This is a genomic window from Enterocloster lavalensis, from assembly GCF_046603895.1.
In the GTDB taxonomy this organism is placed as follows: domain Bacteria; phylum Bacillota; class Clostridia; order Lachnospirales; family Lachnospiraceae; genus Enterocloster; species Enterocloster lavalensis.
In genome coordinates, this window is sequence record NZ_CP176637.1 from 3,106,578 (window position 1) to 3,567,950 (window position 461,373).

The window sequence follows — 461,373 nt, forward strand, 5'->3', positions numbered from 1 at the left end:
TAGACCTCTCCGGCGTTGGCTTTCATGGCGCCACGCTCCTCTCATCCGTTCTTTTCCAGATAGAATCCCCATACGCAGTTGGAGAACTCCCCGGCGGCAAAGCGGTGGATATGCCCGTCAATCTCCACCTGCCAGACCTCGAAGGTATGGTCTTGGTGATAGATCGGGTCTTGGACTTTTACTCGCTTGCCGGTGGTTTGCCAGTCGTAGTCAAAGATGTTCACACCAAACAATTTGCATTGACCGTCTGGGCCAAAAGTTTCATATTCCCAAGCCATGTGATGCCTCACAATCCCGTGCGCTGCCAGCCGTCCAGCCGCTCCTGAACCCCGTCGATCATCCAGCCCTCGCCCACACGCTTCATGAGGAAACGGCGGTCAAAGCCGGTGTTTTTCTCCCTGGTGTAGATGTAGAGCTTGTTCTTGGTGATCTGCTCCGCGTCAAGGAATTCTTCCCCGTTGTAGGTGCCCTGGGCACTGTATGAGAGGCCCAGAGGCCGATAGCCCAGACGGGGCTTTTCGCTCACATACTTCTCCCAGATCGCCAGCAGGCGGGGCACAGCCTCGGCATCTTCAAACCCGGCCTGCTCCATGTGCTGCTCCCATTCTGTCATCTCAGCAAAGAAAGCGGACAACACCCCGCGGCATTCCGCCGCCGCTTGTTCGTCCAGCGGGACGGGCTTTTTGGCCTTTTCCCGCTGGAGCTGGGAGAAGTGTTCCATCTGCTCCTTGGTGAATTGCACATGGGCCACCGGCTCGATGCGGTTGTTGCCAGCGATGGCCAGCAGGCCCTCATAGGTAACGGCGGTATGGTCGATCTGGATGTGGGAGAGCTTGGAGATGGAGGCCGCCTGGAGCAGACCGGCATCGTCCAGCCCGGTGCGGTTGAGCGTCAGAAGGTCCAGCTTGCAGCCTTGCAAGGCGGACAGGCCGCTGCCGTGGATGGCGGCGTTGCCGTCCAGCATCAGATAGCGTAGCTTGGGCATAGCGGAAAAAACGGGGAAACAGGCATCAGTGAGCGCGCCGTCCTCCACGCCGAAGTTGACCATGCTTTTATGTCCGGCAAAGGTGGCAAGCAGTTCATCCGTCACCGGATAGCCTTTCACATGAAAGCCCACCAGGGTGTAACCGGCCAGCTGCTCCATGATTTCTGGGGTCAGCTCCGGGACTTCAAATCGCTTTTCTCCGTCTAAGATCAGGACACCGCTCTCCCAGTTCACTGTCCGCGCCCGTTTTGGCCATGCCATCGCTGTTTCCCTCCTTACGCCTGCTCCTTATAGCTGGCTTCAATGTCGATGAAGCGCACATACACGGCGCAGATTTCACCTTTCGCGTCATAGCCGAAGTAGACCGGATAGTAGCCGTCCCCCCAGCCAGAGGCAAAGATGGGCAGATTACAGTCCGTGTCAGGCACCGTCCAGTTGAGCCAGTCGCCGTAGTCCCCCTGATATTTTGGGTGGGCTTTGGCGTTTTCCTCCAGGAGATCGCAGAACAGGTCGTTGTAGGGGTCGATGTCCGGGTCTTCTTCCAAACGCTTGGCCCAGTAGGTCTTGAAGGCCGCCTGGGTCTGGATGTCCGCAACACAGCCCATTCCAGCGTCTACGCCAAAGCCAAAATACTCGTCCTCGCCCAATTCCTCGTCCAGATCCTCTTAGCCGGTCATGCCCAGCTCATAGCGGACAGGCTTTTCCCGGCTAACTTCCACCTTGACACAGGCATAGCGATCACCATATTTCTCACTGGGCACCACACAGATCTTTACGGGATAAGTCCCGGCGGGGATTGTCTGTATAAAGGGCGGTGTGTCCTCCAGCTCCACCAGCGGATCGCAGGCGAAAATTGTTCCGGTAGGAAAGAGGACGGCCCCGATGTCCAGCACATCCACGCCCATATTCCCAATCACTTTCTCAGTGAAATGAGCGTCCAGGTCCGTTTTGCAGGCCAGTTTGTCCTTAACGGATTCATATTTGTTCAGCCATTCTGTTGTCGGCATACTCGTTTCCTCCTGTTGATTTGGTTTGAGCATAGGTCAGCTCTCTACAATGCGAACCTGTTTTCCTCCAATTTCAAATTCGAGCTTTACGCCGTAGTCCTCCGCCCACGCAGGGCACTTGCTGAGCAGGGCCAGGATGCGCTCATCCGGCTTCCGGCCAAGGGTCACACGCAAAATCACAGACCAGTCCCCATATTCCTTTTGAAACTCCTCACTCTGGGTGTGGTTCAGATAGCCCTCCATCTTGTCGAGCAGGGCCTTCTGCGTTTCCGGGGAGCCGTCAATGAAACCGTTGCAGACGAGGACCATCAAAACTTCCTTTGTTTCAGGTTTTTCCGCCAGAATGTCGATCTTATCCAGGTCGCCAAACATATTTTCAATGGACATTGTTTTCACCAGTCCCTTTCTCGGATGGCCTCCTCAATATCAATCGGAATGCCGAACCACTCCAGAATGTAGGCCACAGTGACTCCAATACAATCCCGGGCCACCGTTTCGATCTCGCTGTCGTTCTCGTAAAATTCGTCCTGGAGGTCATTGATGCCGCAGACAGCCTCATCCAGTTTTTCCTGCACCACTTCGGTGTCGGTTTCGCCGCTCTCCAGCAGGTCGATGACCTTCTGTAGTTCGTCCTTTACCTTGTCTACCAGAAAAGTAGGATAGTAATTGTCCTGATACATCTCGTCCAGCAGCTTGTAATTGGGGTCAAATGCTTTCATAGGGATTGCTCCTTTCTTAACCACATCAAAGTTCACTTGGATACCCGATTTTGTCCAGACCCGCCTTTATTTCTTCCCATTCATTGCGCTTAGGGTTCAACACAGCGACCAGTTCTTTTGTTACCGGAACCCCATCAGCAAGCTGGCGCACAGCCTCCAAAGGCAGGTCTGCTGGGTAAAACCACTTCCCGTAATCCACATAGCTCTGTGGATTACCATCAATCGTGGAGAGCAGATCTTTGGATGCGTCCTCGCCGTCCATGGGATTGCAGTGCCAGGTGGTGCCATCTTCCGTCCAGACGCAGAAGGTACTTTTCATCTTTTTGACTTCACGGCTGCCCATGAGCTTTTGCAAAGCAGAGGGCATTCCATCCGTCAGGTCTTCGATACGGGGAAATTTTTCCTCCCAGTCGTAGAGTTCGGAATCCACACCGTTGATTACACAGCCTTCCGGCGCAAACATGACGATCATGCTCTGGTCACTGCCATCAGTGGCAAAGAATGCCTCTTTGCCTTTTCGCCATGCGGGGTTGTATGTATAGTGGCGGATGAAGCTCCATTCTTCCTCCACCATGATTATGTCCAGAGCAGCCAGCCCTTTGCAGAAGTTTTTCAGGCGCTCCGCATTGGGAAGGCCAGATAAATCTTTTGTGGAAATCATTATGCTATCCTCCTTACCCCTCAATATTGGCAGTTTTGAGGCCCTTTTTCAAGGAGCCGTAGACCGTCACAGCATGGTCGGTGAACATCTCATCGCAGTCAAACCAGGCGGTGAAGCTGCCGCCAGAGGTGACGGACAGGCTCGTCAGGCTGATTCGCCGGGCAAGTTCGTCCTCTGTGATGGGGTCGGTTTCCGGATTGCGAGGGTTTTCCTCATCTTGGGAGAGCCAGTTGTTGGCCAGCTCGGTCAGGTTCTTGGCTGCAAGCTCCCGCATGGCCTTATCCCAGGTGTCACAGTCGGCCAGCAGCTTTTTGGCGGCGCTGCGGGCGCGGGTCCAGGAGGGCTTGCTTTCGGCATTGACCTCCAGAGAAAGGCTCACATCCTTTCCGCACCACTGGATTTCGCCCTCGAAGGTATCATAGTCCTTGTCCAGTGTCAGTTCTCCCAGCACCTGGTCCTGGATCACCACCGGCTTGTGGTACTCGTCCAGAACGGCCTGGAGTTCCGGGCAGTCCTCGTGGGCCTTGACCACCTGGGAGATACACCAGGGCTGCACCACCAGATCCTTTGCCCATTCTTCCTTCATCCGGCGGATCTTCAGGCGGCAGATATGCTCGCTTTGAAAGCGTCCCCAGCCCTTGTCGCTGTTACGCTCCTCGTCGGTGACCGGCCATTCCAGATGCTCCTCTTTGGTGCTAACCTTGCCGGTGTCACAGAACACCATACCCAGTGTCACAACGGTCATTTCCCAAAACTTGCCTTTCCAGTTATATCCGCCCCCAATGCAGCGATTGATCAGAGCGACCACTTCCTGCTCCTCGGGCTCGTACATCTCATAGAATTCTTCAAACATTGGTGCAGTCCTCCTTATCCCGCCGTCTGGCTGCGGTACTTCTTCTCCAGCGCGGTGTACCACCGATTCAGCATGGTTTCCAGACTGGTTTTTCCTTTCCGATCATAAAAAGCAAGGAACTTGTCCAGCAACTCAGGAAACAAATTCTTACCGATATTTGTCAGATCCTGATTGAGGTAGACCATCCGCAGGATACGGCCCTGCCGGTCCAGAGGATTCTTTTTCAGCAGCTCCTTTTCAAAGCAGAAGCGCAGAAACTCCACATTCTCATCGTAAAAGTCCTCCACCACAGCCGCGCCAATGCTGGTGTAGGTGATGTCGTACACCAAACGGCTCCAGTCAAATTTCTCAGCATAGAGCAGTTTCAGCGCCTTCGCCCAGTGTTCCTCCGGGATCACCAGCATCCTGTGCTGGGCAGTGCTGGAGTAGCCGCGGTAGACGGGTTCCGGCTGCCCCAGCAGTTCACTCACACTGTCGGCGTAGACGAAGCACAGCTCCTCATCGAACAGGCCGCCGATAAAGTTGCCGTTGCAGTACAACATATAATTCTTGGACTTGGCCGGAGAATAAGAGAGGTTATATTCCTGCGAGTCCAGGATTTTATGTACTTTATTCAAAAAATCTATGGATGTCATCGGTTTGCTCCTTATTCCTCAAACTCGCCCTCGATCATCCCGTTCAGATACCGGCCGGGATCAGCGATAAATTCCTCCCATTTGGCCAGGGGGTGGAACTCCTCATGCTCGATGTCCAGATACCACAGCTTTTTGTCCCTGGGGCTCCACAGCAGCAGGTAGTCGCTGTAATTGTCCATGGCCGCCATGAGGGAGAGCAGCTTCTTCCGCTTCCAGGTCATCTCCTGCACATCCATGTAGGAATACAACTCCACCCACTTAACCCACTCCTGCTCCGGAAACTCCAGCCGCAGGGGGCCGGTTTTCAGATATTCCACCAGCTTGGCGGGCAGTTTATAGGGCATGAGCTGCCGAATCTTTTCCTGTTCGTTGTGCCATTCCTCCGGTTCCAGGGCTTTTAAGTAGTCGGCCAGCTCCCGATTTTTGTTCTGCACTGCCACGGTGTAAGGCCGGTCGCCGTATTTGTCAGCAATGGTGATGTCGGCTCCTTGCTCAATGAGCCAGCGCACCATGGGGAGATTTTTGTGTCGGACAGCTTCAGTGACAGCGGTAGAGGCGTTCGGAAACACCATGTCCGGCTTGTGGTAATTGATGTCTGCCCCTTTTTCCAGAAGCAGCTGGGCAAGTTTGGTATTGCCCTCGGACACAGCGGCCCGGAATGCCTCGCCGCCAAACTTGTCCACCGCGATCCCGGCTTGCTCCAACACCGGGATATTCTCCGCTCGCTGTCCCCAGCGCACTTCCTGAAAAGCACGCTCTTTCTGCTTTGGGCTGAGTTTTGCGGCCTGTCCAGCAAAGAGGGCCACCACCTCCGGCCCACAACAGCGGGCGGCGGTGAGTAGCAGGGGCTGTTCCTCTGCCAGAGCGGGATCAGCTCCATGCTCCAGCAGGAAGTGGATCATGGGCACATCATTCCGAAAAACCGCGATCTCCAATGGCATCAGCTTGATGTATTCGCTGAGCTGGATGGGAACATCTAAATCCAGACCGCCTTGGAGCAGCGCCTCCAGCTTGGGAGCGTCATGGTCACAGATGGCGGCAGCTGTTTCCGGGAGGGTCTCCCAGCGGCCAATATATGCAATTTGGTACATAAGGCACCTGCTTTCTCGACTTGTACTCATTCATCCCCGAACCGCTCAGCAGCATCTTTGTAAACCGTAATACTTTCTTCCACTTTCACTTTTTCACTGCGAATACGGAAGTAGTCCCGCAGAATGTGCTTCAGTTCCGGGTTTTCCACCTTGCGGGGCAGCAGGCTGATGAGCATTTCGTCATAGCTTCCATACAGCACACCGCCCCGGTTGTAGGTCTGCCATGTCACCGTAGGTTTGCGGCCCTCCGGGTTCTTGGCCAGATCAAAGAGCCACCGCTCATCCAGCTCCACATACCGTTCAAACATGAACCTTGTGTCATAGGTTCCATAGCTATAATCGCCCCAGAAAATCAGAGCGATCATTCCATCCGGGCCCAAGCGTTCATAGGTCCAGCCTTCCGGATAACAGCGGTAATGGAGCATTCCCAGCGCATGGAACAAATAGCCTTTTTGTGGCGTATCCAGAAGGGGCGAATAGGTCTCATACACCTGCTCCTTGGGCTGGGTAATGATCGCCTTCATAAAGACCGGCATCAGCCAGCTGCCGCCATAGCGTTCATTCAGTTCATCAGCCAATGCTTGCAGCCGCTCATCCGGGTTGCGGATCAGGGAGGCGGTCAGCACTACAGCGGGAATTTTCTCTTTTTCCTTGGGTGTGGCATCCCAAATGCGAAGCCCGTCCGTGATCCACCAGGAGGTACAATCATCATCAGAATAAACAGGCGTGCGTTTCAGCTGGCCGATCCGCCGGGTATTTTCCGCCAGGAAGCGGTAGACCTCCAGCATTTTTGGCGAGGCTTTCCCCAACGTCAAATGGAAACAGAAGTTTAGTTGTTCGATATCCAGTGGCTTTGTGTCCCCCTCGTCCAGCAGCTGGGAGAGAGTCTTCAGAATAACCGGGGCGATCTGCTCCGATACACAGTCGGAACAGGCATCCGACATGATATTGCTGCCCATCCATTTGCCCTTGACCAGCTTGGCCCACAGTGGGGCAGCAGGGGCATACTCCAGCTGCGCCAAAGCCTTTTGAGCAGCCGTTTTGCACTTGCCCTTTTCTGTATTCACAAGCTGGAGAAGCAGTTCGCCGTTTGCTTCCTCTTTACCCAGCGCCAAAATGGCCTGTTCTCGCTTTACACCCTTGGGAGGCAGTTGTTCTAAAGTCATCGTAGTATTCATAGCGTCTCATCCTCGTTCATAAGTTGTCCCTGCACCTCTCTGGGCAGGTCGTTCCACAAAATATCGTATGTAAAATCCCGAATCTCCGGGTAACACTCCCGTGCGGTCTTTTCCGCAATATCTCTATTCAGGTAGTGCATCTCTTGGTGGAAAAACCAGTTGAGTTTTTCCATCAGCCGATAGAGTCGGATCTGTTCTTCTTGGGTCATGGGATTGCTCCTCCTATTTCAATTTCAGCACAAATTCCCAGATACTCACCACAATCAGGAGGCCACCCAACAGGAAGAAAACCACACGCCGGTATCCTTTGCTGTGGCGGTGGGCATCCCGCGTACCAGTGGGGTCGCAGAGCCAGTTCCAGTTGCGGATCGCTCCAATCAAAATCACGGCCCCGATGAGCACCGAGGCAATGTACCAATGCTCTTGCAAAAATGCTGTGATCTGTTCGCTGTTCATTCTACTTCCTCCTCACGCAAATACCTGCTGATATTTCTCTTTTCATACTGTGCGACTTTTTTAGGTCTGCTGGTGCTGCATGGACACGATATGACAGTCCGGGCAGAATTCCACATAGAGCGTGCCCTCCGCACAGTCAAACACCATATCCCACTGGATTTGGGCCAGATACTTCATGGGCTTGCCGCAGTGAAGACAGGTAGTATATTCCGCGTCCTGCACCCAATTGGCAAAGCCGCCGATGGTATTCACATCCTGGCAGGCCGCACCGTAAAACAGGGGCACAGGCGCTTCGCCCAGCACAAAGGGATTTTCCGTGAGGGCCTTGTACTCCTCGGGACTGACATAGCAATCCGTCTTCTCCGCGCCGTCAAATAGCTCATCGGGAAAGACCTCCACGCCGCCATCCAGGGTAAACCGGTTGAAGGCGGGGCCTTTGAGGAATCCCACGCAGCTGGGGCAGCAGGTGGCAGTCAGGATACCATCCAACCCCAGAAATTTCAGGCGCTCATCCCGGCCGTCCAGCACCAATATATCCACCATGCGTCCGCCGCAGTGGGGACAGGTATCTTCCCGTTCTCGGCCAATGCGGACGGGAGATTTCTCGCCAGTGGTTCCCTTGACCATAGGATAGCAGGTGTCGAAGTTGAGTTGGATTTTCTGGCCCTCCTTGTCGAAGGTCCAGCCTCCGATCTGCGCATAGCTGGATGGGTCTACATAGAGGCCCTTGCGCCAGGGCCGGGGATTTCGCTCCAGCTCCAGCAGAGTCTCCATTGCCTTGTCATCTCCTTGCATAGCAAGGCAACTCATCAGGTTGGAGGCCGCGCTGGAATATTCCGCGGACAACAGCGCATGAATCAGACCATCTCGCACATCGGCGGGAGCGTGATAATAGATTTCACAGGGCCAAAACACCTCTGCGGCCAGTGCCATCCGCTGAATCTCTGGGGTGATGACATCATGGTAGCCAAGCAGCTGCCAAAAGTCGGCGAACTCTGGGTCCTCCATATCAGCCAGCCTCTGGATGTTCTGTATCAAGTTTCTTTGTTTTTCGACAATTTGTTCCGGCGTCCAGGCCAGAGCAGCTTGCCGTTCTTGCTCGCACTTACATTTCCAACACAATCCCTCATAACCCAATGGGGTTCCACAGCTGGGGCAGGTATATTTCAGACTCATGTTCTCATACTCCTTTCAGGCAATAAAAAAGCCCCACGCCGCACTGTCATAAAGACAGGCTGACGCAGGACATGAAGAAGCCGCGTTGAAGGAGCCGCATCCACCAGCAGATGTAGTTTCTTCAACAACCAAAATATTTTTTTCGTATCTTAAAGCAGCAAATTGCTGTTCAATATATTTGTTCATAGCGGCACCATTTGTTCTGAGCATAGTTTTATATTTTATTATATCACAGCACTCCTTCAATGAAAATATTTTGTTGGAAATGCCAATGAAAAATTTTTGTGAATTTGTTAAGGCGTAGGGGTTGTTATTTCCATAGTATCTGGATGGATCAGAGTGATTGCTTTTCCATTCCGTAAGGCATAATTGACTGTCTGTGCTGTGCCTGAGCGCAGCTTTTTCTGATTATCAAACACACTGATGATGTACTCTGCATGATCGACCATATAATAATTTCTTTTTTTATAACTGGAAACATCCGCAGAATGTGAAATAACAATAGAATCGTTTGCGTTTTGGATCAGCTTTTTCAATCTATGTCTACTCTGATCCGGCCATTTAGAGTCATAGCCGATGAAGGGAATTACAACGATAATTTTAATATCCTCGTATCCTGTTTGTGCTCTCAATGTTAGCAGTTGTTCTCCACCCCACATATCCACATCAAGAGCACCGCCGACAAAAAAAGTACGGACAAATTTCTCGTCATGGAGTATGCGAAACTGCTCCAGGAGACATTCTTTTAGCTTTTGGCATAGAGGATCTTCCTCGTTATATCCAAAGCAAAATCTTGTTGGTCTGTGGCCGGTAATGGCACAGGCATACTGATTCATACAAATCACCCTTGATAACTGCCTTGATTACGCATATAAAGCAAAAATAACGCAAATAATAATGCGTATAAAGGTTATATTACAAAATTATAACACAACACATACGAAGTATCAAGAATTGCTTTCTGCTATGCTAAAAGAGCAGAGAGGTGAGCGTATGGACGAAGAATTTATCCGCAATCGAATCACAGAATTACGATTGAAAAAAGGCGTTTCAGAATATCAGATGAGCATGGAGTTAGGGCAGAACAGAAGCTATATTCAGGCAATTTCTTCCGGGCGTTCTATGCCGTCTATGAAGCAGTTTCTCAACATCTGTGAGTATTTTGAAATCACGCCGCTTCAATTTTTTGATGCACAGGAGAATAACCCTCAGCTTATCAAGAAGGCTTTGGACGGAATGAGAAAGATGTCAGATGACGATCTGATTATGCTGATTGGTTTTATAAGTCGCTTAAACACAGAAAACTAACGATAGGAGGCAGTAAGCGTCCCGTCGTTAGTTTTTTCATTTTATACGCAGCATATTGTGGCAAGCAATGCTTGTGGCTATCCATTTCGCCACAAACTGCTTGTTGAGGGCAGTGCCCCCAAGCCCCTTTGAACACAGAATTTCATTCTGTGGCTGCGCGTTCTGCGAACGCTTTTGACCAGGACCAGCTTATCGCTGGCCGTGGTCTTTTTCTTTTTCAACATCCTGTTCTACCTCCATTTTCAGCACCCGATCCACATTGGCCTTTGCCGTTAAAAGCTCCCGCATTTCCTCACGGGAACGCCGGTACTCGGCATAGGTCTTTTTCTTTTCTTCCAGCAATTTCGCATACTCCGTCTGCAACTCTTTGACCTTAGGCAGCTTCTTGACTCCCATTTCATCAAAGGCATTCTTAGCAGCCTGGTGGAGCAGAATTTCTTCCTCATGTTCTTCCCGGAATTTCTTAGAGTAGCCGGCCTTGCGGTATGCCACATAGACCTCACGGGTCTTGGCATAATTTACGATGTGAGTACGCAGAACAGCAATCTCTGCCATGCGCTTTTCAGCCGCTTTGATCTGCGCCGAAAGCTCATTGTGATGTGCTGTGGCATCCGCAGTCTTTTCTTCTAAAATCGCATACTCCAACAGGTTATTCTCTGACAGGTAATTCATGGTCTGCGCCATTTGCTTCAGATTGAAAACCTTAGCCCATCGAGCATAGCCAGCCCCTTTTCCTGCCTGCAATTTTGCCTGAATGTCCACCAGCAGATTGACCTTCGGCGGCTCTGCCTGTGCGACCACTTTCTTTCGTGGGGTATGTGCTTTCTTCCCGGAGAGAACCGCCTGCAAATCATCTAATCCATATCCTTCGCCCAGGCTGTCCATACGGGCGGCTTTTTCCCAACCGGGGAGCTTCAGACGATACGATTTTCCGCGCTTTGATACCTCACAGCCGGACTCTTGCAGCAGCTTCAGCAACGCCTCAAAGTCAGTAGGACTTTGTGATAATGCGTTGTCAATCGTCACACGAAGCAGCTCTCGGTGAGAGGGCTTTGCCTGATCGCCCAGCCATTTGTTATAGCTCTTTCCGTGAGGGTTCGGATTCTCCACAATGGACAGTCCGTTTTCAACGCAGATGGTGTCACTTAACTGTCGGACTGCCTTGGTGCTGCCCCAAAAGTTTCGGAATTTCCGGTCATATTCTAAGCTGACCGATGACCAGATAATGTGATTATGAATGTGCGACTTGTCTATGTGAGTGCAGACCACAAAGGCATGATTGCCTTTGGTAAAACGCTTGGCAAATTCTACGCCCAGCCGATTGGCTTCCTCCGGTGTGATCTCACCGGGGCGGAACGACTGGCGCACATGATAGGCAATCACATCATCCGCACCTCGCACTCGTCCGGTCGCGGCAATGTACTGCCGCTTTGCCAGAAGGAACTCCGCATCCGCAGTCCGACTGTCACACGCATAGCCGGTAATGAGCCTGCCGTTATCTGTTTTCTTTGGGTTGGCCACATAGTCGATGATGTCACTGATCGCCCGACTTTCTGTGCGGCCCTTGCCGACATGAAGCGGCATGATTCTTGTGGTTGCCATAGGTCAGACCTCCTTTCCGAAAAGAAAACGGCCTGCCGTAGCAGACCGCGTTCTTTTAACCTTTTTGACTTCCGATAATATTGCCGTTTGACTTCCGAAAATATTAAAGTTTTACTTCCGACTTTATTTTCGTTTTACTTCCGAAAATATTGTAGTTTCACTTCCGATTTTACAGAAACAAGATGTCAAACATCCCGTTTCTTTATCCATACACCCGATCCTGAATGGCAAATTTCAAACTCTGCACCTTGCCCAGCAGCCCGATTGCAGCCAGCGGCAATCCCATAGGGCTAATCAAAAATGCCATAACCAGCAAAATGAATGTGCGACTTGTCTATGTGAGTACAGACCACAAAGGCATGATTTCCCTTGGTAAAACGCTTGGCAAATTCTACGCCCAGCCTGTTTGCTTCTTCCGGGGTGATTTTGCCGGGGCGGAAAGACTGGCACGCATGATAGGCAATCACATCATCCGCACCTCCTACTCGCCCGGTAGCGGCAATATACTGCCTCTTTGCCAGAAGAAACACTGCATCCGCAGTCCTGCTATCACAAGCATAGCCGGTAATGAGTCTGCCATTATCTGTTTTCTTTGAATTGGCCACATAGTCGATGATGTCACTGATCGCCCGACTTTCTGTGCGGCCCTTGCCGACATGAAGCGGCATGATTTTTGTGGTTGCCATAGGTCAGACCTCCTTTCCGAAAAGAAAGCGGCCTGCCGTAGCAGACCGCTTTCGCTATTCTATAAAACTTTCTTCATCGAAAAATTGAACTCATCATCTTCTAAGTGCCTTGGTGGAAATCTCATTTCATATTGCTCTTGCGCCAATGCACGGACATTAGGCCGCCTATCTTTTAGTCGATTTTTCAGCCAGGACAATTGCTCTTTCGATAGCCCCCATGGAAGATTCAAAAGACGATTCAGTGTCATCAGTTCAGCCTGCTTTTCTGATGGTAGCGAAGCACAGGATTTACAAATGTGGGCTGCATGACCTTTGCCTGAAAATTTTTCGTTGGCTTTGTATTCGCCACAAATTTTACAATAGTGTCCATGCTTTTTCATAAGCTGATGCCCTTCTCGCAAAGAACATATAACCTGCGAATTGCTTTCATAATCACATCCCATTCCAAATCAGAAGCATAAGAAAACTTTTTGCGGTATGCCTCCCAAAGTTTTTGCATAACTGAATCATTTTCCACTTCGTCAAAAACTTCTTCAGCCTGGTTAAGATACTTCTCCGATCCCCGTTTATGAGCAGTTGCCAGAAGCGCATCATGTAAAATTTTCGGGTTCAGCGTAGTTCCATGCAGCTGTTCTAAAATGTAAATATCGTAGAAATCTCTCATGCGGGTATTGGTTGTGGCTCTGGTAATAATGGTTTCCAGTTTTTCTGCCAGCACAGTTTCTAAATTATAAGCCCAAATATCAATGGAGCGATCTTCCAACATAAGTTTGAATGAATACCGGACCTCTCTTGGAGTAATTGCATCTCCCGTAGAAATATCAATTTTCAAAGGGGTCACTACACCATCGAATGTTGTACTCATGCTGACACGAATACCTGGATACTCTGCTTCATCCATAATCTCCGAAATACTTTTTAGCTGAAATTTAACACCATCATCAATCGGAACAGTTACGATTGATGAAATTAGATTCTCAATATCCTCCACATTGACATTGGCTCCTTTTATGGTTGCATCCAAATCCATCGTAGAACGAGCATCCAATCCAACCATAGCTGCTACCAACATACCACCCTTCAAGATAAACTTATCACGATATTCAGAAAGAGAAATACGCTCCAAAAAACGCTCCATCATGTAGTTCCTCATTAAAATCTGAGCATCTGCGGATTTTTCTCTGGAAAGGTTTCGTATTAAATCTTTAAGCTGCCTTGCTGTTTTTATCATAAAAGTACCTCCAAATACTGTCGTAAAATTTTTTCCACCTTGAACATCCCAGCATATTGCATTAAAGCACGCAGGTTCTTATCTTTTCTACGGGCATAAGATTTTAGCGCTCCCTGAAAGGTCTGAATTTCAATTCTGCTGCGGCTTCTGAGCAAATCACAGATCGTTCGCTCCATATCATAAACCGGCACAGTATGCCCGAACGGAGTTTTCGCTGTTGTAAGTCCTACATCATGTAAGTCTGCTTTAATCGTAAAAACTTGAATGCCTTCTGCTTTCATTTTGCTTGGATTGCATCCAGTTTTGACCGTAACTGTATATTCTATTGGCTCACGGTCTGTCAGATCGTGAAAAAATAAAGCTGTTTCATGTGAAAATACTGCTTGTTCAAATCGCAAATGAAGCAGATACATGGCATCCACCCAGGAATCTTTGGACAGATAAATCCCATGTGCGACTCTATCCAAATCTCGTGAACGCACATAATCATAAAATACCGGCTTTGAAATTCCAGAAGATACGACCTGTGATGTTCGTAGCATTCCTTCTTGTGCTGTTAGCATCTGATCCAGCTGTTCAAATTGTCCCATCATATCACTTCCTTTCGCACTAATATTATACGCGATATTAGTTTAAAAGTAAAGTCGTGGATATATAGTTCCTCTTCCCAAATTTAACAGACGGTGTTTGGCATTTTGTGGCTTTGCGTATTTTTTATCCATAAACCCAATCCTGAATGGCAAATTTCAAACTCTGCACCTTGCCCAGCAGCCAGATCGCAGCCAGCGGCACCCCCATCGGGCTAATCAAAAATGCCATAACCAGCAAAATTACACCATTCTGCGGGGAATAGGTAATAAGCACAGCCACGCCAAGCAGAGCAATCACCATGCTGAACAACCCAAGCACCAGACCGGATATGTAGATCAGCCCCGTGCAGAGCCAGACAAAAAGTGTCAGCACCAAAATGACCGGTGCAGTTACGATCATCAGCAGGCATTTCAAAATCTTCATTCCAGTTCCTCCTTCCAACCCTCCAGATGCCGTTTGCACAGGGCATCCGCTTCTCTCTCATCATCTTCCGTCACTTCCCGTTTGCCTTTGGTCAGTTCAATCTCCAGATAAGTCCGGTAATCATCGGCTAAGAGGTCGAACAGCTCCTTGGGAGTATGGCACACCTCGCCGGTGCAATAGTGAAAGTCTTGGTCAAATTCAACCCTTACACATCCATGATGGCTGATATAAACTTCGATGGTCTCGTCTGCGGTTAGGTAGTCCGCAAAAATCTCCAGCACTTTTTCAAAGGTCAGCATCTGTTTTCACTCCTTTGCTACACTTCTATTCTACTCTTATTATCCAGTACGGACAGGCAAAAGACAAGGATACCGGCAAAAAGAAAAAGCGGAGGGAGGTGCGGCGAAGAAACGCCGTTCCTCCCTCCGCAAATGGAGTATCTATCCCTATTATGAAAGTTTAGAAAGCTGGGTAAGGATTTCCTTCACACCCTCCCACAGTTGTTCCTGCCGCTGGGATATATCCTCCAAGTCAGCATCATAAACCCGCCCTGTCTCATGCACTTTACGGGTCAGCTGATTCAAATTGTTGCTGCTTCGGCGCATCAGAGAGACCAGCTCTTTTAATTCCGGCAGTTCCAGCTTGACCACATACCCATCCAGTGCCATTTTTCTTAGATAGGCTTCACGGTTTGAGGTTCCAAGCTGAGACATTTTTTGCTCAATCACAGCAAGCTCCTCCGATGAAACTCTAAAGTTTAATTGCATATCCCTCTTACGCTTTGCCATAGTTATCTCTCCGGTCCCTGTTTCTTCGGGGCGGCAGGCTTATGGGCAGGCAGTTCCTGCTTAAGCTTTTGCAGGACAGAGCCTTTTTCTTTCTCCTGGACGGTCTTTCGAGCCTGTCTTGCAAACAGGTCTACAAGTCCCGGATTGACCTGGTCCACTACCAGATAAGCATTGCGGCGAAACGATTCTTTGTCCTCCGGCATAGGAATGGTCTTTGCCCATGCTTTGTTGTCACGGGAGATCCGCCCATCTGCATCCTTATGCTGAATGGTATTGGCGAGAATAAAGTTCATTCGCTCCGGTCCGAATTTCTCCATGACCTCCTGCACCGCAGAAGCGGTATCCAGTCGGTTGTCTCCGTAGTGGGCGCTGATCGCCTGCTCAATGGCAACTTTACAGGAAAAATTCGCCTGATCAGACAGCCAATATGCGTCTGTTTCTCCATGCTTAGTCGCGTATGAAGCAGAATGAAGATAAACTACCATAGGATTAAGTTCTTCTGGTTCTCTGCATACCTCATTGGCTCGGCTTTCAATGCTGTCCCGGATCACATCCATATAGCCGGTCTCCAGCTTTTCAAAATAGCGGTACACATCCGCCAGCGGCGAGGGAGATTCCAAAAGCGCCTTGGCCTGGGCGTCGGTCAGCTCCAGTTCCTCCATCGCCATCACGATGTCCTCACGGATGGTGTACTCATAGGTGTGGTGCAGGATTTCTTCCGGGGGCTGGCTTTTCAGCCAGTCCCTGTATTTATCCTGCTCAGCAGCCATCTTTTCATAAAGAGCTGTATTCAGATCGTTGGTATTCATGTTATCGCACCTCCTCATGCTGTTTTGGTTTCTTGTCGGTACTGCGGGGCGGCACCGGGCGTTTCAGATGATCCAGCACCGAAGGCCGTGCGCTTTTGGCAACAACAGCCTCAGCGTGTGCCTGTCCCTTTCCGTCTATGTTGAGCAGGGTATCCAGCTCCACCAGACGGGCGTTTTTGCTTCTCAGTTCTTCTTCATAAAGGAATGGCTTTCCAACTTCCTCCTTTGCGGCAGCCTGCTGCTGATAGAGGTTATCCAGCTGGGCCTTTGCCGCCTCCAGACGCTGCGGCATCTGGGCGAGGGCATTGTCGATACGGGTAAGATTTCCGCGAGGGTCTGTACCAAGGGTTGCCCTGTGGGTCATCTGTCCTTTCAGCAGGAGCGTATATTCCTGTTTCCAAGCGGAAAATTCCACGGACATGGCATAGCCCCGGTAGTTGCCGATCTGCACCGGATCGGAGGTTTTGACCTCCTTGCAGGCATCCAAAAGGGCAGCACCGGCGTTCTCCTTATCGGTCAGCAGGTCTCCACGAATCTCCATACCGGCAAAGCCGTCCTCCGGGTGTGGGTGAGTTGCCAAAACCTCCAGGTCAGATTCAAAGCCCTTGATAAATCCCTTGTGCTTTTCAATCTCCTCCGGGAAATATTTGAGCAGCTGGTCCTCCAGACGATATTGTTTGCTCTGGTGGTCGGCTTTCATCAGCTTCAGGCGGGATACCTCCACATCCAAATCCATACGCTCTTTGATACGGGGGTCTCCGGCACACAGAGCCTTGATCTCGGCAAAACTGAGGGCTGTTTCATCCACATCATCGCAGGAGCGCACCGGCGATTTAGAAGTCATGATCTGGCTGATGAATTTCTGCTTATTCTCCACCGTCTGCCAGAGGTATGCGTCAAAGGTTCCTTCGGTAACATAGCGGTACACATGGACAAGAGGATTCTGGTTGCCCTGTCGCTCGATACGGCCCTTTCTCTGGGCAAGGTCTCCCGGTCTCCACGGACAGTCCAGGTCATGAAGTGCCACCAGACGATCCTGCACATTGGTGCCTGCGCCCATCTTGGCGGTGCTGCCCATAAGCACACGCACCTGACCGGTACGGACTTTAGAGAACAGCTCCTTTTTCCGCACTTCGGTGTTAGCTTCATGGATAAAAGCGATCTGGTCGGCAGGCATCCCCTGGGCAATGAGTTTCTGACGAATATCGTCATATACCGTAAAGGCCGGTTCCTGCTCCGGCAGAGGCACAGCGCCTTCCAGTGCGTGAAGCAGTGGATTATCCAGCGTTTTCGCCGCCTTGCTTGCAGGAGCTTTTGCCTGCGGTGTAGAAATGTCGCAGAACACCAGCTGGGTCAGCTTGTCAGCTTCGCCATCCCGCCAGATCTGCATGATGTTCTCTACGCACTGATTGACCTTTGTTCCGGGTTCGTCCGGCAGCATCTGGTTGACGATCCTCTGGTCCAGCCCCAGCTTGCGGCCATCCGAGGTAATCTTGAGCATATTGTCCTGAGACGGGTCAACGGTTCCGCTGTGTACCAGCGATGCGCGCTCCGAAAGAGCCTTGACCATTTCCTGCTGATGTTCGGTAGGCTGCGCCACGATGTTGTGGTATTCCACTTCCGGGGTAGGCAGATTCAGCTGGTCGGCAGTCTTAATGTCGGCTACTTCTTTGAACAGGTTCATCAGCTCCGGCAGATTAAAGAACTTGCTGAATCTCGTTCTTGCCCGGTAGCCAGTGCCTTCCGGTGCCAGCTCCAATGCTGTGACGGTCTCCCCAAATCGGGAAGCCCAGCAGTCGAAGTGGGTCATGTTCAGCTCTTGCAGGCGTTCATACTGAAGGTAACGCTGCATGGTGTAAAGCTCAGTCATGGAGTTGCTAACCGGGGTGCCGGTGGCAAAAATCACGCCACGGTTTCCGGTGATCTCATCCATATAGCGGCACTTGGCAAACATATCGGAAGATTTCTGCGCATCCGATGTGGATAACCCTGCCACATTCCTCATTTTTGTGTATAGAAACAGGTTTTTATAGTTGTGGGCCTCGTCCACAAACAAACGGTCCACACCCAGCTGCTCGAAGGTTACCACATCGTCTTTTCGCCCCTCAGCTTGCAGCTTTTCCAGTCTGGCTTCCAGAGACTTTCTGGTACGCTCCAGCTGCTTGACGGTAAAACGCTCGCCGCCGCTGGCCTGCACCTCTGCGATGCCCTCGGTGATCTCGTCGATCTGTTCATAGAGAAGCCGTTCCTGACGCTCCCGGCTGATGGGGATACGCTCAAACTGGCTGTGTCCCATGATGATGGCGTCGTAGTCACCGGTCGCAATACGGGCGCAGAACTTCTTTCGGTTATGGGTCTCAAAGTCCTTTTTGGTTGTGACTAAGATGTTGGCGGAAGGATAGAGGCGCAGAAACTCCGACGCCCACTGCTCGGTCAGGTGGTTTGGAACCACAAAGAGAGATTTCTGGCACAAGCCCAGGCGTTTGGCTTCCATAGCAGCGGCCACCATCTCAAAAGTTTTGCCTGCACCCACTTCATGTGCCAGCAGAGTGTTCCCGCCATACAGCACATGGGCAATGGCGCTTTTCTGGTGTTCCCGCAGGGTAATGGCTGGGTTCATGCCGCCAAAAGTGATATGGCTGCCATCATACTCACGGGGACGGGTAGAGTTCATTTCTTCGTTGTACTGGCGCACCAAAGTCTGGCGGCGCTCCGGGTCTCTCCAGATCCAGTCCCTAAAGGCTTCCCGGATCGCCTGCTGTTTTTGGGCAGCCAGGGTGGTCTCCTTGGCGTTCAGCACGCGGCGCTCTTTTCCGTCTGCGTCCTCTATGGTGTCATAGATACGGACATCTCGCAGGTTCAGGCTGTCCTCCAAAATCTTGTAGGCATTGGCACGGCTGGTTCCGTAGGTGGTGTAGGCTGCCACATCGTTGTAGGATACGGAAGATTTCCCCTTGATCTGCCATTCAGCGGTAAAGGACGAATAGTTGACCTCGATACTGCGCTGGAGATAAAACGGGGTGTTGAAGGTCTCGTACATAAACTGCTGGATGTACTCTTTGTCGATCCAGGTAGCGCCCAGACGCACCTCGATCTCCGACGCATCCAGGTCTTTGGGCTGGGCGGCGGTAAGAGCTTCCACATTGACTGCATAAACCGGGTCCTGCTGTGCCGCCCGTTGCGCCTGACGCAGTTTGCGGCGTACATTGCCGGAAAGGTATTCATCAGCAGTCACATAATGGGGTGTGCCGTCTTTCTCCAACTGTCCCGGTACACGGAAGATCACGCCTTGCAGTTCTCCGGCCAGTTCTTCTTTTGTTTTTCCGGTAAGCTGGCTCATATAGCTCATATCCACGCAGGCTTTTTCCGAGATAGACACCGCCAGTGCTTCACTTGCCGTATCCACCACAGCCACCGCCTGATGGGGCTTGATGGTCCGTTTGGTGAACATATCCGCCTTGCGCTCCAGCTTTCCGTCCTCGTCGATGACTTCCAGCGCACATAGCAGGTAATAGGAAGAATCATCTGCATAGGCCAGACGGTTTGCACGGTCATTGATGAGACCGTATTTGGCAGAAAAGCTGTCATAGAGGCTGTTCAGTTCCGCCTGCTTCTCCCGAATGGTGCTGTCCGGAACCGCTGCATCCATCTGAAGGTCGATCAGTTCCTGCACACAATCACGCAGTCCCACAAGACCTTTCACGCGGGCTTCTGCGGTGGCGTTGAGGTCAGGGCGCACCATACGGCTGTTTTCCCGGTAGTACACCTGCCCGTCTACAATGGCATAGGAATAGTTCTTCACATTGGGGTCAGCAGGAATGGAGGTGTCAATGGCTTCGCCTTCGCCCAGCTCTGGCAGCTCTGCCTCCTGATAAGTGCCATGAATATACTTCACCGCATCATGCAGCTGGTCGGAAAGCTCCAGTCCCTCGATAGGGTTCACGGTGTAGTCCATACCATGAGCGGTGCTTACTGGTTCCTGTCTGCCCAGTACCATTTCCGGGTGGTCGATAAAATACCGGTTGATGGCAAACCCGTCCTCCATCTGTCCGGTCTGAGTCCATTCCGGCACGATGTCCAGCGGGCGGTCCCGCTTTTGGAGGAAGATGATGTCCGATACCACCTCGGCACCGGCATTCTTTTTGAACGCGTCATTAGGCAGACGGATAGCTCCCAGCAGCTCGGCACGCTGGGCAAGATAGCGGCGCACGGTGGAATCCTTGGCGTCCATGGTATAGCGGGAGGTTACAAAAGCTACCACGCCGCCGGGACGCACCTGGTCGAGTGCTTTGGCGAAAAAGTAGTTATGAATACTGAAATTCAGCTTGTTGTAGGCTTTGTCATTGACCTGATACTGACCGAAAGGTACATTGCCGATGGCAAGGTCAAAGAAGTCACGCCTGTCGGTGGTCTCAAAGCCGCCTACTGTGATGTCCGCCTTGGGATAGAGCTGCTTTGCGATGCGCCCGGAAACAGGGTCCAGCTCCACGCCGTACAGACGGCTGTTTCGCATTTCCTCCGGCAGCATACCGAAGAAATTGCCCACACCCATAGACGGCTCCAGAATATTTCCGGTCTCAAACCCCATACGGCCCACCGCTTCATAGATGGCCTGAATGACCGTAGGGCTGGTGTAGTGGGCGTTGAGGGTGGAGCTTCTGGCGGCGGCATATTCCTCCGGAGTCAGCAGCTCTTTCAGCTGGGCATACTCGGAAGCCCATGCCGGTTTTTCCGGGTCAAAGGCGTCGGCAAGACCGCCCCAGCCCACATAGCGGGATAGGACTTCCTGCTGTTCCGGCGTTGCCTGCTGTCCGGTAGCTTCCAGCTCTTTCAGCAAACGAATGGCATTGATATTTGCCTGGAACTTGGCTTTCGGACCGCCTTCACCCAAATGCTCATCGGTAATACGGAAGTTCTGTGCATTACGACGCAGGTTAGCCTTGTATTCCTCATAGGAGGCTTCTTCGGCAGCTTTGGCATTGGGGAAGGTCTGCCACTGGCCGTTGACCTGAATGGAAACCGGGTGTTCGTCCAGCACTTCCTCAAAGGTTTTCTCCGGCTCTGTCACAGGGGCTGGTGGCTCCGGCTCCTCTATCTCTTGAACTGTACCCAAAAGTTCCTGTTGGAACATAGCTCGAAGAACGGAGGCAACTTCTTCCCATACGAAATATATGGCGGCCTTTCCGTTCATATTATCATCAAGAACATTGATCTCCAGTCCATAATCTGACGAGTAGTAATCTGTCATTTCACCTGTCTCAAGCTCCATTGTCTCTGCACGGTCAGACGCTATTTCTGATAACAGCTCGGCAATTTGGGTATTGCTCTCACCAGCGTTAAACCGTGAAACAAGGATCTGTTTGTCCTCCTGTGAAAGCAGACCACCCTCTGCAATCAGCACTTCTTTCAGGTCAGCATCTGCTTTTTCCAAATCAGCAGACAAAAAATCAGTGAATGCGCGATTACGGGAATCTCGATTCAGAAACCGCTCGAAATACTCTCGGCTCTCAACACGATAAATGGGATAGCTTAGCGCAGGATCAAGAAGTTGTACCTGCCGATCTGATATTCCAGTAATGTGAAACGCCGTATCATCCAAATAGACCGTATCGCCTACATGATAGGTAGGCTCAGATGGGTTATAGACGACAGTTTCTTCTGTGATCGGTTGGTGGGATTCTCCCATCCTTTTCTGCTCCATAATGCCATGTTCAATCAACAATCCATAGAGAAATTCTTCCGCAGCGGCTTCATCGGGGAATGTTCGTACAGTTCCATTTTCATCGGCGTAATAGTTGTCCTTGGTCTTATCCCAAATCGCATACGCATCTTGGGAATCGGGAAACGCATCGCTGGTCATGGCAACATAGAAGCGGGGTTCTTCTTTGTCTATACTAGACTGTTCCGCTCTCCCAGCCGGAATTTGCTCTACATCCGACATCACCCGCTGGATAAACGGGTCATTGTCCAGTTTTTCCGGGTCTGCCACCTGTCCGTTGACGATTCCTCTTTCCTCCAGGGCTTCCCGAATGGCGATGGGGTCGATGTTGTCAAAACGGTCCTGTTCTTCTTCGGTATAGAATCGGTCCTCCTGAATGAGCTGGGCAATCCGGCGCTGTACCTTCGGCCAGGGCAGCTGCGTTTCTTCCGGGCTGCCGGCACGAGTAATGAACAGGCTGTTGCTGTTACTGCCGCCGTATTCCTGAGCCAGCCATGCAGCGGTATCTTTCTCTCTTGCATGGTCTTTCATATAGCGGACAACAGCGTGTTTACTCTCAATATTGCCGTTCCATGCACAAAGGGCAGTATCAATATCTTCCTGAGAAAGAGGGCGCAGAAGTTCATGGAGCTTTGGATAGGTTTCGTCGATCACTTCCCGGTGCAGACGCTGGCGGAACTCCGGTATATCAGAATAAAGGCGGATCAGCTCCATATCCTTAGAACCAAGGATCGCACGGCGCACAGCGGCATTGCCCTCGATGACAGCATTTTCACGGTCAGAATGACCGCAGGCATTACGGTATGCGGCATCCTCGGAAATGGCGGCAGATACCACAGGCTTATATTGCTCGTACAGTTCCCGAATCGTAGGGGCTGCGGTTGCTTCTGTATCCCGGAATACTCTGTTCCCGTCTGCACCAAACTCCGCTTCCTGAGCATTGATGTGCTGTTCCGCTTCATGGTTGATAGAGGGCATGGAATATTCCTGACGCTCCTTGCTGCCCTCCGGTACAGCAGAAATGGTCACATCATGTTTATCACGCAGCTGTTCCACTATCTGCTCCAACTGATTTGCCGGAAATCCACACATTTCCACACGGCCACCGCTCGGAATTGCACGGGTAGTGAGATTTATGTTCAGTTCCGCAGCAGCTTCTTTGGCATCCTCACCGTACAGCTCAAAGAAATCGCCCATCTGATACAGAACCATATCATCCGGGTGGCGCTCCTTGACACCGTTATATTCCCACACGGCAGAATCCGGCTGCTGGGCTTGGATAGCATCTTCTTCTGCCAGTTCCTTTTCAGCCTGGATTTTGTCATACTGCGCCTGTTCCTGTTCGGTAAGATAGCGGCCTTTCTGAACAAGAGAGGTAATACGCTTGGCAACATTTTCCCAGTTCAAGTGAACATCTGGGCAGTCCTGCTTTTTATAGTGCAGTCCTTTTCCGTCGTGATCTTCGCCGCTGTGTGTTGCGCCAGGCAGGGCATGAGAGCGTCCGCCAATGCCATACTCGTCTTTGAGGAATCTCACTTTTTCCTTATCCGTATGGTTTTCCATGAAGAACGCATAGATACGGCCTTTTCCTCCGGCAAAACTACTGCCGCCGGTCATGGCGGCGTCGATCTCATCCTCGGTAATGAAGTGCTGGACAGTTGGCACTTGGGAAAGGTCAGAAGTAAAAGTCCTGCGTGGCAGGTCAAGGTCTTTCAGGTTCTCCCAGATCTCCCTTGGCCTATGATAGTGAAAACGCAACAGGTCACGGTCCTGCTGATAGGCGGTCCAGAAAGCAGCGTATTCTTCCTTGAGAGTCTGGCGGAAAGCCGGGTCACTCAGCTGCTCCGTCAGGCGGTGGGTCTCCTCCGGGAACCCATTGCCTTTGATCTCTGACAGGCAGGACAAATATCCGGCTTCTCTGGCGTCCTCACTGAGATCGTGATATAGGTTCCAGAACTTTGTGGCAAGGAGGGAGCGTTCATAGCCTGCCGCTTCTGCAAGCTCCACATTGGAGGCAAACTGGCCGCTCTCCAAAAGCTCCCCGATACGCTCTGCGGCGCTCTCCCAGGAAATGACCTGGGCAGACCTGTCATAACGGACAGACTTCCCGTGGGAAAGATGGATACCATCCTCGGCATACCATGCGCTCACGCTGCCAAGGCCGTTGCCGCCGTGGTACAGCGTTTTCAGTATCTCGGCAATCTCAGCGGTGGTTTTCTGCTTTTCAAAGGCTGCAACCACACGCTCCCTCTGGCGGTCTGTATTGCCGCCCAAACGCAGCACATGGTCAATATCATTTTGGGCAAAAGAAAAAGCAGAGGATGTATGCGCTACATTCTCTGCTTCATCTATGGATTGGATCTGTTCCGCTTCGGAGAGGAACAGGTTTAGGGTCAGCTGTTGATAAGCTCCGCCATCAGGATCTCCTCTGCCTGTGCTTTGCAGGTGTTCATCAGCCCCACCCACTTCATGGGATCGCTGGCTTTCAGTTCCTCGGTGGCTCCCGCTTCCTTCGCCAGATGGGGCATCATCTGCTCCAGTCTGTTCTGGGCGGTCTCGTCGATCTCCAGAAGGTGCGGGTACAGCTTCTCGCTCAGCAACATCTGGTTGTAGAGGATGGGACGGTGTTCCTTCAGGTAGGTTTTCCTCATCCTTCCGTACTTGCCCAGGGGTTTCTCCGGCTGCTGGCTCAGCTTCAGGTCGGGAATCAGATAGTCTCCGTTCTGGATGTAGGTCATGGGATTGTTCATCTTGCTTGCTCCTTTCTTCTTGGGTGGCTTCGCGCTCTGCATTTCGGACGGTGACGCCGATCTGCCGCAGCACCTGCTGGTTGATCTGGCTGACCGCTGTTCCCAGCGCCCCGATGGTGGACGGGGTGTTGAAATCAAAGATCGCCATGAAATCTTCGTGGTCAAAGTAGCGTTCCGGCTCCAGTCCGCAGCGGGACATCAATGCGTAAGTGATGCTGACGGTGGCGGCTGCCTTAAACTGCACTCCGATGTTATACTCATCATATTCCTCCAAAAAGGAACCGTCAACGATATAGAAGAAGTCCTGCTGATGCTCCGTCCAGTATTCCTCAGCCAGTTTTCCGGCTACCTCAGTGAGCTGTCCGGCAAGGTCATCACCGGAAACATCGTAGGTGCGCTCCAGCATGGCCTGCACGGAATCCAGATGGCGCTCCTCCAGCTGCCACAGCCAGGGTGTGCGGGAATGTTCACGGGTTCCGGTGTCGGAAATATCAAAGACATAGCGCAGGCGGGGCCTGTCCCCGGAATCGTCCACCAGAGCGATTCCCTTGGAACCGCGCCTTACATATCGGCCCATCTTTTCATTCCACAAATCGTACTCTGCACAGGCGGTGGCGTCCGGTCGCTGGGCGTAGATCATCAGCTGTTCATGGAACGGGTACTTGTAAAGGCGGGAAGCAGTGGTGAGAAACCCCGCCCATTCCTGCCAGCTCCCCGTGAGCTGTGTTGCCACCTTGTCCGCCATCTGTGCATATAGTTCAGCTTTGGTTGGCATGGTGTTCTGTCCTCCTTTCGGTTTTGGGGTAAAGAGGTGGGGTGGCAAATTGCCACCCCATCCCTGCGGTTATGGTGTTTACTGGTCAAAATCCGGGTACAGCTCCAGCTGGGCAAAGTCCTCATCGGTCATCGCACAGAGCTTCGTAAGGGCGCTGTCGGTCAGCTCCCTCAGTTCCGTTTCCTCCGGCGAAAGCTCGCCGCGCATCTCACGCAGGCTGTCAATCAATCCGGTGCGGCTGCCGGTATTGTAAATGCACATCAGGTTCATTTCCTCAAAAGTAAAGTTTCCCATAATCAAATCTCCCTTTCTGCGCTCTTTTTTTGCGCTGTCTTTTTGTGTTCTGCTTTGGGCTGGCTTTTCAGCTGATCCACAACGGATTTCTTCTTTTCCCGTTCCTCCCGATGAACGGCGACTGCCAGATCCATCAGGAAAATGGGCTGACCGCTTCGGGCCTGCTGTTCCAGCTCTGCTACCGTAGGCTCTTTTGTGCCATTGTTGATGATGCCGTCGATCATGCTGTAATCGTCCTCCGCGGCCATCTCCGCATTTTTCAGCGGATTTTGCGGCAAGAATCCAGGGATCTGGGTAAAACCAACGCTGTCACAGTAATGACAGGATACCTTACCCTCCTGCTTGATCGCAACGATGTCGCTGACGCTCATGGAGGGACTGTGAAAGTCCACGGGTTTTTCCAGATTGAATTGCTGATAGAGTTTTTCCAGCTGCTCCGGTACAGTGCCAGACTCACTCAGCGGAGCGGTGTAGATTAGGTCATAATTGCTGCGGTCTATGGAAATGCCATGGGACTTTAACCAGTCCAGATTCATAAAGCGCACATTCTGCGGATCGTCACGGCTTACCTGATAGATGGCAAAGCAATCTCTGTTCTGGGAGAGAAATGCCTGTTCGCGTTCCTGCTGATGTTCCTGACGCTCCATGACCTTTTCGTGGAACTGAGGGCTTTTCTCCCATTCCTCACGATCCACACCGAAAAGACCGCCATGATCCACGATCTCCTGTGGGTCAAACACCATGCTCTCCGTATTGTCCTCATGCAGCACATAGACAGTCAAACCGGCGGCATCCAGTTCCAGCGCCCGTTCTCTGGTAACAGGGAGCATCCCATCATAGGAGTATCCGTATTCCTGCATATCCGGTGTGGAGACCTGCTCATCGGGTATGGGGTATTCATCCAGTGCCTGCTCCTGTGCTTCCGGCATCTGGGAAGAAGCAGTCATCTGACTGGCCTCTGCCTGCATCTGCTGATAGGCAGCTTCCTGCAAGGTCTCGATCATGGACAACGGTGCGTATTTTACCGAGTCTTTGCCCAAATCGTTGTCATCACAAATCTGGAGAACTGCCTTCATGCGGGAAAGCTCCGGCATATCCAGCTGACCGCCATCCAGCTCTTTCATGGACGCAACATCGTAAAGGGTATAGTCCCATCCGCTGTCACAGGGCTGGATATGAAGATAGGTGGCATCGTCGATCAGAAACAAAGCCTCCTGCTGGTTGGCGTCTGCCCCCAGCGCCTCCATTTCCGGCATGGCCGCAGCCAGTTCCTTTACTGCTTTCTGTACCAGCGGATTGTCACGGTAATAGTCGATTGCCTGAATAGTGTCCAGGTCAATGATCTGCCCGGTCAAAATCGGAAAAGGTCCTTCATAGTCGCTTCCGTCTTTCAGCTCAAAACCAATTCCTTTGATCCCGTTCATTCGCTCTGCCGGAATCTCCTGATAAATGCGGACAGCTTCCTCCAAAGACAGGTTATCGTGGTATTCTCCGAGGTTTGGAAACTCCATGCACTCTGCTACATAGTAGGTTAGATTGCCAGTCGGCTGCTCTATCGGGGCGGTTTCCGGCTCTGCCTTTGCATGGGGATCGATCCCACGCTCTTTGCAGATTTCCTTATAGTGGCGCTCAATGTCAGAGATCAAAGTGCCGGAGGTCTTATTGATGGTCTCCAAACTGGCTCTCAGCTCTTTCAGTTCCTTGCCCTGACTCCAGCTTGCAATATAGCCGAAGCTGTTTTCCCCGGTCTCAATGCCAAAATACTTGCAGACCGCATAGGAGATGCTTTCAGCCTCCACTTCCTCCGTGTGGCGGTCTTTCCTCTGTTCTTGCAAAAACTGGGCGAGGGTAGAAAAGCCGCCAACAAAATTCAGCCCTTCTTCCTCGGTCAGCATCAGGCGTCCATCTTCCGCCAGCTCCAGCGGCTCTGTCAGCAGAACGGAACCTGCATGGTTTACAACCACTCGTTCTTCTACACAGACCGGCTCTCCGGGGTCGTAGTCAGAACCGCGCAGGTCATAGCAATAAACGCCCTCCGGCAAATCATCACGGGCAATCCGCCCGTTGGAGAACAGACCGGGTTTATCAAACATCTCGATCTCCTGATATTGCTCGTCATTGGCAATCTGAATCTTTTTCTGATTGTGGAGCTTGCTGTGGGCAATCTCGTGGACCGTGGCCGAAACCGTCTGCACCTCGCTCATGCCCTGACGAATGGCGATTTTCTGATGATCGGCAGAAAAATAGCCGTCCGTATCGGCGGCCATTGCTTCAAAAGTGATCGGCACCGGCGCACTGCGGCGCAGGGCCTCCATGAATGCCTCATAATTGGGCACATTTCCGGAAAGAGAGGAAGCAAGCTCCGGCAAAGGTTTCCCATCGGTCTGGCTCACATCAAATACCTTGACCGGACGAAACAAGGGGATCTCGATTTCTTTTTCCTCTGTAACGATCTTTCCGTCTTTATCCAGAATCGGAGCCTTGGTATCCGGGTCCAGTTTCTGCTCCTCGATTTTCTTCTTATACGGTGTAGGGGCGATGATGGTAATACCATGCTCGCCCTTTTTTACATGACGCTCAAACTGGTCTTTCCACTTATTGTATCCGGCTACCAAAGTGGCGTCCGGCTTCTGCATATAGATGAGCATGGTGTTGTTTACCGAATAGCGGTGGAAGCGGGACATAACGGACAGATAACGCATATACTTTTCACTCTCAAACAGTTCTTTGATGCCCTGCTCGATGCCATCTGTGATTTCCCTTAGCCGCTCTCGGTTGGTGGGTTTGTTCTCAGCCATGATTTTCAATCTCCTTTCCAAGTGTGTGATTTCTGCTGTGTGGTCTGCAATCCATGCCTTTTGTTCTTCTTCGCTTTCATAAAGAAAAAGGTCCAGCAGGTACTCTACATAGGTTTTCTTCTGGATTGCTTCCACAAAACGGGGGTGCGGTTCTTCCTCCGGTGTCCGGGGAGAATTGTCGGACTCCCATTTTTTCAGCAGATAGTAGTAATCGGACAGTACGCGATAACACCGCTGCCGGTCCTCCCGAAACTTTTGTGCCTCGGTTTTCTGCCGGACATACCTCCTGCGGGGAAGGGCCTGACTGTCATAGATCAGGCCAAAGTCCTGTGCCAGTTTCTCCGCCGCTTCTTTTGGAGAGAGGTCAAAGAGCTTTGCAGTAAAGTCGATCACATCCCCATCTGCACCGCAGCCAAAGCAGTGGAACCGCTGGTCTACCTTCATGCTGGGGTTCTTATCATCATGAAAGGGACAGCAGGCCATGCCAGTTCGACTGACTTTTATCCCGTAAAACTCTGCCGCTTCTCTGGTGCTGACCGACTGCTTGACCGCTTCAAATACATTCTCTGCCATGTGCCTTTAACTGCCGGACTTTCTCACAGGGGGCTGGTATCCGGCAGCTTTGGCCCGTTCACTGGCAGCTTTGCGGCGCTCGGCGCTGTATGGCTCCCGGACGGATACACACCGCTTGGGAACGATAAAGTTATGGGCGTCCTTTCGGGTGATCTGGTCGGGGTGCTTTTTTGCCAGCAGTTCCAGCTTCTCCATCAGACGGGGATCGTGGGTATATACCTCGGCCATTGGCTCCGCCTGGTTATAGAGGAGAATGGTTTCCCGTTCCACTAAAGAGAGCTTCATCGGCTGCCTCCTTTCCGCTGGTCAAATTCCAGCTTGAAGTTGGCGTACTGTCCATCGTCCTCCAAAACCACAGTGGCATCGTAGGTCTTGCCGGTTTTCTCCGAATATAGGCCCGCCACACGGACACGGCCATCTTTCAGCAGCGCAGACACCACAGCCTTGGTCGGCTGTTTTTTCTTGGCAGCCCACCATTTGTTGTTTTTCCAGATTGCAAATTTGCAAGAATCATTCTGACAGAAGAAGCCTTTTTGCAGTTCTGCAACTTCACCGCCGCAGCGAGGGCATTTGCCTACCACCTCACGGGGCGGAGTGAACAGGTACTCGGTTCCCTTGATGACCTGATAAGTTCCCACCAGGTCTCCCAGCATGGTGCTGATCCCGTCCAAAAACTCCTCCGGGGCAAGCTGCCCGCGCTCGATCTCTCCCAGTCGGTACTCCCACTCGGCAGTCAAAAGCGGCGATTGCAGCTGTTCCGGCAGAACGGTGATAAGGGAAACTGCATCGTGGGAAGGGAGAAGCTGCACCGTTTTCCTGCTCTTTTTTCGTTCCAGAAAACCGGCAGATACCAGCTTTTCCAAAATACCGGCACGGGTGGCCGGTGTCCCCAGACCTTTTCGTTCGGCATCCTCCGGCATATCCTCTTTTCCGGCAGTCTCCATTGCGGACAATAGGGTGTCCTCTGTAAAGTGCTGGGGCGGACTGCTTTTGCCTTCTTTGACGATTGCAACAGCAACCGAAAGGGTCTGTCCTTCGGTCAGCTCCGGCAGGGCTTTCTCTGCGCCCTCTTTTTTCGGCTCTGCATCCTTCGTTTTGGCACGGTAAGCGTCCTCCAGTGCTTTCCATCCGGGGTGCTTCATCGTTTTTCCTTTGGCAGTAAACTCCCCACCGGCACACGCTGCAATCACAACGGTTTCCGAATAGATATGGGGCTGGGCTACGGCACACAGCAGACGCAGGGCCACCAGCTCCAGCACCGCTTTTTCTCCCGCAGGAAGGGCAGAAAGGTCTGCATCCTTGAGATTTCTGGTAGGGATTACTGCGTGGTGGTCGGTTACTTTCTTATCGTTGATGACCGTCTGCGGATCACAGGTAATGGCGATCCCTTTGCAAAACGGCATAGCATTGGCAACCAGATTGACCAGCACCGGCAGGCTGTCTGCCATATCACCGGTCAGATAGCGGCTGTCAGTACGGGGATAGGTGCAGAGCTTCTTTTCATACAGGCTTTGCAGATAGTCCAGGGTCTGCTGGGCTGTAAATCCAAGCAGGCGGTTGGCATCTCTTTGCAGAGTAGTCAGGTCATAGAGGGCAGGCGGCTTTTCGGACTTTTCCTTGCGCTCCGCCTTTTTGATCGTGACAGCTGCACCCTGACAGGCTTCTTTCAGCTGCTCGGCAGCAGCCTTATCCGCCATGCGCTCCCCGGATACGGTAAGATCGGGCAGCTCCAGCGCCACGGTATAAAAGGGAACCGGCTTAAAGGTGTCGATCTCAGCTTCTCGCTGGACAATGAGCGCCAGCGTTGGGGACATAACACGCCCGATGTTGAGTGTGCGGTGATACAGCACGGAAAAAAGCCTTGTGGCATTGATCCCCACCAGCCAGTCGGCCTTGGCACGGCAGAGGGCAGCATCCCGAAGTCCGTCATAGTCCGCACCGGGGCGCAGGTTTGCAAAGCCCTCCCTTATGGCGGAGTCCTCCATCGAAGAAATCCAGAGCCTTTTCATCGGCTTTTGGCAGCCTGCCAGCTCATAGACGCTGCGGAAGATCAGCTCGCCCTCGCGTCCGGCATCACAGGCATTTACCACCTCCGTCACATCCGGGGCGTTCATCAGCTTTTTGAGAATATCAAACTGCTTTTTCTTATCCTTTCCCACTACCATCTGCCAATGTTTCGGCAGGATAGGCAGGTCATCATATCGCCACTTGGCGTACTTGGGGTCATAGCTGTCTGCATCCGCAAGACCGGCCAGATGGCCCACGCACCAACTAACACGCCAGCCGTTGCCCTCCAGATACCCGTCCTTACGGGCAGTTGCGCCGATCACCGCAGCCAAACTCTGGGCAACCGACGGTTTTTCGGCAATTACCAATTTATACTGAGCCATGATGGTTCCTCCTCTCATTAAATCATTGGGGTGTTTTACGGCAAAATATATCTATAATGAAGTTCTTTAACTCTGATACCAGTGGTGAGAGAGTAGTAGAAGTACATCAAACAGAGAAGAAGGACGGAAACTTTTTCCGTCCTTCTGTCTGCACATGATTGTTACTTTTCAGTTTCCTCAGTTTCGTCAGCCTCAATATCTTCAACATCAGTATCAAGGACTTCTTCATCCTCGGTTTCCCATTCCTCGGAATCTTCCTCGCCATAATCATAATCGTCCAGACTGTCATTGCCCTTGGTCTTAGGCTTATTCTTAACGAGCTTCAAGTAGGCAAATACGCCACCGCCGCCCAGCAGAGCCAGCAGAAGGATCAGGGCAGCCGGGTTCAGTCCGGCAGGCTTTTCTTTTTCCGGCTCCGGTGTTTCTGCCGGAGGTTCCGGTGCTTTTCCCGTACATTTACTCTTATCAGTTACACAGACCGGGCAGGCCGTATTGACTGCCCCTGCTTCACATTTCTTCGTGCAGCTGCACACAGCTGGCGGCTCCTCTTTGGCATTTCCATCTTCCATCAGCGCCATCAGGTCCGCTTCATCCACCTGGTTCAGAAAGTGAACAGCAGTCTTTTTATCCTCATTGGCCCTGTCGATCAGGATATAAAAATAGTTGCCTGCCTTGGTGGTAACGGTAATGAGCTGCTTGTTGCCACCAAAATCATCCACCAGAGCGGCGTTACCATCCGGGGTCAGCGGAGGCGCTTTTTCGGGTTCTTCCACCACCACATTACTGTCATTGGTGGTATCCTCTGCCGGGGGCGGCGCTGCGCCCTGGGCAAAAGCGGGAATAGTAAAGCCCGATGCCAGAACCAGCGTCAGGCAAAGGGCAGAAAGTGTTCGGAGCAATCCTTTATTCCTCATAGCTGTTTTCCTCCTGTTCGTTGTTGTCATCAGCCAAACTGCCGGGAACTGTGCCTCCGGACAGCATGGCGCTCAGCTGAGCCGGGGTCATACGCAGTGCGCGCACCATCTGGACGATCTCCAGATTTTCAGCCTCGGTTTTCTGTGCCTCCAGCGCCTTGAGCTTTTCCTGATACTCTGCGATCTTCTCGCGGACCTTTGTAATCTCCTGGTCAATGCGTTCAATTTTGTTCTTTGCCATCGTCTATCACTCCTTCTAAAAAATCTCTGTTACCAGTTCATCAGGCCGTAGCCCTTGATACTCTGATAATTCAGGTCATAACTTTTGATCTTGCAGGCATCGCCGGAATTTCCCTCCACGGTATAAACACGGCTGCCATCGGTGCCGACAACAATTCCCACATGGTCTGCGGAACCATCCAGATCCCAATCGAAGAAAATGGCATCACCGGGGGCGATGTTTTCATATCCTCGTGCGCCCCACTGTCCATGAGACTGGAACCACGGAACACCCTGAGACTGGCAACCAGCAAAGCGTGGTTCCGTTCGACCGGATTGACCATAGCACCATGATACAAAGCAGGCACACCATTCCACGCGGGAGTTGAAGCCGTACCAGCTCCAATAAGGTTGTCCTCCCACATTGCCCACCTGACTTTTCGCCAGTTCCACCAGCTGCGGATTGCCGGGGCGGGTACCGTTGATAAATTCAACACCAGTCAAATCTTCAGAAACACCTGTATCGGGAGAACCGCCACCAAACAACAGCGGCTTATTGCCCATAGTCTGTCGGTAGACCTGGTACATCTCCATCTGCTCCGGAGTCAGTAGTTCTGGCGCAAGAGAGGCAATGGAACGGCTTGTTAAAGTTACATGGAGAATACGATATTCATATTCATGCTCATCCCCATCTTCGTCAGTGTAAGTGCGAATCTGAATTTCTTCTCTCAGCGTAAGCTGATACTGTGCATCAAACACACGATCCAGCTCTGCCTGTGCGCTGTGGCGTGTATAGCCCTGCAAGACAGCAGAGAGAAACGCCGCAAGCTCATGGGGGTCATGACCAATCATATCCAGGTTATACCGATACTCGTCATATCCTGAGTGGCTGCTTTCGATGTTGTCGATTTTCTCCTGCAACTGGGCTTCTCTGGCTGCATAATCTGCCTCCACCGCCAGCATTTCCGGGTCATCCGATGGATAGGTGGTGCCGGAAATTACAGAACCAATACTCTGTGCCATCATAGAGCAGGAGGACATGGTATTCATCAGCATACAGGCGATGAGGAACAAAACCCCTGCAATCAGGAAGCCCTTCTTGTGGCGCATGACGAATGCCCCTGCCTGATGTGCCTTTTCTTTTACCGTCCTTGCGGCTTTTCCGGTTTTGGACGCAGCCTGGGCGGTATTCCCGGCAGTCTGACCGGTACGCTTGGCGGCAGCATACTGCTTTTTGATACTCTGTTTTTGCTGCCAGCGGGAGAGAGGGTTGCTGGTAAATTGAGGATTTTCCCGTAGGGACTTCTGATACAGGGCATTCACATTGGCCTTCTCCAGCTTCTGCTCGGCCTGGGCTGCTTTGCGGTACGGCTTCAGCTTGTGACTGCGATAGCCCTCCCGCACCAGATAAGCGCCGGTCTCCACCGCCTCCTCGGACTTGTGGGCGCTTTCCACGCCCACATTGTCCTGCTCATTTTCACGGATCTCTTTATGGAGCTTGCCCGCGACCAGATGGACGGGAGCTTCTTTAACCCCTTGAGAAAGTTTGGAGGGTGGTTTTTTCTTGTCCTCGAAGGTCAACTTCGAGGTCTTTTTTCCGGTATCCGGGTCAATGACCATCTGCCGGACCTTTTTCTTCGGGATATTCTCCTGCGCCTTATCTGCTCTGGCCGCAGCTTTCTCCGCCTTGCGGATCGGCTTTTCCAGCACTGGGTCAGACCGTTCCTCATCGGTAAAGCGCAGGCGCGGCTCTTTATTCAAACCAATCACCCATTAGGATAGCATCCATCATGTGGTGCAGCTCCACATAGAGGGCCAAACCTTCCGGATCATATAGCGGATGCACGGTGAGATACGCATGGACTTGCGCCAGAATCCCAGAGAGCATTGTGATAGGTCTGCACCCTACAATGGTTGCTGCACCAGGGGCACACATCATATTTGCCCAAATCGAAAAAAGACGGGCAAGACCAATTTCGCCATCCTCATTCAAGGTTTTGAGTTCTTTGTCAGCGGTACGACACTCAACAACAGCGGAGGCCATTACCGGAAGCAACATGAATTCGTGAGCCTCCAATGCCTCGCGGAAAAAAATCATGGTATCAAGTTCGCAAATATTCTGTTTCATAGTTATTCATCCTCCTTTTTCAGTTCCTGGGGTTTGGTGGTCATAATGCGGTAAAGCTCAGTATTCTTCGGGAAATGGTCAACGAAGGGCAGGATGGTGGAGCCATAGAACAGCAGGCCCTCGCCCTCACCGGAGTGGGTCACATAGCTAAGCTGGTGCGTGGAAATGCCCAACTGCTTGGCGAGAATCTGACGGTCATCGCCTGCCTGGTTGAGCATATATACGAAGTCCGAGTTTTCAAAGATGTTCTCTACCTCACGACTGGAAAGCAGGTCTTTGACATTCTGCGTGATACCGGTGGGGATGCCGCCCCATTTTCTGAATCGCTTCCAGATTTCCACCGTATAGGCAGCGGTTTGCTCCTCCTTCAAAAGCAGGTGCATCTCGTCGATGTAGTAGCGGGTGGACTTGTGAGCGGCACGGTTGATGGTAACGCGGTTCCACACCTGATCCTGGACCACCAGCATACCGATTTTCTTGAGCTGCTTGCCCAGCTCCTTGATGTCATAGCAGACAATGCGGTTATTGATGTCCACATTGCTCTGGTGGTTGAGCACATTGAGGGAGCCGGTTACATAGATTTCAAGGGCCGTGGCGATATACTGGGCTTCCTTTTCCTCCTGTGAACGGAGCAGGTTATATAGGTCCTCCAGTATGGGCATATTCTCCGGGCGCGGGTCATTGAGATAGGTCTGATAGACCAGACGCACACAACGGTCGATGATGGTTTTCTGCACCGGCTGCAATCCGTCCTTACCGCCCACGATCAGCTCACACAAGCTGAGGATAAAGTCGGACTTGAGGGACAGCGGGCTTTCATCATCCGAGTAGTCCAGGTTCAGATCCATCGGATTGATGTAATTGCTGCTGGTGGGCGAAATCTTGATAACCTGTCCATGCAGGCGTTCCACCAAAGGTGCGTACTCTGCCTCCGGGTCACAGATGATGACATCATCATTGGTAAGCAAAAAGCAGTTGGCAATTTCTCGTTTTGCGCTAAAGGACTTGCCACTTCCAGGTGTCCCAAGTATCAGGCCGTTGGGGTTTTTCAGCAGCTTTCGGTCCACCATGATGAGGTTGTTGGACAGAGCATTGATGCCGTAGTACAGGGCTTCTTTGCCGTTCTGAAACAGTTCCTGTGTGGTGAACGGTACAAAGATAGCCGTAGAACTGGTGGTCAGCCCTCGCTGGATCTCAATCTGATTGAGTCCCAGAGGCAGACAGCTCATCAGCCCTTCTTCCTGCTGGAAGTCCAGTCTGGTCAGCTGGCAGTTATACTTCTGGGCAATAGAGCCTGCTTGAAAGATGTTGTTGCCAAGCTGACGGGGATTGTCCGCTGTGTTCAGCACCAAAAAGGAGACCAGGAACATTCTCTCGTTTCGGCTCTGCAAATCCTGCAACAGCTTTTTCGCTTCACTGCCGTAGGTGGCAAGGTCAGAGGGAATGATGTCCATGTCGTATCCGGCGCGGACTGCTTTTTTCTGTTCCTCGATCTTACTGCGGTCCAGGTCGGTAATCTTGCGCTTTACCGTCTTAATGGCTTTCACCTGATCCACCGACTGAATGTGCATACTCACAATGAGCGAGCTTTCCATATCCAGAAAATCAGCCAGCAGACGGTCATTCAGCTCCGGTGCAAGGATCTGCAAAAAAGAAACAGCCCCGTATTTCTTGCCCATACGGAACTGCTTACCGGTGCGGAACTCAAAGGAGCTTGGTGCGATGAAGTCCTTGGTAGATAGGCCGGAAGGAGCCAGCCAGTCCCATTCAAACTGAAACGGGAGCTGTTCATCCATGTGGAATACCGCATGAAGCTGGGAAAGCCTTTCCTTACCGTCCAGTGTTCTGGCGGCTACGCCAAGACGCTTGAAGTTATTGAGTATATCAGTCTCAATACGCTCCAGACGGGGCTTGGCGGCTTTGATGCTGTCAGCGTCGATACCAAAGGTCAGGTATTTGGTCTTGATGAGACCGTTGTTCCCTCTGGCCAGCTGATTTTGCAGCATCGTGGTGTATTCCTCACGGATACTGTCAAAGGCATCCCCCTGGGGAGGGATGGAAATGGAGTTGGCAAAGGTCTCCTCCGATGCCGCAAGGTTCAAAAAAGACAGCTGGAAGTGAATCGAGCTGTCGAAATAATTGAGGAAATCACACCAGCCCTCAAAGATCGCGGTCTTATCTTCATTTTGGGAGAGCTGATAGTTGATGTCCTGAAACTGAATGGTCTTTGTGTAGTGGCTGTCCGATACGCGGCAGATCCCGTCCGGCCACATCCGTTCATAGGGGATACTGTCCTGTGCCGATTTTCCTTTTTTGTCCGTGCGGTTGGCGCGGGCAATGGCCGCTTCGATCTGCTTCTTATCGGCGCGGGACAGCTTTTTCTTTGTCTTTACCAGCTGCACGGTCTTTTTTTCCGGTTTTCCCAGCAGACGGCGCAACCAGCTTTTCATTGCGGTGAACAATGTCATACACCTCCTTATCGAGCATTTCCTGCCGCTTTAATACGGCATAAAAGTTATTGGTCTGGTAGGGACGCTGCTTGGGACGGATCACAGCCACTTTTAGGATGTTGCCGACGATCTTTTCCAGGCCCTGTCCATGCTTTTCATACATTGCCAGCAGGAAGAAGGGCATCATGACCAGCATCATACACATGGCGGCCATGCTGTTTCCCGCAGGCTCACGGAGCAAAAAGAACAGCGGTACGCCTACAAGCGCCCCGGCGGTAAAGCAGACCAGCTGCCTTCGGGTCAAATTGAACATGACCTTGGTTTTGACTTTGGTTAAATCTTTGGGTACGGGTACATAAGCCAATGTGGAAACCTCCTTCCGTTTTAATGCGCCTGAAAGACTGATTTTGCGAGACTGCCGGTTTTGAACAGCGTAAAGCACAGCAGTACGGTGTAGCCCACGCAGCTCCAGATCGCCATGATGATGTCATCTTCCAAAGCGATGTTCTGCACCAGCACAGCATAAATTGCCACGCAGACGATGATGAGAAACGCCTGAAAGCCCAGCGCCAGCAGGGAGCGGAGGTAGTTCTGTCCCATACCGCCCCATTCCTTGCCCATCATGGCAGCCATTGGAACGGGAGCCACCGAAGTCACAAGGTAAATCTCGATCATACGGCCATAAATGACGATAAAGATACAGATATACAGCGCCCACATGGTAATGCCGATAAAGAGGGATTGGAACCACAGCCCGAACAGCGGCCCCAGATCCATTTCCATCAGCCTCGGTTCCAAATCGGTCATAACTGAGGAAATGTCAATGGACGCATCCGAACCGATGATCCCTGCCGCCTGTGCCACCACGCTTTGCGCCATATCAAAGACGCCCATCACGATATTCCATGTGTTTGTGACAATGAGGATGGCGGCGGCTGATTTGAACACCCACTTGAAAATCATCCAGGTATCCACATCATGCAGGTTGTTCTTGTCTGCGATCATCTGGATCAGGTCTACGGTCATCACGATAGCCAGGATCACGCCTGCAATCGGCACCATGATGGAGTTGGACAGGTTTTCGATCATACTGAAAATACTGCCATTCCATCCCTGTGGGGTCTGGCCGACCTGTACGGATATATCCGCGACCTGTTGGTTTACGCTGTCAAACATCCCCGAAAGGTTGCTCATAATACCGCCCACCAGCATTTCTTTCAGCCAATTTGTCAGGGCTTCAAGTAAGAAATCCATACGGTGTCAACCTCCTTTCCGCCGCCCCCGCAAAGCTGCGGGAGCGGCAAGGATTTCATGCAGAGACGCTTAGACAGAGAAAAGCCCGGAGAGCAGAGGTACAAGGACCATGCCGACTACGGCTACACCCTTGTACCTCTGCTCTCCGGACTGTTCGGTTAATCACAAACAAGGAGGTAATCGCCTTTGGACAGCATACTCCAACAGATCACAGACTGGCTGAAAGAAATGCTCGTTTCAGCCATTATGGGAAATCTGTCGGGGATGTTTGAGTCCGTCAACAACCAGGTTGGCGAGATAGCAACCTCCGTTGGCATGACCCCGGCGAATTTTTCGCCGGGTGTCTTTGCCATGGTACGAAACATCTCCGAGTCAGTGATTATCCCAATAGCAGGCTTGATTCTGACCTTCATTGCCTGTTATGAGTTAATTCAGATGATTATTGACCACAACAATCTGGCGAATTTTGAAACCTGGATCTTCTTCAAATGGGTGTTCAAGACTTTTGTTGCGGTCATGTTAATCACAAACACATTCAATATCACGATGGCTGTGTTCGATGTGGCACAGCACTTTATAAACGCAAGCGCCGGTATCATATCCGGAAATACTGCCATAGATGCTTCGGCATTGGAAACACTGGAAGAAACGCTGATGGCAATGGATTTGGGGCCTTTGCTTGGCTTGTTCCTACAATCCTTTATCGTACAGGTCACGATGTCCGCTTTGGCAATCATCATCTTTGTGATCGTCTACGGTCGAATGATTGAAATTTATCTGATGGTCAGCCTTGCCCCGATTCCGCTTTCCACCTTTGGAAACAGAGAGCAAAGCAATATCGGACAGAATTATCTGCGTTCGCTGTTTGCAATCGGATTTCAGGGATTCCTGATTATGATCTGCGTAGGCATTTATGCGGTGCTGATTCAGTCTATCGCATTCAGTGATGACATCATCGGCTCTATCTGGGGTGTTATGGGCTACACCGTCCTTTTGTGCTTCACCCTGTTTAAGACCGGTTCGCTTGCGAAGGGTGTATTCAGCGCTCACTAAGGGAAGGAGGAAATTGTTTGGCAGCGTATATTCCCGTACCTCGTGACCTGACGAGGGTAAAAACAAAAGTGTTCTTCAATCTGACGAAACGGCAGTTACTTTGCTTTGGTGCGGCGGCACTCATCGGAGTGCCGATTTTCTTTCTGGTGAAAGCAACCGGAAATGTGAGCCTTGCAGCACTGTCCATGATGATCGTCATGTTGCCGTTGTTCTTTCTGGCAATGTATGAAAAGGATGGTCAGCCGTTGGAGGTGGTTGTAGAACACTTCATTCAGACTAAATTCGTTCGTCCCAAGGTTCGCCCTTATCAAACGGACAACTATTATGACGCCTTGATGCGTCAGTACAAACTGGAAAAGGAGGTTGAACGAATTGTTTTTCAAAAAGAAGCCGCAGGCAAGAAACATCAAAATGCCTGCAAATCTGAATCGGAAGCAGCAACGAGAAATTAAAGCTGTTGTGGAACGGGCAAAGAAGGACAACGGTATTCCGCAGACTGCACAGCAGTCCATTCCCTTTCAGAGAATGTTCCCGGATGGCATCTGCCGTGTCACTGACAGCTATTACACCAAGACGATTCAGTTTCAGGACATCAACTATCAGCTGGCACAGCAGGAAGATAAGACTGCCATCTTCGATGAGTGGTGCAGTTTCCTGAATTTCTTTGACAGCTCCATTCACTTCGAGCTTTCCTTTATGAACCTGAGTACCGATGCTGAGAGCTTTGAAAAGAGTATCCGTATCCCGTTCAAGAAGGACAGCTTCAATCCTGTCCGTGCCGAGTATAGCCAGATGCTGAAAAAGCAGTTGGCGCAGGGCAACAACGGCTTGACCAAAACCAAGTACCTGACATTCGGCATTGAAGCCGAATCCATGCGGCAGGCAAAGCCGAGACTCAACCATATCGAAAACGATCTGCTCAATAACTTTCGGCGTTTGGGTGTCATTGCCACTACCATGAACGGCAAAGAGCGGCTGCATCTGATGCACTCCATGTTCCACATGGGCGATAACGATAAGTTCTTCTTCGATTGGAAGTATCTTGTGGAATCCGGGCTGTCTGTAAAGGACTTCATTGCTCCGACGGCATTTGCCTTTAAGACCAACCGCACCTTCCAGATGGGCAGCATCTTCGGGTCGATGTCCTATCTGGCAATTACGGCATCAGACCTGTCTGACCGTATGCTGGCGGATTTTCTGGATATGGAATCCACGCAGATCGTGACCATGCACATCCAGTCGGTTGACCAGACTGCGGCGATTAAGACCATCAAGAGAACCATCACCGAGCTTGACCGTTCCAAAATCGAGGAACAGAAAAAGGCGGTGCGTTCCGGCTATGACATGGACATTATCCCGTCTGACCTTGCTACCTATGGCAAAGATGCGAAGTCGCTTCTGAAAGAATTGCAGAGCCAGAACGAGCGAATGTTCATGGTGACATTTCTGGTGCTGAACACCGGGCGCACCGAGCAGGAACTGGAGAACAATGTGTTTCAGGCACAGAGCATCGCCCAGAAGCATAACTGCAATCTGCGTCGTTTGGATTTTCAGCAGGAATCCGGGCTGATGAGCAGCCTGCCATTGGCACAAAACCTGATCGAGATTCGTCGTGGCCTGACTACCAGTTCCACGGCTATTTTTGTGCCTTTCACCACACAGGAGCTGTTCCAGAATGGTGGAGAAACGCTCTATTACGGGCTGAATGCTCTGTCGAACAACCTTATCATGGTGGACAGAAAGAAGCTCAAGAACCCCAACGGACTGATTCTGGGTACGCCCGGTTCCGGTAAATCCTTTTCCGCAAAGCGTGAAATCACCAATGCGTTCCTGGTTACGGATGACGATATTATCATCTGCGACCCCGAAGCGGAATATGCGGCTCTGGTTCACAAGTTCAATGGTCAGGTGGTAAAAATCAGCTCCTCCAGTACCAACTATATCAACCCCATGGACATCAACCTGAACTACTCTGAGGATGACAACCCCGTAGCACTGAAAGCCGATTTTATCCTGTCCCTCTGTGAGTTGATTATGGGCAGTAAGGATGGCTTGCAGCCTATCGAAAAGACGGTTATCGACCGTTGTGTGCATCAGATCTATCAGAGATATTTCGACAATCCTGCTCCTGAGAATATGCCGATCCTTGAGGATTTGTATGATGCCCTTCTGAAGCAGGACGAAAAGGAAGCCCACCATGTAGCGACCGCCTTGGAAATCTATGTTAAGGGTTCTCTGAAACTGTTTAACAACAGAACCAATGTGGATATTCAGAATCGTCTGGTGTGCTTCGATATTAAGGAGCTGGGCAATCAGCTGAAGAAAATCGGTATGCTGATCGTTCAAGATCAGGTCTGGGGGCGTGTAACTGCCAACCGTTCTGCCGGTAAATCGACCAGATATTATATTGACGAGTTCCATCTGCTTCTGAAGGAAGAACAGACGGCAACCTATTCCGTAGAAATCTGGAAGCGATTCCGTAAATGGGGCGGATTGCCGACCGGTATTACTCAGAATGTCAAAGACCTGCTTCGTTCCCCGGAGATTGCCAACATCCTCGAAAACTCTGATTTCATCTATATGCTGAATCAGGCAAGTGATGACCGAAGTATTCTGGCGCAGCGGCTGAACATTTCGCCGCATCAGCTGTCCTATGTAACCAACTCCGGTGAGGGCGAAGGACTTCTGTTCTATGGCAATGTGATTCTGCCGTTCATTGACCGATTCCCGACCGATCTGGAACTGTATCGCATTATGACCACGAAGTTAAACGAGGTGGCACAGGAAAAGGAGGCGTAATGTATGGCGAAAAGACCTACACGACTCCGGTTTACCGAAGATGACCTTGCAGATTCTCATGTGAAGAAAGCTGCCGACCGTGCAGGTAAGGCGGTTGATAGGGCTGAAAAAGCGGCAGACAAATTGGCTTCCAAAAAGGCAAAGCCAAAACTAAAACTGGAAACAGATGCAGCCGGTTCCCGTAAAGCAAAGCTCCGTTTTGAAAAAGCGGAGTTTACGGAAATCGAGCGCCCATCTGTGGTAAAGCACATGGCAAGCCGTGGTGCCGCAGTCACGCTCACATCCAAAGCACATCAGGCGGTGTCAGAATATGAGGATGATAATATCGGCGTTCAGGCTGTGCAGGAAACGACCAAGGCTGTTGAATCCACTGCTTATACCGTCGATCATGCCGTTTACAGCCACAAGCTGAAAGCCTACGACAAGGCAGAAAAGCTGGTAGAAAAATCAGATAAGGCAAATGTAAATGCCCTGTATGAGAAGTTCAAAAAGGACAACCCCGATGCCGCTTCTAATCCCATTTCCCGATGGAAACAAAAACAGGCAATCAAAAAGGAGTATGCAGCGGCGAAGGCAAGCAAAGGGACAGCGAAAGAAACTGCCGCTAAAGCAACAAAGAAAGCAGCCCAAAGCACCAAAACGATTACAGAGAAAGCGATGGAGTTTTGCACCACACACTCTAAAACGATCCTGTTTGTTTTGATTGCTGGACTGCTTTTTATGATCCTCTCAGGGATGTTCTCGTCTTGTTCGGCTATGTTCCAAGGCGGCACACAGATCGTTCTGGGAACTTCTTTTACCGCAAAAGAGGAAGATATTATCGGTGCGGACAATGATTACAAGGCTTTGGAAGCTGCGCTCCGCAATGAAATCAATAATATCGAGCGTACTCATAGCGGATATGACGAGTACCGGTATGACCTTGATGAAATCAACCACAATCCTTATGAGCTTGCGGCATATCTGACGGTAAAATTCGAGGACTACACCAGAGATGAGGTGCAGGCTACCCTGCAATGGCTGTTTGAGCAACAATATGAGCTGACCCTCACAGAAGTAGTAGAGATTCGTACACGAACAACATCTTCTACTGATCCTGAAACGGGAGAGACAACAACAGAGGAAGAAGATTACGAATATTATATTCTGAAAGTGAAGCTCAGAAATAAGGGCTTGAACAGTGTGATTTCAAATTCCGGATTGTCGGAAGATGATATGGAGCGATATAGAATTTTGCTTCAGACAAGGGGCAACAGACCGGATATTTTCGGAAATGACATTTACGCCACCCCTGGCGGCGAGTACACCGATTATGATATTCCGGGTGAAGCGCTGACAGACACAAGATTTGCCAATATGATTCGGGAAGCTGAAAAATATCTGGGATATCCGTATGTGTGGGGCGGCAGCAGTCCTTCGTCCTCTTTCGACTGCTCCGGCTTTGTTTCCTGGGTTATCAACAACTGCGGCAACGGTTGGAGTGTTGGTCGTTTGACCGCAAACGGTTTGATGGGCGTATGCGACATTATCCCGAAAAGCTCTGCCAAGCCGGGAGATTTGATTTTCTTCCAAGGCACTTATGATACCTCCGGTGCATCACACGTTGGTATTTATGTCGGCAATGGTATGATGATCCACTGCGGAAACCCGATTTCTTACGCTTCTATCGAATCGAATTACTGGCAACAACATTTTTACTGCTTCGGCAGAATCAGAAACTAAAGGAGGGATGGCGATTGAGTGCCAAGTTAGACAGAATAGGTGCAGACCTTGAAAAAGCCCGTAAGAAACGGGCAGAATGGGATGCTAAGGTGAAAGACCTGGAACGCAGATACCGTGAGGAGGAAAATTCCGAAATTCACGAGATGGTTCATGCTGCGAATCTGAATCCCGAACAGCTTTCCGAGCTGCTCCGTATGTTTGCTGCGGATATGGCTCCGAAGCCTGATACGATCAATACTATGAATGAGGAGGAAACGCAGAATGAGATTTAAGAAAATTGGAGCCGCATTGCTGGCGTGTGCAATGTGTTTTGGCGTGTTTTCTACAACGGCATTTGCCTATGTAGATGAAAGCGTAGCGACTGAAGAACCTGCGGTCGAAGAAAAAGTTCCCGAAACAGAGCCGGAGGAGCCGATGCTACCGCTTACTCCCGACGGCAATCTGACTTTGGTTGATGACGCTGGCTCGCCTACGAAAAGCGGAAAGCAGTTCATTACCGCTGTAACCAAAAACGGAAACTACTTCTATATCATCATTGACCGTGATGATAAGGGCGAGGAAACCGTGCATTTTCTGAATCAGGTGGATGAAGCCGACCTGCTCAAGCTGATGGACGAGGAAGAAGTTGCAGAGTTCACCAAGCCGGTTGAGGAAACAAAGCCGGAAGTAGTTGAAACAGTTCCTGAAATTACAGAACCGACACCGGAGGAAAAGCCGAAATCCACAAATATGCTCCCGGCGATTCTTACTCTGATTGTGCTTGCCTGTGGTGGTGGATTCTTCGTATTTAAGAAAGTTCAGGAAAAGAAGAAAGAACAGGAAGCGGCAAAGCCTGACCCGGATGCTGATTATGTGGACGATGACGATGACTATGGGTACGATCCGGAGTTTGAGGACGATGATGCAGATAGCTCCGTCGATGTAGATGATAATGAACCTGTGTAAACAGGATAGGCTTGATGCCTGGGGCAGCCTTCGGGTTGCCTTTACATAGTCTCCACTTTCAAAAAATAAAATATTTTGTGTTTTTGAAAGCGGCCTCTTGCATATACTATTAGCAGACAGTATAATAAGTACATCGAAGCAGTTTCAAGAAATGAAAAATCTTCGACTTTTGAAAGCGGGTGACGATATGAAAACAATTACAAGAGCAAAGTATCTCGACAGAATCATTGAACTGAATGGTACTCCTGACATCAAGATCATCACGGGCATTCGTCGATCCGGTAAGTCCAAGTTGATGCAGGCGTATATTGAGTATCTGAAAAGCCATTTTGAAAACATCAATATTATCTTCATTGACTTCATGGATTTGGCGTATGAGGAAATCAAGGAATACCATGCCTTACACGCCTATGTGGAAGAACATTATCAGGAAAGTAAAACGAACTACCTGTTTGTAGACGAGGTGCAGATGTGCCCCAAGTTTGAGTTGGCAATCAATAGCCTGTACTCTAAGGGAAAATACGACATTTATGTAACCGGCTCCAATGCTTTCCTGTTGAGTGCGGATCTGGCAACTCTGTTTACCGGACGCTATATTGAAATTCATGTGTTCCCTTTCAGCTTCCAGGAATATTGCCAATATTATGATGATGTTAGTGATAAAGATAACCTCTTTGATGATTACGCTATCAAGGGCGGTTTAGCAGGTTCTTACGCTTACAGAACCGAAAAAGACAGAACCAACTATATCAAAGAGGTCTACGAAACGATTGTTACAAGGGATTTGGTGCAGAAATATGCGCTCCCGGACACTTTGGTTTTACAGCGTTTGAGCGAGTTCCTTATGGATAACATCAGCAACCTGACTTCTCCTAATAAGGTCAGTCAGCTGCTGACAGCAAATGAGACTCCGACCAATCATGTAACCGTCGGCAAGTACATTAAGTATTTGTGCAATGCTTTTGTATTCTATGATATTAAGAGATACGACATCCGAGGCAAGAAATACCTTGAAAGCTCTGAAAAGTTCTATTTGTGTGACAGTGGTATTCGATATGCAATACTGGGAAGCAGAAATATGGATTACGGCAGAGTATATGAAAACATCGTTTGCATCGAACTTCTTCGCCGTGGATACGATGTCTATGTCGGCAAGCTCTATCAAAAGGAGATCGACTTTGTTGCTCAGAGAGGCAGCGAGAAGATTTATATTCAGGTCAGCGACAACATTTCCGGGCAGGAAACATTTGAGAGAGAATGCTCTCCTCTGCTTCAGATCCGAGATGCTTATCCGAAAATGATTATTGCCAGAACCAAACATCCAAAATATAGTTATGAAGGAATCGAAATCCATGATATAGCCGATTGGTTGCTACAAGAATAAACAAGGCGAAATATCTCCGTCATTCTCTTTTGAAATGATGGAGATATTTTTATGTTGATGGAGATTCAGGGACAGAAAACAGTGTCAGGTTGCAAAAATTCTTTCCGAACTTTTTACATAGCAGTCATGCACTACGGTGTGTGGCTGCTTATTTTTTGTGAAAGGAGCAGATGCAAATGAAATTAGTTTTGGCTGAAAAGCCTTCGGTTGCACAGAGCATTGCCAAAGTGTTAGGTGCTGCCAAGCGTGAGGATGGCTACTTAGAGGGAAACGGATATGTGGTCAGCTGGTGTGTGGGGCATTTGGTGGAGCTGGCACAGCCGGAAGCCTATGATGCGAAGTACAGCAAATGGGCTTATGCAGACCTTCCTATCTTCCCGATGGACTGGCAGTATGAGGTTTCTGCCGGTACGAAAAAACAGTTTGGGGTTCTGAAAAAGCTCATGGCCAGAGAAGATGTTGCGAGTATTGTGTGTGCAACAGATGCCGGTCGTGAGGGCGAGCTGATCTTTCGATTGGTGTACCATAAAGCCGGGTGCAAAAAGCCGTTTGAGCGGCTTTGGATTTCCTCTATGGAAGATGCAGCAATCAAGGAGGGCTTTGAAAATCTCAGGTCTGGAACGGAATATGATGCTTTGTATGAAGCAGCACTGTGTCGAGAGCGGGCTGACTGGATTGTTGGCATTAACGCTACTCGACTTTTTTCGACCCTTTACGGGCAGACCCTGAATGTTGGTCGTGTTATGACCCCTACCCTTGCTGTGGCTGTTATGCGGGAAGCTGCCATTTCCGCATTCAAGCCCGAACCGTTCTACACAGTTCAGATTGGATTGGATGGTTTTACGGCTGCAAGCGAACGCTTCAAAACTAAGGCAGCAGCCGAAGCTGCCAAACGAGGCTGTTCGGTGGCAATCGTTCAGAAAGCTGAATGTAAGGAGAAGACAGAAAAGCCGCCTGCACTCTATGATCTGACCAGTTTACAGAGAGAAGCCAACCGTGTGCTTGGCTACACGGCACAGCAGACCTTGGACTACACGCAGAATCTCTATGAAAAGAAACTGGTCACTTATCCCCGTACTGACAGCAGATTCCTGACGGAAGATATGGTACACAGCCTGCCCGACCTCGTAAAGCTGGCTTTCCATACATTCCCCGTGGAGGATGTGGATAACATACCAGTTCATGCAGAGCAGGTTGTGAATAACAAAAAGGTCACAGATCACCATGCCATCATTCCGACCAAAGAATTGCAGAAATGCAATCTGAGCGAACTTCCCAAGGGTGAATTTGCAATTTTGCAACTGATTTCCAATCGGCTGTGTGTTGCAGTGGGAGATCCACACCGATACGCAGAGACAGTCATTGAACTGGACTGCGGCGGCACAGCGTTCTCCGCAAAGGGAAAAACCATCGTGCAGAACGGATGGAAGGCTCTGATTCAGAAGGGTTCTTCGACAAAAAACGACGAAAACGAACAGGCACTTCCTGCGGTATCTGTTGGGGACGAGCGGAAGGTGCTTGGTTCTGAAATCAAGGAAGGAAAAACTTCTCCCCCTAAACACTTTACCGAGGATACGCTGCTTTCTGCTATGGAAACAGCCGGTGCAGATGAAATGCCGGAGGATGTCGAGCGAAAAGGTCTGGGAACTCCTGCGACCCGTGCCGGTATCATTGAGAAGCTGGTTCGCATCGGTTTTCTGGAGCGTAAGGGCGATAAGAAAACCAAACACCTGATTCCGACTCACAAGGGTACGGCTCTGGTAACAGTCATGCCAGAACAGATTCAGTCCCCCTCCATGACGGCGGATTGGGAAGAAAAATTGTTGCTCATTGAAAAAGGCGAATATGCCAGCGAGGATTTTATGGACGAGATCAAAGATGTGATTGCCGGTCTGATTCAGAACTATGAAGCGATCCGTGATTCCGAGGTACTGATGTCGAAAGAAGCCAATTCTATCGGTAAATGCCCTCTCTGCGGCAGTGCAGTAGAGGACAAGTCCAAGGGATACTTCTGTTCTAACAGAAGCTGCAAGTTTGCCCTTTGGAAAAACAATCGCTACTTTGCGAGTATCGGCAAGAGCATGACTTCTGCCACGGCGCAGAAATTGCTCGGTTCCGGCAAGGTAAAGCTTAAGAATTGTAAGTCCGAAAGGACGGGCAACACCTTTGATGCCACCGTTTTTATGGAGGTATCGGAAGATGGCAAAACGAAGTTCAGCATGGAATTTGAAAATGGAGGAAAGCGCAAATGACAAATGAGTACAACCCGGATGGTAAGGAAATCCGATTTATCGACAGCCACTATAAGGATTTGTTCCGTATTCCTGACGGTGGCTGCATCCAGATTCACTATCCCGATGAGACCGTCGTAAAGCCTTGTACATTCATCGACGAGTACCACACACAGATTGGATACAATGTGTTTCATATCTGCCAGTTTGCAGAGATTATGGAGCGCAACGGCGCAAGCTATATGCCGGAGCCTGAGATTATGGGCGATGAAGCCGCATGGAAAGTTGGAAGAGACAGAATCCTTGCGGTACAGACCTGCGAAGATGGTTACGACTACACCCTGTTAGATGAAAACTACAACGAGATTGATGGCGGTCAGGTCGATAACCCTGAACTGTCCATGATCGAAGTCCGCCAGGATATTCTGGAATCCTTTGGACTGGAGCGCCGGGAGCTGCGGGCGATGTTTTATGAGGATGTCATGGAGCAGGCTTTTGAAGTCGGCAGACAAGCGGTGGTGGTCAATGACCCTATCGCAGAGCTTGCTTTTAAGCTCGACCGTTTTGCAGAGAACTTCGACCCCTATGAATATATGGATCAGGTCGATGATGTGCAGACGCATATCCAAAAAATCAAGGCGGATCTTACCGCTGGTAATACGGCTCCGTATCGTGAGTTCCTGAATACAGCCATTGCAGAATCCCGTGAGGAAACTGCGGTTGAGATTGCCAAAGTGCTGAAAAGTCAGCTGGATAAGATCGACTCTCCGAAGCGTGAGTCGGTCATGGAAAAACTGGCACAGGCCGCAGAAAAAGCTGCGCCTGCCAGTCCCTCTCCCAAACGCAAAGACCCTGAACGATAAGGAGGACACTGATATGAAAAACGAAAAATGGGATGATGTTCATGGAAATACCACCCCGGATGACAGAATGGTTGCTTTTCTGGAAAGCCCCACGGATTCCTATGCGATTCTTCAGCTGCGGGAAGATGTAGACGATAATATCCCGCTCATGTTTGCAAATTACAGCTACCTTCAAAAGAAAGAAATGGAGCCTGAGATTGACCGTTACGAGGTGGTCTATCATGGCTCCATTTCTATGTCCGAGGATGTGAATCGGCAGCTGGAAGATTTGTATGTGAAGTTCAATATTGACCACCCGGATGATTTCCGTGGTCACAGTATGTCGGTCAGCGACATCGTAGCCTTAAAGGTAGCCGGTGAGGTATCCTTTCACTATGTAGATTCTGTCGGGTTTCAGAAGCTGGAAAACTTTATGAAGTCCGAAAACTACCTGAAAAACGCAGAGATGGCAATGGAAGATGATTATGGGATGATTGACGGCATCATCAACAACGGAAAAGCCCCTGGATTAGAGGAACGTCCTTCGGTGTTGGAGCAGTTAAAGGAAAAGTCCGTGCCGGATGTTTCCCATAAACCTCCCAAGAGCCACCCGGAAAGGGAGATTGAATGATGGATTTCACACAAGATGAGCGGAACATGATGATGCTTTACAGCCCTGGCACAAGGTCAGGGCTGCGTGAAGCACTGACACTGATGAAGGAACAGCTTTCGGAGGACGAGTCAGAGCTTTTTGCTTTGGCAGACTCGGTTCTCCGTAAAGTTTCAGCCATGGACGATGCCGCCTTTGAGAAGCTGAACCTTTATCCGGATTGATAGGATTGGAGGGATACAATGAACGCAAAAGAGCGATTTTATTCCGGGTTAGCAAAAGAAACGATTGGGAAAATCACCTCGAACACAGATAACTGGACTTCGTTTTTGAGAACGATGTCCCGCAACTATGAGTTCACCTATCCGGAACAGGTGATGATTTATGCTCAGCGCCCCAATGCGACCTTTTGCAAGCCCTATGAAGACTGGAACGCTGAAAATTACCGCAGATATGTAAAGCGTGGCTCTACCGGCATTGCCCTGTTTGTGATGAACAGGGATAAACCGTATCTGCGCTATGTGTTTGATGTGGCGGATACCGGCGTTCGTCGTTCTTCCCCGGAACTGAAACCGTGGGAGGTGACGCCTGAAAACCGCTCCTATGTCATGGAAGCGATGGAGCGTACCTTCGGTGTTGCCGCTGACGGGGTGCTGGAAGCACAGCTTGAAGATATTGCATCTGCACTGGCGGCTGAGTATTGGGACGATTACAAAAAGCAGTTCCTCGACATCGTTGCCAACAGCTTCCTTGAGGAGTATGATGAACTCAACATCGAAGTAGCTTTCAAAAATGCGGTGGCAAACAGCGTATCCTATACGATGTATTGCCGGTTCGTGGAAAGTCCCGATAACTACTTCGAGCATGAGGATTTCCAGAAGGTGTTTGATTTTAACACCAGACAAACGGTAAATGCCCTTGGTACTGCGGTGAATGCCATCAGCACAAGGATGTTTCAGGAAATCGAAAAAGCGATTGAAGAACACGAGCAGATTAAAGCTACCGAAAGGAGTGCAGATTATGAGCGAGATGACTTACAGACAGGTCGGAGATTATCAGATTCCGAACCTTCAGTTGGAGAACGAGGGAGAGAAACCTCTGGGCAAGTACGGCAGGATGCGTCGAGCATTTTTGGAGCAGAACAATCCGATGCTCCTGAACGACATGATTCTGACGGAGAGCCTGTTCCCGCACCTGTGGGAGATCGAGGAAACGGCGAAAGCCAGAGTGGAATTTCTGATGGAGCAGTACCTGAAGGACAGCCCCGCACCGGACAAAGAAACGCAGCAGATGGCGTGGGTGCAGCACATGAACAGCCTGAAAGCACAGGCGGAGGAAGTCGTGATGACGGAGCTTATCAACAGCTGAGTCTGAACCTTTTCCTCTCCGAAAATGAACAAATCAGTTTTATCGACCGAGCAGAGAGCTTTACGCCCTCTGCTTTTTCTTTTGTCCAGGAAGAAATCGACCACTTCCTTCTGCTTGGCAGCAATACCGATGAAGCCCGAAAAGTCGTAGCGCTGGAATATATGAAGCAGAAGCCGCTGGAAGAAATCGTTCAGACCTTAAAACAGGTCTATCATGGCGGTTATGGTTTGAAAGAAGATAGTGGGAATATCTGTGCGTGGTATGCCGAGGACGGTATCCACCTTGCCAAGGGTTCCTCTGCCATTGACAGCCCCAGAGCGCAGACCGTTTCTTGGGAAACGGTTGCCGAGCGTATTGGAGAACTGCTTGAAAATGGTCAGTTCGCAACCAATGTGGAACTGGTAGAAGCACCCGGATATGATCGTCAGAAGCTGGCTGAATCCCTGTGGCATCTTTATCACGATTTGAGTGAAGAAGCCCGTGCCGGCAGCTATCTGGCAATTCTTCATCAGGAACAGTTTCATGGGTTCCCTGATGAAACCGCAGACTTGGCTGAAAAGTTGGATGACCCTCGTTTCCACGCAACCTTGGTGCAACAGTATTCGGAATTTAGAAAAGCCCTTGCGGAAAATCCCGATCTGCTTCGTTTTCACTATCACAAGCTGAATCTCATCCAGAAACAGCTGTATGAGCTGAATCTGCCTTTGCGTGAGTATCAGACTGATATGATGCAGATGCCCCTTGTCCGCCAGTTCATTACGGATGATGAAGTCAACGCAGACTTGACCCGTGGAAGTGGCTTTTCCGGTGGCAAAGCCCGCATTTATAACTACTGGCAGGAGAATCATTCTGCCAAGGAAAAGATAGACTTCCTGAAGCATGAATACGGAACCGGTGGTCATTCCCATGCCTGCTCCGGCGCAACGCACAGCGGACAGGATCACGATGCGAAGGGTGTTTCCTACACAAAGAGCGGCTGCGACAAATTGCAGATGTCCTGGGCGCAGGTGGTGCAGAGAATCGACGGTCTGATGCGAAAGGGACGCTACCTCAGCCCGGAGGAAGAAGCGGAACGACAGGCTATCGAAGAAGCCAAGGTTGATCCTTTGGAAGATGTTTATGACCGTTTCGCAGTAATTGATACCGAGGATGGCGAGTATGCAATCTGGGATAATCAGACCGATGACTACTATGTAGACCCGGAAGGCGTTACGGAATACTTCACGGACGAATGGCTTGCCAACGACTATCTGGAAGAAGTTCGGCAGTCCGTAGCAGCGATGGATTCGGTTCAGCCTGAAACACCTGCAACCGAGCCTGACGAAGTTGTGGAAGCCCCTGCTTCCGAAGAATCGGAATGGAACTATCAGGTCGGTGACACGGTATATCTGGACGATACTGCTTTCCGTGTAGAGCAGATCACGGACAGAGAGGTTCAGCTGCGTGACCCTTCCCTTGCCTATCCGATCTTCCGTGCCGAGAATCGTGAAAACTTCGAGCGTATGCTCTCTCAGGACGAAAGAAACCATGCGGTAAGGGTTGATGCCCAAACCGAAGAAAAGCCCGTTACAGAGGATTTTCTGGGCGAAACCGAACCGAGGGACTACACCCCTGAGTATCAGCTGTTAGACCGTCTGCGTATGGACTGCGAATACTTCCTTGGTGCAGGACAGCACAGCGAAAAGCATCTGTGGGCAGGCAACCGCCATGCACAGATTGCCAAGATGCGTGAGCTGTATGAAATGATTCCTGACAAACCAGAATGGCTGACACCTGAGATGATTAACAGCTACGAGGAGCGCATGGCTCCCCGCTATCTGGTTGCCGCCTACCATCACTTTGAAAACGGCTTCGATGATAAACTGGACTACTACACTCTGGAAGAAGCGGAAAAAGCTGCCCAGGGCTATGTGGACGGAACCATGGAGGATGACGGATTCAAGTACGATGGTGCTGCCGTTTACGATCAGCAGGAGCATGAGTGCATCCGTATCTATGGGGACTACCCTGACGAAAAGGCACACGCACAGGTCAGAGCCAATGCGGAACCCGAACAGCAGGAACCGGAACACTTCATCGACCATTTTTATGTTGCCGAGGACATTCAGAAGCGGGGTGCGCTGGACATCAAGGAATACAGTTCCTTTGATGATGCCCTGCGAGCCTACTATGTACTTCCTGACACGCAGAGAAAAGCCCTGGGTGCAATGAATACCAGAGATCTGCCGGGTAGTCTGGACTTCGTACAGTGCGTAGATGGAAAGGACACCATCATTCAGGATTATGCCCAGGTGGACGGATGGCAGAATGCCGAAGTCATGGACATTATCGCTCAGCTTGAGCAGTCCATCACCACCAGAGAAATTCCTCCCGTTCCTGCGGTGAACTTCCACATCACAGATGACAACATCGGTGAAGGTGGACCGAAGCAGAAATTCGCAAGAAACATCGCAGCCATTGAAACCCTGTTCAAACTGGAAAGCGAGAACAGGAACGCCACTACCGAAGAACAGGAGATTTTGTCGAATTATGTCGGTTGGGGCGGTCTGGCAGATGCCTTTGACCCGGACAAGGGAAATTGGGCGCAGGAGTATCAGACACTGAAAAACCTGCTTTCCGAGGATGAATATGCTGCGGCAAGAGCTTCCACCCTGAACGCACATTACACCAGTCCTACGGTCATTCGCTCCATCTACGATGCAGTCGGACAGATGGGCTTTGAAACGGGAAATATTCTGGAGCCTGCCATGGGTATCGGCAACTTCTTTGGTATGCTGCCCCCTGAGATGCAGAGCAGTCGCTTGTATGGTGTGGAACTGGATTCCATCACCGGCAGAATTGCTCAGAAGCTCTATCCCAATGCAGAAATCAAAGTGGCTGGCTTTGAAACGACAGACCGCAGAGACTTCTACGATCTGGCTGTGGGCAATGTCCCTTTCGGCAACTACAAGGTATCCGATAAGCCGTATGACAAGCTGGGATTTTCCATCCACAACTATTTCTTTGCCAAGGCTCTGGATCAGGTTCGTCCCGGAGGTGTGGTCGCTTTTGTGACAAGCCGTTACACCATGGATTCCAAGAACTCTGACGCAAGGCGATATATGGCGCAGAGGGCGGAACTGCTTGGTGCAATCCGTCTGCCAAACGATGCCTTTAAGAAAAACGCAGGTACGGAAGTCGTGTCCGACATCCTGTTCCTGCAAAAGCGTGACCATCCGATTGACATCGTTCCGGAATGGGTAAATCTTGACCGCACCGAAGAAGGACACACCATGAACAGCTACTTTGTCGCTCATCCTGAAATGGTTCTGGGCGATACGGTGGAAGAAAGTACCGCCTACGGTATGGATATTACGGTGCGTCCGATTGAGGGCATGGAACTGTCCGAACTTCTGAAAGAAGCAGTTTCCCACATCCAAGGAACCTATCAGGCGATGGAGCTTCCCGAAGCTGACAAGGGTAAGAAAATTGAAACCATTCCTGCAACCCCGGATGTAAAGAATTTCTCTTATACTGTGGTGGATGGTGATGTGTACTTCCGTGAAAACTCCTTGATGCGCCGTGTAGACCTGAACGAGAAAGCAAAAGACCGTGTGATGGGCATGGTGGAACTCCGTGGTATCGTCAATCAGCTGATTGAATATCAGCTTGAGGATTACCCGGATGAAATGATTACGCAGAAGCAGGCAGAACTGAATGATGCCTACGATGCGTTTGCCGCAAAGAACGGGCTTATCAATAATCGAGCCAACGGTCAAGCGTTTGCTGACGATTCCTCCTACTATCTCCTGTGTTCTTTGGAAAATGTGGATGAGGACGGCAATCTGAAAAGCAAGGCGGATATGTTCACTAAGCGAACCATCAAGCCGGAACGCAGAGTGACGAGCGTGGATACGCCGTCCGAAGCTCTGGCAATCTCCATCGGTGAGCGTGGCAAGGTGGATTTGCCGTTTATGGCACAGCTGCTTGGAACACCCGGAGAATACGATGCGATTCAGGCAGAGCTTCGAGGGGTGATCTTCAAAGACCCGATGGCTCCCGATGCTGTGGAAGTTGGATGGCAGACTGCCGATGATTACCTTTCCGGTGATGTAAGAAGCAAGCTGCGTGTCGCACAGATGGCGGCAGACAGGGATTCTTCCTTCCGCATCAATGTGGAAGCCTTGCAGAAAGCACAGCCGAAGGACTTGGATGCGTCCGAGATTGACGTGCGTTTGGGTGCAACATGGATTGATGCCGATTATATTCAGCAGTTCATGGAGGAAACCTTTGAAACGCCGTATTACCTGCGCCGTTCCATTGAGGTCAAGTTCTCCGAGCTGACCGCAGAGTGGCGCATCAACGGTAAGAGTTCTCCCAACTACAACGATGTGGCGGCGTATGTCACCTACGGTACAGAGCGAGCCAACGCATATCGGATTTTGGAGGAAACACTGAATCTGAAAGATATTCGTATCTATGATACGATTGAAGATGCGGATGGTAAGCAGAAGCGTGTTCTCAACAAAAAAGAAACTACCTTGGCACAGCAGAAACAGCAGGCAATCAAGGATGCATTCCGAGATTGGGTATGGAGAGATCCCCACAGACGAGAAACCCTTTCCACCAAGTACAACGAACTTTTTAACTCCACCAGACCTCGTGAGTATGATGGCTCTCATATCCGCTTCGGCGGTATGAACCCGGATATTACCCTACGTGAACACCAGAGAAATGCTATCGCTCATGTGCTGTACGGTGGAAATACGCTGCTTGCACACGAAGTTGGTGCAGGCAAGACCTTCGAGATGGCTGCATCGGCTATGGAGAGTAAACGGCTTGGATTGAGCCAGAAATCTCTGTTCGTTGTGCCGAATCATCTGACCTTACAGTGGGCAAATGAGTTCCTGCACCTCTATCCGAGCGCCAAGCTCCTTGTTGCCACCAAGAAGGATTTTGAAACAGCAAACCGCAAGAAGTTTTGTGCGAGAATCGCCACCGGTGACTATGATGCGGTTATCATCGGTCACAGCCAGTTTGAAAAAATCCCGCTTTCTGCCGAACGACAGGAACGGCAGCTGCGGGAGCAGATTGATGAGATCGAGGGTGCGATTGCGGAGCTGAAATGGCAGCGTGGCGAAAACTTCACGATCAAGCAGATGGAGAAAACAAGAAAATCACTGGAAGCCAGACTGGATAAGCTCCTTGCCGCCGACAAGAAGGATGATGTTATTACCTTTGAGCAGTTGGGTGTAGACCGGCTGTTTGTGGACGAAAGCCATGCGTTCAAGAATTTGTTCCTCTACACAAAAATGCGAAATGTGGCAGGTCTGTCCACCTCTGAAGCTCAGAAATCTTCGGATATGTTTATGAAGTGCCGCTATATGGATGAGCTGACCGGCGGGCGTGGCGTGATCTTTGCAACCGGCACTCCCGTAAGTAACTCGATGACCGAGCTTTATACGGTCATGCGCTATCTCCAGTACAGTACGCTCCAGCAAAAGAACCTGACCCATTTTGATTCCTGGGCATCGACCTTCGGAGAAACAACAACTGCGATTGAGCTTGCACCGGAAGGAACCGGCTATCGTGCCAGAACCCGATTTGCAAAGTTCTTCAACCTGCCTGAACTGATGAATATGTTCAAGGAAGTTGCCGACATCAAGACCTCTGACCAGTTGCATCTCCCTGTTCCCGAAGCAAAGTTTGAAACGGTTGTGGTTCAGCCCTCTGAGTATCAGAAGGATATGGTTGCTTCCCTTTCAGAAAGAGCTGCGGATGTTCATGCCGGTATCGTTGACCCGTCCGTAGATAATATGCTCAAGATTACCAGCGATGGGCGAAAATTGGGGCTGGATCAGCGGCTGATGAACCCTCTGTTACCCGATGACCCTGACAGCAAGCTCAATGCCTGCGTGGGAAATATCCTGCGTATCTGGCAGGACGGTCAGGCTGACAAATTGACCCAGTTGGTGTTCTGCGACCTCAGCACACCAAAAAATGATGGAACCTTCAATGTCTATGATGATGTCAAAACTAAGCTGATTGCAAACGGTGTGCCTGCGGAAGAAGTTGCCTTTATCCATGATGCGGACACCGAGGCAAAGAAAAAAGACCTCTTTGCCAAGGTTCGTACCGGACAGGTACGAGTGCTGCTTGGAAGTACGCAAAAGATGGGCGCAGGAACCAACGTCCAGGACAAACTGGTGGCAGTTCACCATCTGGATGTGGGCTGGCGTCCGTCTGATATGACCCAGAGAAATGGTCGTATCATCCGTCAGGGCAACCGGAACAAAGAGGTTCAGGTGTACCAGTATGTGACCGAGGGAACCTTCGATGCCTACCTGTATCAGACCTTGGAAAACAAGCAGAAGTTTATTTCTCAGATTATGACCTCCAAATCGCCGGTTCGCTCCTGTGACGATGTGGACGAGCAGGCGCTGTCCTATGCGGAGATCAAGGCGCTGTGTGCCGGCAATCCGCTTATCAAGGAAAAGATGGACTTAGACATTGATGTGGCAAGGCTGAAGGTGCTGAAAGCTGACCACCAGAGCCAGCAGTACCGCATGGAAGATAAGCTCCTGAAATACTTCCCGGCTGAGATTGAAAAGCAGACAGGCTATATTCATGGCTTTGAAGCTGATATGAAAACCGTGGAAGCACACCCGCAGATTGCTGAGGGCTTTTGCGGCATGGAAATCATGGGCAAATCCTACACCGAAAAGGCAGATGCCGGTGAAATCCTCCTTGCGGCTTGTAAGGACACGAAAAGCGCCGATCCGGTTCCGCTTGGCAATTACCGTGGTTTTCAGATGGAACTTTCTTTTGACAGCTTCCGGAACGAGTTTGATGTGACCCTGAAGGGCGCTGTGAGCCACAGAGTAGCTCTTGGCACGGATGCACGAGGAAATATTACCCGACTGGACAATGCTCTTGCAGGCATTCCTGAGCGCTTAGAACGAGCCAATGAGCAGCTGAATAACCTCTACAATCAGCAGGAAGCAGCCAAGGCGGAGGTTGGAAAACCGTTTCCGCAGGAAGCAGAGCTGGCAGCAAAAAGTCAGCGGCTGGCAGAACTGGATGCAGCTCTGAATATGGAGGACTCTGCGGAAAATCGTGACGAAAGAAGCGAGTCAGAGCGCCCTTCTGTGTTAGCTGATCTGAAATCCAAGGCGGAGCATATCCCGCCTGCAAAATACTCTGAAACCCGTGAGGAGGTGTTGTAATGGCAAAGCGAGACCAGGATGTTCATTTCCTTGCATCCAAAGAGGAGGTCGAGCGAATCCATGAGAAGATGGATGAGCTTGGCATCCGCAGCATGGGAGCCTATCTGCGGAAAATGGCTCTGGATGGTTACTGCATCAGACTGGATTTGCAGGATGTGAAAGCCCTGGTTTCGCTCCTGCGAATCTGCTCCAACAACCTGAATCAGTACGCAAAACGAGCGAACGAAACGGGCAGCATCTACCATGCCGACATTGAGGATTTGCAAAAACGACTGGAGGAGATCTGGACGGATATGAAAGAAGTCCTTGTTCGCCTGTCCTCAATCCAGTAATCCGACAACTTGTCGGGAAGTCGCAGCTGCGGTTGCGGCTTTTACATAAGGGAATGTTCTTTCATTGGTTGAATTATTCATATTGATACACTACAATATTGTTAAAGAAATTCGCCAGGAAACAGATTGATAAATCGTAACTTACACAATTCTTGAACTCAACACAAACTGCCATCAGTGTTGTTCCGTTGCTCATTCTTTGCTGGTATCATAGAACCATCAAATAAAGGAGGCAACAAGCCATGAACACAGATAAAATCTATGCAGAACAACTCGCAAACGAATATGCACCCAAGGACACCTCTAAGGTGGTCGCTCTTCGCAAGCTGGACACAAAAGCCAAGCTCCCCGCAACCGTCTTTGCCTACACCTTCGGCATTATCACTTCGCTGGTAGCCGGTGTTGGGATGTGCCTTTCCATGAAGGTTATCGGCAACGGTAGTACTGCTATGTTTGTTCTCGGCGTGATTGTCGGCATGATCGGGCTGCTGGGTATGGGCGTTAATTACCCCGTCTACAAAAAAATGCTGGCTCAGGGCAAGCAGAAATACGCTTTTGAAATCATGGAACTGGCAAAAGAAATCAGCGAGAAGTAAACAAAAACACGAAAGAAGGTGGGAACGATTGAATAGATCAGAAAGCAGATATTTTGCTACTGCAACCAGAATGGACGAAGCCTTTCTGACACTTCTTGCAAAAAAGAATTTTGCGTATATCACAGTCAAAGAAATCTGTGAAGCAGCAGGGGTCAATCGTTCCACCTTCTATCTGCATTATGAAACGATGGCAGACCTGCTCTCGGAGAGCGTCAGTCGTATGAACGAGCAATTTCTTGCTTGCATGGAGAAAGATTCCGATGCCTTTTCTGCAAAGCTGCGGAATTGCCCGAGGGATGAATTATATCTCATTACGCCGGATTATTTAACACCTTACCTCAGCTACATTAAGAACAACAAGCGGCTGTTCCGCACGGCAATAGAAAATGCGGCGGTGTTGGGGATGGATAAAAGCTATGATAGGATGTTCCGTCATGTGTTTACGCCGATTCTCGACCGCTACGGTGTACTACCGCAGGATCGACCTTATATCATGGCCTTTTATATTCGGGGATTGATGGCAATTATCTCAGAATGGCTCAAGAACGATTGCGCCGATTCCATTACGTATGTTACAGGCGTGATTCAGCAGTGTGTGAAAATACCACAAAGCGAAACAATGAACGCTGTTTGACAGCTTCCGATTTGTCGAACAAAATCTGAAAACATTAGAGCGCAGAGGAGATAGAATCCTTTGCGCTCTTTCTTTTTACACAAGGGTTGACATCATTGTGTTATTGCAGATACCCTTGTACAATGTAGTTAGAAGAAAGGGGTTGAGCCTATGAAGCTGGTATTGAAGATATTGGCACTGCCAGTGCTGTTTGTTGTAAAGGTGATTTGCGTTCTTGGAAATCTGCTTACAAATGTTGTGTCCTATGTGATTGGTTTATTGCTTTTGGTTATTGGCGGCTCTGCGATTTATTGCGCTGTAAAGGCTTTGTGGCAGTCCTTGCTTATCCTTGTGGTTCTTGGAATTGCGACAATAGCAGCGGTGTTCCTGCTCGTCTGGGCTGTTATGAAAGTCGAGAATATTGGAGAAAGTCTGGGAGCATTTATCAGGTCATAAGATAATATCAGAGAAAAGTCACCGACCGGTGGCTTTTTCTTTTTGGGAAGGAAGTGATGGGAATGGCAGCGACAAGATTGATTGCGCTCCATGTGAATAAGGGAAAGACGGTCGCTCAATGTTTGGCAGACAGAACCGACTACTCACAAAATGCCGCAAAAACCAATGATGGCGAATTTATCAGCTCCTATGAGTGTGATCCAAAGACAGCAGACGAAGAATTTCTGCTGTCCAAACGGCAGTACCAACACATTACCGGCAGGCAGCAGAAGAACAATATCATCGCATACCAGATACGCCAGTCCTTTAAGCCGGGAGAAATCACTCCGGAAGAAGCGAACCAGGTCGGCTATGAAACAGCGATGCGATGGACAAAGGGAAAACACGCTTTCATTGTTGCGACCCACATCGACAAATCTCACATTCATAACCATATCATTTATAATTCGACCTCGCTGGATGCTACACGGAAATTCAAAAACTTCTTTCTTTCCGGTCTGGCGGTGCAAAGACTCAGTGATATGGTTTGCCTGGAACACGGGCTGTCCATTATTACACCGAAGCCATATCGGGAGCGCCAGAAAAGAACCATTTATCCCAAGAAGCGTACCCAGCGTGACGAATTATGTGATGCGATTGATGCGGTGCTGAAGCAGAAGCCAAAGAGCTTTGATGGCTTTGTTCAGGCTTTGGCTGACATGGGATTTGAGTTCAAGGATGGAAAGCAGCCTGCGTTCAAGGGCAAGAATCAGAAGCGTTTCATTCGGCTGCGTTCCCTGGGCGAAGGATATAGCAAAGAGGAAATTCAAGCTGTTATCTCCGGCAAGAACCTGCACAAATCAAAAGGCAACTCTGCCAAGACTCCTGCTCCGAAGCAGTTCCAGATGCTGATTGATATTCAGGCAAAGATGGCCGAGGGCAAGACGGTCGGTTATGAAAAGTGGGCGAAGAAGTTCAACCGAAAAGAAGCTGCCCGAACTGTGATTTTGCTGAAGGAAAAAGGCTTGGGAAACTACGACGATCTGACCGCTCATATTGAAAATCTGTCTGCCCGGTTCGATGTGCTTTCTGATTCTATCAAGGCCGCAGAGAAAAGGATGGTTGAGGTTCAAGCGTTGCAGCAGCACATCAAAAATTATCGCAACACACGGCAAATCTATATCGAGTACCGCAAGTCTGGATATAGCAAAAAGTTCTTTGAGGAACACCGTCAGGAAATCACAATTCATAAAGCGGCGAAGCAAGCCTTTGACGAATTGCAGATTACAAAGCTCCCATCCATGCAATCGTTGTATGAGGAATTTCATCAGCTGGCAGTTCAGAAAAAGCTGGACTACGCTGAGTACCGTCAGATCAGAAAAGAGAAAGAAGAACTGCTGATTGCCAAGCAGACGGTTGAAACGATTTTGAATATCGACAGACAGAAAGAGCAGGAAAAAGAACAGGAGAAAGAGGAAAAGAAGAACTTCCGTTAAAGCAAAAAGCCACGGTCTGCACTCCCCCAAAGGGTGCGGATCGTGGCTACTTTTTTATTTTTTGATCTCAGCGCTTTCAGCCATTTTAATAATTTCAGAGTCGTCAATTTTGCTTGGCTCATATTCCAGAACATAGGTGATTTCGGGAGAATATGTCCAGCAGAGGAACGCCTTGTCATCTTTTTTGTAGAGGGCGCCATACCAATCCTTAATCATCATTTCTTCGCAGCTGTCCATGCTATCGACCGGGAAAAGCACCCCAAGAGCTTCTGTGTGCAAGCCGGTGATCTCAGCCGGATCGCCATCATAAAATGTCGTTTTCAAAATGCGGTAGTAGATGGTTCGGTCTTTATCGGTCTGATCTCCGTAAGTAAGCGTTGCAGCAACTTCTGTTTTGGAGACTTTCTTTAGATCTTCCCCAAGAACTTCGTTTGCGCTTTTTTCAAAACGGTCAGCAAATTCATCGAAGTCCATTTCCTTTTTCTGATGTGAAGTCACCGCAATTATGATTCCAACCGCCACAACAAGAATGACGGCAAAAAGAATAGCTATTCGTTTCTTTTTATTCATGTTCTTCCTTTCCGAGAAAAATAAAGCGAAGTCAACGAGGTACATCTGTCAGATTCATGATCTTTGCATCTGCCTTTTTTGCATATTGCATGGTCTGATAAGCTCCGCCAGAATTGTGTTCTACGCAGAAAATAACTAAATCCGACCGGTCAACCATGGATCGATTTCTGACTTGATGGGCGGACTTGAAGTGCTTTTCTGCGGATTCGAGACAGATTTCAATTTCATCATAATACTCATGAAAAGACTCCTCGTTGTTCCGGTATTCCGCCGTCATATATGGCAGTACAAGAACGAGAGAACTGTTGTCATCACGGATGATTCGCTTGCATCTGCGAACCGTTGATGAAACAAGCTGATCAAATTCTCCGTCTCGCCCAACAAGGAATTCGATATATTCTTTGGTAAGAAGCAGCTCACGGATGATTGATTCCAACTGTCGCTCAATCAAAAACGGGTCATCAACTTGTCTGTGTCCAAAGAAACTGACAGCGAATAAATTCATAGAAATCTCTCCTTTGGAGATGCTTAGTACTGGTATCACCAATCAAGCCAAGATATTGGTAATTATATCACCGATACAAGAAAGGATAAAGAGAAAATTCATTTTCCCGCTACCAACGCCGCCTTCCGATTCATACTACAATAGTTGAGGAAGGAGGGACAGGAATGGCCAACACGCAGTATGATGAATTTATTCGTATCAGGATTACAGAATTAAGAATAGCAAAGAATATTTCCGAACACAAAATGAGCTTGGATTTGGATAAGAGTGGCTCATACATTCGTGGAATAACCAGCGGAGCAGCCTTGCCGTCTCTCAGGGAACTGTTCAATATCATCTCGTATTTTGATATGACACCGGCAGAATTTTTCGCCCCGCTGGACGATGCGAATACCCCGTATCGTGAATTGTGCGAGAAGCTGAGAACCATGAATGAGGAAGAACTCGAAAAGGTCAGCACCTTTATTGGCTGGATTGAGAAGAAAGAATAATCAAATGGAATTAAGATTTTAACCTGGATGCCAAATGGCAGTCCAGGTTTTTTCTTTCTCAGGAAAGCGTTCAGAATGAACGAGCAGCCGGTATCGTAGATACCGATCAAAGGGGATTGGGGATGCTTCCCCAACAAGCAAATTTGCGAAGATTGCACCGAAGGGAAAATCGAGAAAATGAGTGAACCTGTACAGGTTTACACTGCTTGCCAATTTGTAAAACCCCAAAATTCCGCTTCTCTAAGCTCTAAAAGTCCTTCCGCTTCAAAAAATCGGATAATTCTTTGAAATAAGAAAATAAAATGTAGTGATAGCTCACTTTCTTGTTGAGTTTACCTATTTGCGTGCTATAATTATAAGTACAGGTACTTTTTGAACGAAATATCTGGAAGAAAGGAATGGTGAAATGATGGCTGTCAGCTATAAGAGACTATGGAAGCTATTGATTGACCGAGATATGAAGAAAAAAGATTTGGCTGAACAGGCAAATCTGAGTAACTATACCATCAACAAAATGCATCGAGGTGAGAATGTAACTACGGATACGCTCGTAAAAATCTGTTCTGTCCTGGGATGCACCTTTGACGATATTATGGAAATAGTTCCGGACGAGAAGTAATATATCCGTTTTATGGGATAGCCTCTTTGGTAGAATATAAGCTGAAGAAGCATAACTACAATAAACTGTTAGAGTGGAGGAATCGGCAATGGCTGAAAAGAACAATGCCAATATTGGCTTTGAAAAACAAATTTGGGATGCTGCCTGTGTGTTATGGGGACATATCCCTGCCGCTGAATATAGAAAGGTAATCATTGGACTGATTTTCCTTCGCTATATTTCCAGTGCATTTGAAAGAAAATATAACGAGCTTGTTGCAGAGGGCGAAGGTTTTGAAGAAGATCGTGACGAGTATTTGGGCGAGAATATTTTCTTCGTTCCGGAAAAAGCAAGATGGTCTACCGTTGCAGCTGCGGCTCATACCCCGGAAATCGGCACCGTTCTCGATGAAGCAATGCGAGAGATTGAAGCAGAGAACAAATCTCTGAAAAATGTGCTTCCGAAGAATTACGCAAGCCCGGATTTGGACAAGCGAGTTCTGGGTGATGTCGTCGATCTGTTCACCAATATGGATATGTCTGATACAGAGGAAGGCAAAGATCTTCTGGGCAGAACCTACGAGTATTGCATCGCTCAGTTTGCTGCCTACGAAGGTGTGAAGGGCGGCGAGTTCTATACACCGTCCAGCATCGTTAAGACAATCGTTGCAATTTTGAAACCGTTCAATAACTGCCGTGTGTATGACCCTTGCTGCGGCTCCGGTGGTATGTTTGTTCAGAGCGTGAAGTTCATCCAGGCACACAGCGGCAATCGTCAGAGTATTTCCGTTTATGGTCAGGAATCCAATGCGGATACCTGGAAGATGGCAAAGATGAATATGGCGATTCGTGGCATTGATGCGGACTTCGGCCCGTATCAGGCTGACACGTTCTTTAATGACCTCCATGCCAACCTTCGTGCAGATTTCATTATGGCAAACCCGCCTTTCAATCTGTCCAACTGGGGACAGGATAAACTGCTGGACGATGTTCGCTGGAAGTACGGAACGCCGCCTGCCGGTAATGCCAACTACGCATGGATTCAGCACATGATCCACCACCTTGCACCGAACGGCAAGATTGGTCTGGTTCTTGCAAATGGCGCACTGTCTACACAGTCCTCCGGCGAAGGTGAGATCAGGAAGAATATTATCAATGCTGATCTGGTGGAAGGTATCGTTGCCCTGCCTACGCAGCTGTTTTATAGCGTGACGATTCCGGTTACGCTCTGGTTCATTAGCAAAAACAAAAAGCAGAAAGGCAAAACGCTGTTTATTGATGCCCGAAAGATGGGCTACATGGTTGACCGCAAACATAGAGACTTCACGGATGAAGATATTCAGAAACTGGCGGACACCTTTGAAACATTCCAGAATGGAACCCTGGAAGATGTGAAGGGATTCTGTGCGGTAGCCGATTTGCAGACTATCGAAAAGCAGGACTACATTCTGACTCCTGGGCGCTATGTTGGCATTGAGGAACAGGAAGAAGATAGCGAACCGTTTGATGAAAAAATGACTCGCCTGACTTCGGAACTTTCTGATATGTTCGCTAAGTCCCATGAACTTGAAGCAGAAATCCGTAAGAAGCTGGGGGCGATTGGATATGAAGTGTAATCTTTCGGATATTTGCGTTTTTCGCAAAGGAAAAGTTGAAGTAGCAAACTTAAATACAAAAAACTATATATCAACCGAGAATATGCTGTCAAACAAAAGTGGGATAACAGATGCAAGCTCTTTACCGACTGTTTCTTTAACACAGGAATATAAAAATGGTGATGTCCTCGTTTCTAATATTCGTCCGTATTTCAAGAAAATATGGCATGCCCAATATGATGGTGGTTGTTCCAACGATGTATTAGTCTTTGTTCCAAAGTCTAATACGGATAGTGATTTCTTATATTATGTACTTGCAGATGATGATTTTTTCACATATTCAATGGCGACATCCAAAGGAACAAAAATGCCACGAGGTGATAAAACCTCAATAATGCAGTATGCAGTTCCTATGGTTGATTTTTACACACAAAAGAAAATTGCAAGCGTTTTGAAGTCATTAGACGAAAAGATTGAGTTGAATAATGCGATAAACGAAAATTTAGAGCAGCAAGCTGTTGGGTTATTTCGCTCTTGGTTTTCTACATTTTCCTTATCTCCTAACAGCCCTCGTGTAAACTCTGAGTTTGGAGAAATACCAGAGGACTTCGCAGTTGTTAAGGTCGGCAGTTTGCCTATGCTTGTAACCGACTATGTGGCCAATGGCAGCTTTGCGTCTTTAAAAGCTAATGTCAGCTTATATCAAGAGCCAAACTATGCTTACTTCATCAGAAACACCGATTTGAAGTCGGGTTCCTTTGGTGTCTTTGTTGACCAGCATTCCTATGAGTTCTTATCCAAATCCACCCTATATGGCGGGGAGATTATCATTTCCAATGTTGGTGATGTGGGAAGTGTATTCCTCTGCCCGAAGCTGGATGGTCGCATGACCCTCGGAAATAACATTATTATGCTTAGACCAGAAGATGCCCATTTACGCTACTATCTTTATATTTGGTTTAAGTATCACCAAGGGCAAGCACTCATACAGGGAATAAAAGGAGGATCTGCTCAGCCCAAATTTAATAAGACAGATTTCAAGAATACCTCTGTTTTGATTCCTCCAAAGGATATACTCACTCGTTTCCATGAGATTGTGACTCCAATGTTTGAAATGATCTCTCAGAAACAAACTGAGACTGCCCATCTTGCAGATTTACGAGATACATTATTGCCGCAGCTGATGTCTGGTGAGATAGACATTTCCAACCTTGACATTTAAGCCGCTAAATTTTCGTTTACGACCTAACCCATAACTTCTGCGAGTGGCAGGAGTTTATACTGAGGATTGCCACTCCGTAGTCATTCCCTAATCATAAAAGGAGAATAGACTATGAATGATGAATTTGTAAATGATGTGCTAAGAGATATGCTGGCATATCTCGATAATGGACAGGCAGAGCAGCTGCGGCGAGTGCTGAGGCATAATCTTTCCCGATATGAGATTCAGCGAAGAACCGATAGTACAGCTGAGGATGCAAGTGCAGAAAATGCACGGTTGACCGGTGCGTTTCTTTCGGCAAAGCGAATTGAAGGATGTTCCGAAAAGTCGCTTTCCTATTACCGAAAGACAATCGAAACCATGTCTGAGAAAATTGGAAAAGGGATCACGCATATTACGACCAATGATCTGCGTTCCTATTTGACCGGCTATCAGACAGAGCGAAAATCCAGTAAGGTGACGATTGACAACATCCGCAGAATCTTATCCAGTTTCTTTTCCTGGCTTGAAGATGAAGATTACATCCTGAAAAGCCCAGTACGCAGGATTCACAAGGTGAAAACGGCTGTGACTATCAAAGAAACCTACACGGATGAAGCGCTGGAAACCATGCGTGACCATTGCGATTCTCTGCGTGATCTGGCTTTGATTGATATGCTGGCATCAACCGGAATGCGTGTAGGCGAATTGGTGCTTCTCAATCGAGATGACATCAACTTTGAGGAGCGAGAGTGTGTGGTGTTTGGTAAAGGCAGCAAGGAGAGAATGGTCTACTTTGATGCCAGAACCAAAATCCACCTTCAGAACTACCTTGCACAGAGAACGGATAGCAACAACGCCCTGTTTGTATCGCTGAAAGCGCCATACGAAAGATTGCAGATTGGCGGTGTGGAATCAAGGCTGCGTGAACTTGGCAAGCGGCTTTCGCTTCCGAGAGTGCACCCGCACAAATTCAGACGAACCCTCGCTACAATGGCGATTGACAAAGGAATGCCCGTGGAGCAGCTGCAACGGCTCTTGGGGCATCAACGAATAGACACGACCTTGCAGTATGCAATGGTCAAACAGAGCAATGTAAAGATTGCTCACCGCAAATACATAGGTTAGGAGAACGAAAATATGAAAACAATTACGCTTTCAGATGTTTCAGTTAATGGTAGGGGTTATTATGGCATAGGTGCTTCTGCGGTGCCGTTTTCTGATGACCTCTACACTTACTTGCGAATAACGGATATAAATGATGATGGCACTTTGAATATGGCCGATTTGAAATCTGTTGATGACGAAAAAGCCTGCGAGTACCTATTGCAACCCAATGATATAGTCTTTGCTCGAACTGGAGCAAGTACGGGAAGAAACTACTTTTATGATGGTTCTGATGGGAAGTTTGTGTATGCGGGCTTCTTGATTAAGTTCAGCATTGACCCGTCGAAAATAAATCCAAAGTATGTAAAATACTTCTGCTTGTCACAACAGTACAAAGACTGGATTCACTCTTTCAATACCGGTAGCACAAGAGGAAACATAAATGCACAAACTCTTGGTAAAATGCCTATTCCCGAATTAGAGCGAGAAAAACAGAATGCGTTGGTGGAAATTCTGTCCTCCATTGATGCCAAGATCAAACAGAATAATGCGATAAACGAAAATTTAGTGGCTTAAAGGTCGATGTCAGAGACATCGATCTCACCGGACATCAGCTTGGGCAACAAATTATCTCTCAATATCGCAAGCGAATGATTCTGACCTTCCAAAATACGTTGCTGTGCAAAGATGGGAGCGCAAAAGTCGCTGAATTTCGCAAGAGTTTCGGCATCAGGAATAATCGCAGGGACATTTTTCATGGTGCTGCCAGATACTTCTTTGAAAGTTGATCCGGATGCCATGCCCTCAATAACCGGAAGAGTGTTTTTCAAAAAGAAGTAAACAAATGGTGTTCCTACTTCCGATTTTGGCACAACTGATTTGAAGCCTTGATTTGTCGTTACTTCTCCGGCAGCGATAGCAATATAACCTATTGGCGCACGAGATGAGAACAATACTGTTCCTTCGGGCATAATTGTTGCACTGCTATTCTTCAAACCGAGTTCGGTTATGTCATTCTCGCCATGAAAAACGAACTTCGACTTGTTGATGGATAAATCTTTCGGTGTTATCCACGCTATACCGGTCTCAGTGTAATACTCAGGCTTAGCCTTTGAGGGTGTACTGCCTCCAACAACGGTACCGAGATCACTAATTGTTCCGGTAGTCCATTCTGGATCAGCATTATCAACGAATAATTCTTGAAAATATGCCTGAGCTTGCTGCTCTAAATTTTCGTTTGAAATTTGTAGAAGGGAGGAACCTCTATGCTTAGAGATTGGAATTTTTGGTGTACCGTGATGACATCCGTTGCAGCTGTCGTTGCGATAGGTGTATCAGTCCACCAAATACGACTAAGTAATAAACAGCAACTGTTTGAACGCCGATTGAAAGCATATATGATGGCAAATAGCATTATTTCCCTTTGCAAAGAAAACTATGTTTTCCTTTCAGAGAAAAGAAAAGCAGAACCTCAGTTTGCTAATGACCTTGTTTTTGTATGGCTTACAAACAATACATATATGGAGGGGCAAGCAGAAGCCATCGAGCATCCCTTAGAACAGCCATTTCACAAGGAGCTTTTGAAAAAACGAGAAGAACTTAGAAATATGGCAATGGAATTTGAATTTATTTTCAAAGGCAATGTTGCGTCGCTTTATGGCAATTTCCTGAGAGATTACGAAAATGCATTGGCTGTAATGTATCAGTATGAGATTATTATTAGAAAAATGAAGGAAGAAAATGAAAAATATCCTCATACTTCAGAAGTGTTATCGAAAATGTTTTCAGAAGAAGAATATCGGGATAGACTGTATGATGCATTAGGTAAGCTCAAGGCATCGTATGATGCAGTGTCACAAGAAAAGAATGATAAGCAACTGAGAAAACAGCTTACATTGATATAGGGGGGCGAAAGCATATGTCAGAATTTTATACCGAAGCGGACTATGAAAACTCCGTAATCGAATTATTCCGGAACATGGGGTACAGTTACCTGTATGGCCCCGACATAGAGAGGGATTTTCGTGATCCTCTGTATGAGGAAGAACTTATTGCTTCCCTCTATCGTCTGAACCGTTCTCTGCCGGAGGACGCTATTAGTGATGCACTTTTTAAGCTAAAGAACTTTGAAAACGGCGAGTTGGTGCAGAAAAACGCTATTTTTATGGACTACCTGCAAAATGGTATTCCTGTGCGTTATTTTGAGAAAGGCGAGGAACGCTCCTCCATCGTCTATCTTGTTGATTACAAGAATCCTGACAACAACTCCTTTATTGTAGCAAATCAATGGACTTTCATCGAAAACAGCAACAAACGCCCGGATATTCTGCTTTTCCTGAATGGTATTCCGGTTGTTATTGTTGAACTGAAATCTCCGTCCAGAGAAGAAACTGACGCTTCTGCTGCATACCGGCAGCTTCGCAACTACATGAAGGAAATCCCTTCCATGTTTATCTATAACGCCATCTGCGTTATGAGCGACCAGATGACCTCCAAAGCCGGTACAATTACTTCCGGCGAAGATCGTTTCATGGAATGGAAAACGGTGGACGGAAGCTACGAGAACACGCAGTACGCACAGTTTGATACCTTCTTTGAGGGAATGTTCCAAAAGGAACGCCTGCTTGACCTGATAAAGAACTTCATCTGTTTTTCCAACGAAGGTGTGAACTCCTTCAAAATACTGGCGGGTTATCATCAGTATTTCGCCGTAAGAAAAGCAATCGAATCAACCAAACGAGCTACCGTTACCGATGGTAAGGGTGGTGTGTTCTGGCATACACAAGGCAGCGGCAAATCACTGTCGATGGTATTCTATGCCCATCTGCTTCAGGAAGCCTTGGATAGCCCGACGATTGTTGTGCTGACCGACAGAAACGATCTGGACGATCAGCTTTTCGGACAGTTTGCAAAGTGCAAGGATTTCTTGCGCCAAGACCCGATGCACGCTCAGAGCCGTGAAAATCTGCGTGATCTCCTTGCCGGTCGTCAGGCAAACGGCATTATCTTTACGACCATGCAGAAGTTTGAGGAATCTCACGAAGCCCTTTCTGAACGCAGAAATATCATCGTTATGGCAGACGAAGCCCACCGTGGACAGTATGGCTTAACCGAAAAGATTAAGATGACCAAGAATGAGGACGGCGAAGAAATCGCCAAGCGTGTTGTTGGTACTGCCCGCATTATCCGAAACAGCTTGCCAAACGCTACATACATTGGCTTTACCGGAACTCCGATTTCCTCGAAAGACCGCAGCACCCGTGAAGTGTTCGGTGATTACATCGACATTTATGATATGACGCAGGCTGTCGAAGATGGCGCAACCCGCCCGGTCTATTACGAAAGCCGTGTCATTAAGCTCAACCTGGATGAAGCTACGCTGCACATGATTGATACAGAGTATGAAATCATGGCACATAATGCTGATCCGGAAGTTATTGAAAAGAGCAAGAAAACTCTCGGACAGATGGAAGCCGTATTGGGCAACGATAATACTATCAATTCTCTGGTCTGTGATATTCTTGACCATTACGAGAATTACCGGGAAGGTCTGCTTACAGGCAAAGCGATGATCGTGGCATATTCCCGCCCGATTGCAATGAAGATCTATAAGCGGATTCTGGAGCTGCGCCCTGACTGGACGGAGAAAGTCGGTATTGTTATGACCGGCGGAAATAACGCCCCTGAAGAATGGCATGATATTATCGGCAATAAGCGACACAAGGACGAGCTGGCGAAAAAATTCAAGGACAACAACAGTCCGATGAAGATTGCCATTGTCGTTGATATGTGGTTGACCGGATTTGATGTTCCGTCCCTGGCTACTATGTATGTGTATAAGCCGATGAGCGGATATAATCTAATGCAGGCAATCGCCCGTGTCAATCGTGTGTTCCGTGACAAGGAAGGCGGTCTGGTCGTTGACTATGTAGGCATTGCTACCGCATTAAAACAGGCAATGAATGACTACACCACCCGTGATAAGAAAAACTATGGTGATACGGATGTTGCCAAAGTCGCTTATCCGAAGTTTATCGAAAAGCTCGGTGTCTGCCGTGATATATTCCATGGATTTGATTACACCAAGTTCACTACCGGAACCGATCTGGAAAGAGCAAAGACCATCAGCGGTGCGGTAAACTATATCATCGCCCGTGAAAAGGAAGAAGAAAAAGACGCCTTTATCAAGGAAGCCCTCATGCTTCATCAGGCTCTTTCTCTTTGTTCCTCTCTGGTATGTGAAGCTGATCGCTTTGAAGCGGCGTTCTTTGAATCGGTGCGTGTCCTGGTGCTGCGGCTGACAAATGCGGGAACCGGCAAGAAGATCTCTCTGCCTGAAATGAACGCTCGTATCAATGAACTTTTGAAGCAGAGCATCAAGAGCGAGGGCGTTATTAACCTGTTCTCTGATATGCAAGAGGAATTCTCTTTGTTTGATCCGAAGTTCCTTGAGGAAATCAGCAAAATGAAAGAGAAGAACCTGGCAATCGAGCTGCTGAAAAAACTGATAGCAGAACAGGTATCTATTTACCGTAGAACGAATGTGGTTAAGTCCGAAAAGTTCAGCGAGATCATGCAGAGAGCCATCAACGCATATCTGAATGGTATGCTCACCAATGAAGAAGTCATTGCAGAAATGCTGAAACTCGCAAAACAGCTGGCAGAAGCCCACAAAGAGGGCGAACAGCTCGGCCTTACAGCTGATGAGTTGGCATTCTATGATGCACTTACGAAACCGCAAGCAATCAAGGACTTTTACGAAAATGAAGAATTGATTGCGATTACAAAAGAATTGGCAGATACACTTCGCAAGAATAAGACGATTGACTGGCAGCGTAAAGAGTCTGCTCGTGCCAAAATGCGTACTCTCATTAAGCGGCTATTGAAGAAACATAAATATCCGCCGGAGGGTATGGATGATGCTGTTCAGACTGTAATGACACAGTGCGAGCTTTGGACAGATAATGTGATGGAAGTCTAATCTATGGTGTATCGCCTTATCATATAGGGATGGAAACGATGGAACGAAAAGAACTATTTGAATGGGCAAAAGAAATCTATGGAGCAGAACCGGATTACCCGTGGAATGACTGGAATTGCGTTTTGCGCCATAAGAACAATAAAAAGTGGTTTGCGTTGGTGGTTGAAATCAATGCAAGAAAGCTGGGATTAGCAGAAGATAAAACGGTTGATGTTCTGAACATCAAGTGCGATCCGATGATGATAGGTTCACTGCGTATGAAAGAGGGATTCTTCCCCGCCTATCACATGAACAAAGAGAATTGGATCAGCATTCTTCTCGATGGTACAGTCTCAGCAGATGAAATCAAGCCCTTGCTGGAATTGAGTTATCAACTGACCCGGTAACGCAAGCGAAACGGCAGATGGGTTTTAGGAGGTGCGATATGCAGATACATTATTTTCAGAGATACCACTCCAAAGAGAATGTGGATACCTCAAACACCATGCTGATGCTTTCTCGTTTGTATAACTATAACGCCGATAAGTTCTTTTCTATGCTGAACAGCCTTATTCTTGGAGAGGACGAAAGCTCGGAAATCACATTTGATTTGCAGGTCGTTGGTGACGATAGCGTTCCGGATGCGGTTATCAGCCAAAAGAGCTTCAAAATAGTGGTGGAAACAAAGCTCTACAATCAGTTTTATAAGCAGCAGCTTGTAAATCATCTGGAGCAGTTTGGCGCTGAGGATATAAAGGTTTTGCTCACCCTTGACCCCAAGCCGATGAAACCGCAACTGTTTGATGAACTGGCGGTTGAACTGAAAAAGTATAATAGTGAAAATGCAACCTGGCTTATCCATCCGATTAAGCACGTCAACTTGACATTCGAGCAGCTTGTGAACGCTATGGAGGATATTGTTGACGATAGAGATACGGAAATCATCGCCGTTTTAGACGATTTCAAGAAGTATTGCTTTGATGAAAAGCTGATACCGGATGGCTATAAATGGATGAGAGCAATCGTAGCCGGTACAACTTTTCAGGACAATATGGATTTGGATTTGTTCTATGACCAGGAATCCCGCAACTTCTCGGAACATGGATATATCGCCTTGTATAAGGACAAGAGTATCCGTGCCATTGGTAAGCTGAAAAAGACCGTCATCGCAGTTGAAAATAACGGCAGCATGACCTATCGTGCCGAAAGCGGAGCCGAACCTACCGCAGATGAGATTGAACGAATCAATGAGGCAATCCATCGTGCAGATCATTATGGCTATAACCTTCGGACGATTAGCCATAGATATTTTATCGTTGAAAAGTTCTACCCGATGGACTTTAGAAAAAGCAGTAAGAACCCGATTCAAAAAAGCAAGTTCTTCAATCTTGCTGATATGTTCGGATATAAAACAATGCCTAACACCGATGTAATCGCAAATGATCTGAACGGTCGGACTTGGGAGGAGTTTTAATTCGATTCGGAAGGAGGTCGCAATGGAGTATTTAGAGCAAGTACACTTATTCGCCACAAAGTGGATTGAGAAATTTAAGGATCAGAAAATCAGCTACATAGAGCTGGTTGACCATTACCTGGCTGATGATTGTCAGGCATTGGGATTCCAGATGGATTGCGGCCATGCCTTTTCAGAAAAATATGGCAATGCAGCAAGCAGCTGTGATGCGCTAAATCGTATCATTGACGAGGTCACAGACATCAAACTGCTTGGATCGGCAATCTATTCCCAATGGCGATATTTTAATCATTGGGCATACGATGCCGCAGACATCTTGAAGCCCGAAAATCGTTCGTGGTTTATTCTGGCATTGAGTCGCCTTGCCCTGCTTTCTGGCGAGAATCCCTTCCTGTTCAAAGGAGAACTTAGAAAGATTCACATTGTTTCAAACCGGCTTGGTTATGGCCCTTGCCCGGAACCGGATGAAGAAGTTGAGCAACACATAACCCTTAATTCAAAAGGACAGGTGTGGTTTTCTTCGTATATTTTCGGACAGCGCAGAGATGGTCGATACGAAAAAGCCCACAGTCAGAATCTGAAAATTGATAAAGCGGCTTCCGACAAAATCTTTTCTGCGTTTACAGAGTATTTCAGCAATGGGTACGATGAGGTTTTAGCAACGGATATTGGAAACTGGAATATGGAGCTGACCAATACCGCAGGAAATGTCTATAAGTTCAGCGGTTCGTTATGCTCGTCTTTTGAAGTGGACGGAATTGACCTGTCAGATCTGCTTCGTGATAGCTTGAAAATGCCTGATTTGTATGCCTTTGATGGAAATAATAAGCCTGATATGGTGAATCGAATTGAAGTAAATTATCATCGAATCACAAAGATTAAGCCAAAGGTTCCTATTTCAGAACACGCAGAATACGCTGTCTGGGATTACACAGAGTCTTTAATTGTGGACAGAGAGAGCGAAAGTATTGAACACATTCAGAATATCGGTTCTGGGTGCTCTGTAAGCAGAAAATACAAAGTTGAGGGCGGGATTGAAAGCCTTCTTGAAGATATGGATGCGGAAAGTATCTTTGACCATATAGAAGGAAATCCGGAGAATGTAGTGATTAATCCGCTTGAAACCATAGACTACACCATTAAGGTTGTTTCTCAAAAGGGCAATGAAAAGCTCATTCAGGGAACCTACGATAAAAAGGGGCTTCCGGACGATTGGGCGGAGTTTATGGAGTCAGTCTTTGAATTTATGTCTTTCTATGGGTGGGGCGAAATTATGAACCCATCTGTGTATGGGAAGGTACGGCGCTGTGACGATGATATTATCTATTGCAGCGTAGAGTTTGAAGATGGGTGCAAGAGCTACTATTATATTTCGGATGACGATTCTATTCAGGTGGGCGATTTCGTGATCGTTCCTGCTGGCAAAGATAATCACGAAGCAGTAGTCGAAGTCGTAAAGAAAGAATACTTTACGGAGGAAGATGTGCCTTTGCCGATGGACAAAACAAAACACATTATCAGAAAATGTACGGATGCTGATTTTGACCTTCCGGATGATGAGCCTGTTTGACCTCCTGATGACAACTAAAAAGTCCACCAGTCATGATGCACTGCGCATCGTACTGGTGGACTTTTTCTGTAAAGATATAAAAATAGATATTCATATATCGCCATAACTAATGTCGTTATCGTAGGCATGAAGATCTTCTTTCAGAAAATCTGCTTTACGAATATACATCGAATTTACCAGCTCCCCTTTTTCATGGAGCAGGCTGAATTTGTAATCTAATAACGCTGCCGGTACATAGAGCATTTTAGCAGTTTCAAAAAATGTGTGTTCCGAAAGGCATTCCAGAACTTCCTCATCTTCTAACAGAAGCTCTGCCGCAAAGAAGTTTGCTTCGTTTTCTTCGATTGATTTATCATCAAACACTTCCATTTCTTGAAAGCCGTGCATCATGGCAATTTTCGTATGCAGGACAGCGTGTCCTAATTCATGTGCGACTAAGATACGTTCCAGGATACCGTTCACATTGTGATCTATCACGATATTCTTCTGTCTGGACTGGTAATAGAAGAAGCCCTTCAATTTCTTCTGTAAATCGTAATAATGGATTTTGATACCTAACAGCTGACACAACTCGTAAGGGTCTCTGGTGTGATATTTTCGCACAAGCTTATCGACAGTTTCAATGATATGCTCTGCCGTTTTCATTTGCTTCACCTCCGAATCGCACACAGAAAACAGATTCTGTGCTTGAGGATTTTACTCTTTATCTTTATGCTTTCTGTATTTCTTCGGAGTGTACTTTTCCCGTGCTGTTTTCTTAGAGTCCATATAAACTGACATAATCGCCTGGAAGAATACATCTTTTGCGTCCTCGTCCAATTCTCCACCGGCAAACAGAGAATTTACACGCCCCAGCACTTCCTGAGCTTCTTTTGCTCCCTTAGAACCGAAGTTTTCCTTTGCCTCTAAAATAAACATATCCTGATCTATATGGCTCTGGCTGTCTGTTTCAGATTCGTCCAAAAGATAGGACACAGAGATATGCAGCGCTTCAGCAAGCTTTCTGATGTTGCTTTTTCTGGGAAGTGTTCCGAGCTGCTCATAGGTGTAAAGGGATCTTTCAGAGATGCCGGTCATCTGGGCAAGCTCCGTTTGAGATAGGTTCATAGCCAAACGAGCTTCTTTAATTTTTTCTCCAAATGTCATGGTACTGTCCTTCCTTTCAAAAAATATTTATTCGTAACTTCCGATTATTTGTTGACAAACTTCTGGAAGATGTTATAATGAGAATCAGAACAGAAGTTTTAGTTCCACTTAATTATATATCGGAACTTTTATAAAGTCAAGAACTTCCGATTCTTGCTTCTGTTTTTTTATCATACATCGGAAGTTATAGTCATTCTTGTCCCATGGTATTTGTTTCCCTTTAGCCAAGCGACAGGAGTTAGAAAGGAATTCTTATTTTATGGATTAGGCTGAAAGGAGATTCTGAATGAGCAGATATAATACACAGGTATTAAGCAATATTCGAATGCTTTGCCGGATGCAGAACATTGACGAGAAGGTTCTGTATGAAAGAGCAAAGCTGATTTTATCCATATATCGAGAGGTGTGCTGGTCTACCATTGATCGTGCGAATGATGTATGTGATACCCTTATTTGTACTTACGGTGATAGCTTAGATGGTGCATTGATTTATCTGGAGAACTTTGCTCCGGATGAAGCGAGAGAACGATTTGAAGAACGTATTCGCAGCTTATTCGAGACAAAGTGGATCATTGAACTGGTAGATATGGCTATGTTGAAAATCAGAGAATATCCGGATAAAGGCGCTCTGTACTGTGAGATTATCTCAAAGGCATATCTCAATCGCTTCAAGTACAAGGAATCAGAAATGCTGGAGGTTCTGAATATGGAACGCAGCACCTACTATGACCGAAAGAAAGAAGCAATTCTGTTATTTGGTCTGTCACTTTGGGGAACAGCCATTCCTAAATTGAAAGATTTCCTGGAAAGTGCCAGGGAGGAAGAAGCCTTGTGTTATTGTGAGTGCTAAGACAGGATTTTAGTCCGACTAAAATCCGATGAAAATACGACGGTTTCCCTACTGAAAGTCCGACTTGTCCAGTGTTAAAATGGCTATGCTGGGAGATAGCGGCATAAAATTGAATAGAGAGAGTTACGCCTCGTGCCTGTAATGGGTACGGGGCTTTTTTAATACCTGCCTATCTTCCTTCATTTTAACACAAAGGCATGAACGAGAGCTTGGAGCAATTTACTCCGGCTCTTTTTTTATGCCTGCAAGGAGGACAGGCAAATGGCAAAGGGCATTGAGAATCGGGCACGATCTCCTCCTGCTGTTTTTGATTTTGCAACTTCACAAATTCAAAAACACGGAGGAACGAAAATGTATTACGACTTGGTTGAAAGCGGAAAAAGAATTAAAGCCTTGAGAAAGAAACATGGGCTTACACAGGAACAGCTTGCGGAGCAGTTGGGCGTTGCTGCAAACTCCATTGCACGAATTGAAACCGGCAACAGAGGTATCTCTATTGATTTGGCAATCGAATTGGTTGTGCGCTTTGACACAACCCTTGATTACATATTTTTAGGTCGTGAATAACCTCAAAACTATACCTACGAGGCAATAAAAACTTGCATGAGGAACAGGTACAATTTAGATACAGCCAAAGAAAATCGGCTGCTTGATCCTTGAAAACTGAATACACAGTCATCGAATACGTTCCTGTTGCCGGTGCGAGAGCATCAGCCACATCAGCGGTACGCCGTGACGTATCGGACAGAGAAACAGAACGACTTTCTTCTATAAATTAAGCAGTTGTCTCTCTCCCGATGCCAGCGATCAATACTGGCTTGTAAATATTGGGTTGCTCCCAATACGGCCATGAAAGCAACAGGATTAAAGATACTTCTCTACGGAGCTGGCGGAGAACCCGGCAGAGGTTAGATTCCTATGGAACTGATTCGCAATCAGTCGTTCGGTGATTCCCTGAGGGCGTAAGCCCTCTTTCCCAGGGGTGCGTGGCAAATATGGGACACATAGACTTTTGGACTGACTGCCTGATTCCTTTCGGGCAGTCAGTTATTACATACCCAACGAAAGGAGGTCATGGCACATGATGAAAGAAAATTGGGTATATTGCCGTGGTGATATTTATTGCGCCAATCTGGACCCGGTAGTTGGGTCGGAACAAGGCGGCATCCGTCCGGTTATCGTCATTCAGAACGATACCGGTAATAAACACGCTCCCACATTGATTGTGGCAACGGTCACCACCAGAATCCATAAGAAAGCGAATATGCCGACGCACTTTGTTATTTACGACAATCCTGCATTCAAAGAAGCGTCCGTTGTTCAGTTAGAACAGATTCGCACCATTGATAAAAGCAGGATTGATAATTACTTAGGTAAGGTAACGCCCCGTGAAATGGTAGCGATTGAGAAAGCCTTATCCGTCAGTCTGGCAATGGAGCAGCTGAAAAAGCGTCCCACAAAACATAAAGCAAAGAGAACGAAGGAGTGAACATAAATGTTTGAAGAAAGAATCGCTGCCATGAATCAGCGCACCGAAGAAGCGATGGCTACTAACGCAGTTCAGTTTGATAAGAGAACCTATACGGTTGATGAGATTCAGGATATTCTGGGCATCAGCAGAACCAGTGCATACAACCTTGTGAAAAAGAAAGTTTTTCACAGTGTCCGCATTGGCGGCAGCATCAGAATCTCCAAAAAGAGTTTTGATGAGTGGTTGGATCATCAAATGTAAGATTTGTCAAGGGTGTCGTACAACCCGGCGACAAACTTCAAAACATATTGAGAGTTCGATAAAATGTAGCCATGACAAGAAACACATGGCTACATTTTTTACATAGGAGGTTGTACGATGGCGGAAATGAGAAAACGCACGAGTATGTCTGTTCCGGAAATGGGCAGGATGCTCGGTCTTGGTAAAACGGAGTCATACTGGCTCATTAAGAAGAATTACTTCAAAACCATTCTTGTCGGCAACACCATGAGGGTGATGATCGACAGCTTTGAAGAATGGTATGCCAATCAGTTCAAATATCAGAAGGTCGATGGAACCCCTCCCGGAGAGGAACTGAAGAAAACTACATATTCAATGGAGGAGCTTGGACAGCGCCTTGGGCTGAAAGAAGCGACTGCTTACGAGCTGGTTGCCAAAGGGCATTTTGATGTGGTTGATGTCCTGGGCAAGCGCAGAGTGACCAAGGAGAGCTTTGAAAGATGGTATGCTTCTCAAACCGATTACCGCACGGTAGAGGATCAGGAACTGGATGCAGATATTATGGCATCCACCTACGGTCTGCCGGAAATGGCAAGAATGCTTGGGGTACATCGTCAGACCATTTACTATATCGTTGCCAATGAAGATTTTGAGCTTATCAAGGTTGGCAGATATAAGCGAGCTACCAAAGAGAGCTTTGAAAAATGGTATCAGAATCAGACCCGCTACCAGTTAGCGGAAGATAGACAGGAAAGGAGCTGATTACATGGCATCTATTGTTAAGAGAAAAAAGAAGTATTCTGTGGTTTATACATACACCGATGAGAACGGCAACAAGCGTCAGAAGTGGGAAACCTTTGAAACGAATGCCGAAGCAAAGAAAAGGAAGTTGCAGGTTGAATATGAGCAGGAGTCCGGAACCTTTATTCCCCCTTCTGCTAAAACCGTCAACGATCTTTTGGATGAGTATATGTCAATCTATGGTGTGAACACATGGGCGATGTCTACCTATGAAAGCAGAAAGAGCCTGATTGCAAACTATATTCGTCCCCTCATCGGTGATATGAAGCTGGAGGATGTCACACCGAGAATCATGGACAAGTATTACCGAGATTTGCTTTCTGTCAAAGCGGTTTCTTCTAAGTATGTAAAAGCCCGTACAGAATATCTGACTCCGCATACTGTCCGAGAGGTTCACAAGACATTGCGAAATGCTTTCAATCAGGCGGTCAAGTGGGAATTGATGACCAGAAACCCTGTGGAGCACGCTACACTGCCGAAGGAAGAACACAAGACCAGGGACATCTGGACGGCAGAAGTGCTCCAGAAGGCTCTGGAAGCCTGTGACGATGATATTCTTCGTCTGGCTATTAACCTTGCCTTCTCCTGTTCCCTGCGAATGGGCGAGCTTCTGGGGCTTACCTGGGACTGTATTGACATTTCCCCCACCAGTATTGAACTTGGTCAGGCAAGCATCTTCGTTGAAAAGGAGTTGCAGAGAGTAAATCGTGAAGCGATGGCAGATCTGGACGGTAAGGACATCATGTTCAAGTTCCCGCCGACCTTCGCCAGTACGCATACGGCATTGGTTCTCAAAACTCCTAAGACCAAAACAAGTGTCCGCAAGGTATTCTTACCGAAAACCGTAGCGGAAATGTTGGTACAGCGAAAGGCTGACATTGAAGAACTGAAAGACCTTTTTGGTGACGAATTCGTAGACTTCAATCTGGTTTTCTGTTCTTCCAATGGCAAGCCGATTGAGGGGCAGGTTATCAACCGTGCTTTCAATAAGCTGATTGAGGAGAAAGGACTGCCGAAAGTGGTTTTCCATAGTCTCCGACATTCCAGTATCACTTACAAGCTGAAGCTGAACGGCGGCGATATGAAATCCGTTCAAGGCGATTCCGGTCATGCACAGGTCAAAATGGTAGCGGATGTTTACTCCCATATTATCGACGATGACCGCAGACTGAACGCTGAAAGAATGGAAGCTGCGTTCTACTCAGGCAGACAGGCAACGCCTGAGCCGGTTCAACCGGCTGCAACGGAAAGCTCCGCTGATGATAAAGAACTTCTTCTGAAGCTTCTGCAAAATCCGGAAATGGCAGCACTCCTGAAGTCGCTGGCAAAAACATTATAATAACTGCAAGGGCAGATCCTTTTACATAGCTGCAATAGCTGTAAAAGGGTCTGCCCTTATTTTTTGTTTTGGAGGTCAACGAGTATGGATAGAATCTTTATGGACGAGTATTACGAGCATCTGAGAGCTGACAATATCGAGGGATTTTCCAAGGAACGGAACGACGAATATGTTGGCAGAGCTGAGGAATACGAAGCAGCGAAGTCGGCATTGCTTGAAGGATTGGGACTTGAGCATTTGTTTGACCATAGCCATGAACTGACTCCGAAAGAGAAGGAAATCTGGATGCTGTTCGATAGGGTTTATGTAGCAGAGCTTCTGGCAAGGGATGCTTTTGCCAAGGGTGCTTATATGCTCGGTGCTGAGGATAGAGAGATCATGCTGAAATAAAAAAAGACCTGCTTCGGCGGGTCTAAATTACATAGAATCATTGAGTCTGAAAAAACCTTTGAAATTCTTAATAATACTGGTTGAAAAAACCATCTTGAAATGATATATTAAACAGACTGAAATCTGTGTCTAAGGACACCAGCACCCCCACACGGGAATGAATAGGATTTCCTATCATTTCGCATCACGAGAAGTTACATAGTGACATTTACTTGCACTTGCAACGTCCACCGAAAATCGAAAGCCTTGCTAATTTCGAGCCAATCGGACGGTGTAAAATCCCTCTGAATTAGCTATCGCAGCATAGTATCAGATGGGATTTGAAATGCTGAAAAACCTTGTATTTCCAAGCATTTTTAAGCATTAGATGTCACTTCCCGATGTCGTATCGGGTCTACTCCTAAGCGGAAGGCCAGCGGTTCGAATCCGCTCAGGAACATTGGATGAAACGCCGAAAGCCGGATTTTGCTGGTTTTGGGCGTTTTTGTTTTTGGTGAACCTTTTAAAATCTGCTAATAAAATTGTACCTGCTAATACGAGTTGAATGGTTTTGGGCAGTTTTTCCATCTTCAAAAGAGCACCCTTGGCGGATAAGGCGTACAAAAATAATTGTTGGGGAGAAGCAAATGGAAAAATTTGTAGAAGTACATGGATATAAAAACTTTGTATATTGTTATGGTCAAGGCTCTATTACCTTGGTGCTTTTGTCTGGGTCAGGAGTGCCTTTTCCGAGCCTGGAATACAAAACTCTAGCGAAAGCATTAGCCAAAACCTATCAAGTTATTGGGATTGAAAAGTTAGATTACGGGCGTAGTGATTTGACCGAAAACAACCGCCAGCGCCTTAGTTGAGCAATTCTTAAAAGAACAAAAAATTTCCGAAAAGGAAAAAAATGAAATTGAAGATTTAGCATTTCGCAATTTAGCTAACCAAAATTGGATTAGCGAAGCTGAAAACTTGAGAAATGCGATTGGGCTGGTAGAACAGAATAATCCATATTTGCAGATTCCAATGCTATTCTTTTTATCAAACGGAGAGGGTACGGCACTTAAAAAAGAGAGTTGGATAAAGTATGCTTTACAATATTTAGATAAGATAAGGGGTTCACAATACGAATTATTTGACTTTCCACATAACTTGTATAAGTTTGTATATCAGGAAATCGCCCAATTATCAAGAAACTTTATATCGAAACATATAGAATAAGGGGCAAGAAAAAAGAGACGGAAAATTGTAACAATCAAAAGTTGTAAGGGAGGAATAATGTGGAACGCTTGAAAAGCTATTGCGCAGATGTATGTTTTATAGATGGTTTAGAAACATTTATAATTTCCCCCTCGAAGTTTGATGATATTCTAAAAGATAACGAACTTTTAAAATACTTGAAAAAATCAAATAAGGATATAGTTCCTTTTATAAATATATCAAGGGAAGTTGGTACAAATAAAATATATCTTGCATTTGTAAATTTGCCCGCTAAAGTAGAACGGTTTCAATGGTTACCGGTACATTGCTATAAAAACGGAAATCAATTTTACCACGTTTATTATAGAAATACATGGATGTGCAGAGCGTGCAAACACATAATGAATAAACCAATCGTCATGCCAATGGTGGAGGTTGATTCAACAATTTACAATCAGTGTGAACGCAAATATCCTGATATTCCTTCGATTTTCCAAAAAGAAAAATGCCCGAAATGTGGCATGGTATTACAAAATCATTTGATTATCATTGAGTAACACAACTTCCAGTTTGACAAACTGGAAAATTAGAAGTTGTAAGGGAGAAATCGCGCGGGCAGAAAAGAAATGACAACGGAAGATTTAATGACTGTTATCAGTCTATTGCAAAATTCAGGGATAACATGTGCTTGATGTTTTAATTTTTGATCATATATCAGAATAGCTTGGAAAGGAAATATATTATGGCAGAGATAAGCAGCAACGTAACTCCATGGTCTGAGAACATCATAAAAAGTTACCAATGGTTGGATGAATGCTTACAAAAGCAGCCTTCTACGGAAAAAGAATTTCAACCTGCATGGCAAGCGTACAAATATCTGCTATGTGGCAAAATGTACGCCTACATCGGCATTGATGACAGAAACGGACGTCCTATAATAACTTTGAAATTGGAACCTGTCTTCAGTGATATGCTACGAAGCAAGTATGAGGATATCGTGCCAGGTTACTACATGAACAAGATGCATTGGAGCACAATATATCTTGATGGTAATATTCCACAAGATGTACTTTCAGATATTGTGTATGCTTCTTATAAATTGGTACGTTCATCGTTAAGTAAAAAGGCACAGAAGAAAATGCTGGAAAAGTAGAGAACGTTAATTGTTGCTAATATAAGCAGCAAATTAGAATTTGTGGGGGAATCCACACAGATAATCCGTTTGACTCCTCCCCATTTGCGAAGAAAAATATTGGAGTTTTTTCTTGCTATTTTATGTATTATCCGGTATGATAAGACAAAATTTGAAAATAGAGGACTTTATGGACACCGCCATGGATGACGCTGCCCGGATTATCCGATATAAGTGTATATTTTATGACATTATATACGCGCGGCCTGCGTCTTTTTAAGATGCTGGGCCGCGCATTTTTCTCTGTTTTCCGGTAACAAGGGGATGAATTTACAAACAACAAGGAGACACTTATGAAGAGAAGCAGGCTATGGCTTTTATTTCCCATACTGTCAGTCTTTATGATTATTTTTGCTTTCTGGCTTTCACGTCAGGAAGGGAGTTACAAACAGACCACGGAACTTTCTTTTGAACCTGTCCAGGATACATTCACGATAGAACTTCAGGCCGAAGGAAAATATATGGAGCCTTATGTGAGCGATGGGGACGCAGAGTTAATGTGGGAAAGTGCAACGGGAAACGGGAAAAGCTATTTAAGAATTAAAGGAAAGCTCCCGGAGCATCGGCTTGGAAAGCCGGTTGCGCTGCGTATCGAGAGCGACTCAGGAAATAAAATCAGGGAAATGGAAATACTGTCCGCCAGCGGGATATCCGCGGCTGGCTGCCAGATTGATGTGGTGAAAGACGATACCTGGCCGCTCTATGTTGGTTTTTCCCTCGCATTAATTGCCGCCATGGCGTTTTTGCTGGCCGGAAGCTTTGGAGTGAAAAAGAAGAGGAAGAAGTTTGCTTATGCGTTAGAGCTGGCGGAGGGATTGAGGAATGATCCGTCAGCCGGGGACTGTTTTGAGGAGGGACAAAGATACTTTCTTGCAGTTGAGAGAATGTGTATTGTGGATACTCTATCGGGGATGATTTTCGTATGGATTTCGGTCCTGTGGGTTTACAGGCGGTCTTACAGTCCGGGCTGGTCTCGGGCAATCAGCTGGTTTTTGTTTGCAATGGCCGCATTTTTCATAATTACTTATTTTCTGCGAATTTACAGAAACCGGATAATGCTGCGCCCGCTGCTTTACGAAAACCGTCCTTTAAGCGCTTCTACGGCCTGCTTGCTGTCCGGAATCAATGGAATCGGAAATATGAAGGAACGGGCGAATTCCTTGCACAATGCCGCGGTGGGATTATACCGCAGTGGCCGGGTCAGAGAGGCTCTGAGACTGGAAGATTTGGCATGGAAGCTGGCAGGAAAGCATAAAGGCGCCATGCTCTGTTTCCTGCACAGCGATCTGCGTAGCGCCTGCCTGCGTTGTTTGAGAGAGGAACAAGCGGCTGAAAGAGAAGAGCTAAAGCTGGAGATTATGCTTGAGGAGACGCCGTGGCTCTGTAAGAATAGAGATATTCAGATGCGTTCACTGTCCGCAAAGATTCGCGGTCTGATAAGTGGAGGTGATTTGGAGCAGGCTGAAATAGAAGGGAACTATTATTTAGACCGCTGCCACAATGATTACCACCGCCTTCCTATGTTAGCTATGATAGCAGAGGTGAAGGAAATGCTTGAAAAGCCCCTGGAAGCGGCTGACTTACGGAAACGTCTGCTCAGGTACAGTCCTGAAAATCATGAGGTCTTAAAGGCTATGGCCTACGGCCCCTGTACTTATTCATATACCAGGCTGAAGGCGCATGATTTTACCGGAATTATATTACGAGCGGCTTACGTTCTGGCTGTCATGTTTTTTCTGTTTCAACTGACAGACGGCGCAGCCCACTCCAAAGGACAGGAAGGCAGTCCTGTTTACATAGAAACGGAAATGTCCTCGTCTGCCGGGATAGACAAAAAGGAAACTACACTGTCTGCTCTGAAAGAAACGGCGTCCGAGGAACCGGTGGATTCCATAGTTAGGAAGGCGGCGGATTGCGAAAAACGAGATTTACACGCGGCACGGGAGGCGCTTTACGGATATGGAACTGCAGCAATATTTTAATAGTTGTAGTTATCAAATCCACAGTAGGCGCTATTTTATAAAAATCAATAAGCATGGGAATATACAAAAAGGAGTTTTTATGAAAGTGAAAAAAGTTCTGGGAATCATAATGTGTATATTGGGAGTGGTTTTGGTTATTATTGAGATTCTATTGAAAATGAAAGAAAGTATGTCCATATCTGTTATAGGCGGTGCAGATGGGCCGACTTCTATATTTTTAGCTGGCCGAATAGGCGGGAATCTATCTATCTTAATAATTATTGTAGGAGTGATTCTTATGGTTATAGCAGGATTCATTCTTTTTAACCGTAAGCACTGACTTCCGATGCTCTTTCTTCTTATAGGTTTGTTTGATATAATTGGCTCAATCAGAAATAGCGGAGGTGGTGTAATATAAATGAATGGTTCTGTACTGATACAATCCTTAAAACAGTTATGGGGTATTATTGTGCTGGAATATAAATACCGCGGCAATCTTCCCAGTATTGAAAGCTATCATCCGCAGGTGAAATATGCGTTGCCCTTTAACGGTGAGTGGGTGGTTGCAAATGGCGGGGTAACTGAAAAAACCTCCCATTCCTGGGAGATACCGACGCAAAGATATGCGTATGATTTTGTAATCCTGGATAGCGCCGGCAGCAGCTTTCAGGGAGAAGAGACAGAAGCAGGCTCCTTTTATTGTTATGGCAGGGATATTTTAGCTCCGGCAGACGGCACAGTGGCGGAAATTTGTACCGGGAATCCGGATAGCAGGATCACGAAGAACAGGACCGCCTCATGCAATGCCCGCGATATTCGGGGAAATTACGTTCTGATTTGTCATTCTGCGGATGAATACTCCTTGCTGGCACACCTTAAACCGGACAGTATACAGGTGTCTGTGGGACAATCCATAAAAAAGGGAGAAAAGATCGCTGAGTGTGGAAATTCGGGGAATACCTCGGAGCCACATCTCCATTTTCAGGTGCAGTTGGGAAAAAGCTTTTATTCCTCTCCCGGGCTTCCGATTGAATTTGAAAATATTATAGTGAAGAAAACCCCGAATTATGAAAAGTTTGATGATAGATGCTTGGAGGAATATAGTGAAAATTATTATCCGCCATATATCGGAGTTGGGCAGATGGTCCGGCAGGGTAACTAAATAGCGCAGTAGGTTAAGAGGAGGACTTTATGAAACAATTTGTACTGTATGCATTATTAAAGGCGTTCGTGATTTCTGTTGGCTTTGATTTGGTGTGTATGATTTATGGGGTAATATCCGGCGATCCTTACAGAATAACCTTAGCGGGAGGAGTAATATGTTTCCTGGTATTGTTCTTTGTTGAACTAATTGAGTGCTTATGGAAGAACCGAAAGAAGTAACAGATCACTATTTTGATAAATTGCAATTTGAGAGGTGTGGCAAATTATGAAGATGCCCCAAGAAAATATTGATATAATTATGTTTGCCCCTTGCGGAATGAATTGCAAGGTTTGTTATAAACATTGTTACCATAAAAAACCATGCGCTGGTTGCCTGAACAGTGATAAGGGAAAGCCGGAACATTGCCGCAAATGCAGAATAAAGGATTGTATAAGAGAAAAGCACCTGTCTTATTGCTATGAATGTTCCGAATATCCATGTAAGCTTATTAAGAATCTTGAAAAAAGCTATAAGAAGCGGTATCAGGCAAGCCTTATCGAAAATAGCCGTTTTGTTCAAGCCTATGGTTTAGAGCAATTCATGGTACACCAAAAAGAAAAATATACGTGTTCCAAATGTGGTGGCATTATTTCCATTCATGACAGAGAATGCAGTGAATGCCAGGAAAAAATGACATAGTAAATAGCAGAGTTTATGGATCAGGAAAATAATATAAAATACAAGGGAGAATTGTTTTTTGAAATGAGGTAAAACAATATGGAGTTTATTCGATTAACAGACAGCAATCATGCCATGTATCATCAGGCGATGGATCTATACAAGGCCAGCTTCCCGATTCATGAGCAAAGGGAAAGTCATGTACAAACCTGTATTATGGGAAATGAAGCATATCATTATTAATTTGATTTATGAGAACAATAGGTGGGTTGGTATGATTCTTTGTTGGGAGACGGAAGAATTTATCTATATTGAGCACTTCTGCATCCTGCCGGAAATGCGTGGTAAAAAGTATGGGCAGAAGGCATTGGAGCTTTTAGGTGGGGAGCGAAAAACAGTCATTCTTGAAATTGCCCCTCCCATTGATGATGTGTCCGTTCGTCGTAAGCGATTTTATGAGCGTTCGGGATATCAGGCTAATAGGTTTGCCCATGTTCACCCGCCTTATAAGAAAGGCTTTAAAGGGCATGATCTTGTTGTGATGTCCAGTCCAGATCAACTGTCGGAAGCAGAGTATCGTGCTTTTAACAGTTATTTAAGTTCGGTAGTCATGAAACGCTGTCTCATTACAAAATCTTCCTATTAAAGATAATCCAACCTTACCTCATTTTACCAATCACTTTGTAAAATCCTCTCATCTTTATCATAAAATGAATTCCGAATCGTTCCATATTGCGATCCGCCCCGATCTATGGCATAATTTGTAATAAGTGCGTTACAGAGGAAAATGCTTCCGGCGCGTTGGGGCCGGGCGGGGATTATGAGGTAGCAGATGAAAAAGATACGGTATACGCTGTTTGTGGCGCTGGCGGCGCTGACGCTGCTCTTGCCTGTGATATTTAGTACGCTGGACCGGCGTTTCTCCACCAGCGGGGTGGAGACTGCCCAGGCGTTTCCGGAACTGACGGGGAAGGCGCTTTTAAACGGCGAGGCCCAGACGGAGTTCGAGCAGTATGTCCAGCAGAATCTTCCGGGTAAGCCGTTGATGGTCCGCCTGCGCAATCAGATTACATTTTCCGTGCTTCACACGACGCCCAACAACAATTACAGCATGAACGCTGACAAGAATCTGTTTACCTGGGGGAACGTGAGCTATTATATGCAGTATAATGAGCCGGTGACGGAAACCTATATCCGGGAACTGGTGGATAAAATTGAGCGGCTGCAGGAGCTGGCAAACCAAAACGGAATCCAGCTGTTTGTGTTTGTGACCCCCTGCAAGATCCGCTACTGTGAGGATGAGCTGCCCTGGGTGGACCGGGTGATGGCGCCCCGGCAGGGCGTGGGGGACTACGACCGCCTGATGAGCGCCCTTGCGGACAGCAGCCTGAATTATTTTGACAGCATCGCTTATATCGACCAACACAGGGACGAGTTTGATTCCCGGGTTCCCCTGTTTTACCGGACAAGCGTCCACTGGTCTGTGTACGTGGGAAATGTGGTGGGCGCTGCTTTTGGGGAATTTCTGGAGGAGAAAAGCGGCTATAACCTGCCCGAGATGCGCGTTACCGCGCGGCCCTGCCAGGAGCCGGTCGTCCCGGACGCCGATGCCTTCGACACCTTTAATCTTCTGCAAAAGCCCTATGATCAGTATTACGAGCCGGTCATAGAGGTTACAGATGCGTCTACGGACGCTCCAGGTATGCTTTGCCGGGGCGGAAGCTTTATGGGGCAAAGCCTGTCCGCCATCGTGCGCCACGGGTATTTCGGGAAGGACGTGTATATGGAAAACGATCAGATTTTCACGGGAAATTTCGGGGAACGGGTCATTTTCCACGATTACAATGAGGTGGACATGGAGGCGTATTTTAAAGACATTGATTTGCTGGTTCTGGAGGTCAACGAACCGTCCATCAGCGGAATGAGCTTTGGTTTTATCGACTATGTGCTGGAACACCCGCAGGTGCTTGACCAGACGGAACAGAAGGGGGAATAGCTGTGGTATTTTCATCTCCGGTATTTTTATTTCTGTTCCTTCCGGTGACGCTTGCGCTGTACGCGGTGGCGTCCGCACAGGGGATTCGGGTCAGGAACACGGTGTTGCTGTTCTGCTCCATCTGTTTTTACGCCTACGGGGGCGTGTCCTATCTGGGATTGCTCCTGATGTCCGTGTTGGTGAACTGGGCGGCCGGTTTGTGGCTGTCCCGCCTGGAGGACGGAAGAGGGCGCAGGGCGGTATTTCTCGCGGGCCTGGCTTACAATATTGGAATTCTGGTGATCTTTAAATACTTGAATTTATTCGGCGACACGGCGGCCTGGATCGCCGGGAAGCTGTCGGGCCGGGCGGTGGAATCGATCATACCGGCCATCGCCCTTCCAATCGGGATTTCATTTTTCACCTTTCAGATCATGTCCTACCTGATTGACGTCTACAAGAAGACGGTTCCCTGCCAGAAGAATGTGGCCGACCTGGCGCTGTACGTGATGTTGTTTCCTCAGCTGATCGCCGGTCCCATCGTGCGATATTCCGATGTGGAGCGGGAGATCGGCTTCCGCCGGACCGGGCTTGGGGACGCCTACGAGGGCGCATTCCGTTTTATGGTGGGATTTATTAAGAAAATTCTGCTGGCGAACGCCATGGGCAAGGCGGCTGATCTGGCGTTTGTGCTGGAACCGGGAAGAGGCGCGCTCTACGCCTGGGTCGGGGTGATTTGCTACGGCCTTCAGATTTACCTGGATTTCTGGGCTTACTCTGATATGGCCATCGGATTGGGGCGGATTTTTGGGTTCCATTTTCTGGAAAATTTTAACGATCCGTATATTTCAAAGAGTATCAGCGAGTTCTGGCGGCGGTGGCACATCTCGCTGTCCACCTGGTTCCGGGATTATGTGTACATTCCGCTGGGAGGCAGCCGTGAGGGGCTTTGGAAAAACTGCCGCAATTATCTGGTCGTGTTTGCCCTCACCGGGATCTGGCACGGGGCCAGCTGGAATTTTCTGCTGTGGGGCCTGTACTTTGCGGCGTTTCTGATTCTGGAAAAGCTGTGGCTTAGAGCGTGTCTGAAAATTCATTCCCGCCATCTGCACACCCCACTTCGCGGTATATTTGGTCCCAATTCGGTCAACGTAGCCCGCTACGCCTCCCTCATCGGGACCAAATCTCCCACAAAGTGGGACGTACATCTGACGGAAAGCAATTTTCAGACACGCTCTAGGGCCGTGCTGGAGCGGCTGCCCGCCATATTGCGCCACATTTATGTGCTGCTTGTGGTCGGGATCGGCTGGGTGCTGTTCCGGGCCGATACCATGGCTGCGGCTGCGGGATTTTTGGGGGACATGTTCTCCCTTACGCTCATGGGGACTCATGAGCGGGAGCTTGCGGAGCTGCTGTGCGGGGGTAAATTCCTGTTGCAGTTCGCGGTGTCCGTCCTGTTCTGCACGCCCGTGTTCACCAGGCTGCACGACTCCCTGGAGGAGCGGCGTCTGGGCGGGATTGGGGACGGCATCGTATTGCTGTTTTTTATGCTGGCGGTCTGCGAGATGATGGCCAGCGGTTATAATCCGTTTATTTACTTCCGGTTCTGACCGGTTAATTTAAGGAATGGGCTGAAAACGGTCGGACCGATGCGTCAGGGCGGGAGGAGAAGTTTTGGGATAAACTGGAAATCGGCAGGGATAATATCCGGGATTCTGTCATGTGAAAAAGGTTCCGTTAAAGATACTTCCGTCCATATCGTAGAGCTCCCTCAGCGGAATCCTCAGCCCGTCCTCCATCAAAAGGCACTGCCCGTACAGATCCAGCTTCTTTACCCGTCCGGTGACGCTGACATAAGCGCCGCCGGATTTTTTAGCGTCCGGCTGAAAATAAGTGACGGTGATCTCCGGATGAGCGGGCAGCATTTCCTGAATCATCCGGAGCTTTTCATCCAGAACCGCCTTGGCGTTCTCGTCCAGCTCGGCCCGCTCATCCGTCAGCCGGGCGGTTTCCAGGATGGCCGCCTCATGTCCGGCGAGGGCGGCGAAGGGGGAAAACTGGGCCGCCCGGTCTGCGGCCGGCATCGGTGGATGGGCCGTGGAGACGTGGTGGGGAAGGTGGATGATATCGTCGTATCGGTGGGAATCCGCGTCATGTTGATTCATGTTGTTCTCCTTTCGCGCGTGCCATGCGTGCCATGGCCGCCGGATTAAGCTTTGTGGCCGCCGATCTGCCGGTTGCGCTCCCGGGCCGTGGCCCCCTCTTCCAGATTCATACCCTTTAAAACCGCGTTTTTACCGTATTTTTTCTGAATTCCCAGCATGGCCTGCTGCAGCTGCTTCTCGCGGTTCAGCTTCGCTTCCTCTTCCTGTTTTTTCTGTTCCAGCGCCTGGTAGTCGGTAAACAGGTCCAGCTGCTCAAAAGCCGGCTGCTCCGGGGCCGCGCTCTCCTCAGTCACGTGGCAGGCCGTGACATAGATCCGGCGGACCAGCAGGTTATGGTCGATGATCCGGTCGTATAAGTCCATGACCGCGTCCAGGATCAACATCGTGGAGGAGGTCTTGCGGTCCAGATTAACGGTGCCGTGAGCGTGTTTGGGGATTTTGCGCCCGTAGCGGTCCGTCACGATCTCGCCCTGATAGTCTTTCCGGATGTCGGGGTTCGTCAGGTTTTCGATATCATATCCCACGGTGAGCACCATTTGGTCCGTCACAAGGCCCTTGTCCACCAGGTTTAGGACCAGCAGATCGGTCATTTCCCGGACGACCAGCTTCGCCTTCCCGGAATCGTAGGGGCACTGGAGCACCTGGCCGGAGCCGATGCTGTTAGCCGCAGGCTTGTAGGCTTTGATTTCCGCCATAGTGCAAGGCTCCCAGCCCCAGGCGTGGTCGATCAACAGCTCCGCGTTGACTCCGAACAGCCGGTAGAGCAGCTCTTCATTGTGGTAGTCGTTTGGCTTTCCGACAGAGCAGCGGGCCACGTCTCCCATGGTGAAGATCCCGTGTTCCTCCAGTTTTCTGGCATACCCCTTTCCTACGCGCCAGAAATCCGTCAGCGGCCGGTGATTCCACAGCAGGCGGCGGTAGGACGTCTCGTCCAGCTCTGCGATCCGCGCCCCGTTTTGGTCCGGCTCAATGTGCTTGGCCACGATATCCATGGCCACCTTGCACAGATACAGGTTCGCGCCGATTCCCGCCGTGGCCGTAATCCCGGTTGCCTGGAGCACATCCTGCATCATCTTTGCCGCCAGCTGGCGGGCCGTGAGGCGGTAGGTGCCCAGATAGGCGGTCACATCCATAAACACCTCGTCGATGGAATAGACGTGGATATCTTCAGGTGCAATGTATTTCAGGTAAATGTTGTAAATCCGGGTGCTGTATTCCATATAGAGCGCCATTCTGGGCGGAGCCGTGATATAGGAAATGGACCGCTCCGGGAAACGGTTCAGCTCATTCGAATCCCAGGAAGAGCCGGTGAGGACGCGTCCGGGAGCCGCGATCCGCCGTCTGGCGTTGGCTTCCCGGACCTTCTGCACCACCTCGAACAGCCGGGGCCGCCCGGGTACCCCGTAGGCCTTCATGGCCGGGGACACGGATAGGCAGATGGTCTTTTCCGTGCGGCTCTCGTCGGCCACCACCAGATTGGTGGTCAGGGGATCAAGCCGCCGCTCCCGGCACTCCACGGAGGCGTAAAATGATTTTAAGTCGATGGCGATATAGACGCGGTTTTCCTGCTGCATGGACTGCGGCCTCCCTTCTGTTTTTGTGTGAATGCGTTCTCTTTTATATTACCACACAGGAGCGTTTAAATATACCGCATGTTGACTTTCCCTTTCACATGTGCAATGATAAAGGGCAAACTGGAAATAATACCAGTCATCAGGAAGGAGCGGAACATGAGTAGGCGCAGAAGAAGGTCCAGAAGAAGATCCGGGGCCGGCCGGATGGTTTTAATCGTGATAATTGCGGCGGTTCTGCTGGCTGCGGCCGCCGGTGCGTTTTTGTTTGTAACCCACCGCGACGCCGGGCAGAAACAGAAGCAGCCGGACGAGCTGCTGACGGAGTACATGCAATTTTTGGCGGCCGGTAATTATGACACCATGTACGAGCTGTTAAACGCCCAGAGCCGGCTCAATATCAGCCGGGAGGATTTTGTGGCCAGAAACCGGAATATTTACGAAGGAATTGAGGCGGCCGATATTCGCGTCGAGATAAAAGGTACGGAACAGAAGGAAAACGGGGCGGAGGCTGTCAATTATCAGACCACCATGAACAGCCTGGCCGGGGAGATCAGCTTTTTCAACCAGGTGGATTTCCAGCTGGAGGAGATCCCGGGGGAGGACGGAAAAAAGAGCGCGGGCGAGTACCGGATGATCTGGAACGACTGGGTGATTTTTCCGCAGCTGGGGCGCACGGACAAGGTGCGCGTGAGCACGGACCGGGCGGACCGGGGCAGCATTCTGGACCGGAACGGCAATCTGCTGGCGGGCAAGGGAACTGCGTCCCTGGTGGGGCTGGTGCCGGGGAAGATGAACCGCGATCCGGCGGGGCCGGGCGGTTATGCCGCCGTAGATCTGGAACGGCTTTCCGGACTGCTCGGCATTTCCGTGGAAGGGATCACAAAGAAGCTCTCCGCCGGATGGGTCAAGGACGATTCCCTGGTGCCGGTAAAAACCTTAAAGCATGTGGACGAGCTGAATCTCCTGGCGGATAAGCCCGATGAGGCTAATCTTCAAAACCAGGCGCTGCAGGAGGAATTGCTGACGATTCCGGGCGTAATGATCACGGACACGGCGGTTCGCTCCTATCCGCTGGGGGAAAAGGCGGCCCATCTGGTGGGATATGTCCAGAACGTGACTGCGGAGGACCTGGAGAAGCATCCCGGGGAAGGGTACCTGACGGACAGCGTGATCGGCAGGAGCGGAATGGAGGGCTTGTTCGAGAAGGAGTTAAAAGGGCAGAACGGCACGCGCATCGTCATCGTTACTCAGGACGGCGAAGAAAAGCTGGTTCTTGCCAGTATTCCGAGGGCGGACGGGCAGGACATCCGGCTGACCATAGACAGCCGCCTGCAGCAGTCCATCTACGACGCCTTTCAGGACCGAAAGAGCTGCACCGTGGCGATGAATCCCCGCACCGGGGAGGTGCTGGCCTTGGTTAATACGCCCAGCTATGACAACAACGATTTTATTCTGGGCATGTCCCAGGAAAAATGGACGGCTCTCAACGAGGACGAGCGAAATCCCATGCTCAACCGTTTCCGTCAGCGTTTTGCCCCCGGTTCCTCCTTTAAGCCCATTACAGGAATTATCGGCCTGTCTACGGGCGCGGTTGGCCCCCAGGAAAATTTTGGAGAGGATGCGGCGGGACTCAGCTGGCAGAAGGACGGGAGCTGGGGCCGCTATTACGTGACGACGCTGCACGGCTACAGCCCGGTCAACCTGGAGAACGCGCTGATCTATTCCGACAACATTTACTTTGCCAGAGCGGCTTTAAAGATTGGCGGCGAGGACTTTATGAAGGGATTGGAGACGCTGGGCTTTAACCAGGAGGTTCCCTTTGAGATTGCGTTGGCAAAGGCCCAGTATTCCAACACAGAGACCATCGGCACGGAGATTCAACTGGCCGACAGCGGATATGGGCAGGGTCAGGTGCTGATCAACCCAGTCCATCTGGCCTCTCTGTACACCATGTTCCCCAACCGGGGGACGGTGCTAAAACCGTATCTCCTTTATAAGGAGAATCCCGCCCCGGAGGCCTGGATTGAAAACGCCTGCACGCCGGAAAACGCAGAGATCATTGAGAACGCCCTGGTGAAGGTGGTCAGCTCGGAGCACGGCACCGGACATAAGGCCATGCGGGACGACGTTGTGCTGGCCGGAAAGACCGGTACGGCGGAGATCAAGGCCTCCAAGGACGACGCCACCGGCACGGAGCTGGGATGGTTTGCGGTGTACACCAAGGACTTGAACCTGGAAAATCCGCTGCTCATGGTGAGTATGGTGGAGGATGTGAAGAACGATGGGGGAAGCAAAGTGGCGGTTGAGAAATCGAAAGAGGTTTTCGAACAGTACATTCCCAGATAATATGGAGAGTAGTACCTGACAGGCGAAAAGCTATCCGTAAGTTGGATGGCTTTTTTGCGTTTCAGCTTACAAAGGGCATTTTAGGAAAGTCAGGTTATTTTTTTAGCATCGTGTAGGCGATCAGTGTTATAATAAATAGATAAGAGCCGTCATGCCAAATGTTGGGGGGACATCGATATGCAGGAAAACAAGCTTTTTAAAACAAATTTACTGATCAGCATCATATTGATCATTGGTTTTATTCTAACTGCGATACTCAGCTATCAGGCGAACTATCAGGCATCCCTGGTGAATATCGAGCAGGTCTCCTCCCTGACTGCGGAAGGGATCTACTACCAGTTGACGACCATGTTTACCAAACCGGTGAACATATCGCTGACCATGGCCCACGATAGTCTACTGATCGACCACCTTTTGAATGAACCGGAGCACATGGAGGATGAGGATTACATCCGCACTACAAAGACGTATCTGGATAATTACAAGCAAAAGTATAATTTCGATTCGGTATTTTTGGTCTCCACGTTATCCGGCCGTTATTATAATTTCAATGGCCTTGACCGGGTGCTGGAACGCGGGAATCCGGAAAACGTATGGTATTATGAACTGCTCGACAGCGGGCTGGAATATTCCCTGAACGTGGATAACGATGAGGTCATGGGCGCGGATAATAAAATCACCGTGTTTGTAAACTGCAAGATCACGGAGCCGGATGGCTCGGTGGTCGGTGTGGTAGGCGTCGGAATCCGCATGGATTATATGAAGGAACTGCTGACCGGTTATGAGGAACGGTATGGCATCAATGCAAGCCTTATAAACGAAGACGGCGTGATCGAAATTTCCACCACCTACACGGGATATGAGAAGGTGGACTGGTTTGAGACGTACGATCAGGAGGGGATACGGGATCAGGTGCTTGGCTGGAAAAAGGGGGACCGGAATCTGGAGCTATGGTCGGTCTCTCAAAATCCGGAGGGCGAAAAAAGCTATGTGGTAAGCCGGTATATACCGGAGCTGACATGGGATCTGGTGGTGGAACAGGACACGAGCAGATTGATTGAGGATATACATAATCAGATGTACCGAACCGGACTGATACTTGCGATTGTGATTTTAACAGTTGTGGTGGTCATAACCAATGTGATACGAAATTTTGACAAGCAGATTACAAAGCTGACAGAGGAGCGGCAGGCGATCTTCAAAAAAGCCACAGAGCAGCTTTACGACAGCATCTATGAACTGAATCTGTCAAAGAATTGTTATGTGGGCAAACCGACGGAGGAATACTTTGCCAGTATGGGTGCGGGCGGGCTTCCATTTGACCAGGGGCTTCGTGTGATTGCAGAGAAACAGATCAAGGAGGAATACCGTGAGGGGTATGTCGCCATGTTCAGCCCGGACAACGTAATCCGGGAATACGAGGCTGGAAACAACCATCTTTCCTACGATTTTATGATGTCCATGGATGGCGGGGACTATCATTGGATGCGGGTTGAGACCTATATCTTTTTTTCAGAAGAGGATCAATCGATTCACATGTTTGCGTATCGCAAAAATATTGACGAGGAAAAGAAAAAGGAGTTCCAGGCTGCAACGGATGAGATGACCGGGCTTTTTACCAAAAAGATGACGGAACGTCTGATCGACAGGCGGTTGATGGAATATCCGGGTGCCCGGTACGCTTTTATGATCTTTGACATTGACCGTTTTAAAGATGTAAATGACCATTACGGCCACGCGTTCGGCGATTTCTGTATCTGCAGTTTTACGCAGATTATAAAGGAGCACTTCCGGGAGGAAGATATTGTCGGAAGGATTGGAGGGGATGAGTTTGCCGTCTTTATTCCGGTTTCCGACTTGAGCTGCGTGGAGGCAAAAGCGGCGGAACTGAGCCGACATTTGAATACGGTTATCTGCAAAGGCGGCGTAACATGTAAAATTTCGGCAAGTATTGGGATCGCTATATCGCCGCGGGACGGAATCAATTTTGAATCCCTGTACCACAAGGCGGATGTGGCGCTTTATCAGACCAAACAGAGAGGAAAAAACAATTTTACAATATACGATCCGGAAGAGACAACCGCCTTGTTCGGGAGGAGAGACATGTAGTGAACATAATTGCAGCGGAAGAAGAGGTACTTATGGTTGACAATCTGCTCACTGCTAAAACGGGCCGAGCCGGAGGCGTTTGCGGCCGGAGCTTTCTCTTGGGGCGTTGCTCTATAAGAATCCGGATGGAATGAGGAACGGCTAAATCCGGTCCGCATGTGTAACCAAGTTACGGAACGAATCCCGCCTTGTTGTTATAATTATAACAAATATAAAATCAACCTACGGAGGACGGAATGGTTATGAGAGTATTGATTATCGGCGGAGTGGCCGGAGGGGCCACCGCGGCGGCCAGGTTGCGCCGCCTGGACGAGTCGGCGGAGATTGTGATTCTGGAGCGGAGCGGCTATGTGTCCTACGCCAACTGCGGACTGCCTTACTATATCGGGGGAGTGATTGAGAAGAAACAGGCGCTGACCCTTCAGACCAAGGAGAGCTTTTGGAATCGGTTTCACATCGATGTGCGGCTGAACAACGAGGCGCTGTCCATTGACCGGGAGAGAAAGACGGTGCGGGTGAGACGCCTTTTGGATGGAAGCGAGTACGAGGAGACTTACGACAAACTGATTCTGTCTCCGGGCGCAAAGGCCCTGAGGCCGCCCCTGCCGGGCATCGACAGCCCCCGCATCTTTACCTTGCGCACGGTGGAGGACACCTTTGCCATCCGGGAACAGATCGAAAAGACCAGGCCAGAGAACGCGGTGGTCATCGGCGGCGGCTTTATCGGCCTGGAGATGGCGGAAAACCTGATTCATGCGGGCGTAAAAACCACGCTGCTGCAGAGAGGGGACCAGGTGATGGCGCCGTTGGACTACGACATGGCGTGTCAGATTCACAGCTACCTGCGCGGGCGTGGTGTGGACCTGCGCTTAAACCAGACCGTGACCGGATTCTATGAGGAGGACGGACGGCTGTACACGCAGCTGGAGGGCCGGGAAGCGGTGGGAGCGGATCTGGCGATCCTGGCCATCGGCGTAGCGCCGGAGACCCATCTGGCCAAAGAAGCCGGGCTTTCGCTGGGCATCCGGGAGTCCATTCTGGTCAACGAGCGGATGGAGACCTCGGACCCGGATATCTACGCGGTGGGGGACGCGGTGCAGGTGCGCCACTTCGTCTCCGGCGCGGATTCCCTGATCGCCCTGGCCGGTCCGGCAAACAAACAGGGCCGCATCGCCGCGGACAATATCTGTGGCCGGGACAGCCGTTTTGACGGATCCCAGGGCTCCTCCATCATCCGGCTCTTCGACATGACGGCCGCCTCCACCGGGCTCAACGAAAAGGCCGCCACAGCGGCCGGTATTCCCTGGGAGGCCGTGGTGACCTACTCGGCCAGCCATGCCGCCTACTATCCGGGCGCCACGGACATGACTGTCAAGACGTTGTATAACCCGGAGAACGGGCGGATACTGGGCGCGCAGATCGTGGGCTTTGACGGTGTGGATAAGCGCATCGACGTGCTGGCTACGGCGATCCGGGCGGGGATGACCGGGGAAGACTTAGAGGAGCTGGATCTGGCCTACGCGCCGCCCTACTCCTCGGCCAAAGACCCGGTGAACATGGCTGGTTTCGTGATCGGCAATATCCGCAGCGGTTTGTTGAAACAATTCAACTGGAAGGATCTGGAAGAACTGCAAAAGCAGCGCGGCGAAGGGAAGATCACGCTTCTGGATACCCGCACGGAGCGGGAGTACGCCCAGGGGCATTTCCAGGGCAGCGTGAACATTCCACTGGATGAGCTGCGGGAGCGTTTGTCGGAGCTGGATCCCCAAAAACCGGTTTATGTCAACTGCTACAGCGGCCTGCGCAGCTACCTGGCCTGCCGTATCCTGACCGGAAACGGGTTCGAGTGCTACAATTTCTCAGGCGGCTACCGGTTCTACGAGTACATTGCCGGGGACCGGAACTACGACGAGACGCCAAGACATGCCTGCGGGGTGGAAATCCGCTGACAAAGGCAGCCCCGGGGCCATTCGTCTGCCCGCAGCGGGATGACCGTCCCCCGGGGCCGCCCGTCTGCCCGCAGCGAAATGACCGTCCCCTCGGCCGCTTCTCCACATCACTTCCGGCAGCTCAAGTCCCCCACGATTCCGCTCTCCGAGAACAGCGCCGTCGCGCCGCCGGTGTGCAGGAAAACGACGGTGCTGCCCTTAGGCACGCGGCCGTCCCGGATGTATTCCATCATGCCGTGAAAACTTTTTCCCGAATACACGGGGTCGGTGAAGATTCCCTCGGTCCGCGCCAGGTAGCGGATGTCGTCGTTGGCGGCGGGGCTGGGGACTTCGTAGCCGGCCCCGTAATACCGGTCGGTCACGGTAAACAGGTCCGTGGTGACGGTTTCGTCCGCTCCCATCAGGCGAAGGGCCTCGTTTGCCAGGGCGATCACTTCCTCCGGGTAGGAGGCCGGCTTGGGTCCCACCTCGATGCCTACCAGCTTCGTGTCGTTGCCCAGCAGGGCCTTACCCGCGCAGAGACCGGACAGGGTTCCGGTGCTGCCGGTGGCGGTGAACAGGTAATCCGGCTTCAGTCCCATGGCGGCGGCCTGTTCCATGGTTTCCACATAGGCGTCGGCGAACCCGCAGGCGCCGAGGGGCAGGGAGCCGCCGGTGGGGATGTTGTAGATTTTGTGCCCCTGGGCTTCCAGCTCTTTAATACGTCCCTGGATCAGGTCCTGGGACTCCTCCATGGTCTGTTTGGTGCTCCTCCCGTTGGCCGGGATAATATTGATCTCCGCGCCCAGAATGGTGTCGAGGAGCAGGTTGGCCCGGATATCCGCCGCGTTTGGCTCCACGATGGCGGCCAGGAACAACACCGGGTTCAGTCCGCATTTGCGGGCGGCAGTGGCCGTCTCCATGGCGTGGTTGGACTGGGTGGCCCCGTAGGTGACCACGGTGTCGCAGCCCTGCCGGATGGCGTCGTGCAGAAGATACTCCAGCTTGCGGATTTTATTGCCCCCAAACAGCGTCATGCCGGAGAAATCCTCCCGCTTTACATACAACTCCACCCCATACTCTCCGGAGATCCGGTCCAGCCGGTGAAACGGCGTGGGGTAAAATCCCAGCTTAAGCTTGCCCAGACGCTCCAACATATCTCTTATTTCCTCGATTGATTTCATTCGCAATAAATCCCCCTTCTGATTGCTTGATGATACTAATCTAAAGAATATCACATCGCCCGGCAACCTTCAAGAAAAGACAAACTTTTTGGCCCCTACTGGGGGCTTTTTTTGCAAATATTTACTGGAAATGTCTAACAATTACAAAAATTAATTTCATATATATAGAAAACAATAAATATAACCAGACAAAATACCTTCCTTTTTTGGCGGTATTGTGCTAAAATGGATTTTAATCGGCAAAAGTTTATTAGTCATTTTGTGTCTAACAGGGAGGGGAGAAATGGAAAAAATAATTTTGACCACAGAGAGCGGATCGGACGTACCGCAGGCCATGGCGGATGAATTGGGAATCCGCATCGCGCCCATGCATGTCATACTGGGGGATGAGAGCTATCCGGACCGGACGATTCCGGTTGCGGATGTTTTTGCTTTTTTTAAACGCACGAAAAAGATGCCCACCACGTCCGCGGTCAATCCGGAAGAGTACACCGCCTTTTTTCTCAAGCTGAGGGAAGAAAACCCGGAAGCGGAGATCATTCACATCGCATATTCCTCCAAAGCTTCCTGTACCTATCAGAACGCGAAGATCGCGCTGGACGAACTGAGGGACGCCCGCATTCGCCTGATTGACTCCGAGACGGTGTCCAGCGGCATCGCGCTGCTTTTGTGGAAGTCCGCCCAGGTGATTGAAGGGGCGCAGAGCGCGGACCAGGCGGAGGAGCTGATCCGGGGGCTGATCCGCCGGGAGAGAGTGTCCTTTCTGCCGGATACCCTGGAATATTTGCGGGCCGGTGGACGCGTTTCCAACGCCGCTTACCTGGGAACGTCCCTGCTGCGCTTAAAGGTGCTGATCAACATGGTGGACGGACGCCTTGTGGCCTCGAAAAAGTATCGGGGCGATATGGAAAAGGTGTCCTTCCAGTATTTGGAAGATTTTGTGAAAAATCTGGGGGTCAACCGGGATGCGATTATTCTGTTCTACGCCGAGGGATTTTCCCTCCCCCTGCTGGAGCGCTTAAAGGACCGGTGCCGTCAGATGGGATTTGAGCAGGTGCTCTCCACCGATATCGGCTGCGTGATTTCCTGCCATGGAGGCCCCGGCGTCATGGGGCTGGCCGCGTTTGCGGACGAGGCGTAGGCAATGGGAGAGTGGACCGCCGGTTTCGCGGCCTTTGGACTTTACTTTTTATACGACTGGAACCGGGTGTACCGCAAAAACGGCTGGATGAAGCCGTTTTTCGCCGCAGGCAGCCTGCTGCTGGCCTGGGTGGGACTGCGGCTGATTTTATCCGCCTGGGCGTCGGGGGAACGGCTGTGGCTGGCGCCTGCGGTTTTGTTCCTGGCCGGATTGATTCACACGCTGTTTTTTGCCCTGCCCTTTGACGATACCTACCGCAGGGAGGCGGACGGGCACAAGGTCTGCCGGGCGGGAGCGTACGGCCGCTGCCGCCACCCCGGAATCTGGTGGTTTTTCGGCTGCTTTACCTGCCTGGGCCTGGCCTGCGGGGGATGGGAGCGGCTGCTTTTGTGCCTGGGACTCTCGGCCCTGAATCTGGGATACGCCTGGTACCAGGACCGGTTGATTTTTGTGAAAGAATTTTCGGATTATGAGGATTACCGGAAAACAGTTCCGTTTTTGATACCAAAGATGAGAAAAGGAGGCGGCGTGGCGGATGACCTTTGAGGAGAAACTGAAAAATCAGGAGTATGACCGGATCTGGCAGGAATACTGCGGATTCCTGGAGCTGGACATGGACGCGTATATGGGCATCCAGAACCGGCTGCTGGAGGAGCAGATGCGCCTGTGGTGCTCCAGCCCCCTGGGAAAAAAGATTTTAAAGGGCAGGGTGCCGGGAAATATTCAGGAGTTCCGGCAGATCGTCCCGCTGACCACCTACGAGGATTACGCGGACGTGCTTCTGCTGAAGCGGGAGGACATGCTGCCCGACAAGCCCATTATCTGGATTCAGACCACCTGGGAGGGCGGAAAGCACCCGATCAAGGTGGCTCCCTACACCAAGGGTATGCTCCAGACCTATAAAAACAACGTGCTCACCTGCATGCTGCTGTCCACCAGCACGGAGAAGGGCAAATTCGACGTGGAGGCCGGGGACACCTTCCTCTACGCGCTGGCCCCGCTGCCCTACACCACGGGCCTGATCCCCCTGGCTCTGACCGACGAGGTGAACATCGAGTTTCTGCCGCCGGTCAGCGAGGCGGTGAATATGACCTTCTCGGAGCGGAACAAGCGGGGCTTTAAAATGGGCCTGAGCAAGGGGATCGACTTCTTCTTCGGTCTGGGCAGCGTGGCTTACTATGTGAGCCTCAGCGTGGCCGCGCTCTCCGAGGGCAGCCAGAAGGGGTCCTCCGTGCTGAAGAAGATTTGCTCCATGTCCCCCTCCATGATGGCCAAGTATCTGAAGGCCAAGCGGGAGTGTAAGAGGGAAAACCGGCCCCTGAAGCCCAAAGACATTTTCAGGCTCAAAGGGTTCCTCTGTGCCGGGACGGACAACCACTGCTACAAGGATGATCTGGAGGATTTGTGGGGCGTGCGCCCGGTGGAAGTATTTTCCGGCACCGAACCCAGCTGCATCGGCACCGAGACCTGGAACCGGAATGGTCTTTACTTCTTCCCGGACGCCTGTTTCTACGAATTCATCCCCGAGGAGGAGATGTACAAGAACATGGAGGACAAGTCCTATACGCCCAGGACCGTGTGCATGGACGAGGTGGTTCCCGGGGAGGTCTACGAGATCGCCCTTACCGTGTTAAAGGGCGGGGCGTTTGCCCGTTACCGGGTGGGCGATATGTACCGCTGTCTGGGGCTGACCAGCAAGGAGGATGAGACGAGAATTCCGCGGTTCGAGTACATCGACCGGATTCCCAGCATCATCGATATCGCGGGCTTCACCCGCATCTCGGAGAATTCCATCAAAAACGTGATCGAGCTCTCCGGCGTGGAGGTTGAGAACTGGGTGGCGTTAAAGGAGTTTACCCAGGACAAGGGCCGGCCGTTCCTGCACCTGTATGTGGAACTGTCCCCGGGCGCGGTGGTGAACCGGGCGGTGAGCCGGGAACTGTTAAAAGAACAGCTGACCATCTATTTCAAATACGTGGACCAGGATTACCAGGACTTAAAACGGATTCTGGGAATGGACCCGCTGGAGGTTACGATCCTGCGCTGCGGCACCTTTGCAGCGTTCCGGCGGCAAAGCGGCAAGGTTCTGCGGCACGTCAACCCATCGGTTCACGACGTGCAGGAAATGGTAAAGCTGCAGGGAACCCTTGACGGACGGAGGACCTATTAGCCTATGAGCAGTTTTGTATTTATTTCCATAACCGCGCTGTATTTCTACGCATTCCTTATGCTGGCGTTCCTCACGGCCAAAAAGTCCAAGCTGATCACGGATTTTATCGCCGTCCTGTTCACCATGATCCTGTGGACCGGCGGCTCGCTGCTCATGCGTCTGCAGGCCTGGCCCGGCTACCGGCTTTGGTACCACTTTTCCCTGGCCGGAATCTGGCTGGTTCCCTACGCCTATTTCTGCTTTATCCGGGATTTCTGCGGCCAGCCTGCCAGAACCAGGCACCGGATCTGGCTGGCCTTGTCCCTTGCGGGCTGCCTGGTAAACTTAAAAACCGGATGGCTGTTGGCTGCGCCCCGGCTGGTGGAGGCAAAAGGCGGCGTGCGGTTTGTGTACGACATGAAGTGGCAGGTGGGCATCATGTACGGCCTGTGCCTTCTGATCGTGCTGCACACCATGGCTATGGCGGTGCGGTCCCGGAAAAAGCCGGGAATGACGTCCCAGGTGCTGCCCCTGTTGTTCGGGGAAATGCTTCTGTTCCTGGGAAATCTGGCGCTGCCGGTGTTCAACGGCTTCCCCATTGATATTCTGGCCGGCGTGGGCAACGCGGTGGTGATGTTCTATACCCTGTACACCCGCCGGGTGTTCCGCCTGACCATGCTGGTGTCCCGGGTGAACTGCTACGTGATTGCGATGGGAATCAGCGTGGTGGCGTTCTACAGCCTGGCCCAGTCCCTGGATGCGCTGATCCGGGTGGAGATTCCCGTGCTGGCCTCCTCCAGCGTGATGATTGTAGCCGTTATGACCATGCTGGCCACCATGCTCATTTACTTTATCACACGAAGGTTTTTTGACCAGCTTTTTGTGAAAGAGGAGATCAGCCAGACGGAGCGGCTGGGGGAGTACACCACCCAGGTGTCCCGCAGCCTGCGTCTCAACGAGATCCTGGGGGCCCTGGTGGACGTGATCCGGGATACCCTGAACGTGAAAAAGATCTACATCTGCATACGGGAGTCGGACGGGAGCTACCCGGCCACCTACAGCAGCAGTCCATTGGACGACCGGAATTTCTCCATGGACCAGGGGCATCCCATGGTGGCCTGGCTCAGAAGCCACGACACCTGCCTGCTGCTTCGGGATTTCAGGCGTACCGTGGAGTATAAATCCATGTGGGAGGACGAAAAGCACCGCCTGGACACGATGAAAATCGAGTGCGTTCTGCCCCTGAAGGACAACAACGACCTGGTGGGCATCGTGCTGCTGGGGCGGAAGGAGAAAAAGGGGAAATTCCAGTGGGGTTATACGGTGGAGGACATCAGCTTCTTGAACTCCCTGGAATCCGTCAGCTCCATCGCGGTAAAAAATTCCCGGCTTTACGAGAAGGCTTACCTGGAGGCGCGCACCGACGAACTGACCGGCCTGCTCAACCGCAAGTATTTCTATGAGGTGCTGGAGGAAAATTACGAGAAATGCCGCAAGACCTCATTAACCCTGGTGATCTTCAATGTGGACGATTTCAAGCTGTACAATCAGCTCTACGGCAACAATGAGGGGGACAAGGCCCTGGTCCATATTGCCCAGATCATAAAGGGCACCGTGGGGAGCAACGGTTACTGCGCCCGCTACAGCGGCAAGGAGTTCGCCGCCATTCTGCCGGACTACGATATCTACTCCGCCCAGAACCTGGCCGAGAATATCAGCCGCCAGATTCAGAACATGAACCGGAACTCCTCAGATACATATCTGAAAACCCTGACCGTGAGCTGCGGAATCTGCGCTGTTCCCTACGCGGCCTCCTCCTTAAACGAGTTGGTTTCCAACGCGGACCGCGCGGTGTACCACGTGAAGCGCTCCGGCAAAAATGGGATTCTGGTGTACTCGGACGGAATCATCGGCCGCCGGGACACGGACGAAGGGCTGGCCAAAAAGCACAAGAGCATGTACTCCGAGTACGCGCCCACGATCTACGCCCTGACGGCAGCCATCGACGCCAAGGACCATTACACGTTCCAGCACTCCAAGAATGTGGCCTACTACGCGGAGGCCATCGCCAGAGCCATCGGCACCAGCGACGAGTACCGGGAAATCCTCAAGGAGGCGGCTCTGCTTCACGATATCGGCAAGATCGGCATCCCGGAGAATATTCTGAATAAAGAAGGGAAGCTGACCGACGAGGAGTACGATGCCATGAAGCGCCACGTGGAGTCCTCGGTGGAGATCATCCGCCACCTTCCCAACATGGACTACGTGATCCCGGCCGTGCTGGGCCACCACGAGCGATTTGACGGCAAGGGTTATCCCCGGCGCATCGCGGGAAAGGATATCCCGCTGGCAGCCCGGATTCTCTGCGTGGCGGACTCCTTTGACGCCATGGTGTCAAAGCGGTGTTACAAGCCCAGCATGTCCGTGGAGTTCGCGGTGGGAGAGCTGGAAAAGGGCGCCGGAAGCCAGTTTGACCCGGAGCTGGTGCCGCTCTTTATTGAAATGATCGGGAGCGGTGCGGTAGTTCCGGTGATCGACGAAGGTCTTATGAAAGAATAATATTACAGGGCGGTTTTTGGAATCCTATGATTCCGGAAGCCGCCCTGTTTTACGCAAAAGCGTTGGTCGTTCGCGCCGGCTGCGGCCCGGTATGCGCCGGCTGCGGCCCGGTATGCGCCGGCTGCGGCCCGGTATGCGCCGGCTGCGGCCCGGTATGCGCCGGCTGCGGCCCGGTATGCCCTGGCTGCCGCTCGGTATGTCTCAGCTGCCGCCCGGTATGCCCCGTCCACCGCCCTACGGCGCGTCCTCCGGCATCAGGCAGCCGTCTGCCAGATGGTACACCACATCGCCCACGTGCTCGATAAACGCGCGGTCGTGGCTCACCGCCAGCAGCGTTCCGTCATACCCGGCCAGCAGCTTTTCCAGCCCCTCCATGGTGTACACGTCCATATGGTTGGTGGGCTCATCCAGAATCAGGAAGTTGCAGCCCCCGACCAGTACCTTGGCGAGGGCGGTTTTGACCCGCTCGCCCCCGGAGAGCACCTTCACCGGCTTTTCCATGTCCCGCAGGCTCATATAGAGGTTGGAGAGCACGGCCCGGCAGATATGCTGGGGATAGGCGGCGTCCCTTGTCACGTTTTCCAGCACCGTTTTGTCCGGGTCCAGCGTATCCTGATCCTGGGAGAAATAGGCCACTCTGGCCTCGGAGGTGATAAACGTACCATGTGCCCCGGCCATCAGGGCGTGGATGAGGGTGGACTTGCCCGCTCCGTTGCCTCCGGTGATAAAGGTGCGCCTGCCGGACTCCACGGACAGGCTGACATTGTTTAACACCAAACGCTCCCCGTAAGCCACGGTCAAATTCCGCACCGTGGCTGCGTATCGGGCCCGGATCCGCCCGCTGTCCGGCAGTTTCATGGACACGTCCGGCAACTGCCTTGGACGTTCTTTTTTCTCCAGCTGTTCGATGCGGGTGGCGATGGCGCGGGCGTTGCTCTGGACGTGTCCCTGCTGGATCGCCGCCGTACCCTTGTAGAGAATCCACTCGCTGCTGCTCATGCGTTTCGGCGGCTTTCGCATCTGACTGCCGTGGCGGACCAGCTCGTCTGCGGCCAGCTCCAGCCGCCGCTTCTCCCTGCGGTACTGCTGGTATTCGAATTCCTGGAAATCCCGCTCCCTGCGGGTCTGCTCCGCCCACTGGGAATAGTTGCCGTCAAATACCCGCACGGCCCCGTCCTCCAGCTCCCAGATCCGGTTGCAGACCCGGTCCAAAAGCCTGCGGTCGTGGGACACCATTAAAATCGCGCCCCGGTACCCGGCCAGCATCTTTTCCAGCGCGTTAACGCCGTCTAAATCCAGGTTGGTGGTGGGCTCATCCGCAAAAAGCAGCGGCGCCCGTTTGGAAAATGCCGCCGCGATGGCCAAACGTGTGCGCTCCCCGCCGCTTTTCACCGCGCTTCCCCGCAGTCTCATGCGGCTGATCAGCCGTTCTTCCGGCCCGTCGTTTTCATCGCCGGGCAAAAGCTCTGCGGTCTGCAAAATCTCCGCGATCTCGCAGGACCGTCTGACGGACCCACCGTCCGCGGCGATCCGCCCGGACAGCACGCCGAGGAGCGTGCTTTTGCCGGTTCCGTTGCGGCCGATGAGGCCAATCCGGTCCCCGTCCTGAATTTCCAGCCGCCCGATGTCTAAAATCTTCTGAATGCCGTATTCCTTTTTCACATTCTGTGCGCTCAACAACATAAAAAAATCCCTCCCAAACGCATCTCGCTCAGAACGGATTCACAGAAAAAAGCCTCATGAAAAACAGGACGCCTGGGTTCCCATAAACCCAAACGCCGCCTGTTTTCAGCGGCGGACCGGTGAATGACTGAACGAAATGACTGACTGCACGCAAACAATACGCCTCGCCATACAAATGCGGGGACGCGGTCTGCTGTTAAAAATTGCTGCCGTCTGTTCATTCGTTAATAATCATTCTTCGGTCTGCCACCTTTCACGCTTAAATTTGCCCCGATTATAAACGAGAAACAACGGCGTGTCAAGGCCTGTTTTTGAGGCAATTTGTAGAAATATGAGAATATGTATTCGGCATATTGTATAAATATGAAAATGAAGGTTGACATTTACATTTTCGTAATTTATATTAGTAAAATATTAACGCGACAGAGATACGGGGGAATCTCCAATCGTTATATACAGGTAAAGAGAAACGGAGCAACAAGGAGGTAGAGCATGAAAGAGAAGAAGAAAAAAGGCTTTAAGCTGCCGGATACATATGTTTTGGTAGCGATTATGCTGATCGTGATGGCCGCTCTCACGTACATCGTGCCGGCGGGCACCTACGATATGGTCACCAGCGAGGCAACCGGAAAACAGGTGGTGGATCCCAATTCATTCCATTATGTACAGAGGACGCCCACCACGATTTTGCAGTTCCTGATGGCTTTTTATACAGGACTGAATAAGAATTATTCAACAATTTTCTTTGTAACCCTGATTGGAGGATACTTTAAGATCGTCAATGAGACCGGCGCCATCACCAACGGCCTGGCGGTTGCCATCAAGCGCCTGAAGGACAAGGCTCTGATCGCAATCCCCATCGTGATGCTCTGCTTCGCGTTCCTGGGAGCAACCGGCGTTCTGATTAACCCTGTAGTGGCCTTTATTCCCATCGGCTTGGTGGTGGCCCAGCAGATGAAGATGGACCGCATATCGGCCATGGCCATTATCTACCTGGGCTGTTTTGCCGGCTGGTGTACCTCCTTCATGGCGGCAGGTTCCGTGCAGATCGCCCAGCAGATTGCGGAGATTCCCGTGCTGTCCGGCATCGGACTGCGTTTTATCGTCACCTCCATCGTGACGGTGGTGACCATTATCTACGTGCTGCGCTACTGCCGCAAGATCCGTTTGGACAACTCCAAGAGCATCCTCTACGGAACCGAGTACGCGGGCTTTGGCGAGCTGGATGAGATGGAGCAGGAGCACTCCTTCAGCAAAAAAGACGTTCTGATTCTGGTAATCGTGTTCGGCAGCCTGGGATTTTATGTTTGGGGAGCCGTGACCAAGGGCTGGGGCCAGGAGTACATGGCCGCCTACATGCTGGCCGCTTCCGTGATCTCCGGCTTTATCGCAGGTATGTCCGCGGATGAGATTTCCCGCGCCTTTATGAAGGGCTGCCGTGAGATGGCCTACGGCGCGATCCTGATCGGTTTTGCCAGCGCCATTTCCGTACTCCTGACAGACGGAAACATCATCCACACCATCATTTACGCCGCATCCCTGCCCTTAAAGGTTCTTCCCCAGGCGCTGGCGGCTGTGGCCATGTTCTACATCAACCTGGTGTTTAACTTCTTCGTCAGCTCCGCATCCGGCCAGGCGGCCATCGTTATGCCCATCATGACGCCCCTTGCGGACGTAATCGGCGTGACCCGCCAGGTTGCGGTTCTGGCCTACCAGTACGGCGACGGACTGTCCAATACCATTATTCCCACCTCCGGCGTGCTGATGGCGGCTCTGGGCGTGGCGGGCGTTCCGTTCTCCAAATGGCTGAAATTCCAGGTTCCGCTGTTTTTGATCTGGACGGCGATCTGTACGGTTGCCATTATTGTAGCAGTTATGATAGGATATCACTAGTACTGCGTATCGCAAGTCCTCATGCATATAGCACCCGCTATCCACACCAGAACTGCGCCTGCGAATCTAGCCGTAGGCCCACTACGCCGTCGATTCGCAGACACACTTCTAATGCGGATAGCGGGCACTCTATGCACAAGGACTTACGGTACACAGTACTAGAGGCGCGGTAGCATCCCGGCGATATCTTATGATAGAAAGGAATGGCGATATGGAACAGAAATTATTAGCGTATTTAAAAGAGCATGAAGCGGAAATTTTCGCGGATTTAAAGGAACTGGTGCTGGCGGAGGCGTCCACCTCGGACATCGACCAGCTGGCCCATGTCCGCGAGGTTCTGATCCGGCTGATCAAGGAGAGAACCGGTTCGGACACCTTTGTTTACGAGGCAAAGGGCGGGCACAATCCCATGAAATTCGAGTTCGGCCAGGGGGACGGCACCGTGCTTCTGATCGGACACTATGACACCGTGTGTCCCATCGGCTCCATGGAGCTGCGCCAGGAGGGAAATGAGCTTCACGGCCCCGGCGTGCTGGATATGAAATCCGGACTGGTCTCTGCGATCTGGTCCATGAAGGCTTACAAAGATCTTGGAATCGATCCCGGAAAATGCCTGCGCATGGTAATCAACGGCGACGAGGAGATCAGAAGCCCCGAGTCCAGCTCCATTATCTGCGAACAGGCCCAGGGCTGCAAGGCGGCGCTGGTGTGCGAGCCATGTACCAGCAACGGTGATTTAAAGACCGGGCGCAAGGGAAGTATCGGTTTTGAGATTACCATCCACGGCAAGGCCACCCACGCGGGCAACAACCACAAGGGCGGGATCAACGCCATCGAGGAGATGGCCCGGGAGATTCAGTACGTGCACAGCCTGACCGATTATGAGGCGGGAACCACCCTGAACGTGGGCATTTGCAGCGGCGGAACCAAAGCCAACGTGGTGCCGGATCTGGCGTCCTATACGGTGGACTGCCGTTATATGAAGATGTCCGAGGGCGAGCGCATCCGCGGGCTGCTCACCAACCTGGCAGTCAGCGTGCCGGGGACCACAAGAGAGGTGGCCGTGGACGAGGGCATGCCGCCCATGGAGCAGACTCCCGGCAACCTGGGGCTCTACGAGCTGGCTGCCCAGTGCGGCGAAAAGCTGGGGCTGTCCTTCTCCCACCAGTTTGTGGGCGGCGGCAGCGACGGCAACAAGGTAAGCGCCATGGGCGTACCCACGCTGGACGGGCTGGGCGCCTGGGGCGACGGTGCACACGCGGTGAATGAGCATATCCTGATTGACCAGTATGTGCCCAGGATTGCGCTTCTGGCTTCGCTGATTTTGAAAATTTAATCAGAGCCGCTGAATGCGGCTTTTGGAAAATGGCTCCGGCGTATCGATGCGCCGGGGCCGTTTTTGTTGAATGTAATGGGCCACTGGCGCAGCCTGTGGGCGATTACCTGGCCGCATTTCGTGCTTTTACCTTTACTTGACGTACAATTTACCATAACATGGTATCGCACATTCCTGCCATAACGGTATACTGACCAAAGCGCTGCAAATTACCGGGAAGGCCGTCTATAACCCGTTTACCACGGCCTCAGAGCGTACAATCAGGCATTTTGTACACAGCGCTCGTGCATCCCGCGCCCGTTTTATACCAGCGCGCCCTCCACGAGTATAAAGGCCCGCCAATCGCGGAATATTAACATAAAAAAGGAAGAACAGAGCCAGTGAAGGAGACAGTTACTTATAAAGACATACGCGGAAACAAGGAAATCAACCAGTTGATCGAGAAGGGAAACGAAATTCTCGGCGTTCTGGGCTACACGGAACACTCAAAGAAGCACGCGGCCAAGGTGGCGGAGACCGCGGCCAAAATATTAAAGGATCTGGGCTACGGCAGCCATGAGATGGAGCTGGCCAGGATCGCCGGCTATATGCACGATATCGGCAACAGCATCAACCGCCATGACCACGCCCACAGCGGGGCCATACTGGCCTACCAGATTTTAAAGGATCTGGGAATGCCGCTTCAGGACATCGTCACAATCACCGGAGCCATCGGTCACCACGACGAGGCCACGGGCACGGCAGTGGACGTGGTCAGCGCGGCGGTGATTCTGGCGGACAAGACGGACGTGCGCCGCAACCGGGTTCGCAACCCCATTATCGCCAGCTTCGACGCCCACGACCGGGTCAATTACGCGGCTCTCTCCGCCACGCTGAAGGTCAACACGGAGAAGCGGGTGATCCAGATGGATCTGGAGCTGGACGACGCCATGAGTACGGTGATGGACTATTTTGAAATCTTTCTCCAACGCATGATGATGTGCCGCCGGGCCGCCGAGGTCCTGGGACTCAAATTCAAGCTGGTGGCAAACGGCAGCCGCGTGAGCTGAGGTCCGGGCGGTTCCGGCAATTCTTAAATAACGCTAAAATCTTGCCCGGCTCCATTGACTTTCCCGCCCCGCCCGGATATAGTATTCTTCGAACACCACGGGATAAGGGGGATTTTTGATGGGAAAATTCAGAGAGAAGCTGCAGCGGTTTATGATTGGGCGCTACGGTATGGACCAGCTGAACCAGTTTTTGCTCTACGCTGTGCTGGCGGTGATTCTGATCAATCTGTTCGTCAGAGTGTGGCCGCTGGAGCTGCTGGAGCTGGCGGGCATCGTGTTTCTTTATTTCCGGATGTTTTCCAGGAATATCAGCAAGCGCTATCAGGAGAACCAGGCGTTCCTGCGGATGACCTTCCGGGTGAGAGAGCCGCTTAAAAAATGGCAGTTCCGCTTCCGGGAGAGCAGGCAGTACCACATTTACAAGTGCCCCAGCTGCGGCCAGAAGATCCGCATTCCAAGGGGGCGCGGCAGAGTGAGCATCCATTGCCCCAAGTGCGGCACGGATTTCATTAAAAAGAGCTGATCGGAGAATCACGACCATATAGAATTTATTGCGGCTGCGGTGCGGCCGCATTTTTATTAAATGCAATGGGCCGGTGCAGCCTGCGGCCGATTGTTCTGTGCAATGGGCTGCCTGCCTGCCATTTTCCTGCCGGATAACGCGCAGCGCCCGAAAATATTTCTAATTTGCCTGTTGACAAAGCGAACTGTACATGATATAGTTACAGCATGAAATGTAAAGAAAATAATTACAGTTAAAAGAAAAGAAGCGAACACAAGGGGGAATCGGAAAATGACGAGTGATTACTGCGTGGCGGTCCATGCACTGGTGTACTTAAACCACAAGGCCAAGGTGCTTTCCAGCGAGGAGCTGGCGGAGAATATCTGCACCAACCCGGCCCGGGTGCGCAAAGTCATGGCAAAGCTGAAAAAGGCCGGTTTTGTAAAAACGAAGGAAGGAAGTGAAGGCGGTTATCTGTTTGACCAGGACGCGGACCGGGTCACGCTGGACCAGATCGCGCAGGCGCTGGAAATCCGGTTTGTGGACACAGCCTGGAAGAGCGGCGACACGGATATGAAGTGCCTGGTGGCCTCCGGCATGGCGGGGCTGATGGATGAGATTTTCGACGATCTCAACGAACAGTGCCGCAAGCGGCTGAAGGAGATCACCATCGGCACACTGGACCATCGTATTTTCGGCAATCAAAATAAAGAGCGGTAAATTCCGGAAAGGGGATATTTTTATGAAGAAATTTGAGAATATAATCATCGGCTTTGGCAAAGGCGGAAAAACACTGGCAGGCGCGCTGGCAAAGGCTGGCCAGACCGTAGCTATGGTGGAGCGGTCCGACAAGATGTACGGCGGCACCTGTATCAACGTGGCGTGTATTCCCACCAAGTACCTGGAGAATCAGGCGGCCCGGTCGGAAGCGCTGGGCGGCAGCTTTGAGGAGCGCCGGGAGCGTTACCGCAAGGCCATTGAGGGGAAACGCGATCTCACCTCCGGTCTGCGCCAGAAGAACTATCAGAAGCTGGACTCCCTGGACCGGGTAGAGGTCCTGACCGGTCTGGGCAGTTTTGTGGACAGCCACCACGTGCAGGTAACCATGGCGGACGGAAGCACGGAGCTTTTGGAGGGCGACCGCATTTACATCAACACCGGCTCCCGCCCCTTCATCCCGCCCATCCCCGGTCTGGCGGACTGCCGCCTGGCGTACACCAGCGAGTCCATGATGGAGCTGGAAGAGCTGCCGGAGCGCCTGGTGGTCATCGGCGGCGGTTACATCGGCCTGGAGTTTGCCTCGATCTTCGCCAACTTTGGCTCCAGGGTGACCATGATCCAGGACGGTCCCAGATTCTTACCCAGAGACGACGAAGAGGTTGCGGCGGCGGTCCGCGCCAGCCTTGAGGAGCGGGGGATTTCCATTATCACCGGCGCCCGCATCACCCAGGTGAAGGAACAGGGCGGCGCAGCGGCCGTTGTCTACGAGGCGGACGGCAAAACAGCAGAGGCTCCGGCTCAGGCAATTCTGGTGGCCACCGGCCGCAGACCCAACCTGGAGGGCCTGAATCTGGAGGCCGCAGGGGTGGAACTGACCGCCCGCGGCGAGGTAAAGACGGACGCCGGCCTGCGCACCAGCGTACCCTATATCTGGGCCATGGGCGATGTGAAGGGCGGACTTCAGTTCACCTACATTTCCCTGGACGACTCCCGCATTGTGAAGTCCCAGATTCTGGGAAATGGCGAGCGCACCACGGAGAACCGCGGTCAGGTTGCGTTCAGCGTGTTTGTGGACCCGCCCTTCTCCAGAGTTGGAATGAGCGAGGCGAAGGCGGTTGAAAACGGCCACAAGGTAAAGGTGGGACGCCTGGTGGTTGGAACCATGCCGCGGGCGAAGCTTTTGGGCAGGACCACCGGTCTGATGAAGGCCGTGGTGGACGCGGACACCGGGCTGGTGCTCGGCGCGCAGCTGTTCTGCTCCGAGTCCCAGGAGCTGATCAACATGATCAAGATCGCCATGGACGCGGGGCTGCCCTACACGGTGCTGCGCGACGGAATCTACACCCACCCCACCATGAGCGAGGGAATGAACGACTTATTCGCGATCTGAGGCAAAGAAGTGCCGACACAATAAAAGCCCTGACCCGGGCGGACTTGAAATGATGAGAGGAGAATTTATGGGTTTTTCGATAGGAACCGGAGTTCCGGTTATTACCGTATTTATTCAGGGGCTGCTGAGCTTTTTCTCGCCCTGCGTGCTTCCCCTGGTGCCCCTGTATATCAGCTATCTGGCAGGAGGAGCCAAAACCGTCGACGAAAATGGACGGGTGACCTATCCGCGCCGGCGCGTGATGGTGAACACTCTGTTCTTTGTGCTGGGAATCAGCTTCACATTCTTTGTGCTGGGCTTCGGTTTTTCCGCCCTTGGACGTTTCTTCAGCAACAACCGGACCTGGTTTGCGAGAATCAGCGGCATGATCATGGTGCTGTTCGGGCTTTATCAGCTCGGGGCGCTGGGCCATTCCGGAGCCATTGAGCGGGAGCACCGGCTTCCCTTCAACTTAAGCCGCTTTACCATGAACCCTGTCATCGCCCTGCTGCTGGGCTTCACCTTCAGCTTTGCATGGACTCCCTGCGTGGGCCCCACGCTGGGAAGCGTGCTTTTGATGGTGTCCTCGGCGGGCCAGAAGGCCCACGGGCTGTGGCTGATCGGCGTGTATACCCTGGGCTTTGTAATCCCGTTTTTGGCGGTGGGCCTGTTCACCGGATCGGTGCTGGACTTCTTCCGAAACCACCAGAGCGTGGTGCGCTATACCGTTAAAATCGGCGGCGTTCTGCTGATCCTCATGGGTCTTATGACGTTCACCGGATACATGAACGGCATCACCAGCTACTTGTCCTCCTTTGGCGGAGCAGGCACGCCCGGAACCCAGCAGACCGCGCCCCAGACGCCAGGCGGCGGGCAGCCCTCGGATGAGAGTGGCCTTGGGGCCGGGGATACCGGAGCTGAGGGCGATAAGAGCGGCCAGGCGTCCGGAGGGACGGTGGCTGAGGGTGGCGGGAGCGGCCAGGCGGCCGGCGAAACCCCGTCTGAAGGCGGCGCAAATGGCCAGGCGTCCGGCGAGACCGCGGCACAGTCCGGCGGGAACGCGGACCAGTCGGCCGCCGCACAGGAGACCACTGCGGCAGAGGAGCCGGATGTGCTTCCGGCCTTTGACTTCACGCTGACGGATCAGTACGGAAACACGCACACCCTGTCCGAATATAAGGGTAAAACGGTGTTCTTAAACTTCTGGGCCACCTGGTGTCCGCCCTGCAAGCGGGAGATGCCAGAGATCCAGGCTCTCTATGAGCGCTACGGCGAGAACGAGGGCGACTTAATCGTGCTGGGGGTTGCCAATCCCAAGACGGCTGAGTATCCGAACAACAGCGACGAGACCCAGGACGTGGTTGAAAAGTTCCTGAAGGACAACGGCTACACCTTCCCCGTGGTGATGGACCTTACCGGAGACACGTTCTCCCAGTACATGATCAGCGCCTTCCCCACCACCTTCATGATCGACAAGGATGGAAATGTGTTCGGCTACGCCTCCGGCAGTCTGAGCGGGGATATGATGGAGAGCATTGTGCAGCAGACCATGACGGGCATCCGCCAGCAATAAAAACATCATAATCCGAAATGAGTTTTGGGGGATCTTCTTTTCAAAAAAGAACGGTCCCTCAAAACTTTTTTAGATGTTTTAACAAAATTTTTATAAACAAAGGGAAAATGCACAAAAACAAAATTGTAATTGACAAAGCGTTGTACATTGTGATAACATGAAGGTACCAACAATTACAAAAAAATTTAGATTCATGTAGAAAACTTATATATGCTCATAATCGGATGAGTGTTTCTACCAACTACCGCAATAGTTGACTATGAGTTTTCGCATCCCTGCCGTCCGGCCATTGGAGACCGGAAGACGGGGGTGTGAACTTGCGTAAACAGCGGTAGTTGGTTTTTTGTTGGGTACAATTCAACTGGGAATCCTGGGAGATTGTATGTGACCCCAGCCGTCCGGAAGGCTGGCCGCTGTTTGGCAGGGAGTTGAAAATGGAAGGAAGTAGGATGCCTATGAAAGAAACACGCAATTTTGTGCTCAGGGGCAACATCTGCTACAGCCTGGATCCGACAACGCTGGAAACCATAGAAGCGGGCTACCTGGTCTGCGAGGACGGAACAAGCGCAGGCGTTTACCGGGAGCTGCCGGAGCAGTACGCCGGATGGCCACTAAAGGACTTCGGGGACCGGCTGATCATTCCCGGGCTGACCGATCTCCATCTGCACGCGCCACAGTACGGCTTCCGCGGTCTGGGGATGGATCTGGAGCTTTTGGAATGGCTGAATACGCGGACATTCCCTGAGGAGGCCAAGTACGGCGATCTGGAGTACGCCAGGAGAGGTTACACGATTTTTGCCGGGAATATGAAGCGCAGCGCCACCACCAGAGCCTGCATTTTCGCCACCATCCACCGGGAGTCCACGGTTATGCTCATGGACCTGATGGAGGAGACAGGTCTTAAGACCATGGTGGGCAAGGTGAATATGGACCGGAACAGCCCGGATATCCTGATCGAGGAGAGCGCAGAGGCCTCCGCCCGGGATACGTTGGCCTGGCTGGAACAGATTCACGGGCGCTATGAGAATACAAGGCCCATTTTGACGCCGCGGTTTATCCCCTCCTGTACGGATGAACTGATGGGGCGTTTGAAAGAGATTCAGAGGGATTTTGACCTTCCGGTCCAGTCCCATCTGTCGGAAAACCAGGGTGAGATCGCCTGGGTGAAGGAGCTTTGCCCCTGGTCTGAGTTTTATGGAGATGCTTACGACCACTTCGGACTTTTCGGAGGCGGAGTGGATACGGTGATGGCCCACTGCGTGTGGCCGCCCGAGGCGGAGATCGCGCGGATGAAGGAGCGGGGCGTTTACGTGGCCCACTGTCCCCAGAGCAACACCAACTTATCCTCCGGTATCGCGCCGGTGCGCACCTATCTGGACCAGGGTATGAACATCGGCCTGGGGACGGACGTGGCTGGGGGAACCGGGGAGTCCGTGTTCCGGGCCATGGCGGATGCGATCCAGGTGTCGAAGCTGCGCTGGCGGCTAACGGACGACCGCTTAAAGCCCCTGACCGTTCAGGAAGCGTTTTACCTTGGAACCAAAGGCGGCGGAGCCTTCTTCGGAAAGGTGGGAAGCTTTGAACCGGGTTATGAACTGGATGCGGTGGTTCTGGACGACGCAGAACTTCAGCATCCCCAGGAACTGGATCTGGCCGAGCGGCTGGAGCGCCTGATTTACCTGTCCGACGACCGGCACATTGCCGGAAAATTCGTGGCGGGACGAAGAATCTTTTAGGTAGGTATGGGGGTACGCCCGGGAAGCGGGCCCCCTGAAAAAAGAAACTATATGTTTCAACTTTTAAGGAGGTAGGAAGTATGGAAACAAAGAACAACCAAGGATTTTTGGAAAAGGTGTTTCATCTGTCGGAGAACCACACCGACGTCAAGACAGAGGTAATCGCCGGTATTACCACGTTCATGACCATGGCGTACATACTGGCAGTTAACCCCAACATTTTAAGTGATGCCGGAATGGACCGGGGAGCGGTGTTCACCGCTACGGCGCTGGCTTCCCTGGTGGCGACCCTCCTGATGGCCGCGTTTGCCAACTATCCCTTCGTTCTGGCTCCCGGCATGGGCTTAAACGCATATTTTGCCTACACTGTGGTGCTGCAGATGGGTTATACCTGGCAGATGGCTCTGGCCGCAGTGTTCGTGGAAGGCCTGATCTTCATCGCCCTGTCCCTGACCAATGTGCGTGAAGCGATTTTCAACGCCATCCCCATCAACTTAAAGCACGCGGTGTCCGCCGGTATCGGACTGTTCATCGCATTTATCGGACTTCAGAACGCGAAGATCGTTGTGGACAGCGCAACACTTGTTTCCGTTTATTCATTTAAAGGCTCCATCGCGGCAGGCAACTTTAATTCCGAGGGAATTACCGTTCTGCTGGCGTTAATCGGAGTTCTGATCACCGGTATCCTGATCGTTAAGGGCATCAAGGGAAATATCCTGTGGGGCATCCTGATCACCTGGATTTTAGGAATTCTCTGCGAAGTGACCGGCCTGTACCAGCCCAACGCGGACCTGGGCATGTTCAGCGTGATTCCGGATTTCACATCCGGTTTTGGTATTCCCAGCATGAAGGAAACCTTTATGCACGTAGATTTCAGCCGGGTACTGTCCCTGGACTTCCTGGTGGTAATGTTTGCGTTCCTGTTTGTGGATATGTTCGATACCCTGGGCACCCTGATCGGCGTAGCCTCCAAGGCGGATATGCTGGATAAGGACGGAAAGCTGCCGAAGATCCGCGGCGCCCTGCTCTCCGACGCGATTGGTACTTCTTTAGGCGCACTGTTCGGAACCTCCACCACCACAACCTTCGTGGAGAGCGCCTCCGGCGTTGCGGAAGGCGGAAGAACCGGTCTGACTGCGGTGACTGCGGCTGCATTCTTCGGACTGAGCCTGTTCCTGTCCCCGATTTTCTTAGCCATCCCGTCCTTTGCAACGGCTCCGGCTCTGATCGTGGTAGGATTTTTGATGATTTCCGCGATCCTGAAAGTGGATTTCAATGACTTTACGGAAGCGATCCCCGCATATATTGCAGTAATCGCAATGCCGTTTATGTACAGCATTTCCGAAGGTATCGCAATGGGCGTTATCTCTTACGTTGTAATCAATCTGGCTACCGGACGTGCCAAGGAGAAGAAGATCAGCGCGCTGATGTATGTCCTGGCCGTGTTGTTTGTGCTCAAGTATGTGATGATTTAACCTTAACCGTTCAGACGGCGGGAAAATTGGCAGGTAAAGCAGCGTCAAGCTCGCTTGTAAGCAGCTTTACCTGCCAATTTTCACATCGGATGGACATCCGATGCTTCTTGACCAGCATTATCGGTCAAGAAGATAAGCCGTCTGGACTGAGCAGCATCTGTAGGCGTTGGTTTAAAACCAGGAGGTATTGTCAATGGCAGTTGGAAAAAGTATCATCCGCGTTGACGCATGCGAGAAGGTGACGGGCGGCGCCCAATATACGGCCGATCTGGAACCGAAAGGCGCTCTGGTCGCGAAAGTGGTCAGAAGTACCATCGCCAACGGGGTAGTAAAAGGATTTGACCTGGAGGCGGCCCTGGCGGTGCCGGGAGTTGTGAAGATCGTCACATGTTTTGATGTGCCGGACTACCAGTTCCCCACCGCGGGCCATCCCTGGTCCGTGGAGACGGCCCATCAGGACATCGCGGACCGGAAGCTTTTAAACACACGGGTCCGCGTGTACGGCGATGATATCGCCGCCGTGGTCGCGGAGGATGAGATCGCCGCGGCCAGGGCAGCGCGGCTGGTGATGGTGGAATATGAAGAGTATCCGCCGCTTCTCACGCCGGAAGAAGCCCTGGCGGAGGGGGCGGCCCAGCTGCACGACGAGAAGCCGGGCAACCTGATCGCCCACTCTGGATTCAAGCTGGGCGAACTGAGCTACGAGGAGGCCGCAGAGGAAGAGGGCCTTATTGTTATCGACAAGAAGTACGGGACGCAAAGCGTGCAGCACTGCCATATAGAGACGCCGGTTTCCTTTGCCTACATGGAAAAAGGGCGTATTGTCGTAACTACCTCAACCCAGATCCCCCATATCGTGCGCCGGGTGATCAGTCAGGCGCTGGGCGTGCCTATGGGGATGATCCGGGTGATCAAGCCGTATATCGGCGGCGGGTTCGGCAATAAACAGGATGTGCTGTACGAGCCGTTAAACGCCTATCTGTGCACGTTGGTAGGCGGGCGCTGCGTGAAGATGGAGATCAGCAGGGAGGAAACGCTGGCCTGCACCAGAGTCCGCCACGCTATGGACCTTCACGTGAAGGCGGCGGCCAGGAAGGACGGCACCCTGGTGGCCAGAAAGCTTACCGCTTACTCCAACCAGGGCGGATATGCCAGCCACGCTCACGCCATTGTGGCGAACACTTCAAATGAATTTAAACAGATTTATCACGATGAAAAAGCGCTGGAAGCCGACGCCTACACGGTGTACACCAACATCGCCACCGGCGGCGCCATGCGCGGTTACGGAATCCCCCAGGCCGCCTTTGCGGCGGAGTGCATGGCCGACGACCTGGCGTTGCAGCTGGGAATGGATCCCCTGGAATTCCGCAGAAAGAACTGTATGCAGGACGGGTATGAGGATCCTCACACCCATGTGAAGTTTAACTCCTACGGCCTCAGGGAATGTATGGAAAAGGGCCGGGAATTTATAGGCTGGGACGAGAAGCGCCGGGAGTATGCGAATCAGACCGGGCCGGTGCGCAAGGGAATCGGAATGGCGATTTTCTGCTACAAGACCGGAGTCTACCCCATCTCCCTGGAGACGGCCTCCTGCCGGATGGTCTTAAACCAGGACGGCTCCATGCAGCTGATGATGGGGGCCACCGAGATCGGCCAGGGCGCGGACACGGTATTTGCGCAGATGGCGGCTCAGGTCACCGGAATCACCGAGGACCGGGTTAATGTGATATCCACCCAGGACACGGATAGTTCGCCCTTTGACACCGGAGCTTACGCCTCCCGTCAGACCTATGTGAGCGGCAAGGCGGTGGTAAAGACCGGAACATTATTCAAAGAAAAGATTCTGGACTACGCTTCCTACATGTTGAAGCGTCCTATGGATACCCTGGATGTGAAGGAGAACTGCGTGGTGGAACGGGAGAGCGGGGAGGTTCTTCTCTCCATGGAGGAGCTGGCAACCACGGCGATCTACAGCCTGGACCGCTCCGTACATATTACGGCGGAAGCCACCAACCACTGTAAGGACAATACCTTCGCCTCCGGAGCCTGCTTTGTGGAGGTGGAGGTGGATATGCCGTTGGGTAAGGTTAAGGTGACCAATATTATCAACGTCCACGACAGCGGAGTTCTCATCAATCCCAAGCTGGCCGAGGCCCAGGTGCACGGCGGCATGAGCATGGGGCTGGGATACGGCCTCAGCGAACAGCTGCTCTTTGACGCCAAGGGACGGCCGTTAAACGACAACCTGTTGGACTACAAGCTGCCCACAGCCATGGATACGCCGGACCTTCACGTGGAATTTGTGGAGATCAACGATCCCACAGGGCCCTTCGGCAACAAGGCGCTGGGCGAGCCGCCTGCGATTCCCGTGGCGCCGGCCATCCGTAACGCGGTGTTAAATGCAACCGGAGTGGCGGTGGACAGTCTGCCCATGGACCCGCAGAAGATGGTGGCCCACTTCAAAGCAGCCGGACTCATATAGAAAGGGCGGTGTTTTGTCATGTATGATATTGAGAAATATGATCAGGCAGTGGATGTTGCGGATGCCATCCGCGCTCTGGAAAATGATCCCGATGCAGTGGTGATTTCCGGCGGCAGCGATGTGCTGATCAAGATTCGCGAGGGTAAGCTGGCCGGGTGTTCCCTGGTGAGTATCCACGGAATCAAAGAGTTGGAGGGCGTTTCCCGGGAGCCGGACGGCACCATCGTGATCGGCCCCTGCACCACCTTCTCCCATATTGCCAACAATGAAATTATCCGCCGCTATGTGCCCATGCTGGGCGACGCGGTGGATCAGGCCGGTGGTCCCCAGCTGCGTAACATCGGCACCATCGGCGGAAATGTCTGCAACGGCGTGACCAGCGCGGACAGCGCTTCCAGCCTGTGCTGCTTAAACGCGGTTCTGGTCCTTCAGGGGCCTGAGGGCGTGCGGGAAGTCCCCATCAGCGCCTGGTACGCCGGGCCGGGACGCACGGTGAGAAATCACAGCGAGGTGCTCACGGCCATCCGGATCCGCAAAGAGGACTACGAGGGCTTTGGAGGCCACTACATCAAATACGGCAAACGAAACGCCATGGAGATCGCAACACTGGGCTGCGCGGTATCCGTGAAGCTGGCGGAGGACAAACGGCATGTGGCCGACCTGCGCCTGGCATACGGGGTGGCTGCCCCGACGCCCATCCGCTGCGGTAAAATCGAAGCGGAAGCGGTGGGCTGCGAGGCTGGAGAGGAGCTGGCGGAACGGATCGGCAAGGGCGCGCTGGAAGAGGTGAACCCGCGGTCTAGCTGGAGAGCTTCCAAGGAGTTCCGTCTGCAGCTGGTGGAGGAACTGGCAAAACGCGCCTTCAAGCAGGCGGTGCTGAATGCAGGGGGTGAGTGGAATGCTTAAAATCGTTCATATGGCGGTCAACGGAAATGATGTGGAAGTGGCCATCGATCCCAGGGAGTCGCTGCTGGATACCCTGCGGAACCGTCTGGGACTGACCAGCGTAAAGAAGGGCTGCGAGGTCGGCGAGTGCGGCGCCTGTACGGTGCTGGTGGACGGAGAGGCCATTGACAGCTGTATCTATCTCACCGTCTGGGCAGAGGGGCGCAGAATCATGACCGTGGAGGGCTTAAAGGGCCCGAACGGTGAATTAAGCCCCATCCAGAAGGCGTTTATCGAGGAAGCGGCGGTCCAGTGCGGCTTCTGTACGCCGGGCCTGATCATGTCCGCGGTGGAAATCGTGGGCACCGGAAAGCGCTACAACCGGGATGAGCTGCGCAAACTGATCTCCGGGCACCTGTGCCGGTGTACCGGATATGAGAATATCTTAAACGCTATGGAGCGTATTGTCGAGGAGACCTATAAGGTAGTGGGAGAGAGCTGAGAGGATAGAATATTATCATATAAGCGATACAGAAAGCGGCCGCCGCGGTTGGAAACAGCCCGGCGGCCGCTTCCGACGGCTATCGGGAGCGAAATCACCAGTAAATGCTTGCGATTCGCTTGCATATCGCAAGCGTTTTGTGATATACTACCTTTGAAAGGAAGTGATTAGTATGGCACGAACCTCTAATATTTTTGCCCGTGTAGAGCCGGGGATTAAAGAACAGGCGGAAGAGGTATTGGACCAGTTGGGGATCCCCATGTCCAATGCAATCGGAATGTTTTTAAGACAGGTTGTGCTGCAGCGCGGTATTCCGTTTGAAATGAAGCTGCCCGCAAGTGCACCAATCGCAATGGGCTCTCTGACCAAGGAGCAGTTTGATTCCGAGATCAACAAGGGTCTATCTGATATAAAAGCCGGCAAGGTTCACACTGCGGATTTTATTGAAGAAGAAATGAAAAGAGATTTTGGCGTATGAGCTGGAATATCGTATATTCAGAGCAGGCGCGGTTGGATTTGAGGAGGATTTACGAATACATTTCCAATGAATTGTGTGTGCCGGACACCGCCGCAAATCAGGCAAGGCGGATTATGCAGAGAATCAGGAGTTTGGATGATATGCCTTTGCGCCATCATTTGTATGAGGAGGAGCCTTGGCATAGTATGGGTATCCGTTTTTTTCCAGTTGATAATTACCTGGTTTTCTATCTGCCAAATGAGACGGAAGGGATTGTAAATATTGTCCGCATTATGTATGGTGGGCGGGATATTCGGAAACAGCTTAGCAATACCATAAAATTTTAGCATAAGAGGCATCGATGTGAAGTAGATGCAGTGCAAAAGCGGCCGCCGCGGTTGGAAACAGCCCGGCGGCCGCTTTACGCAGATTTTACAAAAACTATACGCAACCATGCTTTCGCCAAAGGCCTGTTTTTTGTATACTCCAAACTGTAACAGCAAGAAAAACATAAAACAGCACCCGGAAATGGACGGGGTGCGGATTCATTTGGAGGCATAGGATTATGAAAAAGAACAGAAAAGCAATTCTTGCAATGATCACAACGGCGGTGCTGGCGGCTGGCGCTTTGGCGGGCTGCGGCAGCGCTTCAGGAAATACCACGGAGGCTGCCGGGACGGAGGCCGGGACCACAGCGTCCACGGCGGCGGACACGTCCGCAGATACCACCGCGGACACCACGACGGCGGAAACGGCTGCGGATGAGACTGCCGCGGATTTAAGCGGCTCCATCAGCATGGTGGGCTCCACTTCCATGGAGAAGTTCGCCAACGCGCTGAGCGAGGCATTTATGGAAAAATACCCGGATGTGACGGTTTCCGCCCAGTTTGTGGGCTCCGGCGCAGGGGTTGAGGCGGTGTTGAACGGAACCGCGGATATCGGCAACTCCTCCAGGAACTTAAAGGACGAGGAGAAGGAAAAGGGCGCTGTGGAAAATATCGTAGCCATCGACGGAATTGCCGTGGTGGTGGACCCGGCCAACGGGGTTGCGGATCTGACCAGAGAGCAGCTGGCGGACGTCTACACCGGCAAGATCAATAACTGGAAGGATTTGGGAGGATCCGACGCCCCCATCGTGGTGGTGGGACGCGAGTCCGGTTCCGGCACCCGCGGAGCGTTCGAGGAGCTTCTGGGGCTGGAGGACGCCTGCAAGTACAGCAATGAACTGGACAGCACCGGAGCGGTGATGGCAAAGGTGGCTTCCACCCCCGGTTCCATCGGTTATGTGTCCCTGGACGTGCTGGACGATACGGTGAAGGCGCTGAATCTGGAGGGGGCCGAGCCCACCGAGGAGAACATCAAGGCCGGAAGTTATTTCTTAAGCCGCCCCTTCGTGATGGCTACCAAGGGAGATTTGAGCCAGCAGAGTGAGTTGGTGCAGGCGCTGTTCGCCTACCTTCGGTCCGACGAAGGCGCAGAGCTGGTGAAATCGGTGGGCCTGATCACCATCGAGTAACCGGGACTGGCGGACTGTTCCGGCAAAACGCCGGAATTACTGCCCGCCGGTCAGAACCTGCGAGGCGTGTTGCGGTCTGTTGTGTGCACTGCGACACGCCGGTCGTTTGAAAGGAGAGACACTGCATGAGCTCGGAAACCATTTCCATTCGTTCCCACCACGGCAGCAAGTCTGCGGTTGAAAAGGCAGCCCAGGTGATCTTTATGGCCTGCGGCTTTTTCGCTGTGCTGGCGGTGGCGTCCATCGCTCTTTATATGGTGGTCAGCGGGACCCCGGCGCTGTTTAAGGTGGGGATACTGGAAATCCTGTTTGGCAGCGTGTGGCGCCCGGATGGGGTGGAGGCGTCCTTCGGCATCCTCTACGTGATCCTCACCTCCATCGTGGGCACCTCCATGGCGATTCTCATCGGAGTGCCCATCGGCGTGATGACGGCCGTGTTCCTGGCCGAGGTGGCGCCGCCCAGGCTGGCGGGCTTTGTCCGCCCGGCCGTGGAGCTGCTGGCCGGAATTCCTTCCGTGATTTACGGCCTTCTGGGAATTCTGATTTTAAACCCGCTGATGTATAAGCTGGAGCTGATTATTTTCAAAGGCTCCCAGACCCATCAGTTTACCGGCGGCGCCAATCTCATTTCCGCCGTGCTGGTGCTGGCGCTGATGATACTGCCCACGGTGATCAATATCAGCGAGTCCGCGCTGCGGGCCGTGCCGGTTCAGCTTCGCAGCGCCTCCCTGGCGCTGGGGGCCACGAAAATACAGACGATTTTCCATGTGGCGCTCCCCGCGGCCAGGTCCGGGATCATCACCGCGATTGTGCTGGGAACCGGGCGCGCAATCGGCGAGGCCATGGCCATCAGCCTGGTGTCGGGCAGCTCGGTCAACCTGCCTTTGCCCTTTAATTCCGTCCGCTTCCTGACCACGGCCATTGTGTCGGAGATGGGATATGCGGCCGGGCTGCACCGGGAGGTGTTGTTCACCATCGGTCTGGTGCTGTTTGCATTTATCATGATCATCAATGCCAGCCTGACCGGGCTGCTGAAGAAGGGAGGAAACAGGAATGACAGGTGAAGCGGCCATTCGGATTCATAAACAGTCCGTGGTGCGAAAGAGCATCTACGGCAGGCATGTGCGCATGTCGGACCTGATTCTCACCGGCCTCATCTATCTGTGCGCCGGTCTCTCCATCGCCATACTGGCCGGGATCATGGGCTATGTGTTTGCGCGGGGAATCCCGAACATCAGCTGGCGGTTTCTCACCACGGTCACCAGCGCCACCAAGGGCACCTTTGGAATATTGGGAAATATTGTAAACACGTTGTACATTGTGGTGATCACGCTGCTGATCGCGACACCCATCGGAATCGGGGCGGCGATCTACCTGAACGAGTACGCCAGGCCGGGGCGTCTGGTGAAAGCCATTGAGTTCACAACCGAGACGTTGTCCGGCATACCGTCCATTATTTTCGGCCTCTTTGGTATGGTGTTTTTTGGAAATACACTGGGTCTCAAATATTCCATTCTCACCGGCGCGCTGACGCTGACCCTGATGATTCTGCCGCTGATCACGCGGACCACCCAGGAGGCGTTAAAAACGGTGCCGGACAGCTACCGGAGCGGCGCTCTTGGCATCGGGGCCACAAAATGGTATATGATCCGCACCATCCTGCTGCCTAGCGCCATGCCGGGAATTCTCACCGGCGTGATTTTAGCCATCGGCCGGATCGTGGGCGAGTCGGCGGCCCTTCTGTTCACCGCGGGCAGCGGTTACTACATGCCCGGAAACTGGCTGGGCAAGGTGATGGAGCCGGGCGGAACCCTGACGATTCAGCTCTATCTGTTCATGCAGAAGGCGAAGTACAACGAGGCGTTCGGCGTGGCGGTGGTATTACTGGCAATCGTTCTGGCCATCAACGGGCTGGCCAGATATTTATCCCGAAAATTCAATGTGGAGACCGGCGCATAGAGCCGGGGAGGAGAATCACGTGGAAGCAAAGACAAAAATTTCGGCCCGGAGCCTGAACCTGTATTACGGTGAAAATCACGCGTTAAAGGATATCAGTCTGTACCTGTATGAACATAAAATCACCGCGTTTATCGGGCCGTCGGGCTGCGGCAAATCCACCTTTTTAAAGACCTTGAACCGCATGAACGACCTGGTGGCCGGTGTGAAAATAGACGGGACGGTGCTGCTGGACGAGGAAGATATCTATGATCCCCAGGTGGACACCACGCTTCTTCGCAAGAAGATCGGCATGGTGTTCCAGCAGCCCAACCCATTTCCCATGAGCATCTACGACAACGTGGCCTACGGTCCCAGAATCCACGGCGTTAAGAACAAGGCCCGGCTGGACGAGATTGTGGAGAGCAGCCTGCGGGGCGCGGCGCTGTGGGACGAGGTTTCCGACCGGCTGAGGAAGCCGGCGCTGGGGCTTTCCGGCGGCCAGCAGCAGAGGCTGTGCATCGCCAGGGCATTGGCGGTGGAGCCGGAGGTGCTTCTGATGGATGAGCCGACTTCGGCGCTGGACCCCATCTCCACTCTGAAGATCGAGGATTTGATGGACGACTTAAAGAGCCGTTACACGGTGGCGATTGTCACCCATAACATGCAGCAGGCGGCGCGGATCGCCGACTACACGGCGTTTTTCCTGGTGGGCGAGGTGGTGGAGTACGCCGCCACGGACGAACTGTTCACCGTGCCGCGGGATAAGCGCACGGAAGACTATATTACCGGGCGTTTCGGGTGACGGAAGGTTTGGCAGCGGGTGCATACGTACAGCGACCAGCCGAACGGGTGGAGCCGGGCGTTGGGAAAGGGGTTTAAGATGAGCGTTAGAGTGACATATGAACATGAACTGGGGCTGCTCAACCAGGATTTGATGGAGATGGCCCATATGGTGGAGCGGGCCATTGAGCAGACCTTCACAGCCTTTGAGGATCAGGATTTTCAGATGGCGGAGGACATTATCAAGGGCGACCGCACGGTCAACGACATGGAGCGGGCCATCGAGGCGCGGTGCCTGTCCCTGATCCTGCGCCAGCAGCCTGTGGCTGGGGACCTGCGCCAGGTTTCCACCGCGCTGAAGGTGGTGACGGATCTGGAGCGGATCGGGGACCATGCCTCGGATATCGCGGAGCTGATTCTGCGCATCAAGAGCGATCACGCGTATCACATTGTAAAGCACCTGCCGGCCATGGCGGCGGCGGCTGGGAAAATGGTTCACGACGCCATCGAGGCGTTTATCAACCGGGATCTGGACGCGGCCGTCTCCATTATCAAGCGGGACGACGAGGTGGACAATCTGTTCAACCAGGTGAAAACGGACGTGATCCAGCTGCTTCGGGTATCGCCAGACCAGGCGGACCAGGGCATCGACCTGCTGATGGTGGCTAAATATCTGGAGCGCATCGGGGATCACGCAGTCAACGTGTGCGAGTGGACCCAGTTCTCCAGGACAGGGGCTCTGAAAAATGTGAGAATTATGTAAGTAGTTGAGGCGTGCGCCGTTGTGGGCGCGCGGTACATAGGGCGGTACGCTGTTGCGGGCGTACGTCCTTTACTTTTATTTTCAGATGCCTTAAAATAAAAATCAGCAGGACGGCAAGAGCCGAATCAGAGCGGAAAAGGAGTGTTGGAAATGAAAGTATTACTGATCAACGGAAGCCCTCACGGGGTGGGATGTACATACACGGCCCTGGAGGAGGTGGCCCGGGCGCTGCACGAGGACGGCGTGGAGACGGAGCTGATCCAGATCGGCAACGGAGCGGTCCACGGCTGCATCGGCTGCGGCCACTGTAAGAGCGCGGGCTGCTGCGTGTTCACCGACGACCAGGTAAACGAGGCGGCGGCAAAGCTGCGGGAGGCGGACGGTCTGGTGGTTGGTTCCCCGGTCTATTACGCCTCGCCCAACGGTTCGATCCTGGCCTTTTTGGACCGCCTGTTCATGAGCGGCGGCGGATTCCGCCTGAAACCGGCGGCGGCCATCGCTTCGGCCAGAAGAGCGGGCACCACGGCCACGGTGGATGCCATCAACAAGTATTTCTCCTTGTCCGGGATGCCCATTGTGAGTTCCAATTATTTCCATGTCATCCACGGAAATACCCCGGAGGAGGCGAAGCAGGACGAGGAGGGCATGCAGACCATGCGCACCATCGGCCACAACATGGCCTGGCTCCTGAAATGCATTGAAGCGGGCCGCGGGGCCGGAGTGGCGGAGCCGGTGGCTGAGGGGAAGATTAAGACGAATTTTATCCGGTAAGTGAACGGACAACACAATGATGGAATAACGCAGGCTGCGGGAACCGGTAAATGGGAGCCCGCAGCTATTTTGTACTCTGACCCCGGGAAATAGCGGTTGTGTGGAGGGTGAAAAGAATATATAATAGTAAGAGATTGACGGGTGTTTGAAAATAGTGGAGATAATGGGGAATTATGAGAGAGAGTCAGAGAGAAAAAATTGATGAGATTGTAAAATTTGCGAAGAAAAACGAGGATACAATCGGTTACAAGACGGTCGTTGACATTTTGAAAAATAAAGAAGATTCGGTGACAGAGACGGATATGCTGGGGACGATCGAGGAGATTTTACAGTACGGTATCCTGATTAATTACGGTGATGATGAAGGGTATCCGGCGGAGGAGATCGGCCCGGATACATTTATACCGGCGGATGTGAATATCAGCCAGAAACCCATCAACGTCTATAATCTGATGGAGCGTCTGGAGAACGATGAGATCAACCTGAGCCCGGATTTTCAGCGCAACGGAAATCTCTGGTCCCTGGAAAAGCAGAGCCAGCTCATTGAATCCCTGATGTTAAAAATCCCGATTCCCGCGTTTTATTTTAATGCCGCAGACGACGACCGGTGGGTTGTGATCGACGGACGCCAGCGTCTGACGGCTTTTCAGAATTTTTTGGTGGGGGAAGGCGGGGAAAAGAAAGCCTTTGAGGGGTTACAGTATTTAAGAGATTTTAACGGATTTACCTTTGACGATCTGCCCAGGCAATATGCGCGCAGAATCAAGGAGACTCCCATTATCGCCTTCACTGTCGAGAAGGGGACGCCGGATGCGGTGGTTTTCAATATATTCCAGCGGATCAATACGGGCGGAGTCATTTTGACGGATCAGGAGATCCGGCAGGCGCTCTACCAGGGGGCGGCCACTGAGCTGATCCAGCGTTTGGCGGAGAGCGAAGAATTTCTGGAGGCCACGCAAAGAGCGATCTCCCCGGCCCGGATGGCCGACCGGGAGTATGTGACGCGGTTTCTGGCCTTTACGGAGCTGGATTACAAAAAATATTACAAGGGAAACATCGACAATTTCCTGATAAAAGCGCTGAGACAGGTCAATAATTATGACAAGGATCAGATTGTCCGGCTGGAGAAGAAATTTAAAAATATTATGGGCTTCTGCAGCGCGATATTTGGAAAATACGCTTTCCGCAAGTACAATACAAATTGGCGCAGAGGACCTGTCAACAAGGCGATTTTTGAAATTTGGGCCGTCTGCTTTTCCGAGCTGACCGAGGACGAGCTGCAACAGATTGTTAAACGCAAAGATGAGTTTTTGACCGCTTTTGGCAAGCTGCTGCAGGACAGCGAATTTAATACCGCGCTGAAGGCGGGCGATCAGTATTCTACGGTGCGCAGAATCGATATGGCGCGGAATTTTGTGAGGGAGTTCACATGTTAAGAGAAGTCAAACTCAAAAATTTTAAATGTTTTGATCAGCTGACCCTGCCGCTGAAAGATGTAAACATGCTGACCGGCATCAACGGGGTGGGCAAATCCACCGTGATTCAAAGCCTGCTGCTGCTGCGTCAGTCCTACTTGCAGGACCGCTCCCTCAGGGGGCTGAGACTAAACGGAAAGTATGTGAAGCTTGGAAATGCCCAGGATGTGCTGTATGAGAAGGCCGCGGAGGAATTGATCGGGATTGGCGTCTCGGCTGACGAAGGTAATTTCTGCGCCAGCTTTCGCTATATCCCGGATTCCGATCTGCTTCCTCTGGAATCTGCTGATCCCGGCAAGTTGGAATCGGGAATTTTTGGGAATCGTTTTTCTTATTTATCCGCATTCCGCATCGAACCGCTGGAACTCTACCGCATTGCCAATGAGGAGGAGATTGTCAGAAGGGAATTCGGCAATAACGGTGAATTTGCTCTCCAGTATTTAAGCCTGTTCGGCAGTGAAGATGTGGAGAATCAGGCGGTTGTTCTGCAGGATAAGCTGGGGGCCAGTCTGGCGAACCAGACCAGGGTGTGGATGGACCGGATCGCCCCCGGGGTGGCTCCGCAGATCACGCTGAATCCCCAGCTGAGAACATCGCAAGTCCGCTATGAGTTTATTGAGGGAAAAGAGAAGACGAACTCCTATAAGAGCATGAACGTGGGATTCGGGATTACCTATGTGCTTCCCCTGATTATCGCCATACTTTCCGCCAGGCGGGGGGATATCATTGTGGTGGAGAATCCGGAGGCGCACATTCATCCGGCCGGGCAGAGGATGCTGGGGGAGCTGATCACCCGGGCGGGAGCCGGCGGTGTGCAGCTGTTAGTGGAGACCCACAGCGATCACATTTTGAATGGAACCCGGCTGGCCGTTAAAAAGGGCGCGATCGATGAATCCCTTGTGCAGCTGGTATTTTTCTATAAGGATGGCGCGGATCAATACAAACACAAGTATGTGGCGCCCAAAATCTACAGGGACGGCAGGCTGGACTGCTGGCCGGAGGGATTTTTGGACGAATGGGATAAAGCTCTGTATGATTTGATTTAAGGAGAGTTTATGTACCTAAATGAAAAAGCGTGGGAGGTGGAGCCGGAGGATCTCTATGAGGCCAGCGATGCGCTGAAAAACTTCCTTGATGTGTATAAGGTTCTGGCGGGGAAATATGGCCGTCCGGAGGTGTACGTCCCATCGGAGGACGAGCCGTATTTCCGCTCTGTTACATATTCCATAGCAAAATGGCTGTCTGAGGTTGATATCGAGTACAGGCGCTTATATCTGAGCTTTTGGAACAGAAGATGTGTTTACACGCCGGATGAAGAATATGAGGTGTATGAAGGGCATACGGCGTTACGAGGGGGCACCGAGGCGGTTTTAAATGATTCATTTATGCTGAGTATCTGCCTGGATGACCGGTGGAAAAGAGCGGAGATACCGGCAGTTCTGTTTTCGCTGGCAGACAATGCGGAATCGCCGGTTGTGGTGCGCAATGTATTCAGCGCCGCCCAACTGGAGGAGGAACCGCTGGCCGCCGCTTTAAAAGCAACGTTTGCCATAACCATCTATACTTATGAGGATCTGTGGGATAGGCGGTCCCGGCTGTTTCCCCATCTGCGGTTCTGTCCGTCCGTCAAACGTGACCTGGAAAATCTTGAGAAATCTTATATCCGACAGATTGTGAAAAAGTTGTCAGAGCTGGAGGAATACAGTTCAAAATACCCGGGCCAGCCATTCCGGCCCGAGCTTTTGACTAAAACCACCCCGGAGTCCGACTCCACGATGGATATGTATCAACAGCAGCATACCTTCCGCGACGAAAACGGCGTGGAGTATGAGGCCAGCTGGCATATGCGGTTTACCGGGATTTCCGGAAGAATATTTTTTGTGCCGGATTACACGGATACTGAGATGCTGGTCTGCTATATCGGAAAGAAATTACCGAATGCCACCTACCCTACATAAAAACGATACGGCCGTCCTCCGGAGCGGATGTTGGCCGTATCGTTTTATTTGAGTGTAATGGGCCGCTGGAGCAGCCTGTGAACGATTGCTATGCCAGGATCATTTATCCCAAAGACTTTATAAACTCCTCCACCTCGCCCATCGGCCTGTAAGCCGGAATGGTTCCGTCAATGGTGACGGAGAGGGCGGCGTATTTGCTGGCCCAGTGGGTGGCCTCTTTTAAATCCTTGCCCAGAATCAGCTGCGCCACGGTGGCGGCCATGTAGCCGTCGCCCGCGCCTGCGGTGTTGACCACGTTCTCCACCTTCACCGATTCCACGGTCCAGTATTCGTCGCCGCACAGAACCGCGCTTCCGTCGCCGCCCATGGTCATGATGATGTTGGGCACGCCGTATTTCTCCTGCACCTTATTTAACATATCCTGGGGCAGGATGGGGCTGTCCTGGGGCAGGTCCAGGATGTAGCGGCCCTCCACCTCGTTGATAAACAGATAGTCCACATAGTCCAGTCGGCCCATGGGCTTCTCGGGAAGGGGGCTGGGGTTGACCAGCGTCACCATTCCCAGCTCCTTGGCATAGCGGGCGGCGTCTAAGGACAGCTGCTCCGGAACCTCAAAGCCGGTGACGAACATTTTGGTGCCCTTCATGGCGTCCAGAGCGGTCTTCACCTCGTCTAAGGTCAGCTTCACGCTGGAGCTGTCCCCGTCGATCACGGTGTTCTGGCCATCGGGTCCGATTAAGATCAGGCCGGTGCCGGTGGAAACTTCGTCGGTGCGGTACAGGTAGGTGGTGTCCACGCCCGCGTCCTGCATCCATTTCTCGCCCAGGTCGCCCCAGGGATCATTTCCCACCTTGCCGATGTATGCGGTGTCGATGCCCAGGCGCCCCAGGGCTACGGAAACATTGGAGCCCTTGCCGCCGTCCTCGGCCACATGCCATTTGGTTACACAGAGCGTTTCGCCCCATACGGGCATATGGTCCGCGTAGGCGTACTGGCCCACGCCGTGGCTGTTCAGTACAATTACGTCTTTTTTGCTCATCTTAAATCACCATCCTTTGATTTCATGGGACATGGGATGATCGGCGGTGTCCACGTTGCAGAACAGCGTCACATCCGGGATATACTTGGGAAGCAGAGTCACCGGGTACTCCAGAGTCGGCTCGCTGAACAGGGCGACTCTCACCACGGTCTGTTTCCAGGAACCGGTGGCGATCATGTACACGGCCCGCTTGGCGGACAGCATGGTCTTGAAGCCCAGGGTGACGGCTTTGGGCGGAACGCGGTCGTAGCAGCCGCCAAAGGTGCGCTGGCTCAGGGCCACGATGGTGTCCTCGTTCAAATCCACAACCCTGGTCTTGGAGTTGGCGTACTCTTCGATGGAGAGACGGCAGGAATAACGGCGGGGCGGCTCGCAGAAGGCCACCAGGCCCTTGCAGCCAACGCCTGCCCAGAGGGTGTCGATGCCTCCCAGCTCCTGGCACAGGTTGTCGGGATAGTCCAGATCGTTGATACGGGTCCAGATCCGCTGGTTCTCCGGCACGTTGAGTTCCGGATCGATGCGGCCGTAGAAGCAGGCGTTCATGGTGCCCTCCAGGCTCTCATAGGTGTCGCCTACCGGGAAAGGACGTCCCTCCCAATCCAGGAAATCGTCCATGTGGAATACCCAGAGATTCTTTAAGCTGATGCGCTCCTTGTTGACGCGGTCGATGAAGATGTCATATTCGTCGGTAGGACCGGCCGGGAGTACCCATTTGGTCAGTTTCCCTTCAGCGTTGTGCTGGATCACCTCATCAGCCATCATATTTCCAATAATTGACATCATAGAGGCGCGGTCTTCCTTGATGACCAGCTTTGTCTTCAGGTCCGGTTGTTTTTCCAGATCCTGCCATGGAATTGAACACCAGCGGTACAGTTCTTCTCTTGAAATTTTAAAATCCATTATCGAGCTCTCCTTTTCCTTTATACCACGCCGAGGCCCGGGGCCGGGCATGGATAAGTTTCTTTATTAGAAATAATTATACCATATCAAATGCCGACAGGCACATGACAAGAGGTAAGTTTCCTTGAATATTTCACGCATAAAACGGGCTGTCTCAGGCAGGGGGCCGTTTGAACCGAAAAGATATGCCCCCTGTTACCGTGGGGGCATACCGGATTTCTGTATGGCGGTCACCGGGCATGCCGTTTGAGACATTATTTGCCCGTATGAGCGGTGATGTTGTTCTGTTTCTTGAAGTGCAGGTAGACCGGATAACCGGTGCCGACTGCCACAACAGCGGCGATCATGCTCTGGCCGGGAGCCCAGACAAAGGTGGACACCAGCAGGATCATGGTGGGAACAACCGCCAGAAGGGCCATTAACTGCCAGCAGGGCATCTTGTAGGTGGGTTTATAGTCAGGCATCTTGCGAAGCTTAAACACTGCGATAAAGGTAACAACGCTGCGCAGCAGGCAGATTACGGTAAAGTAGCCCAGCAGGTCGTTGATGGTGCCGGCGAAAACGAGAACGATGGCAAAGCCGCTCTGCCACAGCATGGAGACATAGGGGGTCTCCCACTTGGGATGAACCTTTGCCCAGGATTTGAACCACATACCTTCCTGCGCCATCTTGTACTCGATACGGGCCTGGAACATGATCAGGCTGGATACGGAGCCGGTTACGATGATAATAGCCAGAACAGCGGCGATGATGCCTGCGGACTGTCCGATCATGGGAATATTGGCTGCGGCTGCCGCGATGGGAGCGTCGGAAGCTGCCAAATCTGCTGCAGGCAGTAAGCCGACGGCTGCGGTGGACAGAGCCGTGTAAAGCAGGGTGATTACGATAACGGTGGAGATCAGTGCGATGGGCATGTTGCGTTTGGGATTCTTGATCTCGCCGCCCATTACACATGCGGATTGCATACCGTCATAGGACCAGGTTGTGGCGGAAATACCGGCCAGCAGCGCAGCGATTCCGGTGGGAGCGCCCACGGCCGCGGGTGTCATCATGGTGTCGCCTCTCATATAGAACAGGCCCATGCCAATCAGGATCATGAACGGGAGTACCTTAAACATGGTAATGAAGTTCTGCCATTTCGCGCCCGCTTCCATCTTGATCATATGTAACGCGGTGAAGAGAATGATAATGGCAACCGCAACCATGCGGACGACGATCTGGCTGAATCCGGTAAAGAACGCCAGGTAGTTGGCAACTGCCAGTGAGGAGATGGCGATGCCGGTGGGGTCTGTCGCCCAGAAGGAAAGCCATCCGGACAGAAACGACATGAAGGGCCAGCCGGCTCTCTTTAAATAAGCTACGAAAAGTCCATCCTCCGGGATTGCCGTGGAATACTCGGTGTAGAGAAGGTTCTGGGGAATCATAATCAGGCCGCCGATTAAAAACGACAGGATTACCATGACTCCGGAACCGGCAGCCCCCGCGACCTCACCTACAGATGAGAAGATACCGGAACCAATCGTTGTACCAACGCCCAGCGCGATGGCAGTTCCTAACCCCAATTTTCGTTTCAGTTCTGTCCCGTTCGATTCTTGCGTGTTGTTTGACATGACATGAACTCCTTTCAATAGTCTTTGCTTTTTTATAAATTTAAAAAGTTGTATGTTAGAATACAACTTTTTAAATTCGTGTACCACATGCTGCATTATATCACGCCAATCTGTATATTTCAATACAAATATTAAAAATTTATATCCAAATTCTAAAAAAATAGGAAAATGCACAAAGATAATTCTAATAAACCAGCCAAAAACCCATGAATCATTGTGCACATGGTATAAGAACCGGTGGAAATAACCGGGAAAATGATTGCGTTAAAAGACAAGTTGCGAATAAACTGATCCATGAGGGCAGGGCGAGAAAAGCCCGCAGGCGCGGGATAAACCGGCAATTTGGTAAATATTCCTAAAAAATGGAGGGCCAATTTCACGGATATAAATCTATTTTGACAGTAAATTTATAATTGACGGACATGAGGTGCAATGCTATAATGGGTCCAACAAAAGTGGTCCTGTTTTTGAAAAACATATAAATATGTTTGGGAAATTGGGATCATGATGTATGCGGCTCCCACAGGACCGCAAATCAAAAAAGTTTATAGGGGAAAGGAATTGGTGTTTAAGATGAGAGATGGGAAACGGAAACCGGGATATGAGGTTCAATCGGAACCGGATTGGGGGTGTTGACCTGTGGAAGCATACTATGCGGGATGGCTGTCCATTTTGCCGCCGATCATTGCGATTGTGCTGGCACTGGTGACAAAAGAGGTGTTAACCTCTCTGATGTGTGGAATTTTAACCGGAACATTAATCTATACGGTTGGAGTCGGTTTGAATCCGATCGTTGGAACCGTTGAGACGGCGTTCAACGTGATGGTCGACAAGGCTGACCTGAACATTCTGATCTTCTGTTGTCTGCTGGGCGCTCTGGTATTTGTGGTGTCCGCGGCCGGCGGCAGCAGCGCTTACGGGCGGTGGGCGACGACCAAGATCCGCAATAAGAAGCTGGCGCTTCTCTCCACCAGCGCGCTGGGAGCGATCATTTTCATCGATGATTACTTTAACTGTCTCACTGTTGGAACGGTTATGAAGCCGGTTACGGATAAGTATAAGATAAGCCGGGCAAAGCTTGCTTACATTATCGATTCCACCGCGGCTCCGGTCTGCATCATCGCGCCGGTCTCCTCCTGGGCGGCCGCCGTGGGCAGCAACCTGCAGTCCACCGGACATTTCGAGAGCGACTTCGCCGCGTTCATTTCCACGATTCCCTTTAACCTGTACGCGATCCTGTCTCTGGTTATGGTGCTCACGCTGTGCCTGAAGGACCTGGATTTCGGTCCAATGGAGGAACGGGAGCTGCGGGCGGCCCGGGGCGACCTGGGAGCGGTTGAGCTGAATGCGGAGCAGAAGCTGACCATTTCCGACCGCGGCACGGTGTTGGACATGCTGGTTCCCATCGTGGCCCTGATCATTTTCTCCGTCTTAGGAATGCTTTACAACGGCGGATTCTGGGGCGAGGACCCGGCGTTCCACAGCGTGGGCGCTGCCTTCGGCAACTGTACCGCCGCTCCGGCGCTGGCCTGGGGCTGCTTCGGCGCTCTGGTGGTGGCAATGATCATGTTTGTTCCCCGCAAGCTGATGTCCTTCAAGGGATTTATGGACAGCGTTCAGGAAGGCATGAAGTCCATGCTTCCGGCCTGCGCTATCCTGATGCTGGCCTGGACGATCAGCGGCGTCTGTAGGGACCTGCTGCTGACGGCTGATTTTGTGAAGGACGTGGTGGCGGGAAGCACCATCCCCGGCGCCCTTCTGCCGGCTTTGATCTTCGCCATTGCGGCGTTCCTCAGCTTTTCCACGGGAACCGCCTGGGGAACCTTCGGGATTCTGATCCCCATCGTCGTGCCGGTGGCTGAGGCGGTGGCCCCTGAGCTTATGGTGGTGTCCCTGGCCGCGACCCTGTCCGGCAGCGTGTTCGGAGACCACTGCTCCCCGATCTCGGATACGACGATCCTGTCGTCCACCGGAGCGGGCTGCAATCACCTGGAACACGTCTCAACGCAGATGCCCTACGCCGGACTGGTGGCAGGATGCTGCTTTGTGGGATACCTGGTGGCCGGGTTTACCGCCGCGAACGTGTGGCTGACCCTGGGATCCGCGCTGCTGTTGCTGGTGGGCGTGATCGTGGTGCTGCATCGCAGGTGTATGGCCAAGGAAGCCAGAACCATTGGGAAACGCGAAACTGTATAGAGAAAATGTCAATGAGCCGCCGGGCAATCCGGCGGCTCATTTTAATTTGCATGCAAACGTTAATCCAGCCTGTGAAGGGAGACCTTGAAGCTCACCTTGTCGCTGCGGGTATAGGTGCGGCTGTAGCCGATCATGCTGCCGCTGTCGTCGTGGTAAGCGCATTCCAGGACCATGAGCGCCACCCCGTCCGGCGCGTCCAGAATGTGGGCCATTTTGGAGTTGCATTTCTGGATTTCCAGGCTCTGGCGCACCATGCTGACGTTCACGCCGTAAAACTCGAACACGGAGCTGATGCTGAACACGGAGGAATTCACCACGTTTAACTGGGGAATCACGTCGTAGGGCACGTAGATTTCCTCCAGGGAAACGGGGCCGGACTCCTGGTTCACAACGCGCCGGATATAGTAGATCTGATCCTCGGGATCGATGCGGAACCGGTTGGCGAACAGATCCCCCGCTGGGCGCAGCAGCTTGGTCTGCTCCCGGGCGCTGGTCTGATCCCGGCTTTTGCCGATGGAGGGCACGAAACCGCTGAATTCCTCGATGGCCTGTTCGATCTTGTTGCCCACCACGAACACGCCTTTTCCCTGCACCCGGCGCAGAAGTCCCTCGTTTACCAGGGCGTCCACGGCGCTGCGCACCGTGATCCGGCTGATTCCGTAGGTAGCGGCCATGTCGTTTTCCGACGGAATCGCAGTACCGGGCAGATACTCCCCATCCTCGATTTTGGTGCGCACGATCTCGCGCAGCTGCAGATAGATGGGGGTGCGGTAATTGATTTTTGGTTCCTGCTTTTTATCCTCGTTCTGGGGAGATTTCATGTCATCCTCCTTTTGATCATACTCACAAATTTAAAACGGTCCGCCCGGAAAAGCTGCTTGTAATATTCCAGCGGGACGCCGTCCGCCATGGTGGTGACGCCGGTGGCGAAAAAGACGGGTTCCCCTTCCTCGAGATCCAGCAGAGCGGCTTCCTCCTCGCTGACGTAGGTGACGCTGATTTTCTCCTCGCCGGCGACCAGGGTTTTCTTGTAGATATTCTCAAAAATGGAGTAGATAGAGCTTTTGTCGTGATAATATTTTTCAAGGTCCGGACACTGGTTCTGATCCAGATACATGGTTTCCATGATGCAGGGCACGCCCTCGATGCTGCGCACGCGGATACACTCGTAGACGTTCTGGCCCAGGGGGATGTGCAGCTTTTTGGAGACCTGCTTTGTGCACTCGATGACGCGCAGGCTTAAAATGTGCGTTGAGAACGGCAGGCCCAGCTGGCGCACCTCTGTGGACAACGAGTTGACGCCCAACAGGTTCCGGACCAGCTTGGATTCGGCGATATAGGTCCCGGAGCCTTTTTTGCGGTACAGCTGGCCGCTTTCCACCAACATATCCACCGCGAACCGCAGCGTGGTCCGGTTGATGCCCCACATTTCGCACAGGTCGCGCTCCGAAGGGATCTTGGTGTTCGGAGGCAAATGATTGGACGTGATATAATTTTCCAATTTTTCAACGGCTTCTGTGCGCGGGGGGATTCTGTTCTCCATTTCGATACACTCCTTCCGGTCGTGGCCGGGCGTTTTGGAAAAAACTGTCGGTTTTGACCTATAATCCATTATATCAGCAAGCGGATTTTATTTCAACGTTTACAGAGCGGCAAAATGCTTGAAAACCGTAGGCTTGCGCCGGAAAATGCCGCCGGAAGCAGCGGTGTAAGTCCGGTATGCCCTTGCCTGGCAGATTGTTGGTTCACGTTTGAAGGATTTAAGACAAGTTTTGATAAAACCGCTCCATAATTTGCAAGTGGATCAATTATAAGTAAAGATATAAAGTGTAGGATAAAAACTTGGTAATTTAAGAGGAAAATATAGAATATGCACAAAAAATAAGCGCAAATTTAGGACATATGCCATTGATTAAGCCATATAAATGTGTTAGTATAAAAAACAAGTGGTACAGAAAAATGAAAAGTTATATAATTTTCTGGAACTAAAGGCTAAATTTTAAAGAGAAAAGGAGATAGTTTCTATGGGACATTTCATTACGGGAGTTGTGGATGAGATTCTGACGCCGTTCAATGCGGACGGATCCGTCAACTACGAGCAGACAGCGGAGATGATTGACTGGCACCTTTCCAAGGGGATCCAGAATTTCTTTGTTAACGGACTGGGGGCCGAGTGCCACGAACTGACCACGGAGGAAAAGCTGGAGCTGTTAAAGGTGATCTACGGCCGCACTCAGGGTAAAGCCAAGATCATGGCCTGTTCCTTCGAGAACTCCATTGAGGAAAATAAGAAGCTGCTGGATTTGTACGAGGAGACCGGAATGGCCGACTGCTACTGCATCACCGCGCCGCCCTTCTTCCGCCACACCCAGAAGGCGCTCTACGACTACGCCGCGGAGCTGATCGATTATGCCAAGCGCCCGGTCTACATATACAACTGTGTCCAGATGGGAACCCTGTTTGAGCCGGATACCCTGGAAAAGCTCTGGCGCGAGCATCCCAACTTAAAGGGATTCAAGGACGCTTCCGTGGATATCCTGAACTTCCTGCAGTGCACCCTGCGCATCGACAAGGACGAGTTCGACTTCCTGGGCGGCTGCGACGGCCTGGATGGCGTGATGATGCTGTTGGGCGCGGTGGGCTGCGTGTCCTTTATGGCGGTTCCCTATCCCGCGGAGATGATGGACATCTGCCGCTATGGCTTAGAGGGCAACGTCGAGAAGTGCATTGAGGCCCAGCACAAGGTGCTGCGCATCCGCAACGTGGTGAAGAAAGCGCCCTTCAACGCGGCCTACATGTACGCCATGAAGTACGGCGGGGGCCCGGTTGGTATGCACTCCAGAATGCCCGCTGATCAGGACTACGTTCCGGACAGCGTGAAGGAAGAGCTGGACGAACTGATGCGGGAGCTGGGATACGACGTGAAATAACGGCGGCGGGGCAGAGCCGGAAGCCGGAGTGCAGGACGGCTGCCTGGGGTCGATCGGGGCCTCTGGGCAGGGAATTCGGTCCGGCGGCATGGCATGACCGGGGCCTGGGTCCGGGAATTCGGCTCGGCGGCATAGCATGACCGGGCCCCTGGGCCGGGAATTCGGTCCGGCGGCATAGTATGACCGGGGCATCTGGGCCAGGAATTCGGTCCGGCGGTCAGCGTTTTGACGTTATGATATGAGGAGGTATTTGGGGATATGGAGTTTACACGCGTGAATTTCCGCCCGTCGTTTTTCGGCGACCGTCCGCTGGTTCTCCTGGAGGACGGGGAGCTGAAAGCAACGGCGTTCCGCTATGAGAGCGGCGTCTGCGGGCTTAAGATTGAGAATGAACATTGCAGCATGGTGGTGCTACCCTACATGGGGCAGCAGATTTGGTTCGCGGAGTTCGAGGGCAGGAATCTGACCCAGAAGTCCATTTTCGACCAGCCATTGGCCACCACGAAATTCGGAGACAACTACGGCGGCCTGCTGCTTCACTGCGGCCTGACCAATATCAACTGTCCGGGCGACGGCGAGGACTACCCCATCCACGGGGAACTGCCCTTTGCCAATTACCCGGAGACTTACGCGGGGATCGGCCGGGACGAAGCGGGCACCTATCTGGCGGTGGGCGGCACCTTTGTGTACCGCAACAGCCAGGAGTACCACTACGCCTACAGCCCGGAGCTGCGCCTCTACGCGGGCGCTACGGTGGCGCAGATGCACATCGACATTCATAACCGCAGGGCCAATGATTTGGAGTACATGTTCATGTGCCATATGAACTGGCTGGCGGTGGAAGGCTCCCACATGGTATACAGCGCGCCCAAGGACAAGGAGCACATAGTGGTCAGCCCCACGGAGCTGGGCGGGGATTCCCCCAGAGCCGTCGCTATCCGGGAATACGGAAAGCGCCTGGTGGAGGACCCAACCATTGGCGATGTGCTGGATTCCAAAACCCAGTGCAACGATCCGGAAATGTGCACCACCATCCGCTACAAGGGCGACGAGAAGGGCTGGGCCCACGCCATGCAGGTGATGCCCGAGGGGGACGCCTGCTATGTGGGATTTGACACCGCGAAGCTGCCTTACGCCCTGCGCTGGGTGTGCCGGACCGGGGACGAGGACGGCATCGGCATCGCGCTGCCCACCACCGGAACCAACCACAGCACCGCTTACCAGAGAGAACACGGCCTGTTCAACACCCTTGCCCCCCACGCCCACGACCAGCTGCGCTTTGATTTCGGTTATCTGCCGAAGGAGCGGGCTCAGGAGATGGAGTCTCACATCAATCAAATATTAGGAGAGTAAAAATATGGCTATGAAGATTGCACTGTTTACCGCGGCTTTTTCCAGTTATCCCATTGAGCGCGCCTTTGAGGCCGCCGCAAAGTACGGCTACGACGGAATCGAGATCGGCGGCTTCCGCCCCCACGCCTATGCGCCGGATCTGGCCAGAGGCGGCGCGGCGAAGATCCGCGAGCTGTCCAGCCGCTACAACCTGCCCATCGTCAGCTACGCCCCGGAGAATACCGGATCTCCCTACAGCCTGGTGTTCGCCGACAAGCAGATGAACCAGGAGAGCCTGGAGTATTTTAAGCTGACCCTGGACATGGCAAAGGAAATCGGTTCCGAATACTGCATGTTCGCCTGCAACCATCCGGGCTTTGGCCGTTACAAAGAGGATGTGAAGAAACTGTTTATTGAAAATATGCGCGTTCTGGCCGAGCACGCGGAGAAGATCGGACAGACCATCATCCTGGAGCCGGTGACTCCCTACGAGGGCACCATCATCACCACCTCCGACGACGTGCGCTGGGCATTGGATGAGGTGAATTCCCCGCGGTTTAAATGCATGCTGGATCTGGCCTGCCCGCTGACCTGCGGCGAGCCGGTGTCCGCCTACTTTGAGAAGATGGGCGACGACATGAAGCACATCCACTTTATCGACTGCATTTCCAGCAGCGAGGACCATCTGATCCCGGGAGACGGGGAGATTGATTTCCCGCGCCTGGTGAGCTATTTAAAGGAAGTGGGCTATGACGGGTATCTGTCCCTGGAGCTGTTCAGCCGCTATGCCAATGAGCCGGATTTCGCGGCAAAGAGAGGCTATGAGGTGATTCGCGGCCTGCTGGACGAGAACTAAGTTTGGGTAACAGTTTAGACGGCGGGAAAATTGGTGTGGGAAGCCGCGTCAAGCTTGCTTGTAAGCGGATTTTCGTGCCAATTTTCACATCGGATGTCCAAACTGTTACAAATTTGGAAAGGGGTTCATATTTCTTATGGGAAAAAATGGAAAGAAAATAGATGTCATTGTACTGAACAGCCACGGCGTGGGGCAGATTTGCCATGTGAAACGCCTTCCGCGTCGGGGTGAGACCATGGAAGCCACCCATTGGCGGGTGGAGGAGGACGGCGGAAAGGGCGCGACCGTTTCCGTTGCCCTGGGACGCCTGGGCGTGAGCACCGGCTACATCGGCAAGGTGGGCTATGATCCGTGGGGCGACATGGGCGACCAGTGGATGAGCGAGTCCGGGGTGGACACCACCTTTATGTACCGCGATCACTCGGTTTCCACGGGCACGGGCCTGATCATGGTGGACGAGGACGGCCTGAACACCATCGTGGACGGGGACAGCGCCTGCGCGGCCCTGACCTGGGATGAGACCCATGCGGCCATCGAGGCTATGAAGGAGGCAAAGGTGTTTATCACCGGCTTCGGAATGCCCTTTAAGAAAGCCCTGGACGGGGCGAAGATCGCCAAGGAGGAGTTCGGCATGCTGACGCTGTGCAACACCAGCCCCTTGCCCTCCGAGCCAATGGGCGATCTGTCCTACCTGGATTTTATCGTGTTAAATGATATTGAAGCCCGCGTTCTCTGCGGTCTGCCGGAGGACTCCGACAAACCCTACGAGCAGATGCTGCGCCAGATTCGGGACGAATACCACACCCGGGGCGTGATCATGACCTGTGGCGAGGACGGCAGCGCGGTGCTGGACGGCGAGGAGTTCTGGACCGTTGCGCCCACCCCGGTGAAGGCGGTGGACACCATCGGAGCCGGAGACGGGTATCTGGCGGCGGTGGCCGCCGGGCTGGTATGGGGCAAGAACCTGAAGGAGGCTACCCAGTGGGCCAGCAAGTACGCGGCCTACAAGGTCACCCGCAAGGGCAGCATGACCCGTAAGCCAGGTATGGGCTACCCGGAACTGGCTGAGGTGGAAGCGTTTATGGAGGCTCATCCGTAATATGCGGGCGAAGCGTTGCTTCATTATTAAATAAGTGCACTTGGAGTTATTTTGGATAAATTGACAGCGGGCGCCGCAGAATCCTCTTGGCAGGGATTCTGCGGCGCCTTTGCGTGGCGTGAGGCCGCGCGCCGCCTCCCCAGCATTTCCATCACAAAAAACGCCGCAGGTCCGGCACGAAACCGGTTCCTGCGGCATTTTCCGCTATTTCATCAGATTTTCCACAACCTCCACCACATGGTCCGCGGTGAAGCCGAACTTCTTAAACAGCTTTGCCGCCGGCGCGGAAGCGCCGAAGGACTTCATGCTGATCACAGCGCCGTCCAGGCCGGTGTAGCGCTCCCAGCCGAAGCCGGAGAGGGCCTCCACAGCCACGCGCCTGCGCACGTCTCTGGGGAGTACGCAGTCCTTGTACTCCTGGGGCTGCTGCTCGAACAGATCCATGCAGGGCATGCTGACCACGCGGACGTCAACGCCCTTTCCGGCCAGGATTTCCTTGGCTTCCACGGCCAGGGATACCTCGGAGCCGCTGGCGATCAGGATGGCGTCCGGGGTCTCCTTGCTGCTGTCCTGAAGCACGTAGCCGCCCTTTAAGGCGTCGCGGCTGCTGCCGGAGAGCCGGGGCAGGTTCTGGCGGGTCAGCACCAGAGCGGTGGGCGCATCCTTCACGGTCACGGCGTGGTACCAGGCCGCGGCAGTCTCAGTGGCGTCCGCGGGACGGAACACGTTGAATCCGGGCATGGCGCGGAACATGGCCAGCTGCTCGATGGGCTCATGGGTGGGGCCGTCCTCGCCCACACCGATGCTGTCGTGGGTGAACACGTAGGTCACCGGCAGCTTCATCAGAGCTGCCAGACGGGCCATGGGCTTGGTGTAATCGCTGAACACGAAGAAGGTGGACACGTAGGGGCGCAGGCCGCCGTGGAGGGCCATACCGTTGCCGATACCGGCCATGGCCAGCTCGCGCACGCCGAAGTGCAGGTTCCGACCAGCGTAGTTGTCCTTGCAGAAATCGCCCTCTTCGTTCAAATAGGTCTTGGTGGAGGGAGCCAGGTCCGCGGCTCCGCCCATCAGGCCGGGAATGCGGTCCTTCAGGCGGTTTAACAGCACGCCGGACAGGTTGCGGGTGGCCTGGGGTTTGTCCTCGAAGGCCCAATACTCCTCGTCCGCAGCCAGAGACTCTGCCGCGTCGCCGTTAAAGTGCTGATCCCAGAGCGCTTTCATCTCCGGGTAAGCGGCGCAGTAATCCGCGAACAGCTTGTTCCACTGAGCCTGGGCGTCCGCGCTGCGGGCTGCCAGCTCGCGGTAGTGGGCGTAAACCTCCTCCGGCACTTCGAAGGCCTCGTCGCTGTCCCATCCCAGGGTGCGGCGCAGGGCGGTCACGTTCTCCGCGCCCAGGGGCTCGCCGTGGGCGCTGGCCTTGCCCTGCTTGGCCGGGCAGCCGTAGCCGATCTGGGTCTTTACGGTGATGAAGGAGGGACGCTCCTTGTCCGCCTTGGCGGCCTCGATGGCCTTCCCGATGGCGGATAAGTCGTTGCCGTCCTCCACGGTCAGGGTCTGGAAGCCGAAGGCCGCCATGCGCTGCTCCACGTTCTCCGTGAAGGCGATATCCGTGGAGCCCTCGATGGAAATCTGGTTGGAATCGTAGAACACGATGAGCTTGGAAAGGCCCAGGGTGCCGGCCAGGGAGAAGGCCTCGGAGGAGATGCCCTCCATCATGCAGCCGTCGCCGCCCAGCACGTAGGTGTAGTGATCCACAACCGGATAATTCTCCTTATTAAATACGGCTGCCAGATGGGCCTCCGCGATGGCCATGCCAACGGCCATGGACATACCCGCGCCCAGGGGGCCGGTGGTGGCCTCAACGCCTGCGGTGTGGCCGTACTCCGGGTGTCCGGGGGTCAGGGAATCCAGCTGGCGGAAATTCATCAAATCCTCTTTGGTAAGCCCGCAGCCGAACATGTGCAGCAGGGCGTAGAGCAGGGAGGAGCCGTGGCCGCCGGAAAGGATAAAACGGTCGCGGTTCTCCCAGTTCAAATCGGCGGGATTGAAATTCATGTGATTGGCCCACAGCTCGTAGGCCGCGGGAGCCGCACCCAGGGGCAGGCCGGGGTGGCCGGAGTTGGCCTTCTGCACCATATCCGCGGCCAGAATCCGCAGGGCGTTTACTGACATTTCATCGATGGTTCTCATCTGCTGTTCCTCCTATTCGCCGAACACCGCTCTGTAGTCCGCCTGGAACTTCTCGATGCCCTGGTCGGTCAGCGGGTGCTTCGTCATCTGCTCCAACACCTTGTAGGGAACGGTTGCGATGTCCGCGCCTGCCTTTGCACAGTCGATCACGTGGATCGGGTTGCGGATGCTGGCGGCGATGATCTCGGTCTCAATGTTGTGCATCTGGAATATTTCCGTAATCTCGTAGATTAAATCAATGCCGGGCATGGAAATATCATCCAGTCTGCCCAGGAAGGGGGAAACGTAGGAAGCTCCCGCGCGGGCGGCCAGCAGCGCCTGGGCGGCGGAGAATACCAGGGTCACGTTGGTCTTAACGCCCTCGGCGTTCAGCACCTTCACGGCCTTTAAGCCTTCCACGGTCATGGGGATCTTTACAACCATGTTGGGGTGGATCTTGGCGATCTCGCGGCCCTCGGCGATCATACCCTCGGCGTCCACGGTGGTGGCCTTTACCTCTCCGCTGATGGGGCCGTCCACGATGTCGGTGATCTCTTTGATCACTTCGCCGAAATCACGGCCTTCCTTGGCGATCAGAGACGGGTTGGTGGTAACGCCGCAGATGATGCCCATGTCGTTGGCTTTCTTGATCTCGTCCACATTGGCGGTGTCGACAAAAAATTTCATAGCAGTAATCCTCCTTTTATATAGAAAACATTTTTCTTGCTATCTGTATTATAACTCGATCAAACGTTGTGTCAAGCAAAAATGTGCAAGAAAATGCGATAATATGCCGCAAAATGCCTGAAACATCCCTGCTAACAGCGGTTGAAAACCGCAAACAAATGCAAATGAATCGGAATGAATGGCTGTTTTGGCAAAAAAATACCGCAAATCCAGGCGCATGAGCGCTTGAATTTGCGGAGGTTGGGGACTTTGCGGCAACGTCAACCGGGGCGCCGGGGCGGAGAACCAACTCCGGAGGCGGAGACTGGTCCAGGTTCAATCGACGCACCAAACGCCCGCCTTAAAACACGTCCAGCCCGCGGTTGCGGTAGCTTCCGGCGATCTCCTCCGGCACGTTCTCCGTGACCAGGGTGGTGAAGGCCTCGATGCCGCAGACCCGGTAGCGGGAGACGGTGTTGAGCTTGATTGGGCTGACCAGGCTGATCACCCGGTTGGAATTTTCGATCAGGCGGCGTTTCAGGCTCACCTCGTCGGGGTAGGGGATGGTCATGCCGTACTCCGGGTGGATGGCGTAAACACCCACAAAGCACAGGTCCGGGTGGTAGAGGTCCGCCTGGGCCGCGGCCACCTCCCCCACGCTCATCAGGGATTCCTTCAGGAGGCGTCCGCCGAGTAAGATCACGCTCACCTGCTCCTTCATGCTGAGGGCGTGGGCGATGGAGTAGCTGTTGGTCAGCACGGTCAGGCGCAGGGTGGAGGGAATGTTTTTAGCCAGCTGAAGGTTGGTGCTGCTGCCGTCGATGGCCACCAGCTGGTCCTGCTCCAGAAAGCCCAGGGCCTTTTCCGCCAGGCGCTGCTTTAACTCCACTTCCGTGGTCTCCCGGTCAAAATAGTTGATCACCGGCTGCTCCAGCGGGAGCGCGCCGCCGAACACCCGCTTGACCTGCCCCTTCTGGTCCAGATCCAGCAGGTCTCTGCGGATGGTGTCCTCGGACACATTCAGCTCCACGGCCAGCTGGCTGACCACCACTTTTCCGGAGGCGTGGAGTTTGTTCAGGATCAATGCCTGACGTTCTTCTTTCAACATAGGACCGCTCCATTTCATTCAACGTTATGGGTTTATTCGTTATGATTAATCCCATTATAGCGGAAAACCGGAAAATTTAAAAGCGGTTTTGCGTTAGTTTGCGTTATTGTGCGTTTTCACGGCCTAAATTTCTGATCCAGGACTTGGCCAGGCCGATCCATCCCTGGCAGCTGGGCTCGTAATAGCGCCCGTCTCCTCCCTCCACCTCGTGGGTGGCTAGGGACAATCCGTGACGGCCCCTGGGGTAGAGGTGCATCTCCAGGCTGACGCCGTGGCTGCGCAGGGCGTCGGCGAAGAGCAGGCTGTTTTCCACCGGCACCGTCTGGTCCGTGCAGGTGTGCCACAGAAAGGTGGGCGGCGTGTGCGGGCCGGCCTGAAGTTCCAGGGAGACCAGGCGGCGTTTCTCCTGGTCCTGGGCGTCCGGCCCCAGCAGGCTCTCGATGGAGCCGGGATGGCAGAACGGCCCGGAGGTGATCACCGGGTAGCAGAGCAGCAGGCCGTCCGGGCGGATTTGTTCGGGGGACGTTTTAAGGGGGCCGCAGAGAAAGTCCCGGTTGTAGAAAACGCCCAGACAGCACGCTAAATGTCCGCCCGCGGAAAAGCCGGAGACGACGATTTTCTCCGGGTCCACATGCCACTTGGCGCTGTTGAGCCGGATCAGGCGGACGGCCAGGGCCAGTTCCATTAAGGCCCGGGGAAATACATCCGGCGCCACGCTGTAGTGGAGGGAAAATACCTGAAAACCGGCGGCCAGATATTCCATAGCCACGGGCTGGTCCTCCCGCTCGGACAGCCGCGTGTAGCCGCCGCCCGGGCAGATGACGACCGCCGGGCGCAGGCGCGAGGCTGTCTCCGCCATGGGATCCAGCAGATAGGCGGTCAGGTCCGCGGATTGATCCGGCTGGGCCTTGCAGCAGGCATCCTGGGGCAGTTCGATGGGCAGGTTGAGAATTTTCATAGAAATAACATCTCCTTTCGCATACCGCGTTCACATTACCCAGATTATAGTCCATCGGGGGAGGAGAGTCAATGGGACAAAAGCCGGCGCCGCCGGACCGTGCGCAGCCGCGTAAAACGTGAAAAAAGTGGAAAAATTTGTGTGCGGACATTGACAGAAGGTTGAGCGCGGTGTATGGTGGAATTGCAGATTTTTGCCTCAAAACGGAACCCAGAAGAGAGGAACAAAACATGAAAAAGTTGGAAGAATATGTAAGAAGCATACCGGATTTCCCGGAGCCGGGGATTATTTTCAGGGACGTGACCAGCATCCTGCAGGATGCGGACGGCCTGCACCTGGCGGTGGACAGTCTGATCCGGATGCTGGACGGGCTGGACTATGACGTGGTGGTTGGACCGGAGTCCAGAGGATTCATTTTCGGCGTGCCGGTGGCGTACGCCCAGCACAAGAGCTTTGTGCCGGTGCGCAAAAAGGGAAAACTTCCCTGCGAGACCATTTCCATGGACTATGATCTGGAGTACGGCAAGGCCACCGTTGAGATTCACAAGGATGCCATTAAGCCGGGCCAGAAGGTGGTGATTGTGGACGACCTGATCGCCACGGGTGGAACCACGGAGGCTATTATCAAGCTGATCGAGCAGCTGGGCGGAACGGTTGTAAAGATCTGCTTCGTGATGGAGCTGGCGGGCCTGAACGGGCGCGCCCACCTTCAGGGGTACGACGTGGACTCCGCCATTATATACGAAGGCAAATAGCCAGACCCTGACGGGCGCGGTATGACGAGACCGGTCTCCGGACATTTTTTTAGAAAATGCCGGAGGCCGGTTTTTGCGATGCCTCAGAATCATTTCCCGGCTGCGGAGGGGGGAGCGGAGGGGATTTCAGACCTGCGTACAGGGGGACGGGGAAAATGTTGCGCTTTCAAGTAGACGGAATGGGCAAAGCGTAGTAGAATAAGTATAACTGTTCAGCCGGCCGGTGCGTGTGCTGTCAAGGCACTGAACGGTTATCAATCGACTGAACTGGGAGAGGAGACTTGGGTATGGACAGAAGAAGGGGGTTCAGAGGGCTTGCTGCGGCCGGGCTGACGGCTTGTTCCGCGGGGGGAACGGGCGCGCAGCCGGACCCGGCGGGAACCGGGGCGGCAAAACAGGAGCCGTGCAAGATCGTGCTCTGGCATTATTATAACGACCTTCAGAAGGAATCGCTGGATCAGATCATAGAGGAGTACAATCAGACCGAGGGAGCCGAAAAGGGGATCACCGTGGAGGCGTACAGCCAGGGCTCCATCACCGAACTGTCCAACAAGATGGACCTGATTGTCAATGATTCCACCAACCAGGTGGAGATGCCCAACATGTTCATGGCATACCGGGATATGGCCAGCAAGATCTGGCGCAACAAGCCGGAGCTGTTGGTGGACTGCGGCAAGTATTTCAGCCAGGAGGATCTCTCGCAGTATTATGAGGCGTATGTGCAGGAGGGGTATTTCGGAGACGGATTATATATCATTCCGGTGGCAAAATCCACGGAGCTGCTGATGATGAATCAGACCGTGCTGGAGGAATTTTTGCAGGCCAACCCTGAGTTTAAGACCGCGGATATGGAGACCTGGGAGGGTCTGGCCCGGATGGCCGAGGGGTATTACAACTGGACGGACGGGATGACCCCGGATGTGCCCTTTGACGGAAAACCGTTTATCGGGATGGATATTCTGGCCAACTATTTTATCACAATGAACCACGCCATGGGATCGGATATCTACCACTATGATCAGGACGGGGAGATGGTCCTGGATCTGGACCGGGAGTGCGTGGAGCGTTTATTTGAAAATTACTATATTCCCTACACAAAGGGGTATTACGGCGCAAGCGGCAAGTACCGCAGCGACGATATCCGGCAGTCGGTGCTGGCCGGGTACATCGGTTCCTCCTCCAGCACGCTGTATTTCCCGAAGGAAGTGGCGGACAAAGAGGGCGAGATGAAACCCATTGAGATGGGGATGTATCCTTACCCCTGTCTGGAGCATGAGGCCAAGACCGCAATCCAGCAGGGCGCGGGCATCGTGACCATTCAGAAGAGCGATCGGGAGAGCGAGGCCTGCATGGATTTCATCCGCTGGCTGACAACGGAGCGCAGTTTCGAGGTGGCGCTGTCCATGTCCTACATGCCGGTGGTAAAGGGCGGTCTGGACGAAAGCCAGAGAGACAGCGTCAAGGACCCCAATGTGCTGAGAGCGCTGGAGCTGGGTCTGGAACAGAGCCGGGATTACCAGATGGTGTACGGGTTCGATTTTGAAAATGCTTACAGCGTCCGGCAGGAGCTGGAGGAATATTTCAGCAGCGTTCTGGCCGAAGGGCGCAGCGAATTTCTGAGATGCCTAAACAGCGGCATGTCCATTGAGGAAGCGGCGGAAACGATGAATTACGGGCAGAAGGCGGATGAATTTTACCGCCGGGTAGAAGAGATGTTTGCCAAGCAGTGACGTCTCTCCCGTCGGCGGAACGGGGTGTAGTATGATGAAAAGACATTCGTTAAGCAACAAAGTGCGCAACAGCATACTGGCGGCCATTTTGTTGCAGAGCGTGGTATTCGGCATCGGTCTTGGGGTGAGCGGCACCTTCACCAGCACGGTGGGGCGTCCTTACCGCGTGATGGAGTCCCAGACCTCCGAAAAGAACACGCTGTTATCCGGAAATCTGAATAATGCGCTTCTGATCACCAACAATATGGGCACGGAGATCAGCCGTCTGTCGGATGCGCGGGAGATACAGAACCGTCTGATCGACAATCTGAACCATCTGTCCTGCGCCTCTAAAATCTTTTACATGGATCTGGACAGCCGGGAGGGGTACAGCTTCCGGGACGGGGAACCGGCGATCTACGCCTCCGGTTACGGGGATATCACCTGCTCGGTGGGGAAGCTCAACAGCAGCTATTCCATCGCACTTTCCAGCCAGTGGCAGCCCAAGTTTCAGGAGAGCAGCTGGCAGAACGGGGAGATGTACTGGGAGAACCAGAAAACAGCCAGCCAGTGGCTCTACAAGGACGGCTCGCTGCATTATGTGATCACTCAGATCCGGGACGGACACCGCCGGATCATGGGCCTGGAGGTGGGCTCGGAGATTCTGGACTCCTACATGAAGCTGGACGATCCGCCCTACAAGGGGATGCAGATGTTCCTGTTGACCGAGGATCAGGTGCTTTACAGCGCGGACGGCAGAAAGACGGGCCTTCCTTACCGCATGGACCAGGACCGGGTGGTCATAAACGACGAGGGCCATTCCTATGCCGGTGTGAGGAGCATTTTACAGCTCTACGGCCACATGGAGAGCGGCGCGGTGTACATCGCCCAGGTGGCGGACCAGTCGGAGCTTTCGGCGCTGTCCAAGGACACGGTGATGATGATCGTGGCGATCTACGGTATCTCGGTGCTGATTGCCATTGTATTTTCCTATATTGTGATTTACCAGCTTATGCGTCCGCTGCGCAAGCTCCGGGAGGATATCGCGGGGCAGAATCCGCAGGGCGTTCACTTCGAACAGTGCGGCCTGTCCGAGATCGACGACATCCACCTGGCGCTGAACAACATGGCGCGCAGGCTGGAGCAGAGCCATTCCCGGTATTCCCTGGCAATGCAGGCGGCCGGGGAGATGGTGGGCAGCTTTGAGTACGAGGGTCCGGGGAGCCGGGTAAAGCTCTCCGGCTCCCTGAAACGCCTGCTGGATATACCGGAGGAATACACAAACGGGACCAACGTTGTCTCCTACGAGGACTGGATCCGCCTTCTGGCGGGGATGAATAAAATCGACGAGCTGGAGGACGGCTTCTGGTTTGAGGACTCCCGGAACAACCTGCGGGCCGTGTCCATCCGGCAGCAGAAGGAGGAGCACGGCGTGTTCGGCATGGTGGTGGATAAGACCGACGCCTACATGGAGATTATCCGGCTGCGGGATCTGTCCCAGCACGATCAGCTCACCGGACTGTACAATGCGGCTTACCTGCGGGTGAAGGGGCAGCAGCTTCTGGATGAGAATCCGCTGCGGGTCAACGGCCTGATCTTCTGCGATCTGGACAATTTGAAATACATCAACGACACCTACGGGCACAGCACGGGGGACCGGTATCTGCAGACCATGGCGGATTTGCTGCGCACCATGGCCAGAGGGGAGAGCGCCATTCCGGTACGCCTCTCCGGCGACGAGTTCGCGCTGTTCTTCTATGGGTATTCCAGCCGCGAAGAGGTGGAGCAGAAAATCCGCGACGGATACGAGAAACGCCACGCCATGACCCTTCCGGACGGCAAGGAGGTGCAGGTCAACGCCTCCATCGGCCTGGCCTTTGCCCAGAGGGAATCGGAGAGCATGGAGGAGCTGTTAAAACGCGCCGACCGGGCGATGTACCGCATCAAGCGGGGCGAGAAAAATGGAATCGCGGTGTATGGAAAATCAGACGAGATAGAGTAGCGAATGGCGCTCTATCTCGCTTTTTCCAGTACCCCCTTGCATTTTCAGGCAAAAAAAATTATAATGTACATTAACTATCCGTAGAAAAGGTGACCATACATGGCGAATGAGGTGACAAAAGAAAAACTGGATATTGAACTGGAAGCGCCGGCGGACTTTACCAGCCCCGAGGAGCTCTACCAGGATCTGATCGCGACGATTCGCAAATATCATCCGTCGGATGACATTACGATGATCGAGAAGGCGTACCGCGTCGCCAAGGAGGCGCACCGGGAGCAGAAGCGCAAGTCGGGGGAGCCCTACATCATCCATCCGCTGTGCGTTGCGATCATCCTGGCGGATCTGGAGATGGACAAGGAAACCATCGAGGCCGGGCTGCTTCACGACGTGGTGGAGGACACTGCGATGTCTCTCGACGAGCTGGCCAAACAGTTCGGCACAGAGGTGTCGTTTTTGGTGGACGGCGTCACAAAGCTGACCCAGCTGTCCTGGGACAAGGACAAGGTGGAGATTCAGGCGGATAATTTGCGCAAGATGTTTCTTGCCATGGCCAAAGATATCCGGGTGATCATCATCAAGCTTGCGGACCGCCTCCACAATATGCGCACCGGCCAGTATTGGAAACCGGAGAAGCAGAAGGAGAAGGCCAGGGAGACCATGGAGATTTACGCTCCCATTGCGGACCGCCTGGGTATTTCCAAGATCAAGATCGAGCTGGATGACCTTTCCCTGAAGTATTTGAAGCCGGAGGTCTATTATGATCTGGTGGAGAAGGTGTCCCTGCGCAAGGACGCCAGGGAGGCGTTTGTCCAGGAGATCGTGGACGAAGTGAAGCAGCACATGAAGGATGCGGGCATCGAGGCGGCCATCGGCGGCCGGGTGAAGCATTTCTTCAGTATCTATAAAAAGATGGTGAACCAGAACAAGACGCTGGATCAGATCTACGACCTGTTTGCGGTGCGGATCATGGTGGAGACGGTGAAGGACTGTTACGCGGCCCTGGGCGTGATCCATGAGATGTATAAGCCCATTCCCGGGCGTTTCAAGGATTACATCGCCATGCCCAAGCAGAATATGTACCAGTCGTTACACACCACGCTGATCGGCAGCAACGGCCAGCCCTTTGAGATTCAGATCAGGACCTACGAGATGCACCGCACCGCGGAGTACGGCATCGCGGCCCACTGGAAGTACAAGGAGAGCGGAAGCGGCCAGGTGGCGGCCAGCAGCGAGGAGGCAAAGCTGTCCTGGCTGCGTCAGATTCTGGAGTGGCAGAGGGACACGGACGACTCCAAGGAGTTCCTCAGCATGGTCAAGGGCGACTTGGACCTGTTCTCCGACAGCGTGTACTGTTTTACCCCATCCGGGGACGTGAAGACGCTGACCAGCGGATCCACGCCCATTGATTTCGCCTACGCCATCCACAGCGCGGTGGGCAACAAGATGGTGGGAGCCAGGGTCAACGGCAAATTGGTGAACATCGATTACGTGATCCAGAACGGCGACCAGATCGAGATCATCACCTCCCAGAACTCCAAGGGACCCAGCCGGGACTGGTTAAATATCGTCAAGAGCACCCAGGCCAAGAACAAGATCAATCAGTGGTTCAAGAACGAGATGAAGGAGGACAACATCATCCGGGGCCGCGATATGATCGAGCGCTACTGCAAGGCCAAGGGGATCAACTGGGCGGAGATCGGCAAGCCGGAGTACATGGAAAAGGTTATGGCCCGTTACGCCTTCAAGGACTGGGAATCCGTCCTTGCTTCCATCGGCCACGGCGGCCTGAAAGAGGGCCAGGTCATCAACAAGATGAGCGAGGAGCGGGAGAAGAAGCTCAAGCGGGAGATCACGGACGCGGACGTGCTCAGCGGCATCGCCGACACCGCGGGCCGGGCGGAACTAAACGCCAGGGCCGGGCGCTCCAAGAGCGGCATTGTGGTCAAGGGAATTCACGATCTAGCGGTGCGCTTCTCGCGCTGCTGCAGCCCGGTGCCGGGGGACGAGATCGTGGGCTTTGTGACAAGAGGGCGCGGAGTCTCCATTCACAGAACCGACTGTGTGAACATTATCAATCTGCCGGAGGACGAGCGGAACCGGCTGATCGACGCGGAGTGGCAGGTGCCGGAGGATGCGACCAGCGGCGAGCGCTATTCCACGGAGATCAAGATCTATGCCAACAACCGGATCGGCATGTTTGCGGACATATCCAAGGTGTTTACGGAACGCCAGATCGATATCACATCCATGAACGTGCGGACCAGCAAGCAGGGCAAGGCCACGATTATCATGACCTTTGACATCCATGGCATGGAGGAACTGGGACGGCTTACAGACAAGATAAGGCAGATCGAGGGTGTGCTGGACATTGAGCGCACCGCGGGCTGACGGAGGATCGATTATGAGTGATTTGCGGATTAAGACCTGCGTGCTCGGAGCGGTGAGCACGAACTGTTATATTTTATACAACTGCGCCTCAAAGGAGGCGGTGATCGTGGATCCCGGCGACAACGCCCCTTATATTATGAACAAGTGCAGGGAGCTGGACGTGAAGCCGGTGGCTGTTGCGCTGACCCACGGACATTTCGACCACATTCTGGCCGTGCCGGAATTGAGCCGGTCCTTTCACGTTCCGGTGTACGCTTCCGCGGTTGAGGACGCCATGCTGGCAGATACCAGCCTGAACCTGTCCGGCACCTGCGACTCCGAGCCCACCAGCTTTCACGCGGATGAGCTGCTGCGGGACGGCCAGGAGTTTACCCTTCTGGGGCTGAACTGGAAACTGATCGCGACGCCGGGGCACACAGCCGGATCGGCCTGCTATTACATTGCGGACGAGGGCGTGCTGCTGGCCGGTGATACGCTGTTTGCGGACTCCTACGGGCGCACGGATCTGCCCACCGGAAGCGCGTCCCAGCTGGTGGAGTCCATTCTGGATAAGCTGTTTGCTCTGCCGGAGGACACCATGGTCTATCCCGGACACGGGGACCCGACCACCATCGGACATGAGAAACAGTTCAATCCGGTGACATTTTACAGGAGACATACGCTATGATCGGTTTACTGATACAGGACAACGCGTTTGAACAGGACATCAGAGAGCTTCTGATGTCCTTTTATCCGGGCGAAACTTATGCCCATGAAGTGAAGGACGGCGTGGCATTTTATGTGGAGAGCCGTTTGGGGGACGGGGAAGTCAGGCTGATAGTGTGGGACGGCGGGACGGATGTTTCCGCGGCTGGCGGGAGTTTTTGCCGGGATGGCAGCGGGAATTCCGCGGAAGGCCGGGCGGAGGCTCTGGCTGGGGATGAACCCGGGGGCCGGGCGGAGGCTCTGGCCGGGAATGAACCCGGGGGCCGGGCGGAGGCTTTGGCCGGGGATGGACCCGGGGGCCGGGCGGAGGCTCTGGCCGGGAATGAACCCGGGGGCCGGGTGGGCGTTCCGGCTGGAGATGGAGCCGGGGCCCGGCCGGAACTAAAGTCCCCCGCGCCGGGATTTTCCCTGACAATGGACAACAGCGCCCCGGCGGACCTCTCGGACCACCTTGGCACGAAAAATGTGATCAAGCAGATGTTCTACAAGATGCTCTGTACGCGCACGGGGAAAACCCTGCCCTGGGGCTCCCTGACCGGCATCCGCCCCACCAAGATCGCCCTCAGCCGCCTGGAGGAGGGCTGGGACGAGGAGGAGATACGCCGGTATATGAAGGAAACGTACCTGGCCAGCGACGAGAAGGTGAATCTCAGCGTGGAGATCGCGGCCCGGGAGAAGCGCCTTTTGGAGCCGCTGGACTACGAGCGGGGATACAGCCTGTACGTGGGCATCCCCTTCTGCCCCACCACCTGCCTGTACTGTTCCTTCACCTCCTACCCCATCGGCAAGTGGAAGGGCAGGACCGGCCTGTACCTGGACGCCCTGTTCCATGAGCTGGAATACACGGCGAAAAAAATGGAGGGCCGACCGCTGGATACGGTCTATTTCGGCGGCGGAACCCCCACGTCTCTGGAGGCAGGGGAAATTGACTCGATTTTATGTAAACTTGATCGGCTCTTTGACCTTTCCCGCGCCCTGGAATTCACCGTGGAGGCGGGGCGGCCGGACAGCATCACCTGGGAAAAGCTTCAGGTGCTGCGGGATCACGGGATCACCAGAATTTCCATAAATCCCCAGACTATGAACCAGTCCACCCTGGATTTGATCGGGCGCAGGCACACGGTGGAGATGGTGAAGGAGCGGTATTACATGGCCCGGGAGATGGGCTTTGACAATATCAACATGGACCTGATTATGGGCCTTCCCCAGGAGGGAATGGACGAGGTGAGGTGCACCCTGGATGAGATACGGGCTATGAAGCCGGATTCCCTGACCGTGCACTCCCTGGCCATCAAGCGGGCGGCCAGGCTGAATATGTTCAAGGAAGATTACGAGGGCCTGACCATTCAGAACACCCCGGAGATGATTGATCTCAGCGCGGCCTGCGCCAGGGAGCTGGGGATGGAGCCCTACTACCTGTACCGGCAGAAGAACATGGCCGGGAACTTCGAGAACGTGGGTTACGCACTGCCGGGAAAAGCGTGCATTTACAACATCCTGATCATGGAGGAGATGCAGACCATCGTGGCCTGCGGGGCGGGAACCACCACCAAGGTGGTATTTCCGGCGGAGAACCGCAGGGAGAGATGCGAGAACGTGAAAGAGGTGGAGCAGTACATCAGCCGCATCGATGAGATGATTGGCCGCAAGGAGCGGATTCTGGTGTAGGATATTGTAACAGTTCAGACAGCTCATCGTCTTGACCGAAAAAGACCGGCGGGGAAGCATCGGATGTCCATCCGATGTGAAAATTGACACGGAAAGCCGCTTACAAGCGAGCTTGACGGGGCTTTCCGTGTCAATTTTCCCGCCGTCTGAACTGTTACAGGAAATTGAGGAAAATTCCCCAAAAGTCTTGCAAAATCATAAAAGTTCATTAAAATATAGATATGTAACAGGCGGACATGGTTTGAAGCGGTTTTTCCGCCGTCTGAACGGATATACAGGCAAGCAATCAAATAGAATTGGAGAACGATATGGCATTGACGAAGAAGCCGGTTACCGGCATGAAGGACATTCAGCCTGCTGAGATGCAGATTCGGGAATATGTGATGAATCAGATTCGCGAGACCTACAAGAGTTTTGGGTTCTCCCAGATCGAGACTCCCTGCGTGGAGCACATCGCCAATCTCACCAGCAAACAGGGCGGCGACAATGAAAAACTGATCTTTAAAATACTGAAACGCGGCGAAAAGCTGAATCTGGACGCGGTGAACGAGGAGAACGACCTGGTGGACAGCGGCCTGCGCTACGACCTGACCCTTCCCCTTTCCCGCTACTATGCCAACAACGCTGCCAACCTGCCCAAGCCCTTCAAGGCGCTGCAGATGGGAAGCGTCTGGCGTGCGGACAGGCCCCAGAAGGGACGGTTCCGCCAGTTTGTACAGTGCGACATCGACATTTTGGGCGACCCCACCAGCCTGGCGGAGATCGAGCTGATCCTGGCCACCACCACGGCCCTGGGCCGTATCTGCCCGGACAATGCGTTTACCGTGCGCATCAATGACCGGGGAATTTTAAAGGGTATGGCTCTGCACTGCGGCTTCCCGGAGGAGTCCATGGACCAGGTGTTTATCATTTTGGACAAAATGGACAAGATCGGATTCGAGGGCGTGGAGCGGGAGCTGCTGGAGTCCGGCTACGCCGAGACCAGCGTATCCCAGTACATGGAGCTGCTGAGGGGCGTTGGGAAGGACGCGGACGGCGTGCGCAGGCTGGGCGGCCAGCTGGCGGACGTGCTTCCGGCCCAGGTCAGCGAGAACCTGGCCCACATTATGGATACGGTGAACGAGGTGGCGGAGGCTGATTTTGGCCTGGAATTCGACCCCACCCTGGTGCGCGGCATGTCCTACTACACCGGGACCATTTTCGAGATTTCCATGGAGGGCTTCGGCGGCTCCGTGGCGGGCGGCGGCCGCTACGACAAGATGATCGGGAAATTCACCGGCATGGAGACCCCGGCCTGCGGTTTTTCCATCGGATTTGAGCGCATCGTGACCATTTTGCTGGACAACGGTTTTACGGTGCCGGGGGAAGGCGAGAAGGTGGCGTACCTGTTCGAGAAGAACGTGGACTCCTCCACCCTGGCAGGGGTGATCCGGGAGGCCATGGAAGCGCGCAAAAACGGGGTGCAGGTGCTGGTGGCCCAGATGAATAAGAACAAGAAGTTCCAGAAGGAGCAGCTGGAGAAAGAAGGCTACACCCAGTTTAAGGAATTTTTCCGGGAAGGCTTAAAGGGCTGAGAAGCGCCGCGGCCGTCTAAAGAGGCGGGGAGCGGGACAGCCGGAGTTTGAGTGGATCCAATAGGCCGCCGGGACAGCCCGCGGTCAATTACTTGATATTAAGGAGATAAGATCATGGCAGAATCAATGGTTGGGATCAAGCGGTCCCACAGATGTACAGAGGTGACCACCGCCAACATCGGTCAGGACGTGACCGTGATGGGATGGGTTCAGAAGAGCAGAAATAAGGGCGGGATCATTTTTGTGGATCTGCGGGACCGTTCCGGCATTTTGCAGATTATATTTGAGGAGAGCGACTGCGGCGCTGAGAACTTCGCCAAAGCGGAGAAGCTGCGCAGCGAGTTCGTGATCGCGGTGACGGGCCGGGTGGAGGCGCGCTCCGGCGCGGTGAACCCGAATCTGGCCACCGGCGCCATCGAGGTGCGCGCCAAGTCCATGCGCGTGCTCTCCGAGTCCGAGACTCCGCCGTTCCCCATCGAGGAGAACAGCAAGACCAAGGAGGAGCTGCGCCTGAAATACCGTTTCCTGGATCTGCGCCGCCCGGATTTGCAGCGCAACATGATGGTGAGAAGCCGCGTTGCCACCCTGACCAGGGCGTTCCTGGCCGACGAGGGTTTCCTGGAGATTGAGACGCCCACCCTGATCAAGAGCACCCCCGAGGGAGCCAGGGACTATCTGGTGCCCAGCCGCGTGCATCCCGGTTCATTTTACGCGCTGCCCCAGTCTCCCCAGCTGTTTAAGCAGCTGCTCATGTGCTCCGGGTACGACCGCTATTTCCAGATCGCCCGCTGCTACCGGGACGAGGACCTGCGGGCGGACCGCCAGCCGGAGTTCACCCAGATCGACATGGAGCTGTCTTTTGTGGATGTGGACGAGGTGCTGGACGTCAATGAGCGTCTGCTGCAGAAGCTGTTTAAGGAGATTTGTGATTACGATCTGCCCCTGCCCCTGCCCCGGATGACCTGGCAGGAGGCCATGGACCGCTTTGGCTCCGACAAGCCGGACCTGCGCTTCGGCATGGAGCTTCAGGATGTGTCGGACGTGGTGAAGGGCTGCGAGTTCGCGGTGTTCAAGAACGCCCTGGAGAACGGCGGGTCCGTCCGCGGCATCAACGCTGAGGGACAGGGCCATATGCCCAGAAAGAAGATCGACGCGCTGGTGGAGTACGCCAAGGGCTTTGGGGCTAAGGGCCTGGCTTATGTGGCTATTAACGAGGACGGCAGCTTAAAATCTTCCTTTGCCAAGTTCATGACGGAGGAGGAGATGGGCGCTCTGGTGGCCGCCATGGGCGGTAAGCCGGGCGATCTGCTGCTGTTCGCCGCGGACCGGAACAAGGTGGTCTACGACGTGCTGGGCAACCTGCGCCTGGGGCTGGCGAGACAGCTGGATCTGCTGAAAAAGGATGATTTCAAGTTCCTGTGGGTGACGGAGTTCCCGCTCCTTGAATACTCCGAGGAGGAGGGCCGCTTCGTGGCCATGCACCATCCCTTCACCATGCCCATGGACGAGGATTTGCAGTATATTGACTCCGACCCGGGACGGGTGCGGGCCAAGGCTTACGATATCGTGCTCAACGGCGTGGAGATGGGCGGCGGCTCCGTCCGTATCCATCAGGGCGACGTGCAGTCCAAGATGTTCGAGGTGCTGGGCTTTACGCCGGAGCGGGCCAATGACCAGTTTGGATTCCTGCTGGAGGCATTTAAGTACGGCGTTCCGCCGCACGCGGGCCTTGCCTACGGCTTTGACCGCATGGTGATGCTGATGGTGGGCGCGGACAGCATCCGCGACGTGATCGCATTTCCGAAGGTGAAGGACGCGTCCTGCCTGATGACCGAGGCCCCCACGCCGGTGGACCCGGCGCAGCTTAAGGAGCTGGGGATTGAGGTTGCGGAGACGGAAGAGGAATAAGATTGTAATATGAGTTGACGGTAGGGCCGGGCGGCTGCTTTTGTGGGTAGAAAGCGGCCGCCCGGTATTGATTTTGTAGGGCGGCTAGTGCGGGAGCGCGGGGCCACGGGGCCATGCCAGCCACAGTCCCGCGGGCCCACAGGGCCAGCCGCAGCCCCGCAGTCCCGTAAACACCTGTCCCACCCGTCAGAATACCCCGCAAAGGAGGTAACATCATGAGCGTAACGGTATCTGATCTATTAAAACTTCCTTCCCTAAAACCCGCGCGGGTACTGGCCGGGGCGGGTGGGCTTTCCCGCACCGTGGCCTATGTGTCCGTGCTGGAATGCGCTAATCCCCAGATTCTGGAAGATGATCTGTTTCCCGGCGACACTTACAGCGGAAGCGAGATCGTGATCACCGGTTTCATGAACAACCCGGCGGACGAGCGGCTTCAGTGCGCGGTGGTGCGCCGTCTGGCGGAGGCGGGCGAGGTGGGGCTGATCCTGTATTACGTGGGGGTCTATGTGCCCGCGGTGCCGGAGGAGATGAAGCGGATCGCGGATGAGAAGGATTTCGTGCTGATCCAGATGCCTGAGAAACGGATGGATTTCCGGTACGGGGAAGCCATCTGCGAGATCATGGAGCGCATCGTCCGGGACCGCATGGTGAACCCGGCCTTTGTGAACGAGCTTTTGGAGCAGGTCTCCCGCCTGCCGCGCCACCAGCGCACCGTGGACACCATGCTGAAAATGCTCAGCGAGCGCATGATGGCCTCCTTCCTGCTCACGGACGGTTCGCTGCGGGTACTGAACGAAGCCACCTGGCCCCACAGCCTAGGCAAAACCCTGCGGGACTTTCTGGAGGCCGGAAATCTCCCGGAGCCGGAGGGGGAGGCCGACGTCTGCATAAACGGTTCGGATTACAGGCTCTGCCGCGTGTCCGTGAAGCTGGACCAGAGCCGCCGGATGGAGCTTTTCATCTTCCGGGAAGGGGAACCCCTGTCCCGCTCTGCGGTGGAACAGGCCGGGGACGCGGTGCGCCTGGCGGCCAATATCTGGAGTACCCAGCACGAGACGGTGGCCGTTCGGGAGCTGGTGCGCGCCATTCTCCAGGATGAACCCATGAAAATGCGCCGTTTGGCCAATATCTTCCACATTGATGTAGCCGCAATCCACTCCATGGTAATTCTCCATGGAGAACAGGAGTGGAACGACGGGAACTCCGCCGCCGTTTTGCAGCGGCTGTCGGACCTGCTGAACAGTTACTTCGGAACCGTGGTCACGGACGCTTATGAGGGGGAGCTGGTTCTGTTCATGGACGGCCCGGGGTCCCTGAGCGAGGAGCGGGAGATTCAGACGGCTCTGGAAGCCTGCCTGGCCGGGGAGGACCAGCCCTGCACATTTACCTGGTGTAATCACCTGGCCGACACGGCGGCGGTGCGGGAGGCGTTCCTGCTCCACCGGGAATACCTGGCGGACGCCCGGAAGCTGTTCCCCCACAAAAACGCCTACCACACCCGGGAAATGGAGTTCGCCAGGGCATGCCGCCTGAGGATCGCGGGCGGGGAGACCGGCCTGTACGAGTGCCAGAGGCCCCTGGAGCCCATTGCAAGGGAAAAGGACGAGGCCAGCCTGGATACGCTGGAGGTCTACCTGCTGGACGCCCAGTGCAGCTACCAGCGGGCCGGGGAGCTGCTATTCCTGCATAAAAACACGGTAAAATACCGCTTAAACCGCTGCTCGGACCTGGTAGGCTACCACATCGGCGATTTCCCCGACACCCTGCCCCTCTACCACGCCGTGGCCGTCCGGCGTCTGCTGCGCTCGTAGCGGCGTACGTTTTTTGTCCAAAATGACAAAAAATCAGGCGAAAATTCGTCTGGCCGGAGGATTCCGCTCCGGTTGAAATTTTAGTATGCTTATCTGAGATAAGGCCGGCGGGGTCGATCCGCCGGCCTTTCGTGAACGTAAAGGAGCGGAAAAATATGCGGAAAATCGGATTGTCTGAGATTGAGGACATCGCCCTGGGCGCATCCCTGTTAGGAGCCGGGGGCGGCGGAGACCCCTATGTGGGAAAGCTGGTGGCCATCGGAGCGGTGCGGGAGTGCGGCCCCGTCACCCTGCTGGAGCCGGACGAGGTGCCGGACGACGCGCTGGTGATGCCCATCGCCATGATGGGTGCGCCCACCATACTGGGTGAGAAAACCATCGGCGAACATGAATACCAGAACCTGTATGAGATGGTGAGCAAGTTTTTCGGCCGCCAGGTTTACGCCTTCATGCCCATGGAGGCGGGCGGCGTGAACTCTATGCTGCCCATCGCGGCGGCGGCCAGGCTGGGACTGCCTCTGGTGGACGCGGACGGAATGGGCCGGGCCTTCCCGGAGCTGCAGATGGTGACCTTCACCATGGGTGGCGTGTCCGCCACTCCCATGGCTCTGGTGGATGAGAAGGGCAACAGCGCCATTTTCAACACCATCACTAACAAATGGACTGAGGAGCTGGCCCGGGCGGTGACCATGAGCTGCGGCGGTTCCGTTTCCGTGTCCCTTTACTGCATGGACGGCGCGACCATGAAGCGATACGGGGTCAGGGACATTGTGACCCGCAGCCAGAAGCTGGGCGAGGCCATCCGCAAGGTGAAGAGCGTCAGCGGCAAAACGCCGGAGGAGGCGTTCCTGGAATACGCCGAGGGATACCGGCTGTTTAAGGGCAAAATCGTGGACGTGCTGCGGGAGACAAAGGGCGCGTTCAACTATGGCAAAGTGGTTTTGGAAGGAATTGGAAGCGACAAGGGGCACCAGGCCAGAATTGTGTTCCAGAATGAGAATCTCTGCGCCCAGGTGGACGACCGGATCGTTGCCACTGTGCCGGATTTGATCTGTCTGGTGGACGCGGAGACCTTTATCCCGGTGACCACGGACGCGCTGAAATACGGAAAGCGGGTGCTGGCCGTGGGGCTGAAATGCTTTGAGATGTGGCGTTCCGAGGCGGGGCTGGAATTGGTGGGTCCCCGGTATTTCGGGCTGGATACGGATTACATACCGTTAGAAGAGCGGGCAAACGGAGGTGAGGCGGATGTATAAGCTGGGAATTGACGTGGGCGGCACCAACACGGACGCCGTCCTGATTGACGGGAACCGCCGGGTGGTCGCGGAGGTAAAACACCCAACCACCGGCGATATTTACGACGGCATCGTGGGTGCGGTGCGGGAGGTGCTGGCCCGGGCGGACGTGGACCGGTCGGAAATCCGCCAGGCCATGCTGGGAACCACCCAGTGCACCAACGCCATTGTGGAGCGGAAGAACCTGGCTCCCATCGGCATTCTGCGCATCGGCGCGCCCGCCACACTGGGCATCCCGCCCATGGTGGACTGGGCTGAGGATATCCGCCGGATCGCGGTGGATTACGCCATTGTGGGAGGCGGATTTGAGTACGACGGGAAGGAACTGGCGCCGTTTGACAGGGAGGCGGCCGGAAAATTTTTTGAGGGATTGAAGGGAAAGGTGGAGTCCGTGGCCATTTCCTGTGTATTTTCCACGGTGCGCAACGACCACGAGCTGGAGGCCGCGGCCCTTTGCCGGGAGGTGATGGGGGAGGGCGTTCACGTGTCCATTTCCAGCGAGATCGGCTCCATGGGCCTGATTGAGCGGGAAAATGCCGCCATCTTAAACGCCGCCCTCTATCAAGTAGCGGACCGGTTTACGGAAGGCTTTGCCCGTTCCCTGGCGGAGGAGGGCGTAACCAACGCGGACGTGTACCTGTCCCAGAACGACGGAACTCTGATGACCATGGAATATGCCAGGCGTTATCCCATTCTCACCATAGCCTGCGGCCCCACCAACTCCATCCGGGGCGCCAGCTATTTAAGCAATTTGTCTAATGCGGTGGTCATCGACGTGGGCGGCACCACCACGGACCTGGGTATGATCCAGAACGGCTTCCCCCGGGAGTCCGGCGTGGCGGTCACCATCGGCGGCGTGCGCACCAATTTCCGCATGCCTGACGTGATCTCCATCGGCCTGGGCGGCGGCTCCATCGTGCGCAGCTACGCGGACGGCAGCGTGACCGTGGGCCCCGACAGCGTGGGCTACCGCATCGCGGAGAAGGCCCTGGTGTTCGGCGGGGATACCATGACGGCCACAGACGTGGCGGTGCGCCTGGGTATGGTGGAGCTTGGCGATCCCTCCCTGGCGGCCGGGATTGACGAGGACGTGGCGTTAAAGGCCATGGAAGCCATGCGCGCCATGATTGAGGACAGCATCGACGCCATGAAGGTGTCCGGCGCGGACATCGACGCGGTGCTGGTGGGAGGCGGATCGATCATTGTCCCGGACCGCCTGGCGGGCACCAAAACCGTGGTGAAGCCCGACCATTTCGGCACGGCCAATGCCATCGGCTCCGCCATCTCCAAGGTGAGCGGTACGCTGGAACAGCTGATCAATTACGATGAAATTCCGCGGGATGAGGCGTTAGAAAAAGCCCGGGCCGCGGCGGTGGAACTGGCGGTGCAGTCCGGCGCGGTCCGGGAGACGGTTGAGATTATAGAGGTTGAGGATGTGCCGCTGGCATATTATCCGGGAAATACCAACCGGGTGAAGATTAAGGCGGCGGGGGATTTGGCGGACTAGCGGCGTGTGAGCGCGCGGCGCGGCGAAGCCGGAAACGCAGCGGTGTCCGGCGGCGTGGAGCGCGGATTAGGATTTAGAAGGATTTCCCATACCCGTTCAGCCACGCGCGGTCCTCAAAGGGCATTTTTGCAACGCCGGGGTTCTCCTCGGCGGGGATGCCCAGGGGCATGTAGATGGCTACGGTCAGGTCCTGGGGCACGCCCAGAAGATCGCCCATCTGCCGGGCCTTCTCCCCCTCGATCTGTCCCTCGATCCAGGTGGTGGCGTAGCCCTTATCCACGGCGGCCAGAAGGATGTTCTCGGCCGCCGCCGAGTAGTCGTGGATGTGGTAGGAGTTGCCGCGGTAGGAGACGTGCTCCCTGGTCAGCAGCAGAATCGCCGCGGGCGCGGTCAGGGCCCAGGGCTTGTCGTAAATCTCCGCAAGCTTGTGAGCCAGCTCGGGATCGTTCACCCCGATAAAGCGGGTGGTCTGCTGGTTGCAGCCGGAAGGCGCGGCTACGCCGGCTTCCAGGATTTCCTTAATGGACTCGGCGGGAATGGGATCGGGTTTGTAGGGTTTGCGGTAGCTTTTGCGTTCGTGGATTGCATTCATTAATTCCATGAGATCAGGTCCTTTCTGAAGTTGAGAGTTATTACAGCATGGGGTAATTTATCTTTTAATATATTTCGTGTTCTTTCCGGTTCCTTCCTGTGAAATCAAATATTTTTCAATCATTTGTTTCAAAATACGATTAGCAGTTGACTGGCTGACGCCAAGTAAGCGATCCACATCGCTCCGCACAATGGATTCCCTGGTGGCAAGGAGACTGAGAACACGTTTTTCATCTTCTGTTGGCGGTTCGTAGACCGGAACAGGTTTGGATGAGAAATTGAGATTCGGCAGGGTAATCTTAAAGGCATTGTTGGTTACTTGGATTTTAGGCTCTAAATCGGTCCCTGCGTATGCCTTGATGATTTTGGGCATTCCGGTACCGTATGCTTCAATCAGCTGCAGACGATAGAAGATGGCTGCCAACTTGGGGTTTCTGCATACAGAAAGGCCAAGCATAATATCTTCCAGAGCAATGCCGGCAGGAAGTCCGCCAACAGAAACAAATTCAATACGGTCATCATAGACGCTGATCAATGTACTGGCACTGAAAGAGTAATCTCTGTGAACCAGAGAATTGAGCAGTGCTTCCCTGAGCGCTTCTTCAGGATAATCACGGGTATCTCTGCGATATAATCCTTCAAATGTGGCTTTTGTCTGATTCCGCATATCGAGATAAGCGTACATTTCCTCCATCTGCTGGAACAGGGAACCGCCAAATTCCCGTCTGTCCTGAAATGTTGTTTTATCTGTTCCTGAAAAAGCCGCGGCTTTTATGGTATGACTGCACTGGTCAGAAAGAAGCAGCGCTACATTAGAATATATACCATCCTGCGATACCATGCCAAGTGTCTGCATTTTGGCAGCGTCAAACGGCACGTTACGTTTCTTGAATTGTTCCTCAGCGGCTTTAAAAGTGAGCTGCTGTTCTAAAGAACGCATTGTTTCAAAACTATCCCCATCTGTTTCCTTAATCATTCTGCGTATTGCGGTGTCTGTGGCAGGGTCGGTTGATGTGCCGTTGCGGACATAGACGCCACTTGGTTTTAAACCTTTGCTGCCAAGATAATACGGACGATCGGTTCCCTTCTGAACAGTTACCGCAATAATGTTTTTTCCTTCAACGCAGAGTGTTTCATAACGGACGAACATTGTTACATCCGGTTTGATGGAGTCACGAATCATGTTGCTCAGCTGCAAAGTTGACTGATCGGTATCCGCTAGGCCAATCACATTTCCACTGTCCTCTACGTCGACATATAATGTGCCGCCCCGTGAATTGGCAAAGGCAATAATCTCCTTGCAAATGTCACTGATCAACTGGGATTTCAATTCTACAGTGTCGCTTTCGGTGAATGTCATAAGGCACCTCCAGTGGTTCTTCTATTTATGATTATATTCATTCTTGTCATTCTTGTCAAATACTATTCATAAAATGGTGAGAAGAATGATGAGAACCGCAGAGTATTAGAATTTTAGAACAGGATTTTCCTAAAAGAAAGCAAAAATCCTGTGTGCTTTTTTGCACTCTATAGATGAATATCACGACATAAAAAATGGACAAACCCATTTAGTCAGCAGGGTTTGTCCATACACAACATAGAACGAAATGCGGGTAGCCGGACTTGAACCGGCACGGAGTCGCCTCCGAGGGATTTTAAGTCCCTTGTGTCTGCCTATTCCACCATACCCGCAATGCACGTGCCACGGCTGAAAACGAGGACCTTTAATACGCTCTGCGCTGATGTCCTTAAGCTATAACTGACACGCTAATGGGCGGAGGTGGATTCGAACCACCGAAGCAATTTGCAGCAGATTTACAGTCTGTCCCCTTTGGCCACTCGGGAATCCGCCCATTTACTGGATAAGCAGTGATAATAATACCACATGCAGGCCAAAAAATCAAGGGTTTTGAAAAGAATATTAGTCGGATTCCCCCGGAATGTGGCCGTTAAGCCGGCTTACTTTCCTGGCCGAAAAAGACCGCCCTGCGTTTCGCGGCAGGACGGCCTTTCCCGGTTGAGTAGGAGTGCATCTATTTCCCCAGCTTACGCTGGAAGAATTTCACAATCTCCATGATCGGGATGATGAGTACCGCCAGTCCCAGGGCGACCGCATACTCGTTTAAGTCAATGGGAGTAAACTCAAAGGCGGCGGCCAGGAACGGCACTTCAATCACAGCGGTGGTCAGTATTAGGGATACGACCATGGCTCCGAACAGGAAATGATTGTGCGTGGTCATTTTGAACAGGGAGCCGCGGCGGCTTCTCATGTTCAGGGAGTGGAAGATTTCAACCATGGACAGGGTTAAAAATGCCATGGTGGTTCCATCTGGGCTGTTGACGAATTCCCATACACCGCTCTCGATGTAATGGCCGATGAGGTAGGACACCATCACCAGGACGGTGACGATTGCGCCCTGGAAGAACACGTCGAAGCCCATGCCGCCCGCAAAGATTCCCTCTTTGGGATCTCTGGGAGCGCGCTTCATGATGTCGGGCTCGCTCTGCTCCAGCCCCAGCGCCAGGGCCGGGAAACAGTCGGTGATCAGGTTGATCCAGAGCAGGTGCACCGGCTCCAGAATGACAAATCCGATCAGGGTTGCGAAGAAGATCGCCAGCACCTCCGCCAGGTTGGAGGCCAGCAGGAACTGGATGGCTTTGCGGATATTGGCGTAGATCCGGCGTCCCTCCTCCACGGCTGAGACGATGGTGGCGAAGTTGTCGTCCGCCAGCACCATGTCCGCCACGTTCTTGGTCACGTCGGTGCCGGTGATGCCCATTCCGACACCGATGTCCGCGCTCTTGATGGAGGGGGCGTCGTTGACGCCGTCGCCGGTCATGGCGGTGATTTTACCCTTGGATTTCCAACCGGTGACGATGCGCACCTTGTGTTCAGGCTGCACTCTGGCGTAAACGCCGTAGTGCTCGATGTTCTGGTTGAATTCCTCGTCGCCCATGTCGTTTAGCTGGGCGCCGGTGATGGCCTGGGAGGCGTCGGTGATGATTCCAAGCTCCATGGCGATGGCCACGGCCGTGTCCTTGTGGTCGCCGGTGATCATAATGGGACGGATTCCCGCCTGGCGGCATTCCACGATAGCGGCTTTCACCTCCGGGCGCACCGGATCGATCATGCCGGACAGGCCCAGGTAGATGAGATCCTGCTCCAGGAATTCAGGATCGGAGTTCTCGGGCAGCGCGTTCCAATCGCGTTTGGCGGCGCAGAGCACCCGAAGCGCCCGGTCTGCCATGGATTTGTTGCTCTTTAAAATGGCTGCGCGGATCTCGTCGGTCATGGGAACGGCCTGGCCGCCCTCCATCACCCTGGTACAGCGCTTTAACACCTCGTCGGGCGCGCCCTTGGTGAACTGGACGATCTGTCCGCCCTCCGTCTGGTGGACGGTGGACATCATCTTTCGCATGGAGTCGAAGGGAGCTTCCGCCACACGCACATAGCGGGCCTTCAAGTCGTTTTTGGCCATTCCGTGCTTGTAGGCGTCGTTGACCAACGCGCACTCCGTGGGCTCGCCAACCGCGTCGTGGCTGTCCGGATCCAGCTCCGCGTCGGAGCAAAGGGCCATAGCCAGGACCAGAGCTTCCTCATCCCCGGCCACGTGGTCCACCACGGTCATTTTATTCTGGGTCAGGGTTCCTGTTTTATCGGAACAAATAATCTGGGTACATCCCAGGGTTTCCACGGCGGTCAGCTTGCGGATGATGGCGTTGCGCTTGGACATGTTGGTCACGCCGATGGAGAGCACGATGGTCACCACGGCCGCCAGACCCTCGGGAATGGCCGCAACGGCCAGGGAGACGGCTACCATGAAGGTGCTTAAAATCGTATCGCCGGTGATTCCCTCAGGGGTCATATTGGCCCGGAACAGGCCCACGGCAAAGATCACCGCACAGATTCCCACCACCAGCACGGTGAGGATTTTACTCAGCTGGTTCAGCTTAATCTGCAGAGGAGTTTCCTCGTCCTTAGCCTGGGAGAGAGCGTCCGCGATCTTACCCATCTCCGTGTTCATGCCGGTTCCGGTGATCACGGCTTTACCGCGGCCGTATACCACGGTGGAGCCCATGTAGATCATGTTCTTGCGGTCGCCCAAGGGAACATCCTTCTCGCCTTCCAGGTTCAGCAGGCTGACGATTTTATTGACCGGAACGGACTCGCCGGTGAGGGCCGCTTCCTCGATCTTCATGCTGGCGCACTCGATGATCCGGCCGTCGGCGGGAACCGAGTCGCCCGCTTCCAGCACTACCACGTCGCCGGGCACCAGGTCTTCGCTCTTTAAGGTGACGATTTTGCCGTCCCGCAGGACCTTGCTGGTAGCGGCCGCGATTTCCTGCAGGGCCGCGATGGCGGCTTCCGCCTTGCTCTCCTGCACCACGCCCAGCACGGCGTTGATGATAACCACAAACATAATAATGATAACGTCGGCGAAGGATTCCCCCTCATAGAACGCGGTGATGCCGGAGATCACGGCGGCGACGATCAGAATAATGATCATGGGATCCGCCAGCTCTTCCAAAAAGCGTTTGACCAGGGAAGTTTTCTTTCCTTCCTTCAGCTTGTTCCGGCCGAATTTTTCCAGCCGGCCCGCGGCGTCCCCGCTGGTGAGGCCATCCGGAGATGAGTTTTGCTCCTTCAGCACGTCCTCAACACTGGTTAAGTACTCTTTCACGTTTTGCTCCTCCTTTAAACTGTGTGTGAAAAAAGATGATAAATTTGTAACTGTTCAGTAGATCTGCGCGCTTGCTGCGCTGACCGTATGAAAATCTAAGCCTGCGGGCAAAAATCCCTCATATTTGTGAAGGTACTGAACAGATATATAAATTTATAAAAAAGACCCATACACAGCTATGTTAAACAAACCTGCATATGAGTCTCATTCTCTACAGATAAGCCAGACCGCCGTGCAGCTGCCATTATGTTGACTTACCTCGCATGCTATTATAGTATGCGGAATTACTCCCTCATTTATTCCCGGACGGCGCAGCGTAAAACGAACGGTTCGACAGCAGCGGCCGCAGCCGGAAATAGGAAATTTTCAAGGAAATTCGTTTCGGGAGGAACGGCCCGGGACAATAAAAAAAGACTCCCCCCGGCCACTTCTTCCAAGAAACGGACAGGTAAGTCTCGTCATTTAAAACCAAGCCAGGGAACCGAACTCTACGAGTGATTCCAGTGATGTTGACTTCGCCACGCACCGCTGCGCCGACTACTCCCTTACAATAGAATAAGACTAGCACGATTTGGAAATACTGTCAAGAATTTTTGTTGTTAAGATTTCGCCAAAAAATAGAAAGTGGTATTGACAATTAAATAACGAAGTGTTATATTGAGAAAGGATTTGAGATCCGTTTTTAAATAAAAAGTTTGTTTAACTATTAAATGAACTTTTGAAATATCCCGGGATCAGGTAGGAATTGGTACATATATATTATGTAAAGATTGGCAAAATTATTTTTTTGCCAAGTTTGTTTAAGACACAAACAAATTAGTGGAGAATAATTAACAATGAATGGAAATACACAATTCAAATACCGCTGGTGGGGGAAGGGCGACATTGACGCGTCCATCGGGATCTTCTTCGACGGGTTTTCGAAAATCCTGACCGCCACGGGGATTATGACCGTGGTGTTCGGCATGCCGGCCCAGGTGGTGATCGGAAAGGTGGTGCCGGGCATCGGTCTGGCGATCCTTCTGGGAAACCTGTGGTATTTTTACGAGGCCCGGTGCCTGGCCCACAAGGAAAAGCGGCACAATGTGACCTCCCAGCCTTTTGGAATCGGGGCCTCTCAGCTGTCGGGCTGGCTGTACCTGATCATCGGACCGGTGTACTGGCAGACTGGGGATTCCGGTCTGGCGTTGCAGGTGGGCCTGGCGGCTGCGTTTGTGGGCGGCCTGGTGGAGGTCGCGGGCGGCTTTGCCGGGCGATGGATCGTGGAGACGATTCCCAACAGCGCGCTGATGGGAAATATGGCCTCCTCCGCCATGGTGTGGCTTTCCATTGTGGGACTGGCCATGGTGTTCGACAAACCGGTGTACGCGGTGCTGCCCCTGTTTATCATCATCATTGATTATCTGGGTAAGGCGGATAAACGGTTCGCCAAAATCCCCTCCGGGGTGATCGCCATTCTCATCGGAACCGCTGTGGCCTGGGCCTGCGGATATCTGACGCCGGGAGCTCTTAAGGATTCCTTCTCGGAGATCGGATTTTACCCGCCCTCCCTGGGAATCGGCGATATCGCAGCCGGATTCAAAGGCATTGTGCCGTACCTGCCCGTGATCATTCCGCTGCAGATCAACAATTTTCTCTCCACGCTGCAGGGACTGGAATCCGCCAAAATGGCCGGGGACGTCTACCCGGAGCGGCGCTCCATGATTATGGACGGCGTTTCCACCATGACCGGCGCGCTGTTCGGGAATCCCTTCCCCACCACCGTGTACTTCGGCCACCCGGGCTGGAAGGAACTGGATGCCAGGGCGGGATTTTCGCTGGTCAACGGATTTTTGTGCCTGATCATCTGTACCACCGGTCTGACCGGGGTGCTGATGGCCCTGATTCCAACAGAGGCGGTGATGGTGCTCCTGATCTTCATCGGATTTTCCGTGACGGACAACACCTTCCGGTCCATGGACAAAAAGTATTATAACGTCATTTTGCTGTCCATGATCCCGATCCTGTTCCAGTACGTGCAGACGCTCATCAGCTCCTCGGTCCAGGCGGCCGGACTGACTATGGCGGCGGTGACGGCGGAACAGTTTGCGGCATATTCCGTGCCCATTCAGGGGATCATGTACCTGGGAAACGGCGGATTTCTCACCAGCCTGCTGCTGGCGGGCCTGCTGGCCTGCGTGGTGGACCGGCGCTACAAGATGGCGGGGGCCTTTGCACTGGTCATGGCCTTCTGCGCGGCCATCGGCATGATCCACTGCGAGGGAATCGCGCTTCTCACAGGGCCGGGGATAATCTTCGGCACGGTTTACCTGACGGTGGCCGCGCTGCTCTTTATGAAGGGGCATTTTTTTGAGCCGGGAAGCGGGCAGAGGGCCTGACCGGAGGCGGAAACGGGCGTTGGGAATTTTAAGATGAGACGGCCAGGGGCTGCGGCCCGGCGTAGAACCGATTCGGATGACGGCCCACGCCGCCGCCCCCAAATCATAACCGAATCACAGAAACAATTAGTAGGAGGATAAACGGTATGGAAAAGGCAAGAATACCATTTTTTAAGAAAGCGGACTTAGACGCGTCCATCGGCGTGTTCTTTGACGGATTTTCCAAGGTAATTGTGGCAATCGCCATTTTGGCGGGCACCTTTGGGCTGGACTCGGGAACGATCTTCGGCACCATGATGCCCGGTATGGTTTTGACGGTGGTCGTTTTAAACGGCGGACTTTGGCTCTACTACAGAGGCATTGCGGCCAAGCGTAACGATCCGGGTCTGACCGCCATCCCGGCGGGACTTCAGGCGGGCAGAATGTTCATCTGGCTCTACAGCATCATGCTCCCCGTGTTCCTGAGCACCGGAAATGCGGATCTGGCCTTTAAGGCCGGCGTGCTGGCCCATCTGGTGGGCGGCATCGTGTTCATTATCGGGGCCTTTGTGGTTCCACTGGTGTTAAAGATCGTTCCGGCGGGCGCGCTGTTCGGCTCTCTGGCCGGCGGGGCCATGGCGTTTCTGATCATGCAGTCCATGAACGGAGTGCTGAAAATGCCGTTGGTGGGCTGGCTGTCCCTGATCGTGCTGTTTGTGATCTACCTGGGAAAGGTGGAGACCAAGCTGCCCGCGGCTCTCATCGCCATTGTGGTGGGTTCCGCCGTGGCCTGGATCAGCGGCGTCATGGGCTTTGGCGCGGTGCAGGAATCTTTGAGCAGCCTGAACTTTTACATACCCCACCCCACTCTGGGCATCTTTGACGGAGCGGTGGTATCGTCCATGGTCCCCTTCCTGCCCATCATCATCGTGTTCTCCTTAAACGAGGTAATCACCGGCATCCAGGCGGTGGAGCAGGCCAGGGAGTGCGGCGACACCTTTTTCACCAACACCAAACCTCTGGTACTGTGCGGCCTGGCAAGCGTGGTGGGAGCCTGCTTCGGCAACCCCCTGGCCGTGGGCCTCTACTGGGGCTACCCGGGTTGGAAGAAAATGGAATCCGGCACCGGCTACCATCTGGGCATCGTGGTGTTGTACGCCCTGGTTGGCCTGACCGGCCTGTCCGCCATCATCAACGCGTTTATCCCGGAGGCGGTTGTGCTTCCCATCCTGGTGTTCGTTGGAATTTCCAGTTACTCCCAGGCCTTTGAGGTGGTGGACCGGAAATATTTCCCCGCCGTCATTATGGCCTCCCTGCCGGTGGTCATGGACTTTATCGTGGACAACATGCGGGAGGGCGCGCTGCCCGGATTTATGGCCTTTGATCCCGGCTCCGCCTTTGTGGGACTGCTGGTGGGCTGCGTGTTTGTATTCATTATTGATAACAACTGGAAAAATGCTTCCATCACCAACCTGGCGGCCCTGGGTCTGACGGGAATCGGCATGATCCATTCCCCGGGAATCCTGGGAACCGAGACTTACGCTCCGGACATGGGATTTGTCCAGGTATACGTTGTGCTGACAATCGCATTTTTTGTTATGCATGTCATGAAATTTAACCAGAAAGAGAGGAAAACGCAGTGAAGACACTTGTGATCATAGGAGCGGCCAGACTCAACGGCCACACCCGGAAGATGGTGGACCTGTTCCTGGAAAACCTGGACGGGGAGAAGGAAATCATCGACGCGTACCGCACGGATGTGAAGCCCTGTATGGACTGCCGCTACTGCTGGAAAACCAAAGCCTGCGTCATCAAGGACGGGATGCAGGATATTTATCAGAAGATTGAGGAGGCGGATAACATTCTCCTGGCCTCCCCCATGTATTTCCACTCCATCACAGGGCGCATGAAAGCCCTGATCGACCGCTTCCAGGTGTACTGGGCGGGCCATGTGAGAGGCGATATGCCAGAGAAGCCCCTGCGCAAGGGAGCCATCCTGATGGTGGGCGGCGCGCCCGCCTTTGAGAATCAGTTTTTAGGCGGGGAGCTGGTGCTTAAAAATCTGCTGAACGATCTGAGCGCCCAGTGCCTGGGGCAGGTCTGTCTGCCCAACAGCGACCGGGATTCCCTTGAGACCCGGCCGGACATCGCCGAGGCGGTGGTGGCGCTGGCCAAGAAGATGAACAACGCGGAATAAACGCCGCGGGAACCATAAAACACAAACATAAAGGAGGATTTTATTATGCAGGGTTATACGTATACCAAGGGAGAGCATTATCCGATGGAGCATCTGGTGTTTAAGGTGGCGCCGGAGGATGTGGAACGTTATCTGGAAGTGGACCACGAAATCTGGACCTTGAAGGAAGCGTATGCGCCGGGTTTTGACCACATTCCGTTCCTGTACAAGGAAGTGTGGCTTAACGACAACAAACCGGGCGAGATCCACTTCATTTTTGCCTGGGAGAGCATCGAGTCCTGGAGAGAGATCGACCAGAAGGAGTACCAGGCCCAGCTGATCAAGGAGTTCGACGAGAAGTTCGGACGTCCCTACGAGCTGATCCGCGTGGTGCAGAACGAGGAGAACTTCGGCGTGCACCGCTACAGCCGCTTTGAGAGAATCTGATTGGGAGGAAAACGAAATGAAATTTGCAGATAAAGTTGTGATCATTACAGGCGCCAGCTCCGGCATCGGCGAGGGCGTCGCCAAAAAGTTCCTCGCAGAGGGCGCCAAGGTGGTAGGCTGCGGCGTTGAGCCGGAGATGCACATTCAGGATGAGAACGCCATCTACGTGCAGGCTGATTTGACCGACGCAGCGCAGGCCTGCCGCGTGGTGGAGGAGGCCGTGAAGGCGTTCGGCCGCGTGAACAAGCTGGTTTGCTGCGCGGGCGTGACCTTTATCGGCTCCCTGGAGACCACGGACTACGACAAGTTCATGCGCGAGTTGTCCATCAATCTGGGCGGCGTGTTCAATATGTGCAAGGCTGCGGTTGTGGAGCTTAAGAAGCAGGAAGGATCCACCATCGTGACCGTGGGCTCCGACCTGGGCGTCCGCCCCATCCCGGAGCGCATCGGCTACTGCCCGTCCAAGGCCGGGGTAATCATGCTGACCAAGTGCATCGCCCTGGAGTTCGCCCCCCATATCCGCGCCAACGCCATTCTTCCGGGCCTGGTGCGCACGCCCATGATCGAGCAGCGTTTCACCGAGGCCGAGGATCCGGCGGCTCTGGAGGAGTCCTACGCCAGCTTATACCCCCTGCACAAGATGGGCAAGATCGAGGACATGGCCAACGCCATCGCCTTTTTGTCCAGCGACGAGAGCGGGTTCATCACCGGCGAGATCATGCAGGTCTGCGGCGGCAGCCTGATCTGACGGGAGGGAGAGAATATGGCGACCTCTTTATTCAAGATGCCATTTGACATCGAAAAGACAAAAATCAGACAGATTTACCGCAGCGAGGAGCTGGAGAAGGCCCAGGTGGAGACCATCACCTGCGACGAGATGAAGCAGATTTATGGCGAACTGAAATTTGACCGCCTCCACGAGGACCGTCCCTATACATATACTTCCTTAGTAACCTCCATCGACGGGCGCATCGCTTTCACCGACGCCCCTCAGGGTCCGCTGATCGCCAAGATGAACCAGTATGATGGCGACGGAGCCGGAGCGGACTGGTGGATTCTCAACATGCTGCGGGCCGTGTCCGACGGGGATATCATCGGAGCGGGAACCATGAACGCGGAGAGCGATTACACCGCCCACGTGTTCTCCCAGGAACTGGAAAATGCCAGGATCGCGGCCGGGATGCAGCCGGTGCCGTGGAATATCATTTCCTCCCTGGACGCCACGGACATTCCCTTTGACCATGTGCTGTTCAAGACGCCGGAGGTGCCGGTGATGATCAGCACCTCCAGGGCGGGAATCCCGGTGATTCAGGAGAAGATGAAGGAAGATTACTATCTGGTGGGGCCGGTGGAGGACGTTTCCCAGGTGACGGAGGAGATGATCGCCGCCATGAAGCAGAACCGGGACAAGATTCTGGTGATCGCCACCGGAGACAAAGCGCCGGATTCCAGGGTGGCCCTCTATATTATGAAGAAGTTCGGCCTGGACAAGGTGCTGGTGGAAACGCCGTCCTACATGCATTTCCTGGTAGCCCAGGGGCTGATGGATGAGTTATTTTTCAATTATTCCTGCATTTATGTGGGCGGCCAGGCGCTGACCATCGGCAAATTCGGGCGGGAGTTCGGTTCCAAGGACCACCCCCACACCCGCATGCTCAGCATCCACACCCACAGCGATCATTTCTTCTACTTCCGTCACAAGCTGATTTACGGCTAGGAAGCAGAGGAGAGAGGAGTAAAAAACATGCCGTGTATACAGATTAAGACAAATGTGGAAGCCGCAAAAGAGACGGCGGAGCGCATCAAGGCGGGGCTGGGGCAGGCCATCGCCTTCCTTCCGGGAAAGACCGAGGAGTGGCTGATGGTGGCCATCGAGGATCACTGCCAGATGTATTTCGGCGGCGAGACAGGCCGTCCCATCGCCATCGCCGAGGTGAAAATCCTGGGAGATACCGTGGACCGGCAGGGCGCGGAGAAAATGACCGGGGAGATCACCCGGATTCTGGGAGATCATCTGGGCGTGGCGCCCAGAGACCTTTACATCAAATATGAGGCGTTACCCGATTGGGGCTGGAATGGAAAAAATTTCTAGCTCCGGGCGGATATCCATAAAATAAGCGAGGCAGCGGCCCTTTTGAGGCCGCTGCCTTATTGAATGCAATGGACTGCTGGCGTCGATTATTATTTCCTGGAAACCCTCCACTATAACACCAACCTTGTATCCTGTGGTATGATAGGAAAAACAGGAGGTGTCGGACAGATGAAAACGTACCGGACGGCCCAGGTGGCGCAGATAATCGGAATCCATCCCAATACGGTCAGGCTTTACGAGGAGCTGGGGCTGATTTCCAGGCCCGAACGCCGCGCCAACGGCTATCGCGTGTTTACGGACCTTCACATCGCCCAGTTTTGCCTGGCCCGCACCGCGCTCCGGGTGGAGGTGCTGCAAAACGGGCTGCGGGCAAACGCCGTTGAGATCGTCAAGGCGTCGGCCGCCGGGGAGTTTGACCGGGCGCTGCTTCTCACCGGCCGTTATGAAGAAACGTTAAAAAGCGAGCGGGAAAATGCCGAGGAGGCGCTGCGGATCGCCGGGGAGATTCTGTCCGGCGCTGTCCCGGAGGACGGCGGGACCATGATGACGCGGAAGGAGGCCGCGGCCTGCCTTCAGGTCACGGCCGATACCCTGAGAAACTGGGAGTTAAACGGCCTTCTCACGGTAAAGCGCAGGCAGAACGGCTACCGGGTCTACTCCGCCGGGGATATCCGGCGGCTCAGAATCATCCGCGCCTTGCGCTGCGCCAATTACTCCCTGGCGGCCATTCTCCGCATGCTGAGTGCCCTTACCTGGGACCCGGCTGCGGATATCCGTCAGGTTTTAGACACGCCAGGGGAGGACGAGGGCGTGATTTCCGTGTGCGACCGGCTGATCACCTCCCTGGACGCTGCGATCCGCAACGCGGGGGAGCTTAGAGATCAGCTGAATCATATGAAAATCCAGTTTTGACCGGCCGCGCTGCCGCTTACTGCCGCCACACGCCGCTGCCGTCCACAAAGTATCCGTCCGGGGTGTGCTGGTTGGCGTACATGGCGCCGTTGCTGTCAAAGCAGTACCATCTGCCGTTGATATAGTGCCAGCCGGTCAACATGGCCCCGCTGCCGTCAAAGTAGTACCAGCGGCCATTTATCTGCTGCCAGCCCGTCAGCATGGCCCCGCTGCCGTCCAGATAGTACCAGTTTCCATTGATGGATTGCCATCCGGTGAGCATGGCGCCGCTGGAATCCAGGAAATACCACCGGCTGCCGATGTACTGCCATCCGGTGAGCATGGCGCCGCTGGGTCCCAGGTAATACCATGAGCCGCCGATATTTTTCCACCCGGTGGCCATGGCCCCGCTGGGCTCCAGATAATACCAATTTCCGTTGATGAAACGCCATCCGGTAAGCATCACGCCGTTTGTTTCCAGATAATACCATTTCCCGCCGATTTTCTGCCATCCGGTGAGCATGTAGCCGCTGTTGTTGAAGTAGTACCATGCGCCGTCAATATTTTTCCAGCAACTCACCGGGTAGTCTCCATTGTGGTAGCGGTACCACCAGCCCCGCTGATTTTGAATCCAGCTGCCCTTGCCGTAATTTTCCGCTTCATAATTTGAAAACGTGCTCTCGTCGGAGTAGTCGGACCAGGAGCCGGCCTTGCCGTCATAACGCGCGATACCGCGGACGCGGAAGGTGTAATCGCCGCCACGGGTGATGTCGCTGCGGAAATCATAGACGGTATTGGCCGTGGTGACGGTGGTCACCAGAGTTTTGTTGCGGTAAAGGCGGACTTCGTAGTGTTTGACGCCGTCGATCTCATCCCACATGGCGTAGGAGCCGTCCCACTCCAGGGACTGGGCCTGGTCGGGCCTGCCCTCCACCCGCTTTAAGTAAACTTCCAGCCGGAGGCTGTTTCCGCCGTCCAAAACCTTGGCCTTTCGGAACTCCGCACCGCAGCCGCTGAGCTTGAAATGGCTGGAGGAAGTATAATAGAAGCGGTATCCGTCCGCCGCGTTTAAGATCACCGTCACCTCGGGGCGGTCGCCCAGGGTCCAACGGTCTGTATCATTGGCGTACTCCGCGCTCTCCACGGTGAATTCCTTGCTTGTGGTGGCCGCTGCGACGGTCCCCGGGGCCTCCCCGGCTTTGGGCGCCTGATCATATGAAAATGTGATCCGGGCATTGTCGATCCGTTCAGCCGCGGCAAAGGCCATGATTCCCGTCAGGCCGGAAAATCCCAGAGACAAAAACAGGCAGCCCAGTATGGTTTTAATAATACCTTTCATGTCGTTCCCTCCCAACATTACGTTATAGTATTATTATAGAAAACCGGGCGCCTGTGTTCAATTTCGTTTCAATTACATTATAATTACAATTTTCTTCCAGCCCTATCCGTGCATGGAAAGGATCTCAAAGAACGCTTCAATGGCCTGCATGGAAGCGCCTAAAATGGGAGCGTCGCTGCCCAGGGTGGAGAGCAGGATCTCCTGGGAGTGGGTGATGGGCAGCACGATGTCCTTCATGATCTCCGGCATCAGGTAGGGCAGGGAGTGGATCAGGTGGGAGTTTAAAATGATGATCTCACTGTTCATGAAGAAGATGATGTTGGACAGGCCCACGGCCAGGTTGTGGATGAAACGGTCCAGCACCTCCAGGGCATCCGGGTCCTGTTCCTGGACCAGATCGATAAACTGGCCGATGTCCGTTAACGGGACCTGGCGTTTGCGGTTGATCTCCTCCAAAAGGGCCTGGTCCGAGCAGTACTGCTCCCAGCAACCGTATTTTCCGCAGGAACACTGGTGGGTTTCCCGGATGTTTACCGTGTGATGGCCCACCGCGTTGGCAAAGCCCAGATACCCCCGCACCAGCTCGCCGCCGGTGATGATGCCGCAGGAGATGACGTCCGTGATGCTGAGCACGGTCATTTCCCGGTATTGGGGGTAAAGGCGGGATTCCATGGATGCGGCCAGATTTCCGTCGTTATCGATGTAGACCGGCACGTGGTAGCGCTGGTCCAGCAGGGATTTGATGTCAATGTTGTGCCAGCCCAGCTTGGGGATGAAGCGGATCACCCCGTCTAAGTCGATGATGCCGCGGACGGCCAGGCTGATGCCGATGAGCCCGTAGGGACAGGGCGGAATCTCCTTGATCATCCGGTCGATCTCCTGGTAGAGCTGGCGGTAGACGCAGGCAAAGGCCGGCTCCGTGATGGAGAAGGAGCGGCGCAGCAGGATTTCGTTATTTAAGTCCGTCAGGATCAGCTTCACGGACTGGACGCCCATGTCCACGGCGATACAGTAGCCCGCCCTGGCCGCCAGCGTCAGAATAATGGGCTTGCGGCCGCCGCTGGAGTCCCCGGTGGTGGTCTCCTCCACCAGCTTCAGGCTCATCCACTCCTTGACAATGGTGGAGACCGTGGCTTTGTTCAGCCCCGTCTCCTCAGAAATTCTGGCCCGGGAGATGTGTTTCTTGTTCAGTATATGTTTGATAATGGTCAGCCGGTTGGCGGACCGGATATCCCTTGTCTGCGAAATCTTCATGAAGAAAGACCCCCATTCTGCTTATGTTCAAAACGGCCTCTCCGCGCTCACATAAAATACTTCCGGAAACGTCCCCAGATATGCCGCTGCGCGTACAGATAGGCCCGGTCGTAGAGCCACAGGCCCGCCTGACCCGCCAGAATCACCACCGCCCACAGGAGCGGGGACGGGGAAGCGGCGAACAATAGATGCCAGAAGCCCGCTGTTACCGGCAGGAACATCAGGTTGAAGAGCGCGTACCGGAGCGCCGTAAATATCCAGGGCTTTTGCAGCCCGGACGGCCAGCCGGCCATCAGGCGGTAGAGGGCCTCAGTCCCCAGGATATACAGCCCCATGGCGGAAAATGATATCACATAAAATTTGTTGGGAGCGGTCAGAAATCCCAGCAGCACGCTGGCCAGATAAAAGGCAGCGCCGGTCCGCAGCCCGAACTCGCGGATCACGATTCCCACAAAATAGGAGGCCGCGGCCAACAGAAACAGCGTATTGGTCTCAAAAACGCTGCCCAACACCATACAGATTACGGAAAATGCCAGAAGCAGGCCGCAGAGCGCGACTCTTCTTGCCGTCACATGCATGAACAGAGATCCCCTCCCATACACTCACAGAGCGTGTCCGCCAGCCAAAGGTCGCAGCACATATTACCGGTTCCGCAGGAGGAGCCCATTCCATAGCCGCCGCCGTAGGGATTGCCCTGGTATCTGCGGCTGGTCCAGGTGAGCTGGTTTAAGAGCTGGGCGTACTGCATGTTGCCCGGTTCCATGTTAACCGCCTGCTGGGCGTGCTCCATGGCTACGATATTGTTCCCGATGGAGGCGTTTGCCACGGCGCTGGCATAGTACCACATGGAGGTCCGGTTGGGCATCCGATTCAGCAGATTGATGGCTTCCTGGTAATGCCGGCTGTTGATAAAGTTGATCACAGCCTGCATCTCCACGTCCTGGGAGTTCCCGCCGCCCGCGGAGCTGCCGCCCCCGTAGGAGTAGGAGCCGCCGCCCTGGGCGCGCTGCTTCATGATCATGTCGTAGGCTTCCTGGACCTCCTTGAATTTTTCCTCCGCCAGGTCCGCCAGCGGATTGTTCACATTGGCGTCGGGATGGTATTTCCTGCTCAAATCCCGGTAAGCCTTCTTTACCTCGTCGTCCGATGCGCTCTGGGGTACGCCCAGAACCTCATAGGGATTCTTTGTCATCATTTCCGTAATCCTCTTTCTGTTCCGTTTTCTTTAGCTGTATTTTTTGATATCGGTTCCAAACGCCGCCGTAGAGAATGTTGCGCAGAATACCCGCGTCCTCCAGGCAGGGAAGTTGTTCGAATTCCCGGCAGCAGTCCGCGATCATCATACACAGAATGGTGCGGATGTGCTCCTCAAAGTCCGGGCGGCGGCTTAAGTCCACCAGCGGATTGTACCGCCCGGCCTTCCGGTCATCCTCCAAATCCTCATAGGCGTCCATTAAATAGATAAATTTTCCAAGATAAAAGCCCATGCGCCGCAGCGCGTTCTGCCACCGGTCCCTGCGGCAGGCGAACAGCTCCGCAGTCACCCGGCCGAAGCAGCCGCTGACCAGGTCCAGATCGCGGCTGTCCTCCTGTTCCAGGCGGGACAGCTTGCGAAGCTCCCGGGCGATTATGCGGCTCTGACGGGGATATTTGCGGGCGGCACGGGCGGCGTTTCGTTTGAGCGCGGCCATTCCCAGGAGTGCCTGGGCGCTGCGCTCGTCCGCCCAGTCGTCCCTCAGGTGGAAGTAGGCCAGCAGCAGGTTCATGTCCGCGGCGTACTGGGTGATCTCATTGCGCAGCATCGGCCGCTTTTTCAGGGGATGAACCTTGCAGGGGTGGGATTCGGTCCGTCCGCCGCACTCGTAGAGGGAGGTCAAAAGAACGATGAGAAAGGTCATATCGTAGGTCAGGGTCATCTGACCGGCGGCACCGTATTCCTCCTGCAGCGTTCTGCACAGGCCGCAGTAGTAAGCCTTGTATTTGCGGAGCTCTTTAACCTTCAGCTCCGGTTCGCAAATCGTAACGTATCCAAACATAATTTCACTCCGTCGAAACCGGCCGTATCCGGCCGGCAGTATACCGCGCCTGCCCATTGCCCCCCTAAGCCTGAACAAAATAGGCTAAGTGTTCCTATTATAGCATAGGGGGCTGAGGTTTCACAAGGGATCATTTGTTGGGGGAGGCGGGCTTAGGCGCCGTTTCGCATTTTAAATAGACGAAAAGCCCGTTCTGTGGTATACTGTTTAAGATAGGCGTATTCCGATCGTTTATTTATTGGAGGAAGACTATGAAAGAGAAAGTAAAGGTACGGGGGAAATTCCGTCTGTACTTACAGTGGCCGCTGTATCTGTCGGCGCTTTTCATTATAATGGGCCTGTTCGTTGGGCTGGTTTCGGTCAAGGCGGGCATCATTGTGTCCTCGTTCACGGTAGTCTATGTTGGAATTGCGCTGTGGATCTATTTTTCCCGCAAGCGCGGCATCGCCGCGGCCATGGTGGAGTTTGCAGCCTCCTACAACCAGATGCAGCTGCAGGTGATGAACGAGATGCTGGTGGCCTACGCGGTGGCGGATGAAAACGGCCGTCTGCTGTGGATGAACCGGGAATTTGTGCGCATCATGGGGGGCGAGAAATCCGCGCCCAAGAACCTTCTGACCCTGTTTCCCGAGATCAAGCGGGAACAGCTGGCCACCGGAGGCGACGTGGTGACCCTGCACAGCTCCTACGGGGACCGAAACTACCGCATCGACCTGCACCAGGTCAGCGTCACCAGGACCGAGGAGGGCGAGGACGCGCTTCCGGCTGTCTTTGATTCGGAAGTGACCGCGGTGTACCTGCTGGACGAGACCCAGACTCTCAAGTACATGCAGCAGATCAACGACCAGAAGCTGGTGGCCGGGCTCATTTACCTGGACAACTACGACGAGGCGCTGGAGAGCGTGGAGGAAGTGCGGCGCTCCCTGCTGACCGCCCTGATCGACCGCAAGATCAACAAATATATCGCCGGTATGAACGGCATCGTGAAAAAGATGGAGAAGGACAAATATTTCTTCGCCATTAAGCAGCAGTACATTCCTAAGATTCAGGAGGACCGGTTCTCCATTCTGGAGGACGTTAAGACCGTCAACATCGGCAACGACATGGCGGTGACCCTGAGCATCGGGATCGGTATGAACGGCGACACCTACAGCCAGAACTACGAGTATGCCAGAACCTCCATCGATATGGCCCTGGGCCGCGGAGGCGACCAGGCGGTGGTGAAGGATGCGGATAAGATCCAGTATTACGGCGGCAAGGCCCAGCAGATGGAGAAAACCACCCGCGTAAAGGCCCGCGTAAAGGCCCACGCCCTTCGGGAACTGATGGAAAATAAGGACCGGCTGCTGATTATGGGACACCGGCTTTTGGATATCGACTCCTTCGGCGCGGCGGTGGGCATTTACCGCATCGCCATGGCCATGAACAAGAAGGCCAATATCGTGGTCAACGAGGTGACCTCCTCCGTGCGCCCCATGATGGAGCGATTTACGGGCGGGGGTGAATACCCGGAGGATATGTTCCTCACCGGCCCCAAGGCCGCGGAGCTGGTGGACGGCGGCACCATGCTGGTGGTGGTGGATGTGAACCGTCCCAGCATCACCGACGAGCCGTCGCTTTTAAAGCTGATCAAGACCATCGTGGTGCTGGACCATCACCGGACCAGCAGCGAGATCATCGACAACGCGGTGCTCTCCTATGTGGAGCCCTACGCGTCATCCGCCTGTGAGATGGTGGCGGAGGTATTGCAGTACATCATGGATGGGATCAAGGTACGGCCGGCAGAGGCGGACGCCATGTACGCCGGAATCGTGATTGATACCCAGAATTTTACAAACCAGACGGGCGTGCGCACCTTTGAGGCGGCCGCCTACCTGCGCAGAAGCGGCGCGGACATCACCCGCGTGCGCAAGCTGTTCCGGGAAAATATGGTGGACTACCAGGCCAAGGCCGAGGCGGTCCGGCTGGCGGAGGTCTATATGGACTCCTTCGCCATCAGCGTGTGTCCCTCCGACGGACTGGACAGCCCGACCATTATCGGCGCCCAGGCGGCCAACGAGCTTCTGGAGATCCGGGGGATCAAGGCTTCCGTGGTGCTCACGCCCTACAATGGCGTGATCTATTACAGCGCCAGGTCCATCGACGAGGTCAACGTGCAGGTGATGATGGAGAAGCTGGGCGGCGGCGGACACCGCACCATCGCCGGGGCGCAGATCCCGGACATCACCGTGGAAGAAGGCAAAGAACGCCTGAAAGCAGTGATCCGGCAGATGCTGGAGGCAGGCGAAGTATCATAAAAATTGATTGAAAGGAAGTTGAGAATTATGGATATCGTATTGTTAGAGGACGTTAAGGCACTGGGTAAAAAGGGACAGATCGTCAAGGTTAACGACGGTTACGCCCGCAATTTCATCCTGCCCAAGAAGCTGGGCGTGGAAGCCACAACCAAGAATTTAAACGACTTAAAGCTGCAGAAGGCCAACGACGCCAGACTGGCTGCTGAGCAGCTTGCGGCGGCCAGGGAGCTGGCTAAGAAGGTGGAGGCGAGCCCCGTGACCGTTTCCATCAAGGCGGGCGAGGGCGGACGGACCTTCGGTTCCGTTTCCACCAAGGAGATCGGCAAGGCCGTCAGCGACCAGCTGAAGCTGGACATCGACAAGAAAAAGATGGTTCTGACCGATCCGATCAAGACGCTGGGGACCTTCGAGGTTCCGGTTAAGCTTCACAAGGACGTGACCGCCAAGCTGACCGTTAAGGTTGTGGAGGCCTGACAGACAGGAGAGATGGAGACATGGATGAAACGCTGATGAAACGGGTGCTGCCGCACAGCATTGAAGCGGAGCAGTCGGTTATCGGCTCCATGCTGATGGACCGGGAGGCGGTGATCGCCGCCTCGGAAATCATCGTGGGAAGTGATTTTTACCAGCACCAGTACGGCGTGATGTTCGACGCCATGGTGGAGCTGTTTAACGAGGGAAAACCGGTGGACCTGGTCACACTTCAGGACCGCCTGAAGGAGAAGGACGTGCCTCCCGAGGTCAGCAGCCTGGACTTTGTCCGGGACATTGTGACTATGGTGCCCACCTCGGCCAATGTGAGAAGCTATGCCCAGATCGTCCATGAGAAAGCGGTGCTGCGCAAGCTGATCCGCACCACGGAGGAGATCGCCAACACCTGCTACGCGGGTAAGGACCCGTTGGAGGATATTCTGGCCGACACGGAGAAGCAGATCTTCAACCTGCTGCAGAGCCGCAGTACCCAGGATTTTGTGCCCATCAAGCAGGTGGCCATCAACGTGCTGGAGAAGATCGAGGAGGCGTACAAGACCCAGGGCACGGTTACCGGCGTTCCAACCGGGTTTATCGACCTGGATTACAAGCTGTCCGGCTTCCAGCCCTCGGACCTGGTACTGATAGCCGCCCGCCCTTCCATGGGAAAGACGGCCTTTGTTTTGAACGTGGTGGACCATGTGGCGGTGCGCAAGAAGCTGCCCTGTATGGTGTTCAGTCTGGAGATGTCCAAGGAGCAGCTGGTCAACCGTATGCTCTCCATGGAGTCCAACGTGGACGCTCAGAAGCTTCGGACCGGCTCCCTGACGGATTCGGATTGGGACGCGGTGGTGGAGGGCGTGGGAATCATCGGCAACGCCAAGCTGGTGATCGACGACACGCCGGGTATTTCCATTTCCGAGCTGCGCTCCAAGTGCCGGAAGATGAAGCTGGAACACGGCCTGAGCATCGTGATCATCGACTATTTACAGCTGATGAGCGGCAGCGGAAAGGGCGGCAACGACAACCGCCAGCAGGAAATCTCCGAGATTTCCCGTTCCCTAAAAGCCCTGGCCCGCGAGATGCACGCGCCGGTGGTGGCGCTGTCCCAGTTGTCCCGCGCCTGCGAGACCCGTACGGACCACCGCCCCATGCTTTCGGACCTGCGTGAGTCGGGAGCCATCGAGCAGGACGCCGACGTGGTTATGTTCCTTTACCGCGACGACTATTACAATAAAGACACCGAACACCCCAACGAGGCGGAGGTAATCATCGCCAAACAGCGTAACGGCCCCATCGGCACGGTGACGCTGATCTGGAAGCCGGAGTACACGAAGTTCGTGAACGCCACCCGGCCCCAGGGAGATGGGGCGGGAGAATAAATGTGTTAAGAATATGCCGGGAGTTCTGAAGATGAATTCAGAAATTACCGGCTTATTTTTATGATTCATTGAAAAATTGGGGGAGGAGGGCAAGGTGCACAAAAGATTATAAAATAATAAAAAAGATATTGACAATATGACGGTGGTGTTTTATATTTAAGTTGTAACTTATGGGACAAGTTACAACCAACAAGAACGGAAAATCGGAGGACTCCTAAACATGAATATCATTGAGAAGAACAACCTTGTGGACGAGGCTTACAACCAGCTGCTTCAGATGATTGCCAGCGGCGAGTGGGTGGAGGGGAGCAAGCTTCCGTCGGAAAGCCAGCTCTGCGAAACCCTGGGGGTGAGTCGGAACACGGTAAGGGTTGCACTCAGCAAGTTAAACGCCCTGGGCCTCATTGAGAGCCGCCAGGGATTCGGATACAGCGTTCGGAATTTGAATATCGGAATTTACTTAAACTCCATGCTCCCCACCATGCTGCTGCACTCCCGGGACTTGGAGAGCATCACGGAATTCAGGATCGGAGTGGAGAGCGAAGCGGCGGCGATGGCGGCTGAACGGGCCACGGCGGAGGACTTAGAGCGGATGCGGGTGGCCTGCGAGAAGGCGGAGGCCCACATGGGCGACCCGGATATGTTTGCAAAATATGATATGGAATTCCACCGGGCGGTGGCGGAGGCGTCCAAGAACCAGCTGTTTATCAAGGCGGCGGAGATGCTGGAGTCCATGTACACGGTTTGGCTCATGGGTCTGCTGCGCACCCACGGCATGGAGAAGAGCCATGTGTTCCATTACAATATTTACTGTTCCATTGCCAACAAGAAGGGGGACGACGCCAAGCGGTATATGACCGAGCACATGGAGGACGTGCTTCGGAAGGTGAGAATCGACAACGAGCGAAAGAGAAAGTTAAAGGAGAAGACAGAGCAGTAAGAAGTAAAAGGAGGGGGAAAATGGAGAAATTGCTTGAATTCAGGGGAATCGGCAAATATTTTCCAGGGGTTAAGGCATTGGATGACGTGAGCTTTGATTTATATCCGGGGGAGGTTCACGTCATCGTGGGGGAAAACGGCGCGGGCAAGTCCACACTGATGAAAGTGTTGTCCGGCGCCTACACGGCGGACGCGGGGGAGATTCTTTTGGAGGGGAAGCCCATTACACGGAATTCTCCCCGTATTTCCGAGGAACTGGGAATCCGCATGATTTACCAGGAGCTGAATCTGGTGCCGGAGCTGTCCATTGCCAGCAACGTCTTTCTGGGACATGAGCTGAAAAAGGGGTTTTTTGTGGACAAGCGGGCCCAGGAGGCCAAGGCGGACGAGCTGCTGCGGGACATGGGGATTCAGGTAGATTCCCGGACGCTGGTGAAGAATCTGGGGGTGGGGACCCAGCAGATGGTGGAGATCGCCAAGGCGCTGTCCAAGAATGCGAAGATCATCGTGTTTGACGAGCCCACCAGCTCCCTGACGGATTCGGAGATCCGCGAGCTGTTTCGGATCATCGAGCTTTTAAAGCAGCGGGGCGTGGGAATGTTCTATATCTCCCACCGGCTGGAGGAGCTTTTTGAGATCGGCTCCAGGGTCACGGTGATGCGGGACGGAAAGCATATTCTGACCGAGGACATCAAAAACATGGATATGACCCGGGTCATTGAAGGGATCGCGGGTCGCAAGATTGAAAATCTGTACCCCCACACCCGCAAGGAGGCGGGGGAGGCGCTGTTGGAGATCAGGGGCCTGTCGGGAGAACGGTTCGAGGATGTGTCCATGACGGTGCACGCGGGCGAGATTGTGGGCGTGTCCGGGCTGGTGGGGGCCGGCCGGACGGAGACCATGCGGGCCGTGTTTGGAATCGATTCCTACCGCACCGGGGAGGTGTTTGTGGATGGAAAAAAGGTTCCCAAAAACAGCCCGGAAAAGGCGGGGCGCATGGGGATGTGCCTGCTGCCTGAGGACCGGAAGGTAGAGGGGCTGGCGCTGCCGCTTAGCATCCGGGAAAACAGCGTGATTTCGTCTTTGAAGCTGCTCAATCCGGGGGGAATTGTGAAGCGGGCGCAGGAAAAGACCAAGGTTCAGGAGTACATGGACCGCCTGTCCATCGCGGCGTCCACCATGGAAAAGCTGGCGCGCTTTCTCAGCGGAGGCACCCAGCAGAAGGTGGTCATTGCCAAGTGGCTCATGTCCAAATCCCGGGTGTTCATATTTGACGAGCCGACCAGGGGAATCGACGTGGGGGCCAAAAGCAGCATCTACGAGCTGATGGACGAGCTGGTTTTGCAGGGAGCTGCCATTCTCATGGTATCTTCGGATTTGCAGGAGATACTGGGGATGAGCGATCGGATCTACGTGATGTCGGGGGGCAGCGTAGTCGGGGAGATCGATGGCAGCGAGGTGGAGCAGAGCATGGTTTTGAACCTTGCGTTCTCCAATGTTTAGGCGAGGAGGGGGATTATGAAGGGGAAAGCAAAACTTAGTTTCAAGATTTCAAATCTGCCGAATTCCACGTATGTGCTGGTTCTGTCTATCTTTATGGCATCGATTCTGGTTCCAAATTTCTTTACGCCGGGTAATATCACCACTCTTTTGACCCAGGCGTGTATTCTCATGATTCTCAGCATGGCCATGTCCATGTGTTTGATGATGGGCTGTATCGACCTGTCTCTGGGAGGTATTGTCTCCATGAGCGGCGTCGTGATGGCGCTGTGCCTGAGCAAAGGGGTGAACGCTCAGGTCTCCATTCTGGCCGGTCTCATTTGCGGAACGCTGTTCGGTTCCCTAAACGGATTTGTGGTGACGAAAATGAAGGTTCCGCCCTTTATCGCCACCTTCGGGGCTTCGGGCATCGCCCAGAGCGTGGCCAACACGCTGAGCAACAAGCGGACCATTTCCTGGGAATCCGCGCCTAACAACCGGCTGGTGGACCTGCTGGGAAGCAATGTGCTGACCGTGATCTTCGGGCCCAAGCCTTCGCAGATCCTGTCCATTTCCGTGCTTCTTCTGATCACGCTTCTGGTGATTGCCTGCGTGCTTTTGGTGTTTAAGAAGACGACTCTGGGGAGCAATATCTACGCCCTGGGCGCCAACGAGGAGACGGCGCGGCTGTCCGGCATCAACACGGTGCGCTGGAAGGTGGGAGTTTACATGCTGTCGGGATTTCTGGCCGCGGTGGCCGGGATGGTGGTGATGATCCGCACCAACAGCCTGCAGCCAACAGTGGGCGACGGGCTGGAGTTCCAGGCTGTGGTGGCGGCGGTGCTGGGCGGCAACTCCATGAAGGGGGGGAAGGGGTCTATACCGGGGGCGCTGTTCGGGGCGCTGACACTGTTTACGGTACGCAATGCCATGAGTCTTTGGGGGATCGACACTTCGGTGGTGATGGTGGTGATCGGCTGCATTCTGGTGTTCGGAATGATCCTGAATGAGGTGGTGACCAGACTGAGCGTCAAGAAAAGGCTCACGGGCAAGAAAGGAGAGAAGGCTGCGGCATGAATGATCGGTTAATGAAACAGGTGTTGGCGAAGCTGTGCGGCATGTCGACCATCATTATTATGCTGGCCGTGCTGATATTTTTCGCGGTGGTCAACGGGATGAACGGGATCAATTTTCTGGCCAGCGAGAATCTTTCCGTGATTGTGAATCAGGCCAGCTTTCTGGTGATTGTGGGAATCGGACAGGCCATCGTAATACTGACCGGGGGGATCAACCTGTCCATGGGGGCGGTGATGGCGTTCTCATCCGTACTCTGCGGGGGGATGCTGCTGAAGGAGAGCAATATATTCATCGGCGTGCCCATCGTGTTGGTTCTGCTGACCGGCGCGGCCACAGGGCTGTTAAACGGGGTAATGATCACAAAACTGAATATTCCGCCCTTTATCGCCACGTTTGCCATGATGTACACGTGCCGGGGGCTGGCGTGGGTGTATTTGCGGAACCGGGTGCTTTACCCGCTCAATGAATCGTTCCGCCAGATCGCAATGGGGAGACTGTTTAAAATCGGGGGATTTACAGTCACGGTGCCCATGCTGATCGCATTTTTGGCCCTGCTATTATTTTTTTGGCTATTACGATTTACAAATTTTGGAAGAAAGGTGTATTTTACCGGGGCGAACCCGGTGGCGGCCAAATTTTCCGGTATTCAGACGGACCGGCTGCTGATCATTGTGTACATCATCAGCTCGATGCTGGCGGCGTTTGCGGGCATGATGTATGTGGCCCGCCTGAATGCCTGCGAGCCGGGACTTGCCACCAAAACCCATTTTGAGGCGATCACGGTGTCGCTGATCGGGGGCTTCGCCATGAGCGGAGGTTATGGAAATATATGGGGTGTGGCCGGAGGCGCTGTGGTGGTGTACACCATCCAGGCCGGGATGAACAGCCTGCAGATGCCCAGCGAACTGCAGACGCTGGTGAACGGTTTTTTGATCATCATGGCGGTATTTATGAACCAGGGACTGATCAACCGCAAGATGCAGCTGGAAAATGACCTGAGCGAGGAGCTGACGGAGCAGAAGCGCAGGAAACGGGAGTCTGAATCCTGAGAAGGGGAGAAGAAAGGAGAGGGGATTGTGGGGGCAAATGTAGTGTTTATCGCAACCTATGACACAAAGGGTCTGGAGTCGGACTATATCAAAAAGCGGGTGATCGCCAACGGCGCGCTGTGCACGACCATCGACGTGGGGGTGGGAGGGGAACCCACCGCCCGGCCCGACGTGCCGCTCTCAAAGCTGTGCGAAGGCACGGAGTTTACGGTGGAGTCCATTCACCGGATGCCCAGGGGACAGGCGGTGGCCGCGGCGTCCAACCTGGTGGAGCAGTATGTGGACCGGGAGTTTAGAGCCGGACGGATCGACGCGGTGATCGGCATCGGAGGGGCGGGGGGGACCCAGATCGTGACCCAGACCATGCGGACGCTGCCGCTGGGGCTGCCGAAGCTCATGCTGAGCACCCTGGCGTCGGGTAATACCCGGTGGTATCTGGAGGACAGCGATATCGCAATTATGCCGTCCATTGCGGACGTGGCCGGGCTCAACTGCGTTACCATGATGATTTTCGACCGGTTTGCGGCGCTGGCGGCCAAGGCGGCCCAGTGGTATTCCTCAGATTTCGGAGCCCATGCCAGGCGGCTTTTGGACCGTTCGGTTCTCCGGGTGGGTCAGACCATGTACGGGACCACCACCAAGGGAGTGACCAGGGCCAGGGAGGCGCTGGAGGCCAAGGGTTATGAGACCCTGGTGTTCCACGCGTCGGGGGCCGGGGGCCGGGCTATGGAGAATCTGATCCACGACGGGGTGATCCACGGCGTGCTGGATATGACGCTGGCCGAGATCGGGGCTTATCTGGTGGGCGGACTGCACAACGCCGGGCCGAAACGGCTGGAAGCGGCGGTGGAGTGTAAAATTCCCATGGTTCTGGTGCCGGGAGCGGCGGACACCATTGTGCTGCCGCCCATGGACGAGCTGCCGGATAAGTTTAAGAATGGGCGGACCCTGAATTATCACAATCCTACCATGACCACCATGCGCACCAATGTGGAGGAGAACCGCAGAATCGGCGAGTTTATGGTGGAGAAGCTGAAGGGGGCAGGAAGTCTGGCAAAGGTGCTGATTCCCAGGGGCGGACTGTCCTCCATCGACCGGCCGGGGGAGATTTTCTACCTGCCGGAGGCCAATGAGATGCTGTTTGACACGCTGAAGCAGGGACTTGCGGGGACGGGAGTCGAGGTGATCGAGGACCAGCGGCATCTGTATGACCCGGGATTCGGGGAGTCTGCGGCGGAGCTGCTGGACGGGATGATGAAGGAGTTTTATAAAAAATAATATAAAGGTGGTAAGAGAGTATGGCGAAAAAGTATTCGAGAGAGGAACTGCTGGCGTATCTTCACGCGATCCGCGAGCGGGGCGAGATGATTGTGGTGGCCGGAGCCGGAAGCGGCCTGACCGGTAAAGCCATTGAGGCCGGCGGGGCGGACATGCTGATGGTGTTCAACTCCGGCAGGTACCGGATGAGCGGGCACGGCTCCCTAAGCGGCTGGCTGGCCTTCGGAAATGCCAACGAGGTGGCCTTTGACATGGGCGCTCACGATGTGCTTCCGGTGGTGAAGGATATTCCGGTGATCTGCTCCTGCTTTGGGCAGGATGTGACGCGGGAGATCGGAACCCATTTAAACCGGGTGATGACGGAGAATTTCAGCGGTATCAACAACTTCCCCACCATGGGCATGGTGGACGGCCAGTTCCGGGAGCAGCTGGAGCTGACCAACCTGGGCTTCCAGAAGGAAGTGGATATGGTGCGGATCGCGCGCGAGAAGGATATTTTTACGATTGTATATGTGTTCAATGAGAAGGAATCCAAAGCCATGGCGGAGGCCGGGGCTGACTGTATCATTTCCCATGTGGGTCTGACCGTCGGGGGAATGATCGGAACCACCAAGAGCCTGACCATCGAGGAGTCCGCCCAGCTGACCGGAAGAATCATGGAAGCGGGCAAGGCGGTGCGGGACGACATTATCTGGCTGGCGCACGGGGGCCCGCTGGCGACACCGAAGGATTTTGCAGCGTTCAGAACGTATCTGCCGGAGATCGATGGATTTGTGGGGGCATCCAGTATGGAGCGGATTCCGACAGAAGAGGCGATTGTGAAGACGGTGAGGGAGTTTAAAACCTTGTCCTAAGGGGTACCAGGCAAAGCCCGGTGGATTCCTTAGGACGGCCCTTGTCCTAAGGGGTACCAGGCAAAGCCTGGTGGATTCCTTAGGACGGCCCTTGTCCTAAGGGGTACCAGGCAAAGCCTGGTGGATTCCTTAGGACGGCTAGCGAATTCCAGCGGTTAGGAATGTCAGGGGTACCGGGCAAAGCCTGGTGGATTCCTTAGGACGGCCAGCGAATTCCAGCAGTTGGAATGTCAGGGGTACCAGGCAAAGCCCGGTGGATTCCTTAGGACGGCCAGCGAATTCCAGCAGTTGGAATGTCAGGGGTACCAGGCAAAGCTCAGTGGATTCCTTAGGACGTCTACCGAATTCCAGCAATCTAAACATAACCTAACCAATACAAACCAGTTTCTCATGGGGTAACAAAGCTACTATATAATAAGAAGGAGGATTATTTTATGAAAAAGATCTTAGCATGTCTATTAAGTTTCACCATCCTTGCGTCCACCTTAACCGGCTGTACAGTAGGCGCTTCCAACGCCACTGCCACCGCCGCGGAGAATCAGGCGCCCGCGGAGACCCAGGCCAGCAACGAGCCCGCCCAGGCGGCGGACCCATCGGTCAAAACCTATAACTTTGTATTTATCGTAAAGTCCATGCAGTTTTCATTCATGCTCAGTATGATCGACGGAGCCGAGGCAGCCGCAGCCCTGGTTCCCAACATCAACATCAAATGTATCGGGCCGGAGACTCCGTACAGCGTTGAGGAGCAGATTCAGCTGGTGGAGCAGGCGATCACGGACGGCGCGGACGCCATTTTAATCACACCGGCAGACTCCACAGGTATTGTGCCTGCCATCGAGAAGGCCAACGCCGCGGGCATTCCCATCGCCACTCCCAACACCAAGGCTTACGGCGGGGATGTGCTGACCTGGATCGGCGTTGACAACTACACGGTTGGTTACGAGCTGGGAACCGCCCTGTGCGAAGCTCTGGAAGGAACTGGAAAAGTTGTTCTCATCGAGGGGACCGCGGGCAACTCCACCTCCACGGAGCGCGTGGACGGATATCTGGACGCGTTTAAGAATTATCCCGGAATCGAGCTTCTGGACTCTCAGCCCGCGGACTTCAACCGCGAGAAGGGCATGACCGTAATGGAGAACTTCCTGCAGCGCTATCCCGAGATCGACGGCGTCGGCTCCATCAACAAGGATATGACCATGGGCGCCATCGAGGCATGTAAGGCCGTGGGACGCGACAAGGAAATGGTTCAGGTTACATTTGACGTGGACAACGACTGTCTGGACGCCATCGACGCGGGCGATATCCTGATCACCGGAGCCCAGGAGGAAAAGAGCCAGATCGCCAACGCCATCTACGCCTGCCTGCTGGCCTGTAACGGCTATAAGGTTGCGCCGGAACAGTACATTCCCATGACCCTTGTGACCAAGGACAATACGAGCACATACCGTTAATGGAATTTCTGTCTGACGATCAGTGCAATCAGCGGGGACACGACCCGGGGCGTAACCTACCATTACGCCCCGCTCCCCGTTTTTCAGGAGAGGAGAACACATGTATCTGGAATTTCTTGAAGTTAAAAACGCTTACATCAAGGCATCCCGGCGCGCCTTCGCCTGCGGCCTGGCCGCGGCATCCGGGGGGAACATCAGCGCGCGCATTCCCGGAAGCGGCTATATGCTGATCAAGCCTTCGGGCATCACTCTGGGGGACGCGGATGAGGACAATCTGCTGATCACGGATTTGGAAGGAACTGTAATTGAGGGCGTGAGAAAGCCCACCAAGGAGACCATTTTGCACGGAGGAATCTACCGGAAAATGCCGGAAGTGGGCGGGATTGTCCACGCGCATCCCCTGTATTCCCTGATGTGCGCCAACTGCTTCGACCTGCTTCCCCTGGTCACAAAACAGATGAAGCAGATCACGGACAGCCCGGTTCCCATCTGCAAGCTGAAGAGCCTGACCGTGGAGCAGGAGGGCATGGAGGAGATATACCGAAGCCTGGAGCAGATAAACCGTCCCTGCGGCTTTCTGTTGGAAGAACACGGGGTGGTGGCATTTGCCAAAAATGTAATCGAGGCCGAATACATAGCGGAGCTGATCGAGGAAAATGCCAGGGTATACTGGAACATGAAGCTGATGGAACGCGGCGGGGTAAACTGAGCGACGGAAACGGGTGGGAGTGAGTCATATGAAGAAAAAGAAAATCTGGCTGGCCGCTGCGGCCATAGCGGCGGTCTGCTGCCTGGTCCTCCTGTTTGTGAAGGGAGGGGATAAGGGGTACAGCGGGTCCTACCGGGCGGTGAACCCGCCGGTTGAGACCGGAGAGACCGTGATCGAGCGGGTCAGCTTTGAGGGGAAACAGCTGGTGATGGAGTCCGGAGACTTGAAGCAGTCGGTGGATTACGCCATCGCCGACGGGCGTCTGGTGTTGAAAACAGAGTTCGGAGAGTTCTCATTTCCCTTTGAGAAAACGGAGGCGGGAATTCGAATTGATGGAATTGAATATATAAAAGATTAGGCATAATATCCATTCTCAACGCATACATTAGTAGTAAGGCAGGAGCTGCCTGTTAAGATGTGAAGGAGAGAATGGCTATGGATGAAGTACATTATCTGATATCGGATGCGTCCAAAAAGGTTGATGTGGAGGCCCATGTATTAAGGTACTGGGAAGACGAACTGGAACTTGATATTCCACGGAACGAGATGGGGCACCGGTATTACACGGACCTACATATCCGTCTGTTTAAGCAGGTGAAAAACCTGAAAGAAAAAGGGTATCAGCTGAAGGCGATCAAGCACGCTCTGAATCAGGTACTGAAAAACGACGGACAGGGGGCAAAGCTGACCGATGAGATTCTGGAGCGGGACATGAACGCGGCTCTTCTGGAGTTCAAGGAGGAGACGGCCGAGGGCGGGACAAGCCTGGCTCAGGTGAAGGGCGCGGCCGCGATGCCGGTGCTCTCCAATGAGGAGAAGATGGAGCAGTTCCAGCAGATCATGAACCTGATTATCGGACGAGCCTTGGAAGTGAACAATGAGAAGCTCAGTCAGGACGTGAGTTATCTTGTCAACGAGAAGCTGAGAGGGGAGTTGGAATATCTGCTCAGAGTGTCGGACGAGAAGGACGAGGAGCGGTTCAGGCAGCTGGACGAGACCATCCGCGCTTACCAGAAGGACGGAAGGGAAGAGGCCGCCGCCGCAAAGGTGCCGTTTTTCAAGCGGAAACGGTTTGGAAGAGGCGCAAAGAAATTGAAGGGGGAGCGGTAAAAAGGTACGCGCAACGGGCAGGGCGCGGCGAAACGGGCAGGTGGGACTGCTTTGCAGAGCGCAGGGACTGACGCCCGGAAAACACAAAATCGTGGGCAACGGCTCATTTCGCGGGAAGATTCAGCAATTTTTCCGCCCGGGCCTCCTGAAACCGTGTCTTGGTGAATACGGCTTCTGCCAGGATTTTGCGCTTTCCGGACGCGGGTCCCTGCGGTCCGCAAAGCAATGTTTTGCCTGCCCCTTTTGCCGCGCCCTGTCTCTTTGCCCGCGGTTTGGCCGCGAGGAACAAAAAAGCAACGACCTGAGCGGGCGGGGCTTTTTTTGATGCCTTTCTGCAGAGGTTCTTAAGAAAGTTTTTATCGCTATTCAGATCGAAATATGTTAGAATAAGAATGATTTAGCGCTTAAAAATACGACTGATACAGAAGGGTACATAAGAAACTATGAATCAGAGATACATGAAATATACGGTTCTGGCGGCAGTTTGCGCCGGAGCTTTATGGCTGGGGGGCTGCAAGGCGGCCCCGGCCGGAGCGGAAAAAGCGGAGGCGACGCCCAGCGAAGCGCGGGTGATCCAGGTGGTCCCGGAGACCATCGCGCCCCTTGGACTTGGCGGGCAGGTGCTGCCGTATCTGGCGGATGTGGACCTGGGGGACGCGGAGCCCATTCCGGATTATCTGCGGATCGGCGTGCGGCACGCCATTGTGGCCAAGCTGCAGGCCCGCTTGATGGAATTGGGCTTCATGGACAACGATGAGCCGACGGATTATTACGGCGAGATGACCGTGCAGGCGGTGAAGCATTTCCAGCGGCAGAATGAGCTGGCGCAGGACGGAATTGTGGGAAACAGCACCTGGGACGCGATCATGTCCCCGGACGCCAAGTATTACGCGGTGTCCAAGGGAACCCAGGGCGACGATATTCAGAGAATCCAGCAGCGTTTGTACGAGCTGGGATATCTGGCGACAGCGGATCTGGTGACCGGAAACTTCGGCGACTCCACCGAGGCAGCGGTTTTAAAGCTTCAGGAAGTAAACGGACTCAACATGGACGGTAAGGTGGGGCAGAAGACCATCAACCTGCTGTACAGCGATGAGATCAAGCCCAATTTCCTGTCCTACGGCGAGAAGAGCGATGTGGTTCTGGCCTGCCAGCAGCGCCTGAAGGAGCTGGGGTATTTGACCACGGAGCCCGACGGCACTTACGGTGAGGATACGGCGATCGCCATCAAACAGTTCCAGGCCAGAAACGACCAGATCGTGGACGGCTATTTGGGACCGTCCACCCGGATGGCCTTAGACAGCCCCAGCGCCCGGTCCAACGGCCTGATGCTGGGCGAGCGCGGCGACGCGGTCAAGCGCATGCAGCAGCTTTTGAGCAAGCACGGCTACCTGTACTCCGGAAATGTCACCGGCTACTACGGCGAGGCCACTCAGACAGCTGTAAAGAATTTCCAGTCCCGCAACGGACTGTCGGTGGACGGATTGGTGGGCGTGCAGACCCTGGCCAAGCTCTCCAGCGACAACGTGAGACGGCCGGCGGCCGGAACCGGCAACGCGGGCGCCAACACCGGAGGGAATACCGGCGGACACACCGGCGGGAACACGGGTGGAAATACCGGTGGGAACACCGGAGGGAATACCGGCGGCGGAACCTATAAGCCGCCGTCCGGAGGAGCGCCGGCCAGCGGCGGAGCGTCCTCTCTGATCTCGGTGGCCAGCTCCAAGCTGGGCAGCCCCTACGTGTGGGGAGCCAAGGGACCGAACGCCTTCGACTGCTCCGGGTTCGTGTACTGGTGCCTGAATCAGGTTGGCGTCAACCAGAGCTACATGACGTCCTCGGGCTGGAGAAATGCGGGACGTTACACAAAGATTACCAATTTCAACGACATTCAGGCCGGTGATATCGTGGTCGTGAACGGCCATGTGGGAATTGCGGCCGGCGGCGGAACTGTGATCGACGCTTCCTCCAGTAACGGACGCGTTGTGCACAGGGGACTGACCCAGTGGTGGGCAAACAACTTTATCTGTGCCTGGAGAATTTTCTAAACGCACAGTTTACAGCGGACGGCGCGTTTCGTTCGAACGAAGAGGAGGGACAGCAATGCAGACGATTCTGGTTTGTGATGATGATAAACAGATTGTGGAGGCCATTGATATTTATCTGACCGGAGAAGGCTTTGAGGTGATCAAGGCTTACGACGGGTACGAGGTTTTGGAGTACCTGGAGAGCCATGACGCGGACCTTCTGATTATCGACGTGATGATGCCGGGGCTGGACGGAATCCGCACCACGCTCAAGGTGCGGGAGAACAGCAGTATACCCATCATCATCCTCTCGGCCAAGTCCGAGGATACGGACAAGATTCTGGGGCTCAACATCGGCGCGGACGACTATATCACCAAGCCCTTCAATCCCCTGGAGCTGGTGGCGCGGGTGAAGTCCCAGCTGCGGCGCTACACCCAGCTTGGGAACTTAAACCAGCAGCCCGACGGCCAGGTTTACAAGTGCGGCGGCCTTCAGATCAACGACGACAACAAGGAAGTGACGGTGGACGGGGACCCCATCAAGCTGACGCCCATCGAATACAATATTCTGCTGCTGTTGGTGAAGAACGCGGGCAAGGTGTTCTCCATCGATGAGATTTACGAGCAGATCTGGAACGAGGAGGCCATCGGAGCGGACAACACGGTGGCGGTGCACATCCGCCATATCCGCGAGAAAATCGAGATCAATCCCAGGGAACCCAAATACCTGAAGGTGGTGTGGGGCGTGGGTTACAAGATCGAGAAACAGTAGGTGGCCTATGGCGGAAGAACGGAATCGCTACCAGCGAAAGAAAATATTTTTAACCGTGATGCATGTGCTGTTTCTGGTCGTCACTGCGGCCGGCATCAGCGCCATGTACCTCAACTCGGACTACGGCAAGGGGATCAGCTGGGTTTACGATGAGGTGTATGAGGACTCCCCCCAGTTTTCAACCCGTCTGGAGCAGGACATTGAGAAGATATTCAGCTATGTCGGCTACCGGGATGTGTTTGAGACAGATGGAAAGCTGGATATGGAGCGGACTATTGTGGGTATCAGCGACGGCCCCGGGCTCAGCGAGGAGCTGACCCTGGACCAGCTGGTCCGCTACGCCAAGACCCGGGGATATTACCTGGATGAGAATTTCACCGTCCAGGGCGTGCCAACCTCCATGGACGATGACGACGATGAGATCACCGTGGACTGGCAGTCCTACAACCCCAACTTCATGGACCGGGAGCTGGAGGAGAACCGGATGACCCGGGAGGACCTGGCCCTGGACGTGCTGGATCACCTGGGCGACTATTATTCCATTTACTACAATTATATTGAGAACAAGACCAACATGCATTTCCGCATCGCCTACCACAGCGATGACGGAAAGGACCAGATTTACACCAACGCGCCGGAACTGTCGGTGGAGGAGATGAAGGCCTCGGGCCGCTATCTCTACATCCCCGGAAATACCATCCGCATGGAGAGCAATCTGGCCGACGTGCCGGTAAACGTGGCTCCCTATCTGGAAATGTGGAACCCCTTCGGCAACAACAAGTATTACCTGATCGTGTCCGTAGACACGTCCTATCCCAATGACGACACCTATGCCAGACAGGCGGCGCAGTACAACAGCGCCAGAGATAACTTTATCGTGGGTATGGCCGGTGTGGTGGTGGGAATGGTGGGCTGCCTGGCTACGATTCTGCTGCTCATGATGATGTCCGGCCACACCTTTGCCGGAAGCGAGGATATCCGCCTGTACCCGTCGGACGAGACGTTCACGGAGGTGGGGCTGGCCATGTGGGTGATCTGCGTGTTCGCCTGCCTGTATCTGGGGAAACTTGTGGGCAACCGGCTGATCAGCCTGTTTTTTAAGGAGGATCAGTGGGGGTACTGGATTAAGCTGATGCGCATTCTGGTGATCTATGCGGGCAGCATGATCTGCTTCTTCGGAATGATCCGGCGGTATAAAGCCAGAACCCTGTGGAGCAACAGCCTAACCAAGAGCGTGATCGATCACACCCAGGATTACCGGAATCGGGCCGCTTTTGCCTTCGGCATGGGAATCGGCTTCGCCATGGTGCTGTTTTTGAACTGCATGATGATCTGGAGCATGTTCAGCATGTTCCTGATCGAAGAGAAGACAATCAAGCAGAAGATGATTTTTTACGCCATTGCGGTGTTTTTCGCGCTCTTCAACCTGTTAATTTTCCATCTCATGTTCTCCAAGGCGCTGCAGATGGACCAGCTGGACGGCGCGATCCGCAGCATTTCCCAGGGAAATACCAGTCTGCAGATGAACCTGGAACGGCTGAACGGCAAAGAGCGGATTATGGGCGAGCACATCAACAACATCAGCATCGGCCTGGACGCGGCCCTGCAGGAGAAGGTGAAGAGCGAGCGCCTGAAGGCGGATCTGATCACCAACGTGTCCCACGATATCAAGACGCCGCTGACCTCCATTATCAACTATGTGGACCTGCTCAAGCGCGAACACATTCAGGATCCCAAGATTCAGGGATATCTGGAGGTGCTGGAACAGAAATCCCAGCGTTTAAAGACCCTGACCGAGGACCTGGTGGAGGCCTCCAAGGCCAGCTCCGGCAATCTGAAGCTGGAGATCGCGGACATCGATCTGGTGGAGCTGGTCCAGCAGACCGGTGGAGAGTTTGCGGAGAAGTTTGAGCGCCGCCATCTGGAGGTGGTGAGCCATCTGCCCAATGAGCCGCTTTTGATCCGGGCGGACGGACGGCGCATGTGGCGGATTTTGGAAAATCTTTACAATAACGCCTTCAAGTACGCGATGGAGCGGAGCCGGATTTATGTGGATGTGTTTCAGCAGAACGGGAGGGCAGTCTTTACAATTAAAAATGTTTCAGAGAGCCCTCTGAACATTTCTCCGGATGAGCTGACCGAGCGCTTTGTGCGCGGCGATGTGTCCAGAACCACGGAGGGAAGCGGCCTGGGCCTGTCCATTGCCAAGAGTCTGACCCAGCTTCAGGGCGGGGAGTTCGATATTGTGATTGACGGGGATCTGTTCAAGGCCGTGGTGTCCTTCCCTGTGAAGTGGACCACCATAGAGGATTGTCTGGACAAGCTGGGTGAGCCTGGGACAGAGCTGGGGACAGCCGATGAGGTTTACAAGGATAAAATGATAGAAACGGAGGATTCCGGCGGCAACATAGCGAAATCCGGTACGGATAACTGGACACAGTGAGAGAAAAAGCCCCGCAGGCCGTTCCATTGGGAACGGACCGCGGGGCTTTTTATAACCGTTTTTACTCATAGGGGAATACGTTGACCCATTTCTCCAGAAGCTCTTTCTCCTCAGGACGCTTTTTCGCCAGCTGCGCGGCAGCCACGATGGGAAGCCAGCCCTGTACATAGCGCTTTTCAGTGCCTGTCTTTTCACAGAACATATCCATGTACATTTCGGCTTTCTTGGCATCTTTCAGACTCAGAAGGAGATAGGTTCTCGCCACGTCGGCGCTGGCGTTGCCCTGGGAAGCATGAACCCAGTCGACCACGTACATCGCGCCGTCCGCCGCCACAATGATGTTGGACGGTTCAAAGTCGCCATGGCACAGTTTGGTATGCTTGGGCATGCCGTCCAGTCTGGTCAGCAGGTCGTAGCGGGTGTTGGCGTCCAGCTGCTCCTCTTCCTGAAGAGCGCGGATGGTTTTTTCTTTCAGTTTGTTTAACAGGGGGCAGGCCTTGCTATGGATATCGATCTGCAGGTCTACCATCTGCTCCATGTACTCCTGAACCTTGTCGGGGTTCTCATCCATCAGCTGCTGCAGGGTCTTGCCCTCGATAAATTCCCTGGTAATGGACCATTTACCATCCATCACGGACACACTCAGAACCTTCGGCACATGCAGGCCGGGCAGATCCTCGACGCGGGCAGTGCACAGGGCTTCGTTCAGGACCTCAGCTTTGGGGAATCCTTCGCAGAATTCCTTGATGGCAAGGTCGCCGTCGCGGTAAACACATTTCGTTTCGCTACTGGAAATTAATTGTTTTGCCATAACTTATACTCTCCTTCCAAACATTATAAACGGTAGTGCGACATGGTGTATATCGCATTGCCTTTATTCTACTACATCCGGGTTAAAAAGTACATACCCTTTTTGATAAATTTTTAACATTCTTTTAGGGGTTCTCCTGTTAAAAACGGAAAATTGCAGTGCCATAACCGGGCAGTGGATAGGCAAAGGAATAGGGTTGTCCGTCGCACTCGCCCTTGGCGGAAACATAGGATTGCGCTTCAGAGGCTTTATATGCGCCGTGTTCACTGTCCAGCAGCCGTGTGTATTTGCCTTTTTTCGGTACGCCCACCCGATAGTCCGGCCGCGCCACGGGTGTGAAATTAATAACAAACAATAGGCTTTTCCGGTCGGTTTCATCCCTGCGGATGAAGCTGAAAATGCTCCGGTCGCCGTCGTTGGCATTGACCCACATGAAGCCGTTCCAGTCGTTGTCCAGCTGGTAGAGGGCGGGGTATTTGCGGTAGAGCTGAAGCAGGTCCCGGACATAGTTCTGAAGGTCCCGGTGGTCCTCGTCGTCGGTCAGCTGCCAGTCCAGAGCCACCTTCTCATCCCACTCGTGGCACTGGCCGAAATCCTGGCCCATGAAGAGCAGCTTCTTGCCGGGATGCCCCAGCATGTAGGTGTATCCGGCCTTTAAGTTGGAGAACTTGTCCTTGCCAAGCCCCGGCATCTTATTGATCATGGAGCATTTTAAGTGAACCACCTCGTCGTGGGACAGCACCAGGATATAGTTCTCGCTGGTGAAATAGGTCAGGCCGAAGGTCATGCGGTGGTGGTTGTACTTGCGGAAATAGGGGTCCAGCTTCATGTATTCCAGGAAATCGTGCATCCAGCCCATGTTCCACTTGAAGGTGAAACCCAGGCCGTCCACCTCCGGGTGATCTGTCACCTTGGGCCAGGCGGTGGACTCCTCGGCGATCATCATTGCGCCGCTGTTGCGGCCGCGCAGCACAGTGTTTAAGTGTTTGAAAAATTCAATGGCTTCCAGATTCTGGTTACCGCCGTTTTTGTTGGGAATCCACTGGCCGCTCTGGCGGCCGTAGTCCAGGTACAGCATGGAGGCCACGGCATCCACCCTTAGCCCGTCCACGTGGAACTTCTCAACCCAGAAAATGGCGTTGCTGATCAGAAAATCCTTCACCTCATTCTTGCCGTAGTCAAAGACCTTGGTGCCCCAGTCCGGGTGCTCGCCCTTTCTGGGGTCCGCGTACTCGTAGAGGGGTTCTCCGTCGAAGTCCGCCAGTCCGTGGGCGTCCTTGGGGAAATGCGCGGGCACCCAATCCAGAATCACACCGATTCCATGGCGGTGGAGGTAGTTGACAAAGTACATGAAGTCGGAAGGGGAGCCGTAGCGGGAGGTGGGGGCAAAGTACCCCGTCACCTGATACCCCCAGGAGCCGTCATAGGGGTGCTCCGCAATGCCCATCAGCTCCACATGGGTGTAGCCCATCTCCTTCACGTAGGCGGTCAGCTCGTGAGCCGCCTCCACATATGTATAGAAGCCGTCCTTCTCCGGGCGGTTTTTCTTGCGCCAGGAGCCAAGGTGGACTTCGTAGATGCTCATGGGGCCGGTGACCGGGTCGGACTGGCTGCGCTTTTCCATCCACTGGCCGTCCGTCCATTTATAAGTCTCAATGTCCGTGGTCATGGAGGCGGTGCCGGGGCGGTATTCCGCGCAGTTGGCGTAGGGGTCGGCTTTGAACAGAATCTTGCCGGACTGGGTGGTGACGGCGAATTTGTAGAGCTCGCCGGGTCCCATGCCGGGGATAAAGCACTCCCAGATACCGGACTGGGCCAGCTGGGTCATGGGGGTGGCTTCCGGGTTCCAGCTGTTGAAATCGCCTACCAGGTGAACGGCGCCGGCATGGGGGGCCCACACCGCAAAGTAGTATCCCGGCCGGCCTCCGTAGGTCTTGGGGTGGGCGCCCAGCTTCTCAAAGATCTCGTAGTGGGTGCCCGCGCCGAAGAGGTAGCGGTCCAGATCGGTTATGAATCCCGTTTCAGCGGGTTTTGATGACTTTTTGGCAGCGGTCCCGGCGGCGGACTTGCCGGAGGACTTTCGTGTGGCGGGCGCTTTGCCGGCTGATCCGGCTTTTTTACCGGCTGTTTCAACCTTTCTGTCCGCGGCAGATACCGCGCGTTTGCGTCTGGAAGCCTCTTGCCCGCTCCCGGCTGCTTTGCTGTTTGCCATTATTTTGAACCCCCTTTTATTTTTAGGATCGCGCCCCAGTTGCCCGGGACGGTGAGATTGATTTTTCCATTTTCAATGGGAACTTCTTCCAATTCCGGCTCCAGCAGGTGGACAGCCGTGTTGGCGTTCACGGGGACCGGGATGCTCATGGCCGCCGGATTGTCGTCGCTGTTGAGGGCGGTGACGATGAGAGAGTCCCCGTCCCAGCGGCCGTAGGCGTACTGGCGGTTGGTCAGAAGCAGCTCCTGATAGCGCCCGGCGTGAAATTCCGGGTTTTCCGCGTGGATATGGCCCAGCTTTCCGATGAGGTCGGTCAGGGGGCAGTGGAGCGTTTCCGCCTGATCCATGGAGATGGCGGGGCGCAGGTCGTCGTCGCTGGTGCGGGTCCGTTTCCCCTCCACGCCCCACTCGCCGCCGTAATAGACGCTGGGGATGCCGGGGAGCGTGAACAGGCACATGTAGACCGGCGCCAGGTGGTCGCGCTTGGTCAGCTTGCTGGCGATGCGGTCCTCGTCGTGGTTGTCCACGAAGGTGTAGAGCTCCCGGCCGATGGCTTCCAATCGCCGCACATTGTGGGCGATCTCGAAGAAGTTGTGGTCGTTGAAGCCGGAGTAAATGCTCTTATGCAGCTCGTAGTTGGTGACGGAGAACAGCATCTCCGGGTTGACCCAGCGGGAGTAGTCGCCGTGGATCACCTCGCCCATGAGCCAGAAGTCCTCCTTCATGGCGGCGGTTTCCCGGCGTAGCTCCTTCATGAAGTTGAAGTCCAGTACATTTGCGCAGTCCAGGCGGATGCCGTCGATGTCGAACTCATTGACCCAGAAGCGGATTACGTCGAAGAGGTACTGCCGCACCGTGGGGTTAAACAGATTCAGGCAGGGCAGTTCGAAGTGTCCCTGCCAGGCCTCGAAGCCGAAGGGATCGCCCAGGGGGCTCTGCCAGTCGAAGTTGACGCCCTTGTACCAGTCTTTGTAGGGGGAGTCCCAGCGTTTCTCGCAGATGTCGCGGAAGGCGAAGAATTCCCGGCCTGTGTGGTTGAACACGCCGTCCACCACCACCTTGATCCCGCTCTGGTGGCAGAGGGCCACAAATTCTTTAAAGTCGCTGTTGTCGCCCAGACGCCGGTCCACCAGCTTGTAATCCCGGGTGTCGTAACCGTGGCTGGAGGACTCGAACAGCGGTCCTATGTAGATGGCATTGAAACCCAGCTGGTTTAAGTGGGGGATATAGCGGTTCAGCTGGTCAAAACGGTGGGTAATTTCCGTGTTTTCGTTGTGCTTGGGGGCTCCAGTCATACCCAGGGGGTACATGTGGTAAAAAACGCCCCGCTCATACCAAGTGCTCATGATGTTGTCCTCGCAATCTCTCTAAGATATTTATGGTTCAGACGGCTCATCTTCTTGACCGAAAAAGCCGGTCAAGAAGCATCGGATGTTCATCCAATGTGAAAATCGGCATGAAAATCCGCTTACAAGCGAGCTTGACGCGGCTTCTCGCACCAATTTTCCCGCCTGCCGAACTGTTACCTAAAATGTTTATGTACAGGAGAATCAGATCTCCTGGCTTTTAAATTTCCTGAGAAGGAACTGGTAGCGCAGCTGGGCTGCGTTCAGCTCGTAAATATAACAGTCGATCAGGGTGGGGTCCACCACCTGCTCGAAATGGTTCTGCGCTGTGTCGATGGCGCATTTGCTGCGCTCGATCTCGTACCGAAGGTAGCGCGTGTTCTCAGCGGCCAGCCGTGTGGCGGCGGTCTCTTTTTTCGCTCTTAACAGATTCAGCATACGATTCATCTCCCAGATATTGATAGAAATAGTATATCTGGAAAATGGCATCTTATTCACGGAAGGCCTTAATACAGGAATTCTTCCAGCCGGTATCCCAATTCCATGAGAACCCGATTGGACTCCCGCAGGGTCAGGTAGTAGTAATTGGCCGTGCCTTCCTGGCGCACGCCCACCAGACCGGCGTCCTTGAGAATCTTTAGATGGTGGGAGATGGCCGGCCGCGAAAGGCTGGTGCGACGGGTGATCTCGTTCACGTTCAGACCGTGGTCCTCAAAATGGATTTCCCCTGAGGCGGGGCGGCGGTTGAAGGCCTCCTGAGTTAAAACCTCGATAATGGAAAGGCGCATCTCGTCCCCCAGGGCCATGAATAATGGCATGCAGCGGTGAAATTGTTCCTGCAGTTTTTGGGGCGTCGTCATATGCGCTTTCCTCCTTTGGTTTAATTTTTTGAACCAATTATAGTGTACCATCAGAAGGGCGTATCGTCAAGTATTATAAAAGCCGGTTGACAGCGCTGGAAAAATAAGGCATAATAGACAATTATCTGGGAAGGGTTCAGTTCTGAACGATCTCATTTTCAAAAGGGCCGAGATTCCGGCTTATATTCCATTCCATAAACATTTTATGAATAAAAAAGGGGGAAAATGCGGGAGATATGCAGAAAAATTGGATTTTTATGATCTATCTGGCCGTCTGTGCCGGGTGGGACGGGAAGACCAGGCGGATACCGAATTGGCTGACGGTGGTGGTGATGGCTGGGATGCAGGGGATGTGGGCGGCGGCTGGGATGTATGGCGCGGGGATGGCTGCATTTGGCAGGGCGGTTGCCGCGGTGGCGGCGGGGATGTGCTTTTACCGGTTTCGGGTAATTGGGGCCGGGGATGTGAAGCTTGCGGCGGTGATCGTGGCCTGGCTGGGGTTCGCACAGGGCGGCGCGGGGATTTTCGCCGGGCTGTGCCTGGGCGCGGTGTGGTCGTTTGGGCGTATGGTGAGGCGGGGGATTGTGCGGAAACGGTTGTCGTATCTGGCTGGGTATGTGAGGGATTATCTGGCTACGGGGAAGATTGCTGTGTATTATAATAGGGGGAGAGACGGGGATGAGGCGGCAATTCCGCTAGGGGTGTGCCTGGCGGTCGGGACGGTGGCTGTGATGCTTTTTGCGGGAAACGGCGCTTGACATTTCTGCGGAATAGAAGTAATATAGTGGTAATAGGAAATCGAATAGACCATGATATCGAAAGCCCCAAGGAGTGCTGGTCCTTGGGGCTTTCTCTTGGGTTAGCTGTCTTTATGGCTGTTGTCTATCCACTTGCATATGTAGTATCCCGCTACACTTGCCGCGACCGCAGCCAGGAAATCGAATATACTGACCATGATATCCCCCCCTCCTGCTGTTCAGTATAGGGTAGACAGCAAGTCCATTATACCGCTTTTCCCCATGGCCCGTCCATCCAACGATCTTTTTAAATATTTTCCCCATCTTTTCATTAGAAGAATTCCCAGCCAGCAGTTTTATGCTATAATTGTATACTGTGGTCCCTAAAAAACCCGGGGACCTGGAAGTTGAAGCAGAAATCAGAAAATTTTGGTCTGATTTTTGCTTTTTTGGCATTTGACTATGGGAGGGGAGAATCGGGATGGAAGAAAAACGGGATCAGGTAATCTTTCTGGGGGCAAGGCACAGCGACGCGACCAGCGATGCGCCGCCTCACGCCCACGATTTCTACGAACTGAATTTTATGACCAGGGGCAACACGAAAATGAAGCTGAACGAGAAGATTATCGAGTACGATTCTTATGACTTCGTGCTGATCCCGCCCCGGATCAGGCACATTCTGTACGAGTCGGATTACGATATATTTGACAATTACGTGATCTGGTTCGAGCTGTCGGACCGGAAATTGCTGCTGGAGGATCAGATCATCAAGCTCCACGACTATGACGGGGCGGTTCAGTTTCTGTGCGCGGAGATTTACAAGAGCTACATGAAAACTGGCATGGCCGACGCGGGGCTGCTGGGCATCTATCTGGAAGCGGTGCTCTGGCACATGAAAAAGGGACTGATTCTGGGCACCGGACAGGCGTCCCGCAACGATGAGGACATGGTGGACGAGGCCATCAAATTTATCAACGTGAACATCACCAACGCTAGGCTCTCCGTGGAGATGATCGCCCGCAAGCTGAACGTCTCCGAGGAGCATTTTTCCCGCATGTTCAAAAAGAAGATCGGCCTTCCGCCGGTGAAATACATCAACGAGGTGAAGATCGCCGAGGCCAAGCGCATGCTGGCCAAGACGCAGGTCCCCATCAAGGAGATCGCCGCCAGGCTTTATTACTCGGACCAGTTCTATTTTTCGCAGCAGTTTAAGCGGATCACCGGCTATTCGCCCAGTGAGTACCGGGACAGCGCTCTGTATTGATCAAAAAATTATATGTACATGTTCGTTTGTTCTATGTTCATTTGCCCGCGGAATCGATATAATCAGTTTAGAAAATACATATAAAACCAATCGTATACGAGTCAAATATGTGTATTTTAACTAAAAAATGGTAATATTTCTGGGATTTACACGGTTGCTGACTGGAAAAATCAGTAAAATAAGATCCTGGTAAGGTGGAGCATATGAAAATAGTAGATGTAAAATTTTACCCTATTAAAGTGCGCAATAATGCAAAGGGAGGGGTTTACTGGTTTTTGCTGAAGCTCACTACGGATTCCAATGTGAGCGGCTGGGGTGAGGTGATCTGGAATGCCTACGACCCGGGCACGCTGCGGCGGATGGTAATGGATGTGGCGGAGAATTACATCATCGGGGAGAGCCCCTTTGCCATCGAGAAGGTGTTCGGAAAGATTTACGCCAAGCACTGTAAGATGCACACGGATTTGTCCACAATGGGGCTGATCAGCGGCTTTGAGATCGCTTGCTGGGATATTATCGGCAAGGAGACAGGGCAGCCTGTTTACAACCTGTTGGGCGGTATGGTGAACGAGCGCATCCGTACCTACACGTACCTGTACGAGAAGGAGGACAAGATTTTCTGCGAGGACTTCTGGACCATGCCCGAGGCATGCGCCAAGCGGGCCAGGGAGTACGTGGATATGGGGTTCACCGCGGTAAAGCTGGACCCTATGGCCCCCTACCTGGACAGCTACGCGGTGCACATGCCCAGCCGGGAATCCCTGCTTCGGGCGGAGCGCAACATCGCGGGAATCCGCGAGGCGGTGGGGGAAAATTGCGACATCATCATCGGTACCCACGGCCAGTTCACCGCGGCGGGGGCCATCCGGGTGGCGAAATGCCTGGAGAAATACGACCCGCTTTGGTTCGAGGAGCCCACGCCGCCGGAGAATTTCCCGGTGTTAAAGAAGGTATCCGAGGCCACCACCATCCCCATCGCCACAGGGGAACGGCTGTCCACCAGATACGAGTTCGCGCCCCTTCTGGAGCAGAAGAGCTGCGATATTTTCCAGCTGGATCTGGCCGGTGTGGGCGGCATACTGGAGGCCAAGAAGATCGCCTCCATGTGCGAGGCGTGGCACACCCAGGTTACCACCCATTTCTGGGCGGGGCCGGTGAATTTCGCCGCGCAGATTCAGCTTGACGCCTGTTGCCCCAACTTCCTGATCCAGGAAGCCATCGAGACCATGGGCAGTTTCGGGGGATTTGACAAGGTGATGAAGAAACCCTTTGACTGGCAGGAGGGGTACATTATCCCCTCGAAGGAGCCGGGGCTGGGGATCGAGCTGGATGAGGAAAAAATTCAGAGCTATGTAGTTGAGGATTATGACGATCAGAACATATTGATATGACATTTACGGGGAGGTTAATGGAATGAAACGAAAGTTGGCAATGGGATTATTGGTTGGAGCGATTGCCCTTGCGGCGGCGGGCTGCGGGGGAAAGACCGGAACGGATGCCGGGACGACTCAGGCGCCCGCGGGGTCTGCCGGAGGCGAGAGCGCAACGCCGGAGAGCAAAGCGGCGGCTGCGAGCGGGGAGAAACGGGTGGTGACCATCTGGTATGATGGAACCGAGGAGGAGTCCGTGAAGCGGCTGGAGCCGGAATTTGAGGCGCTGCACCCGGATATCGATCTTCAGTTTGAGATTGTGCCTTACAGCGATTTGTCCACCAAGGAGATGGTGGCCTGCCAGTCCGCGGTGGGGCCGGATGTGATGTGGCAGAGCTACGCCTGGACCAACAGCTTTGCCAAGATGGGGCTGCTCACGTCCTACAGCCCGTACCTGGAGAAGTCTGAGGCCATTGATCTGGAAAATGACTTCGACCCGGTGGCGCTGGAGCTGGGGACGGTGGACGGACAGATTTACGGTCTGCCCTGGAGCATGGAGGCCATGTGCCTGGTGTACAACAAGGATATGTTCCGTGAGGCTGGCCTTGATCCCGAGAAGCCGCCTACGAATTGGGAGGAGCTGGTGGAGTGCGCCAAGGCCCTGACCGTGGACAAGGATGGTGACGGGACCATTGACCAGTACGGCTATGGACTGGTGGGCAACCTGACCGGCAACACCTGGTTCCGCTTTGTACCGGAGCTGTGGAGCGCGGGCGGCGAGGTGGCAAACGCCGATATGACGGAGGGCACCCTGACAAGCCCTGAGGCCATCGAGGCCATGACCCACTATACCGGCCTTCTGACCGAACATCACGTGGCGCCCGAGGGCTCGGTGAACAACGGCGCGGCCGAGGTCCGCACGCTGTTCAACAACAAGAACGTGGCTATGTACGTGGACGGACAGCCGGCGGTGAAGAATATCCAGAAGGACGCCCCGGACATCGACGTGGGCGTGGCGCTGTGGCCGGGCAAGAGCGGCACGTTAAACGCAGGACTGGGCGGTTACTACATTGCGACTCCCAAGAACGCGGCAAACCCGGATGACGCCTGGACCTTTATCGAGTATTTCCTGTCTAAGGAAGTGCAGGAGTATTTCCCGATCTCCTTCCCGGCCAACTTGAAGGCAAGGGAGACGGACCGGTTTGACGATCCCATTTCCAAGGTATTTGCGGAGCAGCTGACCCATACCCAGAATTTCCAGCCCCTTCCGGACACCCCGGGAGCCCAGCAGATCATTCTGGATGCGGTGCAGTCCGTGCTGACCGGGATGAGCACGCCTGAGGAGGCGCTGCAGCAGGCCAACGATTCGCTGAATGAGACGTTAAAGTAACTGTTTTGAGGGTTCTCCGGTACGCTTTGTGCCGGAGAATCTTATATACAAGGGAGAGACCATGGTACAGACAAAGAAACGAAAAAAGAGGGAGCATCCGTTGCTCTATCTGCTGCCGACATTTGTGATTCTGACCCTGCTGGTGGCATATCCGCTGGTCAACAACCTGATCAACAGCTTTTCCCAGGGGGGAATCTTCCCAACGGTGAAGAATTACCAGAAGCTGTTTGCGGACCGCTATTTCCGGTCCGACCTTAAGAATACATTTCAGTGGCTGCTCTACACCGTTCCCTTTGAGATGGTGTTCGGGCTGATCATCGCCATTCTGCTGAACACCAAGGTCCGCATGAAGAAGCTGTTCCGCACCCTTTTTATCGTGCCCTGGGTGATTCCGTCGGTGGTGGTGTGTATTGTGTGGAAATGGATCTACAATGCGGATTACGGGATTCTCAACTACATTTTGCAGCTGTTTGGAATCATCAAGAAGAACCAGCTCTGGGTCTCGGACCCCAACCAGGTGCTCAAATGCATCGCCGTGGTCTATGTGTGGAAGATCGCGCCTTTTGTGATGATCATGTACTTAAGCGGGCTCCAGTCCATTTCCGAGGATATTTACGAGAGCGCCAGACTGGACGGGGCAAACTGGCTGCAGCAGATCGGCTACATCACGCTGCCGCTGCTGTTCCCGGTGATGCGCTCCGTGATCCTGGTGTCGGTGATCTGGTCCCTGAACTCGTTTGTGTATGTGTACAGCATCTCGGGCGGCGGTCCGGCGAGAGTTTCGGAGATTGTCCAGATCTTTATCTACAAGACCGGTATCGAACAGTATAACTTTGAGTATTCCGCGGCTGCGGCAAATATTTTCCTGATCATCGTCATGGTAATCGCCTTCGTGTACATTTCCATGACGGAAAAACGGGAAAATGAGATGACATAGAAGGGGGTGCGACGGAATGAAGAAACTGAAAAAAGATATGCTCTACGTGATTCTGACCGCCCTGGGGATTGTGATGATTTTCCCATTCTTCTGGATGATTTCCTGCGCGTTCAGGCGGCCCAACGAGCTTTTGACATCCCCGCCCCGGCTGCTTCCGGCCAGCCCCACGGTGTCCAGCTTTATCCACGTGCTGTTTGAGACTGAGGTGCCGCGGTATTTTATGAACTCGGTGATCATCGCAACCACGGCTACGGTGTTGTGTATCTGCGTGGCGATTCCGGCCGCTTACTCTTTCGCCCGGCACAATTACCGGGGAAAGAATCTGGTGATGGTGTGCATTCTGCTGTGCAATATGATCCCCCAGGCGTCCACGCTGGTTCCGCTGTACCGGGCTATGGACCGGCTGCAGATTATTGATACCCATTTTGGGATCGCGTTCACTCATCTGCTCTGTATGCTGCCGTTTTCTATTATCATGCTGAAAGGGTTTATCAGGACCATACCGCCCACGCTGGAGGAGGCGGCCATGATCGACGGGTGCACGAAGCTTCAGGCGATTTTTAAGATTATCGTACCGGTGTGTTCGTCAGGAATTTTCGCCACGGCCATGTACGCGTTTATGATTTCCTGGGAGGAATTTTTGTACGCAATGACCTTTTCCACCAGCAGCCGGGCCAGAACCATTTCCATCGGACTTAAAATGTTCTCGACGGAGTTCAAAGTGGACTGGTCGTCCATACTGGCGGCGGCCACGCTGATGACGCTGCCGATTCTGATCCTGTTTTTTATGATTCAGGATACGTTTATCAAGGGCGCTACGAACGGGGCGCTGAAGGAATAGAGAGGAGCTTTGAGAGATGGACAGGAAAGTGAGATGGGGCATCCTGGGTTACGCCGGGATTGCCAGAAATCATGTGATACCGGCCATGATGAAGGCGGAAAATGCTGAGGTGGTGGCCATTGCCAGCCGGAGCCGGGAAAAGCTTAAGGAGGCGGTGGAGCGGTTCGGGTTCCGCAAGGTGTACGAGAGCTACGACCGTCTGCTGGAGGACCCGGAGATCGACGCGGTGTACATTCCGCTGCCCAACGCCCTGCACAAGGAATGGGCCATAAAGGCCGCAAGGCACGGAAAGCATGTGCTGTGCGAGAAGCCCCTGGCCCTCACCGCGGCGGACTGCCGGGAACTGGAGGCGGTATTTAAGGAGAACCGGGTGAAGCTGATGGAGGCGTTCATGTACCGGTTCCTGCCGGGGATAAAGGCACTCAAAGGGGTTCTGGAGAGCGGAGCCATCGGGGAAATCTGCCACATTTATTCCACTCACAGGTTCTATCTGCAGGACGACGGGGACGTGCGGGTGAACCGGGAGCTGGGCGGCGGTTCGCTCCGGGACGTGGGATGTTACCCGGTGAACCTGATCGGATGGCTGTTAAATGATTACCCCCAGGCAGTTTCGGCGGAAAAGACCACGTTTCAGGGAGTGGAGCACGCATTGGTGGCCAGTTTTAAATATAAAAGCGGTGTGACGGCTAATATCAGCTGCGGGTTTGACGGCTGCAGCAGTATGCTGACCGAAATCAATGGCACAAAAGGGAGTATTTTGATCCGGGATACCTTTATCGATACCCATTTGCCTATTCTGGTGACGTCCGCGGATGGCCGCACGGAGGAGGTGCCGGTGGTGGACAGCGACTGCTATATGCTGGAGGTGGAGGAGTTCTCCGACGCGGTGCTGGAGGACCGGGAACCGGCCCTTGGACTTCAGGAGACGATCCGCAACTGCCGGCTGATTGAGGCGATCCTCAAGGCCGCAGAGCAGGAGGGGAAATGTTTCGGTTTGGAATAATGGGAGCGGGCGGCATCGCGGCTAAGTTCTGTGACGCCGTGAGACGGCTGGAGGGCGCTGAGGTGGCGGCCGTGGCCAGCAAGAGCGTGGAACGGGCGGAGCGCTTCGCCCGGGAGAACGGGGTAGCACGGTTTTATGGGGATTATGAGGAGATGTTGGAGCGGGAGAGGCCGGATGCGGTGTATGTAGCGACAACCAATAATTTCCATTTTGAGAATGTGATGTTGTGTATTGGACATGGGGTGCCGGTGCTGTGCGAGAAGAGCATGTTTATGACCCTGGCGGAGGCGGAGGAGGCGTTTGGCTTTGCGCGGGAGAGAAAGGTGTTCTTGATGGAGGCCATGTGGTCCCGGTTCCTGCCCTGCGTGCAGAAGGCCAGGGAATGGGTGGCAGAGGGGCGGATCGGGACGGTTCAGATTGCGAATTATACTGGGGGGATCAACGCCCCAGCGGAGCACCGGATTTTTAAGCCGGAGCTGGGCGGTGGGGCAATGTATGATCTGACGGTGTATCCCATTGAGATTCTCACGTATCTGGTAAATCAGCCCTTGGTGGATGTGCGGGCGGAAATCGGGTGGGGGAGCAGCGGAGTGGACGAGGACAACAGCCTTCTGCTGAAGTTTGAGACCTGCCGCGGGGCGGTTCAGACCACCACCCACGCCCGGATTCCGTCGCCCTGCGGCCTGTATGGGCCCAAGGGGTATATCCGCCTGGAGCAGACCCACCGGGCTTCTGCGGTGGAGCTGTATGACGGGGAATTCCGGTTGGCGGAGCGGTTTGAGTCTGAGGTTGAGAATGGATTTGAGTATGAGGCGGCGGAGGTGATGCGGTGCGTAAAGATGGGGGAGTTGGAGAGCGCGGTGATGCCGCCTCGGGATACGCTGGAATGTATTGGGGTGTTTGAGAAGGCGTTGAAGGGTGGGGAGTGGTGATGCGAGGGGTGTGCCGCAGTGGGGTGCGCGGATATGCGGTATGTAAATGTGACGCAGCCGTGTGAAGCGGGCAGACAACATATCCGGTAAAGCGCCGGGCGTCTGGGGAAATTATGTAAACTTCCCCGGGCGCTTTTGGCATTTCGGGGAGGTATAGTGACAGTTTAGAAGGCGCTGAAAAAAGTTCGAAAACTGAAAAAAGGCTCTTGACATTTCTGCGGATTTGCTACATAATATAAAAACATTCAGTCGAATGGTTCTAAGGATCAAAGCAATAACATTCTTTTAGATGTATTTGCCCGGTTCGGGCGGGATTCAGGACAGTTTTAGTTTTTGTTTCAAGAGGTGTATTTCTTGCGCCCTTTTTCTGGAAAATTCAGTGGTTTCATGCCTGTTTCAGGCAAGTGATTCAATGAGGATTTGAACTTGAAAATGAGTTTCAGCCCTTGGGGCAAGGGCGCTTTCAGTTGCGAGAGGAGAGGTGACGGCCCGGTATGGAACGGATTATGGCGGTTTACGATGTGGACCCGGTGTATGGCGCGCGGTTTGCGGATTTTGTGAATCAGAGGGAGAAGACGCCCTTTACGGCGGTTCCCTTCAGCAGTCTGGCGAAGCTGAAGGAATTTGCAAAGGAGCACACCATTGAGATTCTGCTGATTGACCGCGGAGCGCTGCGGGAGACCGAGGGGATCCGGGCGCGGCAGGTTATCACCCTGGCGGACGGGGAGGTGGTGGAGCTGGCGGAGGAATGTCCGGTGGTTTACAAGTACCAGTCCGGCGACAGTATCATGCGGGAGGTGATGGCCTGTTACTGCAGGCAGCCGGTGGAGACGCAGGCCGCCCTTCTGGGGGCCAAAGCGGTGGTGATCGGGATTTACTCTCCGGTGAACCGCTGCCTTAAGACCTCCTTCGCCCTTACCATGGGGCAGCTCCTGGCCCGGAACGAGCGGGTGCTCTACATCAATCTGGAGGAATACTCCGGGTTCACCCGGCTGATCCAGGCCCGCCATGAGCAGGATCTGTCGGATGTGCTGTACCTGTACCGGCAGGGGGCCTACAACTGGCTGAAGCTCAAGTCCATTGTATACTCCTGGGGCGGTATGGACTATATCCCGCCAGTTCGGTACGCGGAAGATTTAAATCAGGTGTCGCCCGAGGATATGGCCTGTCTTTTGGACCGCATCGCCCGCGAGAGCGGGTACGAGAAGCTGCTGGTGGATGTGGGGCAGATGGGAAAGGGCGCGCTGCCGATTTTGGAAAACTGCGACGCGGTGTATATGCCCGTGAAGGACGACTGCATTTCCGTTGCCAAGGTGGAGGAGTTTGACGAGTATGTGAAAGCTGCCGGTTCGGAGCTGCTGCAGGGGCGTATTCACAAACTGAAACTGCCCTACCACAACAGCTTCGGACGGCGGGATACCTATATGGAGCAGCTTTTATGGGGGGAGCTGGGAGATTATGTGCGGCAGCTGCTGAGGGGCGGGCGGCCGGAGGCGCGCGGGTAGCGGGGCGGTGCAGAGGGAAGATCTATGCGGCGGAGAGCAGAGCCGGCGGGGCCGGGCGACGGGGAACAGAGCTGGCGGAGTCCGGCGGTGCAGGAAGGAGGATCCGGTATGCGGACGGAGAATGGGGAAAATGAACGGGAGGGCGTCAGGTCCGGGCTCAGGCATCGGATTGTGGAGGAGTTGAATGGACGGCGGGAGACCAGGGACGAGGAGCTTTTGGAGATTATCGACCGCTCCATCCGGGAGATGGGAAACGAGATTTACCTGCCCCTCAAGGAACGCCTGTGGCTGCGGACCAGTCTGTTTGACAGCTTCCGACGGCTGGACATTTTGCAGGAGCTGATCGACGACCGGGAGGTGTCGGAGGTTATGGTGAACGGTGCGGGCCGTGTGTTTGTGGAGCGGAACGGGCGCATGGAGCTGTGGAACCGGAGGTTTGAGGGCGAGGAGCAGCTGGAGGACATTATCCAGCAGATCGTCAGCCGGGTGAACCGCACCGTCAACGTGGCTTCCCCTATCGTGGACGCCCGCCTGGAGGACGGCTCCCGGGTGAATGTAGTGCTGCCGCCCATCGCTCTGGACGGGGCCGCGGTGACCATCCGCAAATTCCCGGAGCCCATTACCATGGAAAAGCTGCTGGGGTTCGGAGCGGTGACGGAGGAGGCGGCGGATTTCCTGCGGCAGGTGGTGGAGTCGGGGTACAACCTGTTTATCAGCGGCGGCACCAACTCCGGCAAGACGACCTTCCTCAACGCGCTGTCCGCGTACATACCCAAACGGGAGCGGGTGATCACCATCGAGGATTCGGCGGAATTACAGATCCGTCAGATTCCCAACCTGGTCCGCTTAGAGACGCGCAACGCCAACACCGAGGGGGAAGGGGAGGTGACCATGAGCCAGCTGATCCGCGCCGCGCTGCGGATGAATCCCAGCCGCATCATTGTGGGCGAGGTGCGGGGGCGGGAGGCGCTGGATATGCTGCAGGCCATGAACACCGGTCACGACGGATCCCTGTCCACCGGCCATGGGAACAGCCCCAAGGACATGCTCAGCCGGTTGGAGACCATGGTGCTCATGGGGGCCGAACTTCCGCTGGCGGCGATCCGCAGCCAGATCGCTTCCGCCCTGGATCTGATCATCCATCTGGGGCGGCTGCGGGATGGGAGCCGGAAGGTGCTGCAAATATCAGAGATTGGGGGAAACGACAATGGAAATGTGGAAATTTGGAACCTGTTCCGCTACGATGCGGCGGAGGGAGCGCTCAAACGCACAGGCGAGCTCAAAAACAGGGAAAAACTTCGTGCAGCAGGATATTGCCCGTAAGAAAATAAAGCGCAGGCAGGAAGGGCCGGGCGCCTACCCGGCACAGCCGAGACCGCCGGGGGAGGCGGGGAGAGCGGAGAAGATGGGAGCTGCGGGGAATGCGGGAAACGTGGGGAAAATGAGAACTGCGGGGAGTGCGGGAAGCCCGGGGAAAACAGGAACCGGTATGGACTACGGGGTATACACGCTGACCCTGAGGGAATGGTTTTGCTACGCCGCCCAGGGGCTGGCGGGCTGCGCTCTGGCCGCCTATGTGTTCTACCGCAGCGCCGCTGCATTTCTGGTGATGGCTCCGGTGGGAATCTTTTATCCGCTGTACTGCCGGGAGGATTTAAAGCGGCAGCGCCTGCGCCGTCTGAACCTGGAATTTAAGGATGGAATTCTGGTTTTGGCTTCCTTCCTCAGCGCCGGTTATTCCATCGAGAATGCGGTGGCGGCCAGCGGGCGGGAGCTGACATTGCTCTACGGGGCCGATGGGCTGATGGCCGGAGAATTTGAGGAGATGGCCAGAGGGCTGCGGCTAAACCGCACCGTGGAATCGGTGTTTCTGGACCTGGGCGGGCGCAGCGGCCTGGAGGACGTAAACAATTTCGCTCAGGTGTTTGCCGCGGCCAAGCGCAGCGGTGGGGACCTGGTGGAGATCATCTCCCACACCGCAGGCGTGATCCGGGACAAGGTTCAGGTGCAGGAGGAGATTCACACCATGACAGCCTCCAAGGCATTTGAACAGAAGATTATGAGCCTGGTGCCGGTTCTGATCGTGCTCTACATCGACCTCACCTCCCCTGGTTTTTTTGACATCATGTACAGGACCATGGCAGGGCGGCTGGTGATGAGCGGCTGCCTGGCGGTTTACGGAATTTCGCTGCTGCTGGCGAGGAGAATTCTGCAGGTGGAGATATAAGCGGGAATGGTGCGAGGGGAAATGAGGTGAGCAAAAATGAGAGCCGCGGGCAGGCTGAAGAAGGCGTTTCCGGCCTGGCTTGGTAAAAAGCAGATTTGCTGTGTGCTGGCGGGGCTGCTCTTGGGCGGGATAGCCCAGGCGGCGGGCACGGCGGGGACAGAAGGGGCGGCCGGGGAACTCAGGCGTCCCGGATACGGCCAGGGAGAGGAGACGCGCCAGGTGATGGTGAAGGGGCTTTTTGAGGAGGAGGTTCCGGTGGAGATCCGCCTGGCCGGACGGGAATACCGTGCCGATGAGATTCACCGTGTGTATCAGCAGGTGTTGGAGGAGCTGCCGGAGCGCATTCGGGGCGGGAATTTGTCCCTGAACCAGGTCCGGAGCGATTTGAATCTGATCAGCCGTATGGATGAGTACGGGATCACGCTGCGCTGGGAATCGGAACATTGCGAGCTGGTGGATTCCTTTGGCGCAGTGAACGCTCAGGATGTGCCGGAGGGCGGAGCAGAGGTGGAGCTTCGGGTGGAACTGACGGACGGGAGGTATCCGGAGCAGTATGTGCTGCCGGTTCGCGTGGTACCGGAAAAGACGGGAGCCAGGGACCTGGCGCTGGAAGGTTTTATCCGCACGGTGGAGGAAGCGGACCGGGCGCAGAGAGAGTCGGAGTGGCTGAAACTGCCCGATACATACAACGGCGCTGCGCTGCAGTATCGGAAACCGCGGGAATCTCCGTTTCCGAGCCTGGCTGCGCTGGGATTTGCGGCCGCCGTGCTGTTGACGGCAAAAGAGCGCTCGGACAAGGAGAAAGCGGCGAAGCAGCGGGAGAATCAGCTGTTAATGGATTATCCGGAGGTGGTTTCCAAGCTGATGATCTTCCTGGGGGCCGGAATGACGGTGCGTACGGCCTGGGAGCGGATCGCAGGGGATTACCGGGATATGCTCGGGAGCGGCAGGCGGACCCCACGGCATGTGTACGAGGAAATGTATGAGACCTGCTGTCAGATGAGCCGCGGAGTTCCGGAGGGACAGGCTTACGGGGAATTTGGAAGGCGCTGCGGCCTGCTTCCTTATATGAAGCTTTGCAGCCTGTTGGAGCAAAACCGGAAGAATGGATCCCGGAATGTGCGGGAACTGCTGCGGGCGGAGATGACGGAGGCGTTTGAGCTGCGCAAGCACGGAGCCAGGCGCATGGGCGAGGAGGCGGGAACCCGCCTGCTGCTGCCGCTGTTTCTGATGCTGGGAGTTGTTATGGTGATGGTGGCTGTTCCGGCGATGCTGGAATTTATGTAAATTGAGATGGAGGGCGAAGGATGGAGATAAAACGTGAATTGCGGTCGTTTTTGGCGGAAGAGGACGGGGTGGGGGTCATTGAGGTGGTGCTTATCCTGGTGGTTCTGATCGGATTGGTGATCATATTTAAGAAACAGATCACCACGTTGCTGGAAAATGTGTTTAAGGAGATCAACAAACAGTCCAAAGAGGTGTATTGATGAGAAGGCGCGGGGAGATCACGGTGTTTCTCACCATGATTCTGGTCTGCGTGTGGGCGCTGCTGTGCGGGCTGGTGGAAAGCGCCCGCACAGCGGGGGCGCGCTGCTACCTCCGCCAGGCGCTGGATTCCTCCATGGACTCCCTGTTTGGCCAGTATCACAGGAAGCTGTGGGAGAGTTACCGCCTGTTGGGATTGGAATATGGGACGCCAGGCGACCTGGAGGGAGAATTTCGGGAATTTCTTGCCCCCTATCTGGAGGCGCAGAATTGGTATCCGCTGGAGGCGGGAGAGATCAGCGCCGTGCGGTTAACTGCACTGACCGACGGGGATGGGGCGTGCCTGGAGGAGCAGATTCTGGCCTATATGAAGTACGGCCTGTTGAGCACAACCTGGGATGAGTTGAAACCGGATGAAGCGGCAGAGCTTTTCCGGGCGGTAAAAGAGGCGGGGGCCGTTAAGGAAGCGGCCGGCGTTTACAAAGGCCATGCCAGGGAGGCGGTAAAGCTGGAGAAGGCTCTGGAACAGCTCAATGACAGTCTGGAAAAACAGCGAAAGCTGTGGGAGACCGGGGCTGAACGGCTGCGAGGCTGCGACGGGGGCGGTTTTTTGTCTCAGGCAGCCAGATTGGACACGGAGCTGGGAAAAGTGCCTGGTTTGGTGAAGGCGTACGAAAAAAAGGCGGACGGCCTGGACCGGAAGCTGAAGGAAAGCCGGAAAGAATATGAGAGCCGGACCGGGGATTTAAGCCAGACGGTCCGGGACGGTCTGGAGGCGGAAATCCGCCAGTATGAAGCGTATACCGACCGGGATGGGGAGCGGAGACGGCAGGTTGAGGCCTTGGATGGGCTGTCACAGCAGAACCGGGAATATGTCAGGCAGGTGATGGAGGAGGCCAGGAGCGTGCAGGAATATATTGACAGCTGGGAGCCGGACGATGAGGACGAGGACGACGAGCTGGACGAGGAGGCGCTGTGGCGGCCGGTGAGAACGCGCTGGAACGTTTATCCGGCATTGACTCTGAACGTCCAGTTTGGTATCCGGGACAAGGAGACGGAAGGATTTCTGGAGCGGGTTCAGGAGTTGATATCCGGCGATTTGCTGGCGTTGCTGCTGCCGGAGGGGGAGACTGCGTCGGAGCAGAGACCCGACTTGACGGATGCGCCCTCCGCGCTCTGCGGTTATGGGAAGAGCGGGGAGGCGGGCGGGAATTCAGCCGCCGGACTGGTGGACCGGTTGATGATTGGGGAATACGCCCTGCGGTATTTTGACTATTATGGGCGCAAACCGCTTAAGGACGGCTGCTGTGCGTATGAGACGGAATATTTACTGTTCGGACATGCCGGGGACCGGGAAAATTTATCCTCCGCTGCATCCAGGCTTCTGGCGGTGCGGGAGGGCCTTAACCTGATCCACATCCTGTCCGATCCACAGAAACGCGGGGAGGCGGAGGCGCTGGCAGTCACAATAGCCGGGGGAACCGGCCTGCTGCCCCTGGTGGGAGTGATTAAATTTTTTATCATGGGCGTTTGGGCGCTGGGGGAGGCGGTTTTGGATGTGCGGGCTCTGTTCAACGGAGAAAAGGTTCCGTTTTTGAAAACGCAGGACAGCTGGCGCCTGGACCTGGGCGGTCTGGTGGATATGGGAAAAACGGGGGGAAATCCAGGGGAGTCATCCGGCCTCGGGCAGGGGGATAAAGGGATGGATTACAAAGGCTACCTCAGGCTGCTGCTCTTTTTTTCCATGGGACCGGAGACGGATTTCCGGATGCTGGACATGATCCAGTCCAACCTGCGCGCCGCCCAGCCGGGGTTTCGGGCGGACCACTGTGCCCATGCGGTGGAAATATCTGCAGTTGTTTGTGGAAAACATCTGTTTTTGACGCCCGGCGTGTGGAAAGCGGCGGCCGGAGGCGGGGAACAGCGCTATGAGATGACCGCGGCGGTCACCGGCGGTTACGGAAAATAATGAGCGGAAGGAGGCCGGTCATCATGCTCTTTTTTCAGGAATATCTGTGCAGGAAGCTATCTAAAACAAAAAATAATCGCACCTCTCCAGTACGAAACTCCTTTTATTGTATGAGAATAATGCACGTTTTCCGCGAAAAAAGAGCATTATCACCGGCCTCACGGCCGCTGTCAAATTCTGCGGACGGCTCTCTGGCTCTGGAAGCCGCTCTGGCGCTCACCCTGTTTCTCTTTGCCTGCGTCTGCCTGGCGGCCCCGATCAAACTGTTTGACCAGCAGCGTAAAATTCAGGGAGCGCTGGAGCAGGCGGGGGAGGACCTGAGCCGGTACGCCTATGTGAAATACTGTCTGGATAAAGGGGATGGGGAGGTAGAATGCGGGGACGACATCGCCTCTATTCTGACCATCGGTTATGTGCGGCAGAAGGTAATGTCCGTGGTGGACCAGCGGATGATCCGGCAGGTGTCCCTGGTAGAATCGCGGATTCTCGAAGATGATATGATCTGTCTGCGCGTCAGCTATCGTTTTTATCTGCCGGTGGCATTTCCGGGGATAAGCAGTATTCCGATGGAGGCGGTCTGCGTAAGGAGGGCCTGGACCGGGGCGGAGGGAGGGCGTCACAGCGCGTCCGGAGCCAGCGGGGAGGTAGAGGACCCGATTGTCTATGTGGGAAAGGGCTCCACGCGCTATCACCTCAGCGCCCGGTGCCATTATCTGCACAATAATCTGCAGGCGGTGGGCAGCGGGGAGGTGAGCGGTTTACGCAACGCGGAGGGAGGAAGATATTCCCCCTGCAAGCGGTGTGTCAGTGGAACGCCGGGCGGGACCGTATATGTCATGCCCAGCGGCAGCAGTTACCACACGTCCCCGGACTGTACGGCGATTGTGGCCTATGTCCGGGCAGTGCGCAAGTCAACAGTGGCGTATCTGGGCGCCTGTTCTTATTGCGGAAGGGAGTAAAGAAAAATGAATACACAGTGGGGAATGTGGATCAGCGGAATCATGAGGCTGGCATTTCTTGTCTACCTGATAACCGCGGCCTGGCAGGATTTTAAGTATCGGTCCATCCGCTTCTATGTTTTTGCCGGATTTGGCATCGCGGGGGGCGTGCTGCGGTTTACGTTTCTCTGTATGGAGTGCAGTATTCCGGGAAGCTGGCAGCCGGCGGTGGCGGATACGGTTATGGCGCTGGGAATCGGCGGCGGCCTGCTGGTTTTGTCGGTTCTGACCCGGCAGGCTGTGGGGGCCGGGGACGGCTGGTTCTTCGTGGTGTCCGCCCTCTATCTGGGGTTCTGGAAAAATGTGCTGCTGTTGGCCGGAGGGCTTCTCATCTGCTTTTGTTACTGCTCCGGCCTGTTGGTCTGGGGCAGACTGCTCAGGGTATCCGTGAGAAAACGCAAGATTCCGTTTCTGCCCTTTTTGATCCCTGTTTGCCTGGGGATTGTGCGCCTGTGAGGGGCGGGCGGTATTCCGGCAGCTATACCGTGGAGGCGGCCTGGGTGAGCGCGGTGGTGATTTTGGCGGTCGTTACCACAATTCAGGCGGCGTACGGTCTGCGGGGGCGAGTGGTGCAGGCCATGGTGCTGCACGAGGCGGTGGAGACCGCCAGGCATGAGAAAGGCCTGACGGCCCAGGAGGTGCAGACACGCTTCGAGCGCACAGGCGTGCGGCTTGAGCTGCAGGAGCGCGGCGGGATCATAGACGGGCAGGCGGCGGCTGACTGGTGGGAGGTTAGAATACAGAGCACAAAATTCAGGCCGGAGGAATTTCTGCGCAGGATAACGCTGCTGGAACAGCTGGAGGAGGGCAATGGAGGTTCACTATAAGAGAGAGATGAAGCACAATTACCTGATTGTGGAGCCGGACGAGGGGAATAAGCCGGGATATGAGGCGCGGATGCTGCTGAATAATGCAGTGGAGGGCCTTCTCCGTTTTCATATTAAGTATATGGACGAGCGTCAGAGCTATTATTATGACATTACATCCATGCAGCCCCTTGGACGGATTTTGCAGAACCGTTTCATCGACCGTGGGGAGATTTGCCAGCTGCTGATTCAGCTTCATGTGGCGCTCAGGCGTATGGAAGAATACCTGCTCTCCGAGGACGGCCTGCTCCTGGATCCGGATTACATCTATGTGGAGCCGGAGGGCTTCAGAACCGGTCTGTGCCTGGTGCCGGGCATGTCTGGGAACTTTCCGGACCGTCTGAGCCGGTTGCTGCAATATCTGATGAAAAAGGTAGACCACAGGGACAAGGAATGCGTTGTGCTGGCTTATGGATTGTACCAGGAGAGCCTTAAAGAGAATTTCAGCGTGGAGGATCTTATGAAGCTGGTGCAGCGGGAGGGCAGGACCATGGAAGCCTCCGCCCCTGCCACACTGGCCACAGATTTTGATCCGCATTGGGAGCAGGGCGGAGGCATAGATGCGACCGGTCGGCAGCGGCAGAGCTGGGATGAAGGGGGAGACAGAGCGGCAGGAGGGGCAGGGCCCGGAGAACGGGAGCGGCGGTTTGAATCGGGGGAAAATGCCGGTGAGCCTGGGGTGAAGTGGGCAGAGGCGCGGGAAGGCGAGGCCCAAAAGACAGGCACGAGCGTACCGCTGTTTCTTCGCCTGGTGTTGAAGCAGCTTGTTGTGATCAGCCTGATTGCCGTCGGAGCGCCCGCTTTTCTTTGGTTTATAAAGGGACCGTCGGCAGTCGGGCGTTTCCGGCTTCTTTGGCTGGTTCTTCCGGCTGCCGCCCTGGTTTTGACCGCGGTGGGAGATATTGTTTATGTTGTATTTGGAAAACGGACCGTGGGAGAAGCGCCCCGGGAAATGAACGGGAAAGCGTTGCCCAGTCGTTGGGAGATTCCAGAGGAGGAGCCGGAGCCGGAAGAGGAGGCCGGCAGACAGGAGCCGGAAGCGGAGGAGGAATTTCAGACCACGCTGCTGGCCGGACGGGCAGAGAGCGGGCTGGTAAGGCGGCTGGAGCCGAGGGAGGAGAAGATGGAGGACATTTTGATTCCATATTTTCCATTTATCATTGGAAAACATGAGGAGTTGGTGGATTACGTTTTAAACCGCAGTACGGTGAGCCGGCTTCATGTTCGAATTGATCGGGAAGGGGAGGAGTATCGGATTACGGATTTAAACTCCACCAACGGTACCATGGTGGGGGGACGTCTGCTGGAGGCCAACGAAACAGCCGGCATTTGTACCGGTGATGAGATTTGCATAGCCGATCTGTATTTTACGTTCCGATAAAGCGAATAATGAACGTTTGAAGCTTAACTTTAGGCATTTATATACATTTATTTATAAAATTTGATCATAAATATAGTATATGTGTTTACATAAAATGCGACCTATGATATAATAAAAAATTATGGAACAATAAGTTGGTTACATTGAGTTTCTCCCGAAAACAGGAAAGATTATGTTGTGACCTCTTAACAGTTGGAAAGTTTTATGATAATATAAAAACAATTTGGAATGCGAGGATGAGATGTGAGGGTTTATGGCCGGAAGACTGCCTATGTGAATACGGCAATTATTATCATAAATGTTCTGTGTTTCCTGTATCTGGAATTACAGGGTTCTACGGAAAATGCGGGGTTCATGCTGGCACACGGTGCCATGTTTGCACCCCTTGTCGTGGACCATGGACAGTATTACCGTCTGGTAACATCTGTTTTTATGCATTTCGGCGTCAGTCACCTGATGAATAATATGCTGGTATTGTTTGTACTTGGGGACAATCTGGAGCGGGCCCTGGGACATGTAAAATATCTGATTTTCTACCTGCTCTGTGGAGTCGGAGCAAACCTTGTTTCTATGACCGTCAATCTTATGACGGGCAGCCTGTCAGTGGGAGCAGGCGCCTCGGGAGCAATCTTCGGGGTGGTCGGGGGGCTGGTGTATGCGGTCGGAGTGAATCGGGGGAGACTTGAAGACCTGACCAGCCGGCAGTTGGGCGTTATGATTCTGCTCACACTGTACCACGGATTCACCAGTATGAATATCGATAACGCAGCGCACATCGGTGGGCTGGCGGCCGGTATTTTACTAGGTATCTTATTATATCGGAAACCCAGGCGTTACATGGGCTACGGTATATGAAGATAAAAAACCTACATGCCATCGTGCAGGGGAAGAAAAGGAGGAGATTAACATGGTGGATGAATCGTGCATATTTTGCAAAATAGCCAATGGCGAGATTCCATCGTCCACGCTATACGAAGACGGCGATTTTCGTGTAATACTGGACCTGGGGCCTGCGTCAAAAGGCCATGCCCTGATTCTGCCAAAAAGTCATTTTAAGGATGTGTGTGAACTGGATGGAACAATAGCGGCAAAGGTACTACCGCTCGGCGCCAGGATTGGCACGGCGATGAAAAAATCGCTGGGCTGCGCAGGTTTTAACCTGGTCCAAAACAACGGTGAAGCGGCTGGACAAACAGTATTCCATTTCCACGTACACGTGATTCCGCGCTATGAAGGCGGACCTGCGATTGCTGGCTGGACACCAGGACAAGCATCGCCGGAAGAATTAGCTGAGACGGCAGAGCTGATAAAGAACAGCCTGTGACAGAGTCCGGCACAGGACTTAAAATTGAACGGTGGGCAGGAGAATGGATTTCGAAGACAAGATGCATAGACAACAGTTTGAAGAGATGTATAATCAGTATCAGACACCCTTAAGGAAGCTCGCATACCGGTACAATGTGCCGGTTGATGACATTGAAGATATGGTACACGATACATTTCTCTCATACGCGCGTTCCGATTATTCGCTGGAATTGCCGCCGGATGAGATGCGCAAACTGTTGAGCAGAATACTGAAGAATCGCTGCATTGATTTTCATCGCAGCGCAAAACGGCGTAATTGTTACAGTATCGATGATGACGGATACTACAGGGAAGAAATATTTGTAAATGAAAAGGAAGAACCCCTGATCGATGGGATTATCAGCAAAGAGAAGTGCCGTGCACTTATGAACGAGCTTGAAAATCTTCCGATGAACTGGCGGGAAGTCGCCAAGTTGAAACTGATTGAAGGACGGCCAACCGATGAAGTATGCCGCCTCCTGAATATTTCAGAAAAGGCGTGTTACTCCAGGGTCAGCCGCATCCGCAAGTACCTTCAAAAGCTGATTAAGGACGAAAATTGGCCGTAAACATTGCTGCGCAGGCAGTTTCAAATTACTTCTGAGAGCCTGCGCAGCTTTCAATCAGCGAGATTACAGTGTCCACCGCATTGCTCAGCTTGCTCTGTTCCATGGCTGAGATATAGGCGGAACGCTCCTTGTACAGGGAGGTAATTGCCTCGTACAGGGAATCCTCGGTGATCATTTCCTCCTCCAGCACTTTGCTGAAGCCCTGCTTGGCAAAGGAGTTGGCGTTGAGAATCTGGTCTCCGCGGCTGGCGGCGGCGGACAGAGGAATCAGCAAGTTGGGCTTGCGCAGGGCCAGAATTTCACAGATGGAGTTTGCACCGGCTCTGGAGACGATCAGGTCCGCAGCGGCGAAGAGATGCTTCAGCGGCGCATCCACATATTCATACTGTACATATCCGGCGGTTCCAATCAGACTTTCGTCGAGATTGCCTTTTCCGCAGATATGTATCATCTGGAAATCGGGCAGCAGCCGGGGCAGGATTTTGCGCACGGCTGTGTTGACGGTAACAGAGCCCAGGCTTCCGCCAATTACCAGAATGACCGGCTTGCCGGCGGAGAGATGGGTATAGGAAAGACCGGATAAGCGGTCGCCGCGAAGCAGCTCGGCGCGGATGGGAGAGCCGGTGAGTACGGCCTTGTCCGCGGGCAGATATTTTAAGGTCTCGGGGAAATTGCAGCAGACCTTGGCAGCGGACGGGATGCAGATTTTGTTTGCCAGTCCCGGCGTCATGTCGGATTCATGGATAATCACCGGCACCTTGTGGTGCTTGGCGGCCAATACCACCGGCACGGACACAAAACCGCCCTTGGAGAATACCACGTCCGGTTTGTAGCGTTTTACAAGCTTCATCGCCTCAGCGTAGCCTTTCAGCACCCGGAACGGATCGGTGAAGTTTTTTATATCAAAATAACGGCGGAGCTTTCCTGAGGAAATGCCGTCGTAGGGAACGCCGGCGTCTTCGATCAGCTTGCGCTCGATGCCCTGGTAGGAGCCGATGTAGTGGATTTCATAGCCGAGATCCCGAAGCGTTGGAATCAGGGCCAAATTGGGTGTCACATGACCAGCGGTACCTCCGCCAGTCAATATAATTTTTTTCATAAAAACCTCCTGAAAAATTTACATGGAGAGGGGAAAAACTATTTTCCATGCGTTATATTATTATAGTAAGCGGAAAATATAAAAAGTCAACCCTAAAGCAAGAGGGAAGTTAAGGAGAATTTTATTGACAGAGGTGCCCAGTGGAAGATAAAAGAAAAGATATGATTGAGGACAATGAAATTGACCATCTCTTACAACAGCTGTACGGATTTTCGGACGAGCAGCTGCTGAGAGACTTCAAAGAGATGGAAGCGGACAACACGCCCCGCCCCGAGTTGGAACCTTTCCCGGACGAGTTTGACCGGATCTGGGAGGACATCCAGGCGGAACGGGCAGCCAGACTTACAGAGGAAGGAAAGGAGGTCCAGCCCAAAGAAGCCGCGACCGTAACCCAGACGCCGCGCAGAAGAAAATTGAAGTGGAAGAGGTTGGCAGCCGTGGGGCTGGCGGCCTGTTTTTTGACGTTGGGATTTTGTTTTGTGGCGGTGGGGAAGAAGTCGTATTTTTTCCGGACGAGAAGCGGAGCAGGAGATAACATTATTTTCAATAATGATAGTTCTATAATAGTAGCGGAAGATCAGGAGGTGGCATATGCCTCCATACAAGAAGCGTTTGGTAAAAAGCCCCTTAAGCTGGGATATATAGCTCCAGGGTTAACATTTGACGAAGTGGGGATAACCGATAGAAAAGCAACTATGAAGTTTTCGGACGGTAATAGAAGATTATATTTTGTTCAAGTCACAGATGAAACAGAAGCTTCAAACAGCCACAGATCAGATGCAAAAATTTATAGCACGGTTTCAAATAAGTGGTTAGTAAAAGAGATTACGATTAGAACAGAAAGAATAGATGATGTTGATTATTACGAAGCTCAGTTTTCGTATAATGATGTAGTTTGTTGGGTTTATGGAAATATGGAGTATGACGAATTCTCGAAAATTGTGGAACGAGTGGTATACTAAATAATATTTGGAGGGTGACAATGTTACGAAGAGTGTTAAAAACATTAGTTATAGCTGTATTAATAGTTACAATGAGTTGTTCAATAGTATATGCAAAACCGTATACTTTTTACCCACCGGTTGAAACCGAATCGAAGGTTCTTCCTCGCGGTGTTAAAGAATCAACAGTTCGCGTAACTAGTAATTTAAGAGGTGTTTTTTTCATAGCAGCAGATCTATCAATTATAAATAAAAACGGAAAAATAGGCGTTTCAGGAAAGACATATATGAGAGAGCCTGTTGATGAGGTATATGTAACTGTATACTTAGATCGGTTGGAAGCTGATAATAAGTGGAAACAGGTTAAGCTTTATGATATTGAATTTCATTCAGAGGATTATCCTGAGGGGCTTACAGAGCCTGGTTTTGATTTTGTAATAAGCGATCAGCCTTCAGGTCATACATATCGGCTGAGAGGAACATTTGCTGCATTTTTAGACGGTGCCATGGAAGGCTTCGGCCCAGTAACAGATGGAATATTGATCGAATAATCTCAATCCCTTAAAAAAGAGGCAGGTCCCCCGCTCCTCGCGGTCCCCTGCCTCTTTTCACATCCTACAACTCACACCACACTACTCTCAAATCCCCTTAAACTGTTTCAACGCCCGAGCCAGCTGATCGGGGCAGGAGGTGGGGCGGGGGCCACATTGGATGCCGTCCAGGCGGCGGATGGCTTCATCCACTTCCATTCCCTCCACCAGACGGGCCACGCCCTGGGTGTTGCCTGCGCAGCCTCCGACGAACTGTACGTTTGTCAATTTATTATCCTGCACATCAAAGGTGATCTCCTGAGAGCAGACTCCCTTAGTTTTGTATCGCATATGTTATGCCTCCTAAAAAATATGTTCATGATCGATTATATTCGCGAACCCTGGGAAATGTCAAGCAAGTTTGCGCCGGAACAAGCCCGGACAGGCAGAAAATTTTAAAATAGATTTGTCCTTGCAAACTTTTTTCATTCCGCTATAATATAGATTAGCTGAAAACAAGAAATGATCATCACAAGGAGGCAAGGAATGCTGGGAATTATTGGGGCTATGGATGAGGAAGTGGCCAAGATCAAAGAGATGCTCACCGATGTGCGGGTGGAGACCACCGCGGGAATGGACTTTTATATAGGAAAGCTGGCGGACAAGGACGTGGTTGTGGTCCGCTCTGGAATCGGAAAGGTTAACGCTGCGATGTGTACCCAGGTATTGGCGGACAAGTACCATGTCAGTGGAATCATCAATTCCGGCATCGCCGGTTCCTTGAAAGCGCAGATCGATATCGGCGACATCGTTCTTTCCAGCGACGCGCTGCAGCACGATATGGACGCCACCGGGTTCGGCTATGCGGTAGGACAGATTCCCAGAGTGGATACACTGGCGTTTGCGGCGGATGAGGCGTTGATCGAGCTGGCAAAGAGCTGCTGCAAGGACGTGAATCCCGATATCAATACCCATGTGGGGCGGGTGGTCAGCGGCGACCAGTTCATTTCCGACCATGGGAAGAAGGAGTGGCTGGTCAGCACATTTGACGGCTACTGCACGGAGATGGAGGGGGCAGCGATTGCCCAGGCTTCCTATTTAAATGGAATTCCCTTTCTGATTGTCAGGGCGATCTCGGACAAGGCCGACAACAGCGCCAACATGGATTACGAGACCTTTGAGGCCCAGGCAATCACACACACGGTAAATCTGATGACGGAAATTATCCGCCGTTACTAACACAAAATAGAATGGGTATTGCAAATTTAGGCTTTGGCCGAGCGGTTTGCAATGCCCAGTTTTTTTAAAAAGACAATCGTTTACCCCCTCACAGTGTAGCAAAATAATGCCGTGTTGGAATTGAAACTAAAAAGTTATCATGATAAAATATCAATGTGGACAGAATTGCAGAACAAGTCCTCGGCTGTGTGGAAAACCGCAAAATTTGAATAAAACCGCTTTATTTTATAAAGTAGCACTTTAACATTAAAAGGCTAATCGGGACTTAAACTTAAGAAAAAAAGTTTCTAAAAAACTTTTTTGGGGAAATGAGTTGTAATAAATGTGGAATTTGGGGAAAGTCTCAAACGGTGGGGGAATATATTATGCATAGTAAACGCCAAAATGAAATTATCCGCTATTTATCGGAGACACGATTTGCCAGGATTGAGCAGCTGGCGGAGTTGTATCATGTATCCATGGAGACCATCCGCAGGGATTTGCTGGAGCTGGAGAAGGATTCGGCGGTCAAGCGGGTACGGGGCGGGGTTGTGTATAACAGCCTGCGCGCGCAGGAGGTGGAGTATGAAAAACGGATGGAGAACAACCAGCTTGAGAAGCACGCCATTGCCAAGCTGGCGGCCGGGTATATAAACGATGGGGATGCCATTGTGCTGAACAACGGTACCGCTACGCTGGAACTGGCCCGCAGGCTTGCGGAAATGTGCAAACAGCTGACGGTTGTTACCAATTCACCCAACATTGCGCTGGTGCTCAATGAAAATAAAGGCATCAGTGTGTATCTGACCTCTGGATATCTGAGAAAACACAATAAAAGTCTGGTGGGAAGCCTGTGCAGCGATTGTCTGGATAATTTCAAAGTGGATAAGGCGTTTGTCAATATTGACGGGATTTCCATTGAGGACGGGGTCACTCAGTATAATACCGAGGAGGCCGCTGTGGTGCGGAAGATGTTGGACATTGGCCACACGAAGATTGTTTTGTGCGAGTACAGCAAATTTAATGAGGTCGCTTTTAACCGGGTTTGTCCGGCGGAATATATCGACTGCATTTTTACGGATTGGAATATTTCTCCCAAGGAAGTAAAAAGCTGGGGAGATATCAATATTAAGGTGATGGTTGCACCCGAGAGTGTGAATTCCAAATAGGAAAAAACAGGAAATGTGGGAAATGTGGAATTGACTTGGAATTTCTTTTAAAACCACAAATGTTAGTTGTAAAATATAAATTAATGCCTAAGAAAGCTGTCAATTAGCCAAATTGACAGCTTTTATTAGTTTTGCTAAGATGATATCAGAAAAAAGAGCAAAGAGGGTGTGGGGTTACGAAAATGAATCAAACAAAAAAATTGATTGTCAATGGCAGGGTGGTACTGCCGGACGGCGTGTCAGAGGTGTCCTTGCTGATTGAGAACGGCAAAATCAAGGCTCTGTTGGATAAGGACACAGCGCCCGAAACGGATTGGGAGCAAATCGACGCGGGCGGTAAGATCGTGATGGCCGGTATGATTGACACACACAACCACATGGCGGATCCGGGACCATACAATTTCCGGGAAGATTGGTACTGTGGGTCCTGCAGCGCGGCTTCCGGTGGAATAACGACCATCTGCGACATGCCTCTTCCGTCGGAACCGGCGACTGTGGATCGGGCAGGATTCGAACGGAAAAAGGATGTGGCGGAGAGTCGGTCGGTAGTGGATTTTGCACTGTGGGGCGGTCTGATTCCATCCAGCCTAAAGGATATGAGCGAGCTGCACGATCTGGGCTGCATCGGTTTTAAAGGGTTTATGAGCTTCGCCACTGAAGCGTACCCGCGGATTTCGGACGGGTATCTGGTGGAGGGGATGCGGCAGTCGGAAAGATTTGGCGGGTTGATCGCTCTTCACGCGGAGAATGCGGAGGTTGCGGATTTCGGTTGCAAGCATTTTTCACAGATTCACTGTGCGGACGAGGCCTGTTTTGATCAGGCCAGGCCGTGGTGGACTGAGTATGAGGCCATCCAGCGCTCGGTTTTGTTCGGAAAAATGACAGGTGCCAGGACAATGATCTGTCACATGACCATCACGCAGGGTGCGGAATATCTGCGGAACGCCAAGAAGGAGGGCACGGCGGTATATGTGGAGACCTGTCCTCATTACCTGGTGTTCGATCACAACGTACTGCGGGAGAAGAAATCCTTTGCCAAGTGCACGCCGCCTTTCCGAAGCCGGGAAAATGTGGAAAAAATGTGGGATTATGTGAAGGACGGGACCATCGATGTGCTGGGATCCGATCACGGACCCTACACCGATGAGGAGAAGGTGCGGCAGAATGATTTCTGGAAGGAATACTGCGGATTCGGCTGTAACGACGTTATGCTGGCGGCCATGATTTCCGAGGGCGTCAACAAGCGGGGGCTGTCCTGGACAAGACTCTCAGCCCTCACCTCCGGAAACGCCGCCAAGATCATGGGGCTGTACCCTCAGAAGGGAAATCTCATGCCCGGAGCGGACGCGGATATCATACTCATCGATCCAGATGAGCGTTGGACCTATGACGGAACAAAGACCTTCTCTAAGACAAAGAGCGCTAAAGGGCCCTACCACGGGATGGAGCTTCAAGGCCGTGTGACGGACACCTTTGTCCGGGGAGAACGCGTGTATGGAGACGGCAGGATTCTCTGTGACGCCGGGTATGGAAAATTTGTTAAAAGCGGGACGCCCTGCCTGTGATACAAAGCGCCATACGCCGGAAAATGCCGGGGGTTGGTCATTCCCCGGTTTGCCTTCCATCTCACAATAAGGAGAAGTGTTTATGAAACAGATAAAAGGATACAAAGGCAGGGACAGGCTGTCCCGTTCAATTTTCAGCCACAATGGACTGACCTACGAGCTGATACCCGAGTACGGAAATTTTCCGGAGGAATTCGAGTTTTCCATGTTTTCGGGAGGATGCTGTGACAGGGAGGATAATCTGTTCATGATGTGCCGGGACGCGGCGCATCCGGTGGTGATGTTGGATGCCGAAGGCAACTACGTTAGGAGCATGGGGCAGGGGCTGTTCCGGGAGGTACACAGCCTGTGTGTGACGCCGGAGGACACGCTTCTGTGCGTGGACACCGGGCTGCACGTGGTGCGGGAGCTGACGAAGGATGGCCGCCACCTGCGGGATTTGGGAAATGTGGGAGTTCCCAGCGACAGCGGCTTTGAACAGGACGTCTGGCGCAGAATGCAGCGGGAGGGGAAGATTGTTCCCACCGATATAGCCTTCGACAAGGGCTGGTCCTTCTGGATGGGGCTGCAAACCATCAAACGGGCAGCGCCGCCCTTTAACCGCCCTACCGGTGTGTGCGTGGGACCGAAGGGCGATATCTTTGTCAGTGACGGATATGGAAACGCCGCTGTTCACCGTTTTGCGTCCGATGGCACCTGGCTTGCGACCTGGGGCGGACCCGGGGACGAGCCGGGAAAATTTTATGTGCCCCATAGCCTGTGGGTGGACTCCTTAAACCGGGTATGGGTCGGGGACCGGGAAGCCAACAGCGTCCATGTGTTCGACGAGAATGGAAAAATATTGGGCTATATGAACGAAAATCTGTACCAGCCTACCGCCATATGGTCCGATGGCCGCTATATCTACATCGCGGAGCGGGGAGGCGGACTCACCATCGCGGACATGGAAATGGAAATTGTGGCCCAGTTGGGTTTTTATAACTCGCCGGTCCGTGCCCATGGTATGTGTGGCAATTCCAAAGGAGAGCTGTTCCTGATGCCGCTCTCCACCTATGACCGTCATTTTCTGATGAAACTTGTGCCGGTTAGCTGTTAACCGGTGCTGAAAATAACAAATGGAATTTTACACCAGAAAGCGAGGAAGAGAGATATGAGAAAAATGAAAAAAATCTTATCCGTGGCATTGGCATGTGTATTGACACTGGGCCTGGGAGCATGTTCCGGCAGTTCCGGCGGGGGAACGACCTCCGGCGCGGCCAATTCAGCGGCTCCCGCTGCTACAGAGGCGGGAAGCTCTGCGGATAGCGCGGGCACAACGGCTGCGGCCGCGGAGACCAAGGCCGAAAACAGCGACGGCCCCATCATTGTTGGCTTCCTGGGCTGGTCTTCCGGCGCGGATGCGATGTACGGCTTGGTTCCCCAACACCTGTTAGAGACTTATTTTAAAAAAGTAAACGCTGCCGGTGGATGGCTGGGGCGTGAGATCGACTTCAGAACTTACGATATATCCGGCCTTGACGGCGATTTCTCCGAGGCGGTAAACGCGGCAAACAAGCTGATCCAATCCGGAGCAGTGGCGATTCTCGGCCCCAGCAATTCCACTCAGGGCGCGGCCGTGGCAGAGCTGTGTAACCGGGCAGGCGTGCTGCACATTCCTTCCAGCGCATCCCAGCTGGTTACGGTTGACGACACCGGAAATGTCCGTCCGTTTACATACCGCAGCGGCCCGGTAAACACTGACCAGGTGGTCACCATGGCTTCCTACACCTACAGTGAACTGGGCAATCCCAAGGTTGCTATTCTCTATGAGACCACTCAGGTGGACACGGTGGACATGGCCAAAGCCTTCAAGGATACCTACACCGGACTGGGCGGAGAGATCGTGGCAGAGGCAACCTACCAGATTAACGACGTGGAATTCCGCGCCCAGCTGACCAGCCTGGCGCAGTCCAACCCATCCTACCTCTTTATGCCGGTCATGGGCTACAAGGAGGCGGGGTATGTGGCAAAACAGCTCTCCGAGCTGGGACTTGGAGATATCAAGTTAATCGGAAACTACGTGTATGACACTGAGGACCTGCTCACCCTGGCAGGACCGGAGCTGGAGGGCTGTATCTTCGCAACCGACGGCGATTTAAGCGATTCCCGTTTTGATGAGATCAAGGCGGAATATCAGGAATACCAGCAAGCCACCGGTATGTCGTTACACATGCCAGGCCTGAAGGCGTTCAATGAGGCCAAGATTTTGGAGTACGCGATTCTGACCAGCGGTTCCACCAATCCCGATGAAATGCGCAAGGCATTGGACGAGACTGCGGGATTTGATATGATCACCAGTCCGAATAAGGGATATGATCCCGCGACCCACAATCTTCTGGGCCTGGAATTCACCATCAAGGCCGTGAAGGACGGGGAGTTTGAGACTCTGGGCAAGTACGCAATGCCAGGTAAATAGAAAGAACCCGCACCTGCAAAGCCCTGTGTAATTCCTGAAGTCAGGAATTACGCCGCGGCTTTGCAGGTGCACCTGTGACGGACAGGCGGAACGCCGCGCGGTGTGTCCGTGGAGGGCATACATCCGGCGCGGAACGTTTCTTCACGATTAATGATAAGGCGGGGTAACATAAATGATTCTACAGCAGTTAATTACGGGGGTTTCCATCGGCAGCGTGTACGCGCTTCTCGCCGTGGGATATGCGCTGGTGTTCAGCGTGTTCAATTTCTCCAACTTTGGTTTCGGGCCGGTCATGATGCTGGGGGCATTCGGCGCACTGTTCGCCATCGAACGGACCCACATGGCGTTGTTTCCCGGCATCCTGGTTGCACTGGCCGTGGCGGCCGTTATCTCACTCCTGATGGAGGTGACGATCTACCGACCTATGCGCCAGAAAAAGGCTTTGAAAGTGTATCTGATGATCGCGGCTCTGGGAATCAACACCTGTGTTCCCAACTTCTGTATCCAGCTCTGGGGCGGCGCGGTGCGTCCGTTTCCATCCGACTGGGCCAAAGCCGTGATCCGTATCGGCAATATCGCCATTCCCAGGGCGGACATTCTGGCCGCGGTTTTATCCGTCATCATGCTGATCCTTCTCTGGTGTTTCCTGTACAAGACAAAAACCGGTCTGGGAATCCGGGCCAGCGCCTTTGACTCCAACACGGCGGGACTTATGGGAATTAATGTAAACCGTGTGGCCGCGGTGGTGTTCCTGCTGTCCGGCGCTACGGCGGGTTTGGCCGGATGTTTCTACGGGATGAAATACTCGGTATATCCAAATATGGGCGTTGTGGCGACCAAGGGGTTTGTCTCCGCCACGGTGGGCGGCCTGGGCAGTCTGCCCGGCGCTGTGATCTCGGGTCTGCTTCTGGGGTTTTTGGAGACGATTATCTCTGCATATGTCTCCACAACCTACCGCGATCTGGTGGCTTACGGCCTGCTGGTCATTGTGCTGATCTTTAAGCCCAACGGCCTTCTGGGCAAGAGCGCCCACGATAAACTGTAAGGGGGAGGAAACACATGGGATATATTGAAGGCATTATGATCAGCGCCTGTATCAACATTGTCTGTGTGGCCGGTCTGGCCATACTGACCGGTTATATCGGTCTTTTCTCCATGGGGCATGCCTGTTTTCTGTGCCTGGGAGCGTATACGGCAGGTATTCTCACAAAATTTTACGGGGTTCCGTATTTTATCGCACTGTTAGGCGGTGGAGCTGTGGCCGGACTGTTCAGCCTAGTTATCGGAATTCCCACGCTGCGCGGAAAAATGTCAGCGGACTGTTTCACCATCGCCACCTTCGGTTTTGGCGAGGCCACACGCGTGGTGATGGCCAATGTGAACCACCCTTACGTGGGCGGCGCTCTCGGGCTTTCCGGGCTGGAATCGCTGACAACGCTGCCGCGCGCCATGATTTTGGCGGTTCTGGCCGTGTTCTTTGCGCGCAATTACGCAGAGTCCCAGCACGGTAAAATTGCCATCGCGGTCCGGGACCATGCTGATGCCTCAGAACTCATTGGCGTCAACATTTTCCACGAAAAGCTGAAGGGGCTGATCATCAGCGCATTTTTCTGCGGCGTGGGCGGCGGCATGATGGCTCACTATTATACCTATATTGTTCCGAATATTTTTGGCGGAACTATGTCCACGAACCTGCTGACCGCAGTGGTTTTGGGCGGCGTTTGCTCCATCACCGGTCCGGCGCTGGCCACAACCGTGCTCACCGCCACCCCGGAAGTGCTCCGCTTTATGGCGAACTGGCGGCTGCCCATGTACGGACTGGTGCTGATTCTCACCATGCGGATTCGTCCGGAAGGACTGATGGGCTATAAGGAACTGTCCTTAAAACCGTTCAAGCGCCTGTACCGGAAGTTAAGAGGAAGCGGTAAAGAGGGGAGGGAGGTTTAGAGATGTCATTGCTGGAAATTCAGAACCTTTCCATTCATTTCGGCGGTGTGAAGGCGGTTCAGAATGTTACCTTCTCAGTGGAAAATGGAGATTTTATCGGTCTGATCGGACCAAACGGCGCTGGTAAGACCACGGTGTTCAACGCGGTGACCGGAGTGGTTCCCCCCACACTGGGGGATATCTATTTTGACGGGCAGCGGCTAAACGGCATGCGCCCGGACCGGATCTCCCATTTAGGCATTGCCCGCACATTCCAAAACATCCGCATCTATCCCAGAATGACGGCGCTGGAAAATGTGGCCATCGGTCTGGACAGCCGGGCCAGCTACAACACGGTATCTGCCATGCTGCGGCTGCCCCATGTGGTCAAACGGGATAAGGAGATCAAGCAGACCTGTCTGCAATATCTGGATCAGGTGGGCCTTATACAGCACCGCGACACGGAGGTGGGCTCCCTGCCCTACGGTTTGCAGCGTAAGGTGGAGATCGCCCGCGCTCTGGCTACCGGTCCGAAGCTTCTGTTCCTGGATGAACCCGCGGCGGGCATGAATACGGCGGAAAGCCTGGAGCTGGTGGACTTTTTACGGAAACTGCACCGGGAGACGGGCATCGCCATTGTGCTGATTGAACACCACTTGGAGGTGGTGATGGAGGTATGCCGGAATATTCAGGTGTTGAACCTGGGCCAGCTTCTGGCCAGCGGCACGCCGGAGGAAATACAGAAAAATCCCGATGTGATCAAAGCCTATCTGGGAGAGAGGAGGAAGCGCGGTGGAGAAGCAAACTAACGATATCCTATTGTCGGTCCGGGATCTCAACGTGTTTTACGGCGGAATTCAGGCGATCCATGGCATTTCCCTGGATATCCGGCAGGGGGAGATCATTTCCATCATCGGCGCCAACGGAGCGGGAAAATCTACCCTGCTAAAAACCATTGCCGGCGACAAGGAGATTGGGAGCGGAAGTATTGAGTTTGACGGAAGGCCGCTGCCCGGCCGGATTCACCAGTTTTCCCAGCAGGGAATCTGTCTGGTACCTGAGGGGAGAAAGATTTTTGTAAACCTTACGGTGCTGGAAAATCTGCAGGTGGGGGCTTACGCCCAGAAAAGCAAGGCGGTCATCGCCCAGCGAGTCGAAGAGGTGTTCGACTTGTTTCCGCGGCTGAAGGAGCGGGCAAAGCAGATGAGCGGTACTCTGTCCGGCGGGGAACAACAGATGCTGGCCGTGGGCCGGGCGCTGATGGCGGCCCCCAAGCTGATGATGCTGGACGAGCCGTCTCTGGGACTGGCGCCAATCATCATCGACGAGATGTTTGAAAAATTTAGGCAGATTAACAAGACGCACGGAACCACCATGCTGATCGTGGAGCAGAACGCCCAGCTGGCCCTGGAGACTGCGGACACCGGATATATTCTCAATCTGGGTAAAATCCAGCTAAAAGGTCCGGGCTCCGAACTTTTGGACGATCCGTACATTCAGGAAGCCTATCTGGGCTTCAAGTAAGCGATTCGCGGAAAGGAAGTAAACATATGACCCTTGATTTGATGATTCACGGCGGCTATGTGATTACCATGGAAGGCCCAGGCACGGGCATCATTAACCGCGGGGCTGTGGGCATAAAGGGCAATAAAATCATCGCCGTAGGAGAAGAACAGGATGTGATGAGCCGGTATACGGCCCACCGTTACATCGAGGCTAAAGGGAAAGCGGTCATGCCGGGCTTTGTGAACGTCCACATGCACACCGGCGACGCCATTGTGCGCAGCTGCGCTCAGGATCTGCCGGGAAAAATCTGGCGTTTTAAAGGCATCCTGCCCCTTCTTGGGGTGGCCCGGGACGAGGATTTTGCCGCTGCTTCCCGTTTAAATATTGTAGAGGCGCTGCGCTCGGGAATCACCACCTTCGGCGACTACTATTCCCCCATGACGGAAATTGTAAAAAACCACATTCAACTGGGAACCAGGGCGGTGGTCAGCGGCATGATCAACGAGCTGCCGCCGGATGTGTCCGTGGTGGAGGTGGATCAGCTGATTCCCCTGGATCCGGCGGTGGGCCAGCGTAAGCTGACGGATAACCGGAAGCTGGTGCAGGAGTACCATGAGAGCTTTGGCGGGCGCATCACCTGCCGCTACGGACCTCACTCTGCGGCTATGTGCTCCGAGGAGATGCTCCGGGAGATTAAGCACCTGGCGGATCAGGATGGAGTCGGTATCTTTACCCATCTGGTCCAGACAAAGGAGGAGGTCACACAGACCCGGCTGCGCACGGGGAAAGCCCCGGTAGCGCTGCTGGAGTCCTTAGGATATTTAAATAAGAAGCTTCTGGCCGCCCATATGACCTACGCATCCCTGGACGAGGTGGAATTGGTGGCACGGTCGGGCGCGGCCCTGGCGCTGTGCAGCACCAGTATCTCAGTGGTCAGAGGCGCTCTGCCGCCGGCCCAGGAGTTCGCCGGATTCGGCGGCTGCGTGGGGCTGGGTACGGATCAGGTCTGCAACTGCACCAATATGTTTGACGAGATGAAATACGCCGCCCTGATCCACAAATACAAGAACCACGATGCAACCATATTCCCGTCCTGGAAGATATTGCGCATGGCCACCATCGAGGCGGCCCGGGCACTCTGTATGGAGGATACCATCGGTTCTCTGCGGGAAGGCAAACTGGCGGATCTGATCATTCTGGACCTGTCCGGACCGCAGATGAATCCCATTTATGAGCGTCCCATCCGCAATCTGGTTCCCAATCTGGTTTATTCCGCTCTGGGAAATGAGGTGGAGTCCGTGATGATCGACGGGACCTTCGTGATCGAGAACGGCAGACTTACCACAGGAGATGAAGGAGAGATTATCAGTGCGGTGAACCGGGCCGCCGCGCGGATTTCAGAGGAGATGGAGGCCCTGCCCTGGACCGCCGGGCTGCCCCTGGCCCAGTGGACGCGGGACGGTTACTATTAAGCCCTCAGCAGAGGAGAACAGAGGTGAGACGTTATGTACAATGAACGCCAGAAGGAAATGATTAAGTACCTGTCCGAGGTCAAATTTGCCAGGGCGGAGCAGCTCTCGGAGCGATTTCAGGTCTCTCTGGAGACGGTCCGCAGGGATTTGATGGTGTTGGAGCAGGGTTCCTCCATACGCAAGGTACGGGGCGGAGCGGTTTACAGCAACCTGCGGGCCAAGGAGATGGAGTTTGAAAAGAAAATGGAGAACAACCAGCAGGGCAAATACGCCATTGCCAGGATGGCGGCGGAGTATATCAACGACGGCGACGCCATCGCAATGAACAACGGCAGCACCACCCTTGCCCTTGCCAAATGCCTTCAGAACAGTAAAACGCAGCTCACCGTGGTCACCAACTCACCGGACATCGCCCTGATTCTGAGCGACAATGAGAACAATCAGATCTATCTGTCCTCCGGTTATCTGCGCAAGCACAATAAAAGCCTGGTGGGGGGCATGTGCAATGAATGTCTGGGCAACTTTAAGGTAGATAAGACGATTTTAAGCATCGACGGAATCTCCATCCAGGACGGCGTAACGGAGTACAACACCGAGGAGGCCGCCACTCTGCGCAAGATGCTGGAGATCGGCCACACCAGAATGATCCTGTGCGAGTTCAGCAAGTTCAGCGAGGTGGCGTTTAACAAAGTATGCAGCGCAGACCGCATCGACTATGTATTCACAGACTGGAACATTCCGGCCAGGGAGGCGCGGGCCTGGAACGATATTGGCGTAAAAGTGCTCTCCTCGCCCCAGCAACAGCTTTCCGTGCTCCCTTAAATGTGACTTCAGAATCGATTTATAGGAGAATTTGACGAACGATTCTAGGCTCTCTCAACTTCCCAAATGAAAAACCCGTGGTTATAATGTAGGAGCAAACATAACCACGGAACATTTTCCGGGAAGAAAGGGGAGCTTTTTTATGATGAGTTTCTTACAAACAGGAAAGGCACTGTATGTGCTGGCGGCCATTTGCCTGGCCGGGATTTTTACCAGGCTGGTGGCAGGGAGCTTCTACAAACGATTAATTAAAGAGAGTACGAATTTGGCACTGACCAAGAACAAATGCCTGCGGGCGCTGCGGCAAAACGCGGAGGATACATATCGGATCAATCAAGGAATGAGTAACACCAGAGTTTATCTGGAGCGGCAAATGTACGGCATGCGTATGATGGGGATGTCCGTGCGGGGATTGGACAACCTTTCCGGCCAACTGACGCTTCTCTGCTTTTTGGCAGGCGGCGCGGCGGCTTTCATGTCCTACTGGTACAGAAGCGATAACTACTATATTGTATTGTACGGCACCGTGGGAATCCTGAGCGGAATGCTCACCATGCTGTTTGATTATGGAATCAACCTGGATTCCAGAAAACAACAACTGATGACCTGCCTGCAGGATTATATGGAAAATGTCATGCTGCCGAGAATGGCCCGGGAGGGAACCGGAGATCATGTGGCGGCGGTAGCGGAGGAAGAGCGAAGGGAACCCACCCCGGTCCGCTCCCTGGCCAGAGAGCGCAGGGGCGCAGGCAGACGGGGATTGGAACAGACGGCGGCCAGCCGGGAAAAGATCAAAGAGACCATCAAGAATGCGGACGCGCAAAATTCTGGTGAGAACTGGCTGCAAGATTTAAATCCGGATCAAAAGCGGGTCCTGGGAGAACTGCTCAAGGAGTTTATTTCGTAGCTCCCGGGCGAAGGGAGGAGAGCTGAGGGCATTTTTTGCCTGAACATATCGCATTTGAAATGCATTTATGGTATAATGAAGCAGAAGTCAGGTTTGCCAGGCTTGCTGCGCAAGTGCAAAACCGCCCCGGGGCGGCGGCGCACCGTGAGATAGATAGGCGGACGTGCGCCTGGCGGACAGGGCACGGGTCCGCATGACATAGATTCCATGGGACAGGCCCATGAACATAAGAAAAGGAGAGCAAAAGTTATGGGAAAGGAAGTAACGTTTGATTATTCCAAAGCGGCCGGCTTTGTTTCCGCAGAGGAGATGGCTAATTTTAAGACCACCGTTATGGCGGCAAGAGATACGCTGGTTGAGAAGACCGGCGCAGGCAACGATTACCTGGGATGGATCGATCTGCCGGTCGATTATGATAAGGAAGAATTCGCCAGAATTAAGAAGGCTGCCGCGAAGATTCAGGGCGATTCCGACGTGCTGCTGGTGGTAGGCATCGGCGGCTCCTACCTGGGAGCGAGAGCGGCCATCGAATTCTTGTCTCACAGCTTTTATAATGTGCTGCCGAAGGGCGTCCGAAAGACCCCGGAGATTTACTTCGTTGGAAACAGCATTAGCAGCAAATACATCCGCGATTTGCAGCAGGTGCTGGAGGGAAAAGATTTCTCGATCAATATTATTTCAAAGTCCGGCACTACAACCGAGCCGGCGATCGCCTTCCGCGTATTTAAGGAAATGCTGGTAAACAAGTATGGCAAAGACGAGGCCAGCAAGCGTATCTACGCAACGACCGACAAGGCGCGGGGCGCGCTCAAAAACCTGGCAGACCAGGAAGGTTATGAAGAATTCGTCGTACCGGACGATGTGGGCGGACGTTACTCCGTGCTCACCGCCGTAGGCCTTCTGCCCATCGCAGTCAGCGGGGCAAACATCGACAAACTGATGGAAGGCGCGGCATCCGGAAGAAAGAAAGCGTTGGAGCTGCCCTATGAGACCAACGCGGCGCTGCAGTATGCGGCTGTACGCAATATTCTGCTGCGCAAGGGCAAACAGGTGGAGATCACCGCAAACTACGAGCCCAGCCTGCATTATGTATCCGAGTGGTGGAAACAGCTGTTCGGAGAGAGTGAAGGAAAGGACCGCAGAGGCATTTTCCCGGCATCCGTTGACCTGACCACAGATCTGCATTCCATGGGGCAGTTCATTCAGGACGGAGCGCGTATCATGTTCGAGACCGTGATCAACGTGGAGGAAAGCCCTGCTGAGATCCTGCTTCAAAAAGAAGAAGTGGATACCGACGGCATGAACTACCTGGCGGGCAAGAGCGTGGACTTCGTAAACAAGAGCGCCATGAACGGCACCATTCTGGCTCACACGGATGGGGATGTCCCCAACCTTCTGGTGACCGTGCCGGAGCAGAATGAATTTTATCTGGGCGAACTGTTCTATTTCTATGAATTCGCCTGCGGCGTGAGCGGCTATATTCTGGGCATCAACCCCTTCAACCAGCCCGGGGTTGAGAGCTACAAGCGGAATATGTTCGCACTTCTCGGCAAACCCGGATATGAGGAGCAGAGAGAAGCGCTGTTAAAGAGACTGTAAGCCAAGAGCTGTATATAGAAAATTTCATAACGCAAAAGCCGCCCCGGATTTTCTCAGGCCACGGGGCGGCTTTTTGTGTCTGTCAAAGCTTATTCTTCAATGATCTGAATTTCCAGAAAATCAAAATCAACGGAATCTATAAAGTTATCCTGAGTGAACCGGGTCTTGTCGTGCAGCTGGAAATCCCGGACCGTGGCGTCCAGCCACAGCGGTTTTGAGAGATCAAACTCATAACAGATATCATCCAGAGCCTGGAATATCATCTGGGTCCGTGACAGCGAGTAGTCGCCAATGCAAATGACCTTGTCCCTGACCAGGCGGTTGTCTTTCATGATTTTTCCCCACATTCTGAACATAAGCGGTCTCCTCTTTCTCAATCTCAATCATCTCATAATCATTCTCAAGCGAATTTAAGTATAACATAAAAAATCTAAAATAATATCAAAAATTTTGAATAAATCCAGCAGAAAGACAAAAATTTCAAAAAAACCATAAGAAAATAGATATACGTTTTTTTAAGAATTTAGTATGATAATCCCAGCAAATGAAACAGGTAATGAGTATTATGAATACTCATGAACACTATGCAAGGGAGGTTATATTGAATGAAAAAGAAATGGATCAGTATGTTGGCTGCTGCTGCGATGCTGACGGGAACTTTGGCCGGATGTGCCCCAAAGCCGGTGGACTCAACCACTGCGGCGACTGAAGCCCCAGCAGGTACATCTAAGGAGACGGAGGCGGGACAGGAGGAAACCCCGGCGGCGGATCTGCCGGTATTGAAGGTGGCCGTTATGCCGTTTTTAAACAGTATTCCCATTGAATATATGATTAATGAGGGATTGGATGTTAAAAATGGGTTTAAAATTGAAACCGTATATTTTGCCAATGGCGGAGCCATGAACGAAGCGCTGGCAGCCGACCAGTGGGAGGTGGGAACGCTCAGCGCTGCCGCGGTCAATTCTCTGGCGATCTATGGGGCCTATTGTATCGCTGATATCGGGCATTCCGAGGGTGGGCTCTACACGCTGTGTAAGCCGGACTCCCCCATTGCTCAGGTAAAAGGTGCGAATCCGTCCTATCCGGATGTTTATGGAGACGCTGAAACCCTGAAGGGCGCAGTGATTGCTACCAATACCGGTACCATTTCCCATTTGAATGTGATCAAGTGGCTTGAGAAGCTGGGACTGACCACCGACGACGTGGAGATTGTTCATATGGATTTCCCATCCGCATACCAGGCGCTGATGACAGGCAACTGTGATGTGGCCGCTCTGAATCCCCCCACATCCTACCAGGCTGAAGCCGAGGGAATGATTGTGACCTCCAGTTTGACCACTCTGGGAGTTCCGCAGTTTGATTCTATTATTGTCAGTAATAAGGCGTTTACCGGTAAGCGCGATGTGCTTGTAAATTATGTGAAGGCATTCTTTGAGGCTACCGACGCCCTGCAGGCCGATCCCGACATGGCCGCGCAGCTTCTTCTGGATTGGTATACGGAGAATGGTTCCGAGTCCTCTCTTGATGCCTGTAAAAATGAAATCGCAACCCGTCCGTTCGTGACTTCGGAAGAGGCCAAAACCATAACCATCGGTGATTCCGTTCAGGTTACCGGAGAATTCTGGGTATCCCAGGAGCTTCTGGAGGAATCTAAGTTCCCGGAGATTGCAAAGCATGTGGATGATACAATCGTGAAGGAAGCCTTGGGCTATTAATAGAACGGCAATGTATGTTAAGGGCGCCTTCGGGTGCCCTCTATTATTGAAAGGTAGGATTGATGTGACAGAGTTAGAAAAGAAACAACAGCGCGATAGACGAAAATTTGCGGCAATCTCCGCTTGTTCTCTTGTAGTATTTTTCGGAGTCTGGTACCTGGCGACGGCAATTATGCACCTGATGCCCGATTACTGCCTTCCCAGTCCTGTCCAGGTGCTGGAGGCATTTGTTTATAAACTAAATCATAAGGCTCCGGACGGTGGAACGCTGTTCCAGCACATTCTGGCCAGCCTTAAAGTAGCGCTGAGCGGTTATCTTCTTGGGGCGGTGATCGGCATTCCGCTGGGCATCTGTATGGCGTGGTTTAAACGGATCGACCTGTTCGTGACGCCGTTATTTGATCTGGTGCGGCCGGTTCCCACGATTGCATGGATTCCTCTGATGATTCTCTGGTTTGGCATCGGTCTGGGCGCTAAGGCTGCAATTATCTTTGTGTCCGCGTTCATTCCATGCGTGATCAATTCCTACGCGGGAATCAAGCAAACCCGGCCCGTTCACCTTTGGGTTGCTCAGACCTTTGGAGCTTCCCGCACGAAAATGTTATTTACAGTAGCGATTCCTACCGCCATGCCGCTTATATTCACTGGACTCAGAATTTCTTTGCAAGCTGCCTGGACGACTCTGTGCGCAGCCGAGATGCTTGCTGCAAACAAGGGTCTGGGTTATATGATTCAGCTCAACCGTTCTCTGGCCAGGGCCGACCTGATTATTGTGGGAATGTTGACCATCGGCTTTATTGGTACGTTGTTTGCGGTGGTGCTCACAAAGCTGGAAAATCGTATGGTTAAGGGAGGGAAAAAATCATGAGAAAGATGAGCCGCTCGGAAAAAGCTGAAAAAATGATCTATGGGATTCTGGCAATCGCAACGTTTTTTCTGGCCTGGGAGTTTATCACCACCTTTACGGCTGCCAGAGAGACTACCCCCGGCCCCATCCAAGTGATTCGGCTGCTGTTTACCTCCTTCTTCGAGCCCATTGGCCGTTTTACAATCTATGGACATTTGTATTACAGCCTGCGCCGCGTGCTAGTGGGCTACACTGTGGCGGCGGTGTCCGGCATTATCGTGGGCCTTTCAATGGGCACCTCCCGCTACGCGGAAGCGATTATCAAGCCGTTGTTTGAACTGATCCGTCCCATTCCGCCCATCGCCTGGATTCCGCTTGTGATCCTTTGGTTTGGGGTGGGGGAATTGCCCAAATATGCAATCATCTTCATAGGTTCATTTACAAACATTACACTTAATGCATATACAGGCGCTCAACGTGTAGATCCGACTCTGGTGGGCTGCGCCAGGATGCTGGGAACAAGTGAGCGGGACATTTTTCTGAGGGTTATATTGCCTTCCAGCCTTCCTCAGATATTTGCGGGAATGCAGGTGGCCCTGTCCACCGCGTGGATGGCGGTGCTTGCGGCAGAGATGGTGGGAGCTCAGGAGGGCTGCGGATGGATCATCCTGAGAGGCAGCGACACGACCAATATTCCGCTGGTTCTTGTGGGAATGGTGGTGATCGGCGTGGTAGGGCTTGTGCTGGCTACAATTATGCGTGAGGCTGAAAGGAGACTGTGCTCATGGAACAGAATGGATGTGTAGACGACAGGATTATCCGTCTGGAACACGTTACAAAGCGGTTTGAATCCGCAGGTCGTGTGAAGGAAGTGGTGAATGATATCAATCTGGATGTAAAGGAAAATGAATTTGTGGTGCTGTTCGGACCAGGACAGTGCGGCAAGACCACCATGATCAACCTGATTGCGGGCCTGGAACTGGTAACAGAGGGGACTGTGACGGTGGACGGAAAAAAGGTGGAAGGTCCGGGGGCGGATCGGGGGGTGGTATATCAGACTACGGCTCTCTTCCCCTTCTGCACGGTCATGGGAAATGTGGAGTTCGGGCCAAAATCCCGGGGCATCGACAAAAAGACCAGAAGGGAGCGCGCTCAGTATTTTATCGATCTGGTGGGACTTCAGGGCTTTGAGAAGAGCTATCCGAACCAGCTGTCGGGTGGCATGCGCCAGCGTGTGGGGATCGCCAGGGCTTACTGCAATGACCCAAAGGTTATGCTGTTGGATGAACCATTCGGCCACCTGGACGCTCAGACCCGCTACATGATGGAGGAGGAGCTGGAAAAAATATGGCAGAAGGAGAAGCGGACCGTTGTCTTTGTGACCAACAATATTGAGGAGGCTGTTTATCTGGCGGACCGAATTATTCTTTTGACCAACTGTCCCACCACCATCAAAAAGGAATACACCGTAGATCTTCCCAGGCCCAGAAGCTATGTGGACCCGGAGTTCCTCCGCCTCAGAAAGGAAATTCTGGATAACACGGACGAGACATTGTAAGAGAGGAGAGCGTCATGAGTGAGGATAGAGTAAAGGTCAGAGTGAACAATCTGACAAAAAAATTTGGCGATTTGCTGGTGCTGGACGATATCTCCTTTGAGGTGAAGGAGGGAGAGTTTCTCTGTATCGTAGGGCCTACCGGCTGCGGCAAGACTACATTTTTAAACAGCCTGACAAAGCTGTATGATATTACGGCGGGAGAAATTTTGGTAAACGGCGAGCCTGTGGATTTAAAGCGGCATAACATAGCCTACATATTCCAGGAATACTCCACGTTTCCCTGGCTGAAAGTGGAAGAAAATGTAAAATACGGCCTGAGAGTGAAAAAACTTCCGGAGGAAGAAGTTCAGAGGCGGGCGGATCAGGTGATCGCCATGGTGGGCCTGGAGGAATTTCGGAATTATTATCCCGACCAGCTTTCCGCCAGCATGCTCCAGCGGGTAGTGATCGCCAGGGCCTTTGCCGTTCAGCCGGAGCTTTTGATTATGGATGAACCTTACGGGCAGCTGGATATTTCCCTGCGTTTTCGTTTGGAGGACGAGCTGATCCGGCTGTGGAGGGAAACAGGCACTACCGTCATTTTTATCACCCACAATATTGAGGAAGCGGTTTATCTCAGCGAACGGATCCTGGTTTTGACCAATAAGCCGACTAAAATAAAGAAAGAAATCATCAATAAACTGCCCTGGCCCCGGGACGTAACCTCAGAGGATTTTGTGGAAATCCGCAATTATGTGACGGAGTTGATCAAGTGGTGGTAAGGGAGGAAAAGAACATGGCGGACAGACGACCCAATATTATTTTGTTTATGTGCGACCAGCTGCGTTTTGATGCTCTGGGCTGTTATGGAAATAACCAGATTCACACGCCCAATATTGACAGTATTGCCCTGAACGGCAGTACATTTGACAATCATTTTGTCCAGAATCCGGTTTGTTCCCCGTCGCGCTGCACAGTGCTCACCGGCCGGTATCCCAAAAATCACGGCACCCGTGACAACGGGATTCCACTGAGGGATTCGGAGATCACTCTGGCGGAAGTGCTTCGTGAAAATGGTTACCAAACGGCAGCAATCGGAAAAATGCATATAACCACCCAGTTTATGCCCAAGGAGGACGAACAGGACGACTGGCCCCGGGATTGTTATGGGTTTGATATTATCCACACCACCTGCGACTGTAAAACCGGAGAGTATTTAAAATGGCTCAGGGAGGTCAGTCCCGGAGATTATGAGGAGGTAAAGCTGCAGGGAGAGCGTAAAGCCAGGGAGGACCGGGCTTCAGCGGCGGATAAGGATTTAAGCGGTCCACCTCAGGTCTACCCCAGTAAAATTGACCCGCTTTGCCACCAGTCTCACTGGATTGCCGACCGGATGATCGACCTGATCCGGGAATCGGAGCCGGATCGGCCGTTCTTCGCATATTGTTCCTTTGTAGACCCGCATCACCCCTTTGATCCGCCGGAACCCTACGCCAGTATGTATGATCCGGATACGCTGGCAAAGCCGGTAGGGATGGAGGGAGAACTGCTGGATAAGCCGCCACACTTTCTGAAGGCCAGAACGGCCAGGGGTTATTCCAACGAAAAATATGATTACCGGAAGCTGACGGATCACCAATGGGGAGAGGTGAAGGCAGCCTATTATGGTATGATTACACTGGTGGACGACAATATCGGAAGAGTGCTGGAAGCGCTGAAACAGCGTGGGATCGAAAAGGATACACTGATTATGTTTACCAATGACCACGGTGAGCTTTTGGGAGATCACGGCCTGCTCTTTAAAGGTCCGTTCCATTATGATTGTATTATAAAAGCTCCGATGATTATAAAATGGCCGGGTGTGATTCCGCAGGGCTCGCGCTACAGCCAGATAACGGAGCACACGGACATTATGCCCACCCTTTTGGAGTACGCAGGTGTCCGCCCGCCTTACGGTGTTCAGGGATGTTCGATGGCACCGATTCTGCGGGGGGATAAAGGCGCGGGTAAAGAATATGCCATGACGGAATTCAACTGCTATGACTGGGGGCTCAGCGTGAAAACGCTAACCGGCCGCGATTACAAGCTGACCTGCTATGCGGGGGAGGAATTTGGCGAACTTTACGACCGAAACCGGGATCCGGAGGAGTTTAAGAATCTTTGGAATGATGAGGTTTACAGGGATGTAAAAGTTCGCATGATGAAAAAATTGATGGACCGTATGATCGAAACGGAAGATCCGCTGCCTCTGAGAATCGGAAAATACTGATACGGAGCCTCCGGCATATCCCCTGCGGGGAGAAATTTGCCGGGGCTGTTTTTATATTTTTACTTATGTTATACTAAAAGATATTGGAATTTAGGGGGTCAGGAGGATGGAGTATAGGAAGTGGTCCTGGCGGATCGATCAAAACAGTATGAAGTTCCGCCTGTTGTTCACGCTGTTTTCGGCAGGCTTTATCCTGACTTTGATCATGTCGGTTATCGGCTATAAAATTTTTGAGCGCACGCTTGTATCGGAGATTGGGAACAACCGGGCCGACGTTCTGCGCCAGGTTGGGGAGCGCGTAAGCCAGGTCAAAGAAAATGCCTGTACCTTGTCCAATCTTTACTATTATGACAGTACGCTGCACAATTATCTGGAACGTATGGAGGCAGGGGAACAGGAACAACTGCAGCCGGAATTTGAGGCGTATATGGACCGGCTTACGGCCCAGTATAAAAACTCCTTTTATGAGAGCGGGCAGCGTTTTCAGGTGGTGCTGTCCCTGGAGAATGGCGGCGGTTATTGCATGGTGCACACTCCCAGAAGGGAGGTCTGCGAATACATGAGCCCCAAGACCAAGATCTGGTACAAGAAGATGCTTTTTGCCCGGGGAGAGACCATTGATATTGCCTGCTACAAGGACAAGGAGAGACAGACCGCCTATTTTTCCACGGCGCGGTCCATCAATGACGGCTCCGGGAAGCCCCTGGCATACCTGATGATTAATATAGAAGAATCCCAAATCTACGATCTGTACGTCTCGCTTCTGGATGGAAACGGGAATACCGTATATGTGGTGGACGGAGGCGGAAATATTATTTCCAGCAGCAATCGGAAGCTGAACGGGTTTGAATTCTTCAATATGAAAAATCTGGATCACCTGTTTGGGGATGAACCCTATACATTTACGCAGATGAGGGGAGAGAACATCCTGTTCACCCGCTATTTCGACCAGAATTCCGGCTTTACGATATTGGAAGAGATACCTTTGAAGGTTCTGATGGAGCCAATTTATCAGGTCCGGATTGTTATTCTGACCATAGCGCTTCTGGCAATAGGGGCGGCCGCGGTTTACGCCTGCCATTTTGCGAACAAGACCACACGCCCCATTTCTCAGCTCTGTGAATTTATGCTTCAGGTAGAGGCGGAAAATCTGGATCAGGAATGCGACATTCGGGGGTATACGGAGATTAATATTCTAAGCGACCGCCTGAATCTGATGCTGCGGCGCATGCGCGGCCTGATGAACAGCATCAAACAGAAGGAAAAACAAAAACGGAAGATGGAGTTGAGCTTTCTGCAGGCTCAAATCAATCCTCACTTTATGTATAACACGCTGTTTTCCATAAAATGTATGGTCGATATGGAAAAAAATGGGGAGGCCTCCAAGATGTTGGCATCCTTTATCCAACTTCTGCGCAGCACATTGTCCAATCCGAATGAATTTGTCAAAATCAGGGATGAGTTTAAAGTATTGCGTCAGTATGTGGAGATTCAGCGTTTCCGATATGATGATAGCTTTCAGGTTGTGTTTGAATGCGATGAGGCGGTGGAGGATAAAAAGATTCCGAAGCTGTTGATTCAGCCGTTGCTGGAAAACGCCATTTTCCATGGTGTGGAGTTTCGGAGGGGCGAAGGACTGATCATTATTACAGCCAGGCCTGTGGGCGGTGATGTGGCGGTGACTGTGGAGGATAATGGTATGGGGATTGCGCCGGAAGTTATCGAAAAAATCAACCGCGGGGAGCAGATGAATGAAAAAACTCATGTTGGGATCGTAAATGTAAAGGAACGGATACAGTTGAATTTTGGCGGGAATTACGGAATGAATATTGAAAGTGCCCAGTGGAAGGGGACAAAGATCATTCTTACAATCCCGGCTGTCGATTAGGTAAGGTGATAAGATGGTAAATGTACTGGTTGCGGACGATGAGGTGCCGATCCGGCAATGGCTTGAGTTTTGCATCAATAAAATGGAAGGGTATCATGTGGTTGGGAGCGCGTCAAACGGTGCCGAAGGGTATTCCATATTCCGAAAGACGAATCCGGATGTGATTATTACAGATATCCGGATGCCTGTGATGGATGGCCTGGAGATGTTGAAAATGATCCGTAATCTGAATCCGGCTGTGTATGCCGCGGTATTGACAAGCCATGAAGATTTTGAGTACGCCAGACAGGCAATCAAGCTGGGGGCTTCCGAATATATATTAAAAATAGAGATTACAGAGGAAAGCCTGCGCCAGGTACTGGCAAATGGCCGTCAGGCGGCGCGGGTGGAAATGGCAGATGGAAGAGAACGGCAATTTGAGGATATTACAAACCGGAATTACTATCTGCGATCTCTGGTTCTGAGCAAGCAGGACATTCAGGTCAGCGACGCCATGCTGCGGGAATACAGGATTCCGTTAGTAAAGGGAGAGTTTGTGGCTCTGGATATTATGATGGACGAAGATGGACCCTTGCGGCTGGAGCTGCCGGAGGGTGAGGGACTGGAGCATGTGATCAAAGTGCCACTGGAGTTAAAACATACAATTCTTTTGGGAAATGTAAGCCGCGACCTGGGCGTTTCAAGCAGCCGTCAGATGTCCGGCCTATATCAGTATTGCCGGAGGGTAGCGGATCAGGTTCCCTGCCGGATTGGCTGCAGCGATATCTATAATGATCTGCGAAGAATGGGGGTGGCCATGCGCCAGGCCTATGACAGGGTGCAGCTGAGCTTTTACCACCCCAGAGAAACGATTTTTTCGGGGGTCCGTACCGGAAAATACCGGCTTACAGGCGGAGAAAAGTATAAAATTCTGTTCAGCAAGGAGATGGTGAATCAGAATTATCGCAGGGCGGTTGAGATTAAGGACGAGATGATGGCGGAGGCACGGGCAGAGGAAATTACGGATATTGAATATCTGAAAAAGCTGTATCTGTTCTTCCTCACGTCTCTTTATTATTTCACAAAAGACGACGTGAGCCGTGTGGAGGAGCAGCTGGCAAAGTTGGGTCTGGAGATGTCAGCTGCGGAAAATCTGGATGAGTTGGACGGAGTGATGCAGAGGGGATTTGAACAATGCGGTTACGGGGGCGTGGGAGCTCAGGGGTATTCAGCTTCCATACAGAATGCGGTGCGTTATATGGAGGAGCATTTTGCGGAATCCCTGGCATTGCCCGATGTGGCCTCCCATGTGGGACTTAGCGCCGAGTATCTGAGCCGTCTGTTCAAGGAGGAGACGGGGGTTAAGTTCGTTGTATACCTGAATAACCTGAGATTAAAGCATGCGCTGCACCTGCTGGAAACTACCAATTTAAAGGTCTACGAAGTTGCGGAACAGGTTGGGTATTCGAATCTGAGCTATTTTTCCACGGTATTCAAGAAAAATTTTGGGCAAAATCCGTTTGACTATAAGAATAATTTCCGAAATGGGTGAGGGCCCTTGCCCACACCGCACATTTGTAGTAAGCTATAGTTAGATTTTTTGTATCTGTTCAGTACCTTCACAGATACGAGCAAAAATCCATTTAAAATCGACTTCGTCGATGGGATTTTTGCCAGCAAGCTTAGGTTTTCATACGGTCAGCGCAGCAAGTGCGCAGATCTACTGAACAGTTACGATTTTTTACAAAATGTTCGGAACAATACTGGAGGAAAACGGCATGGGACAGGCCATTACAGATTATGGAAAATTTCTGGCGGAGGCCAGGGAGGCGGTAGATAGTCTGAACTGTGACCAGAACACATATGATCAGCTGGCGGCAGAGGAGATAAGACTGGAGCGGGAGCTGGAGGCGGCGAAAAAGGCCGTGGCGGACAATATCAGCCAGACCACCAGGAAGCGGCGGGAGGAGATCAGCTCCGATTATGATCAGGAGATCGGGAAAGGGCAGGAACGCCTGAAAAAGGCCAGGGCCAAGCGGGAGAAGGAGAAGAACCGCGGAATGAAGGAGCGCATCGCCGACGAGACCAGCGAGCTGCGGGAGCACAACCGGGAGCTGAAGCTGCAGATGCGGACCATGTTTCAGCAGGCCGGGGTGCCGGGGCTGTGCAACTCCACCTTCTACTATGCGCTGTTTTATCCCAGGGGGCTCAAGGAGATTCTGATCTTTCTGGCCTTCATTTTGGTCTGCTTTCTGGCCATTCCCTGCGGGTTGTATTTCCTGATACCGGCCCGGAAGATCTGGTATCTGGTGGCGATTTACTTTATCGATGTGGTGCTCTTTGGCGGGCTCTATGTGATGGTGGGTAACCGCACCAAGATGCGCCACCATGACGTGTTAAAGAAGGGACGGGCCATCCGCAACACCCTCAGAAGCAACGGAAAGAAGATCCGGGTGATCACCCACACCATCCAGAAGGATGGCAATGAGGACCTCTACGACCTGAAGAAATACGACGACGAGATCGCGGCGGTGGAGCTGGAGCTGTCGGAGATTACGGAGCGGAAGAAGTCGGCGCTTAACGCCTTTGAGACTGTGACGAAAACCATCATTGCTGATGAGATTGCGGGCAATAACCGGGCGCGCATAGAGGAGATCGAAGGCCGCCACAAGGAGGCGCTGCAGGCGGTGCGTGAGCTGGAGGCAAAGATAAAGGCCCAGCGCATCCAAATCACGGACACCTACGGGCCGTATCTGGGGCGGGAATTCCTGCAGCCGGAGAAGCTTTCCGAGCTGTCACGTCTGATCCAGTCGGGGACGGCGTCCAATATCTCAGAGGCCATTGAGATGTGTAAAAACAGTTAAACAGGAACCGCCTGAGGGCGGATGAACGGACGTGCAGAGGTGCAGGTCCGTTTTTTTCACTGGGTATTCCGCTCGCTGCGGCCCATTCCGCTCCCAGGAACACGCCCGGCAATGTACGGAGATGGCAAAATACCGTTTCCCGCCGGACTTTTGCACCCCCCAGCTCCCATCCATCAATGTCATAAAGAATTAAGGTAATAGTAAAAATTACCAGCCTCATATCTGATAATATGGAACTATGGAACATGATGTGTGAATGCGGAAAGGCGGGAAGCGTATGAGAAAAACCAGAAGATTCCAGATAAAAGCTGCCGCGGCGGTGATTGCGGCCGCCCTGCTGGCCGGAGGCTGCGCAGGGGCGGAGAGCGGAGCAGAAGGCCCCACGAAGGTGGAGGAGACGACCACCGCGGCTAAGGCGGAACCTGTTGCGCCGGAGAGTCCGGAGGGCGTGCCGGGACAGCAGGCGCAGGCCGGAACCGGGGAAGCGGGTGAGCCGGTGAACGGCTACCAACTGATTTCAGACTATGGCGTCACTGCCCCCGGCGACTTGCAGGCGTATGAACTGCCGGATGGGCTGCGGCCGGCAGTCGAGGAGAACCAGGTGCGGGCTGAATTGTTGACCGCAGTTTACATAAATGGAGAGTTCCGTTTCCGTCTCAGGATCGAGGACAGTTCCGTGACCATGCTGACGCCGGAGGAGGTGAAGGCGGTGCAGGAGAAGGAGGCCGGGGATGGGGCCGCCCAGGACGGGACCGCAGCGCCGGATGACAGCTATGTGGAAATCGACCGGGATAAGGGGCTCTACGGCCGCAGCGCTTACGAGGAGCGCCTGCGGGCGGAGAATCCGGGCGGCGGCGGTACGCTTTCCGTACGTTTGATTGGAGACGGCGTGGCGGAGGGTGGTTACACGCCCAACCGGTCCAGCTCCACCCGGCAGTATGTGGAATCCGGGGAGAGCGGATACCTGTTGACAGTGGGCGAATACGCGATGCAGGGAAAGCCGCTGCGGGCGGAACAGCCGGAGGGAACCTACGAGCTTTGGGTGCCTGGATTCCAGGAAGCCATCGGCTTTACTCTGGAGCCGGCCCAGGTATACGAGTCCCTTCTGGATATCCCCGGGATGCAGGAAGCAGGGGATTATCTGATCTGGACTGCCGGGAGCGGGAGGAACGGTCAGGTGGAGGTGCAGTATTTCATCCTGCCCGGCCAGTGGGAGGAGGACTACCGCTACAGTTTTCTGGACAGCAAGCTGGATTATACCAGGGATGGGATCACGGAGAGCTGCGGGCACTCCATTGTGTCCGCCCAGACCAGGCTGAATGAACCGCTGTCCGGCATCCCGCCATACCGGATGACCGTGCAGCAGACCTTTGCCGGGCCAGAGGCGCAGGAGGGCGGAAGCTACACGCTGTCCCTGCGGGATCTTCTGCTCACATCCCCGGAGCGCTCCGGCGAGATCACGCTCGCCATACCGCAGGATGTGGAGCAGCTGGATCAGGAAATAGAGTTTGAGGACAGCACGATCCGGTTTTTGAAGATTGAGCGCGGGGATGAGCCGGAGTTGTATACCATCGACGACGGCGTGGACGTGATGCGGCCGGTGGTGTACATTGAGGTGCAGGTCACGGACCGCAATCCGGACCGGCATCTGATCAATCTTCAGGGCCGCAAGCAGGCGTCGGAACCGTACATTACGGAGGTCCGGCCCAATGTGGAGCGGACGGAGAAATCCTACCGTTCTTCCCAGGTGGTGGGATTGACGGTTTTCTATGACGAGGGGGACACGGAAGTGAGATTCAGCCTGGAAAATCCGCAGTACGTCGAGGATTTGGAGCTGGAGCTTCCGGTTCTGATGGAGGAATGACAAATGAGTGAGCGGGCTCGTGAATTTCCGTGCAGCCGGATGGACCTTCCACGGGTGGAGTGGTGGTTCGCCCGGCAGGCAGGAGAGGGGAAAATGATCAGCCGTCTGAATATGGGGCTGGGAAATGGTATGTTTGAGGACATTTTAGGCCGGGAATGCCACTTCTGCATCCGGCCTTATAAAGCAAAGCTGGACAAAACAGTTCTCAGCTCTGCGGAATTCTCGCAGTTCCGGCAGCAGTTCGAGGACCTGGGGTGGAAATTTCAGTGCGGGCTTATGAATCTTGCGGTTTTTTACAGCGGGGACGGGGAACGGCCGGCAGAACCGCCGGAGGACCGGCAGGAGACGCAAAAACGCCTGTTGCAGATCACCGCGGGTGCGGAACTCGGGTATGTTCTCATGGACCTGTTTTGGAGCGCCTTCACCGTGCTGATGCTCAGCTATGTGCTGTGGGACAGCCGTTACCGGTACTGCATAGAACGGGGAGCGGCCCCGGGGCTGTTTGCGGCGGTGTACGGCATCGCGCTGTTGACCGTATTCCTGTGTATGACGGTTTACCGGACGCTGCCCCATCTCCAGATGCGCCGGACGCTGCGCCGCGGGAAACAAAGCCCGGAGCGCCTTGTATTCTGGGACCGGTGGGCCTCCATCGCGCTGTCCAGCGCGGCGCTGGCTCAGATGCAGATGCTGGTCGCCTGGATTTCAGGATGGCGGGGGGCGCTCCTTCTCTGCGCCCTGACAATGGCCATGGCCCCGGTGAATCTGATCCTGCGCTATGTCTGGAACAGAAAAGCCAGGCCCCACAGCTGGGAGAAGCCTCTCCTGTGCTGCGGCCTGGCGGAACTGGTGGTGCTGGGGCTCGCCCTTATATGGTGATCAGGTTGTAGGGAATCTGGTTGGCGGTCAGAAGCTGCGCCTCCCGCTGGTGGCAGGTGAAAATGATAATCTGGCTGTCATAGGCGCTCACCAGCCATTTTAGCGCTGTTTTCAGCCGCTCGTCGTCGTACAGCACAAAGCTGTCGTCAAAGATCAGCGGCATGGTGTCGCGGCCATTCTGCACCAGCTTGGCCGCGGCCAGGCGGACGGCCAGATAGATCTGGTCCATGGTGCCGCTGCTGACCTGTTCGATGGGAACCAGACGTGAGGGCGTGTTCATAAAGATGTTCAGGTTCTCGTCGATGCTCATACTGCTGTAGATATTACCGGTAATGCCTCCGATCAATTCGGAGGCTGTTTTATTTAAGTAGAGGCCGAAGGAGTCGCGGATGGAGGTGGACAGCGTGGTCATGGTATCCATGGCCAGGTCGATGGCGTCCAGCTCTTCCTGCACGCGCTCATTCTCTGCCAGGGTCCGCTTCAGGGCTTCCGCCTGGTTTTTGCAGGAGGCCAGGTGTTCCAGCTTCTTCTCCAGCTCCCACTGAACGCGCTGCTGCTGTTCGATCTCCTCGCTGCAGGATTCCTCCTGCTGCTGAAGCCGGGCGATCTCCTCGGTCAGGTGCCGCAGAGTTTCCTCCGACTGGTCGATGGCGCCGCAGAGGCGCAGAAATTCGCCCATGCGCAGCTCAAAGGCGGACATAGCCTCCTGGGACACGGAGGAATCGCCCAAATGTCTGGCAAAGATCTCCTGTAACAGCCGGGTGCTGGCGTCCAGTTCCTTGCGGTAGCGTCTGCCGCGGTTTAGCTGCAGGATGGACAGCACCAGAAATACAACACCCAGACTTCCAAGACCGCCCATGGCGATGGGCAGGGAGACGGGCAGGCGTGGGATCAGTTCCGGCACCTGGGTGAGAAGCCCGGCGCCGGCCAGGCAGACCACGGCCAGAAGCAGGGACAGCACGGCCCGGACCTTCAGGGACTTGCGGCTGCAGGCTGCGGCCGCGTTCTGATAGTCCGCGTAGAGCTTGCGGGTGCTCTCCATATATCCGGTGATGGAATCCCGGTCCGAAAACTGGCTTCCGGTCAGCACCTGGCGGCCTCTGGCCGCCTTTTGCAGCAGATTTTCCTTCTCCTGCTGCTTCTCCTCCAGCTGCTGTTTGAGCTTGGTCTTGCGGCTGCGGTAATTCATCAGTTGGTTGGCGTAAGCCGGGGAGGAGATTTCCTGCTCCAGCTTGCGGATTTCGCCCAGCAGCGTGGTGTAGCTTAAGGCCGCCTGGGGGATCAACTGGGCTTCCAGCTCCCGGCGCTGGTTTTTCAAATAGGCGCTGGCCTTGGTGATATTGAGGGCGATGCTGCCGGAAGTGTTTAAGTTGGCGATGTAGTTGCGCAGCTCGGCCACCATGCCGCCGTCCGTGGCGCATTTGAGCTGGCCGATGCTGATGGTGTTGTTGTAGGCGGTCTCCGTCAGCCCGCAGCGCAGCTGGTCCAGCAGGGCCTTGGTGGGCTCCACCTCCCGGCCCAGGGTCTCGTTGACGATAGTCAGGTCCTTGCTCTTTTTCTGGAACCGCCGTTCGATGCGGTAGATTTCCCCTGAGCTCTCGATCCTGAGCCACCCCTCGTAGGTGCCGCTTCCGGCCCAAGGCTCGTATTTGTTGTAGAGGTCGTTTTTTGAAGCCCGGCCCCGCTGCTTTTCGATTCCGAAGAGCATCCCACGGATAAAGGTGTGCAGGGTGGATTTTCCGGCTTCGTTCTTTCCGTATACCACATTCAGCCCATCCTCAAAGGAGACGTCCTGGTCCTGAAATTTGCCGAAGCCGCTGATGTGTAGATTCAGTAATTTCATTCCCGTCAGCTCCTTTCGTCGGTGGTGTGCAAAAGCGCGTTTACCCCGTAATGCAGGGCTTTTTTCTCCACCGGACTCATATTGTCCTTCTGGAGGGCCTGGATAAAGAAACCGATCATGTCGCTGGGGTGCTCCGCGAACAGGGCGGAGAAGTCGTACTGCGGCTCCGAGTCGTCCAGAATCTCGCAGATCCGGTAGTGTGAGGCCAACTGCTCCAAATCAAAGTCGATCTCCGGGTCCCGCATGCCCTTTAAGCGGAACCGGTAGATGTTGTGCTCACCGCGGCCCTTGATCTCCTGGGCGATGCGGGAGGCCAGCTCCATATTGGTGGTTTCCTTAGTCACGTTCACGGCCAGCGGTATGTACTGAATCTGGGCCATGGGAACGAAGGTCAGGTTCGTGACTTTTTTGGTCACCGGGTGGATTTCCCCGGTGTAAAAGCCGTGGGGGCCGGTCTCCGTCATGTCCAGGGGCTCGGGCGAGCCGCAGTAGGCCATTTTCTTCTCCGCCAGCACCCGGGGCTTATGGATATGCCCCAGGGCGATGTAGGAGAAGGGAGACAGCTCCAGGCTGTTGAAGTTGATGGGAAGGTGGGCGGCGTCGCCGCCGTGGGCCATCAGGATCTGGATCCGGCTGTTTAAGGGCACCTGAATGTCCTCCAGCCGCGCCTCCTTGATCTCGGTGGTGTGGTAGCTGAAGCCGTACACTTCGGTGTTGATGTCCTCAAAATAGACGGAGGTCAGAGTTTCATCCATAAGCCAGGTGACGTTGGGGCTCCAGGTAAAGCTCAAGAGCGCGGAGTTTCCACGGATTTTGTCGTGGTTGCCGGCAATCAGGATCACCTTTACACCCGGAATGGTAGAGAACAGGTAGTTGACCTCTTTTAAGTCCTTCATCAAAGGCTGGCGGTGGAACAGGTCTCCGGAAATGAACATGCAGTCCACATCCAGTTCTTTTGCTTTTTCTACGATTTTTCGGAAGGTGTCTTTTATGGCCTGGGCGCGCTCTTTTCCCCAGGGCTTATCTGCGTCCGGGCACATGCCCCAGTGGATATCCCCTGTGTGGATGAATTTCATGGTGAATTGTGTCCTCCTAAATGTTTACAGCTCACAGTTGTTAACCGTTCTCGGGAACGGAATCACGTCGCGGATATTGGTCATACCGGTCAGGTACATCACGCAGCGCTCAAAGCCCAGGCCGAAGCCGGCGTGGCGGTTGGAACCGTATTTTCTCAGATCCAGGTAGAAGTCGTAGTCCTCCTTCTTTAAGCCCAGCTCGTCCATTCTGGCCACCAGGGTGTCGTAGTCGTCCTCTCTCTGGCTGCCGCCGATGATCTCGCCGATGCCGGGTACCAGGCAGTCCACGGCCGCAACGGTTTTGTTGTCGGGGTTCATCTTCATATAGAAGGCTTTGATCTCCTTGGGATAATCGGTGACGAACACGGGTTTTTTGAATACCTGCTCGGTCAGGTAGCGCTCATGCTCGGTCTGAAGGTCGCAGCCCCAGGATACCTTGTAGTCGAACTGGTCGTTGTGCTCCTCTAAAATCTTCACGGCGTCGGTGTAGGTGATGTGGGCGAACTCGGATTCCAGCACGTTTTTCAGACGGTCCAAGAGGCCCTTGTCCACGAACTGGTTGAAGAAGTTCATCTCAGTGGGCGCGTTCTCCAGCACGTAGCGGATTACGTATTTTAACAGCCCCTCGGCCAGACGCATGTTGTCGTCGAGGTCCGCGAAGGCCATCTCCGGTTCGATCATCCAGAATTCGGCCGCATGGCGCGGGGTGTTGGAGTTCTCGGCGCGGAAGGTGGGGCCGAAGGTGTAAACGTTGCGGAAGGCCATGGCGTAGGTCTCCACGTTCAGCTGTCCGCTCACCGTCAGGTTGGTGGGCTTGCCGAAGAAGTCCTGGCTGAAATCCACCTTACCGTCCTCAGTCTTTGGAATATCGTTTAAGTCCATGGTGGTCACCTGGAACATCTCGCCTGCGCCCTCGCAGTCGCTGCCTGTGATCAGCGGGGTGTGCACGTAAACGAAGCCGCGGTCCTGGAAATACTGGTGGATCGCGTAGGCGATCAGGGAACGCACGCGGAACACGGCCTGGAAGGTGTTGGTTCTGGGGCGCAGATGGGAGATGGTGCGCAGGTACTCAAAGGAGTGGCGTTTTTTCTGCAGGGGATAATCCGGAGCGGAGGTGCCTTCCACCACTACACCCGTGGCCTGGATCTCAAAGGGCTGCTTGGCCTGGGGCGTGGCAACCAGGGTACCGGTGACGATCACGGCGGTGCCCACGTTCAGCTTGTTGATCTCGGCGAAGTTTGTCAGGTTGTCGTGGTAAACGACCTGCAGGGGCTCAAAGTAGGAGCCGTCGCTGACAACAATAAAACCGAAGGCCTTGGAGTCGCGCAGGCTGCGGATCCAACCGCCGATGGTTATCTCTTTGTCGAGATATGCCTCAGGGGTCTTATACAATTCTTTTACAGTAACCAGATTCATAGCAAAAATTCTCCTTTTCGTGCATAATACATACTATTTAACTCATAAACATATATAACGTGATTATATGATATTTCCCATAATGTTTCAAGGTTAATCTGTTTTTGCGGCATTTCCGGGCGTTTGAGGGGACATGCTTTCCCCGGAATTCCAGCGGGAACAGGGGAGGGGAACATATAGTGGTAAATATTGGAAGCTAACACAAGATATGGCGAGTCTTTATAAAATATGGCAGATGCGGTAATAAATGTCGGAAAAATGACTAAAAAAAGAGAAAAAAATTTAAATATTTGTGTACTATTTATGAAGTTTGTGTTATAATTAAAATTACAAAAATTTTAACAGCAAGAGGTGATAACGTGATTAAGAAAGAAATGATTGCCATGCTTTTAGCTGGCGGACAGGGAAGTCGTCTTGGCGTGTTGACACAGAAGGTCGCTAAGCCGGCGGTATCTTTTGGGGGGAAGTACCGGATTATCGATTTCCCGCTCAGTAACTGCATCAATTCCGGCGTGGACACCGTCGGCGTATTGACGCAGTATCAGCCATTACGTTTGAACACCCATATCGGGATTGGGATCCCGTGGGATTTGGACCGCAATGTGGGCGGCGTAACAGTCCTGCCTCCCTACGAGCGCAGTAAGGGGAGCGACTGGTACACCGGAACTGCGAACGCGATCTACCAAAATCTGGAGTATATGGAGAATTATAATCCGGATTACGTTCTGATTTTGTCCGGTGACCATATCTACAAGATGGATTATGAAGTTATGTTGGATTATCACAAGGCCAACAACGCTGACATCACCATTGCTGCTATGCCGGTTCCGATTGAGGAGGCCAGCCGTTTCGGCATCCTGATTACGGACGAGTCCAACCGCATTACGGAATTCGAGGAGAAGCCGCCGGTTCCCAGAAGCAACCTGGCTTCCATGGGTATCTACATCTTCAGCTGGAAGGTTCTCAAGGAGTCCCTGATCAAGATGAAGGACGAGCCCGGGTGCGACTTCGGTAAACATATCATCCCCTACTGCCATGCCAGAGGCGACCGCATTTTCGCCTACGAGTACAACGGCTACTGGAAGGATGTAGGGACCCTTGGCTCTTATTGGGAAGCCAATATGGAGCTGATCGACATTATTCCCGAGTTCAACCTGTACGAGGAATACTGGCGTATCTACACCAAGAGTGATGTGATTCCGCCTCAGTACGTGGACAGCAATGCGAAGATTGAGCGCAGCATCATCGGCGAGGGCACGGAGATCCACGGGGACGTGATCAACTCCGTCATCGGCGCAGGCGTTACCATCGGCAAAGGGGCTGTGGTGCGCGACTCCATTGTCATGCAGGGAACCGTGATCGGCGCGGGGTCTGAGATTAACAAGGCCATCATCGCGGAGAACGTACATATCGGTTCCGGTGTGAAGGCGGGCGTGGGCGAGTACGCGCCCAGCACATACGATCAGAAGGTTTATCAGTTCGACCTGGTGACCATCGGCGAGAATTCCGTAATTCCGGACGGCGTGCAGGTCGGCAAGAATACAGCGATAGCAGGCGAGACAACCGTAGGCGATTATCCTGACGGATTACTGGCAAGCGGAAATTACATTATAAAGGCAGGTGGCGCGAGATGAGAGCAATCGGTATCGTTTTAGCAGGTGGTAACAGCAAGAGGATGAGGGAACTCTCAAACAAGAGAGCAGTCGCTGCCATGCCGGTTGCAGGAAGCTACCGCAGCATCGACTTCGCCCTGAGCAACATGACGAACAGCCATATTCAGAACGTAGCCGTGTTCACACAGTACAATTCCAGATCCTTGAATCTTCATCTGAGTTCCTCCAAGTGGTGGGATTTCGGACGTAAACAGGGCGGACTTTACGTGTTCACCCCGTCCATTACTCCGGAGAACGGAGACTGGTACCGTGGAACCGCGGATGCATTATACCAGAACCTTACGTTTTTAAAGAACAGCCACGAGCCCTATGTGGTGATTGCGGCGGGCGACGGCGTTTACAAGCTGGATTACAACAAGGTGCTGGAGTATCACATCGAGAAGAAGGCCGACATCACCGTGGTCTGCAAGGACATGGAGCCCGGCACGGACGTGACCCGTTTCGGCTGCGTGAAGCTCAACGACGACGGACGGATCACCGACTTCGAGGAGAAGCCCATGGCTTCCGACGCCACCACCATTTCCTGCGGGATCTACGTGATCCGCAGACGCCAGCTGATCGAGCTTTTGGAGCGCTGCGCGGCTGAGGACCGCTATGATCTGGTCAACGACATTTTAGTGCGCTACAAGAACTTAAAGCGCATTTATGCTTACAAGCTGAACGGCTACTGGAGCAATATCGCTTCCGTGGATTCCTACTATAAGACCAACATGGATTTCCTGAAGCCTGAGGTCCGGGAATACTTCTTCAAGCAGTATCCCGACATTTACACCAAAATCGACGACCTGCCCCCTGCGAAGTACAATCCGGGCGCAGTTGTCCGCAACAGCCTGATTTCCAGCGGCTGTATCTTAAACGGCACGGTGGAGAACTCCATTCTGTTTAAGAAGGCATATGTGGGCAACAACTGTATTATCAAGAATTCCATCATTCTGAACGATGTTTATATCGGCGATAATACGGTGATTGAAAACTGTATCGTGGAGAGCCGCGATACCATCCGGGCCAATACGACGCATATCGGAACACCCGAAAATATCAAAATCGTTGTGGAGAAGAACGAGAGATATACGTTATAAAGCCGCACTGGTCCGCGTAGGCATGCCCCGGCCGGACTGGCCGGGGAAAGCGGCGACGAAGGAAAAGACGGAAGGGGTATAAAAACATGCAGGTTACAGACGTAAGAGTGAGACGCGTTGAAAAGGATGGGAAGATGAAAGCCATCGTTTCCATCACGCTTGACAACGAGTTTGTCATTCACGACATCAAGGTGATTGAGGGGGAAAAGGGTTTATTTATCGCTATGCCCAGCCGCAAGGCGGCGGACGGCGAGTACCGCGATATCGCGCATCCCATCAATTCCGGCACCCGGGACATGATTCAGAGTATTATTCTGAATAAATATGAGACCACTCTGCTGGAGAATGAGATGGCGGCGGAAGCGCTGGCATGAGGGCATAACAATCCATAACAGAAAACAAACGGGAGCAGGCAGACGGCCGGAAGGGCCGCAGCGCTGCTCCCGTTTTTTAATGCAATGGGCCGTTGGCGCAGCCTGCGGGTGATTGCTGCGCGGATAACGCCGCGGTAACGGGAAATTAATTATAAATTGATTGCAACGTTTGATGGAATCAAGTAAAATATAACCGAGATATGGAATCTGCCGGGCAAGACATGATTTGACGGCAGCGGAGGTGAAGGGTGAGCGATCGGGCGTATATTGATACGGAGAATCTTTTGGGGATTATGAGGCGGGCCTGCAATTATGTGGATCCACGGCTCATGGACCACGGATACCGGGTGGCCGGAATCGTGTGGAAAATACTGATGGCGAAAGGCGGATACGGGCCGCGGGAGATCCGCGACATCTGTTTTCTGGCGCTGCTGCACGACGTGGGGGCGTACAAAACGAATGAGATATCCAGACTGGTCCAGTTTGAGACGGAGAACGCGGAGAACCACGCCATCTACGGGTATCTGTTTATCCGGTATTTTTCTCCGTTTGCGGATATGGCGCCCTGCATTCTCCACCATCACACGCCCTGGCGCACGCTGGAACGGGTGGAGGGGATGAGCGAACGCCAGAAGGAAATCGCCCAGATCATTTTTCTGGCGGACCGGATCGACATCGGAGCGTTTTATGAGAGATGCGGCTGGGACGGATGTGTGGAGCGGATTAAAAGCCTGAAGGGCTATCTGTTCCAACCGGAGCTGGCGGATCTGGTGCTGGATCCGGGTTTTTCGGTGACAAAGGAGGAGCTTTCGTGGGATTATGAGGGCGGCTGGAAGCAGGTGATGAACCGGCCCTACAGCGCTCAGGAGATCAACGACTGCATGATGATGCTGGTGTACACCATCGATTTCCGCAGCCGCCATACGGTGACCCACACGATCACCACCACCTGCGTCAGCTGGGAGATCGCCTGCCTGATGGGGCTGGACGAGACGTACCGGCATCAGATCGCCTGCGGCGCAATTCTCCACGACGCGGGGAAGATCGGGGTGCCGGTGGAGATTCTGGAGTATCCGGGCAGGCTGAGTCCTCAGGCCATGACCGTGATGCGCACCCACGTGGACATGACGGAGGCCATTTTCGGCGGCGAGGTGGATGAGACCGTGGCCAGGATCGCGCTTCGCCACCACGAAAAGCTGGACGGATCGGGCTATCCCAGGGGCCTTGGAGCGGCGGACCTCACTGTGGGTGAGCGCCTGGTGGCGGTGGCGGACATCGTCAGCGCATTATGCGGAACCAGAAGTTACAAGGAGGCCTACCCCAAAGAGCGGGTGATCCGTATCCTGGAGGACATGAAGGGCCAGGGATTGATCGACGGGGAGATCGTGGACGTGTTTTTGGAGCATTACGACCTGGTGATGGGGCGGACCCGGCAGGAGTGCCTGCCGCTGATTGAGAAGTACCGGAGGATTCAGGAGGAATTCCGGGAGATGTCCGGGAAGAGGGTCAGGGATTGGGTGCTGCCGCGTGAATGAAAATATGTAAAAAAATGTAAAATGAGCGCTGCCGGAGGAGGCAGCGCTTTTTGGATGCAATGGGCTGCGGGGGAAGTCCGCGTGTGAATGTTTGAAGGCAACAGTCCGCCGGCGTAGTCCACATGCGATTGCGGAAGGCTGGTTTATATAAGCTTTTCCACCTCCTCCGGCCGACAGAACCGGAAGGCGGTATAGTCCAGCTCCGGGTGGTTGCGCATACACTCCCGGGTGAGGTCGATCAGCTTGCGGGCTGGGAAGGACAGGGGCTTGCCACGCCTCCAGGAGGCGATCAGGGTCCGCTCGAAGGGAGGCACGTCCAGGGTGCCCAACAGGGGAACCGTGGGAAATGCGTGGAAATTGCTCAGGTTCATGGTGGTCAGGGAGAAGCCCAACCCCTCGGAGGCCAGGGAGGCGGCGGTGTCCGGGTTGACCGTCTCCAGCAGGATACGGGGCATCATGCCGTGCTTTTCAAATATCTGGCGGGACGCCCGGTACAGGCCCTGGGTTTTCAGCGGCGAGATAAAGGGCGTGTGGCGCAGCTGCTCCGGCCGGAGGTGGTAGACCGTGTCCCGCATGGCAGGCGGGATGACGTCGCCGAAGATTTCGTGGGCCGGGGGCAGCACGAACAGCAGGGATTCCGAGGCCAGGGCTTCGTAGTCGATGCCTGGGGTCAGGATTGGGAGGGTGGAGACGATGATCAGGTCGATCTTTCCCTCAATCAGCGCTTCTTCAAGGCCCTGGCTGGTGGACTCAAAAATCTGGATGTCCACGTCCGGGTAAGCCTCCGCGTACAGGGGCAGAATCTGCCCCAGCCATTTCTGCCCGCGGCTCTCGGGGATTCCCACCGCCAGGTGCTCCTTGCGGTTGCCGGCGATCTCCGCCATCTCCAGGTCCAGCTGGGTCTTCATGGCCATGATGTTGCGCACGCCTCTCAGGTAATGCTCGCCCGCGTAGGTGAGGGCGATGGGGTTCTTGGAGCGGTCGAAGAGCCGCACGCCAAGGGACTCTTCCAGCTTGTTGATACTCTTTGTGAGGGCGGGCTGGGATATAAAACATTTCTCTGCCGCTCTGGAAAAGCTCTTGCACTCGTCCAGGGCGATCAGGTATTCAAACCGAACAAAATCCATGTTAAAATTCCTCCATTTTACAATTCTGCGGAAGGGAACGGCGTCTATGAAATTAAGTTATAGAATTCCGGTTCTAAAAGATATTAGACTCTTTTGTCTAAATTAACTATAATGAATGATATCAATATAGCATAGTGAGAAAAAATACACAATACACTTCTTCCGGCGGAAAGGGGGAAACCGGATGTACAGAGAGCTTCTTCAAAGCGGGATTCAGGTGAAGATAATCGGAGACGGGGTTGCGGCCGGCAGCGGAAGCTCCGACGACGACCGCTCAGGGCCGGTGATCCTCACCGTGGGGGGAAGGGACCACAAGGAACAACTGGGCAAAAAGTGCTGGGCGTCCCTGTTTGGCGCGTATGTCAGGGGGCTTTACCCGGCCAGCCGGGTGGTGAACCGATCATGCAGCGGGCTGGACTCCACGCAGCTGCGGGAGAATATCCGGCAGTTCGCGGAGGAGAAGGACCGCCTGGTGCTCCTGATGATCGGCTCCAACGACCGCAGGCTGGAGGACGGTCAGAAACGTTTGAAAGAGAATGTGAAATATCTGCTGGACTACTTCAACCGAAAGAATAAATCGGTGCTTCTCATGTCCTATCCGCCGCCGGCAGAGGCGCATGAGAGCCGGTCCGATCTGTTTTTCCGGATGGCGGAGGTGGACCGGATTCTGGGGGAAGCGGCCGCGAGCAGGTATGTTCCATTTTTAAGCCACTACAAGCTGCTGCTCTCGTACTACAGGGAGCAGGGGACCACGGTGGAGGAAATGATGATGGAGGGGAACGGAATCAGGGACGGGCTTCATCCGCCGGATCTGGTTCACCATCTGATTTTCGAACAGATTGTGCGCATGGTGGAAAATTGACAAAGCAAAGAGAGAGGAGGGGTGTGGCGCGCCAAGGTGCGCCACGAAGAGCGATGATGAAAAGACGAGCAAACCAATTACTGGCAGGAGCGACCGCGATGATCATGCTGGCATTGACGGCATGTTCAGGAGGAGGGCAGACGCCCGCGTCCCAGGCGGCCGGAAGCACTCAGGCGGCGGAGAGCGCCCAGGCTGCGGGCCAGGCGGAAACCCCGGCGGATCAGAAGGAAGAGCCCGCCACAGGAGAACCGAAATACGGGGGCCAGCTGCGCGTGACGCTGAACAACGACCCGGCTTCCATGGACCCGCTTCTGGAGGATTCGGAGCCCGGCCAGATTCCCGCGGCCCACATTTTCGAGACGGCGCTGTGCAACAACATTGCAGGGGAGATCTGTCCCCAGGTCTGTACCTTTGAGGAGAAGGACAATCAGGTGATTCTGAAGGTCCGCGAGGGCGTGACCTTCCACGACGGCAGCCCCTGTGAGATCGCGGACGTTGAGGCTTCCGCAAACCGCTGGCTGAACAACGTGAAGATGGCCAGAACCTATGTGGGCGATTTGATGGAGAGCATGAAGGTGGAGGGCGAGACCCTGGTATTCACCTTCAAGGACCCCGCTCCCCTTGCCACGACCATGATGTCCGGCTGGGACAGAGGCCTGTACGTGATGCCAAAGGAGCTCTGCGAGAAATACCCGGACAGCAAGATTGCGGACGCGGACCTGATCGGAACCGGCCCCTATAAGTTCGTGGAGCATCTGGCGGACCGTTATATCAAGATGGAGAAGTATCAGGACTACAAGCCCCTGGAATCCGATGAGACCGGAATGGCGGAGACCCGCCACGGCTACGTGGACACCCTGTATTTCTACTCTGCACCGGACATCAACGCCCGCATTTCCGGCGTGCAGACCGACGAGTACGACATCGCCTTCGGCGTGCCGGACAACATGAGAGCCACCCTGGAGGCGGACCCCAACCTGGACATCGAGATCAAGGACCTGTCCATCTACTGCGGCCTGGTATTCAACTACGAAAAAGGACAGTGCGCGGACGTCAACCTGAGAAACGCCATTTTAGCCTGCCTGGATATGGATTCCCTGATGCTGGCGGCCCAGGGTTCCGCGGACCTCTACTACCTGAACCCCACCGTGGTCAGCACCAAGAGCAAATGGTTCTGCGAGGAGAGCCTGGGCAAGTACAACGCTCCGGATATTGAGAAGGCGAAGGATTATCTCTCCAAGTCTTCCTACGACGGAAGCCCGCTGGTGTTTATCACCACCAAGGACAACGCTTACATGTACAAGACCGCTCTGGCCTTATCGGATATGGTAAAACCGGCAGGAATCGTCATCGATATCCAGGTGTACGACAACGCCACCCTGAAGGACTACCGCATGGATCCCGACAAGTTTGACATGTTCAGCTCCGGGCTCAGCGAGAAGGTGGACCCCACTCAGATCGCGTTTTTTGAGGACGGATGGGCCGGATTCTACAAGTCCGAGAAAAAGGATGAGCTGATGGCGAAAATGAACGCGGAGTCCGATTTCAACAAGCGCTATGAGTATTGGGAAGAGATGTGCAAGGTGCTCTACGAGGACCTCCCGATCATCACCTTCGGCGAGCGCCGCGTGGTGGAAGTGAAGCGGAAAACCGTCCACAATACCTTTGATACGGTTCAGAAATTTTACTGGAATATCTGGGTTGACTGATAACAGAAGGATGTGTTTATATGATCAATTATACAATTCGGCGGATATTGTCAGCGATTCCGACTCTGATCATCGTGGCGGTGATGGTATTTTTCCTGATCCGCTGCGTGCCGGGCAATCCGGCGCTGACGATGCTGAGCGACGACGCCACAGTGGAAGAGATCGCGGCCATGGAGGCCAAGATGGGACTGGATCAGCCGGTGCCGGTCCAGTTCGTAAAATGGGTGGGAAATGCGGTCCGCGGCGACTTCGGCAGCTCGATCTACTACGATGAGCCGGCCATGGGCGTGGTGATGTCGCGTCTGGAGTCCACCTGGATGCTGGTGATCATGGCAATGTTTTTCAGCATTCTGATCGGCGTGCCCCTGGGAATCACCGCGGCGGTTCACCGCAACGGCCTGCTGGATAAAATGTGCATGGTGCTGTCCATGATCGGAATCTCCATGCCCGGCTTCTGGCTGGCGTTAAACCTGGTGATTCTCTTCGCCATCAAGGTGCCGATTTTCCCAGCGGTGGGTTACGCCTACATATCCGAGGGCGGGCTGTTGAAATCCATGCGTTATCTGCTGCTTCCCGCCATCGCCCTGGGGCTTCAGCGCTCGGCCAGCCTGGCCCGGGTGACCCGTTCCAGTATGCTTGACGTGTTAAACAGCGACTATATCCGCACCGCAAGGTCCAAGGGCCTGCGGGAGCGGGCCGTCGTGTACGTGCACGCGCTTAAGAACGCCATGAACCAGATTATCACGCAGCTGGGCATTTCCATCGCCCATCTGCTGGGCGGCGCGATTGTGATGGAGAATGTGTTCAATATTCCGGGCCTGGGCCGTCTGGCCTTCGACTCCATCGTACGCCGGGATTACCCGGTGATACAGGCTCATATCCTGTATGTGGCGTTCATCTACGTGATTGTAAACCTGGTTGTAGACCTGCTGTATAAATTCTTCGATCCCAGGATCGAGTACAAATAGGGGGTGAGGAGAACATGGGAAAAAAGAGAAACTGGAGGAAATTCTTCGGTAAGTACAACATGGTGCTGATCGGAGGAATCATGTTTCTGATCATGGTAATCGTGGCGTTTCTGGCCACCTCCATCGCCCCCTATGACCCTCAGCACATGAACATGATGGAGAGCTTAAGGCCGCCCAGCGCCGCCCATCTTTGCGGTACCGACGAGTTCGGCCGGGATGTGTTTTCCAGGATTATCTACGGCGCGCGGATTTCGCTCAGCATCTCCCTCTCTGTGCTGGTGCTGGTGGGGATTTTCGGGACCGTGCTGGGGATGCTGGCCGGTTTTTACCACACCGCCGACACGGTGATCATGCGCTTTATGGACGGTCTGATGGCATTTCCGACCGTGATCCTGGCCCTGGTGATTCTGACGGTGCTGGGCTCCGGTATTCCGAACCTGGTGTTGGCCCTGTCCATCACCCAGCTGCCCAGAATGGTCCGCACGGTGCGTACCACGGTGATCTCCGCCAAACAGCTGGAGCACGTGGAGGCGGCCCGGGCCATGGGCGCTTCGGACGCCCGCATTATGTTCCGCTATATTCTGCCCCTGTGCGTGTCGCCCATGATCGTCCGTCTGACGCTTATCATGGCGCTGACCGTGTTAAATGAGGCGAGCCTGACATTCCTGGGCGTGGGCCTTTCGCCGGATATCCCCAGCTGGGGAACTATTCTGTCCGAGGCCAGGCAGCACATCTACACGTCGCCTTACCTGATCTTCCTGCCGGGCCTGGCGATTCTGTGGTCGGTTATGTCCTTAAATCTGCTGGGTGACGGCCTGCGGGATGTGCTGGACCCCAAATTATCCAAGAAATAGAGGAGGTTAAACCGTGAGCAAACGTGTATTGGATATCAATGATCTGAACGTCGGTTTTTCCTCCTACGGAGAGACCACAAAGATCGTGACGGATGTGAGCTTTCACATCGACGAAGGCGAGACCGTGGGCATTGTCGGGGAGTCCGGCTGCGGAAAGAGCATGACGGCGCTGTCCGTCATGCGCCTGATCAAGTGCCCGCCCGGTTATATAAAGGGAGAAATCCGCCTCAATGGAAAGAACCTTCTGGAGCTGTCCGAGCGCCAGATGTGCGATGTCCGGGGCAAGGACGTATCCATGATTTTCCAGGAGCCCATGACCAGCTTAAACCCCGTTATCACCATCGGGAAACAGCTGATGGAGGTGTTCCGCAGCCATGAGAAAATGACCCGCGAGGAGGCGTGGAAGAAGTCGGTGGAGGCGCTGGAGCTGGTGAAAATTGCCTCGCCTGAACAGCGGATGAAGGAGTATCCCCACCAGCTCTCCGGCGGTATGCGCCAGAGGGTGATGATCGCCATGGCCCTGTCCTGCCGCCCGCGGCTGCTGATCGCGGATGAGCCGACTACGGCGCTGGACGTGACCATACAGGCGCAGATTCTAAAGCTCATGCGGAATCTGAAGGAGACGCTGGACACCTCCGTCATGCTGATCACCCATGATCTGGGCGTGGTGCGGGAGGTCTGTTCCAGAGCGATTATATTCTACTGCGGGCAGGTCATCGAGGAGGGGCCGGTGGAGGAACTGTTCGAGAACCCCTGCCATCCCTACACCCAGGGACTTTTGAAGTCGCTGCCCGTGATGGGGAGCCGGGACCGGCTCTACGTGATACCGGGCACCGTGCCCAGTCCGGGGAATCTGCCGGAGGGCTGTGTGTTCAATCCCAGATGCGGCCACGCCACCGAGAAATGCAGAAACTGCAGGCCGCAGATGACTGATATTTCCGACGGACACTGCGTCCGCTGCTGGCTTTACGACAAGGAGGGATGAGGAATGCCGGATAAACAAGTGATCATGGACGTCAGGCATCTCACCAAATGGTTCCCCATCAAGCGGGGCCTGGCGTTAAAGACAGTGGGTAATGTGAAGGCCGTGGACGACGTGTCGTTCCAGGTGTACGAGGGCGAGACTCTGGGGCTGGTGGGAGAGTCCGGCTGTGGAAAGACCACGCTGGTGCGCTCCATGCTGCGTCTCATCGAGCCTACCGGGGGCGAAATCTTTTATAAAGGGGAAGATTTTCGGAAGCTGGATAAGAAAGAGTTGAAGGGCAAGCGCAAGGACGTTCAGATCGTCTTTCAGGACCCCTTCGGGTCCCTGCACCCCAAGATGCGCATCCGCACGATTCTGGAGGAACCGCTGATCATCAACCACTACGGGGACAAAGAGGCGTGGATGGCCCGGGTGAAGGAGCTTATGCGCCTGGTGGACTTGAAGGAGGAACAGCTGGACCGCTATCCCCACGAGTTTTCGGGAGGCCAGCGCCAGCGGATCGTGATCGCAAGGGCCCTGGCCACCAATCCGGGATTCGTGGTGTGCGACGAGCCGGTGTCCGCCCTGGACGTGTCCGTGCGGTCGCAGATTCTCAACCTTTTGAAGGATTTGCAGAGGGATTTGAACCTCACCTACCTGTTTATCAGCCATGACCTCTCGGTGATCGAATATATCTGCGACCGGGTGGTGGTCATGTATCTGGGTAAGGTGGTGGAGCTGGCTTCCAGCGATCAGCTGTTTGCAGCGCCCATGCACCCCTACACCCAGGCGTTACTTTCCGCGGTGCCCCAGGTGAGGCCCAGTGGGAAGGTGGAGAAGATTTCGCTGGAGGGGGATATCCCCAGCCCTGCAAATCCGCCGTCAGGCTGCTATTTCCACGGGAGATGCAGGTATTGTACGGAGGAGTGCAGGACGAAAGCGCCAAAGCTTCGGGATCTGGGGGACGGCCATCTGGTCGCCTGCCACCGGTACAACGCGGAATAAGGAGGAAGAAATGGGACGATTCAAAGAAATTATCATAGAGGCCGCTGCGCCCTACGAGCGCGGCGTCCAGTACGGAGAGCAGGCCAGGGAGGAGATCACCCTCTGTATCGAGCGGTACAAGGAGCACTTCGCGGCCATGGGACGTATGAGCTGGGAGGAGGCACGCAGCAGAGTGACGCCCATCCGCCAGCTGCTTTTAAAGGATTATCAGGACTGTCTCGCGGAGGTGGAGGGCATCGCCAAAGGGTCGGATACGGATTTTGTGGACCTGATGGTGCTGAACGCGCGCTACGAGTTCCTGCATTTCCCCACCGACGGGGAGTGCACGGCCTTTGCGCTGCTGCGGGAAGCCACCGGGGACGGACTTGTGTATGTGGGGCAGAACTGGGATAACCGTCCCTTTGTGCTGGAGCACACGCTGATCGTCCGGGAGACCGAGGAGAACGGAACCAGGATCATCGGCACCACCGAGGCGGGCCAGCTGATCCGCAACGGCATGAACTCCCACGGCCTGGGCATGTGCGCCAACAGCCTGAATTCCATTTTCGACCGCGCGGGCGTGGGCGTTCCGGCCAATTTCCTGCGCAGAAAGCTGCTTTCCCTTAAGAGCCTGGACCAGATGATCGCGTGGCTGGTGAACGCGCCCAGAACCGTGTCCAACAATTACTGCCTGGCGTCGGCGGAGAACAGGGCCTTCGACGTGGAGGCCGTGCCCACCGCGCCCTGGCTGCTGCTGCCGGAGGACAACATTCTGACCCATGCCAACCACCTGGTGGGGGACCGCACGGTGGACGCCTACCAGGGCATGAAGTTCAGGGGCGAGCTGCTCTATAAGCTGCTGGCTAAGAAGAACGGCAGAATCACCACGGACTATGTGAAGGAATGCCTGAAAAACCATGAGAATTTCCCGGATTCCCTGTGCGCCCACATGCTGGAGGGCGAGACGGAGATGCGGAAGATGTGGCAGACCAACGCCTCCATTATCTACAACCTGGATAAGCTGGAGATGGATATCTGCTATGGGCCGCCCTGCCAGGGAGAGTATGTGACGTACACGCTGTAACGGCTGGAGGGATGAGGTTGAAGGAGAAGCTGAGAACATATATTGATTCCATCTGCCGGGAGCTGTGCGGACTGTCCGACGACATTTTCGACCACCCGGAATGCGGCGGGGAGGAACAGTACGCCGTGGAGCGGCTGACAACGTTCCTGCGGGATCAGGGTTTTACGGTTGAGACGGGGATCGCGGGACTTGCCACCGCCTTTCGGGCGGTGTACCAGGTGGGGACCGGCGGCCCGTCCATCGGCCTTTTGTGCGAGTACGACGCGCTTAAGGGCTTTGGGCACGGCTGCGGCCACCACATGCAGGGACCGGCGGTGCTGGGGGCCGCGGCCGCCCTGCGCCGCTGTCTGGGGGAGGATACCCCGGCAAAGATCGTGGTGTACGGGACCCCGGCGGAGGAGACGTCCATGGGGAAAACCATCATGCTGCGGGAAGGGTATTTCCGGGACATCGATATCGCGCTGATGACCCACGCCAATCCCGAGACCAACGTGGATGTGAAGAGTCTGGCCCTGCGCAGCTACCGGGTGAAGTATCACGGGGTGTCCGCCCACGCGGCCATCAAGCCGGAGGACGGGCGCAGCGCCCTGGATGCGCTGATGCTGGCCTGCCACGGCCTGGAATGTCTGCGGGAGCACGTGCGGGACGATGTGCGGATGCATTACGCCATCCGGGAGACCAGCCCGCTGTCCAATGTGGTGCCCGATTTTGTGGAGGCCAGCTTTGTGATCCGATCCTACAGCACGGATTATATTGAAACGCTGGTGCCGCGGCTGGAAAAGGTGCTCCGGGGGGCGGCCATGATGACGGAGACGACCTGCGAGATCATTGAGAAGTCCCACCTGGACAGCAAGGTGCCGTCCTATATCATAAACGACCTGATTATGGAAAATGCCCGGGCGGTGGATGCGCCCCAGCTGGGGGCTCCCCGGGAGAAAACGGGTTCCACGGACTTCGGAAATGTGCTCCATACCCTGCCGGGGGCCTGCGTGCGGATCGCGTTTGTACCGCGGGGCACGTCCAGCCATTCGCAGGAGTACCTGGATGCGGGAAAGAGTGACGCCGCCCATTTGGCGGTGCGGCTGGCCGCGCAGATTTTGGCGCTTACCAGCTGGGATGTGATAGAGGATAAGGGGCTGCTGGAACGGATCCGGGCGGAATTTGCGGAAAATCTGGCTGTTATGGGATAGGTCTTTTTGCGGGCGTGGTTTCTAAATGTGGCGGCGGACCGGTTGGAAAAGAGATAGGAGCGAGGCGGTTTGAGTGATGAGGATTAGGAAGCGGCTGGAAGGACTGGCCAGGGAGGCGCTGTGGGACTGCGCGGCCGCGTTTATGATCGCGGCGGGGCTGTCGGTATTCGCGGCCGGGGCGGATTTCGCGCCGGGCGGCGTCAATGGGCTGTCCCTGATCATCCGCCACCTGTTCGGGCTTCCCATGGGGGCCGTCAGCCTGGTGTTGAACGGGCCGGTGATTCTTGTGACCTACAAGCTGCTGGGGCGGGATTTTTTGCTCAAATCCTTAAAAAGTATGGTGATCTGCGCTGTTTTTATGGATTATGTGATCCCATTTGTGCCGCCCTACCACGGGAATCAGCTTTTGGCGGCTCTGTTTGCCGGGGCGTTTAACGGCGCTGGGCTGGCTTTGATTTACCTGCAGAATTCTTCCACCGGGGGAAGCGATTTCCTGATTTTGTCCGTGAAGAAGCTGAAGCCCCACCTGTCCATCGGACAGATCACACAGATTATCGACGGAAGCGTGATCGTGCTGGGGGGATTTGTGTTTCGCAACATCGAGGCGGTTTTGTACGGCATCGTCTGCACCGCCGTGACCACCGCGGTAATCGACCGGATCATGAACGGGGCATGCTCCGGGAAAACGGTTATGATCATCACGGAGTCCGGCAGGCGGATCGCGGCGGAGATCGACCGGGCGATGGGGCGGGGAGCCACCATTATGAGGGCCACCGGCGGCTACTCGGGGACTCAGAAGGACGCGGTGCTCTGCGTGTGCAGCCACCGCCAGATTCCACAGGTGCGCCGGGTGGTGCAGGGCCTGGACGGGAACGCCTTTGTGATTGTGGGGGAGTTTACCCAGGTGTACGGAGAAGGATTCCAGAAATTGGAAGAAAATTGAACGAAAACGGGGAAATGGTTCGGCCGGGCCGCGTCTGACGACGGTACGGTTTGGCTGAAGCGTTATGAGGTGATTGATAGAAAATGCCGGAGGCAGCAACCTTGGATAAGGGGAGCTGTCTCCGGCATTTTGCCGTAAAATTTATGCGTTGGCCTTGGCCAGGATGCTTCTCGCCACGCTGATACCGTTGGCGGAAGCCTGCTGCAGGCCCCGGGTCACGGAAGCGCCGTCGCCGATGGCGCGCAGGCCGCGGACGCTGGTCTCGAAGTCGGTGTCCACCACCACCTTGTTGGAGTAGAATTTTACCTCCACGCCGTAGAGCAGGGTCTCGTCGCCGGCGATGCCGGGGGTGACCTTGTCCAGGGCCAGAAGCATTTCCTTGATGTCCGTCATGATGCGGTGGGGGAACACCAGGGAGAGATCGCCGGGCACCGCGTCCTTCAAGGTGGGGATCAGGTTGTTGCGGCACAGGCGCTCCTCGGTGGTGCGGCGTCCTCTCTGGAAGTCGCCGAAGGTCTGTACCATGATCCTGCCGCCGCAGAGCATGTTGGAGAGCTGGGCAATGTGCTTGCCGTACTCGATGGGCTCGTTGAAGGGTTTGGTGAAGTTCTTGCTCACCAGCAGGGCGAAGTTGGTGTTGTTCGTCTTGTATTCCTTGGACTTGTAGGCGTGGCCGTTGACCACTGCCAGCCCGTTCTCGTAGTATTCAGTGGCCACCTCGCCGGAGGGGTTGGTGCAGAAGGTGCGCACCTTGTCGTCGAAGGTGGGGGTGTAGTAGACCAGCTTGGCCTCGTAGAGGTTTTCATTGAGGAACTTCATGACCTCGTCCCGGACCTCCACACGCACGCCGATGTCCACGGTGCCCACCCGGGTCTCGATGCCGTGGTTGTTGCAGATGTGGGAGAACCAGTCGGAACCCTCGCGGCCGATGGCGGAAACCACTTCGGGAGCGTAGTAGGTCTCATTCTTGTCGGTGATCACGCCCCTCACCTGGTCGCCCTCGATGATGATGTCCTTCACCATGGTGTTGAACTCCATCTGGACACCCTGGGCCAGCAGGTGCTCCTCCAGGCGGGTGTATATCTTATAGCCCTCCTCCGTGCCCAGATGGCGGATGGGGCATTCGATCAGCTTTAAGTTGGCGGTGATGGCTTTGCGGCGGATCTCCTCGATCTCCTTCTGCTTGTCCACGCCGTATACGTTGGTGTCCGCGCCGAACTTCAGGTAAATATTGTCGGACTCCTTTAAGAGCTCCACGGTCTTGTCGTAGCCCAGAATCTCCGGCAGATTTCCGCCCACGTCCGGGGACAGGGAGAGCTTGCCGTCGGAGAAGGCTCCGGCTCCGGCGAATCCGGTGGTGATGGAACAGGGCTTGCAGCCCACGCAGACCTTGGTGGTGCGCTTGGGACACACGCGTTTCTCGATGGGACGCCCTTTCTCGATCATCAGAATCTTCATATCCGGTTTCTGGCGGATCAGTTCGTACGCGCAGAAGATACCGGAAGGGCCTGCGCCAATGATGATTACGTCAAAATTTGAAGATGAATTCATAATAAAAACTCCTTTCAGGTTCAGGGTTCTGCCTGGGTTTTCTTTGGTGAAACATAAAAAAACCAGTATAAGAAATAGAGGCTTGTAGTCAACTATTCCGGTAGCTGGTAGAAACGTTCATCCAATTATGAACTTATACAGGCGTCACAACATTCCTTAGTTTAGCATAGTTTGTGTGGTTTCGCAAGAGTGCAGTGGCCCGGAAACGCCTTATTTTTCGGGGCTTTGGCGGGAATTAAGATGTCTTTAGAAAAACTTGCGGAAATAGTACAAAATTTGTCTCATATGTTAAGCTTTTTTCAAAGATTTCCGGGACATGAATGTGGTAAACTATACATATGATAAACGAGGACAAGCCTGTTTTGAGGCTTTTTGAAAGGAGGGCGGCTTTATGAAGGCATTGAAAATGGTTCGGAGGCTGGCGATGGTGTTGTTTGTAATATGCGCGGGTTTATGCCTGGTAGTAGGCGTGAAGGGTTACCGGATGTATAAGGGCGCCCTGGCGCAGACCAGTCTGGCAGACAAGGTGGATTCCATCCGGGCGAGGGAGGATTACACCACCTTTGAGGAGCTGCCCCCGATCTACGTGGAGGCGGTGCTCTCCGTGGAGGACCACCGGTTCTACAGTCACCCGGGGATCGATCCCATCGCCATCGGGCGGGCGGCGTTCAACGATCTGAAGGCCATGGCTTTCGTGGAGGGCGGCAGCACCGTCACCCAGCAGCTGGCTAAGAACCTGTATTTTTCCCAGGAAAAGGAACTGACCCGCAAGGTTGCGGAGGTGTTCATGGCCTTTAATCTGGAGAAGAACTACAGCAAGGAGGAGATTCTGGAGCTCTATGTGAACTCCATTTACTTCGGAAACGGTTACTACAGCGTGGCGGAGGCCAGCGAAGGGTATTTCGGCAAGGCGCCCTCCGAGATGACGGAGTACGAGAGCACGCTGCTGGCCGGAATCCCCAACGCGCCGTCGGTGTACGCGCTGACAGCCAACCCGGACTTGGCGGCCCAGAGACAGCGCCAGGTGGTGGATCGGATGGTGACCTGCGGGTATTATACGGAGGTGCAGGCGCAGGAGACGCTGGCGGCGGGGATGTGAGAAATTAAAGACAGAGCATTTGGTGAGAGTGCGGTGATTATGCCCCTGGGCCCGGCGGCCCGGGGGTTTTGACGTTTTAATGGTTTGGCGGTTGTGCCTTTACAATGGAAATATTCTCTGCTACAATGTAAAAACAGCGTTAGATCCCCCATATGGGCGGATCTAACGCTAAAGTGCGTTTTGTGTTTTTGGATTCTTGCGGACTGGCAATAGAAGGAACGGACAATGAGCGGATTTTTGGAAAGAATAAAAGGTGTGTTTCACAGGAAAGAAGAGGACGAAAAGGCTATGTATATAATCGCAGGATTGGGAAATCCCACGAAGGAGTACGAGAAAACCCGGCACAATGTGGGGTTCGAGGTGATCGACGTGCTGGCGGACCGGCTGTTCACCTCCGTGGATGAAAAAAAGTTCAAGGGGTATTACGGCAAGGCGGTGATCGGGGGGGAGAAGGTGATTCTCTTGAAGCCCCAGACCTTCATGAATCTCAGCGGGGAGAGCGTGCGCGCGGCGGCGGATTTCTATAAAGTCGATCCGGATCATATTATAGTGGTGTATGATGACGTGAGCCTGGACGTGGGGCAGCTGCGCATCCGGACCAAGGGCAGCGCCGGGGGACATAACGGGATCAAAAATATTATCGCCCATCTGGGAACCCAGGAGTTTCCGCGCATCAAGGTAGGCGTGGGCAATAAGCCGCCCAGGATGGACCTGGCGGACTATGTGCTGGGCCGGTTTCCCAAAGAGGAGCGCGGGCTGATGGAGGACGCCTTCAAGGAGGCGGCGGAAGCGGTGGAAGTGATGATTAAGGAAGGCGCTGGGGTGGCGATGAACCGTTTTAACGGGCATAAGGAGAAGGAGTAGCGTGGAACGGGACGGGAAAGGCCGGAGAATGGCGGACTGGCAGGGATTAGGGAGTATCCTGGCCCGGGAGGGATTAGGGAGTATCCTGGCCTGGGAGGAATCAGGGGGCAACCTGACCCGGCAGGGATTAGGGGATAACCGGTCCAGCAAGTATTAGGATGCAACCCGGTCCGGTAGGGATCAGGGAGCAACCCGGTCCGGCAGGGATCAGGGAGCAACCCGGTCCGGCAGGGATCCGGGATCCTCCCGCCCCGGCGGCGTATTTGACAGAAAGGTGAGGCAGACCATGCAGAATCCATTGTTGGAATTGCAGGAATATGAAAATTTGGCGGAGGCCCTGAAAAAGGGCAGGGGGCCCCTTCAGGTGACGGGAACGCTGGATTCCCAGAAGGTGCATCTCATGTACGAGCTGGGGCAGGACTTGCCGGCGGACGGACTGCACTTTCCGTGGAAGCTGGTGGTCACCTATGACGATACCCGGGCCAAGGAAATCTATGATGATTTCCGGAATTTTACAAAAAATGTGATGCTCTATCCGGCGAAGGACCTGCTGTTCTACAGCGCGGACATCCATGGCAATCTGATGACCCGACAGCGGATCAGCGTGCTGCGGCACCTGATGGAGGACGAGGGCGGCGTGGTGGTGACCACCATGGACGGACTGATGGATCACCTTCTGCCCCTCAAATACATGCGGGATCAGATCGTGACCGTGATGGAGGGACAGGTGCTGGATCTGGAAAAGCTGCGGGACCGTCTGACCGCCATGGGCTACGAGCGCGGGGCCCAGGTGGACGGGATGGGGCAGTTTTCCATCCGGGGCGGCATCGTGGATATTTACCCCCTGACCGAGGAGGTTCCGGTCCGCATCGAGATGTGGGACGACGAGGTGAATTCTATCCGCACCTTTGACGTGGAGAGTCAGCGGTCCGTGGAGCAGCTGGAGCAGGTGACCATCTATCCGGCCTCCGAGGTGGTGCTATCCCGGCAGCAGCTCCAGTCGGGTATCGCAAAGCTGGAGAAGGAGGCCGCTTCCTGTGAGAAGGCTTTCCGCGGCCAGCACAAGAGCGAGGAGGCCCACCGGATCAAGAGCATTATCGCGGAGCTGGTGGACGGAATCCGCGAGGGCTGGAAGCTGGGCGGGCTGGACAATTATCTACGGTATTTTGCGGAGGATACGGTGTCCTTCCTGGACTATTTTCCGGAGGAAAACAGCCTCCTTTTTCTGGATGAACCGGCCCGGCTGCGGGAAAAGGGCGAGACGGTGGAGATGGAGTTTCGGGAGAGCATGATGCACCGCCTGGAAAAGGGGTATCTGCTGCCCGGGCAGACGGATCTGCTGTATCCCGCCGCGGCGGTGCTGGCCCGGGTGCAGAGACCCAGGGCCGTGATGCTCACCGGACTGGACCAGAAATTGCAGGGAGTGAAGGTCAACCACAAGTTTGGCCTGGTGGTAAAAAACGTCAACTCCTATCAGAACAGCTTTGAGATGCTGATCAAGGACCTGACCCGGTGGAAGAAGGAGGGCTGGCGGGTGATCCTGCTGTCCGCTTCAAGGACCAGGGCCAGCCGACTGGCCAGCGACCTGCGGGAGTATGATCTGAAAGCCTTCTGCCCGGATCCGCCGGTGGGGGAGGAAGAGGGCGGAGCGCTGGGAAGCGGCCAGGGCGGGGTACCGGGAAGCAGCCAGAGCGGAGTGCTGGGAAGCAGCCAGAGCGGAGCGCTGGGAAGCGGCCAGGGCGGAACCACCGGGCAGCCTGGCGGCGGCCCCTCGCGGCCGGAATCCGCTATCCAGGTCCAGCCCGGTCAGATTCTGGTTACCCACGGCAACCTGCACCGGGGATTCGAGTATCCTTTGATCAAGTTCGTCTTTATCACCGAGGGCGACATGTTCGGCGTGGAGAAGAAGAAAAAGCGCCGGAAAAAGACGAATTACCAGGGCAAGGCTATCCAGAGCTTTTCCGAGCTGGCGGTGGGCGACTATGTGGTTCACGAGGAGCACGGACTGGGCATTTACCGCGGCATCGAGAAGGTGGAGCGGGATAAGATCACCAAGGACTACATCAAAATCGAATACGGGGACGGCGGCAACCTGTATCTGCCTGCCACCCGTCTGGAGAGCATCCAGAAGTACGCGGGGGCCGAGGCCAAGAAGCCCAAGCTGAACCGCCTTGGGGGCAGCGAGTGGTCCAAGACCAAGAGCCGGGTGAAGGGCGCGGTCCAGGAGATCGCAAAGGACCTGGTGAAGCTCTACGCCGCCCGGCAGGAGAAAGCGGGCTTCCAGTACGGGAAGGACACGGTGTGGCAGCGGGAGTTTGAGGAGCTGTTCCCCTACGATGAGACGGACGACCAGCTGGACGCCATCGACTCGGTGAAGCACGACATGGAGAGCCGGAAGATCATGGACCGGCTGGTCTGCGGGGATGTGGGCTACGGAAAGACCGAGGTTGCACTCAGAGCCGCCTTCAAGGCGGTGCAGGACAGCAAGCAGGTGGTGTATCTGGTGCCCACCACCATCCTGGCCCAGCAGCATTACAACACCTTTGTCCAGCGCATGAAGGATTTCCCGGTGCGGGTGGATATGCTCAGCCGGTTCTGCACCCCGTCCCAGCAGAAAAAGACGCTGGAGGACCTGCGCAAGGGCATGGTGGACATCGTGATCGGCACCCACCGGGTCCTGTCCAAGGATATGAAATTCAGGGATTTGGGTCTCCTGATCGTGGACGAGGAGCAGCGCTTCGGCGTGGCCCACAAGGAGAAGATCAAGCAGATGAAGGAGAACGTGGACGTTCTGACCCTGACGGCCACGCCCATTCCCAGAACCCTGCACATGAGCCTGGCGGGCATCCGCGACATGAGCGTGCTGGAGGAGCCACCGGTGGACCGCACGCCCATCCAGACCTACGTGATGGAGTACAACGAGGAAATGATCCGGGAGGCCATCAACCGGGAGCTGTCCCGGGGCGGTCAGGTGTATTATGTATACAACCGGGTGACGGACATCGACGAGGTGGCCAACCGGGTGGCGGCCCTGGTGCCGGAGGCGGTGGTGACCTTCGCCCACGGCCAGATGCGCGAGCACGAGCTGGAGCGGATCATGGCGGACTTTATCAACGGGGAGATCGACGTGCTGGTATCCACAACGATTATCGAAACGGGCCTTGATATCCCCAATGCCAACACCATGATTGTGCACGATGCGGACCGCATGGGCCTGTCCCAGCTCTACCAGCTGCGGGGCCGTGTGGGCCGCTCCAACCGGACCTCCTACGCGTTTTTGATGTATAAACGCGACAAGCTGTTAAAGGAGGAGGCCGAGAAGCGCCTTCAGGCCATCCGGGAGTTCACAGAGCTGGGATCGGGCATCAAGATCGCCATGCGCGATCTGGAAATCCGCGGCGCGGGAAATGTACTTGGCGCGGAGCAGCACGGCCACATGGAGGCGGTGGGCTACGACCTGTACTGCAAGATGTTGAACGAGGCGGTGCTGGCCCTAAAGGGCGAGACCGTGGAGAGCGAGACCTACGAGACGGTGGTGGAGTGCGATATCAACGCCTACATTCCCGCTTACTATATCAAGAACGAGTACCAGAAGCTGGATATCTACAAGCGCATTTCCGCCATCGAGACCGAGGACGAGTACATGGATATGCAGGATGAGCTCACCGACCGGTTCGGCGACATTCCGAAGAGCGTGGAGAATCTGCTGAAGATCGCCGCCTTAAAGGCCATGGCCCACAGGGCCTACGTGACGGAGGTGTCCATCAACCGCCAGGAGGTGCGCCTGACCATGTACCAGAAAGCGCGGCTGAAGGTAGAGCTGATCCCGGAGTTCGTGCAGAGCTACAAGGGAAAGCTGAAAATGATGCCGGGCGAGGTTCCGGTACTTCTGTACACGGACACCCGGAACAAGAACAAGGACAGCTTCCCGATGATGAAGATGGCAAGGGAGTTGGTGGAAGGGCTGACCGGGCTGACGGAAGGTTGAAATACTGCCGTGTCCAACGGTTAAAAACTGTTGGCACGGCTATTTTCACGGTGAAACAAAAAGAGGACCAGTATTTCGCGTGTGCCGCGAAATACTGGTTGTGACGGTCGGGTTGCTGTGATTCATAACTCCGCCTTTTACCAATCAGACGAAGTAAAACCGCCCTGCAAACAAGAAGCCGAATCAATTTATTTTTCTCTAAGTATCGAAGAACCTTTTGAGCCGTCTCCATTTAACCATTGCCATGTTTCATGAAGCTCTAATTTTCCACTTTCTAACATAACGGGTATGCTATGGCACGTTCCGACCCTAAGCTGATTTTGATTGTTTAAGTGATGATAAACAAAATCCATTGAATTGTCATCAAAAACTGTTCCGATAAGATGCCCTTTTATGACGTCGCCGCCATAATAATCTGCATATAGAATACGTCCCTCCTGATGATATTCAAACAGGGTATGATCGTCTACTTCCCCATTTTCGGTATTTAGTTCTGGAACAAATAGCTTCCCTTCATAATTAATTTTTATCATTCATTTTCTCCTCATTTTATTCCGATTGCTGGTCTGCGCATTATAAGTCCGGGGCGTTTGCCCATAGTCTAAAGCAATGCGGTACAAAAGTCAATTTTTATACGGGTGAGTTTGGTCAGAACCTCGCAGCCATGCGATATACCGGCTTTTAAGAAAGCGATAGCCAACTCATTATTTTAACCCATACAAATGCGGTCGAACATTGACATTTTCCCATTTTTCTGTTAAATTACTAACTAAGAAAATATACCGATTTATGCAAAGAGCTATAGATTAAAATAATGATTGTTTAATCTATAGCTCTTTTGCGGATATGGAGGAGTGGAAACATGAAATACATCGTGAAACGAATCCTGCAGATGATCCCCTCGGTGCTGCTGGTGCTTCTGATCACATTTACGCTGTCCCGCATCGTGCCCGGCGACCCGGCCCGTATGATGGCGGGCGAGCAGGCGCCGGAGGAGGCGGTGGAGCGGATTCGCGAGGAGATGGGGCTCAACGATCCCATTCCCAAGCAGTTCGTGGACTACGTGGGGGACGTGCTGCACGGGGACCTGGGCACGGCCTGGCACACCGGAAAGCCGGTTACATATGATTTCGCCATGCGTTTCCCGGCGTCCCTGGAGCTGGCGCTGTGCGCCCTGCTGCTGGCGGTGCTGATCGGCATTCCCGTGGGCATATACGCGGCCTCGAAAAAGGACTCGGCGGCGGACCACGTGTCCCGGGTGGTGACGCTTCTGGGCACCAGCGTGCCGGTGTTCTGGCTGGGCTTCATGCTGATCTACCTGCTCTACGCCAAATACGACCTGATCCCCGCGCCCATCGGCCGGATTTCGGACAATATTTACCCGCCTACCCAGATCACGGGGCTTTACCTCTTGGACAGCCTGCTGACCGGGGACATGATCGCGTTTAAGAGCGCGCTCTCCCACATCCTGCTGCCGGCCATCTGTTTGAGCTTCGGCTCCCTGGCGGTGATCTCCCGCATGACCCGCAGCAACATGATCGAGGTGCTGAACCTGGACTACATCCGCACGGCCCGCTCCAAGGGCATCAAGGAGCGCCAGGTTGTGGGCAAACACGGGCTGCGCAACATCCTGGTGCCTGTGATGACGGTGATCGGCGCCCAGCTGGGCGGCCTGATCGGAAATGCCGTGGTGGTGGAGACCATTTTCAACTGGCCCGGGGTGGGAAGCTATATCACCCAGTCCATTTTACAGACGGACTACGCGCCGGTGCAGGCATTTACGGTGGTCAGCGTGCTCATTTACATGGCGATCAACCTGATACTGGACATCCTGTACGCGGTGGTAGACCCGAGAATCACATACAATTAGGAGGAAGAAAGATGAGTGAGCAGAAGAATATCGGAATTGACAGGCCCTCCTTTCTTCAACGGCTGGTAAAGCAGAAAATGGCGCTGGTGGGCGGGATCGTGATCCTGCTGTGGCTGCTGATCGGCCTGGTGTCGTTTTTCTATACGCCCTACGGGCCCAATGAGGTCAATATGGCGGAAAAGCTCCTGGCCCCCGGCGCGGGACATCTGATGGGAACGGACAACTTCGGCCGTGATATTTTGAGCCGTATGATGTGCGGGGCCAGAATCTCCCTGCTGCTGGGCTTTGTGGCGGTGTGCATTTCCCTGTGCATCGGCATCCCGCTGGGAGCATTTTCCGGGTATTACGAGGGAAAGGCCGGAAATCTGATTATGCGCGTGATGGATTCGCTCCAGGCGTTCCCCATGCTGATTCTGGTGATGTCCATCTCCGTGGCCCTGGGGCGCAACAGCTTCAGCGCCATGCTGGCCGTGGGCATAGCGGGTATCCCCAATTTCGCCCGCCTCATGTACGCCCAGACCCTTTCGGTCAAGCAGAGCGCCTTCATCGAGGGCGAGCACGCCATCGGCCTGCCCCGGCGGGACATTCTGGTGCGGCATATCCTGCCAAACTGTATCACGCCGATTCTGGTGCGCCTGTCCCTGAGCCTGGGCAGCGCCATTCTGACGGTTTCCAGCTTAAGCTTTCTGGGAATCGGTGTGCAGCCGCCTACGCCGGAGTGGGGGTATATGATCTCCGACGCCCGCGGGTATATTCTGACCGGGGAGTGGTGGATGATCTTTTTCCCGGGCCTGGCCATCGCCAGCCTGGTGCTGTCCTTCAACCTGTTCGGCGACGGCCTGCGGGACGCCCTGGACTACCGGACGCAGTAAGAATGTTCGTGCAATGCGCCGCCAAGGCGTGTGCGGATACCTGGCATTTTCCGCGCGCGGACCTGCGGTACACGGCACTGGACCTCTGCCGGGGAACCTGAGAGCGATTCTTAAGGGGGCCCAGGCAGAGGTTCGAACATAGAGTTTCAGACACATATTTTAGAAATGGAGGAGAACAAGTTATGAAGAAACGATTTCTGGCGGCATTGACCGCCGCTGTGATGGCAGCGTCCCTGGCGGGCTGCGGAGCCAACGCAAATGCAAACAACCCCAACGCCACCACGGCGGCCACTACAGCCGCGGGCGAGAGCGGGACGGCCCAGGAGGGCGGAGAGACCCAGGCGGCCGCGGACAATACGGCAAACGCGGGCGGCAAGGTGCTGACTCTGGCCTACGCCGAGGGCGGCAAGACGCTGAACCCCACCCAGGGCACGGATTCCACCTCCGCCGAGTTCATCAACGCGGCCTACGACCAGCTGGTCACCTACGGAACCAAGAAAAATGACCAGGGTTACGAGATGGCGGACACCAGCGACATTCAGCCTTCTCTGGCCAAGAGCTGGGAGGCGTCTGATGACGGCCTTTCCTATGTGATCCATCTGGATGAGAACGCCAAGTTCGCCAACGGGGACCCGGTTACCGCCGACGCGGTGATCTATTCCTTTAACCGCATCAAGAATTCCAACTATACGGGTTTTCTGTACTCCCTGGCCAACATCGACACCATGGAGAAGACCGACGACCTCACCGTGACCTTTAAGCTGTCCAAGCCCTGCACCATTTTCTTTAATCTGCTGCAGATGCACATTTTCTCCATCGTGAACCCCAACCAGCTGGAGGGGATGTCCGAGGAGGAGATCGACACCTTCCTGACCACCACCACTGTGGGTTCCGGCGCATTTGACATCGAGAAGTGGGATGCCACCACCGAGGTCATTTTAAACGCCCGTCCCGACTACTGGAAGGGGAAAGTGGATTTGGACAAGGTGATCGTGAAGATCATTCCCGAGCCCTCCAACCGTGTGCTGCTGGCGGACAAGGGCGACGTGGATATCGCGAGAGTGATCCCGCCCAAGGACCTGTCCAAGCTGGAGGGTAACGCGGACCTGGATATCCGGGTGTACGAGAGCGTTTCCATCGTGTACCTGTCTCTGAACACCCAGAAAGCGCCCCTGGACAATGTGAAGGTGCGCCAGGCGTTAAACTACGCGGTTCCCTATGACGTAATCGTGAACGACGTGATGAGCGGGAAGGCCAAGAAGCTGGACTACGTGATTCCCAGCGCGATGCCGGGCCATATCACGGACACCACCGGGGCCTACACCCAGGATTTGGACAAGGCGAAAGCCCTGCTGGCCGAGGCTGGATACGCTGACGGATTTGACATGAAGCTGGTGATCAGCACCGGCAACCAGGACTATGAGGACACCGCCATTCTGGTGCAGGCCGAGCTGGCGAAGATCGGCGTGAACTTAAGCATCGAGAAAATGGAGCGGGCCCAGTATCTGGAAGCCACCAGAAGCCACAACTTTGACATGGCGATCTCCAGCTATTCTTCCTTTGTGAACGACCCGGGTTATTTCTTCGGAAACTGCCTGTATTCACAGGGTGAGTACAACTACGGCTCCTACAAGAGCGACGAGGTGGACGGTATCTGGGACAAGGCCGAGTCCTCCAACGACTTGGAGGAGCGCTATGAGCTGTACACCGAGGCCCAGAAGATCGTGGCTGAGGACGCTCCGTGGGTGCCGCTGTATGAGAAGTCCAATATTTACGTGCTGAACAAGAATGTGAAAAGCTTTATGTATTATCCAGACGGAGCCGTGCGTTTTGCACAGATTTCCAAATAATGGAATAAAAAAGATTTGAGGGTTAAGTATGGAGCCGATTTTAAAAGTACAGGATTTGCATACAGAGATAACGACCAATTACGGCACCTTTGAGGCGGTGAGCGGCGTCAGCTTCGAGCTTGGAAAGGGCGAGACGCTGGGGCTGGTGGGGGAGTCCGGCTGCGGAAAGAGCCTGACCTCCTTATCCATCACCGGGCTTTTGGGGCCCAAGGTCCGGGTGTCCGCCGGGGAGGCCATGTTCGAGGGGAGAGATATTTTCAAGCTCTCCCCCAAGGAGATGCGCCAGCTGCGGGGCGGAAAGATTTCCATGATTTTCCAGGAGCCTATGACCGCGTTAAATCCGCTGTTTACCGTGGGCAACCAGATGGTGGAAATGATGCTGCCCCACATGAAGATCACCAAAAAGGAAGCGTTAAAGCGCTCGGTGGAGCTGCTCACCGATATGGGAATCGAGCGGCCGGAGCAGGTGGTGAAGTCCTATCCCTTCGAGTTGTCCGGCGGTATGCTCCAGCGGGTGATGATCGCCATGAGCCTGTCCTGCAACCCCAAGATTCTGATTGCGGACGAGCCCACCACGGCTCTGGACGTGACGATCCAGGCCCAAATCCTCAAATTAATGAATGAACTGAAGCACAAGTACGACACCTCCATTATCCTGATCACCCACAACCTGGGCGTGGTGGCGCAAATCTGCGACCGGGTGGCGGTGATGTATTTCGGGAGAATTATGGAGACGGCTCCGGTGAAGCGGCTGTTCGAGCAGCCGCTCCACCCCTACACCAAGGGCCTGTTCCTGTGTATCCCCAAGCTGGATCAGGATGAGGATTTCTTGAGCACCATCCCCGGAATGGTTCCGGCGCTGACGGAGAAAACAGAAGGGTGCGCATTTGCGCCCCGCTGTCCGCGGTGTACGGACCGCTGCCGCAGAGAGGAGCCGGAGCTGGTGGAAGTGGAAGAAGGGCATTTTTGCAGATGCTGGGGCGTTCTGGAGGATAAGGCATGAGCAGACTGTTGGAAGTAAAGAATCTGAGCAAATTTTATACGAGCAAACAGGGCTTTTTCGGCGCCAAGTCCGAGACCGTGAAGGCGGTCAACCAGATCAGTTTCCACGTGGACGAGCAGGAGACCCTGGGAATCGTGGGGGAATCCGGCTGCGGTAAGTCCACAACCGGGCGGGCGGTGCTGCGCCTCCATGAGCCGACGGAAGGGGAAATCCTATACCGCGGGAAGGATATCTGCAAGCTGAGCCTGGAGGAGATGAAGCCCTACCGGCAGAAGATGCAGATCGTGTTCCAGAACGCAAACTCGGCCCTGGACCCCAGGTGGACGGTGGAGCAGTCCCTGGCGGAGCCCATCCGGCTCCATTACCCGCAGATCAGCCAGAAGGAGCTGGACGAGCGCATCGACCGCCTGATGGAGGAGGTGGGCTTCGCGCCCATGTACAAGAAGAAATATCCCCACGAGTTCTCCGGCGGCCAGCGCCAGCGAATCGGGATCGCCAAGGCGATCTCCGTCAGCCCGGAATTCGTGGTCTGCGACGAGCCGGTGTCCGCCCTGGATGTGAGCGTGCAGGCCCAGGTGCTGAACCTGATGAAGAAATTGCAGAGGGAACGGAAGCTGTCCTATATGTTCATCTCCCACGACCTGTCCGTGATCCGGTTCATCAGCGACCGGGTGGGCGTGATGTACGCCGGGCGGCTGGTGGAGGTGGCGGAGACGAAGGAGTTCTTCGAGAACGCGCTGCACCCGTATTCGCGTGTGCTGATGGCGGCCGTGCCGAAGCCGGTTGTGATGGACGACAAGGACGAGCTGTACCGGGGAATCGGGAAGATCGCCAAGGCGTCCCGGGAAGGGTGCCCGTTCTGTTCCAGATGTGCGCAGGCTACAGAGCGATGCAGAGGGGAGATGCCGGAGCAGAGGGAAGTGACCGAAGGGCATTTCGTGTCGTGTCATTTGTATGAGTAAGTGTGTGATTGAGGTTTGAGAGAGATAGAAGAAGGGGGCTGCCGCGATTGGGTGATATGCGGCGGCCCCCTTTTTTGGTATTTCGGATGTAGAAAGACGGTTTACAGGTCCAAAAGTTTGTCCGCGGAAATCCATCCTCCTTCACGGGCAGATTTCTCGCCTTCTTCCAACTGGGCCAAAAGGGCGGCCGAGGCGCGCAGCCGGTAAAGATCTTCAATTTTTAAAATGGCATATTCAATATGCCCGTCTATTGTCAGGTAGACTGGTTGGTTCTTTCGCACCTCTTTTAAGACTTCCATATAATTTTCCAAATCACAAACAGGTCGAATATGGGACATAGCGCTCATCTCCTTATGTGGTTATTTTGTTTTTGGCCAGACGCGCCAAAAAGGCGCTCCCATCACCCCTGCTGCGTCGCCAATCCCAAATCAAACGGCAACGCATTGGGAATCGTGGCGTCGTAGACCAAATTGTCCGTAAAGTCCAACCCAGACTCTTCCGTCCGGCAGGTCTTTCGGAACTGGGCCGGGGACATGCCGTAGGCCTGTTTGAAAATGTGGTAGAAATGGCTCAGGCTGTCGAACCCGGCGTCCTCGCAGATGGCGATCACCTTCTCGTCCGTGTTCTGGAGCTGGTTCACCACATACTCCAGCCGGATGTCGTTGATCAGCTGAGTTGGGGATTTCTGTAAATACTTCCGGCAGGCCCGGGACAGGTGCTCGATGCTCTTGCCGGACAGGCGGTACAGGGCGGGAAGGCCCTCCACGAAGTTCTCCTTTTTCAGCATCTCCAGGCTGAGCCAGCGCAGCCACTCCGGGGCCCGGCCGGAGCTCTTCTGGGGGGAGAGCACGAAGTATTTGGTTAGAAGGCCAAACACGGTGATGCGGAAAAATACGTCGGATTTCTCCTTCAGGATCTTCTTGGTCAGCACCAGCTGCTCCAGCTCTGTGAGAATGGACTTGAACTCCTTCATGGACACCTGGACGTGGGGCGGGCAGGGCGGGGAGAGCAGATCGTCCCGGAAGGTGCCGCCCAGATACTGGGTGAGCCGGTCAAAGGTTTCCTCGGGCACGATCATGTTGATGATCTTGAAGTTGGAGGTCACGTCCATGTAACAGTGCACGTCGTCCGGGCGGATAAAATAGAGGGCCCCCGGAGACAATGGCTCGGAAGTGGAGTTGATCAGGTGGGTGCCGTAGCCCTGGGCTACGATAAACAGTTCATAGTAGCTGTGGCAGTGGATCTTCACCAGCTGACGCCGGTCCGTGATGAAGCTGGCGTAACCGTGGCTGGGGGAGCTTAAGATCCGGTTGGCGGTCAGGCGGGGGATATTTTTCATCTTTGTTGACCTCCTTGTGCTTGATTAATATCAATATACAACAAATAAAATATCATTTCAAGACAAGATAAGCCCACATATCTGTGATAATATCTAGTTGAATCAAGAAAAAGTTGTACAAAATGCGCAGAAAAAACCGGTTTTGGCGAACTGAGTACAAAATAGCTATGTCATAATATGGGAAAGAAGGAAACTATGAACCATTTCAAAGTAAAAAACCCGCGAACGGACCTGTCTTTTGAGATTGCCTTCACAAAAGCCTACCGCGACGCCGTAAAGCGGTACACCCATCCGGCGCAGATCGAACTGGCGTGCCTGCGGGCCCAGTACCCGGCGATCCTCCATCCGATCCAGGATGAGGACCTGTTGGCCGGAAGGGTGGAGGCCGGGCTGGTGGGACTTGGCATCCAGGGGCAGACCGGCGGGTACGGCTACTATATCGACGAGCCGCGGGTGACGGAGGCGCTGGAGTTCGGCGAGGGGAACGCAAAATACCGGGAGGATCTTCACGACCTGCTGATTTTCTGGAAAACCAACAGCAGCAACAATAAGGTCTTAAGGAACACCCCGGATTCCATCAAAAATATCCTCTTTTCCGATAACTGGAAACAGACCCCCCTCCCCGCCTCGCCCATTATCCGCATGGCGGGGGCGTACCTGGACTTTGACAAGCTGATCCGCCTGGGACTCCCCGGTATGAGGGCGGAGGTAACGGCTTACCGGGAGAAGGCGGAGCAGGAAGGCGGGGACGCGGTGCTCTACCAGTGTATGGACGGCTCCCTGGAGCTCATGGGGCAGGTGTGCCTCTGGTACCGGGATCAGGCCCTGGAGCTCTTAGCCCAGGCCGCAGATGAGAAGCGAAAAGGGGAGCTGCGCCGCATGGCCCAGGCCCTGGAAGCTATTGCAGAGCGCCCCCCCGGCTCCATGATGGAGGCGCTGCAGCTGGTGTGGATTTACGGCATCATGGCCCCGCTGCTCCAGTTCGGGCGCATGGACGTTTACCTGGGAGACTGGTACGCCCACGACATCGACAACGGGGTGCTGACCGAGGAGGAGGCCCTGGCGCTGCTCCAGAGCTATTTCCGGCAGATCGACAGCCTGGACAGCGAGACAGACTGCCGCGTGATCGTGGGGGGCTACGGAAGGCGCAACCCTGAGAACGCGGACCGGCTGTGTATGACGGCTCTGGAAGCCTGCCGCACGGTGCGGGAGATTCTGCCTCAGTTCACCCTGCGGTTCAACCGGGAAACGCCGGAGTGCGTCTGGGACGCGGCCATGCGCTGCATCGAGGAGGGACGCACCTACCCGCTGCTCTACAACGACGACGTGCTGGTGCCCGGCCTGATGAACGCCTTCCATGTGAGCCGGGAGCGGGCGGAGACATACGTGCCCCTGGGCTGCGGGGAGATGGAGTTCGACCACTACAGTTTCGGAACGCCAAGCGGTTCCCTGAACACGTTAAAGATTCTGGAGCTGGCGGTCCGGGGCGGCTATGAGCCTATTATGGACTGGCATCTGGGAAAGCAGTTGAAGCCCATCACGCAGTGCCGGACATTTGAGGAGTTTTTCCGGGTTTATAAAGAAAACCTGCGGTACTATATTGAGGCCCAGGCCATTTTTGAGAAATATGAGTATGAGATCACGGGGAAAATGCACAGCTTTATGTACGTGTCCATGCTCTACGACGGCGTGCTGGAGAGCGGCAAGGCGATATTCGACGGCGGCTGCCGGTATCTGGCCGGGACGCTGGAACTCTACGGCGTGGTCAACACGGTGAACAGCCTGGCGGCGGTGAAAAAACTGGTGTACGAGGATGGCACCGTCAGCGCCGGGGACCTGCTGCAGGCCATGAACGACAACTTCACCGGCTGGGAGGCCCTGCGCAGGCAGCTGCTGGACGTGCCCAAGTACGGAAACGATAACGACTATGTGGATCAAATCTTCGTGGAGCTTCACGACTGGCTCTGCGAGACCATCAGCAGCCAGGCGGAAAAGGTGGGCCTAAAGAGCTATCTGGCGGTGAACATCAACAATGCACAGAACACCACCCTGGGGCGCTGGGTGGGGGCCACGCCGGACGGCAGAAAGGCCGGGATGCCCATGGCAAATGCCAACAACCCCTCTTCCGGAACGGATAAAAACGGTCTCACCGCCATGCTCAATTCCATTTTGAAGCCCCGGCACGACAATCACGCGGGTATGGTGCAGAACCTGAGATTGTCCCGGGAGACTTTTGAACAGAACCGGGAGAAGGTGAAGGGGCTGATCCGAAACTATTTTGACCGGGGCGGAGCGCACCTGATGATCACCGTGGTGGGTAAAGAGGACCTGAAAAAGGCCATGGAGCACCCGGAGGACTACCAGGACCTGATCGTGCGGGTGGGTGGCCTCAGCGCAAGGTACGTGCAGCTGAAAAAGGACGTACAACAGGAGATTTATGACCGTGCAACCTATTGATCAGCACAATTATAATAAGGAAATAAAAGGAATTCTTTTTGATATCCAGCGTTTTTCCGTAAACGACGGGCCGGGGATCAGGACCAACCTGTTTTTTAAGGGCTGTCCCCTGCGCTGTAAGTGGTGCCACAACCCGGAGTCCTACCGGCCGGGGAGGCAGCTCTCCTTCCAGCCCTCGGCCTGCACCGGCTGCATGGCCTGCGTCTTGGCCTGTACCCGGGGCGTCAATCAGGCGGTGAGAGAGGGCGGGCGGGAACTTCTGGCCGTGGATTACAGCCGCTGCGCCGCCTGCGGGGAGTGCCTGAAGGTCTGCTGCTACGACGCGCGCTCCATCATCGGGAGGGAGTACACGGCGCGGGAGCTGAACGAGCAGATTCTGGTGGACCGGGCTTATTACCAGGTGAAGGACGAGGAGGGAAATACCGGCGGCGTGACGCTGACCGGCGGGGAGCCCATGAGCCAGTTTCCCTTTGTGGAGCGGCTTTTGGACGAGCTGGACGGAATCCATGTGTGTATGGAGACGAGCGGTTTCGCCCCGGAAGAACAGTTCGCCCGTCTGCTGGGAAAGGTGGATCTGTTTCTCTTTGACTACAAGGCCACCGATCCAGAGAAGCACCGGGAATTCTGCGGCGTGGACAACCGGCTGATTCAGAGCAATCTGAAATTTCTCTGTGATCACGGGGCGGATATTATCCTGCGCCTGCCGTTGATTGCAGGGCTTAACGACGACGAGGCGCATTTTAAAGCCGTGGCCGGGCTGGTGGAGCGGTATCCCAATATCCGGCGGGCGGAGATTATGGCCTACCACAATCTGGGCGTCTCCAAGGCGGATCAGATCGGGATGGCCGGGGAGCTGTGGGATCAGGAAAATACCTCGGCAAAGCAAAAGGAAGTATGGCTCAGGCGGTTTAAAGACCTGGGCCTCACAAAAATAAAAATTGGATAATGGAGGGTTACAAAATGAAAAAAAGATGGATGGCGGCAATCATGGCGGCGATGATGGCTTGCAGCGCGTGCTCAGGCGGAAGTTCGGGCGGGGGAAGTATGGCTGCGCCCCAGCCGGAGGCGAAAACCGAGGCTAAGGACACCGCGGCTGCGGAGACGGAGGCCCCGGCGCAAGCGGCGGAGGGCAGCGACCTGCTGGTGTCCGTGTGGGCCGGACCCCACGCGGATCTTCAGAAAACGGTTATCAGCGAGGGCTATACAACCAACCCGGTGACAGTGGACGACGTGGACTACGGCAACCTGAAGCAGAAACAGCTGACCTCCTTCCAGGCCGCTTCCGGTTCCGGCAACTACGACGTGGTCTGGGTCAACAGCCAGTGGATGAAGGAATACGTGGACAATGGGTACATTATCCCTATGGACGAATTCATCCAGGAAGCCGGGATCGATATGAGCATCTATTCCAAGGGCCTGCTGGACGGCTGCACCTTTGACGGCAAGGTTTACGGGTTTCCCACCTTTGCCCAGACCCTGATTCTGGCCTACGATTCCGAGGCGTTTGAGCAGGAGGGCCTGCAGGCACCCACCAACGTGGAGGAGCTGATCGAGGTCGCCGCGCATTTCAAGGCCAAGGGCAGCGGTATCGCCGTTCCCGCCAAGCAGGGCAACGCTTCCACCACCCTGTTCTCCCAGCTTCTGTTCTCCGACGGCGGAGACTACGTGACAGCGGACGGAAAGCTGGATCTGACCAGCGACGCGGCGGTTTACGCGGCGGATGTCTGTGACCGCCTGGTACAGAACTCCGTGGACGGCTGTCTGGCCTGGCACCACGACGAGGTGGCGGAGGCGGTCCGCATGAAGGAAGCGCCCATCGGAATCATGATGAGCGGACTGGCCAACCAGAACGCCGACCCGGAGAAATCCCTGATCGTGGACACCGTGAAATATGCGCCGTTGGCCGGAAAGAGCGGAAACGCCGCCGCCAGCAACACCTTCTGGGTGTGGGCCGTGGCCAAGAACGCCACTGATCCCAAGGCGGCCTTTGACTTCTGTTCCTGGATGGCGAGCTACGACACCGAGAAGAAGCAGACTCTGGCGGACCAGCAGATCAGCGCCATCGACACGCTGGCGACCGACCCCGAGGTGCTGGCTGCGACCCCGTACCTGCCGGTTGTGATGGAGGAGCTTTCCAACGGCAAAATGGATCCGGTGACCACCAGCTGGGGAACGGTGAAGGAAGCCATGATGGTGTCCTTGTCCGAGATCGCCTCCACGGATGCCGATCCCAGGGCCGTGATGGAGACCTTGCAGGAGCAGTTAAAGGATGTTGACCTGAGTAAGTAAGGAAATATTGAGAGGTAGCGTATGAAAAAACAAGTGAGATTCTCGTTGGAAAAGGGAGATTTACTGCCGACTCTGCTGATGCTGCCGGCGCTGATTATGATCGTGTTCGTGATGATCGTGCCGCTCATTTACGGGCTCTCCCTCAGCTTCTTCGAGGTGGGCTTCGGCGAGACCAACTTTAAGGAGAATTTTGTGGGCGCGTCCAACTATCTGCGTTTTTTTCAGGACGCGACGGCGAAAAAGGCTGTTTTTAATACGCTCCTCTTCTCGCTGGGAGCCACGGCGGGGGATCTGTTTTTCGGCACCCTGGGGGCGGCGCTGCTGTTAAAGGTAAGCGAACGCCTGGGAAAGGTTCTCCGCCCCATCGTCACCGTGCCCCTGCTGGTCTCGCCCATTATCGTGGGCCTGATCTGGCGCTATATCTACGATGTGAAGGGAATTCTCTACTGGTTTCTGGGCCTGTTCGGGCTGGGAATTGGCGACTTCCCGGGGGTGACCGGAGCCTCCACGGCGCTTTTGTGCACCATTATCGCCCACTGGTGGCAGGTGGTTCCCTTTGTGATCATTGTGATGACAGCCGGTCTGCTGTCCATACCCGAGGAATACTATGAGGCCGCCTATGTGGACGGAGCCGGGGAATTCCGCAGCTTTGTGGAAATCTCCTTCCCGCTGCTGCGGGACGTCTACATGGTGGTGCTGTTGATCAGCGGCGTGGACACGTTGAAGGTGTTCGATATTATCTACTCCCTGACCGGAGGCGGGCCCAATAATTCCACCGTGTCCATGAGCATCTACGCGTACAGCCAGGCCTTTGAACAGTCGAATCTGAGCTACGCCATGGCCCTGTCCTTTATCGCCATGGTGGTGACTTTTCTGGTATTCGGCATACCGTTTATCCGGCACAATCTGAAAAAGTACAAAGAGTAGGCGGGGAGGACAATATGAGATACAAGAAAAAATGGTATAAAAAAGTTCTGCTGTTCCTGTTTTTCGCCGCCGCCCTGATCTGGACCCTGGTGCCGGTGTACATCGTGATCTCCAACTCCTTCCGGCGCACCCTGGACATGAAAATCATGCCGCCGAAGCTGTTGTTCACACCCATTCTCAGCCACTATGAGAAAATACTGACGTTGGATAATTTTTCCAAATATTTCCGTAACTCCGCGGTGATCGCGGTATCGGTGACCGCGCTCACGATCCTGTTGGGTACGCTGGCCGCTTACGGGATGAAGCTTTTTAAGTCCCGCCTGGGGCAGCACCTGTCAAACGTGCTGCTGCTGGGCAAAATGGTGCCCGCCATCACCATCCTGATTCCGCTGTTTATGATGATGAACCGTCTGAAGCTGACCGGCACCTTCGCCGCGCCGATTCTGGCCCACAGCTGTATGAGCCTGCCCTTTGTGACCTGGCTCATGGCCAGCTTTATCCGGGATATTCCCACCGAGCTTCTGGAGTCGGCCAGCGTGATGGGGTGCAGCCGGATGAAGGCGTTCTGGCTGATCATCGTGCCGCTGTTAAAACCGGCCGTGGCCTCGGCGACGATCCTGGTGATGCAGACGTCCTGGAACGAGCTGGTATTTTCCCTCCAGCTCACCAACTTAAAGACCTATCCCCTGACCGTGGGCGTGGCCCGGTATGTGGGCGCGGTGTCCGTGGACTGGGGAAAATGCAGCGCTGCCGCGGCCATCACCATGGTGCCCATCATCATCGTGGGATTCGCGATGCAGAAGTACCTGGTCAGCGGCATGACCGCCGGGGCGGTGAAAGGGTAGGAGGCGGCCGCCGGACGCGTTTCGGCCTTAAAGAATCGTCAAGGAGGAACCAATATGCTGTATGGAGCGCAATATTACCGCCCGCCCTTCCCGGGGCGGGCATGCTGGCGCAGGGACCTGGCCCACATGAAGGAGCTGGGGTTCAACTGCGTGAAACACTGGGCGGTCTGGAACTGGATCGAGCGGGAACCGGGCTGCTTTGACTTTTCAGAGCTGGACGAGCTGGTGGCACTCTCCAGGGAATACGGCCTTCAGGTGATCATCAACACGGTGCCCGAGGGGGCTCCCTACTGGACCTATGAGGGAAATGAGGAGGATTTATACCGCACGGCGGACGGGCAGCGGGTGGCTTACGGGGGACCGGCCAACCTGCCCAGCGGCGGCTGGCCGGGACTTTGTATGGACAAACCGGAGTTTGCGGCGCTCGTGGCGGCGTTTATCGAGGAGACGGCCCGCCACTTCGCGGACGAACCGGCGGTGATCGCCATCGACGTCTGGAACGAACCTCATCTGGAACCGATGTACGATTACCGAAGCAATATGCTGTGTTACTGCCGCCACTCCCGGGATGCGTTCAGAACGTGGCTTAAGGGGAAATACCCGTCGCTGGACGCGTTGAACCGGGCCTGGTACCGCACCTACTCCTCCTGGGAACAGGTGGAGCCGCCGCCGCGGTTCGGCACCTGGGCGGATATGCTGGACTGGCGGCGCTTCTGGCTGGACAACCTGGCGGGATGGCTGAAGCTGAGGGCCGGGGCGGCCAGGAGGGGAGCGCCGGGCAAGGTGGTGCAGACCCATGTGGCCTACAGCGGTATTCTGGGCAACCGGATTGTGGGCGGCCTGGGAAATGAGCTGGGAGACGAGTTTTTGCTTGCCCGTGAGGTGGACTGGTTCGGGCTTTCCAGCTTCCCCAAATGGCTCATGGGCCCGGATCACGCCTACCGCCATCTGATTCATAACGAGATGGTGGCGGAGGCGGCCCACGGAAAGCTGTTCTACCAGGTGGAGCTTCAGGGCGGAACCGGAAAGCCGGGGCTTCTGGGCGGCGAGGTGCCGGACGCGGGAGATGTAAAAATATGGAACTGGAATACAATCTCCGCAGGGGGGAAGGGAACCGTGTACTGGCAGTACGCGCCGGAACCGTCCGGGGTGGAGTCCCCGGGCTTCGGCCTCACCGGATTTGCAGGGGAGGACACGCCCCGCAGCCTGGCGGCCTCGGAGTGCGCGGGGCGGCTGAACCTGCCGGAACTTGACGCCGCCGTCCGGGTTCCGGCTGAGAACGCGGTTTACGCGTCCAGGAGCAGCGATCTTCTGACCTTCGCCTCGGAGCGCAGGGAAGAGATGTACGCGGGCAGTTTAAGCGGCGTGTTCCGGGCCGCCTACGAGCGGGGGATACCGGTCCGCTTCCTGCACGAGGACTATATCGGAGAGCTGGCAGAGGGAACGGTGCGTTTCCTGTACCTACCCTTGCCGCTGGTGCTCTCTGAGCGGGAGACGGAACATCTGGTCCGGTTTGTGGAGCGCGGGGGCACGCTGGTGTCCGAGGCCTGCCCGGGCCTCTACCGCCCGGACGGACTTTTGGATCAGGAGGGAACGGCGCTTAGACGGCTCTTCGGCCTGGGCCACCGGGAAATTCAGGGGCTGCCGGACTGGGGTATGGTCACGGCCCGCTGCGAGGATGGCACGGTCTTTGCCGGGAAATGGTACCGGCAGCTGGTGAATCCGGGACAGGACGTCCGGGTGCTGGCCCGCTTTGAGGACGGGGAGGCCGCCGTGACGGAGCGCCTTCTGGGAAAGGGCCGGGCGGTGTGGATTGGAACCTACCCCTCCTATTATCATGAGCACGGGTTTGAGCTGGACGGAGGCGGGAAAAGGGACGGCACCCGGGATCTTCTGACCCGCTTTATGAGCCTGGGCGGTTATGGGATCATTGAGAAGGTGGAAGTGCCGGAGTGTGAGAGCAGTGGGATTTCGCTGGCTCCGGTGGTGCGCCTGCACCGGCTGGAGGGAGAATATCTCTTGACGGTTGTCAACCATCTGGAGCGCGAGGCCCGGGTGAAGGTGTGGTTTCGGGAGGAGCAGGCGTTTGCGGGCGGACCGGGGAAGTGCCTGGAGCTGACGGTGCCTGCCCGGGACGGAACCTGCGCGCGGTGGAGCAGTAGCCGGAGGTGACGGGATGAGAGGTGAAGGGAGAGGAGAATACCGGATCGGCGCGGTGTTTTCCAACCGGGAGATCATAGCCGGGATCGTGGACAGCCGCCACCGGGTCGTCTCCCGGGCCAGCCTGGCGCTGGGCGCTGGCTGCGATTACCGGGAGACGGCGCGGCTGGTGGCGGATTGCGCCGGACTGGCGGCGAGGGGCCTGGGGATTGATCCTGACCTCTGCGCCTCTGTGGGGGTCGGCTGCCCGGGGATCGCCAACCGGGAGACCGGGGAGGTGGTCTACTCCGGCCCCATGGTCTGGAATCACGTGCCCTTTGGAAAGGAACTGCAAAAACAGTTTCCCAGGGCGCAGACCGTGTCGGTGGCGGAGCTGGCGGGCTGCACGGCCCTGGGCGAGTCCCTGGCAGGGGCGGCCCTGCGCTGCACCCAGGTGGTATTGTTCCAGTTCGGAGCCGGAATCAGCAGCGGCGTGGTGGTCGATGGCCGCATTTTCGGCGGAAAATACTGCGCAGGGGCCCGCCTGGGGCACTGCACCATCGTGTCCGGGGGAAAGACGTGCAGCTGTGGCCGGAAGGGATGCTTTGAGGCCTACGCGTCCCTGGAAGCCCTGGCGGAACAGGCCCGGGAGGCGGCGGCCCGCTATAAGAACACGCTGCTGGGGCGGTACGACGCCCTGACGATTTCCCCGGCGGAGGTGATGGACTGCGCCAGAAAGGGGGACCGTGCCGCACGGCGGGTACTGGGCCAGTATATCGACTATGTCAGCGACGGGATTGTCAACGCGGTCAACGCGTTCCGGCCGGAGATTGTGGTGTTAGGCGGGGCGGAAGTAAAATTCTGGAAAGAATCGCTGGATGAGATCAATTCCCGCTGTTGCGAACGGTATTACGGGGCCGCGCTGCTGCCGGTGCCCAAGGTGGTGCTGGCGTCCCTGGGGGTGGACGCGGGGCTGATCGGGGCGGCGGCCCTGGGGGAAGCCGGAAATTGAAAGATTCAACCATATCGGAATTGCCATATGAAATTCAAAAACACCGTCTGCGGGCTAGTTAACACATCCCGCAGACGGTGTTTTCTATAACGGTGTTATCGATAAAGCGCGCCCTTTGGCGCATATGCCAATCCCTGTCATGTCAGAAGCTCTTAATAATCTCCTCATTCATGGATTTTACAATCGCCACGGCCAGCTGCACGGTGGCCTCGAAATCATAATAGGAAGTGATCCCGTAATGGGAGTGGATGTACCGCACCGGCACGCCCACCACGATCACCGGGATGCCGTCCAGGGCGGTGCTCACCATGGCGCCGTTGTTGCCGCCGCCCTCGCGGACTGAGGACTGGATGGCCAGGCCCTGCTTCTCAGCCAGGTCCAGGGCGTAGCGCTGGTATCTGGGGTTGCAGATGATGGATTTGTCCATAAAGCGGATCATGGGGCCTTTTTTCAGCGCGGTCTGGATGGCGTAGGGTTCGGTGAAGGTGTCGTCCGCCGGGCAGCCCTCAAAGCAGATGGCGATCTGCGGGCGGACCTGGTTTACGGCCACCTTGACGCCCCGCTCGCCCACCTCCTCCTGGGAGGAGAGCACGCCCACCAGGTCCACGTCAAGCTCCTCGTCCTGGAGCCGATGCATGGCCTCGATCAGAGCGGCGCAGCCGATGCGGCAGTCAAAGCCTTTTCCGATCATCACGTCGTGCTCTTCGTCGTACTGGAACTGCACGTCGGACACGATGGGCTCGCCGATGCGGATCTTGAATACCTCCACCGCCTCCTCGGCGCTGGAAGCGCCCACGTCGATGATGTAGTCGGAGATGGCGGGAGCCGCTCCCTGGCTGCGCTCCGCGGCGGTTTTAAAGTGGACCGGCTTGGAGGCGATCAGGCCCGGCAGGTAGCGGCCCTCGGCGTTGCGCACCAGAACCTTGGAGGAGGGCAGGCTGTCCATGTTCCAGCCGCCTAAGGACACGAAGCGCAGGGTGCCGTTGGGGCGGATGGAGTGGACCATGAAGCCCACCTCGTCGCAGTGGGCGTCCAGCATGAATACCGGAAGCCCTTTGGCCGGTTTGTTGGGCCGGATGTAGATGTTGCGCAGGCAGTCGTCGGTCACCTGGGCCATGTCGCCGCAGTGCTTTTTGGCCACGTCGAAAACGGCGTCCTCAAAACCCGAGGGGCCGAAGGCATTGGAGAGATCGGCGATCAGCTCCAAGCTTTTGGGATTGATATTTGTGTTCATATATTAAGTCTCCTGTTTGTCCGTTAGATTTCTGCCTTGGGCAGGTCCAGTTTTTCCAGCTCGGTGAGGAAGTCCGCCATGTAGTCGGCGAAGGTGCGCAGCATCTCCTGGCCCCACTCCACGGTTGCCAGATGGGGCTCATCCTTGCCGTACCAGCCGTTGCCGCTGTAGTTGTGCATCTCCCTGGGGAATACCACGGTGGCGCCCTTATAATCCACGGTGCCCCAGCCGGTGGTTTTCATGTTGGGGGCCACGTCGTCGATTAAGTCCATGGGTTCGTTTATGTAGTCGTAATCGATCAGGGAGGGATCCACGCCCATGACGCCCGCGGTCTCCTCAGCGCCGCCGTGGCCGCCCTTCCACTCCGGGTTCAGCTCTCCGGCCATCAGCCACCAGTTTAAGTTGGCCAGCCATGCGCCGCGGCGGTGAAGCTGCATGCCCACGGTCTCGATGGCTTTGTTGTTGCCGCCGTGGCCGTTTAAGATCACGAATTTGCGGAAGCCATAGCGGAACAGGGAATCGGTGACCTTGGTCAGAATCATGACCAGGCCGTCGGTGCCCAGGGTGATGGTGCCGGTGCAGCCCATGATGGTGTTGGTGGCTCCGTAGGGGATGGTGGGCGCGATCATCACGCCGGATTTCTCCTCCAGAAGCTCCACGATTTTGTCCGGGATCAGGGTGTCGGTGCCCAGAGGCATGTGCTTGCCGTGGTTTTCGATGCTTCCCACGGGGATCACGACGGTCTGGCTCCTGGTCAGATATTCCTCTACCTTTTTACAGGTCACATTTGCTAAACGCATAGTAGTTCCTCCTAAAAAATGATTTGGTTTCATAACGGTTTCTAAAAAGGAGTATAGTTCCATTTACGGGTAATGTCAATAACAGGCGAAGGCCCGCAATGCCAATATTTTCCGGCATAATCAGGGTTGGGAGGGCGCAATTCTCATTGACAAACGGTTAATGAAAGTCTAAAATGTATATTTATAACCTTTGTTCGTTTAAGGCTGTTTTAAACCTCATATCTACACGCCTCAAAAGCGTTACAAAAGAGAACTACAGGAGGTATCTATGTTAAAGTATCTGGTAAAACGAATTGGTACGGCCGTGATTACGCTGTTTGTGGCCGCGACGATTACATTCTTTGTCATGAACCTGGTTCCGGGCGATCCTTTTATGAGTGAGAAGGCTCCCACAGCTGCCGCGAAGGCCGCGATGGAGGCAAAATACGGTCTGGACAAGCCGTTAGTGGTCCAGTACGCGAATTATCTGAAAAACCTGCTGCACGGCGATTTCGGCGTCAGCTATGTGCAGGCCAAGAATAAGCCGATTATGGATATTATCAAGCAGGCGTTTCCCATTTCCGCCAAGATCGGCGCCATTGCTGTGGTGGTCGCCACGGTGATCGGCATTCCGCTTGGCTGTCTCTCGGCGCTGCGGAGGGAGAAGTGGCAGGACAATGTGATCCGGGTGCTTTCCACGGTGGGAATCGCGGTTCCGGGCTTTGTGGTCGCCACCTCTTTTATGATTCTATTTGCCGTGAAACTCAAACTGGTACCGGCCTCCGGCCTCTCCAGCGCCGCGGCCTACGTGTTACCGGTGGTTACCCTGGCGCTGTCGCCCTGCAGCTACATCGCCCGCCTCATGCGTTCCAGTATGCTGGACGTGATCGGACAGGACTACATCCGCACCGCCAGAGCCAAGGGTATGAGCGAGTTCATCACCACCTTCAAGCACGCCCTCAGGAATTCCCTGATCCCCGTTATTACATACATGGGCCCCATGATCGCCAACGTTCTGACCGGCGGATTCGTGGTGGAGAAGATCTTCAACATCCCCGGCCTGGGGCGGTATTTTGTAAAGTCCATTGAGAGCCGTGACTACACCATCATCATGGGCGTCACGATCTTCTATGCGGCAATTCTGATTCTGATGACCCTGGTCTGCGACATTATTTACAAGCTCGTAGATCCGAGAATTAAGCTGGATGCATAGGAGGATGGGAACGTGGATAAACAGAAGATTTTACACAGATTAGGCTTGAGCGCGCTGCCGGAACTGTCGGATGCGGATTTCGCACCGGCCTCCAAGGAGGAGCAGGAACAGATCACATCCATGCAGGAGGCGGTCAGCTATTGGAAGGACGCCTGGAGGCGTTTAAAGAAGAATAAAATCGCCATGGTCGCCCTTGTGATCATCGGCGTTCTTATCATATTTGCGGTGGTGGGCCCTTATCTGAGCCCCTACACCTACAGCCAGCAGATCCGCGGGGACGAGAACCTGTTCCCCTGCTTCAAGCACCCCTTCGGCACGGATAAGCTGGGACGCGACCTGCTGGTCCGCACCATGATCGGAACCCGCATCTCCCTGTTGATCGGTATCGTCTCCGCCCTCATCGTGCTGGTGATCGGCTCCATATACGGAGCGATCTCCGGTCTGGTAGGCGGAACCACCGACAACATCATGATGCGTATTGTGGATATTCTCAACGCGCTGCCCACCATTCTGATGGTAATCGCCATCAAGATGGTAATTGAGGAGCCCCTGAACACGCTGATCAACAGCAACGCGTTTTTCAAACCCCTGCAGGTGCTGGGTTCGGGAATTATCGCCATCTTTATCGTGTACGGCCTGCTGTACTGGGTGGGCGCGGCGCGTATCGTCCGCGGCCAGGTACTGCAGCTGAAGGAAATGGAATATGTGAACGCCGCGGTGGCGCTGGGAGCCAACAAAAAGCGTCTGATCATGAAGCATCTGCTGCCCAACTGCGTGGGCCAGCTGATCGTCACGACCATGCTGCAGATCCCCTCCGCGATTTTTACCGAGGCGTTTCTGAGCTTTTTAGGTATCGGTGTTTCCATGCCCATGGCCAGCCTGGGCTCCCTCTGTTCCGACGGACTGAACGGAATTATTTCCTATCCCTACCGCGAGTTCTTCCCCGCAATCGTGATCAGTGTGATTATCCTGGCCTTCAACCTGTTCGGTGACGGTCTCAGAGATGCGCTTGACCCAAGGCTGAAGAAATAGGAGGTTTACAGGACATGGAAGACAACAAAAATTTAGTGGAAGTCAAGAACCTGGAGGTCAGCTTCTTCACCTATGCGGGTGAGGTAAAGGCGGTCCGGGGAATCAGTTATAATTTAAAGCCGGGCGAGGTGATGGGCATCGTGGGCGAGTCGGGCAGCGGCAAGTCCGTTTCCTCCTACGGCCTGATGGGCATCATCCCGGAGCCGGGAAAGGTGATCGGCGGACAGATCCTGTTCGAAGGCAGGGATGTGACGGCCATGAGCGAGAAGGAGCTGCTTAAAATCCGCGGTAAAGATATCAGCATGATATTTCAGGACCCCATGACCTCCTTAAATCCGCTGTTCACCATCGGCAATCAGATCGAGGAGTCCCTGAGAAAGCACACCAGTCTGGACAAGGACCAGCGCCAGAAGCGCATGGTGGAGCTTTTAACCCTGGTGGGGATCAACCAGCCGGAGAAGCGGCTGAAACAGTACCCCCACGAGTTTTCCGGCGGTATGCGCCAGCGCGTGATGATCGCCATGGCCCTGGCCTGCGATCCCAAGCTGCTGATCGCGGACGAGCCTACCACGGCTCTGGATGTGACCATCCAGGCCCAGATTCTGGAGCTGTTAAAGGAGCTGAAGGACAAGATCCATATGGGAATCGTGTTCATCACCCACGACCTGGGCGTTGTTTCCGACATCTGCGACAGCATCAGCGTGATGTACGCGGGAACCATTGTGGAGAGCGGCAGCAGCGATCAGATCTTTTATGAGCCCAGACATCCGTACACCTGGGGTCTGCTGGCCTCCGTGCCCAAGATCGACACGGACGAGCATCAGCGCCTGATCCCCATCGAGGGAAACCCCGTGGACCTGATCAACCCGCCCAAGGGCTGTCCCTTCGCGCCGCGGTGCAAGCACTGCATGAAGATTTGTATCGACCAGGCTCCGCCCCAGTGTCAGGTGGGAGAGGGCCATATGGCCGCCTGCTGGCTGCCGGTGAAAGAAGCGCGGGAAGAGGAGGAGTAGGCGATGGCGGATGGTAAGAACATTTTAATCGAGGTGAATAACCTTAAGAAATATTTCCCGGTGAAAACCGGTTTCATGAAGATGAACTACGTGAAGGCCGTGGACGATGTGAGCTTTTACATCGAGAAGGGCGAGACTCTTGGCCTGGTGGGAGAGAGCGGCTGCGGAAAGACCACGCTGGGGCGCACGATCCTGCGCCTGCACGAGCCCACGGAGGGGAAGATCATCTATAAGGGCGAGGACATCACCCATGTGGATATGCTGCCCTACCGCAGAAAAATGCAGATCATTTTCCAGGACCCCTACGCTTCGCTGGACCCGCGTATGACCGTGGGCGATATCATCGGCGAGGCCCTGGATATCCATAAGATGTACGGCTCCAAAACCGAGCGCAGGGACAAGATCAACGCCCTGTTGGACATCGTGGGGCTGAACACGGAGCACGCCAACCGCTTTGCCCATGAGTTCTCAGGCGGCCAGCGCCAGAGAATCGGCATCGCCAGGGCGCTGGCCGTGGATCCCGAGTTTATCGTGTGCGACGAGCCCATTTCCGCCCTGGACGTTTCCATTCAAGCCCAGGTGGTGAATATGCTGGAGGACTTGCAGGCGGACCGGGGTTTTACCTATTTATTCATCGCCCATGACTTGTCTGTGGTGAAGCACATCAGCAGCCGCATCGGCGTGATGTACCTGGGCCACATGGTGGAGCTGACAAAGAGCAACGAGCTGTACCGCAGGCCCCTTCACCCCTACACCCAGACGCTGCTGTCCGCGATCCCCATTGCGGATCCCAAGGCCAGCCGGGCAAAACAGCGGATCATTCTTGAGGGAGATATCCCCAGCCCCATGAATCCGCCCAGCGGATGTACGTTCCGCACCCGCTGCCCCTACGCGACGGAGGAATGCGCCCAGAGCGCGCCGGAGTTTAAGGAGTGGGAGCCGGGACATTTCGCGGCCTGCCACCATCTGGACAAAATCAATTAGGTAATAGCTGGCTCGTGTCAGTATTATATAAAATTCTATGATCAAAAAAGGAGGAAGAGTGAAAAATAAAGTGGATTTTTGGGCGCACTTATATAAGGGTTCATAAAACCCCTGATTTTGCGATTGTTTGACAATAGAATAAAGATTAGTTATCGTTGCGCTTCACTAACTTAGAACTATCGTAACCAAGACTTTCAAGATAGGCAAAAACATTGTTTTCATTCAGAACAACACGCTCTACATGGTTTTGAGGCTTCATCAATTCCTCATAGTCAGCAGGGGTAAAAGGTTTCTTTTCCGAGACCATATGGTAAATACAGACCATCATCATTCTTGCGATGGCAATGATTGCTTTCTTATGGCCACGACGCTTTTTGATTCGCCCATATTTGATTGCAAAATAAGGCTGCTTTTTGTTTTTGATTGCGGCAAGGGCACACTGTACCATCATCGGTTTCAAGTAAGCGCCTGCTTTGGCAATTCGGACAGATTTTTTCTTACCTGCGGATTCATTGTTGGAAGGAGAAAGTCCACACCAGGAACAGAGGTGTTTGGCATCATCAAAAATGTTCATGTCAACGCCTGTTTCTGCGAGAACAATGGTGGAACTTAACTCTGTCATGCCGGGCATGGTGCTGACAAATTCCACAAACTCATAATAAGGTTTGATACGGACATAGAGTTCCACTTCGGTCTGGGTAATCATACCGTCAAGATATTCCAGATGGCCAAGGGCCAGTTCCAGTTTTTTTGCCTGGTCTGTTTCAATGTTGCAGCCTCTGATTGCTTCGATGATTTCATCAGACTTGGCTTTGGCCCCTTTTTTTATCAGTTTTCGGACAGCCTTTTCGTCAATGGAATCAGCGGTATGCTCCAGCAGATAAGACATGATTTCGGTTGCTGTTTTGCCGAAAGGGTCAGAAAGCACGCTGGCAATGCCGACATTGGAAACGGTCATACAGTTCTGGATGCGGTTCTTCTCAGAGGATTTCATGCAGACCAGCTTAAAGCGGTATCTGGCAAGTTCCCGGAGCTGGCGGAAATCCTTGGGAGGGATAAAGGAACATCTGACAAGGTCAAATTTGTAGAGGTCGGCAATCCATTTTGAATCCTTTTTGTCCGTTTTCTTGCCTTTGATAGCTTTGACATATTTGGGATGTGTAAGGCAGACCTCTATGTCCTTTTCGAGATAATTAAAAATAGGAATCCAATACTTTCCTGTGGATTCCATACAAACGTGATAACAATTATTCTCGATAAGCCAGTTGTGAAACTTTTGAATATCCGAGTTGATGGTTGAAAAGGATTTTTGCCTGTATTCGGATACTCCGTCCCTGTTAGTGATTACGATGGTTGCAACGATAACATTTTTGTGGACGTCAAGCCCACAGCAGATGGGGTATTTTAACTTCATCATAAGTATCACCACCTTATAAAAAGGAATAGCAACAGTGACTGTCATCCTGTGACTGAATAAACATGGTTTATTACCAATGATAAGAGTCCGGGCTCAAAGTCCCACTTGTTTGTGCTTGAAAGGATGACGGCACATATAATGATACGGGGTCGGAATAAATTCGCCACTCCTCCTTCCGTGCTCTGTAGTGTATTGCTATTCCCTACAGGGATTATAAATCAAATAGTGGAGAGGTACAACATTTTTTCATAACTTGTTTGTGCCTTGAGCGAAGCGAAAGGAATGACAAAAATGATGAAAAAAACAATGCTCAAAAAGGCAGCGGCAGCTGTCCTCTGCACTGCGATGGTTGTATCGCTGGCAGCCTGCGGCGGCGGTTCCGGAACCAAGGAGACCGCGGCGGCCGGTTCTTCAGCGGCCGGGTCCGAAGCGGGATCTACCGGCGAGGCGGCAGGGGAGAAGGAGGCGTTCGAGATCAACGTTCACAATGGTTCCGAGCCCGCATCCCTTGACCCCAACGCGCTGAATTCCAACGATTCCATGATCACCACCCTGCATATGTTCGAGGGACTTGCCAAGTATGCCAAGGGCGGCGAGGGCGTGGAGCTGGGCCAGGCTAAGGACTACACGGTCAGCGACGACGGCCTGGTATACACCTTTACCCTGCGCGACGATATTTTCTGGTCCGACGGCCAGCCGGTGGTTGCGGGAGACTTCGTGTACTCCTGGCAGAGATTGGTGAGCGGCGGCTATGAGAACAGCTACTTTATCGACATGGTTCAGAACGCGGTTGAGATTCAGAACGGCTCCAAGGACAAGAGCGAGCTGGGCGTTAAGGCCATCGACGATAAGACCCTGGAAGTTACCCTGAAGGCTCCCTGCAACTACTTTATCGAGATCGTGGCAGCGGCTGTGACCAGCCCGGTGAGACAGGACGTCATCGAGGCCAACGGCGAGATGTGGTATGAGAATCCTGAGACCTACATCGGCAACGGCGCTTACAAGCTGGTGGAGTGGTCCCATCAGGAGAAGATCGTGATGGAAGCCAACGACAAGTATTATGACTATGCCAACCTTGGCCCCACCAAGATCACCTGGATGTTGATGGACGACGACAACGCCATTCTGGCTGCATTTGAGAGCGGAGATTTAGCCTATGCCGCAAGCTTCCCCACTGAGGAGCTGGACCGCCTGAAAGAGGCCGGCACGTTCCAGGTGGCTCCGGTTGCCGGAACCTACTATATTCTGGTAAATGCCGAGGGCAAGGGGATGATTCCCGAGCTGCAGGATCCCAAGGTGCGCCGCGCTCTGGCTCTGGCCATTGACCGCAACTATGTGACCGATATGGTTACCAAGAGAGGCGAGCTTCCCGCAGATACCTTCCTTCCCAGAGGCTTCCACGACGAGGACGGCAAGGATTATTATGATTCCGCTGACAAATTCTGGGATAACTCCACCTACGAGGCCAACTGTGAGGAGGCCAAGAAGCTGATGGCCGAGGCCGGATATCCGGACGGCGCAGGCTTCCCGACAATCAGCTACACCATCAACAACAACAGCGCCCATGCTGCTATCGCAGAGTATGTGCAGAACGTATGGAAAGAAGTTCTGGGCGTGGACTGCACCATCGACTCCCAGGAGTTCGCGGTGTTCCTGGATATGAGAAGCGCAGGCGACTACGCTCTGGCCCGTGCAGGCTGGACTGTGGACTATATGGATCCCGCATCTCTGATGGAGCTGTGGATCACCTCCAGCGGCAACAACGACTGCCATTTCTACAATGAGGAGTATGATTCCTACATCAGCGCAGCCGCACACGCTACCTCCCAGAACGAGCGCTTTGAGAACTTCCACAAGGCTGAGAAGATTCTGGAGGAGCAGCTGCCAATCATCCCGATCTACTACTACAGCGAGCCATATCTGATGGATACCTCCAAGTACGACGGATTCTTCTCTTACCTGGCGATGCCGGTGTTTAAGTATGTGGTTCAGAAATAAATAACAGAATTGCGAATTACAATCGTCCGCAGGCTGCGCCAGCGGTCCATTGCATTCAATAAAACGGGGGTGCCGCGTTAGTGCGGTACCCCCGTTTTCTAGCGGCGCGCCCGGTTGGGCGCGTATGCGGTTACTCCCGGATCAGATAATCGATGCAGTCCGAAACATGGTCGAATACCCTGGAAGCGGCCTGTTTTACCGCCTCGTTCCCGGTGGTGACGGAAAAGCCCTGGAAGGCCCGGATCATGTCCAGATCGTTCATCTCGTCCCCGATCACGCAGACCCGGGAATCCGGGTGCAGGCGCGCCAGGGCGCGGACTCCTTCGGTTTTGCTGACACCCGGGGCGGTCACGTCGATGGCTCCGCCGTTATAGTGGAAGTCAAGGCGGTCCCTGTAGGCCTCGGTGAGATAGTCGTAAAGGGCCTGGGAATCTTTGGCGTCAAAACCCCGCAGAAACATAGAGATGATGTCACCGTCCTGCTCCACCGCTTCCCTGGGATACTGGGGGAGCCCTTCCGGGTTGTGATCCCGGGAAGCGGCCAGGGACGGGTGCAGGTAGAGGCGGCTGTGCTTGTGCAGGGTTGCCATGCCGCACAGACCGGCCGGGCGGCGCTCCATCTCCGCCTCCAGCTCCCAGGCCGTGGCAGCGTCCATAGGCTTTTTAAAGATCACGTTTAAATCCTGGTCAAAGATAACGGCCCCGGTGCAGGCGATGATGAAATCCATGTGCATATCGTAACGGGCGAATTCCTGTTCCAGCATGCTGAGGGAACGGCCGGTGACCAGCCCGAAGCGGCCGCCGCGGCTGCGGAAACGCCGGATGGCTTCCTTGTCCTCGTCCCGGATGGAACCCTGTTTAAATGTGCCGTCGTAGTCGGACGCCAGGTAAATTGTCTGATTCATAGGTGTGTCCTCTGTTTCTGTAATAATGATGTGAATCTTAGCTCACAGTTCTGCTGTTAGAACGTTTCATATAGCAGTATTCCACGGATGAGCGGGTTTGTCAAGAAGGGGCTGGGCGATCCGGTCCAGCTGACCGGCAATTTCCGGGAAGGGGAGGGACAAGTCCAGGGTTTTGGCCGCGATGAGGGGGCCGTCGATTTCGCAGGAATCGTCGGGAACCACCGGTTCCTTCGTTCTGGCGTACAGCAACAGTCCGGCCACAGATCCGGTACGGTCCCGATCCAGATTTTTTGCGTAGGCGTAGATCTGGTACAGGTTACCGGAGCGGATGGTCGGGGAATCCGGGTCCCGGTAGGACTGCATGGAGTGGGAATAATATTTGGCGTCAATGATCAGAGTTTTCCCGGCCCCGCGCAACACAAGGTCTGTGCGCATAAGCGGCAGATGGAGGGCTTGCCCGCCGGTCACATTCCAGCGGATCAATTCAGGGTTGGGGGAAAGTCCGGGAAAATGCCTCCGGTAGTATTCCAGGATAAACTTCTCATAGAGCAAATGCATGGGCTGGCCGTCCATGTAACCGCGTATCTCCCGGCTACCGTCCGGATTCGCAAACAGCAGGTGCTCCATGACCAGGCGGCAGATTCCGATCAGGGACCGGCAGGGACGGTTGTCCGGGCGGCATTTGACCTGATCCCAGCGGACGCTCCCGGGGGAGAGATCGCTGACGCCGGACAGGAAGGGCAGCAGGCGCTTTAAGGCATCTCTGCGGCTTTGGCTTACCTGGCCGGAACGGCACAGATAACGGGCGGTAAGCTTCATCACCTGATTGGCCGGGATGTCCTCGGAGTATTCGTCATACCGGCATGGCAGGCGGAGCCGGGCAAGGGATTGTTCCTTGATGGAGGCGGAAACGTCAATGCGTCCCCGGGGAGCGGAAAGGGTCTCCCGGCGCGGGACATAGGACCGCTCCAGCCCGCGCCGGATCTGCCCGGATAATCCCCGGGCCAGGATTGTTGCAAAGAGATCGCAGGCGTTCTCAAAGGGTTCCGCTTCCAGGCCGGAAAAATCCCGCTGGTCCAGACAGCGGTAGGCGTAGGCCAGCATGTAATAGAGATTGCGGATGGGGATGGCGTCAGTCATGGACAGCCCCTTTCAGCCGTTCGGACCACTGGCGGGCCTTGGAGGGAGCGTCGAACCAGTATTCCTCCAACAATGGGATCAGCTCATATTTGACCACGGATTCCACCCAACGGTCGTCCGCAGGGCCCTGGGGACAGAAATAGCTATGGCCGATGCAAAAGCCTTTTCCGAGAGCGTCGTCTCCGGAAATGTCCTGGTTTAATTCCTTTACCGTCTCCACCAGACGTTTCAGCTTTCCGCTGTCTGCAGCTTCCAGTTTTTGGAGAAATCCGGGGCAATCCAGGGCCGGGGTCATTTCATAGAAGGCGAAACGCCGTCTCAGGGCGTAATCGATGATGGCCAGGCTGCGGTCCGCGGTGTTCATGGTACCGATGATGTACACGTTTTTGGGAACGGAGAACAGCTCGTCGGAGTACAGGGGACGCAGGGACTGGCCGCGCTTGTCTCCCTCGATCAGCATCAGCAGCTCGCCGAATATTTTGCTTAAATTGCCGCGGTTGATCTCGTCGATGATAAAAAAGTAGGGGGTATCGTCGCTGTCCTCCTCCGCGTCCTTGCAGAAGCGGTAAAACGGCCCCTGGGCCAGGGAGAAGCCGGTTCCGTCCGGCCGGTATCCCAGCATGAAATCCTCATAGCTGTAGCTCTGGTGAAACTGCACGACCATCACGCGGTCGGGATTGATCTCATTCATCAGAGAGTAGGCCAGCCGTCTGGCCGCAAAGGTTTTCCCCACGCCGGGAGGTCCCTGGAGAATCACATTCTTTTTGAGGCGGATCAGGTCGGCTAATTCGTCGTACGCGTTTTCGTCCAGAAATACCTCCTTCAGAAAATCCTCCCGGGAGTATTCGGGGAAGGTGCGGATGTCCCGGCTCTCCCCGCCGTCCTCATTTTCCTCGAACAGGCCGTTTAAGAGCCGGACCAGCTCGGTGTAGGGGGTGATCTCGGTCAGCGTTTTCCTGGGGCCGCTGCCGGAGGGGTAATCCCACTCGCCTCTGTGGGTCCAGCGGACCTTGCGGCAGGAGCGGTATTCGGAGCGGTCTCCCGCCCAGTAATAGTCCGATTCCACCACGCCGCGGCCGATGATCCGGTGCAGGCCCTTTTTGACGAACACCACATCTCCGGGCTGCATGTCGCGGACAAACTGCCAGACGGCGTGGCCGTCGTTGCGGTAGGATTTGGAGGGGTCAATGTTCCGGCGCATGGCCTCACGCACGGCATTTTTGCTGCCGTAGCGGTTAAAATCCCCGATGGCGTCCCAGCCCATGCCCATGATGCCCTGGGTATAAAACTCGTCCCACATGCAGGCGTTGTCCCCGGGGGTGTAGAGCCAGCAGCGCAACTGGGGCAGGGCAGCTTCCAGAGCTTCCGCTTTCTGGTATTCCTCCGCCGGGGCGGTGTTGCTATAAGTGCCTTCAAAATAACGGTCCAGCAGTCCGGCCTGTTCCGGCGTCAGTTTGTAATTGGTGGCGTTGGGAAAGGTCAGAATGCTGTTGCCGCTCAGGCGCCGGTCCGCCAGCATCATGGAACGGGAGAAAGGCCGGTCCGCGCAGCGGTCAGTGATCCGAATCTCCACGCCTACGCCAGTTTGGCTTCTGGAGGAGTCCAGGGTGTATTGGTCGGCAAGAAGCAGACGAGGAGAGGGATCGTCAAGGGTCACACCCCTGGCGATCACGCCGCCCTCCGGGCCGGACGCCCAGATATAGACGCGGTCGCCCCGTGCAATCTGCCGGGAGCACTGCTTGACGCCCCAGACCAGCAGGTCCTGCTCGGTTACGGCCCGGGATATATCGTACCAGGCGGGATTGCCCTGGAAAATCCAGGCGCCTGTTGCGGTAGGATCGTTTCCCTGCGTTTTATCCATTTTGTATAACTCCTTTCAAGTAAGCTGAGTCTCTATTGTACCATCCCGCAGGGGTGGTCTAGGACTTACATTCCCCGGTCCGTCAGCAGCTTTTCAAACTTTTTCTCCGACGGGATCTCATGGGTCACAAATTCGCCGTTCCAGTACAGGCTGAAGGCCGTGTAGGGGCAGGGCGCGCTCTGGGCCTGCTCCGTGGTGGTGATGTGAACCGTCTGGATCGGGACGTTCCGGTCGCGGCAGATGGCTTCCAGGAGGGGAACGTATTTGGCGGTGAAGGGACATTGGCTGGTATAGTACAGGGAAAGACCGGTTTTGGGAACCTGTGCCGCCGCCTGTTTCAGACGGGGGGAGAAACGGGGAAGCTCCGCCTGACTCTCAAAGGGGAGCGCCATCAGCCGGAAGTGGGGGCTGGCTGAGTCCGCGGTCTGAAAACCCTTGTATTTTAAGTATTTGGGGTCCGAGAGATAACCCAGCTTCTTTTCCGAGGACAGGACGGCCAGGCCGCGCTTGCCCTGGGCCCTGGCGTCCCGGATGCACTCGTCCAAAAGCAGGTTGGAGTAGCCGTGCCCTTTGAACTGGCCGGACACCCAGAGGCAGTCGATATACAGGTAGCCTTCCGCCTCGATGGGCGCCCAGGCGTGCTCGGCGGGGATGTACTCGATAAAGCATTTGCCCCGCACGTCGCCTTTTAAGAATACCAGGCCCTGGTCCAGACGCTCCGTCAGCCAGGCTTTTTTCGACTGTACCTGGCAGTCCTTGTTGCTGGAAATGGCGCAGCAGATGTGCTCTTTTTCAATGTTTTCGTGGGTGATCCGTATGAGATCCATGGTGGTCCTCCTTGGGAGAGTGGTGATGGGTGATCAGGGACAGGTTGATGATAAGAGATACATTTCCTTGATTATATCAGATAACAGACAAGAAAAATAGCAGTGATTCCGCGGTTAATCCGGCTTCACTGCTATTTTGTAACCCAAGTATCACATATTACGTTTTAAGCCCAAGGGCCTCCGCCGCCATCCGGCGCAGCTCGCTGCGCCGGACCTTGCCGGATGGGTTTATGGGCAGAGCGGGTAGGATGACGATGTGACGGGGGAGCTTAAAACTGGCCAGCCGCGGTTCCAGATAGGCGCGGACCCGCCCGGCGTCTGGATTTTCCCCCTCGCGGGCCGGAACCAGGCAGGCGCAGACCTCCTCCCCGTAGTACGGGTCCGGCAGACCGATCACTTTACACTCCTTTATGCCGGGAAAGTGCGACAGGGCCGCTTCCACCTCCGCGGGGATGATTTTTTCGCCGCCCCGGTTGATGATCTCCTTGATACGGCCTACATAGTGCAGGTATCCGTCGGAGTCCAGAAATCCCAGGTCCCCGGTGTGAAGCCAGCCGTCCCGGTCGATGGCCCGGGCGGTGAGATCGGGCCGGTTGTAGTAGCCGGTCATCAGCAGACTGCTTTTCACGCAGATTTCACCGGTCTCCCCTGTTTTCAGGGCGGCTCCGCTTTCCAGGTCCGCGATTTTGCCGTCGCTGTGGTCTACAAAACGTCCCACTGTGGTGCTGCGGATTTCCAGGCTGTCCGTGGGAGCGGCGATTGCGATGCCGGCGGTGGCTTCTGTCTGGCCCAGGCCGGGCAACAGGGTTAAGCCAAAGGCCTGCTCGATCCGCACAAAGGTTTCCGGCGGGCAGTAGGCGCCGCCGATGATGCCGGTGCGCAGACAGGACAGGTCGAAACTGCTGAAATCGCCGCGCCCCATCATTGCCTGGTACATGCAGGGAACACAGCTGAGTACAGTGCAGCGCTCCGTCTGTATGGTATCCAGAATACTTTTGGTGTGCAGATCGTCCGGCATAGCCAGGCAGGCGCCGCAGGCCAGGGCGCTGAGCACGTTTACGTCGATACAGAAGATGTGGAACAGCTGGAGGGCGCAGCAGATCACGTCCCGCTCCGTGAGGGACTGACTGTGGGCCTTCTGGATTCCTCCGTTGACCAGATTGTAATAGCTGGAAACCACGGCTTTCGGGGAGGAGCCGGTGGTACCGGAGGTATACAGGATCAGCCCGTCGTCCTGGGGCCTCGTCTCCTCCCTGGCCTGGCGAAAGCCCTGGGGCTGCTCCCCGCCCATTTGAATCAGCTGTTCCAGGGTGAGGCAGGGGCGGTTGTTCCCGCCGCTGATGTCAAATACAGCCTCTAACGGATAGATTTCCCCGATACGGCGGCTTTCCTCATAAAAATCCACGCCTTTGTAACCGTTTCCGATCATCAGGAAGCGGACATCCGACAGGGCCATCAGCTCCGCCAGCTCTCCTGCTTTTAAGCCTGTATTCAGCATACAGGATACACAGCCGGCTTTCTCGATTGCCAGAAAACAGAATACGGCGTTTGGAATATTTTCCGAGAGAATCGCCACATGGTTTCCACGCCGGACCCCAGCGGCCATGAGGCCGGCCGCGATCCGGTCCGTCAGCAGGTCCAGCTCCCGGTAGGTCCAGCGCCTGCCCTTAAAGGTGAGGGCGGTCCGGCCGGGCCACTGGGTTGCCGTGCGCTCCATAAATTGGGCGATTGTCAGGTTCAGCAATGGTTTCATTGATTTTTAAGGCCTCCTGTAAACGTTGCAGGTCAACAGACCATGTTGGCGATGGGCAGACCCACGGCCAGCATGACGGCGATGCCGACCAGTCCGGCTACCGCGCCGTATTTAAACAGCCTGCCCGCGCTGATCCAGCCGGAGTCCGCTGCGATTGCAACGGGCGGCGTGGCCGGTGCGGTGGCGAAGGCGAAATTGATGCCGATGGTGATCATGATGGCTGCGATGACCGGGCTGATCAGACCGCTGTACAGGCTGGTGGACAGCGGCATTGCGATGGCCATACAGATGGCGCAGGTCACGGAGTTGGACATGAAGTTGGTCAGGATTACGCTCATGGCGGCCAGGACCACGATGAACATGAGGGGACTTACGCCGGTGCAGAACACGCCGATGGTGTCCCCAAGCCAGGTGGAGACGCCGATATCCCCATTGGCCAGGGCGGTGCCCAGTTCCAGCAGCGCGCCCATAAACAGCAGCGTGCTGAAGGGAACCGCGGAGATGGCCTCCTTGTAGGGCAGAACCGGTTTGCCGTCCACTTTGATGAAATGCAGCAGTATGATGGCCACAATGGGGGGATAGCACTGGTGAATCTTGTTGAGCAGCGGGTAGGCCGGCGGACAGAGGTATTTGGAGATACCGGGAGCCAGCCAGAGAACCACAACGATCAGATAGATGGTTGCCGCGATTTTTTCCTGCTTGGAGAACGGTCCCTCATTTCCTTTGATGGCGTCGTAGTCCAGCCTGGAAAGTCTGGATACGTCCGGCCGCCACACATAGCGGCAGACCAAAAACCAGCCGATGGCGGTGAGGATGCCCACCGGCATCGCAACCATCACGTACTGGCCGAATTCCAGATTGTTGCCTGTGTAGCTGTTGTAGGAGGAGAAACCGATCAGAGTCATGGCATGGGAGATCGGCGTTGTAGCCTGGGCGATCTGGCAGATGATGGCCAGGCTGGCGATCATGACCGCGGGAAAAATGTCGCCCTTACCCTTCTCATACCCCAGGGATTCAAAGATCTCGTATAAAATGGGCAGAAAGATCATGATGGTGGAGCTGGACGACAGCCCGGACGAGAGGACAAAGATGGAGACAAAAATCATGGCGATGGTGCACCAGGCCCCTTTGCGGCTGAAGCTGCCGGTGAGGAACCAAACGGCCAGACGGTGGGCCACACCGGTGGCCTGCAGGCTCTTTGCCAGCATGAAGCAGAGCAGGAGATAGAACACGGTGCTGTTTCCCAGGGTCCCTGCGGCGACCTTGTTCATGCCCAGCTCCGGGATCAGCGCCAGGGCCAGAATCACGGCCAGGCTGGTCCAGTCCACGCCCACCAGAAGCCACATGAGAAGTCCGCCCACCATGATAAACAGCGTCTGGGCTCCGGAGGCGCTGAGGCCGGATGAAACCGGGATAAAACGGCCGAAGAAGCATAGGAACAGGCCGATGATAATGACAACAATCTGATATGTCTTGTATTTTTTCATTGTAACAATCCCCCTCCAAAGGTGTTTGTTAAAAAAACATCAATCAATGTGCGCCGCCACCTACGGTATTATTAAGCAAGTTTAATGCCAAGCCGGGCCGGAGATAATCTGGCCGGAATTCCCCGGGAATTGTCTGCGAAATAACGAAATAGGGAATGGATGTGCAAAATATAATCGGTTTTTTTGGACGTAAAAGGGCCTGACTGCACAAGAACATGTGCAAAAATTATAGTTTTGTGTGCAAAAATCGGGTCAAATGCATTGAAATGTGCAAAACAAGTGCAAAGTGCTTTGATAATCCATAAATTTTATGGAATTATTATAACCATTGGATTGATATTGATAAAAATTTTGACAAATTTACTCAATATTATTATAATAAAAACCAACAGGGTATTTCAATGGCAGGTGTATGGGTCTGACTAAAAAGGAATGGGGATATGTTATGGTAATGAATGAATTGCTGCTGCCGGATTTATTTACGCTGCTGGACAGCCTGGATTGGGGAATCAGCATCTTTGATGAGAACGGCAAATTTCTGTGGGTCAACCGCTATGTGCTAAAGTGCAGCGGACGTCCCAGAAAATTTTACGAGGGGAAATCTGTCTACGATTTCCAAAGTCTGGGAATTCTTGACACGCCGGTCTGCTCCGAGGTGTTCCGCCTGAAAAAGAAGGTGACCCACCTCCAGTATTCTTACACGGGAAGCGGGACGCTGGGGGAATTTATCGTCACCGCCACGCCCATTTTTGACAGCAACGGCAATGTGAAGTATGCGGTGGCGGACCGGATGGACGTGCGCCATTTAAAGGAGCGCCACGAGCTGGTTTTGCGGGAACGCCAACAGCACGACGCTTCGAAAATCAAGGTGGAGAGCAAGAAACTGGAGCTGATCTATCGGAGCGGCGTGATGGAGAAGTTGGTGAAGGATGTGGAGCGGGCCGCGGCGGTGGCCAGCGTGATCCTGCTCCAGGGGGAGTCGGGCACGGGTAAGGATGTGTTCGCCCACTATATCCATGAGAACAGCCCTTATCGGAACGGGCCTATGATTGAAATCAACTGCGCGTCCATGCCTGAGTCCCTGCTGGAATCTGAGCTGTTCGGCTATACAAAGGGGGCGTTTACCGGAGCGCTGAACACGGGGAAGGAGGGATTGATCGAGGCGGCGGACAAGGGAACGCTGTTTTTGGACGAGATCAACTCCATGCCTCTGGGGCTTCAGGCCAAGCTGCTGCGCGTTTTGGAGAGCAGGTCCATTACCAGGATCGGTTCCACCAAACCCATTGACGTGGACTTCCGGCTGATTGCGGCCACCAACCGCAGCCTGGTGGAGTGCGTGGAGGAGCGGATCTTCCGGGCGGACCTCTACTACCGGCTGAATGTGATTCCGGTGACGATTCCGCCGCTGCGGGAGCGCAAGGAGGACATTCCGGTGCTGACGGATTTTTTCCTGGACAAGTTCTGCGACCGGTATTCCCTGCAAAAGAAGTTCGCAAAGCGGGTTTACCGCACCTTTGAGGCATACAGCTGGCCGGGAAATGTGCGGGAACTGAAAAATATTGTGGAGCGGATGGTGATCATGAGCACGGTTTCCACCATTACCATCAACGAGATTCCCCAGAGTATGTTCAGCGAAAACGGATTCCCCGCCGGGCCGGAGCCGGAACTGGATGAAAAGGAGCGCATCCGGCGGGCGCTGGAAATCAACAACGGACACCGGGAGAAAACGGCGCGGTATCTGAGTATATCCAGGAGGACGCTGCAGTATAAGTTGAAAAAGTATGGGTTGAATTGAATCGAGCGCTGGAGAGCGGCGGTTCCGGAAATTCCTGAGAAGGGATTTCCGGGGCCGCCGTTTTGAGGTGTGGAAGTCGGCGCGAAGGGGAGTGGTGCCAGGATGTTCGCTGGCTCTGCGTTTAAGGCGACGCGGAGGATGGACCTCCGCGCCGCTCTCCGGAAATTTGGCATATTTTTTGCTTGTAATTTTGGTAAAACGGCAAGGCGCAGATTCAGCCCCGGTACCGACGGCCGCCACCTGATTTTCCGGGAGCTGCTGCGATGCGCCGTGTGGGAAAAGACGAAAGGAGGGAAGAGTGAAAAATAAAGTGGATTTTTGGGCGCACTTATATAAGGGTTCATAAAACCCCTGATTTTGCGATTGTTTGACAATAGAATAAAGATTAGTTATCGTTGCGCTTCACTAACTTAGAACTATCGTAACCAAGACTTTCAAGATAGGCAAAAACATTGTTTTCATTCAGAACAACACGCTCTACATGGTTTTGAGGCTTCATCAATTCCTCATAGTCAGCAGGGGTAAAAGGTTTCTTTTCCGAGACCATATGGTAAATACAGACCATCATCATTCTTGCGATGGCAATGATTGCTTTCTTATGGCCACGACGCTTTTTGATTCGCCCATATTTGATTGCAAAATAAGGCTGCTTTTTGTTTTTGATTGCGGCAAGGGCACACTGTACCATCATCGGTTTCAAGTAAGCGCCTGCTTTGGCAATTCGGACAGATTTTTTCTTACCTGCGGATTCATTGTTGGAAGGAGAAAGTCCACACCAGGAACAGAGGTGTTTGGCATCATCAAAAATGTTCATGTCAACGCCTGTTTCTGCGAGAACAATGGTGGAACTTAACTCTGTCATGCCGGGCATGGTGCTGACAAATTCCACAAACTCATAATAAGGTTTGATACGGACATAGAGTTCCACTTCGGTCTGGGTAATCATACCGTCAAGATATTCCAGATGGCCAAGGGCCAGTTCCAGTTTTTTTGCCTGGTCTGTTTCAATGTTGCAGCCTCTGATTGCTTCGATGATTTCATCAGACTTGGCTTTGGCCCCTTTTTTTATCAGTTTTCGGACAGCCTTTTCGTCAATGGAATCAGCGGTATGCTCCAGCAGATAAGACATGATTTCGGTTGCTGTTTTGCCGAAAGGGTCAGAAAGCACGCTGGCAATGCCGACATTGGAAACGGTCATACAGTTCTGGATGCGGTTCTTCTCAGAGGATTTCATGCAGACCAGCTTAAAGCGGTATCTGGCAAGTTCCCGGAGCTGGCGGAAATCCTTGGGAGGGATAAAGGAACATCTGACAAGGTCAAATTTGTAGAGGTCGGCAATCCATTTTGAATCCTTTTTGTCCGTTTTCTTGCCTTTGATAGCTTTGACATATTTGGGATGTGTAAGGCAGACCTCTATGTCCTTTTCGAGATAATTAAAAATAGGAATCCAATACTTTCCTGTGGATTCCATACAAACGTGATAACAATTATTCTCGATAAGCCAGTTGTGAAACTTTTGAATATCCGAGTTGATGGTTGAAAAGGATTTTTGCCTGTATTCGGATACTCCGTCCCTGTTAGTGATTACGATGGTTGCAACGATAACATTTTTGTGGACGTCAAGCCCACAGCAGATGGGGTATTTTAACTTCATCATAAGTATCACCACCTTATAAAAAGGAATAGCAACAGTGACTGTCATCCTGTGACTGAATAAACATGGTTTATTACCAATGATAAGAGTCCGGGCTCAAAGTCCCACTTGTTTGTGCTTGAAAGGATGACGGCACATATAATGATACGGGGTCGGAATAAATTCGCCACTCCTCCTTCCGTGCTCTGTAGTGTATTGCTATTCCCTACAGGGATTATAAATCAAATAGTGGAGAGGTACAACATTTTTTCATAACTTGTTTGTGCCTTGAGCGAAGCGAAAGGAATGACAAAAATGATGAAACCATTGGAAGGGATCAAGGTGGTGGAACTGACCACATATTTTGCAGCGCCAGCCTGCGGACGCATGCTGGCCGACTGGGGCGCGGAGGTGATTAAAGTGGAGGGACCCAAGGGGGACCCGTACCGCACCGCCTACAGGGGACAGAGGACGCCGCAGTTTGAGGAGGGATGTCCCAGCTTCGACCTAGAGAACAGCAACAAATCCTTTGTCTGTCTGGACACCAAGACGGAAGGCGGACGGGAGGCGGTGTTAAAGCTGATCTCCCAATGCGATGTGTTTCTCACCAACAACCGGCTGAGCGCCCTGAAGAAAATGGGGCTGACCTACGAGGAGGTCCATGCGCGTTACCCCAAGGTAGTCTACGCGGAGGTGCTGGGCTACGGGGCCAAGGGGCCGTTGAAGGACCGTCCGGGATACGACTACACCGCATTTTTCTCCCGCAGCGGCCTGATGGCGGATTTGAGCTCCAAGGGCGGCAACGTGATGAATACGGTGGCGGGCTTCGGCGATCATGTGACGGCCATCACCCTGGCTTCCGGAATCTGCGCGGCCCTTTTAAAGGCCCAGCGCACCGGGGAGGGAGACCGTGTCAGCGTGGCGCTGTACCAGGCGGCCATTTTTATCCTCAGCAACGGTCTGCTCTGCGCGGAGTACGGGCGGGAATACCCGCGGACCCATTTCGACTGCAACAGTCCGCTGCTCACCTGCTACCGCTGCAAGGACGATGAGTGGATCTATCTCTCCATGCCGGAGTACGACAAGATGTGGCCCAGGATCTGCCGGGACATCTTTGAGCGACCGGATCTGGCGGAGGACCCCAGGTTTTACTGTATTGCGGAGACCAACAAGCGCATCGGGGAGGCCGTGGCCGTATGCGATGAGATATTTGCGGAGCACGACAGCGCGTACTGGATCGAAAAGATGGAGGCCAACGACATCGCCCACGAGAAGCTGGCTCATTTTACAGACGTGCTGAAGGATGAGCAGGCCTGGGCCAACGGTTTTTTGCAGGAGTACACCTATCCTCGCGGCGAAAAAACAGTATTTTCCAGCACGCCGGTGACCTTTGAGTCCATCGGGGAGCTGCCCTTTAAGCACGCGGGCCGGGTAGGGGAGAACACCCGCAGCATTTTGAGAGCAGCCGGATATGCGGAAGAAGATATTGAAGCGTTGATCGTGTCCGGCGCGGCCAAATGAGCAGGGATTTGTGGTCCGCGGCCATATTTTACGAATTGTTCTGCCGGATGCGGAGTGAACAAAACAATGGGAACGGGAGGTAAATTCCATGCTGACAATGGGGGTTGATATCGGCTCCACCGCCTCCAAGGCGGTGATCCTGGAGGACGGCAGCCGGATTGTGGTGAAGCGGGTGGTTCCGGTGGGAACCGGCACCCGGGGGCCGCGGGAGGTGTACGAGAGCACCCTGGCTGCGGCCGGAGTAAGGGGACCTGAGATCAGCCGCGTGGTTGCCACGGGGTATGGGCGGATGAACTTTGAGATGGCGGACCGGGAACTGAGCGAGGTCAGCTGCCACGGACGGGGCGTGCGGTTTCTGCTGCCGGACGTGCGGACCGTGATCGATATCGGAGGCCAGGACGCCAAGGCGCTGCTGTTGGATGAGCGGGGGAACCTGGACAATTTTATCATGAACGACAAGTGCGCCGCCGGTACCGGGCGCTTTCTGGAAGCCATGGCCAGGGTGTTGGACGTGGCGGTGGAGGAAATGGGGGAGCTGTCCGAGCGCTCCGAGCGCCCGGTGTCCATCAGCAGCACCTGCGCGGTATTTGCGGAGTCGGAGGTGATCTCGCGGCTGGCGAACGGTGAAAGGATCGAGGATATCGTGGCCGGGATTCACACCTCGGTGGCAAAAAAAGTCAGCGGGCTGGCCATCCGCATGGGCTACCGGCCCAGGGTGGCCATGAGCGGGGGTGTGGCGCAAAACCGCGGCATCGTCCGGGCCATGGAGCGGGAGCTGGGGTGCGGGATCACGGTTCCCGAGGACTGTCAGCTGGCCGGCGCTATCGGTGCGGCGCTGTTTGCCTACAGTGATATGGAAAAAATTGTAAATAGAAGATGACTGCCTGCCCACGGCATTCAATAAAAGGAAAAGGAGAGTAGAAACATGAGTGAACAGAACACAACTCCGGCGGCAGCGCCGGCGAAACCGAAACGGCCAAAATCCAAGTCCCAGCTGATGGCCGGCGCTCTGTTGGACAAAGCGTACAACGACGCCATTGAGGCGAAGGCCAGGGGGGAGAAGATTGGCTGGGCCACATCCCTCTTTCCCCAGGAGATAGCGGAGACTCTGGGCCTGAACATCGTTTACCCGGAGAACCACGGGGCCGCTGTGGCGGCCAAGAAACTGGCGGAACCATTTTTGCACTACGCGGAGGCCCACGGCTGTAACAACGACCTCTGCTCTTACGCAAAGATCGACCTGGCCTACGCGGATCTTTTGGAGTGCAGCCCGGCCAGCAACATGGCGGTGCCGGATTTTCTGCTGGTGGCAAACAACGGCTGCAATGAGATTACCAAGTGGTTTGAGCTTTTAAGCCGCAAGTACAAGATACCGATTTTTATGATCGACATGACCTACAACCACCTGCCTCAGGTGACGGAGTCCCGGGTGAAATATATCCGCGCCCAGATCGAGAAGCTGATTGAGGACCTGTCCGCATTTACTGGAAAAAAATGGGATCCAGATCGGTTTGCGGAGGTTATGCGAATTTCCACGGCCAACCGGAATCTGTGGGAGCAGATCGCGGATTACCTGGCATTGGAGCCAAGCCCCTTGAGCGGCTTCGATTTGTTTAACTATATGGGACCGATGGTATTTACCAGAGGGCGGGAGGAGACGGGGGACGTGATGCGCCAGCTGATCGCGGAGATCGAGGAGCACATTAAAAACGGGACGTCCACCTACCCGGGCGAGCAGCATTTCCGGGTATTCTGGGAGGGCATCGCTTGCTGGCCCTATCTGTCCCACAACCTGAAAACCCTGAAAAAATACGGGATCAACGTCTGTGCCACGGCTTATGCCCGGGCCTGGTCCCTGGATTACACGCCCGGCGACATCGAGAGTCTGGCGCGGGCGTACTCGTTTACCAGCTCCAACAATATTCTGATGGACGAGAGCATCCGCAGGAGAAAGGAGTGGAATGAGAAGTTCCACATCGACGGGACCATTTACCACGTAAACCGCGCCTGCAAGGTGATGGTGTGCCAGCAGCAGGAGCTGATGCGCCGGGTTTCGGAGGCCTGCGGCAACCTGCCTTTCATGGCCTTTGACGGGGATCAGGCGGATTACCGGAATTTCAGCGAGGCACAGTTCGAGACGCGGATCGAGGCATTTGCGGAGCTGATGAGAAAGCATAAGGAGGAATTGCGCAATGGCTAGCTTACAGGAAAATTTGCAACGGTTACAGGAAATTGCGGCCAACCCCAAAGCGCAGCTGGACCGGTATCTGAAATCCGGGCGGCAGGTGGTGGGCTGTTTCCCCATCTACACGCCGGAGGTGCTGGCGGACGCTGCGGGCCTGGTGCCTATGGGCATGTGGGGCGCGCAGACGGAGTTTTCCCTGGCGAAAAAGTATCTGGTTCCCTTCGCCTGCCCCATCATGCAGTCCTGCATGGAGCTGGCGCTCGGCGGTAAATACGCGGGGGTGAAAGCGGTGATGATCCCGCCCATGTGCGACACCCTGCGCTGTATCACCCAGGACTTCAAGTTCGGGGTGAAGGACATTGTTTCTATCCCCTTCACGCTGCCGCAGAACCGCAGGATCACCGCGGCCATCCAGTACCTGACCGAGGAGTACGGCCATGTGAAGGAGCGCCTTGAGGAGATTTATGAGGTTGAGATCCGGGAGGAGGCCATCGCGAAGAGCATTGAGTGCTACAATCAACACAGCCGCGCCATGAGGCGGTTTTCGGAGCTGGCGAACCGGCATCTGGATATTATCACGCCCACGGTGCGCCACGGGGTGTTTAAGAGCGCCTGGTTTATGACCAAGGCGGAGCATCTGGCGTATCTGCGGCAGATCATCGGCCAGCTGGAATCCCTGCCGGATTATGAGTTTACCGGAAAACGGGTGATTCTGACCGGAATTACGGGGGAGCCAGACAGCTTTTTGAAGATTTTGGAGGATCACAACATGGCCGTGGTTGGGGACGATCTTGCCCAGGAAATGCGCCAGTACCGCACAGAGATTCCGGAGGGCGACAACGGCATCGTGCGCCTGGCCAAACAGTGGATGGAGCGGATCGACCCAATGGCCCACGAGGACGAGCTGCGCCGGGTGGAGCTGCTTCACGGACTGTGCCGGGAAAATGCGGCGGACGCGGTGATCGTATGCCTGATGAAGTTCTGCGATCCCGAGGAGTACGAGTATGTGGCCTACAGCCAGGAATTAAAAGACGCGGGGATCACGGTGCTGTCCGTGGATATTGACCAGCAGCCGAATAGCTATGACCAGGCCCGCACGAGGATTGAGACGCTGGCGGAAATGCTGTAGAAGGCAGGGGGAGAGCGGGAGCGTGCGGGTCCGCGTTAAACGGCGGCGCACGGCTCCCGGAATCCCTGGACGCGGGAAACGAGGGCGCCGTGGCCAGGCCAACCCGGCGCCCTGACGGTCCGGGCGAAACGGAAGGTACAGATGGAAACAGGGACGGAGGTAAACATGATTCTTTCAGACAAATATAAATTGCTGAGAAAGAACTTCCGCAACTTTGCGGAGACGGAATTTACAACGGAAATTCAGGAACAGCTGGACCGGGAAGGCGGGTTCAACTGGGATTTGCATTATAAAATGGCGAAATACGGCTTTATGGGGATCAAGCTGCCGGTGGAGTACGGCGGGCAGGGGGGAGACACCCTGGCCTATGTGCTGATGGTGGAGGAATTCGCCCGGGTATGCCCGGTGCTGTCCATCTACGCCAACACCCCCAACTCTCTGGGCAGCGGGCCGCTTTTAACCTGCGGCACGCTGGAACAGAAGAAAAAATACATCCCGCCCCTGGCTTCCGGGGAGAAGAAGATTGTGTTCGCCCTGACGGAGCCGGGCGCCGGGTCGGACGCGGGAGGGACCCTAACCCGGGCGGTGAAGGACGGGGAATATTACGTTTTGAGCGGACGCAAATGCTTTATCTCCGGTGCGCCTCTGGCGGACTACGCGGTGATCTACGCCAAGACCAATCCGGCGCTGAAGGGGAACAAGGGCATTTCCATGTTTATCGTGGATATGAAGCTGCCCGGCGTGTCCCTGGGCAAGCCGGAACTTAAAATGGGAATTAATGGATATCCCACCAGCGACATTATCCTGGAAAATGTACGGGTTCACGAGAGCGATCTGCTGGGACCGCTGGACAAGGGATTTTCCACGGCATTAAAGACGCTGGACGGCGGACGTCTGGGAGTGGCCGCCCAGTCCCTGGGGATCGCCCAGTGCTGTCTGGAAGAGTCCATCCGCTATGCAAAGGAGCGCAAGCAGTTCGGCCGCCCCATTGCCAAGTTCCAGGCCATCAGCTTTATGATCGCGGATATGGCCACGGAGATCGAGGCCGCCAGGGAGATGATCTACAGCACGGCCCTGGCCAAGGACGCGGGGGAGAAGGACGCCCCTATGAAATGTTCCATGTGCAAACTGTTCGCCTCGGAGATGGCCAACCGGGTAGCCTATAAGGCCGTGCAGATCCACGGCGGCTATGGCTATATGCGGGACTACAAGGTGGAGCGCATGTACCGGGACGCCCGGATCACCACCATTTACGAGGGCACGAGCCAGGTACAGCAGATGGTTATCGCAGGCAATCTGCTGAAATAGAAGGGAGGCGCGACAGATGAGAATTTATGTATGTGTGAAACAGGTTCCGGATACCTCCGGGAAGGTGGCGGTCAATGAGAACGGAACGTTAAACCGCGCTTCCATGGAGACGATTGTGAACCCGGATGATTTAAGCGCCATGGAGCAGGCTCTGGAGATTAAGGATCAAACAGGGTGCCGTGTGACTGCCGTCACTATGGGACCGCCGCCCGCAGAAGGCATGCTGCGGGAGCTGATCGCCATGGGAGCGGACGACGGGGGATTGATTTCCGGCCGGGAATTCGGCGGTTCTGACACCTACGCCACCTCCCAGATTATTGCGGCCGCCATCCGCCATCTGGGGCTGGAAGAGGAGGACATTATTTTCTGCGGCCGTCAGGCCATCGACGGGGATACCGCTCAGGTGGGACCGCAGATTGCGGAGAAGCTGGACATTTCCCAGGTGACCTACGCGGGAAAGGTGGAAATGGACGGAAAGCTGGTGCGGGTTATGCGGCTCATGGAGGACGGGTATATGACGGTGGAGGCGCAGACTCCCTGCCTGATTACCTGTGTCAAGGAGCTGAACAGACCCCGGTATATGACGGTGCGGGGGATTCTGGAATGCTATGACAAGCCGGTGACGGTGCTGGACTACGAGGCGTTAAAGGATGAACCTCTGATTGATCCGGCCACCATCGGCCTGGCCGGTTCTCCCACCAATATTTTCAAATCTTTTACGCCGCCTCAGAAGGGCGCGGGCGTGATGCTTGAAGGCGCGGGCCGCGAGGCGGTGCGGGGACTGGTGGAGCGCCTTGCCGCGCGGCATGTGATTTGAGGAGAGGGGGAAGAAAAGAATGGAATTTAATAGTGCGGATATTCAGGCGTTTCGGGATATATGGGTGTTCTGTGAACAACGGGAGGGAAAGCTTTCAGACACGGATTTTGAGCTCATATCGGAGGGGCGCAAGCTGGCCGACGAGCGCGGCGCGCGGCTGGTGGGCGTGGTTCTGGGATGGAATCTGGGCGACGAGGTCCGGGAGCTGGGCGGCTACGGAGCCGACGAGGTGATCGTGTGCGACCATCCGTTACTGGAGGTGTACACCACGGACGCTTACGCCAAAGTGCTCTGCGACGTGGTGATGGAGGAGAAGCCGGAGGTATTGCTGATCGGGGCGTCCCACATTGGACGGGACCTGGGACCACGCTGCGCCGCCCGGCTGCACACGGGACTGACGGCGGACTGCACCCATCTGGATATTGACATGGGGCGTTATAGGAAATTTCTGGAAGAGTCCTCCACGCTGGATTTGGCGGCGGTGAAAATGGACATGGAGGACAAGAATCTGAAAATGACGCGTCCTGCCTTTGGAGGGCATCTGATGGCCACGATTATCTGCCCGCGGTTCAGGCCCTGTATGTCCACGGTCCGGCCGGGGGTGATGAAAAAAGCGGCGTACTCGGCGGAGATGGCGGAGCGCTGTGAGATAAGGCGGATGCCGGTGGAACTGTCGGATGGAGACTTAAAAACCCGGGTCACCGAGGTGGTAAAGGCGGCCAGAAAGATGGTGGATCTGATCGGCGCGGACATTATTGTTTCCGTGGGCCGTGGGATCAGCCGGGATGTGGAGAAAGGGATTGCGCTGGCGGAGGAGTTGGCTCAGGTTCTGAGCGGAGGCGTGGTGGGCGGTTCCCGCGCGGTGATCGACGCGGGCTGGCTCTCTGCGGACCATCAGATCGGCCAGACCGGAAAAACCGTTCATCCCAGGCTTTACGTGGCGTTGGGAATATCAGGAGCCATCCAGCACAAGGCCGGGATGCAGGATTCAGAGCTGATCATCGCCGTGGACCAGAACGACGGGGCACCGATTTTTGAGGTGGCGGATTATGGGATCTGCGGGGATCTGTTTGAGGTGGTGCCACTGATGATTGAGGAGATTAAGGGGGTGAAAAAACAGGACTAACCCCAAAGGGATAGTCCTGTAACGTTTTCGAGATGCCGGACCAGCGCTTCGGGAAGAGGCGCGTCCTCCGGTACCGGAAGAACCAATGAGGCGGGATTTCCCGCCTTTTTGTATTGGCGAAGGTTGCCGCAGGTGCGGACCGGCTTCCAGCCGCCCCGGGTCAGCAGTTTCTCGATGGCTTCGAAATGATTCATCCTATGCTCCTTTACAGTGAATACGGTTGTCGGGCTCCATAATTGTCCCTGCCGTTCGCTGCAATGCACATTGGCGAATCATCGATAGTTTTATTATAGCGGAATGAAAGCGGGAGTCAAGGAAAAAATAGAATTAGAAGATAGATTAAAATTATATTGAAATAGAGGTTGACAAAATGCACAATGCGTATTACAATGCGTATTATAGAAAGTGAATATGCATTACAATACGCATTGGAGGCGATGGGACAGGATGAGGGAAATTAAAGAAAACATTGTATACCCGGCGCGGTTCCAAACGGAGAGCGGCGGCGGGGTCTGCATCACGTTTCCGGATTTTCCGGAACTGCTGGTAATTGCCGGGGATTGGCAGGAGGGAATGGAGCTGGCCCAGAGGCAGCTGGCTCTGGCTGTGATTGACCGGCTGGACAGCGGCCGGGAGCTTCCGTCCGTGGCAGGACCACATGAGGCTGTGGAGGGGCCTCCCGCTGCTATTCCCTCTGCGGAGCTTGTCTACCTCCACATCTGGCTTCCTTATTTCCGCAGCGACATGCGGGAGGTCTATGTTAAGAAGTCGGTGACAATCCCCCAGTGGCTGGACCTGCTGGCTAAGAAAAGCGGGCTTAATTTTTCCGCGGCTCTGGTTCGGGGGATCAAGGAGGAGCTGGGAATCCGGGAGAGAAAGGATATCTGATCCGGCGGAGATGATGGTGAAACGGTGGAAACAGCGGGCTGACGGACATTATGGTGCGCAGACGCGTATCGCCGGGGCAAACGCTCCGGAACCACATGTTTCATCGAATCGAAGGAGGAAAAACAGATGTCTGAATTTCGTGACAAATGCGCTAACATCGCACTGGGAGGGAGCACCGGGGCTTCGGTGGGAGGAGCCGTTGGAGCTGCGATCGGGGCCTTAGGAGGGCCTGTTACGTCGCTGACCGGAGCCAGAATCGGCGGAGCGCTGGGCTCTCTGGCCGGTATGTTCTGGGACTGAGAGGGGGCGACCGTATGAGACAGGGATGCAGGGTACATGATATGAACCGGTGGATAGAGGCGGCAGTGGTAGGTGTTTTGGAGCCGGTAGGCAGAGCGGGCCGCGGGATGTATTTCGGAATCGGAGGAGGGAGCCGTGATATTTCACGGCCCCTGAGCTTTTGGGGGAAGGGGGAATCTGCCGTATGAGACTAGGAGGCTGCTGCAAATGCCCGATGCGTTTCATCTGCGCTATTTCGGGTGGGAATTTTTGTAAATAATGGGGGATTAATCAAATGAATCAGGCTGTGTTAAACGTAATTGCGGAGATGGAAGCGGTATTTGAGAAGGCAGGGGAGGACTTCGCCTTTGAGAATATTTACAATGAGATGATATCGGACGACAATTACGCGGATGAGGAAGTCCCATATGAACGGGCAGAGGCTGACTGGAACGAGATTACGGGAATCATGAACCGGTTTTACCAGACGTGCCGGGAGTCCGGGGAAATGGACGATTTCTCCTTTGTATTTGCGGTTTACTGCAATTTTTACATTCGCAAAGGTTTTTACCTGCGAATGGGGGTGGAAGCGTTTGAGCAAAAAGGAGATTGGTTTGCGCAGGACCAGGAGTATAGCGAGTGTCTGAGGTGTCTGTGGAAAGGGATCCGGGACCAGAAGTACATTTGGTTTGAGCGGGCATTGGAACGAAAGCGTGTGCCAGTGGCGGCAATGTACCTGTTTGTTCGCCAGGCGGCGGAGTTCAGCCAGGCCATCACGGAGGGAAAAACACCGGACGAAAAGCAGGAGGCCGCCATGTGGGAACGGTATGAGTCGCTGCCTGTGGATTACCGGGAATATGCATTGGGGGAAGGGAACGCACACCGGGAGGCGTCTAATCTGGCGGCGGATGACAACTGGCTTCCGTATATAAATTTTTGTTCCGCTAAAGAGTATTTAATCTCCTACATTTTGATGTATTACCGGGAGATTTTGGGGAAATTTGGATTGGATCTTCAGCAGATGGATGATACGGAAGTATACAGCGCATTAATCGCAAAATTTCAGATTCCGCAAATGGGTGATTTTTTGGTGAGAAGCGGCCGGAAGTGGAACCGTAAGATCGACCCGAAGTCAGGGAAGTCCATTGAGCAGTTGTGCGATTTTACCTCCGAGCTGATCCACATGTTGGGCGAGGCATACGGGGCTTACAACCAGACATACATGCCCTTCACCATCTTTTTTGAAAAGCTTCACGCTCTGAACAACCGTAATATTCTTGGTGCCGAAGCAGAGCGCGTGAGCTTTTGCGAGTCAATGACAATTCCGGATAGGCAGGACGCTCCCGGGCTTCGTAACATGTACCTCAACATACCGGTAGTACTGTCCGAGCAGATTACAGCCCGCTTTTTCCTGAGCCGCTACGATCTCTTTCGTAAAAACTGCCAGCTGGAGCAGCAGCTAGCGGAAAACATACGCCTCAGCCGCGAAAAACAGGACATGATGGACCACTACGCCCACAGCTGGAAGCACATTTCCTACCCCATGACCGTAAAACGGGTGGCGGAGGAGCTGAGCCGGACCAATTTGCCTCTGGCCAACCGTCTGTTCAAGGCCTACAACAGCGAGCGGACCCTCCAGGGAGGGCTTCAAATTCTTCAATACTCCATTTCCGATCAGCCCGATGCGGTGCGGGATGCATTCCGCCAGGGGTTCTACTGCATCGGCGCGCAGGTGGGCAAGAGCATCCGGCAGGTCATGGAGGAGAGTGTGGACCTGGTGTTGTTCAAAGTGCTGATGGAGGAAGCGGACGGCAGTAAAAAGATCAGCCGCTGCCGCGCCAATCTGCAAAAACAGCACAGCCTGGAAGCGCTGCGGGAACAGTATATCCGTTGCTATATCCAGGGAGGAGGCCGGCAGGAGAGCGTGCTGGACTGGTTTGACGCCAATGTATTTCCCCTGGAGGTCACCGTGGACGAACTCTGGCAGGAAATCCGGGTCAAGGAAGATGATTTCTCCGATTTCCAGCTGAGCGAGCTGTTTGTGGAGCTGTTTACCAATGTGCTGACCCATGGGACGGACTGGTGCAGGATCAGCCTGGAGAGCGGGGGACGGTCCATGGACATCTGCGTGACCAATGCGCCGGGCGAGGAGAACCACGGCACCCGCATGGGGTTGAAAACTCTGGGCGGCATTGTGGATAAGATCAACTACGGAGCGGAGCTTGTGGGGATAACATCCGGGATTTCGGCGGACAATGTGTACGGTGTGAGGATTGCGTTTGACCGCAGGATCATATACAGAAGGGGGAGACGATGATGCGGTTTTTGTGGGTGGAAGATTTCAACGAGGACAAGGGTGACCGGACCGCTTTGGAGGCGCGCTGGAAAGAATATTTCGGGCTGGACGAGGTGATCATAAAGGAAGATTTGAAAAGCGCCCTTGAATATTTGGACGACCGGGAAAATTTTGCGGATTTCGACGGGGTACTGTTGGATATCCGCTTCCCTTCGGGGGGAGAGGGAATTTACGAGAAGTATTTTTCCGAAATTGTCACGAAAAAAATGTACGGAGACTATCTGGAAAATGGCACCGGCATCCTCCTGTACCTGGCGCTGGCCCTGCGCTACAGCTACAACCAGGAACGGATCGCCTTTGTCTCCGGCAACGTGGACGAGGGTAAGAACATGAGGCCCCTGACCGACATGGTCAATCTGCTCATAAAGTTCCAGCATGAGCCGTTGTCCGATATAGACTGGGAGGATTACAGATCCCAGGAAGAAATTCTGGCGACGTTTTACCTGGAAACGGTCAAATCAAGAAAGGTGCCATACCTGGAGGACGGGACGATTGACTGGGATACGGCTTCCGCGGAGCTTTGGGACAACCTGAAGGACCAGAACAGCGCGGGCAGGATTCTGGACCGGCTCTCAGAGGTTCAGCGCGAGATTCGGAATGACTCCGACGGCAGGAAAGAGGCCGGGAGCCTCAAGTATTCCAGCGTCTGCCGCCAGTTCAATGAGTGTGGTCTGGTCCTGCCACGCGCCTTTGAGAAACCCTATAAAGACCGGGATGAAAAGAGCTGGAGCTTTTATGAATGGAAGCAGGGCATTGAGACGCCTTACTATGTGATCAGAAGCGGTCTGATCGGGATGTGCCGCATTTTGCGGGAAAACTTTATTTCAGCGCAGGGAGAAGAATACGTCTCCGGGCTGACGGAACCTTTCTGGCGCCGGGCGCAGCTGGGGTGGTGGAAATACCTCTGGCGCAAGACAAATGAGGAGGAGGCGGACGGCGGGCCATCCATAGAGCAGTTTATCCGGGAACACCGGGCCGCCTGGGACCGGGAAATGTGCGAACTTCTGACGTCGGTCCCGGCCATGCTTCCGGCCATGAGCGCTTCCGCAGGCGAGGCCACTTTAAACGCCCAGGCAGAGGCCGCGGTTCGGGAAGTTCTGCGGTATGTGGACGGCATGGGAGACTTAAAGCCCGAACCCCGGACCAGAGATCTTGACGCCTGCTGCCTGACCATGAAGCTGGCCAGGAACTGGACCAGCCACCAGGGAATCCGGGACATGACCATCGAAAACTGCGGTTTCCTCCTGGCGCTGTGCTTGCGTGGGTATTTTGACATTTCAAGGATGCCGGAGCTCAGCCGGAAGGGCTATCTGGCCAGGGAGGAATCGCTGTTAAAGCTCCTTGGCCCGGGAGCGGACCTGCCGGAGCGAAGCGTGATCATAGAGCTGATGGATCGGAGCTTCGAACAGCTTTTAGCTAAAAATCAGGCCGTATACAAGGCGGGCGACAGCGGGAAGGACACGCCCGTTTACAAAATCATTTCCGGCATCGGGCATCAGGAGAGCAAGTGCCGGGAAACCGTCTCCATGGATGAGATCTACCTTCTGTTCTGGCAGCTGATGTTTCGCGGAATGCCCGCGGATCAGGATAGCGGCTTGAAAATCATTCTTAAGTACACCGCAGAGCCGGTGTTGCGGGCGGCGGGGAAACTGGATGCGGAGGCGGAGACCTGGAAAAACGGCAACGTGTGATTATAGAATAGACGAATATTTACGCTAATGTAATTTACAAGTATAAATTCCTCCATTTAACAAATACTATTCCCAGAATCGGTAAGTACAGTTAATGGAGGAATTTTAATATGAAAGCTACAGGTATTGTCAGAAGAATTGATGATCTGGGGAGGGTGGTAATACCCAAGGAGATCCGCCGCACGCTGAGACTGAGAGAGGGCACGCCGCTGGAGATATTTACAGACCGCGAGGGAGAGATCATTTTAAAGAAGTATTCCCCCATGGTGGAGCTGACCGCTTTTTCCGGCCAGTACGCGGAGGCTATGGCCCAGTCCACCGGCCTGCTGGTGTGCATCACAGACCGGGACCAGGTGATCGCCGTATCCGGCGGCGCCAAGAAGGAACTGCTTCAGAAGAATATCAGCCGGCAGCTGGAGGCGGCGATCAATGGCAGAACCGCCAGCGTCGCCACCCGGGAGGACAAGGCGTACATCCCGCTGGTGGACGAGGATCCCGAGGGGATCACGGCCCAGGTGATCGCGCCCATCATCTGCGAGGGGGACGCAATCGGTTCCGTGGTGATTCTGAGCCGCGAACCGCGCGCCAAGTTCGGCGACATGGAAATGAAGCTGGCCGCCACCGCCGCAGGCTTTTTAGGCCGCCAGATGGAGAGTTGACGGGAAGAACAGGGCGGGCAGGCCGCCGGCAATCGCCGGTGCCTGGCCGCCTCCTGCCAGCCAGGCCTCAAAATAGTTGCGGATGACGGTGAAGGGCGCAGGCCCCATATCCAGCAGGAAGGTGTTAAAGCCTAAGTCCGTGTAACCGGCGCCCAGCTGGTTTTTAGCTATTTCCTGCATGTTGGCGATTTCCAGATAGCCCACATAGTATTCCAGGTAATTGGCCGGGTTCTCCGCCACATCGTAGTAGATGGTGGAGATAATGGATGTGTCGTTAATCTGGAAATACTGTTCCAGGTATTCCTGCACCTTATTGAGATCCCAGCCCTCATAGTGGATGTTGATATCCAGCATGGCGTACAGTGCCAGGGTGAAGGCGCTGTTGTGCTGCAGCAGCTGCCCGAGTTCCGGTGAGAGCCCGTTGTCCAGGCTGTAGGAGTTATACTCCACATAGGTGGCCCAGCCCTCGCTGTAGCTAGTAAAGCTCAAAAGCTTTCGCAGCTCGCAGGTATTATGTTTGTTGAAATACTGTGTCTGGTACATATGGCCGGGATAACCCTCGTGGGCCAGGGTGGAATAGAGATTCTTCTGGCTGTTGGTGCTTCCGCCGTTGATATAAATACTGTTGTCCTCCGGCCGGTCCAGAGGCACGGTCAAATAGAACGCAGGGCTTAAGGTGCCTTCCAGCGCCTTGGGAACCTGTTTGATGGTATAAGAGCAGTCGTCAATGGGCGGAAAATCCCGGGTACACTGCTCTTTTAAATCTTCCAGAATTTGGTTAGGATCCGTCAGTTTGAACGAGTAGGAGTACATCTGGTCCGCCAGGGACGGATCCTTGGTCAGCAGCGCGTTCATGGCCTTCAAATCCTTCAGCATCTGCGCGCCCATGGCGGATTTCAACTCTTCAATGGTGGGATAGGAGGTCCCGGTGCTGGAATTTACCATGTATTCGTAATAACGCTTCCCCTCCGGCAGATAACACAGGCCCTTGTCATTTCCGCCCGTGCCCTTAAGGGCGGTGAGCTTGTCGATCAGCAGCTGGTAGGCGGGGACGAAGTGCTCGTCAATCATCTGGTGGTTGCGGGAGATATAGTCCTGTTTCTCCTGGTCGGTGAGATCTGGCAGCGCTTCCAGCCGTTCGGCAAAGGTGGCGGCCATAAAGCTGTGGTCCGCGTCCAGCAGGTAAGCGTCGCAGGAGGCCAGGATCCGGTCAATGACCGCGTCGCACAGCCCCAGCCCCGATTCCGTTTTCTGCTGCTCAAAAGCGGCGATCTCGCCGTAGTAGGAGTCGATGGTGGAGAGCAGCTCCAGGTAGTCCTCCACGTCCTGTTTGCTGTAAAATGCATACTCAGACAGCAGAATGGGCAGCTGGGCCTGAACGCCCAGGGAGGACGAGAGCGGCTGGTCGTAGAGCTCCAGGCCCTTGGCCGAGAGCTGGGTGGTCAAATAGGACTTTAAAATGCGGTAGGTCAGAAGCTGATCCTGCCGCAGCAGGCGGCTGTCCAGATTCTCCAGCTTTACCAGAAGCTCGGCGGTCTGGGACATGGCCTCCTGGCTCTGTTCCAGGGAGATGCCGCCGAAGGTTTTGGGGTAATCCGTGATACCGTAGGCCGCCGGGTCCGCCAGGGTGTAGTGCAGGGAGATCAGACTGCCGTCCACCTCGTCTAAGAAGAGCCGGCGCATTAGCTGGTCGAAATCGTGTTGGGCGGTGAGGGTTTTGGCGTCGTAGTGTTCAAAGGGTTCGCCTCCCGCGCTGCCGCCCGTATCCCCGGAGGGGCTGCCTCCAGCGGCCGGGCAGCCGGTGACTAACAGCGACACCAGCAGTAGTGAAATTAAGAGGAAACGGTGCAGTGAGTATTTATGGTTCATAAAAATTGGATAGCCCTCCTTTTTGCGCAGTCACAGGTGCAAGACAAACTATAAGATTCTATAACTATATGTGTCGGGATGCGTTTATATGATGCATTGCGATAAAAAATTGTATCCGCAAGATAACGATTGCATAAAGAATTGGAAAAATTGGAAATAATCATGACATTTACCGTGAAAAACGCAAAAAATAGTGAAAATAAGAATGGTGAGGCGATCTGCAACAAATAAATAAAAAGATGTGAGGCTGTACAGAGACTCTTTTGTATATAATGGAAAAGTGCACAAATAATTTTAAAATATTGTTATAATATTGACAAAAACATTATTAAATCAATGGTGTATATTGACAGAAATGTAATTTCTGCTATAATTAAAAATGTGTTAATTTTATATGAAAACGATGTTATGAGAAAGGCGGAAATGGAGGAAAATGGAAAAGATTAATGGTTTAATTGACATTGAAGGCACAGAATTTCCAGCCGGCCGGAGAACCAGAGTGGTCGTCGGTGTGGATTCTCCGCTGCAGGCTCAGCATTTTGTCCAGGGGATCGTGATGATTCACCCCGGCGGGGCGGTGCCGGAGCACGATCACGAGACGGAAGAAACATACACAATCCTTTCAGGAACAGGCGAAATGATGGTGGACGGGGAAATTCAGGCCGTTAAAGAAAACGATGTCATATACATGAAGCCCTTTGTAACCCATGGGTTGAAAAACACCGGAACCGAAGAGATGAAGATGATGTTTGTCTATGCGCCCAAGATGGTAGCGGCTCACTGGGATCAGGAAACAAAGGGCGAGCTGTAGGGCGCAGCCGGACAGAGCAGGAGGAAAAAGCATGTCGAAATTTATGACCAGAGAGGCGGCGGCAGCCCTGGTGAAGGACGGGGACACAGTGGCGCTGACCGGCAGCGGCGGCGGGGTGATGGAGCCATATGCCACCTTTGAAGCCCTTGAGCGCCGTTTCCTGGAAACGGGAAGCCCCAGAGGGATCACCCTGGTTCACGCCTCCGGCATCGGCAACAAAAAGGAGGCCGGAATCACGCGATTCGCCCACAAGGGAATGGTAAAGCGCGTGATCGGCGGGCATTGGGGCTGGTCACCGGAGATGCAGCAGATGGCCGTAAACGGGGAGATCGAAGCTTACAATTTCTCCCAGGGAGTGATCTGCCACCTGTTCCGCGAGATCGGAGCCCAGCGTCCGGGTCTTCTGACCAAGGTCGGGAAATACACCTTTGTGGATCCCAGAAACGGGGGCGGTAAGTTAAACGACGCCACGAAGGAAGACTTGGTTCGGTTGATGGAGGTGGACGGGGACGAGTATCTGTTCTATAAGACGTTTCCCATCAACGTGGCGATTATCCGCGGCACCTGTGCAGATGAGGACGGAAATGTGAGCATGGAACAGGAACCGGCTATGCTGGATGTGCTGCTGGCGGCCCAGGCGGCCCACAACAGCGGCGGCATCGTGATCGCCCAGGTGAAGTATCCGGCCGCAAAGGGCAGTTTAAACAGCAAGAAGATCAAGGTCCCCGGCGTCTACGTGGATGCAGTGGTGGTGGACCCGAACCAGTGGCAGACGGGAGAAGGGGAGTATAATCCCTCCTTCAGCGGAGATATCGTTCTTCCGGTGGATGCCTTAAAGCCCCTGCCTCTGACCCATAGAAAAATTGTAGCCCGGCGGGCCTTCATGGAACTGAAGGAAAATGCGGTGATCAATCTGGGATTTGGGATGCCCGACGGAGTCGCCAGCGTGGCGGCGGAGGAGGGTTTTTCCGACAAGATCACCATGACCATCGAGCAGGGGATTTACGGAGGAGTTCCCGCGGCGGGAGCGATCTTCGGAGTTGCCAGCAATCCGGTGGCGGTGATCGACGAGGGCGCTCAGTTCGACTTCTACAGTGGACACGGCCTGGACATGACGTTTCTGGGACTGGCCCAGGCGGATTCCCATGGCAATGTGAACGTGAGCCGGTTCGGCACTACCATCGCGGGGAGCGGCGGATTTATCGACATTTCCCAGAGCGCAGGTAAGGTGGTATTCTGTGGAACCTTCACAGCCGGGGGCCTGAAGGTGGAGATCCGGGACGGAGCGGTGAAGATTCTGCAGGAGGGGAGAAACCGCAAGTTCATCCGGGAGGTGGAACACCTGACCTACAGCACAAAGTATGCGGAGGAGGCCGGACAGAAGGTTATCTACGTCACCGAGCGCGCGGTCTTTGAATACCGGAACGGCAGGCTGGTGTTGACTGAAATTGCTCCGGGAATCGATCTGGAGCGGGATATCCTGGGGCAGATGGATTTTGTGCCGGAAGTATCGCCGGATTTAAGAGAAATGGATTCCAGACTGTTTTACGAGGAACGGATGGAGTGCAAATAAACAGGTTCAGAATGACTCTAAGGAGGAAGAGTGATGAGCGAGGAAATAAGACTTGAAGTGAAGGAGGGTTGGGCTTTGCTGGTGGTGGACCGGCCCAAACAGTTCAACGCCTTCAACACAGGGATTGTGGAGGAGATGGACCGGCTGCTGGATCAGGTGGAGGCCAACAAGGATATCCGCTGCCTGGTGATCACTGGGTCGGGGGAAAAGTCCTTCATCTCAGGTGCGGACATCGGGCAGATGGGGAGCGACGGCTACACGCCGGCGGACGCCCACTATCTGATCACCTGTGGTTACAAGGTTTATAACCGGGTGGAAAGCCTGAACATCCCCGTGATCGCAGCGGTAAACGGCTACTGTCTGGGCGGGGGCCTGGAGCTGGCCATGTGCTGCGATATCCGGATTTGCAGCGCCAACGCCAAGTTTGCGCTGCCGGAGATCAACCTGGGAATCATTCCGGGCTGGGGCGGAACCATCCGCCTGCCGAGAATTATCGGAGAGGGCCGCGCCAAGGATATGATTTACCGCGGCAAGAAGATCGATTCCGCCACCGCATTGAATTACGGGCTGGTGACGGAGGTGTACGAGGACGTTGCGTCCCTGCGAGCAGGGGCGGAAGCGCTGGCCGCAGAGCTGGCATCCAAGGCGCCCATCACCATGGAGATGGACAAAAAGATGGTGAACCGTTCCATGTTCACGCACAACGATCTGTTGGATTCCCTGTGCCTGTCCTATTGCTTTACAACCCTGGATTCCCGGGAAGGGATTTCGGCCTTTCTGGAGAAGCGGCCCGCCAAATTTGAGGGACGCTAGAGGAGGACAGGGATGAAGCAATTTCCATTGGAACATAAAACTGCTGTGGTAACCGGCTGCGCCGGAGGAATCGGGGCAGGGATCGCCCTGGGCCTGGCGGAGGCCGGGGCCGATATTGTGGGAGTGGACCTCCAGGATCTGGAGGAAACTGCCGCGCAGGTGAGGACTTTGGGGAGGCGCTTCCTGGCGTTCCGGGTGGACTTATCCGATCGGGAGGCCGTGGATGCGGCGTGGACGCAGATTCTGGCGGAAGCCGGGGGCGTCGATATTCTGGTGAACAACGCGGGGATGCAGTACCGGCAGAACGCCTATGAATACCCGCTGGATGTATTTGACAAGGTGATTGCGGTGAACCTTCGGGCCGGATACCAGTTGGCCCAGCTGGCCGCGGGGCATTACCGGGCGGAGAAAAAGAGAGGAAAGATCATCAACCTGGCGTCTCTCTTCTCCACCTTCGGCGGCGTGAACGTCAGCGGCTACACCTGCAGCAAACACGGCGTGGTGGGCATGACCAGAGCGCTGTCCAATGAGTTTGCGGCAGATGGCATCTGTGTGAACGCCATCGCGCCGGGATACATTGCCACGGAGCTGACAAAGGCGATCTGGAGCGATCCGGAAAAAAGCAGGCCCATGGATGAGCGCATCCCCATGGGGCGCTGGGGAAAACCCCAGGATTTCGCCGGACCGGCGGTGTTTTTGGCCTCGGAGGCCTCGGATTACGTTTCCGGGATTGTGCTGCCCGTTGACGGGGGCTATTCAGCCCGGTAGATCAAAACGCGTTTCGTTTCTATTTCATTACAATAAAACAAAAAACTATATGAAAAAGCAGGAGGGAGTACATGAAAAAATTAGTTTCAATGATCTTAGTAGGTGCCAGTGTGTTATCGTTATGCGCATGCGGAGGCGGATCTTCTACCCCGGCAACAACGCAGGCTCCGGCCGACACGACCGCAGCCCCCGCAGATTCCAAGGCTGAGGAGACCACCACGGCCGCTGCTCAGGAACCGGCGGCTTCCGGCGAGAGCTACACGTTCCGCTGCTCCACCAACCACGCAGAGAGCTTCTGTACTTCTGTTGGTTTGGCTAAATTTGCAGAGTTGGTGAAAGAGAGAACCAATGGAAGAATTAACATCGAAATGTACTATGACGCGGTGCTGGGCGATGAGAAATCCGCCATCGAGCAGGTTCAGTACGGCGGCCTGGAGTTCGCACGCGTGAATATCAGCCCCCTGGCTGAGTTCGTGGACGGCTTCAACGCGCTGATGATGCCCTACATCTATACCAGCAACGAGCATTTCTGGAAGGTTCATGAGGGCGAAATCGGTATGGGAATGCTGAAGGGCGAGGATATGACCAAAGCCGGAATGTATGGACTGACCTACTATGACGGCGGAACACGCTGCTTCTACAACTCCAAGAAGGAAGTTCACACTCCGGCTGATATGAAGGGACTGACCATCCGTGTACAGGAATCCAGCCTGATGATGGGAATGATTGAGGCTCTGGGAGCCAGCCCGCAGCCCATGCCCTTCGGTGATGTTTACTCCGGATTACAGACCGGCGTTATCGACGGTGCGGAGAACTCGATTGCCCAGTATCTGGAAATGTCCCACTATGAAGTAGCTCCCTATCTGGCCCTGGATAACCACGTCCGCGCTGCCGACTGCCTGATTATGAGTGAGAAAACCAGACAGATGTTAAGCGCAGAGGATATGGAGATCATCGAGGCTGCGGCTCTGGAGTCCTGGGATTACCAGAGAGAGCTGTGGGCAGAAGCTGAGACAGCGGCTCTTGAGCAGTTGAAGGATTCCGGCGTTACCGTTACCGAGCTGACCGCTGAGGAGTACCAGCAGTTTGTGGATGCCTGCGCGAGCATGGTGAGCGGCTACGAGGGCGGAAAGTACCAGCCGATTCTGGATCAGATCGCGGCATTAGCAGATTAAGACAGTCAACGAAAATAGAACAGACTAATTTTACAAAGAGCCCGCGCCGTTTTTGAGGGCGGCGCGGGGGTGGTGAAATGAAACGGAAGCGATATAAGTCTGTAGCGGAGAGTACGGCCGGCTTGTAATGAAATCCGGCTGTACTTTTTTAAAAGGAAAGAATCAGGGGAGGGAGGCGCAGAATTGATGAAAACCCAGAGCATTCTGGTCAGGGGACGGGAGGCAAGGCTGCTGACCTGTCACACCGCCGTGGTGGGCAGCGGGGCGGCGGGCTACGCCGCCGCAAACCGATTGTACGAGGCCGGGCAGCGGGATATTGTCATACTGACAGAGGGGGTGGACAAGGGAACCTCCAGAAACACGGGATCGGACAAACAGACCTATTACAAACTGAGCCTGTGCGGCGGCACGGCTGACTCGGTGGAGGAGATGGCCCGGACCTACTTCGCGGGCCGGGGGATGGACGGGGATCTGGCCTTGTGCGAGGCTGCGTTCAGCCCCCGCTGCTTCTACTACCTGTGCGAGGCGGGCGTTCCCTTCCCACACAACGCCTTTGGAGAGTACAGCGGATATAAGACCGACCACGATCCGGCCATGCGGGCTACCTCGGCGGGGCCGCTGACCTCCAAATACATGACGGAGTGCCTGGAACGGCGGGCCAGGGATCACGGGATCACGGTGTATGACAACTGGCTGGTCATCTCTATTCTGGTGAAGGAATCACAGTGCGTGGGCCTGATGGCCCTCAACCGCCAAAGCGGGGAGTATCTGCTGGTCAACGCGGCCAACGTAGTCTACGCCTCCGGAGGCCCGGCAGGGGTTTACAAGAATTCCGTCTACCCCTCCAGTCAGAGCGGAGCCACAGGGATTGCTCTGGAGGCGGGAGCCGCCGCCAAAAACCTGGCGGAATGGCAGTACGGAATCGCGTCCCTGAAGTTCCGCTGGAACCTGTCGGGCACGTACCAGCAGGTGCTGCCGCGGTACGTGTCCACGGACTCGGAGGGGAAGGACGAGCGGGAATTTCTGGAGGGGCAGTTCGACAGCCCCAAGAGTCTGTTGACGGCGGTTTTCTTAAAAGGCTACCAATGGCCTTTTGATCCGGCCAAGGTGAAGAACCAGGGTTCATCCATGATTGATATGTTGGTGTACCGGGAGACGGTGGAGAAAAAGCGCCGGGTGTTTCTGGACTACCGCAGGAACCCGGAAAGCTTAAACCGCCTGGGAACGGACTGGCTCACGCGCCTGGGAGATCCCGCCGCCTCCTACCTGGCACAGTCGGGAGCGACCCAGGACACCCCCATCGGCAGACTGCTGCACATGAATCCAAGGGCAGTGGAGTTGTACCGGTCCCACAACATTGATCTGGAGACGGAGATGCTGGAAATCGGCGTCTGCGCCCAGCACAACAACGGCGGTCTGGCCGGGGACATGTGGTGGGAGAGCAACCTGTCCCATTTCTTCCCGGTGGGCGAAGTAAACGGCTCCCACGGCGTTCACCGTCCCGGGGGCAGCGCTCTCAACGCAGGCCAGGTGGGCGCCTTGCGGGCTGCGATCCGCATTGCGAAGGTCTACCGGCAGGGCCCCATGGAAATCCGGGATTTCCTTCAGACCGTGAGGGAGCAGGCGGAAGAAAAGATGCGCCTGGCGGAGCAGTTTGGGGCTCCGAAGGAAGACGGGCTTTCGCCGGTTCAGGTGAAGGAAAAGATCGGCTGTATCATGTCCGCTGGAGCGGCCCACATACGGGCAGCAGACCAAATTTTACAGACGGCGGAGTCTCTGCGGGAGATTCGCCGGGAGTTGTTGGAAGGGATATTTGTAAAAAATCCCCAGGAGTTAGCCCAGGCATTTCAAACTTATGACACATTGATCAGCGCCGAAGCATTGACGGCAGCCATAAATCATTATATAAAGGAGGGAGGGGAGAGTAGAGGCTCTTATCTGATAAAAGAAAACGCGGCGGATGAGAACTTTCTGGACGGCCCGGACCTCTTTGGGGACAGCGTTCAGGAACTCCGGATGAGAGACGGAGCGTTCCAGGTCCGCTGGCGTCCGGTCAGGCCGATCCCCCCGCGGGATTTATGGTTTGAAAATGTGTGGAAGGAGTATGAATCATATGGCAACTCTTAAAGATGTAGCGCAGAGGGCGGGGGTATCCGTCAGCACGGTGTCAAGGGTATTCAGCGGCACCGCATTCGTTGAGGAAGGGACAAAGGCACGGGTTTTGGAAGTGGCGGAGGAGTTAAACTATTACCCCAACGCCCTGGGGCGTTTTTTGAAAAAGCGCCAGACCAGGAACATCGGGGTGCTGATTCCCGATATCCGCAACCCCATTTTTCCGGTTTTGGTCCGGGCCATGGAGGATAAGGCGGAGGCCTCCGGATACACGATCTGCCTGTGCAACACCGATGAGAGCGCGGCCAAGGAAGAAAAATATATGAAGGTTCTACAGTCTGTCTGGGTGGACGGAATTGTGGTTGCCACCGGAGGACTGTGTGACAAATGGAACAACATTGAAGGTTTTTTTAACCGGAATGTACCGGTTGTCAGCCTGATCCGTAAGGTCAACGACCAGATGGATCTGATCGCCTCCGACCACAGGGGCGGTATGAAGCAGGCAATCGACTATCTCATCAATCAGGGACGGAAGAAAATCGCGGTCTGCAAAGGGCCGGACAACATACTGGCATACCATGAGCGCATCACGGCGTACCGTGAGCGGATGGAGGCGCTGGGCCTGTACGACGAGCGCCGGGTGATCGATATCATGCCCTACCAGAGCCCGACGGACAGCAAGGAAAATGCGGGCCTTAAGCTGCGCGAGTATCTGGACCAGGGCGTGGAGACGGACGCGATCATCGCGGCCAACGACGTCGCCGCCATGCAGTGCATCTGGGCGATCACAGAGCGGGGACTTAGGGTCCCGGAAGATATCGCCGTGATCGGCTTTGATAACGTTGACATCAGCTGCATGACCACGCCGCCGCTCACCACCGTGGGACAGCCGCTGTACGACATGGGGGAGAAGGCCATTGATCTTCTGATTCAGAAAATCGAGGACCCAAGGACCTCCGGTATGGTGCAGACCATCCGGTTCGCGAACCAACTGATCGTCCGTCAGACTACATAAGGAGAAGCTATGATCAGCGGAAGGACAGAATATTATGCAATTTTGGGGAATCCCATCGAGCAGGCGCTGTCGCCCATCATTCAGAACGCGGCCTTTGAGGCCCGGGGACGTGATGCGGTCTTTTTGGGTTGCCGGGTGGAGCCGGGAGAGCTGGAACAGGCCGTGCAGGGGGCTAGAGCCCTTCATTTTTCAGGGTTGGCGGTAACGATGCCATTCAAACGGGAGATCATCCCGCTTCTGGACCGGATTTCCCCAAAGGCCAAAGCGCTGGACGCTGTGAATGTGGTGGCGGTGGAGGAAGGCCGCTTTTGCGGCTACAACACCGACGGGGACGGCTTTGTCCAGGACTTGAGGGCACGTGGGATTTCCCTTGAGGGCGGGGAAGTCCTTCTGTTCGGCGCCGGAGGAGCGGGCAGGGGAATCGCCCTGTCCCTTCTGGAAGCAGGTGTGAAAAAGCTTTACATCTGCAATCTGTACGAATACGAGGCACGGGGCGTTATGGAGATGCTGGAGGGCTGCGGTTATGACTGTGCGGAGTACATTCCCTTTAAACCGGAGGCGGTCCGGGCTGTCTGTGATAACGTTTGCCTGATCGCCAACACCACTTGCCTGGGGATGGGGGAACGGCCCTCGCCCCATGTGGACCTGGTTCCCTGGGAGGACCTTGACCGGGAAATCGTGTTCGCGGACATCGTACATAAACCATTAAAGACACAGCTTCTCAGAAAGGCTGAGGAGCGGGGACACCGGATCGTAACCGGGGACGGCATGCTGCTTCACCAGGGAATCCTGGCATACAGACTGCTCACCGGAGAGGAAGCGCCGGAACGCTCCATGAGGGAGAAGCTGGACCAATGGCTTGCCATGGAGCAAGGAGGTTGAATAGATGAAGAAGTTAAGAGATATTTTAGTGGGCTTATTTAATATTATTTTTAAGATATTGTTCGAATACTCGAAGTATGTGCTGATTGCCATTGTGGCCATTGTAAGCGCCCAGGTGGTGGCGCGAAATCTGTTCAAGGGGAGCATTATGTGGTCCCAGGAGGTATCGCTGCTGCTGATCGTATGGATGACGTTTCTGTCCATGGCCATCGGCTCGGAAAAGAACCTGCACATCGGAGTAGAGTTGTTTTATTCATTTTTTCCCAAGCCGGTACAAAAGCTCTGCGACGGAATTAACAATGTAATCGTGTTAATGATAGGGGCATTTCTGGGTATATACGGGACTCGCCTGGTTATAAGCACCATGAGTTCCACGCTGGCGGCCACCAAATGGCCGGCGGGCGTCCTGTACCTAATGATTCCGGTGGGCGGCTGGTGTATGTTTTTCTTCAAGATGCTGGACTGCTTTGGCTGGAAAAAATACAAGAAAACCGACCTGGATGAGAAACCCGAGGCGGCAGAGGAGGAGGAAACCGTATGAATGTGAATATAGAGGCGGCCATCGCCATTTTGATGATATCGTTTTTTGTATTGGTGATCATCCGGCTTCCGGTGACCTTTGCGCTGATTATTTCCACGGCCCTGACCATGCTGTACTGCAAGATTCCGCTGATGACCATGGTGCAGCAGATGTCCAAAGCTGTGAACTCGTTTTCACTGCTGGCAATCCCATTTTTCATCCTTATGGGTGAGATTATGGGAGCAGGGGGAATATCGTCCCGGCTTCTGGAGTTTGCCAACGTCTGTGTGGGCCACCTGCGGGGCGGTCTGGCCCATGTGAATATTCTGGCCTCCATGTTCTTCGGGGGGATTTCCGGCTCCGCGGTGGCCGACGTGTCCTCCCTGGGTACGCTGGAAATCCCGATGATGGAGAAAGCGGGTTATGACCGGCCCTTTGCTACTGCGGTCACCGTGTCCAGCGCCTGCCAGGGCCTGATCATTCCGCCCAGCCACAACATGGTGCTGTATTCCATGGCGGCCGGCGGTATTTCCGTGGGACGGCTGTTCTGGGCAGGATACGCACCCGGCATATTGCTGGGAGTCTGCCTGATGATTCTCTGCTGGTTTATGTCCATCAAGCGCAATTATCCCAAGGGCGAGCGGGTGCCGCTGCGCCACGCCGTCAAGGTGACCAGGGAAGCGTTTTTTGCAATTTTTGCCATGGTGATCATCGTGGGAGGCGTCTCCTGCGGCCTGTTCACCGCTACGGAGTCTGCGGCTATCGCCTGCATTTACTCCTTCCTGGTGTCCATGTTCATTTACAAAGAGTTGAAAATGCGCCATATGCCCAAGGTGCTTTCCAACACCGTGAAAACGTTAGCAATGGTTTACAGCCTGATTGCGGCGGCTGGAGCGTTCAGCTGGATTCTGGCGTATCTGAGAATTCCGGCCAGAGTGACGGATCTGCTGCTGGGGATCAGCGACAACCGGTTTGTGGTTCTGATTCTGATTAACCTGATCCTGCTGTTTTTGGGCTGCATTATGGATATGGCGCCCCTGGTATTGATTATGACCCCTATTTTGCTTCCGGTTGTGCAGAAGTTCGGCATGACTCCCATCCAGTTCGGAATCGTGCTGATGCTGAACCTGGGAATCGGCCTGTGCACGCCGCCTGTGGGCTCCTGCCTGTTCGCGGGGTGCGCCATCGGCAAGATCAGCATCGAGGAAACCACAAAGGCGTTGCTGCCCATGTATGCGGTAATGGTCGTGGCCCTGCTGCTGATTACCTTTATTCCGGCGATTACCATGACGCTTCCGAATATCGTGATGCCGTAGGCGGCCGGATTTATCAATAACAAGTTAGGTAGGTATCAACGTGGAGAGACGAAAAGTAGCCCTGGTGACAGGGGCAAGCAGAGGAATCGGGCTGGCGGTTGCCACACAGCTGGGGCTGGACGGTTTTAGGATCGCGGCGGTTGCCACCCGTGAGGAAGAAAATTACCCGGAGGCCGGAAAACGGCTGAGAGGGGCCGGTGTGGACTACAGATGGTTTGCTGGAAATATCGGCTCCGGGGAGGACCGGAAACGCATTGTCGCCCAGGTGGTGGAGGCGTTTGGCAGAATCGACGTGCTGGTAAACAATGCAGGGGTTGCGCCCAATGTGCGGGCGGATCTGCTGGAGATGTCCGAGGAGAGCTATGACCGGGTGATGGAGATCAATGCCAAGGGGACCATGTTTATGACCCAGGCGGTGGCCCGGCAGATGATGGCCCAGGAACAGACCGGCGCAAAGCGTGGGACAATCGTCAACGTGTCGTCCTGCTCCTGCGAGGTGGTGTCCTTAAACCGTGGGGAATACTGTATTTCCAAGGCGGGAATCTCCATGGTGACAAAGCTGTTTGCGGCCAGACTGGCCCCGGAGGGAATTCTGGTGTTTGAGGTGCGCCCGGGTGTGATTGCGACAGATATGACCAGCACGGTGGAGGACAAGTATAATCATCTGATTGAGGAAGGGGTATTTCCCATTGCCAGATGGGGCAGGCCGGAGGACGTGGCGGACGCGGTATCCGTGTTTGCGGGGGAGAAGTTTCTGTACAGCACGGGCAATTACATCGACGTGGACGGGGGATTCCATATCCGCCGGCTCTGATGATCGGAGGCGAAGGTAACGGTATGAAAAAACGAATGAGCGCTCGGGAAGCGGCCGGGCTGGTGCGGGACGGTTCCTGCGTTTGGCTGGCCGGAGGCGGAGGGGGAATCAACGATCCCTGCCATTTTCTGGGAGAGCTGGAACAGTGTTTTCTGGAAACAGGCCATCCCAGGAATATGACTCTATGCCACAGCGCGGGAATGGGCGACAAGCAGGGCGGCGGGGCCGACCATTTTGCCCATGCCGGGATGGTGAAAAAGGTGGTGGGAAGCCACTGGACCTGGTCGGTGCGCATGCAGGAGCTGGCCGCAAAGGAGGAGATCGAGGCATATGTGCTGCCCCAGGGCGTGATGTCCCAGATGACCCGGGATATCGCGGGGGGACGGCCTGGGCTGATCAGCCGCATCGGGCTTGGGACTTTTGTGGATCCCAGAGTGGAGGGCGGCTGTATGAACCGCCGCTCTACGGAACAGCTGGCTCAGGTGCTGGAGATCGGGGGGAGGGAATATCTTCTCTACAAGGCATTTCCCATCGATGTGGCGGTGATCCGCGGATCCACCGCCGACGAGGATGGAAATATCAGCTATGAGCAGGAGGGGATTGTGCCGGAAGCCCTGTCAGCGGCCCAGGCAGCCAAAAATTCCGGTGGAATCGTGATCGCCCAGGTGAAGCGGGTAGTGGCCCGGGGGACCATAAAGCCGCTTCAGGTGAAGGTACCTGGGGTGCTGGTGGACGCTGTGGTGGTGGACCCGGAGCAGCGCCAGTCCCTTCTTACAGACTATGATCCGTCCCTGTCCGGGGAATACCGGGTGGTGACCGAGGATGAGGACAGTCGGATGCCCTTGACGGAGCGCAAGGTCATCGCCAGGCGCGCGGCCGAGGAGCTTGGGGAGAACGACGTCTGCAACCTGGGATTCGGCATGCCGGACGGTGTGGCGGCCGTGGTGAAGGAGGAGCGGGGCTTGCCGCCGGTTTTATCTGTGGAGCAGGGCATCATCGGGGGGATTCCCCAGGGCGGAAGCAACTTCGGCCTGGTGCGCAATCCAATGGCGATCTTGGATCAGCCCTACCAGTTCGACTGGTACGACGGCGGCGGCCTGGATGTGACGGTGCTTTCCTTCGCGCAGTTTGACCGCCACGGAAACGTCAACGTGAGCAAATTCGGTGGCCGGATCAATGGAGTTGGCGGATTTATCAACATTTCCCAGGGCGCTAAGAAGGTGGTATTCGTGGGAACCTTTACCGCGGGGGGATTTCGCGCCCAGGTGGAGGAGGGAACGATCCGCATTATGACCGAGGGCAGGAACAAAAAACTGGTGAGCCAGGTGGAACAGATCAGCTTCAGCGGCGCTTATGCCAGGGAGAACGGCCAGAAGGTGGTGTTTGTGACGGAGCGGGCGGTGTTCGAGCTGACGCCGGAGGGCGTGAAATTGACCGAGATCGCTCCAGGTATGGACTTAAAGCGGGATATACTGGATCAGATGGAGTTTGTGCCGGTGATGGACGAGGAGATCAAAATCATGCCGGCAAGATATTTTAAAGCATAAGCAGGAGGGTAGAACATGAAGCAGCTGCAGCTGAAAGAGGTGGAAAAAACGGTGGAGTCCATTCCCATGGGACAGAAGGCGTATTTTTCAAAAACGGTGACGGAGGGGGATGTGGCCCTGTTCGCAGGAATCACGGGCGCCTTTGAGCCGCTCAGCATGAACCAGGAATTTGCGGAGAAGACGCCGTATTTAAGCCGCATGGTCCAGACCATGCTGTTGGCCACCTACACATGGCCTGTTTCCACTCAGATCGCCTCCCCGGGCGCGGTGACCATCGCACAGGAGTCCACATTCTTAAAGCCTGTGAAAATCGGAGATACCATTACGGCGGTGGGAGAGGTGACGCAGAAGATAATGGAAAAGAAAATCGTGATCGTGCGTACCACCTGTTACAATCAGGACGGAGAGATGGTGATGGATGGTTCTGTTGTGGAATTGATGCGGGTGCATTAGGAGGGGGGACGAAAAAGTGGCTATGATGCAGTTTGAACAAAAAACGGTGGACACCCTGAAAATTGGAGATTTTTCGCTGTTCACAAAGACAGTCAGCGAGACGGACATTGTGCTGTACGCGGGGATTTCCGCGGATTTTGCGCCGGTCCATCTGAATGAGCAGTATGCGGCTCAGACGCGTTTCGGCAGCCGGATCGCCCATCCCATGCTGTTGGGCACTATGGCAGGAGGCGCGATCTACCGCCTGCTCTCCCCAAGCTCCATTTGCGTAAAGCGGGAGTTTGAGGTGATCGCTCCGGTGTTTGCGGGTGAGACGGTGACGATCCGGGCGGAGATTGCGTCTCTGGACCGGGAGTACAACCGGGTTGTGGTGGAGTTCGAGTGCTATAACGTGAAGGAGGAGCTGGTGCTTCGCGGCAGTTCCCTGGAGGCCCTTGATTTGGTGGAAGGAGAGCAGGTGAAGGCATGAGTCTGGAAGGAATCGTATTAAAGAAGATGGAGGATATCAAGGTGGGCGATGTGGCCTACTTTTCCAAGACGGTGACGGAGGCAGACATCATGATGTTCGCGCAGCTGTCCGGCGACTACGCCCCTCAGCACGTCAGCGCGGAGTTCGGTAAGACCATGATGTACAAATCCAGAATCGCCCACGGCATGCTGACCGCGGGTCTGATCTGTCCGGTGTTAAACCGGCTGTGTGGAGACGGCTCCGTCACCTACTCCCAGGAGATCAAGTTCAAATCCGCGGTGCTGTTAAACGATACGGTGACGGTCCGTGGCGAGGTTGTGGAGTTGATTCCTGAGGAAAACAAGGTGAAGATCGATGTGGTGTGCCGCAAGCAGGGCACCGGCCCGGAGGACCGGCCGCTGATCCTGGCCGCCTTTGTACAGAAACTGGAGATAACATCGCTGGACGTTTAGGTTCAGAGGGAAAGGAAAAGGAATTTTCATGAAAGTTGGAATTGCATGTGAATCATCGTCATTTCTGCTGAAGGAAGCGGTGAAGAAACATTTGACCGGCCTTGGATACGAGGTGGTGGACGTGGGACAGCAGACGGCAGAGGACAACGTGCTGTATTTTGAGGCGGCTGCGAATCTGGCGAAGCTGATCCAGAGCGGGGAGTGCCAGCGTGGAATCGCCATCTGCGGTACCGGAGCGGGCATCAGCATGGTCTGCAACAAATTCAGGGGCGTGTACTGCGTCGCCTGCGAGAGCGTATTCACTGCGGAGAAGATTTCCCTGATCAACAATGCCAATGTACTGGCCATGGGAGGCCGGGTTGTCAGCTGGGATATGGGGTGCGAGATGGCGGAGAAGTTCCTGGCAGGAAAGTGGTGCGAGGGATTTGCCGAGCAGCGCAGGCTGAACAATGAGAAGGGTTACGCCGTGCTGCAGGAAATCGAAGGGGGTATGTGACATGGCCGTGCATTTAAAGCCGGAGGAAACCAGGGGATACCATTCCCCGGAAAGCCTGGGTCTGGTGTACTGCTCTGCGGAGCGGGTGGAGATCACCGGGACGGAGCTGCTTAAGAGTGGAGACGAGGAATTGTGCCTGGTATGCATCGCGGGGAAGGCATTTTACCAGTGTGGAGGCGAGAGCGGGGAGGCGGTGCTCTGCGATATGCTCTATGTGCCGGTCCGATCGGATATCATTTTGTCCGGGAACGGGGCCGTGTTCATGCGCTTCGGGGCTCCGTGCAGCCGTCAGTACCAGTTTAAACACATTTCTTTCTCGGAGGTGAACGGGGACAGCCGGCACAAGGTATATGGGAAGGCAGAAAACGGAACCCTGCGGGATGTCTGGAATTTTATCGACGAGAAATTCGGCTCGGGCCGTTTCCTGACCGGTATCTGCTTCGGCCGGGACGGTGGATGGACCGCATGGCCGCCCCATGAGCACGGAGCGGAGCGCGAGGAGGTTTACGTGTATTTTAATATGGGTGAGAGCTTCGGTCTTCAGTGTGTATACAACGACCTGGACCAGGCGGAGGCCCATGTGGTGCGGGAAGGCCACCTGATCGCTATTCCGGAGGGTTATCATCCCAACTGCGGCTGCCCCTGCGGCGGTATCCGATACGTGTATTGCATGGTCTCCGTCAAGGAAGGGGATCGGGACTTTATGAACCTGCGCACTCAGAAAATCTATGGGGACCGCCTGGAATAGGGACGGCCATAAAGGAGAATGGGATGATCAATACTGCATCAATTATTAATGTGCCTTTTTTGCGCATGAAGGAGGATTTGGACGCTATGGTAGCCGGCGGCGTCCGGTATTTCCACATTGATCTGATGGATGGGCATTATGTGCCGAATCTGTGTATGCCCATCAAACTGATCCGGGAGCTGAAGGACGCCTATCCCCAGGTGGCGATGGACGTTCATGTGATGGTCACGGATCCCTGCGCTTATATTGAACGGCTGAAGGAGGCCGGGGCGGATTATATGGTGTTCCACACGGACAGCACCAATTTTGTCCGCAGGACCATCAATGAGATCCACAAGGTCGGTATGAAGGCGGGGATCGTGATCAACCCCTCCCAGCGTATCGATCACATAGCGCCCTACGCGGAGTATGTGGACATGGTGATGCTCATGGCGGTAGAGCCGGGCTTTGCGGGCCAGCCCTTGCTGGAGGGAAGCATGGAGCGGCTGCAGGAGATAGCCGACCTGCGCAGGCAGTACGGCTGCAAGTTCCTGATCTCCGTGGACGGCGGGATCGACCACGAGCGCTGTCTCCGCTGCAGAGAGATCGGCGTGGACATGATTGTGGGAACGGTGCACAATATTTTTAAACAGCCGGACGGACTGAAAAGCGCGTGTATGCGGTTTGAGAGAGAGTTCGGGAAGATGGCGGGCGGGGAGTAACCCCCGCCCCTTTTTGCGTTTCTCTTACGGAAGTTCCCTTGTAGGAAAAGTGGGTTTGTGCTATGATAGAGAATGCGGCGCCGACAATTTTGAGAAGGATGGGTGAGGGGAATGCAGTTGGATAAATCCAGTTTTACGATACCGAATAAGAGAAACGAGGCATTGGAGGAGCTGATCCGCGAAAATTCCACATGCGTTACCTATCCGGCCAAGCGCGTTTTCCTGGAGCCGGGCATGGAGCCGCAGGGGGTGTATTATATCGCGGAGGGGCGCACCAGGCATTACATGATGGCGGGCGACGGCACGGAGAAGATCCTTTATACCTTGTCTGCGGGCTGGTTCTATGGGGAGACGCCCGTGTCCCTGCAGGAGCCAACCGGCCTGTTTTCCAAGGCGGAGGTGAAAACGCAGATTTATATTATTCCGCTGTATACCTACGAGCGCCTGGTGGATACCAACAAGATGTTCCGGGACGCCATTATGGAAAATATTCTGAAAAAGATGCTGATTCTGCGCCACGAGATTGAGAACCTGACCTTCAACTCCTGTAAGGACCGCCTGAAACGGCTGTTCTGCTCCACAGCGGATACGGACCGGCTCATCGACGGCGGCTGGTACAAACTGAAGGTACATTATACCCAGTATGAGCTGAGCACGATTATCGGCGGCGCGCGGGTTACGATCAGCAAACTGATCAACGAGCTGTGCGACGAGGGATTTATCCGGATGCTGAACCGGAATGTCCAGGTGAACCAGGAAGAGTACCGGAAATTTATGGAAAATAGTTGATTTGATGTTTCGTGGAAATTAAAAAATAAAATACTGTCAGAGAACCTGTGCCCGGGTGGCATGGGTTCTTTTTTACTTTATAGGAAACTTCTCAAATCAGCGAAGATGGTGTATAATAGATTGGAAATAAAAAAGGCATAGCAAAAGAGCGAAGGTGTGACTTCGCCATGACGTTGTCTATGTATTTTTTGTTTTTGGTTTAGGCTGCACTATCTGACGGTAGAGAAAGAATAGGGCATATGGAACTATCCATATCCCATAACCTTTCGATAGCGTTCAAATAGTGCAGTTTTTTTGTGGTAAACTTCTAAAACCAACATAGAAGTGCCACACTCCGGGCATCTGAGCGGATCATAGCCAAAGGTCAGAAGAATCAAATTCCGCCAATCTAGGAGCTTAGAAAGATAATGCTGCTTCTGCTTGGATAAACATTTCCGGAGATTTTTTTCCTGTTTGTGGTGCTTTGCATAAATGCCGTAGTAGCGGACCATTTTAAAATGCTTGTCAGGGATATGCAGGATCAGGCGTTTGATAAAGTCAATGGCGGGGATGCATTCTGTGATCGTTTTATGGTCCTCATGTCGCTGATAATGGAACGTCACAGAATCCCCGTCATAGGCATCCATCCTGGAAGTGGCAATGACAGGCCGTCCAAGGTATCTGCTGATGTATTTAATGGTGATATCAGGAGAACACAAATTAGGTTTGGCTCTCACATAAAAGCCTTCGGGATGGTCTTTGTAGATTTGATTTTTAAGCTTCTTAAAAGGCGGCCCCAGTTTAAGAGAGAGCTGATCCAAAAGGACTTTCCGAAAAGCCAGGCGCAGGAAATCATAATCAAAATGGGGATTGGGTCGCCAGGGAGTAATGTTGCCAGCACCGCCTTCCGAAATCAGGGCATGGATGTGAGGATTCCACTTTAAATCTCTACCGAAGGTATGAAGGACGCAGATAAAACCAGGAGTAAAGAGTTCGGACTTATTCATCTTGAAGAACATGCGTAGGACGACATCCCTGACAGAATGGAACAGGCAGTTAAGGAGTGAGTGGTCCTTAAGAAAGAAGATGCGCAGTTCCTCAGGAATGGTAAAGACACAGTGTCTGTGGATACAGGAAACGAGTTTACAAGACATACGAAAAGCACGTTTCTGGTTATAGACGTTGCCGCATGAGGGACAGAACCGGCTTTTACAGGAAAAGGGAACAAATTTAAGGTTACCACAATGAGGACAGCCAAAGAAAGCTCCGCCATAAGAAGGATCATGGCAGAGGATCATCCGGTTGATGTTATCCAAAACATTTTTATCAGGTCGAATAACATATTGGATATATTCAAAGTGGTCAGAAAAAATAGTTTGGAGGATGTTCTTATGCATAAGAACATTTTACAATAAAGCAGCAAAAAAGGAAATCCCCTAAAACCCCTCATGAGTGAGGGGCAGGGGAGTTGAGAGTGCCGAAGGCACTTTGTTCAATACAATGGGCGTGCGGCGCATCCTACTGCGATTTTTGCACTTTTTTAACGCCAATAAATTGCGCAATTTCAATGAATATTATTTGTTAAAACCATAGAACTTAATAAAATATATGACAATTTAATGGACTTAAGCCATAAAAAAGCTTTTTGTAATTAAAAACAGAGAATCGTCTTTGAATTTAAGTAACATAGTATGCAATGAATCCATTTTATCATTGTAAGCTATCGAGTAGAAAACTTGTGATATCTGTGCAAAAATAGGGTCATCAAACGGAAAGTCCATACAAAATGGACAACATAAAATGAGAAGGAAGGTAATGTTATTATGATGAATTTACAAGGCTCCTGGGTGGCAATGCCCACACCGTTCACAGAGGACAACAAAATCGATTTCAAGGGTTTTGAGACCCTGATCAACCGTCAGATCAAATATGGCACGTCCCAGCTGTTTATCCTTGGCTCCGCAGGCGAGGTGACGCTGCTGACCCAGGAGGAGAAGGAAGCCATCGTCAAAGAAGTGATTCAGATGACAAAGGGCAAAATTCCGGTGTTCTTCAGCGCCGCGTCCTTCACCACGGACGTCAGCGTGGCTTTTGCACAGTATTGTGAGAAGCAGGGCGCGGACGGCGTCGTGTTCACGGTTCCGCCCTACGTGCTGATCAACCAGACTGCGGCCCACATCCATCTGGACACCTGCATGAGCGCGGTGGACATTCCCTGCGGTATCTACAACAATCCCTCCCGCCTCGGGGTTCAGGTGATGCCCGAGACCATCAAGAAGCTGTCCGACGCCCACAGCAATTTCGTGGTGGACAAGGAAGCGCTCCCCAGCGTGGAGCAGCTGGTACAGGTGCAGAGGCTGTGCCAGGGTAAGGTGAAGATCATGTGCTGCGATTTCCCCAAATATTCCATCGTGCTTCCCACGCTGGCGGTGGGCGGAACCGGCACGGCCAATATCGGCGGAAACATTATCCCCGAGGAGGCGGCTATGTACTCCCGTCCCTGGACGGACATGAAGATCATTGAGGAGTGCCGCGAGGGCTATTTCAAGTGGTTCCCGCTGTTACAGGCCCTGTACACCTTCTCGAATCCCGTGGTGATCAAGGCGGCGCTGAACGTTTTAGGCCTGCCGGGCGGACATTTGAGAAAGCCCTACCAGGATTTCGGCGGTCAGAAGCTGGCGGATCTGGAGAAGCTCATGGGCGAGATGGGCGTGATCGACAAATACGGCGTGAAGTCATAAGAATCGGTGGCAGGAGGTCATTTCATGGCGGAAAAGTTAATTGTAATCGGAGGTACGGCGGCCGGTCTGAGCGCCGCCTCCAAGGCGAAACGCGTGAAGCCGGAGCTGGAGATCCAGGTGTTTGAGAAATCCGGCTATATCAGCTACGGGGCCTGCGGCCTGCCCTATTTTGTGGGTGGGATGATTGCGGAGCCGGATGATCTGGTGGCGGTGAACGCGGAAACGATGCGGAATAAACGGGGAATCCCCACCTGGATTCACCATGAGGTGACTTCCATCAACCGCGGGGAGAAAACCGTGGCGGTAAAGAATCTGGATACTGGGGAGGAACGCATACACCCCTACGATAAACTGGTGATCGCCACCGGCGCGGTTCCGGCGGCCCCGCCGATTCCGGGAATCCACTCTGAGGGAGTCTATTACCTGAGAACGGTGGAGGACGGAATCCGCCTGAAGGCTACGGTGCAGCGGGAGGCCAAAAGCGCCGTTATCATCGGCGGCGGTTTCATCGGCCTGGAGCTGGCCGAAGAGTTGACACTGTCTGGGGTCAGTGTTACGATTTTTGAGCAGCTTCCCAGACTGCTGCCCTTTCTGGATCTGGTGTTTTCCCAGAGCGTGCTGGAAAATCTGGAACGCCACGGGGTGAAGGTCCACACGGGAACCGGGGTGGCGGAGATTCTCACTCAGGACGGCAGGGCGCGCTGGGTGCGCACGCCGCAGGGCGAAACGCTGGAAACGGATTTCGTGCTGGTGTCCGCCGGAGTGAAGCCCGCTTCCGGTTTGGCCGGACAGGCGGGGCTTACCCTGGGTCTGAAGGGAGCGATTGTGGTGGACGACGAGATGCGCACCAGCGACCCGGACATCTGGGCCTGCGGGGACTGCGTGCAGATGAAGCAGCTGATCACCGGGGAACCGGTCTATGTGCCTCTCGGCACCACGGCCAACAAGCAAGGGCGCATCGCGGGCGGCAACGTGGCGGGCGGCCATGACACCTTCAAAGGTGTGCTCGGCTCCACGGTGACCAAGGTGTTTGAGCAGTACATCGCGTCCACTGGCCTTTCCCTGGAACAGGCACAGGCCGCCGGGTATCAGGCGGTTTCCACCATAATCACCAAAATGGACCGGGCCTCCTACTATCCGGGTGGCCGGGACAATCAGATTTGCCTGATCTTTGACCGGAAAACGGGGCGTCTTTTGGGCGCGCAGGGCATCGGCAGCGAGAGCATCGCCGGGCGCATCAATGTGCTGGCAACCGCCATTACCTGCGGCATGACCGTGGAGGCAGTAAATGAACTGGATCTGGTCTACGCGCCGCCGGTGGCTCCGGTTTATGATCCGATTTTGATCGCAGCCAGCCAGGCTGTGAAGAAAGTGGAAAAGCAGGTGAAATGATGGGGCAGATTTACGAGGTTACGGTGAAGGCCGGGGAGGATATCAAGGCGGTTGTCACGGATTACGTGCTGGGACAGGGCTGGGAGAGCGTGTACATTACCGGAGCGGTCGGCTCGGTGATCGGCATGTCCTACACCACGCCGGTACGGGATCAGCTGCCCCTTGTGACCGCCTCCCAGCCGGCCGAGGGAGCGGCGGAGGTGCTGTCCCTCACCGGCGAGGTGATGAAGCGGGAGAAAATGGACCCGGCGCTGCAAAGCGTCTACAAGGACACGGAGTGCCCGCTGTTTGTACATATCCATATCAGCTGTGCGCATCGGGACGGCTCGGTTCGGGGCGGCGGCCTGGCGGCCGGAAACGCGTTCCGCTCACTGCGCATTTTCATGACCCCGCTGGGGTAGAAGCGATCAGGGCGGGCAAGGCCCGCTGCAGTAAACGACTAAGAGGAGGAATTTTGAAATGAAGAAAAATTGGTTGGCATTGATACTTGCAGGTGCAATGGCATTTTCCATGACCGCGTGCGGTGGATCTTCCGGGACGGCCGCGACGGCAGGCGGAGGGGATACGGCGGCAAAAGAGGAGAGCGCTGCGGCTGCGGACCAGGGGGATCAGGCTGTGGGTGAAGGCATTGAAAAGCCGTCCTCGCCCCTGCGGTATTCTCTGGGAACCAGCTCTTCCGGCGGTAACTTTTACCTGGTGGGCGGGGGAATCGCAACGATTCTGAACAATTCCCTGCCGGATTATTTTGTGATTACTTCGGAGGAGACCGGCGGTTCCACCGCCAACCTGACCATGATCCAGAACGGCGAAATGGAGGTGGGAATCGCTATGACCTCATCCCTGGCCGAAGCGAAGGAGGGAACTGCGGAGTGGACCGGAGGCCCCATGGACAAGGTGAGGGGGATGGTGGCCCTGTATCCGTCCTATATGACGATGTATGCGCTCTCTTCATCGGGAATTAAAAATATCAGCGATTTTAACGGCAAAATCGTAGGCCTTGGTTCCAAAGGTGCCGCTATGGACAGCGTGTTGCGTACTGCATTTGACAAGATGGGCGTAAAACCGGCTTCTATCTACAACGACGGACACGGGGCTACCGCCTCTGCTGTGGCAGATGGACAGGTGGATGCGGCGGTGTTGTTCTCCTTCCCGCCCTTTGCGGCGATCTCCGAATTGGAGGCTACCCAGGAGCTGACCTTTATCGGCCTGACACCGGAGGAGCAGAAGCAGTTGACCGATATGTATCCCTTCTATACGGCGGCTACCATGCCGGCCGGCTCTTACAAGGGCGCTACGGAGGATGTTCCCACTGTAACCGAGTGGAATATGCTGGTGTGTAGCAGCGAGGTGCCGGAGGATTACATTTATCTGATGACCAAGACGCTGCTGGAGAACAATCCCCAGCTGATGGAAATCCACAAGAGCCTGGAATACTGCACGGCGGAGAACATTTTAAACTACAATGTGCCGCTCCATGCAGGCACGGTGCGCTATCTGCAGGAAGTCGGAGTGAATGTGCCGGACGAGCTGATTCCGCCTGAGTACCAAAAATAATTCTCGTTTCCGACGCTAAAGGAGGACTTGATGGATAAGAAATTTACATACCAGAAGGTGGTTACAGTGGTCTGCATGCTGGTGTCACTCTTTGCCGTGATCATCCATGTGGGGAACTATACCACGTTTACAATGCCCAGCATCCTGTTTTATGCATGGCATCTTCTGATCGGACTAGTGCTGATTTTTCTTTATAAACCTCTGGGCGGCAGCAAGGAGCTGTCGCCCGGGATGCGGACTCTGTGCAGGGTGGTGGACTGGGTTCTGATCGCTCTGACCGCAGTCGTGAGTTTTTACGTGATTTTCAACTTTGAGACCTATACCACCACCATGCAGAACAACATGATGACAAAGGAGCTGTATGTATTTGGAATCATCATCACCCTGCTGGTGCTGGAGGCGGGGCGGAGAATGCTGGGAAACGTGCTGCCCATTATCGCCATCGTGGCCATTATTTACGCGTTGACGGGCGATAAGATTCCGGGGCTGTTCGGGCACCGGGGCTACAGCATGCAGCGGGTGGTGCTGTCGATCTTCAGCGACCGCGGCGTCTATGGCACGCCCATCGGAACTTCGGCCACCAATGTTTACCTGTTCCTGTTGTTTGCAGCCTTCCTGTCGGTATCCGGCGCGGATATTATTTTCCAGAATATCGCCATCGCGGCGGCCGGAAGAAAACGGGGCGGCCCGGCGAAAATGGCGGTAATCGCCAGCGCGTTCTTCGGGACTATTTCCGGTAGCTGCGTGGCCAACGTGGTGAGCACCGGCGCGTTTACCATTCCTCTGATGAAGCGCAACGGTTATCCAAAGAAGTTCGCCGGGGCGGTGGAGGCGGTTGCGTCCACCGGCGGCCAGATCATGCCTCCCATTATGGGAGCGGCGGCCTTCGTGCTGTCGGACGTGGCGGGAGTTCCCTACGCGGAGGTCTGTATTGCGGCGATTCTGCCCGCGCTGATGTATTATATCTGCCTGGTTAAAATGGTGGATCTGGAAGCGGTGAAACACAACCTGGCGGGGCTGAGCGAGGACGAGGTTCCCAATCTGAAGGAGTCTCTGGCCAGAGGAATGAAGCTGTTTATCCCGGTCGGCGTGCTGCTGTTTATGATGTTGGGGATGAAGACCACGCCTATGAAGGCGGCTATTTTTGCCACTGCTGCGATTCTGGTTACGGGAGTTTTGGATTCCAAAGACCGGATGACCGTAAAAGGGGTGGTGGACGGCGCTGTGGCGGCTGGAAAATCTCTCTGTTCCGTTGTGGCTGCCTGTTCCACTGCGGGAATTGTGGTGGCGGTGTTCTCCCTGACCGGCCTGGGTCTTAAATTCTCCAACTTTATTGTGCAGCTGGGCAGCAATTCCCTGATCCCCAGCCTGATTCTGGCCATGCTGGTGTGCGCGATCCTGGGCATGGGCCTGCCCACCACGGCGGCCTACATTGTCTGCGCCACCGCCATTGCGCCCGCTCTGACGGGGCTTGGGCTGCCGATTCTGGCGGCGCACCTGTTCCTGCTGTATTTTGCGTCCATCTCGGCGATCACGCCGCCGGTGGCGGTTGCCTCCTACGCGGCGGCCGGTATTGCGGAGGAAAATCCCATGAAGGTGGGGCTGCAGGCGGTGAAGCTGGGAATCACGGGATTTATCCTTCCCTTCGCCTTCGCGCTGAACCCGGATTATATCACCTTCGGGTGGAATCTGCAGACGCTTCTGACCTGGATCTCCGGTATGGTGGTCTGCTATTCCCTGGCGATTATGCTGCAGGGATATGTGGAGAGCCGGATTACCGTGTTGGAGCGGTTGGCTTATCTGGCTGTGATCGTGTTAGCCATTACGCCGTATATGGTGAATTCTCTGATCGGATTTGTGCTGTTCGCCGCGCTGTACGGCTTCCGCAAATGGCAGGCGAAACGCGCGCCTCAACTGGCTTCCTCTTAGTATTTTGCAATATAGATGTGAGTATGGGCCCCGGATGGATATCCGGGGTCTGTATTCGTTTGGGGTGGAGGAAAATGGATAAAACATAAAGTTGATTATGTTGTATTCGGTTATCCGTTATGCTAAAATGAAGGGGTATAATTGAACAGAGTACAGAGGATAGACTGATGATGGCCTTCGGAAATAAAACGAAGGAGGAAGTATGATGTGAGTACACTTGAAGTGTTGACATTGGTGCTCGTGATTTTCGCGGCGCTGACTTACATAGACAATCATCAAAATCGAAAATGAGCTATCCTCTACTGGCATAGAGGATAGCTCGTAACTGAAAATTACGCCTTATCCGAAGTGTCCTCATTGGACTCCAACTGTCCTTTGATTACTTCTAAGTAAATTATACATGGGGTGCTTGAATTTTTCAAGTACCCCTTTGAGATTTTTATCTATCATAATTTATGTTATGTTGTATTTTGTGCCTCGCTATGCTAAGGCGAGGGGGTATAATCGAACGGAGTACAGAGGATAGACTGATGATGGCCTTCGGAAATAAATCGAAGAAGGAACTATGGTGTGAATACACTTGAAGTAATGACATTGGTGCTCGTGATTTTTGCGGCGCTGACTTACATAGACAATCATCAGAACAGAAAATGAACTATCCTCTACTGCAATAGAGGATAGCTCGCAACTATAAATTGCACAGGTATCCGAAGTGTAATCATCGGACCGCAACTGTCCTTTGATTACTCCTAAATAAATTATACACGGGGTGCTTGAATTTTTCAAGTACCCCGTTCAAATTTTGCCGGACTTTTAGCCGTGGGCAGGCGGTGGGATTTTGCCGGAAAGCTTTGTTTTAAGGGAAAAAGTGGCTGAATTCGCGGGCCATGTCTTGACGAACAACCGTGGAAAGCTTATACTTAAATCTATTGAAGTCAGGGCACGCCGATGTTTCCGAACGGTCTTTTACAGATGGGACAGGATGGGAATGGAGGCGTTTGCCCGGGAAATGAGGGAATGAAACCATGTGTCAGAATTGTAAAAAGCCATATTATATCACCACGGCCATCGCATATGCCTCCGGCAAGCCCCATATCGGCAATACCTACGAGATCGTGCTGGCCGACAGTATTGCCCGCTATAAGAGGGCCCAGGGCTGCGACGTGTTTTTCCAGACCGGAACGGATGAGCACGGCCAAAAGATCGAAGAGAAGGCCCAGGCGGCGGGCGTGTCTCCTAAGGAGTTTGTGGACAAGGCCGCTGAGGAGATCAAACGGATCTGGGATCTGATGAACACCTCCTACGACAAGTTTATCCGCACCACGGACGCGGACCACGAGGCTCAGGTGCAGAAGATTTTCAAGCGCCTGTATGACCAGGGAGATATTTATAAGGGGTATTATGAGGGCATGTACTGCACGCCCTGCGAGTCCTTTTTCACCGAGTCCCAGCTGGTGGACGGCAAGTGCCCGGACTGCGGCCGCGAGGTGAAGCCGGCCAAGGAGGAGGCCTATTTCTTCCGCATGAGCAAGTATGCGCCCAGGCTGATTGAGCACATCAACGCCCATTCCGAGTTCATCCAGCCCGTCTCCAGAAAAAATGAGATGATGAACAATTTCCTGCTGCCCGGGCTTCAGGACCTGTGTGTGTCCAGAACCACGTTCAGCTGGGGAATTCCGGTTACCTTCGATCCCAAGCATGTGACCTATGTGTGGCTGGATGCGCTGACCAACTATATTACCGGAATTGGGTATGATTGCGACGGCGATAGTACCGAGCAGTTTAAGAAGTATTGGCCTGCTGATCTGCATTTGATCGGCAAAGACATTATCCGCTTCCATACCATTTATTGGCCCATTTTCCTGATGGCTCTGGGTGTGGAACTGCCTAAGCAGGTGTTCGGACATCCCTGGCTGCTGCAGGGTGACGGCAAGATGAGCAAATCCAAGGGAAATGTGCTCTATGCCGATACGCTGGTGGATTTCTTTGGCGTGGACGCGGTGCGTTATTTTGTGCTTCATGAGATGCCTTTTGACAACGACGGTGTGATTTCCTGGGAGCTGATGGTGGAGCGGATGAATTCCGATTTGGCCAACATTCTGGGCAACCTGGTGAACCGGACGATCTCCATGAGCAACAAGTATTTTGGCGGAATTGTGGCGGATAAGGGCGCGGCGGAGGCCGTGGACGAGGATTTAAAGGCTACGGTTCTGGAAGCGGTGAAGAAGGTGGAGGCCAAGATGGAGCAGCTGCGCGTGGCCGACGCGATCACCGAGATTTTCAATATTTTCCGCAGAAGCAACAAGTATATTGACGAGACGACGCCGTGGACGCTGGCGAAGGACGAGGCAAAGAAGGACAGGCTGGCTACGGTGCTTTATAACCTGTCGGAGGCGATTGCCATCGGGGCTTCGCTGTTAGAGCCGTTTATGCCGGAGACGTCCGGGAAGATTCTGGCTCAGTTGAATACCGGCAAGCGTGAGCTGGCGCAGATGGATGTGTTCGGGATGTATGAGTCCGGCACAAAGGTGACGGACAAGCCGGAGATTTTGTTTGCGCGCATGGATATTAAGGAAGTGATGGCTAAGGTGGAGGAGATGAACGCGGCAAATGCGCCGGCGGTTCAGACGGAAGCTGAGGCGGAGGAGAAGGCGGACGACGGGATTGATCTGGAGGCTAAGCCGGAGATCACTTATGATGATTTCGCCAAGCTGCAGTTCCAGATTGGCGAGATTATCGCCTGCGAGGCGGTGCCGAAGTCTAAAAAGCTGCTGTGCTCCCAGGTGAAGGTGGGAAGCCAGGTGAGACAGATTCTGAGCGGAATTAAGGCGTACTATTCTCCGGAGGAGATGGTGGGTAAGAAAGTCATGGTTGTGACGAATCTGAAGCCCGCTAAGCTGGCCGGGATGGTGTCCGAGGGGATGCTGCTGTGCGCGGAGGACGCTGAGGGAAATTTGGCGCTGATGAGGCCGGAGAAGGATATGCCGGCTGGGGCGGGGATTTCTTGAGATAATTGGTGAGAAAATTGGAATAGGATGGAATGAGGGCTCGCGATGGGGGATTTTTGTCGCGGGCTCTTTTTTTGAGGAAGAGGGCGGAAGGGGGTGTGGCGGAAGGGGACGCGGCGGATCGGGGCGCAGCAAAAGGGCTTCGCGGGACTGCTTTGCGGAGCGCAGGGACTAACGCCCGGGAAACGCAAAATCCTGGGCACCGGCTCGATTCGCGGAGAAACTCTGAAGAGCTTTCTCCGCTCAGGTCGCCTGAAATCGTGTTTTGGAGAACACGATTTCTCCCAGGATTTTGCGCTCCCCGGACGTAAGTCCCTGCGGTCCGCAAAGCAATCGCCCCGCGAAGCCCTTTTGCTGCGCCCCGATCCGCCGCTGGGACTTCCGGGAGTGGGAGAGGGGGAGGAGGCTGTGGGAATCTGGGAGTGGGAGGAAGCTGTGGGACTTCCGGGAGTGAGAGGGGGAGAAGGGGGAGTTGTTAAAAAATGGGGATTTGTCCCACTTTTGGGGTGGATTTTGTGGGGGAAGTGGGAGAAAACTTGCAATTTTTCTGGGTTTGGAGTATGATAGAGGAACACATATAACATAATGTGGGGTACGAAGGATGAACGGGAGAGTCAGAAGGAGACGGTATTCCAGACGGGCGTTTAATGGGCTGACGGGGAATCAGTTGAAGTTGATCGGGATGCTTGCGATGTTCGCAGACCATATTGGGGCTGTGGTGATTCAGTGCGGGATTTTGCATGGCAGGGATGCGCTGGCTTGCAGCGCGATTATTGCTACGGCTTCGGGACAGAGATGGCTGTTGGTGGGGAAGGTCTGCCGCTATGCGGGAAGATTGGCGTTTCCGATTTTTGCGTTTCTGCTGGTGGAGGGATTCCGGCACTCCAGAAACAGGGCGTTTTATGCGCTGCGCATAGGTGTCCTGGCGCTGGTGTCTGAGATTCCGTTTGATCTGGCTGTTTATAATACGTGGTTTTATCCGGGGTATCAGAATGTGCTGTTTACCCTGCTGATTGGTATCGTGGTGATGGAGGGGCTGGAGCTCCTGGACAACCTTTTTTTGCAGATTGTGGTGATCGCGGGAGGCTGCGGGCTGGCTTGGGTGATTAAGTCGGATTACAGCGTGCTGGGAGTGCTTTTGATCGCCGGCCTGTATTGGTTCCGCCACAATGATGTGGGGCAGCTGGTGTGCGGTGTGGCGCTGTCCGCTGCTGAGAGTTTGAATTATTACTGTGTTTCCGCGCTGGCCTATGTGCCGATTGTGCTGTACAACGGCAGACGGGGGGCGCAGGAGTTTAAATATTTGTTTTATGTGATTTATCCGGTGCATCTTTTGGCGCTTCATCTGTTTGCGGGCTGGATCACGGGAAGAGTAGGAGTTTAAGCGATGATTTTTGATACACACGCACATTACGACGACGAGGATTTTGACGGAGAACGTCAGGCGCTGCTGGAGGGCCTGAGCGGGGCCGGGGTCAGGGCTGTGACGAACATTGGGGCCAGCTTGTCCAGCAGCAGGGCGACGTTGGAGCTGGCGGCGCGGTATCCGTGGATGTACGCGGCCATTGGCGTGCACCCCAGCGACACCGGGGAGCTGTCGGAGGATGGGATTGGCTGGCTGCGGGAGGCTGCGGCCGGTGAGAAGGTGGTGGCTATCGGCGAGATCGGCCTGGATTATTACTGGGAGGAGCCGGAGCATGAAGTTCAGAAGAAGTGGTTTTCACGGCAGCTGGCCCTGGCTGGCGAACTGAAGCTTCCCGTGGTGATTCACAGCCGGGACGCGGCAAGGGATACGCTGGATATGATGAAGGCGGAGTGCGCCCGGGAAAATGGAGGCGTGATCCATTGTTTTTCTTATGCGAAGGAGATGGCCAGGGAATACCTGAATATGGGATTTTATCTGGGGATCGGCGGGGTTGTGACGTTTAACAATGCGAAGAAGCTGAAGGAAGTGGTGGAGTACGCGCCGCTGTCTCAGATTGTGCTGGAGACGGATTGTCCATACCTGGCTCCGGTGCCGAACCGTGGGAAACGCAATTCGTCCATGAATCTGCCTTATGTGGCGGAGGAGATCGCCCGGATCAAGGGCGTGAGCCGGGAAGAGGTGGAGGCTGTGACCTGGGAGAACGCCTTGAAGCTTTACCGGATTGTTTTGTAAATAATTGGAAGAATGAAAAGGAACTGCCGCCTGCGTGATCTGGAGGGATTACGCGGGCGGCAGTTGTGGATTTTAGAGCTCGTCATCCTCTTTCAGGATATGGTTTACCTCTTTCAGACCGATTCCACAGTCTCTGGCAATCTGTTCCGGCGCGCAGCCGCTTGCCGACAGGCGGAGAATCCGTTTGGTCAGAGCAATTCCGCGTTCCATGCCCTGTCCGATGCCCTGTTCAATTCCACGCTCCACTCCCTGTTTAAACCCATCCTCAACTAACATCTTGCCAAGTCTCGTCATCGCAATCATCTCCTTTACTCGTTCCAGTTCCCGGGCGTTCAGAAATTTGTCTGCAAAGGTATACAGAACGGCCTGCATTTTTTCCATCTCCAGCTCTGTTACGGCGGATTCTTCTTTTTGAAGGATTTTCAGGCTTTTTACAATCCGGTCCTCAACAATCAGCCGGCCGGACATCAACGGTGTGAGAAGCAGCGGTACCAAATCCGCTTTCCGCAGCTTCTCACCGCGTTCCTGCTTTTCTTTTAGCTGGGAAAATACGTGGTCTGCATCCTGGTCCTGCATTCGGATGGCGCGCACCCGGTAAACGTTGATTCCTTCTGTCAGCTCTGTTTTAAGCCGCTCCACCCGGGAGGAGCAGATGACGCAGGTCGTGACCGCTACTTTGTGGGCGCGGCTGGTTGCGGCCTCATATTCCCGAAAACGCCGCAGGTCCTCCAGGGTGATGGAATCGCTCTCGAACTCCAGATGTACCCATCCGTTGTCCGCCATCACATAGTTAAAGTCCTGGTACATCTGACGCGCTTCCAGCTTTACCGACTCCGTAGGAGCGATCAGCGCAATGGTTCCGGAGATTCCCATTAACGGCATCAATTCCTCGCCAAAATACTGGGCCGCCGTCTTTAGCGCCAGATCTTCGTGATGAATCTCCTGTTTTTCTTTTTCCACACAGCCTCCTTGTTCTGCAAGCTGCGCGCAAACTCCTATCTACATTATAACAACGATTCCTGCACCAGGCAACCGGCTCTCGCGTTATTTGAATTGAAATAGAATGATTGTCTCTTAACTGATTTTTCGTCCGATGTGGACGTGATTACCGACTGCCGCCATTTGCGGCAAATTGAATGTAAAACGTGGAATACAGATTGGTCATGGTTCCGGCGGATAGGCGCTTGCACGCTCCCCGGCGCCCGGTGTTTCTTCAATATAGCACAGAAAACACCGGATGACAATACCATTTTCATTCCTTCACCGCGATCAGTATTCCTGCGGAAATGACCACGGCCCCGATCACAAATCCGGTGGTGATCTGCTCGTGAAGCAGGAGCACGCCAAGGACCGCAGAGGTCAGCGGCTGCAGGGGGTATAACATGGAGCAGGTGCCTGCGCTCAGGAGCTGGAGGGACTTGTTCCACAGCGTGTGGGCCAGGGCCGTGCAGATTACCGCCAGGTAGATGAGGGACAGCACGGCTGGAAGCGTGAAACGGCAGGGCGTTGTGCACAGCTCCCAGATGGAGGCAGGGATATTGAAGCAGAGGGCAATGGCCATGCCCACAAAGGCGATTTGGATGGGATCGTATTTGCCCGCCACCTTGCGCACCATCACTGAGGAGACAGACCAGAAGGTGACGGAGCAGATGGAGGCGGCGATGCCCGCCAGGCTGAGTTCTCCGCCGCCGACGCCGAGGATGGCGTAGACGCCCGCCACGGAGACGGCGATGCCCGCGATCCGGCGCAGCGATACGCGCTCTTTCAGGACAAGGGCCGCGATGAGCGGAATGAACACGGGATTTAAGGCGTTGATCAGGGAGGCCAGGGAGGCGTCCAGCAGGTTGGTTCCGATCAGCTGAAACCCGATGGATACAAAGTATCCCACGCCGCCGATGATGACGAAGTATTTCCGGTCCGCGCGCTCGATCTTTTTCATACCCTTTTTCTTCAGGATCACGTAAAGGATCAGCACAGAAAGGGCGTAGCGCCCTAAGAGGACCGTCAGGGGCGGGATCACAGCCAGCGCGTATTTTGCCACCACGTAGATGCTGCCCCATATGATAAATGTGATTACCAGATAGAGGTAACCCAGCCGTTTTTGATTCATGTTCCCTACCATTCTTTCCTGGGATTTTATGTAAATATCTGCGGCCTTCCCGCGTCCGCACGCCACTCATCATAGCACACTTTTTTTCAACAGACAATATGCTGCGGACGGGAATTTGACGGGAATCTGGCAGAAATTTGGCGGATGGGAGCCGGCGTTTTAGCCGCCGGGCGGATGTGGTATAATATGGAACCACAACGATCGATCATCAACCTGCGGCTGGTGGTAAGGTATGGCAGGGAATCCACGTATCGTTATCCAGCGCCCAAGGACAAAGTATAATTGCAAAAACAACCACAGACCGCCGGAGCGGCCGCCGTCCATCCCGGCGGATTTTGGTGTGTCCTGTAGAACGCATCTCCTGCGTGTTTTGGGTAATATAGTGCAATTTGTTTCGCGATACCAGTGAAAATTATTGAACTTGATAAACAACTGAAATTTATAGATAATATAGCCAGGTAAAAACATATGAATATTAGACAAAAATACGAATTGAAAATGTTGGCGGTTGACGGATATGTCAACATGACCAAAGTCGCGGAGATGTTTTCCATCAACCTGCGCACAGTGCGGTACGACATCGGGATTCTGAACGAGTTCCTGCTGCGGGAATTGGGGCGGGAGTGCATTTTCGTGACCAACAAGACGGCCCAGGTGGACGGGGACGTGAAGGGACAGCTGGCCGGTCTGGCCGAGGTGGGGGTGAAGGATTTTTACACGGACCGTCTGACCGGCGAGGAGCGGATGCTGCTGATCGTGTTTGACCTGTGTTGGTCCAACGGCTACAGCACCATCCAGGACATTGCGGACAAATATTTTGTCAGCCGGACCACGGTGAACGCGGATATGGTGGCGGTCAAGGAGTATTGCCGGAAAAATGGCATAAATCTGATCAGCCAGCGGGGGAAAGGACTCTGCATCGACGCGGACGAGGTGGGCAGGCGGAAATATCTCTCCAAGGTGATCCGGGATTTCACCGCTCTGACGGGGGACCGCACAGAGTGCGACCGGTCCATTTACGCCCAGTGGTTCGAGGAGGATGGCCTGAACAAGATCAAGGCCATTGTCACGGACGTGGAGGAGGCGTTTTCCACGTATCTGGACGATATCGCCTACGAGGCGCTGGTGATCCACATCGCCCTGTCCATCAAGCGTTTCCGTCTGGATGAGGAGTACGGTGAGCCTAAGGCCGCAGACCGGATTGAGCGGGACAGCCTGCAGTATCAGATGGCACTGGAGATTGTGCGGCGTGTGAACGAAAACTTCCGGATACGCCTGCCGGACGCGGAGATATCCTACGTGGCGGTACACATGGGCGCCAAGTCCAGCGCGATCACCAAACAGGAGGCGAGCGGGGACGTGCTGCTGGAGCTTTACTGTATCAAGCTGATCGCGGGCGTGAGCAAACGGATTGGTTATGATCTGACCAGCGACGACCGCCTGTACGAATTTCTGATTCAGCACATCAGCGCCTGCACCTACCGGACCAAAAACGGGATGCTGCTGGAAAACCCGCTGAAGGACGAGTTGATTCACAATTATCCAGAACTGTACGGGGCCATTAAGGACACGTTCCCGGCGGTGGGAGAGCTGAATCTCATCGTGCCGACGGACGACGAGATCGCCTACATTCTGCTCCATTTTGCGGCGGCGATCAACCGGAGAAAGCAGAACGCCGAGCGGCTGGTGAACGTGGTGGTGGTCTGCGCCACGGGGATCGGCACCGCGGAGCTGGTGGTGACCGGGCTTAACCGGAACTTCAAACTGAATATCAGGGGGACGGTGGCCCGGCATCAGCTGGAAAAGTTCCTCAAAAAAGAGGATGTGGACCTGATCATTACCACGGTGCCGTTGCAGACCCGAAAGACCTTTGTGAAGGTCAGTCCCCTGCTGAAGCGGGACGATATTGTCCGGGTCAGCAAGCAGCTGTTGGACATGGGATTTAACATCGAGCGCTCCGTGACCGTCCGGGAAGGGGAGAGCGCCACGGCCAAACGGCTCAGAGAGCTGTTGGAGCGGTATGCCGCCAAAGAGGATGAGGAAATCCTGCTGGGGGAGATCGGCAGGTTGCTGCAAGATAAAAATAAGAATAGGGTTGAGGGAAAATATATGCTGAGTGAGTTGATCAATGAGACGAGCATCCGCCTGGGCGTGGAGTGCGGTACCTGGGAGGATGCGGTGCGGGAATCCGGAAAAATCCTGGTGGAAAACGGGGATATCACGGAGGAGTACATACAGGCTGTGATTGACAATGTAAATGAGGTTGGCCCGTACATTGTCATCACCAAAGGGGTGGCCCTCCCGCACGCCACCAATAAAATCGGGGTAAATCGCACGGCGATGTCCTTTATCAGTCTGAAAACCCCGGTGAATTTCGGCAGTAAGGCCAACGATCCGGTGAAATATGTGTTCATGCTGGCGACCATCGACGCCAATTCCCATCTGGGAGCGCTCCAGGATTTGGCGGAATTTCTGGGAAGAAAGGAGTTTATAGAAACCCTGGGAGCGGCCAGGGATGCCGGCAGCATAGTATCATATATCAAAGAAAATGAAACCAATAACCAATAGGAGGGATTTTGATATGGAAACAAAGAAATGTTTGATTATGTGCCGTACAGGCATGGGCAGCTCCATGATGCTCAAGATCAAGGTGGACAAGCTGATCGACAAGAACGGCTACCCGATGGATGTGACCCACGACGCGTTCAGCGGCTTCGCAGGCCAGCAGAACGTGGACATCATCATCACCATGGAGGACCTGATCGAGGAGTTTAAAAATTCCAAGGCCTACGTGATCGGGGTGAAGGACATCATGGACATGAACTTCCTGGAAGGGGAGCTGAACAAGTATTTTGAGTTGGAAAAGGCGAAAGGAAACCAGTAACATTCAGAAAAAGGGGGATTAAAAAATGGCAGTATTGCAATTTGTGGTTTATGACATTTTAGGTGAAGCGTCGCTTCTGATCGGACTTATGGCCATGGTGGGCCTGCTGATTCAGAGAAAACCCGCAGAGAAGGTGATCGCGGGAACCATCAAGACCATCGTGGGCTTTTTGATCTTTGGAATCGGTTCCTCGGCGGCCCAGGGGGCGTTAAACGGATTCCAGTCCCTGTTTGTGACAGCCTTTGGTCTGGAGGGCGTGACCCCGATTTCCGAGGCCATCACAGCCCAGGCTCAGACGCTGTTCCCGATGGTGATCGCACTGATCATGGTGGGCGGCTTTGTCTGCAACCTGGTGATCGCAAAGCTCACCAAGTTCAAGTACATTTTCCTGACCGGCGGGCACAGCCTGTTCCTGTCCGCCCTGCTGGCGATTCTGCTGAAGGCCCTTGGGCTGTCCGATGTGGCGGCGATCCTGATCGGTTCCGTGATCCACGGCTTTGCGGCGGCGCTGTATCCGGCGATTGCCCAGAAATCCATGAACGCGGTCACCGGCACAGACGAGATCGCCATCGGTCACTACTGCACCCTGGCCTACGCGTTTTCCGGCTGGCTGGGAAGCAAGGTGGGCAACCCGGAGGACAGCACGGAGAAGATCAAGCTGCCCGGCTGGCTGTCCATGTTTAAGGATTACATCGTTTCCGTTTCCCTGTCCATCGGCGTGATCTATTACATCGCGGCGGCGGTGGCCGGCAGAGAAGCAGTTGAGGTGATCTCCGGCGGAACCCATTGGCTGATTTTCCCCTTGATGCAGACGCTGACCTTTACCGGCGGTCTTTACGTGATCATCACCGGCGTGCGCCTGTTCCTGGGTGAGATCGTTCCGGCGTTCGTGGGTATTTCCGAGAAATTTATCCCTGGCGCAAAACCGGCTCTGGATTGCCCGGTTGTGTTCCCCTACGCCCCCACGGCTACAGTTTTAGGATTTATTTCCGCCTATGCGGCCGGTTTGATCTGCATGTTTATTATGGCCGCACTCCACACGGTGGTTATGATTCCGGTGGCGATCCCGTTCTTCTTCATCGGCGCTACCGCAGGTGTGTTTGGAAATGCCAGAGGCGGCTGGAAGGGCTGCGTGCTGGGCGCCTTTGTGACCGGCGTGCTGATTTCCGTAGGCCCGGCCATCATTTACCCGATCATGCAGAGCGTAGGCTTAAACGGAACCAGCTTCCCGGAAACGGACTTCAACCTGATCGGTATCTTCTTTAACTTTATCGGAAAGGCCCTTGGCAAGTGGTAATGGAGGAACATGAAATTATGACGGACATAAAGCAGCTGAAACTGACGGCGAACCGCAACCGCAAACGGATTGTGGAGATGGTATACCAGGCCGGCGTGGGCCATGTGGGCGGGGCCCTCTCCGTGATCGACCTGCTCACGGCCATCTACGAGCTGGAAGTGGATTTTAACGAGGAAAAACGGACCCGCGTGGTGCTGTCCAAGGGGCACGCCACGCCCGCCCTCTACGCGGAGCTGGCACAGAAGGGGATCATCGACGAGAAGGATTTCCCCACGTTCCGGCAGATCAACTCCAGGCTTCAGGGGCACCCCTACACCTGTGACATTCCCCAGGTGGACGCCACCACGGGCCTGCTGGGCCAGGGCTTTTCCACCGCCCTGGGTATGGCTTTGGTCAAGAAGCGGGAGCAGGATCCCCACCGGATATATGCCATCGCGGGGGACGGGGAAACCCAGGAAGGCCAGATTTGGGAGGCCCTGATGATGGCTGCCCATTACAAGCTGGACAACCTGGTATACATATTCGACTACAACAAGCTTTCCTCCGGCCATCCCACCAATGAGGTTATCAACCTGGAACCTCTGGCGGACAAGCTGGCGGCATTTAACTACCACGTGATCGTGATCGACGGAAACGACATGGAGCAGGTGGTGAACGCACTTAAAGAGGTCAGGACGGTGAGCGGCCGTCCGGTGGCCATTGTGGCCAACACCGTCAAGGGAAAGGGCGTCAGCTTCATGGAAAACGTGCCCAAGTGGCATTCCAGCGGCCTGACGGACGCGGAATATGAGACTGCCATGAGAGATTTAAGCGCCAGGGAGGAGGAGATTTGCAATGAGTTATGACACAATCACCCTGAGGGAACTGGTGGGCGGCGTTCTGGTGGAAGCCGGAAAAGAGAACAAGGACATCTACGTCATTGACAGCGATCTGGCCAAGTCCACCACCACCAACCAGTTCGAGGAGGTTTTCCCGGAGCGCTTTGTGGAGACGGGCATCGCGGAGCAGAACGCCATGTCCATTGCCGCAGGCATCGCGACCGAGGGAAGAATTCCATTTTATGTAAATTTTGCGATCTTCGTGTCGGGAACCTGCTGGACCCAGCTGCGTCAAATCTGCTACGCCAATTTAAACGTAAAGCTGATTGCCACCCACCCGGGTATGGATGGCGGCTACGACGGGGCCACCCATCACGCCAATGAAGACCTGGCGCTCATGCGGGTTCTGCCCAACTTAAAAATCCTGGCGCCCAGCAACCCGGACGAGCTGAAGGCGGCGGTGCAGATCGCCATCGCCCACCAGGGCCCGGTATACATCCGCTGCGTGCGGGATGCCGTGCCCAATCTGCCGGCGAAAGAAACGGTGCAGATGGGGAAAGCGGTGGTCGTGGAGGACGACGGCGACGATTTCGCGCTGATCTACGAGGGATCCGCCACAGAGCTGGCCTTTAAGAGCTTTGCGGCCTGCCGCGAAAAAGGAAAAAAAGGAAAACTGATCAATCTGTTCTCTATTAAACCGGTGGACCGCGATCTGATCCGGCAGACCGCCGGAACCGTGAAGCGCATTGTGACCATTGAGAACCACTCGGTGATCGGCGGACTGGGCGGCCTGATTGCAGAGACCGTCTGCGACATGCCTGGCCACGCGCCGGTGCTGCGGGTGGGCGTGGAGGACGTATTCACGGAATCCGGGCCGTCGGGGTTGGTGAAAGAGAAGTATGGGTTGAATGTGGAACATGTTTTGGGAAAATTAGGGGATTGATGGCTGCTGTGCAGACGCCGGGAACCACATTTCTCCCCCAGAATTCCAGTACACTTTAGCAAACATGAAAAGAACCAGGCGCGATACATAACCTGGTTCTTTTCATGCTATCTTAATTCTGACCTTACAGGCTGTTATTGTGGGTAAACCAGGACACATTTTTCAATATCTTCCGTTTCATGATCAGAGATATAGATTTTGGCCGATTTGGACAGATCATTATCCAAAAATTTTTCCATTTGAAGTATATTTAAAACGGCAGGCCAATTCTCACCGGCATTCTCTGTTTCCAGCCAAATCCCCATTAAAGGACCGGATTTATCTTCCACAGTATCGATGTAGTCATATCCGTTGTCCCGAATGTCATTATTTGTTAATTCTGCGATACGATCCGGAACACAGTAACGCAAATCCAAGTCCGGATTCACAAGTTCTCCAGGATCTAACACAATAATGATTGTCTGCATAATCCCCTCCTAAACATGAAATATTGTCATCAAATTATATCACGAATCAGCAGGAAAATATAGTAGTCAGACAGATCCGGTTTTCATAATGTCTATGAATCAGAGCATTATTGATTCAATGCAGCTTGTGTTGGAACGTTTACAGGAGGTATAATAAAGCAGAAACCATATGCTGCCGAATTACAAAGCCGCAACTAAACAAAACCAGGAGGACCCCCGCCATGACGCCCCAAGATTTTCTAACCATCCTATCAAGAGCCGCAATCCTAAAAACCACAACCCGCCACTGCTACACGCAGGAAAACCGCAAAGAAAGCGTAGCGGACCACAGCTGGCGCATCGCCCTGATGGCCATGCTCTTATCCGGCGAGCCGGAATTTCAGGACACGGACATGAACAAAGTGATCCGCATGTGTCTGATCCACGATCTGGGCGAAACCTTCACCGGGGACATCCCCAGCTTCGAAAAAACCGACCAAAACGTACAGACTGAGGACGCCCAATTCCTCACATGGGCCAACACCTTCCCCTCCCCCCAGCGCCAGGAATGGCTCTCTCTCCTGGACGAAATGGAAAAATTACAAACCAAAGAAGCGAGAACCTACAAAGCCCTGGACAAGCTGGAAGCGCTCATATCCCACAACGAGTCCGACCTCTCCACCTGGCTCCCCCTGGAATACGACCTCCAACTGACCTACGGCCAGGAAAACGTCCAATTCTCCCCCTACCTAACCGCCCTGCGCAAATGCATCGACCAATGGACCCTCGCCAAAATAAGTCCCCAACCCTAACCCTCCTCTTTTTCTCCCCACTCCCACAAACCCCAGCAACCGCCCCAAAACCTCAGCTTCAGGGGAACGGGTGGGGGAGGCGGCGGATGGAGGGGTGACTTTTAGGAGGCTCGCAGCCACTTAGCGGAAAGGCGGGGCAAAACGGGAGGCAAAATCAGGCGCTCAACGCCTGATTTTGAGCGGTTATGAAGGAAAAGTGCTTCAGCAGTTTTCCAGAATTGGAGCGGTACCCCGTTTTGCCCCGCCTTTCCGCTTAGTGGATGCCGCCGAGTAAACCGGAGCCCCACCGTCCGCCGCCTCCCCCGCCCGTTCCCCTGAATCGACACCCTCCGCGCGGTTGCGTCCCTTTTGCGCTCCACCCCCTAATTTTCATTGACTTTTCCCTCCCAATGGTCTACCATAACCTTAAAAGAAAACGTAAGGAAAACCACATGCAAAACAAACTGGGCAACCCGAAAGAAACAATCGAAATCATCCAGAAATACCAATTTGTATTCCAGAAAAAATTCGGACAAAATTTCCTCATCGATCCCCACGTACTGGACAAGATCATCACCGCCGCGGGCATCGGCCCGGAGGACTGCGTGCTTGAGATCGGGCCGGGCATCGGCACCATGACGCAGTATCTGGCCGAACATGCCCGCCAGGTGATCGCCGTGGAAATCGACTCAAACCTGATCCCCATACTGGGCGAGACACTGAACGATTACCCCAACGTCACCATTATTAACGACGACATACTCAAAGTAGACATCAACCATCTGGTGGACGAGCACAACGGCGGCAACCCCATCAAAGTGGTTGCCAACTTACCCTACTACATCACCACCCCCATCATTATGGGCCTGTTCGAGAGCGGTGTGCCCATCGACAACATCACCGTGATGGTGCAGAAGGAGGTGGCCGACCGCATGCAGGTGGGCCCCGGCTCCAAGGACTACGGGGCGCTTTCCCTGGCGGTCCAGTATTACGCCAGCCCCTACATCGTGGCCAATGTGCCGCCCAACTGTTTCATCCCCCGGCCAAACGTGGGCTCCGCGGTAATCCGCCTGACCCGCTACAAGGAGCCGCCGGTGCAGGTGACGGACCCGGCGCTGATGTTTCGGCTGATCCGGGCCTCCTTCAACCAGCGGCGAAAGACCTTACAGAACGGGCTCAACAATTCGCCTGAGCTTTCCTACACCAAGGAAGATATCGCCGAAGCCATCGCCGGTCTGGGTTTGCCGGCGTCCGTGCGGGGGGAAGCGCTGACGCTGGAGCAGTTTGCAGCGCTGGCCAATTATTTCACGGAACATTTTTAGAACGGATGTTACAGACGACATGTCTCACTGGCCGAAAAAGCCGGTGAGGGAGCGGCGGATATCCGTCCGCTGTGAAAATTGGGGTTCAAAGCAGCGCACAAGCAAGCCCGGCGCTGCTTGCCACGTCAATTTTCCTGTCGTCTGAACTGATACAAATATGGGAATACTCTGGATGGATTAACATAGCTGCATTTGCGGTTTTGCCGGTTTACGGCGGGGCGGCGTGGATTGCATAAGAAATCTGCCAGGCAGAGAAGGAAAATCGAACACATTTGGAAAGGAAGAGAGCAAAGATGAAGAAAAAAGCAGGAAAAGTCATCGCGGTAGGCGCAGCGGCCGCAGCAGCGGGAGTGCTGCTGAAAAAGATGCGGGATGGACAGAAAAAGCAGGAGTCATCCAGAATTGAGTCCATCGAGGAGGCGGTGATGAATAACCGCGACTATGGCGAGAAGAGGGCCTACCTGGTAGGCGGGGGACTGGCCACCATGGCGGCGGCAGCTTACCTGATCCGGGACTGCAAATTCCCGGGCGACCGCATCACCATCTACGAGGGCATGCACATTCTGGGGGGCAGCAACGACGGAATCGGTGATCCCGAGCACGGTTTTGTGTGCCGCGGCGGCCGTATGCTCAACGAGGAGACCTACGAGAACTTCTGGGAGCTGTTTTCCTCCATCCCGTCCATCCGCCAGCCCGGACGCAGCGTGACCGAGGAGATTTTGAACTTTGACCACGCCCACCCCACCTGCGCCAAGGCCAGACTGGTGGACCGTGACGGCAAGATTCAGAACGTGAAGAGCATGGGCTTCAACCAGGCCGACCGCAACGCCCTGTTAAAGCTGCTGCTGACCGACGAGAAGAAGCTGGACAACCTGACCATCCAGGATTGGTTCAAGGAGACGCCCCACATGTTCACCACCAATTTCTGGCATATGTGGCAGACCACCTTTGCGTTCCAGAAGTGGAGCAGCCTGTATGAGTTCCGCCGTTACATGAACCGTATGATTTTTGAGTTCAGCCGCATCGAAACTCTGGAGGGCGTGACCAGAACTCCCTTAAACCAGTACGACAGCGTGATCCGCCCGCTGGAGGCCTATCTGCGCAGCCACGGCGTGGTATTCAAGGAAAATACCGAGGTAACCGATATTGATTTCGCCGACGGCGCGGGCATCACGGCCAAGACCCTGTACCTGAAGAGCCGCAATACGGCGGCGGGCGAGGGCGAGCCGGAATACGTTATTTCCACCGTGGAATTAAACGACGGCGATCTCTGCATCATGACAAACGCCTGCATGACCGACAGCGCAACTCTGGGCGACATGCATACTCCGGCCCCCGCGCCGGTGAAAAAGCCTATTTCCGGCGAGCTCTGGGCCAAGGTGGCGGCTAAGAAGCCGGAGCTGGGCAACCCGGAACCGTTCTTCTCCAAACCTCATGAGACCAACTGGCTCAGCTTTACCGTGACCTGCAAGGGCGACCAGCTCTTAAAGGTGATCGAGAACTTTACCGGAAATGTACCCGGCAGCGGCGCGCTGATGACCTTCAAGGATTCCAGTTGGCTGATGAGCAGCGTGGTGGCGGCGCAGCCCCATTTCGTGAACCAGCCCATGGACGAGACCATTTTCTGGGGTTACGGCCTGTATACCGAGGCTATCGGCGACTACGTGAAAAAGCCCATGAAGGACTGCACCGGCGAGGAGTTGCTGAACGAGTACCTGCACCACCTGCATATCCCGGAGGACCAGATCGCGGAGCTGATGAAGACCGTGATCAATGTGATCCCCTGCTATATGCCCTATGTGGACGCGCAGTTTGAACCACGCAAATACACCGACCGTCCGTCAGTAGTGCCCACCGGCTCCACCAATTTCGCTATGGTCAGCCAGTTTGTGGAGATTCCGGACGACATGGTGTTCACCGAGGAGTATTCCGTGCGCGCGGCCAGAACCGCCGTATACACCCTGATGGATGTGAACAAGCCCATCTGTCCGGTGACTCCCTACAACCGCGATCCCAAGGTGCTGCTTAAGGCGCTGAAGAAGGCGTATATGTAGCAGGTATGTGGGAAGCCATGTGGGCTTTGCCGCTGGATGAGCGCAAGGCTGAACATGTTAGCCTGAGTTATGAATATTGTTAGAGCGCCCCGTATGGACGGGCAGAGCTTCCGCAGTTACACCCAGCGGACACGGCTTTGCCCGGCAGCGGCGCTCTTTTTTCGCGTTCCTGATGATTGCGGGGACAGGTCTGTGGCCTGCACTGCTCGCCGGCACTGCTCAGTGCAGGACGAAACGTGGGCTTCAGGAATAACGCTGTGCGGCACAGGAGGAAAGTAAATGATTTTTATCGGAGGAATCAGCCAGGGCCAGAAGATCCTGGACTATGTAAAAACCGTGATCTGCGACCGCTGCGGCCGTTACGGCCGTTTCCAGGTGGTGATGACCTACATGTATTTCAGCTTTTTCTTCATTCCGCTGTTCAAATGGAACCGGAAGTATTATGTGAAAATGTCCTGTTGCGGCACTGTTTACCAGCTGGACCCGGAGGTGGGAAAGATTCTGGCCCGGGGCGGCCAGGTGGACATTGAACAGAAGGACCTGACCCTGGTACAGGAGGGAAACGGCAGATACGACAACGGGTTCGGGAACCGGGTGAAAAAATGTCCGAACTGCGGGTATGAGACTCAGGAGGACTTTGAGTTTTGCCCGAAGTGCGGGACGAGGTTTTAGGTGGGGAATGGAATTTGAAAACAGGGGTATATATGTTGGTTAGGCAGTGAAAATCGGGGGAAAACGCTATGACAATCGTACAGATGCAGTATTTCCAGGCAGTGTGCAGATACGAGAACTTTACCAGGGCGGCGGAGGAACTTCACATTTCCCAGCCCGCCATGTCCGCGGCCATGAAGGATCTGGAGAAGGAGTGCGGGGTGCCGTTATTTGTCCGGGACAAGAATTCTCTGAGGGTGACGGACGAAGGCAAAATCCTGTTGGAGGAGGCCAATCTGGTGCTGGGGCAGTATCAGCAGATGAATCAGATTGTGCGGGATTTGGCGCTGACCCGGAATTATATGCGGGTGGGGCTCTCCACCCTCAGCGGAAACCAGGTATACCCGGAAATTCTGCTGGAATACCAGAAGCGGCGGCCAGGCGTGCAGGTGATGTCCGTGGAGGAGTCCACGCCCCGCCAGTTTGAGATGCTGGACGCGGGATTGCTGGACGTGATCATAACCATCCGGCGCTTCGACCAGGAAGAGGAGCAGAAACGGTTTGAAAAGGTATACCATCACTGGCCTATGAAGCAGACGCGGATGTGCTTCTGCGTGGGCAGGGAAAATCCTCTGGCGGGGGAGACGTTTGTGACTCCTGAGCAGATTGTCACCCAGCCGCTGGTGCTGCTGAAGGAGAATTTCAGCCAGACAACTCGGATCAAGCAAATGTTCCGGGAAAGCGGCCTGGACTACCACGTACTTCACTATACCAACCAGATGTATACCGTGGAGCGGTTTGTGGAAAAGAACGTGGCTGCGGGATTCCTGCCGGAGTCGGTATCCCAGAGCAATCCGAAGATCGTGGGGATTCCTTATCGGGAAGGCACCCGCGCGTATATTGAATTGTTCTGGAGAAAGGATCAGTTTTGGTTCCCGGTGGTGAAGGAATTTATACGGGTGGTAAAGGAGCTGTATCCGAAAATGTGACAGGCTGCACCTGCGGCCCATTACACCCAATATGAGCCGGTGAGGCGGATGAAAAAGTCCGTTTCACCGGCTTTTTGCGTATAATGGAACCCGGAATGGGAGCGTTGCTTTGGAGCAGAGAGCTGCCACAGAACGAACCGTCCTACACAGAGAGGTCCCCGTCCCCGGCGGCGCCTCATCGCCTTCCGCGCCTCACCGCCGCCCGCGCCTCACCGCCGCCCGCGCCTCATCGCCGCCCGCGCCTCACCGCCTTCCGCGCTACCCCGCCTCCCATCCGCTCTTCTGGATAAACAAATGTTAGGATGCCAAGGTTTTTCTGATTTTACAAATCTTCTAACCAAACTATATAATCATATTACACAAAGCACCAACAAAACAGACAACATGCACAATCCAATCGGCCGATGGATGGTTCATAAAGTTTGTAAGTTGAGATGAATTGAAAATGGAGGAAACGAGATGAAAATCACTGGGATCGAACCGATTCTGGCGGGAGGCAGATACCTGTTTGTGAAGGTACATACAGACGGGGGATTAGTCGGGCTGGGAGAATGCGGCGCGTGGGCGTACCAGGAGGCCACGGTCAGCGTTTTAAAGCAGATGGAGAAAATGATCTTGGGCCAGGACCCGCTGCGGACGGAATTTATCTGGAACGCACTGTCCAGAAACCTGCACTTCCGGGGTTCCGTCACCCAGTCCGCCCTGTCGGGAATCGACATTGCGCTGTGGGATTTAAAAGGAAAATATTTCCAAGTGCCCTGCTATGAGCTGATGGGCGGCAAAGTCCGGGAGAAAATCAAAATTTACGTTAACGCCAGGGCGAGAGACGCCAGGGGGATGGCGGCGGAGGCGAAGAAGCTGGCGGATCAGGGCTTTCAGTCCATCCGGTTTTCCATCGGACACCCCAAGGATGAGAACGGGCGCTGCGGGGAGAATTTTACCAGCCTGGTGACCCGGGTGGAGGGAATCATGAAGGCGGTCCGCGATGCGGTGGGCTGGAATGTGGACGTGGCCATCGAGTGCCACCGGGGAATGCGACCGGCGGAGGCCATTGAGCTGGGCCGGGTGTTGAGGCCCTACCGCCCCTACTTTTACGAGGACCCCATCCCGGATAATCTGGAGGCCATGCGCCAGGTGATCCGCGGCTGCGATATCCCGGTGGCGACCGGCGAGCGCTTTATCAACCCGGCGGAGTTCGACTCCCTGATGACCACCACCGACGTCCGCTACATCCGCCCGGACATGTGCGTAAGTGGAGGTCTCACCGCGGGCAAGAAGATCGCCGCGGAGGCGGAAGTGCGCGGGGTTTACGTCATTCCCCACAATCCGCTGGGCCCGGTATCCACTGCGGCCTGCCTGCAGCTGGACGCCTGCATTCCCAACTTCGAAGTGCAGGAATATCCCATGGCCAACGGCGTCTGCCGCCTGGATAAGGAGATGAAGACGCCCTTCCATGTGGAAAATGGATACATCAGACTGCCGGAGGGCCCGGGGTTGGGAATCGAACTGATCGACGACATTGACACTGTATTTCCGTTCCAGGGGAGCTACGGGGGGATCAATCTCCATGAAGACGGCTCCGTGGTAGACCGGTAATTTCAAATATAGAGGGGGACCAATGATATGACACCACAAATTACCATCGTTTTGATCATATTTTTGCTGTTTATTGCCCTGATTCTGTCGGGCAAGGTTAAAATCCACGTCGCGGCCATGATGATTCCCATTGCGCTGGAAATCACGGGGGTACTGGATTTCAAGGCGGCCTGGGGCGGCATGCTCAACAGCTCCATCGTGATGATGGCCGCCATGTTCGTGGTAGGCGCTGCCGTGGGCAAGACCAGCATCGTGAGCCGGCTCAGCAAGACGCTGATCAGAGGCGAATCCTCGGATTTCAAGATTATGCTGGGCATCTCGGTTCCGATCATTTTGCTCAGCTGCGTGGTCAACGCCACCGCCATCATGACCATCATGATTCCCATGATCGTGGGTATCTGTGCGGAGCAGAAGCGGCCGCTCAGTAAATTTGTGTTCGCCTCCGCCTGCCTGGCGCAGCTGTGGGCCGGATTTATTCCCATCGGCGGAAACGCGGGCGGCTATTTGGCCCAGAACACCATCGTGGAAAATCTGGGCGGAACCGGAACATTTACATATTTTACCAATATGGTCGTCAAGGCTCCGGCAATTATCTTCCTGACTCCGGTGATCATCTGGCTGACCGTGAAAATGGCCCCGGATCTGGGAAATGTGCCCACCGCGGCAGAGGCGAACGCTTCCACGCCGGGAGCCGGCAAGAACCGGGGCGGCGGCATGACGCCGGGCCAGGAGAAACTGACCGCAGTTATTTTCGGGGCTACGATTCTGGGTATCATGACCTGCGCGATCCTTAAAATCAATACCTGGTATCCGGCCTGCGTGGGCGCTATGGTTCTGGTTCTGAGCGGCGTCATCAATGACCGCGAGGCCATCAAGGCCATGAGCAACCCGGTTATCTTCATCACCATCGGCACCATGCCGCTGTCCACGGCCCTTAAGACCACCGGAGCGGACGTGCTGCTGGCGGACACCTTTAACAATCTGACCGGCAACATGAGTCCCTTTATGACCATGGTTTCCATGTACATCGTCTGCTTCGTGCTGACCCAGTTTGTGACCAACTCCGCGGTAAACAACGCCTTCAAGACCCTGGCGGCCCTGATCTGCGTGCAGAACGGATTCGACGCCCGCGCCCTGATGCTTTCCTGCCAGGAGGGCTCCAGCAACTGCTACCTGACCCCCATGGCGGCTCCTGCCATGACCATGGCCTACGAGGCGGGCGGCTACAAGATGAAGGATTACCTGAAAATGGGATTTGTGCTCTGTATTATACGGTTTATCCTGTTTGTGGTGTATGTGCCGTTTGTGTTTCCGCTACAGTAAATCTGAAAAAATGTACGGAAAATGGGCCAGCCCCGCAGGATAACCGAATCACATATGTTCCAACCAAACCGGCAGGGGATAAGCGTCTTTATCCTTTGCCGGTTTGCTTTACATTCTCTTTCATATATCTTACGAATTCCACCGCCCCATTGACAATATCGATATACGATAATATACTGAAATCACAAATATCGATATTCGATACATGGAGGTGGGCGATTATGCCGAGGGCAAAATTTCAGACGCTCACGGAGCAGATGTTTTACATTCTGCTCTGCCTTTACAAAGAGTGCTGCGGCATGGACATTATGGAGAAGGTGACGCAGATGACAGGCGGTCGGGTCAGTGTGGGTCCCGGAACCCTGTACAATCTGCTGGAAAATTTTTTGGAGGCGGGCATGATCCGGGAGACGAGGGCTGAAGGGCGCAAGCGCAGTTACGTGATTACGGAGGCCGGGAAGAAGGCGCTGCGGGATGAGCAGCAGCGGCTTTTGACCCTGACATCGGACTATGAGCATTTTGCGGGACAAGGAGGAGACGGCTTATGAAAAATACCATGCGGCGGATGGAGAATATCACGTTTTATGATCCGGCGGGAATTGCGCGGCATCTGGAAAAGATGGCCGCCCGGGGCTGGATGCTGGAGAGCTGCTCGAATTTCACCTGGCGCTACCGGCGGATTTCCCCGGCTGAGCTGCATTTTGCAGTCACCTATTTTCCGCAGGCCTCTGATTTCGACCCGGAGCCGTCCGAGCAGCAGCGCACCTTCCGGGAGTTCTGCGAAATGGCGGGGTGGAAGCACGTTGTATCCTGGGCGCAGATGCAGATCTTTGTGAATGAGCGGGAAAATCCGGTTCCCATGGAAACGGACGCCCTGGTGCAGGTGCAGACCATCCACAAGGCCATGAAAAAGAACTACCTGCCGTCCCAGCTGCTTCTGTTGGCGGTTTCGCTGCTCAACGCCGGCCTATTGATCTATACTCTGATTACCAATCCCCTTTACGTTCTCAGCAGCAACTCAAGCTTATTTACCGGCAGCTGCTGGACGCTTATGCTGGTTCTGTGCGGCGCGGAAATCTGGGCGTATTACCACTGGTATCACCGTGCGAAGAAGGCCGCGGAGCAAAACGGGGAGTTTTTGGAAACCCGCAGATATCGGGGCTTCAAATGGGTGATCCTGATCCTTATGCTGTGCGCCCTGGTTTTCTGGATGCTGTCCATGGCGGGTGGGAGACAGCGGATGATCGGAATTGCCGCGCTGCTGTATATGGCGGTTCTGATGGTCTTGGTCAACGGTGTGAAAGTGCTGCTGAAGCACAAAAAGGTGCGTGCGGGGATCAACCGCACCGTGACAATCGCCTCCTGCTTTGTGCTGTCCTTTGCCCTAATGGGCGGTCTCACCTATTTCGTGACCCGGTTCGTGGGAAGCGGAAGGACGGAGAAGGAGCCTGCGGGCGCCTATGAATTTCACGGCCAGACCTGGTATCTGTATGACGATCCGCTGCCGCTGACCATAGAGGATATGATGGAGACGGACAGCAGCGGTTACTCCCGGGAGTGGACGGAGCGCAGCTCTGTTTTTCTGTCCCAGTATGAGGCGAGACAGCGGGGAAAGCTGGGGGAGAAACATCTGACGGATTTAGAGTACACCATCACCAAAGTCAAGGTGCCGGCTATTTTTGACCTCTGCCGGGATAGCCTGATGGAGCGCTACGCAGACCGGCGCGGACCGGAGGAGTTCAGGGATTATTACCGCTATGAACCCCAGGATCCGTCGCTGTGGGGCGCGGACGAGGTTTACCGCCGGTACAGCGGCGACATCGCTCTGGACAGCTACTTTGTGTGCTGGGGGGAGAAGATTGTGGAGATCACATTTTACTGGGAGGCAAACGCCGGACAGATTGAGATTGCGGCGGAGAAACTGAGAGACGTGTGAGAGGAGGGGCGTTGACCGCGCCCCTCCTCACCAATTTGGCGGTCCTGCCATTTGGCCGGGCCGCCTGTATTTTTCTTAATCCATATACGCGCCCTTCATAGCGCTGACCGCGTGCTGGGCGAAGAGCTTTAAAATGCCCTTTGTATACTTGCTTTCAAATCCCTTCCAGTGCTTCCGGCGCTCGGCAAGAATCGTCTCCATCTCCTCCGGCGTCTTTTCCTGGCCCTTTACCCCCACGATATTCAGGGAGCGCTGTTCCAGATTCAGTTCAATCAGATCCCCTTCTTCAACAAGAGCGATGGGGCCGCCCGCGGCCGCCTCCGGGGATACATGGCCGATCACCGGGCCGCGGGACGCGCCGGAGAACCGGCCGTCTGTGATCAGGGCCACGCTGGCAGCCAGCACGGGATCCGAGCAGATGGCTTCGCCGGTATAGAACATTTCCGGCATGCCGCTGCCTCTGGGGCCCTCATAGCGGATAAAGACCGCGTCTCCCGGCCTGACCTTGCCGTGAAGGATCGCGTCAATCGCCTCCTCCTCGCTGTCAAATGGACGGGCGTTCAGACGGCTGTTGAACATGGCGGGCGGGCAGGCCGTGTGTTTAATCACGGAGCCTTCCGGCGCCAGATTGCCCTTTAAAATGGCAATGCTGCCGTTGGTGCCGATGGCATGGTCGAAATCACGGATAATGTCCGTTCTCTTGATTTCCCTGTGGATGGCCTGGCTCTTGCTTCTGAGTATCTCATCGCAGTGCTCATAGTATCCGGTTTTCTTCAAATCCTCCAGATTCTCGCCCAGCGTTTTGCCCGTGACGGTCATCACGTCCAGATGGAGCATATCTTTGATCTCCTCCATCACCCTGGGAACGCCTCCCGCGTAGTAGAAATACTGGGCGGGCCAGTCGCCTGCGGGGCGGATATTGAGCAGATAATGGGCGCCACGGTGAAGCCGGTCGAATGTGTCCGCGTCAATCTCTATTCCGAACTCATGGGCAATGGCCGGAATATGCATCACCGCGTTGGTGGATCCCGAGATGGCGGCGTGGACCATAATGGCGTTTTCAAAGCTCTTTAATGTGACGATATCCGCTGCGGTAATTCCTTTTTTTACCAACTCCAGCAGCTGTTTCCCGGCCTCGTAGGCCGCCTTCTGCAGTTCCGGCGCAGTGGCGGGCATCAGGGCGGTTCCGGGTAGCATTAATCCCAGGGACTCCGCCATCACCTGCATGGTGGAGGCGGTGCCCATGAAGGAACAGGCGCCGCAGCTCGGGCAGGCGTGCTGCTTATAATAGGTCAGCTGTTCGGCGGGAATCTCGCTGCGCTCATACTGGGCGCTGAATTTGCCGATCTGTTCCAGGGTCAGCAGCTCATTGATAGCGCAGCCCGGGTCGTCCTCGGTGTATTCGGGAGGCAGGGCAAATGCTTCCATCACCCCTCCGGTCACCATAATCGCGCTCATTTCCTTTAAGCGTCCAATACTCATCAGCATGGCGGGCATGGCCTTGTCGCAGCTGGCGATAAACACGCCGCCGTCAAAGGTAGTGGCGTTGGCCTGCACCTCCACCAGGTTTACAATGGCGTCCCTGTGGGCCAGGGAATAGTTGATGCCGTCGTGCCCCTGCCCCATTCCGTCGCACATGTCGGTGGCGAAATACCGGGCGGCCTTTCCGCCGTTTTCGTCAACGCCTCTCACCGCTTCCTCCACAAACCGGTTCAGGTGGCTGGATCCCGGATGGCTGTTGCCATAGGTGCTTTCAATCAGTATCTGCGGTTTCTCGAGATCATCCAGTTTCCATCCCATTCCCAGGCGCAGCGGATCCATCTCCGGCGCCAGTTCACGGATTTTCTGACTTCTCAGCATAATTCTTTCTCCTCGTGATTTGTTTATGGTGTCTGCAGCGAACCGTCCTGGTTGCGTGTCTGCGTCCATGTGGGAACATCCACGCGGCAGGGGTATTTGGCCGCCGCCTCCTCATTGATATCAACCCCCAGCCCCGGCCGTTCGCTGGCGTACACAAAGCCGTCGCCGCCGTACTCCGGTGTTCCGGTAAATACCTCCTCCAGAGCGCCTTCGTGATACTCTCCCGCGGCCAGGAATCCGGCTATGTTGCCAATGCTCCACTCCTGAAGGCCAAAATTGGGCGAGGCCAGGTCCAGGTGGATGTTGGCGGCTTTGGCAACGGGCGACATGTCGCTGGGGCCGTGCCAGCAGGTCCTGACACCGCAGGGCTCCGCAAAGGCGGCCATACGCCGGGCGGGCGTGATCCCGCCGATATCGGAAATATGGGCCCGGACAAAGTCAACGCTGTGCTCCACCACCGATGTCCGCCACTCGTTGTCATTGACATACAGCTCGCCCAGGGCAAGGGGTGTTGCGCAGTAATTGTGAATCTCCCGCAGCCATCCCACCTGTTCCGGCGCGACCACATCTTCGATAAAGAATAAATGATAAGGGTCTAAGGCGCGGCAGAACTCCCGGGCTTTAGAAGGATGGATCCGCTCATGGACGTCATGGACAAATTCAATTTCCTCCCCGTACCGGACGCGGAGCTGTTCAAACATCGCGACCGTCTGCCTCATATACCCGTTGCTGTCAATGTATACGCCGGGCTGTCCGCCTTTAGCCGCCCCCGCGGGCGCGGACTCATAACCATTCCCGCCATAGCAGTTGATCTGGCACCGTATGTGCTTAAAACCCTGTTCGATCCAACGGTCGATCTGTTCGCAGAGCTCGGGAAGATCCCGGCCGTCCGCGTGAGTGTAAACCGGAACGCCCGCCCGGACCTTTCCGCCGAACAGGTCGTAAACCGGCATGTCCGCCATCTTGCCCTTGATATCCCAGAGGGCCATATCAATACCGGATATGGCGTTATTCTCAATCGGCCCGCTTCTCCAGTAACCATTCTGGTGCATCAGCTGCCATAAATCCGTGATCCCCTGAACCGGGCGTCCGATCAGAAGCGGTTTCAGGTATGTTTCAATTAAATGCTGTACCGTCGCGTACCGGTAGCAAAATGTGGAACAGCCGATCCCATATAAACCGGGTTCGGACGTCTCGATTTTAACCACCAGGAGGTTAATTCCATCGGGAGCCGTGGCAATCGTACGCACACCCCTGATTATTATAGCCATTCGCATCCTCCTTATATCATCGTGGATTTCTGTTTTTATAGTTGTAATACAAGTTGAAGTTAAGGTAATAGTAATCACTAAAAAACAAAAAGTCAATCATAACCTATATTTTCCGAACAAATTTGTGCAAAATAACATGTTTGGATATTAAAACAAGTTAATTTTCACAAAGTGCACAAAAATAGGTCTAAAATTGTTGACAACACTATGCAAAACATGTAATAATGCTAATAGTTGTAATACAAGTTGATTTTCGTACCACTTAAGAAAACAGCTGTTAAGCGGCTGGAATTTAATCAAAGGGAGAATGAAACTATGAAAAAGAGAATTGCAGCGTTACTGGCAACCACACTGGTAGTGTCCTCATTGACCGGATGTCTGGGCAACACCAAAGCCCCGGAATCAAAAGCGCCTGAATCAAAGGTTGAGACGGAAGCCCCGAAGGACACGGAAGCGGCCAAAGACACCGAGGCGGCTAAGGACACCGAAGCAGCCAAAGATACGGAAGCAGCGGCAGACACCACCTATACCTTTAATCTTGACAATGTTGGGGAGCACACATTCTCGCTGTCGACCACCGCGTCCTCAGGAAGCGCCCTTGCAGATGTGACCCATAACTTCGCGGACACCGTGGGAGAGCTTTCCGGCGGTAAGATCAAGGTCGATGTATATGAAGGTTCCGCTCTTGGAAGCGAGGCCCAGAACCTGGAGGCGCTTACGGCAGGCACCCTGGACATGGCGATTATCGCGGTTGAGTTCTATGTAAACTCGATTCCTCAGGTGGGCGCGGCGATTCTGCCTTATATGTATGAGGATTACGATCAGGTTCAGAAGGTATTTGAGGGTGAAGCAGGCCAGTACACATCCCAGCAGTTCCTGGATGTGGCAAAGGTTAAGAACCTTGGATACTATGTAATGGCATTCCGCAACATGTACACCACAAAGCCTCTCAACAGCGTGGACGACATTGCCGGCATGAAGATCCGTGTTCCGGAGTCCTCCCTGTATGTTGACACCTTCAAGATGATGGGCGCGGCTCCCACACCCCTCCCTATGGGTGAGGTTTACACCGCAATCGACACGGGCGTTGTCAGCGGCCTTGAGAACACGCCGGACACCTGCCTGAACAACTCGTTCTTCGAGGTTGCCAAGTATTTCAACATGACAAACCACCTGAACGCCCCGACCACATTCTCAATGTCCGCAAAAGTTTTCGATTCACTGAACGAGGATGAGCAGAACTTACTGTTAGAGGCCGGCCTCAGAGCATCCCGCTACGGTCTGGAGTCCACCAAAACAAGCGACGCAGCCTACCGCGAGCAGCTGAAGGAAAAAGGCATGGAATTCATCGAGACTGATGTCGAGTCCATGAGAGCCAAGATTGACTACACATCCTATCCGTTTATGCAGTCAGAGGAAGCCAAGACCCTGTTCGACCTGGTTCAGAAATCCAAATAAGCATTACGGTATCTTTTGTCGGGCGGGCAGCCAGCGCTGTCCGCCCGGTATTTTACCCAGGCGCTGTCCGGGAACAAAATTTACAGAAAGGAAATATGATGTGGCTGTTATGTTTGCATCATAGAACAAAATATTATGTGGGAGCAATTAAAGAAGCTTACAGTGATAATTGATAATATTCTGATGTTTTTTATCATTATTCTGTTTCTCATGATGTTCGGCATCACAAACCTGAATGTAATCACGCGCTATTTTTTCAACAATCCGATTACATTTTCAGTGGAAATGGGACGCTACTGTTTTGTGTCAATCATATTCCTTGGAGCGATCTTCACCACAAAAGAGGACCGGCATATTCAGGTTGATTTTTTCACCGGAATGTTCCCGGAAAAGTTCAGATGTCTGGTTGAACAGGTGGGACGGCTGTTTATGGCGATCTTTTTTGCCATTGTGACCGCCTATACCTGTGAAATGGCGCTGGCTAACGTGAACGTGAAATCATCTGCCATGCAGATTCCTATGGCTGTTCCGTACTTTATCATGGCCTTCGGCAGCGCCGGAATTTGTCTGGAGTCCATTGTCAATATGGTGCTTTATCAAAAGGGACTTAAGAAGAAATCAAGAACGATAGAGGAAGAGGAGGATGCTTTGTCATGAGTATTTTATTAATATCCTTTTTTGCTATGCTGCTCATGGGAATCCCTGTGGCCGCTGTTATGGGACTTTCCTCCATGTTTTACTTATTGAGCCGGGGCGCGGACCTTTTAACCATACCCCAGCGCATGTTCGCCGGGGCGGATTCCTTTTCCCTGATGGCGATTCCTCTTTACATATTTGCGGGGGAAATCATGAACCGCTGCGGAATCACCAGAAGAATTTTTAATTTTGCCTCGGAAATCGTAGGTTTCCTGGCCGGCGGCCTGGCCCTGGTGAATGTTCTGGCCTCCACCATGTTCGCGGGAATTTCCGGCTCCACCTCAGCCGACGTGGCGTCTCTGGGCGTTATGGAGATCGCGGGAATGACCGAGGCCGGGTACAGCCGTTCCTATGCCACAGCCATTACCTGCGCCTCCGCCACCATCGGTTCCATTATACCGCCCTCTATACTGATGGTGCTCTACTCGTCCATCACCGGTATTTCCTGTGGAAAACTGTTTGTGGCGGGTATGATTCCGGGGATTCTGGTCTGCGGAACACAGATGCTTTACTGTTACGCCAAGGCCAAACGGGACCCGCAAAACTGTGACGGCAACTATCGGCCCGCATTCAATGGCAGACGCCTTCTGGCCGCTGCCAAGGACGCCATCCCCGCCATGATCATGCCTCTGATCATCATCGGCGGAACCCTCTCCGGCGTGTTCACCGCCACCGAGGCGGGCGCTGTGGCCGGTCTGTATGGTGTGATCATCGGCGTATTTTATTACAAGGAATTCCGCTTTAATGATTTGATTGAAACCATTAAGTCCACCGCGTTCACGGTTGGACAGAGCTCGCTGATTTTCGCGTCCACCAGCGTATTCAGCTACTGTATCGCGATTCTGCAGCTTCCGAATAAGCTCAGCATGCTGATTTCGGGCGTGACCACCAACCCCTATATTGTAATGTTTCTTATGATCCTGGCTATGATGTGTATCGGCTGCTTTATGGATACCACGCCTGCGGCCATCATCATGGTTCCCATCTTCCAGCCGCTGGCTGCAAGCTTTGGATTCGATCCCATTCACTTTGGAATGGTGATGGTTCTTACCTTTATCTTCGGCGGAATCACTCCTCCGGTCGGGGCCACGCTGTTTATCGCCAGCTCCGTGGGAAATGTGTCGCTGGCAAAGCTGGTAAAGGATATGTGGCCGCTCATCCTCCTATTCTTTATCGTGATGATGCTGGTCGCTTATGTTCCGCAGATTTCCACCTTCCTTCCTACATTGATTGGATAAGGGGCAGACGTCCCGCCTTAAACAGAAAAAAACGCCATGTCACAGTGATATGGCGTTTTTTCTATGTTCCTTGGGATCGAACAGTTCGCTGACCATATGGGTTTTCATAATGTTGCGGGCCTGCTCGCAGCTTCGCTGGGCAATGGCCTCCGCGATCTTTGGGTGATAATAGATGCCGCCGTAATAACCGAATACCCGGTTAATATTGAGGCAGACGGTCTGATCCAACAGCTGGCCCATTACATTGGAGATAATGGGGTTGTCGATAAATTCCGCCAGTGTCATGTGAAACTGCGCATCCAGCCGGGCGAACAGTTCCTGGTTCCCCACCGCGGCCTTCAACTGCTGGTTCAGCAGGTTGAGGTCCGCTATTAATTCGGGCGTTGCGTTGGCGGCCGCCTCGTAGGCCAGCTCCGGCTCAATCAGGGATCGGGCCTGGCGTATGGTGACCATATCGGTCAGCAGGGCGGTATCCAGATAATGGCCCTTGCCAAACAGGGAAATGTCAATGGAGCGCACAAACGTACCCCTCCCGTGCTGGCTTTCCAGTATGCCCAGCACATTAAAACGCTGTATGGCCGCCCGGACGCTCCCACGCCCTACTCCCAGCCTGCTGCACAGCTCATTCTCGGAGGGAATCTTGGTGTTGACGGCCCATGCGCCATCCTTGATCTGCTGCTGCATGTATTTTACAATTTCTTCCACTACTAATTTGTCTTTTTTCATAGGCACTCCCGGGGCGTTAAAACTTAATCTGATGTGCAGGTGTATATAGCTTTATTTTAACAGCTTTTGCCGGTTTCTGCCAGAGTGGTTTTTGCAGATGGCGGGGATTGGGGGGATATTTTCTTACTTATATAATATAAGCGCAATAAAATGCAGCGTATCCTCCCCCACATTCCGAATCCCGTGCCCTTCGCCATCCGGCGTGTACGCCACGTCCCCGGCCTTCAGGGTCACGATGTTCCCGTTGTCCGAGAATTCCGCCGTTCCGTTTAGGATATAGTAGGTCTCGGATTCGCCCTCGTGGACGTGGTAGCCGATGGAACCGCCCGGCTCTAGGGAGGTGTGCGCGAACACGCGCCCTTTGTACTAAAACATAACAAAGCGGGAAAACATCCAGAAAATAATAGAACTCATGATATGGAGAGCGTAACGGCTGTTTATTCCGCCTTATCTAACCCGCCCCCGGCTCAGCGAAAAAGGCTGCGGCCAGCTCCACAAAATCCCTCAGCGCAGGAGAGACCGCGGGCCCGTCCGGGTAGGCGATCATCAGCTCGCCCAGGGACAGATCGTCCGCCATGGGCAGAAGGGTCAGCCCGGAGGTGTCCCCCATCTGCCTGACGTACATCTCCGAGCAGAAGGTGACGCCCATGTTCTGGCGGCACAGGGAGCAGAGGGTGGCGATGTCCAGCAGCAGGATGGGGAAAAGTCCACGATCACGTCCACTCTGCCGTTTTCCAGAAATCCGCACAGCTCGGCGGAATTGCCCTCCACCAGCGTCAGGTCCACCGCAGGGTACTTCCGGTGGTAGATGGGTAGGACGCGGGAGGCGAACAGGTCTCCACGGGCGTAGGAGATCCCGATGCGCAGGCTTCCCCGGCGTGTGCCTGGTACTGATCAATCCCTTTATCCTTTACAAGCTGTTCACGCCGGAGATCTGCAAGGTGGAGAACTATAAGGAAATCTCCCGGGAAGGGCTGAAAGACTTGGGACGGATGACGGTCCGGGAAAAGTTTTTGACCGCGTTCTTTGTGGGCGCCGTGCTTTTGTGGGCAACAACCGGAATTACCGGCTTTAACGCCACAGCCGTGGCCATCCTGTTTTTGGCCATGTGCCTGATATTCGGATGTATGACATGGAACGACGTGCGCCAGAGCAAGGGCGCTTGGGACACCCTAATCTGGTACGGAGCCATTATCGGACTCTCCAGCGCGGGCTTCACGCCACGTTGGATGCGGTTTTGGACCTCAAAGAGAGGCTGAACCTGACGGATGTGGTGGAGAAAACGGGACTGTCCGCCAGCACGGCCCACCGCATTATAAGGGGCCTGGAGCGGCGGGACTATCTGTCCCGCAACGAGGATACCAAGCGGTACTCCCTGGGGGCGCGGATCGCTTACCTGGGCAGCCTGGCGGAGAACCGGTCCGACGACGGGCTGCGGGAGAAGGCCTACGAGTATCTGGTGAAGATCCGCGACCAGATCAACGAGAGCGCTAGGGTGTGTTTGAAAATTCATTCCCACCATCTGCACGCCCCACTTCGCGGCATATTTGGTCCCAATTCGGTCAACGTAGCCCGCTACGCCTCCCTCATCGGGACCAAATCTCCCACAAAGTGTGACGCACATCTGGCGGAAAGCAATTTTCAAACGCACCCTAGCCTTTACGTGCGGGACGGGGCCTCCAGAATCTGTATCGACCGGGTGGAGAGCAAGCAGCTGTTGCGCCGGGTCATCACGGTGGGGGAACGGCTGCCCCTTCCCAACGGGGCCACGGGAAAGGTTCTGATGTCCGGCATGGAGGACCGGGAGCTTATGGAGCTTCTGGGAGAGGACTATGAGGCCGTGAAGCCCGACGTGGACAAGGTGCGCGAGCGGGGCTACTGGGTGTCCAACGGCGAGCGGGAGGTGGGGCTTTCGGCTATCGCGGCCCCGGTGTACAACGCTAAGGGGAAAATGATCGCCGCTATCTCCATTTCCGGGCCTACGGCCCGGATCATCGACGAGGAGCTGGCGGAAAAGGTACAGAGCGTGCTGGAATGCGCTGGGGACATTTCCCGGCAGATGGGATATTTTAAATGACAGACAGAGGGAGAACCGGCTGAGAAAGGCCGGTTCTCCCTCTGTTTTTTATTACATAATAAGCTTTTCTATGCCAGTTGTGCCAGCTATGGGAACGCATGGCGGTGGTAAGGAACCATGTCGCTGAAGCGACCTACCGCAGGCGGAATTCGTTCTTAATTTTATAGGGAAAAGATGTTGTGCGAAGATGGAATGACAAACAATATGACGGAATATAGTTGTTAATATAACGTAAGTTTGCTATAATGGAAAACAAAAGTTATATCAGAAAGCAGATCGCCACAAAGACACCGAACGGAACGTTCATAACCGCATGGCCCCGGGACCTGCTGTATCATGATAAATCGGGTTGGGAGTACTTAAACCGTCTGACGGGGCAAAATCCCTGTGCGTAGCCAGAATCCGCTATGGGGGCCATGGATATACGATGAGGATGGGAATCTGCTGGCGGCAAAGGGGGGAATGATCGCAAGGGAACTTTAAAGAAAAAGATAGGGGATGAATTCAGCAGAAAATATTTGAACAGCAATAAAATGACAGTAACCGGAACAGAGATTTTCTTATCACATCTGCGTGCGCCCTCCCTCTAAAAATGGGACTTGCAAAAAACAGGAGCTGTTGCTTATCCAGGATCTCAGAATGAATCGTTTAAGATCGTTGGAAATTGGAACAATCGTAACTGTTCAGCAGGTCTGCGCACTTGCTGCGCTGACCGTATGAAAACCTAAGCTTGCTGGCAAAAATCCCATCGACGAAGTCGATTTTAAATGGATTTTTGCTCGTATCTGTGAAGGTACTGAACAGATACGAACAATCATAAGGAAATAGCCGAAGCGCCGCAGAGTGAATCGCAGACCCGGATCTGACATTTGGTTCGCGTGTCTGCGCAAAAACGCTTTGGCACGGAGGAATCATATGAAAAATTGGAAGGTAATTCTGTTGGCAGCTTTGGTTTTGATGTGGATCGTGGATGCAAAACCATGGAGAGATGATTCTGATAAAGAGAGGACAGTTGCTCCCGCTGGGGAGAGCCGTTCTAAAACAGAAGAGAGGCAGGAACAGGAGCAAGAGGCCACTTATGTATGCCCTCGTTGCAATGGCTCAAAAGAATGCAGGGTATGCGACGGAAAAGGAACTTATTATAACAGTATCACAGGAGAAACAAAAGATTGTGCGGTGTGCAAGAGAAATCCGGGTGCTTGTCAGACTTGTGACGGAGCCGGAGTAATATCGGAATCCACGTATCTTGAAGTCATGGGAAACGAAAGCAAACGCGCGGCTAAACGGGAAGCGGAACCTACGGCTCCTCCATATGAAGAGGTAGTATTTTGTACGGCCTGCAGTTCAACAGGAATCTGTAAGATCTGTGGTGGATCGGGATACTACAGCAGCCAATATAATATGTCCTCTGTGTACCCTTGTTCGGCTTGTACGAACGGCACTCCGGAGGAGGTGGGAAAATGCCATATCTGCGGAGGAGATGGTATCCTTTATAATTGATATGTATATAAAATAGTTTATACAGATGACGGATACTGTAATGTGTTATAGAAAATTATGTAGATCAAAAGGAGAAAATCATATGAAGCAAATGTACGGAATCGTATCATTGGTGATAACGGCCACGGCCTGGGTGGTCGGTATTTTGTGTCTGATAGTTGTGGGAATGAAGTCTGATTCCAGTGAGATTTCATCCGGTATTGTGAATCTTTTTGTGTCGGGGGCGGTCGTGATTCCGGTGGCACTCAGCCTGGCTGCAATCGTTTTGGGGGCACTGTGTATTACGAAAAAACAGAAGTACCGCGCGCTGGCAGTTATTGGAATAATCCTAGCGTTGCCCTTTGTTTTATGGGGTGTCTTGTGGGGGATTAACTGTATGAACGGAATGTCCATAGAAGAGGGAGTAAGGGCATATCTGGAAGGGTTTGGGAAGAACCTTTGATAAAAAAGACAGATGGCAAGAAAATAGTGAGGGAATCCCGGATTGACAATGACAGTCGGTCCAGGATTCCTTTTTTGCGTAATAGGAGAGTACTCTATGATATAAAAAAGCTCTCTGGGCGAGAATGTACTGTTACAAGGAATTACGGCTGCGGAAAGGCCGCGTAGCGGTCGCATATTTCCCGGATCAGCTTCATGAAATCCTGGGTGTAAGAGGGGAAGATCTTGTCCTTGTGGTAAATCAGGGACAGGGGTTTCACCTGCTTGAAGTCCTTGGTGGGGAGCACATGGAGCCGGGAGCCGGAACCGCCCAGCTGGTTGAGCTGGTAGACGCCCGGCAAGCACATGGTCAGGCAGAAGCTGGCGGGGTAGTCCTCGGCGCAGAGCCGGTAATGGATATCGGGCTGGGTCAGCTCGTTTATGCAGTTTATAGTGGGGCCCCGCCTTTGCAGGTGGCGGTCCAGCATGATGTGTGGTTTAAAACCTCCGTGAAGGTGAGCAGGCCGCAGTCGGGCTCACCCAGCAGGCAGGCGGCGAAACCGTATCCAGACATCTGAACGGCCTTGAAACCGGCATTCTGGATCATGATCGCCGACAGACAATCATAAGCGCCCGGCATGACCAGGATTTCATTGGTACTGATTAATTCCTTGAGTGGGGTTGTTTTTTCATAAAGCGATACCTCCTGATATTTTTAATAGATGTACTAAAAGCGAGAATACAAATTTTCGCTACATGGAATTATTGTGTAAAAATTAGGTATACAAAAAAGTGAAATTAAGGGGGCTATAAAATGGTAATTTGTGTAAATGATATTCAAAACGAACAGGCAGGGGGATGAGAGAAACGAAATAATTTCTCGTATCCAGAGAGAATCTACCGGTACTGTGAGATGGACGCCGGAGTCAGGAATGAAAAGAACCGAGTGGAAATCCGGGTGCGGTTATTTGAAAATCCGGTTAGGCTGCTGTAGGAGCGGGGGAGGAAAAGAGGCAGATGAGTGGCTGATGGAGATAAGTAAAGGAGTTTTAAATGTTTTAAATGTTGAGACATTTCATCTTGACATTGAGTTAATGTAGTGCTATTCTAAACGACAATAGGGAGCTTGTGTAGCAGGCTGAGAGGAAGTAATCGAACTTCGACCGTTAGAACCTGATCGGGTAATGCCAGCGTAGGGAAATAGTGTGATTTGCAGTAGTTTACGATGCAAAAATCAAAATCCAGGCTGATGCGGCCTGGATTTTTTGTTGAATGCAATGGGCCACTGGCGCAGCCTGCAGGCACTGGTTGGCTGCCATGGCTCGGCGATGCAGCCCCCGCGTACCATTGCCAGCCTGCGATCCCCTGGCCTCCCCTGAAAACCCACAAAAGGAGCAAAAAATCATGAAAATCAACTCAAAGAAACTGGCCGTAAGCGCCATGCTGACGGCGGTAGCCGTGTCCCTTTCCACCTTTGCCGTCCCCATCGGCGCATCCAAATGTTTCCCCATCCAGCATCTGTGCAATGTGATGGCAGGAGTATTTTTAGGCCCCTGGTACGGCGTGGGCATGGCGTTCTGTACATCGCTGATCCGCAACCTCATGGGCACCGGAAGTCTGCTGGCCTTCCCGGGCAGTATGGTGGGCGCCTATCTGTGCGGCGTGCTCTACCGGCACAGCCATAAGCTGACGATGGCCTATGCAGGTGAGGTGTTCGGCACCGGAATCCTGGGCGCGATCATGTGTTTTCCCGTAGCGTCCATGCTCATGGGCAAGGAGGTAGCCGTGTTTTTCTATGTGATCCCGTTTCTGTCCAGCACCCTGTGCGGCACCGTGATCGCCGCCCTGCTGATCGGAGCGCTGTGCAAATCCGGGGCGTTTCAGCACCTTGGCCGTATTCTGGAGCATGACGGCGCGGTGACGGGGGAGAAAGCGCCTGGGAATCTGCGATAATTAAAAAAGAACTCAACCATAGTTTCGGGATCCCCACAGTCCAACCCCCATGTTGGAGATCCCGCTGCACCCCCCGCATACCAAAAACCACCGGAACATACTCCAACTAACACCGGGAAACCCCTGCCCCCTGTCATGATCCCGGGCAATCCCGAATATATCCTTAAATACCAAGACATTTTCCAATGATATCCCCGCAAAACTCCTGGGAAACGTGAATATGCACAAAAATACCCTGTAAATTTCCACCAATCTGCCGAAAAAGTGCGATCCCTCTTGCACTTTCCTCAAAAAGGTGTATAGTAAAAACAGAAATTAAAGCGTATTAACTTTTGGAGAAAAGAGGGGACTACATGGGAGAGAAGCAGCAGGTGAGCCTGGAGGACGTGGCGCGGTACTGCGGGTTGTCAACTGTGACGGTTTCCAGAGTCTTGAATCACTCGCCCAGCGTGCGGGAATACAACCGTCAGAAGGTCATGGAAGCCATCGAGGCGCTGGGATACATACCAAACGCGGCGGCCCGGACCCTGGCCCGGGGAACCACTGGAATCATCGGCATGATCACGCCGGGACTTCAGGACCCGTTTTTCAGCCAGATTGTCCAGGAAGTGAACAACGGCTTGATCAGCCACAATCTGTTTCTGGCCATTTCCATCACCGCCAACCAGGGCTGCGATTACATTTTACAGCAGCAGCGCGTGGACGGCATGATGCTGCTGGCGCCCGGCATGGAGGATGAGTTCGTCCCCCGTCTCAAGAGCCAGAAGGTGCCTTTTGTGGTGCTGGACAGCCAGAACCGGAACGCGGACTACAGTTGTATTCTGGTGGACAATTTCGACGGCGGCTATCAGGTGGGGCGGCATTTCCTCGACCTAGGACACCGGCGCGTCGGCTTTATCGGCGGCCCCAGGGAGCTGGTCAACAGCTCGGAGCGGGAACACGGGCTTCAGGCCGCCCTCGCCGGGGAAGGGCTTTCCGTTGTCCGCTCGGAGCGGGGCCAGTTCTGCTTTGCCGACGGCTACCGGATCATGACGGCCTGGATCGGGCAGGGCGTGGTGCCGCCTGCGATTTTCGCGGCCGACTGCAACCTGGCTCTGGGCGTGATCACGGCGCTGCGGGAGCACGGTTACCGGGTGCCCCAGGATGTTTCGGTCTGCGGATTCGACGACGAGCCAATGGCCCAGGAATACATTCCGGCCCTCACCATCGTGGCCCAGCCGGTTTCCGCGCTGGCGGAATGCGCCATTGAACAGCTGATGATCTGGATCGGCGGCGAACGGCCAAAGCAGCTGATCTACCGGCTGAAGCCCAAACTGGTGGTACGCGAATCCACGGCCCCATGGCGGGCAGATTGACATGGCTGAATATACAACGCATACGGATCACAAGCGTCATCCCGTGTAGCGAATCCTTCACAACGGTATGACGGTCAACCATACGGCGGCAGGCGGCGTTTTTTTAAAATGGATTACGCCTCCTGCCGCACCGAGAGAAAATAGCAAATCGCTATTTATTTTTAAGACCTAAAAGTTAATACGCTTTAATTTCTGGAAATAAACCCCAGAACAGCAGTGAAACAATCATTTATCATCAAACGACAGCCAAGCGGACCATCAGCAGCCCGCCTGACATAGAAAGGGAGGGAATGAACATGTCGGAAAAGCAAGGATTGAAAATAGCAATTATCGGTTCGGGGAGCACCTACACGCCGGAACTGATCGACGGATTTATCCGGCTTCGGGAGACGCTGCCGGTCCGCCAGTTCATGTTTATGGACATTGACGACCGGAAACGCACCATCGTGGGGGAGCTGTGCATCCGTATGCTCCGCGAGGAGAAAATGGACTCCGAGGCCATACTGACCGCCGATCTGGACGAAGCCGTCCGGGACGCGGATTACGTGATCACCCAGATCCGGGTGGGCAAACTTCCGGCCAGGATTCTGGATGAGACCATACCGCCAAAATACGGCCTGCTGGGCCAGGAGACCACCGGGATCGGCGGTTTTATGAAGGCCCAGAGAACCATCCCGGTGATGTGCCATATCGCGGACCGGGTGAGGGAGCTGGCGCCTGAGGCATTTATCATCAACTTTACAAACCCGTCGGGAATCATCACCGAGGCTGTGATGAAACACGGATTTAAGCGGATCATCGGGCTCTGCAACGTGCCCATCAATATGACCTCCAGCGTGCGGGAGCAGATCCCGGACGGGGAGCTCACCATGGACTACGTGGGGCTGAACCATTTGAGCTGGATCTACCACATCGAGCAGGACGGCCGGGATATTACAGAAGAGGCCATCCGCCAGGGCGTCAAGAGCGAGCGCATGAACAACATTCCGCCCTCTGACCTGGACCGGGAGATCACCGCGGTGGCCGGGGCCGTCTACTCCCCCTACCTGGAATATTTTTACGATCGGGAGCACAAGAAAAAGCACAATCTGGACAGCGGAAAATGCCGGGGCGAGGAGTGCATGGAGATCGAGGAACAACTGCTTGCCCTGTATTCTGAGAAAACCCTGTGCCGCAAGCCGGAGCTGTTAAATAAGCGGGGCGGCCACCGGTATTCGGAGGTGGCGGTGAACCTGGTTCACGACCTGTACAACAACACGGGAAATGTGAACATTGTCAACGTGAGGAATGGGGACACCCTGGATTTCCTGGAACCGGACGACGTCGTCGAGGTGGCCTGCGCCATCGACCGGGACGGCGCCCATCCGCTGCCCCTGAGGAAAATCGACAACACGCACATCAAAACCATGATGGAGACGGTGAAGGAATACGAGCGTCAGACCGTAAACGCGGGACTTACGGGGGACCGGACGGCAGCGCTCAGGGCCATGGTGGTCCATCCGCTGATGGGGGATTACACCACATCCCAAAAGTGTCTGGATGAGATGCTAAGCGCCAACCAGGCCTATTTGCCGCAATACAAATTTTAGTTGGGAGGGAGTCAGGTGAAGAAAAAGAAACGGCTCACAAGGGACGATCTGGAACTGATGATCATGGCAACGCCCACGCTGGTATGGTTTTTACTGTTCTCGTTTCTGCCCATGCTGGGAGTGCTGATCGCGTTTAAGAACTTTCACATTTCAGGAGGCGGATTCATCAACAGCTTCTTAAACAGCCCGTGGGTGGGATTTAAGAATTTCGAGTTCCTGTTTTCCACCAACGAGGCATTTACCATCACGAGGAACACGCTGCTGTACAATCTCTGCTTTATCGTGCTGGACGTGGCGGTGCCGGTCACATTTGCGCTGATGCTCCACGAGATCCGCAGCCGCAGGGCGGCCAAGGCGTACCAGACCATTCTGTTCCTGCCCTATTTCCTGTCCTGGGTGGTGGTCGGCAGCTTCCTGTACGCGTTTTTAAGTCCGGATAAGGGGATTATCAACCACATGATCACCCAGTCCGGCGGAACTCCGGTGAGCTGGTATACCAACACCAAACCCTGGCCCTTCCTGCTGATCTTCATCCGCACCTGGAAGGAAATGGGATATGGCACGGTGATTTACCTGGCCAGCCTGGCGGGCATCGACACCACCTTCTACGAGGCGGCCGTCATAGACGGGGCCACCAAATGGCAGCAGATCAAGTTCATCACGCTGCCGCTGCTGCGCTCCATCGTGGTGATCATGATGATCATGGCCACCGGAAAGATTTTCAACGCGTCCTTCGGTCTGTTCTACCAGATTCCAAGGGATTCCGGGGCGCTCTACAGCGTGACCAACGTGATCGACACCTATGTGTACCATGCCATGATGGGGATGGGCGAGATCGGCATGAGTGCGGCCGCGGCCCTGTTCCAGTCGGTGATGGGTATGATTATGCTGCTGGGCTCCAATTGGCTGGTGTCCAAGGTTGACAACGAGAACGCGCTGTTCTAGGGAGGTGTGTTTATGAAAACAGATACAACTGAAATCCAGGACGGGGAGACAAAGTTTAACCACATCGGAAAGGGCGCGAACACGGCGTTTCACCTTGTTTTCATCCTGCTCTCGATCCTGTGTCTGGCTCCGCTGGTGTTCGTGATCATTATCTCGTTCAGTTCCGAGCACTCCGTCATGGTCAACGGCTACAGCTTCCGCCCGGATGAGTGGTCCACAGGGGCCTATGAATTTGTGTTCCAGAGCGGCGGCCAGGTCATGCACTCTCTGGGAATGTCGGCGCTGGTGACCGTAACCGGCGTGGCCATTGGAATGGCGCTGACCAGCACCTACGCCTATGTGCTGAGCCGCAAGACCTTCCGCTACCGGAAGCTGTTTACCGGGATTCTGGTCGCAACCATGTTCTTCAACGGCGGCCTGGTATCCACCTATTTGGTGGTGGCCAATTTCCTGCATTTGAAAAATAATTTCCTGGCCCTGGTGCTTCCGGTGGCGGTGACGCCCTTCAACATCATCGTGCTGCGGACGTTTTTCGCCACCAGCGTGCCGGACGCGCTGATCGAGTCCGCGAAAATAGACGGGGCGTCCCAGTTCAAGATATTTACGGACATTGTGCTGCCCATCTCCCTTCCCGGGCTGGCCACGGTGGCGCTGTTTTTAACGCTCACCTACTGGAACGACTGGAAAAACGCCCTGCTCTACATCGACAGCAAGAGCCTTTACCCGCTCCAGTATCTGCTCATGAAGATCGAGCGCAACATCGAGTTTATCGCCCAGAATGCCGGCAGAGGCAGTATGGGGCTGGATTCGGCCCTGTCCCGGCTTCCCAGCGAGACCGCGAAGATGGCCATTGTGGTGATCGCCACGCTGCCCATCGCCTGCGCTTATCCGTTTTTCCAGAGGTATTTTGTCAGTGGACTGACCGTAGGGTCGGTAAAAGAATAGAAGGGGGAAAATTAGTTATGAAAAAAGTATTATCAGCAGCTCTCTGTGGGTGTATGGCGGCTTCTCTGGCGCTCACCGGATGTTCTACCGGAGCTTCCGGCGGCGCGTCGGATGGCGGAAAAGAGGATGTAACCCTGCTTTGGTACACTGAGGGCGACCAGCCCGACGACCTGCAGATGGTCCTGGACAAAGTGAATCCCATTCTGAAGGAGAAAATCGGCGCAACCGTGGATATCCGCTTCATCTCCAACGCGGATTACGACGAGAAAATGACCTCGGTGATCAACTCCGGCGAGCCCTATGACATCTGCTTTACCTGCGACTGGGCCAACAGCTACGCCATCAACGCCAGAAAAGGCGCCTACCTGGATCTGACACCCTACCTGGATGGCGACAACAAGGCCCTGAAGGAGGCGGTGGACAGCCGGTTCTGGGACGGCGTTGCCGTGGACGGGAAGATTTACGGCGTTCCGGCCAACAAGGAGCTGCCCTACGCGCCTGTTTGGGCTTTCACCAAGGAACTGGTGGACAAATACAATCTGGACATCGACAGCGTCAGCGATCTGGCTTCCCTGGAGCCTCTGTTAAAGACCATCAAGGAAAATGAACCGGAGATCGTTCCCCTTCCCCTGCGGGCCAGCGACATCCCCGGCATCATCGACCACTACGACATCCCGGCCGCCAGAGAGCTGCCCGCCTATGTGCGCTACGATGATGAGAGCCGCAAGGTGGTCAATCCCTTTGAGCAGGAGGATGTGTTAAACAACCTGCGCACCATCCGGGATTATTTTGAGAAGGGCTACATCAACCAGGATGCGGCCACCAACAAGCAGAAGCTGAAAAACCGCCTGATCTACGTTGGCTGGTACTGCCCGGGCGCCGAGGAGATCTGGGGCAACCAGGCCGGCTACGAGGTGGTGTGCAGACCCCGCTATGAGAACTATTACTCCACCACGTCCTGTATCGGTTCTCTCCAGGCCGTTTCCGCCAACAGCAAGCACCCGGCGGAGGCCGTGAAGTTCCTGGAACTGCTGAACACAGACCCGGAGATCAAGAACCTGCTGACCTACGGCATCGAGGGCGTTCACTATGAGAAAACCTCCGACACGTCCATCAAGCTGTTGGATGCGTCCAGCAAATACACCACGGACTACTACACCCTGGGCAACGAGCTGATCATGTACACCGTGGATCCCCAGGCCCGCGACCTCTGGGATCAGTACCGCGCCTTCAACGACGCCTCCAAGCCGTCCGTGCTGGTGGGCTTCAGCTTCAACAATGAGAACGTCAAGACAGAATACGCCTCCGTCATGAACATCACGGCCCAGTACCTGCCCCAGCTGTTTACCGGCTCCGCCGCCGACGTGGATCAGACAGTCGCGGAGATGAACCAGAAGCTCTATGACGCCGGGCTTCAGAAGATCATTGAGGATATGCAGAAGCAGATTGATGAGTGGGCTGCGAAGCAGAAATAAAAATCAGACGCCGTAAAACGGTTCCGGGAGACCCGGGGACCGGCCGGCGAAGATTGTTGCGATAAAAACAGATATAAGCGTGATATTACATGGCCGCGCAATTTGGATTCAGGTCCGGATTGCGCGGCCTCTGTGCTGTGTGCGGGCAGATTTCAGCTGCCGTACTTGCTGGTAAAGTCCTCCAAAGATTCCGCCTTAGCCGCCAGCTTCGTCCACCGCTTCAGCGTCTCCTTATCGGACTCCGCGCAGATCCTGGCGCGAATCTCCTCAGGGACTTCGCCGTGCTCGCCAAGCAAGTCCAGAATGGCTTCCCGGCTTACGGAAAGCCCCTCGGAGAGCCCTTCAGTAAGCCCTTCGGACTTCCCATCCTCCCACGCTTCCTCGCGCTCCATTGCAATATACTCCTGTTCGTTGTAATCGGTGAGTATCACGTCCAACACCTCCGCTCTGTGGCTGGACAGAAAGTTCTCCAGAATACCGTCCCGGATGCAGTCCTTTACCGCGCGGTCCACGGCGCTCTCCAGCGCGCCGGTCTCAGCGATCATCCGGCGGACCCGATCCACGAACTGGGCGTACTCTTTAAGCGTCCGGCAGCGCTCCATGAGTTCCTGGTTGCGTCCCAGATTGATGTTCAGCATCACCGCGCAGAGCTCCAGGCAGGGTTCGGCATTCCGCCCGCCCTGAAACGCGTCCGACAGCCTTAATACCTTCCGGTCCGGCTCTTCCTTCCGCCCATTGTAAAATACCAGGTATTTTGGAGCGGGCAGTTTGGCCAGGCGGCTTCCGTACAGGTTCAGCTTGTACTCCACCACATATTTCCGGTACACGTCGGCCAGGTAAAAGAAACCACGGACCGGCATGTTGGGGTTGTAGGTGCTCTGATGCTCGTACAGGTTCAGCACGCCGTTGACCAGAAAGGACAGGTCGTTTTTCATGGATAAGTAGACCGCATCGTCCAATGTGGTGATTTCCAGAGCATCCGGGTCCTCGTAGTGGCTTCCGTTCAGGGCGTTGTACAGATCCAGCAGACGCCTGCGGTCGCCGAATACAAGGCGGAACAATCTGTCTTTATATTTTTTGTTTACTTTTGTCACCGTATTCTCCTTCCATTATACGAAAATTCATGTCCGAATTCAATGACAACTTAAATCATAGGTCATCCCTCCCTACGCTGGTCTGTGTGCTGAAAATGTTGGCGGAGCCCGCCGGGATGCCGCAAAATGCGGCGTTGAACGCATACGCGGAAGGAACCTTCCACAGATAGATTTGATCATAGCACAGGCATGCGGACTTTGCAACAGAAAATCCCCCTGCCCCAGCACTGTTTTACAATCTTATCCCAGAACCGGTGCCGGACGAGCAATCCGCCTGATAAAAACAAAGATTCTAAGGTGATATTTAAAAATTACAAAAATTAAAAAAAGAGTATTGACAATTCTCCGTTCGCTGGCTATAATGGGGAGCAAGTTAAACCGATGAGCAAGAGTAAGTAAGATGTTAAGGCTATGCGCAGAGAGCTTCCGGCTGGTGTGAGGGAGCGTTAGCTTAGGATCCGAATGGACTTGCGAGGGCGGCTGGAAACCGGATGAGTTGAAACCGGGAGTATGGCATGACGGGTGTCCCACCGTTACCAGGGAGAACGCATGATGGTGCGTTACAGAGCGGGCGTATAGGTCCTGTTCCAGGCACAGCATCAGGTTTGTAATTGTCAACCCGATGTTTTTTTTATGAATGTAATGGTTCGCTGGCTTAGCCTGCGGGCGATTGCCTTCCAGGAACAGACGACGCCAATCAGGGTGGTACCGCAGAAGTTTTAAAGCTTTTGTCCCTGCTGACTACAAGTGTAAGTGTAGCGGCAGGCGGCAGAAGCTTTTTTATTTTTAAAAATCCCATCCCCGCCCCGTAACCGCAGGACCGGAAAGGAGCAAAACAATGATACCTGGATGTGAAGAGATACTGAGGCTGGCGCAGGAATACGATACCATCCCTGTCTGCCGGGAAATATACGCGGATGTGGTGACGCCCATCACCCTGCTGCGGCGTATTGCGGGAAGGAGCAGGCGGTTTTTCCTGCTGGAGAGCGTGGAGGGCGGAGAAAAATGGGGACGCTATTCCTTCCTCGGCTGCGACCCGGTGCTGCGGGTTACCCTGAAAAACGGCCGGATCGTCACCGAACAGGCGGACGGCACGAAGACAGAGACTGAGGCGAACCGTCCCTACGATATCCTGCGGGAGATTTTAAAGACCAGGCGCTCCCCAAGGATCAAGGGCATGCCGCCATTTACCGGCGGTTTTGTGGGATATTTCGCATATGCCATGATCGGTTACGCGGAGCCGACTCTGACCATCAGCCGGGGCGGGGAACAGGATTTTGACCTGATGCTGTTCGACGAAGTGATCGCCTACGACCACTTAAAGCAGAAAATATCGGTGGTGGTCAACATGGAGACGGGGGATAAAGCCCCGGAAACGCTGCTGGGAGCTTACGGAAAGGCCTGCGGCCGGATAGAAGCCATCGTTCGTATGATCCGGGATTCCAGCCCGCTGCCGGAGAGCGAGCCGGGCAGGGCAAAGGGCTTTGCCAGCAGCTTTTCCAAAGAGGAATATTGCCGCAGGGTGGAGAAAACCAAGGAGTACATCCGAAACGGCGACATTTTCCAGGCCGTGATCTCCAGGCAGTTTACCAGCCCCTTTGAGGGAAGTCTGTTAAATGCTTACCGGGTGCTGCGGACCACCAACCCGTCGCCCTACATGGTGTTCATGGGAATCGACGGGCAGGAGATCATCAGCGCCTCCCCGGAAACCCTGGTGCGGCTGCAGGACGGCCGTCTGACCACCTTTCCGGTGGCCGGGTCCCGGCCCAGAGGGGCCACAGAGGAGGAGGACCGGGAACTGGAACGGGAGCTTTTAGCCGACGAGAAGGAGCTGGCCGAGCACAATATGCTGGTGGACCTGGGCCGGAACGATATCGGGCGGATCGCCCGGTTCGGCACCGTGGAGGTGACGGAATATCAGATGATCCATCGGTATTCCCGGATCATGCACATCTGCTCCCAGGTGGAGGGAGACATCCGGCCGGACTGCGACGGCTGCTCCGCGGTGGAAGCCCTGCTGCCGGCGGGAACCCTGTCCGGGGCGCCGAAAATCCGGGCCTGCCAGATCATTGAGGAGATGGAGGAAGCGCCCCGGGGCATCTACGGCGGGGCCTTAGGATACCTGGATTTCACCGGCAATCTGGACACCTGCATCGCCATCCGCATGGCGGTGAGCCGGGACGGTCAGGTGACGGTGCAGGCCGGGGGCGGCATAGTGGCGGACAGCGTGCCGGAGCGGGAGTACGAGGAGTCGGCCAACAAGGCGGGTGCTGTGATAAACGCCATCCTGAGAGGAAACGAGGTGAACGAGGAATGATCCTGTTAATCGATAATTACGACAGTTTTTCCTACAATTTAGTCCAGATGTTGGGGCAGATCCGGCCGGATATCCGGGTGGTGCGAAACGACGCGGTGACCATCCATGAGATCCGGGCCATGAAACCGGATCACCTGGTTCTCTCGCCCGGTCCGGGATATCCGGAGAGCGCGGGAATCCTTGAGCAGGCGGTACGGGAGCTGGCGGGCGAACTGCCCATCCTGGGCGTCTGCCTGGGCCACCAGGGAATCTGCGAGGCCTTCGGAGGCCGGATCATGAGGGCGGAGCACCTGATGCACGGGAAACAGAGCCGGATTCAGAGGACGGACCTGAACTCCGCAGCCGGAGAATGCCCGCTGTTTTACGGGCTGCCGGCGGAATTTCTGGCGGCGCGGTACCACTCCCTGGTGGCGGAACCGGCCAGTCTGCCGGAGGAGCTGGAGGCGGTGGCCGAGGACGCAGAAGGCCGTGAGATTATGGCGGTGCGCCACCGGAAATACCCGGTGTACGGCCTGCAGTTTCACCCGGAGTCCATTATGACTCCGGAGGGAAGTAAAATATTGGAAAATTTTCTTAAGATCGCATAGAGGAGGACATGAGTATGATTCAGAAGGCAATTCACCAGTTGGTAGAGGGACAGAACCTGGATTACGAGGGAGCGAAGGAAGTGATGGACGAAATTATGAGCGGGGACGCCACCCAGGCCCAGATATCCGCGTTTCTGACGGCGCTGCGGATGAAGGGCGAGACCATCGACGAGATCACCGCCTGCGCCACGGTGATGCGGGAAAAAGCGGTGCGGCTGAACCCGCCGTTCCCGGTAATGGACATTGTGGGAACCGGCGGCGACGAGGTGGGGACCTTTAATATTTCTACCACCAGCGCGTTTATTGCGGCAGCGGGCGGCGTGAAGGTGGCGAAACACGGAAACCGCAGCGTGTCCAGCAAGAGTGGCGCGGCGGATGTGCTGGAGAAGCTGGGGGCATGCCTAAGCCTCAGCGCGGACCAGGCGGAGCAGGTGCTGGAGGCCACCGGTATGTGTTTCCTCTTCGCCCCGGCCTATCACGCATCCATGAAATACGCGGCGCCGGTGCGGCGTGAGATCGGCATCCGAAGCATTTTCAACATTCTGGGGCCCCTGGCAAATCCGGCAAACGCCTCCATGCAGCTTCTGGGCGTGTACGACCCGGCTCTGGTGGAGCCGTTGGCCCAGGTTCTGGCTAATCTGGGCGTGAAACGGGGTATGGTGGTCTGCGGAGGCGACGGACTGGACGAGGCCACGATCACCGGCCCCACCCATGTGTGCGAAATCCGCTTTGGGCAGTTGACCGCCTACGAAATCGCGCCGGAACAGTTCGGCCTGAAGCGGTGCGAGTTAAAGGACCTGCTGGGCGGCTCGCCGGAGGAGAACGCACAGATCACAAAGGGCATCCTGTCCGGCAGCCTGACCGGGCCCAAGCGGGACGTGGCGGTACTCAACGCGGCGCTGAGCCTGTACCTTGGAATCGACGACTGCACCATCGCGGGCTGCGTGAAAACCGCTCAGGATCTGATCGATTCCGGCGCGGCTATGATGAAGATGGTGGCATTCGTGAAGGCCACTCAGGAAGCCGCAAAGGGGGAGAAAGGGGAAGTGAAGGCGTCATGATTCTGGAACAGATCGCAGCATCCACCCGGAAACGGGTGGAACAGGAAAAGATGGAACGGCCCTTGGAGCGGGTGAGGGAAATGGCGTTGGAGATGACGAGGGCGGAACAGTCCCACCCGGCCCCCGTATCGCTGCCGTCCTCCGCGCCTTTCGCCCCCAACCCCTTTGAAGCCGCCCTCCGAAAGCCCGGAATGTCCTTCATCTGCGAGGTCAAAAAAGCTTCCCCGTCCAAGGGCGTCATTGCGGAAGAATTTCATTACAAGGAAATCGCCTCCGATTACGAGCAGGCGGGCGCCGACGCCATTTCCGTGCTGACGGAGCCGGAGTATTTTCAGGGCTGTAGCATGTATCTGGAGGAAATCCACCGCCAGGTAAAGCTTCCCCTGCTGCGCAAGGATTTTGTGGTCGACGAGTATCAGATTTACGACGCAAAACTGCTGGGCGCGTCTGCGGTACTGCTCATCTGCTCCCTGCTGAAGGAAGATAAGCTGAAACGCTACCACAGTCTTTGCGGCGAGCTGGGGCTGGCCGCGCTGGTGGAAGCCCATGACGACGGGGAAGTGGCCATGGCGGCGGAAGCCGGGGCGCGAATCATCGGAATCAACAACCGGAATCTGAAAACCTTTGAGGTGGACTTTTCCAACGCCCTGCGCCTGAGGCGGCTGGTGCCAAAGGATACCGTATTTGTGGCGGAGAGCGGGATCCGGACGGCAGCGGATATCCGGCGGCTGGCCGAGGCCAGAGTGGATGCGGTGCTGATCGGGGAGACGCTCATGCGGGCAAAGGATAAGACGGCCGCGTTAAAGGAACTGCGCCGGGGCTGTATTTTATAGGAAGAAAGCGGAATTTAGGAAGATGGCGGAGCGGCGGAGGAAAATGGCCGCTTCCCACAAAGAACAGAGAGGGATTTTCATGAACGATGCCAACAAGGGCTGCCGCATCAAAATCTGCGGCCTCAGCCGCATTGGGGATATGGAGGCGGTCAACCGGGTCAGACCGGATTATATCGGGTTTGTTTTTGCGCAGAGCAGACGGCAGGTTGGAGCCACCTGGGCGGCGTCTTTGAAGCGGGCGCTGGACCCGCGGATCCAGGCTGTGGGAGTGTTTGTGAACGCTCCTGTCAGCGAGGCCGTCCGGCTGGCGGAGGTTGGCACGATTCAGATGATCCAGCTCCATGGGGACGAGGACGAGGCCTATATCCGGGAGCTGAAGCGCCAAACCGCGGCGCCGGTGATCAAGGCCGTGCGGGTGCGAAACGGAGACGACATTCTCAGGGCGGAACAGCTGTCCTGCGAGTACCTGCTGCTGGACACCTACACCAAGGGCCAGTACGGCGGCAGCGGCCGGGTATTTGACTGGAATCTGATCCCGCCGCTCCAAAAACCGTTTTTTCTGGCCGGAGGCATTTCCCTGGAAAATGTACACGAGGCCAAAAACTGCCGCCCCTACTGCCTGGACGTCAGCAGCGCGGTGGAGACGGAAGGCCGCAAGGATCCGGAAAAAATCCGCCGTATGGTGGAGGCGGTGCGGCAGAGCGGGAAACAGTCCGGCGGATAGCCCCCACCAAACCATCGTACGTTTTTACGCATCCACCAATCATCAATCATCACAAAACCAAAGGAGTATTCACATGTCAAAGGGAAAATTTGGAATTCACGGCGGGCAGTTCATCCCGGAAACGCTGATGAGCGCCGTGGCCGAGCTGGAAGAAGCCTATGAGCACTATAAAAATGATCCGCAGTTTATGGCGGAGCTGGATCAGCTTTTAAAGGAATACTGCGGCCGCCCGTCGCGCCTGTATTTCGCGGAGAAAATGACAAAGGACCTGGGCGGCGCGAAAATCTACTTAAAGCGCGAGGACTTAAACCACACCGGTTCCCACAAGATCAACAACGCCATCGGCCAGGTGCTGCTTGCCAAAAAGATGGGCAAGACCCGGGTGATCGCGGAGACGGGGGCGGGCCAGCACGGCGTGGCAACGGCCACCGCGGCGGCCCTCCTGGGCCTGGAGTGCGAGGTGTTTATGGGCAAGGAGGACACGGACCGTCAGGTCTTAAACGTGTACCGCATGGAGCTTCTGGGAGCGAAGGTGCACCCTGTGACCAGCGGCACCCAGACCTTAAAGGACGCGGTAAATGAGACGCTGCGGGAGTGGACCAGCCGCATTTCCGACACCCACTACGTGATCGGCTCTGTCATGGGCCCCCACCCCTTCCCCACGATGGTTCGGGATTTCCAGAGCGTGATCAGCCGGGAGATCAAGGAACAGCTGCGGGAAAAGGAAGGCAAATTGCCGGATATGGTGATCGCCTGCGTGGGCGGCGGCAGCAACGCCATGGGCGCGTTTTACGAGTTCATCCAGGATGAGAGCGTGCGGCTGGTGGGCTGCGAGGCGGCCGGGCGCGGTGCGGACACGGACCGGACGGCGGCCACCATCGCCACGGGCAGCGAGGGCATTTTCCACGGGATGAAATCCTATTTCTGCCAGGATGAGTACGGGCAGATCGCGCCGGTGTACTCCATCTCCGCGGGCTTGGATTACCCGGGAATCGGGCCGGAACACGCCTGGCTCCACGACATTGGCCGGGCAACCTATGTGCCGGTGACGGATGATGAGGCGGTGGACTCCTTCGAGTACCTCTCCAGGATGGAAGGGATCATCCCGGCGGTGGAGAGCGCCCACGCCGTGGCCTACGCCCGCAAAATCGCGCCGTCCCTCAAGCCGGATCAGATCATTGTGGTGAATCTCTCGGGAAGAGGGGACAAGGATGTGGCGGCCATCGCCAGATACAGGGGGGTTGAGATTTATGAATAGAGTGCAGGAAGTATTTCAGAATAAGGCGTTTATTCCGTTTTTGACCGCTGGCGATCCAAACCTGGACGTGACGGAGCGGCTGATCGTTGCAATGGCGGAGGCCGGGGCGGACCTCATCGAGATCGGAATTCCCTTCTCCGACCCGGTGGCGGAGGGAATCGTGATCCAGGAGGCGGACCAGCGGGCCCTGGCGGCCGGAACCACCATGGACAAGATTTTCGACATGGTAAAGCGGGTCCGGACAAAGACGGACGTGCCGCTGGCTTTCATGACCTACATCAACCCGGTGTTCGTGTACGGCGCGGACCGGTTTATGGAACATGCGGTGGAAGCCGGTGTGGAGGCCCTGATCGTGCCGGATATGCCCTTTGAGGAGCGGGAGGAGCTGCTGCCCGCCTGCAGGGCCCACGGCATGACCCTGATCTACCTGGCGGCTCCCACCTCCAGCCAGCGCGTGAAGGCCATCGCCCGGGAGACGGAAGGGTTTGTCTACTGCGTGTCCAGCCTGGGCGTCACCGGCGTGAGAAGCGAGATCACCACCGACGTGGGCGCTATGGTGAAAATGGTCAAGGAGGCGAACAATGTCCCCTGCGCCGTGGGTTTTGGAATCTCCACCCCGGATCAGGCCCGACGCATGGCAGCGGCCGCGGACGGCGTGATCGTGGGCAGCGCCATTGTGAAGCTGGTGGCAAAGTACGGCGAGGACTGTGTGGAGCCGGTAAGCCGGTACGTGCGGGAGATGAAGGCAGCGGTGATGGAGGCGGAGTAAGGCGGAGAAGACTGGAGTAAAACGGGGCGGCCGGGAATAGGCCGAATCGCCCCGGAGAAACCGGTTTTGATTAACAGAACGGCAAAGACGGTGCTCAGGACACATAAGTCCGGGCGCCGTTTTTGCCGTATTTTGCGGTTTTTACGTGAAGTCAGCCGATATAAATTCCCGGCCCCCACCGGCGCCCGTTCCGCTCTACTGATAAATCTGATTGATTTTCCAATACCCATTAAACCGATACAGGCTAAGCCCCGAGCTGTCGCCCATCTGAGCCCCGGCGCTGCCGACCTCCTTCAGACTGGACACGTCGGTTTGGTCGATGGCGGTTAGCAGCTTTCCGGTAAATACCTTGTCTGCGTCCAGCGCCATTATCTGCTGGGGCGTGTTGTACTCCACGGTTTTGCCGTCCGCGTAGGTTATGACCACCGGATAATTACACATTTTGGAAAGAGTTTCCAAATCCTGGTAGGAGAAGGTTTTCTGGACCAGCTCCGCCATCTGGGCGAGACTGCTGACATTGAGAGAAACTGAGGCCGCCTGTTTGCTGCTGTCCAAAATAAAATTGTTGATTTTCCACTTTCCCTTTATTTTGTAAAGCGATAGCCCGTAATCTGCTCCCATCTGGACTCCGGCGCTGCCGCCGTCCGTCAGCTTGGCGACATTGGTGGTGGCCACCGAATCGAGCATAGTCCGTGTAAAGAACAGGGAATCCCCCAGAGCCAGGAAACCGGCCTGATCGGGAATCTCCTCTATCGTTCCGTCCGCGTAGGAGATCACCAGGGGGTAGGCGCACAGACCGGCCAGCTTTCCAAGATCCTGTTGTTCAAATGCGAGCTGTACGCTCTCCGCGGCATCCCGCATCCTGGCCGTTTTCTTTCCAGTGGAAAATGTGGAATAAGTATCCTGGGCGGCGTAAACGCTGATTGTGGGGACGGCGCTGGCCATGGCCAGGGCGCACAGAAGGGCTGTAGCATATTTGGGGGTTTTATTCAGTTTCATCAGTTTCGTTCTCCTTTTTGCTTGGTTCATTGGCGTTTCAATGATTAGACGAGGGAGATGGGGGAAAAGTTGCGCCCTTGACACATTTTAAAAAATAATTTTAAATAAAAATGAACCGTTTTCCCATTGACCGCCTCTATATAACAGGTGCACCGAAAACGGCGCGGCCGGGGCAGACGATTTGCGCCGGGCCGCCGGACGGAAAGGAGGATTGACTGTGAAGGAGAATCGCGGAGACGAGCAACTGGTCCGCCGGATGATTGCGGATGACCGGGAGGCGTTTGACCTCCTGATGGAGTCTTATTATCCCAGAACTCTCCGCATGGCATATCTGATTTCCGGAAGCTATGCAGACAGCGAAGATATTGTTCAGGAGACATTTATACAGGTATATTTGAACCGCAGGCGAATCCGAGAGCCGCAGTATTTTGAGCGATGGCTCTACAAGACCCTGACCCGGGAGGCGTGGCGCATATGCCGCAGGAGTAAAAAAGAGCAGCCGGTAGAGGAAGTCTTCGGGGAAAATACCCCGTCGGCCGCTTCCGTGCCGGAGGAAGTGATGAGAAATGCCAGGGACAGGGAATTGTACCAGGCCGTCGGACGGCTTCCGGCCAAGCAGCGGACCGCGGTGGTCCTGTACTATTTTAACGGTATGACCACCAAAGAGATCGCCTCGGTGATGGGCTGTCTGGAAGGAACTGTAAAATCAAGACTGTATACAGCGAGAACTCAATTAAAACAGGTGCTGGAAAGCGAACAGCAGATGCTGGGAGAGGAGGCGGCCTTATGAAGCAGAATTTACCGAGCCGGAATAAAGGTGCGGAACAGATGGAAGAGCAGATCCGTCAGGCCCTTTCCAGGCAGGCGGAGACGGTCAGGGTGTCCTCTCAGGATTCCCAGAGGATGATCCGCTCCGTGCATCGGAAAATAGAGGAGGAAAACAGGATGAGAAAATGGAGTGCAAAAAAGATCGTGGTTGTGGCAGCGGCCGTGTGTGTATTTGGAACCATCACAGCGGTGGCGGCGGGGAAAATCGCCGGTATCGCCTCCTATAGCAGCTGGAATGATGCGGTATATCAGTACAGCAAGGTTGCAGATATGGAAAAGGAAGTCGGATTTGAGGCAAAGATACCCGAGGCCTTTGCCAATGGCTACGGATTCACCTCGGCATTGCCCGGGTCCCAGGAATCCAGGGACGCGGAGGGAAATGTGGTGGAGACCATCCGCGACATGACAGTAAATTATAAGAAGAGTGGAATGGCGGATATCAGCCTGATCGCAGCCCCGGCAAACCTGGATGACGCCCCGCTCACTGGGGACAGCACCTTCACCCACGGGGATTGTACGCTGTATTTCTCCGTCAGGGAGAATCTGTTCGTGCCGCCGGACTACCAGGTTTCCGAGGAAGAGCAGGCGTTGTCGGATGCCGGAAAGCTTAACATCGGCTACGGAACTTCCGAGGTGCAACGCAACAGGAGCCAGACCATATACTGGGAGGACGGCGGTGTGTTCTACACGATAATTTCCTTTGATAATACTATGACGGCGGAGGAGTTTGCCGGAATGGCGGGAGAAATCATTGACCTGAAGTAGAAGTCCGTTTGAAATGGGGATAGAAATGGGGGCCGTCCGGTAAATGACGCCGGGCGGCCCCGTTCTTGATGCATTGGACCGCCGGCACAGCCCGCGGTCCATTTTTGACACGATTCTCTCTTATTTTACCCGGCAGGCGTCCACAAAACTGGCAAACAGTCTGCCGGCGGCCTCGTCCTTGCCGGACAGGTATTCCGGATGCCACTGCACCGCCAAAAGATAGGGATAGTCCTGCATCTCCACGGCCTCGGTCAAACCGTCCCGCGCCACTGCGGACACGGTCAGGCCAGGCGCCAGGGAACGCACGGCCTGGTGATGCATGCTGTTCACCGCGATCTGCGCCTTGCCCCCCGCGATTTCGGCCATGCGGGTGCCGGGCACGATGTCCACCAGATGGCTGGTGGTGGTGTAGTAATAGGGCTGGCGGTGGGCAATGGGAAATGCCGCTTCATACTGGCTGGGCAGATCCTGATAGATATCGCCGCCCAGGAACACATTGATCTCCTGAATGCCGCGGCAGATGCCCAGAATCGGTTTTCTGGCCTTGAAGGCCAGTTTAAATAACTGCTGCTCCATGGTATCCCTGGCCGCGGATACGTTACCACAGTTCTGATGCGTATCCTCCCCAAACAGGAACGGGTGGAGGTCCGGGCCGCCGGAGAACAGGAAGCCGTCGCAGGTATCCACATACTGGGCGATATCCTCCTCAGTACCTTCCAGGGGCAGCACCACCGGAAGACCTCCGGCTGCGGCAACCGCCCGCAGGTAGGTAGGGCGCATGCTGATGTCGTCATTTTCCGTGTTGTGCGAGGGCGTGATGGCAATAAGTGGCTTTTTCATAATAACATATCCTCCGATTCGATGTTAAAACGATCAAAAAAACTCCGCTAAGACCGCGCCGCCGCCGGAAATGCCGGGGCAGCCATGGCCGCGGAAGCGTTTATCCGTATGAAAAGAGCCCCTTCCCTCAGGAAGAGGCTCTTATGTAGCCTATTAGCCCTCGCTGATAGCTCCGGTGGGGCAGGTGCCAGCGCAAGTACCGCAATCGATGCAGGTATCAGCGTCGATAACGTACTGGCTATCGCCCTCGGAAATAGCGCCTACGGGACATTCTGCTGCGCAGCTTCCGCAGCTAACACAAGAATCATTGATAACGTATGCCATTGGAATTACCTCCTTAATATTATGAGCATCTCCGGAAATATTCTCACAACAGTGGAGTCCGGACAGGCCCTTTGTACATTGTTCTTATATTTTATACTATATTCTATAAATATTCAAGAGGAAAATGCAGGGTGCAATGTTTAAAATTATGAGCAATCACTGTTCACAGCACCGCGGGAAAGCGCGGTTCTGCGAACAGTAACACGCTACGCGATGCACAGAAACGGCAAAAACGCCGTTCCGCGCCGCTATCCTCGGGTTTTCTGTGACTTTTGCTGCGCTCCACTCACAAAAAACGCCTCGCGGGATATTACCTGTGTCAGTAATTATGAGCAATTCCGACTCTCCCTCATGCCCCTGAGAATGATCTGCCGGGCTTTGGCCGCCCCGGCGGGTGGAAGGGGACTGGTGTCCTCCAGCGGATAAGGGATTCCCAGGGATTGATACTTGGTCTTTCCCATGTCGTGGTAGGGCAGGACGTCCAGGGCTTTGATATTTTTCAGCGTGCCCAGATACAGCCCGAGGCGGTGGAGGTAATCTTCGCGGTCCGTGATTCCCGGAACCACCACATGGCGGACCCAGACCGGAATCTGCTTCTGTTCCAGATACCGGGCGAACGCCAGAATGTTGTCCTGAGGCTGTCCGCACAGCTTTAAGTGCTCCTGGGGGTCGATGTGCTTGATATCCAGCAGCACCAGGTCGGTGACCGCTGCCAGCCGGTCAAATTTCTCCCTCACACCGGCGGAGTCCGGGCGGAAGGTGACGCCTGAGGTATCCAGGCAGGTGTGGATTCCCCGCTTTTTGGCCTCCTCGAACAGCTCCGTCACGAAGCCGATCTGCGTCAGCGGTTCCCCGCCGCTGACCGTGATGCCGCCCTTCCGGTAGAAATGCCGGGCGTTGTCGTACTGGTTTAAGAGCTGCTCCACGGTCATGGGAGTCCCGCCCTTGGGGTCCCATGTGTCGGGGTTGTGGCAGTACAGGCAGCGCATGGGACACCCGCTCAGAAAGATCACCATGCGGATGCCGGGGCCGTCCACGGTGCCAAAACTTTCAATGGAATGAACACGTCCGATCATAAAAAGCCTCCTCCTCTCGCGTCTGCAAAGCGTGCACAGAAAATGCCCCGCCCGCGTCCTGACTGGCGGCGGATGGCCTCACCCGCCATGGCCGCACCTTACCGCGCCCGCCGCACGAACCAGGCATTTCCCTCTCACGCACAAGTCCGAAGGCAGTGCGCCCCCGGACATCATGCGAAAGAATCAATATCAGATTTCCCCGTGGAACGTTCTGGAAATGACCTCGTCCTGCTGATCCTTGGTCAGCTTGTTAAAGTTCACGGCGTAGCCGGAAACGCGCACGGTCAGCTGGGGATATTTCTCCGGGTGCGCCTGGGCGTCCAGCAGAGTTTCCTTGCTGAATACGTTGACATTTAAGTGGTGGCCGCCCTCCTGGGCGTAGCCGTCCAAAAGTGCTACCAGGTTATCGATCTGTGAATCACTTGCTTTTACCATATTGAAGTCCTCTCTTTCTTGTAATGTCCATGGTTAAAGGGTTTGTTTCAGTTGCGCCGGGCCGGATATCCGGGGCGGAGCTGCGTCCCAGGCTTCTGGCGCGCGAACCCCAGGCTTTCGGCCCGCGCGCCCCGGGCTTCCATCCCGCGCCTTTTCTCATCAGGCGTCCTCGTTGTCCGCTTCCGCGTCCAGGCCCTCGAACAGGTTGCCGCCCATGCCGCAGGAAGTGCAGCCGTCCAGCTCCACCTCCAGGTCGCCCATAAAGACCTGATCGTCTTTACCCAGGGCGCCCGGGATGATGGAGAAGGTGTTGGAGATGCCGTCCTGGGCGTCCCGGAAGGGCAGCTTGGCCACGGAAGCCAGGGAAGCCACCGCGCCGTGGGTATCCCGGTGGTGCATTGGGTTGGCGCCCGGCGCGAAGGGCTGGCCCGCCTTGCGGCCGTCCGGCGTAGCGCCCGTGTTCTTTCCATACACCACGTTGGAGGTGATGGTCAGAATGGAGGTGGTGGGGATGCCGCCGCGGTAGGTGTGGTTGCCCTTGATAAAGCTCATGAAGGTATGCACCAGCTCCGCCGCGATCTGATCCACGCGGTCGTCGTTATTTCCATATTTCGGGAAATCACCCTCCACCTCATAATCCACGGCCACGCCTTTCTCATTGCGGATGGGCTTCACCTTGGCGTACTTGATGGCGGATAAAGAGTCGGCCACCACGGACAGGCCGGCGATGCCGGTTGCGAACCAGCGGGTCACCTTCTTGTCGTGCAGAGCCATCTGAAGGCGCTCATAGCTGTATTTGTCATGGTTGTAATGGATAATGTTCAGGGCGTTCACGTAAACCTTCGCCAGCCACTTCATCATATCCTTGTACCGGTCCATTACCTCGTCGTAATCCAGATACTCGGAGGTGATGGGGCGGAACTTGGGGCCCACCTGCTTGCCGCTGATCTCGTCCACGCCGCCGTTGATGGCGTAGAGCAGGCACTTGGCAAGGTTGGCTCTGGCGCCGAAAAACTGCATTTCCTTGCCAAGGCGCATGCTGGAAACGCAGCAGGCGATGGCGTAATCGTCGCCGTGGGTCACCCGCATCAGGTCGTCGTTCTCATACTGGATGGAGGAGGACTCGATGGAGGTCTTGGCGCAGAAACGCTTGAAATTCATGGGCAGTCTGGTGGACCAGAGCACGGTCAGGTTCGGCTCCGGGGCAGTGCCCAGGTTCTTTAAAGTGTGCAGGTAGCGGTAGGACATTTTCGTCACCATGTGCCGCCCGTCGATGCCCACGCCGCCGATGGACTCGGTCACCCAGGTGGGGTCGCCGGAGAACAGCTCGTTGTACTCGGGCGTTCTGGCGAACTTGATCAGGCGAAGCTTCATAATGAAATGATCCACAAACTCCTGAATCTGCCGCTCCGTGTAAGTTCCAGCCTTTAAGTCGCGCTCCGCGTAAATGTCGATGAAGGTGGAGGTGCGTCCCAGGGACATGGCCGCGCCGTTCTGCTCCTTAACCGCGGCCAGGTAGCCGAAGTAGGTCCACTGGATGGCCTCCTTCACGTCCATTGCCGGGCGGGAGAGGTCGTAGCCGTAGATCCGTCCCAACTCCTTCAAATCCTCCAGGGCCCGGATCTGCTCGGACAGCTCCTCCCGCTCCCGGATGACGTCGGAGTACATGATGGTGCGGGTGGAGTCCTTCTCCTCCTTCTTCTCCGCGATCAGGGTGTCCACCCCGTAAAGCGCGATGCGGCGGTAATCGCCGATGATCCGGCCGCGGCCGTAAGCGTCCGGCAGCCCAGTGATAATGTGGCTGGAGCGGCAGGCGCGCATCTCGGGGGTGTAGGCGTCAAACACGCCGGCATTGTGGGTTTTCCGGTGCTTGGTGAAAAACTCCACGATCTCCGGGTCCACCTCATAGCCGTTGTCCTGGCAGGCCTTCACCGCCATGCGGATGCCGCCGTAGGGCTGCAGGGCCCGCTTAAAGGGCTTGTCGGTCTGAAAGCCCACGATGGTTTCTTTTTCCTTATCTAAATATCCGGGTCCGTGAGATGTGATGGTGGAAATGATCTTGGTGTCCATGTCCAGCACGCCGCCGGCCGCCAGCTCCTTGGCGGACAGCTCCATCACCTGCGCCCAGAGGGCTGTTGTATTCTCAGTGGGGCCTTCCAGAAATGTGTCGTCGCCGTCATAGGGCGTATAGTTTTTCTGAATAAAATCCCGCACATTAATTTCGCGTTCCCATACGCCGCTGTTAAATGTGTTCCATTCTGTTCTCATAGATTTTTCCCTCCTGTAAAACGTATTGTCTCCAATACCTGCTGCCGCCATTCGGTTGTCACGCTGACAGTGTACTATAAGCTGCGGATAATTGCTGTTGCTTTTGCAACATTTATTATATTATGCACATTGTATACACGTCAAGGGCTTTAACTGATAATATTTTTTAACTAACGGTGATAATTTGGGGTTATATGAAAAAAATGTCAGGAACGTCGGAATATTAGATTTATGTGGGATTTAATGGAAGATTATGGTATAATGACACTACAGGTTTATGTAAAAAATCAAGTTAGAAAAATTGATAGGCAGGGGGATTCCGCATTATGAACACGGAGGATAAAAGAGAGGTGAGAGAAGCAAAGCTGCAAAATCCTTTGGGAATTATTGCGCTGTTCGCCTCTTTGGCAGAAGTGTCCGGCACGATCGTCTTAAAGTTTCTGCCGGAGCGGATTCAGAGCATATTCATCTGGTTTTTAATTCTGTTTCCGGTATTGATCGTTTTATTGTTTTTCTATATTCTTTATAAAAAGCCGCTCCACTTCTATTCGCCGGAATATTATCGGAATGAACAGAACTTTATGACCTCCATGGCGGACGTAATCGATAATCAGCAGCAGATAATCAGCATTGTGGACGAGATCAATGAAAATGCAATGCCGCAGGATGTTAAAACTAAGATTCAGAAAAGGGTCCAGCAGGTAGAAGAAGATCTGGAAGAGATTCAGTCCGGAAATAGCATCGTTCTGACTGTCAATGGAACAGAAATTTGCGCCAACACAGTGAAGGCATTTTACCGCAAGGTGTTTGATTATCTGGATCGGAACAACATCTCTTATGACCACTTGATCCCTTACGCAACCGGCAGCAAACGCTACCTGATCAATCGTGAGAACCGGCATATTTCCGGAGGGGAATTCGTGTCTCCGCTTTTGGTGGATGGTTACTATGTCGAAACCCATAAGAGTAAGATTGCGGCAAAGTCTGATATTACAAAGTTTTTGGTGGAGTTGAAATTAAAAGTTGAATAAGAAAATGGGGAAAACCAGCTTGCCAAATCCCCCGAAAGGTATTATATTGTAAGTGCTAGACAACCCGGGGGTACATTTTACGGTAACTGATGGGGATGATAATAGCGAAAATTGTACGAAACGTATCGTTTAAGGAGGTAATTCACATGGCAATCGATAAAGATATGCTGATCGGCGATCTCATTCAGGTGGATGACAGCATCGCTCCGATTCTGATGAGAGCAGGCATGCACTGCCTGGGCTGCCCGGCTTCTCAGGGCGAGTCCCTGGAGGAGGCCTGCATGGTGCACGGCATTGACTGCGACACTCTGGTAAGCCAGATCAATGAGATCCTGAGCTCCAAGGCGTGAGCCGGCAAATAGCGTGATATAAAAAGGAGGCTTCCGTGGGTGTGACCGTGCGGCAGGCCTCTTTTTTAGCGGGACGTCGTCTGGGGCTGATGACGCGGGCGCGTCCATGCCCATCCGTCCGGCCCGTTCATTGTGATCAGTCGGGCGTCCCACTCCCTCCAAGCGAGCTTGACACAGCTTTCCGTGCCGCTTTTTACGCCGTCTGAACGATTACGGTAAAATTATGAAAATCTACCAATCACCGGTTGACAACGGTGGGGTTAAATAGTAATATATTAGTATATTGCTAACGAAACGCAAATTTACCCATCGAAATTCGCAAACAAAACAACACAGAGCAGGAGGAAAAGCAAATGGACATGACATTACGTTGGTTCGGTGAGGGTGTGGACAGTGTATCCCTGGAGCAGATTCGTCAGATTCCCGGGGTGAAGGGTGTGATCACCACCCTGTACGACATCCCGGCCGGAGAGGCCTGGCCGATGGAACGCATTCTTCAGATGAAGGAGCAGGTGGAGGCAAAGGGCCTGAAGGTGCTGGGAATCGAGAGCGTGAACATCCACGACGCCATCAAGGTGGGCATTCCCGAGCGCGAGCAGTACATAGCCAACTATATCACCACCCTGGAGCGCCTGGGCCAGGCCGGTATCCATGTGGTTTGCTACAACTTCATGCCTGTGTTCGACTGGACCCGTTCCGACCTGGCGAAGGTGCGCCCGGACGGCTCCACGGTTCTGGCCTACGACCAGAAGGAGATTGACAAGCTGGATCCCGAGCACATGTTTGAGTCCATGGGTGAGAAGTCCAACGGCTTCGAGCTGCCCGGATGGGAGCCGGAGCGTATGGCCCGCATCAAGGAACTGTTCGAGCTCTACAGGGACGTAGACGCGGACGTGCTCTTCGACAACCTGGTATATTTTCTGAAGGCCATCCAGCCGGTATGCGAACAATACGATATCAAAATGGCGATCCATCCCGACGATCCCGCCTGGCCCGTATTCGGCCTTGCCCGGATCATCACCGGCAAGGAGCAGCTGTTAAAGCTGATGAAGGCCGTGGACGCGCCCTTTAACGGAGTCACCCTGTGCACCGGCTCCCTGGGGAGCAATCCGGACAACGACATTCCGGACATTATCCGTTCCTTAAAAGGCCGTATTCACTTCGCTCACGTTCGCAACCTCCAGTACAACGCCCCCGGCGATTTCCAGGAGGCAGCCCATCTCTCCGCGGATGGCAGCATGGATATGTACGCCATCATGAAGGCGCTCTACGACATTGGATTTGACGGCATCGTGCGCCCGGACCACGGAAGGGCCATCTGGGGCGAGGTGTCCATGCCCGGCTACGGCCTGTACGACCGCGCCCTTGGCGCCTGCTACTTAAACGGCCTCTGGGAGGCCATTGAAAAGCAGAACCGGAATTGAGGGAGGGAAAAACGCCATGAAAATGAACTTAAGCTCCCTTGAGAACCGTGCATTCTGGAAGAACGCGGGCGTAAAGCTCCCGGAGTTTTCCATTGAAACCATGCGCGCCAACACCCGGGAGAATCCGGTGTGGGTGCACTTTGGAGCCGGAAATATTTTCCGGGCCTTTATCGCCAGACTGCAGCAGAGGCTGCTGAACGAGGGGAAGGCGGACCGCGGCATCATCGCGGTGGACACCTTCGACTACGATATACTGGACAAGATCTACGCGCCATATGACAACCTGACCATGCTGGTTCTGATGAACGCGGACGGCCGTCTGGACAAGGAGATCGTCGCCAGCATCTCCGAGGGATTAAAGGGGGACAGCGGCGATGGCACGGATTATACCCGCTTAAAGGAGATTTTCCGCAAGCCCAGCCTGCAGATGATCAGCTTTACCATTACGGAGAAGGGTTATGCCTTGAAGAACCTGGATGGGGCGTATTTCCCGGTTGTGGCCCAGGATATCCAGAACGGGCCCGGGCAGCCCAGACACGCCATGAGCGTGGTTGCGGCCCTGCTCTACGAGCGCTTCAAAGCCGGAGCCCTGCCCCTGGCGGTGGTGAGCATGGACAACTGCTCCCATAACGGTGAGAAATTGCAGTCCAGCGTGCTGGCTGTGGCAAGAGAGTGGCAGAAGGCGGGTCTGGTGGAAGCGGAATTCGTGGCCTATCTGGAAGACGAGACCAAGGTCGCCTTCCCCTGGTCCATGATCGACAAGATTACCCCGCGCCCGGCCAGTGAAGTGCAGGCCGCGCTGGAGGCGTCCGGGCTTACGGATATGGCGCCCATCGTCACCAGCCGCAACACCTATATTGCCCCCTACGTCAACGCGGAGACGCCGGAGTACCTGGTGATCGAGGACAAGTTCCCCAACGGCCGCCCGGCCCTTGAGGCCGCCGGAGTCTACATGACGGACCGGGATACGGTGAACAACACGGAGCGGATGAAGGTGACGACCTGCCTGAACCCGCTGCACACCGCGCTGGCAGTCTACGGCTGCCTGCTGGGCTACACCTCCATTGCGGCGGAGATGCAGGACGCCCAGCTGAAAAAGCTGGTGGAAAAGATCGGATACGGGGAGGGGATGCCGGTGGTGGTGAATCCGGGGATCATCGATCCCATGGACTTCATCCATGAAGTCATCGACCTGCGCCTTCCCAATCCCTACATTCCCGATATGCCCCAGCGCATCGCCACGGATACCTCCCAGAAGGTGGCGATCCGTTTCGGCGAGACGATTAAATCTTATATGGAACGGCCGGAGCTGGATCCGGCATCCCTGACCTATATCCCGCTGGCGCTGGCCGGTTGGTGCCGTTATCTGTTGGCAGTTGACGACCAGGGCCGGGCCATGGAGTTGAGCTCCGACCCGATGTTGGAGCAGCTGACCGGGAAGCTGGCTGGAGTCCGCCTGGGCGACCCGGATTCCTGCCAGGGCTGCTTAAAGGACATTCTCTCAAACCCGGCGGTCTTTGGCGTGAATCTCTATGACGCCGGACTGGGAGAAAAAGTGGAATCCATGTTCGCGGAGCTGGCCGCCGGGCCGGGAGCCGTGCGCACCGCGCTGGTCAAATATTTGGGGTAGGGGGACAGAACGGCTATTGCCAAGAGATAAGGAGATTCTGAGTATGACAATCGAGGCCAGACAGGCGGGGGAAACTGCGAAGGAGTACGCCTACCGCATTATAAAGGAAAATATCATTACGCTGGAGCTGGAACCGGGGAGCACGCTGAACGATATGGAGATTTCCCAGATGATCGGCATTAGCCGCACTCCGGTCCGCGAGGCGATTATCAAGCTCAAGGAGGAGTCGGATATTATTGAGATTTTCCCACAGCGCGGGATGCGCATCGCGCTGATTGATACGGATATTGTTCAGGAGGTGCGTTTCCTGCGTATGACCCTGGAGAAGGCGATGGTGGAGCTGGCCTGCGACATGGCCCAGGAAGCGGATTTCGTGTGGCTGGAGGAAAATCTTACGCTGCAGGAGTTTTATCTGAAAAATAACCTGATTCAGAAGCTTCTGGAGCTTGACAATGCCCTGCACCGCAAGCTGTTCACAATCTGCCGTAAGGACCTGATCTACCGCATGAGCCAGGGACTTTCCATCCACTACGACCGGGTCCGCAACATGGAGGCCACCGCGATTCACGGCCATAAGACCGTGGAGGACCACCGGAATCTGGTAAAAGCCATCCGCGACAAGGACAAGGAGCTGGCCAAACGGATTATGGAGGAGCATCTGGACCGGTGGCTGATGAACGAGCAGACTCTGCGGAACGAGTACCCGCAATACTTTAAATCTTGACCCGACAAAAATGATAAAAAATTAACAATTAAAAGGCGGAAAATAGTGCGAATTATCCTAAAATGGGTTCGCGCTATTTTTTGTGCCCGGATTATATGCACAATCTCAAAATCTAACGGGAAAACATAATTGTGCATATTTTAAAAATACCTATTGACATACACTGTGAGATGTGGTAAATTATAGTCACTTAGTAATATATTAGTATATTAAAACATCACCAGGGTGGAAATGTGTTACTGAAAGGAGAAGAAAGAAAATGAAAAAAAGTAAATGGATCGCAATGTTGGTGGGAGGAGCCATGATTTGTTCGCTGGCAGCCTGTGGAGGGCAGAGCAGTTCCGCGCCGGCTTCCACGGCAGCCCCGACTGAGAAAACGGCAGACACAACGGCAGCCGAGGCCGGAGATACCACGGAAGCGGCGGACGCAGCGGCAGAGGACAAAGGCGAGGGTAAGGGTTATGTGATCGGTTTCAGCAACTCTTACAACGGCAATACATACCGTCAGGCCATGGAAGGCTATTTAAAGGAGGCCGCCGAGGAGTTTCAGAAGACCGGCGAGGTCAGCGAGGTGATCTTTGCCGAGTCCAACCAGAACAACAGCACCCAGGTGCAGCAGATTGAGAACTTCATTCTTCAGGGCGTGGACGCGATCATCATCGATCCCGGTTCCGCAACCGCGTTAAACGGCGCAATCCAGGAGGCTTCCGACGCCGGAATCCCCTGTATCATCATCAACGACGGCCCGGTGAGCTCCGAGGCTGAGCTGTGCTACCAGATCAACTTTGACACCATCGCTCAGATGGGTTACCTGACCGAGTATGTCTGCGAAGCCATCGGCGGCAAGGGCAACATCATTGAGCTGCGCGGAACCGCAGGAAGCGAGTTCGACAACATTGCGCACGAGGGCGTTCTGAAGGTGCTGGAGAAATACCCGGACATCAAGGTTGTGGCTGAGATCTACACTGACTGGACCGGTTCCAAGGCTCAGTCCGAGCTGGCCAGCGTACTGCCCACACTGGACAAGGTGGACGGCGTTGTGACCCAGGGCGGTGACTCCTACGCAGCCGTGCAGGCGTTCCAGTCCGCTGGTCTGGATCTGCCGATCATCGGGGGAGACAACAGAGGTTACTTCCTGAAATGGTGGGCCAACGAGGCTCCGGAAGGCTATGACACCGTATCCGTTTCCTCCAACCCCTGGGACGGCGCTACCGGCCTGTATGTGGCGGTCGACATCCTGGACGGCATGGACGTTCCCAAGGAAATGATCCATCCCTTCGGTATTGTGACCAAGGACGAGGTGAAGGATTACGCGGATGTGGCCGACGAGGCAATCTGCTGCCCGACCTTTGACCGGGATTGGGTGAGAGAGAATCTTTATAAGTAAAATAGTCGCTGCTGGATTCATTTGAACGGACAGGGGCCGGCTGCTGCAGATTAGCGGCTGCCGGCCCTTTGCTGGATGTAATGGTCCGCAGGCGCAGCCAGTGGGCGATTACTGAATGGAATGGTCCGCCAGGGCCGGAACCGGGCACAGATTTTAAAGAAAGGGCGAAAGGGAAGATGGAACATAACAACTATATCGAGATGATCGAGGCGATCCGGGACCACGCGAAGGTGGTGGATTTGTCCTACACCATGGAAATGAACATGCCGTTCTGGCCGACGCAGCCGAAGTACGAGGCCGCGGTGGTGGAGACCTACGAGGCGGGAGGCGAGTCCTACCATCAGAGCATCCGCATATCCGAGCACACCGGCACCCACATCGACGCGCCGAAGCATTTTATCCCGGGAGGCTGTCCGGTGGATGAGCTGTCCCACAGGACGGTTATGGGCCGGGGCGTTACCATTCACGGAGAAAACATCGCGCCCTGCGGACTTTTGCCACTGGAACAGATCAAAGCCTTCGAGGCGGAGAACGGAGAAATCAGGGCCGGAGATATCGTGATGATCCGCTTCGGCTGGGAGGACAAATACGCCATTCTGCCCGAGGACAAGGGATTTTTGAGGGATTGGCCCGGCCTGTCGGAGGAAGCCGCCCGGTATCTGGCGAAGAAGGGCGTGTCCGCCGTGGGCTGCGACACCCTGGCGCTGGACGCATTTGGCGTGAAGCGCTTTATCTCCCACGAGATTCTGCTGGGACAGGGGATTCCGATCATGGAAAATCTCTGCAACCTGGGGAAGCTGCCGCCCTTCTGCGCGGTGTTCGGCCTTCAGAATAAGTTTAAGGGCGGTTCGGGCTCGCCGATCCGGCTGGTGGCGTTTGTACAGTAAAACTGCGGATGAGAGGATGTGAGGACGTGAAACATAAAGAAAACCAGACTCCCTATATGGAGTTACAGGGGATAGACCGCTTTTTCGGCATCACCAAGGCGCTCCAGAAGGTGGATCTGCAGATTTACTCCGGGGAAGTGATCGGCCTTGTGGGCCCCAACGGAGCCGGCAAATCCACCATGATGAAGATTCTCACCGGCGTGCTGCCGCCCACGGCGGGCACCATTTTGCTGGAGGGAAGCGCCAGAGAAAAATACACCACCCGGGACTCCAAGGAGGCGGGCATCGCCTGCGCCTACCAGGACCTGTCCCTGTGTACCAATCTGAGCGTATACGAGAACTTCGCCATGCTGAACGTGGAGCACACCCTGGTGAGCAAGCCCGGCTGGCGGGCCAGGGCCCAGGCTGAGGCCAAGGAGCTTTTGGAACGCTATTTTCCGGGAAATAATATCGATGTCCAGAAGGCGGTGGAGAAGCTGACCCTGGCCGAGCGGCAGATCGTGGAGATCTGCAAGACGCTGATGACGGACAACTTAAAGGTCCTGATTCTGGATGAGCCCACCTCGGCTCTTTCCACGGACAAGGCGGGCCAGCTGCATCAGGTGGTGAAGGAGCTCAGCGACAAGGGCGTGGCCGTGATTTACATTTCCCACAAGCTGGATGAGATCAAGCTGGTTTCCGACCGCATCCTGCTGCTGCGCAACGGTCAGAACGCCGGGGCCTGCGATCCAGACGAGATCACCACCCAGGAGCTGATCGGCATGATGGGCGGCGAGATGACCCGGCGGGAGCGCGGGGAAGCGGCGGCCGGGGAAGGCGCGGACGGGAAACGACTGGTAGACGTGAAAAACCTTACGGGCGGCCAGCTCCAGGATATTTCCATGCACGTGGGGCGCGGGGAGATCGTGGGTATCTCCGGCCTGGTTGGTTCCGGCCAGACCGAGCTGTTAAACGCCATTTTCTCCGCCCGCAGGCACCAGGGCAGCCGGGCTAAGAACGGCGTGCTCATCGACGGCACCGTTTCCTATGTCAGCGGCGACCGCGCCAAGGAAGGCGTGTTCCAGCTCTGGGACATTTTCGACAACATCCTGATCGCCAACTTAGACCAGGTAAAATCCGGCGTTTTGCTGGATCAGAAGAAATCCGAGGGCCTGGCCCAGCACTGGTACGACAAGTTAAAGTTTCGGGCCGAGGGCATTCACAGCCCCATCATGTCCCTGTCCGGCGGCAACCAGCAGAAGGCGCTGATCGCCAGGGGCATCGCCTCGGGCGCGGATGTGATTATCCTAAACGACCCCACCGCGGGCGTTGATATTGAGACCAAGCAGGAGATTTACAACTTGCTGGAGGAGGCCAAAAACGAGGGCCGCGGAATCATCATGTACAGCACCGAGGACTCGGAGATCGAGATTTGCGACCGGGCTTACATCATGCACGAGGGAGCCATCACCGAGGAACTGGTGGGTGAGAACATCACGGTTCCCAACATCGTCAAGGCGTCCTTTGAGGATGTGGCCAAAAAACAGGTTAAGGAAGAGGTAAAACGCGGAAAACTGGCCGCCATCGGCAGCTCCCGGATTCTCCTCCCGGTGCTGACCATGGTGTTCATGATCCTGGCCAACGCCTACATGAACCCCAACATCCTGTCCTATTTCGGCGTGCGGACCCTGATCGGCTCCGCGGTCCCGCTGGTATTCGCGGCTCTGGGCCAGATGTTCATCGTGGTTTCCGGCGACATCGACATGGGAAACGGCTACTCCATCGGCCTGGTGAACGTGCTGATTGCCGTAATCCTGACGGCCAACCCGCTGATAGGCCTGATCAGCCTGCTGCTGTTCATCGCGGCTTACGTGCTCATGGGCGCGCTGATCCACGTGCGCAACATTCCGGCCATTGTGGTGACCCTGGGCGCGCAGTTTATCTGGCTGGGCATCGCCCTGGTACTCTGTCCCACCCCCGGCGGTTCCTGCCCGGACTGGCTGATCGGATTTTACAAGTATAAAATGCCGTTGGTGCCCATGCCCGTGCTGATCGCCGTGACGGCGGCCGCGGTTTCCTGGTATATCCTGTACCGCTCCAAATACGGCATGATTCTGCGGGGAATCGGCAACAACCCCACCGCCATCGAGCGTTCCGGCTGGTCCTACCTGACCGCCAAGATGACCAACTACGGTCTGTCCGCCGTGATGGTAATCCTGTCCGGCATGACCTTCACGGCCGTGTGTCTGGGCGCGGATGCCAACAGCGCGGCGTCCTACTGTATGCTGAGCATCGCCACGGTAATTCTGGGCGGCTGCGAGATGAGCGGCGGCGTGGTGGAGCCGGTGGGCGTGGTAGTGGGCGGAATCGCAATGTCCTTTATCACAGCCCTTCTCACCTCCATGAAGGTGGACTCCAACTTCCAGACCGCGGTTACAGGGATTATTTTGATTCTGGTACTGGCAATCAAGCTGATTACCCATAAGAAGGAGGCAGCAGGCAAATGAAGAAATTTGTAGAAAAGTATACCTTTATATGGCCGCTTCTGGGCTCTTTGATTCTGTGGGGACTGATCGGCGCGGTTTCCGGCCGGTTTACAGCCAATCAGCTGTTTTCCTGCGCCAGACTGGCATCCTTCGCCCTTCTGCTGGCCCTGGGCCAGATGGTGGTGGTCACCAGCGGAGAGGGAGCCATCGACTTATCCCAGGTTTACATCCTGACCCTCTGCGCCTACATGTCTTGTAACCTGATGAACGTCAATCCGGTTCTGGGCTTCGTGGTGGCCATCGCGGTGGGCGCGCTCTGCGGTTTTGTCAACGGCTGTATCAACATTTACCTCAAGGTGCCGGCTATGATCACCACGCTGGCCACCGGCTACATTATATTCACCATCATCCTGATCGGCGCGCCGCATATGACCACGCTTCCCTATGCGGGCCTGGTGTCGTTTATCAACATGAACTTCGGCGGTTTCTCCATGCTGACCGTGATCTGTATCGCGGTAGCTGCGGTTTTAGCCGTGCTGCTGTACAAGACCAAATACGGCAAACAGCTTCACGCAGTGGGCCAGAAACGCCTGGCGGCCCGGTATTCGGGCATCGCGGTGGGGCGCGTGGTGATCACGGCCTTCACCCTGGGCGGAGCGCTCTGCGGCCTGGCCGGAGTTCTGTGCGGCGCATTTATCGGCGGCGCGTTCCAGGATATGGGCTCCACCTACTTCCTGCCCTCTATTGCGGCGGCGTTTGTAGGCGGGACGGCGGCTGCCGGCGGCCGTTCCAACGTGCTGGGCGTCTGCCTTGGCGCGCTGATGATGTCCTTTATGACCACATTCTTAAATGCGGCCAGTTTATCACCGGGTATGCAGAGGCTGATCCAGGGCGCGTTCCTGGTATTGATCCTGGTGGCCTCAGTTTCAAATGCAGTGAAGAAGAAATAAGCATGTAAGAATGGTTGGAAAGGAATTAATGAAAATGAAAGCGATTCAAATTGAAAAACCCGAAGTATTAAAGATAATTGATATGGATAAGCCCGCGCTCACGCAGCAGGACAATGTGATTGTGAAAATGAAGGCGGCGGGCATCTGCGGCTCCGACGTGGGCATTTACCACGGAACCAACGCGGCGGCCACCTATCCCCGAGTGATCGGCCACGAGATGGTGGGCCTTGTCGAGGAGGTTGGCCCGGGCGTTACCCGCGTAAAACCCGGCGACCGGGTGATCGTGGACCAGGTGAAGAGCTGCGGCCACTGCTACGCCTGCCGCAAGGGCCGTGGAAACGTGTGCGGCAGCCTGGAAGTGAGAGGCGTGCACATTGACGGCGGTTACCGCGAGTACATGGCGGTGCCGGAGGACGCCTGCTACCTGCTGCCGGAGGGGCTCTCCGACGTGGAGGCGGTCATGATCGAACCCACCACCATCGCCATCCAGAGCTGTTCCAGAGCCCAGCTCTGCGCGGAGGACACGCTGTTAATCTACGGCTGCGGCGCCCTTGGAAGCACGATTTTAAAGATCGCCCGGCTCAGCGGGGCCACCATCATCGTCACGGACGTGGTGGAGGAGAAGCTGGACGAGGCGAAGAAGAACGGAGCCCACTACACCATCAACTCTATGAAGGAGGATTTGGAGCAGCGGGTGCGGGAGCTGACGGACGGCTACGGCGTGACCGTTTCCATCGACGCCGCCTGCTTAAAGACTTCCCTGCTGACCCTGCTCAAGGTGACGGGAAACGCGGGCCGGGTGATCACCATGGGTTTCTCGGTGGCCCCCACGGAGGTGAACCAGTTCCTGATCACCTCCAAAGAGCTGGATGTGCGCGGTTCCAGGCTTCAGAACAAGAAGTTCGGCGAGGCCATCGAGCTGATCAAGGCCGGGAAGCTGGACTTGAAGGGAACCATCTCCCACACCTACCCCTTCCTGGAAGCGCAGAAAGCCTTTGACTTTGTGGACACCAAGGATCCCTCCATCCGTAAGGTCGTGCTCACGTTTGACTGATGAGAGTTGAAGAATTGAACATAAAAAATGCCCCGGCAGAGATTTGGTCCTGCCGGGGTATTTTTTACAGCCATTTTAACAAAATCAGATTTTTTGGAGATCCTGGAGCGCCTTATCCGCGATGATGATCTCGTAGTGTTCCCGGAAGTAGGCTTCGCTGGCGTACTCGTTGGACAGCTTCATAGCGTATTCCGCCAGTATGTTGCAGCTTCTGGAAAATTCCAGGTCACCGCCGCCCTTGCGCTTCATCACCAGGTAATACTGGCGGGTGCCGGGCTTTTTAAAGAGGGTGTTGACGCCGGAGTAGAGTCCGCCCACGGCCCTGGCCGCTTCGCAGATCCGGTCCAGATTCTCGAAACGGAAAATCCGGGTAGCGTCGGCGTCCCGGCCGTCCGCGGAAGCGCTGCCGCCGGTTTCGCCGGCCTGCAGGCCCTTTCCGGGAGCCGGCATTGCAGTTGATTCTGTATAGTCCATATCCCCGGCGCCTTCCAGCAGCTGGCCGGCCAGCTGGGAGAGCAGGGATTCCGTATCCTCATCGGAGGGCGGCGAGAACTTGGCGAAGCGGGTATCCAGTTCCTCAGGGTCCTCAATCTTGGTGATCACCAGCATGATGCTTTCGCCGGACAAGGGAATCGCTTCCACCATGAGCGGGATGTCGTCGGCCTCAAATCCGACTTCGTTGGAGGCTTTCTGGATCATCTCCCGGAACAGTTTCCGGGCCTTCTCCGTTCCGTAGGCCAGTTCCACCAGATTCAGGTTCCGCACGCTTAAATCGAAGCTTGTGAGGGTACAGCGGATCTGATTCTCATTTATTCGTTCTATCTTCAATAGGATCACTTCCTGTTCTGTATCAATCTCGGGTGCCATCGGCACAGTCATTAGTTAGACTCCCACACTCTAAATATACTACAGAACGGGGGGAAATATCAATTAAAATATTTCAATTTAATGAAATTTTAAGGGAAACAGACATTGCGCAGGATCTGTCCGTAACCAGACTGAAGCTAACCGGAACTGAAATGAATCGGGTGAAAAACGGAAGCAGTCGGAGATGACATTTTTAAAGCATAAAGTTTTAGAAGAAAGTTACAACATAATATTGACATTATGTAGATTAAATGATAATATAACCAAACAAGAGATGGTATTAAGCAGAGGAGGGGTGACGGCGGACACCGTTCTGTTTGGCAAATACCGTCTGGATCGTGTAATCGGGAAGGGCCGGACAGGGACCGTATGGTTGGCAGTCCATCTGGGCCTGGAAGAATACCGGGCGATCAAACAGGTTTCCAAAGCAGCTGTGGGATATGAAGCGTTCCACAGGGAAGCCCTGATCCTGAAAAGCCTGCGGCATCCTGCCATTCCGATAGTCTACGATCTGGAAGAAGACCAAAATTTCTTATACCTAATTCAAGAGTATATAAAAGGAGATTCTTTGTATGCCCTGATTCAAAACCAGGGCGTCATAAGCGAGGCGGAAGCAGTCCGTTATGGAGTGCAGATATGCGCCTTAGTTGAATTCCTGCATTTCGCAGGAGAAAAACCCATTTTATTTCTGGACTTACAACCTAAAAACCTGATCATATGCGGCGGCATCGTGAAAATCATCGATTTCGGGCAGGCGTCTTTTGCGGAGCATTGCACTCATCAGAGCGCGCGCTACGGGACGGTCGGCTGCGCTGCGCCTGAACAGTATACTTCTGACCAGATTCTGGATATCAGGACGGATGTCTATGCCATTGGTGCTGTCCTCTCCTATATGGTGAGTGGAAAACCCGGGATGGCGCAGGACGTAGGAAGCGGTATTTCAGACGGCCTTAGAGCTATAATTGGGAAATGTATGGAAGTGGACCGGAAGAAACGTTTTCGCACGGCCGAAGAGCTGGGGCGGAGGCTTGAGGGGCTTGCACAGGCCGGGATTGAATGCCAGAACCGCATAAAAAATCCAATACCATCTCTTGCAGTCGCAGTGGTTGGAAGCCGGGAAGGAACCGGCTCCACCCATCTGTCGCTGGCCCTGTGCGGGTATTTAAAGCGGGCTGGATTCCGGGCCGTGTACGAGGAACATAATGTATCCGGGCATATCAGACGTCTGGCGGAGCGCTACGGCAGCAGAGCGGACAAACACGGTCTCTTTCATATCCGTGGGCTGTTGTTAAAACCCTGGTATGGGAGCGCCGTGGCTCTGGACCAGCCTGAGGCCGGGATCGTGGTCCGGGATTACGGGACCGGCTGGCAGGAGCTCTCCGCAGGTGCAAAAGCAGAGCGGCTGGCGGTGCTTATGGTGGCCGGAGCAGGTTTGTGGGAGCAGGAGGATTGTATGCAGATGCTTAAGAGCCTGGGCCCATTGTGGGACTCGCCGCGTCTTGAAGCCGCGGCCCTCGTATGGCGCAGCCCGGAGGGGGTCCGCGGGTTCCGGCCTGATCGGAAAAAATTGCCGCCGGGGACAAGGCGGTTCGCGGAGCCATTTTTCAGCGACCCGTTTTGCCCCGGGGCACAGGGCGGGGAATTTTTAAAGGAATTGTGGGACGCCCTGGCCGGCGGGCGGACCGGAAAAAGGAGCTGGCTTAAACGATGCCTCATTGGCGGAAAGGCGTTTTTCGCCGTAAAGGACAAAATTCGGGACAGTGCAGAGTCATCGGCGTCATCGGAGCCGGGAGAAGGACAGGGGTGACACACCTGTGCGTGCTGATGGCGAATTATCTGACCGGAGCCGGACAGAGAAGAACGGCGGTCATTGAGTGGAACGATCACGGGGATTTTTGGCGGATGGAGAAGGTCTGCGCGAGGCGGGAAAACGTGGCCGGAAAGAAGGAAGAAAACGTGTTTAAAGCCCTCGGCGTCACATATTTTGGCCGGGGGGATGCCGACACCCTGGCGGGGTGTATGAACGGGCCGTATGACGACATTATCATCGACTTTGGCGAGGCGGCGCCCGCGCCGCGGGCGGAGTGGCTCAGGTGCCAGGTGAGAATGATGGTGGTGTCGTTCAGCGAATGGCAGTTGGAGGATGCTTCCGGGATGATGGAACAGAACGGACGGCCGTGCAGAAGCTGGATATACCTGGCTGCATTTGGCAGCGAATGGACCAGAAGAGAAGTGGAGAGGCAGTTGGGCGTCCCGGTGTTCCGGATTCCGTTTTCAGCGGATGCGTTTCGGATTGACAGAAACCTGATGCGGTGGTTCGAGGGGCTTTTGTAGCCGCGTCCCGGCAGGCGGCTGCAAAAGGAGAACGATAAGCGCCGGATTGGGCGCGCGGTATCGAAGGAGATAATATGTCACGGTATACCTCCGTCTGGGCTGCGCGCCGGTTGCGGCGTGGTTAGGAGGAAGGGTAACAGATGATAAGGAACGTGGAGTATGCGGACAGGAAGGAGTTGCAAAAGACATACCTGGATGGGCTGAGGCGTTATAAGTGCAGGGGGATTCCGATTATCATCGATGGGGAAGAATGTCCGGAGAAGGACTGGGAGCGGATTTTTGAGATGAGCGAGGATGGCGGCTTCTACATGGGCGACTACGTGGGAGCCGAGCAGGGCTGCCTGCGGGAGATCCGCTTCGACAAGGTCTATCTCTGCGACCCGCCGGAGCCTGCGAAGGGCAGAACAGGCGGGAAGCGGAGACGGCAGGGCTGAGAGCGCTGCGGGATGATGGGGAGGGCGCAGGTGAAGGGGGCGGCGGGGATTGCGGCTGCGGGGCGTAAACGGGCGCGGGTAAGCACGCCGGGACACAGTGAACGCGGGTAATCCTTACGGGCCTAAGCGGACGCGCGGACAGCGGAGAATGGCAGTCGTTACAGGCGGGGCCGTCTCAGCCTGAGCTGGCCGCAGCGTCTGGCTGCGCCCGGTCAATGATCCGCCCAAATCCACCCCCCAGCCGTTTCCACCGAATTGTAAGCAAATCGTTTGTACTATTTGCCGAATGTTATGATATAATATTCACAGTGAGCGAAATGAGGCATGCGGACAACATTCGGATGCCTCATTTCCCAACGAAAAGACTACCATTTACAATTCGGAGGACCCGCTGCATGAAGGAAAATAAGAGAGGCTGCGGCTGCGCCGTGACGGCTGTGATTGTGGGCTTAATTCTGCTGGTGGCCGGCGCGCTGGTGGGCTGGTATCTGCTGGGAAAGTACAAGCCCAGCAGCGAGCTGGCGGACAAGGGCAAGCTGTTTGGGATCAAGAGCGGGCAGGTGGCTCTGGTGCTGGACAATGAGCTCCAGGACACAAAGGCAATCTACGAGGATAACCAGGTTTATCTGCCGGTGGGCTGGGTGAACGAGTATCTGAACCAGCGTTTCTATTGGGATGAGAATGAGAAGCTTCTGGTGTACGCTTTGCCGGATTCCATTGTCTATGCGGATGCAGAGACCATGGGCAGTTCGGGACCGCTCTTAAAGGTGAAGGAGGACGGGGCGTACTTGTCCCTGGGACTGGTGGCCAACTATACGGATATCAGGACCGAGGCCTTTGACACCAGCCAGATCAAGCGCGTCTTTATCGACACCCTCTGGAACCCGGTGCCCAAGGTTCAGGCCAAACGGGACGGCAAGCTGCGCACCCGGGGCGGTGTCAAGAGCCCCATTATCACGGATGTGGCAAAGGGGGACCGGCTGACGGTCCTGGACGCCATGGAAAAGTGGACCAAGGTCCGGACAGAGGACGGCTATATGGGCTATATTGAGAACCGCAGGCTGGAGGAGCAGGAGCCGGAACCGCAGCTCAGCACCTTTAAGGCGCCGGTGTACACCAATATTTCCCTGGGAGAGCCGGTGATTCTGGCGTTCCACCAGGTGTTTAGCCAGGAGGCGAACAACAAGTTTGAGGAGCTGATCGACAAGACCGAGGGCGTCAACGTGGTGGTGCCATCCTGGTTTGTGATGACGGACAATCAGGGCAATTACTCCTCCATCGCCAGCCTGGACTACGTGGAAAAGGCCCACGCCCGGGGCATACAGGTCTGGGCCATGTTAAACAACGTCAGCACCAAGGAGAGCGCCGCGATCAACACCAGGGAGTTAATGGGCTCCACCTCCAACCGGAAGAAGCTGATCGCCAGCCTGATGGAGGATGCGGACAACTACGGCTTCGACGGCATCAACCTGGATTTCGAGGGACTGAAGGCAGAGGCCGGGCCCCATTACGTTCAGTTTATCCGCGAGCTGTCGGTGGCCTGCCGGCAAAAGGGGCTGGTTCTGTCCGTGGACAACTATGTGCCCTCGGCTTACACCAATTTCTACAACCGAAAAGAGCAGGGCACGGTGGCCGACTACGTGATCATCATGGGCTATGACGAGCACTACGCCGGCGGGGATGCGGGTTCTGTGGCCTCCATCACCTATGTGGAAAACGGAATCAAGGATACGCTGACCCAGGTGCCCAAGGAAAAAGTGATCAACGGAGTACCGTTTTACACCAGAGTGTGGACGGTTCAGGGCGGAAAGACTACCTCCAAGGCCTACGGTATTTCCGACGCCAAGAAGTGGGTGGAAGACAATCAGGCGCAGCTGATCTGGGACGACGCCCTGGGCCAGTATTACGCAGAAGTGATAAACGCCGACGGCGAACAGTACATCTGGATGGAAGAGGAGGAGTCTCTGGGCCTGAAGATCGACCTGATCCGGGAATACGATCTGGCCGGAGTGGCCTGCTGGAAACTGGGATTTGAGCCGGCGGATATCTGGAACGTGGTGAACCGCGTGAAGGAATAGGCGCGATCCGGCCGTAAAAAATGGAACTGGGGGAAGGACATGAAGCGCAGAATCAAGATAAAAGGATGGATTGCGGCTGTGGCCGCGGCCGCCGTACTGGCCGCAGGCTGCGGCGTGCGCACGGATACGCCGGTGGAGAGCGGGGCAACCGCGCCGGAGGAGACCACCATAGCTCAGACCAGTGGGGCGGAGAAGCCGACTCACCCCGAGCCGTCGACCATTGAGCCGTTTCCCACCGAGCCGCCGGAGACGGAGACCGTGGCGGAAAAGCCCGCCCACGCCACCCGGGTGGTGTTGATGACCGACATACATTACCTGGCCGGGTCGCTGCGGGACGAGGGCGAAGCCTTCACCACCATGGTGAACCACGGAGACGGCAAGCTGGTGAACTACGTGGAGGAGATCGTGGACGCGGCCCTGGAGGAGGCCATCAGCCAGAACGCGGACGTGCTGATCCTCAGCGGCGACCTTTCCCTGAACGGGGAGGAGGACAGCCACAAGGAGCTGGCAAAGAAGCTCGACAAGGTGGAGCTGGCCGGGATTCCGGTATTAGTGATACCGGGCAACCACGATATCAACAATCCCAAGGCCGCCGGATATCAGGGAAAGGACATCTATCCGGCGAACAACACGGATCCGGCGGAATTCGCGGAGATTTACGGCGAGTACGGCTACGATGAGGCCAACAGCCGCGACAGCAACTCCCTCAGCTATACTTATTATCTGGACCAGGACACCTGCCTGCTGATGTTGGACACCTGCCAGTATGAGCCGAGGAATCAGGTGGGCGGCATGATTAAGACGGAGACCTACGAATGGATCGAGCAGCAGCTGGACGAGGCGGAGAAAGCGGGGATGCGCGTTCTGCCGGTAGCCCACCACAATCTGCTGGACGAGAGCAAGGTCTATGTGGACGATTGTACCATCGAGCACAGCGACCGCCTGATCGACCTGCTGGAGGAGCGCAATATTCCCCTGTTCCTGAGCGGCCATCTGCACGTTCAGCATTTTATGCAGCACGACGATATCGGCATCTATGAGGTGGTGACCAGCTCGCTGGCTACGCCGCCCTGCCAGTACGGGGTGCTGGATTACATGAGCGACGAGTCATTTTCCTACCACACCCGTCAGGTGGATATGGAACGGTGGGCCAAGCGCCACCATGTGACGGATGAGAATCTGTTGTCCTTTGATACATACAGCCCGCCGACGCTGAACAAGATCTTCTACAACCAGGCCTATGACGCCATGAAGGACTCCAAGGAGGAGGAGAAGGCGGGCGACCTGTTCGTGAAGCTGACGCCTTCGGAAAAACAGCAGATGTCCCAGGTATATGCGGATATCAACGCCGCCTGCTACGCGGGAAAGGCGGTCGACGTGGTGGAGGAAGCGAAGGAGCGCCCGGCCTACAAGATGTGGCAGGAATACTGCTATCCGGCCGTTCTGTTTGAATATCTGGAGTACATTGTGGAGGACGCGGTGAAGGACTACAACGTCCTGGAGGTGGACTGACAAAGGAAAGATAACCGGAAACCGGAGCCAAAACGCCGTGATGGGCGGGGCTGCGATTTCCGGTTCTTTTTTTGCCGTGCGGGTGAATATACTGAACCAAGTAGTTGTGACTGGAGCGTCATTGGATGAAGCATTCTGCGTGGCAGACTTTGATGGGCATTCTGCTGCTTTTTATTGTATGTGTAGTGTCCTGGGAAGCCGGTACGCTGGCTGCGGTGGAGAACCGGCAGGCGGATATGCGGGAGGAGAAGCCTCTTGTGGTGATTGACGCCGGACACGGAGGCTTTGACCCGGGCAAGGTGGGCATCGACGGACAGCTGGAGAAGGACATTAACTTAAGCATCGCCAAGAAGCTGAAAGCGTATCTGGAAGCCTCCGATGTCAATGTGGTTATGACCCGTGACACGGATACCGGACTCTACCAATCCGGGGACAGCCACAAAAAGGTGTCGGATATGCGCAGGCGCTGCGATATCATTAACGAGGCCCGGCCGGACCTGGTGGTGAGCATCCATCAAAACAGCTATCATCAGGAAGAAATAAACGGCGGCCAGGTATTTTACTATAAGACGTCCCAGAACGGAAAGCGGCTGGCGGAAATCCTTCAGGAGCGTTTCGATTACGTGCTGGGCGAGGCCAACCGGCGGGTGGCCAAGGCAAACGACAATTATTACCTGCTGCTGCATGTGAAGGAACCGATCGTGATTGTGGAATGCGGTTTCTTAAGCAACCGCAAGGAGGCCAAGGCCCTGGAGAGCGAGGATTATCAGGATCGGATGGCGTGGACGATTCACATGGGGGTAATGGAGTATCTGAACACGGATGAGAGCGAAAAGTGATGAGAGGATTAGGGGGAGAGAGGGAACGGAACGCCCGCAGGACCAGTTTCACATGGCAGACGGGCGTTTGGTTGCATATAGATTAATGATAGATTTCCTGCAGAATTTTTACCATCTCGGCAGTGGGACCGGAAAGTTCAGAGTCTTTGGGATAGGCGGCCACAAAGGTCCACCAGGCATCGTAGTCTTCCTCAAGGTGACAAAAATAAGGGGTAACTGGACAGGTAAAGAGGCTGATATAGCTCTGAGGCATCAGAGTAATGCCAATACCTACGCTGGCTACCCGCATGGCAGTTTCCACGCTGCTGGTCATGAAAGTAATATTGGGAGTGATTCCGGCTTTGTCCAGTATTTTGTCTGAGATTTGGCGTACCCTTTGAGAGGGATATGCCAGAATATATTTTTCATCAGCACAAAGGTGTGGATCAATATACGGGATTCCGTCTTTTTCATAGATGTGCTGGGCTAAAGGACTACTTCTGGCGATTACCATTACAAACGGATCTTGGGCAATGGGTTCATAATTTGCGTCTACAGCGTGAAAAGGTATATGCATTAAAGCAATATCAATATCATTGTGGGCCAGGACTCTTTCAAGATCGGCAGACCGGCTTTCTGTTATAAGCATCTCAATATTGGGATACCGTTCCTTGTAGCGTGGAAGAAGCAGCGGAAACACACAGGAGCCCAGATGAACTGTAGCACCGACCTGGATTCTTCCTTTATGGAGGCTGCTGATATTGCATAATTCTACTTCAAAATCATTGCAAAGCTTCAGTATTTTTTCGGCAGTCCGGATGTAGCATTCGCCGGCATAGGTGGGCTTAAGGCCAATAGCATTTCGGACAAACAGCTTTGTACCCATTTGTGCTTCCAGCCTTGCCAAAAAAAGGCTGAGAGCCGGCTGGCTCATATATAGTTTGGCTGCGGCTCCGGAAATACTTTTTTCGCGGGCAATGGTAAGAATAAGTTCACAATCTCTCTGATTCATTACTGGTCTCCTTACAGTGTGAATACACCGTCCGTCTATAATTAAATCAGACAAACGGTGTATTTTAATGAATTGATGCAATAATCAGGAATGGTCATCCAATTATTTTAGCCGGATTTTCGTGTGTCATGCAGTATACTTGTTCATAGGACAATCCCTGTTCTAACATAGCATCCATGAACATCATCAGGCCTTCGGCGGGGAATTCCATGCCCGCCTGTTCGCGATCAGTGGCCATAAAGCAGTTTTCAGGTCCTAATTCTTTAATAGTCTGGGCCATATATTCAGCGGATATCAAATTCAGACCTACGTCAAACCATAGTTTTTCGACGATTACACCTTTGGAAACCAAGAGCTTTTGAATTTCTATAGGAATCATAGTACAAGCCCAGTCAGGGTGTGTGAGAATGGTTTTTATACCCCGCTCTCTGGCAGCGGTGCATACCGCTATGGATTCGCCGATGCTGATATGACCAGTGGCTACTGTTGCTTTATATTCCTTTATCAGGTCAAGAATTTCCAGAACCTCTGGCTTTAAATATCCATTATCATCAAGAAGGCGTATGCCGGCACTCTGTATTTTGTTATCAATTTTAGAGTATTCGATCTGGTTGCGGGAATGGATGGTAGGCATCCAAATGATCTTTGCGCCTAGTTCCAGGTATTTCTGGGCGGCGATGGGATTTAGTCCGCCAATGGAAAGATTCATAACTGCAGAACCGTAGGCTTTGGCCTTGTACCCCTGGGTATTAGCCAGAATAGCTCTGGCAGGGGTGGGATCCAGGTGATTTTTTAGCATAACGCCAGCCATTTTGTATCGATCCGCCTGTTCCATCAATTTAAAATCGTCCAAAGCACGGGGAAAGAAATCAGGAGCGGTATGGGTATGAAGGTCATAAGCACCTTCCATTAGCCGGAGAACTTTTTCTTTGTTTTGTAGTTGGTACATAATTAAAGCTCCTTTCTACTGTACTTGTTTAGGCTTAGAAAATGGGGTACAGGAAGCCGGTCCACAGAACTCCGACCAAAATCATTAAAAGACTGGGGATGATGGATTGGATAAAGATGCTCTTGAAGTCATATCCACCGGCCGCCATGGTTAATGGAATCAGGGGGCAGGACATAGGGGTACTGTAGGCAGCGGTAGCTGCGATGTTGACTAGTATGGCGGCACCTATAGGGTTGATTCCCATTACTTTGGTGGTAGCCAGAACAAGGGGCATCAGTGACCACATAACTGCACTGTTTAACATGAACTGTGTTACAATAAATGCTGCCATGAAAATGATCAGGTAAACAAGGAACGTATTGTTAACAGAGGTTGCCAGGTGTGCAATCAGATTCCCAATTAGGTCTGCAGCGCCAGTGTTGGTTAAGGCACCGCCCATGGACAGAGCGCCAGCAAATACTGCGAAGTACGATACTGGAAGAGCATTGTTGATCTGTTTTCCCCTTAAAACACCAGTGAGTACCATAAATACAGCTCCCGTCAGGGCAATCAGCCAAGGCTGTATTCCCAGACTGCCAGAGACTAAAAGAACCGCACAGGTAGCAAAAAAGATAACATATCCGCATTTTTCCTGGAACGGAGGAAGCGGTTCTTCGGCTGTTTTCTGGACATTGACAGTGTTGGAGGCAATCGCTACAGGCGGCTCTGTAGGAGCAATTTTTAAACCGATCGTCATAATATAAATGCACACAATTATGATGCCGGGAAGGCGCACCAGGAAAGGGTGAAAGACGGACATGGAGTAGCCGGTTATATCAAAGGTTTCGAATAAAGAATTTACCTGCATCGGAAAAGCATAACCTGCACCTAACGGAAGCCATGCCATTGTAGCTAGCAACATAACGGCCAAAGGATACATTACTTTGGAACGTTTTACACCGATTTCGTCTACCGACGCGCCTAGAAGAGGGGCTACAATGGAAAACTCCGCCACCGCTTGACCGATAAATTGGCACAGAATTATACCTAGAATCATGTACCCAAAAAATATCTTCCGTACGGAACCATGAGCCAGCTCATTTACTTTTCTGGCCAGGTTTTTTACAAACTGTGTTCTTGTAAAACCAGCAGAGACAACAAACATGCAGACACATAACCATAGATTCGGGTTACCGAAATAGGTCATAGCATCATCGGAGGATATGCAGCCGGTTAGGTAAAAACTGATAAGCGACAGCATTGCCACTACACCCATGGGGAGCTTATTGGATAAATACCCAATAACGGTGAGGACGCTGATTATGAGACAGATAATCATTTGGGTTGACATTTCATTTCTCCCTTCTAAATTTATCGATATCCATGCCGCAGCCTTTTCAGCGCAGCTGTGGTACAAGGGTTTCCCAAACTGAATCTAACAGGGACTGAGTTTGGAATTCATAAGAACTTAAGGTAATAGTTGCATTGTAGTCTGGAAGAATGATGCCCAGCTGGCCTGCCCAACCAAATAGATAATAGGCATTGTCACGATGATTTCTCCAGAAAAAGTAACCATAACCGGCATTTAAATCATTCGTGTCTAACTGTCCGTCAGCTGCGTTTTCGATCTGTTTACTGGTCGCTTGTAACATATAATCTTTGGAGATCAGTTGTTTTTCCTTCCATCGGCCCTGGTGGAGACAAAGCTGGGCAATTCGAGAAAATTCTTCAGATGTCAGTTGCAATCCTCCAGGACCGCAGGTGTATCCCAACGGATCGGTTCCCCACTGTGGATTATGTATGCCCAGAGGATCAAAGAGACGTGGCTTTAACCAATCCAAGAGATTTTCTCCGGTCAGTTTGGTAATCATTCTGGAAATCAGGTGCGGTAGCGAATTATTGTACACAAATTTCTGTCCAGGCTTCAATTCCAGCGGCTGATAAAATGTGTAGTTGCCCCAGTCTTTATTTTCCAGGTCATCTCGGTTGACTGCTCCGGGAATCAGGGAGTAGCCATCCATCAATTTATGGTTATGTCCACTGCTCATAGTAAGCAGGTGTTTTATGGTCACCCCATGCCAAGCTGGATCGTAGGAAGCAGGAAGGCAGGAGGACAGGATATCCACTGGATGGGAATCTAAGGTAAAAAGACCTTCGTCAATGGCTAGTCCTGCTGCAAGACTTACAACGCTTTTTGTGGCAGAGTGAATATCGCTTCGACGGTCTGTGGGATGAAAGTGAAAGGCGGCAGCCAACTCATCCTCCTGCTGGACAATCACATGATGGACTCCCAGTTTTTTGTGACAGATCATTTCTGCAAATGGTACAATGTTAATTTTCAAAGCAATTCCTCCTGGTTCATTGAATATATTAACTCGAATTTTGTGCGGTGTGATGATAAGTATATAAAGCGACGTCAGCTTTATTTATTGATTTTATTATATATATCCTTTAATCTAAAATCAAATTTATATATTTTGTACATCGTATAACAAATTTGTAATAGTGTGACAAGAAAAAGTACTGCAGGTAGACACAAGCTGGATTTTATAAGATTACTGTAGATATGAGTAACAGATATGTGGTTATTTTAGGCGGGATGGATACCGCCTGTATCTCGACTGAAGCAGGTGGATTATGCTTTGTGTAGTATTTCTGTATAGATAAATAATGGAATATTGTGCAGTGCAGCATGTTAGGGAGTATCATGTAAGTGGAAAGGACAAGAGTATCAAAAAAGATCCTCCTACTAAAATGAGATTGACGTCGTAAGCCAAACTCAAGCATAGAAGGAGGTATAATTAGGCGATTTAAATTTATCACATAGTCGCTGGATATGCCAATACCATACAGCGTTTGCCCCAAAATATCGGAAGAAAACCACTATACGGTCAAGCAAAGAAGATGTTAGGCGTACCGTTTTTTAGCGGACCAGTAAATCTGAAAATAGGCAAAGGATGCACCGTATTAGTCTGTCTTCAATTTTCTGAAAATGAAAAAGCTGAAATCCCTTGTAAATCAAGGCGATTTCAGCCATTAGAAAAGCGCGAGACGGGATTCGAACCCGCGGCCCCCACCTTGGCAAGGTGGTGCTCCACCCCTGAGCCACTCGCGCATGAACAGTTGAACTCAACTGACGAAGGCTATTATAATAAAAAACGGAGCGGATGTCAAGCCATATTGTTGAAATTTTTTCAAAAATTTACCGGAAAATTACCGGGAGGGGGATTGGCGGGAAAACGATCGGGTCCAAAGCACAAGAGCAGGGGCGGATTTTTCCTGTTCATACGCCGCGCTTTTTAGTATAATGGAGCTGATATGAAGTTCCATCCAGACAGACAGCGGAGAGGGAAAGGCGGTTATGGGGATGAAGGACGGGGTTAAAAAGATTTTGCTGTGGAGTTTTACGCCGGATGATTGGCAGGTTTGCTGCAAGGTGCTGGACGACTTTTTTGCCGGGGAGGCGGTGGAGATCGAGAAGATGTCCTTTGTGACCCGGACCAGAGAGAATTACGACGACATCGATCTGGCCCTGGTGACGGCCAGCGAGTGGTATCATTTTGTGAAACAGCTGGTGCCGGAGGGGGTTCCGGTGATCTGGATCAAGCACACCATCGACCAGGAGAATTTTGACAAGCTGTCCGCGGCGGCGCAGAGGGAGAAGATCAGCGTGGTGGCGGATACGCCCTTTTACGCGGAGCAGAGGCGCCGGATGCTGGTGGGTCTGGGGCTGCGGGAAAATGCCCTGGAAATCTGGTATCCCGGCTTGCCGGAGGATAAGCTGGGGCCCATTGTCCTGATCTTTGAGGAGGCGGGACTTACCGGGGAGCCGGGCAGGGAGTACATCCATTTTTACGGGAGAGGTATGATCAGCACGGAGACGCTGATTCAGATGGCGGCGGCTTTGAATATGCTTCACTTGCTGGAAACGGATTTTTACCGGAAATACAACCGTTCCGTCAAGTACGCCTCCCGCCAGATCAGCGATCTGATCGACATCGGGGATTACTACGCGGCGGCCCAGAAAAAAGTGGTCAACGGCCTGCTCTATTTTGTGCCCGACGGCCTGATCAGCCATTACAATTTTAACGCGGCGGTGCTTTTGGGGATTTCTTCCAGTCAGATCATCGGAAAGACGCTGCCGGAGGTATTTCCCTTTTTGGGAGAGTGGATGGACCGGCTGGAGGAGTTCGGCGAGCGCGTGGTAAAGTTCGGCGGCCGGGAGCTGGTGTTCGACCTCTGGACCACCAGCACCCACGGAATCTACGCGGGATATGTTCTGATTTCGGATTACAAGGCGGAAAAGGAGAAGGAGCTGCGTTTGAGAACGCAGATGCTCAAAAAACGCCAGCACGCCAAATATACGGTTTACAACATCAAAGGGGAAAGCGAGGCCATCGAGCGCTGCCGGAAGACGGCCATGAAGTTTGCGCGCTCCAGGGCCAGCGTGCTGATAACCGGGGCTTCCGGTACCGGCAAGGAGCTGTTCGCCAGCGCCATCCACAACGCTTCCGCACGCAGGGACGGACCGTTTGTGCCCATCAACTGCGGGGCTCTGGTGGAATCGCTGCTGGAGAGCGAGCTGTTCGGATACGAGAGCGGCGCCTTTACCGGGGCAAAGAAGGAGGGCAAACCGGGTCTGTTTGAGGTAGCCCACGGGGGAACTCTGTTTCTGGATGAGATCGGCGAGATGCCCCTGGGGCTTCAGGTAAAGCTGTTGCGGGCTCTTCAGGAGCGGGAGGTGGTCCGGGTGGGCGGTCACAATGTGATACCGGTGGATGTGCGGATTATCGCCGCCACCAACCGGGACTTGAGAACCCTTGTGAAGGAGGGGAAATTCCGCACGGACCTGTATTACCGGCTCAATGTTCTGCCGCTGGAGCTGCCGGGATTAGATGAGCGCAGGGAAGACATTCTGCCGCTGTTTTATGACATCCGCAACGACGAGGGCTACTCCTTCGAGCTGGACCGGGAAGCCAGGGCCTGCATCATGGGCCACAATTATGAGGGAAATGTGCGGGAGCTGCACAACTGCGTGGAGTATCTGGGGAGTCTGGAGCAGGATCTGGTGCGTTATGAGGACCTTCCCTCCTACATGAAAGAGGGGATGGACGGCTTCACCCGGGAACGGGAGCCGGAGTTGGGCGCGGAGGGCCTTTCGCTGGAGGCGGACCTGGTGCTGGAGGCGGTGCGCGCCCTTAAGGAACAGGGAAAGGCGGCAGGACGCCGCAGCATCTGCCTTTACCTGAAGGAGCGTGGGGAAAACCTGTCGGAGATGCGCATCCGAACGATTTTGGAGGAACTGAGCCGCAGCGGTGAGATTGGAGTGGGAAAGGGGAGAATGGGCGTTTGGATTAATCCCAATCGCACCAATGATCCCATTAATCCCAAATAATGGGATAAAAATGGGATAAAATTGATGTGAATTTGACGTGAAAATGGGGATAGAGAGCGGTTTAAAAGCTGGCACGTTTTTTGCTTCATATAATTGTATGAAAGCAAAACGGCCGGCTTTTTGTTGGATGCAGGATGGCATCCGCGTTACTGGGGGTCATTCGCCGGTGGAATGAGCCATGGGTAAGCGCGGGGCGGATTGCGTCAGAAGCGAAATCAGATATGAAAACTTTATTCCATTTCCGTGGATTTTGGAGAGCGGCCGGGCGACGAGCTCATCGCCCGGCCCGTCTCCCACATCCGCGGGAAGCATGAAGGAGGAACAACATGAGTGCGGAAAGGCAAGAGAGCAAACTGATACGGAATCTGAGCTTTTGGGATTTGATGGCGATTTCGGTGGGCCAGATCATCGGCGCGGGAATTATGTCATCCACGGGCGTGGCCATCGGCATGACGGGCACCGGCGTGGTGCTGGCGTTCCTGCTGTCCCCGGTGCTGACCATTATCAGCATTTTCCCGATTGCGATCCTGGGCGCTACGGTGCCCACCACAGGCGGCCCCTACCGCTATTGCAGCCGTCTGCTGGGAAAAACGCCGGGTATGATTTACCTGCTGTTACATATCACGATGAACGTGGGTCTGGCCCAGTATGCCCTGAGCTTTGCCTCGTATCTGGTCAGCATCACCACGGGACTGGACCAGCACATTGTGGGAATTGTGATTCTCACCTTCTTCTTTATCACCAACCTGGTGGGAACCAAGTCCGCAGCCGTTCTGAACAAGATCATGAGCGTGGCCCTGATCGGCGGCCTGCTGCTGTTTATCGGCTTCGGCCTGCCAAAGGCGGATATCGCCTATGTGATTGAGCCCTCCCATTTGTTCGCACACGGAACATTTGCCTTTATCAGTACGCTGGCGCTGCTGAGCTCAGCCACGGCCGGTGCCCAGGTGGTAGCCGAGCTGGGAGGCGAGACAAAGGACGCGGGGCGGACCATCCCCAAGGCTATGGTGGCCTCCACCTTCGGAGTGGGCATTTTCTACGTGCTGATCGCCCTGGTGGCGGCGGGCGTGCTGCCCATGGACCAGGTCGCCAACCAGCCCCTGACCCTGGTGGCCCGGGAGACCATGCCCGGCATCGCCTTCTACCTCTTTGTGATCGGCGCGGCTCTGGGCGCGACTGCCACCACCTTAAACGCCACCCTGTCCTGGGTGACCAAACCGCTGCTTGTGGCCTGCGACGACGGCATGCTGCCCAAGTCTCTGGGAAATGTAAACAAACACGGCGTGCCCTGGAAGCTTTTGACCCTGTTTTACCTGGTGGGCTTCATCCCGCTTGCCATGCGGCTGGATATCGCCTTTATCACCAAGTTTACCACTGCAAACTCGCTGCTCTCCAAGCTGTTTGTGTGCTTTGCCCTGTTCTCGCTGGCTTCTAAGTCCGGGGATCTGCTGAAACGGTCCTCCATCAAATTGAGCCCCGCGGGTGCAAAGGAAATGGCGGTGCTGGGAATGGTGGTACTCTGCGTGCTCAGCTCCTCCCTGCTGCTGAACCTGTCCATTATGGTGGTTGGTTTCCTGGTGGCGCTGGTGGTTGTGGTGCTGATCTACGTCCGCACCTACGCCAAAAATGTTGAGATTGAGAATGATCTGCTGGTGGATTACACCAGCGAAAAATAATAGATTCAGAGGAGGATTTTGAAAATGAAATATGATTTTACAACGGTTTATAAGCGCTATGGCTGCGGGTCCGGCAAGTGGGATGAGATGCAGCGGGAGAATCCGAATGTGGGAGAGGACGTGATCCCGTTTTCCGTTGCGGATATGGAATTTGTGGAGGCCCCGGAGATCGTGGAGGGGTTGAAAGCCTTTTTGGATACCACGGTGCTGGGTTACGCCAACGCCACGGATTCGTACAAGGAAGCGGTGTGCGCCTGGATGAAGAAGCGCCATAACTGGGACGCGAAGCCGGAGTGGATTCTTCCGTCCCACGGCGTGGTGGACGCATTTTTCTCCGCCATCAAGTGTTACACAAATGAGGGAGACGGCGTTATGCTGTTGACACCGGTGTATTATCCAATGTATATTGGAATCAAGGTGAACAACCGGGTGCTGGTGGACTGCCCGCTGGTGGAGCGGGGCGATACATATGAGATCGATTTTGAAGATTTTGAGAAGAAGGCCAAGGACCCCAACACCAAGCTGTTTATTCTGTGCAGCCCCCACAACCCCTGCGGCCGCGTGTGGACGAAGGAGGAGCTGGAGCGCATCGGCCGGATTTGCAACGAGAACCACGTTCTGGTGGTGGACGACGAGATTCATCACGACCTGATCATGCCGGGCCATACACACTATGTGTACGCCTCCCTTTCCCCGGAAATGGAGCAGAACTGCCTGGTGCTGACCGCGCCCTCCAAGACCTTCAACCTGGCCGGACTGCAGACCTCCAATATTTTTGTTCCCAACGAAGCGCTCCGCAGGAAGCTGGAGGAGTTCTTAAAGCGCGGCAGCGCCAACCCCAAGTGCAACATCCTGGGCTACAAGGCCTGCGAGATCGCATACAGCAGCTGCGGAGAGTGGCTGGATGAGTGTATTCAGGTGATTGACGAGAACCGGCGGGTGATCACGGAGTTTATGGCGGAGAACTTCCCGCAGATTCGGGTGTGCGAGCTTCAGGCCACCTACCTGCTGTGGATGGACTGGAACGGGCTGGGACTGGATTACAAGGAACTGGAGCGGATCAACCGCCAGGAGGCAGGACTGTTCTTCGACGAGGGTTACATTTTCGGAGCCCAGGGAGAAGGCTTTGAGCGCTGGAACCTGGCCTGCCCCACAAGCTATGTGGTAGCTGCGCTTAAGCGGATGAAAGAAGCTTACGGCAAGTATGTGAAATGATGGAGTGAAAGGAAGGCGGACTGTTATGAAATTTGAAGTTGGAAAAAGGCTGGAACCATTTTGCTGCGATACCATCTGTCAGGATGGGGTCAGCGCAGAGGATTTGACGGAGGGGATGCCCACTATGTTTCTCTTCCTGCGGTACTACGGCTGCCGCATCTGCCAGCTGGACCTGCGCGATCTGGATCTGGGATATGAAGCGGTCCGCCAGGCCGGAGGACGTGTGGTGGTGGTTCTCCAGTCCAAACGGGAGATACTGGAGGCGGCGGCAGAGGAAAAGCCGTTTCCCTACACCGTGATCTGTGATCCGGACATGAAACTGTACAAACAGTTCGAAATTCTGCCCGCGGCTGACAAGGATGAGCTAAAGGGCGGCGACGCGCCCAAAAAGGCGGCAAGGGCGGTGGAAATGGGATTGGTGCACGGGGAATACGAGGGAAATGAGCTTCAGCTTCCCGCCGCGGTGCTGGTGGACGGGGAAATGACGGTGCGCTACGCCCATTATGGGACGAACGCGGCGGATACTCCGTCGGTGGAGGAGATTGTGCGGTTGATAAAGGGACTGTAAAAAATTGTAAATCTGGTTAGGAAAAAACGGCTCCGCGTGTCTGGGAACAGACTTGCGGGGCCGTTTTTAGCCGGTGGCGGTGCGCGTTTGCCGCTCTATTTCGCGCTGTCTGCTGTGATTCCAGCGTTCAAAAGCCCCATCGCCTCCTCCCGCACCTGCTTGGTGGCCGCCGGGTAAGGCCCGTACTGCAGCAGGTTGTAGGCCGCGGAGATGTTGGCGAGGCGGGCGGTGACCTGGGGCGGGAAACCTTCGCACCAGCCGAAGAGGGCGGCGGCGGTGGAGACGTTGCCGCAGCCGGTGGCGTCCACGATGGGGCCCACGGTCAGGCTGGGCTCGAAGGTGGCTTTTCCGTCCTGGATCATATAGGAGCCGCGCTTGCCCACGCGGAAGAAACAGGGGGTGCCCAGTTCCAAAATGGCCCGGATGGCCGCCTCCTCGCCGTCAGCCTGAAACAGGCTCATGGCCTCGGGTAGGTTGAGGGAGTAAATGTCCACTTTGCGGATGGTTTCCAGCACCTTGGGAGCTCTGGCCGGGTCCATGGTGGCGGAGGTGGGGATTTCCCACATGAATTTCGCCTGCTTTCCGCCTGCGCGCACCTGGTCCAGGCGGTCCCAGAGGGGATCGGCCTCGGAGGCTTCCACGTAGATCCCGCGGGTGTCCTCCCCGCAGTGGGCCGCAATGTGGGCCGGATCGATGGTGTCCAGGGTTTCCAGCAGGGCTTCCTCCTCAGGGCCGTAGATGGAGACTTCGCTGTGAAGTCCCTGGTCCCCGTAGGTGAGGGTTGTATACCAGGTGTGTGGCAGGATATAGCGCAGTCCGGCGGTGCTGCAGCCATTGGCCCGCATCCAGTCGCCGTAAAAGCGGTCGAAATCCTCGCCCACGTTGGA

The 461,373-nt window shown here is 54.2% G+C and carries 411 protein-coding genes, 3 tRNA genes, 10 pseudogenes and 3 riboswitches (2 of these 427 running past the window's edge); of the genes and pseudogenes, 298 read left to right on the forward strand and 126 right to left on the reverse strand.

Annotated features, from left to right (window positions below):
- From ACK2JC_RS13845 to ACK2JC_RS13920, 16 genes and pseudogenes are all read right to left on the reverse strand, one after another.
- Positions 1 to 26: the start of a hypothetical protein gene (locus tag ACK2JC_RS13845; protein ID WP_368271115.1), read on the reverse strand. Its footprint begins 1,456 nt before the window's first position; 26 of the gene's 1,482 nt are visible here — the first part of the coding sequence; its start codon is at positions 24 to 26; the stop codon falls past the left edge of the window.
- 15 nt (positions 27 to 41) lie between these two features.
- Positions 42 to 278, reverse strand: a complete 237-nt coding sequence (locus ACK2JC_RS13850) for a hypothetical protein (RefSeq protein ID WP_271937976.1) — start codon at positions 276 to 278, stop codon at positions 42 to 44.
- 8 nt (positions 279 to 286) lie between these two features.
- Positions 287 to 1,246, reverse strand: coding sequence for an NTF2 fold immunity protein (locus ACK2JC_RS13855; protein WP_368271116.1), 960 nt, complete (start codon positions 1,244 to 1,246; stop codon positions 287 to 289).
- A 14-nt stretch (positions 1,247 to 1,260) separates the two neighbouring features.
- Positions 1,261 to 2,025, reverse strand: a pseudogene (locus tag ACK2JC_RS13860) (DUF4241 domain-containing protein).
- A 3-nt stretch (positions 2,026 to 2,028) separates the two neighbouring features.
- The gene (locus tag ACK2JC_RS13865) at positions 2,029 to 2,379 is read right to left on the reverse strand and encodes a DUF6572 domain-containing protein (protein ID WP_204659651.1); all 351 of its coding nucleotides are present in this window, start codon (positions 2,377 to 2,379) and stop codon (positions 2,029 to 2,031) included.
- Between the two features lie 5 nt (positions 2,380 to 2,384).
- Positions 2,385 to 2,711, reverse strand: a complete 327-nt coding sequence (locus ACK2JC_RS13870) for a DUF5713 family protein (RefSeq protein ID WP_368271117.1) — start codon at positions 2,709 to 2,711, stop codon at positions 2,385 to 2,387.
- 25 nt (positions 2,712 to 2,736) lie between these two features.
- Positions 2,737 to 3,372 (reverse strand): hypothetical protein, encoded by a 636-nt coding sequence (locus ACK2JC_RS13875; protein ID WP_368271118.1) that lies wholly within the window; start codon positions 3,370 to 3,372, stop codon positions 2,737 to 2,739.
- A gap of 13 nt (positions 3,373 to 3,385) precedes the next feature.
- The gene (locus ACK2JC_RS13880) at positions 3,386 to 4,225 is read right to left on the reverse strand and encodes a DUF2262 domain-containing protein (protein ID WP_368271119.1); all 840 of its coding nucleotides are present in this window, start codon (positions 4,223 to 4,225) and stop codon (positions 3,386 to 3,388) included.
- A gap of 14 nt (positions 4,226 to 4,239) precedes the next feature.
- The gene (locus ACK2JC_RS13885) at positions 4,240 to 4,860 is read right to left on the reverse strand and encodes a hypothetical protein (protein WP_368271120.1); all 621 of its coding nucleotides are present in this window, start codon (positions 4,858 to 4,860) and stop codon (positions 4,240 to 4,242) included.
- 11 nt (positions 4,861 to 4,871) lie between these two features.
- Positions 4,872 to 5,951, reverse strand: a complete 1,080-nt coding sequence (locus ACK2JC_RS13890; protein ID WP_368271121.1) for an ankyrin repeat domain-containing protein — start codon at positions 5,949 to 5,951, stop codon at positions 4,872 to 4,874.
- A gap of 26 nt (positions 5,952 to 5,977) precedes the next feature.
- Positions 5,978 to 7,129, reverse strand: coding sequence for a hypothetical protein (locus tag ACK2JC_RS13895; protein WP_368271122.1), 1,152 nt, complete (start codon positions 7,127 to 7,129; stop codon positions 5,978 to 5,980).
- Complete coding sequence (locus ACK2JC_RS13900) at positions 7,126 to 7,338, reverse strand: hypothetical protein (RefSeq protein ID WP_008982527.1); 213 nt, start codon at positions 7,336 to 7,338, stop codon at positions 7,126 to 7,128. The genes ACK2JC_RS13895 and ACK2JC_RS13900 overlap by 4 nt, the downstream gene beginning before the upstream one ends.
- A gap of 13 nt (positions 7,339 to 7,351) precedes the next feature.
- Complete coding sequence (locus ACK2JC_RS13905; RefSeq protein ID WP_368271123.1) at positions 7,352 to 7,585, reverse strand: cytochrome D ubiquinol oxidase subunit II; 234 nt, start codon at positions 7,583 to 7,585, stop codon at positions 7,352 to 7,354.
- A gap of 60 nt (positions 7,586 to 7,645) precedes the next feature.
- On the reverse strand, positions 7,646 to 8,761 hold the full coding sequence (locus ACK2JC_RS13910) for a hypothetical protein (RefSeq protein ID WP_368271124.1): 1,116 nt from the start codon (positions 8,759 to 8,761) through the stop codon (positions 7,646 to 7,648).
- 15 nt (positions 8,762 to 8,776) lie between these two features.
- Entirely contained in the window at positions 8,777 to 8,947 is a 171-nt protein-coding gene (locus ACK2JC_RS13915) for a hypothetical protein (RefSeq protein ID WP_007037462.1), read from the reverse strand.
- Positions 8,948 to 9,054: 107 nt separating this feature from the next.
- The gene (locus tag ACK2JC_RS13920; RefSeq protein ID WP_368271125.1) at positions 9,055 to 9,597 is read right to left on the reverse strand and encodes an SLOG family protein; all 543 of its coding nucleotides are present in this window, start codon (positions 9,595 to 9,597) and stop codon (positions 9,055 to 9,057) included.
- 157 nt (positions 9,598 to 9,754) lie between these two features.
- Between ACK2JC_RS13920 and ACK2JC_RS13925 the strand changes: the two genes are divergently transcribed.
- On the forward strand, positions 9,755 to 10,069 hold the full coding sequence (locus ACK2JC_RS13925) for a helix-turn-helix domain-containing protein (RefSeq protein WP_002576937.1): 315 nt from the start codon (positions 9,755 to 9,757) through the stop codon (positions 10,067 to 10,069).
- Positions 10,070 to 10,258: 189 nt separating this feature from the next.
- Here ACK2JC_RS13925 and ACK2JC_RS13930 read toward each other — a convergent pair whose 3' ends face one another.
- The 13 genes and pseudogenes from ACK2JC_RS13930 to ACK2JC_RS13990 all read right to left on the reverse strand — a co-directional run bounded on the left by ACK2JC_RS13930 (position 10,259) and on the right by ACK2JC_RS13990 (position 24,668).
- Positions 10,259 to 11,671 (reverse strand): relaxase/mobilization nuclease domain-containing protein, encoded by a 1,413-nt coding sequence (locus ACK2JC_RS13930; RefSeq protein WP_368271126.1) that lies wholly within the window; start codon positions 11,669 to 11,671, stop codon positions 10,259 to 10,261.
- Between the two features lie 202 nt (positions 11,672 to 11,873).
- Positions 11,874 to 11,990 (reverse strand): annotated as a pseudogene (locus tag ACK2JC_RS13935) (CD1845 family protein); the annotation flags it as partial.
- Positions 11,989 to 12,357, reverse strand: a pseudogene (locus ACK2JC_RS13940) (relaxase/mobilization nuclease domain-containing protein); the annotation flags it as partial. The pseudogenes ACK2JC_RS13935 and ACK2JC_RS13940, both read right to left, overlap by 2 nt.
- Before the next feature lie 59 nt (positions 12,358 to 12,416).
- Positions 12,417 to 12,737: a hypothetical protein gene (locus ACK2JC_RS13945; protein ID WP_368271127.1), complete on the reverse strand. Its 321-nt coding sequence runs from the start codon at positions 12,735 to 12,737 to the stop codon at positions 12,417 to 12,419.
- Entirely contained in the window at positions 12,734 to 13,588 is an 855-nt protein-coding gene (locus ACK2JC_RS13950; RefSeq protein ID WP_117502836.1) for a nucleotidyl transferase AbiEii/AbiGii toxin family protein, read from the reverse strand. The genes ACK2JC_RS13945 and ACK2JC_RS13950 overlap by 4 nt, the downstream gene beginning before the upstream one ends.
- On the reverse strand, positions 13,585 to 14,181 hold the full coding sequence (locus ACK2JC_RS13955; RefSeq protein WP_226861343.1) for a type IV toxin-antitoxin system AbiEi family antitoxin domain-containing protein: 597 nt from the start codon (positions 14,179 to 14,181) through the stop codon (positions 13,585 to 13,587). The genes ACK2JC_RS13950 and ACK2JC_RS13955 overlap by 4 nt, the downstream gene beginning before the upstream one ends.
- Positions 14,182 to 14,302: 121 nt before the next feature.
- Complete coding sequence (locus ACK2JC_RS13960; protein WP_368271128.1) at positions 14,303 to 14,602, reverse strand: CD1845 family protein; 300 nt, start codon at positions 14,600 to 14,602, stop codon at positions 14,303 to 14,305.
- Positions 14,599 to 14,901, reverse strand: a complete 303-nt coding sequence (locus ACK2JC_RS13965) for a hypothetical protein (RefSeq protein WP_368271129.1) — start codon at positions 14,899 to 14,901, stop codon at positions 14,599 to 14,601. Before ACK2JC_RS13965 ends, ACK2JC_RS13960 begins: the two co-directional genes overlap by 4 nt.
- Positions 14,902 to 15,051: 150 nt before the next feature.
- Positions 15,052 to 15,390 (reverse strand): plasmid mobilization protein, encoded by a 339-nt coding sequence (locus ACK2JC_RS13970; protein ID WP_215629886.1) that lies wholly within the window; start codon positions 15,388 to 15,390, stop codon positions 15,052 to 15,054.
- Between the two features lie 2 nt (positions 15,391 to 15,392).
- Positions 15,393 to 16,199 carry a DUF3848 domain-containing protein gene (locus tag ACK2JC_RS13975; RefSeq protein WP_368271130.1) on the reverse strand — a complete coding sequence of 269 codons (807 nt, stop codon included), beginning with the start codon at positions 16,197 to 16,199 and terminating at the stop codon, positions 15,393 to 15,395.
- Positions 16,200 to 17,190: 991 nt separating this feature from the next.
- Positions 17,191 to 22,806: pseudogene (locus ACK2JC_RS13980) on the reverse strand (SNF2-related protein); the annotation flags it as partial.
- 183 nt (positions 22,807 to 22,989) lie between these two features.
- Positions 22,990 to 23,535: pseudogene (locus ACK2JC_RS13985) on the reverse strand (hypothetical protein); the annotation flags it as partial.
- Positions 23,536 to 24,311: 776 nt separating this feature from the next.
- Complete coding sequence (locus ACK2JC_RS13990) at positions 24,312 to 24,668, reverse strand: TnpV protein (protein ID WP_368271132.1); 357 nt, start codon at positions 24,666 to 24,668, stop codon at positions 24,312 to 24,314.
- On the opposite strand from ACK2JC_RS13990, the gene ACK2JC_RS13995 reads away from it, so the two are divergent.
- Positions 24,655 to 25,425: a hypothetical protein gene (locus ACK2JC_RS13995; protein WP_368271133.1), complete on the forward strand. Its 771-nt coding sequence runs from the start codon at positions 24,655 to 24,657 to the stop codon at positions 25,423 to 25,425. The genes ACK2JC_RS13990 and ACK2JC_RS13995 overlap by 14 nt on opposite strands.
- 96 nt (positions 25,426 to 25,521) lie before the next feature.
- On the opposite strand, the gene ACK2JC_RS14000 is transcribed toward ACK2JC_RS13995, so the two are convergent.
- The 11 genes from ACK2JC_RS14000 to ACK2JC_RS14050 form a co-directional block, all read right to left on the reverse strand.
- Positions 25,522 to 25,737, reverse strand: coding sequence for a transposon-transfer assisting family protein (locus ACK2JC_RS14000; protein WP_002570996.1), 216 nt, complete (start codon positions 25,735 to 25,737; stop codon positions 25,522 to 25,524).
- A gap of 2 nt (positions 25,738 to 25,739) precedes the next feature.
- Entirely contained in the window at positions 25,740 to 29,108 is a 3,369-nt protein-coding gene (locus ACK2JC_RS14005; RefSeq protein ID WP_368271134.1) for an LPD28 domain-containing protein, read from the reverse strand.
- Positions 29,109 to 29,114: 6 nt separating this feature from the next.
- Positions 29,115 to 29,393, reverse strand: a complete 279-nt coding sequence (locus tag ACK2JC_RS14010; protein ID WP_118043159.1) for an immunoglobulin — start codon at positions 29,391 to 29,393, stop codon at positions 29,115 to 29,117.
- Positions 29,390 to 31,498 carry a DNA topoisomerase 3 gene (locus ACK2JC_RS14015; protein WP_368271135.1) on the reverse strand — a complete coding sequence of 703 codons (2,109 nt, stop codon included), beginning with the start codon at positions 31,496 to 31,498 and terminating at the stop codon, positions 29,390 to 29,392. The genes ACK2JC_RS14010 and ACK2JC_RS14015 overlap by 4 nt, the downstream gene beginning before the upstream one ends.
- A gap of 161 nt (positions 31,499 to 31,659) precedes the next feature.
- Positions 31,660 to 32,412 carry a DUF4366 domain-containing protein gene (locus tag ACK2JC_RS14020; protein ID WP_279153859.1) on the reverse strand — a complete coding sequence of 251 codons (753 nt, stop codon included), beginning with the start codon at positions 32,410 to 32,412 and terminating at the stop codon, positions 31,660 to 31,662.
- Positions 32,402 to 32,653 carry a DUF4315 family protein gene (locus tag ACK2JC_RS14025; RefSeq protein ID WP_002592894.1) on the reverse strand — a complete coding sequence of 84 codons (252 nt, stop codon included), beginning with the start codon at positions 32,651 to 32,653 and terminating at the stop codon, positions 32,402 to 32,404. The genes ACK2JC_RS14020 and ACK2JC_RS14025 overlap by 11 nt, the downstream gene beginning before the upstream one ends.
- Positions 32,654 to 32,682: 29 nt before the next feature.
- Entirely contained in the window at positions 32,683 to 34,392 is a 1,710-nt protein-coding gene (locus tag ACK2JC_RS14030) for a CHAP domain-containing protein (RefSeq protein WP_368271139.1), read from the reverse strand.
- Positions 34,385 to 34,759, reverse strand: coding sequence for a DUF3851 family protein (locus ACK2JC_RS14035; protein ID WP_118020644.1), 375 nt, complete (start codon positions 34,757 to 34,759; stop codon positions 34,385 to 34,387). Before ACK2JC_RS14035 ends, ACK2JC_RS14030 begins: the two co-directional genes overlap by 8 nt.
- 2 nt (positions 34,760 to 34,761) lie before the next feature.
- Positions 34,762 to 37,161 (reverse strand): VirB4-like conjugal transfer ATPase, CD1110 family, encoded by a 2,400-nt coding sequence (locus ACK2JC_RS14040; protein WP_368274782.1) that lies wholly within the window; start codon positions 37,159 to 37,161, stop codon positions 34,762 to 34,764.
- Complete coding sequence (locus ACK2JC_RS14045; RefSeq protein ID WP_368271136.1) at positions 37,118 to 37,573, reverse strand: PrgI family protein; 456 nt, start codon at positions 37,571 to 37,573, stop codon at positions 37,118 to 37,120. Before ACK2JC_RS14045 ends, ACK2JC_RS14040 begins: the two co-directional genes overlap by 44 nt.
- A 20-nt stretch (positions 37,574 to 37,593) precedes the next feature.
- The gene (locus ACK2JC_RS14050; RefSeq protein WP_002592890.1) at positions 37,594 to 38,463 is read right to left on the reverse strand and encodes a VirB6/TrbL-like conjugal transfer protein, CD1112 family; all 870 of its coding nucleotides are present in this window, start codon (positions 38,461 to 38,463) and stop codon (positions 37,594 to 37,596) included.
- A 186-nt stretch (positions 38,464 to 38,649) separates the two neighbouring features.
- Between ACK2JC_RS14050 and ACK2JC_RS14055 the strand changes: the two genes are divergently transcribed.
- The 11 genes from ACK2JC_RS14055 to ACK2JC_RS14105 all read left to right on the forward strand — a co-directional run bounded on the left by ACK2JC_RS14055 (position 38,650) and on the right by ACK2JC_RS14105 (position 50,273).
- Positions 38,650 to 39,516 (forward strand): VirB6/TrbL-like conjugal transfer protein, CD1112 family, encoded by an 867-nt coding sequence (locus ACK2JC_RS14055; RefSeq protein WP_368271248.1) that lies wholly within the window; start codon positions 38,650 to 38,652, stop codon positions 39,514 to 39,516.
- 17 nt (positions 39,517 to 39,533) lie between these two features.
- Positions 39,534 to 39,968, forward strand: a complete 435-nt coding sequence (locus ACK2JC_RS14060) for a PrgI family protein (RefSeq protein WP_215676517.1) — start codon at positions 39,534 to 39,536, stop codon at positions 39,966 to 39,968.
- Positions 39,928 to 42,315, forward strand: a complete 2,388-nt coding sequence (locus tag ACK2JC_RS14065; RefSeq protein WP_008791945.1) for a VirB4-like conjugal transfer ATPase, CD1110 family — start codon at positions 39,928 to 39,930, stop codon at positions 42,313 to 42,315. The genes ACK2JC_RS14060 and ACK2JC_RS14065 overlap by 41 nt, the downstream gene beginning before the upstream one ends.
- Before the next feature lie 3 nt (positions 42,316 to 42,318).
- Positions 42,319 to 44,037 carry a CD1108 family mobile element protein gene (locus tag ACK2JC_RS14070; protein WP_368271247.1) on the forward strand — a complete coding sequence of 573 codons (1,719 nt, stop codon included), beginning with the start codon at positions 42,319 to 42,321 and terminating at the stop codon, positions 44,035 to 44,037.
- Between the two features lie 14 nt (positions 44,038 to 44,051).
- Complete coding sequence (locus tag ACK2JC_RS14075; RefSeq protein ID WP_002304378.1) at positions 44,052 to 44,309, forward strand: DUF4315 family protein; 258 nt, start codon at positions 44,052 to 44,054, stop codon at positions 44,307 to 44,309.
- A complete protein-coding gene (locus ACK2JC_RS14080; protein ID WP_368271246.1) occupies positions 44,299 to 44,982 on the forward strand; it encodes a DUF4366 domain-containing protein in 684 nt (227 codons plus the stop codon). The genes ACK2JC_RS14075 and ACK2JC_RS14080 overlap by 11 nt, the downstream gene beginning before the upstream one ends.
- A 187-nt stretch (positions 44,983 to 45,169) precedes the next feature.
- Entirely contained in the window at positions 45,170 to 46,366 is a 1,197-nt protein-coding gene (locus ACK2JC_RS14085; RefSeq protein WP_411338516.1) for an ATP-binding protein, read from the forward strand.
- A gap of 176 nt (positions 46,367 to 46,542) precedes the next feature.
- Entirely contained in the window at positions 46,543 to 48,618 is a 2,076-nt protein-coding gene (locus ACK2JC_RS14090) for a DNA topoisomerase 3 (protein ID WP_368271244.1), read from the forward strand.
- Positions 48,615 to 49,460, forward strand: a complete 846-nt coding sequence (locus ACK2JC_RS14095) for an LPD16 domain-containing protein (RefSeq protein ID WP_368271243.1) — start codon at positions 48,615 to 48,617, stop codon at positions 49,458 to 49,460. Before ACK2JC_RS14090 ends, ACK2JC_RS14095 begins: the two co-directional genes overlap by 4 nt.
- A 13-nt stretch (positions 49,461 to 49,473) precedes the next feature.
- Positions 49,474 to 50,070, forward strand: coding sequence for a YodL domain-containing protein (locus ACK2JC_RS14100; RefSeq protein ID WP_368271242.1), 597 nt, complete (start codon positions 49,474 to 49,476; stop codon positions 50,068 to 50,070).
- Entirely contained in the window at positions 50,067 to 50,273 is a 207-nt protein-coding gene (locus ACK2JC_RS14105) for a transposon-transfer assisting family protein (RefSeq protein WP_117517825.1), read from the forward strand. The genes ACK2JC_RS14100 and ACK2JC_RS14105 overlap by 4 nt, the downstream gene beginning before the upstream one ends.
- A 48-nt stretch (positions 50,274 to 50,321) precedes the next feature.
- Here the strand turns inward: ACK2JC_RS14105 and ACK2JC_RS14110 are convergent, their stop codons facing one another.
- Positions 50,322 to 50,954, reverse strand: coding sequence for a hypothetical protein (locus tag ACK2JC_RS14110; RefSeq protein WP_368271241.1), 633 nt, complete (start codon positions 50,952 to 50,954; stop codon positions 50,322 to 50,324).
- A 124-nt stretch (positions 50,955 to 51,078) separates the two neighbouring features.
- Here ACK2JC_RS14110 and ACK2JC_RS14115 point away from each other — a divergent pair, with 124 nt between their 5' ends.
- The 7 genes from ACK2JC_RS14115 (at position 51,079) to ACK2JC_RS14145 (ending at position 62,094) form a co-directional block, all read left to right on the forward strand.
- Complete coding sequence (locus ACK2JC_RS14115; protein WP_368274752.1) at positions 51,079 to 51,417, forward strand: TnpV protein; 339 nt, start codon at positions 51,079 to 51,081, stop codon at positions 51,415 to 51,417.
- 1,502 nt (positions 51,418 to 52,919) lie between these two features.
- On the forward strand, positions 52,920 to 58,622 hold the full coding sequence (locus tag ACK2JC_RS14120; protein WP_411338517.1) for an LPD11 domain-containing protein: 5,703 nt from the start codon (positions 52,920 to 52,922) through the stop codon (positions 58,620 to 58,622).
- On the forward strand, positions 58,622 to 58,954 hold the full coding sequence (locus ACK2JC_RS14125; RefSeq protein ID WP_008791955.1) for a plasmid mobilization protein: 333 nt from the start codon (positions 58,622 to 58,624) through the stop codon (positions 58,952 to 58,954). Before ACK2JC_RS14120 ends, ACK2JC_RS14125 begins: the two co-directional genes overlap by 1 nt.
- Positions 58,955 to 59,196: 242 nt before the next feature.
- A complete protein-coding gene (locus ACK2JC_RS14130) occupies positions 59,197 to 59,550 on the forward strand; it encodes a dihydropteridine reductase (protein ID WP_368271238.1) in 354 nt (117 codons plus the stop codon).
- 28 nt (positions 59,551 to 59,578) lie between these two features.
- The gene (locus tag ACK2JC_RS14135) at positions 59,579 to 60,184 is read left to right on the forward strand and encodes a TetR/AcrR family transcriptional regulator (protein WP_368271237.1); all 606 of its coding nucleotides are present in this window, start codon (positions 59,579 to 59,581) and stop codon (positions 60,182 to 60,184) included.
- A 150-nt stretch (positions 60,185 to 60,334) separates the two neighbouring features.
- Complete coding sequence (locus tag ACK2JC_RS14140; RefSeq protein WP_368271236.1) at positions 60,335 to 60,619, forward strand: hypothetical protein; 285 nt, start codon at positions 60,335 to 60,337, stop codon at positions 60,617 to 60,619.
- Between the two features lie 62 nt (positions 60,620 to 60,681).
- The gene (locus ACK2JC_RS14145; protein ID WP_368271235.1) at positions 60,682 to 62,094 is read left to right on the forward strand and encodes a relaxase/mobilization nuclease domain-containing protein; all 1,413 of its coding nucleotides are present in this window, start codon (positions 60,682 to 60,684) and stop codon (positions 62,092 to 62,094) included.
- Positions 62,095 to 62,148: 54 nt separating this feature from the next.
- On the opposite strand, the gene ACK2JC_RS14150 is transcribed toward ACK2JC_RS14145, so the two are convergent.
- Positions 62,149 to 62,664, reverse strand: a complete 516-nt coding sequence (locus ACK2JC_RS14150; RefSeq protein ID WP_368271234.1) for a hypothetical protein — start codon at positions 62,662 to 62,664, stop codon at positions 62,149 to 62,151.
- A gap of 31 nt (positions 62,665 to 62,695) precedes the next feature.
- Positions 62,696 to 63,169, reverse strand: a complete 474-nt coding sequence (locus ACK2JC_RS14155) for a hypothetical protein (protein ID WP_368271233.1) — start codon at positions 63,167 to 63,169, stop codon at positions 62,696 to 62,698.
- A gap of 164 nt (positions 63,170 to 63,333) precedes the next feature.
- On the opposite strand from ACK2JC_RS14155, the gene ACK2JC_RS14160 reads away from it, so the two are divergent.
- The 6 genes from ACK2JC_RS14160 to ACK2JC_RS14185 all read left to right on the forward strand — a co-directional run bounded on the left by ACK2JC_RS14160 (position 63,334) and on the right by ACK2JC_RS14185 (position 68,736).
- Positions 63,334 to 63,660, forward strand: a complete 327-nt coding sequence (locus ACK2JC_RS14160; RefSeq protein WP_008982557.1) for a helix-turn-helix domain-containing protein — start codon at positions 63,334 to 63,336, stop codon at positions 63,658 to 63,660.
- A gap of 409 nt (positions 63,661 to 64,069) precedes the next feature.
- Positions 64,070 to 64,279, forward strand: coding sequence for a helix-turn-helix domain-containing protein (locus ACK2JC_RS14165; RefSeq protein WP_117417704.1), 210 nt, complete (start codon positions 64,070 to 64,072; stop codon positions 64,277 to 64,279).
- An 88-nt stretch (positions 64,280 to 64,367) separates the two neighbouring features.
- Positions 64,368 to 65,873 (forward strand): N-6 DNA methylase, encoded by a 1,506-nt coding sequence (locus ACK2JC_RS14170; RefSeq protein WP_368271232.1) that lies wholly within the window; start codon positions 64,368 to 64,370, stop codon positions 65,871 to 65,873.
- Positions 65,863 to 67,074 carry a restriction endonuclease subunit S gene (locus tag ACK2JC_RS14175; protein ID WP_411338505.1) on the forward strand — a complete coding sequence of 404 codons (1,212 nt, stop codon included), beginning with the start codon at positions 65,863 to 65,865 and terminating at the stop codon, positions 67,072 to 67,074. Before ACK2JC_RS14170 ends, ACK2JC_RS14175 begins: the two co-directional genes overlap by 11 nt.
- 111 nt (positions 67,075 to 67,185) lie before the next feature.
- Positions 67,186 to 68,181 carry a site-specific tyrosine recombinase/integron integrase gene (gene xerA, locus ACK2JC_RS14180; protein ID WP_368271229.1) on the forward strand — a complete coding sequence of 332 codons (996 nt, stop codon included), beginning with the start codon at positions 67,186 to 67,188 and terminating at the stop codon, positions 68,179 to 68,181.
- A gap of 12 nt (positions 68,182 to 68,193) precedes the next feature.
- On the forward strand, positions 68,194 to 68,736 hold the full coding sequence (locus tag ACK2JC_RS14185) for a restriction endonuclease subunit S (protein ID WP_411338506.1): 543 nt from the start codon (positions 68,194 to 68,196) through the stop codon (positions 68,734 to 68,736).
- Here the strand turns inward: ACK2JC_RS14185 and ACK2JC_RS14190 are convergent.
- Positions 68,733 to 69,443 (reverse strand): restriction endonuclease subunit S, encoded by a 711-nt coding sequence (locus ACK2JC_RS14190; protein ID WP_411338518.1) that lies wholly within the window; start codon positions 69,441 to 69,443, stop codon positions 68,733 to 68,735. The genes ACK2JC_RS14185 and ACK2JC_RS14190 overlap by 4 nt on opposite strands.
- Here ACK2JC_RS14190 and ACK2JC_RS14195 point away from each other — a divergent pair.
- From ACK2JC_RS14195 to ACK2JC_RS14215, 5 genes are read left to right on the forward strand one after another with little or no spacing between them, the layout of a single operon-like run.
- Positions 69,426 to 70,064: a hypothetical protein gene (locus ACK2JC_RS14195; RefSeq protein ID WP_368271227.1), complete on the forward strand. Its 639-nt coding sequence runs from the start codon at positions 69,426 to 69,428 to the stop codon at positions 70,062 to 70,064. The two genes, ACK2JC_RS14190 and ACK2JC_RS14195, sit on opposite strands and share 18 nt — an antisense overlap.
- A 14-nt stretch (positions 70,065 to 70,078) precedes the next feature.
- Positions 70,079 to 73,141, forward strand: coding sequence for a type I restriction endonuclease subunit R (locus tag ACK2JC_RS14200; protein ID WP_368271226.1), 3,063 nt, complete (start codon positions 70,079 to 70,081; stop codon positions 73,139 to 73,141).
- A gap of 38 nt (positions 73,142 to 73,179) precedes the next feature.
- A complete protein-coding gene (locus ACK2JC_RS14205; protein WP_128132383.1) occupies positions 73,180 to 73,527 on the forward strand; it encodes an MmcQ/YjbR family DNA-binding protein in 348 nt (115 codons plus the stop codon).
- Positions 73,528 to 73,565: 38 nt separating this feature from the next.
- On the forward strand, positions 73,566 to 74,594 hold the full coding sequence (locus ACK2JC_RS14210; RefSeq protein ID WP_368271225.1) for a hypothetical protein: 1,029 nt from the start codon (positions 73,566 to 73,568) through the stop codon (positions 74,592 to 74,594).
- A 22-nt stretch (positions 74,595 to 74,616) separates the two neighbouring features.
- Positions 74,617 to 76,164, forward strand: coding sequence for a hypothetical protein (locus ACK2JC_RS14215; RefSeq protein WP_368271223.1), 1,548 nt, complete (start codon positions 74,617 to 74,619; stop codon positions 76,162 to 76,164).
- Between the two features lie 90 nt (positions 76,165 to 76,254).
- Here ACK2JC_RS14215 and ACK2JC_RS14220 read toward each other — a convergent pair whose 3' ends face one another.
- Together ACK2JC_RS14220 and ACK2JC_RS14225 are read right to left on the reverse strand one after the other, a co-directional pair.
- On the reverse strand, positions 76,255 to 76,809 hold the full coding sequence (locus ACK2JC_RS14220; protein WP_195395613.1) for an ImmA/IrrE family metallo-endopeptidase: 555 nt from the start codon (positions 76,807 to 76,809) through the stop codon (positions 76,255 to 76,257).
- Between the two features lie 51 nt (positions 76,810 to 76,860).
- Positions 76,861 to 77,310 (reverse strand): helix-turn-helix domain-containing protein, encoded by a 450-nt coding sequence (locus tag ACK2JC_RS14225; RefSeq protein WP_002304411.1) that lies wholly within the window; start codon positions 77,308 to 77,310, stop codon positions 76,861 to 76,863.
- A 286-nt stretch (positions 77,311 to 77,596) separates the two neighbouring features.
- Between ACK2JC_RS14225 and ACK2JC_RS14230 the strand changes: the two genes are divergently transcribed.
- The 7 genes from ACK2JC_RS14230 (at position 77,597) to ACK2JC_RS14260 (ending at position 82,401) form a co-directional block, all read left to right on the forward strand.
- Entirely contained in the window at positions 77,597 to 78,160 is a 564-nt protein-coding gene (locus ACK2JC_RS14230) for a hypothetical protein (RefSeq protein WP_195395612.1), read from the forward strand.
- Positions 78,161 to 78,421: 261 nt separating this feature from the next.
- Entirely contained in the window at positions 78,422 to 78,727 is a 306-nt protein-coding gene (locus tag ACK2JC_RS14235; protein ID WP_368271222.1) for a helix-turn-helix transcriptional regulator, read from the forward strand.
- A 514-nt stretch (positions 78,728 to 79,241) separates the two neighbouring features.
- On the forward strand, positions 79,242 to 79,649 hold the full coding sequence (locus ACK2JC_RS14240; RefSeq protein WP_008791988.1) for a type II toxin-antitoxin system PemK/MazF family toxin: 408 nt from the start codon (positions 79,242 to 79,244) through the stop codon (positions 79,647 to 79,649).
- A 6-nt stretch (positions 79,650 to 79,655) separates the two neighbouring features.
- Positions 79,656 to 79,892: a helix-turn-helix domain-containing protein gene (locus ACK2JC_RS14245; RefSeq protein ID WP_008791989.1), complete on the forward strand. Its 237-nt coding sequence runs from the start codon at positions 79,656 to 79,658 to the stop codon at positions 79,890 to 79,892.
- A 117-nt stretch (positions 79,893 to 80,009) separates the two neighbouring features.
- Positions 80,010 to 80,633: a helix-turn-helix domain-containing protein gene (locus tag ACK2JC_RS14250; protein ID WP_008982548.1), complete on the forward strand. Its 624-nt coding sequence runs from the start codon at positions 80,010 to 80,012 to the stop codon at positions 80,631 to 80,633.
- Between the two features lie 4 nt (positions 80,634 to 80,637).
- Positions 80,638 to 82,011 (forward strand): tyrosine recombinase XerC, encoded by a 1,374-nt coding sequence (gene xerC / locus ACK2JC_RS14255; protein ID WP_002304423.1) that lies wholly within the window; start codon positions 80,638 to 80,640, stop codon positions 82,009 to 82,011.
- Between the two features lie 84 nt (positions 82,012 to 82,095).
- The gene (locus ACK2JC_RS14260) at positions 82,096 to 82,401 is read left to right on the forward strand and encodes a hypothetical protein (RefSeq protein ID WP_368274751.1); all 306 of its coding nucleotides are present in this window, start codon (positions 82,096 to 82,098) and stop codon (positions 82,399 to 82,401) included.
- A 363-nt stretch (positions 82,402 to 82,764) separates the two neighbouring features.
- On the opposite strand, the gene ACK2JC_RS14265 is transcribed toward ACK2JC_RS14260, so the two are convergent.
- Complete coding sequence (locus tag ACK2JC_RS14265; RefSeq protein WP_368271221.1) at positions 82,765 to 82,974, reverse strand: hypothetical protein; 210 nt, start codon at positions 82,972 to 82,974, stop codon at positions 82,765 to 82,767.
- A gap of 53 nt (positions 82,975 to 83,027) precedes the next feature.
- On the opposite strand from ACK2JC_RS14265, the gene ACK2JC_RS14270 reads away from it, so the two are divergent.
- The 11 genes and pseudogenes from ACK2JC_RS14270 to ACK2JC_RS14320 all read left to right on the forward strand — a co-directional run.
- The gene (locus ACK2JC_RS14270) at positions 83,028 to 83,252 is read left to right on the forward strand and encodes an alpha/beta fold hydrolase (protein WP_368271220.1); all 225 of its coding nucleotides are present in this window, start codon (positions 83,028 to 83,030) and stop codon (positions 83,250 to 83,252) included.
- Between the two features lie 414 nt (positions 83,253 to 83,666).
- Positions 83,667 to 84,143, forward strand: coding sequence for a hypothetical protein (locus tag ACK2JC_RS14275; RefSeq protein WP_118754264.1), 477 nt, complete (start codon positions 83,667 to 83,669; stop codon positions 84,141 to 84,143).
- A gap of 185 nt (positions 84,144 to 84,328) precedes the next feature.
- Complete coding sequence (locus ACK2JC_RS14280; protein WP_007705980.1) at positions 84,329 to 84,739, forward strand: MmcQ/YjbR family DNA-binding protein; 411 nt, start codon at positions 84,329 to 84,331, stop codon at positions 84,737 to 84,739.
- 332 nt (positions 84,740 to 85,071) lie between these two features.
- Complete coding sequence (locus tag ACK2JC_RS14285) at positions 85,072 to 86,760, forward strand: serine/threonine protein kinase (protein ID WP_368271219.1); 1,689 nt, start codon at positions 85,072 to 85,074, stop codon at positions 86,758 to 86,760.
- Positions 86,705 to 87,079 (forward strand): sodium ion-translocating decarboxylase subunit beta, encoded by a 375-nt coding sequence (locus tag ACK2JC_RS14290; protein ID WP_368274977.1) that lies wholly within the window; start codon positions 86,705 to 86,707, stop codon positions 87,077 to 87,079. Before ACK2JC_RS14285 ends, ACK2JC_RS14290 begins: the two co-directional genes overlap by 56 nt.
- Positions 87,080 to 87,157: 78 nt before the next feature.
- Positions 87,158 to 87,901 (forward strand): M23 family metallopeptidase, encoded by a 744-nt coding sequence (locus ACK2JC_RS14295; RefSeq protein WP_368271218.1) that lies wholly within the window; start codon positions 87,158 to 87,160, stop codon positions 87,899 to 87,901.
- A 29-nt stretch (positions 87,902 to 87,930) separates the two neighbouring features.
- Entirely contained in the window at positions 87,931 to 88,122 is a 192-nt protein-coding gene (locus ACK2JC_RS14300) for a hypothetical protein (RefSeq protein ID WP_024736699.1), read from the forward strand.
- A 46-nt stretch (positions 88,123 to 88,168) separates the two neighbouring features.
- The gene (locus ACK2JC_RS14305) at positions 88,169 to 88,582 is read left to right on the forward strand and encodes a DUF3795 domain-containing protein (RefSeq protein ID WP_276953065.1); all 414 of its coding nucleotides are present in this window, start codon (positions 88,169 to 88,171) and stop codon (positions 88,580 to 88,582) included.
- 253 nt (positions 88,583 to 88,835) lie between these two features.
- Entirely contained in the window at positions 88,836 to 89,207 is a 372-nt protein-coding gene (locus ACK2JC_RS14310; RefSeq protein WP_320936571.1) for a GNAT family N-acetyltransferase, read from the forward strand.
- Positions 89,208 to 89,393: 186 nt separating this feature from the next.
- A complete protein-coding gene (locus ACK2JC_RS14315) occupies positions 89,394 to 90,557 on the forward strand; it encodes an alginate O-acetyltransferase AlgX-related protein (RefSeq protein WP_320936570.1) in 1,164 nt (387 codons plus the stop codon).
- 488 nt (positions 90,558 to 91,045) lie between these two features.
- A pseudogene (locus ACK2JC_RS14320) lies at positions 91,046 to 91,726 on the forward strand (MBOAT family O-acyltransferase); the annotation flags it as partial.
- On the opposite strand, the pseudogene ACK2JC_RS14325 reads toward ACK2JC_RS14320, so the two are convergent.
- The 3 genes and pseudogenes from ACK2JC_RS14325 to ACK2JC_RS14335 form a co-directional block, all read right to left on the reverse strand.
- Positions 91,667 to 91,927 (reverse strand): annotated as a pseudogene (locus tag ACK2JC_RS14325) (DUF6783 domain-containing protein); the annotation flags it as partial. The pseudogenes ACK2JC_RS14320 and ACK2JC_RS14325 overlap by 60 nt on opposite strands.
- Positions 91,928 to 92,254: 327 nt before the next feature.
- Complete coding sequence (locus tag ACK2JC_RS14330) at positions 92,255 to 92,701, reverse strand: hypothetical protein (RefSeq protein WP_320937106.1); 447 nt, start codon at positions 92,699 to 92,701, stop codon at positions 92,255 to 92,257.
- Positions 92,702 to 92,745: 44 nt separating this feature from the next.
- A complete protein-coding gene (locus ACK2JC_RS14335) occupies positions 92,746 to 94,275 on the reverse strand; it encodes a DNA methylase (protein WP_320937107.1) in 1,530 nt (509 codons plus the stop codon).
- Positions 94,276 to 94,431: 156 nt separating this feature from the next.
- On the opposite strand from ACK2JC_RS14335, the gene ACK2JC_RS14340 reads away from it, so the two are divergent.
- The 3 genes from ACK2JC_RS14340 (at position 94,432) to ACK2JC_RS14350 (ending at position 100,679) form a co-directional block, all read left to right on the forward strand.
- Positions 94,432 to 96,621: a penicillin-binding transpeptidase domain-containing protein gene (locus ACK2JC_RS14340; RefSeq protein ID WP_368272271.1), complete on the forward strand. Its 2,190-nt coding sequence runs from the start codon at positions 94,432 to 94,434 to the stop codon at positions 96,619 to 96,621.
- 177 nt (positions 96,622 to 96,798) lie between these two features.
- The gene (locus ACK2JC_RS14345) at positions 96,799 to 98,730 is read left to right on the forward strand and encodes a sensor domain-containing diguanylate cyclase (RefSeq protein WP_320936247.1); all 1,932 of its coding nucleotides are present in this window, start codon (positions 96,799 to 96,801) and stop codon (positions 98,728 to 98,730) included.
- 242 nt (positions 98,731 to 98,972) lie between these two features.
- Complete coding sequence (locus ACK2JC_RS14350) at positions 98,973 to 100,679, forward strand: FAD-dependent oxidoreductase (protein WP_107436091.1); 1,707 nt, start codon at positions 98,973 to 98,975, stop codon at positions 100,677 to 100,679.
- A 107-nt stretch (positions 100,680 to 100,786) separates the two neighbouring features.
- Here the strand turns inward: ACK2JC_RS14350 and ACK2JC_RS14355 are convergent, their stop codons facing one another.
- Entirely contained in the window at positions 100,787 to 101,842 is a 1,056-nt protein-coding gene (locus ACK2JC_RS14355; RefSeq protein ID WP_107436068.1) for a 1-aminocyclopropane-1-carboxylate deaminase/D-cysteine desulfhydrase, read from the reverse strand.
- 283 nt (positions 101,843 to 102,125) lie between these two features.
- On the opposite strand from ACK2JC_RS14355, the gene ACK2JC_RS14360 reads away from it, so the two are divergent.
- Genes ACK2JC_RS14360 through ACK2JC_RS14375 form a run of 4 tightly spaced genes read left to right on the forward strand, consistent with a single transcriptional unit; the run spans position 102,126 to position 107,691 of the window.
- Positions 102,126 to 102,983 carry a DegV family protein gene (locus ACK2JC_RS14360; RefSeq protein WP_107436067.1) on the forward strand — a complete coding sequence of 286 codons (858 nt, stop codon included), beginning with the start codon at positions 102,126 to 102,128 and terminating at the stop codon, positions 102,981 to 102,983.
- Positions 102,984 to 102,986: 3 nt separating this feature from the next.
- Positions 102,987 to 103,529 carry a hypothetical protein gene (locus ACK2JC_RS14365; protein ID WP_107436066.1) on the forward strand — a complete coding sequence of 181 codons (543 nt, stop codon included), beginning with the start codon at positions 102,987 to 102,989 and terminating at the stop codon, positions 103,527 to 103,529.
- The gene (locus tag ACK2JC_RS14370; RefSeq protein ID WP_107436065.1) at positions 103,519 to 105,153 is read left to right on the forward strand and encodes a GH3 auxin-responsive promoter family protein; all 1,635 of its coding nucleotides are present in this window, start codon (positions 103,519 to 103,521) and stop codon (positions 105,151 to 105,153) included. Before ACK2JC_RS14365 ends, ACK2JC_RS14370 begins: the two co-directional genes overlap by 11 nt.
- Positions 105,154 to 105,156: 3 nt before the next feature.
- Complete coding sequence (locus tag ACK2JC_RS14375; protein ID WP_320936248.1) at positions 105,157 to 107,691, forward strand: HD domain-containing phosphohydrolase; 2,535 nt, start codon at positions 105,157 to 105,159, stop codon at positions 107,689 to 107,691.
- Between the two features lie 234 nt (positions 107,692 to 107,925).
- Here the strand turns inward: ACK2JC_RS14375 and abc-f are convergent, their stop codons facing one another.
- Entirely contained in the window at positions 107,926 to 109,374 is a 1,449-nt protein-coding gene (gene abc-f, locus ACK2JC_RS14380; RefSeq protein ID WP_320936249.1) for a ribosomal protection-like ABC-F family protein, read from the reverse strand.
- Between the two features lie 492 nt (positions 109,375 to 109,866).
- Here abc-f and ACK2JC_RS14385 point away from each other — a divergent pair, with 492 nt between their 5' ends.
- The 23 genes from ACK2JC_RS14385 to ACK2JC_RS14495 all read left to right on the forward strand — a co-directional run bounded on the left by ACK2JC_RS14385 (position 109,867) and on the right by ACK2JC_RS14495 (position 134,554).
- On the forward strand, positions 109,867 to 111,267 hold the full coding sequence (locus tag ACK2JC_RS14385) for a YfcC family protein (protein ID WP_092362566.1): 1,401 nt from the start codon (positions 109,867 to 109,869) through the stop codon (positions 111,265 to 111,267).
- 211 nt (positions 111,268 to 111,478) lie between these two features.
- Entirely contained in the window at positions 111,479 to 112,603 is a 1,125-nt protein-coding gene (locus tag ACK2JC_RS14390) for a M20 family metallopeptidase (RefSeq protein ID WP_227167260.1), read from the forward strand.
- 380 nt (positions 112,604 to 112,983) lie between these two features.
- A complete protein-coding gene (locus ACK2JC_RS14395) occupies positions 112,984 to 113,652 on the forward strand; it encodes an HD domain-containing protein (protein WP_092362570.1) in 669 nt (222 codons plus the stop codon).
- A 118-nt stretch (positions 113,653 to 113,770) separates the two neighbouring features.
- Positions 113,771 to 114,175, forward strand: a complete 405-nt coding sequence (locus ACK2JC_RS14400) for a hypothetical protein (protein ID WP_107436062.1) — start codon at positions 113,771 to 113,773, stop codon at positions 114,173 to 114,175.
- 270 nt (positions 114,176 to 114,445) lie between these two features.
- Complete coding sequence (locus ACK2JC_RS14405; protein ID WP_092362574.1) at positions 114,446 to 114,874, forward strand: RrF2 family transcriptional regulator; 429 nt, start codon at positions 114,446 to 114,448, stop codon at positions 114,872 to 114,874.
- A 22-nt stretch (positions 114,875 to 114,896) separates the two neighbouring features.
- Positions 114,897 to 116,264: an FAD-dependent oxidoreductase gene (locus ACK2JC_RS14410; RefSeq protein ID WP_368272198.1), complete on the forward strand. Its 1,368-nt coding sequence runs from the start codon at positions 114,897 to 114,899 to the stop codon at positions 116,262 to 116,264.
- Positions 116,265 to 116,331: 67 nt separating this feature from the next.
- Positions 116,332 to 117,816, forward strand: a complete 1,485-nt coding sequence (locus ACK2JC_RS14415) for a cytochrome c biogenesis protein CcdA (RefSeq protein WP_320936251.1) — start codon at positions 116,332 to 116,334, stop codon at positions 117,814 to 117,816.
- 184 nt (positions 117,817 to 118,000) lie between these two features.
- Positions 118,001 to 118,096, forward strand: a riboswitch (purine riboswitch).
- Between the two features lie 175 nt (positions 118,097 to 118,271).
- Entirely contained in the window at positions 118,272 to 119,552 is a 1,281-nt protein-coding gene (locus tag ACK2JC_RS14420) for an amidohydrolase family protein (protein ID WP_107436058.1), read from the forward strand.
- 80 nt (positions 119,553 to 119,632) lie between these two features.
- Positions 119,633 to 121,027, forward strand: a complete 1,395-nt coding sequence (locus ACK2JC_RS14425) for an NCS2 family permease (RefSeq protein WP_092362583.1) — start codon at positions 119,633 to 119,635, stop codon at positions 121,025 to 121,027.
- A gap of 193 nt (positions 121,028 to 121,220) precedes the next feature.
- A complete protein-coding gene (gene xdhA / locus ACK2JC_RS14430; protein WP_320937733.1) occupies positions 121,221 to 123,509 on the forward strand; it encodes a xanthine dehydrogenase subunit XdhA in 2,289 nt (762 codons plus the stop codon).
- A gap of 18 nt (positions 123,510 to 123,527) precedes the next feature.
- Positions 123,528 to 124,415: a xanthine dehydrogenase subunit XdhB gene (gene xdhB, locus ACK2JC_RS14435; RefSeq protein WP_320936309.1), complete on the forward strand. Its 888-nt coding sequence runs from the start codon at positions 123,528 to 123,530 to the stop codon at positions 124,413 to 124,415.
- A complete protein-coding gene (gene xdhC, locus ACK2JC_RS14440) occupies positions 124,408 to 124,896 on the forward strand; it encodes a xanthine dehydrogenase subunit XdhC (protein WP_092362589.1) in 489 nt (162 codons plus the stop codon). Before xdhB ends, xdhC begins: the two co-directional genes overlap by 8 nt.
- A 172-nt stretch (positions 124,897 to 125,068) precedes the next feature.
- Positions 125,069 to 125,374: a type II toxin-antitoxin system RelB/DinJ family antitoxin gene (locus tag ACK2JC_RS14445; RefSeq protein ID WP_024736679.1), complete on the forward strand. Its 306-nt coding sequence runs from the start codon at positions 125,069 to 125,071 to the stop codon at positions 125,372 to 125,374.
- Complete coding sequence (locus ACK2JC_RS14450; protein WP_007706617.1) at positions 125,371 to 125,700, forward strand: type II toxin-antitoxin system RelE/ParE family toxin; 330 nt, start codon at positions 125,371 to 125,373, stop codon at positions 125,698 to 125,700. The genes ACK2JC_RS14445 and ACK2JC_RS14450 overlap by 4 nt, the downstream gene beginning before the upstream one ends.
- 218 nt (positions 125,701 to 125,918) lie before the next feature.
- Positions 125,919 to 126,869: a phosphate ABC transporter substrate-binding protein gene (locus tag ACK2JC_RS14455; protein ID WP_092362600.1), complete on the forward strand. Its 951-nt coding sequence runs from the start codon at positions 125,919 to 125,921 to the stop codon at positions 126,867 to 126,869.
- A 125-nt stretch (positions 126,870 to 126,994) separates the two neighbouring features.
- Positions 126,995 to 127,933 (forward strand): phosphate ABC transporter permease subunit PstC, encoded by a 939-nt coding sequence (gene pstC / locus ACK2JC_RS14460; RefSeq protein ID WP_092362602.1) that lies wholly within the window; start codon positions 126,995 to 126,997, stop codon positions 127,931 to 127,933.
- The gene (pstA, locus tag ACK2JC_RS14465; protein ID WP_320937440.1) at positions 127,923 to 128,828 is read left to right on the forward strand and encodes a phosphate ABC transporter permease PstA; all 906 of its coding nucleotides are present in this window, start codon (positions 127,923 to 127,925) and stop codon (positions 128,826 to 128,828) included. Before pstC ends, pstA begins: the two co-directional genes overlap by 11 nt.
- A 19-nt stretch (positions 128,829 to 128,847) precedes the next feature.
- Positions 128,848 to 129,609, forward strand: coding sequence for a phosphate ABC transporter ATP-binding protein PstB (gene pstB, locus ACK2JC_RS14470; RefSeq protein ID WP_368272143.1), 762 nt, complete (start codon positions 128,848 to 128,850; stop codon positions 129,607 to 129,609).
- A gap of 78 nt (positions 129,610 to 129,687) precedes the next feature.
- On the forward strand, positions 129,688 to 130,350 hold the full coding sequence (phoU, locus tag ACK2JC_RS14475; RefSeq protein WP_007706633.1) for a phosphate signaling complex protein PhoU: 663 nt from the start codon (positions 129,688 to 129,690) through the stop codon (positions 130,348 to 130,350).
- A 150-nt stretch (positions 130,351 to 130,500) separates the two neighbouring features.
- Positions 130,501 to 131,121 (forward strand): flavodoxin family protein, encoded by a 621-nt coding sequence (locus ACK2JC_RS14480; protein WP_333685414.1) that lies wholly within the window; start codon positions 130,501 to 130,503, stop codon positions 131,119 to 131,121.
- A gap of 173 nt (positions 131,122 to 131,294) precedes the next feature.
- Positions 131,295 to 132,557 carry a DUF262 domain-containing protein gene (locus ACK2JC_RS14485; RefSeq protein ID WP_276949575.1) on the forward strand — a complete coding sequence of 421 codons (1,263 nt, stop codon included), beginning with the start codon at positions 131,295 to 131,297 and terminating at the stop codon, positions 132,555 to 132,557.
- Positions 132,551 to 133,642, forward strand: coding sequence for an AAA family ATPase (locus tag ACK2JC_RS14490; RefSeq protein WP_333685411.1), 1,092 nt, complete (start codon positions 132,551 to 132,553; stop codon positions 133,640 to 133,642). Before ACK2JC_RS14485 ends, ACK2JC_RS14490 begins: the two co-directional genes overlap by 7 nt.
- Before the next feature lie 9 nt (positions 133,643 to 133,651).
- Positions 133,652 to 134,554 (forward strand): hypothetical protein, encoded by a 903-nt coding sequence (locus ACK2JC_RS14495; RefSeq protein ID WP_333685410.1) that lies wholly within the window; start codon positions 133,652 to 133,654, stop codon positions 134,552 to 134,554.
- A 103-nt stretch (positions 134,555 to 134,657) separates the two neighbouring features.
- Here ACK2JC_RS14495 and ACK2JC_RS14500 read toward each other — a convergent pair whose 3' ends face one another.
- The 3 genes from ACK2JC_RS14500 to ACK2JC_RS14510 form a co-directional block, all read right to left on the reverse strand.
- Positions 134,658 to 135,593 carry a ribokinase gene (locus ACK2JC_RS14500; protein WP_333685409.1) on the reverse strand — a complete coding sequence of 312 codons (936 nt, stop codon included), beginning with the start codon at positions 135,591 to 135,593 and terminating at the stop codon, positions 134,658 to 134,660.
- A 6-nt stretch (positions 135,594 to 135,599) separates the two neighbouring features.
- A complete protein-coding gene (locus ACK2JC_RS14505; RefSeq protein ID WP_166445595.1) occupies positions 135,600 to 136,493 on the reverse strand; it encodes a glucosamine-6-phosphate isomerase in 894 nt (297 codons plus the stop codon).
- Between the two features lie 254 nt (positions 136,494 to 136,747).
- Complete coding sequence (locus ACK2JC_RS14510; protein WP_242999246.1) at positions 136,748 to 138,103, reverse strand: amino acid permease; 1,356 nt, start codon at positions 138,101 to 138,103, stop codon at positions 136,748 to 136,750.
- 639 nt (positions 138,104 to 138,742) lie between these two features.
- Here ACK2JC_RS14510 and ACK2JC_RS14515 point away from each other — a divergent pair.
- A complete protein-coding gene (locus ACK2JC_RS14515) occupies positions 138,743 to 140,299 on the forward strand; it encodes a Na+/H+ antiporter NhaC family protein (protein ID WP_092362623.1) in 1,557 nt (518 codons plus the stop codon).
- A 59-nt stretch (positions 140,300 to 140,358) separates the two neighbouring features.
- Here the strand turns inward: ACK2JC_RS14515 and ACK2JC_RS14520 are convergent, their stop codons facing one another.
- On the reverse strand, positions 140,359 to 141,120 hold the full coding sequence (locus tag ACK2JC_RS14520) for a GntR family transcriptional regulator (protein WP_092362625.1): 762 nt from the start codon (positions 141,118 to 141,120) through the stop codon (positions 140,359 to 140,361).
- Positions 141,117 to 141,842: a GntR family transcriptional regulator gene (locus ACK2JC_RS14525; protein ID WP_233460619.1), complete on the reverse strand. Its 726-nt coding sequence runs from the start codon at positions 141,840 to 141,842 to the stop codon at positions 141,117 to 141,119. Before ACK2JC_RS14525 ends, ACK2JC_RS14520 begins: the two co-directional genes overlap by 4 nt.
- A gap of 481 nt (positions 141,843 to 142,323) precedes the next feature.
- Between ACK2JC_RS14525 and ACK2JC_RS14530 the strand changes: the two genes are divergently transcribed.
- The 4 genes from ACK2JC_RS14530 to ACK2JC_RS14545 all read left to right on the forward strand — a co-directional run bounded on the left by ACK2JC_RS14530 (position 142,324) and on the right by ACK2JC_RS14545 (position 146,516).
- On the forward strand, positions 142,324 to 143,229 hold the full coding sequence (locus tag ACK2JC_RS14530; RefSeq protein WP_092362629.1) for a dihydrodipicolinate synthase family protein: 906 nt from the start codon (positions 142,324 to 142,326) through the stop codon (positions 143,227 to 143,229).
- A 258-nt stretch (positions 143,230 to 143,487) separates the two neighbouring features.
- Positions 143,488 to 144,582 carry a DUF4432 family protein gene (locus ACK2JC_RS14535; protein ID WP_276852857.1) on the forward strand — a complete coding sequence of 365 codons (1,095 nt, stop codon included), beginning with the start codon at positions 143,488 to 143,490 and terminating at the stop codon, positions 144,580 to 144,582.
- A gap of 4 nt (positions 144,583 to 144,586) precedes the next feature.
- Positions 144,587 to 145,417 (forward strand): TIM barrel protein, encoded by an 831-nt coding sequence (locus ACK2JC_RS14540; protein WP_051409928.1) that lies wholly within the window; start codon positions 144,587 to 144,589, stop codon positions 145,415 to 145,417.
- Positions 145,418 to 145,553: 136 nt separating this feature from the next.
- A complete protein-coding gene (locus ACK2JC_RS14545) occupies positions 145,554 to 146,516 on the forward strand; it encodes a PfkB family carbohydrate kinase (RefSeq protein WP_276852854.1) in 963 nt (320 codons plus the stop codon).
- A gap of 204 nt (positions 146,517 to 146,720) precedes the next feature.
- Here the strand turns inward: ACK2JC_RS14545 and tkt are convergent, their stop codons facing one another.
- The 4 genes from tkt to ACK2JC_RS14565 form a co-directional block, all read right to left on the reverse strand.
- Positions 146,721 to 148,709 (reverse strand): transketolase, encoded by a 1,989-nt coding sequence (tkt, locus tag ACK2JC_RS14550; RefSeq protein ID WP_320937438.1) that lies wholly within the window; start codon positions 148,707 to 148,709, stop codon positions 146,721 to 146,723.
- Between the two features lie 12 nt (positions 148,710 to 148,721).
- On the reverse strand, positions 148,722 to 149,375 hold the full coding sequence (gene fsa / locus ACK2JC_RS14555) for a fructose-6-phosphate aldolase (protein WP_092362638.1): 654 nt from the start codon (positions 149,373 to 149,375) through the stop codon (positions 148,722 to 148,724).
- A 340-nt stretch (positions 149,376 to 149,715) separates the two neighbouring features.
- Entirely contained in the window at positions 149,716 to 150,462 is a 747-nt protein-coding gene (locus ACK2JC_RS14560; RefSeq protein WP_320937437.1) for a DeoR/GlpR family DNA-binding transcription regulator, read from the reverse strand.
- Between the two features lie 103 nt (positions 150,463 to 150,565).
- Positions 150,566 to 151,420 carry an alpha/beta hydrolase gene (locus ACK2JC_RS14565; RefSeq protein ID WP_320937436.1) on the reverse strand — a complete coding sequence of 285 codons (855 nt, stop codon included), beginning with the start codon at positions 151,418 to 151,420 and terminating at the stop codon, positions 150,566 to 150,568.
- Between the two features lie 230 nt (positions 151,421 to 151,650).
- On the opposite strand from ACK2JC_RS14565, the gene ACK2JC_RS14570 reads away from it, so the two are divergent.
- The 12 genes from ACK2JC_RS14570 to ACK2JC_RS14625 all read left to right on the forward strand — a co-directional run bounded on the left by ACK2JC_RS14570 (position 151,651) and on the right by ACK2JC_RS14625 (position 168,742).
- Positions 151,651 to 152,175 (forward strand): adenine phosphoribosyltransferase, encoded by a 525-nt coding sequence (locus ACK2JC_RS14570; protein ID WP_276852843.1) that lies wholly within the window; start codon positions 151,651 to 151,653, stop codon positions 152,173 to 152,175.
- A 287-nt stretch (positions 152,176 to 152,462) separates the two neighbouring features.
- Entirely contained in the window at positions 152,463 to 153,905 is a 1,443-nt protein-coding gene (locus tag ACK2JC_RS14575; RefSeq protein ID WP_320937435.1) for an extracellular solute-binding protein, read from the forward strand.
- Positions 153,906 to 153,936: 31 nt separating this feature from the next.
- Positions 153,937 to 155,886, forward strand: coding sequence for a diguanylate cyclase domain-containing protein (locus ACK2JC_RS14580; protein ID WP_368272282.1), 1,950 nt, complete (start codon positions 153,937 to 153,939; stop codon positions 155,884 to 155,886).
- A gap of 99 nt (positions 155,887 to 155,985) precedes the next feature.
- Entirely contained in the window at positions 155,986 to 158,274 is a 2,289-nt protein-coding gene (locus ACK2JC_RS14585) for a RelA/SpoT family protein (protein WP_092362648.1), read from the forward strand.
- Between the two features lie 13 nt (positions 158,275 to 158,287).
- Entirely contained in the window at positions 158,288 to 158,941 is a 654-nt protein-coding gene (locus tag ACK2JC_RS14590; protein WP_092362651.1) for an MBL fold metallo-hydrolase, read from the forward strand.
- Positions 158,938 to 160,647, forward strand: coding sequence for a coproporphyrinogen dehydrogenase HemZ (gene hemZ / locus ACK2JC_RS14595; protein ID WP_320937433.1), 1,710 nt, complete (start codon positions 158,938 to 158,940; stop codon positions 160,645 to 160,647). Before ACK2JC_RS14590 ends, hemZ begins: the two co-directional genes overlap by 4 nt.
- 76 nt (positions 160,648 to 160,723) lie before the next feature.
- Entirely contained in the window at positions 160,724 to 161,008 is a 285-nt protein-coding gene (locus ACK2JC_RS14600) for a hypothetical protein (protein ID WP_320937432.1), read from the forward strand.
- A complete protein-coding gene (gene hisS, locus ACK2JC_RS14605; RefSeq protein WP_320937431.1) occupies positions 160,956 to 162,221 on the forward strand; it encodes a histidine--tRNA ligase in 1,266 nt (421 codons plus the stop codon). The genes ACK2JC_RS14600 and hisS overlap by 53 nt, the downstream gene beginning before the upstream one ends.
- A gap of 114 nt (positions 162,222 to 162,335) precedes the next feature.
- On the forward strand, positions 162,336 to 164,129 hold the full coding sequence (gene aspS / locus ACK2JC_RS14610) for an aspartate--tRNA ligase (RefSeq protein WP_411337329.1): 1,794 nt from the start codon (positions 162,336 to 162,338) through the stop codon (positions 164,127 to 164,129).
- 215 nt (positions 164,130 to 164,344) lie between these two features.
- Positions 164,345 to 165,940 (forward strand): PucR family transcriptional regulator, encoded by a 1,596-nt coding sequence (locus tag ACK2JC_RS14615; RefSeq protein ID WP_320937430.1) that lies wholly within the window; start codon positions 164,345 to 164,347, stop codon positions 165,938 to 165,940.
- Between the two features lie 155 nt (positions 165,941 to 166,095).
- On the forward strand, positions 166,096 to 167,196 hold the full coding sequence (locus tag ACK2JC_RS14620) for a DUF917 domain-containing protein (protein ID WP_302326840.1): 1,101 nt from the start codon (positions 166,096 to 166,098) through the stop codon (positions 167,194 to 167,196).
- Positions 167,189 to 168,742: a hydantoinase/oxoprolinase family protein gene (locus tag ACK2JC_RS14625; protein ID WP_320937429.1), complete on the forward strand. Its 1,554-nt coding sequence runs from the start codon at positions 167,189 to 167,191 to the stop codon at positions 168,740 to 168,742. The genes ACK2JC_RS14620 and ACK2JC_RS14625 overlap by 8 nt, the downstream gene beginning before the upstream one ends.
- A 73-nt stretch (positions 168,743 to 168,815) precedes the next feature.
- On the opposite strand, the gene ACK2JC_RS14630 is transcribed toward ACK2JC_RS14625, so the two are convergent.
- The 5 genes from ACK2JC_RS14630 to ACK2JC_RS14650 all read right to left on the reverse strand — a co-directional run bounded on the left by ACK2JC_RS14630 (position 168,816) and on the right by ACK2JC_RS14650 (position 174,015).
- The gene (locus tag ACK2JC_RS14630) at positions 168,816 to 169,343 is read right to left on the reverse strand and encodes a nitroreductase family protein (RefSeq protein WP_320937428.1); all 528 of its coding nucleotides are present in this window, start codon (positions 169,341 to 169,343) and stop codon (positions 168,816 to 168,818) included.
- A gap of 48 nt (positions 169,344 to 169,391) precedes the next feature.
- Entirely contained in the window at positions 169,392 to 170,693 is a 1,302-nt protein-coding gene (locus ACK2JC_RS14635; protein WP_320937427.1) for an RNA-binding domain-containing protein, read from the reverse strand.
- Between the two features lie 248 nt (positions 170,694 to 170,941).
- Positions 170,942 to 171,025, reverse strand: a tRNA-Leu gene (locus ACK2JC_RS14640).
- A gap of 79 nt (positions 171,026 to 171,104) precedes the next feature.
- A tRNA-Tyr gene (locus ACK2JC_RS14645) sits at positions 171,105 to 171,186 on the reverse strand.
- A gap of 180 nt (positions 171,187 to 171,366) precedes the next feature.
- Entirely contained in the window at positions 171,367 to 174,015 is a 2,649-nt protein-coding gene (locus ACK2JC_RS14650; protein WP_320937426.1) for a cation-translocating P-type ATPase, read from the reverse strand.
- 836 nt (positions 174,016 to 174,851) lie between these two features.
- Between ACK2JC_RS14650 and ACK2JC_RS14655 the strand changes: the two genes are divergently transcribed.
- The 8 genes from ACK2JC_RS14655 (at position 174,852) to ACK2JC_RS14690 (ending at position 181,999) form a co-directional block, all read left to right on the forward strand.
- Entirely contained in the window at positions 174,852 to 176,393 is a 1,542-nt protein-coding gene (locus ACK2JC_RS14655) for a uracil permease (RefSeq protein WP_320937425.1), read from the forward strand.
- A gap of 146 nt (positions 176,394 to 176,539) precedes the next feature.
- Positions 176,540 to 178,015, forward strand: a complete 1,476-nt coding sequence (locus ACK2JC_RS14660; RefSeq protein ID WP_320937424.1) for a permease — start codon at positions 176,540 to 176,542, stop codon at positions 178,013 to 178,015.
- Complete coding sequence (locus ACK2JC_RS14665; protein ID WP_107435874.1) at positions 178,012 to 178,569, forward strand: flavodoxin family protein; 558 nt, start codon at positions 178,012 to 178,014, stop codon at positions 178,567 to 178,569. Before ACK2JC_RS14660 ends, ACK2JC_RS14665 begins: the two co-directional genes overlap by 4 nt.
- Positions 178,570 to 178,614: 45 nt before the next feature.
- Positions 178,615 to 178,995, forward strand: a complete 381-nt coding sequence (locus ACK2JC_RS14670; protein WP_107435875.1) for a TIGR03792 family protein — start codon at positions 178,615 to 178,617, stop codon at positions 178,993 to 178,995.
- A 16-nt stretch (positions 178,996 to 179,011) separates the two neighbouring features.
- A complete protein-coding gene (locus ACK2JC_RS14675) occupies positions 179,012 to 179,743 on the forward strand; it encodes an SDR family NAD(P)-dependent oxidoreductase (RefSeq protein WP_007706774.1) in 732 nt (243 codons plus the stop codon).
- 15 nt (positions 179,744 to 179,758) lie between these two features.
- Positions 179,759 to 180,712: a dihydrofolate reductase family protein gene (locus ACK2JC_RS14680; protein WP_092362680.1), complete on the forward strand. Its 954-nt coding sequence runs from the start codon at positions 179,759 to 179,761 to the stop codon at positions 180,710 to 180,712.
- Positions 180,713 to 180,739: 27 nt separating this feature from the next.
- The gene (locus ACK2JC_RS14685) at positions 180,740 to 181,087 is read left to right on the forward strand and encodes a phenylpyruvate tautomerase MIF-related protein (RefSeq protein WP_092362682.1); all 348 of its coding nucleotides are present in this window, start codon (positions 180,740 to 180,742) and stop codon (positions 181,085 to 181,087) included.
- Positions 181,088 to 181,255: 168 nt separating this feature from the next.
- A complete protein-coding gene (locus ACK2JC_RS14690; protein WP_207666180.1) occupies positions 181,256 to 181,999 on the forward strand; it encodes a MerR family transcriptional regulator in 744 nt (247 codons plus the stop codon).
- A 16-nt stretch (positions 182,000 to 182,015) separates the two neighbouring features.
- Here ACK2JC_RS14690 and ACK2JC_RS14695 read toward each other — a convergent pair whose 3' ends face one another.
- The 5 genes from ACK2JC_RS14695 to ACK2JC_RS14715 form a co-directional block, all read right to left on the reverse strand.
- A complete protein-coding gene (locus ACK2JC_RS14695; protein ID WP_320937422.1) occupies positions 182,016 to 183,317 on the reverse strand; it encodes an N-acetylmuramoyl-L-alanine amidase family protein in 1,302 nt (433 codons plus the stop codon).
- A gap of 102 nt (positions 183,318 to 183,419) precedes the next feature.
- On the reverse strand, positions 183,420 to 184,571 hold the full coding sequence (locus ACK2JC_RS14700) for an ROK family transcriptional regulator (protein ID WP_107435878.1): 1,152 nt from the start codon (positions 184,569 to 184,571) through the stop codon (positions 183,420 to 183,422).
- Positions 184,572 to 184,618: 47 nt separating this feature from the next.
- Entirely contained in the window at positions 184,619 to 185,149 is a 531-nt protein-coding gene (locus ACK2JC_RS14705; RefSeq protein WP_320937421.1) for a hypothetical protein, read from the reverse strand.
- Positions 185,140 to 185,763, reverse strand: coding sequence for a DnaJ domain-containing protein (locus ACK2JC_RS14710; RefSeq protein ID WP_107435889.1), 624 nt, complete (start codon positions 185,761 to 185,763; stop codon positions 185,140 to 185,142). Before ACK2JC_RS14710 ends, ACK2JC_RS14705 begins: the two co-directional genes overlap by 10 nt.
- Positions 185,744 to 186,607, reverse strand: a complete 864-nt coding sequence (locus ACK2JC_RS14715) for a DUF5685 family protein (RefSeq protein ID WP_320937420.1) — start codon at positions 186,605 to 186,607, stop codon at positions 185,744 to 185,746. The genes ACK2JC_RS14710 and ACK2JC_RS14715 overlap by 20 nt, the downstream gene beginning before the upstream one ends.
- A gap of 251 nt (positions 186,608 to 186,858) precedes the next feature.
- On the opposite strand from ACK2JC_RS14715, the gene ACK2JC_RS14720 reads away from it, so the two are divergent.
- The 16 genes from ACK2JC_RS14720 (at position 186,859) to ACK2JC_RS14795 (ending at position 205,945) form a co-directional block, all read left to right on the forward strand.
- The gene (locus ACK2JC_RS14720) at positions 186,859 to 188,904 is read left to right on the forward strand and encodes a DHH family phosphoesterase (RefSeq protein ID WP_092368957.1); all 2,046 of its coding nucleotides are present in this window, start codon (positions 186,859 to 186,861) and stop codon (positions 188,902 to 188,904) included.
- Positions 188,905 to 188,931: 27 nt separating this feature from the next.
- Positions 188,932 to 189,378 carry a 50S ribosomal protein L9 gene (gene rplI / locus ACK2JC_RS14725; RefSeq protein WP_118754320.1) on the forward strand — a complete coding sequence of 149 codons (447 nt, stop codon included), beginning with the start codon at positions 188,932 to 188,934 and terminating at the stop codon, positions 189,376 to 189,378.
- A 20-nt stretch (positions 189,379 to 189,398) separates the two neighbouring features.
- Positions 189,399 to 190,757 (forward strand): replicative DNA helicase, encoded by a 1,359-nt coding sequence (gene dnaB, locus ACK2JC_RS14730; protein ID WP_007706814.1) that lies wholly within the window; start codon positions 189,399 to 189,401, stop codon positions 190,755 to 190,757.
- A 220-nt stretch (positions 190,758 to 190,977) separates the two neighbouring features.
- Positions 190,978 to 191,697: a FadR/GntR family transcriptional regulator gene (locus tag ACK2JC_RS14735; protein ID WP_092368949.1), complete on the forward strand. Its 720-nt coding sequence runs from the start codon at positions 190,978 to 190,980 to the stop codon at positions 191,695 to 191,697.
- A 20-nt stretch (positions 191,698 to 191,717) separates the two neighbouring features.
- Complete coding sequence (locus ACK2JC_RS14740) at positions 191,718 to 193,199, forward strand: sugar ABC transporter ATP-binding protein (RefSeq protein WP_092368946.1); 1,482 nt, start codon at positions 191,718 to 191,720, stop codon at positions 193,197 to 193,199.
- A 15-nt stretch (positions 193,200 to 193,214) separates the two neighbouring features.
- Positions 193,215 to 194,252: an ABC transporter permease gene (locus ACK2JC_RS14745; protein WP_242956461.1), complete on the forward strand. Its 1,038-nt coding sequence runs from the start codon at positions 193,215 to 193,217 to the stop codon at positions 194,250 to 194,252.
- Positions 194,249 to 195,301, forward strand: coding sequence for an ABC transporter permease (locus ACK2JC_RS14750; protein WP_227167230.1), 1,053 nt, complete (start codon positions 194,249 to 194,251; stop codon positions 195,299 to 195,301). Before ACK2JC_RS14745 ends, ACK2JC_RS14750 begins: the two co-directional genes overlap by 4 nt.
- A gap of 27 nt (positions 195,302 to 195,328) precedes the next feature.
- Positions 195,329 to 196,579 (forward strand): Tm-1-like ATP-binding domain-containing protein, encoded by a 1,251-nt coding sequence (locus tag ACK2JC_RS14755; protein ID WP_166461067.1) that lies wholly within the window; start codon positions 195,329 to 195,331, stop codon positions 196,577 to 196,579.
- Between the two features lie 20 nt (positions 196,580 to 196,599).
- Positions 196,600 to 197,433: a phosphoenolpyruvate hydrolase family protein gene (locus ACK2JC_RS14760; protein WP_092368937.1), complete on the forward strand. Its 834-nt coding sequence runs from the start codon at positions 196,600 to 196,602 to the stop codon at positions 197,431 to 197,433.
- A gap of 434 nt (positions 197,434 to 197,867) precedes the next feature.
- Complete coding sequence (locus ACK2JC_RS14765; RefSeq protein ID WP_320937560.1) at positions 197,868 to 198,884, forward strand: sugar ABC transporter substrate-binding protein; 1,017 nt, start codon at positions 197,868 to 197,870, stop codon at positions 198,882 to 198,884.
- 100 nt (positions 198,885 to 198,984) lie between these two features.
- Entirely contained in the window at positions 198,985 to 199,593 is a 609-nt protein-coding gene (locus ACK2JC_RS14770; RefSeq protein WP_320937559.1) for a class II aldolase/adducin family protein, read from the forward strand.
- A 28-nt stretch (positions 199,594 to 199,621) separates the two neighbouring features.
- Positions 199,622 to 199,951, forward strand: a complete 330-nt coding sequence (locus tag ACK2JC_RS14775) for a hypothetical protein (protein WP_368272356.1) — start codon at positions 199,622 to 199,624, stop codon at positions 199,949 to 199,951.
- Between the two features lie 77 nt (positions 199,952 to 200,028).
- The gene (locus ACK2JC_RS14780) at positions 200,029 to 200,703 is read left to right on the forward strand and encodes a MerR family transcriptional regulator (RefSeq protein WP_092368926.1); all 675 of its coding nucleotides are present in this window, start codon (positions 200,029 to 200,031) and stop codon (positions 200,701 to 200,703) included.
- Positions 200,704 to 201,146: 443 nt separating this feature from the next.
- The gene (locus ACK2JC_RS14785) at positions 201,147 to 202,751 is read left to right on the forward strand and encodes a peptidoglycan-binding protein (RefSeq protein ID WP_309472144.1); all 1,605 of its coding nucleotides are present in this window, start codon (positions 201,147 to 201,149) and stop codon (positions 202,749 to 202,751) included.
- Positions 202,752 to 202,806: 55 nt separating this feature from the next.
- Complete coding sequence (locus ACK2JC_RS14790; protein WP_007706850.1) at positions 202,807 to 203,502, forward strand: response regulator transcription factor; 696 nt, start codon at positions 202,807 to 202,809, stop codon at positions 203,500 to 203,502.
- 7 nt (positions 203,503 to 203,509) lie between these two features.
- Positions 203,510 to 205,945, forward strand: a complete 2,436-nt coding sequence (locus tag ACK2JC_RS14795) for a HAMP domain-containing sensor histidine kinase (RefSeq protein ID WP_320937556.1) — start codon at positions 203,510 to 203,512, stop codon at positions 205,943 to 205,945.
- Positions 205,946 to 206,006: 61 nt separating this feature from the next.
- Here ACK2JC_RS14795 and ACK2JC_RS14800 read toward each other — a convergent pair whose 3' ends face one another.
- From ACK2JC_RS14800 to ACK2JC_RS14820, 5 genes are all read right to left on the reverse strand, one after another.
- Complete coding sequence (locus tag ACK2JC_RS14800) at positions 206,007 to 206,756, reverse strand: phosphotransferase family protein (RefSeq protein ID WP_092368917.1); 750 nt, start codon at positions 206,754 to 206,756, stop codon at positions 206,007 to 206,009.
- Between the two features lie 139 nt (positions 206,757 to 206,895).
- Positions 206,896 to 208,968 carry a 1,4-alpha-glucan branching protein GlgB gene (glgB, locus tag ACK2JC_RS14805; RefSeq protein WP_320937555.1) on the reverse strand — a complete coding sequence of 691 codons (2,073 nt, stop codon included), beginning with the start codon at positions 208,966 to 208,968 and terminating at the stop codon, positions 206,896 to 206,898.
- Positions 208,968 to 210,314 carry an alpha-amylase family glycosyl hydrolase gene (locus tag ACK2JC_RS14810; RefSeq protein ID WP_320937554.1) on the reverse strand — a complete coding sequence of 449 codons (1,347 nt, stop codon included), beginning with the start codon at positions 210,312 to 210,314 and terminating at the stop codon, positions 208,968 to 208,970. Before ACK2JC_RS14810 ends, glgB begins: the two co-directional genes overlap by 1 nt.
- A gap of 204 nt (positions 210,315 to 210,518) precedes the next feature.
- Complete coding sequence (locus tag ACK2JC_RS14815; protein ID WP_034589961.1) at positions 210,519 to 210,752, reverse strand: YaaL family protein; 234 nt, start codon at positions 210,750 to 210,752, stop codon at positions 210,519 to 210,521.
- A gap of 68 nt (positions 210,753 to 210,820) precedes the next feature.
- Complete coding sequence (locus tag ACK2JC_RS14820) at positions 210,821 to 211,174, reverse strand: ArsR/SmtB family transcription factor (protein WP_092368911.1); 354 nt, start codon at positions 211,172 to 211,174, stop codon at positions 210,821 to 210,823.
- Between the two features lie 236 nt (positions 211,175 to 211,410).
- Here ACK2JC_RS14820 and ACK2JC_RS14825 point away from each other — a divergent pair, with 236 nt between their 5' ends.
- From ACK2JC_RS14825 to ACK2JC_RS14925, 21 genes are all read left to right on the forward strand, one after another.
- The gene (locus ACK2JC_RS14825; RefSeq protein ID WP_320937553.1) at positions 211,411 to 211,932 is read left to right on the forward strand and encodes an A24 family peptidase; all 522 of its coding nucleotides are present in this window, start codon (positions 211,411 to 211,413) and stop codon (positions 211,930 to 211,932) included.
- A gap of 460 nt (positions 211,933 to 212,392) precedes the next feature.
- Positions 212,393 to 213,175 (forward strand): helix-turn-helix domain-containing protein, encoded by a 783-nt coding sequence (locus ACK2JC_RS14830; RefSeq protein WP_233460623.1) that lies wholly within the window; start codon positions 212,393 to 212,395, stop codon positions 213,173 to 213,175.
- 203 nt (positions 213,176 to 213,378) lie between these two features.
- Complete coding sequence (locus ACK2JC_RS14835; RefSeq protein ID WP_320937552.1) at positions 213,379 to 214,566, forward strand: mandelate racemase/muconate lactonizing enzyme family protein; 1,188 nt, start codon at positions 213,379 to 213,381, stop codon at positions 214,564 to 214,566.
- A gap of 22 nt (positions 214,567 to 214,588) precedes the next feature.
- Entirely contained in the window at positions 214,589 to 215,935 is a 1,347-nt protein-coding gene (locus tag ACK2JC_RS14840; protein ID WP_276851163.1) for an ABC transporter substrate-binding protein, read from the forward strand.
- Positions 215,936 to 215,996: 61 nt separating this feature from the next.
- Positions 215,997 to 216,872, forward strand: a complete 876-nt coding sequence (locus tag ACK2JC_RS14845) for a carbohydrate ABC transporter permease (protein ID WP_024736635.1) — start codon at positions 215,997 to 215,999, stop codon at positions 216,870 to 216,872.
- 16 nt (positions 216,873 to 216,888) lie between these two features.
- Entirely contained in the window at positions 216,889 to 217,713 is an 825-nt protein-coding gene (locus tag ACK2JC_RS14850; RefSeq protein ID WP_007706892.1) for a carbohydrate ABC transporter permease, read from the forward strand.
- A 16-nt stretch (positions 217,714 to 217,729) separates the two neighbouring features.
- Positions 217,730 to 218,716, forward strand: a complete 987-nt coding sequence (locus ACK2JC_RS14855) for a Gfo/Idh/MocA family oxidoreductase (protein WP_320937551.1) — start codon at positions 217,730 to 217,732, stop codon at positions 218,714 to 218,716.
- Positions 218,698 to 219,648 carry a Gfo/Idh/MocA family oxidoreductase gene (locus ACK2JC_RS14860; RefSeq protein WP_320937550.1) on the forward strand — a complete coding sequence of 317 codons (951 nt, stop codon included), beginning with the start codon at positions 218,698 to 218,700 and terminating at the stop codon, positions 219,646 to 219,648. The genes ACK2JC_RS14855 and ACK2JC_RS14860 overlap by 19 nt, the downstream gene beginning before the upstream one ends.
- 494 nt (positions 219,649 to 220,142) lie before the next feature.
- A complete protein-coding gene (locus ACK2JC_RS14865; protein ID WP_320937549.1) occupies positions 220,143 to 221,153 on the forward strand; it encodes a hypothetical protein in 1,011 nt (336 codons plus the stop codon).
- Positions 221,154 to 221,261: 108 nt separating this feature from the next.
- A complete protein-coding gene (locus ACK2JC_RS14870) occupies positions 221,262 to 222,476 on the forward strand; it encodes a CpaF family protein (RefSeq protein WP_320937548.1) in 1,215 nt (404 codons plus the stop codon).
- A gap of 166 nt (positions 222,477 to 222,642) precedes the next feature.
- Positions 222,643 to 223,380 (forward strand): type II secretion system F family protein, encoded by a 738-nt coding sequence (locus ACK2JC_RS14875; RefSeq protein ID WP_320937562.1) that lies wholly within the window; start codon positions 222,643 to 222,645, stop codon positions 223,378 to 223,380.
- 36 nt (positions 223,381 to 223,416) lie between these two features.
- On the forward strand, positions 223,417 to 224,667 hold the full coding sequence (locus ACK2JC_RS14880) for a hypothetical protein (protein ID WP_320937547.1): 1,251 nt from the start codon (positions 223,417 to 223,419) through the stop codon (positions 224,665 to 224,667).
- Positions 224,668 to 224,687: 20 nt separating this feature from the next.
- On the forward strand, positions 224,688 to 224,867 hold the full coding sequence (locus ACK2JC_RS14885; protein WP_007706907.1) for a Flp1 family type IVb pilin: 180 nt from the start codon (positions 224,688 to 224,690) through the stop codon (positions 224,865 to 224,867).
- Positions 224,867 to 226,834 carry a DUF5702 domain-containing protein gene (locus ACK2JC_RS14890; protein WP_320937546.1) on the forward strand — a complete coding sequence of 656 codons (1,968 nt, stop codon included), beginning with the start codon at positions 224,867 to 224,869 and terminating at the stop codon, positions 226,832 to 226,834. The genes ACK2JC_RS14885 and ACK2JC_RS14890 overlap by 1 nt, the downstream gene beginning before the upstream one ends.
- Positions 226,835 to 226,944: 110 nt before the next feature.
- The gene (locus ACK2JC_RS14895) at positions 226,945 to 227,793 is read left to right on the forward strand and encodes a hypothetical protein (RefSeq protein ID WP_276951717.1); all 849 of its coding nucleotides are present in this window, start codon (positions 226,945 to 226,947) and stop codon (positions 227,791 to 227,793) included.
- 6 nt (positions 227,794 to 227,799) lie between these two features.
- Positions 227,800 to 228,288, forward strand: a complete 489-nt coding sequence (locus ACK2JC_RS14900; RefSeq protein ID WP_320937545.1) for a hypothetical protein — start codon at positions 227,800 to 227,802, stop codon at positions 228,286 to 228,288.
- Entirely contained in the window at positions 228,285 to 228,659 is a 375-nt protein-coding gene (locus ACK2JC_RS14905) for a hypothetical protein (RefSeq protein ID WP_320937544.1), read from the forward strand. The genes ACK2JC_RS14900 and ACK2JC_RS14905 overlap by 4 nt, the downstream gene beginning before the upstream one ends.
- Positions 228,643 to 230,079 carry a DUF6382 domain-containing protein gene (locus ACK2JC_RS14910; RefSeq protein ID WP_320937543.1) on the forward strand — a complete coding sequence of 479 codons (1,437 nt, stop codon included), beginning with the start codon at positions 228,643 to 228,645 and terminating at the stop codon, positions 230,077 to 230,079. Before ACK2JC_RS14905 ends, ACK2JC_RS14910 begins: the two co-directional genes overlap by 17 nt.
- Before the next feature lie 273 nt (positions 230,080 to 230,352).
- A complete protein-coding gene (locus ACK2JC_RS14915) occupies positions 230,353 to 230,934 on the forward strand; it encodes a rhomboid family intramembrane serine protease (RefSeq protein ID WP_330407338.1) in 582 nt (193 codons plus the stop codon).
- A gap of 52 nt (positions 230,935 to 230,986) precedes the next feature.
- Positions 230,987 to 231,403, forward strand: a complete 417-nt coding sequence (locus ACK2JC_RS14920; protein ID WP_092368861.1) for an HIT family protein — start codon at positions 230,987 to 230,989, stop codon at positions 231,401 to 231,403.
- A 43-nt stretch (positions 231,404 to 231,446) separates the two neighbouring features.
- Positions 231,447 to 231,992: an RNA polymerase sigma factor gene (locus ACK2JC_RS14925; RefSeq protein WP_092368858.1), complete on the forward strand. Its 546-nt coding sequence runs from the start codon at positions 231,447 to 231,449 to the stop codon at positions 231,990 to 231,992.
- Between the two features lie 25 nt (positions 231,993 to 232,017).
- Here ACK2JC_RS14925 and ACK2JC_RS14930 read toward each other — a convergent pair whose 3' ends face one another.
- Positions 232,018 to 233,091, reverse strand: coding sequence for an undecaprenyldiphospho-muramoylpentapeptide beta-N-acetylglucosaminyltransferase (locus ACK2JC_RS14930; protein ID WP_092368855.1), 1,074 nt, complete (start codon positions 233,089 to 233,091; stop codon positions 232,018 to 232,020).
- A gap of 140 nt (positions 233,092 to 233,231) precedes the next feature.
- On the opposite strand from ACK2JC_RS14930, the gene ACK2JC_RS14935 reads away from it, so the two are divergent.
- Positions 233,232 to 234,053, forward strand: a complete 822-nt coding sequence (locus ACK2JC_RS14935) for a DUF4367 domain-containing protein (protein ID WP_368271141.1) — start codon at positions 233,232 to 233,234, stop codon at positions 234,051 to 234,053.
- Positions 234,054 to 234,073: 20 nt separating this feature from the next.
- Complete coding sequence (locus ACK2JC_RS14940; protein WP_320937541.1) at positions 234,074 to 234,583, forward strand: hypothetical protein; 510 nt, start codon at positions 234,074 to 234,076, stop codon at positions 234,581 to 234,583.
- Between the two features lie 87 nt (positions 234,584 to 234,670).
- Here the strand turns inward: ACK2JC_RS14940 and ACK2JC_RS14945 are convergent, their stop codons facing one another.
- Positions 234,671 to 234,913 carry a TIGR03905 family TSCPD domain-containing protein gene (locus ACK2JC_RS14945; protein WP_007706948.1) on the reverse strand — a complete coding sequence of 81 codons (243 nt, stop codon included), beginning with the start codon at positions 234,911 to 234,913 and terminating at the stop codon, positions 234,671 to 234,673.
- A 195-nt stretch (positions 234,914 to 235,108) separates the two neighbouring features.
- Here ACK2JC_RS14945 and ACK2JC_RS14950 point away from each other — a divergent pair, with 195 nt between their 5' ends.
- From ACK2JC_RS14950 to ACK2JC_RS15010, 13 genes are all read left to right on the forward strand, one after another.
- Entirely contained in the window at positions 235,109 to 235,801 is a 693-nt protein-coding gene (locus tag ACK2JC_RS14950) for a 5'-methylthioadenosine/adenosylhomocysteine nucleosidase (protein WP_092368847.1), read from the forward strand.
- Between the two features lie 365 nt (positions 235,802 to 236,166).
- On the forward strand, positions 236,167 to 236,949 hold the full coding sequence (locus ACK2JC_RS14955; RefSeq protein WP_166434539.1) for a DeoR/GlpR family DNA-binding transcription regulator: 783 nt from the start codon (positions 236,167 to 236,169) through the stop codon (positions 236,947 to 236,949).
- A gap of 182 nt (positions 236,950 to 237,131) precedes the next feature.
- Entirely contained in the window at positions 237,132 to 238,514 is a 1,383-nt protein-coding gene (gene allB, locus ACK2JC_RS14960) for an allantoinase AllB (protein WP_320937540.1), read from the forward strand.
- An 82-nt stretch (positions 238,515 to 238,596) separates the two neighbouring features.
- Positions 238,597 to 239,610, forward strand: coding sequence for a hypothetical protein (locus tag ACK2JC_RS14965; protein WP_320937539.1), 1,014 nt, complete (start codon positions 238,597 to 238,599; stop codon positions 239,608 to 239,610).
- Positions 239,611 to 239,664: 54 nt separating this feature from the next.
- Positions 239,665 to 240,969, forward strand: coding sequence for an ABC transporter substrate-binding protein (locus ACK2JC_RS14970; protein WP_320937538.1), 1,305 nt, complete (start codon positions 239,665 to 239,667; stop codon positions 240,967 to 240,969).
- A gap of 172 nt (positions 240,970 to 241,141) precedes the next feature.
- Positions 241,142 to 242,014 (forward strand): branched-chain amino acid ABC transporter permease, encoded by an 873-nt coding sequence (locus ACK2JC_RS14975; RefSeq protein ID WP_007706962.1) that lies wholly within the window; start codon positions 241,142 to 241,144, stop codon positions 242,012 to 242,014.
- A gap of 14 nt (positions 242,015 to 242,028) precedes the next feature.
- Positions 242,029 to 242,916: a branched-chain amino acid ABC transporter permease gene (locus tag ACK2JC_RS14980; RefSeq protein ID WP_320937537.1), complete on the forward strand. Its 888-nt coding sequence runs from the start codon at positions 242,029 to 242,031 to the stop codon at positions 242,914 to 242,916.
- 2 nt (positions 242,917 to 242,918) lie between these two features.
- Positions 242,919 to 243,704 (forward strand): ABC transporter ATP-binding protein, encoded by a 786-nt coding sequence (locus ACK2JC_RS14985; protein WP_302326797.1) that lies wholly within the window; start codon positions 242,919 to 242,921, stop codon positions 243,702 to 243,704.
- Positions 243,688 to 244,419, forward strand: coding sequence for an ABC transporter ATP-binding protein (locus tag ACK2JC_RS14990; RefSeq protein ID WP_320937536.1), 732 nt, complete (start codon positions 243,688 to 243,690; stop codon positions 244,417 to 244,419). The genes ACK2JC_RS14985 and ACK2JC_RS14990 overlap by 17 nt, the downstream gene beginning before the upstream one ends.
- Before the next feature lie 26 nt (positions 244,420 to 244,445).
- A complete protein-coding gene (locus ACK2JC_RS14995) occupies positions 244,446 to 245,873 on the forward strand; it encodes an amidohydrolase family protein (RefSeq protein ID WP_118754356.1) in 1,428 nt (475 codons plus the stop codon).
- A gap of 33 nt (positions 245,874 to 245,906) precedes the next feature.
- Complete coding sequence (locus ACK2JC_RS15000) at positions 245,907 to 246,695, forward strand: DeoR/GlpR family DNA-binding transcription regulator (RefSeq protein ID WP_320937535.1); 789 nt, start codon at positions 245,907 to 245,909, stop codon at positions 246,693 to 246,695.
- A gap of 142 nt (positions 246,696 to 246,837) precedes the next feature.
- A complete protein-coding gene (locus ACK2JC_RS15005) occupies positions 246,838 to 247,602 on the forward strand; it encodes a hypothetical protein (protein WP_320937534.1) in 765 nt (254 codons plus the stop codon).
- A 249-nt stretch (positions 247,603 to 247,851) separates the two neighbouring features.
- Positions 247,852 to 249,201, forward strand: coding sequence for a glucose-6-phosphate isomerase (locus ACK2JC_RS15010; RefSeq protein ID WP_227167191.1), 1,350 nt, complete (start codon positions 247,852 to 247,854; stop codon positions 249,199 to 249,201).
- Positions 249,202 to 249,290: 89 nt separating this feature from the next.
- Here the strand turns inward: ACK2JC_RS15010 and ACK2JC_RS15015 are convergent, their stop codons facing one another.
- Entirely contained in the window at positions 249,291 to 249,557 is a 267-nt protein-coding gene (locus tag ACK2JC_RS15015; RefSeq protein WP_118754358.1) for a hypothetical protein, read from the reverse strand.
- 249 nt (positions 249,558 to 249,806) lie between these two features.
- On the opposite strand from ACK2JC_RS15015, the gene ACK2JC_RS15020 reads away from it, so the two are divergent.
- From ACK2JC_RS15020 to ACK2JC_RS15070, 11 genes are all read left to right on the forward strand, one after another.
- The gene (locus tag ACK2JC_RS15020; RefSeq protein WP_227167190.1) at positions 249,807 to 250,916 is read left to right on the forward strand and encodes an ABC transporter substrate-binding protein; all 1,110 of its coding nucleotides are present in this window, start codon (positions 249,807 to 249,809) and stop codon (positions 250,914 to 250,916) included.
- 64 nt (positions 250,917 to 250,980) lie between these two features.
- Positions 250,981 to 251,784, forward strand: coding sequence for an ABC transporter permease (locus ACK2JC_RS15025; RefSeq protein WP_227167189.1), 804 nt, complete (start codon positions 250,981 to 250,983; stop codon positions 251,782 to 251,784).
- Positions 251,781 to 252,569 carry an ABC transporter permease gene (locus ACK2JC_RS15030; protein WP_227167188.1) on the forward strand — a complete coding sequence of 263 codons (789 nt, stop codon included), beginning with the start codon at positions 251,781 to 251,783 and terminating at the stop codon, positions 252,567 to 252,569. Before ACK2JC_RS15025 ends, ACK2JC_RS15030 begins: the two co-directional genes overlap by 4 nt.
- A complete protein-coding gene (locus tag ACK2JC_RS15035; protein WP_320937533.1) occupies positions 252,548 to 253,321 on the forward strand; it encodes an ABC transporter ATP-binding protein in 774 nt (257 codons plus the stop codon). Before ACK2JC_RS15030 ends, ACK2JC_RS15035 begins: the two co-directional genes overlap by 22 nt.
- 14 nt (positions 253,322 to 253,335) lie before the next feature.
- Positions 253,336 to 254,082 carry an ABC transporter ATP-binding protein gene (locus tag ACK2JC_RS15040; protein WP_227167186.1) on the forward strand — a complete coding sequence of 249 codons (747 nt, stop codon included), beginning with the start codon at positions 253,336 to 253,338 and terminating at the stop codon, positions 254,080 to 254,082.
- A gap of 14 nt (positions 254,083 to 254,096) precedes the next feature.
- Positions 254,097 to 255,569 (forward strand): sulfatase, encoded by a 1,473-nt coding sequence (locus ACK2JC_RS15045; RefSeq protein WP_320937532.1) that lies wholly within the window; start codon positions 254,097 to 254,099, stop codon positions 255,567 to 255,569.
- A gap of 106 nt (positions 255,570 to 255,675) precedes the next feature.
- A complete protein-coding gene (locus ACK2JC_RS15050) occupies positions 255,676 to 257,457 on the forward strand; it encodes a sensor histidine kinase (RefSeq protein WP_320937531.1) in 1,782 nt (593 codons plus the stop codon).
- Positions 257,458 to 257,470: 13 nt separating this feature from the next.
- The gene (locus ACK2JC_RS15055; protein WP_320937530.1) at positions 257,471 to 258,988 is read left to right on the forward strand and encodes a response regulator; all 1,518 of its coding nucleotides are present in this window, start codon (positions 257,471 to 257,473) and stop codon (positions 258,986 to 258,988) included.
- A 226-nt stretch (positions 258,989 to 259,214) separates the two neighbouring features.
- A complete protein-coding gene (locus ACK2JC_RS15060; protein WP_368271142.1) occupies positions 259,215 to 260,300 on the forward strand; it encodes a hypothetical protein in 1,086 nt (361 codons plus the stop codon).
- Between the two features lie 277 nt (positions 260,301 to 260,577).
- Positions 260,578 to 262,164 (forward strand): hypothetical protein, encoded by a 1,587-nt coding sequence (locus ACK2JC_RS15065; RefSeq protein ID WP_320937528.1) that lies wholly within the window; start codon positions 260,578 to 260,580, stop codon positions 262,162 to 262,164.
- A 3-nt stretch (positions 262,165 to 262,167) separates the two neighbouring features.
- Entirely contained in the window at positions 262,168 to 263,040 is an 873-nt protein-coding gene (locus ACK2JC_RS15070) for a hypothetical protein (RefSeq protein WP_320937527.1), read from the forward strand.
- Here the strand turns inward: ACK2JC_RS15070 and ACK2JC_RS15075 are convergent.
- Genes ACK2JC_RS15075 through asnS form a run of 3 tightly spaced genes read right to left on the reverse strand, consistent with a single transcriptional unit; the run spans position 263,030 to position 267,375 of the window.
- On the reverse strand, positions 263,030 to 264,883 hold the full coding sequence (locus ACK2JC_RS15075) for an ATP-binding protein (protein WP_320937526.1): 1,854 nt from the start codon (positions 264,881 to 264,883) through the stop codon (positions 263,030 to 263,032). The two genes, ACK2JC_RS15070 and ACK2JC_RS15075, sit on opposite strands and share 11 nt — an antisense overlap.
- Before the next feature lie 5 nt (positions 264,884 to 264,888).
- Positions 264,889 to 265,959, reverse strand: coding sequence for an exonuclease SbcCD subunit D (locus ACK2JC_RS15080; protein ID WP_007706990.1), 1,071 nt, complete (start codon positions 265,957 to 265,959; stop codon positions 264,889 to 264,891).
- Positions 265,960 to 265,983: 24 nt separating this feature from the next.
- Positions 265,984 to 267,375, reverse strand: a complete 1,392-nt coding sequence (gene asnS, locus ACK2JC_RS15085) for an asparagine--tRNA ligase (protein WP_320937525.1) — start codon at positions 267,373 to 267,375, stop codon at positions 265,984 to 265,986.
- Between the two features lie 359 nt (positions 267,376 to 267,734).
- Here asnS and ACK2JC_RS15090 point away from each other — a divergent pair, with 359 nt between their 5' ends.
- From ACK2JC_RS15090 to ACK2JC_RS15105, 4 genes are all read left to right on the forward strand, one after another.
- Positions 267,735 to 269,009, forward strand: a complete 1,275-nt coding sequence (locus ACK2JC_RS15090; protein ID WP_092365672.1) for a glucose-1-phosphate adenylyltransferase — start codon at positions 267,735 to 267,737, stop codon at positions 269,007 to 269,009.
- On the forward strand, positions 269,006 to 270,127 hold the full coding sequence (gene glgD / locus ACK2JC_RS15095; protein ID WP_007707004.1) for a glucose-1-phosphate adenylyltransferase subunit GlgD: 1,122 nt from the start codon (positions 269,006 to 269,008) through the stop codon (positions 270,125 to 270,127). The genes ACK2JC_RS15090 and glgD overlap by 4 nt, the downstream gene beginning before the upstream one ends.
- Positions 270,128 to 270,213: 86 nt before the next feature.
- Positions 270,214 to 270,501 carry a septation regulator SpoVG gene (gene spoVG / locus ACK2JC_RS15100; RefSeq protein WP_007707005.1) on the forward strand — a complete coding sequence of 96 codons (288 nt, stop codon included), beginning with the start codon at positions 270,214 to 270,216 and terminating at the stop codon, positions 270,499 to 270,501.
- A 248-nt stretch (positions 270,502 to 270,749) separates the two neighbouring features.
- Positions 270,750 to 272,036, forward strand: a complete 1,287-nt coding sequence (locus ACK2JC_RS15105) for an HD-GYP domain-containing protein (RefSeq protein WP_320937524.1) — start codon at positions 270,750 to 270,752, stop codon at positions 272,034 to 272,036.
- Positions 272,037 to 272,179: 143 nt separating this feature from the next.
- Here the strand turns inward: ACK2JC_RS15105 and ACK2JC_RS15110 are convergent, their stop codons facing one another.
- Complete coding sequence (locus ACK2JC_RS15110; RefSeq protein ID WP_118754367.1) at positions 272,180 to 273,163, reverse strand: LysR family transcriptional regulator; 984 nt, start codon at positions 273,161 to 273,163, stop codon at positions 272,180 to 272,182.
- 184 nt (positions 273,164 to 273,347) lie between these two features.
- Here ACK2JC_RS15110 and ACK2JC_RS15115 point away from each other — a divergent pair, with 184 nt between their 5' ends.
- From ACK2JC_RS15115 to ACK2JC_RS15155, 9 genes are all read left to right on the forward strand, one after another.
- Positions 273,348 to 274,025, forward strand: a complete 678-nt coding sequence (locus ACK2JC_RS15115; RefSeq protein ID WP_320937523.1) for an SGNH/GDSL hydrolase family protein — start codon at positions 273,348 to 273,350, stop codon at positions 274,023 to 274,025.
- A 98-nt stretch (positions 274,026 to 274,123) separates the two neighbouring features.
- Entirely contained in the window at positions 274,124 to 275,734 is a 1,611-nt protein-coding gene (locus ACK2JC_RS15120) for an ABC transporter substrate-binding protein (RefSeq protein WP_320937522.1), read from the forward strand.
- Between the two features lie 20 nt (positions 275,735 to 275,754).
- Complete coding sequence (locus ACK2JC_RS15125) at positions 275,755 to 276,702, forward strand: ABC transporter permease (protein ID WP_368271143.1); 948 nt, start codon at positions 275,755 to 275,757, stop codon at positions 276,700 to 276,702.
- A 14-nt stretch (positions 276,703 to 276,716) separates the two neighbouring features.
- Positions 276,717 to 277,556, forward strand: a complete 840-nt coding sequence (locus ACK2JC_RS15130; protein ID WP_092365687.1) for an ABC transporter permease — start codon at positions 276,717 to 276,719, stop codon at positions 277,554 to 277,556.
- Positions 277,557 to 277,569: 13 nt separating this feature from the next.
- A complete protein-coding gene (locus tag ACK2JC_RS15135; protein WP_207648759.1) occupies positions 277,570 to 278,541 on the forward strand; it encodes an ABC transporter ATP-binding protein in 972 nt (323 codons plus the stop codon).
- A 3-nt stretch (positions 278,542 to 278,544) separates the two neighbouring features.
- Positions 278,545 to 279,525, forward strand: coding sequence for a dipeptide ABC transporter ATP-binding protein (locus tag ACK2JC_RS15140; RefSeq protein WP_320937521.1), 981 nt, complete (start codon positions 278,545 to 278,547; stop codon positions 279,523 to 279,525).
- A gap of 10 nt (positions 279,526 to 279,535) precedes the next feature.
- Positions 279,536 to 280,588, forward strand: a complete 1,053-nt coding sequence (locus ACK2JC_RS15145; protein ID WP_302326895.1) for a C45 family autoproteolytic acyltransferase/hydolase — start codon at positions 279,536 to 279,538, stop codon at positions 280,586 to 280,588.
- A gap of 11 nt (positions 280,589 to 280,599) precedes the next feature.
- On the forward strand, positions 280,600 to 281,778 hold the full coding sequence (locus ACK2JC_RS15150) for a M20 family metallopeptidase (protein WP_333683951.1): 1,179 nt from the start codon (positions 280,600 to 280,602) through the stop codon (positions 281,776 to 281,778).
- A 76-nt stretch (positions 281,779 to 281,854) separates the two neighbouring features.
- Positions 281,855 to 282,721 carry a YitT family protein gene (locus ACK2JC_RS15155; protein ID WP_092365699.1) on the forward strand — a complete coding sequence of 289 codons (867 nt, stop codon included), beginning with the start codon at positions 281,855 to 281,857 and terminating at the stop codon, positions 282,719 to 282,721.
- Between the two features lie 141 nt (positions 282,722 to 282,862).
- On the opposite strand, the gene ACK2JC_RS15160 is transcribed toward ACK2JC_RS15155, so the two are convergent.
- Positions 282,863 to 284,272, reverse strand: coding sequence for an NAD(P)/FAD-dependent oxidoreductase (locus ACK2JC_RS15160; protein WP_320937519.1), 1,410 nt, complete (start codon positions 284,270 to 284,272; stop codon positions 282,863 to 282,865).
- A gap of 65 nt (positions 284,273 to 284,337) precedes the next feature.
- A riboswitch (purine riboswitch) is annotated at positions 284,338 to 284,433 on the reverse strand.
- Positions 284,434 to 284,696: 263 nt separating this feature from the next.
- Between ACK2JC_RS15160 and ACK2JC_RS15165 the strand changes: the two genes are divergently transcribed.
- The 4 genes from ACK2JC_RS15165 (at position 284,697) to mfd (ending at position 290,223) form a co-directional block, all read left to right on the forward strand.
- Positions 284,697 to 285,371 (forward strand): transglycosylase domain-containing protein, encoded by a 675-nt coding sequence (locus ACK2JC_RS15165; RefSeq protein ID WP_411338519.1) that lies wholly within the window; start codon positions 284,697 to 284,699, stop codon positions 285,369 to 285,371.
- Positions 285,372 to 285,596: 225 nt separating this feature from the next.
- Positions 285,597 to 286,235 (forward strand): aminoacyl-tRNA hydrolase, encoded by a 639-nt coding sequence (pth, locus tag ACK2JC_RS15170; protein WP_320937518.1) that lies wholly within the window; start codon positions 285,597 to 285,599, stop codon positions 286,233 to 286,235.
- 1 nt (position 286,236) lies between these two features.
- Positions 286,237 to 286,392, forward strand: a complete 156-nt coding sequence (locus ACK2JC_RS15175; RefSeq protein WP_320937517.1) for a hypothetical protein — start codon at positions 286,237 to 286,239, stop codon at positions 286,390 to 286,392.
- Between the two features lie 129 nt (positions 286,393 to 286,521).
- Positions 286,522 to 290,223, forward strand: a complete 3,702-nt coding sequence (gene mfd, locus ACK2JC_RS15180) for a transcription-repair coupling factor (protein WP_320937516.1) — start codon at positions 286,522 to 286,524, stop codon at positions 290,221 to 290,223.
- 188 nt (positions 290,224 to 290,411) lie between these two features.
- Here mfd and ACK2JC_RS15185 read toward each other — a convergent pair whose 3' ends face one another.
- A complete protein-coding gene (locus ACK2JC_RS15185) occupies positions 290,412 to 290,756 on the reverse strand; it encodes a n-acetylglutamate synthase (RefSeq protein WP_118754376.1) in 345 nt (114 codons plus the stop codon).
- A 329-nt stretch (positions 290,757 to 291,085) separates the two neighbouring features.
- On the opposite strand from ACK2JC_RS15185, the gene ACK2JC_RS15190 reads away from it, so the two are divergent.
- The 5 genes from ACK2JC_RS15190 to ACK2JC_RS15210 all read left to right on the forward strand — a co-directional run bounded on the left by ACK2JC_RS15190 (position 291,086) and on the right by ACK2JC_RS15210 (position 296,780).
- On the forward strand, positions 291,086 to 292,093 hold the full coding sequence (locus tag ACK2JC_RS15190; RefSeq protein ID WP_092365711.1) for an ABC transporter permease: 1,008 nt from the start codon (positions 291,086 to 291,088) through the stop codon (positions 292,091 to 292,093).
- Between the two features lie 11 nt (positions 292,094 to 292,104).
- A complete protein-coding gene (locus ACK2JC_RS15195; RefSeq protein WP_320937515.1) occupies positions 292,105 to 292,965 on the forward strand; it encodes an ABC transporter permease in 861 nt (286 codons plus the stop codon).
- Positions 292,966 to 293,147: 182 nt separating this feature from the next.
- Entirely contained in the window at positions 293,148 to 294,815 is a 1,668-nt protein-coding gene (locus ACK2JC_RS15200; protein WP_320937514.1) for an ABC transporter substrate-binding protein, read from the forward strand.
- A 28-nt stretch (positions 294,816 to 294,843) separates the two neighbouring features.
- Positions 294,844 to 295,818 carry an ABC transporter ATP-binding protein gene (locus ACK2JC_RS15205; protein ID WP_320937513.1) on the forward strand — a complete coding sequence of 325 codons (975 nt, stop codon included), beginning with the start codon at positions 294,844 to 294,846 and terminating at the stop codon, positions 295,816 to 295,818.
- The gene (locus ACK2JC_RS15210; protein ID WP_092365723.1) at positions 295,815 to 296,780 is read left to right on the forward strand and encodes an ABC transporter ATP-binding protein; all 966 of its coding nucleotides are present in this window, start codon (positions 295,815 to 295,817) and stop codon (positions 296,778 to 296,780) included. The genes ACK2JC_RS15205 and ACK2JC_RS15210 overlap by 4 nt, the downstream gene beginning before the upstream one ends.
- Positions 296,781 to 296,881: 101 nt before the next feature.
- On the opposite strand, the gene ACK2JC_RS15215 is transcribed toward ACK2JC_RS15210, so the two are convergent.
- Both ACK2JC_RS15215 and ACK2JC_RS15220 read right to left on the reverse strand, forming a co-directional pair.
- The gene (locus tag ACK2JC_RS15215) at positions 296,882 to 297,118 is read right to left on the reverse strand and encodes a prevent-host-death protein (RefSeq protein WP_320937512.1); all 237 of its coding nucleotides are present in this window, start codon (positions 297,116 to 297,118) and stop codon (positions 296,882 to 296,884) included.
- A gap of 62 nt (positions 297,119 to 297,180) precedes the next feature.
- Positions 297,181 to 298,119: a helix-turn-helix domain-containing protein gene (locus tag ACK2JC_RS15220; protein WP_320937511.1), complete on the reverse strand. Its 939-nt coding sequence runs from the start codon at positions 298,117 to 298,119 to the stop codon at positions 297,181 to 297,183.
- A gap of 195 nt (positions 298,120 to 298,314) precedes the next feature.
- Between ACK2JC_RS15220 and ACK2JC_RS15225 the strand changes: the two genes are divergently transcribed.
- The 7 genes from ACK2JC_RS15225 to ACK2JC_RS15255 are packed head-to-tail and all read left to right on the forward strand — an operon-like array spanning position 298,315 to position 307,788.
- Positions 298,315 to 300,576, forward strand: a complete 2,262-nt coding sequence (locus tag ACK2JC_RS15225) for a pyruvate formate lyase family protein (RefSeq protein ID WP_320937510.1) — start codon at positions 298,315 to 298,317, stop codon at positions 300,574 to 300,576.
- Entirely contained in the window at positions 300,563 to 301,522 is a 960-nt protein-coding gene (locus ACK2JC_RS15230) for a glycyl-radical enzyme activating protein (protein WP_166434542.1), read from the forward strand. Before ACK2JC_RS15225 ends, ACK2JC_RS15230 begins: the two co-directional genes overlap by 14 nt.
- A 14-nt stretch (positions 301,523 to 301,536) precedes the next feature.
- Positions 301,537 to 302,865 (forward strand): ABC transporter substrate-binding protein, encoded by a 1,329-nt coding sequence (locus tag ACK2JC_RS15235; RefSeq protein WP_368271759.1) that lies wholly within the window; start codon positions 301,537 to 301,539, stop codon positions 302,863 to 302,865.
- A 21-nt stretch (positions 302,866 to 302,886) separates the two neighbouring features.
- Positions 302,887 to 303,792 (forward strand): carbohydrate ABC transporter permease, encoded by a 906-nt coding sequence (locus tag ACK2JC_RS15240; RefSeq protein ID WP_092365742.1) that lies wholly within the window; start codon positions 302,887 to 302,889, stop codon positions 303,790 to 303,792.
- A gap of 14 nt (positions 303,793 to 303,806) precedes the next feature.
- Positions 303,807 to 304,637: a carbohydrate ABC transporter permease gene (locus ACK2JC_RS15245; protein WP_092365745.1), complete on the forward strand. Its 831-nt coding sequence runs from the start codon at positions 303,807 to 303,809 to the stop codon at positions 304,635 to 304,637.
- A gap of 54 nt (positions 304,638 to 304,691) precedes the next feature.
- A complete protein-coding gene (locus tag ACK2JC_RS15250) occupies positions 304,692 to 306,809 on the forward strand; it encodes a beta-galactosidase (RefSeq protein WP_320937506.1) in 2,118 nt (705 codons plus the stop codon).
- Positions 306,810 to 306,813: 4 nt separating this feature from the next.
- A complete protein-coding gene (locus ACK2JC_RS15255) occupies positions 306,814 to 307,788 on the forward strand; it encodes an ROK family protein (RefSeq protein WP_320937505.1) in 975 nt (324 codons plus the stop codon).
- Positions 307,789 to 307,930: 142 nt separating this feature from the next.
- On the opposite strand, the gene ACK2JC_RS15260 is transcribed toward ACK2JC_RS15255, so the two are convergent.
- A complete protein-coding gene (locus ACK2JC_RS15260) occupies positions 307,931 to 309,022 on the reverse strand; it encodes a M42 family metallopeptidase (RefSeq protein ID WP_302326903.1) in 1,092 nt (363 codons plus the stop codon).
- Between the two features lie 23 nt (positions 309,023 to 309,045).
- The gene (locus tag ACK2JC_RS15265) at positions 309,046 to 309,822 is read right to left on the reverse strand and encodes a creatininase family protein (RefSeq protein WP_007707104.1); all 777 of its coding nucleotides are present in this window, start codon (positions 309,820 to 309,822) and stop codon (positions 309,046 to 309,048) included.
- Positions 309,823 to 310,090: 268 nt separating this feature from the next.
- Here ACK2JC_RS15265 and ACK2JC_RS15270 point away from each other — a divergent pair, with 268 nt between their 5' ends.
- The 4 genes from ACK2JC_RS15270 to ACK2JC_RS15285 are packed head-to-tail and all read left to right on the forward strand — an operon-like array spanning position 310,091 to position 314,043.
- On the forward strand, positions 310,091 to 311,014 hold the full coding sequence (locus tag ACK2JC_RS15270) for an ABC transporter permease (protein WP_092365757.1): 924 nt from the start codon (positions 310,091 to 310,093) through the stop codon (positions 311,012 to 311,014).
- Positions 311,015 to 311,026: 12 nt separating this feature from the next.
- A complete protein-coding gene (locus ACK2JC_RS15275) occupies positions 311,027 to 312,046 on the forward strand; it encodes an ABC transporter permease (protein ID WP_320937504.1) in 1,020 nt (339 codons plus the stop codon).
- A gap of 14 nt (positions 312,047 to 312,060) precedes the next feature.
- Positions 312,061 to 313,059, forward strand: a complete 999-nt coding sequence (locus ACK2JC_RS15280) for an ABC transporter ATP-binding protein (protein WP_092365760.1) — start codon at positions 312,061 to 312,063, stop codon at positions 313,057 to 313,059.
- Positions 313,060 to 313,062: 3 nt separating this feature from the next.
- Positions 313,063 to 314,043, forward strand: coding sequence for a dipeptide ABC transporter ATP-binding protein (locus tag ACK2JC_RS15285; RefSeq protein ID WP_320937503.1), 981 nt, complete (start codon positions 313,063 to 313,065; stop codon positions 314,041 to 314,043).
- A gap of 145 nt (positions 314,044 to 314,188) precedes the next feature.
- Here ACK2JC_RS15285 and ACK2JC_RS15290 read toward each other — a convergent pair whose 3' ends face one another.
- Positions 314,189 to 315,460, reverse strand: a complete 1,272-nt coding sequence (locus ACK2JC_RS15290) for an IS110 family transposase (RefSeq protein WP_022512864.1) — start codon at positions 315,458 to 315,460, stop codon at positions 314,189 to 314,191.
- A gap of 291 nt (positions 315,461 to 315,751) precedes the next feature.
- Here ACK2JC_RS15290 and ACK2JC_RS15295 point away from each other — a divergent pair, with 291 nt between their 5' ends.
- The gene (locus ACK2JC_RS15295; protein WP_302326904.1) at positions 315,752 to 317,458 is read left to right on the forward strand and encodes a peptide ABC transporter substrate-binding protein; all 1,707 of its coding nucleotides are present in this window, start codon (positions 315,752 to 315,754) and stop codon (positions 317,456 to 317,458) included.
- A gap of 130 nt (positions 317,459 to 317,588) precedes the next feature.
- On the opposite strand, the gene ACK2JC_RS15300 is transcribed toward ACK2JC_RS15295, so the two are convergent.
- The 6 genes from ACK2JC_RS15300 to ACK2JC_RS15325 form a co-directional block, all read right to left on the reverse strand.
- Positions 317,589 to 318,362, reverse strand: a complete 774-nt coding sequence (locus ACK2JC_RS15300) for an HAD family hydrolase (RefSeq protein ID WP_320937502.1) — start codon at positions 318,360 to 318,362, stop codon at positions 317,589 to 317,591.
- Between the two features lie 66 nt (positions 318,363 to 318,428).
- Complete coding sequence (locus ACK2JC_RS15305; RefSeq protein WP_320937501.1) at positions 318,429 to 319,502, reverse strand: 5-methylcytosine restriction system specificity protein McrC; 1,074 nt, start codon at positions 319,500 to 319,502, stop codon at positions 318,429 to 318,431.
- Positions 319,495 to 321,363 (reverse strand): AAA family ATPase, encoded by a 1,869-nt coding sequence (locus ACK2JC_RS15310; protein ID WP_368271765.1) that lies wholly within the window; start codon positions 321,361 to 321,363, stop codon positions 319,495 to 319,497. Before ACK2JC_RS15310 ends, ACK2JC_RS15305 begins: the two co-directional genes overlap by 8 nt.
- Positions 321,364 to 321,428: 65 nt before the next feature.
- A complete protein-coding gene (locus tag ACK2JC_RS15315) occupies positions 321,429 to 322,190 on the reverse strand; it encodes a GNAT family N-acetyltransferase (protein ID WP_320937499.1) in 762 nt (253 codons plus the stop codon).
- A gap of 157 nt (positions 322,191 to 322,347) precedes the next feature.
- Positions 322,348 to 323,943 (reverse strand): class I adenylate-forming enzyme family protein, encoded by a 1,596-nt coding sequence (locus tag ACK2JC_RS15320; RefSeq protein ID WP_320937498.1) that lies wholly within the window; start codon positions 323,941 to 323,943, stop codon positions 322,348 to 322,350.
- Between the two features lie 32 nt (positions 323,944 to 323,975).
- Positions 323,976 to 325,430, reverse strand: a complete 1,455-nt coding sequence (locus ACK2JC_RS15325) for an SLC13 family permease (RefSeq protein WP_320937497.1) — start codon at positions 325,428 to 325,430, stop codon at positions 323,976 to 323,978.
- A 445-nt stretch (positions 325,431 to 325,875) separates the two neighbouring features.
- On the opposite strand from ACK2JC_RS15325, the gene ACK2JC_RS15330 reads away from it, so the two are divergent.
- A complete protein-coding gene (locus tag ACK2JC_RS15330) occupies positions 325,876 to 327,225 on the forward strand; it encodes a sigma-54 interaction domain-containing protein (RefSeq protein ID WP_166434544.1) in 1,350 nt (449 codons plus the stop codon).
- A gap of 385 nt (positions 327,226 to 327,610) precedes the next feature.
- Here the strand turns inward: ACK2JC_RS15330 and ACK2JC_RS15335 are convergent, their stop codons facing one another.
- Positions 327,611 to 328,882 (reverse strand): IS110 family transposase, encoded by a 1,272-nt coding sequence (locus ACK2JC_RS15335; RefSeq protein WP_022512864.1) that lies wholly within the window; start codon positions 328,880 to 328,882, stop codon positions 327,611 to 327,613.
- Positions 328,883 to 329,173: 291 nt separating this feature from the next.
- On the opposite strand from ACK2JC_RS15335, the gene ACK2JC_RS15340 reads away from it, so the two are divergent.
- The 7 genes from ACK2JC_RS15340 (at position 329,174) to acrA (ending at position 336,944) form a co-directional block, all read left to right on the forward strand.
- Entirely contained in the window at positions 329,174 to 330,379 is a 1,206-nt protein-coding gene (locus tag ACK2JC_RS15340) for a CaiB/BaiF CoA transferase family protein (protein WP_166434545.1), read from the forward strand.
- Between the two features lie 88 nt (positions 330,380 to 330,467).
- Complete coding sequence (locus ACK2JC_RS15345) at positions 330,468 to 331,259, forward strand: acyl-CoA dehydratase activase (RefSeq protein WP_320937358.1); 792 nt, start codon at positions 330,468 to 330,470, stop codon at positions 331,257 to 331,259.
- A 45-nt stretch (positions 331,260 to 331,304) separates the two neighbouring features.
- A complete protein-coding gene (locus ACK2JC_RS15350; RefSeq protein WP_007707150.1) occupies positions 331,305 to 332,579 on the forward strand; it encodes a 2-hydroxyacyl-CoA dehydratase subunit D in 1,275 nt (424 codons plus the stop codon).
- Complete coding sequence (locus ACK2JC_RS15355) at positions 332,572 to 333,693, forward strand: 2-hydroxyacyl-CoA dehydratase subunit D (protein WP_107435546.1); 1,122 nt, start codon at positions 332,572 to 332,574, stop codon at positions 333,691 to 333,693. Before ACK2JC_RS15350 ends, ACK2JC_RS15355 begins: the two co-directional genes overlap by 8 nt.
- Before the next feature lie 165 nt (positions 333,694 to 333,858).
- Positions 333,859 to 335,001, forward strand: coding sequence for an acyl-CoA dehydrogenase family protein (locus ACK2JC_RS15360; protein ID WP_146153758.1), 1,143 nt, complete (start codon positions 333,859 to 333,861; stop codon positions 334,999 to 335,001).
- Positions 335,002 to 335,017: 16 nt separating this feature from the next.
- Positions 335,018 to 335,818, forward strand: a complete 801-nt coding sequence (gene acrB, locus ACK2JC_RS15365) for an acryloyl-CoA reductase electron transfer subunit gamma (RefSeq protein WP_368272141.1) — start codon at positions 335,018 to 335,020, stop codon at positions 335,816 to 335,818.
- Between the two features lie 19 nt (positions 335,819 to 335,837).
- Positions 335,838 to 336,944, forward strand: a complete 1,107-nt coding sequence (acrA, locus tag ACK2JC_RS15370; protein ID WP_320937356.1) for an acryloyl-CoA reductase electron transfer subunit beta — start codon at positions 335,838 to 335,840, stop codon at positions 336,942 to 336,944.
- Here the strand turns inward: acrA and ACK2JC_RS15375 are convergent.
- The gene (locus tag ACK2JC_RS15375; RefSeq protein WP_024736577.1) at positions 336,941 to 337,138 is read right to left on the reverse strand and encodes a type II toxin-antitoxin system HicA family toxin; all 198 of its coding nucleotides are present in this window, start codon (positions 337,136 to 337,138) and stop codon (positions 336,941 to 336,943) included. The two genes, acrA and ACK2JC_RS15375, sit on opposite strands and share 4 nt — an antisense overlap.
- A 253-nt stretch (positions 337,139 to 337,391) precedes the next feature.
- Here ACK2JC_RS15375 and ACK2JC_RS15380 point away from each other — a divergent pair, with 253 nt between their 5' ends.
- The 5 genes from ACK2JC_RS15380 (at position 337,392) to spoVT (ending at position 342,817) form a co-directional block, all read left to right on the forward strand.
- A complete protein-coding gene (locus ACK2JC_RS15380; RefSeq protein ID WP_320937355.1) occupies positions 337,392 to 337,832 on the forward strand; it encodes a type II toxin-antitoxin system HicB family antitoxin in 441 nt (146 codons plus the stop codon).
- A gap of 126 nt (positions 337,833 to 337,958) precedes the next feature.
- Complete coding sequence (locus tag ACK2JC_RS15385; RefSeq protein ID WP_166434546.1) at positions 337,959 to 338,132, forward strand: hypothetical protein; 174 nt, start codon at positions 337,959 to 337,961, stop codon at positions 338,130 to 338,132.
- 274 nt (positions 338,133 to 338,406) lie between these two features.
- A complete protein-coding gene (locus ACK2JC_RS15390) occupies positions 338,407 to 340,428 on the forward strand; it encodes a hypothetical protein (protein ID WP_320937354.1) in 2,022 nt (673 codons plus the stop codon).
- Positions 340,425 to 342,158, forward strand: coding sequence for a hypothetical protein (locus tag ACK2JC_RS15395; protein ID WP_368272140.1), 1,734 nt, complete (start codon positions 340,425 to 340,427; stop codon positions 342,156 to 342,158). Before ACK2JC_RS15390 ends, ACK2JC_RS15395 begins: the two co-directional genes overlap by 4 nt.
- A gap of 110 nt (positions 342,159 to 342,268) precedes the next feature.
- The gene (spoVT, locus tag ACK2JC_RS15400) at positions 342,269 to 342,817 is read left to right on the forward strand and encodes a stage V sporulation protein T (RefSeq protein WP_007707192.1); all 549 of its coding nucleotides are present in this window, start codon (positions 342,269 to 342,271) and stop codon (positions 342,815 to 342,817) included.
- On the opposite strand, the gene ACK2JC_RS15405 is transcribed toward spoVT, so the two are convergent.
- Positions 342,794 to 344,686 carry a DUF885 domain-containing protein gene (locus tag ACK2JC_RS15405; RefSeq protein ID WP_320937493.1) on the reverse strand — a complete coding sequence of 631 codons (1,893 nt, stop codon included), beginning with the start codon at positions 344,684 to 344,686 and terminating at the stop codon, positions 342,794 to 342,796. The two genes, spoVT and ACK2JC_RS15405, sit on opposite strands and share 24 nt — an antisense overlap.
- Before the next feature lie 433 nt (positions 344,687 to 345,119).
- Between ACK2JC_RS15405 and ACK2JC_RS15410 the strand changes: the two genes are divergently transcribed.
- The 19 genes from ACK2JC_RS15410 to ACK2JC_RS15500 all read left to right on the forward strand — a co-directional run bounded on the left by ACK2JC_RS15410 (position 345,120) and on the right by ACK2JC_RS15500 (position 362,140).
- Positions 345,120 to 345,497 (forward strand): cupin domain-containing protein, encoded by a 378-nt coding sequence (locus ACK2JC_RS15410; RefSeq protein WP_092365842.1) that lies wholly within the window; start codon positions 345,120 to 345,122, stop codon positions 345,495 to 345,497.
- Positions 345,498 to 345,528: 31 nt separating this feature from the next.
- A complete protein-coding gene (locus ACK2JC_RS15415) occupies positions 345,529 to 347,070 on the forward strand; it encodes an acyl CoA:acetate/3-ketoacid CoA transferase (RefSeq protein WP_320937492.1) in 1,542 nt (513 codons plus the stop codon).
- 33 nt (positions 347,071 to 347,103) lie between these two features.
- A complete protein-coding gene (locus tag ACK2JC_RS15420) occupies positions 347,104 to 347,883 on the forward strand; it encodes an enoyl-CoA hydratase/isomerase family protein (protein WP_092365848.1) in 780 nt (259 codons plus the stop codon).
- A 12-nt stretch (positions 347,884 to 347,895) separates the two neighbouring features.
- Positions 347,896 to 348,651 (forward strand): SDR family oxidoreductase, encoded by a 756-nt coding sequence (locus ACK2JC_RS15425; protein ID WP_276851275.1) that lies wholly within the window; start codon positions 347,896 to 347,898, stop codon positions 348,649 to 348,651.
- A gap of 71 nt (positions 348,652 to 348,722) precedes the next feature.
- Positions 348,723 to 349,826, forward strand: coding sequence for a TRAP transporter substrate-binding protein (locus ACK2JC_RS15430; RefSeq protein WP_320937491.1), 1,104 nt, complete (start codon positions 348,723 to 348,725; stop codon positions 349,824 to 349,826).
- 186 nt (positions 349,827 to 350,012) lie between these two features.
- A complete protein-coding gene (locus tag ACK2JC_RS15435) occupies positions 350,013 to 351,953 on the forward strand; it encodes an FAD-binding protein (RefSeq protein WP_368272139.1) in 1,941 nt (646 codons plus the stop codon).
- Positions 351,940 to 352,953 (forward strand): LacI family DNA-binding transcriptional regulator, encoded by a 1,014-nt coding sequence (locus ACK2JC_RS15440; RefSeq protein WP_166434548.1) that lies wholly within the window; start codon positions 351,940 to 351,942, stop codon positions 352,951 to 352,953. The genes ACK2JC_RS15435 and ACK2JC_RS15440 overlap by 14 nt, the downstream gene beginning before the upstream one ends.
- A 9-nt stretch (positions 352,954 to 352,962) precedes the next feature.
- Positions 352,963 to 353,835, forward strand: a complete 873-nt coding sequence (gene aroE, locus ACK2JC_RS15445) for a shikimate dehydrogenase (RefSeq protein WP_368272417.1) — start codon at positions 352,963 to 352,965, stop codon at positions 353,833 to 353,835.
- A 4-nt stretch (positions 353,836 to 353,839) separates the two neighbouring features.
- The gene (locus tag ACK2JC_RS15450) at positions 353,840 to 354,376 is read left to right on the forward strand and encodes a TRAP transporter small permease (RefSeq protein WP_320937488.1); all 537 of its coding nucleotides are present in this window, start codon (positions 353,840 to 353,842) and stop codon (positions 354,374 to 354,376) included.
- Positions 354,373 to 355,671, forward strand: a complete 1,299-nt coding sequence (locus ACK2JC_RS15455) for a TRAP transporter large permease (protein WP_276851284.1) — start codon at positions 354,373 to 354,375, stop codon at positions 355,669 to 355,671. Before ACK2JC_RS15450 ends, ACK2JC_RS15455 begins: the two co-directional genes overlap by 4 nt.
- 40 nt (positions 355,672 to 355,711) lie before the next feature.
- On the forward strand, positions 355,712 to 356,485 hold the full coding sequence (locus ACK2JC_RS15460; protein WP_320937487.1) for a 3-ketoacyl-ACP reductase: 774 nt from the start codon (positions 355,712 to 355,714) through the stop codon (positions 356,483 to 356,485).
- A gap of 23 nt (positions 356,486 to 356,508) precedes the next feature.
- The gene (locus tag ACK2JC_RS15465) at positions 356,509 to 358,032 is read left to right on the forward strand and encodes an acyl CoA:acetate/3-ketoacid CoA transferase (RefSeq protein WP_320937486.1); all 1,524 of its coding nucleotides are present in this window, start codon (positions 356,509 to 356,511) and stop codon (positions 358,030 to 358,032) included.
- A 15-nt stretch (positions 358,033 to 358,047) separates the two neighbouring features.
- A complete protein-coding gene (locus ACK2JC_RS15470) occupies positions 358,048 to 358,485 on the forward strand; it encodes a MaoC family dehydratase (protein WP_092365875.1) in 438 nt (145 codons plus the stop codon).
- Between the two features lie 22 nt (positions 358,486 to 358,507).
- Positions 358,508 to 358,954, forward strand: coding sequence for a MaoC family dehydratase (locus ACK2JC_RS15475; RefSeq protein ID WP_320937495.1), 447 nt, complete (start codon positions 358,508 to 358,510; stop codon positions 358,952 to 358,954).
- Complete coding sequence (locus ACK2JC_RS15480; protein WP_276851289.1) at positions 358,951 to 359,406, forward strand: MaoC family dehydratase; 456 nt, start codon at positions 358,951 to 358,953, stop codon at positions 359,404 to 359,406. The genes ACK2JC_RS15475 and ACK2JC_RS15480 overlap by 4 nt, the downstream gene beginning before the upstream one ends.
- Before the next feature lie 28 nt (positions 359,407 to 359,434).
- Positions 359,435 to 359,902, forward strand: coding sequence for an RpiB/LacA/LacB family sugar-phosphate isomerase (locus tag ACK2JC_RS15485; RefSeq protein WP_092365884.1), 468 nt, complete (start codon positions 359,435 to 359,437; stop codon positions 359,900 to 359,902).
- Position 359,903: 1 nt separating this feature from the next.
- Positions 359,904 to 360,650: a 5-deoxy-glucuronate isomerase gene (locus tag ACK2JC_RS15490; RefSeq protein ID WP_276851291.1), complete on the forward strand. Its 747-nt coding sequence runs from the start codon at positions 359,904 to 359,906 to the stop codon at positions 360,648 to 360,650.
- A 23-nt stretch (positions 360,651 to 360,673) separates the two neighbouring features.
- Positions 360,674 to 361,351 (forward strand): ribulose-phosphate 3-epimerase, encoded by a 678-nt coding sequence (locus ACK2JC_RS15495; protein ID WP_320937485.1) that lies wholly within the window; start codon positions 360,674 to 360,676, stop codon positions 361,349 to 361,351.
- Positions 361,352 to 361,462: 111 nt separating this feature from the next.
- Positions 361,463 to 362,140 (forward strand): Crp/Fnr family transcriptional regulator, encoded by a 678-nt coding sequence (locus ACK2JC_RS15500; protein ID WP_107435551.1) that lies wholly within the window; start codon positions 361,463 to 361,465, stop codon positions 362,138 to 362,140.
- A 245-nt stretch (positions 362,141 to 362,385) separates the two neighbouring features.
- On the opposite strand, the gene ACK2JC_RS15505 is transcribed toward ACK2JC_RS15500, so the two are convergent.
- Both ACK2JC_RS15505 and ACK2JC_RS15510 read right to left on the reverse strand, forming a co-directional pair.
- Complete coding sequence (locus ACK2JC_RS15505; RefSeq protein WP_368275016.1) at positions 362,386 to 363,138, reverse strand: transposase; 753 nt, start codon at positions 363,136 to 363,138, stop codon at positions 362,386 to 362,388.
- Between the two features lie 144 nt (positions 363,139 to 363,282).
- Positions 363,283 to 363,516, reverse strand: a pseudogene (locus ACK2JC_RS15510) (transposase zinc-binding domain-containing protein); the annotation flags it as partial.
- 426 nt (positions 363,517 to 363,942) lie between these two features.
- Here ACK2JC_RS15510 and ACK2JC_RS15515 point away from each other — a divergent pair.
- The 8 genes from ACK2JC_RS15515 (at position 363,943) to ACK2JC_RS15550 (ending at position 374,901) form a co-directional block, all read left to right on the forward strand.
- A complete protein-coding gene (locus ACK2JC_RS15515) occupies positions 363,943 to 364,860 on the forward strand; it encodes a dihydrodipicolinate synthase family protein (protein WP_320937484.1) in 918 nt (305 codons plus the stop codon).
- A gap of 24 nt (positions 364,861 to 364,884) precedes the next feature.
- Positions 364,885 to 366,252, forward strand: a complete 1,368-nt coding sequence (locus ACK2JC_RS15520; protein WP_320937483.1) for an FAD-dependent oxidoreductase — start codon at positions 364,885 to 364,887, stop codon at positions 366,250 to 366,252.
- On the forward strand, positions 366,249 to 366,653 hold the full coding sequence (locus ACK2JC_RS15525) for a PPC domain-containing DNA-binding protein (RefSeq protein WP_007707247.1): 405 nt from the start codon (positions 366,249 to 366,251) through the stop codon (positions 366,651 to 366,653). Before ACK2JC_RS15520 ends, ACK2JC_RS15525 begins: the two co-directional genes overlap by 4 nt.
- A gap of 58 nt (positions 366,654 to 366,711) precedes the next feature.
- Positions 366,712 to 367,806, forward strand: coding sequence for a TAXI family TRAP transporter solute-binding subunit (locus tag ACK2JC_RS15530; RefSeq protein ID WP_320937482.1), 1,095 nt, complete (start codon positions 366,712 to 366,714; stop codon positions 367,804 to 367,806).
- Positions 367,807 to 367,836: 30 nt separating this feature from the next.
- The gene (locus ACK2JC_RS15535) at positions 367,837 to 369,735 is read left to right on the forward strand and encodes a TRAP transporter permease (protein ID WP_227167137.1); all 1,899 of its coding nucleotides are present in this window, start codon (positions 367,837 to 367,839) and stop codon (positions 369,733 to 369,735) included.
- Positions 369,736 to 370,760: 1,025 nt separating this feature from the next.
- Entirely contained in the window at positions 370,761 to 372,743 is a 1,983-nt protein-coding gene (gene metG, locus ACK2JC_RS15540; RefSeq protein ID WP_320937481.1) for a methionine--tRNA ligase, read from the forward strand.
- A gap of 601 nt (positions 372,744 to 373,344) precedes the next feature.
- Positions 373,345 to 374,127: a TraX family protein gene (locus ACK2JC_RS15545; RefSeq protein ID WP_227167134.1), complete on the forward strand. Its 783-nt coding sequence runs from the start codon at positions 373,345 to 373,347 to the stop codon at positions 374,125 to 374,127.
- Between the two features lie 3 nt (positions 374,128 to 374,130).
- On the forward strand, positions 374,131 to 374,901 hold the full coding sequence (locus tag ACK2JC_RS15550) for a TatD family hydrolase (RefSeq protein ID WP_276948982.1): 771 nt from the start codon (positions 374,131 to 374,133) through the stop codon (positions 374,899 to 374,901).
- Positions 374,902 to 374,973: 72 nt separating this feature from the next.
- Here ACK2JC_RS15550 and ACK2JC_RS15555 read toward each other — a convergent pair whose 3' ends face one another.
- A complete protein-coding gene (locus tag ACK2JC_RS15555; RefSeq protein ID WP_320936912.1) occupies positions 374,974 to 375,861 on the reverse strand; it encodes a hypothetical protein in 888 nt (295 codons plus the stop codon).
- A gap of 292 nt (positions 375,862 to 376,153) precedes the next feature.
- Positions 376,154 to 377,011, reverse strand: coding sequence for a DMT family transporter (locus tag ACK2JC_RS15560; RefSeq protein ID WP_227167131.1), 858 nt, complete (start codon positions 377,009 to 377,011; stop codon positions 376,154 to 376,156).
- A gap of 468 nt (positions 377,012 to 377,479) precedes the next feature.
- Between ACK2JC_RS15560 and ACK2JC_RS15565 the strand changes: the two genes are divergently transcribed.
- From ACK2JC_RS15565 to ACK2JC_RS15585, 5 genes are read left to right on the forward strand one after another with little or no spacing between them, the layout of a single operon-like run.
- Positions 377,480 to 379,579, forward strand: coding sequence for a BglG family transcription antiterminator (locus ACK2JC_RS15565; protein ID WP_320936913.1), 2,100 nt, complete (start codon positions 377,480 to 377,482; stop codon positions 379,577 to 379,579).
- Positions 379,580 to 379,592: 13 nt separating this feature from the next.
- A complete protein-coding gene (locus ACK2JC_RS15570) occupies positions 379,593 to 379,895 on the forward strand; it encodes a PTS sugar transporter subunit IIB (protein WP_092365930.1) in 303 nt (100 codons plus the stop codon).
- 25 nt (positions 379,896 to 379,920) lie between these two features.
- Positions 379,921 to 381,192 carry a PTS ascorbate transporter subunit IIC gene (locus ACK2JC_RS15575; RefSeq protein ID WP_320936914.1) on the forward strand — a complete coding sequence of 424 codons (1,272 nt, stop codon included), beginning with the start codon at positions 379,921 to 379,923 and terminating at the stop codon, positions 381,190 to 381,192.
- A gap of 17 nt (positions 381,193 to 381,209) precedes the next feature.
- Positions 381,210 to 382,037 (forward strand): transketolase, encoded by an 828-nt coding sequence (locus tag ACK2JC_RS15580; protein WP_320936915.1) that lies wholly within the window; start codon positions 381,210 to 381,212, stop codon positions 382,035 to 382,037.
- Positions 382,027 to 382,953: a transketolase family protein gene (locus ACK2JC_RS15585; RefSeq protein WP_276948992.1), complete on the forward strand. Its 927-nt coding sequence runs from the start codon at positions 382,027 to 382,029 to the stop codon at positions 382,951 to 382,953. Before ACK2JC_RS15580 ends, ACK2JC_RS15585 begins: the two co-directional genes overlap by 11 nt.
- Positions 382,954 to 383,087: 134 nt before the next feature.
- Here ACK2JC_RS15585 and ACK2JC_RS15590 read toward each other — a convergent pair whose 3' ends face one another.
- A complete protein-coding gene (locus tag ACK2JC_RS15590) occupies positions 383,088 to 383,420 on the reverse strand; it encodes a hypothetical protein (protein WP_276948993.1) in 333 nt (110 codons plus the stop codon).
- A gap of 221 nt (positions 383,421 to 383,641) precedes the next feature.
- Here ACK2JC_RS15590 and ACK2JC_RS15595 point away from each other — a divergent pair, with 221 nt between their 5' ends.
- The 9 genes from ACK2JC_RS15595 (at position 383,642) to ACK2JC_RS15635 (ending at position 394,061) form a co-directional block, all read left to right on the forward strand.
- Positions 383,642 to 384,211: an HD domain-containing protein gene (locus tag ACK2JC_RS15595; RefSeq protein ID WP_320936916.1), complete on the forward strand. Its 570-nt coding sequence runs from the start codon at positions 383,642 to 383,644 to the stop codon at positions 384,209 to 384,211.
- 431 nt (positions 384,212 to 384,642) lie between these two features.
- Positions 384,643 to 385,512 (forward strand): 16S rRNA (adenine(1518)-N(6)/adenine(1519)-N(6))-dimethyltransferase RsmA, encoded by an 870-nt coding sequence (gene rsmA / locus ACK2JC_RS15600; RefSeq protein ID WP_276948723.1) that lies wholly within the window; start codon positions 384,643 to 384,645, stop codon positions 385,510 to 385,512.
- A 293-nt stretch (positions 385,513 to 385,805) separates the two neighbouring features.
- Positions 385,806 to 387,566 (forward strand): oleate hydratase, encoded by a 1,761-nt coding sequence (locus ACK2JC_RS15605; RefSeq protein WP_320936917.1) that lies wholly within the window; start codon positions 385,806 to 385,808, stop codon positions 387,564 to 387,566.
- A 279-nt stretch (positions 387,567 to 387,845) separates the two neighbouring features.
- Positions 387,846 to 388,238, forward strand: coding sequence for a zinc-ribbon domain-containing protein (locus tag ACK2JC_RS15610; protein ID WP_276852102.1), 393 nt, complete (start codon positions 387,846 to 387,848; stop codon positions 388,236 to 388,238).
- A 68-nt stretch (positions 388,239 to 388,306) separates the two neighbouring features.
- The gene (locus tag ACK2JC_RS15615; protein ID WP_320936918.1) at positions 388,307 to 389,206 is read left to right on the forward strand and encodes a LysR family transcriptional regulator; all 900 of its coding nucleotides are present in this window, start codon (positions 388,307 to 388,309) and stop codon (positions 389,204 to 389,206) included.
- A 459-nt stretch (positions 389,207 to 389,665) separates the two neighbouring features.
- A complete protein-coding gene (locus ACK2JC_RS15620) occupies positions 389,666 to 390,802 on the forward strand; it encodes a mandelate racemase/muconate lactonizing enzyme family protein (RefSeq protein ID WP_276852104.1) in 1,137 nt (378 codons plus the stop codon).
- A 27-nt stretch (positions 390,803 to 390,829) separates the two neighbouring features.
- Entirely contained in the window at positions 390,830 to 392,125 is a 1,296-nt protein-coding gene (locus ACK2JC_RS15625) for an SLC13 family permease (RefSeq protein ID WP_118754430.1), read from the forward strand.
- Between the two features lie 221 nt (positions 392,126 to 392,346).
- Positions 392,347 to 392,673: a PadR family transcriptional regulator gene (locus tag ACK2JC_RS15630; protein ID WP_227167113.1), complete on the forward strand. Its 327-nt coding sequence runs from the start codon at positions 392,347 to 392,349 to the stop codon at positions 392,671 to 392,673.
- Positions 392,670 to 394,061 (forward strand): DUF2812 domain-containing protein, encoded by a 1,392-nt coding sequence (locus ACK2JC_RS15635; protein ID WP_320936919.1) that lies wholly within the window; start codon positions 392,670 to 392,672, stop codon positions 394,059 to 394,061. The genes ACK2JC_RS15630 and ACK2JC_RS15635 overlap by 4 nt, the downstream gene beginning before the upstream one ends.
- Positions 394,062 to 394,136: 75 nt before the next feature.
- On the opposite strand, the gene ilvD is transcribed toward ACK2JC_RS15635, so the two are convergent.
- Positions 394,137 to 395,921, reverse strand: coding sequence for a dihydroxy-acid dehydratase (ilvD, locus tag ACK2JC_RS15640; protein ID WP_331681238.1), 1,785 nt, complete (start codon positions 395,919 to 395,921; stop codon positions 394,137 to 394,139).
- A gap of 23 nt (positions 395,922 to 395,944) precedes the next feature.
- Positions 395,945 to 397,192, reverse strand: coding sequence for an enolase C-terminal domain-like protein (locus ACK2JC_RS15645; protein ID WP_320936920.1), 1,248 nt, complete (start codon positions 397,190 to 397,192; stop codon positions 395,945 to 395,947).
- A 315-nt stretch (positions 397,193 to 397,507) separates the two neighbouring features.
- Between ACK2JC_RS15645 and ACK2JC_RS15650 the strand changes: the two genes are divergently transcribed.
- The 3 genes from ACK2JC_RS15650 (at position 397,508) to ACK2JC_RS15660 (ending at position 400,584) form a co-directional block, all read left to right on the forward strand.
- Entirely contained in the window at positions 397,508 to 398,650 is a 1,143-nt protein-coding gene (locus tag ACK2JC_RS15650; protein WP_118754434.1) for a TRAP transporter substrate-binding protein, read from the forward strand.
- Positions 398,651 to 398,812: 162 nt separating this feature from the next.
- Positions 398,813 to 399,307, forward strand: coding sequence for a TRAP transporter small permease (locus ACK2JC_RS15655; protein ID WP_166434554.1), 495 nt, complete (start codon positions 398,813 to 398,815; stop codon positions 399,305 to 399,307).
- Entirely contained in the window at positions 399,304 to 400,584 is a 1,281-nt protein-coding gene (locus ACK2JC_RS15660; RefSeq protein ID WP_007704973.1) for a TRAP transporter large permease, read from the forward strand. The genes ACK2JC_RS15655 and ACK2JC_RS15660 overlap by 4 nt, the downstream gene beginning before the upstream one ends.
- A gap of 39 nt (positions 400,585 to 400,623) precedes the next feature.
- On the opposite strand, the gene ACK2JC_RS15665 is transcribed toward ACK2JC_RS15660, so the two are convergent.
- The 4 genes and pseudogenes from ACK2JC_RS15665 to ACK2JC_RS15680 all read right to left on the reverse strand — a co-directional run.
- Positions 400,624 to 401,310, reverse strand: a complete 687-nt coding sequence (locus ACK2JC_RS15665; RefSeq protein WP_007704976.1) for a FadR/GntR family transcriptional regulator — start codon at positions 401,308 to 401,310, stop codon at positions 400,624 to 400,626.
- 123 nt (positions 401,311 to 401,433) lie between these two features.
- The gene (locus tag ACK2JC_RS15670; protein ID WP_320936921.1) at positions 401,434 to 401,664 is read right to left on the reverse strand and encodes a cupin domain-containing protein; all 231 of its coding nucleotides are present in this window, start codon (positions 401,662 to 401,664) and stop codon (positions 401,434 to 401,436) included.
- 97 nt (positions 401,665 to 401,761) lie between these two features.
- On the reverse strand, positions 401,762 to 402,058 hold the full coding sequence (locus ACK2JC_RS15675) for a LysR substrate-binding domain-containing protein (protein ID WP_368272513.1): 297 nt from the start codon (positions 402,056 to 402,058) through the stop codon (positions 401,762 to 401,764).
- 5 nt (positions 402,059 to 402,063) lie between these two features.
- A pseudogene (locus ACK2JC_RS15680) lies at positions 402,064 to 402,177 on the reverse strand (LysR family transcriptional regulator); the annotation flags it as partial.
- Positions 402,178 to 402,182: 5 nt separating this feature from the next.
- Here ACK2JC_RS15680 and ACK2JC_RS15685 point away from each other — a divergent pair.
- The 4 genes and pseudogenes from ACK2JC_RS15685 to ACK2JC_RS15700 form a co-directional block, all read left to right on the forward strand.
- Positions 402,183 to 402,569 (forward strand): annotated as a pseudogene (locus tag ACK2JC_RS15685) (anion permease); the annotation flags it as partial.
- Positions 402,548 to 403,387 (forward strand): IclR family transcriptional regulator, encoded by an 840-nt coding sequence (locus ACK2JC_RS15690; protein ID WP_320936924.1) that lies wholly within the window; start codon positions 402,548 to 402,550, stop codon positions 403,385 to 403,387. The pseudogene ACK2JC_RS15685 and the gene ACK2JC_RS15690, both read left to right, overlap by 22 nt.
- A 915-nt stretch (positions 403,388 to 404,302) precedes the next feature.
- Complete coding sequence (locus tag ACK2JC_RS15695) at positions 404,303 to 404,887, forward strand: hypothetical protein (RefSeq protein ID WP_320936925.1); 585 nt, start codon at positions 404,303 to 404,305, stop codon at positions 404,885 to 404,887.
- A gap of 82 nt (positions 404,888 to 404,969) precedes the next feature.
- Complete coding sequence (locus ACK2JC_RS15700; RefSeq protein WP_320936926.1) at positions 404,970 to 405,329, forward strand: hypothetical protein; 360 nt, start codon at positions 404,970 to 404,972, stop codon at positions 405,327 to 405,329.
- Positions 405,330 to 405,471: 142 nt separating this feature from the next.
- Here ACK2JC_RS15700 and ACK2JC_RS15705 read toward each other — a convergent pair whose 3' ends face one another.
- Both ACK2JC_RS15705 and ACK2JC_RS15710 read right to left on the reverse strand, forming a co-directional pair.
- A complete protein-coding gene (locus tag ACK2JC_RS15705; RefSeq protein ID WP_320936927.1) occupies positions 405,472 to 405,795 on the reverse strand; it encodes a hypothetical protein in 324 nt (107 codons plus the stop codon).
- On the reverse strand, positions 405,756 to 405,947 hold the full coding sequence (locus tag ACK2JC_RS15710; RefSeq protein WP_368272516.1) for an isocitrate lyase/phosphoenolpyruvate mutase family protein: 192 nt from the start codon (positions 405,945 to 405,947) through the stop codon (positions 405,756 to 405,758). The genes ACK2JC_RS15705 and ACK2JC_RS15710 overlap by 40 nt, the downstream gene beginning before the upstream one ends.
- 292 nt (positions 405,948 to 406,239) lie before the next feature.
- On the opposite strand from ACK2JC_RS15710, the gene ACK2JC_RS15715 reads away from it, so the two are divergent.
- The 7 genes from ACK2JC_RS15715 to ACK2JC_RS15745 all read left to right on the forward strand — a co-directional run bounded on the left by ACK2JC_RS15715 (position 406,240) and on the right by ACK2JC_RS15745 (position 413,569).
- A complete protein-coding gene (locus ACK2JC_RS15715) occupies positions 406,240 to 406,407 on the forward strand; it encodes a hypothetical protein (RefSeq protein WP_320936928.1) in 168 nt (55 codons plus the stop codon).
- Positions 406,408 to 406,416: 9 nt separating this feature from the next.
- A riboswitch (TPP riboswitch) is annotated at positions 406,417 to 406,524 on the forward strand.
- 187 nt (positions 406,525 to 406,711) lie between these two features.
- On the forward strand, positions 406,712 to 407,260 hold the full coding sequence (gene thiW, locus ACK2JC_RS15720; RefSeq protein WP_092364512.1) for an energy coupling factor transporter S component ThiW: 549 nt from the start codon (positions 406,712 to 406,714) through the stop codon (positions 407,258 to 407,260).
- Between the two features lie 353 nt (positions 407,261 to 407,613).
- Entirely contained in the window at positions 407,614 to 408,615 is a 1,002-nt protein-coding gene (locus ACK2JC_RS15725; protein ID WP_118754445.1) for a LacI family DNA-binding transcriptional regulator, read from the forward strand.
- Positions 408,616 to 408,911: 296 nt separating this feature from the next.
- A complete protein-coding gene (locus ACK2JC_RS15730; RefSeq protein WP_320936929.1) occupies positions 408,912 to 410,204 on the forward strand; it encodes a 6-phospho-beta-glucosidase in 1,293 nt (430 codons plus the stop codon).
- A 57-nt stretch (positions 410,205 to 410,261) separates the two neighbouring features.
- Positions 410,262 to 411,149, forward strand: a complete 888-nt coding sequence (locus ACK2JC_RS15735) for an ABC transporter permease (protein ID WP_206197042.1) — start codon at positions 410,262 to 410,264, stop codon at positions 411,147 to 411,149.
- Positions 411,150 to 411,161: 12 nt separating this feature from the next.
- Positions 411,162 to 412,094 carry a carbohydrate ABC transporter permease gene (locus ACK2JC_RS15740; protein WP_092364524.1) on the forward strand — a complete coding sequence of 311 codons (933 nt, stop codon included), beginning with the start codon at positions 411,162 to 411,164 and terminating at the stop codon, positions 412,092 to 412,094.
- 17 nt (positions 412,095 to 412,111) lie between these two features.
- The gene (locus ACK2JC_RS15745; RefSeq protein ID WP_118754447.1) at positions 412,112 to 413,569 is read left to right on the forward strand and encodes an ABC transporter substrate-binding protein; all 1,458 of its coding nucleotides are present in this window, start codon (positions 412,112 to 412,114) and stop codon (positions 413,567 to 413,569) included.
- Between the two features lie 152 nt (positions 413,570 to 413,721).
- Here ACK2JC_RS15745 and ACK2JC_RS15750 read toward each other — a convergent pair whose 3' ends face one another.
- The gene (locus ACK2JC_RS15750; protein ID WP_320936930.1) at positions 413,722 to 414,663 is read right to left on the reverse strand and encodes a hypothetical protein; all 942 of its coding nucleotides are present in this window, start codon (positions 414,661 to 414,663) and stop codon (positions 413,722 to 413,724) included.
- An 838-nt stretch (positions 414,664 to 415,501) separates the two neighbouring features.
- Between ACK2JC_RS15750 and ACK2JC_RS15755 the strand changes: the two genes are divergently transcribed.
- The 7 genes from ACK2JC_RS15755 (at position 415,502) to trpA (ending at position 422,212) form a co-directional block, all read left to right on the forward strand.
- Complete coding sequence (locus tag ACK2JC_RS15755; RefSeq protein ID WP_320936931.1) at positions 415,502 to 416,980, forward strand: anthranilate synthase component I family protein; 1,479 nt, start codon at positions 415,502 to 415,504, stop codon at positions 416,978 to 416,980.
- Positions 416,977 to 417,567: an aminodeoxychorismate/anthranilate synthase component II gene (locus ACK2JC_RS15760; protein WP_320936932.1), complete on the forward strand. Its 591-nt coding sequence runs from the start codon at positions 416,977 to 416,979 to the stop codon at positions 417,565 to 417,567. Before ACK2JC_RS15755 ends, ACK2JC_RS15760 begins: the two co-directional genes overlap by 4 nt.
- Before the next feature lie 14 nt (positions 417,568 to 417,581).
- Complete coding sequence (gene trpD, locus ACK2JC_RS15765) at positions 417,582 to 418,628, forward strand: anthranilate phosphoribosyltransferase (RefSeq protein ID WP_092364539.1); 1,047 nt, start codon at positions 417,582 to 417,584, stop codon at positions 418,626 to 418,628.
- A complete protein-coding gene (trpC, locus tag ACK2JC_RS15770) occupies positions 418,625 to 419,461 on the forward strand; it encodes an indole-3-glycerol phosphate synthase TrpC (RefSeq protein ID WP_276852137.1) in 837 nt (278 codons plus the stop codon). The genes trpD and trpC overlap by 4 nt, the downstream gene beginning before the upstream one ends.
- 79 nt (positions 419,462 to 419,540) lie before the next feature.
- Positions 419,541 to 420,185: a phosphoribosylanthranilate isomerase gene (locus ACK2JC_RS15775; protein ID WP_118754600.1), complete on the forward strand. Its 645-nt coding sequence runs from the start codon at positions 419,541 to 419,543 to the stop codon at positions 420,183 to 420,185.
- A 73-nt stretch (positions 420,186 to 420,258) separates the two neighbouring features.
- Positions 420,259 to 421,443: a tryptophan synthase subunit beta gene (gene trpB / locus ACK2JC_RS15780; RefSeq protein ID WP_320936933.1), complete on the forward strand. Its 1,185-nt coding sequence runs from the start codon at positions 420,259 to 420,261 to the stop codon at positions 421,441 to 421,443.
- On the forward strand, positions 421,436 to 422,212 hold the full coding sequence (gene trpA / locus ACK2JC_RS15785; protein ID WP_368271414.1) for a tryptophan synthase subunit alpha: 777 nt from the start codon (positions 421,436 to 421,438) through the stop codon (positions 422,210 to 422,212). Before trpB ends, trpA begins: the two co-directional genes overlap by 8 nt.
- 195 nt (positions 422,213 to 422,407) lie before the next feature.
- Here trpA and ACK2JC_RS15790 read toward each other — a convergent pair whose 3' ends face one another.
- Positions 422,408 to 423,211, reverse strand: coding sequence for a hypothetical protein (locus tag ACK2JC_RS15790; RefSeq protein WP_320936935.1), 804 nt, complete (start codon positions 423,209 to 423,211; stop codon positions 422,408 to 422,410).
- A gap of 256 nt (positions 423,212 to 423,467) precedes the next feature.
- On the opposite strand from ACK2JC_RS15790, the gene ACK2JC_RS15795 reads away from it, so the two are divergent.
- Positions 423,468 to 424,001 (forward strand): RNA polymerase sigma factor, encoded by a 534-nt coding sequence (locus ACK2JC_RS15795; protein ID WP_092364796.1) that lies wholly within the window; start codon positions 423,468 to 423,470, stop codon positions 423,999 to 424,001.
- A complete protein-coding gene (locus tag ACK2JC_RS15800; RefSeq protein ID WP_320936936.1) occupies positions 423,998 to 424,804 on the forward strand; it encodes a hypothetical protein in 807 nt (268 codons plus the stop codon). The genes ACK2JC_RS15795 and ACK2JC_RS15800 overlap by 4 nt, the downstream gene beginning before the upstream one ends.
- 120 nt (positions 424,805 to 424,924) lie before the next feature.
- Here the strand turns inward: ACK2JC_RS15800 and ACK2JC_RS15805 are convergent, their stop codons facing one another.
- The 5 genes from ACK2JC_RS15805 to pflB all read right to left on the reverse strand — a co-directional run bounded on the left by ACK2JC_RS15805 (position 424,925) and on the right by pflB (position 429,747).
- Positions 424,925 to 425,644, reverse strand: a complete 720-nt coding sequence (locus ACK2JC_RS15805) for a gamma-glutamyl-gamma-aminobutyrate hydrolase family protein (protein ID WP_092364555.1) — start codon at positions 425,642 to 425,644, stop codon at positions 424,925 to 424,927.
- 153 nt (positions 425,645 to 425,797) lie between these two features.
- The gene (locus tag ACK2JC_RS15810; protein WP_007705040.1) at positions 425,798 to 425,968 is read right to left on the reverse strand and encodes a DUF362 domain-containing protein; all 171 of its coding nucleotides are present in this window, start codon (positions 425,966 to 425,968) and stop codon (positions 425,798 to 425,800) included.
- A 326-nt stretch (positions 425,969 to 426,294) separates the two neighbouring features.
- Positions 426,295 to 427,044 (reverse strand): pyruvate formate-lyase-activating protein, encoded by a 750-nt coding sequence (gene pflA / locus ACK2JC_RS15815; protein WP_092364558.1) that lies wholly within the window; start codon positions 427,042 to 427,044, stop codon positions 426,295 to 426,297.
- A gap of 189 nt (positions 427,045 to 427,233) precedes the next feature.
- The gene (gene grcA3 / locus ACK2JC_RS15820) at positions 427,234 to 427,479 is read right to left on the reverse strand and encodes an autonomous glycyl radical cofactor GrcA3 (RefSeq protein ID WP_007705049.1); all 246 of its coding nucleotides are present in this window, start codon (positions 427,477 to 427,479) and stop codon (positions 427,234 to 427,236) included.
- Positions 427,480 to 427,638: 159 nt separating this feature from the next.
- The gene (gene pflB, locus ACK2JC_RS15825; protein ID WP_320936937.1) at positions 427,639 to 429,747 is read right to left on the reverse strand and encodes a formate C-acetyltransferase; all 2,109 of its coding nucleotides are present in this window, start codon (positions 429,745 to 429,747) and stop codon (positions 427,639 to 427,641) included.
- 326 nt (positions 429,748 to 430,073) lie between these two features.
- Between pflB and ACK2JC_RS15830 the strand changes: the two genes are divergently transcribed.
- From ACK2JC_RS15830 to ACK2JC_RS15875, 10 genes are all read left to right on the forward strand, one after another.
- Positions 430,074 to 430,778: a hypothetical protein gene (locus ACK2JC_RS15830; protein ID WP_320936938.1), complete on the forward strand. Its 705-nt coding sequence runs from the start codon at positions 430,074 to 430,076 to the stop codon at positions 430,776 to 430,778.
- Between the two features lie 146 nt (positions 430,779 to 430,924).
- Positions 430,925 to 431,128, forward strand: a complete 204-nt coding sequence (locus ACK2JC_RS15835; protein ID WP_024736513.1) for a DUF1858 domain-containing protein — start codon at positions 430,925 to 430,927, stop codon at positions 431,126 to 431,128.
- A gap of 353 nt (positions 431,129 to 431,481) precedes the next feature.
- Complete coding sequence (gene uxuA / locus ACK2JC_RS15840; RefSeq protein WP_320936939.1) at positions 431,482 to 432,552, forward strand: mannonate dehydratase; 1,071 nt, start codon at positions 431,482 to 431,484, stop codon at positions 432,550 to 432,552.
- A 16-nt stretch (positions 432,553 to 432,568) separates the two neighbouring features.
- On the forward strand, positions 432,569 to 434,182 hold the full coding sequence (locus ACK2JC_RS15845) for a mannitol dehydrogenase family protein (RefSeq protein ID WP_320936940.1): 1,614 nt from the start codon (positions 432,569 to 432,571) through the stop codon (positions 434,180 to 434,182).
- A 16-nt stretch (positions 434,183 to 434,198) separates the two neighbouring features.
- Entirely contained in the window at positions 434,199 to 434,906 is a 708-nt protein-coding gene (locus tag ACK2JC_RS15850; protein ID WP_242999251.1) for a GntR family transcriptional regulator, read from the forward strand.
- 259 nt (positions 434,907 to 435,165) lie between these two features.
- Positions 435,166 to 436,293 (forward strand): ABC transporter substrate-binding protein, encoded by a 1,128-nt coding sequence (locus ACK2JC_RS15855; protein ID WP_368271415.1) that lies wholly within the window; start codon positions 435,166 to 435,168, stop codon positions 436,291 to 436,293.
- A 176-nt stretch (positions 436,294 to 436,469) separates the two neighbouring features.
- Positions 436,470 to 437,180 carry a cyclase family protein gene (locus ACK2JC_RS15860; protein ID WP_320936941.1) on the forward strand — a complete coding sequence of 237 codons (711 nt, stop codon included), beginning with the start codon at positions 436,470 to 436,472 and terminating at the stop codon, positions 437,178 to 437,180.
- Between the two features lie 26 nt (positions 437,181 to 437,206).
- Entirely contained in the window at positions 437,207 to 439,666 is a 2,460-nt protein-coding gene (locus ACK2JC_RS15865; RefSeq protein ID WP_320936942.1) for an ATP-binding cassette domain-containing protein, read from the forward strand.
- On the forward strand, positions 439,663 to 440,595 hold the full coding sequence (locus ACK2JC_RS15870) for an ABC transporter permease (protein ID WP_007705099.1): 933 nt from the start codon (positions 439,663 to 439,665) through the stop codon (positions 440,593 to 440,595). Before ACK2JC_RS15865 ends, ACK2JC_RS15870 begins: the two co-directional genes overlap by 4 nt.
- 34 nt (positions 440,596 to 440,629) lie before the next feature.
- The gene (locus tag ACK2JC_RS15875) at positions 440,630 to 441,649 is read left to right on the forward strand and encodes a zinc-binding alcohol dehydrogenase family protein (protein ID WP_320936943.1); all 1,020 of its coding nucleotides are present in this window, start codon (positions 440,630 to 440,632) and stop codon (positions 441,647 to 441,649) included.
- An 84-nt stretch (positions 441,650 to 441,733) separates the two neighbouring features.
- Here the strand turns inward: ACK2JC_RS15875 and ACK2JC_RS15880 are convergent, their stop codons facing one another.
- Positions 441,734 to 442,477, reverse strand: coding sequence for an adaptor protein MecA (locus ACK2JC_RS15880; RefSeq protein ID WP_092364581.1), 744 nt, complete (start codon positions 442,475 to 442,477; stop codon positions 441,734 to 441,736).
- A 313-nt stretch (positions 442,478 to 442,790) separates the two neighbouring features.
- Here ACK2JC_RS15880 and ACK2JC_RS15885 point away from each other — a divergent pair, with 313 nt between their 5' ends.
- From ACK2JC_RS15885 to ACK2JC_RS15910, 6 genes are all read left to right on the forward strand, one after another.
- Positions 442,791 to 444,323 (forward strand): serine/threonine-protein kinase, encoded by a 1,533-nt coding sequence (locus ACK2JC_RS15885; protein WP_320936944.1) that lies wholly within the window; start codon positions 442,791 to 442,793, stop codon positions 444,321 to 444,323.
- Complete coding sequence (locus ACK2JC_RS15890; RefSeq protein WP_320936945.1) at positions 444,320 to 444,850, forward strand: hypothetical protein; 531 nt, start codon at positions 444,320 to 444,322, stop codon at positions 444,848 to 444,850. Before ACK2JC_RS15885 ends, ACK2JC_RS15890 begins: the two co-directional genes overlap by 4 nt.
- Positions 444,851 to 444,990: 140 nt before the next feature.
- Positions 444,991 to 445,284 carry a hypothetical protein gene (locus tag ACK2JC_RS15895; RefSeq protein WP_368271416.1) on the forward strand — a complete coding sequence of 98 codons (294 nt, stop codon included), beginning with the start codon at positions 444,991 to 444,993 and terminating at the stop codon, positions 445,282 to 445,284.
- Between the two features lie 395 nt (positions 445,285 to 445,679).
- Positions 445,680 to 447,362: a glycosyl hydrolase family 18 protein gene (locus ACK2JC_RS15900; protein WP_276948631.1), complete on the forward strand. Its 1,683-nt coding sequence runs from the start codon at positions 445,680 to 445,682 to the stop codon at positions 447,360 to 447,362.
- Between the two features lie 39 nt (positions 447,363 to 447,401).
- The gene (locus ACK2JC_RS15905) at positions 447,402 to 448,874 is read left to right on the forward strand and encodes a metallophosphoesterase (RefSeq protein WP_320936946.1); all 1,473 of its coding nucleotides are present in this window, start codon (positions 447,402 to 447,404) and stop codon (positions 448,872 to 448,874) included.
- A gap of 125 nt (positions 448,875 to 448,999) precedes the next feature.
- Positions 449,000 to 449,713: an N-acetylmuramoyl-L-alanine amidase gene (locus ACK2JC_RS15910; protein WP_276948627.1), complete on the forward strand. Its 714-nt coding sequence runs from the start codon at positions 449,000 to 449,002 to the stop codon at positions 449,711 to 449,713.
- 82 nt (positions 449,714 to 449,795) lie between these two features.
- Here ACK2JC_RS15910 and ACK2JC_RS15915 read toward each other — a convergent pair whose 3' ends face one another.
- From ACK2JC_RS15915 to ACK2JC_RS15935, 5 genes are all read right to left on the reverse strand, one after another.
- Positions 449,796 to 450,704 carry a LysR family transcriptional regulator gene (locus ACK2JC_RS15915; RefSeq protein ID WP_276948625.1) on the reverse strand — a complete coding sequence of 303 codons (909 nt, stop codon included), beginning with the start codon at positions 450,702 to 450,704 and terminating at the stop codon, positions 449,796 to 449,798.
- Positions 450,705 to 450,798: 94 nt separating this feature from the next.
- On the reverse strand, positions 450,799 to 451,653 hold the full coding sequence (locus tag ACK2JC_RS15920) for a DUF6282 family protein (RefSeq protein WP_411337413.1): 855 nt from the start codon (positions 451,651 to 451,653) through the stop codon (positions 450,799 to 450,801).
- A 34-nt stretch (positions 451,654 to 451,687) separates the two neighbouring features.
- Positions 451,688 to 452,983 carry an SLC13 family permease gene (locus tag ACK2JC_RS15925; RefSeq protein WP_320936947.1) on the reverse strand — a complete coding sequence of 432 codons (1,296 nt, stop codon included), beginning with the start codon at positions 452,981 to 452,983 and terminating at the stop codon, positions 451,688 to 451,690.
- Positions 452,984 to 453,029: 46 nt separating this feature from the next.
- Entirely contained in the window at positions 453,030 to 453,974 is a 945-nt protein-coding gene (locus tag ACK2JC_RS15930; RefSeq protein WP_368272344.1) for a serine hydrolase domain-containing protein, read from the reverse strand.
- Positions 453,975 to 454,675: 701 nt separating this feature from the next.
- Positions 454,676 to 454,747: transfer RNA gene (locus ACK2JC_RS15935), tRNA-Gly, on the reverse strand.
- Positions 454,748 to 454,999: 252 nt separating this feature from the next.
- On the opposite strand from ACK2JC_RS15935, the gene ACK2JC_RS15940 reads away from it, so the two are divergent.
- The 4 genes from ACK2JC_RS15940 to ACK2JC_RS15955 all read left to right on the forward strand — a co-directional run bounded on the left by ACK2JC_RS15940 (position 455,000) and on the right by ACK2JC_RS15955 (position 460,486).
- Positions 455,000 to 457,027: a sigma-54 interaction domain-containing protein gene (locus tag ACK2JC_RS15940; RefSeq protein ID WP_320936948.1), complete on the forward strand. Its 2,028-nt coding sequence runs from the start codon at positions 455,000 to 455,002 to the stop codon at positions 457,025 to 457,027.
- A 326-nt stretch (positions 457,028 to 457,353) separates the two neighbouring features.
- Positions 457,354 to 458,703, forward strand: coding sequence for an APC family permease (locus ACK2JC_RS15945; RefSeq protein ID WP_368272345.1), 1,350 nt, complete (start codon positions 457,354 to 457,356; stop codon positions 458,701 to 458,703).
- A gap of 24 nt (positions 458,704 to 458,727) precedes the next feature.
- Positions 458,728 to 459,918: a MalY/PatB family protein gene (locus ACK2JC_RS15950; protein WP_118754477.1), complete on the forward strand. Its 1,191-nt coding sequence runs from the start codon at positions 458,728 to 458,730 to the stop codon at positions 459,916 to 459,918.
- 25 nt (positions 459,919 to 459,943) lie between these two features.
- Positions 459,944 to 460,486, forward strand: a complete 543-nt coding sequence (locus ACK2JC_RS15955) for a peroxiredoxin-like family protein (protein WP_320936950.1) — start codon at positions 459,944 to 459,946, stop codon at positions 460,484 to 460,486.
- Between the two features lie 95 nt (positions 460,487 to 460,581).
- Here ACK2JC_RS15955 and ACK2JC_RS15960 read toward each other — a convergent pair whose 3' ends face one another.
- Positions 460,582 to 461,373 carry the 3' portion of a carbohydrate kinase family protein gene (locus tag ACK2JC_RS15960; protein ID WP_320936951.1) on the reverse strand. Its footprint extends 138 nt past the window's final position, so the window shows 792 of its 930 coding nt (coding positions 139–930); the start codon falls outside the window, past its right edge; the stop codon is at positions 460,582 to 460,584.

What these genes read in the sequence shown, in the direction of transcription:
- ACK2JC_RS14085 (WP_411338516.1), top strand. Translation starts at nt 45,170, where the DNA reads ATGAAAACAATTACAAGAGCAAAGTATCTCGACAGAATCATTGAACTG.
- ACK2JC_RS14125 (WP_008791955.1), top strand. Translation starts at nt 58,622, where the DNA reads ATGGCAAAGCGAGACCAGGATGTTCATTTCCTTGCATCCAAAGAGGAG.
- ACK2JC_RS15495 (WP_320937485.1), top strand. Translation starts at nt 360,674, where the DNA reads ATGATCAATACTGCATCAATTATTAATGTGCCTTTTTTGCGCATGAAG.
- ACK2JC_RS14080 (WP_368271246.1), top strand. Translation starts at nt 44,299, where the DNA reads ATGAGATTTAAGAAAATTGGAGCCGCATTGCTGGCGTGTGCAATGTGT.
- ACK2JC_RS15500 (WP_107435551.1), top strand. Translation starts at nt 361,463, where the DNA reads ATGCAGTTGGATAAATCCAGTTTTACGATACCGAATAAGAGAAACGAG.
- ACK2JC_RS15620 (WP_276852104.1), top strand. Translation starts at nt 389,666, where the DNA reads ATGAAAATCACTGGGATCGAACCGATTCTGGCGGGAGGCAGATACCTG.
- ACK2JC_RS13875 (WP_368271118.1), bottom strand. Translation starts at nt 3,372, where the DNA reads ATGATTTCCACAAAAGATTTATCTGGCCTTCCCAATGCGGAGCGCCTG.
- ACK2JC_RS15810 (WP_007705040.1), bottom strand. Translation starts at nt 425,968, where the DNA reads ATGGCATACGTTATCAATGATTCTTGTGTTAGCTGCGGAAGCTGCGCA.
- ACK2JC_RS15950 (WP_118754477.1), top strand. Translation starts at nt 458,728, where the DNA reads ATGAAATATGATTTTACAACGGTTTATAAGCGCTATGGCTGCGGGTCC.
- ACK2JC_RS14410 (WP_368272198.1), top strand. Translation starts at nt 114,897, where the DNA reads ATGAAGAAATTTGAGAATATAATCATCGGCTTTGGCAAAGGCGGAAAA.
- ACK2JC_RS14365 (WP_107436066.1), top strand. Translation starts at nt 102,987, where the DNA reads ATGGGAGAGTGGACCGCCGGTTTCGCGGCCTTTGGACTTTACTTTTTA.
- ACK2JC_RS15715 (WP_320936928.1), top strand. Translation starts at nt 406,240, where the DNA reads ATGAAAAGAACCGAGTGGAAATCCGGGTGCGGTTATTTGAAAATCCGG.
- ACK2JC_RS15925 (WP_320936947.1), bottom strand. Translation starts at nt 452,983, where the DNA reads ATGTCAACCCAAATGATTATCTGTCTCATAATCAGCGTCCTCACCGTT.
- ACK2JC_RS13950 (WP_117502836.1), bottom strand. Translation starts at nt 13,588, where the DNA reads ATGATAAAAACAGCAAGGCAGCTTAAAGATTTAATACGAAACCTTTCC.
- ACK2JC_RS15075 (WP_320937526.1), bottom strand. Translation starts at nt 264,883, where the DNA reads ATGAAATTACTGAATCTACACATCAGCGGCTTCGGCAAATTTCAGGAC.
- ACK2JC_RS14580 (WP_368272282.1), top strand. Translation starts at nt 153,937, where the DNA reads ATGATGAAAAGACATTCGTTAAGCAACAAAGTGCGCAACAGCATACTG.
- ACK2JC_RS15480 (WP_276851289.1), top strand. Translation starts at nt 358,951, where the DNA reads ATGAGTCTGGAAGGAATCGTATTAAAGAAGATGGAGGATATCAAGGTG.
- ACK2JC_RS13850 (WP_271937976.1), bottom strand. Translation starts at nt 278, where the DNA reads ATGGCTTGGGAATATGAAACTTTTGGCCCAGACGGTCAATGCAAATTG.
- ACK2JC_RS15740 (WP_092364524.1), top strand. Translation starts at nt 411,162, where the DNA reads ATGAAAACAGATACAACTGAAATCCAGGACGGGGAGACAAAGTTTAAC.
- ACK2JC_RS15385 (WP_166434546.1), top strand. Translation starts at nt 337,959, where the DNA reads ATGTCTGAATTTCGTGACAAATGCGCTAACATCGCACTGGGAGGGAGC.
- ACK2JC_RS14765 (WP_320937560.1), top strand. Translation starts at nt 197,868, where the DNA reads ATGAAAAAGATCTTAGCATGTCTATTAAGTTTCACCATCCTTGCGTCC.
- ACK2JC_RS15560 (WP_227167131.1), bottom strand. Translation starts at nt 377,011, where the DNA reads ATGAATCAAAAACGGCTGGGTTACCTCTATCTGGTAATCACATTTATC.
- ACK2JC_RS15375 (WP_024736577.1), bottom strand. Translation starts at nt 337,138, where the DNA reads ATGAATCATTTCGAAGCCATCGAGAAACTGCTGACCCGGGGCGGCTGG.
- ACK2JC_RS14745 (WP_242956461.1), top strand. Translation starts at nt 193,215, where the DNA reads ATGAAGGGGAAAGCAAAACTTAGTTTCAAGATTTCAAATCTGCCGAAT.
- ACK2JC_RS15650 (WP_118754434.1), top strand. Translation starts at nt 397,508, where the DNA reads ATGAAAAAGAGAATTGCAGCGTTACTGGCAACCACACTGGTAGTGTCC.
- ACK2JC_RS15455 (WP_276851284.1), top strand. Translation starts at nt 354,373, where the DNA reads ATGAATGTGAATATAGAGGCGGCCATCGCCATTTTGATGATATCGTTT.
- ACK2JC_RS14300 (WP_024736699.1), top strand. Translation starts at nt 87,931, where the DNA reads ATGAAACAATTTGTACTGTATGCATTATTAAAGGCGTTCGTGATTTCT.
- ACK2JC_RS14815 (WP_034589961.1), bottom strand. Translation starts at nt 210,752, where the DNA reads ATGCTGAATCTGTTAAGAGCGAAAAAAGAGACCGCCGCCACACGGCTG.
- ACK2JC_RS14285 (WP_368271219.1), top strand. Translation starts at nt 85,072, where the DNA reads ATGAAGAGAAGCAGGCTATGGCTTTTATTTCCCATACTGTCAGTCTTT.
- ACK2JC_RS15835 (WP_024736513.1), top strand. Translation starts at nt 430,925, where the DNA reads ATGGCAATCGATAAAGATATGCTGATCGGCGATCTCATTCAGGTGGAT.
- ACK2JC_RS14370 (WP_107436065.1), top strand. Translation starts at nt 103,519, where the DNA reads ATGACCTTTGAGGAGAAACTGAAAAATCAGGAGTATGACCGGATCTGG.
- ACK2JC_RS14390 (WP_227167260.1), top strand. Translation starts at nt 111,479, where the DNA reads ATGGAACAGAAATTATTAGCGTATTTAAAAGAGCATGAAGCGGAAATT.
- ACK2JC_RS14185 (WP_411338506.1), top strand. Translation starts at nt 68,194, where the DNA reads ATGAAAACAATTACGCTTTCAGATGTTTCAGTTAATGGTAGGGGTTAT.
- ACK2JC_RS13870 (WP_368271117.1), bottom strand. Translation starts at nt 2,711, where the DNA reads ATGAAAGCATTTGACCCCAATTACAAGCTGCTGGACGAGATGTATCAG.
- ACK2JC_RS15625 (WP_118754430.1), top strand. Translation starts at nt 390,830, where the DNA reads ATGACACCACAAATTACCATCGTTTTGATCATATTTTTGCTGTTTATT.
- ACK2JC_RS15760 (WP_320936932.1), top strand. Translation starts at nt 416,977, where the DNA reads ATGATCCTGTTAATCGATAATTACGACAGTTTTTCCTACAATTTAGTC.
- ACK2JC_RS14450 (WP_007706617.1), top strand. Translation starts at nt 125,371, where the DNA reads ATGAGCTGGAATATCGTATATTCAGAGCAGGCGCGGTTGGATTTGAGG.
- ACK2JC_RS15490 (WP_276851291.1), top strand. Translation starts at nt 359,904, where the DNA reads ATGGCCGTGCATTTAAAGCCGGAGGAAACCAGGGGATACCATTCCCCG.
- ACK2JC_RS15190 (WP_092365711.1), top strand. Translation starts at nt 291,086, where the DNA reads ATGAAATACATCGTGAAACGAATCCTGCAGATGATCCCCTCGGTGCTG.
- ACK2JC_RS14590 (WP_092362651.1), top strand. Translation starts at nt 158,288, where the DNA reads ATGAGTGATTTGCGGATTAAGACCTGCGTGCTCGGAGCGGTGAGCACG.
- ACK2JC_RS14500 (WP_333685409.1), bottom strand. Translation starts at nt 135,593, where the DNA reads ATGAGCAAAAAAGACGTAATTGTACTGAACAGCCACGGCGTGGGCCAG.
- ACK2JC_RS15430 (WP_320937491.1), top strand. Translation starts at nt 348,723, where the DNA reads ATGAAAAAATTAGTTTCAATGATCTTAGTAGGTGCCAGTGTGTTATCG.
- ACK2JC_RS14480 (WP_333685414.1), top strand. Translation starts at nt 130,501, where the DNA reads ATGAAAGTATTACTGATCAACGGAAGCCCTCACGGGGTGGGATGTACA.
- ACK2JC_RS15225 (WP_320937510.1), top strand. Translation starts at nt 298,315, where the DNA reads ATGAACCATTTCAAAGTAAAAAACCCGCGAACGGACCTGTCTTTTGAG.
- rplI (WP_118754320.1), top strand. Translation starts at nt 188,932, where the DNA reads ATGGATATCGTATTGTTAGAGGACGTTAAGGCACTGGGTAAAAAGGGA.
- ACK2JC_RS15110 (WP_118754367.1), bottom strand. Translation starts at nt 273,163, where the DNA reads ATGGATTTTGTTCGGTTTGAATACCTGATCGCCCTGGACGAGTGCAAG.
- ACK2JC_RS14955 (WP_166434539.1), top strand. Translation starts at nt 236,167, where the DNA reads ATGCATAGTAAACGCCAAAATGAAATTATCCGCTATTTATCGGAGACA.
- ACK2JC_RS15565 (WP_320936913.1), top strand. Translation starts at nt 377,480, where the DNA reads ATGAATATTAGACAAAAATACGAATTGAAAATGTTGGCGGTTGACGGA.
- ACK2JC_RS15185 (WP_118754376.1), bottom strand. Translation starts at nt 290,756, where the DNA reads ATGATAAAAATTAATTATGAAGGGAAGCTATTTGTTCCAGAACTAAAT.
- ACK2JC_RS14530 (WP_092362629.1), top strand. Translation starts at nt 142,324, where the DNA reads ATGGGACATTTCATTACGGGAGTTGTGGATGAGATTCTGACGCCGTTC.
- ACK2JC_RS14985 (WP_302326797.1), top strand. Translation starts at nt 242,919, where the DNA reads ATGTCATTGCTGGAAATTCAGAACCTTTCCATTCATTTCGGCGGTGTG.
- ACK2JC_RS14670 (WP_107435875.1), top strand. Translation starts at nt 178,615, where the DNA reads ATGCAGGGTTATACGTATACCAAGGGAGAGCATTATCCGATGGAGCAT.
- ACK2JC_RS14820 (WP_092368911.1), bottom strand. Translation starts at nt 211,174, where the DNA reads ATGACGACGCCCCAAAAACTGCAGGAACAATTTCACCGCTGCATGCCA.
- ACK2JC_RS15635 (WP_320936919.1), top strand. Translation starts at nt 392,670, where the DNA reads ATGAAAAATACCATGCGGCGGATGGAGAATATCACGTTTTATGATCCG.
- ACK2JC_RS15195 (WP_320937515.1), top strand. Translation starts at nt 292,105, where the DNA reads ATGAGTGAGCAGAAGAATATCGGAATTGACAGGCCCTCCTTTCTTCAA.
- ACK2JC_RS15440 (WP_166434548.1), top strand. Translation starts at nt 351,940, where the DNA reads ATGGCAACTCTTAAAGATGTAGCGCAGAGGGCGGGGGTATCCGTCAGC.
- ACK2JC_RS15160 (WP_320937519.1), bottom strand. Translation starts at nt 284,272, where the DNA reads ATGAATTCATCTTCAAATTTTGACGTAATCATCATTGGCGCAGGCCCT.
- ACK2JC_RS15580 (WP_320936915.1), top strand. Translation starts at nt 381,210, where the DNA reads ATGACGGACATAAAGCAGCTGAAACTGACGGCGAACCGCAACCGCAAA.
- ACK2JC_RS14770 (WP_320937559.1), top strand. Translation starts at nt 198,985, where the DNA reads ATGTATCTGGAATTTCTTGAAGTTAAAAACGCTTACATCAAGGCATCC.
- ACK2JC_RS14330 (WP_320937106.1), bottom strand. Translation starts at nt 92,701, where the DNA reads ATGAATCAACATGACGCGGATTCCCACCGATACGACGATATCATCCAC.
- ACK2JC_RS14520 (WP_092362625.1), bottom strand. Translation starts at nt 141,120, where the DNA reads ATGAAATCTCCCCAGAACGAGGATAAAAAGCAGGAACCAAAAATCAAT.
- ACK2JC_RS14545 (WP_276852854.1), top strand. Translation starts at nt 145,554, where the DNA reads ATGGGAAAAAATGGAAAGAAAATAGATGTCATTGTACTGAACAGCCAC.
- ACK2JC_RS15250 (WP_320937506.1), top strand. Translation starts at nt 304,692, where the DNA reads ATGCTGTATGGAGCGCAATATTACCGCCCGCCCTTCCCGGGGCGGGCA.
- ACK2JC_RS15280 (WP_092365760.1), top strand. Translation starts at nt 312,061, where the DNA reads ATGGAAGACAACAAAAATTTAGTGGAAGTCAAGAACCTGGAGGTCAGC.
- ACK2JC_RS15000 (WP_320937535.1), top strand. Translation starts at nt 245,907, where the DNA reads ATGTACAATGAACGCCAGAAGGAAATGATTAAGTACCTGTCCGAGGTC.
- ACK2JC_RS14505 (WP_166445595.1), bottom strand. Translation starts at nt 136,493, where the DNA reads ATGGATTTTAAAATTTCAAGAGAAGAACTGTACCGCTGGTGTTCAATT.
- ACK2JC_RS14895 (WP_276951717.1), top strand. Translation starts at nt 226,945, where the DNA reads ATGAGAATAATGCACGTTTTCCGCGAAAAAAGAGCATTATCACCGGCC.
- ACK2JC_RS14445 (WP_024736679.1), top strand. Translation starts at nt 125,069, where the DNA reads ATGGCACGAACCTCTAATATTTTTGCCCGTGTAGAGCCGGGGATTAAA.
- ACK2JC_RS15605 (WP_320936917.1), top strand. Translation starts at nt 385,806, where the DNA reads ATGAAGAAAAAAGCAGGAAAAGTCATCGCGGTAGGCGCAGCGGCCGCA.
- ACK2JC_RS14225 (WP_002304411.1), bottom strand. Translation starts at nt 77,310, where the DNA reads ATGACATTTGGAGAAAAAATTAAAGAAGCTCGTTTGGCTATGAACCTA.
- ACK2JC_RS14705 (WP_320937421.1), bottom strand. Translation starts at nt 185,149, where the DNA reads ATGCATGTGACGGCAAGAAGAGTCGCGCTCTGCGGCCTGCTTCTGGCA.
- ACK2JC_RS14415 (WP_320936251.1), top strand. Translation starts at nt 116,332, where the DNA reads ATGGGTTTTTCGATAGGAACCGGAGTTCCGGTTATTACCGTATTTATT.
- ACK2JC_RS15860 (WP_320936941.1), top strand. Translation starts at nt 436,470, where the DNA reads ATGGAACATAACAACTATATCGAGATGATCGAGGCGATCCGGGACCAC.
- ACK2JC_RS14775 (WP_368272356.1), top strand. Translation starts at nt 199,622, where the DNA reads ATGAAGAAAAAGAAAATCTGGCTGGCCGCTGCGGCCATAGCGGCGGTC.
- ACK2JC_RS15955 (WP_320936950.1), top strand. Translation starts at nt 459,944, where the DNA reads ATGAAATTTGAAGTTGGAAAAAGGCTGGAACCATTTTGCTGCGATACC.
- mfd (WP_320937516.1), top strand. Translation starts at nt 286,522, where the DNA reads ATGCAGAATCCATTGTTGGAATTGCAGGAATATGAAAATTTGGCGGAG.
- metG (WP_320937481.1), top strand. Translation starts at nt 370,761, where the DNA reads ATGTGTCAGAATTGTAAAAAGCCATATTATATCACCACGGCCATCGCA.
- ACK2JC_RS14980 (WP_320937537.1), top strand. Translation starts at nt 242,029, where the DNA reads ATGGGATATATTGAAGGCATTATGATCAGCGCCTGTATCAACATTGTC.
- ACK2JC_RS14375 (WP_320936248.1), top strand. Translation starts at nt 105,157, where the DNA reads ATGAGCAGTTTTGTATTTATTTCCATAACCGCGCTGTATTTCTACGCA.
- ACK2JC_RS15080 (WP_007706990.1), bottom strand. Translation starts at nt 265,959, where the DNA reads ATGAAATTCATCCACACAGGGGATATCCACTGGGGCATGTGCCCGGAC.
- xerC (WP_002304423.1), top strand. Translation starts at nt 80,638, where the DNA reads ATGGCATCTATTGTTAAGAGAAAAAAGAAGTATTCTGTGGTTTATACA.
- ACK2JC_RS14930 (WP_092368855.1), bottom strand. Translation starts at nt 233,091, where the DNA reads ATGAAAAAAATTATATTGACTGGCGGAGGTACCGCTGGTCATGTGACA.
- ACK2JC_RS14695 (WP_320937422.1), bottom strand. Translation starts at nt 183,317, where the DNA reads ATGAAAGGTATTATTAAAACCATACTGGGCTGCCTGTTTTTGTCTCTG.
- ACK2JC_RS15320 (WP_320937498.1), bottom strand. Translation starts at nt 323,943, where the DNA reads ATGAAACCATTGCTGAACCTGACAATCGCCCAATTTATGGAGCGCACG.
- ACK2JC_RS15020 (WP_227167190.1), top strand. Translation starts at nt 249,807, where the DNA reads ATGAAAAAGAAATGGATCAGTATGTTGGCTGCTGCTGCGATGCTGACG.
- trpC (WP_276852137.1), top strand. Translation starts at nt 418,625, where the DNA reads ATGATTCTGGAACAGATCGCAGCATCCACCCGGAAACGGGTGGAACAG.
- ACK2JC_RS14615 (WP_320937430.1), top strand. Translation starts at nt 164,345, where the DNA reads ATGAGCGTAACGGTATCTGATCTATTAAAACTTCCTTCCCTAAAACCC.
- ACK2JC_RS14570 (WP_276852843.1), top strand. Translation starts at nt 151,651, where the DNA reads ATGAAAAAGTTGGAAGAATATGTAAGAAGCATACCGGATTTCCCGGAG.
- ilvD (WP_331681238.1), bottom strand. Translation starts at nt 395,921, where the DNA reads ATGCTGAGAAGTCAGAAAATCCGTGAACTGGCGCCGGAGATGGATCCG.
- ACK2JC_RS13865 (WP_204659651.1), bottom strand. Translation starts at nt 2,379, where the DNA reads ATGTCCATTGAAAATATGTTTGGCGACCTGGATAAGATCGACATTCTG.
- ACK2JC_RS15035 (WP_320937533.1), top strand. Translation starts at nt 252,548, where the DNA reads ATGGAACAGAATGGATGTGTAGACGACAGGATTATCCGTCTGGAACAC.
- ACK2JC_RS14855 (WP_320937551.1), top strand. Translation starts at nt 217,730, where the DNA reads ATGGACAGGAAAGTGAGATGGGGCATCCTGGGTTACGCCGGGATTGCC.
- ACK2JC_RS14175 (WP_411338505.1), top strand. Translation starts at nt 65,863, where the DNA reads ATGAAGTGTAATCTTTCGGATATTTGCGTTTTTCGCAAAGGAAAAGTT.
- ACK2JC_RS14840 (WP_276851163.1), top strand. Translation starts at nt 214,589, where the DNA reads ATGAAACGAAAGTTGGCAATGGGATTATTGGTTGGAGCGATTGCCCTT.
- ACK2JC_RS15905 (WP_320936946.1), top strand. Translation starts at nt 447,402, where the DNA reads ATGAAGCGCAGAATCAAGATAAAAGGATGGATTGCGGCTGTGGCCGCG.
- ACK2JC_RS13880 (WP_368271119.1), bottom strand. Translation starts at nt 4,225, where the DNA reads ATGTTTGAAGAATTCTATGAGATGTACGAGCCCGAGGAGCAGGAAGTG.
- ACK2JC_RS14315 (WP_320936570.1), top strand. Translation starts at nt 89,394, where the DNA reads ATGAAAAAGATACGGTATACGCTGTTTGTGGCGCTGGCGGCGCTGACG.
- ACK2JC_RS15465 (WP_320937486.1), top strand. Translation starts at nt 356,509, where the DNA reads ATGAAAAAACGAATGAGCGCTCGGGAAGCGGCCGGGCTGGTGCGGGAC.
- ACK2JC_RS14065 (WP_008791945.1), top strand. Translation starts at nt 39,928, where the DNA reads ATGCCTGCAAATCTGAATCGGAAGCAGCAACGAGAAATTAAAGCTGTT.
- ACK2JC_RS14585 (WP_092362648.1), top strand. Translation starts at nt 155,986, where the DNA reads ATGGCGAATGAGGTGACAAAAGAAAAACTGGATATTGAACTGGAAGCG.
- ACK2JC_RS14050 (WP_002592890.1), bottom strand. Translation starts at nt 38,463, where the DNA reads ATGGATTTCTTACTTGAAGCCCTGACAAATTGGCTGAAAGAAATGCTG.
- ACK2JC_RS14535 (WP_276852857.1), top strand. Translation starts at nt 143,488, where the DNA reads ATGGAGTTTACACGCGTGAATTTCCGCCCGTCGTTTTTCGGCGACCGT.
- ACK2JC_RS15525 (WP_007707247.1), top strand. Translation starts at nt 366,249, where the DNA reads ATGATGGGGCAGATTTACGAGGTTACGGTGAAGGCCGGGGAGGATATC.
- ACK2JC_RS14495 (WP_333685410.1), top strand. Translation starts at nt 133,652, where the DNA reads ATGTACCTAAATGAAAAAGCGTGGGAGGTGGAGCCGGAGGATCTCTAT.
- ACK2JC_RS14305 (WP_276953065.1), top strand. Translation starts at nt 88,169, where the DNA reads ATGAAGATGCCCCAAGAAAATATTGATATAATTATGTTTGCCCCTTGC.
- ACK2JC_RS15870 (WP_007705099.1), top strand. Translation starts at nt 439,663, where the DNA reads ATGAAGAAATTTGTAGAAAAGTATACCTTTATATGGCCGCTTCTGGGC.
- ACK2JC_RS15145 (WP_302326895.1), top strand. Translation starts at nt 279,536, where the DNA reads ATGGGACGATTCAAAGAAATTATCATAGAGGCCGCTGCGCCCTACGAG.
- ACK2JC_RS14015 (WP_368271135.1), bottom strand. Translation starts at nt 31,498, where the DNA reads ATGGCTCAGTATAAATTGGTAATTGCCGAAAAACCGTCGGTTGCCCAG.
- ACK2JC_RS15325 (WP_320937497.1), bottom strand. Translation starts at nt 325,430, where the DNA reads ATGAAAAAATACAAGACATATCAGATTGTTGTCATTATCATCGGCCTG.
- ACK2JC_RS15125 (WP_368271143.1), top strand. Translation starts at nt 275,755, where the DNA reads ATGATCAATTATACAATTCGGCGGATATTGTCAGCGATTCCGACTCTG.
- ACK2JC_RS14800 (WP_092368917.1), bottom strand. Translation starts at nt 206,756, where the DNA reads ATGGCAAAACAATTAATTTCCAGTAGCGAAACGAAATGTGTTTACCGC.
- ACK2JC_RS13975 (WP_368271130.1), bottom strand. Translation starts at nt 16,199, where the DNA reads ATGAATACCAACGATCTGAATACAGCTCTTTATGAAAAGATGGCTGCT.
- ACK2JC_RS13970 (WP_215629886.1), bottom strand. Translation starts at nt 15,390, where the DNA reads ATGGCAAAGCGTAAGAGGGATATGCAATTAAACTTTAGAGTTTCATCG.
- spoVG (WP_007707005.1), top strand. Translation starts at nt 270,214, where the DNA reads ATGCAGGTTACAGACGTAAGAGTGAGACGCGTTGAAAAGGATGGGAAG.
- ACK2JC_RS14965 (WP_320937539.1), top strand. Translation starts at nt 238,597, where the DNA reads ATGAAACAGATAAAAGGATACAAAGGCAGGGACAGGCTGTCCCGTTCA.
- ACK2JC_RS14355 (WP_107436068.1), bottom strand. Translation starts at nt 101,842, where the DNA reads ATGAAATCAATCGAGGAAATAAGAGATATGTTGGAGCGTCTGGGCAAG.
- trpB (WP_320936933.1), top strand. Translation starts at nt 420,259, where the DNA reads ATGTCAAAGGGAAAATTTGGAATTCACGGCGGGCAGTTCATCCCGGAA.
- grcA3 (WP_007705049.1), bottom strand. Translation starts at nt 427,479, where the DNA reads ATGGTAAAAGCAAGTGATTCACAGATCGATAACCTGGTAGCACTTTTG.
- ACK2JC_RS15115 (WP_320937523.1), top strand. Translation starts at nt 273,348, where the DNA reads ATGTACAGAGAGCTTCTTCAAAGCGGGATTCAGGTGAAGATAATCGGA.
- ACK2JC_RS14575 (WP_320937435.1), top strand. Translation starts at nt 152,463, where the DNA reads ATGGACAGAAGAAGGGGGTTCAGAGGGCTTGCTGCGGCCGGGCTGACG.
- acrB (WP_368272141.1), top strand. Translation starts at nt 335,018, where the DNA reads ATGAGAATTTATGTATGTGTGAAACAGGTTCCGGATACCTCCGGGAAG.
- ACK2JC_RS14890 (WP_320937546.1), top strand. Translation starts at nt 224,867, where the DNA reads ATGAGAAGGCGCGGGGAGATCACGGTGTTTCTCACCATGATTCTGGTC.
- ACK2JC_RS15295 (WP_302326904.1), top strand. Translation starts at nt 315,752, where the DNA reads ATGATGAAAAAAACAATGCTCAAAAAGGCAGCGGCAGCTGTCCTCTGC.
- ACK2JC_RS15475 (WP_320937495.1), top strand. Translation starts at nt 358,508, where the DNA reads ATGATGCAGTTTGAACAAAAAACGGTGGACACCCTGAAAATTGGAGAT.
- ACK2JC_RS15805 (WP_092364555.1), bottom strand. Translation starts at nt 425,644, where the DNA reads ATGAAAAAGCCACTTATTGCCATCACGCCCTCGCACAACACGGAAAAT.
- ACK2JC_RS15380 (WP_320937355.1), top strand. Translation starts at nt 337,392, where the DNA reads ATGAGGGAAATTAAAGAAAACATTGTATACCCGGCGCGGTTCCAAACG.
- ACK2JC_RS15735 (WP_206197042.1), top strand. Translation starts at nt 410,262, where the DNA reads ATGATCATGGCAACGCCCACGCTGGTATGGTTTTTACTGTTCTCGTTT.
- ACK2JC_RS14920 (WP_092368861.1), top strand. Translation starts at nt 230,987, where the DNA reads ATGGTGGATGAATCGTGCATATTTTGCAAAATAGCCAATGGCGAGATT.
- pstC (WP_092362602.1), top strand. Translation starts at nt 126,995, where the DNA reads ATGAGCTCGGAAACCATTTCCATTCGTTCCCACCACGGCAGCAAGTCT.
- ACK2JC_RS15900 (WP_276948631.1), top strand. Translation starts at nt 445,680, where the DNA reads ATGAAGGAAAATAAGAGAGGCTGCGGCTGCGCCGTGACGGCTGTGATT.
- ACK2JC_RS15390 (WP_320937354.1), top strand. Translation starts at nt 338,407, where the DNA reads ATGAATCAGGCTGTGTTAAACGTAATTGCGGAGATGGAAGCGGTATTT.
- ACK2JC_RS14975 (WP_007706962.1), top strand. Translation starts at nt 241,142, where the DNA reads ATGATTCTACAGCAGTTAATTACGGGGGTTTCCATCGGCAGCGTGTAC.
- ACK2JC_RS15790 (WP_320936935.1), bottom strand. Translation starts at nt 423,211, where the DNA reads ATGAAACTGAATAAAACCCCCAAATATGCTACAGCCCTTCTGTGCGCC.
- ACK2JC_RS15425 (WP_276851275.1), top strand. Translation starts at nt 347,896, where the DNA reads ATGAAGCAATTTCCATTGGAACATAAAACTGCTGTGGTAACCGGCTGC.
- ACK2JC_RS15305 (WP_320937501.1), bottom strand. Translation starts at nt 319,502, where the DNA reads ATGACTGACGCCATCCCCATCCGCAATCTCTATTACATGCTGGCCTAC.
- ACK2JC_RS15270 (WP_092365757.1), top strand. Translation starts at nt 310,091, where the DNA reads ATGTTAAAGTATCTGGTAAAACGAATTGGTACGGCCGTGATTACGCTG.
- aspS (WP_411337329.1), top strand. Translation starts at nt 162,336, where the DNA reads ATGGCAGAATCAATGGTTGGGATCAAGCGGTCCCACAGATGTACAGAG.
- ACK2JC_RS14145 (WP_368271235.1), top strand. Translation starts at nt 60,682, where the DNA reads ATGGCAGCGACAAGATTGATTGCGCTCCATGTGAATAAGGGAAAGACG.
- ACK2JC_RS13965 (WP_368271129.1), bottom strand. Translation starts at nt 14,901, where the DNA reads ATGCTGACCTTTGAAAAAGTGCTGGAGATTTTTGCGGACTACCTAACC.
- ACK2JC_RS14230 (WP_195395612.1), top strand. Translation starts at nt 77,597, where the DNA reads ATGAGCAGATATAATACACAGGTATTAAGCAATATTCGAATGCTTTGC.
- ACK2JC_RS15130 (WP_092365687.1), top strand. Translation starts at nt 276,717, where the DNA reads ATGGGAAAAAAGAGAAACTGGAGGAAATTCTTCGGTAAGTACAACATG.
- ACK2JC_RS14635 (WP_320937427.1), bottom strand. Translation starts at nt 170,693, where the DNA reads ATGACATTCACCGAAAGCGACACTGTAGAATTGAAATCCCAGTTGATC.
- ACK2JC_RS14620 (WP_302326840.1), top strand. Translation starts at nt 166,096, where the DNA reads ATGCGGAAAATCGGATTGTCTGAGATTGAGGACATCGCCCTGGGCGCA.
- ACK2JC_RS14150 (WP_368271234.1), bottom strand. Translation starts at nt 62,664, where the DNA reads ATGAATAAAAAGAAACGAATAGCTATTCTTTTTGCCGTCATTCTTGTT.
- thiW (WP_092364512.1), top strand. Translation starts at nt 406,712, where the DNA reads ATGAAAATCAACTCAAAGAAACTGGCCGTAAGCGCCATGCTGACGGCG.
- ACK2JC_RS14160 (WP_008982557.1), top strand. Translation starts at nt 63,334, where the DNA reads ATGGCCAACACGCAGTATGATGAATTTATTCGTATCAGGATTACAGAA.
- ACK2JC_RS15120 (WP_320937522.1), top strand. Translation starts at nt 274,124, where the DNA reads ATGATCATGCTGGCATTGACGGCATGTTCAGGAGGAGGGCAGACGCCC.
- pflA (WP_092364558.1), bottom strand. Translation starts at nt 427,044, where the DNA reads ATGATCGGACGTGTTCATTCCATTGAAAGTTTTGGCACCGTGGACGGC.
- ACK2JC_RS15355 (WP_107435546.1), top strand. Translation starts at nt 332,572, where the DNA reads ATGGCTAGCTTACAGGAAAATTTGCAACGGTTACAGGAAATTGCGGCC.
- ACK2JC_RS15705 (WP_320936927.1), bottom strand. Translation starts at nt 405,795, where the DNA reads ATGCTGGACCGCCACCTGCAAAGGCGGGGCCCCACTATAAACTGCATA.
- ACK2JC_RS14995 (WP_118754356.1), top strand. Translation starts at nt 244,446, where the DNA reads ATGACCCTTGATTTGATGATTCACGGCGGCTATGTGATTACCATGGAA.
- ACK2JC_RS14660 (WP_320937424.1), top strand. Translation starts at nt 176,540, where the DNA reads ATGGAAAAGGCAAGAATACCATTTTTTAAGAAAGCGGACTTAGACGCG.
- ACK2JC_RS15360 (WP_146153758.1), top strand. Translation starts at nt 333,859, where the DNA reads ATGATTCTTTCAGACAAATATAAATTGCTGAGAAAGAACTTCCGCAAC.
- ACK2JC_RS14685 (WP_092362682.1), top strand. Translation starts at nt 180,740, where the DNA reads ATGCCGTGTATACAGATTAAGACAAATGTGGAAGCCGCAAAAGAGACG.
- ACK2JC_RS14850 (WP_007706892.1), top strand. Translation starts at nt 216,889, where the DNA reads ATGAAGAAACTGAAAAAAGATATGCTCTACGTGATTCTGACCGCCCTG.
- ACK2JC_RS14760 (WP_092368937.1), top strand. Translation starts at nt 196,600, where the DNA reads ATGGCGAAAAAGTATTCGAGAGAGGAACTGCTGGCGTATCTTCACGCG.
- ACK2JC_RS14215 (WP_368271223.1), top strand. Translation starts at nt 74,617, where the DNA reads ATGGAGTATTTAGAGCAAGTACACTTATTCGCCACAAAGTGGATTGAG.
- ACK2JC_RS14710 (WP_107435889.1), bottom strand. Translation starts at nt 185,763, where the DNA reads ATGACAAAGAATCCCTATGAGGTTCTGGGCGTACCCCAGAGCGCATCG.
- ACK2JC_RS15310 (WP_368271765.1), bottom strand. Translation starts at nt 321,363, where the DNA reads ATGGATAAAACGCAGGGAAACGATCCTACCGCAACAGGCGCCTGGATT.
- ACK2JC_RS15830 (WP_320936938.1), top strand. Translation starts at nt 430,074, where the DNA reads ATGAACACGGAGGATAAAAGAGAGGTGAGAGAAGCAAAGCTGCAAAAT.
- ACK2JC_RS15220 (WP_320937511.1), bottom strand. Translation starts at nt 298,119, where the DNA reads ATGAAAAATATCCCCCGCCTGACCGCCAACCGGATCTTAAGCTCCCCC.
- ACK2JC_RS15210 (WP_092365723.1), top strand. Translation starts at nt 295,815, where the DNA reads ATGAGCAGACTGTTGGAAGTAAAGAATCTGAGCAAATTTTATACGAGC.
- ACK2JC_RS14750 (WP_227167230.1), top strand. Translation starts at nt 194,249, where the DNA reads ATGAATGATCGGTTAATGAAACAGGTGTTGGCGAAGCTGTGCGGCATG.
- ACK2JC_RS14490 (WP_333685411.1), top strand. Translation starts at nt 132,551, where the DNA reads ATGTTAAGAGAAGTCAAACTCAAAAATTTTAAATGTTTTGATCAGCTG.
- ACK2JC_RS15855 (WP_368271415.1), top strand. Translation starts at nt 435,166, where the DNA reads ATGAAAAAAAGTAAATGGATCGCAATGTTGGTGGGAGGAGCCATGATT.
- phoU (WP_007706633.1), top strand. Translation starts at nt 129,688, where the DNA reads ATGAGCGTTAGAGTGACATATGAACATGAACTGGGGCTGCTCAACCAG.
- ACK2JC_RS14790 (WP_007706850.1), top strand. Translation starts at nt 202,807, where the DNA reads ATGCAGACGATTCTGGTTTGTGATGATGATAAACAGATTGTGGAGGCC.
- ACK2JC_RS15435 (WP_368272139.1), top strand. Translation starts at nt 350,013, where the DNA reads ATGAAAACCCAGAGCATTCTGGTCAGGGGACGGGAGGCAAGGCTGCTG.
- ACK2JC_RS15920 (WP_411337413.1), bottom strand. Translation starts at nt 451,653, where the DNA reads ATGTACCAACTACAAAACAAAGAAAAAGTTCTCCGGCTAATGGAAGGT.
- ACK2JC_RS15530 (WP_320937482.1), top strand. Translation starts at nt 366,712, where the DNA reads ATGAAGAAAAATTGGTTGGCATTGATACTTGCAGGTGCAATGGCATTT.
- ACK2JC_RS15660 (WP_007704973.1), top strand. Translation starts at nt 399,304, where the DNA reads ATGAGTATTTTATTAATATCCTTTTTTGCTATGCTGCTCATGGGAATC.
- ACK2JC_RS14420 (WP_107436058.1), top strand. Translation starts at nt 118,272, where the DNA reads ATGAAAGAAACACGCAATTTTGTGCTCAGGGGCAACATCTGCTACAGC.
- ACK2JC_RS14835 (WP_320937552.1), top strand. Translation starts at nt 213,379, where the DNA reads ATGAAAATAGTAGATGTAAAATTTTACCCTATTAAAGTGCGCAATAAT.
- ACK2JC_RS15415 (WP_320937492.1), top strand. Translation starts at nt 345,529, where the DNA reads ATGTCGAAATTTATGACCAGAGAGGCGGCGGCAGCCCTGGTGAAGGAC.
- ACK2JC_RS14095 (WP_368271243.1), top strand. Translation starts at nt 48,615, where the DNA reads ATGACAAATGAGTACAACCCGGATGGTAAGGAAATCCGATTTATCGAC.
- ACK2JC_RS14100 (WP_368271242.1), top strand. Translation starts at nt 49,474, where the DNA reads ATGAAAAACGAAAAATGGGATGATGTTCATGGAAATACCACCCCGGAT.
- ACK2JC_RS15610 (WP_276852102.1), top strand. Translation starts at nt 387,846, where the DNA reads ATGATTTTTATCGGAGGAATCAGCCAGGGCCAGAAGATCCTGGACTAT.
- ACK2JC_RS13925 (WP_002576937.1), top strand. Translation starts at nt 9,755, where the DNA reads ATGGACGAAGAATTTATCCGCAATCGAATCACAGAATTACGATTGAAA.
- ACK2JC_RS14565 (WP_320937436.1), bottom strand. Translation starts at nt 151,420, where the DNA reads ATGAAAATTCTCAACCTGCCCATCGAACTGCCCCAGGATGCCTGCTGC.
- acrA (WP_320937356.1), top strand. Translation starts at nt 335,838, where the DNA reads ATGGAATTTAATAGTGCGGATATTCAGGCGTTTCGGGATATATGGGTG.
- ACK2JC_RS14925 (WP_092368858.1), top strand. Translation starts at nt 231,447, where the DNA reads ATGGATTTCGAAGACAAGATGCATAGACAACAGTTTGAAGAGATGTAT.
- ACK2JC_RS14120 (WP_411338517.1), top strand. Translation starts at nt 52,920, where the DNA reads ATGCTCTCTCAGGACGAAAGAAACCATGCGGTAAGGGTTGATGCCCAA.
- ACK2JC_RS15585 (WP_276948992.1), top strand. Translation starts at nt 382,027, where the DNA reads ATGAGTTATGACACAATCACCCTGAGGGAACTGGTGGGCGGCGTTCTG.
- ACK2JC_RS15590 (WP_276948993.1), bottom strand. Translation starts at nt 383,420, where the DNA reads ATGCAGACAATCATTATTGTGTTAGATCCTGGAGAACTTGTGAATCCG.
- ACK2JC_RS15345 (WP_320937358.1), top strand. Translation starts at nt 330,468, where the DNA reads ATGCTGACAATGGGGGTTGATATCGGCTCCACCGCCTCCAAGGCGGTG.
- ACK2JC_RS14425 (WP_092362583.1), top strand. Translation starts at nt 119,633, where the DNA reads ATGGAAACAAAGAACAACCAAGGATTTTTGGAAAAGGTGTTTCATCTG.
- ACK2JC_RS15595 (WP_320936916.1), top strand. Translation starts at nt 383,642, where the DNA reads ATGACGCCCCAAGATTTTCTAACCATCCTATCAAGAGCCGCAATCCTA.
- ACK2JC_RS14785 (WP_309472144.1), top strand. Translation starts at nt 201,147, where the DNA reads ATGAATCAGAGATACATGAAATATACGGTTCTGGCGGCAGTTTGCGCC.
- ACK2JC_RS15350 (WP_007707150.1), top strand. Translation starts at nt 331,305, where the DNA reads ATGAGTGAACAGAACACAACTCCGGCGGCAGCGCCGGCGAAACCGAAA.
- ACK2JC_RS14700 (WP_107435878.1), bottom strand. Translation starts at nt 184,571, where the DNA reads ATGAAGATTTCGCAGACAAGGGATATCCGGTCCGCCAACCGGCTGACC.
- ACK2JC_RS15470 (WP_092365875.1), top strand. Translation starts at nt 358,048, where the DNA reads ATGAAGCAGCTGCAGCTGAAAGAGGTGGAAAAAACGGTGGAGTCCATT.
- ACK2JC_RS14385 (WP_092362566.1), top strand. Translation starts at nt 109,867, where the DNA reads ATGAAAGAGAAGAAGAAAAAAGGCTTTAAGCTGCCGGATACATATGTT.
- ACK2JC_RS14810 (WP_320937554.1), bottom strand. Translation starts at nt 210,314, where the DNA reads ATGAGCACTTGGTATGAGCGGGGCGTTTTTTACCACATGTACCCCCTG.
- ACK2JC_RS15335 (WP_022512864.1), bottom strand. Translation starts at nt 328,882, where the DNA reads ATGATGAAGTTAAAATACCCCATCTGCTGTGGGCTTGACGTCCACAAA.
- ACK2JC_RS15545 (WP_227167134.1), top strand. Translation starts at nt 373,345, where the DNA reads ATGAACGGGAGAGTCAGAAGGAGACGGTATTCCAGACGGGCGTTTAAT.
- ACK2JC_RS14235 (WP_368271222.1), top strand. Translation starts at nt 78,422, where the DNA reads ATGGCAAAGGGCATTGAGAATCGGGCACGATCTCCTCCTGCTGTTTTT.
- allB (WP_320937540.1), top strand. Translation starts at nt 237,132, where the DNA reads ATGAATCAAACAAAAAAATTGATTGTCAATGGCAGGGTGGTACTGCCG.
- ACK2JC_RS15520 (WP_320937483.1), top strand. Translation starts at nt 364,885, where the DNA reads ATGGCGGAAAAGTTAATTGTAATCGGAGGTACGGCGGCCGGTCTGAGC.
- ACK2JC_RS15395 (WP_368272140.1), top strand. Translation starts at nt 340,425, where the DNA reads ATGATGCGGTTTTTGTGGGTGGAAGATTTCAACGAGGACAAGGGTGAC.
- ACK2JC_RS14970 (WP_320937538.1), top strand. Translation starts at nt 239,665, where the DNA reads ATGAGAAAAATGAAAAAAATCTTATCCGTGGCATTGGCATGTGTATTG.
- ACK2JC_RS14900 (WP_320937545.1), top strand. Translation starts at nt 227,800, where the DNA reads ATGAATACACAGTGGGGAATGTGGATCAGCGGAATCATGAGGCTGGCA.
- ACK2JC_RS14210 (WP_368271225.1), top strand. Translation starts at nt 73,566, where the DNA reads ATGCAGATACATTATTTTCAGAGATACCACTCCAAAGAGAATGTGGAT.
- aroE (WP_368272417.1), top strand. Translation starts at nt 352,963, where the DNA reads ATGATCAGCGGAAGGACAGAATATTATGCAATTTTGGGGAATCCCATC.
- ACK2JC_RS15050 (WP_320937531.1), top strand. Translation starts at nt 255,676, where the DNA reads ATGGAGTATAGGAAGTGGTCCTGGCGGATCGATCAAAACAGTATGAAG.
- ACK2JC_RS15015 (WP_118754358.1), bottom strand. Translation starts at nt 249,557, where the DNA reads ATGTTCAGAATGTGGGGAAAAATCATGAAAGACAACCGCCTGGTCAGG.
- ACK2JC_RS14630 (WP_320937428.1), bottom strand. Translation starts at nt 169,343, where the DNA reads ATGGAATTAATGAATGCAATCCACGAACGCAAAAGCTACCGCAAACCC.
- ACK2JC_RS15615 (WP_320936918.1), top strand. Translation starts at nt 388,307, where the DNA reads ATGACAATCGTACAGATGCAGTATTTCCAGGCAGTGTGCAGATACGAG.
- asnS (WP_320937525.1), bottom strand. Translation starts at nt 267,375, where the DNA reads ATGAATCTGGTTACTGTAAAAGAATTGTATAAGACCCCTGAGGCATAT.
- ACK2JC_RS14735 (WP_092368949.1), top strand. Translation starts at nt 190,978, where the DNA reads ATGAATATCATTGAGAAGAACAACCTTGTGGACGAGGCTTACAACCAG.
- hisS (WP_320937431.1), top strand. Translation starts at nt 160,956, where the DNA reads ATGGCATTGACGAAGAAGCCGGTTACCGGCATGAAGGACATTCAGCCT.
- ACK2JC_RS14870 (WP_320937548.1), top strand. Translation starts at nt 221,262, where the DNA reads ATGCGGACGGAGAATGGGGAAAATGAACGGGAGGGCGTCAGGTCCGGG.
- ACK2JC_RS15450 (WP_320937488.1), top strand. Translation starts at nt 353,840, where the DNA reads ATGAAGAAGTTAAGAGATATTTTAGTGGGCTTATTTAATATTATTTTT.
- ACK2JC_RS15700 (WP_320936926.1), top strand. Translation starts at nt 404,970, where the DNA reads ATGAAGCAAATGTACGGAATCGTATCATTGGTGATAACGGCCACGGCC.
- ACK2JC_RS15895 (WP_368271416.1), top strand. Translation starts at nt 444,991, where the DNA reads ATGATAAGGAACGTGGAGTATGCGGACAGGAAGGAGTTGCAAAAGACA.
- ACK2JC_RS15260 (WP_302326903.1), bottom strand. Translation starts at nt 309,022, where the DNA reads ATGAACACAAATATCAATCCCAAAAGCTTGGAGCTGATCGCCGATCTC.
- pflB (WP_320936937.1), bottom strand. Translation starts at nt 429,747, where the DNA reads ATGAGAACAGAATGGAACACATTTAACAGCGGCGTATGGGAACGCGAA.
- ACK2JC_RS14405 (WP_092362574.1), top strand. Translation starts at nt 114,446, where the DNA reads ATGACGAGTGATTACTGCGTGGCGGTCCATGCACTGGTGTACTTAAAC.
- ACK2JC_RS14245 (WP_008791989.1), top strand. Translation starts at nt 79,656, where the DNA reads ATGTTTGAAGAAAGAATCGCTGCCATGAATCAGCGCACCGAAGAAGCG.
- ACK2JC_RS15265 (WP_007707104.1), bottom strand. Translation starts at nt 309,822, where the DNA reads ATGCGTTTAGCAAATGTGACCTGTAAAAAGGTAGAGGAATATCTGACC.
- ACK2JC_RS14625 (WP_320937429.1), top strand. Translation starts at nt 167,189, where the DNA reads ATGTATAAGCTGGGAATTGACGTGGGCGGCACCAACACGGACGCCGTC.
- ACK2JC_RS13930 (WP_368271126.1), bottom strand. Translation starts at nt 11,671, where the DNA reads ATGGCAACCACAAGAATCATGCCGCTTCATGTCGGCAAGGGCCGCACA.
- ACK2JC_RS15240 (WP_092365742.1), top strand. Translation starts at nt 302,887, where the DNA reads ATGAAAAAACAAGTGAGATTCTCGTTGGAAAAGGGAGATTTACTGCCG.
- glgD (WP_007707004.1), top strand. Translation starts at nt 269,006, where the DNA reads ATGAGAGCAATCGGTATCGTTTTAGCAGGTGGTAACAGCAAGAGGATG.
- ACK2JC_RS14950 (WP_092368847.1), top strand. Translation starts at nt 235,109, where the DNA reads ATGCTGGGAATTATTGGGGCTATGGATGAGGAAGTGGCCAAGATCAAA.
- ACK2JC_RS14485 (WP_276949575.1), top strand. Translation starts at nt 131,295, where the DNA reads ATGAGAGAGAGTCAGAGAGAAAAAATTGATGAGATTGTAAAATTTGCG.
- ACK2JC_RS14455 (WP_092362600.1), top strand. Translation starts at nt 125,919, where the DNA reads ATGAAAAAGAACAGAAAAGCAATTCTTGCAATGATCACAACGGCGGTG.
- ACK2JC_RS14885 (WP_007706907.1), top strand. Translation starts at nt 224,688, where the DNA reads ATGGAGATAAAACGTGAATTGCGGTCGTTTTTGGCGGAAGAGGACGGG.
- ACK2JC_RS13900 (WP_008982527.1), bottom strand. Translation starts at nt 7,338, where the DNA reads ATGACCCAAGAAGAACAGATCCGACTCTATCGGCTGATGGAAAAACTC.
- ACK2JC_RS15405 (WP_320937493.1), bottom strand. Translation starts at nt 344,686, where the DNA reads ATGAACCATAAATACTCACTGCACCGTTTCCTCTTAATTTCACTACTG.
- ACK2JC_RS13955 (WP_226861343.1), bottom strand. Translation starts at nt 14,181, where the DNA reads ATGATGGGACAATTTGAACAGCTGGATCAGATGCTAACAGCACAAGAA.
- ACK2JC_RS14020 (WP_279153859.1), bottom strand. Translation starts at nt 32,412, where the DNA reads ATGAGGAATAAAGGATTGCTCCGAACACTTTCTGCCCTTTGCCTGACG.
- fsa (WP_092362638.1), bottom strand. Translation starts at nt 149,375, where the DNA reads ATGAAATTTTTTGTCGACACCGCCAATGTGGACGAGATCAAGAAAGCC.
- ACK2JC_RS14090 (WP_368271244.1), top strand. Translation starts at nt 46,543, where the DNA reads ATGAAATTAGTTTTGGCTGAAAAGCCTTCGGTTGCACAGAGCATTGCC.
- ACK2JC_RS15300 (WP_320937502.1), bottom strand. Translation starts at nt 318,362, where the DNA reads ATGAATCAGACAATTTACCTGGCGTCCGACTACGACGGCACATTTAAA.
- ACK2JC_RS15235 (WP_368271759.1), top strand. Translation starts at nt 301,537, where the DNA reads ATGAAAAAAAGATGGATGGCGGCAATCATGGCGGCGATGATGGCTTGC.
- ACK2JC_RS15290 (WP_022512864.1), bottom strand. Translation starts at nt 315,460, where the DNA reads ATGATGAAGTTAAAATACCCCATCTGCTGTGGGCTTGACGTCCACAAA.
- ACK2JC_RS15535 (WP_227167137.1), top strand. Translation starts at nt 367,837, where the DNA reads ATGGATAAGAAATTTACATACCAGAAGGTGGTTACAGTGGTCTGCATG.
- ACK2JC_RS14270 (WP_368271220.1), top strand. Translation starts at nt 83,028, where the DNA reads ATGGAAAAATTTGTAGAAGTACATGGATATAAAAACTTTGTATATTGT.
- ACK2JC_RS14945 (WP_007706948.1), bottom strand. Translation starts at nt 234,913, where the DNA reads ATGCGATACAAAACTAAGGGAGTCTGCTCTCAGGAGATCACCTTTGAT.
- ACK2JC_RS14740 (WP_092368946.1), top strand. Translation starts at nt 191,718, where the DNA reads ATGGAGAAATTGCTTGAATTCAGGGGAATCGGCAAATATTTTCCAGGG.
- ACK2JC_RS15410 (WP_092365842.1), top strand. Translation starts at nt 345,120, where the DNA reads ATGGAAAAGATTAATGGTTTAATTGACATTGAAGGCACAGAATTTCCA.
- ACK2JC_RS14880 (WP_320937547.1), top strand. Translation starts at nt 223,417, where the DNA reads ATGAGAGCCGCGGGCAGGCTGAAGAAGGCGTTTCCGGCCTGGCTTGGT.
- ACK2JC_RS15045 (WP_320937532.1), top strand. Translation starts at nt 254,097, where the DNA reads ATGGCGGACAGACGACCCAATATTATTTTGTTTATGTGCGACCAGCTG.
- glgB (WP_320937555.1), bottom strand. Translation starts at nt 208,968, where the DNA reads ATGGCAAACAGCAAAGCAGCCGGGAGCGGGCAAGAGGCTTCCAGACGC.
- uxuA (WP_320936939.1), top strand. Translation starts at nt 431,482, where the DNA reads ATGGACATGACATTACGTTGGTTCGGTGAGGGTGTGGACAGTGTATCC.
- ACK2JC_RS13905 (WP_368271123.1), bottom strand. Translation starts at nt 7,585, where the DNA reads ATGAACAGCGAACAGATCACAGCATTTTTGCAAGAGCATTGGTACATT.
- ACK2JC_RS15340 (WP_166434545.1), top strand. Translation starts at nt 329,174, where the DNA reads ATGATGAAACCATTGGAAGGGATCAAGGTGGTGGAACTGACCACATAT.
- ACK2JC_RS15885 (WP_320936944.1), top strand. Translation starts at nt 442,791, where the DNA reads ATGGTATTAAGCAGAGGAGGGGTGACGGCGGACACCGTTCTGTTTGGC.
- ACK2JC_RS14720 (WP_092368957.1), top strand. Translation starts at nt 186,859, where the DNA reads ATGAAAGAGAAAGTAAAGGTACGGGGGAAATTCCGTCTGTACTTACAG.
- ACK2JC_RS13890 (WP_368271121.1), bottom strand. Translation starts at nt 5,951, where the DNA reads ATGTACCAAATTGCATATATTGGCCGCTGGGAGACCCTCCCGGAAACA.
- ACK2JC_RS15875 (WP_320936943.1), top strand. Translation starts at nt 440,630, where the DNA reads ATGAAAGCGATTCAAATTGAAAAACCCGAAGTATTAAAGATAATTGAT.
- ACK2JC_RS15575 (WP_320936914.1), top strand. Translation starts at nt 379,921, where the DNA reads ATGGCAGTATTGCAATTTGTGGTTTATGACATTTTAGGTGAAGCGTCG.
- ACK2JC_RS15730 (WP_320936929.1), top strand. Translation starts at nt 408,912, where the DNA reads ATGTCGGAAAAGCAAGGATTGAAAATAGCAATTATCGGTTCGGGGAGC.
- ACK2JC_RS14910 (WP_320937543.1), top strand. Translation starts at nt 228,643, where the DNA reads ATGGAGGTTCACTATAAGAGAGAGATGAAGCACAATTACCTGATTGTG.
- hemZ (WP_320937433.1), top strand. Translation starts at nt 158,938, where the DNA reads ATGATCGGTTTACTGATACAGGACAACGCGTTTGAACAGGACATCAGA.
- ACK2JC_RS14340 (WP_368272271.1), top strand. Translation starts at nt 94,432, where the DNA reads ATGAGTAGGCGCAGAAGAAGGTCCAGAAGAAGATCCGGGGCCGGCCGG.
- ACK2JC_RS15010 (WP_227167191.1), top strand. Translation starts at nt 247,852, where the DNA reads ATGGGAAAGGAAGTAACGTTTGATTATTCCAAAGCGGCCGGCTTTGTT.
- ACK2JC_RS14860 (WP_320937550.1), top strand. Translation starts at nt 218,698, where the DNA reads ATGTTTCGGTTTGGAATAATGGGAGCGGGCGGCATCGCGGCTAAGTTC.
- ACK2JC_RS15330 (WP_166434544.1), top strand. Translation starts at nt 325,876, where the DNA reads ATGGTAATGAATGAATTGCTGCTGCCGGATTTATTTACGCTGCTGGAC.
- ACK2JC_RS15030 (WP_227167188.1), top strand. Translation starts at nt 251,781, where the DNA reads ATGAGAAAGATGAGCCGCTCGGAAAAAGCTGAAAAAATGATCTATGGG.
- xdhB (WP_320936309.1), top strand. Translation starts at nt 123,528, where the DNA reads ATGTATGATATTGAGAAATATGATCAGGCAGTGGATGTTGCGGATGCC.
- ACK2JC_RS15140 (WP_320937521.1), top strand. Translation starts at nt 278,545, where the DNA reads ATGCCGGATAAACAAGTGATCATGGACGTCAGGCATCTCACCAAATGG.
- ACK2JC_RS14115 (WP_368274752.1), top strand. Translation starts at nt 51,079, where the DNA reads ATGACTTACAGACAGGTCGGAGATTATCAGATTCCGAACCTTCAGTTG.
- ACK2JC_RS15910 (WP_276948627.1), top strand. Translation starts at nt 449,000, where the DNA reads ATGAAGCATTCTGCGTGGCAGACTTTGATGGGCATTCTGCTGCTTTTT.
- ACK2JC_RS15725 (WP_118754445.1), top strand. Translation starts at nt 407,614, where the DNA reads ATGGGAGAGAAGCAGCAGGTGAGCCTGGAGGACGTGGCGCGGTACTGC.
- ACK2JC_RS15150 (WP_333683951.1), top strand. Translation starts at nt 280,600, where the DNA reads ATGAGGTTGAAGGAGAAGCTGAGAACATATATTGATTCCATCTGCCGG.
- ACK2JC_RS15550 (WP_276948982.1), top strand. Translation starts at nt 374,131, where the DNA reads ATGATTTTTGATACACACGCACATTACGACGACGAGGATTTTGACGGA.
- ACK2JC_RS15005 (WP_320937534.1), top strand. Translation starts at nt 246,838, where the DNA reads ATGATGAGTTTCTTACAAACAGGAAAGGCACTGTATGTGCTGGCGGCC.
- ACK2JC_RS15710 (WP_368272516.1), bottom strand. Translation starts at nt 405,947, where the DNA reads ATGCCGGGCGCTTATGATTGTCTGTCGGCGATCATGATCCAGAATGCC.
- dnaB (WP_007706814.1), top strand. Translation starts at nt 189,399, where the DNA reads ATGGATGAAACGCTGATGAAACGGGTGCTGCCGCACAGCATTGAAGCG.
- ACK2JC_RS15055 (WP_320937530.1), top strand. Translation starts at nt 257,471, where the DNA reads ATGGTAAATGTACTGGTTGCGGACGATGAGGTGCCGATCCGGCAATGG.
- rsmA (WP_276948723.1), top strand. Translation starts at nt 384,643, where the DNA reads ATGCAAAACAAACTGGGCAACCCGAAAGAAACAATCGAAATCATCCAG.
- ACK2JC_RS14845 (WP_024736635.1), top strand. Translation starts at nt 215,997, where the DNA reads ATGGTACAGACAAAGAAACGAAAAAAGAGGGAGCATCCGTTGCTCTAT.
- spoVT (WP_007707192.1), top strand. Translation starts at nt 342,269, where the DNA reads ATGAAAGCTACAGGTATTGTCAGAAGAATTGATGATCTGGGGAGGGTG.
- ACK2JC_RS14295 (WP_368271218.1), top strand. Translation starts at nt 87,158, where the DNA reads ATGAATGGTTCTGTACTGATACAATCCTTAAAACAGTTATGGGGTATT.
- ACK2JC_RS15215 (WP_320937512.1), bottom strand. Translation starts at nt 297,118, where the DNA reads ATGTCCCATATTCGACCTGTTTGTGATTTGGAAAATTATATGGAAGTC.
- ACK2JC_RS14360 (WP_107436067.1), top strand. Translation starts at nt 102,126, where the DNA reads ATGGAAAAAATAATTTTGACCACAGAGAGCGGATCGGACGTACCGCAG.
- ACK2JC_RS14825 (WP_320937553.1), top strand. Translation starts at nt 211,411, where the DNA reads ATGCAGAAAAATTGGATTTTTATGATCTATCTGGCCGTCTGTGCCGGG.
- ACK2JC_RS15420 (WP_092365848.1), top strand. Translation starts at nt 347,104, where the DNA reads ATGAGCGAGGAAATAAGACTTGAAGTGAAGGAGGGTTGGGCTTTGCTG.
- ACK2JC_RS14140 (WP_368271236.1), top strand. Translation starts at nt 60,335, where the DNA reads ATGAAGCTGGTATTGAAGATATTGGCACTGCCAGTGCTGTTTGTTGTA.
- ACK2JC_RS14240 (WP_008791988.1), top strand. Translation starts at nt 79,242, where the DNA reads ATGATGAAAGAAAATTGGGTATATTGCCGTGGTGATATTTATTGCGCC.
- ACK2JC_RS15165 (WP_411338519.1), top strand. Translation starts at nt 284,697, where the DNA reads ATGGTGTTGTTTGTAATATGCGCGGGTTTATGCCTGGTAGTAGGCGTG.
- ACK2JC_RS15940 (WP_320936948.1), top strand. Translation starts at nt 455,000, where the DNA reads ATGAAGGACGGGGTTAAAAAGATTTTGCTGTGGAGTTTTACGCCGGAT.
- ACK2JC_RS14280 (WP_007705980.1), top strand. Translation starts at nt 84,329, where the DNA reads ATGGCAGAGATAAGCAGCAACGTAACTCCATGGTCTGAGAACATCATA.
- ACK2JC_RS15065 (WP_320937528.1), top strand. Translation starts at nt 260,578, where the DNA reads ATGAGAAAAACCAGAAGATTCCAGATAAAAGCTGCCGCGGCGGTGATT.
- ACK2JC_RS14165 (WP_117417704.1), top strand. Translation starts at nt 64,070, where the DNA reads ATGGCTGTCAGCTATAAGAGACTATGGAAGCTATTGATTGACCGAGAT.
- ACK2JC_RS15060 (WP_368271142.1), top strand. Translation starts at nt 259,215, where the DNA reads ATGGGACAGGCCATTACAGATTATGGAAAATTTCTGGCGGAGGCCAGG.
- ACK2JC_RS14865 (WP_320937549.1), top strand. Translation starts at nt 220,143, where the DNA reads ATGGAACGGATTATGGCGGTTTACGATGTGGACCCGGTGTATGGCGCG.
- ACK2JC_RS14005 (WP_368271134.1), bottom strand. Translation starts at nt 29,108, where the DNA reads ATGGCAGAGAATGTATTTGAAGCGGTCAAGCAGTCGGTCAGCACCAGA.
- ACK2JC_RS15745 (WP_118754447.1), top strand. Translation starts at nt 412,112, where the DNA reads ATGAAAAAAGTATTATCAGCAGCTCTCTGTGGGTGTATGGCGGCTTCT.
- ACK2JC_RS14200 (WP_368271226.1), top strand. Translation starts at nt 70,079, where the DNA reads ATGTCAGAATTTTATACCGAAGCGGACTATGAAAACTCCGTAATCGAA.
- ACK2JC_RS15755 (WP_320936931.1), top strand. Translation starts at nt 415,502, where the DNA reads ATGATACCTGGATGTGAAGAGATACTGAGGCTGGCGCAGGAATACGAT.
- ACK2JC_RS15645 (WP_320936920.1), bottom strand. Translation starts at nt 397,192, where the DNA reads ATGGCTATAATAATCAGGGGTGTGCGTACGATTGCCACGGCTCCCGAT.
- tkt (WP_320937438.1), bottom strand. Translation starts at nt 148,709, where the DNA reads ATGAGAACCATCGATGAAATGTCAGTAAACGCCCTGCGGATTCTGGCC.
- ACK2JC_RS15845 (WP_320936940.1), top strand. Translation starts at nt 432,569, where the DNA reads ATGAAAATGAACTTAAGCTCCCTTGAGAACCGTGCATTCTGGAAGAAC.
- ACK2JC_RS14220 (WP_195395613.1), bottom strand. Translation starts at nt 76,809, where the DNA reads ATGAAAACGGCAGAGCATATCATTGAAACTGTCGATAAGCTTGTGCGA.
- ACK2JC_RS13920 (WP_368271125.1), bottom strand. Translation starts at nt 9,597, where the DNA reads ATGAATCAGTATGCCTGTGCCATTACCGGCCACAGACCAACAAGATTT.
- ACK2JC_RS13910 (WP_368271124.1), bottom strand. Translation starts at nt 8,761, where the DNA reads ATGAGTCTGAAATATACCTGCCCCAGCTGTGGAACCCCATTGGGTTAT.
- ACK2JC_RS14070 (WP_368271247.1), top strand. Translation starts at nt 42,319, where the DNA reads ATGGCGAAAAGACCTACACGACTCCGGTTTACCGAAGATGACCTTGCA.
- ACK2JC_RS15485 (WP_092365884.1), top strand. Translation starts at nt 359,435, where the DNA reads ATGAAAGTTGGAATTGCATGTGAATCATCGTCATTTCTGCTGAAGGAA.
- ACK2JC_RS14690 (WP_207666180.1), top strand. Translation starts at nt 181,256, where the DNA reads ATGAAAACGTACCGGACGGCCCAGGTGGCGCAGATAATCGGAATCCAT.
- ACK2JC_RS15800 (WP_320936936.1), top strand. Translation starts at nt 423,998, where the DNA reads ATGAAGCAGAATTTACCGAGCCGGAATAAAGGTGCGGAACAGATGGAA.
- ACK2JC_RS13895 (WP_368271122.1), bottom strand. Translation starts at nt 7,129, where the DNA reads ATGAATACTACGATGACTTTAGAACAACTGCCTCCCAAGGGTGTAAAG.
- xdhC (WP_092362589.1), top strand. Translation starts at nt 124,408, where the DNA reads ATGCTTAAAATCGTTCATATGGCGGTCAACGGAAATGATGTGGAAGTG.
- ACK2JC_RS14655 (WP_320937425.1), top strand. Translation starts at nt 174,852, where the DNA reads ATGAATGGAAATACACAATTCAAATACCGCTGGTGGGGGAAGGGCGAC.
- ACK2JC_RS15570 (WP_092365930.1), top strand. Translation starts at nt 379,593, where the DNA reads ATGGAAACAAAGAAATGTTTGATTATGTGCCGTACAGGCATGGGCAGC.
- ACK2JC_RS14540 (WP_051409928.1), top strand. Translation starts at nt 144,587, where the DNA reads ATGGCTATGAAGATTGCACTGTTTACCGCGGCTTTTTCCAGTTATCCC.
- ACK2JC_RS14000 (WP_002570996.1), bottom strand. Translation starts at nt 25,737, where the DNA reads ATGGGAAACTTTACTTTTGAGGAAATGAACCTGATGTGCATTTACAAT.
- ACK2JC_RS14830 (WP_233460623.1), top strand. Translation starts at nt 212,393, where the DNA reads ATGGAAGAAAAACGGGATCAGGTAATCTTTCTGGGGGCAAGGCACAGC.
- ACK2JC_RS14875 (WP_320937562.1), top strand. Translation starts at nt 222,643, where the DNA reads ATGGACTACGGGGTATACACGCTGACCCTGAGGGAATGGTTTTGCTAC.
- ACK2JC_RS13915 (WP_007037462.1), bottom strand. Translation starts at nt 8,947, where the DNA reads ATGAACAAATATATTGAACAGCAATTTGCTGCTTTAAGATACGAAAAA.
- ACK2JC_RS15915 (WP_276948625.1), bottom strand. Translation starts at nt 450,704, where the DNA reads ATGAATCAGAGAGATTGTGAACTTATTCTTACCATTGCCCGCGAAAAA.
- ACK2JC_RS14510 (WP_242999246.1), bottom strand. Translation starts at nt 138,103, where the DNA reads ATGTCAAACAACACGCAAGAATCGAACGGGACAGAACTGAAACGAAAA.
- pstA (WP_320937440.1), top strand. Translation starts at nt 127,923, where the DNA reads ATGACAGGTGAAGCGGCCATTCGGATTCATAAACAGTCCGTGGTGCGA.
- ACK2JC_RS14155 (WP_368271233.1), bottom strand. Translation starts at nt 63,169, where the DNA reads ATGAATTTATTCGCTGTCAGTTTCTTTGGACACAGACAAGTTGATGAC.
- ACK2JC_RS14035 (WP_118020644.1), bottom strand. Translation starts at nt 34,759, where the DNA reads ATGAAACAGAATATTTGCGAACTTGATACCATGATTTTTTTCCGCGAG.
- ACK2JC_RS13945 (WP_368271127.1), bottom strand. Translation starts at nt 12,737, where the DNA reads ATGAAAAAGCATGGACACTATTGTAAAATTTGTGGCGAATACAAAGCC.
- ACK2JC_RS14795 (WP_320937556.1), top strand. Translation starts at nt 203,510, where the DNA reads ATGGCGGAAGAACGGAATCGCTACCAGCGAAAGAAAATATTTTTAACC.
- pth (WP_320937518.1), top strand. Translation starts at nt 285,597, where the DNA reads ATGAGCGGATTTTTGGAAAGAATAAAAGGTGTGTTTCACAGGAAAGAA.
- ACK2JC_RS14130 (WP_368271238.1), top strand. Translation starts at nt 59,197, where the DNA reads ATGAACACAGATAAAATCTATGCAGAACAACTCGCAAACGAATATGCA.
- ACK2JC_RS14400 (WP_107436062.1), top strand. Translation starts at nt 113,771, where the DNA reads ATGGGAAAATTCAGAGAGAAGCTGCAGCGGTTTATGATTGGGCGCTAC.
- ACK2JC_RS15255 (WP_320937505.1), top strand. Translation starts at nt 306,814, where the DNA reads ATGAGAGGTGAAGGGAGAGGAGAATACCGGATCGGCGCGGTGTTTTCC.
- ACK2JC_RS15040 (WP_227167186.1), top strand. Translation starts at nt 253,336, where the DNA reads ATGAGTGAGGATAGAGTAAAGGTCAGAGTGAACAATCTGACAAAAAAA.
- ACK2JC_RS15505 (WP_368275016.1), bottom strand. Translation starts at nt 363,138, where the DNA reads ATGTTCTTCAAGATGAATAAGTCCGAACTCTTTACTCCTGGTTTTATC.
- ACK2JC_RS15070 (WP_320937527.1), top strand. Translation starts at nt 262,168, where the DNA reads ATGAGTGAGCGGGCTCGTGAATTTCCGTGCAGCCGGATGGACCTTCCA.
- ACK2JC_RS14170 (WP_368271232.1), top strand. Translation starts at nt 64,368, where the DNA reads ATGGCTGAAAAGAACAATGCCAATATTGGCTTTGAAAAACAAATTTGG.
- ACK2JC_RS15795 (WP_092364796.1), top strand. Translation starts at nt 423,468, where the DNA reads ATGATTGCGGATGACCGGGAGGCGTTTGACCTCCTGATGGAGTCTTAT.
- trpA (WP_368271414.1), top strand. Translation starts at nt 421,436, where the DNA reads ATGAATAGAGTGCAGGAAGTATTTCAGAATAAGGCGTTTATTCCGTTT.
- ACK2JC_RS15775 (WP_118754600.1), top strand. Translation starts at nt 419,541, where the DNA reads ATGAACGATGCCAACAAGGGCTGCCGCATCAAAATCTGCGGCCTCAGC.
- abc-f (WP_320936249.1), bottom strand. Translation starts at nt 109,374, where the DNA reads ATGTTGTTGAGCGCACAGAATGTGAAAAAGGAATACGGCATTCAGAAG.
- ACK2JC_RS15205 (WP_320937513.1), top strand. Translation starts at nt 294,844, where the DNA reads ATGGAGCCGATTTTAAAAGTACAGGATTTGCATACAGAGATAACGACC.
- ACK2JC_RS14025 (WP_002592894.1), bottom strand. Translation starts at nt 32,653, where the DNA reads ATGGCAAAGAACAAAATTGAACGCATTGACCAGGAGATTACAAAGGTC.
- ACK2JC_RS14560 (WP_320937437.1), bottom strand. Translation starts at nt 150,462, where the DNA reads ATGTTGAAAGAAGAACGTCAGGCATTGATCCTGAACAAACTCCACGCC.
- ACK2JC_RS14525 (WP_233460619.1), bottom strand. Translation starts at nt 141,842, where the DNA reads ATGGAGAACAGAATCCCCCCGCGCACAGAAGCCGTTGAAAAATTGGAA.
- ACK2JC_RS15315 (WP_320937499.1), bottom strand. Translation starts at nt 322,190, where the DNA reads ATGGATCTCATACGGATCACCCACGAAAACATTGAAAAAGAGCACATC.
- ACK2JC_RS13855 (WP_368271116.1), bottom strand. Translation starts at nt 1,246, where the DNA reads ATGGCATGGCCAAAACGGGCGCGGACAGTGAACTGGGAGAGCGGTGTC.
- ACK2JC_RS15155 (WP_092365699.1), top strand. Translation starts at nt 281,855, where the DNA reads ATGAGGATTAGGAAGCGGCTGGAAGGACTGGCCAGGGAGGCGCTGTGG.
- ACK2JC_RS14010 (WP_118043159.1), bottom strand. Translation starts at nt 29,393, where the DNA reads ATGAAGCTCTCTTTAGTGGAACGGGAAACCATTCTCCTCTATAACCAG.
- ACK2JC_RS13885 (WP_368271120.1), bottom strand. Translation starts at nt 4,860, where the DNA reads ATGACATCCATAGATTTTTTGAATAAAGTACATAAAATCCTGGACTCG.
- ACK2JC_RS15515 (WP_320937484.1), top strand. Translation starts at nt 363,943, where the DNA reads ATGATGAATTTACAAGGCTCCTGGGTGGCAATGCCCACACCGTTCACA.
- ACK2JC_RS14940 (WP_320937541.1), top strand. Translation starts at nt 234,074, where the DNA reads ATGTTACGAAGAGTGTTAAAAACATTAGTTATAGCTGTATTAATAGTT.
- xerA (WP_368271229.1), top strand. Translation starts at nt 67,186, where the DNA reads ATGAATGATGAATTTGTAAATGATGTGCTAAGAGATATGCTGGCATAT.
- ACK2JC_RS14260 (WP_368274751.1), top strand. Translation starts at nt 82,096, where the DNA reads ATGGATAGAATCTTTATGGACGAGTATTACGAGCATCTGAGAGCTGAC.
- ACK2JC_RS13960 (WP_368271128.1), bottom strand. Translation starts at nt 14,602, where the DNA reads ATGAAGATTTTGAAATGCCTGCTGATGATCGTAACTGCACCGGTCATT.
- ACK2JC_RS14350 (WP_107436091.1), top strand. Translation starts at nt 98,973, where the DNA reads ATGAGAGTATTGATTATCGGCGGAGTGGCCGGAGGGGCCACCGCGGCG.
- ACK2JC_RS14675 (WP_007706774.1), top strand. Translation starts at nt 179,012, where the DNA reads ATGAAATTTGCAGATAAAGTTGTGATCATTACAGGCGCCAGCTCCGGC.
- ACK2JC_RS14780 (WP_092368926.1), top strand. Translation starts at nt 200,029, where the DNA reads ATGGATGAAGTACATTATCTGATATCGGATGCGTCCAAAAAGGTTGAT.
- ACK2JC_RS13990 (WP_368271132.1), bottom strand. Translation starts at nt 24,668, where the DNA reads ATGAACAATCCCATGACCTACATCCAGAACGGAGACTATCTGATTCCC.
- ACK2JC_RS14335 (WP_320937107.1), bottom strand. Translation starts at nt 94,275, where the DNA reads ATGCAGCAGGAAAACCGCGTCTATATCGCCATCGACTTAAAATCATTT.
- ACK2JC_RS13995 (WP_368271133.1), top strand. Translation starts at nt 24,655, where the DNA reads ATGGGATTGTTCATCTTGCTTGCTCCTTTCTTCTTGGGTGGCTTCGCG.
- ACK2JC_RS15630 (WP_227167113.1), top strand. Translation starts at nt 392,347, where the DNA reads ATGCCGAGGGCAAAATTTCAGACGCTCACGGAGCAGATGTTTTACATT.
- ACK2JC_RS14345 (WP_320936247.1), top strand. Translation starts at nt 96,799, where the DNA reads ATGCAGGAAAACAAGCTTTTTAAAACAAATTTACTGATCAGCATCATA.
- ACK2JC_RS14205 (WP_128132383.1), top strand. Translation starts at nt 73,180, where the DNA reads ATGGAACGAAAAGAACTATTTGAATGGGCAAAAGAAATCTATGGAGCA.
- ACK2JC_RS14250 (WP_008982548.1), top strand. Translation starts at nt 80,010, where the DNA reads ATGGCGGAAATGAGAAAACGCACGAGTATGTCTGTTCCGGAAATGGGC.
- ACK2JC_RS15200 (WP_320937514.1), top strand. Translation starts at nt 293,148, where the DNA reads ATGAAGAAACGATTTCTGGCGGCATTGACCGCCGCTGTGATGGCAGCG.
- ACK2JC_RS14680 (WP_092362680.1), top strand. Translation starts at nt 179,759, where the DNA reads ATGGCGACCTCTTTATTCAAGATGCCATTTGACATCGAAAAGACAAAA.
- ACK2JC_RS14310 (WP_320936571.1), top strand. Translation starts at nt 88,836, where the DNA reads ATGATTCTTTGTTGGGAGACGGAAGAATTTATCTATATTGAGCACTTC.
- xdhA (WP_320937733.1), top strand. Translation starts at nt 121,221, where the DNA reads ATGGCAGTTGGAAAAAGTATCATCCGCGTTGACGCATGCGAGAAGGTG.
- ACK2JC_RS15665 (WP_007704976.1), bottom strand. Translation starts at nt 401,310, where the DNA reads ATGAAAAAAGACAAATTAGTAGTGGAAGAAATTGTAAAATACATGCAG.
- ACK2JC_RS14195 (WP_368271227.1), top strand. Translation starts at nt 69,426, where the DNA reads ATGCTTAGAGATTGGAATTTTTGGTGTACCGTGATGACATCCGTTGCA.
- ACK2JC_RS14105 (WP_117517825.1), top strand. Translation starts at nt 50,067, where the DNA reads ATGATGGATTTCACACAAGATGAGCGGAACATGATGATGCTTTACAGC.
- trpD (WP_092364539.1), top strand. Translation starts at nt 417,582, where the DNA reads ATGATTCAGAAGGCAATTCACCAGTTGGTAGAGGGACAGAACCTGGAT.
- ACK2JC_RS15245 (WP_092365745.1), top strand. Translation starts at nt 303,807, where the DNA reads ATGAGATACAAGAAAAAATGGTATAAAAAAGTTCTGCTGTTCCTGTTT.
- ACK2JC_RS15945 (WP_368272345.1), top strand. Translation starts at nt 457,354, where the DNA reads ATGAGTGCGGAAAGGCAAGAGAGCAAACTGATACGGAATCTGAGCTTT.
- ACK2JC_RS15695 (WP_320936925.1), top strand. Translation starts at nt 404,303, where the DNA reads ATGAAAAATTGGAAGGTAATTCTGTTGGCAGCTTTGGTTTTGATGTGG.
- ACK2JC_RS15285 (WP_320937503.1), top strand. Translation starts at nt 313,063, where the DNA reads ATGGCGGATGGTAAGAACATTTTAATCGAGGTGAATAACCTTAAGAAA.
- ACK2JC_RS14715 (WP_320937420.1), bottom strand. Translation starts at nt 186,607, where the DNA reads ATGTTTGGATACGTTACGATTTGCGAACCGGAGCTGAAGGTTAAAGAG.